The organism is Nocardioides cynanchi, from assembly GCF_008761635.1.
Lineage (GTDB): Bacteria > Actinomycetota > Actinomycetes > Propionibacteriales > Nocardioidaceae > Nocardioides > Nocardioides cynanchi.
On sequence record NZ_CP044344.1, the window covers coordinates 2,537,463 to 2,992,094 of the forward strand.

At 71.7% G+C, this 454,632-nt stretch carries 426 protein-coding genes, 13 tRNA genes, 1 other RNA gene and 1 riboswitch (1 of these 441 cut by a window edge); of the genes, 159 read left to right on the forward strand and 281 right to left on the reverse strand.

From position 1 onward, the window contains the following. From E3N83_RS12225 to E3N83_RS12250, 6 genes are all read right to left on the reverse strand, one after another. A protein-coding gene (locus E3N83_RS12225; protein WP_151083517.1) for a UDP-N-acetylmuramate dehydrogenase crosses the window boundary here: on the reverse strand, window positions 1–290 show its start. It extends 739 nt beyond the left edge of the window; 290 of the gene's 1,029 nt are visible here — the first part of the coding sequence; the start codon lies at window positions 288–290; its stop codon lies beyond the left edge, outside the window. Beyond that, window positions 283–660, reverse strand: a complete 378-nt coding sequence (locus tag E3N83_RS12230; protein ID WP_151083518.1) for a MaoC/PaaZ C-terminal domain-containing protein — start codon at window positions 658–660, stop codon at window positions 283–285. Before E3N83_RS12230 ends, E3N83_RS12225 begins: the two co-directional genes overlap by 8 nt. After that, window positions 657–1,055, reverse strand: coding sequence for an FAS1-like dehydratase domain-containing protein (locus tag E3N83_RS12235; RefSeq protein WP_151083519.1), 399 nt, complete (start codon window positions 1,053–1,055; stop codon window positions 657–659). Before E3N83_RS12235 ends, E3N83_RS12230 begins: the two co-directional genes overlap by 4 nt. Window positions 1,056–1,150: 95 nt before the next feature. Then, window positions 1,151–1,321 (reverse strand): 50S ribosomal protein L33, encoded by a 171-nt coding sequence (rpmG, locus tag E3N83_RS12240; RefSeq protein WP_191907791.1) that lies wholly within the window; start codon window positions 1,319–1,321, stop codon window positions 1,151–1,153. Between the two features lie 41 nt (window positions 1,322–1,362). After that, window positions 1,363–1,436 (reverse strand) — tRNA-Met (locus E3N83_RS12245). Between the two features lie 27 nt (window positions 1,437–1,463). Continuing rightward, window positions 1,464–1,536: transfer RNA gene (locus E3N83_RS12250), tRNA-Thr, on the reverse strand. A gap of 30 nt (window positions 1,537–1,566) precedes the next feature. Between E3N83_RS12250 and E3N83_RS12255 the strand changes: the two genes are divergently transcribed. After that, window positions 1,567–2,364, forward strand: coding sequence for a thioesterase family protein (locus E3N83_RS12255; protein ID WP_151083521.1), 798 nt, complete (start codon window positions 1,567–1,569; stop codon window positions 2,362–2,364). 98 nt (window positions 2,365–2,462) lie between these two features. Here E3N83_RS12255 and E3N83_RS12260 read toward each other — a convergent pair whose 3' ends face one another. The 5 genes from E3N83_RS12260 to E3N83_RS12280 form a co-directional block, all read right to left on the reverse strand. Continuing rightward, window positions 2,463–3,482 (reverse strand): NADPH:quinone reductase, encoded by a 1,020-nt coding sequence (locus E3N83_RS12260; protein WP_151083522.1) that lies wholly within the window; start codon window positions 3,480–3,482, stop codon window positions 2,463–2,465. 20 nt (window positions 3,483–3,502) lie between these two features. Continuing rightward, a complete protein-coding gene (locus E3N83_RS12265) occupies window positions 3,503–4,906 on the reverse strand; it encodes an amidase (RefSeq protein ID WP_151083523.1) in 1,404 nt (467 codons plus the stop codon). Between the two features lie 170 nt (window positions 4,907–5,076). Then, window positions 5,077–5,661 (reverse strand): DNA-3-methyladenine glycosylase I, encoded by a 585-nt coding sequence (locus tag E3N83_RS12270; protein WP_151083524.1) that lies wholly within the window; start codon window positions 5,659–5,661, stop codon window positions 5,077–5,079. A gap of 58 nt (window positions 5,662–5,719) precedes the next feature. Continuing rightward, window positions 5,720–6,649, reverse strand: coding sequence for a pirin family protein (locus E3N83_RS12275; RefSeq protein ID WP_238342880.1), 930 nt, complete (start codon window positions 6,647–6,649; stop codon window positions 5,720–5,722). Continuing rightward, window positions 6,646–7,899: a homogentisate 1,2-dioxygenase gene (locus E3N83_RS12280; RefSeq protein ID WP_151083525.1), complete on the reverse strand. Its 1,254-nt coding sequence runs from the start codon at window positions 7,897–7,899 to the stop codon at window positions 6,646–6,648. Before E3N83_RS12280 ends, E3N83_RS12275 begins: the two co-directional genes overlap by 4 nt. Before the next feature lie 110 nt (window positions 7,900–8,009). Here E3N83_RS12280 and E3N83_RS12285 point away from each other — a divergent pair, with 110 nt between their 5' ends. Further along, window positions 8,010–9,917, forward strand: coding sequence for an ABC transporter transmembrane domain-containing protein (locus E3N83_RS12285; RefSeq protein ID WP_151083526.1), 1,908 nt, complete (start codon window positions 8,010–8,012; stop codon window positions 9,915–9,917). Next, window positions 9,898–11,841 (forward strand): ABC transporter ATP-binding protein, encoded by a 1,944-nt coding sequence (locus E3N83_RS12290; RefSeq protein ID WP_151083527.1) that lies wholly within the window; start codon window positions 9,898–9,900, stop codon window positions 11,839–11,841. The genes E3N83_RS12285 and E3N83_RS12290 overlap by 20 nt, the downstream gene beginning before the upstream one ends. A 359-nt stretch (window positions 11,842–12,200) precedes the next feature. Here E3N83_RS12290 and E3N83_RS12295 read toward each other — a convergent pair whose 3' ends face one another. The 4 genes from E3N83_RS12295 to E3N83_RS12310 are packed head-to-tail and all read right to left on the reverse strand — an operon-like array spanning window position 12,201 to window position 16,399. Beyond that, a complete protein-coding gene (locus tag E3N83_RS12295) occupies window positions 12,201–13,343 on the reverse strand; it encodes an aromatic ring-hydroxylating oxygenase subunit alpha (RefSeq protein WP_151083528.1) in 1,143 nt (380 codons plus the stop codon). Window positions 13,344–13,378: 35 nt separating this feature from the next. Further along, complete coding sequence (locus tag E3N83_RS12300; RefSeq protein WP_151083529.1) at window positions 13,379–14,251, reverse strand: ABC transporter permease; 873 nt, start codon at window positions 14,249–14,251, stop codon at window positions 13,379–13,381. Beyond that, window positions 14,248–15,165, reverse strand: coding sequence for an ABC transporter permease (locus tag E3N83_RS12305; RefSeq protein ID WP_151083530.1), 918 nt, complete (start codon window positions 15,163–15,165; stop codon window positions 14,248–14,250). The genes E3N83_RS12300 and E3N83_RS12305 overlap by 4 nt, the downstream gene beginning before the upstream one ends. After that, entirely contained in the window at window positions 15,158–16,399 is a 1,242-nt protein-coding gene (locus tag E3N83_RS12310) for a polyamine ABC transporter substrate-binding protein (RefSeq protein WP_151083531.1), read from the reverse strand. The genes E3N83_RS12305 and E3N83_RS12310 overlap by 8 nt, the downstream gene beginning before the upstream one ends. A gap of 97 nt (window positions 16,400–16,496) precedes the next feature. Here E3N83_RS12310 and E3N83_RS12315 point away from each other — a divergent pair, with 97 nt between their 5' ends. Beyond that, the gene (locus tag E3N83_RS12315) at window positions 16,497–17,882 is read left to right on the forward strand and encodes an aspartate aminotransferase family protein (protein WP_151083532.1); all 1,386 of its coding nucleotides are present in this window, start codon (window positions 16,497–16,499) and stop codon (window positions 17,880–17,882) included. Continuing rightward, entirely contained in the window at window positions 17,882–18,961 is a 1,080-nt protein-coding gene (locus tag E3N83_RS12320) for an ABC transporter ATP-binding protein (RefSeq protein WP_151083533.1), read from the forward strand. The genes E3N83_RS12315 and E3N83_RS12320 overlap by 1 nt, the downstream gene beginning before the upstream one ends. Window position 18,962: 1 nt before the next feature. Here the strand turns inward: E3N83_RS12320 and E3N83_RS12325 are convergent, their stop codons facing one another. Together E3N83_RS12325 and E3N83_RS12330 are read right to left on the reverse strand one after the other, a co-directional pair. Then, on the reverse strand, window positions 18,963–19,721 hold the full coding sequence (locus E3N83_RS12325) for a class I SAM-dependent methyltransferase (protein ID WP_151083534.1): 759 nt from the start codon (window positions 19,719–19,721) through the stop codon (window positions 18,963–18,965). Window positions 19,722–19,752: 31 nt separating this feature from the next. Further along, entirely contained in the window at window positions 19,753–20,397 is a 645-nt protein-coding gene (locus E3N83_RS12330) for a TetR/AcrR family transcriptional regulator (RefSeq protein WP_151083535.1), read from the reverse strand. 175 nt (window positions 20,398–20,572) lie between these two features. On the opposite strand from E3N83_RS12330, the gene E3N83_RS12335 reads away from it, so the two are divergent. Beyond that, the gene (locus E3N83_RS12335; protein WP_202879215.1) at window positions 20,573–22,627 is read left to right on the forward strand and encodes an acetate--CoA ligase family protein; all 2,055 of its coding nucleotides are present in this window, start codon (window positions 20,573–20,575) and stop codon (window positions 22,625–22,627) included. Between the two features lie 250 nt (window positions 22,628–22,877). Here the strand turns inward: E3N83_RS12335 and E3N83_RS12340 are convergent, their stop codons facing one another. After that, window positions 22,878–24,074 (reverse strand): NAD(P)/FAD-dependent oxidoreductase, encoded by a 1,197-nt coding sequence (locus E3N83_RS12340; RefSeq protein ID WP_151083536.1) that lies wholly within the window; start codon window positions 24,072–24,074, stop codon window positions 22,878–22,880. A gap of 115 nt (window positions 24,075–24,189) precedes the next feature. On the opposite strand from E3N83_RS12340, the gene E3N83_RS12345 reads away from it, so the two are divergent. The 5 genes from E3N83_RS12345 (at window position 24,190) to E3N83_RS12365 (ending at window position 29,407) form a co-directional block, all read left to right on the forward strand. Beyond that, entirely contained in the window at window positions 24,190–25,365 is a 1,176-nt protein-coding gene (locus E3N83_RS12345) for an acyl-CoA dehydrogenase family protein (RefSeq protein WP_151083537.1), read from the forward strand. 35 nt (window positions 25,366–25,400) lie between these two features. Then, window positions 25,401–26,255, forward strand: a complete 855-nt coding sequence (locus tag E3N83_RS12350; RefSeq protein ID WP_151083538.1) for a hypothetical protein — start codon at window positions 25,401–25,403, stop codon at window positions 26,253–26,255. Then, complete coding sequence (gene fahA / locus E3N83_RS12355; RefSeq protein WP_151083539.1) at window positions 26,248–27,423, forward strand: fumarylacetoacetase; 1,176 nt, start codon at window positions 26,248–26,250, stop codon at window positions 27,421–27,423. Before E3N83_RS12350 ends, fahA begins: the two co-directional genes overlap by 8 nt. A gap of 186 nt (window positions 27,424–27,609) precedes the next feature. Further along, window positions 27,610–28,554: a metallophosphoesterase gene (locus E3N83_RS12360; RefSeq protein ID WP_151083540.1), complete on the forward strand. Its 945-nt coding sequence runs from the start codon at window positions 27,610–27,612 to the stop codon at window positions 28,552–28,554. Between the two features lie 43 nt (window positions 28,555–28,597). Next, window positions 28,598–29,407, forward strand: coding sequence for a siderophore-interacting protein (locus tag E3N83_RS12365; RefSeq protein WP_202879216.1), 810 nt, complete (start codon window positions 28,598–28,600; stop codon window positions 29,405–29,407). Here the strand turns inward: E3N83_RS12365 and E3N83_RS12370 are convergent. Beyond that, window positions 29,404–30,747, reverse strand: a complete 1,344-nt coding sequence (locus tag E3N83_RS12370; protein ID WP_238342881.1) for an MFS transporter — start codon at window positions 30,745–30,747, stop codon at window positions 29,404–29,406. The two genes, E3N83_RS12365 and E3N83_RS12370, sit on opposite strands and share 4 nt — an antisense overlap. 68 nt (window positions 30,748–30,815) lie before the next feature. Between E3N83_RS12370 and E3N83_RS12375 the strand changes: the two genes are divergently transcribed. Both E3N83_RS12375 and E3N83_RS12380 read left to right on the forward strand, forming a co-directional pair. Beyond that, on the forward strand, window positions 30,816–33,431 hold the full coding sequence (locus tag E3N83_RS12375; RefSeq protein ID WP_151083542.1) for an ATP-binding protein: 2,616 nt from the start codon (window positions 30,816–30,818) through the stop codon (window positions 33,429–33,431). 71 nt (window positions 33,432–33,502) lie between these two features. Further along, complete coding sequence (locus E3N83_RS12380; RefSeq protein WP_151083543.1) at window positions 33,503–33,775, forward strand: DUF4242 domain-containing protein; 273 nt, start codon at window positions 33,503–33,505, stop codon at window positions 33,773–33,775. 12 nt (window positions 33,776–33,787) lie between these two features. On the opposite strand, the gene E3N83_RS12385 is transcribed toward E3N83_RS12380, so the two are convergent. Genes E3N83_RS12385 through E3N83_RS12395 form a run of 3 tightly spaced genes read right to left on the reverse strand, consistent with a single transcriptional unit; the run spans window position 33,788 to window position 37,441 of the window. Further along, window positions 33,788–35,500: a sensor histidine kinase gene (locus E3N83_RS12385; protein ID WP_151083544.1), complete on the reverse strand. Its 1,713-nt coding sequence runs from the start codon at window positions 35,498–35,500 to the stop codon at window positions 33,788–33,790. Between the two features lie 50 nt (window positions 35,501–35,550). Further along, a complete protein-coding gene (locus E3N83_RS12390) occupies window positions 35,551–36,930 on the reverse strand; it encodes an MBL fold metallo-hydrolase RNA specificity domain-containing protein (RefSeq protein ID WP_151083545.1) in 1,380 nt (459 codons plus the stop codon). Between the two features lie 10 nt (window positions 36,931–36,940). Then, a complete protein-coding gene (locus E3N83_RS12395; RefSeq protein ID WP_151083546.1) occupies window positions 36,941–37,441 on the reverse strand; it encodes a universal stress protein in 501 nt (166 codons plus the stop codon). Window positions 37,442–37,548: 107 nt separating this feature from the next. Between E3N83_RS12395 and E3N83_RS12400 the strand changes: the two genes are divergently transcribed. After that, window positions 37,549–37,998 carry a hypothetical protein gene (locus E3N83_RS12400; protein WP_151083547.1) on the forward strand — a complete coding sequence of 150 codons (450 nt, stop codon included), beginning with the start codon at window positions 37,549–37,551 and terminating at the stop codon, window positions 37,996–37,998. 126 nt (window positions 37,999–38,124) lie between these two features. On the opposite strand, the gene E3N83_RS12405 is transcribed toward E3N83_RS12400, so the two are convergent. Further along, window positions 38,125–38,205: transfer RNA gene (locus E3N83_RS12405), tRNA-Tyr, on the reverse strand. Window positions 38,206–38,298: 93 nt separating this feature from the next. Between E3N83_RS12405 and E3N83_RS12410 the strand changes: the two genes are divergently transcribed. Beyond that, window positions 38,299–38,790 (forward strand): YajQ family cyclic di-GMP-binding protein, encoded by a 492-nt coding sequence (locus tag E3N83_RS12410; RefSeq protein ID WP_151083548.1) that lies wholly within the window; start codon window positions 38,299–38,301, stop codon window positions 38,788–38,790. Between the two features lie 27 nt (window positions 38,791–38,817). On the opposite strand, the gene E3N83_RS12415 is transcribed toward E3N83_RS12410, so the two are convergent. From E3N83_RS12415 to E3N83_RS12425, 3 genes are all read right to left on the reverse strand, one after another. Further along, window positions 38,818–39,585, reverse strand: coding sequence for a hypothetical protein (locus tag E3N83_RS12415; RefSeq protein WP_151083549.1), 768 nt, complete (start codon window positions 39,583–39,585; stop codon window positions 38,818–38,820). 191 nt (window positions 39,586–39,776) lie between these two features. Continuing rightward, window positions 39,777–40,463: a class F sortase gene (locus E3N83_RS12420; RefSeq protein WP_151083550.1), complete on the reverse strand. Its 687-nt coding sequence runs from the start codon at window positions 40,461–40,463 to the stop codon at window positions 39,777–39,779. A 6-nt stretch (window positions 40,464–40,469) separates the two neighbouring features. Next, window positions 40,470–41,375, reverse strand: a complete 906-nt coding sequence (locus tag E3N83_RS12425) for a DUF4397 domain-containing protein (RefSeq protein WP_191907792.1) — start codon at window positions 41,373–41,375, stop codon at window positions 40,470–40,472. A 195-nt stretch (window positions 41,376–41,570) separates the two neighbouring features. Between E3N83_RS12425 and E3N83_RS12430 the strand changes: the two genes are divergently transcribed. Beyond that, entirely contained in the window at window positions 41,571–42,179 is a 609-nt protein-coding gene (locus tag E3N83_RS12430) for a hypothetical protein (RefSeq protein WP_151083552.1), read from the forward strand. A 33-nt stretch (window positions 42,180–42,212) separates the two neighbouring features. Here E3N83_RS12430 and E3N83_RS12435 read toward each other — a convergent pair whose 3' ends face one another. Genes E3N83_RS12435 through E3N83_RS12450 form a run of 4 tightly spaced genes read right to left on the reverse strand, consistent with a single transcriptional unit; the run spans window position 42,213 to window position 45,881 of the window. Further along, entirely contained in the window at window positions 42,213–43,205 is a 993-nt protein-coding gene (locus E3N83_RS12435; protein ID WP_151083553.1) for a sulfate/molybdate ABC transporter ATP-binding protein, read from the reverse strand. Next, window positions 43,202–44,014, reverse strand: coding sequence for a sulfate ABC transporter permease (locus E3N83_RS12440; protein WP_151083554.1), 813 nt, complete (start codon window positions 44,012–44,014; stop codon window positions 43,202–43,204). Before E3N83_RS12440 ends, E3N83_RS12435 begins: the two co-directional genes overlap by 4 nt. Continuing rightward, a complete protein-coding gene (gene cysT, locus E3N83_RS12445; RefSeq protein ID WP_151083555.1) occupies window positions 44,007–44,855 on the reverse strand; it encodes a sulfate ABC transporter permease subunit CysT in 849 nt (282 codons plus the stop codon). The genes E3N83_RS12440 and cysT overlap by 8 nt, the downstream gene beginning before the upstream one ends. A gap of 3 nt (window positions 44,856–44,858) precedes the next feature. Next, window positions 44,859–45,881: a sulfate ABC transporter substrate-binding protein gene (locus E3N83_RS12450; protein WP_151083556.1), complete on the reverse strand. Its 1,023-nt coding sequence runs from the start codon at window positions 45,879–45,881 to the stop codon at window positions 44,859–44,861. Between the two features lie 268 nt (window positions 45,882–46,149). Between E3N83_RS12450 and E3N83_RS12455 the strand changes: the two genes are divergently transcribed. The 4 genes from E3N83_RS12455 to E3N83_RS12470 all read left to right on the forward strand — a co-directional run bounded on the left by E3N83_RS12455 (window position 46,150) and on the right by E3N83_RS12470 (window position 51,158). Continuing rightward, on the forward strand, window positions 46,150–48,093 hold the full coding sequence (locus E3N83_RS12455; protein ID WP_151083557.1) for a 2-oxoacid:acceptor oxidoreductase subunit alpha: 1,944 nt from the start codon (window positions 46,150–46,152) through the stop codon (window positions 48,091–48,093). Further along, entirely contained in the window at window positions 48,090–49,187 is a 1,098-nt protein-coding gene (locus E3N83_RS12460; RefSeq protein ID WP_151083558.1) for a 2-oxoacid:ferredoxin oxidoreductase subunit beta, read from the forward strand. Before E3N83_RS12455 ends, E3N83_RS12460 begins: the two co-directional genes overlap by 4 nt. A gap of 2 nt (window positions 49,188–49,189) precedes the next feature. Further along, window positions 49,190–50,113, forward strand: coding sequence for an EamA family transporter RarD (rarD, locus tag E3N83_RS12465; RefSeq protein ID WP_238342882.1), 924 nt, complete (start codon window positions 49,190–49,192; stop codon window positions 50,111–50,113). Window positions 50,114–50,234: 121 nt separating this feature from the next. Next, window positions 50,235–51,158, forward strand: a complete 924-nt coding sequence (locus E3N83_RS12470) for a hypothetical protein (RefSeq protein ID WP_151083559.1) — start codon at window positions 50,235–50,237, stop codon at window positions 51,156–51,158. Window positions 51,159–51,245: 87 nt separating this feature from the next. Here the strand turns inward: E3N83_RS12470 and E3N83_RS12475 are convergent, their stop codons facing one another. The 16 genes from E3N83_RS12475 to E3N83_RS12550 form a co-directional block, all read right to left on the reverse strand. Further along, on the reverse strand, window positions 51,246–52,265 hold the full coding sequence (locus E3N83_RS12475; RefSeq protein ID WP_238342883.1) for a polyprenyl synthetase family protein: 1,020 nt from the start codon (window positions 52,263–52,265) through the stop codon (window positions 51,246–51,248). Beyond that, the gene (nuoN, locus tag E3N83_RS12480; RefSeq protein WP_151083560.1) at window positions 52,262–53,869 is read right to left on the reverse strand and encodes an NADH-quinone oxidoreductase subunit NuoN; all 1,608 of its coding nucleotides are present in this window, start codon (window positions 53,867–53,869) and stop codon (window positions 52,262–52,264) included. Before nuoN ends, E3N83_RS12475 begins: the two co-directional genes overlap by 4 nt. After that, window positions 53,866–55,437, reverse strand: a complete 1,572-nt coding sequence (locus E3N83_RS12485; RefSeq protein ID WP_151083561.1) for an NADH-quinone oxidoreductase subunit M — start codon at window positions 55,435–55,437, stop codon at window positions 53,866–53,868. Before E3N83_RS12485 ends, nuoN begins: the two co-directional genes overlap by 4 nt. Beyond that, a complete protein-coding gene (nuoL, locus tag E3N83_RS12490) occupies window positions 55,434–57,377 on the reverse strand; it encodes an NADH-quinone oxidoreductase subunit L (protein WP_202879217.1) in 1,944 nt (647 codons plus the stop codon). The genes E3N83_RS12485 and nuoL overlap by 4 nt, the downstream gene beginning before the upstream one ends. A 25-nt stretch (window positions 57,378–57,402) precedes the next feature. Then, entirely contained in the window at window positions 57,403–57,696 is a 294-nt protein-coding gene (gene nuoK, locus E3N83_RS12495) for an NADH-quinone oxidoreductase subunit NuoK (protein WP_151083562.1), read from the reverse strand. Next, on the reverse strand, window positions 57,693–58,505 hold the full coding sequence (locus E3N83_RS12500) for an NADH-quinone oxidoreductase subunit J (protein WP_151083563.1): 813 nt from the start codon (window positions 58,503–58,505) through the stop codon (window positions 57,693–57,695). Before E3N83_RS12500 ends, nuoK begins: the two co-directional genes overlap by 4 nt. Beyond that, a complete protein-coding gene (nuoI, locus tag E3N83_RS12505) occupies window positions 58,502–59,086 on the reverse strand; it encodes an NADH-quinone oxidoreductase subunit NuoI (protein ID WP_151083564.1) in 585 nt (194 codons plus the stop codon). Before nuoI ends, E3N83_RS12500 begins: the two co-directional genes overlap by 4 nt. Further along, window positions 59,083–60,420, reverse strand: coding sequence for an NADH-quinone oxidoreductase subunit NuoH (gene nuoH, locus E3N83_RS12510; RefSeq protein ID WP_151083565.1), 1,338 nt, complete (start codon window positions 60,418–60,420; stop codon window positions 59,083–59,085). The genes nuoI and nuoH overlap by 4 nt, the downstream gene beginning before the upstream one ends. Before the next feature lie 8 nt (window positions 60,421–60,428). After that, complete coding sequence (locus E3N83_RS12515; protein WP_151083566.1) at window positions 60,429–62,834, reverse strand: NADH-quinone oxidoreductase subunit G; 2,406 nt, start codon at window positions 62,832–62,834, stop codon at window positions 60,429–60,431. Further along, window positions 62,831–64,141, reverse strand: coding sequence for an NADH-quinone oxidoreductase subunit NuoF (gene nuoF, locus E3N83_RS12520; protein WP_151083567.1), 1,311 nt, complete (start codon window positions 64,139–64,141; stop codon window positions 62,831–62,833). The genes E3N83_RS12515 and nuoF overlap by 4 nt, the downstream gene beginning before the upstream one ends. Next, window positions 64,138–64,926, reverse strand: a complete 789-nt coding sequence (gene nuoE, locus E3N83_RS12525) for an NADH-quinone oxidoreductase subunit NuoE (protein WP_151083568.1) — start codon at window positions 64,924–64,926, stop codon at window positions 64,138–64,140. The genes nuoF and nuoE overlap by 4 nt, the downstream gene beginning before the upstream one ends. Further along, window positions 64,923–66,281 carry an NADH-quinone oxidoreductase subunit D gene (locus E3N83_RS12530; RefSeq protein ID WP_151083569.1) on the reverse strand — a complete coding sequence of 453 codons (1,359 nt, stop codon included), beginning with the start codon at window positions 66,279–66,281 and terminating at the stop codon, window positions 64,923–64,925. Before E3N83_RS12530 ends, nuoE begins: the two co-directional genes overlap by 4 nt. Next, window positions 66,281–67,015 (reverse strand): NADH-quinone oxidoreductase subunit C, encoded by a 735-nt coding sequence (locus E3N83_RS12535; protein ID WP_272950256.1) that lies wholly within the window; start codon window positions 67,013–67,015, stop codon window positions 66,281–66,283. The genes E3N83_RS12530 and E3N83_RS12535 overlap by 1 nt, the downstream gene beginning before the upstream one ends. Continuing rightward, window positions 67,012–67,566, reverse strand: a complete 555-nt coding sequence (locus E3N83_RS12540) for a NuoB/complex I 20 kDa subunit family protein (protein ID WP_151083570.1) — start codon at window positions 67,564–67,566, stop codon at window positions 67,012–67,014. The genes E3N83_RS12535 and E3N83_RS12540 overlap by 4 nt, the downstream gene beginning before the upstream one ends. Window positions 67,567–67,574: 8 nt before the next feature. Then, window positions 67,575–67,934 carry an NADH-quinone oxidoreductase subunit A gene (locus E3N83_RS12545; RefSeq protein WP_151083571.1) on the reverse strand — a complete coding sequence of 120 codons (360 nt, stop codon included), beginning with the start codon at window positions 67,932–67,934 and terminating at the stop codon, window positions 67,575–67,577. Between the two features lie 159 nt (window positions 67,935–68,093). Continuing rightward, the gene (locus tag E3N83_RS12550) at window positions 68,094–68,783 is read right to left on the reverse strand and encodes a demethylmenaquinone methyltransferase (protein ID WP_151083572.1); all 690 of its coding nucleotides are present in this window, start codon (window positions 68,781–68,783) and stop codon (window positions 68,094–68,096) included. 190 nt (window positions 68,784–68,973) lie between these two features. On the opposite strand from E3N83_RS12550, the gene E3N83_RS12560 reads away from it, so the two are divergent. Together E3N83_RS12560 and E3N83_RS12565 are read left to right on the forward strand one after the other, a co-directional pair. After that, window positions 68,974–70,110 carry a L,D-transpeptidase family protein gene (locus E3N83_RS12560; protein ID WP_191907793.1) on the forward strand — a complete coding sequence of 379 codons (1,137 nt, stop codon included), beginning with the start codon at window positions 68,974–68,976 and terminating at the stop codon, window positions 70,108–70,110. A 64-nt stretch (window positions 70,111–70,174) separates the two neighbouring features. After that, a complete protein-coding gene (locus E3N83_RS12565) occupies window positions 70,175–71,407 on the forward strand; it encodes an isochorismate synthase (protein WP_202879218.1) in 1,233 nt (410 codons plus the stop codon). A 99-nt stretch (window positions 71,408–71,506) separates the two neighbouring features. Here E3N83_RS12565 and E3N83_RS12570 read toward each other — a convergent pair whose 3' ends face one another. From E3N83_RS12570 to E3N83_RS12595, 6 genes are read right to left on the reverse strand one after another with little or no spacing between them, the layout of a single operon-like run. Then, a complete protein-coding gene (locus E3N83_RS12570; protein ID WP_151083574.1) occupies window positions 71,507–72,142 on the reverse strand; it encodes an MBL fold metallo-hydrolase in 636 nt (211 codons plus the stop codon). Window positions 72,143–72,153: 11 nt separating this feature from the next. Continuing rightward, window positions 72,154–74,016: a Na+/H+ antiporter gene (locus E3N83_RS12575; RefSeq protein ID WP_151083575.1), complete on the reverse strand. Its 1,863-nt coding sequence runs from the start codon at window positions 74,014–74,016 to the stop codon at window positions 72,154–72,156. A gap of 24 nt (window positions 74,017–74,040) precedes the next feature. Beyond that, window positions 74,041–74,952 (reverse strand): helix-turn-helix transcriptional regulator, encoded by a 912-nt coding sequence (locus tag E3N83_RS12580; RefSeq protein WP_151083576.1) that lies wholly within the window; start codon window positions 74,950–74,952, stop codon window positions 74,041–74,043. A 49-nt stretch (window positions 74,953–75,001) separates the two neighbouring features. Further along, window positions 75,002–76,624, reverse strand: coding sequence for a 2-succinyl-5-enolpyruvyl-6-hydroxy-3-cyclohexene-1-carboxylic-acid synthase (menD, locus tag E3N83_RS12585; RefSeq protein WP_151083577.1), 1,623 nt, complete (start codon window positions 76,622–76,624; stop codon window positions 75,002–75,004). Further along, a complete protein-coding gene (locus tag E3N83_RS12590) occupies window positions 76,621–77,601 on the reverse strand; it encodes an o-succinylbenzoate synthase (protein WP_272950257.1) in 981 nt (326 codons plus the stop codon). The genes menD and E3N83_RS12590 overlap by 4 nt, the downstream gene beginning before the upstream one ends. Next, a complete protein-coding gene (locus E3N83_RS12595) occupies window positions 77,598–78,623 on the reverse strand; it encodes an AMP-binding protein (RefSeq protein ID WP_151083578.1) in 1,026 nt (341 codons plus the stop codon). The genes E3N83_RS12590 and E3N83_RS12595 overlap by 4 nt, the downstream gene beginning before the upstream one ends. A gap of 37 nt (window positions 78,624–78,660) precedes the next feature. On the opposite strand from E3N83_RS12595, the gene E3N83_RS12600 reads away from it, so the two are divergent. Genes E3N83_RS12600 through E3N83_RS20245 form a run of 3 tightly spaced genes read left to right on the forward strand, consistent with a single transcriptional unit; the run spans window position 78,661 to window position 80,999 of the window. Continuing rightward, window positions 78,661–79,944 (forward strand): MFS transporter, encoded by a 1,284-nt coding sequence (locus E3N83_RS12600; RefSeq protein ID WP_151083579.1) that lies wholly within the window; start codon window positions 78,661–78,663, stop codon window positions 79,942–79,944. Between the two features lie 8 nt (window positions 79,945–79,952). Continuing rightward, window positions 79,953–80,828, forward strand: a complete 876-nt coding sequence (locus E3N83_RS12605; RefSeq protein ID WP_151083580.1) for a 1,4-dihydroxy-2-naphthoate polyprenyltransferase — start codon at window positions 79,953–79,955, stop codon at window positions 80,826–80,828. A 39-nt stretch (window positions 80,829–80,867) separates the two neighbouring features. Next, window positions 80,868–80,999 carry a hypothetical protein gene (locus tag E3N83_RS20245; RefSeq protein WP_272950258.1) on the forward strand — a complete coding sequence of 44 codons (132 nt, stop codon included), beginning with the start codon at window positions 80,868–80,870 and terminating at the stop codon, window positions 80,997–80,999. Window positions 81,000–81,024: 25 nt separating this feature from the next. Here E3N83_RS20245 and E3N83_RS12610 read toward each other — a convergent pair whose 3' ends face one another. Next, window positions 81,025–81,285, reverse strand: a complete 261-nt coding sequence (locus E3N83_RS12610) for a DUF4229 domain-containing protein (RefSeq protein WP_151083581.1) — start codon at window positions 81,283–81,285, stop codon at window positions 81,025–81,027. A gap of 105 nt (window positions 81,286–81,390) precedes the next feature. Here E3N83_RS12610 and E3N83_RS12615 point away from each other — a divergent pair, with 105 nt between their 5' ends. Beyond that, window positions 81,391–81,582, forward strand: coding sequence for a hypothetical protein (locus tag E3N83_RS12615; protein WP_151083582.1), 192 nt, complete (start codon window positions 81,391–81,393; stop codon window positions 81,580–81,582). Between the two features lie 29 nt (window positions 81,583–81,611). Here the strand turns inward: E3N83_RS12615 and ccsB are convergent, their stop codons facing one another. From ccsB to hemL, 6 genes are read right to left on the reverse strand one after another with little or no spacing between them, the layout of a single operon-like run. Then, window positions 81,612–82,622: a c-type cytochrome biogenesis protein CcsB gene (ccsB, locus tag E3N83_RS12620; RefSeq protein ID WP_151083583.1), complete on the reverse strand. Its 1,011-nt coding sequence runs from the start codon at window positions 82,620–82,622 to the stop codon at window positions 81,612–81,614. Next, on the reverse strand, window positions 82,619–84,253 hold the full coding sequence (gene resB / locus E3N83_RS12625; protein ID WP_238342884.1) for a cytochrome c biogenesis protein ResB: 1,635 nt from the start codon (window positions 84,251–84,253) through the stop codon (window positions 82,619–82,621). Before resB ends, ccsB begins: the two co-directional genes overlap by 4 nt. Further along, window positions 84,250–84,999: a cytochrome c biogenesis CcdA family protein gene (locus E3N83_RS12630; protein WP_151083584.1), complete on the reverse strand. Its 750-nt coding sequence runs from the start codon at window positions 84,997–84,999 to the stop codon at window positions 84,250–84,252. Before E3N83_RS12630 ends, resB begins: the two co-directional genes overlap by 4 nt. Next, complete coding sequence (locus tag E3N83_RS12635) at window positions 84,992–85,558, reverse strand: TlpA family protein disulfide reductase (protein ID WP_151083585.1); 567 nt, start codon at window positions 85,556–85,558, stop codon at window positions 84,992–84,994. The genes E3N83_RS12630 and E3N83_RS12635 overlap by 8 nt, the downstream gene beginning before the upstream one ends. After that, window positions 85,558–86,232, reverse strand: a complete 675-nt coding sequence (locus E3N83_RS12640) for a histidine phosphatase family protein (RefSeq protein ID WP_151083586.1) — start codon at window positions 86,230–86,232, stop codon at window positions 85,558–85,560. The genes E3N83_RS12635 and E3N83_RS12640 overlap by 1 nt, the downstream gene beginning before the upstream one ends. After that, complete coding sequence (gene hemL / locus E3N83_RS12645; protein WP_151083587.1) at window positions 86,225–87,541, reverse strand: glutamate-1-semialdehyde 2,1-aminomutase; 1,317 nt, start codon at window positions 87,539–87,541, stop codon at window positions 86,225–86,227. Before hemL ends, E3N83_RS12640 begins: the two co-directional genes overlap by 8 nt. Window positions 87,542–87,745: 204 nt before the next feature. Between hemL and E3N83_RS12650 the strand changes: the two genes are divergently transcribed. Further along, the gene (locus tag E3N83_RS12650; RefSeq protein ID WP_151083588.1) at window positions 87,746–88,924 is read left to right on the forward strand and encodes a lytic transglycosylase domain-containing protein; all 1,179 of its coding nucleotides are present in this window, start codon (window positions 87,746–87,748) and stop codon (window positions 88,922–88,924) included. Window positions 88,925–88,949: 25 nt separating this feature from the next. Here E3N83_RS12650 and hemB read toward each other — a convergent pair whose 3' ends face one another. The 7 genes from hemB to E3N83_RS12685 all read right to left on the reverse strand — a co-directional run bounded on the left by hemB (window position 88,950) and on the right by E3N83_RS12685 (window position 96,571). Then, window positions 88,950–89,951, reverse strand: a complete 1,002-nt coding sequence (gene hemB / locus E3N83_RS12655) for a porphobilinogen synthase (protein ID WP_191907794.1) — start codon at window positions 89,949–89,951, stop codon at window positions 88,950–88,952. Between the two features lie 7 nt (window positions 89,952–89,958). Further along, window positions 89,959–91,647 (reverse strand): bifunctional uroporphyrinogen-III C-methyltransferase/uroporphyrinogen-III synthase, encoded by a 1,689-nt coding sequence (locus E3N83_RS12660; protein ID WP_151083589.1) that lies wholly within the window; start codon window positions 91,645–91,647, stop codon window positions 89,959–89,961. After that, a complete protein-coding gene (hemC, locus tag E3N83_RS12665) occupies window positions 91,644–92,579 on the reverse strand; it encodes a hydroxymethylbilane synthase (RefSeq protein ID WP_151083590.1) in 936 nt (311 codons plus the stop codon). Before hemC ends, E3N83_RS12660 begins: the two co-directional genes overlap by 4 nt. Beyond that, window positions 92,576–93,877 carry a glutamyl-tRNA reductase gene (locus E3N83_RS12670; protein ID WP_151083591.1) on the reverse strand — a complete coding sequence of 434 codons (1,302 nt, stop codon included), beginning with the start codon at window positions 93,875–93,877 and terminating at the stop codon, window positions 92,576–92,578. Before E3N83_RS12670 ends, hemC begins: the two co-directional genes overlap by 4 nt. Next, complete coding sequence (locus tag E3N83_RS12675) at window positions 93,874–94,542, reverse strand: redox-sensing transcriptional repressor Rex (RefSeq protein ID WP_151083592.1); 669 nt, start codon at window positions 94,540–94,542, stop codon at window positions 93,874–93,876. Before E3N83_RS12675 ends, E3N83_RS12670 begins: the two co-directional genes overlap by 4 nt. 179 nt (window positions 94,543–94,721) lie before the next feature. Beyond that, the gene (locus E3N83_RS12680; RefSeq protein WP_151083593.1) at window positions 94,722–94,970 is read right to left on the reverse strand and encodes a glutaredoxin family protein; all 249 of its coding nucleotides are present in this window, start codon (window positions 94,968–94,970) and stop codon (window positions 94,722–94,724) included. Continuing rightward, window positions 94,967–96,571 (reverse strand): class I adenylate-forming enzyme family protein, encoded by a 1,605-nt coding sequence (locus E3N83_RS12685; protein ID WP_151083594.1) that lies wholly within the window; start codon window positions 96,569–96,571, stop codon window positions 94,967–94,969. The genes E3N83_RS12680 and E3N83_RS12685 overlap by 4 nt, the downstream gene beginning before the upstream one ends. Before the next feature lie 99 nt (window positions 96,572–96,670). Between E3N83_RS12685 and E3N83_RS12690 the strand changes: the two genes are divergently transcribed. The 3 genes from E3N83_RS12690 to E3N83_RS12700 all read left to right on the forward strand — a co-directional run bounded on the left by E3N83_RS12690 (window position 96,671) and on the right by E3N83_RS12700 (window position 99,719). Further along, window positions 96,671–97,549: an HAD family hydrolase gene (locus E3N83_RS12690; protein WP_151083595.1), complete on the forward strand. Its 879-nt coding sequence runs from the start codon at window positions 96,671–96,673 to the stop codon at window positions 97,547–97,549. A 112-nt stretch (window positions 97,550–97,661) separates the two neighbouring features. Next, window positions 97,662–98,423, forward strand: a complete 762-nt coding sequence (locus E3N83_RS12695; protein WP_151083596.1) for a sigma-70 family RNA polymerase sigma factor — start codon at window positions 97,662–97,664, stop codon at window positions 98,421–98,423. Window positions 98,424–98,522: 99 nt separating this feature from the next. Next, window positions 98,523–99,719 (forward strand): DUF5667 domain-containing protein, encoded by a 1,197-nt coding sequence (locus tag E3N83_RS12700; RefSeq protein ID WP_151083597.1) that lies wholly within the window; start codon window positions 98,523–98,525, stop codon window positions 99,717–99,719. Between the two features lie 24 nt (window positions 99,720–99,743). Here the strand turns inward: E3N83_RS12700 and E3N83_RS12705 are convergent, their stop codons facing one another. The 5 genes from E3N83_RS12705 to E3N83_RS12725 all read right to left on the reverse strand — a co-directional run bounded on the left by E3N83_RS12705 (window position 99,744) and on the right by E3N83_RS12725 (window position 103,727). Further along, window positions 99,744–100,865 carry a lysophospholipid acyltransferase family protein gene (locus E3N83_RS12705; RefSeq protein WP_151083598.1) on the reverse strand — a complete coding sequence of 374 codons (1,122 nt, stop codon included), beginning with the start codon at window positions 100,863–100,865 and terminating at the stop codon, window positions 99,744–99,746. Further along, window positions 100,858–101,898, reverse strand: a complete 1,041-nt coding sequence (locus tag E3N83_RS12710; RefSeq protein WP_151083599.1) for an SDR family oxidoreductase — start codon at window positions 101,896–101,898, stop codon at window positions 100,858–100,860. Before E3N83_RS12710 ends, E3N83_RS12705 begins: the two co-directional genes overlap by 8 nt. A 30-nt stretch (window positions 101,899–101,928) precedes the next feature. After that, the gene (locus E3N83_RS12715; protein WP_008356322.1) at window positions 101,929–102,030 is read right to left on the reverse strand and encodes a 30S ribosomal protein bS22; all 102 of its coding nucleotides are present in this window, start codon (window positions 102,028–102,030) and stop codon (window positions 101,929–101,931) included. Between the two features lie 130 nt (window positions 102,031–102,160). Further along, a complete protein-coding gene (locus E3N83_RS12720; protein ID WP_272950259.1) occupies window positions 102,161–102,343 on the reverse strand; it encodes a helix-turn-helix domain-containing protein in 183 nt (60 codons plus the stop codon). Window positions 102,344–102,542: 199 nt separating this feature from the next. Next, a complete protein-coding gene (locus tag E3N83_RS12725; RefSeq protein WP_151083601.1) occupies window positions 102,543–103,727 on the reverse strand; it encodes an acetoin utilization protein AcuC in 1,185 nt (394 codons plus the stop codon). Between the two features lie 217 nt (window positions 103,728–103,944). Between E3N83_RS12725 and trpS the strand changes: the two genes are divergently transcribed. After that, the gene (gene trpS / locus E3N83_RS12730; RefSeq protein ID WP_151083602.1) at window positions 103,945–104,907 is read left to right on the forward strand and encodes a tryptophan--tRNA ligase; all 963 of its coding nucleotides are present in this window, start codon (window positions 103,945–103,947) and stop codon (window positions 104,905–104,907) included. A gap of 150 nt (window positions 104,908–105,057) precedes the next feature. Here trpS and proC read toward each other — a convergent pair whose 3' ends face one another. Together proC and E3N83_RS12740 are read right to left on the reverse strand one after the other, a co-directional pair. Beyond that, a complete protein-coding gene (proC, locus tag E3N83_RS12735) occupies window positions 105,058–105,873 on the reverse strand; it encodes a pyrroline-5-carboxylate reductase (protein ID WP_151083603.1) in 816 nt (271 codons plus the stop codon). 17 nt (window positions 105,874–105,890) lie between these two features. Beyond that, a complete protein-coding gene (locus tag E3N83_RS12740; RefSeq protein WP_238342885.1) occupies window positions 105,891–106,826 on the reverse strand; it encodes a proline dehydrogenase family protein in 936 nt (311 codons plus the stop codon). A 92-nt stretch (window positions 106,827–106,918) separates the two neighbouring features. Here E3N83_RS12740 and E3N83_RS12745 point away from each other — a divergent pair, with 92 nt between their 5' ends. Then, window positions 106,919–107,710 carry a MerR family transcriptional regulator gene (locus E3N83_RS12745; protein WP_151083604.1) on the forward strand — a complete coding sequence of 264 codons (792 nt, stop codon included), beginning with the start codon at window positions 106,919–106,921 and terminating at the stop codon, window positions 107,708–107,710. Between the two features lie 25 nt (window positions 107,711–107,735). On the opposite strand, the gene E3N83_RS12750 is transcribed toward E3N83_RS12745, so the two are convergent. Genes E3N83_RS12750 through E3N83_RS12770 form a run of 5 tightly spaced genes read right to left on the reverse strand, consistent with a single transcriptional unit; the run spans window position 107,736 to window position 111,565 of the window. Then, window positions 107,736–108,473, reverse strand: coding sequence for an ABC transporter permease (locus tag E3N83_RS12750; RefSeq protein WP_151083605.1), 738 nt, complete (start codon window positions 108,471–108,473; stop codon window positions 107,736–107,738). Further along, window positions 108,470–109,195: an ABC transporter ATP-binding protein gene (locus tag E3N83_RS12755; RefSeq protein ID WP_191907795.1), complete on the reverse strand. Its 726-nt coding sequence runs from the start codon at window positions 109,193–109,195 to the stop codon at window positions 108,470–108,472. Before E3N83_RS12755 ends, E3N83_RS12750 begins: the two co-directional genes overlap by 4 nt. Window positions 109,196–109,255: 60 nt before the next feature. Then, window positions 109,256–109,795, reverse strand: a complete 540-nt coding sequence (locus tag E3N83_RS12760) for a TetR/AcrR family transcriptional regulator (protein WP_238342886.1) — start codon at window positions 109,793–109,795, stop codon at window positions 109,256–109,258. Window positions 109,796–109,848: 53 nt separating this feature from the next. Then, window positions 109,849–110,628, reverse strand: coding sequence for a sugar phosphate isomerase/epimerase family protein (locus E3N83_RS12765; protein ID WP_151085230.1), 780 nt, complete (start codon window positions 110,626–110,628; stop codon window positions 109,849–109,851). Between the two features lie 7 nt (window positions 110,629–110,635). Beyond that, complete coding sequence (locus E3N83_RS12770; protein ID WP_151083607.1) at window positions 110,636–111,565, reverse strand: Ppx/GppA family phosphatase; 930 nt, start codon at window positions 111,563–111,565, stop codon at window positions 110,636–110,638. Between the two features lie 43 nt (window positions 111,566–111,608). On the opposite strand from E3N83_RS12770, the gene E3N83_RS12775 reads away from it, so the two are divergent. The 3 genes from E3N83_RS12775 to E3N83_RS12785 all read left to right on the forward strand — a co-directional run bounded on the left by E3N83_RS12775 (window position 111,609) and on the right by E3N83_RS12785 (window position 113,803). Then, entirely contained in the window at window positions 111,609–112,370 is a 762-nt protein-coding gene (locus tag E3N83_RS12775) for a DUF3109 family protein (RefSeq protein WP_151083608.1), read from the forward strand. 93 nt (window positions 112,371–112,463) lie between these two features. After that, entirely contained in the window at window positions 112,464–113,102 is a 639-nt protein-coding gene (locus E3N83_RS12780; protein WP_151083609.1) for a VOC family protein, read from the forward strand. Window positions 113,103–113,128: 26 nt separating this feature from the next. Beyond that, a complete protein-coding gene (locus tag E3N83_RS12785) occupies window positions 113,129–113,803 on the forward strand; it encodes a class I SAM-dependent methyltransferase (protein ID WP_238342888.1) in 675 nt (224 codons plus the stop codon). 4 nt (window positions 113,804–113,807) lie between these two features. On the opposite strand, the gene E3N83_RS12790 is transcribed toward E3N83_RS12785, so the two are convergent. Next, the gene (locus E3N83_RS12790) at window positions 113,808–114,839 is read right to left on the reverse strand and encodes a LacI family DNA-binding transcriptional regulator (RefSeq protein ID WP_151083610.1); all 1,032 of its coding nucleotides are present in this window, start codon (window positions 114,837–114,839) and stop codon (window positions 113,808–113,810) included. 171 nt (window positions 114,840–115,010) lie between these two features. On the opposite strand from E3N83_RS12790, the gene radA reads away from it, so the two are divergent. Beyond that, the gene (radA, locus tag E3N83_RS12795) at window positions 115,011–116,423 is read left to right on the forward strand and encodes a DNA repair protein RadA (RefSeq protein ID WP_151083611.1); all 1,413 of its coding nucleotides are present in this window, start codon (window positions 115,011–115,013) and stop codon (window positions 116,421–116,423) included. A gap of 67 nt (window positions 116,424–116,490) precedes the next feature. Next, a complete protein-coding gene (gene disA, locus E3N83_RS12800; RefSeq protein ID WP_151085234.1) occupies window positions 116,491–117,543 on the forward strand; it encodes a DNA integrity scanning diadenylate cyclase DisA in 1,053 nt (350 codons plus the stop codon). A gap of 23 nt (window positions 117,544–117,566) precedes the next feature. Here disA and E3N83_RS12805 read toward each other — a convergent pair whose 3' ends face one another. Next, the gene (locus E3N83_RS12805) at window positions 117,567–118,316 is read right to left on the reverse strand and encodes a hypothetical protein (protein WP_151083612.1); all 750 of its coding nucleotides are present in this window, start codon (window positions 118,314–118,316) and stop codon (window positions 117,567–117,569) included. A gap of 68 nt (window positions 118,317–118,384) precedes the next feature. Between E3N83_RS12805 and E3N83_RS12810 the strand changes: the two genes are divergently transcribed. Continuing rightward, entirely contained in the window at window positions 118,385–119,251 is an 867-nt protein-coding gene (locus tag E3N83_RS12810; RefSeq protein ID WP_151083613.1) for an HhH-GPD family protein, read from the forward strand. Window positions 119,252–119,279: 28 nt separating this feature from the next. Here E3N83_RS12810 and E3N83_RS12815 read toward each other — a convergent pair whose 3' ends face one another. Further along, window positions 119,280–119,837 carry a TetR/AcrR family transcriptional regulator gene (locus tag E3N83_RS12815; RefSeq protein WP_238342889.1) on the reverse strand — a complete coding sequence of 186 codons (558 nt, stop codon included), beginning with the start codon at window positions 119,835–119,837 and terminating at the stop codon, window positions 119,280–119,282. A gap of 96 nt (window positions 119,838–119,933) precedes the next feature. Between E3N83_RS12815 and E3N83_RS12820 the strand changes: the two genes are divergently transcribed. After that, complete coding sequence (locus tag E3N83_RS12820) at window positions 119,934–120,260, forward strand: DMT family transporter (RefSeq protein WP_151083615.1); 327 nt, start codon at window positions 119,934–119,936, stop codon at window positions 120,258–120,260. 97 nt (window positions 120,261–120,357) lie between these two features. Here E3N83_RS12820 and E3N83_RS12825 read toward each other — a convergent pair whose 3' ends face one another. The 8 genes from E3N83_RS12825 to E3N83_RS12860 all read right to left on the reverse strand — a co-directional run bounded on the left by E3N83_RS12825 (window position 120,358) and on the right by E3N83_RS12860 (window position 130,069). After that, window positions 120,358–122,946 (reverse strand): ATP-dependent Clp protease ATP-binding subunit, encoded by a 2,589-nt coding sequence (locus E3N83_RS12825; RefSeq protein WP_151083616.1) that lies wholly within the window; start codon window positions 122,944–122,946, stop codon window positions 120,358–120,360. A 262-nt stretch (window positions 122,947–123,208) separates the two neighbouring features. After that, window positions 123,209–123,535 carry a histone-like nucleoid-structuring protein Lsr2 gene (locus tag E3N83_RS12830; RefSeq protein ID WP_151083617.1) on the reverse strand — a complete coding sequence of 109 codons (327 nt, stop codon included), beginning with the start codon at window positions 123,533–123,535 and terminating at the stop codon, window positions 123,209–123,211. 138 nt (window positions 123,536–123,673) lie between these two features. Beyond that, window positions 123,674–124,456 carry a type III pantothenate kinase gene (locus tag E3N83_RS12835; protein ID WP_202879220.1) on the reverse strand — a complete coding sequence of 261 codons (783 nt, stop codon included), beginning with the start codon at window positions 124,454–124,456 and terminating at the stop codon, window positions 123,674–123,676. Further along, window positions 124,453–125,331 carry a carboxylating nicotinate-nucleotide diphosphorylase gene (nadC, locus tag E3N83_RS12840; protein ID WP_151083618.1) on the reverse strand — a complete coding sequence of 293 codons (879 nt, stop codon included), beginning with the start codon at window positions 125,329–125,331 and terminating at the stop codon, window positions 124,453–124,455. Before nadC ends, E3N83_RS12835 begins: the two co-directional genes overlap by 4 nt. Next, window positions 125,328–127,010: an L-aspartate oxidase gene (locus tag E3N83_RS12845; RefSeq protein WP_151083619.1), complete on the reverse strand. Its 1,683-nt coding sequence runs from the start codon at window positions 127,008–127,010 to the stop codon at window positions 125,328–125,330. The genes nadC and E3N83_RS12845 overlap by 4 nt, the downstream gene beginning before the upstream one ends. 9 nt (window positions 127,011–127,019) lie before the next feature. Next, the gene (gene panC / locus E3N83_RS12850) at window positions 127,020–127,925 is read right to left on the reverse strand and encodes a pantoate--beta-alanine ligase (protein ID WP_151083620.1); all 906 of its coding nucleotides are present in this window, start codon (window positions 127,923–127,925) and stop codon (window positions 127,020–127,022) included. Continuing rightward, a complete protein-coding gene (locus tag E3N83_RS12855; protein WP_420371828.1) occupies window positions 127,922–128,896 on the reverse strand; it encodes a Rossmann-like and DUF2520 domain-containing protein in 975 nt (324 codons plus the stop codon). The genes panC and E3N83_RS12855 overlap by 4 nt, the downstream gene beginning before the upstream one ends. Window positions 128,897–128,962: 66 nt before the next feature. Further along, complete coding sequence (locus E3N83_RS12860) at window positions 128,963–130,069, reverse strand: hypothetical protein (protein ID WP_151083622.1); 1,107 nt, start codon at window positions 130,067–130,069, stop codon at window positions 128,963–128,965. A 132-nt stretch (window positions 130,070–130,201) separates the two neighbouring features. Between E3N83_RS12860 and E3N83_RS12865 the strand changes: the two genes are divergently transcribed. Together E3N83_RS12865 and E3N83_RS12870 are read left to right on the forward strand one after the other, a co-directional pair. Continuing rightward, on the forward strand, window positions 130,202–131,605 hold the full coding sequence (locus E3N83_RS12865) for a bifunctional cytidylyltransferase/SDR family oxidoreductase (RefSeq protein WP_151083623.1): 1,404 nt from the start codon (window positions 130,202–130,204) through the stop codon (window positions 131,603–131,605). A 209-nt stretch (window positions 131,606–131,814) separates the two neighbouring features. Then, window positions 131,815–133,098, forward strand: a complete 1,284-nt coding sequence (locus tag E3N83_RS12870) for an exonuclease/endonuclease/phosphatase family protein (RefSeq protein WP_151083624.1) — start codon at window positions 131,815–131,817, stop codon at window positions 133,096–133,098. A 17-nt stretch (window positions 133,099–133,115) separates the two neighbouring features. Here E3N83_RS12870 and E3N83_RS12875 read toward each other — a convergent pair whose 3' ends face one another. From E3N83_RS12875 to E3N83_RS12895, 5 genes are all read right to left on the reverse strand, one after another. Further along, window positions 133,116–134,291 carry a hypothetical protein gene (locus E3N83_RS12875; RefSeq protein WP_151083625.1) on the reverse strand — a complete coding sequence of 392 codons (1,176 nt, stop codon included), beginning with the start codon at window positions 134,289–134,291 and terminating at the stop codon, window positions 133,116–133,118. Next, complete coding sequence (locus tag E3N83_RS12880) at window positions 134,288–135,370, reverse strand: sulfotransferase family protein (RefSeq protein ID WP_151083626.1); 1,083 nt, start codon at window positions 135,368–135,370, stop codon at window positions 134,288–134,290. The genes E3N83_RS12875 and E3N83_RS12880 overlap by 4 nt, the downstream gene beginning before the upstream one ends. Then, window positions 135,367–136,350 carry a sulfotransferase family protein gene (locus E3N83_RS12885; RefSeq protein WP_151083627.1) on the reverse strand — a complete coding sequence of 328 codons (984 nt, stop codon included), beginning with the start codon at window positions 136,348–136,350 and terminating at the stop codon, window positions 135,367–135,369. The genes E3N83_RS12880 and E3N83_RS12885 overlap by 4 nt, the downstream gene beginning before the upstream one ends. 51 nt (window positions 136,351–136,401) lie before the next feature. After that, window positions 136,402–139,968, reverse strand: a complete 3,567-nt coding sequence (locus E3N83_RS12890; RefSeq protein WP_151083628.1) for a bifunctional glycosyltransferase/CDP-glycerol:glycerophosphate glycerophosphotransferase — start codon at window positions 139,966–139,968, stop codon at window positions 136,402–136,404. A 115-nt stretch (window positions 139,969–140,083) separates the two neighbouring features. Further along, window positions 140,084–143,491 (reverse strand): bifunctional glycosyltransferase/CDP-glycerol:glycerophosphate glycerophosphotransferase, encoded by a 3,408-nt coding sequence (locus tag E3N83_RS12895; RefSeq protein ID WP_191907796.1) that lies wholly within the window; start codon window positions 143,489–143,491, stop codon window positions 140,084–140,086. A 168-nt stretch (window positions 143,492–143,659) separates the two neighbouring features. Here E3N83_RS12895 and E3N83_RS12900 point away from each other — a divergent pair, with 168 nt between their 5' ends. Continuing rightward, entirely contained in the window at window positions 143,660–144,766 is a 1,107-nt protein-coding gene (locus tag E3N83_RS12900; protein WP_151083630.1) for a glycosyltransferase family 2 protein, read from the forward strand. 9 nt (window positions 144,767–144,775) lie between these two features. Here E3N83_RS12900 and E3N83_RS12905 read toward each other — a convergent pair whose 3' ends face one another. The 3 genes from E3N83_RS12905 to E3N83_RS12915 all read right to left on the reverse strand — a co-directional run bounded on the left by E3N83_RS12905 (window position 144,776) and on the right by E3N83_RS12915 (window position 147,250). Then, entirely contained in the window at window positions 144,776–145,726 is a 951-nt protein-coding gene (locus E3N83_RS12905) for an ABC transporter substrate-binding protein (RefSeq protein WP_151083631.1), read from the reverse strand. Between the two features lie 76 nt (window positions 145,727–145,802). Then, entirely contained in the window at window positions 145,803–146,546 is a 744-nt protein-coding gene (locus E3N83_RS12910) for an ABC transporter permease (protein WP_151083632.1), read from the reverse strand. Then, window positions 146,543–147,250, reverse strand: a complete 708-nt coding sequence (locus E3N83_RS12915) for an ABC transporter permease (RefSeq protein WP_151083633.1) — start codon at window positions 147,248–147,250, stop codon at window positions 146,543–146,545. The genes E3N83_RS12910 and E3N83_RS12915 overlap by 4 nt, the downstream gene beginning before the upstream one ends. A gap of 3 nt (window positions 147,251–147,253) precedes the next feature. Between E3N83_RS12915 and E3N83_RS12920 the strand changes: the two genes are divergently transcribed. Next, window positions 147,254–148,279 (forward strand): ABC transporter ATP-binding protein, encoded by a 1,026-nt coding sequence (locus tag E3N83_RS12920; RefSeq protein WP_151083634.1) that lies wholly within the window; start codon window positions 147,254–147,256, stop codon window positions 148,277–148,279. Between the two features lie 206 nt (window positions 148,280–148,485). On the opposite strand, the gene E3N83_RS12925 is transcribed toward E3N83_RS12920, so the two are convergent. The 8 genes from E3N83_RS12925 to E3N83_RS12960 form a co-directional block, all read right to left on the reverse strand. Further along, window positions 148,486–149,070 (reverse strand): hypothetical protein, encoded by a 585-nt coding sequence (locus tag E3N83_RS12925; protein WP_151083635.1) that lies wholly within the window; start codon window positions 149,068–149,070, stop codon window positions 148,486–148,488. 9 nt (window positions 149,071–149,079) lie between these two features. Then, window positions 149,080–149,517, reverse strand: coding sequence for a DUF3180 domain-containing protein (locus tag E3N83_RS12930; protein WP_151083636.1), 438 nt, complete (start codon window positions 149,515–149,517; stop codon window positions 149,080–149,082). A 105-nt stretch (window positions 149,518–149,622) separates the two neighbouring features. Further along, window positions 149,623–150,192 carry a 2-amino-4-hydroxy-6-hydroxymethyldihydropteridine diphosphokinase gene (gene folK, locus E3N83_RS12935; protein ID WP_151083637.1) on the reverse strand — a complete coding sequence of 190 codons (570 nt, stop codon included), beginning with the start codon at window positions 150,190–150,192 and terminating at the stop codon, window positions 149,623–149,625. A 10-nt stretch (window positions 150,193–150,202) separates the two neighbouring features. Continuing rightward, a complete protein-coding gene (gene folB / locus E3N83_RS12940; RefSeq protein WP_151083638.1) occupies window positions 150,203–150,619 on the reverse strand; it encodes a dihydroneopterin aldolase in 417 nt (138 codons plus the stop codon). A 2-nt stretch (window positions 150,620–150,621) separates the two neighbouring features. Further along, window positions 150,622–151,458: a dihydropteroate synthase gene (gene folP / locus E3N83_RS12945; RefSeq protein ID WP_238342890.1), complete on the reverse strand. Its 837-nt coding sequence runs from the start codon at window positions 151,456–151,458 to the stop codon at window positions 150,622–150,624. 10 nt (window positions 151,459–151,468) lie between these two features. Then, window positions 151,469–152,089 carry a GTP cyclohydrolase I FolE gene (folE, locus tag E3N83_RS12950; RefSeq protein WP_151083639.1) on the reverse strand — a complete coding sequence of 207 codons (621 nt, stop codon included), beginning with the start codon at window positions 152,087–152,089 and terminating at the stop codon, window positions 151,469–151,471. A gap of 4 nt (window positions 152,090–152,093) precedes the next feature. Beyond that, complete coding sequence (gene ftsH, locus E3N83_RS12955) at window positions 152,094–154,148, reverse strand: ATP-dependent zinc metalloprotease FtsH (RefSeq protein ID WP_151083640.1); 2,055 nt, start codon at window positions 154,146–154,148, stop codon at window positions 152,094–152,096. A 148-nt stretch (window positions 154,149–154,296) separates the two neighbouring features. Beyond that, window positions 154,297–154,866 carry a hypothetical protein gene (locus tag E3N83_RS12960; protein WP_151083641.1) on the reverse strand — a complete coding sequence of 190 codons (570 nt, stop codon included), beginning with the start codon at window positions 154,864–154,866 and terminating at the stop codon, window positions 154,297–154,299. A 245-nt stretch (window positions 154,867–155,111) separates the two neighbouring features. Here E3N83_RS12960 and E3N83_RS12965 point away from each other — a divergent pair, with 245 nt between their 5' ends. From E3N83_RS12965 to E3N83_RS12985, 5 genes are all read left to right on the forward strand, one after another. Continuing rightward, the gene (locus E3N83_RS12965) at window positions 155,112–155,870 is read left to right on the forward strand and encodes a hypothetical protein (protein ID WP_151083642.1); all 759 of its coding nucleotides are present in this window, start codon (window positions 155,112–155,114) and stop codon (window positions 155,868–155,870) included. A gap of 7 nt (window positions 155,871–155,877) precedes the next feature. Next, on the forward strand, window positions 155,878–156,576 hold the full coding sequence (locus tag E3N83_RS12970; RefSeq protein WP_151083643.1) for a class F sortase: 699 nt from the start codon (window positions 155,878–155,880) through the stop codon (window positions 156,574–156,576). A gap of 9 nt (window positions 156,577–156,585) precedes the next feature. Next, window positions 156,586–157,023 carry a cupredoxin domain-containing protein gene (locus tag E3N83_RS12975; protein WP_238342891.1) on the forward strand — a complete coding sequence of 146 codons (438 nt, stop codon included), beginning with the start codon at window positions 156,586–156,588 and terminating at the stop codon, window positions 157,021–157,023. Window positions 157,024–157,135: 112 nt separating this feature from the next. Further along, a complete protein-coding gene (locus E3N83_RS12980; RefSeq protein ID WP_151083644.1) occupies window positions 157,136–157,546 on the forward strand; it encodes a hypothetical protein in 411 nt (136 codons plus the stop codon). A 52-nt stretch (window positions 157,547–157,598) separates the two neighbouring features. Then, window positions 157,599–157,976: a cupredoxin domain-containing protein gene (locus E3N83_RS12985; protein ID WP_151083645.1), complete on the forward strand. Its 378-nt coding sequence runs from the start codon at window positions 157,599–157,601 to the stop codon at window positions 157,974–157,976. A 15-nt stretch (window positions 157,977–157,991) separates the two neighbouring features. On the opposite strand, the gene hpt is transcribed toward E3N83_RS12985, so the two are convergent. The 4 genes from hpt to dacB form a co-directional block, all read right to left on the reverse strand. Beyond that, window positions 157,992–158,543 (reverse strand): hypoxanthine phosphoribosyltransferase, encoded by a 552-nt coding sequence (gene hpt / locus E3N83_RS12990; protein ID WP_151083646.1) that lies wholly within the window; start codon window positions 158,541–158,543, stop codon window positions 157,992–157,994. Window positions 158,544–158,625: 82 nt separating this feature from the next. Further along, window positions 158,626–159,633 (reverse strand): tRNA lysidine(34) synthetase TilS, encoded by a 1,008-nt coding sequence (gene tilS, locus E3N83_RS12995; RefSeq protein WP_151083647.1) that lies wholly within the window; start codon window positions 159,631–159,633, stop codon window positions 158,626–158,628. 11 nt (window positions 159,634–159,644) lie between these two features. Then, window positions 159,645–160,679, reverse strand: a complete 1,035-nt coding sequence (locus tag E3N83_RS13000; protein WP_337692358.1) for a zinc-dependent metalloprotease — start codon at window positions 160,677–160,679, stop codon at window positions 159,645–159,647. 71 nt (window positions 160,680–160,750) lie between these two features. Beyond that, window positions 160,751–162,163 carry a D-alanyl-D-alanine carboxypeptidase/D-alanyl-D-alanine endopeptidase gene (dacB, locus tag E3N83_RS13005; RefSeq protein ID WP_191907797.1) on the reverse strand — a complete coding sequence of 471 codons (1,413 nt, stop codon included), beginning with the start codon at window positions 162,161–162,163 and terminating at the stop codon, window positions 160,751–160,753. Window positions 162,164–162,308: 145 nt separating this feature from the next. Between dacB and E3N83_RS13010 the strand changes: the two genes are divergently transcribed. The 3 genes from E3N83_RS13010 to E3N83_RS13020 all read left to right on the forward strand — a co-directional run bounded on the left by E3N83_RS13010 (window position 162,309) and on the right by E3N83_RS13020 (window position 164,480). Beyond that, entirely contained in the window at window positions 162,309–162,809 is a 501-nt protein-coding gene (locus E3N83_RS13010; protein ID WP_151085244.1) for an inorganic diphosphatase, read from the forward strand. 86 nt (window positions 162,810–162,895) lie between these two features. Further along, window positions 162,896–163,756, forward strand: a complete 861-nt coding sequence (locus E3N83_RS13015) for an aminotransferase class IV (RefSeq protein ID WP_151083649.1) — start codon at window positions 162,896–162,898, stop codon at window positions 163,754–163,756. 7 nt (window positions 163,757–163,763) lie between these two features. After that, window positions 163,764–164,480 carry a sulfotransferase-like domain-containing protein gene (locus E3N83_RS13020; protein WP_151083650.1) on the forward strand — a complete coding sequence of 239 codons (717 nt, stop codon included), beginning with the start codon at window positions 163,764–163,766 and terminating at the stop codon, window positions 164,478–164,480. A gap of 64 nt (window positions 164,481–164,544) precedes the next feature. Here E3N83_RS13020 and E3N83_RS13025 read toward each other — a convergent pair whose 3' ends face one another. The 7 genes from E3N83_RS13025 to E3N83_RS13055 all read right to left on the reverse strand — a co-directional run bounded on the left by E3N83_RS13025 (window position 164,545) and on the right by E3N83_RS13055 (window position 173,428). After that, complete coding sequence (locus E3N83_RS13025; protein ID WP_151083651.1) at window positions 164,545–165,150, reverse strand: alpha/beta fold hydrolase; 606 nt, start codon at window positions 165,148–165,150, stop codon at window positions 164,545–164,547. Then, on the reverse strand, window positions 165,147–167,069 hold the full coding sequence (locus E3N83_RS13030; protein ID WP_151083652.1) for an acyl-CoA dehydrogenase family protein: 1,923 nt from the start codon (window positions 167,067–167,069) through the stop codon (window positions 165,147–165,149). The genes E3N83_RS13025 and E3N83_RS13030 overlap by 4 nt, the downstream gene beginning before the upstream one ends. Before the next feature lie 117 nt (window positions 167,070–167,186). Continuing rightward, window positions 167,187–168,503: a C40 family peptidase gene (locus E3N83_RS13035; protein WP_151083653.1), complete on the reverse strand. Its 1,317-nt coding sequence runs from the start codon at window positions 168,501–168,503 to the stop codon at window positions 167,187–167,189. A gap of 151 nt (window positions 168,504–168,654) precedes the next feature. Then, window positions 168,655–169,692, reverse strand: a complete 1,038-nt coding sequence (locus E3N83_RS13040) for a phosphatase PAP2 family protein (RefSeq protein ID WP_238342892.1) — start codon at window positions 169,690–169,692, stop codon at window positions 168,655–168,657. A gap of 4 nt (window positions 169,693–169,696) precedes the next feature. Continuing rightward, on the reverse strand, window positions 169,697–170,719 hold the full coding sequence (locus E3N83_RS13045; protein ID WP_151083654.1) for an ABC transporter ATP-binding protein: 1,023 nt from the start codon (window positions 170,717–170,719) through the stop codon (window positions 169,697–169,699). A 1-nt stretch (window position 170,720) separates the two neighbouring features. Next, window positions 170,721–172,370 carry an ABC transporter permease gene (locus E3N83_RS13050; RefSeq protein ID WP_151083655.1) on the reverse strand — a complete coding sequence of 550 codons (1,650 nt, stop codon included), beginning with the start codon at window positions 172,368–172,370 and terminating at the stop codon, window positions 170,721–170,723. Further along, complete coding sequence (locus tag E3N83_RS13055; protein WP_151083656.1) at window positions 172,367–173,428, reverse strand: thiamine ABC transporter substrate-binding protein; 1,062 nt, start codon at window positions 173,426–173,428, stop codon at window positions 172,367–172,369. Before E3N83_RS13055 ends, E3N83_RS13050 begins: the two co-directional genes overlap by 4 nt. Next, window positions 173,417–173,523, reverse strand: a riboswitch (TPP riboswitch). It overlaps the preceding gene by 12 nt. Window positions 173,524–173,596: 73 nt before the next feature. Here E3N83_RS13055 and E3N83_RS13060 point away from each other — a divergent pair. Beyond that, window positions 173,597–174,502 (forward strand): alpha/beta hydrolase, encoded by a 906-nt coding sequence (locus E3N83_RS13060; RefSeq protein ID WP_151083657.1) that lies wholly within the window; start codon window positions 173,597–173,599, stop codon window positions 174,500–174,502. Here E3N83_RS13060 and E3N83_RS13065 read toward each other — a convergent pair. Beyond that, window positions 174,492–175,559: an MBL fold metallo-hydrolase gene (locus tag E3N83_RS13065; protein WP_151083658.1), complete on the reverse strand. Its 1,068-nt coding sequence runs from the start codon at window positions 175,557–175,559 to the stop codon at window positions 174,492–174,494. The two genes, E3N83_RS13060 and E3N83_RS13065, sit on opposite strands and share 11 nt — an antisense overlap. Window positions 175,560–175,581: 22 nt before the next feature. Here E3N83_RS13065 and E3N83_RS13070 point away from each other — a divergent pair, with 22 nt between their 5' ends. Further along, on the forward strand, window positions 175,582–176,343 hold the full coding sequence (locus E3N83_RS13070; RefSeq protein WP_238342893.1) for an ABC transporter permease: 762 nt from the start codon (window positions 175,582–175,584) through the stop codon (window positions 176,341–176,343). Window positions 176,344–176,564: 221 nt separating this feature from the next. Here E3N83_RS13070 and E3N83_RS13075 read toward each other — a convergent pair whose 3' ends face one another. Both E3N83_RS13075 and E3N83_RS13080 read right to left on the reverse strand, forming a co-directional pair. Beyond that, on the reverse strand, window positions 176,565–177,005 hold the full coding sequence (locus E3N83_RS13075) for a pyridoxamine 5'-phosphate oxidase family protein (RefSeq protein ID WP_151083659.1): 441 nt from the start codon (window positions 177,003–177,005) through the stop codon (window positions 176,565–176,567). A 116-nt stretch (window positions 177,006–177,121) separates the two neighbouring features. Continuing rightward, window positions 177,122–178,642, reverse strand: a complete 1,521-nt coding sequence (locus tag E3N83_RS13080) for an MFS transporter (protein WP_151083660.1) — start codon at window positions 178,640–178,642, stop codon at window positions 177,122–177,124. Window positions 178,643–178,746: 104 nt separating this feature from the next. Here E3N83_RS13080 and E3N83_RS13085 point away from each other — a divergent pair, with 104 nt between their 5' ends. Continuing rightward, window positions 178,747–179,337: a TetR family transcriptional regulator gene (locus tag E3N83_RS13085; RefSeq protein WP_151083661.1), complete on the forward strand. Its 591-nt coding sequence runs from the start codon at window positions 178,747–178,749 to the stop codon at window positions 179,335–179,337. Between the two features lie 191 nt (window positions 179,338–179,528). On the opposite strand, the gene E3N83_RS13090 is transcribed toward E3N83_RS13085, so the two are convergent. Further along, window positions 179,529–180,197 carry a cytochrome b/b6 domain-containing protein gene (locus E3N83_RS13090; RefSeq protein ID WP_191907798.1) on the reverse strand — a complete coding sequence of 223 codons (669 nt, stop codon included), beginning with the start codon at window positions 180,195–180,197 and terminating at the stop codon, window positions 179,529–179,531. A gap of 196 nt (window positions 180,198–180,393) precedes the next feature. Between E3N83_RS13090 and E3N83_RS13095 the strand changes: the two genes are divergently transcribed. Further along, window positions 180,394–181,083 (forward strand): hypothetical protein, encoded by a 690-nt coding sequence (locus tag E3N83_RS13095; protein WP_151083663.1) that lies wholly within the window; start codon window positions 180,394–180,396, stop codon window positions 181,081–181,083. Between the two features lie 2 nt (window positions 181,084–181,085). On the opposite strand, the gene E3N83_RS13100 is transcribed toward E3N83_RS13095, so the two are convergent. From E3N83_RS13100 to tmk, 9 genes are all read right to left on the reverse strand, one after another. After that, entirely contained in the window at window positions 181,086–181,496 is a 411-nt protein-coding gene (locus tag E3N83_RS13100; protein ID WP_151083664.1) for a hypothetical protein, read from the reverse strand. A 92-nt stretch (window positions 181,497–181,588) separates the two neighbouring features. Then, the gene (locus tag E3N83_RS13105) at window positions 181,589–182,329 is read right to left on the reverse strand and encodes a DUF4386 domain-containing protein (protein WP_151083665.1); all 741 of its coding nucleotides are present in this window, start codon (window positions 182,327–182,329) and stop codon (window positions 181,589–181,591) included. A gap of 32 nt (window positions 182,330–182,361) precedes the next feature. Continuing rightward, the gene (locus tag E3N83_RS13110; protein WP_151083666.1) at window positions 182,362–182,592 is read right to left on the reverse strand and encodes a hypothetical protein; all 231 of its coding nucleotides are present in this window, start codon (window positions 182,590–182,592) and stop codon (window positions 182,362–182,364) included. A 241-nt stretch (window positions 182,593–182,833) separates the two neighbouring features. Then, window positions 182,834–183,889: a hypothetical protein gene (locus E3N83_RS13115; protein WP_151083667.1), complete on the reverse strand. Its 1,056-nt coding sequence runs from the start codon at window positions 183,887–183,889 to the stop codon at window positions 182,834–182,836. A 321-nt stretch (window positions 183,890–184,210) separates the two neighbouring features. Then, window positions 184,211–186,778 (reverse strand): helix-turn-helix transcriptional regulator, encoded by a 2,568-nt coding sequence (locus E3N83_RS13120; RefSeq protein ID WP_238343186.1) that lies wholly within the window; start codon window positions 186,776–186,778, stop codon window positions 184,211–184,213. A gap of 242 nt (window positions 186,779–187,020) precedes the next feature. Further along, window positions 187,021–187,096 (reverse strand) — tRNA-Thr (locus tag E3N83_RS13125). Between the two features lie 96 nt (window positions 187,097–187,192). Next, window positions 187,193–188,743, reverse strand: a complete 1,551-nt coding sequence (locus E3N83_RS13130) for an alpha/beta hydrolase (RefSeq protein WP_151083669.1) — start codon at window positions 188,741–188,743, stop codon at window positions 187,193–187,195. Next, window positions 188,740–189,906, reverse strand: coding sequence for a DNA polymerase III subunit delta' (locus tag E3N83_RS13135; protein ID WP_151083670.1), 1,167 nt, complete (start codon window positions 189,904–189,906; stop codon window positions 188,740–188,742). The genes E3N83_RS13130 and E3N83_RS13135 overlap by 4 nt, the downstream gene beginning before the upstream one ends. After that, a complete protein-coding gene (tmk, locus tag E3N83_RS13140) occupies window positions 189,903–190,535 on the reverse strand; it encodes a dTMP kinase (RefSeq protein WP_151083671.1) in 633 nt (210 codons plus the stop codon). Before tmk ends, E3N83_RS13135 begins: the two co-directional genes overlap by 4 nt. A gap of 137 nt (window positions 190,536–190,672) precedes the next feature. Here tmk and cax point away from each other — a divergent pair, with 137 nt between their 5' ends. Beyond that, a complete protein-coding gene (cax, locus tag E3N83_RS13145; RefSeq protein ID WP_151083672.1) occupies window positions 190,673–191,758 on the forward strand; it encodes a calcium/proton exchanger in 1,086 nt (361 codons plus the stop codon). A gap of 191 nt (window positions 191,759–191,949) precedes the next feature. Here the strand turns inward: cax and E3N83_RS13150 are convergent, their stop codons facing one another. The 4 genes from E3N83_RS13150 to E3N83_RS13165 form a co-directional block, all read right to left on the reverse strand. Next, on the reverse strand, window positions 191,950–192,321 hold the full coding sequence (locus E3N83_RS13150; protein WP_151083673.1) for a carboxymuconolactone decarboxylase family protein: 372 nt from the start codon (window positions 192,319–192,321) through the stop codon (window positions 191,950–191,952). 75 nt (window positions 192,322–192,396) lie between these two features. Then, window positions 192,397–193,596 (reverse strand): molybdopterin-dependent oxidoreductase, encoded by a 1,200-nt coding sequence (locus tag E3N83_RS13155; RefSeq protein ID WP_151083674.1) that lies wholly within the window; start codon window positions 193,594–193,596, stop codon window positions 192,397–192,399. A 48-nt stretch (window positions 193,597–193,644) separates the two neighbouring features. Then, window positions 193,645–196,347, reverse strand: a complete 2,703-nt coding sequence (gene topA / locus E3N83_RS13160) for a type I DNA topoisomerase (RefSeq protein WP_151083675.1) — start codon at window positions 196,345–196,347, stop codon at window positions 193,645–193,647. Window positions 196,348–196,509: 162 nt separating this feature from the next. After that, window positions 196,510–198,003 carry a DUF7059 domain-containing protein gene (locus tag E3N83_RS13165; RefSeq protein ID WP_151083676.1) on the reverse strand — a complete coding sequence of 498 codons (1,494 nt, stop codon included), beginning with the start codon at window positions 198,001–198,003 and terminating at the stop codon, window positions 196,510–196,512. Between the two features lie 74 nt (window positions 198,004–198,077). Here E3N83_RS13165 and E3N83_RS13170 point away from each other — a divergent pair, with 74 nt between their 5' ends. Next, window positions 198,078–198,734: a hypothetical protein gene (locus E3N83_RS13170; protein WP_151083677.1), complete on the forward strand. Its 657-nt coding sequence runs from the start codon at window positions 198,078–198,080 to the stop codon at window positions 198,732–198,734. 456 nt (window positions 198,735–199,190) lie between these two features. Here E3N83_RS13170 and E3N83_RS13175 read toward each other — a convergent pair whose 3' ends face one another. Next, the gene (locus tag E3N83_RS13175; protein WP_151083678.1) at window positions 199,191–201,563 is read right to left on the reverse strand and encodes a sodium-translocating pyrophosphatase; all 2,373 of its coding nucleotides are present in this window, start codon (window positions 201,561–201,563) and stop codon (window positions 199,191–199,193) included. A 145-nt stretch (window positions 201,564–201,708) separates the two neighbouring features. After that, on the reverse strand, window positions 201,709–202,047 hold the full coding sequence (locus E3N83_RS13180; RefSeq protein ID WP_151083679.1) for an STAS domain-containing protein: 339 nt from the start codon (window positions 202,045–202,047) through the stop codon (window positions 201,709–201,711). 148 nt (window positions 202,048–202,195) lie between these two features. On the opposite strand from E3N83_RS13180, the gene E3N83_RS13185 reads away from it, so the two are divergent. Together E3N83_RS13185 and E3N83_RS13190 are read left to right on the forward strand one after the other, a co-directional pair. Then, a complete protein-coding gene (locus E3N83_RS13185; protein ID WP_238342894.1) occupies window positions 202,196–204,520 on the forward strand; it encodes a DEAD/DEAH box helicase in 2,325 nt (774 codons plus the stop codon). Between the two features lie 13 nt (window positions 204,521–204,533). Next, the gene (locus E3N83_RS13190) at window positions 204,534–204,827 is read left to right on the forward strand and encodes a hypothetical protein (RefSeq protein WP_151083680.1); all 294 of its coding nucleotides are present in this window, start codon (window positions 204,534–204,536) and stop codon (window positions 204,825–204,827) included. Window positions 204,828–204,836: 9 nt separating this feature from the next. Here E3N83_RS13190 and E3N83_RS13195 read toward each other — a convergent pair whose 3' ends face one another. From E3N83_RS13195 to ssd, 7 genes are all read right to left on the reverse strand, one after another. Continuing rightward, window positions 204,837–205,196, reverse strand: coding sequence for an Rv3654c family TadE-like protein (locus E3N83_RS13195; protein ID WP_151083681.1), 360 nt, complete (start codon window positions 205,194–205,196; stop codon window positions 204,837–204,839). Continuing rightward, window positions 205,193–205,546 (reverse strand): TadE family type IV pilus minor pilin, encoded by a 354-nt coding sequence (locus tag E3N83_RS13200; protein WP_238342895.1) that lies wholly within the window; start codon window positions 205,544–205,546, stop codon window positions 205,193–205,195. The genes E3N83_RS13195 and E3N83_RS13200 overlap by 4 nt, the downstream gene beginning before the upstream one ends. Continuing rightward, on the reverse strand, window positions 205,543–205,713 hold the full coding sequence (locus tag E3N83_RS13205) for a DUF4244 domain-containing protein (RefSeq protein WP_151083682.1): 171 nt from the start codon (window positions 205,711–205,713) through the stop codon (window positions 205,543–205,545). Before E3N83_RS13205 ends, E3N83_RS13200 begins: the two co-directional genes overlap by 4 nt. Window positions 205,714–205,860: 147 nt before the next feature. After that, window positions 205,861–206,571, reverse strand: coding sequence for a type II secretion system F family protein (locus E3N83_RS13210; protein ID WP_191907799.1), 711 nt, complete (start codon window positions 206,569–206,571; stop codon window positions 205,861–205,863). After that, window positions 206,568–207,332 carry a type II secretion system F family protein gene (locus tag E3N83_RS13215; RefSeq protein WP_151083684.1) on the reverse strand — a complete coding sequence of 255 codons (765 nt, stop codon included), beginning with the start codon at window positions 207,330–207,332 and terminating at the stop codon, window positions 206,568–206,570. The genes E3N83_RS13210 and E3N83_RS13215 overlap by 4 nt, the downstream gene beginning before the upstream one ends. Continuing rightward, window positions 207,329–208,483 (reverse strand): TadA family conjugal transfer-associated ATPase, encoded by a 1,155-nt coding sequence (locus E3N83_RS19820; RefSeq protein ID WP_151083685.1) that lies wholly within the window; start codon window positions 208,481–208,483, stop codon window positions 207,329–207,331. Before E3N83_RS19820 ends, E3N83_RS13215 begins: the two co-directional genes overlap by 4 nt. Beyond that, entirely contained in the window at window positions 208,480–209,532 is a 1,053-nt protein-coding gene (gene ssd / locus E3N83_RS19825) for a septum site-determining protein Ssd (RefSeq protein ID WP_151083686.1), read from the reverse strand. Before ssd ends, E3N83_RS19820 begins: the two co-directional genes overlap by 4 nt. 130 nt (window positions 209,533–209,662) lie before the next feature. Here ssd and E3N83_RS13230 point away from each other — a divergent pair, with 130 nt between their 5' ends. After that, window positions 209,663–210,472 carry an HAD family hydrolase gene (locus tag E3N83_RS13230; protein ID WP_151083687.1) on the forward strand — a complete coding sequence of 270 codons (810 nt, stop codon included), beginning with the start codon at window positions 209,663–209,665 and terminating at the stop codon, window positions 210,470–210,472. A gap of 301 nt (window positions 210,473–210,773) precedes the next feature. Here the strand turns inward: E3N83_RS13230 and E3N83_RS13235 are convergent, their stop codons facing one another. Then, window positions 210,774–211,481, reverse strand: a complete 708-nt coding sequence (locus E3N83_RS13235; protein WP_151083688.1) for a Fic family protein — start codon at window positions 211,479–211,481, stop codon at window positions 210,774–210,776. Between the two features lie 72 nt (window positions 211,482–211,553). Here E3N83_RS13235 and E3N83_RS13240 point away from each other — a divergent pair, with 72 nt between their 5' ends. The 3 genes from E3N83_RS13240 (at window position 211,554) to acs (ending at window position 215,283) form a co-directional block, all read left to right on the forward strand. Continuing rightward, window positions 211,554–212,444: a class I SAM-dependent methyltransferase gene (locus E3N83_RS13240; protein ID WP_151083689.1), complete on the forward strand. Its 891-nt coding sequence runs from the start codon at window positions 211,554–211,556 to the stop codon at window positions 212,442–212,444. Between the two features lie 126 nt (window positions 212,445–212,570). Continuing rightward, window positions 212,571–213,176, forward strand: a complete 606-nt coding sequence (locus E3N83_RS13245; RefSeq protein ID WP_151083690.1) for an acetate uptake transporter — start codon at window positions 212,571–212,573, stop codon at window positions 213,174–213,176. Between the two features lie 133 nt (window positions 213,177–213,309). Beyond that, complete coding sequence (acs, locus tag E3N83_RS13250) at window positions 213,310–215,283, forward strand: acetate--CoA ligase (RefSeq protein WP_238342896.1); 1,974 nt, start codon at window positions 213,310–213,312, stop codon at window positions 215,281–215,283. Window positions 215,284–215,555: 272 nt separating this feature from the next. Here acs and E3N83_RS13255 read toward each other — a convergent pair whose 3' ends face one another. Further along, window positions 215,556–215,747: a hypothetical protein gene (locus tag E3N83_RS13255; protein ID WP_151083691.1), complete on the reverse strand. Its 192-nt coding sequence runs from the start codon at window positions 215,745–215,747 to the stop codon at window positions 215,556–215,558. A 112-nt stretch (window positions 215,748–215,859) separates the two neighbouring features. Between E3N83_RS13255 and E3N83_RS13260 the strand changes: the two genes are divergently transcribed. Then, window positions 215,860–216,261 carry a phage holin family protein gene (locus E3N83_RS13260; protein WP_151083692.1) on the forward strand — a complete coding sequence of 134 codons (402 nt, stop codon included), beginning with the start codon at window positions 215,860–215,862 and terminating at the stop codon, window positions 216,259–216,261. Between the two features lies 1 nt (window position 216,262). On the opposite strand, the gene E3N83_RS13265 is transcribed toward E3N83_RS13260, so the two are convergent. The 4 genes from E3N83_RS13265 to nth are packed head-to-tail and all read right to left on the reverse strand — an operon-like array spanning window position 216,263 to window position 219,448. Next, window positions 216,263–217,438 (reverse strand): MarP family serine protease, encoded by a 1,176-nt coding sequence (locus tag E3N83_RS13265; RefSeq protein WP_151083693.1) that lies wholly within the window; start codon window positions 217,436–217,438, stop codon window positions 216,263–216,265. Further along, window positions 217,435–218,127, reverse strand: a complete 693-nt coding sequence (locus E3N83_RS13270) for an NUDIX hydrolase (protein WP_151083694.1) — start codon at window positions 218,125–218,127, stop codon at window positions 217,435–217,437. The genes E3N83_RS13265 and E3N83_RS13270 overlap by 4 nt, the downstream gene beginning before the upstream one ends. After that, window positions 218,124–218,723: a TlpA disulfide reductase family protein gene (locus E3N83_RS13275; RefSeq protein WP_151083695.1), complete on the reverse strand. Its 600-nt coding sequence runs from the start codon at window positions 218,721–218,723 to the stop codon at window positions 218,124–218,126. The genes E3N83_RS13270 and E3N83_RS13275 overlap by 4 nt, the downstream gene beginning before the upstream one ends. Beyond that, a complete protein-coding gene (gene nth / locus E3N83_RS13280) occupies window positions 218,720–219,448 on the reverse strand; it encodes an endonuclease III (protein WP_151085256.1) in 729 nt (242 codons plus the stop codon). Before nth ends, E3N83_RS13275 begins: the two co-directional genes overlap by 4 nt. 152 nt (window positions 219,449–219,600) lie before the next feature. On the opposite strand from nth, the gene E3N83_RS13285 reads away from it, so the two are divergent. Continuing rightward, window positions 219,601–220,278, forward strand: a complete 678-nt coding sequence (locus E3N83_RS13285; protein WP_151083696.1) for a Crp/Fnr family transcriptional regulator — start codon at window positions 219,601–219,603, stop codon at window positions 220,276–220,278. A 44-nt stretch (window positions 220,279–220,322) separates the two neighbouring features. Here the strand turns inward: E3N83_RS13285 and E3N83_RS13290 are convergent, their stop codons facing one another. The 11 genes from E3N83_RS13290 to E3N83_RS13335 all read right to left on the reverse strand — a co-directional run bounded on the left by E3N83_RS13290 (window position 220,323) and on the right by E3N83_RS13335 (window position 228,492). After that, a complete protein-coding gene (locus E3N83_RS13290) occupies window positions 220,323–221,234 on the reverse strand; it encodes a sulfotransferase domain-containing protein (protein ID WP_151083697.1) in 912 nt (303 codons plus the stop codon). Window positions 221,235–221,294: 60 nt separating this feature from the next. Next, window positions 221,295–222,089 (reverse strand): MBL fold metallo-hydrolase, encoded by a 795-nt coding sequence (locus E3N83_RS13295; RefSeq protein ID WP_151083698.1) that lies wholly within the window; start codon window positions 222,087–222,089, stop codon window positions 221,295–221,297. After that, a complete protein-coding gene (locus E3N83_RS13300) occupies window positions 222,086–222,931 on the reverse strand; it encodes an NUDIX hydrolase (RefSeq protein WP_238342898.1) in 846 nt (281 codons plus the stop codon). Before E3N83_RS13300 ends, E3N83_RS13295 begins: the two co-directional genes overlap by 4 nt. A 9-nt stretch (window positions 222,932–222,940) precedes the next feature. Beyond that, window positions 222,941–223,423, reverse strand: coding sequence for a RidA family protein (locus tag E3N83_RS13305; RefSeq protein ID WP_151083700.1), 483 nt, complete (start codon window positions 223,421–223,423; stop codon window positions 222,941–222,943). Next, on the reverse strand, window positions 223,420–223,581 hold the full coding sequence (locus tag E3N83_RS19585; protein WP_238343187.1) for a Sp36 family protein: 162 nt from the start codon (window positions 223,579–223,581) through the stop codon (window positions 223,420–223,422). Before E3N83_RS19585 ends, E3N83_RS13305 begins: the two co-directional genes overlap by 4 nt. A 200-nt stretch (window positions 223,582–223,781) precedes the next feature. Further along, window positions 223,782–224,198: a hypothetical protein gene (locus E3N83_RS13310; RefSeq protein WP_151083701.1), complete on the reverse strand. Its 417-nt coding sequence runs from the start codon at window positions 224,196–224,198 to the stop codon at window positions 223,782–223,784. After that, on the reverse strand, window positions 224,195–225,571 hold the full coding sequence (locus tag E3N83_RS13315; protein ID WP_151083702.1) for a DUF4331 domain-containing protein: 1,377 nt from the start codon (window positions 225,569–225,571) through the stop codon (window positions 224,195–224,197). The genes E3N83_RS13310 and E3N83_RS13315 overlap by 4 nt, the downstream gene beginning before the upstream one ends. Then, entirely contained in the window at window positions 225,571–225,825 is a 255-nt protein-coding gene (locus E3N83_RS13320) for a hypothetical protein (protein WP_151083703.1), read from the reverse strand. The genes E3N83_RS13315 and E3N83_RS13320 overlap by 1 nt, the downstream gene beginning before the upstream one ends. A 150-nt stretch (window positions 225,826–225,975) precedes the next feature. Beyond that, the gene (locus E3N83_RS13325; RefSeq protein ID WP_151083704.1) at window positions 225,976–226,605 is read right to left on the reverse strand and encodes a CoA transferase subunit B; all 630 of its coding nucleotides are present in this window, start codon (window positions 226,603–226,605) and stop codon (window positions 225,976–225,978) included. Beyond that, entirely contained in the window at window positions 226,605–227,429 is an 825-nt protein-coding gene (locus E3N83_RS13330) for a CoA transferase subunit A (protein ID WP_151083705.1), read from the reverse strand. The genes E3N83_RS13325 and E3N83_RS13330 overlap by 1 nt, the downstream gene beginning before the upstream one ends. Window positions 227,430–227,490: 61 nt before the next feature. Beyond that, the gene (locus tag E3N83_RS13335) at window positions 227,491–228,492 is read right to left on the reverse strand and encodes a hypothetical protein (RefSeq protein WP_151083706.1); all 1,002 of its coding nucleotides are present in this window, start codon (window positions 228,490–228,492) and stop codon (window positions 227,491–227,493) included. Window positions 228,493–228,576: 84 nt separating this feature from the next. On the opposite strand from E3N83_RS13335, the gene bagA reads away from it, so the two are divergent. Continuing rightward, entirely contained in the window at window positions 228,577–229,584 is a 1,008-nt protein-coding gene (gene bagA, locus E3N83_RS13340; RefSeq protein ID WP_238342899.1) for an ATPase BagA, read from the forward strand. Beyond that, window positions 229,581–230,783 (forward strand): ArsA family ATPase, encoded by a 1,203-nt coding sequence (gene bagB / locus E3N83_RS13345; protein WP_151083707.1) that lies wholly within the window; start codon window positions 229,581–229,583, stop codon window positions 230,781–230,783. Before bagA ends, bagB begins: the two co-directional genes overlap by 4 nt. 41 nt (window positions 230,784–230,824) lie before the next feature. On the opposite strand, the gene E3N83_RS13350 is transcribed toward bagB, so the two are convergent. After that, window positions 230,825–231,112, reverse strand: a complete 288-nt coding sequence (locus tag E3N83_RS13350; protein WP_151083708.1) for a WhiB family transcriptional regulator — start codon at window positions 231,110–231,112, stop codon at window positions 230,825–230,827. A gap of 200 nt (window positions 231,113–231,312) precedes the next feature. Between E3N83_RS13350 and E3N83_RS13355 the strand changes: the two genes are divergently transcribed. Further along, on the forward strand, window positions 231,313–233,658 hold the full coding sequence (locus tag E3N83_RS13355; RefSeq protein WP_151083709.1) for a penicillin-binding protein: 2,346 nt from the start codon (window positions 231,313–231,315) through the stop codon (window positions 233,656–233,658). Here the strand turns inward: E3N83_RS13355 and E3N83_RS13360 are convergent. After that, the gene (locus tag E3N83_RS13360) at window positions 233,655–234,113 is read right to left on the reverse strand and encodes a GatB/YqeY domain-containing protein (protein WP_151083710.1); all 459 of its coding nucleotides are present in this window, start codon (window positions 234,111–234,113) and stop codon (window positions 233,655–233,657) included. The genes E3N83_RS13355 and E3N83_RS13360 overlap by 4 nt on opposite strands. 82 nt (window positions 234,114–234,195) lie before the next feature. On the opposite strand from E3N83_RS13360, the gene E3N83_RS13365 reads away from it, so the two are divergent. From E3N83_RS13365 to E3N83_RS20250, 5 genes are all read left to right on the forward strand, one after another. Beyond that, window positions 234,196–235,110, forward strand: a complete 915-nt coding sequence (locus E3N83_RS13365) for a metallophosphoesterase (RefSeq protein ID WP_238342900.1) — start codon at window positions 234,196–234,198, stop codon at window positions 235,108–235,110. Window positions 235,111–235,244: 134 nt separating this feature from the next. Then, window positions 235,245–235,321: transfer RNA gene (locus E3N83_RS13370), tRNA-Pro, on the forward strand. 64 nt (window positions 235,322–235,385) lie between these two features. Beyond that, window positions 235,386–236,384 (forward strand): GNAT family N-acetyltransferase, encoded by a 999-nt coding sequence (locus E3N83_RS13375; protein ID WP_151083711.1) that lies wholly within the window; start codon window positions 235,386–235,388, stop codon window positions 236,382–236,384. A 9-nt stretch (window positions 236,385–236,393) separates the two neighbouring features. Continuing rightward, window positions 236,394–236,765, forward strand: a complete 372-nt coding sequence (locus E3N83_RS13380; RefSeq protein ID WP_151083712.1) for a VOC family protein — start codon at window positions 236,394–236,396, stop codon at window positions 236,763–236,765. Window positions 236,766–236,805: 40 nt separating this feature from the next. After that, window positions 236,806–238,779 (forward strand): cation diffusion facilitator family transporter, encoded by a 1,974-nt coding sequence (locus tag E3N83_RS20250; protein ID WP_151083713.1) that lies wholly within the window; start codon window positions 236,806–236,808, stop codon window positions 238,777–238,779. Between the two features lie 3 nt (window positions 238,780–238,782). Here the strand turns inward: E3N83_RS20250 and E3N83_RS13390 are convergent, their stop codons facing one another. From E3N83_RS13390 to ffs, 8 genes are all read right to left on the reverse strand, one after another. Continuing rightward, window positions 238,783–239,853 (reverse strand): aspartate-semialdehyde dehydrogenase, encoded by a 1,071-nt coding sequence (locus E3N83_RS13390; RefSeq protein ID WP_151083714.1) that lies wholly within the window; start codon window positions 239,851–239,853, stop codon window positions 238,783–238,785. Further along, complete coding sequence (locus E3N83_RS13395; protein ID WP_151083715.1) at window positions 239,850–241,124, reverse strand: aspartate kinase; 1,275 nt, start codon at window positions 241,122–241,124, stop codon at window positions 239,850–239,852. Before E3N83_RS13395 ends, E3N83_RS13390 begins: the two co-directional genes overlap by 4 nt. Window positions 241,125–241,272: 148 nt before the next feature. Then, entirely contained in the window at window positions 241,273–241,899 is a 627-nt protein-coding gene (locus E3N83_RS13400) for a DUF5063 domain-containing protein (RefSeq protein ID WP_151083716.1), read from the reverse strand. Then, entirely contained in the window at window positions 241,896–242,492 is a 597-nt protein-coding gene (gene recR / locus E3N83_RS13405; RefSeq protein ID WP_151083717.1) for a recombination mediator RecR, read from the reverse strand. Before recR ends, E3N83_RS13400 begins: the two co-directional genes overlap by 4 nt. A 6-nt stretch (window positions 242,493–242,498) precedes the next feature. Then, window positions 242,499–242,873, reverse strand: coding sequence for a YbaB/EbfC family nucleoid-associated protein (locus E3N83_RS13410; protein WP_151083718.1), 375 nt, complete (start codon window positions 242,871–242,873; stop codon window positions 242,499–242,501). A gap of 36 nt (window positions 242,874–242,909) precedes the next feature. Beyond that, the gene (locus tag E3N83_RS13415; protein ID WP_151083719.1) at window positions 242,910–245,015 is read right to left on the reverse strand and encodes a DNA polymerase III subunit gamma and tau; all 2,106 of its coding nucleotides are present in this window, start codon (window positions 245,013–245,015) and stop codon (window positions 242,910–242,912) included. Window positions 245,016–245,048: 33 nt separating this feature from the next. After that, window positions 245,049–246,197: a cation:proton antiporter gene (locus tag E3N83_RS13420; protein WP_151083720.1), complete on the reverse strand. Its 1,149-nt coding sequence runs from the start codon at window positions 246,195–246,197 to the stop codon at window positions 245,049–245,051. 41 nt (window positions 246,198–246,238) lie between these two features. Beyond that, window positions 246,239–246,329: signal recognition particle sRNA small type (gene ffs / locus E3N83_RS13425), an RNA gene on the reverse strand. 88 nt (window positions 246,330–246,417) lie between these two features. Between ffs and E3N83_RS13430 the strand changes: the two genes are divergently transcribed. After that, a tRNA-Ser gene (locus tag E3N83_RS13430) sits at window positions 246,418–246,505 on the forward strand. A 12-nt stretch (window positions 246,506–246,517) separates the two neighbouring features. On the opposite strand, the gene E3N83_RS13435 is transcribed toward E3N83_RS13430, so the two are convergent. Beyond that, window positions 246,518–247,060, reverse strand: a complete 543-nt coding sequence (locus E3N83_RS13435) for a hypothetical protein (protein ID WP_151083721.1) — start codon at window positions 247,058–247,060, stop codon at window positions 246,518–246,520. A 106-nt stretch (window positions 247,061–247,166) separates the two neighbouring features. On the opposite strand from E3N83_RS13435, the gene E3N83_RS13440 reads away from it, so the two are divergent. From E3N83_RS13440 to E3N83_RS13450, 3 genes are read left to right on the forward strand one after another with little or no spacing between them, the layout of a single operon-like run. Continuing rightward, window positions 247,167–248,471, forward strand: a complete 1,305-nt coding sequence (locus E3N83_RS13440) for a hypothetical protein (RefSeq protein ID WP_151083722.1) — start codon at window positions 247,167–247,169, stop codon at window positions 248,469–248,471. Beyond that, on the forward strand, window positions 248,419–249,096 hold the full coding sequence (locus tag E3N83_RS13445; RefSeq protein ID WP_151083723.1) for an RNA polymerase sigma factor: 678 nt from the start codon (window positions 248,419–248,421) through the stop codon (window positions 249,094–249,096). The genes E3N83_RS13440 and E3N83_RS13445 overlap by 53 nt, the downstream gene beginning before the upstream one ends. 1 nt (window position 249,097) lies before the next feature. Next, entirely contained in the window at window positions 249,098–250,780 is a 1,683-nt protein-coding gene (locus E3N83_RS13450) for a hypothetical protein (RefSeq protein WP_151083724.1), read from the forward strand. Here the strand turns inward: E3N83_RS13450 and E3N83_RS13455 are convergent. The 8 genes from E3N83_RS13455 to E3N83_RS13490 all read right to left on the reverse strand — a co-directional run bounded on the left by E3N83_RS13455 (window position 250,758) and on the right by E3N83_RS13490 (window position 258,820). Further along, window positions 250,758–252,059, reverse strand: coding sequence for a S8 family serine peptidase (locus E3N83_RS13455; RefSeq protein ID WP_191907800.1), 1,302 nt, complete (start codon window positions 252,057–252,059; stop codon window positions 250,758–250,760). The two genes, E3N83_RS13450 and E3N83_RS13455, sit on opposite strands and share 23 nt — an antisense overlap. After that, window positions 252,056–253,459, reverse strand: coding sequence for a type VII secretion protein EccB (locus E3N83_RS13460; RefSeq protein WP_151083726.1), 1,404 nt, complete (start codon window positions 253,457–253,459; stop codon window positions 252,056–252,058). Before E3N83_RS13460 ends, E3N83_RS13455 begins: the two co-directional genes overlap by 4 nt. Window positions 253,460–253,465: 6 nt before the next feature. Beyond that, window positions 253,466–254,818 (reverse strand): type VII secretion integral membrane protein EccD, encoded by a 1,353-nt coding sequence (eccD, locus tag E3N83_RS13465; protein ID WP_151083727.1) that lies wholly within the window; start codon window positions 254,816–254,818, stop codon window positions 253,466–253,468. A 110-nt stretch (window positions 254,819–254,928) separates the two neighbouring features. Next, window positions 254,929–256,167 carry a hypothetical protein gene (locus E3N83_RS13470; RefSeq protein WP_151083728.1) on the reverse strand — a complete coding sequence of 413 codons (1,239 nt, stop codon included), beginning with the start codon at window positions 256,165–256,167 and terminating at the stop codon, window positions 254,929–254,931. Beyond that, window positions 256,160–256,606: a hypothetical protein gene (locus tag E3N83_RS13475; RefSeq protein ID WP_151083729.1), complete on the reverse strand. Its 447-nt coding sequence runs from the start codon at window positions 256,604–256,606 to the stop codon at window positions 256,160–256,162. Before E3N83_RS13475 ends, E3N83_RS13470 begins: the two co-directional genes overlap by 8 nt. 89 nt (window positions 256,607–256,695) lie before the next feature. Further along, a complete protein-coding gene (locus E3N83_RS13480) occupies window positions 256,696–256,992 on the reverse strand; it encodes a WXG100 family type VII secretion target (RefSeq protein WP_151083730.1) in 297 nt (98 codons plus the stop codon). A 26-nt stretch (window positions 256,993–257,018) separates the two neighbouring features. Then, a complete protein-coding gene (locus tag E3N83_RS13485; protein ID WP_151083731.1) occupies window positions 257,019–257,336 on the reverse strand; it encodes a WXG100 family type VII secretion target in 318 nt (105 codons plus the stop codon). A gap of 122 nt (window positions 257,337–257,458) precedes the next feature. After that, on the reverse strand, window positions 257,459–258,820 hold the full coding sequence (locus tag E3N83_RS13490; RefSeq protein ID WP_151083732.1) for a hypothetical protein: 1,362 nt from the start codon (window positions 258,818–258,820) through the stop codon (window positions 257,459–257,461). Between the two features lie 112 nt (window positions 258,821–258,932). On the opposite strand from E3N83_RS13490, the gene eccCa reads away from it, so the two are divergent. Together eccCa and E3N83_RS13500 are read left to right on the forward strand one after the other, a co-directional pair. Further along, a complete protein-coding gene (eccCa, locus tag E3N83_RS13495) occupies window positions 258,933–262,952 on the forward strand; it encodes a type VII secretion protein EccCa (protein WP_151083733.1) in 4,020 nt (1,339 codons plus the stop codon). After that, entirely contained in the window at window positions 262,949–263,551 is a 603-nt protein-coding gene (locus E3N83_RS13500; protein ID WP_151083734.1) for a hypothetical protein, read from the forward strand. Before eccCa ends, E3N83_RS13500 begins: the two co-directional genes overlap by 4 nt. 25 nt (window positions 263,552–263,576) lie before the next feature. Here the strand turns inward: E3N83_RS13500 and E3N83_RS13505 are convergent, their stop codons facing one another. Beyond that, on the reverse strand, window positions 263,577–265,118 hold the full coding sequence (locus E3N83_RS13505) for a helicase HerA-like domain-containing protein (protein ID WP_151083735.1): 1,542 nt from the start codon (window positions 265,116–265,118) through the stop codon (window positions 263,577–263,579). A 52-nt stretch (window positions 265,119–265,170) separates the two neighbouring features. Between E3N83_RS13505 and E3N83_RS19590 the strand changes: the two genes are divergently transcribed. Further along, window positions 265,171–265,470, forward strand: coding sequence for a type II toxin-antitoxin system VapB family antitoxin (locus E3N83_RS19590; RefSeq protein ID WP_191907801.1), 300 nt, complete (start codon window positions 265,171–265,173; stop codon window positions 265,468–265,470). Beyond that, a complete protein-coding gene (locus tag E3N83_RS13510; RefSeq protein WP_191907802.1) occupies window positions 265,467–265,982 on the forward strand; it encodes a LytR C-terminal domain-containing protein in 516 nt (171 codons plus the stop codon). Before E3N83_RS19590 ends, E3N83_RS13510 begins: the two co-directional genes overlap by 4 nt. A gap of 4 nt (window positions 265,983–265,986) precedes the next feature. Here the strand turns inward: E3N83_RS13510 and E3N83_RS13515 are convergent, their stop codons facing one another. Further along, entirely contained in the window at window positions 265,987–267,483 is a 1,497-nt protein-coding gene (locus E3N83_RS13515) for a potassium/proton antiporter (RefSeq protein ID WP_151083737.1), read from the reverse strand. A gap of 138 nt (window positions 267,484–267,621) precedes the next feature. Between E3N83_RS13515 and E3N83_RS13520 the strand changes: the two genes are divergently transcribed. The 5 genes from E3N83_RS13520 to E3N83_RS13540 all read left to right on the forward strand — a co-directional run bounded on the left by E3N83_RS13520 (window position 267,622) and on the right by E3N83_RS13540 (window position 271,705). After that, window positions 267,622–268,209: an RNA polymerase sigma factor gene (locus E3N83_RS13520; RefSeq protein ID WP_151083738.1), complete on the forward strand. Its 588-nt coding sequence runs from the start codon at window positions 267,622–267,624 to the stop codon at window positions 268,207–268,209. Continuing rightward, a complete protein-coding gene (locus tag E3N83_RS13525; protein WP_151083739.1) occupies window positions 268,206–269,024 on the forward strand; it encodes a hypothetical protein in 819 nt (272 codons plus the stop codon). The genes E3N83_RS13520 and E3N83_RS13525 overlap by 4 nt, the downstream gene beginning before the upstream one ends. A gap of 73 nt (window positions 269,025–269,097) precedes the next feature. Further along, window positions 269,098–269,466 (forward strand): putative T7SS-secreted protein, encoded by a 369-nt coding sequence (locus E3N83_RS13530; protein ID WP_151083740.1) that lies wholly within the window; start codon window positions 269,098–269,100, stop codon window positions 269,464–269,466. 8 nt (window positions 269,467–269,474) lie between these two features. After that, on the forward strand, window positions 269,475–270,404 hold the full coding sequence (locus E3N83_RS13535) for a hypothetical protein (protein ID WP_151083741.1): 930 nt from the start codon (window positions 269,475–269,477) through the stop codon (window positions 270,402–270,404). After that, window positions 270,401–271,705, forward strand: coding sequence for a hypothetical protein (locus tag E3N83_RS13540; protein ID WP_151083742.1), 1,305 nt, complete (start codon window positions 270,401–270,403; stop codon window positions 271,703–271,705). Before E3N83_RS13535 ends, E3N83_RS13540 begins: the two co-directional genes overlap by 4 nt. 5 nt (window positions 271,706–271,710) lie before the next feature. Here the strand turns inward: E3N83_RS13540 and E3N83_RS13545 are convergent, their stop codons facing one another. The 4 genes from E3N83_RS13545 to E3N83_RS13560 are packed head-to-tail and all read right to left on the reverse strand — an operon-like array spanning window position 271,711 to window position 275,818. Beyond that, the gene (locus E3N83_RS13545) at window positions 271,711–273,234 is read right to left on the reverse strand and encodes a vWA domain-containing protein (protein ID WP_151083743.1); all 1,524 of its coding nucleotides are present in this window, start codon (window positions 273,232–273,234) and stop codon (window positions 271,711–271,713) included. Continuing rightward, entirely contained in the window at window positions 273,231–274,097 is an 867-nt protein-coding gene (locus E3N83_RS13550) for an AAA family ATPase (protein ID WP_337692359.1), read from the reverse strand. The genes E3N83_RS13545 and E3N83_RS13550 overlap by 4 nt, the downstream gene beginning before the upstream one ends. Before the next feature lie 36 nt (window positions 274,098–274,133). Then, window positions 274,134–275,162 carry a galactose oxidase-like domain-containing protein gene (locus E3N83_RS13555; protein WP_475442198.1) on the reverse strand — a complete coding sequence of 343 codons (1,029 nt, stop codon included), beginning with the start codon at window positions 275,160–275,162 and terminating at the stop codon, window positions 274,134–274,136. Continuing rightward, window positions 275,081–275,818, reverse strand: a complete 738-nt coding sequence (locus tag E3N83_RS13560; protein ID WP_151083746.1) for a Kelch repeat-containing protein — start codon at window positions 275,816–275,818, stop codon at window positions 275,081–275,083. The genes E3N83_RS13555 and E3N83_RS13560 overlap by 82 nt, the downstream gene beginning before the upstream one ends. A gap of 159 nt (window positions 275,819–275,977) precedes the next feature. On the opposite strand from E3N83_RS13560, the gene E3N83_RS13565 reads away from it, so the two are divergent. After that, window positions 275,978–277,483 (forward strand): hypothetical protein, encoded by a 1,506-nt coding sequence (locus E3N83_RS13565; protein WP_151083747.1) that lies wholly within the window; start codon window positions 275,978–275,980, stop codon window positions 277,481–277,483. Here the strand turns inward: E3N83_RS13565 and E3N83_RS13570 are convergent. Genes E3N83_RS13570 through E3N83_RS13580 form a run of 3 tightly spaced genes read right to left on the reverse strand, consistent with a single transcriptional unit; the run spans window position 277,480 to window position 279,517 of the window. Beyond that, the gene (locus E3N83_RS13570; RefSeq protein ID WP_151083748.1) at window positions 277,480–278,226 is read right to left on the reverse strand and encodes a crotonase/enoyl-CoA hydratase family protein; all 747 of its coding nucleotides are present in this window, start codon (window positions 278,224–278,226) and stop codon (window positions 277,480–277,482) included. The genes E3N83_RS13565 and E3N83_RS13570 overlap by 4 nt on opposite strands. A gap of 31 nt (window positions 278,227–278,257) precedes the next feature. After that, the gene (locus tag E3N83_RS13575) at window positions 278,258–278,689 is read right to left on the reverse strand and encodes a hypothetical protein (RefSeq protein ID WP_151083749.1); all 432 of its coding nucleotides are present in this window, start codon (window positions 278,687–278,689) and stop codon (window positions 278,258–278,260) included. Between the two features lie 12 nt (window positions 278,690–278,701). Further along, complete coding sequence (locus E3N83_RS13580; RefSeq protein WP_238342901.1) at window positions 278,702–279,517, reverse strand: COG4705 family protein; 816 nt, start codon at window positions 279,515–279,517, stop codon at window positions 278,702–278,704. 165 nt (window positions 279,518–279,682) lie between these two features. On the opposite strand from E3N83_RS13580, the gene E3N83_RS13585 reads away from it, so the two are divergent. Beyond that, window positions 279,683–281,344: an APC family permease gene (locus E3N83_RS13585; RefSeq protein WP_202879221.1), complete on the forward strand. Its 1,662-nt coding sequence runs from the start codon at window positions 279,683–279,685 to the stop codon at window positions 281,342–281,344. An 81-nt stretch (window positions 281,345–281,425) separates the two neighbouring features. Here E3N83_RS13585 and E3N83_RS13590 read toward each other — a convergent pair. The 3 genes from E3N83_RS13590 to E3N83_RS13600 all read right to left on the reverse strand — a co-directional run bounded on the left by E3N83_RS13590 (window position 281,426) and on the right by E3N83_RS13600 (window position 282,495). After that, a tRNA-Ser gene (locus E3N83_RS13590) sits at window positions 281,426–281,515 on the reverse strand. A gap of 10 nt (window positions 281,516–281,525) precedes the next feature. Then, window positions 281,526–281,984: a nucleoside deaminase gene (locus tag E3N83_RS13595; protein WP_151083750.1), complete on the reverse strand. Its 459-nt coding sequence runs from the start codon at window positions 281,982–281,984 to the stop codon at window positions 281,526–281,528. A gap of 25 nt (window positions 281,985–282,009) precedes the next feature. Beyond that, window positions 282,010–282,495 (reverse strand): tRNA adenosine deaminase-associated protein, encoded by a 486-nt coding sequence (locus E3N83_RS13600; protein WP_151083751.1) that lies wholly within the window; start codon window positions 282,493–282,495, stop codon window positions 282,010–282,012. A 120-nt stretch (window positions 282,496–282,615) separates the two neighbouring features. Here E3N83_RS13600 and upp point away from each other — a divergent pair, with 120 nt between their 5' ends. Then, the gene (gene upp, locus E3N83_RS13605; protein ID WP_151083752.1) at window positions 282,616–283,257 is read left to right on the forward strand and encodes a uracil phosphoribosyltransferase; all 642 of its coding nucleotides are present in this window, start codon (window positions 282,616–282,618) and stop codon (window positions 283,255–283,257) included. A 5-nt stretch (window positions 283,258–283,262) separates the two neighbouring features. Here the strand turns inward: upp and E3N83_RS19595 are convergent, their stop codons facing one another. The 7 genes from E3N83_RS19595 to E3N83_RS13635 all read right to left on the reverse strand — a co-directional run bounded on the left by E3N83_RS19595 (window position 283,263) and on the right by E3N83_RS13635 (window position 288,904). Beyond that, window positions 283,263–283,433, reverse strand: coding sequence for a hypothetical protein (locus E3N83_RS19595; RefSeq protein WP_191907803.1), 171 nt, complete (start codon window positions 283,431–283,433; stop codon window positions 283,263–283,265). 100 nt (window positions 283,434–283,533) lie between these two features. Next, entirely contained in the window at window positions 283,534–284,919 is a 1,386-nt protein-coding gene (locus tag E3N83_RS13610) for an NAD(P)(+) transhydrogenase (Re/Si-specific) subunit beta (RefSeq protein WP_151083753.1), read from the reverse strand. Further along, complete coding sequence (locus E3N83_RS13615; RefSeq protein ID WP_238342902.1) at window positions 284,919–285,257, reverse strand: NAD(P) transhydrogenase subunit alpha part 2; 339 nt, start codon at window positions 285,255–285,257, stop codon at window positions 284,919–284,921. Before E3N83_RS13615 ends, E3N83_RS13610 begins: the two co-directional genes overlap by 1 nt. Next, the gene (locus E3N83_RS13620; RefSeq protein ID WP_151083754.1) at window positions 285,254–286,522 is read right to left on the reverse strand and encodes an NAD(P) transhydrogenase subunit alpha; all 1,269 of its coding nucleotides are present in this window, start codon (window positions 286,520–286,522) and stop codon (window positions 285,254–285,256) included. Before E3N83_RS13620 ends, E3N83_RS13615 begins: the two co-directional genes overlap by 4 nt. Window positions 286,523–286,661: 139 nt before the next feature. Continuing rightward, complete coding sequence (gene thpR, locus E3N83_RS13625) at window positions 286,662–287,222, reverse strand: RNA 2',3'-cyclic phosphodiesterase (RefSeq protein WP_238342903.1); 561 nt, start codon at window positions 287,220–287,222, stop codon at window positions 286,662–286,664. 7 nt (window positions 287,223–287,229) lie between these two features. Continuing rightward, entirely contained in the window at window positions 287,230–287,955 is a 726-nt protein-coding gene (locus E3N83_RS13630; protein WP_151085267.1) for a VIT1/CCC1 transporter family protein, read from the reverse strand. Window positions 287,956–288,193: 238 nt separating this feature from the next. After that, on the reverse strand, window positions 288,194–288,904 hold the full coding sequence (locus tag E3N83_RS13635) for a LolA-like protein (protein ID WP_151083756.1): 711 nt from the start codon (window positions 288,902–288,904) through the stop codon (window positions 288,194–288,196). A gap of 116 nt (window positions 288,905–289,020) precedes the next feature. On the opposite strand from E3N83_RS13635, the gene E3N83_RS13640 reads away from it, so the two are divergent. Beyond that, a complete protein-coding gene (locus tag E3N83_RS13640) occupies window positions 289,021–290,568 on the forward strand; it encodes an FAD-binding oxidoreductase (RefSeq protein WP_191907804.1) in 1,548 nt (515 codons plus the stop codon). A gap of 3 nt (window positions 290,569–290,571) precedes the next feature. Here the strand turns inward: E3N83_RS13640 and E3N83_RS13645 are convergent, their stop codons facing one another. Next, window positions 290,572–291,264 (reverse strand): NAD-dependent deacylase, encoded by a 693-nt coding sequence (locus tag E3N83_RS13645; protein ID WP_151083758.1) that lies wholly within the window; start codon window positions 291,262–291,264, stop codon window positions 290,572–290,574. 15 nt (window positions 291,265–291,279) lie between these two features. Beyond that, complete coding sequence (locus E3N83_RS13650; RefSeq protein WP_151083759.1) at window positions 291,280–291,996, reverse strand: flavodoxin family protein; 717 nt, start codon at window positions 291,994–291,996, stop codon at window positions 291,280–291,282. Between the two features lie 133 nt (window positions 291,997–292,129). On the opposite strand from E3N83_RS13650, the gene glgX reads away from it, so the two are divergent. The 4 genes from glgX to E3N83_RS13670 are packed head-to-tail and all read left to right on the forward strand — an operon-like array spanning window position 292,130 to window position 299,215. Next, a complete protein-coding gene (glgX, locus tag E3N83_RS13655) occupies window positions 292,130–294,316 on the forward strand; it encodes a glycogen debranching protein GlgX (protein ID WP_151083760.1) in 2,187 nt (728 codons plus the stop codon). Continuing rightward, complete coding sequence (locus E3N83_RS20045; protein WP_238342904.1) at window positions 294,313–296,907, forward strand: malto-oligosyltrehalose synthase; 2,595 nt, start codon at window positions 294,313–294,315, stop codon at window positions 296,905–296,907. The genes glgX and E3N83_RS20045 overlap by 4 nt, the downstream gene beginning before the upstream one ends. Continuing rightward, window positions 296,904–298,670, forward strand: a complete 1,767-nt coding sequence (gene treZ, locus E3N83_RS13665) for a malto-oligosyltrehalose trehalohydrolase (RefSeq protein ID WP_151083761.1) — start codon at window positions 296,904–296,906, stop codon at window positions 298,668–298,670. Before E3N83_RS20045 ends, treZ begins: the two co-directional genes overlap by 4 nt. Before the next feature lie 20 nt (window positions 298,671–298,690). After that, window positions 298,691–299,215, forward strand: coding sequence for a GNAT family N-acetyltransferase (locus E3N83_RS13670; RefSeq protein WP_151083762.1), 525 nt, complete (start codon window positions 298,691–298,693; stop codon window positions 299,213–299,215). A 35-nt stretch (window positions 299,216–299,250) separates the two neighbouring features. On the opposite strand, the gene E3N83_RS13675 is transcribed toward E3N83_RS13670, so the two are convergent. Further along, complete coding sequence (locus E3N83_RS13675) at window positions 299,251–300,735, reverse strand: MDR family MFS transporter (protein ID WP_238342905.1); 1,485 nt, start codon at window positions 300,733–300,735, stop codon at window positions 299,251–299,253. Window positions 300,736–300,904: 169 nt separating this feature from the next. Between E3N83_RS13675 and E3N83_RS13680 the strand changes: the two genes are divergently transcribed. Next, on the forward strand, window positions 300,905–301,120 hold the full coding sequence (locus tag E3N83_RS13680) for a hypothetical protein (protein ID WP_151083763.1): 216 nt from the start codon (window positions 300,905–300,907) through the stop codon (window positions 301,118–301,120). A 117-nt stretch (window positions 301,121–301,237) separates the two neighbouring features. Here the strand turns inward: E3N83_RS13680 and E3N83_RS13685 are convergent, their stop codons facing one another. Continuing rightward, the gene (locus E3N83_RS13685; protein ID WP_151083764.1) at window positions 301,238–302,155 is read right to left on the reverse strand and encodes a 1,4-dihydroxy-2-naphthoyl-CoA synthase; all 918 of its coding nucleotides are present in this window, start codon (window positions 302,153–302,155) and stop codon (window positions 301,238–301,240) included. A 138-nt stretch (window positions 302,156–302,293) separates the two neighbouring features. On the opposite strand from E3N83_RS13685, the gene E3N83_RS13690 reads away from it, so the two are divergent. The 3 genes from E3N83_RS13690 to E3N83_RS13700 are packed head-to-tail and all read left to right on the forward strand — an operon-like array spanning window position 302,294 to window position 303,486. Continuing rightward, window positions 302,294–302,668, forward strand: coding sequence for a MerR family transcriptional regulator (locus E3N83_RS13690; RefSeq protein WP_151083765.1), 375 nt, complete (start codon window positions 302,294–302,296; stop codon window positions 302,666–302,668). Beyond that, complete coding sequence (trxA, locus tag E3N83_RS13695) at window positions 302,665–303,000, forward strand: thioredoxin (protein WP_151083766.1); 336 nt, start codon at window positions 302,665–302,667, stop codon at window positions 302,998–303,000. The genes E3N83_RS13690 and trxA overlap by 4 nt, the downstream gene beginning before the upstream one ends. Before the next feature lie 45 nt (window positions 303,001–303,045). Further along, the gene (locus tag E3N83_RS13700; RefSeq protein WP_151083767.1) at window positions 303,046–303,486 is read left to right on the forward strand and encodes a nitroreductase family deazaflavin-dependent oxidoreductase; all 441 of its coding nucleotides are present in this window, start codon (window positions 303,046–303,048) and stop codon (window positions 303,484–303,486) included. Between the two features lie 7 nt (window positions 303,487–303,493). Here E3N83_RS13700 and E3N83_RS13705 read toward each other — a convergent pair whose 3' ends face one another. The 5 genes from E3N83_RS13705 to E3N83_RS19600 all read right to left on the reverse strand — a co-directional run bounded on the left by E3N83_RS13705 (window position 303,494) and on the right by E3N83_RS19600 (window position 312,914). Continuing rightward, window positions 303,494–304,105 carry an ACT domain-containing protein gene (locus E3N83_RS13705; protein ID WP_151083768.1) on the reverse strand — a complete coding sequence of 204 codons (612 nt, stop codon included), beginning with the start codon at window positions 304,103–304,105 and terminating at the stop codon, window positions 303,494–303,496. Between the two features lie 30 nt (window positions 304,106–304,135). Further along, window positions 304,136–305,911 (reverse strand): exodeoxyribonuclease V subunit alpha, encoded by a 1,776-nt coding sequence (gene recD, locus E3N83_RS13710; RefSeq protein ID WP_151083769.1) that lies wholly within the window; start codon window positions 305,909–305,911, stop codon window positions 304,136–304,138. 52 nt (window positions 305,912–305,963) lie between these two features. Next, complete coding sequence (locus tag E3N83_RS13715; protein WP_202879222.1) at window positions 305,964–309,302, reverse strand: UvrD-helicase domain-containing protein; 3,339 nt, start codon at window positions 309,300–309,302, stop codon at window positions 305,964–305,966. A 1-nt stretch (window position 309,303) separates the two neighbouring features. Further along, entirely contained in the window at window positions 309,304–312,663 is a 3,360-nt protein-coding gene (recC, locus tag E3N83_RS13720) for an exodeoxyribonuclease V subunit gamma (protein WP_151083770.1), read from the reverse strand. A gap of 107 nt (window positions 312,664–312,770) precedes the next feature. Further along, window positions 312,771–312,914: a hypothetical protein gene (locus E3N83_RS19600; RefSeq protein WP_191907805.1), complete on the reverse strand. Its 144-nt coding sequence runs from the start codon at window positions 312,912–312,914 to the stop codon at window positions 312,771–312,773. 117 nt (window positions 312,915–313,031) lie between these two features. On the opposite strand from E3N83_RS19600, the gene E3N83_RS13725 reads away from it, so the two are divergent. Together E3N83_RS13725 and E3N83_RS13730 are read left to right on the forward strand one after the other, a co-directional pair. Beyond that, a complete protein-coding gene (locus E3N83_RS13725) occupies window positions 313,032–313,688 on the forward strand; it encodes a helix-turn-helix transcriptional regulator (protein WP_202879223.1) in 657 nt (218 codons plus the stop codon). A 58-nt stretch (window positions 313,689–313,746) separates the two neighbouring features. Further along, window positions 313,747–314,208: a DUF6328 family protein gene (locus tag E3N83_RS13730; RefSeq protein ID WP_151083772.1), complete on the forward strand. Its 462-nt coding sequence runs from the start codon at window positions 313,747–313,749 to the stop codon at window positions 314,206–314,208. A gap of 10 nt (window positions 314,209–314,218) precedes the next feature. Here the strand turns inward: E3N83_RS13730 and E3N83_RS13735 are convergent, their stop codons facing one another. Continuing rightward, the gene (locus E3N83_RS13735) at window positions 314,219–314,899 is read right to left on the reverse strand and encodes a phosphatase PAP2 family protein (protein WP_191907806.1); all 681 of its coding nucleotides are present in this window, start codon (window positions 314,897–314,899) and stop codon (window positions 314,219–314,221) included. Between the two features lie 168 nt (window positions 314,900–315,067). On the opposite strand from E3N83_RS13735, the gene E3N83_RS13740 reads away from it, so the two are divergent. The 5 genes from E3N83_RS13740 to E3N83_RS13755 all read left to right on the forward strand — a co-directional run bounded on the left by E3N83_RS13740 (window position 315,068) and on the right by E3N83_RS13755 (window position 320,682). Next, window positions 315,068–316,480: a ferredoxin reductase family protein gene (locus E3N83_RS13740; protein ID WP_238342906.1), complete on the forward strand. Its 1,413-nt coding sequence runs from the start codon at window positions 315,068–315,070 to the stop codon at window positions 316,478–316,480. A 4-nt stretch (window positions 316,481–316,484) separates the two neighbouring features. Continuing rightward, window positions 316,485–317,036, forward strand: coding sequence for an FMN-binding protein (locus E3N83_RS13745; RefSeq protein WP_151083774.1), 552 nt, complete (start codon window positions 316,485–316,487; stop codon window positions 317,034–317,036). A 2-nt stretch (window positions 317,037–317,038) separates the two neighbouring features. Next, the gene (locus E3N83_RS13750; RefSeq protein ID WP_238342907.1) at window positions 317,039–317,815 is read left to right on the forward strand and encodes an FAD:protein FMN transferase; all 777 of its coding nucleotides are present in this window, start codon (window positions 317,039–317,041) and stop codon (window positions 317,813–317,815) included. A gap of 87 nt (window positions 317,816–317,902) precedes the next feature. Then, window positions 317,903–319,405 carry a hypothetical protein gene (locus E3N83_RS19605; RefSeq protein WP_191907807.1) on the forward strand — a complete coding sequence of 501 codons (1,503 nt, stop codon included), beginning with the start codon at window positions 317,903–317,905 and terminating at the stop codon, window positions 319,403–319,405. A 53-nt stretch (window positions 319,406–319,458) separates the two neighbouring features. Continuing rightward, entirely contained in the window at window positions 319,459–320,682 is a 1,224-nt protein-coding gene (locus tag E3N83_RS13755; RefSeq protein ID WP_151083775.1) for a threonine synthase, read from the forward strand. Between the two features lie 18 nt (window positions 320,683–320,700). Here E3N83_RS13755 and E3N83_RS13760 read toward each other — a convergent pair whose 3' ends face one another. From E3N83_RS13760 to E3N83_RS13770, 3 genes are all read right to left on the reverse strand, one after another. Continuing rightward, window positions 320,701–321,342, reverse strand: coding sequence for a 3'-5' exonuclease (locus E3N83_RS13760; RefSeq protein WP_191907808.1), 642 nt, complete (start codon window positions 321,340–321,342; stop codon window positions 320,701–320,703). Further along, entirely contained in the window at window positions 321,339–323,162 is a 1,824-nt protein-coding gene (locus E3N83_RS13765; RefSeq protein ID WP_151083777.1) for a putative nucleotidyltransferase substrate binding domain-containing protein, read from the reverse strand. Before E3N83_RS13765 ends, E3N83_RS13760 begins: the two co-directional genes overlap by 4 nt. Before the next feature lie 93 nt (window positions 323,163–323,255). Then, window positions 323,256–323,331 (reverse strand) — tRNA-Arg (locus E3N83_RS13770). Window positions 323,332–323,685: 354 nt separating this feature from the next. Between E3N83_RS13770 and E3N83_RS13775 the strand changes: the two genes are divergently transcribed. Then, window positions 323,686–325,506, forward strand: coding sequence for a phosphoenolpyruvate carboxykinase (GTP) (locus tag E3N83_RS13775; RefSeq protein WP_151083778.1), 1,821 nt, complete (start codon window positions 323,686–323,688; stop codon window positions 325,504–325,506). A 102-nt stretch (window positions 325,507–325,608) separates the two neighbouring features. Continuing rightward, window positions 325,609–326,601, forward strand: a complete 993-nt coding sequence (locus tag E3N83_RS13780; RefSeq protein ID WP_151083779.1) for a phospholipase D-like domain-containing protein — start codon at window positions 325,609–325,611, stop codon at window positions 326,599–326,601. 542 nt (window positions 326,602–327,143) lie between these two features. On the opposite strand, the gene E3N83_RS13785 is transcribed toward E3N83_RS13780, so the two are convergent. Together E3N83_RS13785 and E3N83_RS13790 are read right to left on the reverse strand one after the other, a co-directional pair. Next, a tRNA-Ser gene (locus E3N83_RS13785) sits at window positions 327,144–327,235 on the reverse strand. Between the two features lie 38 nt (window positions 327,236–327,273). Beyond that, window positions 327,274–327,789: a hypothetical protein gene (locus E3N83_RS13790; RefSeq protein WP_151083780.1), complete on the reverse strand. Its 516-nt coding sequence runs from the start codon at window positions 327,787–327,789 to the stop codon at window positions 327,274–327,276. A 143-nt stretch (window positions 327,790–327,932) separates the two neighbouring features. On the opposite strand from E3N83_RS13790, the gene E3N83_RS13795 reads away from it, so the two are divergent. Further along, window positions 327,933–328,292 carry a hypothetical protein gene (locus tag E3N83_RS13795; protein WP_151083781.1) on the forward strand — a complete coding sequence of 120 codons (360 nt, stop codon included), beginning with the start codon at window positions 327,933–327,935 and terminating at the stop codon, window positions 328,290–328,292. 58 nt (window positions 328,293–328,350) lie between these two features. Next, window positions 328,351–328,439 (forward strand) — tRNA-Ser (locus tag E3N83_RS13800). 31 nt (window positions 328,440–328,470) lie between these two features. On the opposite strand, the gene E3N83_RS13805 is transcribed toward E3N83_RS13800, so the two are convergent. Genes E3N83_RS13805 through E3N83_RS13815 form a run of 3 tightly spaced genes read right to left on the reverse strand, consistent with a single transcriptional unit; the run spans window position 328,471 to window position 330,663 of the window. After that, entirely contained in the window at window positions 328,471–328,707 is a 237-nt protein-coding gene (locus E3N83_RS13805; protein ID WP_238342908.1) for a biotin/lipoyl-binding carrier protein, read from the reverse strand. A 37-nt stretch (window positions 328,708–328,744) separates the two neighbouring features. After that, window positions 328,745–329,845, reverse strand: coding sequence for a hypothetical protein (locus E3N83_RS13810; RefSeq protein ID WP_151083782.1), 1,101 nt, complete (start codon window positions 329,843–329,845; stop codon window positions 328,745–328,747). A 59-nt stretch (window positions 329,846–329,904) separates the two neighbouring features. Next, window positions 329,905–330,663 (reverse strand): carbon-nitrogen hydrolase family protein, encoded by a 759-nt coding sequence (locus E3N83_RS13815; RefSeq protein ID WP_191907809.1) that lies wholly within the window; start codon window positions 330,661–330,663, stop codon window positions 329,905–329,907. Window positions 330,664–330,697: 34 nt separating this feature from the next. Here E3N83_RS13815 and mobA point away from each other — a divergent pair, with 34 nt between their 5' ends. The 4 genes from mobA to E3N83_RS13835 are packed head-to-tail and all read left to right on the forward strand — an operon-like array spanning window position 330,698 to window position 333,280. Continuing rightward, complete coding sequence (gene mobA, locus E3N83_RS13820; protein WP_151083784.1) at window positions 330,698–331,282, forward strand: molybdenum cofactor guanylyltransferase; 585 nt, start codon at window positions 330,698–330,700, stop codon at window positions 331,280–331,282. A gap of 30 nt (window positions 331,283–331,312) precedes the next feature. Then, window positions 331,313–331,633 carry a DUF6457 domain-containing protein gene (locus E3N83_RS13825; protein ID WP_151083785.1) on the forward strand — a complete coding sequence of 107 codons (321 nt, stop codon included), beginning with the start codon at window positions 331,313–331,315 and terminating at the stop codon, window positions 331,631–331,633. A gap of 19 nt (window positions 331,634–331,652) precedes the next feature. Next, a complete protein-coding gene (locus tag E3N83_RS13830) occupies window positions 331,653–332,648 on the forward strand; it encodes an NAD(P)H-quinone oxidoreductase (protein ID WP_151083786.1) in 996 nt (331 codons plus the stop codon). A gap of 20 nt (window positions 332,649–332,668) precedes the next feature. Then, entirely contained in the window at window positions 332,669–333,280 is a 612-nt protein-coding gene (locus E3N83_RS13835) for a bacterial proteasome activator family protein (protein ID WP_151083787.1), read from the forward strand. Here E3N83_RS13835 and E3N83_RS13840 read toward each other — a convergent pair. The 4 genes from E3N83_RS13840 to serS are packed head-to-tail and all read right to left on the reverse strand — an operon-like array spanning window position 333,277 to window position 336,839. Continuing rightward, window positions 333,277–333,915 carry a hypothetical protein gene (locus E3N83_RS13840; RefSeq protein WP_151083788.1) on the reverse strand — a complete coding sequence of 213 codons (639 nt, stop codon included), beginning with the start codon at window positions 333,913–333,915 and terminating at the stop codon, window positions 333,277–333,279. The two genes, E3N83_RS13835 and E3N83_RS13840, sit on opposite strands and share 4 nt — an antisense overlap. Window positions 333,916–333,920: 5 nt before the next feature. Then, a complete protein-coding gene (locus tag E3N83_RS13845; protein ID WP_151083789.1) occupies window positions 333,921–334,724 on the reverse strand; it encodes an HAD-IIB family hydrolase in 804 nt (267 codons plus the stop codon). Continuing rightward, window positions 334,721–335,551, reverse strand: coding sequence for an HAD family hydrolase (locus tag E3N83_RS13850; RefSeq protein WP_238342909.1), 831 nt, complete (start codon window positions 335,549–335,551; stop codon window positions 334,721–334,723). The genes E3N83_RS13845 and E3N83_RS13850 overlap by 4 nt, the downstream gene beginning before the upstream one ends. 16 nt (window positions 335,552–335,567) lie before the next feature. Then, window positions 335,568–336,839, reverse strand: a complete 1,272-nt coding sequence (gene serS, locus E3N83_RS13855; protein WP_151083791.1) for a serine--tRNA ligase — start codon at window positions 336,837–336,839, stop codon at window positions 335,568–335,570. Between the two features lie 127 nt (window positions 336,840–336,966). Between serS and E3N83_RS13860 the strand changes: the two genes are divergently transcribed. Further along, the gene (locus E3N83_RS13860) at window positions 336,967–338,541 is read left to right on the forward strand and encodes a bifunctional phosphatase PAP2/diacylglycerol kinase family protein (RefSeq protein ID WP_238342910.1); all 1,575 of its coding nucleotides are present in this window, start codon (window positions 336,967–336,969) and stop codon (window positions 338,539–338,541) included. 14 nt (window positions 338,542–338,555) lie between these two features. On the opposite strand, the gene E3N83_RS13865 is transcribed toward E3N83_RS13860, so the two are convergent. The 4 genes from E3N83_RS13865 to E3N83_RS13880 form a co-directional block, all read right to left on the reverse strand. After that, the gene (locus E3N83_RS13865; RefSeq protein WP_151083792.1) at window positions 338,556–339,941 is read right to left on the reverse strand and encodes a hypothetical protein; all 1,386 of its coding nucleotides are present in this window, start codon (window positions 339,939–339,941) and stop codon (window positions 338,556–338,558) included. After that, window positions 339,938–340,453 (reverse strand): RNA polymerase sigma factor, encoded by a 516-nt coding sequence (locus tag E3N83_RS13870; protein ID WP_151083793.1) that lies wholly within the window; start codon window positions 340,451–340,453, stop codon window positions 339,938–339,940. Before E3N83_RS13870 ends, E3N83_RS13865 begins: the two co-directional genes overlap by 4 nt. 114 nt (window positions 340,454–340,567) lie before the next feature. Continuing rightward, the gene (locus tag E3N83_RS13875) at window positions 340,568–341,785 is read right to left on the reverse strand and encodes a hypothetical protein (RefSeq protein ID WP_151083794.1); all 1,218 of its coding nucleotides are present in this window, start codon (window positions 341,783–341,785) and stop codon (window positions 340,568–340,570) included. A gap of 145 nt (window positions 341,786–341,930) precedes the next feature. After that, window positions 341,931–342,332 (reverse strand): DUF4446 family protein, encoded by a 402-nt coding sequence (locus E3N83_RS13880; protein WP_238342911.1) that lies wholly within the window; start codon window positions 342,330–342,332, stop codon window positions 341,931–341,933. 49 nt (window positions 342,333–342,381) lie between these two features. Here E3N83_RS13880 and E3N83_RS13885 point away from each other — a divergent pair, with 49 nt between their 5' ends. Further along, window positions 342,382–343,242 carry a prephenate dehydratase gene (locus tag E3N83_RS13885; protein ID WP_151083795.1) on the forward strand — a complete coding sequence of 287 codons (861 nt, stop codon included), beginning with the start codon at window positions 342,382–342,384 and terminating at the stop codon, window positions 343,240–343,242. A 7-nt stretch (window positions 343,243–343,249) separates the two neighbouring features. Here E3N83_RS13885 and E3N83_RS13890 read toward each other — a convergent pair whose 3' ends face one another. Next, window positions 343,250–344,041, reverse strand: coding sequence for a VOC family protein (locus E3N83_RS13890; RefSeq protein WP_151083796.1), 792 nt, complete (start codon window positions 344,039–344,041; stop codon window positions 343,250–343,252). 88 nt (window positions 344,042–344,129) lie between these two features. Between E3N83_RS13890 and E3N83_RS13895 the strand changes: the two genes are divergently transcribed. Further along, window positions 344,130–344,738 (forward strand): TMEM165/GDT1 family protein, encoded by a 609-nt coding sequence (locus E3N83_RS13895; protein WP_238342912.1) that lies wholly within the window; start codon window positions 344,130–344,132, stop codon window positions 344,736–344,738. Between the two features lie 33 nt (window positions 344,739–344,771). Beyond that, a complete protein-coding gene (locus tag E3N83_RS13900; protein WP_151083797.1) occupies window positions 344,772–346,013 on the forward strand; it encodes an arginine deiminase in 1,242 nt (413 codons plus the stop codon). 213 nt (window positions 346,014–346,226) lie between these two features. On the opposite strand, the gene E3N83_RS13905 is transcribed toward E3N83_RS13900, so the two are convergent. Further along, window positions 346,227–347,147, reverse strand: a complete 921-nt coding sequence (locus E3N83_RS13905) for a DUF5926 family protein (RefSeq protein WP_151083798.1) — start codon at window positions 347,145–347,147, stop codon at window positions 346,227–346,229. A 9-nt stretch (window positions 347,148–347,156) separates the two neighbouring features. Then, on the reverse strand, window positions 347,157–347,936 hold the full coding sequence (locus tag E3N83_RS13910; protein ID WP_151083799.1) for a glycerophosphodiester phosphodiesterase family protein: 780 nt from the start codon (window positions 347,934–347,936) through the stop codon (window positions 347,157–347,159). Window positions 347,937–348,212: 276 nt separating this feature from the next. Between E3N83_RS13910 and E3N83_RS19610 the strand changes: the two genes are divergently transcribed. From E3N83_RS19610 to E3N83_RS13925, 3 genes are read left to right on the forward strand one after another with little or no spacing between them, the layout of a single operon-like run. Beyond that, window positions 348,213–349,241, forward strand: a complete 1,029-nt coding sequence (locus E3N83_RS19610; RefSeq protein WP_191907810.1) for a glyoxalase superfamily protein — start codon at window positions 348,213–348,215, stop codon at window positions 349,239–349,241. A 9-nt stretch (window positions 349,242–349,250) separates the two neighbouring features. After that, complete coding sequence (locus tag E3N83_RS13920) at window positions 349,251–349,541, forward strand: GNAT family N-acetyltransferase (protein WP_151083800.1); 291 nt, start codon at window positions 349,251–349,253, stop codon at window positions 349,539–349,541. Beyond that, a complete protein-coding gene (locus tag E3N83_RS13925; RefSeq protein WP_151083801.1) occupies window positions 349,538–350,110 on the forward strand; it encodes a DinB family protein in 573 nt (190 codons plus the stop codon). The genes E3N83_RS13920 and E3N83_RS13925 overlap by 4 nt, the downstream gene beginning before the upstream one ends. Window positions 350,111–350,114: 4 nt before the next feature. Here the strand turns inward: E3N83_RS13925 and E3N83_RS13930 are convergent, their stop codons facing one another. Continuing rightward, window positions 350,115–351,077, reverse strand: a complete 963-nt coding sequence (locus tag E3N83_RS13930; protein ID WP_202879224.1) for a serine/threonine-protein kinase — start codon at window positions 351,075–351,077, stop codon at window positions 350,115–350,117. 645 nt (window positions 351,078–351,722) lie between these two features. Between E3N83_RS13930 and E3N83_RS13935 the strand changes: the two genes are divergently transcribed. Further along, window positions 351,723–352,190, forward strand: a complete 468-nt coding sequence (locus E3N83_RS13935) for a hypothetical protein (protein WP_151083802.1) — start codon at window positions 351,723–351,725, stop codon at window positions 352,188–352,190. Between the two features lie 6 nt (window positions 352,191–352,196). On the opposite strand, the gene E3N83_RS13940 is transcribed toward E3N83_RS13935, so the two are convergent. Continuing rightward, window positions 352,197–353,405 (reverse strand): ATP-binding protein, encoded by a 1,209-nt coding sequence (locus E3N83_RS13940; protein ID WP_151083803.1) that lies wholly within the window; start codon window positions 353,403–353,405, stop codon window positions 352,197–352,199. A gap of 223 nt (window positions 353,406–353,628) precedes the next feature. Here E3N83_RS13940 and E3N83_RS13945 point away from each other — a divergent pair, with 223 nt between their 5' ends. Both E3N83_RS13945 and E3N83_RS13950 read left to right on the forward strand, forming a co-directional pair. Continuing rightward, the gene (locus E3N83_RS13945; protein WP_191907811.1) at window positions 353,629–355,386 is read left to right on the forward strand and encodes an MFS transporter; all 1,758 of its coding nucleotides are present in this window, start codon (window positions 353,629–353,631) and stop codon (window positions 355,384–355,386) included. After that, entirely contained in the window at window positions 355,383–355,847 is a 465-nt protein-coding gene (locus tag E3N83_RS13950; RefSeq protein ID WP_151083804.1) for a MarR family winged helix-turn-helix transcriptional regulator, read from the forward strand. The genes E3N83_RS13945 and E3N83_RS13950 overlap by 4 nt, the downstream gene beginning before the upstream one ends. Window positions 355,848–355,972: 125 nt before the next feature. On the opposite strand, the gene E3N83_RS13955 is transcribed toward E3N83_RS13950, so the two are convergent. Then, entirely contained in the window at window positions 355,973–356,947 is a 975-nt protein-coding gene (locus tag E3N83_RS13955; protein ID WP_191907812.1) for a CPBP family intramembrane glutamic endopeptidase, read from the reverse strand. A 111-nt stretch (window positions 356,948–357,058) separates the two neighbouring features. Here E3N83_RS13955 and E3N83_RS13960 point away from each other — a divergent pair, with 111 nt between their 5' ends. After that, window positions 357,059–357,340, forward strand: coding sequence for a hypothetical protein (locus E3N83_RS13960; RefSeq protein WP_151083806.1), 282 nt, complete (start codon window positions 357,059–357,061; stop codon window positions 357,338–357,340). 12 nt (window positions 357,341–357,352) lie between these two features. Here the strand turns inward: E3N83_RS13960 and E3N83_RS13965 are convergent, their stop codons facing one another. From E3N83_RS13965 to E3N83_RS13975, 3 genes are all read right to left on the reverse strand, one after another. Next, window positions 357,353–358,741 carry a hypothetical protein gene (locus E3N83_RS13965; RefSeq protein WP_202879225.1) on the reverse strand — a complete coding sequence of 463 codons (1,389 nt, stop codon included), beginning with the start codon at window positions 358,739–358,741 and terminating at the stop codon, window positions 357,353–357,355. Window positions 358,742–358,888: 147 nt separating this feature from the next. After that, window positions 358,889–359,743 carry a serine/threonine-protein kinase gene (locus tag E3N83_RS13970; protein WP_151083808.1) on the reverse strand — a complete coding sequence of 285 codons (855 nt, stop codon included), beginning with the start codon at window positions 359,741–359,743 and terminating at the stop codon, window positions 358,889–358,891. A 30-nt stretch (window positions 359,744–359,773) separates the two neighbouring features. Continuing rightward, window positions 359,774–360,019 (reverse strand): hypothetical protein, encoded by a 246-nt coding sequence (locus tag E3N83_RS13975; RefSeq protein ID WP_151083809.1) that lies wholly within the window; start codon window positions 360,017–360,019, stop codon window positions 359,774–359,776. Between the two features lie 64 nt (window positions 360,020–360,083). Between E3N83_RS13975 and E3N83_RS13980 the strand changes: the two genes are divergently transcribed. Both E3N83_RS13980 and E3N83_RS13985 read left to right on the forward strand, forming a co-directional pair. Then, window positions 360,084–360,950 (forward strand): Fpg/Nei family DNA glycosylase, encoded by an 867-nt coding sequence (locus tag E3N83_RS13980; RefSeq protein ID WP_151083810.1) that lies wholly within the window; start codon window positions 360,084–360,086, stop codon window positions 360,948–360,950. A 4-nt stretch (window positions 360,951–360,954) separates the two neighbouring features. Beyond that, window positions 360,955–361,290, forward strand: a complete 336-nt coding sequence (locus E3N83_RS13985; RefSeq protein ID WP_151083811.1) for a rhodanese-like domain-containing protein — start codon at window positions 360,955–360,957, stop codon at window positions 361,288–361,290. Window positions 361,291–361,333: 43 nt separating this feature from the next. On the opposite strand, the gene E3N83_RS13990 is transcribed toward E3N83_RS13985, so the two are convergent. Next, entirely contained in the window at window positions 361,334–361,762 is a 429-nt protein-coding gene (locus tag E3N83_RS13990) for a hypothetical protein (RefSeq protein ID WP_151083812.1), read from the reverse strand. A 29-nt stretch (window positions 361,763–361,791) separates the two neighbouring features. Further along, window positions 361,792–362,511, reverse strand: coding sequence for a leucyl/phenylalanyl-tRNA--protein transferase (aat, locus tag E3N83_RS13995; RefSeq protein ID WP_151083813.1), 720 nt, complete (start codon window positions 362,509–362,511; stop codon window positions 361,792–361,794). A gap of 43 nt (window positions 362,512–362,554) precedes the next feature. Between aat and E3N83_RS14000 the strand changes: the two genes are divergently transcribed. Further along, window positions 362,555–363,271 carry an EcsC family protein gene (locus E3N83_RS14000; protein WP_151083814.1) on the forward strand — a complete coding sequence of 239 codons (717 nt, stop codon included), beginning with the start codon at window positions 362,555–362,557 and terminating at the stop codon, window positions 363,269–363,271. On the opposite strand, the gene E3N83_RS14005 is transcribed toward E3N83_RS14000, so the two are convergent. The 6 genes from E3N83_RS14005 to E3N83_RS14030 all read right to left on the reverse strand — a co-directional run bounded on the left by E3N83_RS14005 (window position 363,232) and on the right by E3N83_RS14030 (window position 371,358). After that, complete coding sequence (locus tag E3N83_RS14005) at window positions 363,232–364,446, reverse strand: hypothetical protein (RefSeq protein WP_151083815.1); 1,215 nt, start codon at window positions 364,444–364,446, stop codon at window positions 363,232–363,234. The genes E3N83_RS14000 and E3N83_RS14005 overlap by 40 nt on opposite strands. Continuing rightward, on the reverse strand, window positions 364,443–365,630 hold the full coding sequence (locus E3N83_RS14010) for a hypothetical protein (RefSeq protein ID WP_151083816.1): 1,188 nt from the start codon (window positions 365,628–365,630) through the stop codon (window positions 364,443–364,445). Before E3N83_RS14010 ends, E3N83_RS14005 begins: the two co-directional genes overlap by 4 nt. A 7-nt stretch (window positions 365,631–365,637) precedes the next feature. Then, window positions 365,638–366,729 (reverse strand): hypothetical protein, encoded by a 1,092-nt coding sequence (locus E3N83_RS14015; protein WP_151083817.1) that lies wholly within the window; start codon window positions 366,727–366,729, stop codon window positions 365,638–365,640. A gap of 143 nt (window positions 366,730–366,872) precedes the next feature. Further along, the gene (locus tag E3N83_RS14020; protein ID WP_151083818.1) at window positions 366,873–367,799 is read right to left on the reverse strand and encodes a hydroxymethylglutaryl-CoA lyase; all 927 of its coding nucleotides are present in this window, start codon (window positions 367,797–367,799) and stop codon (window positions 366,873–366,875) included. Then, window positions 367,792–369,714: an acetyl/propionyl/methylcrotonyl-CoA carboxylase subunit alpha gene (locus E3N83_RS14025; RefSeq protein ID WP_151083819.1), complete on the reverse strand. Its 1,923-nt coding sequence runs from the start codon at window positions 369,712–369,714 to the stop codon at window positions 367,792–367,794. The genes E3N83_RS14020 and E3N83_RS14025 overlap by 8 nt, the downstream gene beginning before the upstream one ends. Window positions 369,715–369,717: 3 nt before the next feature. Continuing rightward, on the reverse strand, window positions 369,718–371,358 hold the full coding sequence (locus E3N83_RS14030; RefSeq protein ID WP_238342913.1) for a carboxyl transferase domain-containing protein: 1,641 nt from the start codon (window positions 371,356–371,358) through the stop codon (window positions 369,718–369,720). A gap of 91 nt (window positions 371,359–371,449) precedes the next feature. Here E3N83_RS14030 and E3N83_RS14035 point away from each other — a divergent pair, with 91 nt between their 5' ends. Then, on the forward strand, window positions 371,450–372,031 hold the full coding sequence (locus E3N83_RS14035; protein ID WP_151083821.1) for an SACE_7040 family transcriptional regulator: 582 nt from the start codon (window positions 371,450–371,452) through the stop codon (window positions 372,029–372,031). A gap of 61 nt (window positions 372,032–372,092) precedes the next feature. Continuing rightward, on the forward strand, window positions 372,093–373,646 hold the full coding sequence (locus E3N83_RS14040; protein ID WP_151083822.1) for a hypothetical protein: 1,554 nt from the start codon (window positions 372,093–372,095) through the stop codon (window positions 373,644–373,646). A gap of 10 nt (window positions 373,647–373,656) precedes the next feature. Here E3N83_RS14040 and E3N83_RS14045 read toward each other — a convergent pair whose 3' ends face one another. Together E3N83_RS14045 and E3N83_RS14050 are read right to left on the reverse strand one after the other, a co-directional pair. Beyond that, on the reverse strand, window positions 373,657–374,364 hold the full coding sequence (locus tag E3N83_RS14045) for an SWIM zinc finger family protein (RefSeq protein ID WP_151083823.1): 708 nt from the start codon (window positions 374,362–374,364) through the stop codon (window positions 373,657–373,659). Beyond that, window positions 374,361–377,054 (reverse strand): DEAD/DEAH box helicase, encoded by a 2,694-nt coding sequence (locus E3N83_RS14050; RefSeq protein ID WP_238343189.1) that lies wholly within the window; start codon window positions 377,052–377,054, stop codon window positions 374,361–374,363. The genes E3N83_RS14045 and E3N83_RS14050 overlap by 4 nt, the downstream gene beginning before the upstream one ends. 161 nt (window positions 377,055–377,215) lie before the next feature. Between E3N83_RS14050 and E3N83_RS14055 the strand changes: the two genes are divergently transcribed. The 4 genes from E3N83_RS14055 (at window position 377,216) to E3N83_RS14070 (ending at window position 381,561) form a co-directional block, all read left to right on the forward strand. Beyond that, complete coding sequence (locus E3N83_RS14055) at window positions 377,216–377,851, forward strand: winged helix-turn-helix domain-containing protein (RefSeq protein WP_151083825.1); 636 nt, start codon at window positions 377,216–377,218, stop codon at window positions 377,849–377,851. Continuing rightward, window positions 377,848–379,128, forward strand: coding sequence for an MFS transporter (locus E3N83_RS14060; RefSeq protein ID WP_151083826.1), 1,281 nt, complete (start codon window positions 377,848–377,850; stop codon window positions 379,126–379,128). Before E3N83_RS14055 ends, E3N83_RS14060 begins: the two co-directional genes overlap by 4 nt. 96 nt (window positions 379,129–379,224) lie before the next feature. Then, window positions 379,225–380,805, forward strand: coding sequence for a DHA2 family efflux MFS transporter permease subunit (locus E3N83_RS14065; protein ID WP_151083827.1), 1,581 nt, complete (start codon window positions 379,225–379,227; stop codon window positions 380,803–380,805). A gap of 69 nt (window positions 380,806–380,874) precedes the next feature. Continuing rightward, window positions 380,875–381,561 carry a peptidoglycan-binding domain-containing protein gene (locus tag E3N83_RS14070; protein ID WP_151083828.1) on the forward strand — a complete coding sequence of 229 codons (687 nt, stop codon included), beginning with the start codon at window positions 380,875–380,877 and terminating at the stop codon, window positions 381,559–381,561. Here the strand turns inward: E3N83_RS14070 and E3N83_RS14075 are convergent. Genes E3N83_RS14075 through E3N83_RS14085 form a run of 3 tightly spaced genes read right to left on the reverse strand, consistent with a single transcriptional unit; the run spans window position 381,549 to window position 385,276 of the window. Further along, on the reverse strand, window positions 381,549–382,319 hold the full coding sequence (locus E3N83_RS14075; RefSeq protein WP_151083829.1) for a 2-phosphosulfolactate phosphatase: 771 nt from the start codon (window positions 382,317–382,319) through the stop codon (window positions 381,549–381,551). The two genes, E3N83_RS14070 and E3N83_RS14075, sit on opposite strands and share 13 nt — an antisense overlap. After that, window positions 382,316–384,268, reverse strand: coding sequence for a M13 family metallopeptidase (locus E3N83_RS14080; protein ID WP_151083830.1), 1,953 nt, complete (start codon window positions 384,266–384,268; stop codon window positions 382,316–382,318). Before E3N83_RS14080 ends, E3N83_RS14075 begins: the two co-directional genes overlap by 4 nt. Window positions 384,269–384,295: 27 nt before the next feature. Next, window positions 384,296–385,276: an NADPH:quinone oxidoreductase family protein gene (locus E3N83_RS14085; RefSeq protein WP_151083831.1), complete on the reverse strand. Its 981-nt coding sequence runs from the start codon at window positions 385,274–385,276 to the stop codon at window positions 384,296–384,298. A gap of 57 nt (window positions 385,277–385,333) precedes the next feature. On the opposite strand from E3N83_RS14085, the gene E3N83_RS14090 reads away from it, so the two are divergent. Further along, window positions 385,334–385,747 carry a peptidase associated/transthyretin-like domain-containing protein gene (locus tag E3N83_RS14090; protein WP_151083832.1) on the forward strand — a complete coding sequence of 138 codons (414 nt, stop codon included), beginning with the start codon at window positions 385,334–385,336 and terminating at the stop codon, window positions 385,745–385,747. Between the two features lie 24 nt (window positions 385,748–385,771). On the opposite strand, the gene E3N83_RS14095 is transcribed toward E3N83_RS14090, so the two are convergent. The 3 genes from E3N83_RS14095 to E3N83_RS14105 all read right to left on the reverse strand — a co-directional run bounded on the left by E3N83_RS14095 (window position 385,772) and on the right by E3N83_RS14105 (window position 389,517). Further along, window positions 385,772–387,214, reverse strand: a complete 1,443-nt coding sequence (locus E3N83_RS14095; RefSeq protein WP_151083833.1) for an MFS transporter — start codon at window positions 387,212–387,214, stop codon at window positions 385,772–385,774. A 34-nt stretch (window positions 387,215–387,248) separates the two neighbouring features. After that, window positions 387,249–387,842, reverse strand: coding sequence for a TetR/AcrR family transcriptional regulator (locus E3N83_RS14100; protein ID WP_238342914.1), 594 nt, complete (start codon window positions 387,840–387,842; stop codon window positions 387,249–387,251). A 115-nt stretch (window positions 387,843–387,957) separates the two neighbouring features. After that, on the reverse strand, window positions 387,958–389,517 hold the full coding sequence (locus tag E3N83_RS14105) for a fatty acid desaturase (RefSeq protein WP_238342915.1): 1,560 nt from the start codon (window positions 389,515–389,517) through the stop codon (window positions 387,958–387,960). Window positions 389,518–389,662: 145 nt separating this feature from the next. On the opposite strand from E3N83_RS14105, the gene ppgK reads away from it, so the two are divergent. Further along, on the forward strand, window positions 389,663–390,418 hold the full coding sequence (ppgK, locus tag E3N83_RS14110) for a polyphosphate--glucose phosphotransferase (RefSeq protein ID WP_151083834.1): 756 nt from the start codon (window positions 389,663–389,665) through the stop codon (window positions 390,416–390,418). A gap of 59 nt (window positions 390,419–390,477) precedes the next feature. Here ppgK and E3N83_RS14115 read toward each other — a convergent pair whose 3' ends face one another. Both E3N83_RS14115 and E3N83_RS14120 read right to left on the reverse strand, forming a co-directional pair. After that, complete coding sequence (locus E3N83_RS14115; RefSeq protein WP_151083835.1) at window positions 390,478–390,987, reverse strand: glutathione peroxidase; 510 nt, start codon at window positions 390,985–390,987, stop codon at window positions 390,478–390,480. Then, entirely contained in the window at window positions 390,984–392,363 is a 1,380-nt protein-coding gene (locus E3N83_RS14120) for an NAD-dependent malic enzyme (protein WP_238342916.1), read from the reverse strand. The genes E3N83_RS14115 and E3N83_RS14120 overlap by 4 nt, the downstream gene beginning before the upstream one ends. An 82-nt stretch (window positions 392,364–392,445) precedes the next feature. On the opposite strand from E3N83_RS14120, the gene E3N83_RS14125 reads away from it, so the two are divergent. Beyond that, entirely contained in the window at window positions 392,446–393,474 is a 1,029-nt protein-coding gene (locus E3N83_RS14125) for a nitronate monooxygenase (protein WP_151083837.1), read from the forward strand. On the opposite strand, the gene E3N83_RS14130 is transcribed toward E3N83_RS14125, so the two are convergent. Genes E3N83_RS14130 through E3N83_RS14140 form a run of 3 tightly spaced genes read right to left on the reverse strand, consistent with a single transcriptional unit; the run spans window position 393,471 to window position 395,918 of the window. Beyond that, window positions 393,471–394,679 (reverse strand): MFS transporter, encoded by a 1,209-nt coding sequence (locus E3N83_RS14130; protein WP_151083838.1) that lies wholly within the window; start codon window positions 394,677–394,679, stop codon window positions 393,471–393,473. The genes E3N83_RS14125 and E3N83_RS14130 overlap by 4 nt on opposite strands. Beyond that, complete coding sequence (locus tag E3N83_RS14135; protein WP_151083839.1) at window positions 394,672–395,274, reverse strand: DedA family protein; 603 nt, start codon at window positions 395,272–395,274, stop codon at window positions 394,672–394,674. The genes E3N83_RS14130 and E3N83_RS14135 overlap by 8 nt, the downstream gene beginning before the upstream one ends. Continuing rightward, complete coding sequence (locus tag E3N83_RS14140) at window positions 395,274–395,918, reverse strand: hypothetical protein (protein WP_151083840.1); 645 nt, start codon at window positions 395,916–395,918, stop codon at window positions 395,274–395,276. The genes E3N83_RS14135 and E3N83_RS14140 overlap by 1 nt, the downstream gene beginning before the upstream one ends. A 92-nt stretch (window positions 395,919–396,010) precedes the next feature. Here E3N83_RS14140 and E3N83_RS14145 point away from each other — a divergent pair, with 92 nt between their 5' ends. Continuing rightward, on the forward strand, window positions 396,011–397,486 hold the full coding sequence (locus tag E3N83_RS14145; RefSeq protein WP_151083841.1) for a gamma-glutamyltransferase: 1,476 nt from the start codon (window positions 396,011–396,013) through the stop codon (window positions 397,484–397,486). A 15-nt stretch (window positions 397,487–397,501) separates the two neighbouring features. Next, entirely contained in the window at window positions 397,502–400,225 is a 2,724-nt protein-coding gene (locus E3N83_RS14150; protein ID WP_191907813.1) for a chorismate-binding protein, read from the forward strand. 676 nt (window positions 400,226–400,901) lie between these two features. Here E3N83_RS14150 and E3N83_RS14155 read toward each other — a convergent pair. Then, the gene (locus E3N83_RS14155) at window positions 400,902–401,357 is read right to left on the reverse strand and encodes an RsbRD N-terminal domain-containing protein (RefSeq protein ID WP_151083842.1); all 456 of its coding nucleotides are present in this window, start codon (window positions 401,355–401,357) and stop codon (window positions 400,902–400,904) included. Between the two features lie 94 nt (window positions 401,358–401,451). Next, window positions 401,452–401,538, reverse strand: a tRNA-Leu gene (locus tag E3N83_RS14160). A gap of 238 nt (window positions 401,539–401,776) precedes the next feature. Here E3N83_RS14160 and E3N83_RS14165 point away from each other — a divergent pair. The 7 genes from E3N83_RS14165 (at window position 401,777) to pknB (ending at window position 410,209) form a co-directional block, all read left to right on the forward strand. Further along, a complete protein-coding gene (locus tag E3N83_RS14165) occupies window positions 401,777–402,493 on the forward strand; it encodes an FhaA domain-containing protein (RefSeq protein ID WP_151083843.1) in 717 nt (238 codons plus the stop codon). Continuing rightward, window positions 402,486–402,959, forward strand: coding sequence for an FHA domain-containing protein FhaB/FipA (locus E3N83_RS14170; protein ID WP_151083844.1), 474 nt, complete (start codon window positions 402,486–402,488; stop codon window positions 402,957–402,959). Before E3N83_RS14165 ends, E3N83_RS14170 begins: the two co-directional genes overlap by 8 nt. Next, window positions 402,956–404,239, forward strand: a complete 1,284-nt coding sequence (locus E3N83_RS14175; RefSeq protein WP_151083845.1) for a PP2C family protein-serine/threonine phosphatase — start codon at window positions 402,956–402,958, stop codon at window positions 404,237–404,239. Before E3N83_RS14170 ends, E3N83_RS14175 begins: the two co-directional genes overlap by 4 nt. Next, window positions 404,239–405,642, forward strand: a complete 1,404-nt coding sequence (locus tag E3N83_RS14180; RefSeq protein ID WP_151083846.1) for an FtsW/RodA/SpoVE family cell cycle protein — start codon at window positions 404,239–404,241, stop codon at window positions 405,640–405,642. The genes E3N83_RS14175 and E3N83_RS14180 overlap by 1 nt, the downstream gene beginning before the upstream one ends. A 67-nt stretch (window positions 405,643–405,709) precedes the next feature. Continuing rightward, window positions 405,710–407,206: a peptidoglycan D,D-transpeptidase FtsI family protein gene (locus tag E3N83_RS14185; protein WP_151083847.1), complete on the forward strand. Its 1,497-nt coding sequence runs from the start codon at window positions 405,710–405,712 to the stop codon at window positions 407,204–407,206. Next, window positions 407,199–408,404, forward strand: coding sequence for a protein kinase domain-containing protein (locus E3N83_RS14190; RefSeq protein WP_151083848.1), 1,206 nt, complete (start codon window positions 407,199–407,201; stop codon window positions 408,402–408,404). Before E3N83_RS14185 ends, E3N83_RS14190 begins: the two co-directional genes overlap by 8 nt. A 74-nt stretch (window positions 408,405–408,478) precedes the next feature. Then, a complete protein-coding gene (pknB, locus tag E3N83_RS14195) occupies window positions 408,479–410,209 on the forward strand; it encodes a Stk1 family PASTA domain-containing Ser/Thr kinase (protein ID WP_475442200.1) in 1,731 nt (576 codons plus the stop codon). Between the two features lie 4 nt (window positions 410,210–410,213). Here pknB and E3N83_RS14200 read toward each other — a convergent pair whose 3' ends face one another. Then, window positions 410,214–411,059 carry a DUF881 domain-containing protein gene (locus tag E3N83_RS14200; protein WP_151083849.1) on the reverse strand — a complete coding sequence of 282 codons (846 nt, stop codon included), beginning with the start codon at window positions 411,057–411,059 and terminating at the stop codon, window positions 410,214–410,216. Window positions 411,060–411,124: 65 nt separating this feature from the next. On the opposite strand from E3N83_RS14200, the gene E3N83_RS14205 reads away from it, so the two are divergent. Beyond that, window positions 411,125–411,592, forward strand: a complete 468-nt coding sequence (locus E3N83_RS14205; protein ID WP_151083850.1) for a cell division protein CrgA — start codon at window positions 411,125–411,127, stop codon at window positions 411,590–411,592. A gap of 272 nt (window positions 411,593–411,864) precedes the next feature. Here the strand turns inward: E3N83_RS14205 and E3N83_RS14210 are convergent, their stop codons facing one another. Then, entirely contained in the window at window positions 411,865–412,797 is a 933-nt protein-coding gene (locus tag E3N83_RS14210) for a rhomboid family intramembrane serine protease (protein WP_151083851.1), read from the reverse strand. A 29-nt stretch (window positions 412,798–412,826) separates the two neighbouring features. After that, the gene (locus tag E3N83_RS14215; protein WP_151083852.1) at window positions 412,827–413,342 is read right to left on the reverse strand and encodes a peptidylprolyl isomerase; all 516 of its coding nucleotides are present in this window, start codon (window positions 413,340–413,342) and stop codon (window positions 412,827–412,829) included. Between the two features lie 152 nt (window positions 413,343–413,494). Here E3N83_RS14215 and E3N83_RS14220 point away from each other — a divergent pair, with 152 nt between their 5' ends. Continuing rightward, window positions 413,495–414,172: a hypothetical protein gene (locus E3N83_RS14220; RefSeq protein ID WP_151083853.1), complete on the forward strand. Its 678-nt coding sequence runs from the start codon at window positions 413,495–413,497 to the stop codon at window positions 414,170–414,172. Between the two features lie 32 nt (window positions 414,173–414,204). Here E3N83_RS14220 and E3N83_RS14225 read toward each other — a convergent pair whose 3' ends face one another. The 7 genes from E3N83_RS14225 to E3N83_RS14255 form a co-directional block, all read right to left on the reverse strand. Then, on the reverse strand, window positions 414,205–415,245 hold the full coding sequence (locus E3N83_RS14225) for a 1-acyl-sn-glycerol-3-phosphate acyltransferase (RefSeq protein ID WP_202879226.1): 1,041 nt from the start codon (window positions 415,243–415,245) through the stop codon (window positions 414,205–414,207). Then, window positions 415,242–416,060 carry a patatin-like phospholipase family protein gene (locus tag E3N83_RS14230; protein WP_151083854.1) on the reverse strand — a complete coding sequence of 273 codons (819 nt, stop codon included), beginning with the start codon at window positions 416,058–416,060 and terminating at the stop codon, window positions 415,242–415,244. Before E3N83_RS14230 ends, E3N83_RS14225 begins: the two co-directional genes overlap by 4 nt. A gap of 71 nt (window positions 416,061–416,131) precedes the next feature. After that, entirely contained in the window at window positions 416,132–416,476 is a 345-nt protein-coding gene (locus E3N83_RS14235; RefSeq protein ID WP_151083855.1) for a DUF3817 domain-containing protein, read from the reverse strand. Window positions 416,477–416,499: 23 nt separating this feature from the next. After that, complete coding sequence (locus E3N83_RS14240) at window positions 416,500–417,282, reverse strand: SURF1 family protein (protein WP_151083856.1); 783 nt, start codon at window positions 417,280–417,282, stop codon at window positions 416,500–416,502. Between the two features lie 9 nt (window positions 417,283–417,291). Further along, window positions 417,292–417,717 (reverse strand): arsenate reductase ArsC, encoded by a 426-nt coding sequence (locus E3N83_RS14245; RefSeq protein ID WP_151083857.1) that lies wholly within the window; start codon window positions 417,715–417,717, stop codon window positions 417,292–417,294. After that, window positions 417,714–418,838, reverse strand: coding sequence for an ACR3 family arsenite efflux transporter (gene arsB / locus E3N83_RS14250; protein WP_151083858.1), 1,125 nt, complete (start codon window positions 418,836–418,838; stop codon window positions 417,714–417,716). Before arsB ends, E3N83_RS14245 begins: the two co-directional genes overlap by 4 nt. Continuing rightward, a complete protein-coding gene (locus E3N83_RS14255) occupies window positions 418,835–419,218 on the reverse strand; it encodes an ArsR/SmtB family transcription factor (protein WP_151083859.1) in 384 nt (127 codons plus the stop codon). Before E3N83_RS14255 ends, arsB begins: the two co-directional genes overlap by 4 nt. A gap of 78 nt (window positions 419,219–419,296) precedes the next feature. On the opposite strand from E3N83_RS14255, the gene E3N83_RS14260 reads away from it, so the two are divergent. From E3N83_RS14260 to E3N83_RS14300, 9 genes are all read left to right on the forward strand, one after another. Next, on the forward strand, window positions 419,297–419,734 hold the full coding sequence (locus tag E3N83_RS14260; RefSeq protein WP_151083860.1) for an ArsI/CadI family heavy metal resistance metalloenzyme: 438 nt from the start codon (window positions 419,297–419,299) through the stop codon (window positions 419,732–419,734). Window positions 419,735–419,791: 57 nt separating this feature from the next. After that, window positions 419,792–420,511 (forward strand): FadR/GntR family transcriptional regulator, encoded by a 720-nt coding sequence (locus tag E3N83_RS14265; protein WP_151083861.1) that lies wholly within the window; start codon window positions 419,792–419,794, stop codon window positions 420,509–420,511. Next, on the forward strand, window positions 420,508–421,221 hold the full coding sequence (locus tag E3N83_RS14270) for a sterol desaturase family protein (RefSeq protein WP_151083862.1): 714 nt from the start codon (window positions 420,508–420,510) through the stop codon (window positions 421,219–421,221). Before E3N83_RS14265 ends, E3N83_RS14270 begins: the two co-directional genes overlap by 4 nt. A gap of 132 nt (window positions 421,222–421,353) precedes the next feature. Next, window positions 421,354–421,731, forward strand: a complete 378-nt coding sequence (locus tag E3N83_RS14275) for a VOC family protein (protein WP_151083863.1) — start codon at window positions 421,354–421,356, stop codon at window positions 421,729–421,731. A 24-nt stretch (window positions 421,732–421,755) separates the two neighbouring features. After that, on the forward strand, window positions 421,756–422,268 hold the full coding sequence (locus E3N83_RS14280; protein WP_151083864.1) for a cupin domain-containing protein: 513 nt from the start codon (window positions 421,756–421,758) through the stop codon (window positions 422,266–422,268). 130 nt (window positions 422,269–422,398) lie between these two features. Further along, the gene (sqr, locus tag E3N83_RS14285) at window positions 422,399–423,655 is read left to right on the forward strand and encodes a type III sulfide quinone reductase, selenoprotein subtype (protein ID WP_151083865.1); all 1,257 of its coding nucleotides are present in this window, start codon (window positions 422,399–422,401) and stop codon (window positions 423,653–423,655) included. Between the two features lie 2 nt (window positions 423,656–423,657). Beyond that, window positions 423,658–423,972 carry a TusE/DsrC/DsvC family sulfur relay protein gene (locus E3N83_RS14290; RefSeq protein ID WP_151083866.1) on the forward strand — a complete coding sequence of 105 codons (315 nt, stop codon included), beginning with the start codon at window positions 423,658–423,660 and terminating at the stop codon, window positions 423,970–423,972. Between the two features lie 34 nt (window positions 423,973–424,006). Beyond that, window positions 424,007–424,531, forward strand: a complete 525-nt coding sequence (locus tag E3N83_RS14295; RefSeq protein ID WP_151083867.1) for a DsrE/DsrF/DrsH-like family protein — start codon at window positions 424,007–424,009, stop codon at window positions 424,529–424,531. 1,022 nt (window positions 424,532–425,553) lie between these two features. Next, on the forward strand, window positions 425,554–425,754 hold the full coding sequence (locus E3N83_RS14300; RefSeq protein WP_151083868.1) for a helix-turn-helix domain-containing protein: 201 nt from the start codon (window positions 425,554–425,556) through the stop codon (window positions 425,752–425,754). A gap of 688 nt (window positions 425,755–426,442) precedes the next feature. Here the strand turns inward: E3N83_RS14300 and E3N83_RS14305 are convergent. Further along, on the reverse strand, window positions 426,443–428,581 hold the full coding sequence (locus E3N83_RS14305; protein ID WP_151083869.1) for a GmrSD restriction endonuclease domain-containing protein: 2,139 nt from the start codon (window positions 428,579–428,581) through the stop codon (window positions 426,443–426,445). Between the two features lie 576 nt (window positions 428,582–429,157). On the opposite strand from E3N83_RS14305, the gene E3N83_RS14310 reads away from it, so the two are divergent. The 3 genes from E3N83_RS14310 to E3N83_RS14320 all read left to right on the forward strand — a co-directional run bounded on the left by E3N83_RS14310 (window position 429,158) and on the right by E3N83_RS14320 (window position 437,139). After that, the gene (locus E3N83_RS14310) at window positions 429,158–431,299 is read left to right on the forward strand and encodes a DEAD/DEAH box helicase (RefSeq protein ID WP_151083870.1); all 2,142 of its coding nucleotides are present in this window, start codon (window positions 429,158–429,160) and stop codon (window positions 431,297–431,299) included. A 40-nt stretch (window positions 431,300–431,339) separates the two neighbouring features. Further along, window positions 431,340–431,984, forward strand: coding sequence for a DUF2290 domain-containing protein (locus E3N83_RS14315; protein WP_191907814.1), 645 nt, complete (start codon window positions 431,340–431,342; stop codon window positions 431,982–431,984). Between the two features lie 385 nt (window positions 431,985–432,369). After that, window positions 432,370–437,139: a TM0106 family RecB-like putative nuclease gene (locus tag E3N83_RS14320; RefSeq protein WP_151083872.1), complete on the forward strand. Its 4,770-nt coding sequence runs from the start codon at window positions 432,370–432,372 to the stop codon at window positions 437,137–437,139. A 77-nt stretch (window positions 437,140–437,216) separates the two neighbouring features. Here E3N83_RS14320 and E3N83_RS14325 read toward each other — a convergent pair whose 3' ends face one another. The 15 genes from E3N83_RS14325 to dnaA all read right to left on the reverse strand — a co-directional run bounded on the left by E3N83_RS14325 (window position 437,217) and on the right by dnaA (window position 454,161). Continuing rightward, on the reverse strand, window positions 437,217–438,110 hold the full coding sequence (locus E3N83_RS14325) for an SRA domain-containing endonuclease (RefSeq protein WP_151083873.1): 894 nt from the start codon (window positions 438,108–438,110) through the stop codon (window positions 437,217–437,219). Between the two features lie 67 nt (window positions 438,111–438,177). After that, the gene (locus tag E3N83_RS14330) at window positions 438,178–439,617 is read right to left on the reverse strand and encodes a tyrosine-type recombinase/integrase (protein ID WP_151083874.1); all 1,440 of its coding nucleotides are present in this window, start codon (window positions 439,615–439,617) and stop codon (window positions 438,178–438,180) included. A gap of 138 nt (window positions 439,618–439,755) precedes the next feature. Continuing rightward, a tRNA-Ala gene (locus E3N83_RS14335) sits at window positions 439,756–439,828 on the reverse strand. Between the two features lie 37 nt (window positions 439,829–439,865). Then, window positions 439,866–439,991, reverse strand: a complete 126-nt coding sequence (locus tag E3N83_RS20050; protein ID WP_238342917.1) for a DLW-39 family protein — start codon at window positions 439,989–439,991, stop codon at window positions 439,866–439,868. Between the two features lie 29 nt (window positions 439,992–440,020). Next, a tRNA-Ile gene (locus E3N83_RS14340) sits at window positions 440,021–440,094 on the reverse strand. 112 nt (window positions 440,095–440,206) lie between these two features. Continuing rightward, a complete protein-coding gene (locus E3N83_RS19840; protein WP_202879227.1) occupies window positions 440,207–441,022 on the reverse strand; it encodes a DUF3566 domain-containing protein in 816 nt (271 codons plus the stop codon). A gap of 6 nt (window positions 441,023–441,028) precedes the next feature. Further along, entirely contained in the window at window positions 441,029–443,656 is a 2,628-nt protein-coding gene (gene gyrA / locus E3N83_RS14350; RefSeq protein WP_238343192.1) for a DNA gyrase subunit A, read from the reverse strand. A 191-nt stretch (window positions 443,657–443,847) separates the two neighbouring features. Next, entirely contained in the window at window positions 443,848–445,893 is a 2,046-nt protein-coding gene (gene gyrB / locus E3N83_RS14355; protein ID WP_151085300.1) for a DNA topoisomerase (ATP-hydrolyzing) subunit B, read from the reverse strand. A 400-nt stretch (window positions 445,894–446,293) separates the two neighbouring features. Beyond that, window positions 446,294–446,710, reverse strand: a complete 417-nt coding sequence (locus E3N83_RS14360; RefSeq protein ID WP_151083876.1) for a GNAT family N-acetyltransferase — start codon at window positions 446,708–446,710, stop codon at window positions 446,294–446,296. 51 nt (window positions 446,711–446,761) lie between these two features. Then, window positions 446,762–447,289, reverse strand: a complete 528-nt coding sequence (locus E3N83_RS14365) for a DciA family protein (RefSeq protein WP_238342918.1) — start codon at window positions 447,287–447,289, stop codon at window positions 446,762–446,764. Beyond that, entirely contained in the window at window positions 447,279–448,454 is a 1,176-nt protein-coding gene (recF, locus tag E3N83_RS14370; RefSeq protein ID WP_151083878.1) for a DNA replication/repair protein RecF, read from the reverse strand. Before recF ends, E3N83_RS14365 begins: the two co-directional genes overlap by 11 nt. A gap of 25 nt (window positions 448,455–448,479) precedes the next feature. Then, window positions 448,480–449,391, reverse strand: coding sequence for a phosphogluconate dehydrogenase (NAD(+)-dependent, decarboxylating) (gene gnd, locus E3N83_RS14375; protein WP_151083879.1), 912 nt, complete (start codon window positions 449,389–449,391; stop codon window positions 448,480–448,482). Between the two features lie 23 nt (window positions 449,392–449,414). Continuing rightward, the gene (gene dnaN, locus E3N83_RS14380; protein WP_151083880.1) at window positions 449,415–450,578 is read right to left on the reverse strand and encodes a DNA polymerase III subunit beta; all 1,164 of its coding nucleotides are present in this window, start codon (window positions 450,576–450,578) and stop codon (window positions 449,415–449,417) included. Between the two features lie 436 nt (window positions 450,579–451,014). Beyond that, window positions 451,015–452,658 carry a SigE family RNA polymerase sigma factor gene (locus E3N83_RS14385; protein WP_151083881.1) on the reverse strand — a complete coding sequence of 548 codons (1,644 nt, stop codon included), beginning with the start codon at window positions 452,656–452,658 and terminating at the stop codon, window positions 451,015–451,017. A gap of 18 nt (window positions 452,659–452,676) precedes the next feature. After that, a complete protein-coding gene (gene dnaA / locus E3N83_RS14390) occupies window positions 452,677–454,161 on the reverse strand; it encodes a chromosomal replication initiator protein DnaA (protein WP_420371846.1) in 1,485 nt (494 codons plus the stop codon). Between the last annotated feature and the right edge of the window lie 471 nt (window positions 454,162–454,632).

A 454,632-nucleotide genomic window follows, 5' to 3' on the forward strand; every position in this document is an offset into this window, starting at 1 on the left:
GCGTCCCAGCTCTCTCCCGCGGCGACGGTGACCACGGCCCCACCGCAGGTGGGTTCGTCGTCGGTGACATCGGATGCGATGCCCGTGGTGGCGACCTCGACCACCGTGCCGGCGAAGCCCTCGTCGGCCACCAGGAGGTTGCTGCCGCCGGCCAGGACCAGGACCGGCTCCGCGGCCTCGTCGGCACGGCGTACGGCGTCGACGAGCTCGGCCTCGGTGGTCGCCCGCACCCAGGACCGGGCGGGGCCGCCCACCCGCAGGGTGGTGTGGTCGGCGAGCCGCTCAGGCACGGACGACGGCCTTGGGCATGCCGAGTACCTTCTGGCCGGCGCAGGTCACGGTCAGGGTCACCGTCGTCAACCCGTCGTCGCCCGGCACCGCCGCGCCCTCGACGAGGACCTCGGCCCCGCCGTCCTCGGGGACGACGACCGGGTTGGTGAACTTGCAGCCGAAGGAGACCACCTCGGCCCCCGGGAACCACCCGGCCACCGCCCGCGCGGCCAGCGCCATCGTGTACATGCCGTGGGCTATCACGCCGGGCAGGCCGACGGCCAGGGCGACCTGCTCGTCCTGGTGGATCGGGTTGTGGTCGCCACTGGCCTCGGCGTAGCGGACCAGGTCGGCCCGGGTGACGGTGAAGGTCTGCGGCTCGAGGCTCATGCCTCACCCCGGTGGACCAGGGTCGCCGAGGTCGAGCAGACCAGGGCGCCGGAGGCGTCGGTGACCGCACTGACCGTGCCCAGGATGTCGTTGCCCCCGATCTGCCGGAGGCCGGCCACCGTGAGGGTGGCGGTCAGCACGTCGCCGGGAACGACGGGGCGCTCGTAGGCGAACCGCTGCTCGCCGTGGACGATCCGCCGCAGCTCGACCTGCTCGGCGTCCAGGAAGTCGTTCATCGCCGCGAACGCCACCACGATCGGGAAGGTCGCCGGCGCCGGGCCACCGTCGTACTCCCCACCCGTGGCGCTCACGAACGCGCGCACCGACTCCTCGGTGACGTGGTACGGCGGGGTGGGGGGGAACTCGCGACCCACCAGCGACTGGTCGATAGGCATGCGGGCGAATCTACCGATGGCCCGGCCGAACACGACGACGCCCGCCCGGCTGAGCCGGACGGGCGTGCGGTGGTGCTGGTTGCGACCAGCGAGGGTCAGCGGGTCTCGCGGTGCGGCGTGTGAGTGCGGCAACGCGGGCAGAACTTCTTCAGCTCCATGCGGTCCGGGTCGTTGCGGCGGTTCTTCTTGGTGATGTAGTTGCGCTCCTTGCACTCGGTGCACGCGAGCGTGATCTTGGGGCGAACGTCGGAGCTCTTGGCTGCCACGGGTATTCCTTCGGGTCGAAACTGCTGAGATCGATCTTGTGTAGCGGGGGCGGGACTCGAACCCGCGACACCACGATTATGAGCCGTGTGCTCTAACCACCTGAGCTACCCCGCCGGGGACCGGGGCCAGAACCCCACCCAGAGCCCCTTTACGGAATCGAACCGTAGACCTTCTCCTTACCATGGAGACGCTCTGCCGTCTGAGCTAAAGGGGCAACGACCGTGAAGGATACACAGGCGCGGACATGATCCCGAAATCGTCTCCGCCGCTCAGCTTCTACCGTCTCGAGGCGGTTTCCGGGCCCGGCCGGGAGCGGGTCACGTCGCTGCCGACGACGGCCGGCCCGTGGTCGCTCGAGGCCCAGCACGGGGGTCCGCCCGCGGCCCTGCTGGCCGGGGCGATCGAGGCGCTCGACCTCGGTGTCGTGGGTCGACTCACGCTCGACCTGCTGGGTCCGGTCCCGGTCGGTCCGCTCGAGGTCGCGGCGTCCGTCGTCCGACCGGGCAGGTCGGTGTCGCTGGCCCGCGCCGAGCTCCACGACGTGGCCCGGAACCGGCTCGTGGCAACCGCCTCGGCCTGGCTCTTCCCGCGTGGTGCAGGGCCGGTGGCGGCGGGACCGGCGCCCGCCCACTCGCCCGAGGACGGGTCGCCGCGGTCCCGGCCCGAGGGGTGGAGTCCGGGCTACCTCGACGCGGTCGAGTGGCGCTGGATCGACGGCGCGGTCGACGTCGACGGTCCCGGTGTCGTCTGGATGCGTCCTCCCACGCTCGTCGAGGGCCGGCCCACCTCGCCGCTCCAGCGGCTGATGGCCTGCGTCGACTCGGCATCCGGGGTGAGCGCCACCCTGGACGTGCGTGACTGGGCGTTCCTCAACACCGAGCTCACCGTGCACGTGCTCCGCGAGCCGGTCGGCGAGTGGATCTGCCTCGACGCCGTGACCGCCCTCGGCCCGGGGTCGGTCGGCATCGCCACGTCCACGGCGTACGACGCGCTGGGGCCGGTCGCGCGGTCGGCCCAGGCCCTGTTCGTCCAGCGCCGCTGAGATGGCGGCCGTGGTGGGTCCTGGATCAGGCTGATCCACCTCAGCCCCGGAGCGGGCGCGGAGGCGAGGCACCGTGATCCACCACGGCCGGCCGGACGCTAGATGTCGATCAGCACCTTGCCGACCGCACCCTGCTCGACGGCGTCGTGCGCATCGGCCGTGCGGTCCAGGGGGAAGCGGACCAGGGGCAGGCCGGCGTCATCCCCGACCTCGAGGACTCCCTCGGCGACGGCCGTGGCGACGTCCTCGGCAGCGGCTCGCAGGGCCGCGTCGCCGACGGTGTAGAGCAGCACGAACTGGATCCGGGCGTTGAGCCCCATGAACGACCGGAACGGCAGCGTCGCCTCCGTGCCACCGGTGTTGGCGTACGCCGCGACCGAGCCGCGGGTCTTCAGCACGGCACCGAGCAGGTCGACGTTCTGGATCAATGCCACCTCGACGACCAGGTCCACGCCTTCGGGAGCGATCCCGCGGATCGCTGCCGCCGGGTCACCGTCGGTGTAGCTCACGACGTGGTGGGCCCCGGCCGCTGTCGCCAGCCGTGCCTTGGCCTCGGTGCTGATCGTCGTGATCACCTCGGCGCCCGCCCAGCGCGCGAGCTGGATGGCGGCGTGGCCGACCGCGCCGGCTCCCCCGGTGACCAGCACGGTCCGACCTGACAGCGCACCGGGCGCGAGTCGCGTCGGGCCGTCCTCGTGCACGGTCAGGCAGCGGTGCGCGGTCATCGCCGGCACGCCGAGGCTGGCGCCCACGTCGTACGACGCGGAGTCGGGCAGGCGGACCGCGAGGGCCTCGGGCACCACGGCGTACTCCGCGGCGGTGCCGATCGGCCGCCCGTGCTGCGCGAGGTACACCCAGACCCGGTCGCCTGCGGCGAGCCCGCTCACCCCGTCGCCGACGGCGTCCACGACCCCCGCGCCGTCCTGGCCGGGGACGACGGCGTCGAACGGCAGGTCCCGCGGGCCGGTGAGCCCGGCCCGGGCCTTCCAGTCGGTCGGGTTGACCCCCGCGACGACGACCCGCACCCGGACCTCGCCCGGCCCCGGCTCGGGGATCGGGAGGTCGGTCGGCTCCAGCACCGAGGAGTCCCCGGTCGTGCGGTAGGCAACGGCTCTCATGCCGTCGACGCTAGCAAGCCTCAGGCATCGCGGAGGAGCGGCCAGGGCCGAGCCTGCTCCAGCTCGTAGGCCAGCTCGAGCAGTATCGCCTCGCGACCGTGCCCGGCCCCGAGCATCATCCCCTGCGGGAGGCCGGCTGCGGTTGTGGCCAGGGGCAGCGACACCGCCGGAGCGCCCGACGCGTTCTGCACCGGCGTCCACGCGACCCACTCCAGCAGCCGGCCCATGATCGTCTCGTAGTCCTGGGTCGGGTCCAGCCAGCCGATCTCCGGTGTGGCGCGGGCCAGGGTCGGCGTGAGCAGCACGTCGTACCGTGCGTGGAGCTCCTCGGAGAAGGCCGAGGAACGCCGGAGCCGACGGGTCGCGCCGGGCAGTCGGCTCAGGTTGCGGCGACAGTGCCGGTCGAGCCCGCGGGTCAGGTTGTCGAGCCGGGAGCGGTCCCACGACCGGCCGTGCACGGCCCGCCCGGTGGTCACGGTCAGGGTCGCCAGGGAGGCCCAGTAGACCAGGAAGTCGTCGCGGAACGACGTTGGCATCGGCTGCTCGATCCGCTCGACGCGGTGGCCGAGCGACTCCAGGAGCGCGGCGGTCTCGAGGGTCAGCTTCTCGACCTCGGGGGTGGCGCTGACCCCGATGCCGTCGGTCAGGACGGCGACGGTGCGCCGGGCCCGGACCGGGCGGGTGACGTCGCCGACGGGCGCCAGGGCGAGGTCGCGGTAGACCCGTTCGGCCTCGCGGAGGAACGCCGCGGTGTCGCGCACCGAGCGGGTGAGCACGCCGTCGGAGACGATCCGCACCGGCATCTGGCGCAGGAGTCGGTCCTGGGCGAGACGGCCCCGCGTCGGCTTGAGGCCGACCAGCCCGTTGACCGCGGCCGGGATCCGGACCGAGCCACCGCCGTCGTTGCCGTGGGCGATCGGGACGGCGCCCGCGGCGACCAGAGCCCCGGCACCGGCCGACGACGCGCCCGCGGTGTGGTGGGTCGACCAGGGCGACCGGACCGGCCCGAGCCGCGGGTGCTCGGCGGAGGCGCTGAAGCCGTACTCGGACAGCTGGGACTTGCCGATCGGGACCAGGCCGGTCGCGAGGTACATCCGGGCGAAGTCGCCGTCGGCCTTGACCGGGCGCGGCTCGAACGCGTCCGAGCCCTGCTGGGTGGGCAGCCCGGCCACGTCGACGTTGTCCTTGACCACGGTGGGCACGCCGGAGAAGAACCCGCCGCGGGGTGCCCGCGCCTCGGCCCGGGCCCGGTCGAAGCACTCAACGGCCAGCGCCCCGAGCGGCCCGGCCACCTGCTCGGTGCGGGCGATCGCGGCCTCGACCACCTCGGGGACCGAGAGCTGCCCCGCGGCGAGCAGCCCGGCCAGGCCCACGGCGTCGTGGTCGGCCAGGGCGTCGTCGGAGAATGCGTGGAGACGGGCCATGCTGCGGAGGCTAATGGGTCGCCGTTCGCCGCAGACGCGACGACCGCCGGTGTGGGACCGGCGGTCGTCCGGCGAAGTACTCGGAGAGCATCCGCGGGGTGTGTCGGGCCCCCGTCGGCCCCGGCACGACCTTCAGGAGGACCGCGGCGGGCCGGAGATACGTCCGCAGCTCAGGCGTTGGCGTGACCGCGGCGGTGACACCCGGCCAGGTGGTCGTCGACCAGGCCGATCGCCTCCATCAGGGCATGCATCGTGGTCGGGCCCACGAACGCGAACCCCACCTTCTTCAGCGCCTTGGACAGGGCCAGCGACGCCGCCGTCGAGGACTCGAGGTCGGAGGTGTCGCGCGGCGGGGGGCCGGGGGGTGGACGGTGGCCCTCGATGAAGGCGACCAGCCCGCCGTGCTGGCGCAGGTCGACGGTCGCCCGCGCGTTGGTGATCGCGGCCCTGACCTTGGCCAGGTTGCGCACGATGCCGGCGTCGGCCATCAACCGCGCGACATCGGCCTCCTCGTACGCCGCGACCCGGTCGGCGTCGAAGCCGGCGAACGCCTCGCGAAACGCCGGCCGCTTGAGCAGGATGGTGCGCCACGAGAGCCCGGACTGGAAGGCCTCCAGCGTCAGCCGCTCGAGGTGGGCCGCCTCGCCGTGGACGGGCACCCCCCACTCGGTGTCGTGGTAGGCCCGCATCACGGGGTCGTCGCCGGCCCAGGGACAGCGCGCGACCCCGTCGTCGCCCACGCTCACGCCCGCCATGCGGCGATCCTGCCAGAGCCCTCGGACAGGCAGCGTCGCGAGCGATCTCGCGTCGTCCTCAGGCTCGAGCCTTGAGCCGCGCGTTCGGCATGACCGGTGCCGGGATCGGGGTGAGATGGTCCCCGACGATGCCGAACCGGCCGTCGTAGGCGTCGGTGCCGTCCTGGACCAGGCCGGCGTTGTCGGAGATCTGGGCCATCCAGTCGTTGCGGGCCTCGGAGATCTCCTCGTGGTCACGCCCCACGAAGTTCCACCACATCACGATGTCCTCGCCCAAGGGCCGGCCGCCGATCAGCAGCACGTGGGACAGGTCGTCGGCGAGGATCTCCAGCGGCTCGCCCGGGGCGACGTAGGCCAGGTGGTGCTGGGTCACCTCCTCGCCGTTGACGTGGACGGCCCCGAAGTCGACCAGTACGCCGTACTCGTAGCCCGGCTCGACCTCGGGGGTCAGGGTGGTGCCGGCGTCCAGGATGATCTCCGCACCGACGAGCGGGCTGAAGGTCTCGACCGGTGACTCGCTGCCGAGCAGCGAGCCGAGGAACACCTGGGCGTCCCAGCCCTCGCCGTGCATCACCGGCGGCGCGTAGTGCCGGAACGCCGGCTCGGTGTCGCGGACGGCGGACGGCAGCGCCACCCAGAGCTGGACGCCGTGCAGCACCGTCGCCTCGTCGGTGGAGACCTCGGAGTGCGAGATGCCCCGGCCTGCGGTCATCAGGTTGAGCTCCCCGGGCTTGACCAGCGCATGGGTGCCGATCGAGTCGCGGTGCTCGATGGTGCCGCCGAACAGCCAGCTCACGGTCTGCAGACCGATGTGGGGGTGCGGCGCCACCAGCATGCCGCCGGTGTCGGCGACCCGGTCGGGCCCGTAGTGGTCGAGGAAGCACCAGGCCCCGATCAACGACCGTTGGCGCTGCGGCAGCGTGCGCCGGACGTTCATGGCGCGCAGGCCGCCCAGTGGCACGTCGCGGGGGAGCAGGATGTCGGTCACGAGTTCGAGTAGACGGCCGGCCCGCCGTCGCCGTCCTGCTGGTCGGCGTCGGGGCCGCGCCCGGCCCAGGTCCAGGCATAGGCGGGGTCCTCGGCCGCGAGGCCGCCCTCGCCCAGCTCGAGGGGGGCGAAGGTGTCGACCATCACCGCCGACTCGTCGAAGAACTCCGCACCCAGCGAGGCCTCGATCGCGCTCGGCTGCGGCCCGTGGGCGTGCCCGCCCGGGTGCAGGGAGACCGATCCGATGTTGATGCCCGAGCCCTTGCGCGCCTCGTAGTCGCCGCCGACGTAGAACATCACCTCGTCGCTGTCGACGTTGGAGTGGTAGTAGGGCACCGGGATCGCCAGGGGGTGGTAGTCGACCTTGCGGGGCAGGAAGTTGCAGACCACGAAGTTGTGGCCCTCCCAGACCTGGTGCACCGGTGGCGGCTGGTGCACCTTGCCGGTGATCGGCATGTAGTCGTCGATGTTGAACGTGTAGGGGTACAGGCAGCCGTCCCAGCCGACCACGTCGAAGGGATGCGTGGCGTACGTCAGCCTGCTGCCGACGATCTGGCCGCCGGTGCGGTGCTTGACCAGGACCTCGACGTCTGCGTTGTCAGACGCGTCGACCAGGTGGGTCTCGACCGGGCCGTGCAGGTCGCGCTCGCAGTACGGCGCGTGCTCGAGCAGCTGCCCGTAGCGCGAGAGGTAGCGCTTGGGCGGCGCGATGTGGGAGCTGGCCTCGATCGCGTAGAGGCGACTGGCCTCGGCGGGCACCCAGCGATGATCGGTCGCCCGCGGGATCAGGACGTAGTCACCTTCGCGGTAGGCGATCACCCCGAAGACGGTCTCCACCGTCCCGGAGCCGGACTGCACGTAGACGCACTCGTCGCCGATGGCGTTGCGGTAGAGGGGGGATGGGTCGGTGCCGGTGACGACGTACGACAGCCGGACGTCGTTGTTGCCCAGGACCAGCCGGCGCCCCTCGACGGGGCAGGCGCCGGCGCCCTCTCCGGGCTGGGGGAAGAGCGTGTGGAGCTTGAGATGGCGGGGCTTGAGCGGGTGGTTGGGGGTGCGGGTCTGGTCGGGCAGGTCCCACACCTGGGCGTCGACGATCGCCGACGGCACGCCGCAGTGGTAGAGCAGGGAGGAGTCCGAGGAGAAGCCCTCCTCCCCCATCAGCTCCTCGCGGTAGAGGTTGCCCTCCTCGTCGCGATGCTGGGTGTGCCGGGTCGGTGGCACCGCACCGACGCTGCGGTAGTAGGCCATGTCGTCAGACTAGGACCCCGGACCACCCGGCTGTCACCTCGTGGCGAGACCGGACCTCCGGCCTAAAGGGTTCGCCCGACCTGGCACCGGACGCCTACCCTCAGAGAGCCATGCGCGACTTCCCACCGGAAATTTCCGCCTTCTTCAGCGCGCCCGGACAACAGCCGGGTCCCGCGCCGGACACGCGCAGCCCGGCGGCCTTCCTGCGGTGGGTGCTCCGGCAGCAGTGGCAGGTGATCGCGCTGGCCACCGCCGTGGGTGTGCTCTGGCAGCTGCCCCTGACGGTCGGGCCCTGGCTCTTCGGCAAGGCGGTCGACCACGGCATCCTGGCCGAGTCGCTGAGCGGCACCCTGTTCTGGGCCTCGCTGCTGCTCCTGGTCACGCTGATCGGGGCGACCTTCGGGATCGTGATGCACACCCTGATCGTGCGGAGCTGGCTGATCGGGCTGTACGGCACGACCAAGATGGTCACCCGCAAGGTCGCGCAGATGGGCCACGTCCTGCCGCGTCGTACACCGACGGGCGAGGTGCTCAGCGTCTCGTCGAGCGACTCCGACGAGTTCGGAGCGCTCACGGAGATCATCTCCCGCTCGGGCTCCCAGCTGGTGGCCTACCTCGTCGTCGCCGCGATCGTCCTCAGCACCTCTCCGATGCTGGGCATCCTGATGCTGGTGGCCGCGCCCGTGCTGGTCGCTGCCGCCCTCCCCCTGCTGCGTCCGCTGCACCGGCGCCAGCAGCTCGAGCGCGCCCGCAACTCCGACCTCACGTCGATGGCCACCGACATCGTGGCTGGGCTGCGGATCCTCCGCGGGATCGGCGGGGAACGGACCTTCGGCCGCAACTACGACGACCAGTCGCAGCTGGCCAGGAAGGCCGGCGTCTCCGCCGGGATCTGGCAGGCCGCGATCGAGGCCGTCGGTGTGCTGTTCTCCGGTGTCTTCATCGTGCTGCTGGTCTGGCTCGGGACGCGCCAGGTGATCTCGGGCGACCTCACCATCGGCCAGCTGATCAGCTTCCTGGGCTACGCGCTGTTCATGGTCTATCCGATCCAGACCTTCTTCGAGCTGGCCCAGAAGGTCACCCGGGCCACCGTCTCGGCGCGCAAGGCGATCGCGATCTTCGAGCAGAAGCCCCCGTGGCCCGACCAGGCCGAGAGCACCCCGCTGCCCGACCACGGCGACCTCGTCGACGAGCTCAGCGGCTTCGTCGCGCGCGAGGGGCTGCTGACGATCGTGGTCACCGGCGTCCCCGAGGACACCGCGGCCCTGGCCGACCGGCTGGGCCGCTACCTGCCTTCGGACACCGAGCCGGTGAGCCAGGTGCTCGAGGAGGGCGTGAAGGGTCGCGCGGCCCGTCGCGCCCTGGCGGAGCGGATCGCCGAGCGCGCCCGGCTCGCGGCTCTGGACGAGGAGCTGGCCAGTCGCACGTGGGGCGTCCGGCTGGGCGACGTCGACCTCGGCGCGGCGTCCCTGGACGACGTACGCCGGCGGATCCTGGTCAGTGACACCGGCAGCCAGCTGTTCGCCGGCAGCCTGCAGGACGCCATCGACCCGCACGGCCGGCTGACCCGCGAGCAGGCCGAGGAGGCCGTGCGGGTCGCCAACGCCGAGGACGTGTACGACGCGCTTCCGGGCGGCTGGCAGGGCGTGCTCGACGAGCGCGGCCGCGGCCTGTCCGGTGGCCAGCGGCAGCGGGTCGTGCTCGCGCGGGCCCTGGCCACCGAGGCCGAGATCCTGGTACTGGTCGAGCCCACCTCGGCCGTGGACGCCCACACCGAGGCCCGGATCGCCGAGCGGGTGGCCGAGGTGCGGCGCGGACGCACCACCGTGATCTCGACGGTCTCGCCGCTGTGGCTGCACCACGCCGACGTCGTGGTGCTGATGGAGGACGGCCGGGTCACCGAGTCCGGTCGGCACGAGGACCTGCTGCGCGACAGCGCGGCGTACCGCCGGGTCGTGACCCGGGCGATGGACGCACCGGTGGAGGAGGTGGCCGCTCATGAGCACAGCCCCGTCTGACCTGCTGTCCAGCTCGGCCGACACCTGGCTCGACCGGGCCGAGCGCGAGCCGGCGGTGCCGCCCGCGCTCGTGCCTCCGCACGGCGTCACCCGGCGCGAACGGCTGGCAGCGCTCCGGCGCCGGCACCTCCTGCGCGAGCAGCGGGCGCTCGACACCTACGCCGCGTCCCGCAACCCCGACCGCGGCTGGCCGGTGGCCGACAACCACGTCGTGCTGGCCTTCTTCCGGAGCCTGCTGCGCGAGCGCAAGGGCATCTTCACCTGGCTGGTGATCCTGAACGCGCTCGCCGCCGGTGCCGCGCTCGTCGTACCCCGGCTGCTCGGCAGCCTGGTCGACCGCACTCTCGGTGCGGACAGTCGCGGAGCACAGCTCAGCCAGCTCGACCACCTGGCCCTGTTGATCATCGCGGTGGTGTGCACGCAGGCCCTGCTGACCTTCCTGGCCCAGCGGGTCTCCACGATCTTCGGGCAGGACCTGCTCTCGTCGGCGCGCGAGTACATCGTCGCGACCGTGCTGAGGCTGCCGCTCGGCCGGGTCGAGGGCGCCTCGACCGGAGACCTCGTGACCAGGGTGACCCGCGACGTGGGCACGATGAGCCGCTCGGTGCAGTTCGGGGTGCCGCAGGCGATCATCTCGGGGCTCACCGTGGCCCTGTCGGTGGTCGCGATGCTGCTCAACTCCGTGGTGCTGGCGGTGCCGTGCCTGCTGCTGATCGGCTCGTCGGTGTTCTCGGTGCGGCGCTACCTCCAGCGCGCCCCGAAGGGCTACATCACCGAGGGTGCGACGTACTCCCGGATCAACACCACGCTGACCGAGACCGCCGAGGGCGCCCGCACCGTCGAGGCGCTCGGGCTGTCGGCGATCCGGGTGCGGGCCGGCGACGACGACATCGCCGTGTCGGCGCAGGCCGAGCGCTACACGATGACCCTGCGCAACCTGCTGTTCACCGTGATCGACGTGGCGTTCAACAGCCCGCGCGTGGTGACCGTGCTGGTGGGCGCCTACGGCTACCACCGCGGCTGGGTCTCGCCGGGGCAGATCACCGCGTCGCTGTTGTACGTCGAGTCGCTGAGCGGGCCGCTCGACCGGCTGGTCGGCGAGATGGACCGCCTCCAGGTCGGCGTCGCATCGACGAGCCGGCTGCTCGGCATCGCCCAGGTGCCCGAGGACCGCACCCCCGGGACCGACGTACCGGACGGGCCGCACCTGGTCGCCGAGGACCTGCGGTTCGCCTACCGCGAGGGGCACGACGTACTCCATGGGGTGTCACTCGACCTGCGGATCGGGGAGCGGCTGGCCATCGTGGGGCCGTCGGGCTCGGGCAAGTCGACCCTCGGGCGGCTCCTGTCGGGGATCAACGGTCCCCGGACCGGGTCGGTCAGGGTCGGCGGCGTCGACCTGGTGAAGCTGCCGCTGGAGTCGCTGCGGACCGAGGTCGCGCTGGTCACCCAGGAGCACCACGTCTTCAAGGGGACGGTGCGCGACAACATCGTGCTGGCGCGGGAGGACTCCTCCGACGAGGCGGTCCTCGCGGCCCTGTCAGCCGTGGGCTCGCGCGACTGGGTCGAGCGGCTGCCCCTCGGGCTGGACACGCTGATCGGCTCGGGCAACCAGCCGCTGACACCTGCCCAGGCGCAGCAGGTGGCGCTGGCGCGGCTGATCATCGCCGACCCGCACACCCTGGTGCTCGACGAGGCGACGTCGCTGATCGACCCGCGGACCGCGCGCACCCTCGAGGGCTCGATGAACGCGCTGCTCGACGGACGGACCGTGGTCGCGATCGCGCACCGCCTCCACACCGCCCACGACGCCGACCGGATCGCGGTGGTCATCGACGGGCTGATCGTGGAGCTCGGCTCCCACGACGAGCTGGTCGCCCAGGACGGCGAGTACGCCGCCCTGTGGACCGCCTGGACCAGCTGACCGCTGAGTCGGCGCAAACAGGCGTGGCACGACAGCTGAGTCGGCGCAAAGAGACGTTTTACGACCGCTGAGTCGGCGCAAATAGGCGTCGTACGACCGCTGAGTCGGCGCAAAGAGACGCCGTACGACAGCTGAGTCGGCGCAAAGAGACGCCGTACGACAGCTGAGTCGGCGCAAAAGTGACGTCCAACCATGGCTGGCTCGGCGCAAAAGGGCGTCGTACCCCACTGACTGATGTGTCGCGAGTGCCTCTTTGCGCCGACTGGGCGTGGTTGCCGTGCCTGTTTGCGCCGACTGGACGTGATTGCCCTGCCTCTTTGCGCCGACTCGGCGTGTCTCGCCTGCCTCTTTGCGCCGACTCAGCTGCCCTGGTAGGCGCGGGCCATCTTGGAGACGAAGTGGTAGACGCCGTCCTCGTCCGGGGCGAGCGGGCCGGCTTCGTAGTGGGGGGCGGCCATGCCGCGCTGGACGGACTCGCACGCCGACCAGTCCTGACGGTTGGTGAGGTCCCAGAAGTCGACGGCGTACGCCGGGCTGAAGCCCTCGGCGGCGGCCACGTCGGCCGGGAACGCCCAGGAGCAGGTGATCCGGGTCGTGCCCGGCGAGAGCGGAACCAGCTGGTGGGTCATCACGTAGTCGGGGTGCAGCGAGATCAGGAGGTTGGGCAGCACCGCGACGTACATCACCGTCGACAGCTCGTGCTCGTCGAGCCGCGCCATCGCGACCCCGCCGCTGCGCCCGTCGAGCGACATCGTCTCGGCGCCCTGCCGGAGGTCCATCCAGCCGCCCACCCAGTTGCCCGGCAGCTCGACGTTCTCCCCGCTGGTCGGCGGGGAGACGCGGCACAGCTCGGGATGGATCATCGAGCAGTGATAGCACTCCTGGTAGTTCTCGACGATCACCTTCCAGTTCGCGGCGACCTCGTAGGTGTGGGTCTCGGCGGTGACCAGCGTGCCGGCGTCGTACGGCGCGACGATCCCCTCGAGCTCGCCGATGTACGACGTGAAGTCCTCGGCCGCGCCGGTCCGGTCGACGAACACCCAGCCGTGCCACTCCTGCACCCGCACCGACTTGAGACCGAGTGTCGACTTGTCGAACTTCTCGACCTCCTTGAAGTGCGGAGCGCCGATCAGGCTGCCGTCGTGGCGGTAGGACCATGCGTGGTAGGGACACACGATCGCCTTGGCGTCACTCGACCCCCCGCACGGCAGCAGCTCGTGGCCGCGGTGGCGACAGGCGTTCTCGAACGCCCGCAGCTCACCCTCGGGGTCCCTGGTCAGCAGCACGCCGTAGTCGCCGACCGACTCCGCACGCAGCCCGCCGGGCTTGATCTCGGCGGAGCGACCCAGGCACATCCAGCCGGAGAAGAGATGCTCGCGCTCCCACGCCAGGACGTCGTCGGAGAGGTAGGCGGCGCGCGGCAGCATCCGGCTCGAGCCGAACGGCGCCGCTGCCAGCGCCAGCTGGGCCGCGTCGAGGGGTGCGGGCGGGATCGACGACATGGGGGTCTCCTTCAACTGAACAGTCAGTCAGCAGTTTAGGCCTCGCCCGCGAACACGTCGAGGGTTGCGCCCTTCTCACCCCGAGTGAACCAACGATAGGCCAGGAACCCCACCGTCACGGCCACCAGGGAGGCGACCAGCAGCAGTGTCGTCAGCGCGTTCAGCGCCGGGGTCGGAGCGGCTCGAGCGGTGTTGTAGACCTTGACCGAGACCGGCTCGGTGGAGGAGTCGCCGGACAGGTAGCGCACGATGATGAAGTCGTCGATCACGTCGGCGAAGACGAGGACGGCACTGGCGAAGATCGCGGGGAACAGCATCTTGAGCAGGACCCGCCACACCGCCCCGAACGGCGATGCGCCGAGGTCGACGGCCGCCTCCTCGTAGTCGCGGCCGATGGTCAGCAGCCGGGCCCGCACGATCACGACCGGGTAGGACAGCTGGTATGTCACCAGCCCGATCACCTGGCCCGAGGTGCCGAGCTGGAGCGGCGTGACCAGCACCGTGGCCACGAACAGCAGCGAGACCGCCATCAGGATCTCGGGGAGCACGAAGGAGACGAGGACGGCGAGGTTGGCCCCCGCCGGCACCCGCCCACGCCACCGGTCGAGCCCGAGCGCCATCGCGACACCCAGCGGGATCGTGATCGCGGTGGCCAGCACCCCCAGCCACAGGGTGTGGGTGAGCGCCGTGTGCAGGCTCGAGTCGTGCCACACCGAGCGCAGTGGGTCGCCGTAGTACCACCGCATCGAGAAGCCCTGCCAGGTCACCCGCGACCGGCCGGCGTTGAACGAGAAGAGAACGGCGACCAGCACCGGCAGCAGGGACCAAGCCAGGTAGCCGACGGTCACGACGCCGAGGATCCACGGACGACGCCAAGGGTTGCGCCACCACGACAGCGGGCTGCTCATGACGCCACCTCGTCGCCGTACCGGGTGCTGCGGACGTAGAAGAACATCGGGAGCACCGACACCACGAGGATGATCAGCACGAACGCTCCGGCCTGACCGGTCTGACCGGGGGTCAGCACCGAGTTGTTGATCAGGTTGCCGATCATCGACGTCGACGGCGAGCCGGACAGCAGGTCGTTGGTGAAGTAGTCCCCGAGCATCGGCAGGGTGGTCAGGAGAAGGCTGACCACGACCGCCGACCGGCTCAACGGCCAGGTCACGCGACGGAAGGTCTCCCACCGGCTCGCCCCCAGGTCGCGGGCCGCCTCCAGCATCGAGACCGGCGCGCGGTCGAGCCCGGCGAACAGTGGCAGGATCATGTAGGGGACGTAGCCGTAGACCAGACCCAGCACGACGGTCGTGCCGTGGCCCTGCAGCCAGGCGACGTGGACGTCGAAGAGCCCTCCGGCGCTGAGGGTCTTGTTCACCAGGCCGTTGGTCTGCAGGAGGTTGACCCAGGCCAGCATCCGCATCATGTAGCTGATCCAGAACGGCGCGATCAGGGCGGCGAGGAGCACGCCCTTCCACCGGCCGGCGAAGCGGGCGGTGAAGTAGGCCACCGGATAGGCGATCAGCAGGCACAGGAAGCTGGCCGCCGCCACGTAGAGGACGGTGCGGATCAGGGCCGGCCGGAAGTAGGCGTCGGAGCCGAAGATCCGGCCCATCACGAAGTCGAACTGCGTGAAGTCCCACGACCGGGGGTCCCACACCGGGACCGGCTGCCGCAGGATCGGGTCGACCCCGCCGAACAGGATCGCGAGCACGACGTAGAGCGGCACCACGAAGATCACCAGCAGCCAGATCGTCCCCGGGAGGGCCAGGGTCGGCCACAGCCAGCGGTGGCCCACTCCGCGGCGAGGCTCGGAGTCAGCCACCGGACTTGAACTCCTGCCAGATCTGGTGGTACTCGCCGTCGGCGGTGACCGGGAGCTCGAGCAACGGGAAGCCCTTCTTGAAGTCGCCCTGCTGGACGACGGCGGTGCTGAGGTTCTCCGGGAGGTAGCCCTGGTCGACCAGCGTGCTGGGGGTGAACTGCTTCAGTGGCGGCTGGTAGCCGGTATAGCCGAAGTTCTGCCCGGCGATCTTGTCGTCGAGGATCGCGTTCATGAAGAAGTGCGCCGCGACCGGGTTGGAGCCCTGCCCGAGACAGACGCACAGGTCGTTGTCGACCTCGCCCTTGCCGTCGGGTGGGAACCAGAAGTTGAGGACGCCGGGGTCGACGTTCTTGGGCAGGTAGTACGGCATGTTGATCGCGTCCCCGGACCAGAACTGGGCCAGGCCGTACTGCCCGGCCGGCATGTCGGTGTACATCCGGATCGTCACCTGCGGGTTCATCGTCCGGCGCAGGTCGAGCAGCTGGGCGCGCACCAGGGCAAGGTCCTTGGAGCTGGTCGTGTTGATGTCGTCGATGCCGTTGCGCTGCAGCACCATCGCCATCGCGGTGTGCCAGTCGTCGAGGATCGCCATGTTGTCGCGGTACTGCGTGTCCCAGAACGCGTCGTACGGGTTGGCCAGCGTGGACGGGTCACCGTCGATCAGGTCCGACCGCCAGCCGATGCCCGTGCTGTAGATCGTGTAGGGGATCGTGTAGCGCGAGCCGCGGTCGTACCAGGGGTCGCGCAGGCTGTGCCACAGGTTCGCCGTGTTGGGCAGGTAGTCGGGGTTCAGCGGTCGCAGGAAGTCGGCCTGGATCAGCTTGCCGACCGAGTCGTAGCTGGGGAAGTAGAGGTCGAAGCCCAGGCTCTCCGAGGCGATCTTGGTGAGGGCCTCGTCGGCGTCGTTGAAGGTCGAGAGATGGATCGAGACCCCCCACTGCGCCTCGAAGTCCTTCATCACCCGCGGCGAGAGGTAGTCGGCGTAGTTGTAGATGCGCAGCGTGCTGCCGGCCTTGGGCTTGAGACCCGAGTCGATCACGGGATAGCGCTTGCTCAGGCCCCACCGGACGGGATGGTCGGGGGCCGGGATCCGGAGCGTCCCGTAGTCGTGGGTACGGGTCCGGCAGGCCGAGAGGGCGGGCGCGACGGCGAGCGCGGACAGGCCGGCGCGCAGCAGCGTACGGCGTTGCAGCCGTCGCGCCCGATCGCTCGCCGGACCTGTAGATGCGCCCATCCAGTCCCCTGGCCTCGGTGTGGAGTCCCTTGCCGGAGCCTCTCACGCTGGCATAGACTGAACGATCAGTCAATCGTTTGCCCGGGCGAGGAGTCCCATGACCGCGACCGAGATCGCACCCGAGCTGTCCACCCGTCTCGACTCCCTGATCGACCAGGAGACCGAGGTCTTCCGCGGTCGCCAGACCGGCAGCGCAGCGATGTCGGAGCGAGCTCGCACGCTGGCCGGCGGCGCGACCTCCAACTGGCAGATCGCCGAGCCGCACGCGGTCTGGATCAGCCACGGCGCGGGCCCCCACGTGGTCGACGTGGACGGCAACGAGTACGCCGACTTCCACGGTGGGTACGGCGTGTCCCTGGCCGGGCACGCGCACCCGGCCATCGTCGAGGCGGTACGACGACGGGTCGGCCAGGGCACGCACTTCGCCCAGCCGACCGAGGACTCCATAGTGGTGGCCGACAACCTCGCGGAGCGGTTCGGCCAGCCGCTGTGGCGCTTCGGCAACTCGGGCACCGAGGTCACCATGGACGCCGTTCACCTGATGCGGGCGGTCACCGGGCGTGACCGGATCATCAAGGTCGAGGGTGGCTACCACGGCCACCACGACTCGGTGATGGTCTCGGTACTGCCCGAGCCGGACGACGAGATCGGGCCGCCCGACGCCCCGCTGGGGGTGGTCAGCAACAGTGGCATCCCGGACGCCGTCGCGGATCTGGTGACCGTCGTCCAGTTCAACGACCTGGCGGCCGTCGAGGCCGCGCTGGCCCGTCACCCCGGCGAGATCGCCGGCATGATCGTGGAGCCGATCATGATGAACGCCGGCATCATCCACCCGCAGGACGGCTACCTCGCCGGGCTCAAGGACCTGCTCCACGCGCACGGCGCCCTGCTCACCTTCGACGAGGTGAAGACCGGGCTCACGGTCGGACCCGGCGGCGTGAGCCGGCTGGTCGGTGTGACCCCCGACCTGATCTGTGTCGCGAAGTCGATCGGCGGCGGCGTCTCCACCGCGGCGATCGGCGGCCAGACCGAGGTGATGGGGCTGATCGCGACCGGTGCCTACGAGCAGGTCGGCACCTTCAACGGCAACCCGTTGGCGATGGCCGCGGCCAGGGCGATGCTGACCGAGGTGCTGACCGACGAGGCCTACGCCCACCTCGACCACCTGCGCGACCGGGTCAGCTCGGGGCTGCAGAGCGTCATCGACCGGCACGACGCTCCCTGGCGGGTCGTGACCGCCGGCGCCAAGGGGTGCGTCTCGTTCATGCCGCAGCCGATCCACAACTTCCGCGACTTCCGCGAGCTCGACGGCCGCTACGGCCACGCCCACTGGCTGGTGCAGCACAACCGGGGCGCGTTCCTGCCGCCGTGGGGCAAGGTCGAGCAGTGGCTGATCTCGGTGCAGCACACCGACGCCGACATCGACCGCTTCGTCGCCAACTGCGGCCACCTGGCCGACGAGCTGCTCGGGTCTCGCGCCTGATGGCCGGCGGGCTGTCACTGACCGGGCTCGTCAAGCGCTTCGGCGACGCCGTGGCGGTCGACGGACTCGACCTCGAGATCGGCGAGGGTGAGTTCTTCTCCCTGCTCGGCTCGTCCGGCTGCGGCAAGACCACGACCCTGCGGATGATCGCCGGGTTCGAGGAGCCCGACGAGGGGCAGATCGTCCTGGACGGTGCCGACCTCTCCCAGGTCTCGCCGCACAAGCGTCCGGTCAACACCGTCTTCCAGTCCTACGCGCTGTTCCCCTTCCTCGACGTCTCCGACAACGTCGCCTTCGGCCTGCGCTACCAGCGCGCCTCCAAGGACGACGTACGACGTCGGGTCGGCGCCGCGCTCGAGCTCGTGCAGATGGGCAGCCTGGCCAAGCGCAAGCCGCATCAGCTCTCGGGCGGCCAGCAGCAGCGCGTCGCACTGGCCCGCGCGCTGGTCCTCGAGCCGACCGTGCTCCTGCTCGACGAGCCGATGGGCGCCCTGGACGCCAAGCTCCGCAAGCAGCTCCAGCTCGAGCTCCGGGCCCTGCAGAAGCAGGTCGGCACGACCTTCGTCTACGTCACCCACGACCAGGAGGAGGCACTGACGATGAGCGACCGGCTCGCGGTGCTCGAGTCGGGCAGGGTGATGCAGGTGGGCACCCCCAGCGAGGTCTACAGCGAGCCCGCGAACGCCCATGTGGCCACGTTCCTGGGCACCGCGAACCTCTGGGACGCGCACATCGTGTCGGCCGACGCGGACGGCGTCTGTTGCAAGGTCGGCGACGTCGAGCTGCGGGTTGCCGGCACCCGGGCGGAGCCCGGCTCCGAGATGGCGGTGATGGTGCGCCCGGAGCGGGTGGAGGTGACCCCCGCCGGCACCGCCACCGACGGCGCCAACGTGCTGCCCGGCCGGGTCGGCACGCTCACCTTCCGCGGAGCCCACACCGCGGTGCTCCTCGACTGCTCGGGGCTGCGTCTCGAGGCCGAGGTCGCCAACGTGGCCGGCGCTCCGCCCGCCTGGCTCGCCGAGGGCGCCGCAGTCGTCGCGCAGGTGTCGCCCCAGGCGCTGCGGCTGCTGTCGGCCTGAGCTAGGCGCGGGCCCGGATCACCCAGGCGGTGGCGGCCTGCTCGAACGGTGGCTCGGGCAGCCGCGCGCGGCACCGGTCGTGGAGCCGCCGCAGGTGCTCCTCGTCCAGGGTCGCGACGTAGTCGCCGAGCGGGCCGACCCCGAGGAGGTAGGGCGCCCACCACTCGTCGTACGACGTGAAGCGGACGCGGACCGTCAGGGCCGACGGCTCGACGTCGTCGAGACCGGCCTCGGTGGCCAGCGCGACCAGATGACCCTCGCTGGTGCCGGGCAGGTCGCCCTCGACCGGGGCGTCGGGGTCGAGCTCCGCGGCCGCCTGCCAGAACAGCGACAGCGGCGAGCCGGTGCCCGCGTGGTCCCAGACCGAGGCCGCGACCACGCCGCCGGGCCGGGTGACCCGACCCATCTCCCGCAGCCCGCCGACCGGGTCGGTCATGAAGTGCACGACCAGCCCGGCCAGAGCCGCGTCGAAGGTGCCGTCGTCGAAGGGCAGCGCCTCAGCCCGGGCCTGGCGCACGTCGAGCCCCGCGAAGCGGTCTCGCGTCGCCGCGACGAACGGTGGCGAGGGGTCGACCGCGGACACCGGGGCGGCTCCGGGCCGGTCCACCAGGAGCTGGGTGAGCACCCCCGGACCACAGCCCACGTCGAGCACCCGGCCACCCTCCGGCAGCGCGGCGTACGCGAGAAACTCGCGGGCCAGCGGCTCGGAGTAGCGGCCCATGAAGCGGAGGTAGGACTCAGCCGGCACCTCGAAGCTCATGGAGCCAGTGTGACCGGCCGGCGACGACCTGTCAGCGCTTGCGCTTTGCGCGGGACCGGGCGGGGCCGAGACCGAGCTCTTTGCCGGCGACGTCGAGGGCCACCTTGCGGGCCCGGGCCACGTCGACGACCGGGTCGTCGAGGGCGACCTGCACCACGAGCCCGTCGAGCAGGGAGCTCCACATGATCGCGAACGTCTCGACGTCGAGCTCCCCGATCTCGCCGGCGTCGACCCCGGCCCGGACGACGCGCACGATCAGGTCGCGCCACTGGGCGTCGAGCTCGGCGCGGTCCTTCTTGACCTCGGGGTGCCGGAAGGCCTGGGCCCACAGGTCGAACCAGAGGCCCCAGTCGCCGGTGATCGAGCTCTGCTTGGCGGGGACCAGGGTCCACTCGACGAGGGTCTCGAGGCGATCGCGGAGCCCGGTCGTCGAGCGCAGCATCTCCTCGGTGGCGGCGTAGAACGAGCGTTCGGACCAGCGCAGGGCCTCGGTGAGGAGGCTGTCCTTCGTGCCGAAGTAGTAGATGACCAGCGCCGGACTGGCGCCCACGCGCTCGGCGACGTCGGCGATCCGGGTGTCGCTGAAACCGCGCTCCGCGATCAGCGTGGCGGCCGCCGAGAGCATCTGGTCGCGGCGTACGTCGGCGACGGCGTCGCCGGTGTCGCGCGCGGCCATGGCCTCCCCTTGCTCATCGGTCGACTGCTTGTGGACGCACGCTAGCACGCCTTAGACTGAACAGTCAGTCAGGACTTCGGAGGGCGGTGAGCACCATGGCGGGGACCCACGACGTGGGCGTGGCCGGTGACCGGCACGGCCTGGCTCCGGCCACGATCTCCTCCCGGGCGGGTCGGTGACCCTCGATCCCCCGGAGCGGCTGCGGAGGATGATGTCCGCGCGCTCGGTGGCCGTGGTGGGCGCCAGCGAACGGCCCGGCTCGTTCGGCTGGCGGGTGTCCACGGAGGTGCTGCGCAGCCCCGGTCTCGAGCGGGTGCACCTGGTGAACCCCGGGCGCACCTCGGTACTCGGTCATCCCTGCGTGCCGTCGTTGGCCGACGTGCCCGAACCGGTCGACCTGGTGCTCCTCGGCGTCCCGGACTCCGCCCTCGTGCCCGCGCTCTCGCTGGCGGCGGCGCGCGGTGACGCGGGGGCGGTGATCTACGGGCCGGCGTACGGCGTCCGCGACGAGGTGGTCGCGGCGGCCGGCCAGATGGCGCTGGTCGGCGCTGGCTGCATGGGGTTCGTCGACACCACGACCGGGGTCCGGGCGATCGGCTACCTCGAGCGCGACCCGCTGCCCGCCGGGTCGATCGCGCTGGTCACCCACTCCGGCTCGGTCTTCTCGGCACTGCTGCGCACCCACCGGCGGCTGGAGTACTCCGTCGCCGTCTCGTCGGGCCAGGAGCTGGTGACGACCGCGGCGGACCACCTGGCCTACGCGCTGTCCCTGCCCCAGACCCGGGTGGTCGGGCTGGTGCTGGAGACGATGCGCGACGCCCCGCACCTGGCGGCCGGCCTGGCCGAGGCAGCCGCGCGGGGCATCCCGGTGTGCGCGCTGACCGTCGGCTCGTCGCTGCGCGGGCAGGCCCTGGTCGACGCGCACTCGGGAGCCGTCGCGGGGTCGGACGCCGGTTGGGAGGCCCTGTTCGCGGGGTACGGCGTGCATCGCTGCTTCGACCTCGCCGACCTGACCGACAGCCTCGAGCTGTTCTCGATCGGGCGGCGCCTGGTCCCGTCGGCGGGCCGCGGGCTGGCGACCGCTCACGACTCGGGCGCCGAGCGGGTCCTGGTCGCGGACGTCGCGGAGCGGCTCGGCGTACCGTTCGCCGAGCTCGCCCCGGCGACGGTGGAGCGGCTCTCCTCGCTGCTCGACCCCGGGCTGGAGGCGATCAACCCGCTCGACGTGTGGGGCAGCGGGGCCGACACCGAGGAGCTCTTCGGTGGCGCGCTGGCGGCGCTGGCCGACGACGCCGAGGTCGGGGTGGTGGCGTTGGCGGTCGACCTGGTCGAGGAGTACGACGGTGACGAGTCGTTCCCGCGGGCGCTCGCGACGCTGCTGACGCGGACCGAGAAACCGGTCGTGGTGCTGTCCAACCTGGCGTCCGCCGTCGACCCGATGGCGGCGGCGCGGCTGCGAGGCCTCGGCATCCCGGTCCTGGAGGGCACGGCGTCGGGGCTGCGCGCCATCGGTCATCTGCTGTCGCCGCCGCCGGCGGCGCGGCCGGAGGCGGTGGTGGACCGGGCGCGACAGGCCCGGTGGACCGAGCGAGGGCTGGGCGACTGGGCCGCCCTGCTGGAGGACTACGGGATCGCGGTGGTCCCGAGCGCGGTGGTGGGCTCGGCCGACGAAGCCGTCGGGGTGGCGTCGGCGCTGGGGTACCCCGTCGTACTGAAGACCGCGGAGGCCGCCGTCCACCACAAGACCGAGCAGGACGGGGTGCGCCTCGGGATAGCGTCCGTCGAGGCCGTGCGGACGTCGTACGACGACCTGGCCGCGCGGCTCGGTGCGCGGGTCGTCGTACAACGTCAGGTGGCCGGGGTCGAGGTGGCGCTCGGGATCGTCCGCGACCCGCTGCTCGGCCCCCTCGTCGTGGTCGCGGCCGGCGGGACGCTGGTCGAGCTGATGGGCGAGCGTGCGGTCGCGCTGCCACCGGTCGGCCGTGGTCCGGCGCTCGACCTGCTGGGCCGCCTGCGGCTGTGGCGGGTGCTGGAGGGCTACCGCGGCGCCCCACCGGCCGATGTCGACGCGCTGGTGACCACGATCGTCGGCCTCGGGCAGCTCACCCTGGAGCTCGGCGACCACCTCGCCGGCCTCGATCTCAACCCGGTCGTCGTCGGCCCGGCACCCACTCCCGACCAGCCGGCGGGTGGTGCCGTCGTCGTCGACGCCCTCCTCCTCCCCCGCTGACTCGGCGCAAACAGACGTCGTAATCACGCTGAGTCGGCGCAAACAAACGCGGCATTCACGTCGAGTCGGCGCAAACAGACACACCGGGGCCGATTGCCCCGCGTCACGATGCGCCGAGTCGGAGTTCTCGAGACGCCCGTTTGCGCCGACTCGGCGGCGTGGGATTGCCTGTTTGTGCCGACTCAGCGGCTTGGGGGTGCCTGTTTGTGCCGAGTGAGCGGCTTGGGGCTGCCTGTTTGTGCCGAGTGGGTCAGGTGAGCTCGGGGAAGGGGAGGGCGATCGGGTCCGGGGTCAGCCGGCTGCGGCCGTCGGCGTCGAAGCGGTCGAGACCCAGGTCGGTCGTGTCGAGGACGTCGCTCTGCCCGGTCAGCACGAGGTCGGAGGCGGCCTTGGCGACCCCCGGGCCCCACATCATCCCGTGCCCGCCCGCCGCGGCCACGAACGCGCCGTCGAGGACCTCCCCGTCGCGCAGGGCCGGACCCAGGATCGGCAGGTGGTCGGGGGTGTAGTCGATCGTCGCGGCCCACGTCTTGCGCAGCCCGACCTCGGTGGTGGCGGGCACCAGGGTCGCCATCCGCTCGGCCATCACCTCGAAGTAGCCATGGTCGAACGCGCGCGCCTCGCCGGGCGCCTCGTCGGGGTTGCTCATCCCCCACATCAGCCCGCCCTCCCAGGGACGCCAGTAGATCCCCGACCTCAGGTCGAAGACCATCGGCAGCCGGTCGGGAGCGAACGCCGGATGGGGCTCGGTGACCACGACCTGGTGCCGTGCCCCGCCGGAGGGGATCCGGACGCCGGCCGCGGCCCCGACGGCAGCGAGGGTCGGTCCGCCGGTCAGCACCACGCGGCTGGTCGCGATGTCGCCGGCCGAGGTGTGCACCCCCACCACGTGCCCGGCCTCGACGGCCAGCCCGGTGAACGGCGTGCGTTCGCAGACCCGCACCCCAGCCGTGAACAGCGCGGCGGTGTAGGCAAGCACGTTGCGGGGCGGGTCGATGTAGCCGTCGCCGGGCGCGTACGACGATCCGAGCGTCTGCCCGGGAGCCATCGCCGGGTTCATCGCGTCGACCTCGTCGCCGTCGACCCAGCGCACGTCGAGACCGAGCGCCTGCTGCATCGCGATCCGACCCCGGGCCTGCTGCACCTCGGTGTCGGTGAAGCACGGCATGAAGTACCCCTGCGCCACGAAGCCCGAGTCGATCCCGAGCGCCTCCTGCTGTCCGGTGTAGAAGTCCCGGCTGAACATCCCGAGCCGGACCGCGGCCTCGGTGCCGCCCTGGGCACGGACCATGCCTGCGGCCCGGGAGCTGGCACCCTGGCCGAGCGTGTCGCGCTCGAGCAGGACGACGTCGCCGAGGCCCGACTGACGCAGGAACCACGCGGTCCAGGCGCCGATCGTCCCACCGCCGACGACCACCGCATCGGCGCTTCGCGGCACTGTGGTCATGGGGGCGAGCGTGGCATAGACTGAACGGTCAGTCAACGATTCTCGACTCCGCTCGACCCGCGTGGGACCTCCGCTCGATCGGCGGGGTGACGCCCGATCACCCGAAGGACGGCGCATGTACGGACTGACCCCTGACGACCTCGCGCTCCAGGCTCGCGCCCGCGGGTTCGCCGACGAGCTGATCGCGCACGAGGAGTACGCCGAGGCGCACGAGGGCGAGCTCCCTCCCGACGTGGCGCACCGCCTCGAGGCCCGGGCCGTCGAGCTCGGGCTGACCGCGACCAACATGCCCGTCGACGTGGGCGGTCGGGGGCTCAGCCACCTCCAGCAGGTGCTGGTGCAGGAGCAGGGCGGCCGGGTCACCAACGCGCTGGCCTGGTGCCTCACGACGCCACCGGGCTGGTGGCCCGCCGTCGCCAACGACCACCAGCGTGAGACCTGGCTGATCCCGACCGTCGAAGGCCGCCGCGAGGAGTGCTACGCGATCACCGAGGAGCACGCCGGCTCGGACGTCTCCGACCTCCAGGCCACCGCAGCGCGGGACGGTGACGACTACGTGCTGAACGGCGTGAAGTGGCACGTCACGTCGTACAACAAGGCCGACTACGTCTTCTTCCAGGCCGTGCTCACGACCGGCGAGCACGCCGGCGAGCAGGCGCTCTTCGTCGCCGACAAGGACACCCCCGGCATCCGCGTGGTCCGCACCCCGGCGTACACCCACACCATCGCCCACCACCACCCGATCGTGGCCTTCGAGGACGTCCGGGTGCCGGCCACCCACCTGATCGGCTCCGAGGATGCCGGGATGTCGTTCGTCTACGAGTGGTTCCGCTACGAGCGGCTGATGATCGCGACCCGCTGCCTCGGCGCCGTCGAGCGGCTGGTCGACGAGATGTCCGCCTTCGCCGCCCAGCGACGGATCGGCCTCGACCGGCTCGCGGACAAGCAGCTGGTCCAGGCGATGCTGGCCGACAGCCTCACCGAGCTCTTCGCGGCCCGCTCGATGGTCTACGGCCTGGCCCGCAGCCTCGACGGGCAGTCGGGAGGCCTCGACCTCAAGGTCGCCCACGCCCAGTGCTCGATGGCCAAGCTCTTCTGCAGCGAGATGGCAGGGCGGGTCGCCGACCGGGCCGTCCAGGTCTTCGGCGGACGGGGATACATGCGGGAGAACGTCGCCGAGCGCTTCTTCCGCGAGCTGCGCGTCGAGCGCATCTGGGAGGGCGCCAGCGAGGTGCAGCGCGTGATCATCGCCGACCAGCTGGGCAAGCGCGGCCGGGCCCGACTGGTCTAGACCCACCGCCGCCGGGCTGTGGTTGGCTGGGCGGCGTGAGCCCTGCCAACCTTCCGGCCGCCTGGTCCGGCCTGGTCGACGACGCGGCGGTCTTCCCGCCCGGCGACGTCCCCCTGCCCGACGCGGTCGACGCCTTCCGCTCCCGGCGCGACGAGTGGTACGCCGACCTCGTCGGCTCGTTCGTCGTCACCGACACCCGGCTCCCGGAGGTGCCCCAGGACATCCCGGTGACGGTCGTGGTGACCGGCGGGGCGGGCGCCGTCGCCGGGGTCGCGACCTTGGCCGGCCGCCTGGGCCACCGGCTGACCGGCATCGAGATCGCGGTCCGCGACCTCGACGACATCGCTGGCAACGTACGACGCATCAACGCCGCCGTCTACGCCGCGCGGGCCGAGGGCCTGCCCGAGGAGACAGAGATCCATGTCGAGCTGCCCCAGGTCGGGCCGACCGCCTCGTGGCTGGCCGGCGCCGACGCCGTGGCCGAAGCCGAGGCCCACCTCAAGTTCCGGACCGGGGGCGTCGAGGCGCACCTCTTCCCCGACGCTGCGACGGTCGCCGCGTGGATCGACGCCGCGCTCGACCGCGAGACGTCGTACAAGTGCACGGCGGGGCTGCACCATGCCGTCCGCCACCGCGACCACGAGACCGGCTTCGAGCACCACGGCTTCCTCAACGTGCTGCTGGCCACCCGGCGCGCCTTCGACGGCGGGACGGTCGCCGAGGTGGCCGAGGTCCTCGACGACCACTACACCAACGACATGGTCGCGCTGGCGCGCACCAGCGACCTCGCCGGTGCCCGCCGCTGGTTCACGTCGTTCGGCTCGTGCAGCGTGAGCGACCCGCTCGACGACCTGCTCGCCCTCGGCCTGCTCGAGGCTCCCCATGCCTGAGCCGGACGGCTACGGCCTCGACCACCTGCCGTACGGCGCCTACTCCGTCGGCGCCGGGACCCCACGGATCGGGGTGCGCCTGGGCGACCGGGTGCTCGATGTCGCCGACCTACGTCCCGAGCTCGACCGGCCGACCCTGAACGACTTCATGGCGCTCGGTCCCGATGCCTGGGCCGAGACCCGGGCCCAGGTCACCGACCTCGCCGCCGCCGATGCGTTGGCAGCGACACCGGTCGACGACGTACGCCTGCACCTGCCGTTCGCCGTGGGCGACTACGTCGACTTCTATGCCTCGCTCGACCACGCGTCCAACGTCGGCCGGATCTTCCGACCCGACCAGGAGCCGCTGCTGCCCAACTGGCGCCATCTCCCCGTCGGCTACCACGGTCGTGGCGGCACCGTCGTCGTCAGTGGTACGCCGGTGGTCCGGCCCTGCGGGCAGCGGAAGGCGCCGACGGAGGACGCCCCGACCTACGGGCCGAGCCGACGCCTCGACATCGAGGCGGAGCTCGGCTTCGTGATCGGTGCCGGTTCGGCACTCGGGTCGCGGATCAGCGTCGGCGACCTGGCCGAGCACGTCTTCGGCGTCGTCGGCCTCAACGACTGGTCCGCCCGCGACATCCAGGCCTGGGAGTACGTGCCCCTCGGACCGTTCCTCGGCAAGTCGTTCGCCACCTCGGTGGCAGCCTGGGTCACCCCCCTCGCCGCCCTCGACGCCGCGTGGTGCGACCTGCCCGGCCAGGACCCGACACCTCTGGACTACCTGGTCGGGCCGGGCTCGCCCGGCTCGGAGGGGGGCGGACCCCGCGGGCTCGACATCGACGTCGAGGTGGTCCTGAACGACCGGGTGGTCAGCCGCCCGCCGTACCGCACGATGTACTGGTCGCCCGCGCAGATGCTCGCGCACCTGACCGTGAACGGCGCCTCGACCAGGCCCGGTGACCTGTTCGCCTCCGGCACCATCAGCGGCCCGGAGCCCGACACCCGGGGCTCGTTCCTCGAGCTCAGCTGGGGTGGCCGGGAGCCGTTCGGCGGGCCGGGCGGAGAGAGCCGCACCTTCCTCGAGGACGGCGACGTGGTGACCTTGCGCTACTCCGCCCCCGGGACGAGCGGCGGACGGATCACCCTCGGCGAGGTGACCGGCCGGATCGAGCCCGCGCGCCCCTGAGCCTGCCGCCGGCGGAGCGGGTGAGGGGCGCGGTTTCCCCGGTTCACCGGGGAAACCGTCGCTTCCCAGGCGAAACTTCGGCGGAGAAGCGACGGCTTCGGCTGAGAAGTACCCCGTCTCGGGACCGCCTCAGCCGCACCCTGAACGACCCGGGTCGAGCGCTGGAGCGGGCCGTAGGCTCGCCGGGTGACCTCGTTCGGCCAGCTCCCGCCGCCCAGCCACGTGCTGGCGCACATCAGCGACACCCACCTGCTCGCCGGCGACGCCCGGCAGTACGGCGCGATCGACACCGTGGCGCACTTCCGCTCCGCCCTGGAGCGCCTGACAAGGATCGACCCGCCATCCCAGGCGCTGGTGGTCACCGGCGACCTCGCCGACCTCGGCGAGCCGGCGGCCTATCGCGAGCTGCGCAGCCTGGTCGAGCCGTTCGCGGAAGGGATCGGCGCCGAGGTCGTCTGGTGCATGGGCAACCACGACGAGCGCACGGCGTACTCCCGCGAGCTGTTCGGCGAGGAGTCCGACGCCCCCCAGGACCGGGTGTACGACGTCGCCGGGCTGCGGGTCGTCAGCCTGGACACCAGCGTGCCGGGCTGGCACCACGGCGAGCTCACCGACGAGCAGCTCGGATGGCTGAGCGACGTCCTGGCCACGCCTGCCGAGCACGGCACGATCCTGGCCCTGCACCACCCGCCGATCCCGTCTCCCCTGGTGCCGGCCGCGGAGATCATCGAGCTCCTCGACACCGACCGGCTCGCTGCGGTGCTCCGCGGCTCGGACGTCCGCGCGATCCTCGGCGGCCACTACCACTTCTCCTCCCACTCGACCTTCGCCGGGATCCCGGTCTCGGTCGCCGCCGCCACCTGCTACGTCGTGGACACCGCCCCGCTCGACCGGCTGATCTCCGCGGTGGACGGGCACCAGGCGTTCAACGTCGTCCATGTGTACGACGACCGGGTCGTCCACTCGATCGTGCCGGTGCCGGACGCACCCGAGGTCGACGGTTTCGGCGCCGATCTCGCGCCCCTGCTGGAGGCCCTCAGCCCCGAGGAGCGGCTCGACATGGTCTCGCGCAAGGACTCCCCGCTGAACACCGGCCAGCTTGACCTCGACGCACCGCCGCTCGGCGGCTGAGGCCCACGTAGGCTCGCAGAACCCAGGCGGAGGAGGCCACCACGTGCACGGAGTCGTGACCACGACCGAGCAGCTCACGCCGGGCATGGTGCGGATCGTGCTCGGGGGCGGAGACCTCGATCGGCTGGTGATGCCCGAGGCCACCGACGCCTACCTCAACGCCGCCTTCCGGCCGGCCGGCGCGAGCTACGACGAGGTCTTCGATCCCCAAACCGTGCGCGAGAGCCATCCGCAGGACCCGCAGCCGGCCCGTCGGCGTTACACCGTGCGCGCCTGGGACCCGGTTGCCTGCCTCCTGACCGTCGACTTCGTGGTGCACGGCGATAGCGGCGTCGCCGGCCCGTGGGCGACCGCGGCCCGGCCCGGTGACGTCTTCGTCTTCACCGGACCGAGCGGCGCCTACCGACCCCGGCCCGAGACCGACTGGCACCTGCTGCTCGGCGACGAGTCCGCGCTGCCCGCCATCGCCGCCTCGCTGGAGTCGCTGCCGCCGGAGGCCCGAGCCGTGGTCCGGGTCGTCTGCGACGGACCCGACCACGAGGTCCCCCTGCCGGACCGGCCCGGCATCGACGTCGGGTGGCTGCACCGCAGCGGCGGCCCCGAGGACGCCGACCTGCTGGCCGACGCCGTTCGCGGCCTCGACTTCCTGCCGGGCCGGCCCTTCGGGTTCGTACACGGCGAGGCCGACGAGATCCGGGCGGTCCGCCACCACCTGCTGCACGACCGCGGCCTGACCCGGGCCGACCTCTCCTGCTCGCCGTACTGGCGCCGCACCATGACCGACGAGGAGTGGCGCCGGGTCAAGCGCGACTTCGTCGCCGCCATGGAGGCCGAGGAGTCGCAGGGGTCCTAGACACCCTCGCGCTCGTGGAAGCCCAGGTGGGCGAAGGCCTCGCCGCGCTTCATCGACTCGACGACGCCGGGGTGCACGCGGTGCAGGTGGTCGATCGCCTTGCGTCGGTAGCGCAGGATCTGGACGGCGCCGAAGCCCCAGAAGACGAACTGCACCGACATCGCGACCCGGAAGTCCCCCAGGTCGTACGACGCGGCGCCGCCACCGCCGCTGTGCCAGTCGAGCAGCACCCCGATCAGCCCCATCGTCAGCAGGCTGGCCGAGAACCCGCCGACGTTGACGAAGCCGTTCGCCCGCCCCGACGCCTCCACCGGGATGAAGGTCCGGGCCAGGTCGAAGCCGACCATCGAGGCGGGGCCGCCGGTGGCCATCAGGCACACCAGCACGACCAGCATCCACAGCGGGGCGGGCGACGAGCGCAGCAGCACGACCGCCCACCCCGTCGCCATCGCCGCGACGATGCCGAGCACGAACCACGAGCGGTAGAACGGGAAGCGCGCGACCAGCGAGCCGAGCACCAGCCCGCTGACGATCACCCAGCCGGTCATCACGATCAGCAGGGCGCTCGCGGTGCCTTCGGACAGCCCCTCGCCCCGCACCAGGAACGGGAACCCCCACAGCAGCGAGAAGACCGTGGCCGAGAACTGCGACGTGAAGTGCGACCACATCCCCAGCCGGGTGCCGGGGTTGCCCCAGACCAGGCGCAGCGTCCGGGCCACGGCCCGCATCTTGATCTTCGCCACGCCCTCGCGACGGTACGGCGAGTCCTTGACCAGCAGCGCGACGGCCACCATCAGCGGGACCCCGAGGGCCGAGGCCAGGGCGAAGGTGTGGGTCCACCCGAGGTTCCGCAACGCGATGGACAGCGGGGCGGCCGCGACGATGGCGCCGACCTGGCCCACCTGCCCGGTGAGCTGGGTGATCAGCGGAGCCTGGCGCACCAGGAACCAGAGCGTCACCAGCCGGATCACGCTGACGAACACCGTCGCGTCGCCCGCACCCAGCACCGCCCGGGCCGCCACCGCCACCGGGAACGACGTGGCGAACGCGAAGGTCAGCTGGCCGACCGTCATCAGGGCCAGCCCCGACAGCAGGAGCACCCGGGAGCCGTAGCGGTCCAGCAGCACCCCGATCGGGATCTGCAGGCCGGCGTAGACGACCAGCTGGAGGACGGTGAAGAAGGACAGCTGGGTCGCGGTGATCCCGAACCGGTCCTGGGCGAGCAGCCCCGCGACTCCCAGCGAGCTGCGGTTGAACACCGCGAGCACGTAGACCGAGAGGGCGACCCCCCAGATCAGCCACGCCCGGCGTCTGCCGATGTCGTGGATCAGCTCGCTCACGGACCGCATCGTCTCGCATCCGCGCCGGACCACTGTCCCCCGGGGCCCGGTCGCGGGAGGATGCGTGCGTGGTCGACACGTTGCCCCGCCCGGACCCCCTGGCGGCGGTGGGCGAGGCCCTGGAGAGCGCATCGGCCGGGGCGGGTCGCCTGGTGCTGCTGGCCGGCGAGGCCGGCTCCGGCAAGTCGACCCTGATCCGGCAGTTCGCCGACACGGCGGCCAGGCGGCACGAGGTGCTGGTCGGCTACTGCGAGCCACTGAGCACGCCGCGTCCGGGCGGCCCGCTCCTCGACCTCGCGCCCAGGCTGGGCGGCGAGCTGGCCCATCTGCTGCGCGAGGGCCGGCGCGACCACCTGCTCGACGCGGCACTCGCTGCGATGACCGCGGGCGACGCGACCCGGGTCGTCGTCTTCGAGGACATCCACTGGGCCGACGCCCTGACCCTGGACCTCCTCGGCTTCCTCGCGCGACGCATCGACGGGCACCGGCTGCTGGTGCTGGCCAGCTACCGCGACGACGAGGTCGACCCCCAGCACGCGACCCGGGCCTGGCTCGGCGACGTCACGGCGTACCCCGGCGTGCGCCACGTGTCCGTCCCGGCGCTCACCGTCGGCGAGGTGACCCGCCTGGCGGAGGGCTCCGGGCTCGACCCGGCCTCGCTGATGGCCCAGACCGACGGCAACGCCTTCTTCGTCTCCGAGATGATCGCTGCCGGTACGCCGCTCCCGGGACGTGTGCGGGACGCGGTGATCGCCCGCCTCCAGCGGCTCCCCGAGCCGGCCAGGAGGGCACTGGCGGCGGCCGCGGTCCTCGGCCCGCGGGCCGAGCCGCAGACGCTCCTCGCGATGCCGGAGGTCCGCGCGACCTCCTTGGACGAGTGCGTGAGCGGTGGCTTCCTGCGGTTCGACCCGCCCGCCTTCGAGTTCCGGCACGAGATCGTGCGCGAGGCCGTGCTGGCCTCGCTCGGGCCGGCCGCGCTGCGCTCCCTGCACGCGGCCGCGCTCTCCCTCCTGGCCGCCCGGGCCGAGCCGGACCTGCTGCCCCGACTGGCCGAGCATGCCGAGCGCTGCGGTGACCGGGCGGCCGTGCTCCGCTTCGCGCCGGAAGCCGCCGAGCACGCCTCCCGGCTCGGGGCCCACCGCGAGGCCGCCGGGCAGCTCGCCCGCGCCGTCGCCGCTGCCGACCTCGAGCCGGCCGCCCGGCGTGCGGACCTGCTGGAGCGGTGGGCCACCGAGCTCTGGCTGACCGGTCGGCACCAGGCAGCGGTGGCGCCCCGCACCGAGGCCCTCGAGCTCCGTCGGTCCCTCGGTGACCCGGCGGGGATCGCGTCGGGGCTGACCATGTTCGCCCGGCTCTACCTGGACCTGGCCCGTCCTGCGGAAGCGGCGGCGGCCGCCGACGAGGCGGTCCGGGTGCTGGCCGACGGCCCGCAGGACGCGGCGTACGGACGCGCCATCGCCGCCCTCGCCGGGCTCGAGCTGGTGATGGCCCGCTACCCGACGGCGATCGAGTACGCCGAGCTGGCGCTGCGGGTCGCCGACGAGGTGGACAGCACGTGGATCCGGAGCCACGCCCTCGGCACCCTCGCCTACGCCCGGATGGCCGAGGGCGATCTCGACGCCCTCCCCCTCGCCGAGCAGGGCCTCCAGCTGGCCGTGTCCAACGGACTGCACGACCTCGCCGGCCGTGCCTACCAGAACCTCTCCTGCCTCGGCGTGGACTACGGGCTCCCCGAGCTCGCGGAACGCTTCCAGCCGGACGGCCTGGCCTACTGCCGAGCCCACGACCTGGAGGGCAACGGGATCTGCCTGGAGTCCGACCGGCTGCTCTACCTGATCGACGCGGGCGAGTGGGAGGCCGCCGCCAGCGACGCGCCGGCACTGCTGGCCCTGGTGGACCCCTCGCCGATCCTGCGGTTCGTGGCCCTGGTCCCGACCGTGCGCCTGCTGATCCGCACGGGGCAGCCGCACGCCGACCTGCTCGCCGAGGCGACCCGGATCGCCGCCACGCTGTCCGACCCGCCCCGGCTCACCCAGGCCCTGGCGGCACGTGCGGAGTCCGCCTGGCTGTCCGGGACCCTGTCCGCGATGCGCGCCGACCTCGAGCGGGCCCTCGACGATGCGGTCGCGACCGGTGACCGGTGGATCGTCGCCGAGGTCGCCTACTGGTTGCACCGCCTGGACCCCGACCGGCCGTTGCCGGAGCAGATGGACGGCGCCTGGGCGGTGGAGCTGCTCCGGCCGCCCCGCGAGGCCGCCGAGACGTGGCGCCGGTTGCGACGCCCGTACGCCGCAGCCGTCGCCCTGCTGGCCGGCGACGAGGCCGATCTGCGTGAGGCACTCTCGGTGCTGACCGAGCTCGGCGCCGTACCAGCCGCCCGCATCGCCCGGGCCCGCCTGCGTGAGCTGGGGGCGACCGGGGTCGAGCGGGGCCCGCGGCCGGCCACCGCGGCGAACCCCTGGGGGCTGACCGCGCGGGAGGACGAGGTGTGGGGGCTCCTGGCCCAGGGACTCACGAACGCCGAGATCGCGGGACGCCTCGTACTCTCCGAACGGACCGTCCACCACCACGTCTCGTCGGTGCTCGGCAAGCTGGGCGTCCGCACCCGGACCGAGGCCGCGGCGCTCGCGGCGCAAGCTGGGCAGCACCAGCTCCAACCTGGGCAGCAGATGCCGATCCGCTGACCTGCGCTGCTTCGTAGGTTCGACCCACCGGTCCGCACGGGGCCGGATCGGACCACGAACGGAGCACGACGATGGCGCGATTCATGGTGGAGCGGACCTTCCCTGACGGCTTGCACATCCCGGTCGACGCAGACGGCGCCGAGGCCTGCCTCGGCGTCGTGAACCGCAACGCCGAGGTGGGGGTGACCTGGGTGCACTCCTACGTCAACGAGGACAAGACCAGGACCTTCTGCCTGTACGACGGCCCGGACGTGGAGTCCATCCAGCGCGCGGCCGAGCGCAACGGGCTCCCGGTCGACAGCGTGACCCGGGTCAGCGTGCTGGACCCGTACTTCTACCGGTGACCGACGGCTGCCTCAGTCGAGAGGGACGGACCACACCAGGGTCGTCCCGCCGAGGTCGGGGATCTCGGCCAGCACCATCGAGCCGTTGCGGTCCTCGGCCCGGCGGCGCATGTTCTCCAGGCCGCTGCGACGGCCGTCCTCGCCGAGGCCGCACCCGTCGTCGCTGACGGTGAGCGTGAGCTGGGAGGTGGTGGCGTGCACGGTCAGCACCACCGTCGACGCGCCGGCGTGCTTCCCGACGTTGGTCAGCGCCTCGCGCACCACGGCGGTGGCGTCGACAGCGACGTCCTCGCTGCTGAGGGAGTCGATCGGCCCGTCGAAGTCGATCCGCGGCTCGCAGCCCAGCACCGGACGCACCTCGGAGACCACGTCGAGGATCTGGCTGCGCAGGCTGCTCGCCGACGGCGGGCTCAGCTGGAAGATCAGCCGGCGGATCTGCCGGATCGCGTCGTCCATCGCCCCGACGACGCCCTTCAGCGCTGACGAGTCCCGCTCGTCGGTCAGATGCGCCGCGGTGGCCTGGATCATCAGCCCCGCGGCGAACAGCTGCTGGACGACGTGGTCGTGGAGGTCGCGGGCGATCCGGGCGCGGTCCTCCAGAAGCAGCACCCGTTGCTGGTCGCGGCGGGCGTCGGCCAGCTCGAGCGCTACCGACGCGTGGGTGGCGAAGGTTGTCGCCATCTCCTCGTCCGCCATGGAGAACGGCCGCCGGTGGGGCGACCGGGCCACGACCAGGGTGCCGCGGACGCCCTCGCGGCCGATCAGCGGAAGCACCATCACCGGGCCGATCCGCACTCGGTCGGCCAGGTAGATCGTGCGGCCGTCCACGCTCTCGGTCTCCTCGGCGTTGACCAGCCGGACCGGCTTGCCGGTCCGCAGGACCAGCTCGCTGAGCGTGCCCGACATCAGGTAGCGGTCGTTCTCGATGCTTGCCGCCTGCGGGCCCTCGGCGGCCACGACCCTCAGCTGCGCCGTGTCGAGGTCGGGCACCACGAGCGTGGTCAGGTCGGCCTCCGCCAGCCGCTGCACACTCCTGGCGATCAGGTGGAACGACTGGTCGTTTCCTTCCAGCAGGCGCTGGGTCACGACGGTGGACGACGCCAGCCAGGCCTGCCGGTGCTCGGACTCCTGGAAGAGCCGGGCGTTCTCGATGGCGATGCCGGCCGTGGCAGCCAGGGCCGCGACCAGCTCCTCGTCCTCGACACTGAAGCCGACGTCGTCGGTACGGGTCAGGTAGAGATTGCCGAAGACCTCGTTGCGCACCCGGACCGGCACCCCGAGGAAACCCTTCATCGGCGGGTGGTGGTCCGGGAAGCCGACCGAGCGCGCGTGGTGCGAGAGGTCGTCGAGCCGGATCGCGGCCGGCTGCTCGATCAGCAGGCCCAGCAGCCCCTTGCCCTCCGGCAGGTGGCCGATCGCGGCGACGGCTTCCTCGTCGATGCCCACGTGGACGAACTCCTCGAGTCCGATGCCCTCGATGCCCACCACGCCCAGCGCGCCGTACTCGGCGTGGGCGAGGTCGACCGCGGCCTCCACGATCCGGCGCAACACCGTGGCCAGGTCGAGGTCGCCCACGATGGTCAGGTTGGCCTCGAGCAACGTGCGCAGCCGGCTCTGGGCGCCTTTGACGTCCTGGGCTCGCTCGATGAGCTCGCTCAGGAGATGGTCGAGTCCCATCGAGGGGAGCGCGAGCTCGCCCTGGGCCTCGGAGTCCCCGTCCTCCACGGGTGGAGCCTAGACCCTCAAGGGTGGGGGTGGTTGCGAGCGGCGCGGACTCAGCCCAGCCGGACCCGCTCGCCGTACCGTGGCACCACGGCGTTCCAGTGCAGCTTCTCGCAGATCCGGGCCGCCAAGGCGGCCGACGACGCGGGCTCGCCGTGTACGACGTACACGCTCTGCGGTGCGCGCGGAGCGCGACCCAGCCAGGCGACGAGCTCCGAGGAGTCGGCATGCACCGAGAAGTCGGCGACCTGCACGACCTCGGCCCGGACCGGTACGTAGCGCCCGTGCATCTTGAGCTGCCGGGCGCCCTCGAGCAGCTGGCGGCCGCGGGTCCCCTCGGCCTGGTAGCCGGTGAGGATCACGGTGTTGCGCTGGTCGGGGAGCTGGTGTCGTAGATGGTGCACGACCCGCCCGCCCGTTGCCATCCCGGAGGCGGAGATCACGATGCTCGGGTACGACGGCTTGTTCAGAGCGATCGACTCGTCGGCGTCCCGGACCCGGTGCACCATCGGCAGGTCGAACAGGTCCGCACCGTGCGCCTCTGCGCGCAGGTGCCCGCCGCCGGCCCGAGTGGCGTGCCGGTAGACGTCGAGCGCGGCCAGCGCCATCGGGCTGTCGACGTACACCGGCAGGTCCGGGATCCGGCCGGCCCGGCGCAGCCGCTCGAGCTCGAGCAGGACCAGCTCGGTCCGGTCGACGGCGAAGGCGGGGATCAGCACGCTCCCCCCGCGCTGCGCGGTCCGGCGTACCGCATCGGCCAGCACGTCGTCGTCGGGCGCGGGGTGGTCGCGACCGCCGTAGGTCGACTCCACCACGACCACGTCGGAGTCCGGAGGATCGGCCGGGGGCAGCAGGAGCGGGTGGTGCGGCCGGCCCAGGTCTCCGCTGAACAGCACCCGGGTCCCGTCGACCTCGATCGTTGCTGTCGACGAGCCCAGGATGTGACCGGCCGGGTGCAGGGTCACGGCCAGGCCGCGCGCCAGGACCCGACGCTCGAGGTAGTCCGCGGGCACCAGCAACGGCAGGGTCCGCTCGACGTCGGTCCGGTCGTAGAGCGGCAGCGCCGGCCGGTGCTTGGAGAACCCTTCCTGGTTGGCGTACCTCGCGTCCTCCTCCTGGAGGTGGGCGCTGTCACGCAGCACGATCGCCACCAGCTCCGCGGTCTGGGGGTGGCACACGATCGGCCCGGCGAACCCGTCCTTCACCAGCTTGGGGAGGTAGCCCGAGTGGTCGAGATGGGCGTGGGTGACCACCACGGCGTCGAGACTCGCCGGGTCGAAGTCAACGGGCGTCCAGTTGCGGCGCCGGAGCTCGGCGACCCCCTGGTAGAGACCGGCGTCGACCAGGACGCGTCCCAGTGCCCCCTCCACGAGGAACCGGCTGCCGGTCACGGTGCCGGTGGCGCCGAGGAAGGTCAGGGTGGGGCTGGTCATCGGGCGCCTCCTAGCTGGCAGCCGCCTCCGCGTGGGCCTCCCGGGGCTCGGGAACCACGACGACGGGCGCGCTGGAGTGCCGCAGGCAGTACTCGCCGACCGAGCCCAGCACCTTCCGACTGGCCGAGCTCATCCGGCCGCTTCCGACCACGACCATCGCCGCACCGGCGGACCGGGCGGCGAGCACCCGGCCGGGGTGGTCGTGGACGACGACGTGCGTGACCGGCGGCCGCGGAAGGCCACGGGCCAGTGCCGCCGAGAGCTCCAGGTCCTGCAGGGCCAGAGCCAGCGCCCGCCCGGCGTCGACCGGGCTGGTGGCCCCGGGACCCGCCTGGCGGGGGTTGGCCAGCCAGCCGGTGACCAGCTCGACGCCGAGGCCGCGCGAGTGGCCCTCGGAGAGGGCGAAGTCCAGCGCGGCGGCGCTGCCCTGGCTGCCGTCGACACCGACGACGATCACCGGGGGATCGTCGGCAGAGCGCCCGCGGCTGCCCGGCGATGCGGAAGGGGTCATGCATCGAGGATGGCCGCTGGATCGCGGGCCTCCCACCGGCCTTCGCCCCGGAGCCTCGGGACGTTCGGCACTGGAGACGCGCACGCTGCCCGGGTGACCGTGAAGCGGTGAGGACCACTGACCGGCGCAGCATCTGGTACGACGTGGGCTGGCCACTCCTGGCCGGCCTGGTCGGGGCGCTCGGGCTGATCCTGGCCTACCTGGGGATCGGCCTGGTCGGCACCGTCGTGGCGTTCGCCCTGATGGAGCTGACCGTGGCGCCGACCGCGTGGAGCCTGATGACCGAGGCGGGCCGCCCCGGCCGCCCGGCGATCCTGGAGGTGGCTCCGGCGTGCGCCCTGGTCACCGTGGTGGCGATCGGCCTGGTCGACGGGCTGGAGCTGTGGGCGCTCCCGCTGATGGCCCTCGTGGCCCTGACCTCGCCGCTGCTCCTCGAGCAGCGCCGCCGGGCCTGGGTCCGCCGCTACGGCTCGGACCGCGCGGAGATGCGACGGGAGTTCGACGAGATCGTGGCCCACGGGTTCGGCAGCGACCGGACCGACCGCCCGGGGACCTGAGGCCCCGCTAGCAGGATCGTGCGGTCGGGCGGGCAGCGGCGACGCTGCCGCTCGTGGAGCCACGACGACGTACCTCCGAGACCCAAGAGGCCTCTCGCCCCCATGGTGGTGGGCGAGAGGCCTCTGTGGCAGGTGAAGGATTCGAACCTTCGAAGCTTTCGCGACGGATTTACAGTCCGTTCCCATTGGCCGCTCGGGCAACCTGCCGTGCCGTCGGGCACCCGCGTTTGGCCGGGCGACAGCAAGTCGGAAGAATAGCAAGGCAGCACCGGAGACCCGAAACCGCCAGGAGGCAGCAAGATGGCCGACAGCTCGTTCGACATCGTCAGCAAGATCGATCGCCAGGAGGTCGACAACGCGCTGGGCCAGGCAGCACGCGAGGTGGCGACCCGCTTCGACTTCAAGGGCACCGGCGCCAGCATCGAGTGGCAGGGCGAGCACGCGATCGAGATCAGTGCCTCGGCCGACGACCGGGCCACGGCCGTCCTCGACGTCTTCAAGGACAAGCTGGTCAAGCGGCAGCAGAGCCTGAAGATCCTCGACGCGGGCGAGCCGCGGCAGTCCGGACAGGTGTCCAAGATCTCGATCACTCTCAAGGAGGGCATCACCTCGGAGGATGCCAAGAAGATCTCCAAGCTGATCCGCGACGAGGGCCCCAAGGGGGTCAAGGCGCAGATCCAGGGTGACGAGCTCCGGGTGTCGAGCAAGAAGCGGGACGACCTCCAGGCGGTGCAGGCCCTGGTCAAGGGCCAGGACTACGACTTCGCGGTGCAGTTCACCAACTACCGCTGACCCGGCTGTGACCGGTCGTGCACCCGGTCAGGACAGGTCCAGCTGAGCCATCACCCGGTCGTCCGTGTGACCCCTGCCCAGGACCGCGCGCCACGCGCCGCCGGCCGGGCCGCCGCACGGACGCGGCAGTGCGTGGGGGCGGTCGGGCGAGCACGCCATGGCCAGCACCCGGCCACCCAGGACGGTGTAGCGGGCCCGGTCGACGGGTTGCTGGGGCGTGGCCACGTCCAGTGCGGTGAACCGGGCGAGGACCCGTCCTGCCACCGTCGAGCTCCTGTCGAGCGCTCCGTGCAGCAGGTAGCTGACGTAGATGTGCCGGCCGGCCGGGACGACGTAGGTCTGACCCGGCCCGTGGCCCGCGAGCGCCGGCGCTGTCGCCTGCTGACCGTCCGACGCGATGAGCAGGTCGCTCACCGTCACCGCTCCGGGGGCCAGTCCGGGCACGTGCGGGAGGCGGATCGTCAGCCGACTGACGTCACCCCCGGTGTGGACCCAGTGGGTGACGCGGAGGTCTTCGGGCGAGACCACCCTGCTGCGGACGTACGCCGTACCCATCGGAACCGGCACCGGTGCGGCGTAGCTGCGGAAGGAGACGGTGGCTCCCTGGTCCTGGGGCGAGGCCGCCAGATGAAACGCGAGCACGGCCATGGCTGCGATCTCCAGCCCCACGACGACGAGGAGGATGAGGGTGGAGACGGAGAGGCGGCGCGGCGCCGCGCCGGTCCGGGTCGGCGTCGGGGGCGTGGCCACCGGCTCCGAGACGAGCTCGAGGCTTCGCACCTCTGCGACGTCCACCACGCCTGCCGAGGGCCCGTGACGCTGGGGGCGCTGGCCCACGCCGACGTACTGACCACTGATCCTGGGGCGGGGCTCCGGTCGGGGTGCGACCGGACGCGGCCGAGGCTGCGGCGTGCGCACCTGGGCACTGCTGATGCTTCTCGGTGTGGACCGCTGGTTCCGGTTCCACTTGCCGTTGCGCTTCGTGCTCATCGGGAGCTCCTGCTCAGGACCTCCGTGGTCGGGACGGCGGTGACCACCGCGAGGTTCTGGTAGCCGCCTCGGGCCGCGTCGTAGGGGCCGGCGCAGGTCACGAGCACCAGCCGCCGGTCGCCCCGCGCCGAGAAGAGGTGGTGACGCCGGGCGAGCGTCCGGCGCGGCACGAGCCGCAGGGAGGTGACGGCGAATGCCTGGCTCAGGTGGCGGGACGCGAGCACGATGCGCTGGCCGGCGCGCGCGGAGAGCAGGGTGGCATACGGGCCGAGGCCCTGGGTGGTGGAGTCGACGTGCGCGGCCAGCAGCGTCACGCCGAACGGGTCGCCGAGCCGTGACCCACCCCGCCACCAACCGGCCTCTCGGATGTCGTCGGGTACGGCGAGCGCTCCGTCGCCGGTGGTGCCCGCCGGCCGGATCGGGACCACGGTGCCGTCGGGGAGCCGGCTGGCGGTCGGGCGCTCCGGTGCCGGCGCACCGGTACGCCGCGCCGGAACGGCGGCCAGGGTCGTCACCGTGCGTCCGGGTTCCGCCGTGCGGCGGTTCGGCGCGGCGACGTGGGCCTCACCCTGCCCCGACCACACCCCGGTGAGGACACCGACCGTGAGCCCGGCGACCAGGCTCGCGGCGATCATCAGGACGCCGATCGACGGCCGTCGGCGTCCCTGTCCGAGATGGGTCATCGCAGCTCAGCGTCGTCTGAGGGGGCGCCGCCCCGACCCTCGTCGTGCCGTGAGCACCATCGCCAGCCCGACGAGCACCGCGACCATCGTCGTCGCCATGGGTCGGAGCGAGGGCGACGTCGCAGCGGTCGCGCCACTCGACGTGGGAGTCACCGAGAAGGGCCGGACCGGGAGGTCCGCAGCGAGACCGGCGGTCCCGGTGTCGATGCTCGCCGGGGCGACGGCGCCGTTCGAGCCGAGCCCGGTCTTGTGCACGATCACGTTCATCGAGTGGGTCCGGGGGTTTCCGACGGCGTACACCATGGTCACGGTGCCCGCTTCGAGGCTCACCCGCAGCGGCCCCAGGATGGGGGGTGAGTCCTGCCCGGCCGGCAGGAGAGCGACCGAGTGCGCGCCGGCGGCGACCTCCGCCGTGGCGTACTCACCGTTGGCGATGTCGTGGAACACCACCGCGCCGTCGACGCGGACGTCGGCCGGCGCCACCGTGGCGGTGTGGGCGATCAGGACCCGAGCCTTGCCGGGCGGAATCGGCCCCATCGGCGTGCGGTAGGTGTTGACGACCGGGCTCCCGTCGACCTGGGCGGGCAGATGCACGACCACGTCGCTGCTCGACCCTGGGGCGACATCGACAGTGGTGACCAAGCGGGTGGTGCCGTGCGAGAACTCGACCTGGTGTGCACCGGGTGCCACCGGGATCGGTCCGAGGACTGCTCCCGTGGTCGTGCCGCGTTCCACGACCCTGCCGTCGATCGCGATGTCGAGATCCTGCTGCGGCAGGGCCTGGACCAGGACCAGCCGACCGGCGGGTGCGCTCGTGGACGACGAGGCGGCGACGACCGGTGCCGCTGCTGTGCCGGACAGGGTGATGGCGGCGAGGACGGACGCACCCGCCACCCGGATCAGCGCTGACATCAGGCATCCCCCGAAGGCTGCCGGTGGGGCCCCCGTTGGCACCCACCCCCGACGACGGGAACATGCCCCCTTCAGGACGGTCAAGGCTCGTGCGAGCGAATCACCGGGATTGGTGAGGGCTCCGGGTCCGTCCGCCATGGTCGGTGACGTGCCGAGGACAGGGCTGGTTCGCTGCCGGGCGAGTACCGTCGAGGTATGTCCTCCACCCCGATCGTCGTCAACGAAGCCCTTCCCGAGTCCGGCGAGGCATGGCGCGATGCTGCGGAGGTGGGGATCGAGGAGTCACGCGACGCGTGGGCCGAGGCGGCCCGCCCGATCCTGATCGAGGTGGCCAGGCACTACCAGCAGGTGATCACCTACAAGGACCTCGCGACGCAGGCGCAACGAGTGACCGGGGTGCGCAGCACGCAGCAGATGCACTACTGGATCGGCGACGTGCTCAAGCGGGTCTCCACCGACTCCTTCGGCCGCGGCGAGCCCCTCCTGTCCGCACTCTGCGTGAGCTCCGACGGCAGCGTGGGCGAGCGCTACGCCGCTGCGGTCGCAGCGACCACGGGCGACCTGACCGACGACAGCGCCGGCGACGGTGACGACCACGCCGCCCTGCAGCGGCTCGCCTGCTACCGCCACTTCAAAGCGGCGGACCTGCCGGCCGACGGAGGGTCCCCCGCGCTGACCCCCCAGCTCACAGCGCGCCGCGCTCGGGCCAAGAAGGTCAGGCTGGCCGAGGCTCCGATCGACGTGTGCCCGAAGTGCCACACCCAGCTCCCGGCGACCAAGGTCTGCGACAACTACTGCACCTGATCCGCGCGCGGTGGCGAATCGCGACCGGCAGCGTCAGGAAGCCGTCTCGAGCACCTGCGGCTTCATCGCCGGGACCGTCGAGGCACCCGAGGCGGGGGTCAGCCAGACGCGGACACCCTCCTCGAGGCCCAGGGACCGAGCGTGGGCCCGGGTGGTGACCACCGAGACCTCCTGGCCGTCCTCGGTGCCCGCTACCAGGCGCACCTCGAAGCCGACCCGGGTGTAGCGCAGGATGTCGGCGGCGGTGCTGCCGGCCAGGTCGGGCGTCAGCGCGATCTCGATGTCGTGGGGACGCAGCCGGGTCTGACCGAGCTGGGTGACCTCACCCAGGAAGCCCATCACGAAGTCGTTGGCCGGCGCGTCGTACAGCTGGTCGGGGCTGCCGACCTGCTCGATCCGGCCGTCGTTGATCACCACGATCTCGTCGGCGACCTCCAGGGCCTCCTCCTGGTCGTGGGTCACGAAGACGGTGGTGACCGGCACCTCGTCGTGCAGCCGTCGCAGCCACTCGCGCAGCTCCTTGCGGACCTTGGCGTCGAGCGCGCCGAACGGCTCGTCGAGGAGGAGCACCTTCGGCTGGATCGCCAGCGCACGGGCCAGGGCCATCCGCTGGCGCTGACCGCCGGACAGCTGCGCGGGCAGGCGCTCGGCGAACTGCGAGAGGTGGACCAGCTTGAGGAGCTCGTCGACCCGCTCGGCGATCTCGGCCTTGGGCCGGTTGCGGATCTCCAGGCCGAAGGCGACGTTCTTGGCGACGGTCATGTGCTTGAAGACCGCGTAGTGCTGGAAGACGAAGCCGACGTTGCGCTTCTGCGGCGCGGTGCGGGTCGCGTCGACGCCCTCGATCGTGATCGTGCCGGTGTCGGCGCGCTCCAGACCGGCGATGATCCGCAGCAGGGTCGACTTGCCGCCACCGGAGGGCCCGAGCAGGGCGGTGAGCTGGCCGGTGGGCAAGGAGACGGTCACGTCGTCGAGGGCGACGAAGTCACCGAACTTCTTGTTGATGTGGGAGATGTCGATGCTCATTCGGAAGACTCCTTGGGGCGCAGCAGAGAGACGAGGACGATGCACAGAACGGCGAGCAGCACGAGGACGAAGGAGATCGCGTAGGCCTCGCCCTGGGAGAAGTTGTTGTACTCCTGCTCGACCGCCTGGGAGGCGGTCTGGGTCTGTCCGATCAGGTTCCCCGAGACGATCTTGACCGCTCCGAACTCGCCGAGCGACCGCGCCAACGTCAGGACGACGCCGTACACGATGGCCCACTTGATGGCGGGCAGGGTGATCCGGCGCAGGGTCTGGAAGGCGTTGGCGCCCAGGCTGGTGGCAGCCTGCTCTTGGTCGTCGCCGATCTCGGTGAGCACCGGGACGACCTCGCGAACGACCAGGGGGAGCGAGACGAAGCAGGTGGCCATGATCATGCCCGGGCTGCTGAAGATCACCTGGATGCCGTGGGCCTCCAGGGTCGGCCCGAACCACCCGGTCCGGCCGTTGTAGACCAGCAGCAGGGCGAGACCGATCACGACCGGGGACACGGCCATCGGCAGGTCGATCAGTGCCGAGAGGGCACGTTTGCCCGGGAACTCGTAGCGCACGAGGAGCAGCGCCATCCCGACCCCGAAGACGGTGTTGATCGCGACCGCCCAGAGCGACACCTCGATCGTCACGATCATGGCGTGGACGACGTCGGGATCGGAGAACGCGGCCTGGAAGTTGCCGAGGCCATCGGAGAAGGCGTTCTGGACCAGCGTGATCATGGGCCAGCCCACGAGCAGGAACACGTAGGAGATCACCACCAGGCGCAGGGCCCACTTGGCGGGGGTCGAGAGCTCAACCACGGCGGGCCACCCTTCGTTGGATGATGTCGAGGGCGACGATCACGAACAGTGCGACCGCGAGCATGATCGTGGCCAGCGCGGCCGCACCGGTCTGGTCACCCCCCTCGACGAAGCTGTAGACCCGTACCGAGACGACCTCGGTCTTGTAGGGCAGCATGCCGCTGAGCAGCACCAGAGAGCCGTACTCCGAGATCGCCCGGGCGAACGACAGGGCGGCCCCGGCCGCGATCGCGGGGACCAGCGAGGGCAGCACGAGCCGACGCAGGATGGTGCCCCGGTTCGCCCCGAGCGAGGCCGCCGCCTCCTCGACATCTGTGTCGAGCTCGGCCAGCACCGGCTGGACCGTGCGCACGATGAACGGCAAGGTGACGAACGCCAGGGCCAGGGTGACCGAGGTCCGCTGGTTGGCGACGTTGATCCCGAGCGGGCTCTTCGGGCCGTAGAGGCCGAGCAGCACCAGCCCTGCCACGATGGTGGGCATCGCGAACGGGATGTCGATCAGGACGTCGAGGACCCCGCGTCCCCAGAACCGGTCGCGCACCAGCACCCAGGCGATCAAGGTCCCCATCACGACGTTGACCAGGGTGACCAGGAGGGACTGCGTGACGGTCAGCCTGATCGCGGCCCAGGTCTGGGGGTTCTTCAGGGTGTCGATGTAGCCCTGCCAACCGTCCTGACCCGCTGTGACCACGATCGCGGCGAGCGGGATCAGGACGAGGAGGCTGAACCAGATCATGGCCACCCCGAGCCCGACGGAGGAGCCCCGGGTCAGGGTCGAGTGGACACCCGGTCGGCCGCGCCCGACCGACCGGGTGTCCTGTCCGAGGACGGCAGTCGACATGTGTCAGCTGCCGACGTGGAGGCCGGCGATCATCTTGGTGATGATGCCGTTCGTCTCGTCGAAGAACTTCGTGTTGGCGGTGTCCCAGCCACCGAAGGTCTTGTCGATCGTGTACTGCGTCTTGACCGCGGGGAACGGGTTGCTCGGGTCGTTCGCACCCGGCACGTCCACGTTGATCCCGCTGATGACCGGGCGGAAGCCGGCCTTGGCGTAGTCGGTCTGCCCCGGGGTGCTCAGCTGGAACTTCAGGAAGGCCTTGGCGGCCGTCGAGGCGTCCTTGGTCAGTGCGACGGGGTTCTGGATCAGCAGGGTGTCGTCGGGGACGATGTAGTCGACGTCGTCGCCGGCGGCGCGGGCCGCGATCGAGTCGTTCTCGTAGGCGAGCAGGACGTCGCCGTTGCCCGCGACGAAGGAAGCGAGAGCGTCGCTGCCGCTGCCCGGCAGAGCGACCACGTTGTGGAGCAGCTTGTCCACGAACGCCTGCGCCTGGGCGTCGGTGCCGCCCTGGCCGCTGACATGGGCCCACGCCGCCAGGATGTTCCACTTCGCCGAGCCGGACGAGGCGGGGTTCGGCGTGACGATCTTGACACCGGGCTTGGTCAGGTCGTCCCAGCTCTTGATGCCGAGCGGGTTGCCCTTGCGAACCAGGAACACGACCTCGGAGTCGGTCAGGATCCCCTGCGTCGGGGTCTGGTTCCACGAGGAGTCGATCAGGCCGGCATCGACGATCTTCGAGACGTCGGGCTCCAGGGAGAGATGCACCTCGTCGGTCGGCAGGCCACCGATCACCGCGCGCGACTGGTCGCCGGAGGCGCCGTAGGACGTGGTGAAGGAGACGCCCTTGCCGGCGGCGGTCTTCTTGAAGTCGGCGATCACCGGCTCGTTGGCGGTCTTGAGGACCGAGAAGCCGACGACGCTGACCTTGTCGGAGCTGGAAGAGCCGCTGGAGGAGCCGCATCCGGACAGCAGGGCCGGGACGATCGTGGCTGCGGCAACGATCGTCGCCAGCCTGATCCGCTTGGTCATGTGAGTCTCTACCTTCGTTCTCGGGTGGTAAGTAAACGTAAGTAACGTTGTTTGGTAGAGATTAGCACCCGATGCCGCGGATTGCGCATCCACGTCTCGCCCACGGCGCCTGCGGGGTCCGCCCGCGTGGGCAGACTCACTGTCCAGATGCGCGGATCGGCTCGGTGCGCCCCCGGGACCGGACTATCGTGGGGGAGTTGCGCCGTCTCCCGGACCGGGCCGGGAAATCCTGGCGCGAGACGACCGGGTCACAGAAGGAAGTGCAGCGTTGAGCAAGCAGGTCAAGCGGCTCGACCGCGTGATCATCCGGTTCGCAGGCGACTCCGGCGACGGCATGCAGCTGACCGGGGACCGGTTCACCCAGGAGTCCGCGTCGTACGGCAACGACCTGTCGACGCTACCCAACTTCCCGGCCGAGATCCGGGCCCCGCAAGGCACCCTGCCCGGCGTGTCGTCGTTCCAGGTCCACTTCGCCGACCACGACATCCTGACCCCGGGCGATGCCCCGGACGTGCTGGTGGCGATGAACCCCGCAGCGTTGCGGGCCAACCTCGCCGACCTGCCCAAGGGCGCGACGATCGTGGTCGACACCCACGACTTCACGGCCCGCAACCTCGCCAAGGCCGGGTACGCCGCCAACCCGCTCGAGGACGACAGCCTCGGCGAGTACGCCGTCCACCCTGTCGACCTGACCGGCATGACCGTCGAGGCGGTCAAGGAGTTCGGGCTCTCGCGCAAGGACGCCGCCCGCGCCAAGAACATGTTCGCGCTCGGCCTGCTGTCGTGGCTCTACGGCCGTCCGACCGAGTCGACCGTGGCGTTCCTCCAGAAGCGCTTCGCCAAGGTGCCTGACATCCGCGACGCCAACGTCCGGGCCTACCACGCCGGCTGGAACTTCGGTGAGACCACCGAGACCTTCGCGGTGTCCTACGAGATCAAGCCGGCGCCGATGGCGACGGGCACCTACCGCAACATCACCGGCAACCTGGCCCTGGCCTACGGGCTGATCGCCGGAGGCGTGCAGTCGGGGCTGCCGATCTTCCTCGGCTCCTACCCGATCACCCCCGCCTCCGACATCCTGCACGAGCTCAGCAAGCACAAGTCGTTCGGCGTCACGACCTTCCAGGCCGAGGACGAGATCGCCGGCATCGGCGCCGCCCTCGGCGCGTCGTTCGCCGGCCGGCTCGGCGTGACCACCACGTCGGGGCCGGGCATCGCCCTGAAGTCCGAGACGATCGGTCTGGCCGTGATGATCGAGCTCCCGCTGCTGGTCATCGACGTCCAGCGGGGCGGGCCGTCGACCGGGCTGCCGACCAAGACCGAGCAGGCCGACCTGCTCCAGGCGATGTTCGGCCGCAACGGCGAGTCGCCGGTGCCGATCGTGGCGCCCCGCTCCCCCGGCGACTGCTTCGACGCGGCGCTGGAGGCGATCCGGATCGCGGTCACCTACCGCACGCCGGTGATGCTCCTGTCCGACGGGATGCTGGCCAACGGCTCCGAGCCGTGGCGCATCCCGGAGCTCTCCGAGCTGCCCGAGATCGACCCCGCCTTCGCCACGACCACCAACCACGGCTCGGGTGACGAGTCGGAGTTCTGGCCGTACCTCCGCGACGAGCAGACGCTGGCCCGGCCGTGGGCGATCCCCGGCACGCCCGGACTCGAGCACCGCATCGGCGGGCTGGAGAAGGGCGACGGGCACGGCAACATCAGCTACGACCCCGCCAACCACGACTTCATGGTCCGGACCCGCGCGGCGAAGGTGGAGCGGATCGCTGAGTCCCTGCCGCCGCTCGAGGTCGACGACCCCGGCGCCGCGGACGGCAGCCACGCGAAGGTCCTCGTCCTCGGCTGGGGCTCGACGTACGGTCCGATCGGCGCCGGCGTACGACGCGTGCGCAAGGCGGGCTACCACGTCGCGCAGGTGCACCTGCGCCACCTCAACCCCTTCCCCCGCGACTTGGGCGAGATCCTGGCGCGCTACGACAAGGTGCTGATCCCCGAGATGAACCTCGGCCAGCTGGCACTGCTGATCCGCAGCCGCTACCTGGTCGACGCGGTCGGCTACAACCAGGTCAACGGGATGCCGCTGAAGGCGGCGGACCTCGCGGAGGCGATCGGCAACCTGGTGGCCGACGCCGAGGGGATCGAGGTGGACCTGACCGGGATCGGCACGGGACGGGTCGACACGATGGCTGGAGGAGACGAGCGATGAGCACGACGGATCTGGGTCTGCCCGAGATGCGCAGCGGCATCGAGCTGGTCCCGACCAACGACGCGAAGCAGACCGGCAAGGAGTACACCTCCGACCAGGAGGTGCGCTGGTGCCCGGGCTGTGGCGACTACGCCGTGCTGAAGGCGGTGCAGAGCTTCCTGCCCGACCTCGGCCTGCGCCGGGAGAACATCGTCTTCGTCTCGGGCATCGGCTGCTCCTCGAGGTTCCCCTACTACCTCGAGACCTACGGCATGCACTCCATCCACGGCCGCGCCCCGTCCATCGCCACCGGCATCGCCACGTCGCGCGAGGACCTGTCGGTCTGGGTGGTCACCGGTGACGGCGACGCGCTCTCGATCGGCGGCAACCACCTGATCCACGCGCTGCGTCGCAACGTGAACATGACGATCCTGCTGTTCAACAACCGCATCTACGGCCTGACCAAGGGGCAGTACTCCCCCACCTCCGAGGAGGGCAAGGTCACCAAGTCGACCCCGATGGGCTCGGTCGACCACCCGTTCAACCCGGTGTCGCTGGCCTTGGGAGCGGAGGCGACGTTCGTGGCCCGCACCATCGACTCCGACCGCCGGCACCTCACCGGGGTGCTGTCCGCGGCCGCGGCCCACCGGGGCACGTCGCTGGTCGAGATCTACCAGAACTGCCCGATCTTCAACGACGGAGCGTTCGACGCGGTGAAGTCCCCGGAGACCCGTGACGACGCGATCATCCCGCTGGTGCACGGTGAGCCGATCCGCTTCGGCGCCGACGGCGGGCAGGGCCTGATCCGGGACCAGGCGACCGGCGGCGTCAAGGTGGTCAGCGTGGGCGACCAGCCCGACCAGGTCGACCCCGGCGACCTCCTGGTGCACGACGCCTACAGCCCGGACCCGACCACAGCGTTCGCGATCTCGCGGCTGACCGACGCCGGTCGCCTGCACCAGGCGCCGATCGGGATCTTCCGCCAGGTCTCCCGCCCGACGTACGACGACCGGGCGCGCGAGCAGGTCCACCAGGCGTCGGCGCACCTCACCGGCACCCCCACCGAGCGGCTGGCCGGCCTGATCGGTGGCGGCGACACCTGGACGGTCGCCTGAGCGTGGCCCGTCCCGCCATCACGGAGTCTCGGCGTGGCCTCCTGCTGGGGGTGGCGGCGTACGCGATGTGGGGCGCGTTCCCGCTCTACTGGCCGCTCCTGGAGCCGGCCGGAGCACTGGAGATCCTGGGCCACCGGATCTTCTGGTCGCTGGTGGTGATGGGTCTGCTGGTCGTCGCGCTCGGCCGGTGGCCGGTCGTGCGCGGTCTGATCGCCGACCGCCGGGTGCTGCGGCTGCTCACCCTGGCGGCGTGCCTGGTCACGGTCAACTGGGCGACGTACATCTGGGGTGTCACCAACGGCCACGTCGTGGAGACCTCGCTGGGCTACTTCGTCAACCCGCTGGTGACCGTGCTGATGGGGGTGTTCATCCTCGGTGAGCGGCTCCGGCCCGGCCAGTGGGCCGCGATGGCGGTCGCCGGGCTGGCGGTCGTCGTGCTCAGCGTCGACTACGGCCGGCTGCCCTGGGTGGCCCTGGTGCTCGCGTTCTCCTTCGGCAGCTACGGCCTGTGCAAGAAGCAGGCCAACGCGCCGGCGGTGGAGAGCCTGACCGTGGAGACGATGGTGATCGGGCCGCTCGCCCTGGCCTACCTCGCGTGGCTGACCTGGCACGGGAGCTCCAGCTTCGTCGACCACGGCGCCGGCCATGTGCTGCTGCTGCTGAGCACCGGCATCGTCACCGCCGTGCCCCTGGTCTGCTTCGGGGGTGCCGCGATCCGGGTGCCCATGGTCACGCTGGGCCTCCTGCAGTACCTCGCCCCGATCCTCCAGTTCGCCCTCGGCGTCCTCTATTTCCACGAGGCCATGCCCGCTGGCCGCTGGATCGGCTTCGTGCTGGTCTGGTTCGCCCTCGTGGTCTTCACCGTCGAGTCACTGCGGCACCGCCGGGTCACCCTGCGGCTCGCGGCCGAGGCCTGCGCTTACTGAGTGCCCGGGTCGTGTGCCCCACGACGCGCTCCGCCGCGTCCTCAGGCACACGACCCGAGCATCCGGTGGGGCTGTGGATGAGCTCGGCATCGTTGTCGGTCGACGCGGGACGATCGCTCGCGTGGATCCACTCGACGATCTGATCGCGCACCAGTCAGGCATGGTTGCGCGCCGTCAGCTCCTCGCCCTCGGGCTCGACGCCGACCGGGTCCGCAACCAGGTGGCCGCGGGCCGTTGGGTGCCGCGGAGTCCACGGGTCGTCTCGACCACGACCGGCGACCTGACGTGGCAGCAGCGGTGCTGGTTGGGCGCCCTGCATGCCGGCCCACGCAGTCTCGTCGGAGGCCTCACTGCGGCGGAGGTCTGGGGCCTCGAGCGGTGGACGCGACCCCAGGTGACCGTGCTCGTGGACGACGAGCTCAGTTTCGAGCCGGTACCGGGCATCTCGTTCTTCCGCAGCCGACGACCCTTCCAGCTCCTCGCCTCGCCTCGGGCCGGGCTCCCCCTGGTCCGCTTCGAACCGGCGGTCCTGCTGTTCGCCGCGTACGAGGCGCAGCCCCGTGCCGGCCACGGCGTGCTGGCTGCCTCGGTCCAACAGCGGCTCACCACCGCGGCCCGGTTGGAGGAGTGGATCGACCTTCTCCATCCCCTGCGCCGCGCCCGATCCTTCAGGCGCAGCCTCGTCGACATCGGCTCGGGCGCCCACTCGGCCGCTGAACTGACTGTGCGGCGCATGTGCCGACGCCACCGGCTGGCCCTTCCCGCGCGCCAGACGCCACGCGTGGACCGGGCGGGACGACGTCGCTGGACCGACTGCGAATGGGATCTCCCGGGCGGCGACGTCCTGATCCTGGAGATCGACGGGAGCTTCCATCTGGAGGTCGAGCAATGGTCCGCGGACATCCGCCGAGCCAGACGCCTGACCAGCCGTCACCGGATCGTGGTGAGGTGTACGACGTACGAGCTCCACCACGAGGACCACGAGGTGGCTGCGGACCTGATCGCGTTGGGCGTCCCCCGCACCCGGCCGCATGACGCAGCCTGACCGACGACACATCAGGTCGTGTGCCCCACGAGGCGCCCCACCGCGTCCTCAGGCACACGACCCGCGGGGTGTCGCGACGGCGGGCGCTCAGGTGGAGCGGTGGGCCACGTGGTCGGCGAAGGTCTCCAGCGCCTCGCGCACCGGGCCGGGCGGGAGTGCGGTGAGCAGCGCCTTGGCCTCCTGGGCCCGGGCGACGACGTAGTCGCGGGCGTCGTCCATCGCCGGGTGCGCCCGCAGCAGCGCGAGCGCCTCGGCGTGCAGGGAGTCGTCGCTCAGGTCGGAGTCGAGGAGCTCCAGCAGCCGGGCGTCCTCGGGGCGGGCCGAGACCCGTGCCATCAGCACCGGCAGCGTGGGCACGCCCTCGCGGAGGTCGGTGCCGGGAGTCTTGCCGGACTCGTCGGAGTCGGAGGCGATGTCGAGGATGTCGTCGGAGAGCTGGAACGCCGTGCCGACGATGTCGCCGTACGCCGTCAGCGCCTCCTCGACCTCGCGGTCGGTGCCGCCGAACCGGGCGCCGTAGCGGGCAGAGGTCGCGATCAGCGAGCCGGTCTTGCCGGCCACCACGTCGAGGTAGTGGGCCAGCGGGTCCTCGCCGGGCCCGGGCTGCACGGTCTCCTGGATCTGCCCCTCGACCAGCCGGGTGAAGGTCTGGGCCTGGATGCGTACGGCGTCCGCGCCGAGCTCGGCGGTCAGCTCCGACGACTTCGAGAAGAGGAAGTCACCGGTGAGGATCGCGACGTGGTTGTCCCAGCGGGCGTTGGCCGACTCCGCGCCGCGACGCAGGGCGGCCTCGTCCATCACGTCGTCGTGGTAGAGCGAGGCGAGATGGGTCAGCTCCACCACGCAGGCAGCCGTGATCACCTCGTCGGCCTCGGGATGGGCACCGGCCTCCGCGGCCAGCAGCACGAGCATCGGCCGGAAGCGCTTCCCGCCGGCCGACATCAGGTGGCTGGCGGCGTCGGTCACGAACCGGGCCCGGCTCTGCACGTGCCCGGCGAGTGCCTCCTCGACGCGGACCATGCGCTCGGTCAGCCGTCGCGCCAGCGCCTCGTCGGCGACGGGCATCGCCAGGGAGACGAGCTCCTGGCCACCGGCGGATGGGCTCACCTGATGAATTGTCCCGCAACCCGAGCCAGATCGAGAACCGGGCCGGGCACGATGCCCAGCACGAGAGTCGCCGCGGCCGAGATCCCGATCGCGGTGGCGGTCAGCGCCGACGGGTGGGCCACGGAGGCACTCTGCTCGTCGGGCTCGTGGAAGTACATCACCACGATCACCCGGACGTAGAAGAACGCGGCCGCCGCGCTGGACAGCACGGCCACGATCACCACCGGCCAGGCACCCGCGGCCAACGCCACCTCGAAGACCGCCCACTTGCCGACGAACCCGGAGGTCAGGGGGATGCCGGCCATGCTCAGGAGGAACAGGGCGAACACGCCGGCGACGACCGGCGAGTGCTTGCCCAGACCGGTCCACCGCATGATCGTCGACTGCTCCCCCGCCGAGTCGCGCACCAGGCCGACCACGGCGAAGGCACCGAGCGTGGTCAAGCCGTAGGTGACCAGGTAGAACATCACGGCCTGCAGCGAGGTGATCTGGCCGGGGTGGATCTCACTGATCCCCTGCAGGCCCAGCACGCCGGTCAGCAGGAAGCCGGTGTGCGCGATCGAGGAGTAGGCGAGCATCCGCTTCATGTCGGACTGCACCAGGGCCAGCACGGTGCCGACCACCATGGTCAGGATCGCGATCACCCACATCATCGGCTGCCAGGTCCAGCGGGCGCTGCCGAACGCGACGTACAGCAGCCGGAGCAACGCACCGAACGCGGCGGCCTTGGTGGCGGCGGCCATGAAGGCCGTGACCGCGGTGGGGGCGCCCTGGTAGACGTCCGGCATCCAGGCCTGGAACGGCGCCGCACCGACCTTGAACAGCAGACCGACGGTGAGCATGCCCATGCCGAGCACGAGCAGCGTCTGGTTGCCGGTGTTGTTCAGGACGGCCTCGTTGATCGCCCCGAAGTCCATCGAGCCGGCGTAGCCGTAGATCAGCGCGACGCCGTACAGGAAGAAGCCGGAGGAGAAGGCGCCGAGCAGGAAGTACTTCATCGCGGCTTCCTGGCTGAGCAGCCGACGCCGACGCGCCAGACCGCAGAGCAGGTACAGCGGGAGCGAGAGCACCTCGAGGGCGACGAACATCGTGAGCAGGTCACCGGCCGCGACGAAGAGCATCATCCCGCCGATCGCGAACAGCAGGAGCGGGTAGACCTCGGTGTGGTCGAGCCCGGCCGACTGACGCTCGGACTCGGTGCCGGGCAGCGCGGCCGCCTGACCGGCGAACGCCGAGACCCCACCCTCGACCCGGCGCTCACCGAAGAGCAGCACACCGCCGAGACCGAAGACCAGCACCAGCCCCCACAAGAACATCGTGGGCCCGTCGATGGCGACCGTGCCCTGCGAGCCGAACAGGCCGCGCGCGGTGCCGGCGCCGAGTCGGGGCAGGTCGCCGGCGCCGATCACGACCCGGATCAGGGCCACCACGAGAGCGATCGACGCCACGCCCAGCTGGGAGAGGTAGCGACGCTCGCGGGGCAGGAACGCCTCGATCAGCACACCGAGGCAGGCCGCGGCGAAGACCACCAGGATCGGCAGCAGCTCGTTGTAGGAGATGTGCGGCTTGACGAAGGTGTCGGGCGTGGCGACGAGGGCGATCACTGCTGTCCTCCAGCGTTCTGCGCGACCAGGCCGGACGCCGGTGACGTCACGGTCGGTGCGGGATCGACGACGCCGACCTGCTGGAGCGTGTCCTGGACGAAGGGGTTGATCACGTTCAGCAACGGCATCGGGTAGAAGCCGAAGAGCACCAGGGTCAGGAAGAGCGGCGCCAGCGTGCCGACCTCACGGCGGTCGAGGTCACGGGTGACCTCGCGCTCGGGATCGGCCTCCATCGAGCTGCCGACCCCCGTGCCGGTCATCGTGCGCTGGTACATCCAGAGCACGTAGAACGCCGCGAGCACGATCGCCGAGACCGCGATGGCGCCGGTCCACCAGTGGTGCTGGAACGCCGCGATGATCACGAGCATCTCGGAGACGAACGGCGAGAGCCCGGGCAGCCCGAGCGCGGCCAGACCGAAGACGAGGAACAGCCCGGCCATCACCGGTGCCACCTTCTCGACTCCACCCATGGCCCGGATCGACGACGTGCCCCGGCGCTTGATCACGTAGCCGGCCACCAGGAACAGGGCGGCGGTGCCGATGCCGTGGTTGACCATGTAGAGGATCGCGCCGGCGCTGCCCTGGCTGGTGAAGACGAAGATGCCCAGCACGATGAAGCCGAAGTGGGACAGCGAGGTCAGACCGATCAGGCGGAGCATGTCGTCCTGGCCGATCGCCACCAGCGCGCCGTACACGATCGAGATCAGGGCCAGCGTGACCACGACCGGCGTCGCCCAGCGTGAGGCGTCGGGCAGGATGCCCAGGCAGTAGCGCAGCATCCCGAAGGTGCCGATCTTGTCGAGCACGCAGACCAGCAGCACGCTGGTGCCGGTGGTCGCCTGCTCGGTGGTGTCGGCCAGCCAGGTGTGGACCGGGAACATCGGGGCCTTGACCGCGAAGGCGATGAAGAAGCCCACGAACAGCCACTTCTGGGTCGCGGGGTCGATGCTCAGGCCGGACAGGTCGCTGAGGAGGTACGACGGGGTGCCGTGGTCGGCGGACACGACGTACAGGCCGATCACCGACGCCAGCATGACCAGGCCGCCGGCGAGCTGGTAGATCAGGAACTTCACCGCGGCCCGGCGACGCCCGTCGCGGCCGAAGCCGCCGATCAGGAAGTACGCCGGGATCAGCGTCGCCTCGAAGACGACGTAGAAGAAGAAGACGTCGGTGGCCGCGAAGACCGCCACGGCGGTGGCCTCGAGCGCCAGCACCCAGGCGAAGAACGCCTTGGTGTGCCCGGCGTCGGCGTCGTACCAGCTGGCGCCGATCACGATCGGCACGAGGACGACGGTCAGCAGCACCATCAGCAGGCCGAGGCCGTCGACGCCGACGGCGTAGTGGGCACCGAAGGCCTTGATCCAGGTCTGGTCCTCGGTGAACTGGAAGCCGTCGTGCACGTGGTAGCCGAACGCCATCACCACGGCGACGACGAGCGTCAGCACCGAGACACCGAGCGCGACCTGCTTGGGCAGCACCTTGGCATGGCCCTGCGGGAGGGCGGCGGTGACGATCGCGCCCAGCAGGGGCAGGGCGATCAGGACCGAGAGGAAGGGGAAGCCGCTCATGCTGCGTTCACCGCCAGGAGGGCCAGGACGACCAGCAGGGCGCCGAGGAGCACGGACAGGGCGTAGGAGCGGACGAAGCCGTTCTGGGCGCGCCGCAGCACGCTGCCGACACCCCCGATCGCCAGGGCGCCGCCCTCGACGACCCCGTCGACGCCGTGCCGGTCCATCGTGGTCAGCCCTCCGACCAGGCGGCCGCCGGGACCGATCACCAGGGTGTCGTTGACCTCGTTGCCGTACAGCTCGGCGCGGGCGGCGCGGGTCGCGAAGGAGACGTCCTGCGGTGCCTCGCGGGGCACGTCGCGCCTGCCGACCAGGAACCACGCGGTGGCCACGCCGACGCCGACGATCACGACCACGATCAGCGAGATCACCAGTGAGGGCAGCGGCGGGCTCTCCTCGGGCGCGGTACCGACGATCGGGGACAGGAAGTCCACGATCCAGTTGCCGGCCAGCATCAGGCCGCCGAGCGCCGACAGCGCGGCCAGCACCATCAGCGGCACCGTCATCACGCTCGGCGACTCATGGGGGTGCACACCGTCCGCCCAGCGCTTCTCGGTGAAGAAGGTCATCAGCATCAGCCGGGTCATGTAGAAGCCGGTGATGCCGGCGCCGATCATGGCCAGCACACCGACCAGCCAGTTCTGGGTCAGCGCGGTCTCGATGATCTTGTCCTTGGACCAGAAGCCGGAGAAGCCCGGGAAGCCGATGATCGCGAGATACCCCATGGCGAAGGTGATGAAGGTGACCGGCATCGCCTTCTGCAGAGCGCCGTAGTGGCGCATGTCCACGTCGTCGTCCATGCCGTGCATGACCGAGCCGGCGCCGAGGAACATGTTGGCCTTGAAGAAGCCGTGGGTGAGCAGGTGGAAGATCGCGAACGGGTAGCCGGCGATCCCCAGCCCGGCGCCCAGCATCATGTAGCCGATCTGGCTCATCGTGGACCCGGCCAGGGCCTTCTTGATGTCGTCCTTGGCGCACCCGATGATCGCGCCGTACAGGAGCGTCACCGTGGCCACGATCACGACGACCGTGCGGGCGTGTGGTGCGTAGTCGAAGATGAAGTTGGACCGCACGATCAGGTAGACACCGGCGGTCACCATGGTGGCCGCGTGGATCAGGGCCGAGACCGGCGTCGGGCCCTCCATCGCGTCGAGCAACCAGGACTGGAGCGGCACCTGGGCGGACTTGCCGCAGGCGGCCAGCAGGAGCAGCAGGCCGAGCGCAGTCATCGTGCCCTCGGACGCCCGCGGTGCGGCCGCGCTGATGATGCTGAAGTCGGTCGTGCCGAAGGTGACGAAGAACAAGCCGATGCCCAGCGAGAGACCGATGTCTCCGACCCGGTTGACGATGAAGGCCTTCTTGGCAGCGGCCGCTGCCGAGGGCTTGTACTGCCAGAAGCCGATCAGGAGGTACGACGCGAGGCCGACGCCCTCCCAGCCCAGGAAGAGGCCGAGGTAGTTCGCCGACAGCACCAGCGTGAGCATCGCCGCGACGAAGAGGTTGAGGTAGCCGAAGAAGCGGCGCCGACGCTCGTCGTGCTCCATGTAGCCGATGGAGTAGATGTGGATCAGCGAGCCGACCCCGGTGATCAGCAGCAGGAACAGCGCCGACAGGGGGTCGTAGAGCAGGTCGAAGCCCACGTGCAGCCCGCCGACCTCGAACCACGTGAACAGGTGCTGGCCGACCTGGCGGGAACTGCTGTCGCGGCCCAGCAGCGAGACGAACATGACCAGGCTGATCAGGAACGAGACCACGGGCAGGGCGGCCCCGATCAGGTGACCGGACTTGTCCAGGCGTCCCTTGGCCAGCGGCCCGCCCACCAGGAGGATCGCCGCACCGAGGGCCGGCAACGCGATGACCAGCCAGATCAGGGAGAGCACCCCGTCGGCCGATCCGGGGTGCACGACCGGAGCCGTCACGCCCTCAGCGAGAACGAACATCGAAGTCAGTCTTCCTGTTGTCGGCTCAGTACTTCAGCAGGCTCGCGTCGTCGACCGAGGCCGACCGGCGGGTGCGGAAGATGGTCATGATGATCGCCAGCCCGACCACGACCTCGGCCGCGGCCACCACCATCACGAAGAAGGCGGCGATCTGGCCGTCGAGGTTGCCGTTCTGCTTGGCGAAGGCCACGAGCGCGAGGTTGGACGCGTTGAGCATCAGCTCCACGCACATGAACACCACCAGCGCGTTGCGCCGGGTGAGCACACCGACCACCCCGATGTTGAAGACGATGGCCGACAGGACGACGTACGGGGTCATGCGGGGGCCTCCTCCTCGGTCGTGGCCGGAGCCGACTGGTCGCGTCCGGCGTGGGACGTGTCTCCGAGCTGCTGCTCGATGTGGGTGATGTCGTCGGCCAGGGCCGGCGCGGAGCGGACCGTACCGCGTGCGGCCAGCACGCGGGAGATCGAGGCCTCCGAGGCGGTGCCGTCGGGCAGCAGGGCCGGGGTGTCCACCGCGTTGTGCCGGGCGAAGACACCGGGCGTCGGCAGGGGTCCGGGGTGCTTGCCGCTCTCGGCGTAGTCACGCAGCCGCTGGGCGGCCAGGCTGGCCTGGCTGGGCTTGGGCTCGAGGCGCTCCCGGTGGGCGAGCACCATCGCTCCGACCGCGGCGGTGATCAGCAGGGCGCTGGTGGTCTCGAAGGCGAAGACATACTTGCCGAACAGGATGTCGGCCAGCGCCGAGATGTTGTTGCCGTTGTCGTTGGCGGCGTCGAGGCCGACCACGGTGCCGAGGCTGATCTGGCTGAGCCCGAGCACGAACGTCGTGCCCAGCAGCAGGCCGCCGATGATCGCCATCACGCGCTGGCCCTTGATCGTCTCGACCACGGAGTCGGACGCGTCGACGCCGACCAGCATCACCACGAAGAGGAACAGCATCAGGATCGCGCCGGTGTAGACGATGATCTGCGCGGCGAAGAGGAACGGCGCGTCGAGGACGAGGTAGAGCATCGCCAGGCTGATCATCACGATCGCCAGCAGCATCGCGGCGTGGACGGCCTTGCGGACGAACAGGATGCCGAGTGCGGCCAGCACGATCACCGGCGCGAGGATCCAGAAGGTGGTCACCCGGTCACCTCCGTCGACGGGCCGGCGCCGGTGGGGCTGTCGGAGGCCTTGAACGTGCCGCGGTAGTAGTCACCCTCGTCGTCGCCGAGCCGCATCGGGTGCGGCGGCTGCTCCATGCCGGGCAGGAGCGGCGCGAGGAGGTCGGACTTCTCGTAGATCAGGTCGGCGCGGTTGTCGTCGGCCAGCTCGTACTCGTTGGTCATCGTCAGCGCACGGGTCGGGCAGGCCTCGATGCACAGGCCGCACAGGATGCAGCGCAGGTAGTTGATCTGGTAGACGCGGCCGTACCGCTCCCCCGGGCTGAAGCGCTCGTCGTCGGTGTTGCTGGCGCCCTCGACGTAGATCGCGTCGGCCGGGCAGGCCCAGGCGCACAGCTCACAGCCGATGCACTTCTCCAGCCCGTCGGGCCAGCGGTTGAGCTGGTGACGGCCGTGGAAGCGCGGCGCCGTCGGTTGCTTCTCGAAGGGGTACTGCTCGGTGACGACCTTCTTGAACATGGTCCGGAAGGTCACGCCGAACCCGGCTACCGGGTCCCAGAGCTGCTCCTTGAGGCTCTTCGGCTCCTCTGCCGTCGGGCTCATCGGTCCTCTCCAACCTGCACTGGTGTCGTGGTGTCCACGGATCTCACGGTCCTGCCGGTGTCGAAGGTGAGCCCGGCCGCAGCGCCGCGAACGGGCCCACCCGCAGGCATCGGCGGCACGGGGAACCCGCCGTCGTACCCCTGCGGGGTGGTGTCGACCGTCTCGTCCTCGGAGGCCACGGCCGAGTCGCCGACGAAGAAGATGGCCAGGAAGAGGACCACCGCGACACCGAGACCGATCAGGAGGTACTTGCGGTCGACGCCGCCGTCGAGCGAGGCGGTCCGGATCGCGGCCACGGCGACGATCCAGACCAGGGAGAACGGGATCAGCCGCTTCCAGCCGAAGGCCATGAACTGGTCGTAGCGCATCCGCGGCAGGCTCCCGCGCAGCCAGATGAACACGAAGATGAAGAACAGCACCTTGCCCATGAACCACAGGAACGGCCAGTAGCCGCTGTTGGCGCCGGCCCAGAGGTGGTCGATCCAGAACGGCGCGTGCCAGCCGCCGAGGAACAGGGTGGTGGCCAGCGCGGAGACCGTGGCCATGTTGATGTACTCGGCCAGGAAGAACAGCGCGAACTTCAGGCTGGAGTACTCGGTGTGGAAGCCGCCGACCAGCTCGCCCTCGGCCTCGGGCAGGTCGAACGGCGCGCGGTTGGTCTCACCGACCATCGAGATCGTGTAGATCACGAACGACGGCATCAGGATCAGCCCGAACCACCACTTGCTCTGGGCGGCCACGATCTGGCTGGTCGACATCGAGCCGGCGTACAGGAACACCGCGACCAGGGCGAGGCCCATGGAGACCTCGTAGGAGATCATCTGGGCGCTCGAGCGCAGGCCGCCCAGCAGGCTGTAGGTCGAGCCGCTCGACCAGCCGCCGAGCACGATGCCGTAGATCCCGATCGAGGCGATCGCCATCACGAACAGCACCGCGACCGGCATGTCCGTGAGCTGGAGCGGGGTGTGCCGGTCGCTCCAGGGCAGCTTCACCTCGGGTCCGAACGGGATCACCGAGAAGGTGATGAACGCGGGGACGGTGGCGATCACCGGCGCGGCCAGGAAGACCACCTTGTCGGCTGCCTTGGGGATGATGTCTTCCTTCAGGGCCAGCTTCACGCCGTCCGCGAGGCTCTGCAGGAGTCCGAACGGGCCGTTGACGTTGGGGCCGATCCGGTGCTGCATCCGGGCCACGACCCGGCGCTCGAACCAGATGTTGAACAGCGTCAGCAGCACCAGGATCAAGAAGATCAGCACGGCCTTGAGCAGCACGAGCCACCACGGGTCCTGCCCGAACTGCTCGAGCCCGGCCGCCGTGGCGACCAGAGACGTCATGGAGGCATTCACTGGTCGGTTCCCTTCACACGTACGCCGCTCCCGGGCGAGGCCAGGTCGGCCAGCACGCCGTTCCCGACCGAGTTGGCCGGTACCCACACGGTGTCGTCGGCCAGGTCGTCGGTCGCCTCGACCGGCAGCGTGACCGAGCCGCGGTCACCGGTCAGAGTGACCATCGGACCCAACGCGGCGGCCGCCTGTCGCGACACCCGGCACACGGGGGTGCGGGCGGTGGCCGCGAGGGGCTTCTCGTTGTCCTGCATGGAGCCGTTGTCGAGCATCAGCTTCCAGGTCGCCAGGGCGAGCTCGTTGGTCTTCGGTGCCGTCGCCTTGGTCGCCGGCTGGGACTCGGGGGGGGCGGCCCGGTCGCCGTCCCACGGGCCGAGGTCGGTCATGGCGGCACGCGCCTCGGCGACGGTGCGGAAGCCCAGCGGACGGCCGAGCTCCTCGGCGATCCCTGCCAGGATCCGGGTCTCCGGCAGTGAGGTCGGGTTGGTGAAGACGGCCTCGAACGGGCGGGTCCGACCCTCCCAGTTCACGAACGTGCCGGCCTTGTCGGTGACCGGGGCGACCGGGAACACCACGTCCGCGGCACGGGTCACGTCGGTCTCGCGCAGGTCCATCGCGACCACGAAGTCTGCCGCCTCGAGCGCAGCGCGGAAGGCGGCGGGGTCGGCCGTGTCGTCGGGGTCGACGCCTCCGACCACGAGCCCACCGAGCTCACCGGCGGCCAGCGCGGCGACGATCGCGTCGCCGTCGCGGCCGGGCTGCTCGGGCAGCGAGTCGACGCCCCACGCGGTCGCGGCGTCCACGCGGGCCGAGGCATCGGCCACTGGCCGGCCACCGGGCAGCAGACCGGGCAGGCAACCGGCCTCGACCGCCCCACGGTCACCCGCCCGGCGTGGGACCCAGGCGAGCCTGGCACCGGTGGTCCGGGCGAGCCGGGCCGCGGCGGTCAGGGCACCCGGCACCGTCGCCATGCGCTCACCGACGAGGATCACGCCGGCGCTGTCGATCTCGACGTCACCGTCGTGGGCGAGCCCGTCGAGGACCTCGGCCTCGGACCCGGGCCGGGCGGCGATCAGGGTGCCGCCCATCTTGCGCAGGCCGTTGGTCGCGAACGGCGCGACCGACCAGACGCGGGTGCGGTGCTCGCGGTTGGCCTTGCGCAGCCGCAGGAAGATCGAGCCGGCTTCGTCCTCGGGCTCGAGGCCGACCAGCAGCACGGAGTTGGCGGTCTCGAGGTCGGCGTACGTCACGGCGCCGTTGCCGGGTGAGCGCAGCACGACCTCGGCGGCCAGGAAGGCCTCCTCCTCGGCCGAATGTGGCCGGGCGCGGAAGTCGATGTCGTGGGTGCCGAGCGCCACCCGGGCGAACGTGCTGTAGGCGAAGGCGTCCTCGGCCGTGACCCGGCCACCGGTGAGCACGCCGGTGGCACCGGCAGCAGACAGCCCCCGTGCCGCCACGGCGAACGCCTCGGGCCACGATGCCGGCCGCAGCTCGCCGTCCTCGCGGATCCGGGGGTAGGTGATCCGGTCGTCGGCGTGGGCGTAGGTGAACGCGAAGCGGTCCTTGTCGGTGATCCACTCCTCGTTGACCTGCGGGTCGTTGCCGGCCAGCCGGCGCATCACCCGGCCGCGCCGGTGGTCGACCCGGATCGCCGAGCCGCACGCGTCGTGCTCGGCCACCGAGGGAGTGGAGACCAGGTCGAAGGGACGCGACCGGAAGCGGTAGTCCGCGCTGGTGAGCGCACCGACCGGGCAGATCTGAATGGTGTTGCCCGAGAAGTAGGACTCGAAGGGCTCCCGCTCGTAGATCCCGACCTGCTGCAGGGCACCCCGCTCGATCAGCGCGATGAAGGGGTCGCCCGCGATCTGCTCGGAGAACCGGGTGCACCGGGCGCAGAGCACGCAGCGCTCGCGGTCGAGCAGCACCTGGGCGGAGATGTTGATCGGCTTGGGGAAGGTCCGCTTCACCCCGCCCGAGGCGGCGAAGCGGGACTCGCCGCGGCCGTTGCTCATGGCCTGGTTCTGAAGGGGGCACTCGCCGCCCTTGTCGCACACCGGGCAGTCGAGCGGGTGGTTGACCAGGAGGAACTCCATGATCCCCTGCTGCGCCTTGTCGGCGACCTCGCTGGTGGCCTGCGTGCTCACGACCATGCCCTCGGCGACGGGGATCGTGCACGACGCCTGGGGCTTGGGGAAGGGTCGGCCGTTGCCCGCGTCGGGGATGTCGACCAGGCACTGGCGGCAGGCGCCCACGGGCTCGAGCAGCGGGTGGTCGCAGAACCGCGGGATCTGGACGCCGACCTGCTCGGCGGCCCGGATCACCAGGGTGTCCTTGGGGACGCTGACCTGGACGCCGTCGACGGTCAGCGTCACCAGGTCGGTCTTCTCGACCTCGGCGGCAGTCATGAGGCGGCTCCCTCGGCGGAGAACACGGTGGCGGCCACCGGGTCGAACGGACAGCCCCCCTCACGGAGGTGCTGGAGGTACTCGTCACGGAAGTACTGGATGGAGCTGGAGATCGGGCTGGTGGCGCCGTCCCCCAGCGCGCAGAACGACCGGCCCAGGATGTTGTCGCACTGGTCCAGCAGGAGGTCGAGGTCGGCCTCGCTGCCGATCCCCTTCTCGAGGTTGGTCAGCGTCTGCACCAGCCACCAGGTGCCCTCGCGGCAGGGCGTGCACTTCCCGCACGACTCGTGCTTGTAGAACTCGGTCCAGCGGAGCACGGCGCGCACGACGCAGGTCGTCTCGTCGAAGATCTGCAGGGCTCGGGTGCCGAGCATCGAGCCGGCGGCGCCCACGCCCTCGAAGTCGAGCGGGACGTCGAGGTGCTGGTCGGTCAGGATCGGGGTGGACGAGCCGCCGGGGGTCCAGAACTTGAGCTCGTGTCCGTGCCGCACGCCACCGGCCAGGTCGATCAGCGTGCGCAGGGTGATGCCGAGCGGCGCTTCGTACTGACCCGGGTTGGTGACGTGGCCGGACAGGCTGAAGATGCCGAAGCCCTTGGACTTCTCGGTGCCCATCGCGGAGAACCACGCCGCACCGTTGCCGATGATGCTCGGCACCGACGCGATCGACTCGACGTTGTTGATCACGGTGGGGCTGGCGTAGAGGCCTGCCACCGCGGGGAACGGCGGACGCAGGCGCGGTTGTCCGCGGCGACCCTCGAGCGAGTCGAGCAGCGCGGTCTCCTCACCGCAGATGTAGGCACCGGCGCCGGCGTGGATCACGAGGTCGAGGCTGTAGCCGGAGCCGTGGATGTCCTGGCCGAGGTGACCGGCGTCGTAGGCCTCCTGCATCGCGCGCTGGAGCCGGCGTACGACGTGGAGCACCTCGCCGCGCACGTAGATGAAGGCGTGGCTCGCCCGGATCGCGTAGCTGCTGATGATCACGCCCTCGATCAGGGTGTGCGGACTCGCCATCATCAGCGGGACGTCCTTGCAGGTGCCCGGCTCGGACTCGTCGGCGTTCACCACGAGGTACTTGGGCCGCGGGTTGTCCTGCGGGATGAAGCTCCACTTCATGCCGGTCGGGAAACCGGCGCCACCGCGCCCGCGCAGGCCGGAGTCCTTGACGGCGGTGATTACGTCGTCCTGGCTCATACCCAGCGCGGTCTTCAGCGCGCCGTAACCGCCCCGGTCCTCGTAGGCGGCGAGGGTCCACGAGCGGTCCTGGTCCCAGTTGTCGGTGAGCACCGGGGTGAGGACGTCGGTCACTTGCCTTCCTCCTGTGCGGTCTCGGTCTCGGCGCGGCCGGTGTCGGCCTGCTGCGCGGCCTCGATCGGGGTGTCGGCGGTGCTGCCGGTCGGCCCGCTCGCGTCGTGGTGGGGAGCGGTCCAGTCGTTCCGGCGGGCCAGGCCCAGGCCCACCAGCGACGCGGCGCCCGCGGACGGCCCCTCGTCGGCCAGGTCGTCCGGGAAGCCCGCGAGCACTCGCTCGGCCTCGCGCCAGGTGACGATGCGCGGGCCTCGGGTCGAGTGGATCTCCTTGCCCTCGCGGAGGTCGTCGACCAGGGCGGTGGCGGACTGCGGGGTCATGTTGTCCATGAACTCCCAGTTGACCGTCATCACCGGCGCGTAGTCGCAGGCGGCGTTGCACTCGATGTGCTCGAGGGTGATGCTCCTGCCCTCCGCGCTCGGCTCCGTGGTCTCGTCGTTGCCGAGGTCGAGGTGCTTCTTGAGCCGCTCGAAGATCGCGTCGCCGCCCATCACCGCGCACAGCGTGTTGGTGCACACCCCCACGTGGTAGTCGCCGACGGGGCGCCGCTTGTACATCGTGTAGAACGTCGCCACACCGCTGACCTCAGCCGCGGTGATGTCGAGGATCTCGGCACAGGCCTCGATCCCCTCGGGCGTGATCCGGCCCTCGACGGACTGCACGAGGTGGAGCATCGGCAGCAGCCCGGAGCGCGGCTGCGGGTAGCGGGCCGCGATCTGCCGGAGCTCGTCGTACGGAAGCTCGTTCGTGGCCGACGCCGGCGACGCGTTGCTGGTGTCGGTCATCGGTCGACGCCTCCCATCACGGGGTCGATGCTGGCGATGGCGACGATCACGTCGGCCACCATGCCACCCTCGGCCATCACGCTGGTGGCCTGGAGGTTGGTGAACGACGGGTCGCGGAAGTGCGCCCGCAGCGGGCGGGTGCCGCCGTCGGAGACCACGTGGGCGCCGAGCTCGCCGCGGGGCGACTCGATCGGGACGTAGGCCTGGCCGGGCGGGACCCGGAAGCCCTCGGTGACCAGCTTGAAGTGGTGGATCAGGGCCTCCATCGACTCACCCATGATGTGGCGGATGTGGTCGAGGCTGTTGCCCATGCCGTCCGAGCCGATCGCCAGCTGGCTGGGCCACGCGATCTTCTTGTCCGCGACCATCACCGGCTCGCCCTCGAGCCTGGCCAGCCGGTCGGCGGCCTGCTCGATGATCTTCAGCGACTCCCACATCTCGGCCAGCCGGATCCGGAACCGGCCGTAGGAGTCGCAGGTGTCCCACGTCTGGACGTCGAAGTCGTAGGTCTCGTAGCCGCAGTAGGGCTGGGTCTTGCGCAGGTCCCACGGGTAGCCGGTCGAGCGCAGCACGGGGCCGGTCATGCCCAGCGCCAGGCAGCCGGCCAGGTCGAGGTGACCGACGTCGTCGAGCCGGCCCTTGAAGATCGGGTTGGCGTTGCAGAGGTCGGCGTACTCGGGGAGCCGCTTCTTCATCAGCGCCACGAAGCCACGGATCTCGTCCAGCGCGCCGGGCGGGAGGTCCTGGGCGACACCGCCGGGGCGGATGAACGCGTGGTTCATCCGCAGGCCGGTGATCAGCTCGAAGAGGTCGAGGACCAGCTCGCGCTCGCGGAAGCCGATCGTCATCACGGTCAGGGCGCCGATCTCCATGCCGCCGGTGGCGATGCAGACCAGGTGGGAGGAGATCCGGTTGAGCTCCATCAGGAGCACCCGCATCACGTTGGCCTTCTCCGGGATGTCGGCCTCGATGCCCAGCAGCCGCTCGACGCTGAGCACGTAGGCGGTCTCGTTGAAGAACGGCGCGAGGTAGTCCATCCGCGTGCAGAAGGTGACGCCCTGGACCCAGGAGCGGTACTCCATGTTCTTCTCGATGCCGGTGTGGAGGTAGCCGATGCCGCAGCGGGCCTCGGTCACCGTCTCGCCCTCGAGCTCGAGGATCAGCCGGAGCACACCGTGGGTCGAGGGGTGCTGGGGGCCCATGTTGACCACGACCCGCTCCTCGGCCTCGTCGAGGCCCTGCGTGATGGAGTCCCAGTCCTGACCGGTGACGGTGAAGACCTTGCCCTCGGAGGTGTCCGAACCGCTCGCGTAGTAGTCCGTGCCCTGCGTGGACTCGTCGGTTGAGCTCGCCATCAGTTGTACGACCTCCTCTGGTCGGGCGGCGGGATCGTGCCGCCCTTGTACTCGACCGGGATGCCGCCCAGCGGGTAGTCCTTGCGCTGGGGGTGGCCGGGCCAGTCGTCGGGCATCAGGATCCGGGTCAGCGCGGGATGACCGTCGAAGACGATCCCGAACATGTCGTAGGTCTCGCGCTCGTGCCAGTCGTTGGTCGGGTAGATGCTGACGATGCTGGGGATGTGCGGGTCGGAGTCGGGAACGCTGACCTCGAGCCGGACCCGGCGGTTGTGCGTCATCGACAGCAGGTGGTAGACGGCGTGGAGCTCGCGGTCGGTGTCTCCGACGTAGTGCACTCCGCTAACCCCGGAGCAGAGCTCGAAGCGGAGCGCCTCGTCGTCGCGGAACATCTGGGCCACGAACGGCAGGTCGTCGCGCCGGATGTGGAAGGTGATCTCGCCGCGGTCGATCACGACCCGCTCGATCGCGCCCTCGAGGTCGGTCGCCCCGAGCCGCGCCTCGATCGCGTCGGCCACCTCGTCGAACCAGCCGCCGTACGGCCGCCGGCTGGCGCCGGGGAACAGCGTGGTCTTGACCAGCCCGCCGTACCCGCTGGTGTCGCCGGTGCCGCGGACGCCGAACATGCCCTCGCGGACGCCCATGGTCTCGACCTCGGTCGAGCCGTCCTGGCCGGTGCCCTGCGGGACCGGGAGCTGAGGGTCCTGAGCGGGGTCCTGGGTGCGGTCGGTCACCTCATCAGGCCCTTCATCTGGGAGGTGGGCAGCGCCGTCAGCGCGGAGGTCTCGAGGTCGACGATCTCGGTACGGCGGTTGGCGCCGAGCTTGGTGTGCTGGACCTGGTCGTGGAGCTTGAGGATCGCGTCGATCAACATCTCCGGGCGCGGCGGGCAGCCGGGGAGGTACATGTCGACGGGGACGACGTGGTCGACGCCCTGGACGATCGCGTAGTTGTTGAACATGCCGCCGCTGCTGGCGCACACGCCCATCGCGAGCACCCACTTGGGGTCGGGCATCTGGTCGTAGATCTGGCGCAGCACCGGAGCCATCTTCTGGCTGACCCGGCCGGCCACGATCATCAGGTCGGCCTGGCGGGGGCTGGCCCGGAAGACCTCCATGCCGAAGCGTGCCAGGTCGTACTTCGGCCCGCCCGTGGTCATCATCTCGATCGCGCAGCACGCGAGGCCGAACGTCGCCGGCCAGAAGCTGGCCTTGCGCATGTAGCCGGCGACGCCCTCGACGGTCGTCAGCAGGACGCCGCTCGGAAGCTTCTCTTCTAGTCCCACGCCACTCCCTAGTCCCAGTCCAGTCCGCCGCGGCGCCAGACATAGGCGTAGGCGACGAACACGGTGATGATGAAGAGCACCATCTCGAGCAGGCCGAAGCCCCGGAGCGCGTCGAAGTGCACGGCCCACGGGTAGAGGAAGACGATCTCGATGTCGAAGACGATGAACATCATCGCGGTGATGAAGTACTTGACCGGGAAGCGTCCTCCGCCCACGGGCTGGGGGGTGGGCTCGATGCCGCACTCGTAGCTGTCCAGCTTCGCGCGGTTGTAGCGGCGGGGCCCGACCTGCGAGGACATCACCACCGAGCCGACCGCGAAGGCGGCGGCGATCAGCGCCAGCACCAGGACCGGCGTGTAGAGCTGCATCGGCCTTTCCTTCCCTGCTCGTGCGTTGTTCGCGGGGCCGGGCACGTGACGCACGTCACGAAGATTGTGACTTTGTGAATACCTTCACGAATCGGCGCGGTCAGTCTAGGACTCCACTACCACCACCGCACCCCCGGGTCCGGCCGCCCCGGGTCCGGCTCAGGCGGTGGCGCGGTGCAGGGCGACGATGCCGCCCGACAGGTTGCGCCACTCGGGACGCTGCCACCCGGCGCGGGCCACGAGGTCGGCGAGGGCGGGCTGGTCCGGCCAGGCCCGGATCGACTCGGCCAGGTAGACGTAGGCGTCCGGGCTCGACGAGACCGCGCGTGCCACGGGCGGCAGCGCGCGCATGAGGTACTCGTCGTACACCGTGCGGAACGGCGCCCAGGTCGGGTGGCTGAACTCGCAGACCACGAGCCGGCCGCCCGGCCGCGTCACCCGGCGCATCTCGCGCAGGCCGGCGAGCGGGTCGACGATGTTGCGCAGTCCGAAGGAGATCGTGACCGCGTCGAACGTCGCGTCCGCGAACGGCAGCCGCGTGCCGTCACCGGCGGTGAACGCCAGGTGCGGCCGGTGCTGCTTGCCGACCCGGAGCATGCCGAGCGAGAAGTCGCAGGGCACCACCGTCGCGCCGGCGTCGGCGAAGGGCTGGCTCGAGGTGCCCGTGCCGGCGGCGAGGTCGAGCACCCGCTCGCCGGGCAGTGGGGCGACGGCGGCGATCACGTCGCGACGCCAACGCCGGTCCTGGCCCAGCGACAGCACGTCGTTGGTGACGTCGTACCGCTTCGCGACAGCGTCGAACATCCGACGTACGTCGTTCGGCTGCTTGTCCAGCTCTGCACGGGCCACGAGCCGAGCGTAGGGCTCGCACCTGTCACCACGCTGAGCAGGGCCGGTGACGACACCGTCGACCGGGCGGCGCGGCTCGGCAACCAAATGCCGGGAAACGGCGTCTTCAGGATCGAGACTGAGGCGTCCTCACCACGCCTCGGCGCCGCGTCGGCAACGCCGGGGCGTGGACCTTCCCCGGAGGAGAACGATGAGAGCGCTCAAGGCGTTGCTGGCCCTCGTGCTGGTGCTGACCGCGGTCGGTGGTGGTGCGTACGCCGCCGGACACGCCACCCGGCACCACGGTCAGGTGCCCGCCGCCGTCCCGCACGTCCGGCCGAGGCCGCCGGTCAGCGCGTCCCCGACCCCGGTCGAGGCGTCCCCGGCCGCACCCTCCCCCTCCACGCCGGTGTCGTCGACGCCGCCTCCGTCGTCACCGCCGGTCGCTCCGGTGGTGGTGCAGGTGGTGATGGCGCGCGGGGCGCACGGCGCCGACGTGCGCGGCCTCCAGCAGCGCCTGTCCCAGCTCGCCTGGCTGCCGGAGACCACCACCGGGAGGTACGACGCCACCACGGCAGCGGCGGTGAAGGGCTTCCAGGCCAAGCACGGTCTCCCGGCCACCGGGAGGCTCGATCGTCGTACATGGCACCGGCTGGTCGCGCTGACGGCGACGCCGAGCCACGACGCGATGTTCAACGTCCTCCACCCGGGTCCGACGCTGTGGGGCCCCGGCGACCAGGGCCGACAGGTGCGCGAGGTCCAGGCGCGCCTGGCTCAGCTCGACTGGTACTTCGGCGACGTCACGGGCAGCTACGACGCCCACACCGTAGCCGCGGTCAAGGGCTTCCAGGCCAAGCGGCAGATCCCGGTCACCGGGAACGTCGACCAGCGCACACTGGACCGGCTCGACACGATGACGACCACACCGACCGCGGACGCCCTGCACAACGTCGTACCGTCACCGGGCCCGCTCGACGCGCGCTGCCTGACCGGACGGGTGATGTGCATCGACAAGACCAGCAGCACGCTGCGCTGGGTGGTCGACGGCAAGGTCCTGCAGACGATGGACGTGAGGTTCGGCTCGACCCTCAACCACACCCCCACGCGGGAGGGCCTCTTCCACGTCTTCCTCAAGGACGCCGACCACGTCTCCACCCTGTTCGGCTCGGCGATGCCCTTCTCGATGTTCTTCTCCGGTGGCGAGGCCGTCCACTACTCGTCGGACTTCGCCACCTTCGGCTACGCCGGTGCGTCACACGGCTGCGTCAACATCCGTGACTACGACGGGATCCGGTGGCTGTTCTCGCAGGTGCGCGTGGGCGACAAGGTGGTCGTGTACTGGTCGTGACCTTGGCGACAGAAGGGGTCGTCGACTCCGGATCGGGCGTGGTCGCCGAGTACGCTTCCCGACTGTGACGAGCAGCCTGACGGTGCGCACCACCGAGCTCCCTGTCGACGACCGGTTGCTCGACCTGGTGCCCGCCGACGACGCTGTCACGTGGCTCCGCCGCGACGAGGGTCTGGTGGGCTGGGGAGTGGCCGCACGCATCCGCACCCGCGGCCTGACCCGCTTCTCCGACGCCGACAAGTGGTGGACCGAGACCTGTGCCCGGGCCGACGTCCACGACGAGGTGAACGAGCCGGGCTCCGGGCTGGTCTGCTTCGGCACCTTCGGCTTCGCCGACGACCCCGGTGACTCGGTCCTGGTCATCCCGGAGGTCGTGATCGGCCGCCGCGCGGGCCGCACCTGGCTGACCCTGGTCGACGGCGCCGCGTTCGACCCGGCCGGCGACCGGACAGCGAACCGGCCGGTCGCCCCCGAGGACGTCGTCTTCGCCGACGGAGCCCTGGACGGCGAGCGCTGGATGGCGGTCGTCGCCGACGCCGTACGCCGGATCAACAGCGGCGCGCTGGAGAAGGTCGTGCTGGCCCGCGACCTGATCGCGTCCGCCGTCGCCCCGATCGACATCCGGTGGCCGCTGGCGCGGCTCGCCGAGACCTACCCGATGTGCTGGACCTTCCACGTCGACGGCATGTTCGGGGCGACGCCGGAGATGCTGGTCCGCCGCGAGCGCGGCCTGGTCACCTCCCGGGTGCTGGCCGGCACCATCCGGCGCACCGGCGACGACGAGCGCGACCTGGCCCTGGCCGCGATGCTGGCCCGCTCCAGCAAGGACCTCGAGGAGCACGAGTACGCCGTCCGGTCCGTCGCCGACGCTCTCGAGCCGCACTGCTCGTCGATGAACGTGCCGGAGGCGCCGTTCGTGCTGCACCTGCCCAACGTGATGCACCTGGCCACCGACGTTGCCGGGGTGGTGCACGACTCCACCACCGTGTCGTCGCTCCAGCTCGCTGCGTCGCTGCACCCGTCTGCGGCCGTCGGGGGCACCCCCACGGCCGAGGCGGTGCGGCTGATCGCCGAGATCGAGGGTATGGACCGCGGCCGCTACGCCGGCCCGGTCGGCTGGATGGACACCACCGGCGACGGTGAGTGGGCGATCGCCCTCCGCTCGGCCGAGGTCGACGGGAACACCGTGCGGCTCTTCGCCGGCTGCGGCATCGTCGCCGACTCCGAGCCCGAGGACGAGCTGGCCGAGGCCCAGGCCAAGTTCGTCCCGGTCCGCGACTCCCTGACCACCGGCTGACGACCTCCCCCCAGTTGCCTCCCCGCTCCGTCCCGGGATAGTCCGGCACGCCTGGCACCTTGCGGGGCTGCCCCGAGGTGCCAGGCGTGCCGGACTATCTCAGGTCAGGTCGGCGCCGTCGGGGATCCGGCTGAAGGAGAGCGACTCGGGGAGCAGTGCAGCGTACTGGCCGTCCAGGATCCGCAGACCGGCCTCGGAGTAGACCCGGTCGTGGATGGCGAGGTTGCGGGGGGCGCCCACCGCGCGAGCGAAGTCGATGCCCTCGGCGGCCCGCATCCACGGCGCGCAGACCGGGACGCAGAGGACGTCGACGGCCTGCTCGGGCACGGTGAGCGAGTCTCCGGGGTGGTAGACGGTCGTGTCACCGAGGGTGAAGACGTAACCGGAGTTGAAGAAGCGCGGCAGGTCGGGGTGGATCACCGCGTGCAGCTCGCCGACCGACACGGCGGGGATGCCGGGGTCGAACGACGTCCCGGGCGTGACGACGGTGACCCGCTCGGCCACGTCGGGGGCGTCCTCGCGGATCTTCGCGGCGACCGCGTCGATGGTGAACACCGGCGCGTCCGAGCGCTTCAGGTGGTCGGGCAGGTAGTGGTCCGGGTGCTCGTGGGTGATCACCACCGCGTCGGCGCCGTCGAGCGCGTCGGGCTCGGTGAACATCCCCGGGTCGAGGACGACGGTCGTCCCGTCGTGCTCGAGCCGGACGCAGGAGTGGCCGAACTTCGTGATCCGCATCGGGGCTCCTCTCAAGCGGTCAGGTGGTGCACGTAGCACCACCGCCAGTCTTCACCCGGCTCGGCGGACTCCATCACCGGGTGCGCGGAGTCGTGGAAGTGGCGGGTCGCGTGCCGGCGCGGCGAGGAGTCGCAGCAGCCGACGTTGCCGCACTCGAGGCACTGACGCAGGGCGACCCACGTCGTACCCTCGCGCAGGCAGTCGCCGCACTCCGGCTCGGCCACCGTCTCGATCGCGGGGCTGGCCTCCAGGTGCTCGCACGTGGCGCCGGTACGACGTACCGAGACGACGTGGCGGAGCTCGTCGCGACTCTGCTGGCTGATGTCGAGCATGGACTCCTCGACGTCGAGCATGGAGAGCACCTCGCTGATCACCTCGCTGGCGACCGTGCCGGAGCCCCGGATCGCCAGCACCCGCGAGCGTTCGGCGTCGATCATCTCCAGCCGGACCCGCGAGTAGAGCTCGGTCGGCGTCTCCTGGTCGGCGACGGTGCCGAGCCGCTCCCACGCCGCGAAGTTGCGCTGCTCGATGCGCTGCTCGATCAGGTCGAACACGCCGTGCGGGTCGTCGTACTCCAGCTCGTGGAGGCGCTTGAAGCCGGCCTTGGACGCCTGCTGGAGCACCGTGGCCCGCGCCAGCGCGTCCTCCAGCGGGTCGGGTGCCGGCACGTGGAGGCGGCGGGTGAGCCACGGCAGCGACAGGCCCTGGACGAACAGGGTGCCGGCCACGACGGTGAACGCGATCAGCAGCAGCACCTCGCGGTACGGCGTGTCGGCGGGGATCACGAACGCCGCGGCCAGGGTGACCACGCCCCGCATCCCGGCCCAGCCCAGCAGGAAGGTGAACGTCGGCGGTGGGGGCCGCCCCAGGTCGGGGTCGTGCCCCGGCCGGATCAGCAGGTAGCGCGCCACGAACACCCACACGATCCGCAGCACCACGACCGCGACCAGCGTCAGGCCGCACACGGCCACGATCCGGCCCGTGCCGACCGTGCTCCGGCCGACGTCGCCCACGATCCAGCTGGCCTGCAGCCCGATCAGCAGGAAGACGGTGTTTTCCAGGCCGAACGCGATGGTGCGCCAGTTCATCCGCTCGGCGATCCGGGACTGGGCGGTCTGCACGATCGGCGCCTTGTGTCCCAGCAGCAGCCCGGCGACCACGACCGAGACGACACCGGAGGAGTGCAGCTCCTCCGAGGCGATGTAGGTGGCGTAGGGGATCACGAAGGAGATCGCCGTGTCGAGGATCGGGTCCTCGATGTGGCGACGCAGCCGGGCGACGACGTAGAAGACCACGAAGCCGATCACCGCACCACCGACCGACGCGACCAGGAAGTCGGCCCCGACCCGCCACATCGCGACGCCGCCCGCTCCCGCGGCGACCGAGGTGCGCAGGGCGACCAGCGCGGTCGCGTCGTTGAACAGCGACTCGCCCTCGAGGATCGTCACGATCCGGCGCGGCAGCCCGATCCGTCGGGCGATCGCGGTGGCCGCGACGGCGTCGGGAGGCGCGACCACGGCACCGATCGCCAGCGCCGCCCACCAGTCCAGCCCCGGCAGGAGCGCGTGGACCAGCCAGCCGATGCCCGCGGTGGTGAACACGACCAGCCCGACGCTGAGGAGCAGGATCGACCGCCGGTTGGCGTTGAAGTCGACCAGCGAGGTCTGGATCGCTGCGGAGTACAGCAGCGGTGGCAGCAGCCCGAGCAGCACGACGTCGGAGGTCAGGTGGACCGTGGGCACGAACGGGAGGTAGGACGCCGCCACCCCGACCACGATCAGCAGCAGCGGGGCCGGGGCGTCGAACCGGGCGGCCAGAGCGGACACGGCCAGCACGACCAGAGCGAGCGCAACCAGCTCGAAGGCGATCTCCACCCGCTCATTGTGTCCGGAGGTGGCTCAGCCGCGGTCGTCCACCCAGCGCATGGGATCTCCCCAGCCCAGCTCGTCGATGCCGTGCCGGGCCAGCGCCATCACCACCAGCGTGCGCCGGTACGCCGCGAACGTGAGCACGTGGGCGACCATCCCGCCGTACGTGAAGACCTCGGCCTGCTCGCAGACCGCGTCGACGAAGGTGTCGTCGAGGCGCCCCTGGTCGCAGACCTCGCGGACGTGGGCGAGGTAGCGCGGCCCCTCGATCGCCAGGCGCCGGCGCATCGAGCTGACCGACTCGTGCTCCTCGACGCTCCAGTCGTAGTCGCGGGTGGCCATCGCGGCGTTCCACATGCCCATCTGGCCGACCAGACGGCTCAGCAGCGAGCGCAGCGTCTGGCGGTCGTCGTCGACCTCGACGACGACCGGCTCGTCGAGCTGGCCGTCGGTCAGCCGCTCGGCCAGCCGCACCATCTCGCCGGTCAGCCAGATGTGGTGCTCGACCATCTTCTCCACGAGATCCGAACCTCCGACCATGTCGCGCGAGGGCAGCCGGATGCTGGCCGGCGGGACGAAGTGGACGGACACCGGGTCGCCGATCTGGATGTGCCCGGGCTTCGCCCGCCACTCGCGGGGCGGCACGCCGTACGACTTGGTGAAGGCACGGGTGAACGCCTCGTGCGAGGAGTAGCCGGCCTCGACGGCGATGTCGATCAGTGGCGCCTTCGTCGAGATCATCCGGTACGCCGCCCGCTCGAGCAGGATCCGCCGGCGCAGCGCCTGCGGCGGTTCGCCGCCGACCGACTTGATGATCCGGTCGAAGTGGAAGCGCGAGAAGTGATGCCGCGCCGCCCAGTCGTCGCCGGTCGCCTCGTGGTCGTCGAGTGCGCCGGCCAGGCCGTCGACGAACTCGGCGAAGGTGTCGGCCGCGGTGCTCATGGCGTCCATGGTGCCTCCGGAGGGCTGCCCGCGTCTTGATCCGGCTTGCTCAGCCCGGGCCGCCGAGGGCGCGGATCCGCTCGTCCAGGTCGCGCCGGTTGTCACGGCGGACGACGGCCTCGACCACCTCGATCCCGCCGTTCGGGCTGGCCAGCGCCTGCTCCAGCTCGGGGCGCGAGGTGACGCGGAGGTGCGGAGTCCGGGTGGCGGCGCAGAGGCCGGCGAGGTCGACTCCGTGGGGAGTGCCGAAGAGCGCGTCGTAGCGGTCCGCGTGCTCCGGCGCCCCCTGCTCGAGCATCGCGAAGATCGAGCCGCCGTCGTCGTTGACGACCACCAGGGTCAGGTCGGGCTCGGGCTGACCGGGGCCCCGCACCAGTCCGTTGCTGTCGTGAAGGAACGTCACGTCGCCGAGCAGCGCGAGGCTGCGGGTCGACTCGCGGCCGAGCGCGGCACCGATCGCCGTCGAGACCATGCCGTCGATGCCCGACAGGCCACGGTTGGCGATCACCTTGCGGCGGTCGCCCACGTCGTACCGCGGCACCATCAGGTCGAGGTCGCGGATCGGGCTCGAGGCGCCGACGACGAGCAGCCCCCCGGCCGGCAGGGCGCGGGCGACCGCGCCCGCCACGTCGTACGGCGTGAGGTCGGGCTCGGCGGCCAGCAGCCGGTCGAGCTTCCCGGCCAGGGCCGCGTCCGCCTGCTTCCAGCGGGCGAACCAGTCGGTGGAGTCGGGCTCCGCGGCCCGGGCTCGTTCGAACGAGGCGGCGACCGGGTAGGGCCGGCGCAGCTCGCGACCCGGCGTGGGAGCCGCCCACACGTCGACGTCCTCGCGCGCCAGCAGCCGACTGACCGGCCGGGAGAGGGTCGGGTGCCCGAGGACGACGACCCGCTCGATCTCCTGCCCCAGCACGCCGTCGAGCAGGAGCCGGTAACAGCGGATCGCGTGGTCGCCGGTACGGGAGCCGCTGCTGGGCTCGGCGAACAGCGGCCAGCCGGCCTCCTGGGCCAGCATCCGGGCCGGTGGCCCGGCGTCGTCGCCGGCCACCACCACCGTGCGCGGCCCCGCCGGCAGCACCGTCACCTCACCGTCGCCGCCCAGGAACGGCCCGCGCGGCCGCTCCGCCCGCACCCCCGGCGCGTCGGCCCACCCCTCCCCCGGCACCAGCGGGTCGTCCAGCTGCACATTGAGATGAATGGGTAGTCCGTGACGTAAGCGCCCTATTTCCGGACCGGATAGGGCGCTTACGTCACGGACTATCGCGAAGTCGGCGACATCGAGGGTGGGGACGAGGGGGCCGAAGACGCCGACCTGGTCGGTGGTCTGGTTGGCGTCGGTGCCGCGCAGGCGAGCGGGGCGGTCGGCGGTGACCGCGACCATCGGTACGCCGGCGTGGGCGGCCTCGAGCAGGGCCGGGTGGAGGTTGGCGACGGCGGTGCCCGACGTGCAGATCACCGCCGCTCGCGAGCCGACCTTGGTCAGACCGAGGGCCAGGAAGGCGGCGGAGCGCTCGTCGAGCCGGGTGTGCAGCCGGACCGAGCCGGCCTGCGCCGCGTCGTACGCCGCGAACGACAGGGGCGCGTTGCGCGAGCCGGGTGCGACCACGATCTCGCGGACCCCGGACTCGACCAGGAGGGTGACCACGGCCCGAGCCAGGTCCGTGGATGTGCTCATCGGGGACGATCCTCCCTCATCGCGCGGGAGGCCCGGAAGGCGAGGACCCCGTCCAGCCGTGCCTCCCACCACGCCACCCGGTCCGGGGACGCCTCGAACTCCGCCAGCCACGCGGGCAGGACCAGAGGCAGCAGCACCGGGAGCTTCCCGTCCAGGGGGAACAGCTCCGGCGACGCGACGTCGGCCGTGAGCAGCGACCGGGTCGCGAGGCCGCACGCGTGGTCGAGGCGGGGCAGCGACGCCGCCAGGGACACCCCGGCGGCCAGGCCGAGCGACGTCTCCAGCGCCGACGAGACCACCACCGGCATCCCGATGTCGTCGGCGATCCGCAGGCAGGCCCGCACGCCACCCAGCGGCTGCACCTTGAGCACCGCGATGTCGGCGGCCCCGAGGTCGCGCACGCGGTAGGGGTCGGCGGCCCGCCGGATCGACTCGTCGGCGGCGATCGGGACCGCGACCCGGCGGCGTACCGACGCGAGGTCCTCCACCGACGCGCACGGCTGCTCGACGTACTCCAGGCCGCCCGCCGCCCGGTCCAGCTCGGCGATCGCGGCGACCGCCTGGTCGACCGTCCAGGCACCGTTGGCGTCGACCCGCACCCGGCCCGTCGGACCGAGCGCGTCGCGCACCGCCTCGACCCTGGCCAGGTCGTCGGCGAGGGCCGAGCCCGGGTCGGCCACCTTGACCTTGGCCGTGGCGCAGCCGGACGCGAGCACCAGCGCGTGGGCGGCCTCCGGGGAGACCACGGGCACCGTCGCGTTCACCGGTACGTCGTCGCGCACGACCACGGGCCAGTCACCGGCCGCGGCCTCCTCGGCGCAGCGCAGCCAGGCCTCGGCCTCCTCGGGCGGGTACTCGACGAACGGGCTCCACTCGCCCCAGCCTGCGTCGCCCTCGATCACCGCACCCTCCCGCACCGTGATGCCGCGGAAGCGGGTGGTCATCGGGATCGAGAAGACCCGCAGCCGGCCGGTCACCGCGGCGCCACGAGGTCGCGGACCGCGAGCCGGTCGACCTTCCCGTTGGCCAGCATCGGGATCGCGGCCACGACCCGCACCTCGCGCGGCGCCCAGGGCCGCGGGTGCACGGCGGCCACCCAGTCGCGCGCCTCGTCGAGCGTCAAGGTCCCGGGCTCGACCAGCGACACGATCGCGACCACGCGGTTGCCCCACTCGGCGTCGGGCAGCCCGACCACCTCGGCGGCGGTCACCGACGGGTGCTCGCGCAACCGCGCCGCGACCGCGGCCGCCGGCACGTTGACCCCTCCACTGACGACGATGTCGTCGACCCGCCCGAGCACCCGCAGCCGGCCGTCGTCCTCGAGCCTTCCGGCGTCGGAGGTGACGAACCACCCGTCGACGAGAGCCTCCCGGGTCGCTTCGGGGGCGTCGAGGTAGCCGTCGAAGATCGTCGGGCCGGCGATCCGGATCCTGCCGTCCGGGGCCAGCGCGAGGCCGACGCCGTCCAGGGGGACGCCGTCGTACACACAGCCGCCGCAGGTCTCCGCCGAGCCGTACGTCGCCACGGCGCGCACGCCCGCCTCGTCGGCCCGGGCCCGAAGCGAGGGATCGACCGGTCCGCCCCCGACCAGCACGGTGTGACAGGCGCCCAGGGCGGCCCGGTCGGCCGGCGAGTCGAGCCAGCGGTGCAGCTGGGTGGGGACGACGGACACGAACGCACCGTCGGTCGACACCGAGGCGGGCGTCCGGTCACCGAGCGCCACCGGCCGGTGCCCGGCGAGCAGCGAGCGGACCACGACGTTGAAGCCCGCGACGTACGACGACGGGAGGGCGAGCAGCCACGGCCCGCTGCCGCCGAGCCGGGCCGCCGACGCCGCGGCCGAGGCCAGCACCGCCTCGCGTCGCAGGAGCACCTGCTTGGGCGTGCCCGACGAGCCCGACGTGGAGATCACCAGCGGGTCCGGCGCCTCGGCCGACAACCACTCCGACACCGCGTCGACGTCGCGCTCGGCGTCGCCGGTCAGCCGGAGGTAACCCATGCGACGCACGCTACTGGCGGCTGGAAGAATCCGAACGGTGCCCACCTGGATGACGCGGATGCTCCCCGAGTCCCGGGTGGCCCGTCGGCTCTCGGTCCAGTCGGTGCTGTTCGCCTTCGGCGACGGCGTCTTCACCACCGGGAACGCGGTCTACTTCACCCAGATCGTCGGGCTCAGCGCCGCCCAGGTCGGACTCGGCCTGTCCCTCAGCGGCCTGTCCGTGCTGGCCCTCTCGGTGCCGATGGGCCGCGTCGCCGACCGGTACGGCGGCCGGCGGGTGTGGGCCGTCGGCGCTTTCGTCGAGGCGCTGCTGTATCTCACCTACCCGTTCATCCACGGCTTCCCGCCGTTCGTGCTGCTGCTGACCGGCTTCGCGATCATCGCCACGGCCGGTAACGCGGGCCGTGGCGCCTACACGATCGGGATCTTCCCGCGCGAGGAGCGAGTACGGAACCAGGCGTTCCTGCGGGCCGCCCTCAACCTCGGCTTCACCCTCGGTGCGCTGGGCGGCGGCCTCGCCCTGGCCACCGACAGCCGCGACGTGATCCGGATGGTGCCGGTCTTCTCGGCCCTGGTGCTGGCCGCGAACGCCTTCCTGATCTCGCGGCTGCCCGACCTCCGGCCTGCCGCTGTCGAGTCGGCGGACGAGGCCGAGGCCGAGGCGGAGGACGAGGTGGGGGCGAGCCCCGCCAGCCCCAAGGCCCTGAAGAACCGCGGCTACGTCGTCACCTCGGTGCTGAGCGGCATCGCCGGCACCCACTGGATCCTGCTGCTGGTGGTGATCCCGCTCTGGCTGGTCGAGCGCACCGACGCTCCGCACTGGGTGCTGGCGTGGCTGTTCGGCACCAACACCGTGCTGGCCGTGCTGTTCCAGGTGCCGGCCGCACGCGGCATGAACACCATCAGCGGCGCCCTCCGTGGCGTCCGGCTCGCCACCGGCTTCATGGTGGTCTCGTGCGCCCTCGTGGCCGTCACCGGCGACACCATCGGCTGGGTCTCCGTGGTGCTGCTGCTGGTCGGGCACATGACGGTCACCGGCGCGGAGCTGTTCGAGTCGGCGGCCACCTGGGGCTTCATGGCCGAGCTGTCCGACCCCTACCGGCGCGGGGAGTACCAAGGCGTCTGGGGCATGGGCGGACGGATCACCAACATCCTCGGCCCCGCGGCGTACACCTGGCTGGCGCTCGACCAGGGCACCGTTGGCTGGGCGGTGATCGCCACCACGATCGTGCTCGCCGCCGTGCTCCTGCATCCCTCGGTCAGGGCGGCCGAGCGCTTCCTGGTCACCCACGAGCTCGACGTGTCGCGCACGCCTGCTTGAATCCGGTCATGGCAACACCGGGCGAGTGGCTCGCCGGCGCACGTCCGCGCACCCTCCCCGCCGCGATCTCGCCGGTGCTCGCCGGCACGGCCGTCGCCGTGTACGACGGCGGAGCGGTGTGGTCGAAGGCCCTGCTGGCCCTCGTGGTCAGCCTCGCCCTCCAGGTCGGGGTGAACTACGCCAACGACTACTCCGACGGCATCCGCGGCACCGACGCCGACCGGGTCGGACCGATGCGCCTGGTGGGCTCCGGCCGAGCCACGCCGGCCGCGGTCAGGCGCGCGGCGTTCACCGCCTTCGGAGTGGCTGCCGCGGCCGGCCTGGTGCTCGCGGTCACCACCGCCTGGTGGCTGCTGGTCGTCGGGCTCGTGTGCGTGGCCGCCGCCTGGTTCTACACCGGCGGCTCCCGGCCCTACGGCTACCTCGGGCTCGGCGAGGTGATGGTCTTCGTGTTCTTCGGGCTGGTCGCGGTGACCGGCACGGCGTACGTCCAGACCGAGACCTGGCAGCTCCCCGCGCTGGACGCCGCGGTCGGGATCGGCGCGATCGCCTGCGCGATCCTGGTCGCCAACAACCTGCGCGACATGCCCACCGACCGCCTCAGCGGCAAGCTCACCCTCGCGGTCCGGCTCGGCGACGAGCGCACCCGCGGGTTCTACGTCCTGCTGCTCGCCCTCGCGGCGGTCGCCCTGGTCGGAGTCGCCCTCACGACGTCGTGGTGGGCCCTGGTCGCCCTGGTGTACGCCGTACCCGCGGCGCGCGGCGCCCGCGTCGTCGTCGGTGGCGCGCGAGGCCCCGGTCTGATCCCGGTGCTCCAGAGCACCGGTGTCGCCGAGCTCCTCTACGGGCTGGGGCTGCTCGTGGGCCTGGCCATCGCGGCCTGAGCACCCCACCGGTCCGACGTCGCGGCGTAGGCTGGCCGCATGTTCTGGATCATCCTGCTCGTGGTCATCGTCGTCGGAGTCGTCGCGTGGAAGATGCGCGCGCCGCTGCTGGCCAAGATCCTCGGCCAGGACCGCTCGCGGATCGACCGCCAGCTCAACCGGCGGAAGTGAGTCGACCGGCGGATCCTCAGGCCGCTCAGTCCACGTCTTCCTTGGCGCGCATCTCGTCGAACCTCGCCGCAGCCCGGTGGGCTCGCGCGTCGACGTGGCTGGCCAGGGCTGCGCGCTGCCGGCCGAGCAGGAAGTATGACGCGACGCCGCTGAGCAGCAGCCCGATCACCAGGGCCCACATCACCGAGACCGATCCGGTCACGGCCAGCCACACCCCGAACACGATCGCCACCGAGGCCGCGAAGATCAGCAGCCGCAGGCCGGTGTAGGTCCAGAACTCCTTCACGGGGCCAGCCTAATCGGGTGCGACCAGCGGCCCCGCATCCCGTCGATCCCGACGGTTTCGCGGACGCCCGCCCGGTCTCACCGTGGACGACCTACTCTTGGTCACGTGTGGAGGTTCTTGTTGCTGCTGGTCATCGTGGCAGTCGGCTCCTACTACGCCGCGCGCTTCCTGCTGGAGGGCTTCCCCCGCAGACACGACCGCTCGCAGACCTACCAGCGGCCGATGGGTCCCGACGACGACGACGAGTTCCTCGCCCAGATCTCGCGCCGCAACAAGGGCCCGGACGACCCGAGCTGATCAGCTGGTGCCTTCGCCCGCCCGCCGGGTCACCGGTGGTGCAGGTCGAAGGCCTTGGCGCCGTTGGCGTAGGAGTGCTGGCTGGTCGTCGAGAAGTAGTTGATCCCGATGAAGTTGAACCACAGGCTGGCCACTCCGACCAGCGCCAGGATCGCGGCGTTGCGACCCTTCCACCCGGCGGTCGAGCGGGCGTGCAGGTAGGCGGCGTACAGCACCCACGTGATGAAGGCGCAGACCTCCTTGGGGTCCCAGTTCCAGTACGACGACCAGGCCTGGTGCGCCCAGATCGGCCCGCTGATCAGCACCGCGAAGGTCCAGACCGGGAAGCCGAACGCGTGGATCCGGTAGGAGACCCGGTCGAGCGTGGCCAGGGAGGGCAGCCGGGCGATGTAGCCGTGGTCGGGAGCCTTGCCGCGCGACAGCGACCGTGACTTGACCAGGTAGAGCGCCGAGGTGATCCCGCCCAGGGTGAAGGCGCCCGTGGCGATGATCGCCGACATCACGTGGATCACCAGCCAGTAGGACAGCAGCGCGTCGGACAGCGGCGCGATCGGGTCGTAGAGCCAGAGCACCGCCACCATCAGCAGCACCAGCTCGATGGCGGTGACGATCGGGCCCATCCAGGACAGGCCGTAGCGCTTGCGCAGCAGGAGATAGCCGAGCACGACCACGAACGAGCCGGTGATCGTGAACTCGTACATGTTGCCCCAGGGCACCCGGTTGGGGTCCGCGGCCATGCCCCGACCCAGCAGGCCGACGAAATGTGCCGCGCAGCCGATCACGGTCAGGTAGAAGGCCAGCGTCCCGAACATCGTGATCCGGTACTGCTTCGACTCGTCGACCGCCGGCGGGGTCGGCGCCTCGGCGTCGGGCGAGCCGGTCGAGACGCCTGCGGCGACCGGCACCCTGGCGGCAGCGGCGACCGGCACCGTGCGCAGCGCACTCCACTCGACCAGGTGCGCGACCAGCGCCAGGAAGTACACGACTCCGGCGGCGGCGATCGCCTGGTTGCTCAGCGTCTCCCACGCGGCATCGCTCATGCCCTGCTCTCCTCGATCTGCCCTGTTGACGGTTGCAGCTTGTCCACCACTGACGAGAGTACGGCGGTCAGCTCGCCGCCCCCCGACCGGTCCAGTGCGGCCACCTCGACCAGCGTCGACCCGTCCACCCGGCGCGCCCGCACCCACACCCGGCGCGGCCGGATGAAGAGCGAGCCCAGCAGGCCGAGCAGCGCCAGGATCACACCGACCAGGGTCAGCCAGACGTCGGGGGTCCGGCTGATCTGGAGACGGGTCCACTGCTTGACGCCGTCGAACGTCACCGAGCCCATGCCGTCGGGCAGCTGGACGGTCTGCCCCTCCTGGAGGTCGACGCGGAACATCGATCCGTCGGACTTCTTGAGCAGCTTCGCGTTGGCCTTGTCGAGCTCGTAGACCGACTGCGGCGTGCCGTTGTCCATGCCGAGGTCGCCGGCGTAGGCCAGCATCGACAGCGTCGGGTTCTTCAGCTGGCCCATCACGTTGATCGGGTTGCCGCCGACCAGCGCGAACGTCGGGTAGAACAGGCCCTCCAGGCCGATGCCCTGCGGCTTGGCGTCGGGCGCCTTGACGACGCCGAACGACTCGAAGCTGGAGCTCTCCGGCAGGAAGATCGTGGGGCCGCTGTAGACCTTGTGGCCCAGCCCGTCGCGGATCGTCAGCACCGGTGCGTACCCGTGCCCGATCAGGAAGACCTGGGTGCCACCGATGGTCAGCGGGTGGTTGACCCTCAGGTCGTACTCGTGCACTGCGCCGCCGGGGGACGTCCGATAGGTCAGGGGCGCCCGGAAGTCGTTGGCCATGCCCTGCCGCGGCCCCGAGTCGAGCCACGAGACCTGGAAGTCGTGCACCTTGAAGCTGAACGGCTCCATCTTGCCGGCGTCGAACAGCGAGCCGGGGTCGAAGTCGTCGTACTGGCTCAGCGTGTTGGTGAAGCCGTTGCCGACGACCAGGATCACACCGCCCTTGTAGCCGAACAGGCTGCCGATCCCGAAGCCGACCAGCACGACCAGCACCGACAGGTGGAACAGGAGGTTGCCGGCCTCGCGCAGCTGCCCGCGCTCGGCGGAGACCCAGCCGCCCTCGTCGCTGGAGCCGACCGCGAGCCGGTGCCGTCGGGTGAGCGCTCGCCCGGCCCGCTCGAGGACGACCTCGGGCTCCTCGTCGGTGGTGTACGACGCGTGGTCCGGCAGCCGGGTCAGGTTGCGTGGGGCGGGCGGCGGGGGCGCCCGGTAGCCGCGCCAGTAGACGAACAGCCGGGGCACGATGCAGCCGACCAGCGAGACCATCAGCAGGAGGTAGATCGCCGCGAACCACGCCGAGTGGTAGACCCCGAACAGCCCGAGCCTGTTGTAGATCGGAGTCAGGTGCGGGTGCTCGGTCTGCCACTGCGACGTCTTCAGGGCGTCGACGCCCTGCTGCGGGATCACCGAGCCGGGGATCGCGCCGATGGCGAGCAGGAGGAGCAGCACGAGCGCCGTACGCATCGAGGTGAGCTGGCGCCACGCCCAGCGCACCAGCTCGACGGCCGTCAGCTCGCCCGGGCGGCGGTGGTGGTCGCGGTCGCCGCTGGGGCGCCAGATCGCGTCGTCGGCCGGCTCGACCGGCGGCTCGGTCTTGATGCCCTCACTCACAGGGCCACCTGCGACCCGTTCACCAGGTGCACCTGCAGCCAGTTCACCGCGACGTCCCACCAGCCGGTGACCAGAGCCAGGCCGACCAGCACCAGCATCAGGCCGCCGATCCGGGTGACCCACTGCTGGTGGCGGCGGATGAAGCCGAAGGCGCCGAGCGCCCGGCGGTAGGCCAGGGCCGCGACGATGAACGGCACCCCGAGGCCGATGCAGTAGACCCCCGCCAGCAGGGCGCCGCGGCTCGCGGTGGCCTCGTTGAGCGACAGGTTGGTGATCGCGGCCAGGGTCGGGCCGATGCAGGGCGTCCAGCCGACGCCGAAGAGGAACCCCAGGAGCGGCGCCGCGGCCAGGCCGACGGCCGGGACCTGGTGCATCCGGTAGTCCCGCTGGAGGAACGGCACCAGCCCGGCGAAGGCGAGCCCGAGCAGGATCGTGATCACGCCGAGCGCGATCTCCAGCTGGCTGCGCCAGGTCACCAGCCAGCCGCCGACCGAGCCCGACACCCAGCCCAGCAGGACGTAGACGACCGAGAAGCCGAGCACGAAGAGCACGGCGCCGGCCAGCATCCGGCCACGCTTGGCGTCCGCGAGATCGGTGCCGGACAGGCCGGTCGCGTAGGAGAGGTAGCCGGGCAGCAGCGGGATCACGCAGGGGGAGAAGAACGAGACCAGGCCGGCCACGAGCGCGACCGGGATCGCGAGCACCAGCGAGCCGGAGGAGGCCTGCTGCTGGAACCAGTCAGCCATGCCGGACCACCTGCTGCACCAGCTCCACCAGGGTGAGCGCCGACGGCACCGCACCGGAGATCGTGGCCGCGGGCCGGCCGTCGGCGTCGAGGATCACCGTGGTCGGCACCGAGTTCGGCGTCAGGATGCCCGGGAAGGCGAGCAGGGCCTCGCCGCCGGGTGAGTAGAACGACGGCCAGGTGATGTGGAAGTTCTCGTTGTAGGCCTTCGCCTGAGCGGTCCCGGGGTCCCGGCTGTCGATGCCGACGAAGTTGGCCTTTTCGCCCAGCTGCCGGTGTGCCGCCACGAGGTACGGCGAGTCCTTGCGGCAGGCGGTGCACCACGAGCCCCAGACGGTGAGCACCGTCGGCTTGCCCCGCAGCGACGCCAGCGAGAGCGGCTTCCCGTCGAGGTCCTTGCCGTCCAGCGTGATCGCATCGCCCCGCTGGGAGGGCGCGATCTCGCGGACGGCGCCGTTGCCGTCGACGAAGCCCTTGTCGCCGGTGCCCTGCAGCGAGGTGCAACCGGTCACGGCCAGCAGCAGCCCTGCCGTGGCCACGAGCCGCCTCGCCCGGACCATCAGGGCCTCTTCGCCTCGGGGGCGTCGCCGGCCGAGAAGGGCGCGCGCCGGTCGCGGACCGGGATCAGGTCGCCGGCCGGCTCGGAGTAGACCACCCGGGTCAGCTCGTCGTCGGTGAAGTGCAGCGAGGTCAGCGAGCACAGCGTGCACTGGCGCTTGCGGGGGTCGTGCAGGAACGACCGCTTCTCGACGGCCAGCCGGGTGATCCAGATCGGCAGCTGGTGGGAGACGATCACCGCCTCGTGGCCGCGCGCGGCGTCGCGGGCGTCGTACACCGCCGCGAGCATGCGGGCGGTGACCTCCTTGTAGGGCTCGCCCCACGACGGCTTCCAGGGGTTCCAGAGGTGGACCCACGTGGACGGCTTGCGCAGCGCGTTGTCGCCGATGCCGAAGCGCTTGCCCTCGAAGACGTTGGCCGACTCGATCACCCGCGGGTCGATCAGCGGGGTCAGCCCGAGCGCGGCCGCGACCGGCGCCGCGGTCTCCTGGGCCCGCTCGAGCGGTGAGCTGCGCAGATGCGTGATGTCGCGCTCGCCGATCGTGTCCGCGACGCGCTGGGCCATCTGCCGGCCGAGGTCGGAGAGGTGGTAGCCGTCGCGACGGCCGTAGAGGACGCCCTCCGGGTTGTGCACCTCACCGTGCCGGAGCAGGTGGACGATCGTGGACTCAGACATGGGTTCCCTCTCGGGCGGAGGCCGCGGCCTGCGCCGCAACCGGCAGAGCGTCCAGGACTACCTGGACCGCACGCTCGTCGTGCGCAGCGGAGACGAACCACGCCTCGTAGGCCGAGGGCGGGAGGTAGACGCCGCTGTCGAGCATCGCATGGAAGAACGCCGCGAAGGCCGCGGTGTCCTGCCGCTGGGCACCGGCGAAGTCGCGGACCGGCCCGTCGGTGAAGAACACCGAGAACATCGTGCCGGCCGCCTGGACGACGTGCGGCACGCCGGCGGCGGACAGGGCAGCCGTGGCAGCGGCGCGGATCCGGTCACCGACCGAGGTCAGGTGGGAGTAGACGTCGTCGGTGGCCAGGCGCAGGGTGGCCAGTCCGGCGGTGGTGGCGATCGGGTTACCGGACAGGGTGCCGGCCTGGTAGACGGGTCCCTCGGGCGAGAGCATCGACATGATGTCGGCGCGGCCGCCGAAGGCCGCGGCCGGGAACCCGCCGCCCATCACCTTGCCGAAGGTCATCAGGTCGGGGACCCAGCCCTCCAGCGCCCCGTCCAGACCCCACTGGCCGGTGCGCGAGGCCCGGAAGCCGGTCATCACCTCGTCGCTGACGAACAGGGCGCCGGAGGCGGCGCAGGTCTGCGCCAGGAACTGGTTGAAGCCGGGGTCCGGTGGGACGACCCCCATGTTGCCCGGGGCGGCCTCGGTGATCAGGCACGCGATCCGGTCGCCCTCGTCGGCGAACAGCGCGGAGACCGCCTCGCGGTCGTTGTAGGGCAGCACCCGGGTCAGCGCGGTGGCGGTCTCGGGCACGCCCGGGGTGCCCGGCACCGCCAGGGTGGTGAGCCCCGAGCCGGCCTGCGCGAGCAGCGCGTCGACGTGCCCGTGGTAGCAGCCGGCGAACTTCACGATCACGTCGCGGCCGGTGAAGCCGCGGGCCAGCCGGATCGCCGACATCGTCGCCTCGGTGCCCGACGAGACGAAGCGGACCCGCTCCACCGGGGTGCGGTCGACGATCTCCTCGGCGAGGTCGACCTCGGCCTCGGTCGGTGCGCCGTACGACGTGCCGCGGGTCAGCGCGTCGCGCACCGCTGCCATCACCTCGGGGTGGGCATGACCGAGCAGCATCGGCCCCCAGGAGCCGACCAGGTCGACGTACTCCCGACCGTCGACGTCGGTGAGCCACGCTCCGCTCGCGGACCGGATGAAGCGGGGGGTGCCGCCGACGGCGCGGAACGCGCGGACCGGTGAGTTCACACCGCCCGGCGTCACCGCGCAGGCACGCTCGAAGAGAGCCTCGGACCGGTCGGGATGCACCGGGCCATTGTGTCCGAGACCCCCAACCGGCGCCGAACCGGCGTTGGCCCGACGGCGCCGCGTGTGACCCGTTCCACGGACGCGTGCGGTTACCCGCACGTAACCTGAGACGGTCCCGCGCGTTTGAAGGGTGGACAGGGAGGGAAACCTGATCCCCGGAGCACTCCTCCGCGCCCACGGCGCGGCCGAGACGAGGGACGGACGATGAGCATGCGGTCGACAGGGGTGAAGCGGGCCTCGGCGCTGCTGCCGCTCGCTGTGCTCTCGATCGCCTGGACGGCGAGCCTGGCCCAGGCCGGCACGTCCGCCTCGGCCGACGCCCCCGGTGGCACCCTTCCCGACGGCAGCCAGGTGCCGGCGCAGGCCGTGCACGGGCCGGCCAGCCTGACCTCACCGGGCACCCTCACCAAGGCCGTGCGCGGCAACTCCGCCCATCTCGTCGCGACGGCGTCGGCCAGCGGCATCCCCGCGGTCGCGATCGAGGCCTACCAGCGGGCGCAGACCGTGATCAACGCCGCCGACCCGACCTGCCACCTGCCGTGGGAGCTGGTCGCCGCGATCGGCCGCGTCGAGTCCGACCACGGGCGCGTCAACGGCAACCGGCTCAGCAACGCGGGTGTCGCGACGCCCGGCATCTACGGCCTGCCGCTCGACGGCACCCACGGCACCGCGTTGATCCGCGACACCGACGCCGGGCAGTACGACCACGACACGAGGTACGACCGGGCGGTCGGGCCGATGCAGTTCATCCCCTCGACCTGGGCGATCGTCGGTGTCGACGCCGACAACGACGGCCAGCGCAACCCGCAGGACATCTACGACGCCTCGCTGGCCTCGGCGGTCTACCTCTGCTCCGGCACCGACGACCTCTCGACCGACGCCGGCCAGAAAGCCGCGGTCTTCCGCTACAACCACAGCCAGGCCTACGTCGACCTGGTGCTGGCGATCATGCACGCCTACCAGAACGGCGACTTCATGTCGGTGCCCAACGGCACCACGACGACCAGCTTCACCTTCGGCGCGCCGCCCGTGACCTACCCGGGCCACCACCACGCCACGCATCACGCGACCCACCACGGGCACCACACCCCGACCGGCGGCCCGACCCAGACCACGACGACGCCGACGTCCGGACCGACCGCACCGACCACCGGACCGACCTCGGGCCCGTCCGGCGGGCCGACGGGCGTCCCGAGCACGCCGTCGACCAGCGCACCGGTCACGCTGCCCACGTTGACCGTGCCGACCTCGCTACCGACGACGCTGCCGACCATCCTGACGGTGGCGCAGGCCACGGCCCAGTGCCTGGCCGAGGGCCTGGTGGACAACCCGCTCAACCCCAACGACGCCTTCGACCAGTGCGTCTACGACCTGACCCACTGAGCCGGGCCGGACCGGTCCGGTTCGGTCAGCGGGCGAGCAGCCGGGCGGCCTCGGCCGCCCAGTAGGTCAGGACGACGTCGGCGCCGGCCCGACGGATCGAGGTGAGCATCTCGAGGATCGCTCGCTCCCGGTCGATCCAGCCGCGGGCCGCAGCGGCCTCCAGCATGGAGTACTCACCGGACACGTTGTAGGCCGCGACCGGCACGTCCACGGCGTCGCGCACCCGGCGTACGACGTCGAGGTAGCCCAGCGCGGGCTTGACCATCACCAGGTCGGCTCCCTCGGCGACGTCGAGGAGGGCCTCACGCACCCCTTCACGGGCGTTCGCGGGATCCTGCTGGTAGGTCCGCCGGTCACCCTCGAGCGAGGAGTCGACGGCCTCGCGGAACGGGCCGAAGAAGGCCGAGGAGTACTTCGCCGAGTAGGCGAGGATCGCGACGTCGACGTGCCCGGCGTCGTCGAGGGCGGTCCGGATCGCGGCCACCTGGCCGTCCATCATCCCGCTCGGCCCGACCATGTCGACGCCGGCGTCGGCATGGGCGAGCGCCATCTCGGCGTACACCTCGAGGGTCCGGTCGTTGTCGACCCGGCCGTCGGGGGTCAGCACCCCGCAGTGGCCGTGGTCGGTGAACTCGTCGAGGCACAGGTCGCTCATCACCGTCAGCGCGTCGCCGACCTCGCCGACCACGTCGGTGATCGCGCGGTTGAGGATCCCTGCGGGGTCCAGCGCCCCGGAGCCGACGGCATCCTTGTGCTCGGGGATGCCGAACAGCATGATCCCGCCGAGGCCGAGCTCCGCGGCCTCGTGGGCAGCCGCCAGGAGCGAGCTGCGGGAGTGCTGGACGACCCCGGGCATCGAGGAGATCTCCCGCGGCTCCGTGGCCCCCTCGCGGACGAACACGGGCAGCACGAGCTGCTGGGGCGCCAGCGTGGTCTCGGCGACCAGGCTGCGGAGCCCCGCGGTCGTGCGGAGCCGCCGCGGCCGGGTCACCGGCCGCGGGACGCCTGCTGCGAGCTCCTCGGTCACCGGCACCTCACTGCGTGCGGACCTTCTTGCGGCTGGTCGGCTTGCGCTCCGACGGCTTGGTCACCGGCTGGCCGCTCTCGACCATCTCGGCCCGGCGCGCGGCACCGAAGTCCGCGAGCGCGTCGACCAGCTCGTCGACATCGGGGTGCGCAGCGAGCACGTCGACCCGCAGCCCGTGCTCCTCGGCGGTCTTGGCCGTGGCCGGCCCGATCACCGCGATCACGGTCGAGGGGTGCGGCTTGCCGGCGATGCCGACCAGGTTGCGCACCGTCGAGGACGACGTGAAGACGACGGCGTCGAACTTGCCGGCCTTGATCGCCTCGCGGGTCGGCGCGGGCGGCGGCGCGGCGCGCACCGTGCGGTACGCCGTCACGTCGTCGCACTCCCAGCCGAGGTCGACCAGTCCCGCGACGAGGTTCTCCGTCGCGATGTCGGCGCGGGGCAGGAAGACCCGGTTGATCGGGTCGAGGAGATCGTCGTACTCCGGCCAGTCCTCGAGCAGGCCGGCGGCGGACTGCTCGCCGCTGGGCACCAGGTCGGCACGCAGGCCCCAGGCCGAGATCGCGGCGGCCGTCTTGTCACCGACCGCGGCGATCTTCAGACCGGAGAAGGCCCGGGCGTCCAGGCCGTACTCCTCGAACTTCTCGCGGACCGCCTTGACCGCGTTGACGCTGGTGAAGGCGATCCACTCGTAGCGGCCCTCCACCAGGCCGCGCACGGCCTTGTCCATCTGGAGCGGGTTGCGGGGCGGCTCGACCGAGATGGTCGGCACCTCCTCGGGCACGCCGCCGTACCCCCGCAGGCGCGCGGAGACCGAGCCGGCCTGCTCCTTGGTGCGGGGCACCAGGATCCGCCAGCCGAAGAGCGGCTTGGTCTCGAACCACGAGAGCGCCTCGCGCATCGCCACGACCTCGCCGACCACGGTCACCGCGGGCGGGGTGATCCGGGCGGCCCGGGCATCGGCGGCGATGTGCTCGAGGGTCGAGGTCACCGTCTGCTGCTCGGTGGTGGTGCCGGTGCGGGTCATCGCGACCGGGGTGTCGGCCGAGCGGCCGGCGGCGATCAGGGCCCGGGCGATCTCGCCGATCGAGCCCACCGCGGACAGCAGCACCAGGGTGCGGCTCGCGGCGTGACGGGTCCAGTCGACCTTCTCACCGCAGGTCACCACGGTGACCTCGCGGTGGTCCTTGGTGGTCAACGGGATGCCGGCGTACGCCGGGACCGCGCTCACCGACGAGACCCCGGGGACGATCTCGAAGCCGAGCCCGGCCTTGGCCAGGGCGGCGGCCTCCTCGGGTCCGGAGGCGTAGACGAAGGGGTCACCGGTCATCAGCCGGACCACACGCAGGCCGCGCTTGGCCTGCCGGACCACGACCTTGGCCCGCGCCGCGTGGGTGAGCGGCTGACCGTCCTCGCCGAACCCGCCGTCGACGAACTCCGGACCGCCCTCGGCGCCCTCGGGCAGGCCCAGCAGCGTCCGGACCAGGCCCTGGTGCTCGGGACCTTCGGTGACGACCACGTCGGCGGACCCGAGCAGCTCGGTGGCGCGCACCGTGAGCAGTCCGGGGTCGCCCGGGCCGGCGCCGACGAACGCCACCCAGGCGCGCGCGGTCGGGGTCGCGGCCGGGCTGCTGCCCGGTCGGGAGGTCGGAGTGGACCCGCGCCGTGCCGGCGGGGTGGACTGGCCTCGCGTCATGCGTCTTGCCTCTTCTTCGGTGGGTCCGTCAACCGTGCAGCCCCCTCGGCGAGCATGTCGCCCGCGAGGCGGTTCCCGACGCCGTCGGCGTCGGCGGGGTCCCCGGTTGCGGACATCCGCACCGAGAGCTCCCCGTCGGGTGAGAGCGCTACCGCCCTCACCCAGAGCTCGTCTCCGTCTTCTCCCTCGACGACCTCCGCGAGGACGCCGATCGGTGCCGAGCAGCCACCCTCGAGCGTGGCGAGCACGGCCCGCTCGGCCGTGACCGCCGCCCTGCTCCGGGCCTCGTCCAGCACGGTCAGGTCTGCCGCCAGCACGTCGTCACTCCTGGTCTCGACCGCGAGCGCACCCTGCCCGGGTGCGGGCAGCATCTGCAGCGGGTCGAGCACCTCGGTCGCGTCGTCGAGCCGGCCGAGTCGCGCCAGGCCCGCGCGGGCGAGCACGACGGCGTCGTACTCCCCCTCGTGGACCTTGCGGATCCGCGTGTCCACATTGCCGCGGATGTCCACGATCTCCAAACCGAGGCCGAGGGCGTGCAGCTGGGCGGAACGACGCGGCGAGCCGGTGCCGAGCCGGCTGCCGACCGGGAGCTCACCGAGGGTCAGGCCGTCGCGGGCGACGACCACGTCTCGGGGGTCCTCGCGCAGGGGTACGGCGGCCAGCGCGATGTCGGCGGCCGGCCCGGTGGGGAGGTCCTTCAGCGAGTGCACGGCGACGTCGATCCGCCCGTCGAGGAGCGCCTCGCGCAGGGCGCTGACGAACACGCCGGTGCCGCCGAGCTGGGCCAGGGGCCCGCGGTCGCGGTCGCCCTCGGTCGTCACCTCGACCAGGACGACCTCACGGTCGAGGGCCTGGGAGATCCGCTCGGCCACCCAGGTGGACTGGGTGGTGGCGAGCAGCGACGCGCGGGTGCCGAGCCGGATCGCGGTCACGAGGTCTCACCCCGCAGGCCGGTGCCGTCGCCGGGGGCCACCGGCCGGGTCATCGCGTCCACGGCCTCCGGGTCGAGGGCGAACAGCTCGGCGAGGGCCGTGGCGTAGGAGACCGCACTGCGGTTGCCCAGCTCCTTGGCCCGGATCGTGGGCTGATGGACCAGCTTGTCGGTGACCCGGCGCAGGGTCTGGAGGAGCTCGGCGCGGGTGCTGTCGTCGAGGTCGGGTAGCCGGTGCTCGAGGCGGGCCATCTCGGACTCCACGACACCGGTGGCCATGGTGCGCAAGGCCACCACGGTGGGGGTCAGCCCGGCGGCGCGGCGGGCCGCGAGGAAGGCGTCCACCTCGCTGGTGACGATGGTGCGGACGGCCTCGACCTCGGCGCCGGCCTCGGACTCCTGGAGGTCGCCGGCGAGGTCGGCCAGGGTGACCAGGGTGACGCCGGGCAGGTCAACCACCGAGGGGTCGATGTCATGGGGCAGCGCGAGGTCGACCATCGCCAGCGGGCCCCGCGCGCCGGCTGCGACGTCGCGGCTGATCAGGATGCCGGTCGCGCCCGCGCAGGCCACCACGAGGTCGGCCCCGACGATCTCCGACTCGAGGGCACTCATCGGCGCCCAGCGCGCGGCGTACTCGCGGGCGAGGCGCTCGGCCCGCTCCGGTGTCCGGTTGACGACGACGACCTCGGCGGCCCCGCGGCGTACGACGGTGGCCACGGCGAGGCCGGCCATGCCACCGGCACCCACGACGACGACCCGCAGACCGCGTACGTCGTCGACCGCGCGGTCGAGCGCGGCGGAGACCAGGGTCGGGGCCGCGCGGTCGATGCCGGTCTCGGCGTGCGCGCGCTTGCCGACGCGGAGCGCCTGCTGGAACAAGGTGTTGAGGGTCGGACCGACCGAGCCCAGCTCCTGGCCGAGGGCCAGGGCGTCACGGGTCTGGCCGAGGATCTGGGCCTCGCCGACCGCCATCGAGTCCAGCCCGGCCGCCACCTGGAACAGGTGGGAGACGGCGCCGTCGTCGTAGTGGATGTAGAGGTGCGGCAGGAGTGCCTCCACGCTCTCGTGCGCCGGCTCGAGGAGGCGCTGCGAGAGGCCCTCGACGCTGCCGTGGAACCGGTCGACGGCGGCGTAGATCTCCATCCGGTTGCAGGTCGCCACCACCGTCGCCTCGGAGACGTGGGGGTTGGCCAGCACGTCCTCGATCAGCTTGGTGGCGCCGTCGGCGTCGACGGCGAGCTTCTCCAGCAGCGGGATCGGCGCCGAGCGGTGGGAGATCCCCACGACCAGGGCGGTCATGCGGTCGCCTCCGCCGAGGCCTTGCGCTGCTCGTGGTAGGCCAGGATCTGCAGCTCGATCGAGAGGTCGACCTTGCGGACGTCGACACCCGGACCGACGGTCAGCACGGTCGGCGCGAAGTTCAGGATGCTGGTGATCCCGACCTCGACCATCTTGTCGGCGACCGACTGGGCCGCGGCCGCGGGCGTGGCGATCACCCCGATGGCCACCCCCTGCTCGCGCACGATCTGGGTCAGGTCGTCGAAGGGGCGCACGTCCACGCCGGCCACGATCTCGGTGTGCCGCTCGGGGTCGGCGTCGAGCAGCGCGACGACCCGGAAGCCGCGGCTGCGGAAGCCGGAGTAGTTGGCGAGGGCGTGGCCGAGGTTGCCGATCCCGACGATCACGACGGGCCAGTCCTGGGTGACCCCGATCTCGCGGGCGATCTGGTAGCGCAGGTAGGCCACGTCGTACCCCACGCCGCGGGTGCCGTAGCTGCCGAGGTAGGAGAGGTCCTTGCGCAGCTTGGCGCTGTTCACCCCGGCGGCCGCAGCGAGGTCCTCGCTGGAGCAGGTGACGGTCCCGTCCTCCGTCAGCGTGTTCAGGGCGCGGAGGTAGATCGGGAGTCGCGCCACGGTGGCCTCGGGAATCTCCCGGGCCGTCTCGTGGGACGTCCGTGCGGTCAAGGTGTCGTCTCTCCAGCCGACGGACACGGGGGTCGACCCGTGGTGGGACAGGCCCGGCCCGAGCGGCGTCGTTCACTGTAGGAGTTTGTGAACGCGAGAACAAAATGACGGAGGCGGAGGACTAGCACACGTGAGATAGGCCACGCACGCGGGGGCCCGGGTCGGCCGGGACCGGCCGGTCAGCGGGTCAGGGCGGCGCGCAGCCGGGCGGGGTCGACCCGCCAGAAGTCGTGCCGGGCACCGTCGACGAGGGTCACCGGGATCTCGTCGCCGTACCGGCGGAGGAGCTCCGGGTCGTCCGCGACGGAGATCTCGACGTAGTCCTCCCCGAGCTCGGCGCAGACCTGTGCGACAACCGCCCGTGCGTCGTCGCACAGGTGGCAGCCCGGCCGGCTGTAGAGGGTGACCCGAGCTGCGCTCGCCGTCACTCCAGCAGCCCCAGTGACCGGCGTCGCTCGATCCCGCGGAGCCGGCCCTTCTGCACCTTCCCGGTCACCGTCAGCGGCAGCTCGTCGACCACCTCGATCCGGGAGGGCTGCTTGAACCGGGCCAGGCGTACGGCGCAGTGCTCGCGGACGGCGGCGGCCACCTCGGCGGCGACCGCACCCACGCCGGGGCAGACGTAGGCGACGACGGCCTCGCCGGTGGCCGGGTCCGCGACGCCGATCACCGCCGCGTCGGCGACCGACGCGACCTCGCGGATGACGTCCTCGACCTCGACCGGGTAGACGTTGAAGCCGGAGACGATGACCAGCTCCTTGAGCCGGTCCACCAGGAAGAGGTCACCGGTGTCGTCGAGGAAGCCCACGTCGCCGGTGCCCCACCACCCGTCGGGGTCGGGGCCGCCCTCGCCGTCGGGCCAGTAGCCGCTGAACATGTTCGCGCCGCGGATCCAGATCTCGCCCGGGTCGTCACCGTCGGGCTCGTGCCCGAGCTCGTCGACGAGCTTGATCTCGATGCCGGGCAGGGCCGCGCCCACCGAGCCGTTCTGGTGCTCGACGCTGCACAGGGTGCTGGTCACCACCGGTGAGGCCTCGGTGAGGCCGTAGCCCTGGTGCACCGCGATCCCGGTGGCCTCGGTGAACCGCTCGATCAGCTCCGGCGACAGGGGCGCCGAGCCCGACAGCATCAGCCGGACCGGGCCGAGCCGCTCGCGCAGGTGCTCCTCGGGCAGCCAGTAGGCGAACACCGGCGGCGCTGCGGGGACGACGCTGACCGCCTCGTCGTCGATCAGGTCGAGCGTCGCCTGGGGGTCGAAGCGCTCGACCAGCACCAGCTTCGCGCGCTGTCGCAGCACGCTGCCGAGCACCGCGTTGAGGCCGTAGACGTGGAACAGCGGCAGCACGCCCAGCACGACGTCGTCGCCGTGGATCATCGGCGGGTGGACCTGCGCCGCCTGGTCGATGTTGGCGATCAGGGCGCGATGGGTCAGCATCGCCGCTCGCGGCCGCCCCGAGGTGCCACTGGTGTAGAGCAGGCAGGCGAGCTTCTCGGGGTCAGGCAGCGGCGGCACCGGCCGGGGCGCGGCCGCCCGCAGCGCGTCGTACGACTGCTCGCCCTCGACCGGCTCGACCCCGGTCACGAAGACGCGTGGCTCGTAGGCCCGCTCCAGCAGGTCGGCGTCCAGGTCGCCGGGTTCCCCGGCCAGGGCGGCCCGGACCAGCGCGACGGCCTCACGCACCGGGCCCGCGGTCTCCTGGTCGGCGATCACCAGGCGCGTGCCGGAGTCGGCGATCATCCGGGCCAGCTCGCCGACGGTCGCCCGCGGGTTCACGGGTACGGCGACCACCTGGGCCCGCAGCACGCCGAGGTACGACGCGACGAACTCGATCCGGTTGCCCAGCGCCAGCATCACCCGCTGCCCAGCGACCACGCCCTCGGCGCCGAGCCCGGTCGCCAGCCGCGAGACGTCGTCCTCGAGAGCCGCCCAGGTGACGCTGCGGCCCCCGGACTCGACCACCGCGAGCGCGTCCGGCCGGTCGGCGGCCGCTTCGGCCACGAGCCAGGACACGTCATGCGTGGTGGGCATGGGGGCGATACTCGCACAGGGGCGGAGCGGCCGCAGCGAGCGGCGAAGCGAGCTCGCTCGCGAGCAGCCATCGGATCGTGAGCCCCTAGAGTTGCTTCCGTGACTCCCGAGAAGAGCCGCAGGCCGCTGAACCTCCAGCAGCGCTCGACTCTCGCAGGTGAGGCGGCCGCCGCTGCCGCGGAGGTGGAGACCGCCCTGGCGACGCCCGCGAACCCCAGCGTCGCGGCGTTCTTCGACGTCGACAACACGATGATGCAGGGCGCCAGCATCTTCCACCTGGCCAAGGGCCTGCATCGGCGCGAGTTCTTCACGACCCGGGAGATCCTCTCGGCCGCCTGGAAGCAGGCCTACTTCCGGGTCGTCGGCGTCGAGGACCCCGACCACGTGGCCGAGACCCGGGCCTCCGCCCTCTCCTTCATCTCCGGGCACACCGTCGCCGAGCTCGAGTCGCTCGGCGAGGAGATCTTCGACGAGGCGATGGCGCACCGGATCTGGCCCGGCACCCGTGCCCTGGCCCAGATGCACCTCGACCAGGGCGAGCGGGTCTGGCTGGTCACCGCGGCACCGATCGAGATCGCCCAGATCATCGCCCGCCGGCTCGGCCTGACCGGAGCCCTGGGCACGGTGGCCGAGCACGTCGACGGCGTCTACACCGGCCGGCTGGTCGGCGACATGCTGCACGGTCCGGCCAAGGGCGAGGCGATCAAGGCGCTCGCGGCCCGCGAGGGGCTCGACCTCGACGCCTGCTCGGCGTACTCCGACTCCTTCAACGACCTGACCATGCTGACGCTGGTCGGCGACCCCTGCGCGGTCAACCCGGACGCGCGGCTGCGTGGCTACGCCAAGCAGCACGGCTGGCGGATCCGCGACTACCGCACCGGGCGCAAGGCGGCGCGGCTCGGGCTGGTGGCCGGCGCCGTGGCCGGGGCCGCCACCGGAGCCGTGGCCGCCGGGGTCGCCGTCCGCCGCCGTCGCTGAGCGCGTCGCGCGTGTAAACCGGTGTGACAGTTTTCGGTCACAGACTGTTCCGTGCCCGCCGGCGCCCGCCTACCATGAACCGACGCCTTGACGGACTCGGGAGGGAGTCGCCATGTCGTGGTCGCGGGCCGACTCCGCGCGCGGGCTCGACGACCTGCGCGCCGCGGTTGCGTGCGCCCTCGGCCTGATGCCCCAGCCGGCCGGCGTCCCGGCCTGGCTGCTCCTCAGCGAGGCCGTCGTCGGGGGACCTGCGTCGGGGCGACCGGACGGGGAGTACGACGACTCCGACCAGGCCGCCTCCTCGGAGGACTCCGCGGCCGAGCGCACCCGGCTGATCGCCCTGGTCGAGCTGGCGCGCAGCGGCGACGTCGATGCGTTCGGCGTGCTCTACGATCACTACCAGCCGTCGGTCTACCGCTTCGTCTACTACCGCACCCGGTCCCAGACCCTGGCCGAGGACCTCACCTCCGAGACCTTCCTGCGGGCGCTGCGCAACATGGCCGGCTTCCGCTGGCAGGGCAAGGACTTCGGCGCGTGGCTGATGACCATCGCCCGCAACCTGTGCACCGACCACTTCAAGGCCGGTCGGACCCGGCTCGAGCTGACCACCGAGGACATGGGCGCCCACGACGACGCCACCGAGGGACCCGAGGAGGAGGTGCTCGCCGGGCTGACCAACACGATGCTCCTCGACGGTCTGCGGCAGCTCTCCGACGAGCAGCGCGACTGCCTGATCATGCGCTTCCTCCAGGGCCTGAGCATCGCCGAGACCGCCGACGTCCTCGGCCGCAGCGAGGGCGCGGTCAAGCAGCTCCAGCTGCGCGGGGTGCGCAACCTGGCCAAGCTGGTTCCGGCGGGGTGGCGAGATGTGTGAGCCGACCACCCCTCGGGGCGTAACCACACCCCGCCACCCGTCGTTGATCCGGTCGTCCGGCACCCGCCGCGACACCGTTGACCAGGCAGGACGGTTCACGTGATCACGGCACGGCGCGCCCGGGAGTTCCACGAGCTGGTCGAGGGTGACTCGACCAGCCGTGCCGCGTCGTACGCCGATCTGCTGGCCGTCGTCGGCGGGCTGCGGGCGACCCCCGCGGCGGTCGCCGACCCGGCGTTCGTCGCCGCCCTCCGCGACCGCCTGATCACCGAGGCCGAGACCGTGCTCGCGGCCGCGGCCGCCGACCAGGCCCACCGCGACGAGCGCCTGCGCCTGTCGCCCAGCAAGCCGCAGGTCCGTCGACGCAACCGCCGGCTGGCGGCGGCCATCAGCGGGGTCGTGCTCGTGGGCGGCTCCGCCACCGTGGCGATCGCCTCGCAGTCGGCGCTGCCGGGCGACGGTCTCTACCCGATCAAGCGCGGCATCGAGAACGCCCAGGCCGGGCTCACCTTCGACCGGGCGGCCCGCGGCCAGGTGCTCCTCGACAGCGCCTCGACCCGGCTCGACGAGGCCACCGCGCTGAGCCGGAGCGACGCCGACCCGTCCCTCATCGACGACGCGCTCACGGCGTTCAGCACGCAGGCCGCGACCGGGTCCGACCTGCTCGTGCAGGACTACCAGACGTCCGGCCACGAGTCCTCGATCACCGCGGTCCGGACCTTCACCGCCGACAGCATGGCCCGGCTGCGCGACCTCCAGACACTGGTGCCGGCCGGCTCGCTGCCCTCGCTGCTGCAGGCGGCGCAGGCGCTCGACCAGGTGCAGTCGGTCGCGACCCACACCTGCCCGACCTGCTCGGGTCCGTCGGCGGCCGCTGTCCCCACGGTGCTGGCGGAGGCCACGCGGGCCGCCACCGGCCCCTGGGTCACCGGCAGCAGCGGCGGCCCGAACGGCCCTCACCACCACTCCCCGGGCACCCCTCCGTCCGGGCCGCACCTGCCTCACGTCGGCGGCAACCTCCCGCCCGGGAGCGTCACGCAGCCGCCGCCGATCGGCAACCAGACCGACATCGCCACCAGCACCGACGTGCAGCACACCCTGCACGACCTGACCGGCGGCCTCACCGCAGGCACCTCCGACCCCCTCGGGTCCACGGTCGCCGACACCACCGGCAACGTGCTCGACGCGGTGGGCCAGGTGGGCAACACCGTCACCGGAGCGATCGGTGACACGGTCGGCGGGCTCGCCAGCGCGCTGCCGTCGGACGTCACCAGCAACCTCCCGCAGCTGCCCTGACCCGGCCCCGCGGACGTCGGTGCGTCAGCGCCAGACGGAGGTACGCCGTCCGAGCAGCTCGTAGAGCGACTGCTGGATCGTCTCGCGCACCTGGTCGGTCACGTTGAAGACCAGCATCGGGTCGTCGGCTGCCCCGGCGTCGTACTCGTCGGTGCGGATCGGCTCGCCGAACTCCAGCAGCCACTTCGACGGGAGCGGGACCAGGCCGAGCGGCCCGAGCCACGGGAAGAACGGCGTCACCGGCACGTAGGGGACGCCCAGGAGCCGGGCCAGCGCGGGCACGTTCCCGACGAGCGGGTAGATCTCCTCGGCACCGACCACCGAGAGCGGCACGATCGGAACCCCGGTACGGATCGCGGCGGCCACGAAGCCACCCCGGCCGAAGCGCTGGAGCTTGTAGCGGTCGCTGAACGGCTTGCCGATCCCCTTGAAGCCCTCGGGCCAGACCCCGACCAGCTCGCCTCCGGCGAGCATCCGCTCGGCGTCCTCGTTGCAGGCCAGCGTGGCGCCGCCCTTGCGAGCCAGGCTGCTCACGACCGGCATCCGGAAGACCAGGTCGGCGCCGAGCGGCCGCAGGAAGCGGCCGGTGTGGTCGTGGATGGACAGCATCGTCATCAGCCCGTCCATGGGCAGGGTCCCGGAGTGGTTGGACACCACCAGCGCGCCGCCCTCGGCCGGCAGGTTGTCCGCGCCGCGGACCTCCACCCGGAACCACTTCTGCGCGATCGGTCGCAGCGCCGCCATCAGCAGGCGCTCGGCGACCTCGGGGTCGAAGCCGTACTCGTCGACCTCGTAGTCACCGGTCATCCGCCGCCTGAGGAACGCCAGGAACGCGGCCAGCTGCGGCTCCCAGTCGTCGCCGAGCACCTGGACGGCAGCGGACTGGAGCGCGCCCAGCCACTCGCCGGGCGAGATGCCGGCCAGGGGCGCACGGTCCGAGGTCGTGACCGGGGGCCGCCGCCCGACGAGCTCCGGCTCCGGCTCCGGCTCCGGCGCGGGCGCCGCGGTGCGGCGGGCGTTGGTACGGCGTGGCGGGGCCGCCGCGTCACCGGCCAGCGTGCGTGAGGCCCGCGACGGACGGTCGCTGCCGGTGCCCCGGCCGGGGCGGCCGCCGGTGCCGATCGGGATGACCTCGGCGTCACCCACGGCCGGCTCCGGTCGCGGTCGGCTCGGCGGCGGACCCGGTCGCGGCGGCCAGGCCGTCCACGACCCGCTCGGCGACGCCCGGGCCCTGCCCGATCGCACGGGCGAAGTCCGCGAAGGCCTCGGCGGTGGTGTAGGCGGGCTCGAAACCCAGCTCGTCGCGCATCCGGCCGGTGTCGATGCCCCGGCCGAAGGTCAGGAAGCCGAGCTGCTCGGGCGAGAAGTCGGCCATCCTCGCGGACTTCAGCAGCGCCGCGACGCCGCCCACCGCGGGGCCGGGCAGGCTCATGCTCGGCTTGCGCAGGCGGCGTACGGCCTGCGACAGCAGCATCACACCGTCACCGGCGACGTTGAAGGTGCCGGGCAGGTCGGCCTCCACCGCATGGGTGAGCACCCGCATCAGGTCGGCCTCGTGCAGGAACTGCAGGCGCGGGTCGAAGCCGAGCACCCGCGGGATCACCGGCAGCCGGAAGTACGACGTCATCGGGCTGGTCACGTGGGGCCCCAGCACGTTGGCCAGGCGCAGCGTGGTGACCCGGACGTCGGGCCGGCGCCGGGAGAACCCGCGCACGTAGCCCTCGATCTCGGCGACGTCCTTGGCGTAGCCGCTGCTCGGCACCCGGCGCGGCTCCATCGCCTCGGTGAACATCGCCGGGTCGCGGCTGCTCGCGCCGTACACCGTGGACGTCGACTTCACGATCAGCTGCGAGATGCCCGGCGCCTTCTGGCAGGCAGCCAGCAGCTGCATCGTGCCGATGACGTTGAGCTCCTTCATCGTGCCGCGGCCGCCGGCGCTGCCGGGGGTGGCGATGACGCTCATGTGGACGACGGTGTCGACGTCCTCCTTGGCGATCACCTTGGCGATCACCGGGTTGCGGATGTCCGCGCGGACGAAGGTCACGTCCCCGATGTCGTCGCGCGGAGGAACGGCGTCGACCCCGACCACGCGGTCCACTCCGGGCTCGGCAGCGAGGCAGCGCGCGAACCTGCGGCCGAGGTCTCGGGAGACCCCGGTGACCAGCACGACCTTGCCCACCAGCGCGCCCCGACCGTCCGGACTACAGCGCTACTTGCCGAGCTTGCGACGCTGCACGCGCGTCTTCTTCAACAGCTTGCGGTGCTTCTTCTTCGCCATCCGCTTGCGCCGCTTCTTGATGACTGAACCCACGAAAAACCTCTTCACCTCTGACTGGGAGTCCCGGGTACGCCGGGACGACCGGTCCAGCCTAGCCGCCGCTCACCGGCGCGAAGAATCGAGCGTCGGGGGCGGCCCCGCAGGGCACAGGAGCAGCGCTGGGTCAGCCGGCGCTGTAGAAGCTCTTGCGGAGGTACTCGTTGACGTCCTCCTCGGTCACCCGGAAGGAGCGGCCGACGCGCACGGCGGGCAGCTCACCACCGTGGACGAGGCGGTAGACGGTCATCTTCGAGACGCGCATCATGGCGGCCACCTCGGCAACCGTCAGGAACTTCACGTCGGACATGTCTCCATGCTGGGCAGGCATCGCAGGGCACCGTCTCTCTTGGCAGGCACGCACCGGCTTCCCCTCCGGTGACCCACGTCCCGCGTTCAATCGTGAGAATAGGGCCTGATGTGACACGTGGGGAAGGAAATCGCTATAGAAACCCGAGTTGTGCAAGCGTGTCGAGTTGAAATCCGGTCGAATTTTACCAACTGACCGCTCAGGGCATCGGGTCGAGGCCGTGGTACGGGAAGATCTCCTCCCGGGTGGAGTTGATGCTCCGGTCCAGCCAGGTGCCCGGGTCGTAGCCCTCGCGCCAGTCGCGGAAGCTCGGGTCGCGGCCGTCGGTGAGCCGGTGCGGGGCGCGCCGGCCGAGCCGCTCCGCGACGTGCTCGCGCCACGCGTCGGGGGTGGCCGTGTCCGGCTCGAGCGGCCGACCGCCGACCACCGCGAGGAGGTGGGTCCAGGCACGCGGCACCACCTCGACCAGCGCGTAGCCGCCGCCCCCGGTGACCACCCAGCGGCCCCCGCACACCTCGTGGGCCAGGTCGTGCAGCGCGAGGTACGACGCGCGCTGGCCGTCGACGCTGAGCATCAGGTCGGCGAGCGGGTCGTCGCGATGGCTGTCGCAGCCGTGCTGGGTGACCAGGATCTCGGGCTGGAACTCGCGCAGCAGTGGCGGGACCACCGCGTGGAACGCCCGCAGCCACCCGGCGTCCGCCGTACCGGGTGGCAGGGCGACGTTGACCGCGCTGCCGAGGGCGTCGGGGCCCCCGTTGTCCCGGGGGAAGCCGGTGCCGGGGAAGAGGGTCTGGCCGGTCTCGTGCAGCGAGATCGTGAGCACCCGCGGGTCGTCGTAGAAGAGCTTCTCCACACCGTCACCGTGGTGGACGTCGACGTCGACGTAGGCGACCCGGGTGGCGCCGTTGGCCAGCAGCCAGGTGATCCCGACCGCGACGTCGTTGTAGATGCAGAACCCGCTGGCCCGCTCGCGCATCGCGTGGTGGAGGCCGCCGGTGATGTTGGCGCTGTGCAGCGACTCACCGCTCCACACCTGGCGGAAGGCCTCGACCGTCGCGCCGACCACGTGGGAGGCCGCGCGGTGCATGTCGCGGAAGACCGGGTTGTCGTCGGAGCCGAGGCCGTGCGACGGCGCGAAGCCGTCGGGGTCGGCGCCGGCCCGGATCACGGCCTCGATCAGGGCGGGATCGTGCACGGTGGCGATCAGGTCGTCGCCGGCCATCGGCGCCGGCACGGTGCGCAGGTGGTCCAGGACGCCCAGGTCGCCGGCCAGCCGCATCGTCAGGTCGACCCGCACCGGCGACATCGGGTGGCTGGGGCCGAAGTCGTACTCGGTCAGCGTCTGGTCGAAGACCACGGTCGCCGGACCCGGGCACACTGGCATGACCCGGAGGCTATCGGTATCCTCGCTCCGTGCTCACGTGCCAGAAGTCCAACTGGTGGCCCGCCTGACGGCGGACCCCGATCGAGCACGCACGCGTGACCTCGTCCCACGGCCGCCCACGGGCGGCCGTTCCTCGTTCTCGCCGGTCTCGGTGGTCGAGCAGAGTCGAGGCCATTCCGCCCCTGGGGGACCACACCTCACACCCAGGAGCACCACCATGGACCGCAGCCTCTCCCTGATCACGCCCACCGGGCACCTCACCCTCGGCAACCTCCTCGGCGCCCTGCGCGGGATGGTGGCCGCCCAGGACGCCGGCGACTGCTTCTTCGGGATCTCCGACCTGCACGCGATGACCACCGGGCACGAGCCCGCCTCGCTGCGGGCCGCGGTCGCCGAGGTCTCGACCCTGTTCCTGGCGGCCGGGCTCGACCCGGCGCGGGCCACGCTGTTCCGGCAGAGCCAGGTGCCCGCGCACCGCGAGCTGACCTACCTCCTGGAGTGCACGGCGTACACCGGTGAGCTGAACCGGATGATCCAGTTCAAGGAGAAGGGCCGCGGCGTGGCGTCGACCCGCGCCTCGCTCTACACCTACCCGGTGCTGATGGCCGCCGACATCCTGCTCTACCGGCCGTCGTCGGTGCCGGTCGGCGACGACCAGCGCCAGCACGTCGAGCTGACCCGCGACCTGGCGATCCGCTTCAACTCGACCTACGGGCCGGTGTTCACGGTGCCGGAGGTGACGCTGCCGCGCGCCGGCGCGCGGGTGATGGACCTCCAGTCGCCCGGGTCGAAGATGTCGAAGTCCGCCGTGGCCGACGCGGGCGTGATCCGGCTGCTCGACCCCCCGGACGTCGTACGCCGGAAGGTGGCGCGCGCGGTGACCGACTCCGACACCGGCCCTGACGCCGTACGCGCTGCGGGCGACAAGCCCGGGGTGACCAACCTGCTCGACATCCTGACCGCCTGCGGCGGCTCCGCGGACGGCCTGACGACCTACGGCGCCCTGAAGTCGGCGGTGACCGAGGCCGTCGTCGCGGTGCTCGAGCCGCTCCAGAAGGCGTACACCGAGCTCGCCGCCGACCCGGCGTACGTCGCCTCGGTCTTCGCCGCCGGCTCCGCCCGCTGCCGCGACGTCACCGCCCCCGTCCTCGCCGCCGCCGACGCCGCGGTGGGGCTGTAGGGGGCAGCAGCTTTCACCGGTTCACCGGGGAAACCTGAGGTTCTCGGCCGAAATATCGCCTGAGAACGCCAGGTTTCGGCCGAGAACCCCCCGCCGGGCAGCGACCGCGAGCCGGAGTGGACGGCCCCAGAAGAGCGGTGCGACCGGGGGTCAGGAGCCCTCGGCGAGCTCGGCCGAGCGGTCGCGAGCGGCCTCGAGGGCGGCCAGGAACGCCGCCCGCACCTTGTGGATCTCCAGCTCTCGCAGGGCGGCGGCGGTGGTGCCGGCCGGGGAGGTCACCTGCTCGCGCAGGACGACGGGGTGGGCGCCGGTCTCGCGCAGCATCTTGGCGGAGCCGACGACGGTCTGGACGACGAGCTCGGTGGCGGTGGCCCGCGGCAGTCCGAGGTGGACGCCGGCCTCGATCATCGCCTCGACCACGAAGAAGATGTACGCCGGCCCGGTGCCGGAGATCGCGGTGACCGCGTCCATCTGGCGCTCGGCGATCCGCAGCACCCGCCCGGTGGAGGCGAGGAGCTCCTCGACCACGGCCAGGTGGTCGTCGTCACAGTGGGAGCCCGGCGCGATCGCGGCCATGCCCTCGTCGACCAGCGCCGGGGTGTTGGGCATGACGCGGACGACGGCGACCCCGTCGGGCAGCCGCGACTCGAGGAACGCCGTGGTGATCCCGGCCGCCATCGAGACGACCAGCTGACCGGGCCGCACCTCGGGGCCGATCTCGTCGAGCAGGCCACCCATGTCCTGGGGCTTGACCACGAGCACGAGCGTCTCGGCCAGCTTGGTGGCGTCGAGGTTGGAGACCACCGAGACCGAGTAGCGCTCGACGAGCTCACTGGCCCGGTCGGGCCGCTTCTCCCCCACCAGCAGCGAGTCGACCGGCCGCCCGGCACGGAGCATCCCCGACAGCAGGGCCTCGCCCATCACGCCCGCGCCGAGGATCGCGGTGACCTGCGGCGTCGTGGACATGGCTCCGGCCTTTGCTGCTACTGCTTGCTGATCAGGGACCTGAGGAAGAATGTCAGGTTCTGCGGTCGCTCAGCCAGACGTCTCATGAGGTAGCCGTACCACTCGGTGCCGTAGGGCACGTAGACCCGCATGCTCTCGCCGGCCTCGGCCAGCCGCAGTTGCTCGTCGGGACGGATGCCGTAGAGCATCTGGAACTCGTAGCTCGCCGCCTCTCGTCCGTAGCGGCTGGCCAGCGACGACGCGATCCGGATCATCCGCGGGTCGTGGGTGGCGATCATCGGGTAACCCTGACCCGACAGCAGCACCTTCAGGCAGCGCACGTAGGACTTGTCGACGTCGAGGCGGCTCTGGAAGGCGACCTCGTCGGGCTCGTCGTACGCGCCCTTGCAGAGCCGCACCCGCGAGCCTTCGTAGGACAGCGCCCGGCAGTCTGACTCGGTGCGGTGGAGGTAGGCCTGGAGGACCGCCCCGGTCTCCGGGAAGTCCTTGCGCAGCTCGCGCAGGGTGGCGAGCGTGGCGTCGGTGGTGGTGTGGTCCTCCATGTCGATGGTGACCGTCGTGCCGGCGTTGCGGGCCGCCCGGCAGATGGTGCGGGCGTTCTCGAGCGCGATCTTGTGGCCGTACTGCGGCAGCGCCTGCCCGATCGCCGACAGCTTGACCGAGACCTCGGCGTGCCGGGTGAGCCCCCGGGCTGCCAGCGAGCTCAGGAGGTCGAGATAGGCCTGCACCGTGGCGTCGGCCTGGTCGGCGTCGAGGGTGTCCTCGCCGAGGTAGTCGAGGGTCACCCGCAGGTGGTCGTCGACCAGCCCGGCGGTGGCCTCGACCGCGTCCTGCGTGTCCTCGCCGGGCACGTAGCCGCGGACGATCCCGGCGGAGACCGGCATCGTGGTGACGAGCCTCTTGACCTGGTCGCTCCGGGCGAGCAGGAGCAGCGGTTGGCGGAGCAACGACATGCACCAACCGTACGCCGCGCAAGGCGATCATTGACCGCCACCCGGCAGATGCTTGACCCTCACACCGTGTCAGGCGATGGGCTGGTCGGGTCATGTTGAGTATCGGAGACTTCGCACGGTACGCCGGGGTGTCGGTCCGGATGCTGCGTCACTACGACGCGATCGGCCTGCTCGCCCCGTCGTACGTCGACCCCGCGTCGGGCTACCGGTTCTACGAGCCGGTCCAGCTCGACAGGGCCCACACGATCGTCGCGCTGCGCGACCTCGGCTTCTCCCTCGCCCAGATCGGGACGCTGCTCCAGGGCAGCCCCACCGCGCTGGCCCTGCAGGCGATGCTCGAGCAGCGCCGCCGCGAGCTCGAGGAGCAGATCGGGCACGACCTCGCCCGGCTGGCCGACGTCGAGCGGCGCCTCCGGTTGATGGAAGGAGAAGGCACCATGGAGCTGGAGTTCATCGAGAAGCCGCTGCCCGCGCTCACCCTGGCGCAGGTGACCGGGCACGTGAAGGACGTGAGCGACGTCGGGACCCGGATCGGCCCGATGTTCGAGGAGCTGGTCCGCCGCATCGAGGAGGCCGGTGAGCAGCCGTCCCACCCCGGCATCGCGTGGTACTCCGGTGAGGGCGAGGGGCTCAGCATGGGCGCGGGGTTCGAGCGCCCGGGCGTGCCCGGCACCGAGACCGGGGAGCTCGGGGCAGTGCCACGTGCGCTGACGGCGGTCTACCGCGGCTCGATGGCCCACATCGGCGAGGCCTGGCAGGAGCTCGGCAACCACGTCGAGCACCTCGGCCTGACCTTCTCCGGGCCGTGCCGCGAGGTCTACCTGCACACCGACCCCGACGACCCGGACGCCTGGATCACCGAGCTCCAGCAACCCGTCGCCTGACCCCGCCGGTCGTCGTATCTCCGGGTCAGGGGGTACGACGCCGCAGGGTCGCCGCGCCTCCGGCGAGCGCGGCCAGGGCGAAGCCCGCAACGATCGCGAGGTCGCGCCACACGTCGCCGGTGGCGGTGCTGCTGACGAGCCCCTGCATGGCGTCGGTGGCGTAGGAGAGCGGCAGCACGTCGCTGATCGTGTGCAGCACGCCGGGCAGCGCCGGGCGCGGCACGAAGAGCCCGCACAGCAGGATCTGGGGGATCACGAAGAGCGGCATGAACTGCACGGCCTGGAACTCCGTCTGGGCGAAGGCGCTGACGAACAGCCCGAGCGCCGTACCGAGCACGGCGTCGGCGACCGCGACGAGCCCGAGCAGCCACACGTGGCCGGTCACCTGGAGCCCGAGCGGGCCGGTGCTGAGCGTCACCGCCAGCGCGGCCTGGACGGTCGCGACCAGGCCGAACGCGAGCGCGTAGCCGCCCAGGAACTCGAGCTTGCCCATCGGCATCGCGAGCAGCCGCTCCAGCGTGCCCGAGCTGCGCTCGCGCAGCGTGGTCACCGAGGTCACCAGGAACATCACGATGAAGGGGAAGATCGCCAGCAGGCCGGGGCCGAAGCGGTCGAAGAGCGAGCCCGGCATGTCGCGGAACATCCACCACAACAAGGTGATCAGGACGCACGGCAGGACGAGCAGCATCGCCGCGGTACGCCGGTCGCGACGCAGCTGGGTGAGCACCCGTGCGGTGACCGCCAGGAGGATCGAGACGTTCACGACGCCCTCCTCTCCGCGGCGTCCACCAAAGCCAGGAACGCGCTCTCCATGTCGTCGGTGTGCGTGGTCTCGAGGATCCGGGCGGGGGTGTCGTCGGCGATGATCCGGCCGCGCCGCATCAGCAGGAGCCGGTCGCAGCGCTCAGCCTCGTCCATCACGTGGCTCGACACGAACACGGCGGCGCCGTCGTCGGCCAACCGGTGGAACAGCGTCCACAGCTCACGGCGCAGGACGGGGTCGAGGCCCACCGTGGGCTCGTCCAGCACGAGCACGTCGGGCGTCCCGAGCAACGCGACGGCAAGGCTCGCCCGCGACAGCTGGCCGCCGCTCAGCCGTCCGACCACCTGGTCGGCGTGGTCGGCCAGGTCCACCCGCTCGATCGCCTCGGTCACCGAGGCGCGGTCGGCGCCGAGCACGCGGGCGAAGAACAGGAGGTTCTCGCGGACCGTGAGGTCCGCGTAGATGCTCGGAGCCTGGGTGACGTAGCCGATCCGGTGGCGAAGCGCCTTGCTGCCGGCCTCGACCCCGTCGATGGTCACGCTGCCCGACCGCACCTGCTGCACCCCGACCAGCGACCGCATCAGGGTGCTCTTGCCGCAGCCGCTGGGCCCGAGCAGGCCGGTGACCGTGCCTCGCGCGATGCTCAGGTCGAGCCCGTCCAGGACCCGTCGAGCACCGCGCACCACCACCAGCGCCCGGATCTCCACCGCGTTATTCATCATGTGTTGAATTGTTCTCCCGCGTTGCCGGTACGTCAACGGGCCGAACGTCCCGGCTCGGGCTCAGGGGAGATCTCCGGTGAGGTAGCGCTGGACGGTCGGGGCGTACGCCGCGACGAGGGCGTCGGCCGGCATCGAGGCGATCGGCTCCAGCTCCAGGACGTAGCGGCTCAGGATGATGCCGAGCATCTGACTGGCCACCAGCGACATCCGCAGCTCGGGCCGGTCGAGGGCCAGCGCCCGGCCCACGGGGAGCAGCACCACCGGCAGGAAGCCGTCGCGCATCAGGTGGCCCGCGGTCGGGTCCAACAGGGTGCGGGCGAGCGCGACGAACACCGGAGTGTTGGCCGGGTCGTCCCAGACCCCGATGAACACGCGCAGCACCCGCTCGCCGGCGCCGTCGGCCCCGTCGGCCAAGGCAGGGGCGATTGCCACGCGCGGGTCGACGGGGAGCTCGAGCGCGGCGACGAACAGGTCGTCCTTGGTGCCGAAGTAGTGGTGGACCAGGGCCGCGTCGACCCCGGCCAGCGCAGCGATGCCGCGGATCGTCGTACCGGCGAAGCCCTTGTCGGCGAACGACGTGCGGGCCGCGGCCAGGATCACGGCACGGGTGTCGGGCGCTCCTGGTCGTCGACCTCGAGGCGCGGAGCCGACGCTCACGACGAGGTCACGAAGTGCTCGCGAGCGAACTCCAGCGACTCCCTCAGGTCGGCCTCGCGCTCCTCACGGTTGCCGGCCCGACGGGTGTTGATCTCCAGCACGATGTGGCCGTCGAACCCCTGCCCGGCCAGGTGCCGCAGGAAGCCTGCGGCGTCCATGGCACCGCGGCCGGGGACGAGGTGCTCGTCCTTCGCCGAGCCGGACCCGTCGGTCAGGTGCACGTGCCGCAGCCGCGCTCCGAGCCGCTGGGCCATCTCGACCACGGGCGACCCCGCGATGGCCGCGTGCGAGAGGTCGACCGTGGTGTTGGCGTAGTTCTCCGCCGACGGGTCCCAGCCCGGCACGTAGACCTCGACGCCACGACGTGCCGAGGCGCGCCACGGATACATGTTCTCGACCGCGAACGCGATGCCGGTCGACTCCTCCAGGGCCGCGATGCCGTTGACGAAGCCGGCGGCGTAGTCCCGCTGCCACCGGAACGGCGGGTGCACGACGACCACGTCCGCGCCGACCGCGTGCGCCATCTCGGCGGACCGCTCGAGCTTGCCCCAGGGGTCGGTGCCCCAGACCCGCTGGGTGAACAGCAGGCAGGGCGAGTGGATCGCGCAGACCTTGAGACCGTGGTGGTCGGAGAGCTGCTTGACCGCCGAGGTCTGCTGGCTGAGCGCGTCGATCCCGACCATCACCTCGACCGCGTCGTAGCCCAGCGACGACGCGTAGGCGAACGCGTGCGCGCTCGACTCGGGGTAGACCGACGCGGTGGAGAGGGCGATCAGCGCCACGTCAGGTCGCCGCGATCTGGTCGAGCCGCTCGAGGATGACGCCTTCCCGCAGCGCCCAGGGGCAGATCTGGAGCGCCTCCAGGCCGAAGATGTCCATCACGGCCTCGGCCACCAGTGCGCCGGGGACGATCTGGTGGGTCCGGCTCGGAGAGACGCCGGGCAGCTCCGCGAGGTCGTCGGCGGACATGTCGACCAGCTTGGGGATCCACTTCTGGAGGTCGCGCTGCGAGAGCACCCGCTCGACCAGCGGCCCCTCGTCGGACGAGGCGGCCCCGCAGATGCGGGCCAGCGAGCGGAACGTCTTCGACGTCGCTGCCGCCATGTCCGGCGTCCCGCCCCGGAGCAGGTGGCCGGCGTCGCGGGCGATGTCGGCCCGGATCTTCTTGCGCAGCTCGCGCAGGCCCTTCTCGCCGGGGTTGCCGTCGCGGAAGTGCTCGCGGGCCAGCCGGGCGGCCCCGATCGGCAGCGACCACGCGACATCCGGCTCCTCGTCGGCGCCACCGGCGATCTCCAGGGAACCGCCACCGATGTCGAAGACGGCGAGCCGTCCGGCGGACCAGCCGAACCAGCGTCGTACGGCGAGGAAGGTGAGCCGGGCCTCGTCCTCGCCGGGCAGGACCGCGATCCGGACCCCGGTCTCGTCGGCCACGTGGTCCAGCACGGCGTCGCAGTTGTCGGCGTCGCGTACCGCCGAGGTGGCGAAGCCCAGCATGTCCTGGGCGCCCTTGTCCTCGGCGACCACGACCGCGTCGGCGACGAACTTGGTCAGGGCCTTGATCCCGCCCTTGCTGACCTCACCCTCCTCGAGGTGTTCGGCGAGGCGCAGCGGCTCCTTGTGGGAGTACGCCGGGAGCGGTGCCGCACCGCGGTGGGCATCCACCACCAGGAGGTGGCCGGTGTTGGAGCCGATGTCGAGGACGCCGAGGCGCATGGGTCGAATCTAGCGGCACCCCGGGCGCCCGTAGGCTGGCGCGGTGCCCGAAGTCGACCTGGTGTTCCCCCGTGCCTACGTGGAGTTCCCCGACCCGGCCGAGCCCGGACAGGTGTTCCGCTGCGACCTGACCTGGCTGACCTCGCGCTACACCTGCATCTTCGGCCAGGGCTGCCGGGGCATCTACGCCGACGCCCCCGACACCGGCTGCTGCACCCTCGGCGCGCACTTCGCGGACAAGGACGACGAGCGCCGGGTCGCGTCGTTCGTCGCCGAGCTCACACCGGAGCAGTGGCAGTTCCGACCGCAGGGGAAGGTCCGCAAGGCCGACTGGGTCGAGACCGACGACGAGGGCGCACGCAAGACGTTGGTCGTCGAGCACGACGGGCAGTCGGCGTGCGTCTTCCACAACCGCGCGGACTTCGGCACCGGCGCCGGCTGCGCCCTGCACGGACTGGCCCTCCAGCAGGGTCGCAACCCGCTGGAGACCAAGCCCGACGTGTGCTGGCAGCTGCCGATCCGGCGCACCTTCCGCACCGTCGAGCGGCCCGACGAGACGTCGTACTCCGAGGTCACGATCGGCGAGTACGACCGGCGGGGCTGGGGCCCCGGAGGCCACGACCTCGACTGGTACTGCTCGGGCAACACCGAGGCGCACGTGGGCCGCGACGCCCTCTACGTGACCAACGAGCCCGAGCTGGTCGAGCTCATGGGCCGCCCGGCGTACGACGTGCTGGTCACCCATTGCGAGGCCCATCTGGCCGCCCGGCGACCCCTGGCCCTGCACCCGGCCGACCCCCGCTAGGGGGAATCCCCGCATCCCCGCGACCTATCTCGATGTCAAGAAAACCCGACCCCCGTGTCCGATCCGGCGGACGCGTTGGCGCAGAATGCGGGCATGCGCCTGGACCACCTCTCCTACGCCGCCGGCCCTGACGGACTCGCCGGGACCGCCGAGCGCATCGGCAAGCTGCTCGGGCGTCAGTTCGTCGACGGTGGTGTCCACCCCCGCTTCGGGACCCGCAACCGCGTGCTGCCGCTGGCCGGCCACACCTACCTCGAGGTGGTCGAGGTGCTCGACCACCCGGCCTCCGACAAGGCCCCCTTCGGCCAGGCCGTCCGGGCCCGGTCCGCGGCCGGTGGCGGCTGGCTGGGCTGGGTCGTCGCCGTCGACGACATCACCAAGGTGGAGAAGCGGCTCGGTCGCGAGGCCGCCCCGGGCAACCGGCACCGCCCCGACGGCACCGAGCTGAAGTGGAAGCAGATCGGCATCAACGGCCTGATCTCCGACCCCCAGCTGCCGTTCTTCATCCAGTGGGAGAGCCCCGACGAGCTGCACCCGTCGGCGGGCGCCGACGGGGAGTACTCCCTGGCCTGCCTGGAGATCGCGGGCGACCCGCACCGCGTCAGCGAGTGGCTGGGCCACACCGTCGAGGCTCCGCTGGAGGACGTCAAGGTCGAGTGGGTCGCCCCGCACGGCACCCCCGGCATCATCGCCGCCCAGTTCCAGACCCCGCACGGCCTGGTCCGGGTCTGACGCCCCCGCCACCGATCCCCGGGGCCGTGCCCAGCCCCAACATCTGGGAGCACCCGGCCACCTACGAGCTGGAGAACCACGCGGTCGACCGCGAGGGTCGGCTCGAGGCGGCGATGCGGTCGCTGGCCGACTGGCACGGGCGGGTGGTGCTCGACCTCGGGTGCGGCAGCGGTTTCCACCTGCCGCGGTTCGCCGCCTCGGCGTCGCACGTGTACGGCGTGGAGCCGCATCCCGGGCTGGTGCGCCTGGCCGCACGTCGTACCCGGTCCCTGGGGAACGTGTCGGTGCTCGCGGGGACCGCCCAGGAGGTGCCGCTGCCGGACCACTCGGTGGACGTGGTCCATGCCCGCTGGGCCTACTTCTTCGGGCCCGGCTGCGAGCCCGGGCTGGCCGAGCTCGACCGCGTCGCACGACGTGGGGGCACGGCGTTCGTGATCGACAACGACGCGACCCGGTCGACGTTCGGAGCCTGGTTCCGACTCGGCTACCCGCAGGTCGACCCGGTGGCCGTGGAGCGCTTCTGGTCGACCCGGGGCTGGCGTCGGACGCCGGTGGACGTCGGGTGGAGCTTCGACAGCCGGGCCGACCTCGAGGCGGTGGTCCGGATCGAGTTCACCCCCGCGACGGCCGAGCAGATCCTGGCCGGGCACGAGGGCACCACCGTCGACTACGCGGTCAACCTCTGGTCGAGGGACTTCTGAGCGGTCAGCCGGAGCTGCCACGCACGGCGAGCGTGGGGGCCAGCAGCACGCCCGGCCCGGTGACCGGCGGCGTGGAGAGCAGGCCTTCCAGCGCCTGGACGATCTCGACCGCCACCTGCTCCAGCGGCTGCCGGACCGAGGTGATCCCGCCCGGCACGACCTGGGCGACCTGCGAGTCGTCGAAGCCGACCACGGCGATGTCGGGACCCCAGGCGAGGCCGCGGTCGCCGAGGGTGTGCAGCACACCCATGGCCAGGGTGTCGGAGGCGCAGACGAACGCGGTCGGCCGCGCCTCGTCGAGGAGCACGGCCGCGGCCTCGCGCCCGCTGGCCACGGTGTCCTCGACCCGGGAGGCCAGCCCGGTGGTGGGCAGGTCGCGGGCGTGCAGGGCGCGGGTCCATCCGGCGCGCCGGTCCTCGCCGATGAAGGAGTCCTTGCGCCAGCCGATCCAGGCGATCCGGGTGTGGCCCTTGTCGAGGAGGTGGTTGGTGGCCAGCTCGGTGCCGGCGGCGCCGTCGACGTCGACCCAGGCGTGGGTGGCCTCGGGGTTGTCCCACGGTCGGCCGAACGCGACGAACGGCGCCCGGTGGTCGGTCAGCCAGGCGACCTGCGGGTTGCCGAGGTAGGTGTCGGTGACGATGAACGCGTCGACGGCGGTCGAGCGCAGCAGGTCGTCGTACCCCCCGATCGGGTCGTCGTTGGTGCCGGCGAAGAGCAGCAGGTGGTAGCCGCTCTCACCGGTGTGCTCGACCAGCGTGTGCACGAAGCGGTCCATCGCGGCGTTCGCGGTGCCCTCCTGCGCGGAGTTGAACTTCATCCCGATCAGGTGCGTGGCGCGGGTGCGCAGGTTGCGGGCGGCGCGGTTGGGCAGGTAGCCGAGCTCGGAGATCGCCTCCTGCACGCGGGCCAGGGTGTCGGGGCGCAGGAGCTCGGGGTTGTTGACGGCGTTGGAGACGGTCTGCCGCGAGACCCCCGCCAGCTCGGCGACGTCGGCGAGGGTCGGCGGACTCAGCGCGACGCGTCCCGACCAGGCCATCGTGGTCCCCCTCTTGATCGATCCAACGGTGAGGATAGCGTCCGTGATCCCCCGGGCCGACCGGCACACCCATCGGGGGGTACGGCGTGCCGGCCACTCCCCGGACCCTCCCGGCGGCGCGCCGCGACCGCCGGGCCGGCCCTGTCGGCGGCGCCGTCTAGCGTTCGCCCCATGTCCAAGACCGTCCGGCCCTCCTATCTCTGCTCCGAGTGCGGCTGGGCGTCCCCCCAGTGGGTCGGGCGGTGCGGCGAGTGCCAGGCGTGGGGCTCGGTGGCCGAGTCGGCGGCGGCCCGGCCGCAGCGGGCCGAGGCGGGGCCGGTCAGCAGCGCCGCGGTGCCGATCGCCCAGGTCTCGGTCCATTCGTCGGCGTTCCGCAGCAGCGGGGTGCCCGAGCTCGACCGGGTGCTCGGGGGCGGGCTGGTGCCCGGCGCGGCGATCCTGCTGGCCGGCGAGCCGGGGGTCGGCAAGAGCACCCTGCTGCTCGAGGTGGCCGCGCAGACCGCGCGCTACCAGCGCCGCACCCTCTACGTCACCGGCGAGGAGTCCGCCTCCCAGGTGCGGCTGCGCGCCGACCGCACCGGCGGGGTCCACGACGAGCTCTACCTCGCGGCCGAGACCGACCTCGGCGCGATCCTCACCCACGTCGAGCAGGTGCGGCCCGAGGTGCTGGTCGTCGACTCGATCCAGACCATCGGGGCCGCGAGCCTGGACGGCGTGCCCGGCGGGGTCACCCAGGTCAAGGAGGTCGCGGCCGCCCTGATCCGGGTCGCCAAGACCCGCAACATCACCACGATCATCGTCGGCCACGTCACCAAGGACGGCTCGATCGCCGGTCCGCGGGTGCTCGAGCACGTCGTGGACGTCGTGCTCCACTTCGAGGGCGATCGCAACTCGCGCTTCCGGATGGTCCGGGCGATGAAGAACCGCTTCGGCCCGATCGACGAGGTCGGCTGCTTCGACCTGGGCTCCGACGGCATCACCGCCGTCACCGACCCCACCGGTCTGTTCGTGGAAAACCACGAGCACCGCGTCCCGGGCACCTGCGTCGCGGTCACCATGGAGGGGCGGCGGCCGATGCTGGCCGAGGTCCAGGCCCTGGTCACCACCAGCTCGCTGGAGCGACCCCGACGCACCACGTCGGGCCTCGACTCGGCCCGCGTGGCCATGGTGCTCGCGGTCCTCCAGCAGCACTGCGGCATCGCGCTCCACGCCCGCGACGTGTTCGCCTCGACCGTCGGCGGTGCTCGGCTGACCGAGCCGGCCAGCGACCTCGCGATCGCGATCGCCCTCGCCTCGGCCGGCACCGGCGCTTCGCCGCCCCGAGGTGTCGTGGCGCTGGGCGAGATCAGCCTGGCCGGCGAGGTGCGCAAGGTGCGCGACCTGCCGCAGCGGGTCAGCGAGGCGGCGCGGCTGGGGTTCCGGCTGGCGGTGGTGCCCACCTCGTCCACCCGGGGTGCCCCGGCGGCCGAGCGCCGTACCGTCGACGGCCTGACCGTGCTGGAGACCGGCGACCTCGCCGGCGCCCTGCGGCTGCTCGGGCTGACCCGGAGCGGCAGCCGGGCCACGGGTGACCCTCTAGACTGACGCCACGGCCTGGGCCGTGGACTGACAAAGGGGAACGCCCGTGGCTGGCATCGCACCGACCGACGAGATGTTGCGCCTGCGCGCCACCTTGTCGGCGATCGCGCCCGGCACCGCGCTGCGCGACGGGCTGGAGCGGATCCTGCGCGGGCGCACCGGCGCCCTGATCGTGCTCGGCTCCGACCGGCTGGTCGACTCGATCTGCACCGGAGGGTTCACCCTCGACGTGCCGTTCACCGCCACCGGCCTGCGCGAGCTGGCCAAGATGGACGGCGCGATCATCATCGACCGCGACATCACCAAGATCACCCGGGCCGCGGTCCACCTGATGCCCGACCCGTCGATCCACACCGACGAGACCGGCACCCGCCACCGCACCGCCGACCGGGTGGCCCGACAGACCGGCATCCCGGTGATCTCGGTGTCCCAGTCGATGCAGATCATCGCCGCCTACGTCGGCGAGAGCCGCCACGTCATCGAGGGGTCCGCGCAGATCCTGTCGCGCGCCAACCAGGCCCTGGCCACGCTCGAGCGCTACAAGCTCCGGCTCGACGAGGTCTCGGCGACCCTCTCGGCCTTGGAGATCGAGGACCTCGTGACCGTCCGCGACGTCGCCGTGGTCGCGCAGCGGCTGGAGATGGTGACCCGGATCGCCAGCGAGATCGAGGACTACGTGCTCGAGCTCGGCACCGACGGCCGGTTGCTCTCCCTCCAGCTCGAGGAGCTGGTGACCGGCGTCGACCAGGAGCGCGAGCTCGTGGTCCGCGACTACCTCCCCTCCGGACGACGCTCCAAGGGCCCCGAGGCCACCCTGGCCCGGATCGAGGCCCTGTCGGCCACCGACCTGGTCGACCCCGCGGCCGCCTCCCGCGCGCTGGGGCTGGGCGACCACCTCGACGGCGCCGTCGCTCCCCGCGGCTACCGCCTGCTGGCCAAGGTGCCGCGCCTGCCACCGGCGGTGGTCGAGCGGCTGGTGGACCACTTCGACACCCTCCAGAAGCTGCTCTCGGCCGGGGTGGACGACCTCCAGGCCGTCGAGGGGGTCGGCGAGCTGCGCGCCCGCAGCGTGCGCGAGGGTCTCTCACGGCTCGCGGAGTCGTCGATCCTCGAGCGCTACGTCTGACCCGTGGGCGGGGCGCGACGCCGTCAGTCGATGACGGTCGTGTGCTTCTTGTGGTGCCGGTGGTGACGGTGCCGGTGTGGGTGGACGGTCTTGGTCACCTCGGGCGGCAACGGCGCCACCAGGGTGAAGGTGACGTCCTGCGGCTGACCGGCCAGCGCCGCGACGTGCAGGTGGTAGGTGCCGAGCTTGGCCCAGTCGGTGACCGCCGGGCATCCCGGCTCCGAGCGGCGGGCGTTCCAGGTCAGCTCCACCCGGGTCGGGACGTTGTTGCGCAGCACCAGGCTCTCGGTGGGGATCACCTTGGCGCACTGCACGGTCGTCCAGATCAGGTCCGGCCCCGAGGTGATCTTTAGGGCCAGGGACTTGCCCGAGAGGGTCCAGTCGCAGGCGGGAGAGGTGATCGTCGAGATGTCGAGCACCAGCGTGATGTCGCTGCCGGCGATCGGCTGCGGCACCGAGGGGGTGATCGCCACGTCGTTGTCGGCGCAGGGCCCCGAGGGCATCGCCACCGGGCTGGCACTGACGCTCGCCCGCGACCTGGACCGGTGATGGTGGCGGTGGCGCGCGTGAGCAGTCGTCGCCGAGGGAGCCGCACTGCCCTTAGTCGAGGTGTCGGAGACCTGGGCCGCCCGGTCCGGGCCGGACGAGCCGTCGCTGCTGCCGCCGAGCAGCCGGGCGATGCCCACGACGAGCAGCAGCGCGGTGCCCAGCACCATCAGCCGGCGCGCCCAGTAGACGCGGGCCGGGAGCCGCCCACGCGTCGTACCGGTCATGCCGGCCACGCTAGTTCGCCTCCCGGGCCGACCACGGTTGCCACGCGGGCCGCCCCTACGATCGCCGGGTGAGCGAGCTGCACGACCCCCTGCTCCGGTGGTACGACGAGCACGCCCGCGACCTTCCCTGGCGCCGTACCAGCGCGTCCGCCTGGTCGGTGATGGTCTCGGAGTTCATGCTGCAGCAGACACCGGTGAGCCGGGTGCTGCCCGTGCACGGGCTCTGGCTCGAGCGGTGGCCCACGCCCGACGCCCTGGCCGCGGAGCCGGTCGGCGAGGCGATCCGGGCCTGGGGTCGGCTCGGCTACCCGCGTCGCGCTGTCCGCCTGCACGCCGCCGCCTCCGCGATCACCGAGCGCCACGGCGGCCGGGTCCCCGACAGCTACGACGACCTGCTGGCACTTCCCGGTGTGGGCGACTACACCGCCTCGGCGATCCTGGCGTTCGCGTTCGGGCGCCGCCGGGCGGTGCTCGACACGAACGTCCGCCGGGTGCTGGCCCGGGCCGTGGGCGGCGCGGAGCTCCCTCCCCCCACCCTCAACGCAGCCGAACGACGACGGGCCGAGGCGCTCCTGCCCGACGACGAGCCCACCGCCGCGACCTGGTCGGTGGCGGTGATGGAGCTGGGCGCCCTCGTCTGCACGGCCGCCGCCCCGCGGTGCGAGCAGTGCCCGGTGCGGGCGAGCTGCGCCTGGCACGCGACCGGCCGGCCGTCGTACGACGGACCTCCGCGCCGCGGGCAGGCCTGGGCCGGCACCGACCGTCAGTGTCGTGGCCGGCTGATGGCGCTGGCCCGGGACACCGAGGGCGTCGTCGCCGTCCACCGCCTGGAGGCGGCCTGGCCGGACCGGGACCAGCGGCTGCGCTGCCTCGACGCCCTGGTGCAGGACGGGCTGCTGGTCGCGGCCGGTGCCGGCTACGCGCTGCCCGGTTGAGCGGGCCGGACTGCCCCGGTGGCCCGGGTCACGACGGCACCCAGCGGTCGGCCACCGCGTCGGCCAGGTCGGCCACGGTGCGCCGCTGGCGAGCCGCTGAGTCGAGCGGCTGGTCCATCTGGAGGCCGACGAAGGCGGAGTCGACGAGCTCGGCGACCCGGCGCGCGTCGGCCCGGGCGAGCCCCGCGGCGACCAGGTGGCCGGCGAGCGCCGACATCCAGGCGGCGTTGGCCTCCCGGACCTCGGTGGCGTAGGGCTCGCGGCCGAACAGGCCGAGTGCGGCCGCCTCGACGTACAGCCGCTGACAGCGCTGCTGGTCGCCGCGGCTGACGGTGCGCCACAGGTCGAGCACGGCCGTCCGCAGGTCGACGGACGGAGGCAGGTCGCGGATGCCCTGCATGGAGCGGGCGTTCGACGTCCGCAGGATCGTGGTGATCAGGTCGTCCTTGTCGCGGAAGTGGTAGAGCAGCATCCGGTCGCTGGTGCCGAGCGACTCAGCCAGCGGTCGCAGGCTCAACCCGACCAGACCGTGCTCGAGGGCGTAGTCGGTCGCACCCTCAGCCAGCTCGTCACGCCGCGTCGTCACCCACACATCCTGCCGCAATCAGTTTGGTTCAGCCTGTAGCAATCGCTACACTACTGGGATGTAGCAACTGCTACAACCCAGGGAAGAGAAGGAACCATGTTCAGCCCGTTCGTCATCCTGATGGCCGCAGTCGGCATCGAGGTCGGTGCCACGTCGATCCTGCCGCGCACCCGCGGCTTCTCCGACCTGCCCTGGTCGCTGGTCGTGATGGCCGGTTACGCGATCTCGATCTGGATGCTGGCTCTCGTGGTCCGTCAGATGTCGGTGTCGGTGGCCTACGCGGTCTGGTCCGGGCTCGGGACCGCTGCCATCGCCCTGGTCGGCGTCCTCGTCCTCGGCGAGCGCCTCGACGCCGTCAAGCTTGCGGCCCTGGCGCTGATCATCGTCGGCGTGGTCGTGCTCAACCTGCACACCGCCCACTGACCAGGCGCACCGAAAAGGGTGCGGACAGGCCGCGACCCGGCACCTTCGCGTGCAGCGCGGGTGCCGGGTCGTGGTTCAGCCGGGTAAGCCCCCCGGGTCAGTCGACCGACTTCTCGACGTCGGTCGGGCCGGGCGTCTCGTCGTCGCCCTCACCGCGACCGGCCTCGCCCGCAGGCGGCTCGACCGACACGGTCTCGAAGGGCGGCAGGTCCGGCAGCACGCCGACCTTCTGCCCCGCGAAGGTGAAGGTCGCGGTGGGACCCTCGCCCTCGACGTCGACCAGCACGATCTGGCCGGGACCGACCTCGCCGTACAGCATCTTCTCGGCCAGGACGTCCTCGATCTCGCGCTGCACCGTCCGACGCAGCGGCCTGGCGCCGAGCACCGGGTCGAAGCCGCGGGTGGCCAGGAGGTTCTTGGCCGGCTGGGTCAGCTCGAGCGACATGTCGCGGTCCTTCAGGCGCAGCTCGACGGACTCGATCATGTTGTCGACCATGTGGATGATCTGCTCCTGCGACAGCGGCGGGAACACGATGATCTCGTCGACGCGGTTGAGGAACTCGGGACGGAAGTGCTGCTTGAGCTCCTCCTGCACCTTGTTCTTCATCCGGTCGTAGGAGCCGGCCACGTCGGCGCTCTGGGCGAACCCGAGGTTCTGACCCTTCGCGATGTCCTTGGTGCCGAGGTTGGTGGTCATGATGATCACGGTGTTCTTGAAGTCCACGACCCGGCCCTGGGAGTCGGTCAGGCGACCTTCCTCCAGGATCTGCAACAGGCTGTTGAAGATGTCGGGGTGGGCCTTCTCGACCTCGTCGAAGAGCACGACGCTGAACGGCTTGCGGCGCACCTTCTCGGTGAGCTGGCCGCCCTCCTCGTAGCCGACGTAGCCCGGAGGCGAGCCGAACAGCCGTGAGACCGTGTGCTTCTCGCTGTACTCGCTCATGTCGAGCTGGATCAGCGCGTCCTCGTCGCCGAAGAGGAACTCCGCGAGCGTCTTGGACAGCCACGTCTTACCGACACCGGACGGACCGGCGAAGATGAACGAGCCGCCGGGACGCTTGGGGTCCTTCAGCCCGGCCCGGGTACGACGGATGGCCCGGCTCAGCGCGGCGACAGCCTGGTCCTGGCCGATCACCCGCTTGTGGAGCTCGTCCTCCATCTTGAGCAGCCGCGTGGACTCCTCCTCGGAGAGCTTCACGATCGGGATGCCGGTCGCCACGGCGAGCACCTCGGCGATCAGCTCCTCGTCGACCTCGGCCACCTCGTCGAGGTCGCCGGCGCGCCACTGCTTCTCGCGCTCGACCTTCTGCGCGGTCAGCTGCTTCTCCTCGTCGCGCAGACGTGCGGCCGCCTCGAAGTCCTGGCCGTCGATCGCGGCCTCCTTGCGCTGACGGACGTCGGCGATCTTGTCGTCGTACTCGCGCAGATCCGCGGGCGCCGTCATCCGGCGGATCCGCAGCCTCGAGCCGGCCTCGTCGATCAGGTCGATCGCCTTGTCGGGCAGGAACCGGTCGGAGATGTAGCGGTCGGCCAGGGTGGCCGCCGCGACCAGGGCCTCATCGGTGATCGTCACCCGGTGGTGGGCCTCGTAACGGTCGCGCAGCCCCTTGAGCATCTCGATGGTGTGGGCGATCGACGGCTCGGCGACCTGGATCGGCTGGAACCGGCGCTCCAGCGCGGCGTCCTTCTCGAGGTACTTGCGGTACTCGTCCAGGGTGGTCGCGCCGATGGTCTGGAGCTCACCACGGGCCAGCATCGGCTTGAGGATGGAGGCCGCGTCGATCGCGCCCTCGGCCGCGCCGGCACCGACGAGGGTGTGGATCTCGTCGATGAACAGCACGATGTCGCCGCGGGTGCGGATCTCCTTGAGCACCTTCTTCAGGCGCTCCTCGAAGTCACCGCGATAGCGGGAGCCCGCCACCAGTGCACCGAGGTCGAGGGTGTAGATCTGCTTGTCCTTGAGCGTCTCGGGCACGTTGCCACGGACGATGTCCTGGGCCAGGCCCTGGACGATCGTGGTCTTGCCGACGCCGGGCTCACCGATCAGCACCGGGTTGTTCTTGGTGCGCCGGCTCAGGATCTGCATGACCCGCTCGATCTCTTTCTCCCGGCCGATCGCCGGGTCGAGCTTGCCGTCGCGGGCGTCCTGGGTGAGGTTCTGGCCGAACTGGTCGAGCACCAGCGAGGACGACGGGGTGTCGGCGGGTGCACCCGACGTCGCGGCCTGGGCACCGCCCTGCTCCTTGCCCTGGAAGCCGCTGAGCAACTGGATCACCTGCTGGCGTACGCGGTTGAGATCGGCGCCGAGCTTCTGCAGGACCTGGGCGGCGACGCCCTCGCCCTCACGGATCAGGCCGAGCAGGATGTGCTCGGTCCCGATGTAGGAGTGGCCGAGCTGGAGCGCCTCGCGCAGGGAGAGCTCGAGGACCTTCTTGGCCCGCGGGGTGAACGGGATGTGCCCGCTCGGGGCCTGCTGGCCCTGGCCGATGATCTCCTCGACCTGGGCGCGCACGGCCTCCAGCGAGATGTCGAGGCTCTCCAGGGCCTTCGCGGCGACACCCTCGCCCTCGTGGATCAGCCCGAGCAGGATGTGCTCGGTGCCGATGTAGTTGTGGGAGAGCATGCGGGCCTCTTCCTGGGCCAGCACGACCACCCGACGGGCTCGGTCAGTGAACCGCTCGAACATGCCTTCGCTCCTAGCACTGCGGATGATGGGGCATCCGACGAAAGAACCTGTGACACCGAATCCGGTGTCCTCTGCTCCAACTGGTCTCCCAGCCTACGTGTTCCCCCGCTCCGACACCCGTCGTCCGCTCAGAGCGAACATGCCCGAGCAGCGGCAGTCGGGGAACGAGCGTGCTGCGTGGCCGAGGGCGGGTCGAGACCCATGGATGCCGAGGGGGCCGCCCGCGGTGTGCGGACGGCCCCCTCGGATGGTCGGGTCGCGACTAGTGAGCGGCCTCGAAGGCCTCGCGCACGTCGGAGGGGATCCGGCCGCGGTCGGGCACCTTGTGACCGTTGGAGCGCGCCCAGTCGCGGATCTCCCGGGCGCTGGTGCCCACCTGGGTACGACGCTTGGCGGCCGTGGTGCGGCTGCCCCCGCCGCTGCGGCGACCGGCCGCGACGTACGGCGCCAGGGCATCGCGGAGCTTCGCGGCGTTCTTGTCGTTGAGGTCGATCTCGTAGGACCGGCCGTCGAGCCCGAAAGCCACGGTCTCGGTGGCGTCGCCGCCGTCGAGATCGTCCTCGAGCGTGATGTGCACTTTCTGAGCCATGCGGTTGCGCCTTTCCGGGGGGTGTCCGGACCCCGGTAACCGGACACAGCAGCAAGAGACGTCGCCCAAGATAGCGGTGTCCCGACTTTCGGAGCAATCGGGACGCGCAGAAGTGGTGGAAAACCATTCCGATAAGCGTCAGGTGTTTCGTGCGTAGACCATCTCGAGGCCCTGCAGCGTCAGCCAGGGCGCCCGGTCGGTGAAGCACGAGCACTCCGCCACGACCAGCCCGGCCAGGTATCCCGTGGCCACGACCGTGACGTCACTCGGCGGGGTGCCCAGCTCGCCGATCATCCGGGCGACAATTCCGTCGACCGAGCTGGCGACCCCGAAAACCATTCCGGACTGAAGCGCCTCGACGGTGTTGCGGGCGATCACCGACCGGGGTCGCCGCAATTCGACCATGCGCAATTGCGCGCCGCGTCGCTCGAGGGCTTCCAGCGATATCTCGATTCCCGGCGATATGGCGCCCCCGATGTATTGGCCCTCGGCATTCACCACGTCGAAAGTCGTCGCGGTGCCGCCGAAGTCGACCACCACCGCCGGCCCGCCGTACAACGTGGCTGCCGCCAGGGCGTTCACGATCCGGTCGGTGCCGACCTCCCGGGGGTTGTCGGTGAGCACCGGCACGCCGGTGCGGGTGCCGGGCTCGACCACGACGCTCGGCAGCTCCCCGAAGTGCTCGGCGAGCATGGTGCGCCACTCGTGCAGCACGGCGGGCACGGTGGCGCAGACCGCGATCCCCTCGACCGCCCTGATCCGGTCGCCGAGAAGGCCGCGGATCAGCACCGACCACTCGTCGGCCGTGCGGGACTCGACCGTGGCCACCCGCCAGTCGGCCGAGACCTCGCCGCCGGCGATCAGCCCGAGCACCGTGTGGCTGTTGCCGATGTCGGCCGCCAGCAGCGTGGGCGAGCTCACTGGAGGTCCAGCCCCAGGTCGAAGACCTTGACCGAGTGGGTCAGCGCGCCGACCGAGATGAAGTCGACGCCGGTCTCCGCCACCTCGCGGGCGCGCTCGAGGGTCAGGCCGCCGGAGGCCTCCAGGGTCGCGCGGCCGGCCGTCAGGCGCACCGCCTCCGCCATGGTGGCGCTGTCCATGTTGTCGAGCAGGACCCGGTCGCAGCCGGCGTCGAGGAGCCGGCGCAGCTGGTCGAGGTCGGTCACCTCGACCTCCACCGGCAGGTCGGGGTACGCCGCTCGTACGGCGTCGTAGGCCGGCACCACGCCACCGGCGGCCACGACGTGGTTGTCCTTGACCATCGCCATCTCCGAGAGGGAGAACCGGTGGTTGACCCCGCCACCGCAGCGCACGGCGTACTTCTGGAGGGGGCGCCAGCGCGGCAGGGTCTTCCGGGTGTCGAGCACCCGGGCCCGGGTCCCGGCCAGGGCCGCCACCCAGCGATCGGTCGCGGTGGCGATCCCGGAGAGGTGCGAGGCGAAGTTGAGCGCCGTTCGCTCGGCCGTCAGCAGGGCGCGGGTCGGCCCCGCGACCCGCATCACCACGTCACCGGCCGCCACCCGCGCGCCGTCGGGCAACCGGTCGGACACGACCACCTCGGCGGACACGCGCAGGAAGACGAGGGCCGCGACGCCGAGCCCCGCCACGATGCCGGGCTCGCGCGCGGCGAACACGCCGGCACCGGTCGCGTCCGCGGGGATGGTGGCCACACTGGTGACGTCGACGGAGCCACCCGGCAGGTCCTCCTCCAGCGCGGCGTCGATGGCCGCAGTGACCGCGTCGGGGTCGAGCCCCGCCGCGCGCAGCTCCTCGACCAGCACGTCGTACGACGTCATGCGGGCACCTCCGCCGTGGTGTCGCTCGGCGCCCCCGCCCGGAAGGCGTGCCGGGGCCGGTCCCCCTCGAGCCACCAGTCGTGGTGACCGGACTGCCCGGCATCGTCCCGGTCGGGGAAGTCCTCCCGCCAGTGCGAGCCCCGGGTCTCCTCGCGCAGCAGCGCGGCCTCGGCGAGCAGGGTGCTGATCGTGAGCAGGTTGGTGACCTCCCAGGAGTCCTGTCCGACCGCGGCGGCGGGGAGCTCCGCCAGCTCGTCGAGGCCGTTCAGGCCGGCACGCAGACCCTCGGCGGACCGCAGCACCCCCGCCCTGGTAGTCATCTCCTCCTGCAGCGCACGGCGCACGCCACCGTCCACGAGCCCGGCGGGTCGCGGGTCGGAGACCGGTTCGGTCCGGTCCCGGAGCTCGCCGGGGAGCACCTCGGCGATTCGGCGCGAGAAGACCAGCCCCTCCAGCAGGGAGTTGGACGCCAGCCGGTTGGCGCCGTGAACGCCGGAGCAGGCCACCTCGCCGGTGGCGTACAGACCCGGGATGCTGGAGCGTCCCCACAGGTCGGTGGCGACGCCCCCCGAGGCGTAGTGGCAGGCCGGGGCGACCGGGATCAGGTCGGCCACCGGGTCCACGCCGTGCCGGCGGCAGGTCGCCAGGATGGTCGGGAACCGTCTCTCCCAGAACTCGAGGCCCAGGTGCCGGGCGTCGAGCCACATGTGGGGATGCCCGGTCTCCATCATCAGCCGGGTGATCGCCTTGGCCACCACGTCGCGCGGGGCGAGGTCCGCCAGCTCGTGGACCCCCTGCATGAAGCGCCTCCCCTCCCAGTCCACGAGGAACGCGCCCTCCCCCCGCACCGCCTCCGAGATCAGCGGCTGCTGGCCGCGGGAGTCCGGCCCCAGCCACATCACGGTCGGGTGGAACTGCACGAACTCGAGGTCGCGCAGCACCGCCCCGGCTCGGTAGGCCACGGCCATCCCGTCGCCGGTGGAGACCGGCGGGTTGGTGGTCTGCGAGAAGACCTGCCCGAGCCCGCCGCTGGCCAGGACCACGGCCCGGCACCGGACCGCACCGACCCCGTCGTGCTGCCCCTCGCCCATCACGTGCAACGTCAGCCCGGCCACGCCGCCGTCCGCGCCGAGCTGGAGGTCGACGGCCAGGGCGTGCTCGACCACCTCGATCTCGGGTGACCGGGCCACGGCCGCGATCAGGGAGCGCTGGATCTCCGCACCCGTGGCGTCGCCGCCGGCATGGGCGATCCGGTCGCGGTGATGTCCGCCCTCGCGGGTCAGACTGAGCTCCCCGTCGGGGTGGAGGTCGAACTGGGTGCCGAGCGCGATCAACTCCCGCACCGCGTCGGGCCCCTCGGTCACGAGAATCCGGACCGCGTCGGCGTCGCACGCGCCGGCACCCGCGACCAGGGTGTCGCGCTCGTGCTGGGCGGGGGAGTCGCCCGGTCCGAGAGCGGCCGCGATGCCGCCCTGGGCCCACTGGGTGGAGCCGGCGTCGAGCACGTCCTTGGTGACCACGAGCACCCTGCCGACTCGGCCGGTGAGACGCAGAGCCGCGGTCAGCCCCGCGATCCCGGACCCGACGACCACCACGTCCGCCTCGGTAGTCCAGCCCGGATCCGGCGCCAGCAGGCGCCCGGGAGCCCGACCGGTCGTTCGGGGCGGTCGCGGGTCCATGTCCGCAGGCTAGCGATCGCCGACGGGCGGGCGTGCGTGCGCCTGCCCGCCGAGCACCAGGGCGAGGTTGTCGATCAGACGGGTGCCCCCGACCCGGGCGGCGACCAGGATCCGACCCGCCGCCGCCTCGTGCCCGCCGGTCTCGTCCAGGTGGCCGAGCTCCGGGGTGCGGATCGCGAGGTAGTCGACATCGACGCCCGGCTCACCCTCCAGCACCCGCAGCGCGGCGTCACGCGCCGCTTCGACGCCGTACGACGCGTGCTCCTCGGCAGCGCGCAGCGCCCGGGACAGCACGGCGGCCCGGGCCCTCGCCTCCGAGTCCAGGAACCGGTTGCGGCTCGAGAGAGCCAGCCCGTCGGGCTCGCGGACCGTGGGGGCGCCGATCACCTCGACGCCGGTGCACAGGTCGCGGCTCATCCGCCGGATCAGCACGAGCTGCTGGAAGTCCTTCTCGCCGAAGACGGCGAGGTCGGGGCGGGTCAGGCCGAACAGCTTCGCGACGACGGTCAGGACCCCGCGGAAGTGGCCCGGGCGCGACTCGCCCTCGAGCTCGGCGGCCAGGAGGCCCGGATCGACCGTGACCAGCGGGTCACCGTCGGGGTAGACCTCGGTCACCGACGGGGCGAAGACCACGTCCACCCCCTGCCGGCGGCAGACCTCGAGGTCGGCGTCAAGGGTGCGGGGATAGCGGTCGAGATCCTCGCCCGGGGCGAACTGGAGGGGGTTGACGAAGATCGACGTCACGACCGGGCCGTCACCGACCCGCTCCCGCGCCAGCCGGAGCAGGGACTCGTGGCCGTCGTGCAGGGCGCCCATGGTCGGCACCAGGGCGACCCTGGCACCGGCTCCCCGGTGCGGCCCGAGCACGGCCGACAGCTCCTCGCGGGTGGTCGCGAGGAGGGGGCCTGCGGTCATCGGCCAGGCGTCCGGGGAGCGGAGGCCGCGGGCCGGTCCACGACGGCATCGTCCAGGACCCGACGGATCGCTGCAGCGCGGATCGGCAGCACCCGACCGTCGGTGACGACACGGTCGAGGGTCGCCCGGGCCAGCGCGACGTAGGTCGGGAGCGTGTCCGGAGCGGCGACCGCGATCTCGGCGAGGTGGGCCCGCACCGTCTTGACGTCACCACGCACGATCGGCCCGGTCAGGGCGGCGTCGCCCTCGGCCAGGGCGTTGTCGAGCGCAGCGACGAGCAGCGGGCGCAGGACGCCGGCCGGGTCGTCCGCGCCGGAGGCGCCGAGCAGCTCCATGGCCTGCGAGACGAGGGTGACCAGGTGGTTGGCACCGTGGGCGAGGCCGGCGTGGTACAGGCTGCGCAGGTGCTCGGGCACCCACATCACCTCGCCACCGAGCTCGGCCACGACCGCCTGGGCCCAGTCGCGCTCGTCGGGCCCGGCGGTGACGCCGAACACGCACTCCGCGAGCCGGTCGAGGTCGCGGGCGGTGCCGGTGAAGGTCAGCGCGGGGTGCAGTGCCACGACCCGCGCGCCTACCCGGGTCGCCGGCCGCAGCACCTGCAGCCCGTGGCTCCCGCTGGTGTGGACGACGTACTGGCCGACGTGCAGGGCACCACTGGCCGCGAGCTGGCTGACGACGTTGGCGAGCATGTCGTCGGGCACGGTGAGCAGCAGGACGTCGCAGCTGCGGGCGACGGCCGTCGGCTTGGCGACCGGCACCCCCGGCAGCAGGTCGGCAGCCCGGCGCAGCGACGCGTCGGACTCGCCGGCGACGGAGACGATCTCGTGGCCGCGGGCGCGCAGCGCCGAGCCAAGCACGGCGCCGACACGGCCGGCGCCGATCACACCCACGCGGAGCGGGGTCATCTTGTGATCCTCACGTTTCGGTCCCGCCGACCACCCTGCGAAGGGCCGGTATGGGTACCACACGGTTGGGACGCACCGAATCTACGCCGCGGACCTGCGCCGCGGTACACCCGGCTGGTGTGACCTGGGCTACTCGGCGTCGGGCTCGTCCGGACGAGCCGGTTCGGGCACGGCCGCGACCAGCACCGACGCCAGGGCCCGAGCGGCCACCTCCACCTCGAGCGGCGGCAGCGCGGTGTCCCCGGCATTCGTCCCCGCGACGGGTGCGTCCGCGGGCATGCACATCAGCTCGGGGTCGCCGACCAGGTGCACGCCGCGCGCGGCGAGCGCGTGCAGGTCGGCCACCCGCTGGTCGCTCAGGGCCCGGATCCGGGCGGCCGCCCACTCCGGCGCGGGAGGGGACTTGGGACCCGCGGGCGCCGCCCGGCCGGCCATGTCGCGCAGCACGGTGGGGCCGATCGCACGGCGCCGGCGCGGCCTCTCCCAGCCGGCGTCGGCCAGGATCGCGCTGGTGGCCCGGACCAGCTCGGTCTCGGCCCAGCTCAGCCCGCGGTTGGAGCGACTGGTGTCCGGGACCACGAGCCCCGGAGGCAGGCCCAGCATCTGCTCGAAGGTCCGCGGGAGCTGGTCACGGTCGGACTCGTCGAGGACGATCACCGTGAACCGCTCGGGTCCCACCACGTCGACCCACCGCTCGGCCAGGGCCCGTACGTCGTGGGAGAACCACACGTTGTGCCGGTCCCAGTCGGGTGCGGGGTCGTCGGTGTCGAGCACGACGCGCAACCACTCGTCGTACCCTCGCTCGTCGCCCGCCTTGACCCGCTCCTGCCACTGGGAAGGGAGGTAGCGGTCCAGCCGGCGCGCGACCGCGACCACGTGGACGCGGTCACCGCCGAGGTCCGCGACGACCCGGGCCGCCTGCCGCTGGGTGGCCCGGCCGAAGTCCTCGTTGCTGACACAGACCCGGCCCGCCGTACTGGCCTCGACCGCAGTGACGAACCGCTTCCAGTGCTTCATCGGCGGCCGCTCCGTGCCGGCCGGGCGGCCACGGATGCCCAGGGCCCAGCCCGCCTTCCGCGGGCGGTAGCTGCCCACCGTCACATAGGCCACGTCGTGAGCCGCCAGCCGCTCCGCCGCGGAGTCGAGGGCCACCTGGATGGCGGTGCTCCCGGTCTTGTGCGGCCCGATGTGGACCAGGCGGGTGCCTTCGGGCAGCAGCCGAGCGCCTGCGGTCATGGAGCGCTCTCCTGTCGTAGGGCCGGGAACGCGTTCCCGCCGTCGTCGAGCCGCGACCAGCCTACGGGGGCCCTCCCATCGACGGCCTCACGCCCGCGTCGGTGCCACCGAGGCCTCTGACAGGATGCGCACATGGACGTCAGCTCGACGAGGCCGCGCCGGGTCGCCGTACTGCTTGCCGGAGGTGTGGGAGTCAGGATCGGGCTCGACATCCCCAAGCAGCTGATCAAGGTGGCCGGCAAGACGCTGCTGGAGCACACGCTCGCTGCCCTGCACGAGCACGCGATGGTCGACGAGATCGTGGTGATGATGGCCCCCGGCCATCTCGACGCGGTCCGGGCGATCGTCCGCGACGGTGGCTACGACAAGGTGAGCGCGATCCACGAGGGGGGCGCGACCCGGAACGAGACCACGCAGCGGGCCCTGGAGACGCTCGGCCCCGAGGAGAGCCACGTGCTCTTCCACGAGGCGGTCCGGCCGCTCGTCTCGCAGCGGATCATCACCGAGTGCTTCGAGGCCCTCCACCAGCACCCGGCGGTCGACGTCGCGATCCCCTCGGCCGACACGATCATCGAGGTGGGTCCCGACAACACGATCCGCAACATCCCGTCGCGGGCGGCACTGCGCCGCGGGCAGACCCCGCAGGCGTTCCGCTCCTCGGTGCTCAGGCACGCCTACGAGCTGGCCGGCCAGGACCCGACGTTCGAGGCCACCGACGACTGCACCGTGGTCCTCCGCTACCTGCCGGACGAGCCGATCTGGGTGGTGCGCGGCGACGAGCGCAACATGAAGGTCACCGACCCGATCGACGTCTACCTGGCCGACAAGCTGTTCCAGCTGGTCACGACCGAGGCCCCCGAACCCCTGTCGGAGGACGACTACCGCGCCGCACTGTCGGGTCGGACGGTCGTCGTGTTCGGAGGAAGCTACGGCATCGGGGCCGACATCTGCCGTCTCGCCGAGCAGCACGGAGCGCGGGTCTTCTCGTTCAGCCGCTCGTCCACGGGCACTCACGTCGAGCGACGGGCCGACCTGGTCGCGGCCGCCGAGCGGGTGATGGCGGAGAGCGGTCGGATCGACCACGTCGTCAACACCGCCGGGGTGCTGCCGCGCGGTGCCCTGCTGGACACCAGCGAGGAGACGGTCTTCGCCGCGACCGACATCAACTACCTGGCGCCGGTCTTCATCGCCCAGGTCTTCCATCCCCACCTGGCCGTCACCCGGGGCTCGATGCTCCTGTTCACCTCCAGCTCCTACACGCGTGGGCGGAGCGGCTACAGCCTGTACTCCTCCGCCAAGGCGGCGACCGTCAACCTCACCCAGGCCCTGGCCGACGAATGGGCGGGTGACGGCGTCCGGGTCAACTGCGTGAACCCGGAGCGGACCGCCACCCCGATGCGGACGAAGGCGTTCGGGGACGAGCCGGCGGGGTCGCTGCTCGAGTCCGAGGCAGTGGCCCGCACGTCGCTCGACGTGATGGTCTCCGACTTCACCGGTCACGTCATCGACGTACGCCGGGACTCACCGAGCGCCTGAGCGCCGCTGCTCCCCCACCCGCGTTGCTGCTCGCCCTCGGGGTAGTGCGGACCTCCTAGCCCTCGTAGTCATTCGGGGTGACCCGGTCGGGACCTTGGTAGGCAACTCGGTAAAACCTTGGCGTTCGCTCTACGCGCCGGCGCCAGGAGCCCTAACTTCGAACCGTCGCGGGAGCTTCCCGCGGTCCTCTGACCCCCCCGGAGGAAGTAATGCGGTTCACCGACCCCCTGCGACGGCCGTCTCTCGGTCTCGCGCTCGCCGGTTTCGCCGGCAGCGTGCTCTTCGCCCTCGCGCCGGCAGCGTCCTCACCTGCTGGCGCTGTAGAGGCCGCCGCGCCCGGTCCACTCCGGATCGGCAGCTACAACATCGAGATCAGCCAGCCGATCGACCAGTTCCGTCAGGGCGTGGACTTCATCAAGTCCCAGGTCGACGTGGCCGGACTCCAGGAGGCAGGCGCCGCGCCGCGCCGCCAGTACCTGGACGGCGACACGAGCTGGCGCATCTACCACCCCGCGGACCTGCCCCAGGACCCGGTGATCTGGAACCCGCACGTCTACGAGCTGATCTCCGCCAAGGAGGTGAAGCTGTCGGACGCCACGCGGGTGGAGAGCAACAAGACCGGCGGCACGATGCCGTGGAAGGCCCTGTGGGCTCCGGTGGTCCGGCTCCGCCAGATCTCCACGGGCTACGAGTTCTCCGTGATCAACGTGCACCTGATCCGGGCCGCGATGAACGAGGGGCGCCCGCGCCGGAACGCGCCCCTGACGTACCACGTCTACGTGCATCAGGTGAAGGCGGTCAAGGCCGCCGTGCTCGCCGAGCAGGAGGCCGGCTGGCAGGTCTACGTCACCGGTGACTTCAACATCGGCTACGCCGCAGACCGGCAGGTGCAGCTGCCCAAGGCGCCGTACCACAAGCTGACAGGCCTGCACCTGATCGCCAACTGGCAGGGCCAGAAGCTCAACAACTACGGCACCCACATCGACAACCAGTGCCCGCCCAGCAAGTCGCACTGCGGTGCCTACATCGACCAGATCTGGGCGCCGACGCCTGCGGCCAGCTCGACGGTCTTCATCCACGAGATCCACTCCGACCACTACCCGATCATGTCGACCTACGTGACTCCGCAGTCGCTGAACTACGTCCCGCCCGTCGGCACGGTCGGGTTCCAGGACACCCAGGTGTCGTCCCCGGAGTTCAACAAGCCGTGGCAGTCACGCCAGAGCCCGATGGTCTTCAGGCTGAACGGCGACCGGAGCCACGGCTTCGCCGACGTCCAGGTCACCGGGGGTACGGCGGTCAAGGGCGAGGACTTCACCGTCGACGACAGCTCGCTCTACGACAACGACCCGTCCAACGACCGGATCCTGGTCTACACCGTGCCGAACACCAAGCGTGGTCCGGACAAGACGTTCGTGCTCAGTCTGGTGAACGCGTTCGACACGGTCGTCAGCCAGGGAGTCGCCACCGGGACGATCGTCGACGACGACTAGACCGAGACCCCGACCGGTCAGTCAGGGTCGGGATAGTCCTCGTCGTCGTCCGCGTCTGCCACGGTCGGATCCGGGTCGTCGAGACCGGCGGCCCGGATCGACTGTGCCCGGTCCCTGACCGCACCGTCCACGAGGCCGTCGAGTGCCCGGGCCGCGACCTCGAGCGGGATGCTCAGGGATCCGGGCTCGCCGGCGGAGTGCGAGGCGACGGCCCCGGCGGGAGGTTCGTCGGGCAGGACCAGGTTCGAGGAGTCGCCGACGACCCGGACGCCGAGCCGGTCCAGGCCCTCGACCCGCGACCGGCTGCGTTCGACGAGCGGCGTCCACGCCCAGTCCGGCAACGGCGGGATCGGCGGGTCGTCGGGGTGCCGATCGGCGGTGACCAGAGCGCGGATCAGCCCACGGTTGACCAGGCGGTGGTAGCGCTGGTCGGCGAACCCACGCTCCTCGAAGTGCAGGTTGACCGCGCGGAGCAGCTCGACCTCGCTGTGGCTCAGGGATCGGTTGACGACCTGGTCGCCGGGTGCCAGCAGGCCGGGTGGTACGCCGAGCATCTGCTCGACGACGGACGGCAGCAGGGTGCGGTCGCGCTCGTCGGCCACCAGCACGGTGAGGTTGTCCTCACCGACGGCCTCGGCCCAGCGCCGGGCCAGCTCGACCGAGTCGTGGGGTACCCAGATGTTGCGCCAGACCGGGTTGTCGGGGGCAGGAGGGCCGAGCGCGATCTGCAGCCACTCGTCGTACGACAAGGTGATCCGGGCCTTGACCCGCTGCTGCCACTGCGACGGGAGGAGGCGGTCGTAGCGTCGCGCCACCATCAGCACGTGGGGCCGGTCGCCGCCCAGCGTGGCGACCGTCTCGGTGACCTGCGCGTCGGTGGCCCGGCCGAACGCCTCGTGGCTGACGCAGACCAGGCGCGCGGCTGGGTCGGCGATCTCGTCCAGCAGCCGCCGCCAGGCTCGGCGGCTGGCCTGGCGTCCGCCCCGCGGGGTCGAGTAGCCGAGGCCGGCACCCAGGGCGTAGCGCGGTCGTACGCCAGGCCCGGGATAGACGACGCCGTGCTCGGCGAGGACGGCCCGCTGCCGGTGCAGCGACCACTGGAGCGCCGTGGAGCCGGTCTTCTGCGGCCCGATGTGGAGGAGGTGGGAGCCGTCGGGCAGGGGGCCGACGTCCTCCGGCGCCAGCCCGGTCATCCCCGGGTCCGTCGGAGCCGACCCACCTTGCGGCCGGCCCGGGCCAGGACGACCTTCACGAGGTCGCGGCCACCGACCTGGCCGACCGGCATCCCGTCGACCCCCGCGGGCGCCGGCTTCGGTGCCGGTGCCGCGCTCGGGGCACCGTCGCGTGCGGAACCTCGGGGTCGCAGACCCTGCCGCTCGGACTCCACGGCGTCGTGCGCGATGTCGGCGGATGACGAGAACAGCCGGCGGTAGCGCTCGGCCTGCTCGTCGAGGCCCGCGGACGCGGCGTCGTCCGTCCCGTGAGCGGCCTGGAGCCGGAGCAGTCCGGACCAGACCTGTTCGGCGATCTCGCGCAGCGCGTCGGGGACCTCGAGGTCGTCCCAGGTCACGCGGTGCCGGCGCAGGCCGGGATCGATGAAGTCGTCCACGGCCGAGGGCGCGCCCCCCGCCACGTCGACGTCGTAGTGGAGACCGAGGTCGTCGGCCAGGCCGGTCAGGACCGGTCGCCAGTCGGTGAGCAGGTCGACGTAGGAGACGAAGGCCCGGGACTGCCCGCGCGTCTCGCGCTCGCTGACGAGGGAGCCGTTGATCCAGCGGGCGACGTTGAAGGTCTCGTAGGAACGCCGCCGCGCCTGGTCGGTGGGATGGGCGTAGTAGGTGGTGCGGCTGCCGACCACCTCGGCCGGGTGACGCAGCATCGAGATGTAGCGGATGTCGACGCCCAGCTCGGCCGCGGCCGCCCGCCAGACCTCCTGCGTCCACACCGAGCGCGGGTCCTTGACCACGACCTGGTCGTGGCCGTTGGTCTCGCGGGACAGGAAGCCGCGCAGCTTGGCGCGCAGCTCGTCGGTCACCGCGGCCTGCGCCAGGTCGAACGCCTCCGGGCGACTGTCGAACTCGTGGATCGAGGCGCCCTCGGTGATCTGCTTGTGGAAGCGCACCGCCCAGCGGGACTCGAAGAAGCCCTTGGGGTTGGACTCGTTGGCACCGAGGTAGGGGCCGGGCACGTGCAGACCCAGATGGTGGAAGGCACCGGACATGGTGCTGGTGCCGCTGCGGCCGGTGCCGGTGATCAGGACGAGGGTGCTCACGACGACCTCTCACGCTGGGAGCTGGGGGTGTGGCGCGGGGCGCGGTCGGCCGCTCGCATCCGCTTCCGGACCCGCTGGCGGGCCCGCTCCACGGCTCGCCGCTGGTCGCGTACGACGTGGTTGCGGACCAGGTCGAGCGCGGCCGCGTGCATCGCGTCGTACGCCCGGCCGAGCTCGTCGAGTCGCTCGGCGCTCCCGCTCGAGTCACCGTGGTCGGCGACGTCGCCCAGGGCATCGAACGTCGCGTCCGCGAGGTCGCGGAGGTGGGCCGGCACCGACGAGTCGCCCCAGCCCGGCTCACGCCGGCGCAGCGTCGGGTCGATGAACTCGTCCACGGGATGCGGGGACACCTCGGGACCGGGCTCGAGCCTCAGCCCGAGCCGGTCGCGCAACCGGACCGCCTCGGTGCGCCAGTCGGTCGTCAGCCGGGAGTAGTGGACCAGCGCACGTGCCGAGCCGCGGGTGAGTCGCTCGGTCATCAGGGCGACGTTGACCCAGCCCGCCACCGCCGAGATCTCGCGCGACTGGTAGAACTCGGCACGACTCGAGGCCACCTCCGACGGGTGCCGCAGCATCAGCACGAACCCCGGCTCCTCGCCCAGCTCAGCGGTGACGCCGGTCCAGAGGTCGTGGAACCACGCCAGCCGGGGGTCCTTGACCACGAGCCGGTCGTGCTGCTCGAGGGACTCGGCCAGCCAGTCGCGGAGCCTGCCGCGCACGGTGCCGTCCTGCAGCGCCGATGCCATCGCGGCCAGGGCCTCGGGATCGGCGTCGAGGGTGCGGACGCCGGCTCGTTCGAGCAGCTCGGTGTGGAACCTCATCACCCACTCGGGCTCGAAGAAGCCCACCGGGTTGGACTCCTCGGGAGCCACGGCGTCGGGAACGCTGAACCCGCTGTGCGCCAGCAGACCGGCGACGGTGCTGGTGCCGCTACGCCCGGGCCCGAGGACGAGGACGACGCGCCGCTCGGCACTGGACACGACGCCAGCCTCCTTTGCGGTCGGTCTCGGGCGAGGTCGGGACGCAGTCTGTCATGCGTCGCCACGCGGCACGAAGACCGCATCGACCAGCCGGGCACCCGCCTGACCGTCGTCGAGATCGAGGTAGTCGTCGTGGAACCTGCGGTACGCGTCGGCGTACGTCGTCCGCACAGCGTCGAGGTCCAGGAGGGCGTCCACGACCTCGTCGGTCGTGGACAGGAGCGGGCCCGGCGCCGTGGGCTCGAAGTCGAAAAGCCACCCCCTGCTCTCCTGGTAGCGCTGGAGGTCGGGCACGTGGAAGAGCATCGGTTTGCCGGTGACGCCGAAGTCGAAGCGGAGGGAGGAGTAGTCGACGATCGCCGCGTCGGCCGCCAGATAGAGGTCGGAGACCTCCGGGTAGTCGGTCACGTCCACCGCTCCGGGGATCGGGCCGACGCGCTGCCGGGTCCGCGCGTTGAATGCATGACCCCGGATCAGGATGACCACGTCGTCGCCGAGTCGCCGGTGTGCGTGCGCGAAGTCGAGGAACGACGGCATCACCGCGCGCGTGTCGTCGCGGGCCAGGTAGTCGCGGAAGGTCGGGGCGTAGAGGACGGCGGTCTGGTCAGGACGGACGCCGAGTGACGACCGCACGTCGGCCCGGATCTCGTCGGCCTCGTCGGAGTGCAGGACGTCGTTGCGCGGGTAGCCGATCTCGAGCACCTCGCCGTCGTAGACGAAGTCGCGGGTCAGGAGCGGGGTGGCGTAGCGCGCCGGGGACACGAGGTAGTCCCAGTCCGCGGCGCGTCGTACGTAGGAGTCGACCAGCGCCCGCGAGAAGCCGAGGTTGTCCCAGTGCGGGCGCCCCATCTGCTTGAACGGGTAGCCGTGGAAGGTCTCGATGATCACCTGTCCCTCGGGCTTGCGATGGAAGTCCGGCTGGTACATGTTGTCGAGGTAGTAGCGGGCCGAGCCGAGCAGGCGGTACCACTCCGCGGAGTTCACGATCACCGGGATACCGCCGTCCGGTACGACGACTGAGTGGTCCTGGACCGCCCAGTAGACCGGCAGGTCGGAACCGCGGCGCCGCAGCTCCTTCTGCACCGAGACACCGTTGTCGGTGGCCAGCTCGCCGAAGTAGGACCGCACGAGCAGGCCGCGATGGAGCCCGCCGGACCGGCGGGCCTCGGCGGCCCGGCGGAAGTGGTTCTGGGCGTACTGACCGCGGGCGTCCCCGATCGGCCGTTGGAGGGTGATCTGGGTGACGGCGTCGGGGCCGCGGACCACCCTTCCCTCGTGCCGGTCGGTGGCGATCGGCACCGGCAGGGAGGCGCTGAGCTCCATCGACACGGTCAACGGCACCTCGTGCACCTCACCCGAGGTGAGGCCGACCTCGACCGACAGGTCGTGGTCACCGGTCGGCAGCGGACGCTGGCCGAACCGGTACACCTCGTGGGTCAGCGGGAGGACGGCCTCGAATCGGCCCTCCGACAGGCTGACCCGCTCGCTCGCGGAGACCGTCTTCTTGTGCCGGGTCAGCACACGCACCGACGACGTGCCGGGGCCGAACACCCGGCCGCGGACGACGACCTGCGCGTCGCGCACGAGCACCTCGTCGGCCTGAGCGCCCAGGCGGCGCTCGCTGACCACGAGCTCGCCGTTGCGGTCGGTCTCGACCACCAGCGCGGTGGGACCGGACTCGTCACTCAGCCCGTCGTACGACGTCGCCTCGGGCACCAGCGGGCGCGCGGCGTCGGAGTCGTCGCGTCCCTGCACCCGCCATCCGACCACCTGGCCGGGAGCGGGGTCGACCTCCGCGGGAAGGGTCAGCTCGAACCGGTGGGCCTCGACGCCGACCCGGAAGCCGCCGCCCGGCCCCAGCGGCACGACCTCACGGACCTCCTGCGCCCCGCGCCCCGAGACGGAGCCGCGCAGGGTCCGTCCCTGCAGCGAGAGGTCGCCGACGTGGACACCGCGGCGGTCGATGCGGAACACCAGCGGACGCCCATGACGCCAGTCCGCGATCAGGCGGCCGCCGTCGGGAAGCCCGGCGGCCGGGACCGCGCCGGCGGAGCCGGACCGGACCAGGCGGTTGATGTCGCAGGCGACCGTGAAGCCCGCAGCGGTGACGCGGAGCATGGCCCGCCAGCTGTCGCCCGGCCGGCCCGACGCCCACACCCGGGACAGCGGGAGCTCGACGCTGAACGTGCCCGGCCGGTAGTCGCACCAGAGGTCCTCCGACGGCGGGGGGAACGCGGTGCGCGAGGGCCCGCTCGAGGGGAACGCGACCTCCTCGCCGGTGCGCTCGTTGACGAGGACGACCTCGGCGCTCGCGTCGTACGTCGCGAGGTCGACCTTGCGCAGGAACGCCCAGCCCGACATGAGGCAGTCGACGCCGTCGTCGGTGGTGCGCCAGTGGAGGTTCTCCACCGCGTGGCTGACGACGAGCTGGGCGGGGTCGAGCCGGAACAGGGACTGGTCGAGGTCGGGGTCGTCGTGGAACGGCAGCTCGAGGAGCACGCCGCCTTCCACGACCCGTGCGGGCCACTGCTCGGTCTTGAACGCGTTGCGCGAGACGAACTCGCGGGCATCGTCGCGACGGTCGAGCAGCGCGAGGGTGATCAGCACCCGACGGGCCGGACTCGCAGCCCGCCAGATCTCGTCGGAGGCGTCTGCCGTCAGGGAGCGGACGGCGGCCACGAGCTCGCGCCAGTAGTCGTCGTCGACGACGCCCTGGCTGCGGAGGTACCAGTGGAAGTGGGCGTCGAAGAGCGTCTGCAACCACCCGGCGTACAGGGTCGGCGTGGACTCGGCGAGCAACACACGGCGGCTCAGCTCCCACGCCTCGATCCGTTGCCGCAGGTCCTTGACCGACGCCGTCTGCTGGCTGATGGAGCTCTTGTCGTCGCGGGCGCGGTAGCGGTAGACGACGTCCGGGACGATGTCGATGGCCGCGGCGCGCGCATAGAGCTGGGTCACGATCGGCTGGTCCTCGTAGGCCACGCCCTCGCGGAACCACAGGTCCTGGGCCTCCCAGAAGTCCCGTCGGTACAGCTTGTTCCAGGTGTAGAGGTTGCGCAGCAGCGGCAGGAACTCCTCGATCGTGATCCGCTCGCGCTGCTCGCCGTGCACGGTGGTCACCCAGTCGGGGCTCCACGTGGCCAGGCTGTCGAAGCGCTCGACCGACCCCACCACGATGTCCGACCCGGTCCGGCGTGCGGTCTCGACCAGCACCCGGAGCGCGCCCGGCGGCACCAGGTCGTCGGAGTCGACGAAGGTGAGGAAGCTCCCGCGGGCGGCGCGGACCCCCGTGTTGCGGGCGGCTCCGAGCCCGCCGTTCGGCCGGGTCAGGAGGCGGACCCGAGGGTCGCGGCGTACGTAGTCCTCGGCGATCGCGCGCGAGCCGTCCGGCGAACCGTCGTCGACGAGGAGCACCTCGACGTCACCGAAGTCCTGCGCCAGCAGGGAGTCGAGGCACTCGGCGAGGTACTCCTCGACGTTGTAGAACGGGACGATCACGCTGATCGCGGGCGGCCGGAGCCGGGCGCGAGCGGTGCGGGCGATCCGGGTCCGGGCCAGGCGACGGGCCGCGGCGTGCACCCGCGGACGCCGGCGTACGGCGTCTCCCAGTCGACTCACGCGCCGAAGTTACCTGAACCCGATGGGCTTCGCGTCATCGGTCGAGACCTGCGCACCAAGCCAGCGGGGCAGTCGCAGGTCCTGCGAAACGCCGACCCCCTTGCGCCCGGTGACCTCACCCGTCCCCGCGGGGGACGAAGAGCGCGTCGACGAGGCGGGAGGCCGCCTGGCCGTCGTCGAGCCCGACGAAGTCGCTGCGGAAACGCCGGCGTGCCTCGGCGTACTGCGTCGTCAGCCGCGGCAGGTCGGCCAGCCAGGTCGCCGTCTCCTCGGTGCTCGTGGTCTGCGGGCCGGGCGCCGTCTCGGCGTAGGGGACCAGCCCTCCCCTGGCTCGGTCGTAGGCCGCGAGGTCGGGCACCAGGAACACCATCGGCTTGCCGGACAGCACGTAGTCGAAGCGCAGCGACGAGTAGTCGAGCACGGCGACGTCGGAGGCGAGGATCAGCTCGGTGACGTCGGGATGGTCGGTCACGTCGATGACCCGCTCGGTGGACCTCACCCGGTCGGCGCGGATCCGGGCGTTGAAGGCATGCCCGCGCATCAGCAGCACGTAGTTGTCCGGCAGCTGCGCGAGCGCCTGGTCGGCGTCGAAGAAGCTGACGGTGCGGGCCGTCCGGTCCTCGGCGGAGAGGTAGTCGCGGAAGGTCGGGGCGTAGAGGACGGCGACCGCGTCGTCGGCGAGGCCGAGGGACGCGCGGGTCCGGGTGCGCAGGACCGACGCCTCCGGCCGCAGCAGCGCGTCGTTGCGTGGGTAGCCGATCTCGAGGATCGGGACGTCGTCGGCACCGGCGGGATCCAGGAACGCCGCCCGCAGCAGCGGGGTGGCGTACGGCGCCGGACTGACCAGCGCGCTCCACTCGCGGGTCCGCCGGTCCAGGCTCCCGATCTCCTGGACGCTGTTGCCCATCTTCTCCCACCAGGCATGCCCCATCAGCTTGTAGGGATAGCCGTGGAAGGTCTGGATCAGCACCTGCTCACGAGGCCGCACGAACCACTCGAGCTGGTGGACGTCGACCACGTGGTAGCGGGAGTGGGCGACCGCTTCGTGCCAGGCCCGGCTCAGCTCGACGACGCCTGTCCCTCCCGGAGGCACGGGCACCGAGTGGTCCGCGACCGACCAGAGCAGCTCGAGAGACGACCCGCGCCGGACCAGCTCCTCGTGCAGGCCGAGGCCGTTGCCGTTGGCGAACTCCGAGAACATCGCGCGCAGGAAGACACTCGAGCGGTCGGCGACCTCCACCCGGGTCGCCTCGCGCAGCAGCCGCTGGTGTCGCCGGCCGAGCTCGTCGTCGGCGAGAGGCGGCCCCACGACGAGGCGGACGCCCGGGTCGTCGGGAGCGAAGGTCTCGACCCGCAGCCGCATCCTGTCCTGGAGCGCGTCGACGGGGAGGGTGGACAGCAGATCTGGCCCCGGGCGGGCGGTGACCCAGTCGGTCAGCTCACGGTTGCGCACCGCGACGGCGTACCGGCCCGACGGAAGCGGCAGCGGCGGCCTGCCCCACGCGGCCTGGACCAGCGGGTAGCGCGCCTCCACGAGGCCGGGCCCGGCCGGGACGGTCGTGCCAGGGACGACGCTCTGGCCCTCGACCAACGCGGTCTCCCACCCGGCCACCTGCGACGGCAGCCGGAGCCGGGCCACGAGGCTCTCGCCGTCGAGCTCCACCGAGAGGAGCTCCGCAGCGCGGGCCGCGGCCACCACCTCGACGTCGCCACGACGCCCGGCCCGCACCCGGGGATCGTCGGGGAAGGGCTCCGCCGGTTGCAGCAGTCGGTGTCGTCGGCCGGCGGCGTCGTACCCGGTCAGCCGACAGCGCGCGTCGGCGCCGAGGTCCTGGAGCGACACGTCGGCACGGTGGGTCACGGCGTCGACCCGTGACGTGGCGAGCGCAGGACCTCCCGGCAGCGGCTCGAGCTCGACCCGGTCCACACCCTCCGGCACCACGAGCAGGAGCCGGTCCCCGGCGAGCCGCAGGTCCGCGACCGAGGTCCCCGGCGGCTCGACCCGCAGCTCGAACCGACCGAAGTCGTCGTGGTCGACCGCCAGCACCCGTCGGGAGGCATCGGTCCAGGCCGGAACCCCGGCCATCGTCCACGGCCGGATGGTCGCGCCACCGACGCCTTCGAGACCGTCCACGGTCAGCCGCGCGGCCAGGCTCCAGACCCCGCTGCCGGTGACCCGGTCCGTGTCGAGCACGCCGACGAAGCCGCTCGTCGAGACGTCGGCCACCCACAGCTCACTGGCGGCGTCGGCCTCGGCGGACCGGGCCGGGGTCACCTCGAGCTCGACCTGCCGGCCGTCGTCGGAGCGCAGGACCAGCTGCAGTGACGGGGTGACGGCGGTGAGGTCCACGTTGTCGAGGTAGGCCCAGCCCCGCAGCTCGACCGTGGACGCGTCGAGCACGCGCACGGCGTTCACCTCGGCACGGACGCCGACCTGGAGGTCCGCGAGGGTCCGGTCATCGGGCGACACCGCCGACCAGTCGGGACCGTAGTCGGCGACCACGACGCTGCGTCCCTCGCGGCGTCGGACGGTCGTGGCGTAGCGGCGTGGGTCGGGGCGCACGCTGGTCAGGAACGCTCGTGCCCGGTCGCGCTCGTCCGCGGTCACGAGCGCGACCAGCGCCTTCCGGTAGGCAGGCACCCGCGTCATCGCCTCGTCGCCCGCGCGGACCCGCAGGTCGTCGACCAGGTCACGCAGCTCGGACCAGTAGTCGTCGGGGCACCGCCAGGCCCGGTCGAGGAACGCCTCCGCAGGGCCGGCGATCACCTCCGCGACGTACACCTCAGCCAGCCGAGCGGGCAGCAGGTCGGCAGCAGCACGGGCCCCCGCGCCGAGGGCGCGCAGGCCGTCGAGGTCCGTCGTACGCCGGGTCAGCGGCGCCCGGTCGGACTGCCGGCGCACCAGCAGGCCGACGTGCGTCAGGACGTCGACCCCCGTCGCCCCGAGGTAGGAGGTGACGCTGTGGGCGTCGTCGCAGCTCGGCAGGTCGGCGAACCGCCACCTGCCGGCGACGTAGGCGCTGCGCCGGAACACGCGGGCACCGGTGACCGTGTTCGCCAGCAGGTCGGGCACGACCGCGGCCGAGGTGTGGAGCCGCCGGACGCTGTGGAGCGCCGCGATCGGTCCCGCGACCGGAAACACCTGACCGCGCCGGGTAGGACGGTACGCGGCGACCGCGAGGTCCGAGCCGGACTCCTCGAGGGCGGCCAGCGTGGCAGCGAAGCCGTGCCGGGTCACGATGTCGTCGGCGTCCACGAACGCGAGGTACTCCCCCACGGCCAGCTCGGCTCCGCGGTTGCGCCCGGCCGCCAGGCCGCCCTCGGCTCGGACGACGCGCACCCGGTAGTCCTCCTGGGCGTGCCGTGCGGCCACGTCGGCCACCGTCGGGGAGGTCCCGAGGTCCACGACCACGACCTCGCAGGCGGGGTGGGTCTGGTGGCGCAGTGCCCTCAGGCACTGGTCGAGCTCCGCGTCCGACTCGCGGACGGGTACGACGACGCTGAGCAGGCGGGGGACCCGCACGGGACCCGGAAGGCGTCGCGCCGTCGCGAGTCCGAGCCGGTGGACGCTGCGCCTGAGCCGCACCCCACCACGCATCAGGGAACGTCCTCCTTGCCCCGGGGGGCGTCTCGAGCGTCCGCTCATCCTAGCGAGGCTGGAGCCTCGACAAGCGTGGGTACAGTGCGGACCGTGTGGCGACGGAACTCCCCCCTCGTGAGCGTCGTCGTCCCGGTCCACGACGTCGAGCCCTACGTCGTGGCGTGCCTGTCCAGCCTGCTCGCCCAGACCCATCGCAGGCTCGAGGTGATCGTCGTGGACGACGGCTCGACCGACCGGTCCGCGGAGCTCGCGGAGCAGGTGGCGGCCGGCGACGACCGGGTCCGGGTGGTGCGCACCCCCAACCGCGGGCTCGGGGCGGCCCGCAACGAGGGCGTCCGCCACGTCACCGGCGACCTGCTCGCCTTCGCCGACTCCGACGACCTGGTGCCGACCGACGCCTACTCGACGATGGTGGGCAGGATCCTGCAGACCCGCGCCGACCTGGTCACCGGCAACATCGCGCGTCTGGAGGACGACGAGCTCGTACCGGTGCCGTGGATGAGTCGCCTCCACCCGGCCGAGCGCACCCTCACCATCGACGACTGCCCCGACCTGCTCGGCGACGTCTTCGCCTGGAACAAGCTGTTCGGCCGCGACTTCTGGGAGCAGCAGGACCTGTCCTGGCCCGAAGGGGTCCGCTACGAGGACCAGCCGACGTCCACGGAGGCGTTCCTCGCGGCCCGGAAGATCGCGGTCACGCCCGAGGTGGTCTACCACTGGCGGATCCGCTCCGACGGGTCGTCGATCACCCAGCAGCGCGCGTCGGTGACCGACCTGGCCGACCGGTGGGCGACCAAGCAGCTGACCCTGGAGTCCGTACGACGGCGTGCTTCCGAGCCGCTCGAGCTTGCTCTCCTCGAGCGCATCCTGCCCGCCGACATGTGGCGCTACTTCGTGCTGATCCCCGAGGCTGACGACGCGTGGTGGGACCTGCTGGTCGCCGGGGTCCGCGAGCTGTGGGGCGAGCACTCCCTCACCCACAGCGTCCTGCCGCCCGTGCACCGGCTCACCGGCTGGCTCGTCGAGCAGGACCGCCGGGCCGACGCGGTCACCGTGATCGGCCACCTCCGGGGGCTGGCAGGCGCACGGGTCGCTCGGGCGCCGGACGGGCGGGGCGGAACCCGGCTGGAGATCCCGGGACTCGATCCCGAGTCGATCTCCGCCGAGGCGCTCGCCGTCCGCCCGTCCGAGGCCTGATCGGCCGGGTCAGCTCAGGCCGGCGTCGGACAGGAACTGGTCCGCGACGTCCTGGGGCTTCTCGCGGTCGACCGCGACCTTGGCGTTGAGCTCGGTCAGCTTCGCGGTGGTCAGCGCCGCCATCAGGTCGTTGAGCGGCTTGGCCACGTCGGGGTGGGCCGCCAGGAAGCTGGCCGACACCGCCGGGACGAGGTTCTCCGCCGGCTGGATCTTCAGGTCGTCGGTGAGCAGTACCAGGCCCTGGCTGTCGAGCGTGCCGTCGGTGGTACTGGTCTCACCGAGCTGCGACTCACCGTGCAGCACCGAGTCGTAGGTCTGCTGGCTGGCGTAGCCCAGCGGCAGGATCTTGGTGATGTCGATGCCGTACTTGCTGGACAGGCCGCCCTCACAGTCGAGGCGCCCCTTGCAGTCGGGGGCTGCGGCCAGCACGACCGACTTCCCCTTGAGGTCGGACAGCGTCGAGACGTTGTTCTGGTCGGCGTAGTCCTTGGAGACGAAGAAGGCGTTGCTGTCGGTCGCCGGCGACGGGTTGAGCAGCGTGATCTTGGCCTTCTTCAGCAGCGACTGGGAGTCGCTGATCGACTTCGCGGCGTCCGACAGCGTCACCGGCGAGGCGCCGGCGCCGTTGTAGGTGCCGTTCAGGAACTCCAGGATGCCGCCGACGTACTCGGGTACGACGTCCACGCTCTTGGGGAAGACCTTCATGTAGATGTCGCGGGTGCCGACCAGCTTGACCTTGGGGGTGTAGCCGGCCTTGGCCAGCACCCCGGCGTACATGTCGGCGACGATCTCGGCCTCGGTGAAGTTCTGCCCCGAGATGGTGACGGTCCCCTTGCTCGAGGATGCCGGCGGCGTGCTGGTGCCGCCGGTGGCTGTGCTGCTGGTGCCGCTGCCGCATCCGGCGAGCACGACGGCCGCGCAGGTGGTTGCTGCTGCTCCGGCCAGGAATCGCAATTGCATGGATCTCACCTTCTGTGTCCCGCGACCGAAGGCCGCGCGTGTCCGGTGCCCTTGTGCTGCCAGGGCAGGACGCTCATCATCCCCCAACGTTCACAGGGGTGCGACCACCTTTCCGGGTGGTGGTCTCGCGCGCGGCCCGGCGTACCGGGTCGACCGCACGCTCGGCGGCCGCACCGAGCAGCTCGAGCAGGAAGGCGACCACCGCGACCACGATCGCCGCGGCGATGCCCTTGGGGTAGTCGGTGCGGTAGAAACCCTCGGTGATCAGACTGCCGAGCCCCGGCCCGGCCACCAGAGCCGCGATCGTGGCGGTCGCCCAGACCTGCACGAGGGCGAGCCGGACACCCGAGACGACCAGGGGCAGGGCCAGCGGCAGCTCGACGCGCAGGAAGCGCTGGCCACCGGTCATCCCCATGCCGCGGGCGGATTCCTTGATCTCGTCGGCGACCTCGTCGACCGCGACGTAGCCGTTGGTGATGATCGGTGGCAGGGCGAACAGGCTCAGGGCGATCAGCGTGGCCAGCCCGGCCCGGCCGTAGGGACCGAACGTCGCCACGCCCGGGTGGTCGAGAGTCACCAGGATCGCGAGCAGGGCGAAGGTGGGGACGGCGCGGCCGATGTTGGAGGTGTTGATCGCGACGAAGCCGCCCCGGCCGAGGTGCCCGAGCCACAGCGCGATCGGGAGGCCGATCAGCACGGCCACGGCGAGCGCGGTGACGCTGAGGAGCAGCTGCTGGACCAGGAGGGTCCAGATCCCGTCGGCACCGTGCCAGTGCGACCAGGTCGTGAGGTAGTCCCAGGTCTCGCGGAGCACCCTCATCCGGACCGCCTCCTGGCCCACGGCGTGATCAGCCACTGGGCGGCGACGATCAGGGCGTCGAGCGCGAAGGCCAGGACGACGCAGAGCACGCTGGCCGCGAGCAGCTCGGCCTTGAAGTCGTTCTGCACTCCGTCCGCGATCAGGTTGCCGAGGCCGCCGTAGCTGACCAGGGTGCCGACCGTGGTCAGCGCGACCGTGGAGACGGTGGCGACGCGCAGCCCGGCCATCATCACCGGCAGGGCGAGCGGCAGCTCGATCCGGAACAGCAGCCGGGTGGCGCCGTACCCCAGCCCGGTCGCCGACTCGCGCACCTCGGCGGGTACGCCGACCAGTCCCGCGAGCATGCTGCGGACCAGGATCGTGAGTGCGTAGAGCGCCAGCCCGATCACCACGGTGGTGGCGGTGATGCCGGTGAAGGGCACGAGGAGCGGGAAGAGGGCGAGGCTCGGGATCGTGTAGATCGCCGTGCTGGTGCCGAGGATCAGCCCCTGGAGCCGGGGCACGCGTCGCGCCAGCAGCGCCAGCGGGAACGCGATCGCGATGCTCAGCACGATCGACACCCCGGTGATCTCGAGGTGCTGGACGGTCGCGTGCACGAGGTCGGAGGAGCGGTCCTGGAGGTAGGAGCCGCAGATCCAGTGGTTGGTGAGCCGGCTGTAGCAGCTGGGCGCGATGGAGATCCCGTCGGCCGCTAGTAGGGTCACCGCATGAACGCTACCTCCTCCCGGCGGGACGGCAGCACCGGCGAATCCATGATCCGGCTCGAGGGCGTGGGCAAGAAGTACGCCGACGGCACGGTGGCGGTGCACGAGCTCGATCTGGAGATCGCGGCCGGCGAGGTGGTCTGCCTGGTCGGGCCGTCCGGCTGCGGGAAGTCCACGACCCTGAAGATGATCAACCGGCTGATCGAGCCGACGTCCGGGCGGATCTTCCTCGAGGGTCGCGACGTCATGTCGGAGGATCCCGTGCAGCTGCGGCGGCGGATCGGCTACGTGATCCAGCAGATCGGGCTGTTCCCGCACCAGCGGATCGCGACCAACGTCGCCACCGTCCCGTCACTGATCGGGACGCCCAAGGCCCAGGCGCAGGAGCGGGCGCGCGAGCTGCTCGCCCTGGTCGGGCTCGACCCCGACCTGTACGCCGACCGCTACCCGCACCAGCTCTCGGGCGGCCAGCAGCAACGCGTCGGCGTCGCGCGGGCGCTGGCGGCGGACCCGCCGGTGCTGCTGATGGACGAACCGTTCGCGGCGGTCGACCCGATCGTGCGGGCGCGGCTCCAGGACGAGTTCCTCAAGCTCCAGGGCGAGCTCGGCAAGACCGTCGTCCTGGTGACCCACGACATCGACGAGGCCGTGAAGATGGGCGACAAGGTGGCGGTGCTCGCCGAGGGCGGCCGGCTCGCGCAGTTCGGCACCCCGGCGGAGCTGCTGGCGCGCCCCGCCGACGACTTCGTCTCGGACTTCGTCGGCTCCACGGCGGGCCTGCGCCGGCTGGCGGTGACCCGCCTGGACCCCGCGCACCTCGAGCCCTTGGACGGCGTCGCGACCGGCGACCTCGGCGCGGCCATCGACCTGGACTCCTCCCTGGAGGAGGCGCTGGCCGTGCTCCTGCGCGACGACCGACCGATGATCGGCGTCAAGGACGGCGCCCGGTTCGTCGGCATCCTGACTCCCGGCGGCATCCACCGCGCCCTGCGCTCCTCCCTCGCCGAGTCGGCGCAAAGAGGCAGCTAGATCCCGCTGAGTCGGCGCAAAGAGGCTGTCATTCGCAATCACTCGGCCCGGTACGGGTGCCTGTTTGCGCCGACTCGGCGGCAAACGGGTGCGTCTTTGCGCCGACTCGGCGGCAGACGGGTGCGTGTTTGCGCCGACTCAGCGCGTACTGAGTGCCTGTTTGTGCCGACTCGGCGTCGTACGGGTGTCTGTTTGCGCCGACTCGGTCAGGCGTGCCGGACCTGCGGCGGGTGCCAGTTCGTTGCGGTGTCGAGCTCGGCGCGGAGGACGTCGTTGTAATGCTCGAGCTCGGCCACCCGGACGATGGCCTCGGCCGCGCGATTCTCGGACTCGTCGAGGGCCACGGCCAGGCGACCGCTCTCGGCCTCGGCGAGGTCGGCGCGACGGGCCTCCTGGTTGACCTTGCGCATCGCCTCGGCGGCGCGGCCCTGGGAGGCGACCACGGCCGACTCGAGCTGCGTCACCGAGCGCTCGGCGAGGCCGACCCGGTGCTGCATCGCGGAGGCGAACTCCTGGTGCTCGGCGGACCGCGCCTCGGCGATCTCGCGGTAGGCCTGGGCCTGACGGGCCCGGTCGGCGGCGGCGGCGCGGCGCGAGTCGAGCAGCTCGGAGTAGATGATCCGGGCCGCCGCGGCTCCGAGGGCCACGGCGAGGACGGCGGCGATCGTGACCAGTGTCAGCGATCGACTGATGGCGGCGCCGAGAACGACGACCGCCGAGATGGCGAGGAGTGCGGCAGCAGTCACCACGCGGGTGCTGCGCTGCCGACGACGTGCCCTTGGGGAAGACATGAGGTCAGGCTAGGGCTCGTCGTCCTCCGGAGGGACGCGACACGCGCGTTCGAGGAGCAGCCCCGCGCCCACCACCAGGAGGCCGGTGACCCCCGCCAGCGAGGACCTGATCGCGCGTTCGGCGGCCAGCTCGCTGTCCACGCCGAACCAGCTCACGGCGTAGCCGAAGTAGCCGCCGGCCATCAGGCAGCCGACGTAGGCGCAGGCGCGGGCCAGCACGAGGCGGTTGACCGCATGGTGCGGAGAGATGTGTACGTCGCCCTGCTGGATGCTGCGTCGGGTCGAGCGGGCGGTGCCCACCAGGATCCCCGCGACCAGCAGCAGCGCCGTCGGCTGGGCCCACGAGACCATCGGGGCGAACCTGGCACCGCCGTAGAGGACGCGGTGGAAGAGCCAGCCGGCCACCAGGCCCGCCACTCCCCAGGCGCACAGCGTCGCGGGGCTCATCGGTCGGAGGCGGCGATCGGGATCGGTGGGTCCCTCGGGCGGTGGGACGCTCACCGGACGGCGCTCACCGACGACGACTGCCGAAGGCGGTTCACCGGGCGAGCGTCACTGCATCTGCAGCGCGATGTCGTCGCGCTTGGTGAGCCCGCTGCGGTCGACCGCCTCCAGCAGATCGGCCACGGCCCCGGTGTCGGGGATCACGGCGTCCGGCTCCACGTCGTACCAGGGCTGGAGGACGAACGCCCGCTCGGCCGCGCGCGGATGCGGCAGCCGCAGAGCATCGTCGTGCCCGCGGCGGTCACCGACCACGATCAGGTCGACGTCGAGCGTGCGAGGCGCGTTGGCCTGGCCGGTGCGCTCCCGGCCGAAGGCGTCCTCGATGGCGTGGGCGCGGTCGAGCAGCCGGGTCGCGGCCAGGGTGGTGTCGAGCAGCACGATCGCGTTGAGGAACTTCTCGGAGCCCTCGGGCGAGTCGACCGGCTCGGTCTCGTAGACGGGCGAGACCTCGGTGATCCACACGTCGGGGGTGTCGGCCAGCGCGTTCACCGCGCCCTGGAGGCTGGCGAGCCGCTCCCCGAGGTTGGACCCCAGCGACAGCACCGCGCGGCGGATCGGACGCATCTCACCGGTGAGCGTGTCCGCGTCGACGATGTTCGGGTTGGGTGTCTCGGTCACGGTCGGCACCTCACTGGCTGGAAGATCTCGCTGTGATCGGTCTGGTGATCGTCAGCGTCACGTCGGTGAAGGTCGCGTCGATCGGGGCCCCGGGCTTGTGGACCGTGACCCGGGCCCATTCAACACGATCGTCCAAGAGGCAGACGTCCGAGATGCGTTGGGCCACGGTCTCGATCAGATCGACCGGATCAGACTCGACTGCGGCTTTCACGTGCGCCACGAGACTTCCGTAGTCGACCGTGTCGTGCAAGTCGTCGGAGGCCGCTGCCGGAGCGGTGTCGAGGCCCAGGACCAGGTCGATCACGAACACCTGTCCCTCGCGCCGCTCGTGCTCGAAGACGCCGTGATGGGCGAAGCACTCGATCCCGGTCACGCTCAGCTCGTCCTGGGCGCGAGGAGCCCCCGTCTCGCCCGTCTCGTCGGTCATCGTCAGCCCTCCTGCCACCGGGCCAGGGTGCGCAGCGCGTCCCGCCCGGCTCGTACGTCGTGCACCCGCAGGCCCCAGACCCGCTGCGCGGCGACCAGCACGGTCAGCGCCGTGGTCGCGTGCTCGCGCTCGTCGACGGGGCGCGGCGTCCCGTCAGGATCGGCGAGGAGGGTCCCGAGGAACGACTTCCGGCTGGCGCCCACCAGCAGGCGGAACCCCAGCGACTGGAGCTCGGCCAGCCCCGCCAGCAGCGCCCAGTTGTGCTCGGCCCGCTTGGCGAAGCCCAGGCCGGGATCGAGCACGATCCGCTCGTCGGGCACCCCGGCCGCGTGCAACGCGTCGACCCGCTCGAGCAGCTCGGCCCGCACGGCGCCCACCACCCCGCCCGGGCCGTCGTACGTCGCGTGGGCGTTCATCTGCGCACTGTGCGCCCTCCAGTGCATGCACACGTAGGTCGCGTCGGAGTCGGCCACGACCTCGAGGATCCGGGGGTCGGCGAGGCCACCGGAGACGTCGTTCACGATGGTGGCTCCGGCGGCCAGCGCGGCGGCGGCGACCTCCGCCCGCATGGTGTCGATCGAGACCACGACCCCGTCGGCCGCCAGCTCCCGGATCACGGGTACGACGCGGCCGAGCTCCTCCTCGACGAGGGGGCGGGTGGCGCCGGGCCGGGTGGACTCGCCGCCGATGTCCAGCAGGTCGGCGCCCTCGGCCAGCAGGTCGCGGCCGTGCACCACGGCCGCCTCCGGCGTGGCCCAGCGACCACCGTCGGAGAAGGAGTCGGGCGTCACGTTGACCACGCCCATCAGCAACGGGAGGGCGAACGGCTCCGCCGTCATCTCGATCGGCTCACCGTCGGTGGCTGTTGATCAGCGCCATCGCCTCCGAGCGGGTCGCCGCGTTGGAGTGCATCTGCCCGCGCACCGCCGAGGTGATCGTGCGGGCTCCGGCCTTGCGGACCCCCCGCATCGTCATGCAGAGGTGCTCGGCCTCGATCACCACGATCACGCCACGGGCGTCGAGGGCGGCGACGAGGGCATCGGCCACCTGGGTGGTCAGCCGCTCCTGCACCTGCGGTCGCTTGGCGTACACGTCGACCAGCCGGGCCAGCTTGGACAGGCCCGTGATCTTGCCGGACTCGGCCGGGATGTAGCCCACGTGCGCGACGCCGGTGAAAGGCACCAGGTGGTGCTCGCACATCGACCACAGCTCGATGTCACGCACCAGCACCATCTCGTCGTGCCCGAGGTCGAAGGTGGTGGTCAGGACGTCCTCGGGCACCTGCCGGATCCCGGTGGTGAGCTCGGCATAGGCCCGGGCGACGCGGTCGGGGGTGTCCTTGAGCCCCTCACGGTCGGGATCCTCACCGATCGCGATCAGCAGCTCGCGCACCGCGGCGGCCGCTCGGTCGTGGTCGAACGGCGCGATCTCCCCCGGTGCTCGCTGGGGGTAGGCGATCGGGTCCGTCATCGAGTCACGCCGGCGGCTGCGGCGGGGTGGTGCCCGGCCCGAGCAGGCCGCCGTGGACGTCGCCACCCGAGCCCGGCGGCGTGAGGATGGCACCCGCGTCGGCCTCCGGCTTGGTGCCGTTGGAGTGCACGCGGTCGCGGATCTCCTGCGGGATCTCGACCGGCGGGATCTGCGAGGGGTTGCGGTCCGGTGAGCCGGTCCAGGCCGGCCGCGGCGGGCGGCGGCGCAGCGCCTCGAACACCCGGGCGACCTGGGCCTTGTCGAGGGTCTCCTTGTCGACCAGCTCGAGGACCAGACTGTCGAGGACGTCGCGGTTCTCCTCGAGGATGTCGTAGGCCTCCTGGTGCGCGGTCTGCAGGAGCTTCTTGGTCTCCTCGTCGATGATCGCGGCGACGTCCTCGGAGTAGTTCTTGGTGTGCCCGAAGTCGCGGCCAAGGAACGGCTCGCCGTTGCTCTCGCCCAGCTTGATCGCGCCGAGGCGGTCGGTCATGCCGTACTGCGTCACCATGGCGCGGGCCACGGCCGTGGCCTTCTCGATGTCGTTACCGGCGCCGGTGGTCGGGTCGTGGAAGACCATCTCCTCCGCGGCGCGGCCACCCATCATGTAGGCCAGGGCGTCGAGCATCTCGCTACGGGTCTGGCTGTACTTGTCGGCATCGGGAAGGATCATCGTGTAGCCCAGGGCCCGGCCCCGGGGCAGGATCGTGATCTTGTGCACCGGGTCGTTGCCCGGCAACGCCGCGGCCACCAGGGCGTGTCCGCCCTCGTGGTAGGCCGTGATCAGCTTCTCCTTCTCGCTCATCAGGCGGGTCCGCCGCTGCGGGCCGGCGATCACGCGGTCGATCGCCTCGTCGAGCATCTCGTTGGTGACCAGCTTCTGGTTGGAGCGAGCGGTCAGGAGCGCGGCCTCGTTGAGGACGTTCTCGAGGTCGGCGCCGGTAAAGCCGGGGGTACGGCGCGCCACTGACAGCAGGTCCACCCCGGGCGCCAACGGCTTGCCGCGCGAGTGCACCTGCAGGATCTTGTGGCGGCCGGCGAGGTCGGGAGCGTCGACCTGGATCTGCCGGTCGAAGCGGCCCGGACGCAGGAGCGCCGGGTCGAGCACGTCGGGGCGGTTGGTCGCGGCGATCAGGATCACGCCGCCACGCACGTCGAAGCCGTCCATCTCGACCAGCAGCTGGTTGAGGGTCTGCTCCCGCTCGTCGTGGCCGCCGCCCATGCCGGCACCGCGGTGACGGCCCACGGCGTCGATCTCGTCGATGAAGACGATGGCCGGTGCGTTCTCCTTGGCCTGCTCGAAGAGGTCGCGGACCCGGCTCGCGCCGACGCCCACGAACATCTCGACGAAGTCGGACCCGGAGATGGAGTAGAAGGGGACGCCCGCCTCGCCCGCGACCGCGCGGGCGAGCAGCGTCTTGCCGGTGCCCGGAGGACCGTAGAGCAGCACGCCCTTGGGGATCTTGGCGCCGACGGCCTGGAACTTGGCCGGCTCCTGGAGGAACTCCTTGATCTCCCCGAGCTCCTCGACCGCCTCCTCGCAGCCGGCGACGTCACCGAAGGTGGTCTTCGGCATGTCCTTGGAGATCAGCTTGGCCTTCGACTTGGCGAACTGCATGACGCCGCGGCCGCCACCGCCCTGCACCTGGTTCATCAGGAAGAGGAAGAGCAGCACGATCAGCACGAAGGGCAGCAGCGTCGTCAGGATCGAGGCGAGCAGGCTCGGCTTGGAGATCTTGATGTCGTAGCCGCTCGCCGGAATCGTCTTCTTGTCGACCTGCTGCTGGATGGCGCTCTCCACCGTCTGCTGCGTGCCGTCGAGCCAGTGCGCGGTGACCTCAGAGCCCGAGGACCGGACGCCGTCCTTGAGGGTCGCCTTGATCTGCTGGTCGCCGTCGATCAGGGTGATCTGCTTCACCTGGCCGGAGGCGATGTAGGAGTTCATCTCACCGAACGTGACCTCGTCGTACCCGCCTGAGGGGGCGAGGTACTGGAGTGCGAACAGCACGCCGAGCACTGCGACGACGATCCACAGCCAGGGGCTTCTGACGAAACGCTTCACGGGACTCTCTCGAAGGCGGTGCTGCTGCCCGCTGTCGCTCTCCGCGAGAGGCCGAAGGGGGCACTGGTCTGGAGATGACGACGGTACACGTCATCGCCAATGCCCATTGTCCCCTCTGGCAGGTGCGCGAGCCACATCGAGGTGGGCCTCATTCGGTCCAGCAGGCGATCACGGCGGCGGCGACGCCGTACGCGGCGTCCTGCCGGTTCGTGCCCTGCGGAAGGTCCGCGGCCGCGACCCGGGTCGCGTCGACCCGCAGCGTCTTGTGGTCCTTGAGGAAGACGACGTCACCCTGCGGCGTCTCGAAGGCAGGGAAGCCGAAGGCCGCCACCCCCTTGATCGCTGAGGCGCCGGCGAGACTCGTGCGCAGGTCGTCGAAGTAGGCCCGGCCGGGGCCGGCGACGTCGAGGTCCTTGACCGACATCCGGAGCTCACCGTGCGCCACCGGGTACGTGCACCCGAACACCTGGTGCGACCACGACGGCCGACCCGTCGGCGCCTCGGACAGCTGGAACACCCGGCGCACGGCGTCGCGGATCTCGCTGCTGCAGATCATCGAGGCCGCCTCGGACGGCTTGCTCATCCCTGCCATCGAGGAGCCGCTCATCGTGCTGCCGTCCGCCATCACGTGCTCAGCGCCGGGCGCCACCGAGCCGCCGCCACAAGCGGACAGCAGCAGGGGTACGACGGCCAGGGCAGCGGCCACACGGGCTCTCACGTCGGAATCTCCCTCTCTCCGGAGTCTTGAACGTAGTTCGTCGCCGGACGCTGTTCGGCTTGGTCGACACCCTCACCGGCTGCCTGTCTGAGCGTGCGTGACCTCGAATCCCCAGCAAAACAAGGTGGTCTGGGAGATGGAGACCAATCCGGGCGCTCCGGGGTGTCGAACGACTCCATGAAAGACCCCGACTTCACCACACCTTTCCGTCGCGGGCTTCGTCACCAACTGAAGGGGAAAGTCCCATGAAGAAGGCACTTCTCGTCCTTGCTCCGCTTGCAGCGCTCGCCGCACCTCTGGCGTTCACCGCGAGCCCGGCCCAGGCCGCCACCGGTACGTCGTACCAGGCCACCCTGAACCCGCTGAACCACGCGACCGGCTCCGGCACGTTCTGGGTCTCGCTCAACGGCAGCACCGCGACCGTCCACGAGAGCTGGTCGGGGCTGGCCGGGACCTTCAGCGGCGCTCCCTACCCGCACGTCCAGCACATCCACATCGGCGGCGCCGGTGCGTGCCCGACGACGTCGGCCGACAAGAACGGCGACGGCGTGGTCAGCACGACCGAGGGCGCCGCTGCCTATGGCGGGATCGGCACCACCCTGTCGACCACCGGTGACACCTCGCCTGCCGCCGGCACCAACATCAAGATCGCGCCGGCCGGTTCGAGCACCGACTACCAGCGGACGATCCAGCTCGACTCGAAGGTCGTCTCGGCGATCAAGAGCGGCAACGCCGTCATCGTCGTCCACGGTCTCGACCCGGCCACCCTGAGCAAGAAGGCCCAGGGCGAGAAGTCCGACCTGGTGCCCAGCCTGCCGCTGGCCGCCACGTCGCCCGCCCTGTGCGGCGTCGTGCACGCCATGCCGGCCGGTGGCGTCGCCACGGGTACCGGCTCCACCTCGGGCATGGAGGACTCCTCCCTCCTCGGTCTCGCCGGCGGGCTGTTCGTGGCCGGTGCCGGGATGGCGATGTACACCGTGCGCCGCAAGACCGTGAAGGCCTGATCGACCGATGTCAGACGATCACGGGTGGTCGCTCGGCCGCCGCAGCGGGCTCACGCTCGCTGCGGTGGCCGTGGCGGCCGCCCTGGTCCTCCTGGTCATCGTGATCCGGGCCCAGGTGAGCGCCCCGGAGCCGCACGCCGCGGGCAGGATCGACGTCCCGACCAGCGGCCCGACCGGCCATCACCGGTCCTCGTCGGACCCGGCCACGCAGGCCGCCCCGCCGCTCGGGCCGTCCAAGCCCGTGCACCTCCGGATCCCGGCCATCGGCGTCGACACCTCGGTCTTCCCGATCGGGCTGGCGTCCGACGGCACCCTGGCCGTTCCCCAGCCGGGCCCACGACTCAACACCGCAGCGTGGTTCGAGAACTCGCCGACGCCCGGCCAGCCGGGGCCCTCGATCATCGAGGGACACGTCGACAGCGTCGACGGTCCGTCGGTCTTCCTCAAGCTCGGCGACATCAAGCCCGGCGACCGGATCATCGTGCAACGCGCGGACGGGCGCACCGTGACCTTCGAGGTGAACGCCGTCCGCGACTTCCTCAAGTCGGAGTTCCCCACCAACCTCGTGTACGGCGGCGACCAGCTGTCGCAGCCCACGCTCCGCCTGATCACCTGCAGCGACTACGACCCGTCGATCCAGCACCACGTCGGCAACGAGGTCGTCTTCGCCCACCTCGTGCACGCGTCCGGCTCGACCACCTCGTAGGAGGACTCCATGACCACCCACCCCACCTCACGTCGTACCGGCCGGATCGCCCTGGGCGCCTGCCTCGCGACCGGCGCCCTGCTGGTCGCCGGCTGCGGCGGCGGCAGCTCCAGCGCCCCGGCCAGCAGCGACTCGATGGGCTCGATGACGATGGGCTCCTCACCGACCTCGACGGGCACCAGCGGCACGACGACCGGGGCCGCCGCAACGGTCACGATCAAGAGCTTCGCGTTCACCGGTCCCTCGTCGGTCGCTCCCGGTGCCAAGATCACGGTCAAGAACGAGGACTCCGAAGCCCATACGCTGACCGCCGACGGTCCCGGCGGCTTCGACGTGAAGATCGACCCCGGCGCCAGCGCGACGTTCACCGCGCCGACGAAGCCGGGCACCTACCCGTACCACTGCACCTTCCACAGCAACATGCACGGCACCCTGACCGTGAAGTGAGGCCTCACCCAGCGTCGATTCTCATCCTCGGGAGGGGTGACGCGCGGCGACCCCATCCAGCACGATGAGCACGACGAACCACACTCGTCCGCCCGATCCAGGAGAAGCACTCATGCGACTGACCCGATCCCCGTCCCAGTGGTGTGCGTCCTTCCTGCTCCTGATCGCTGCCGGTACGCACATCCCGCTGATCTCGGACCACCTCGAGGAGGCGCCGTACGTCGGCTGGCTCTTCATCGCGCTCAGTGTCGTGTGCATCGCACTCGCGGTGGCGATCCTCTTCGTCGACCACGTCGGCGTGTGGGTGATCAGCGCAGCCGTCTGCCTGGCCGCCGTCGTGGCGTTCCTGGCCTCGCGCACGATCGGCCTGCCGCAGATCCGCGACGACGTCGGCAACTGGACCGACCCGCTGGGCATCCCGGCGGTCGCCTCCGAGGTGCTGATGGTCGCGCTGGCCTGGCTGCACCTGCGCCACAGCCGCACCGCGGGCGGCTCCTCGGGCCGCACCCCCGAGACCTGCTGACCGTCCCACTCGCGCAGCACGCCCACCCACCCTCGTCTCGAAGGTCGTTCCTATGTCTCGCCGTACCTCCACCGCGCTCGCCCTCGCCGCCACCGCCCTGATCGCCGGCGGTGGGTACGGCGCGAGCCAGGCCGTCGCCGCCAGCCCGCACGTCTCGGGGCACAGCTCGTCGACCCGGAGCACGCTGGCCACCACGATCAGCATCAGGGGCTACGCCTTCCACCGGCTCGCGACCGTGCACCCGGGGCACCTGGTCAAGGTCGTCAACCACGACGGCACCACCCACAGCGTGACCCGCAACGGTGGCGGCTTCAGCGTGATCGTGCCTGCTCACTCCTCGCGCACCTTCCGGGCGCCGAGCAGGGCCGGGGACTACAGGTTCCACTGCATGTTCCACTCCACCATGCACGCGACCCTGAAGGTGCGCTGACTGCCGGCGAACCCGTCAGGAGTAGACGTGCGGCGACAGCGTCGCGATGTCGCGCAGGTTGCGGTACTTCTCGCGGTAGTCGAGTCCGTAGCCGACCACGAACTCGTTGGGGATGTCCCAGCCGACGTACTTCGGCTCGACCGGCATGGTCAGCGCGTCGGGCTTGCGGAGCAGCGTGGCGATCTCGACGCTCGCCGCGTTGCGGCTGCCCAGGCTGTTCACCAGCCAGCTGAGGGTCAGGCCGGTGTCGATGATCTCGTCGACGACCAGCACGTGCCGGTTGGAGATGTCGGTGTCGAGGTCCTTGATCAGCCGCACCACCCCGCTCGACTTGGTGCCCGAGCCGTAGGAGCTGATCGCGATCCAGTCCATCTCGACGTGCCGGGGCAGTGCCCGGGACAGGTCGGCCATCACCATCACCGCGCCCCGCAGGATGCCGACCAGCAGCAGGTCCTTGCCCTCGTAGTCGGCGGCGATCTCGTCGGCCATCTCCTGCAGCCGGGCGGTGATCTGAGCCTCGGTGAACAGCACGTTGACCAGGTCCTGCTCCGCGTGCGACGCATCCATGCGGGCAAGGATAGGGGGCTGCAGCTTTCCCCGGTCCACCGGGGAAAGCTGACCTTCTGCCGCGAAATTCCCTGCGCGAACGTCAGGTTTCGCGCGACAACGTCCCCGGGTCGGGGTCCGCAGCAGCCTCGAACAGGAGTACGCCGTCCCGGCGCAGGGCTCGCCGGCTGCCCGGGAGGTCGACCCAGCGCTGGCCGTGCCAGTCGGTGACCAGGGCGTCGACCGCGAGCACGTGCTGGTGGAACAGGTCGCCCGCGGGGCTCCCGGCTGCCACCGCCGCCTGGCGCAGCACGCGCGTGCGGATCGGGGCCGGCAGGGCGACGAGGCGGTCGACGGCGAGACCCTCGTCGACCCGGCAGGAGGCCCAGGCGGCCGCGGCCTGCGCGTCGAGCAGCTCCATGTCGGGGCGCAGCTGCTCGGCGGTCCGGGCCAGGGCCTGGGCCACGCCCGGCCCGAGCTCCGCCTCGAGCATCGGCAGCACCCGCTGACGCACCCGTGAGCGGGTGAACGCGGGGTCGGCGTTGTGCGGGTCGTCCCAGACCTCCAGCCCCTCGACCTGACAGGCGGTCAGGGTGTCGACCCGGCCGACGTCGAGCAGGGGGCGCCGATAGCCGTCGAACGCCGGGCGCATCCCGGCGATCGCTCGGCCGCCCGAGCCCCGGGCCAGCCCCAGCAGCACCGTCTCGGCCTGGTCGTCGCGGGTGTGCCCGAGCAGCACCGCCTCGGCCTCGAACCGCTCCCGGATCTCGTCGAGCAGCGCGTAGCGCGCCGCCCGCGCCGCGGCCTCGGGGCCCAGCCCGGGTGCGTCCACGGTCGCCCGGGCACTGACCGTCTCGGCCACACCGAGCAGCGAGAGCTGGGCCACCACCCGGTCGGCCCGCTCGGCCGAACCCGGCTGCAGACCGTGGTCGACCGTCGCGCCGATCACGTGCCAGCCGGGCTCCCGGCCCTCGAACACCGTCGCCGACGCCAGGGCGAGGGAGTCCGCGCCGCCGCTGCAGGCGACCACCAGCCGGGCACCGGGCTCCAGGTCCGCGAGCCCACGTCGTACGGCGTGACGCACGGCCGCGATCGAGGGATGCAGGCTCACGTCCGGCCCCGTCAGCCCTGGAGGACCCGCGAGATCCACGCCGCAGGATCGGAGATCTCCGCCTTGGAGGGGAGGTTGTCCGGGCCGGCCCAGACAGCGTTGAAGTCGGCCATCCCGACCTTGTCGACCACGGCCCGGACGAACGCCGCACCATCGCGGTACTGGGCCATCTTCGCCTCGAGCCCGAGCAGCCTGCGCAGGAGTCGGTCGAGCGTCCCGACCCCCTTGCGCCGCTCGTCGAAACGGACGCGGATCGCGGCCACGCTGGGGATCACACTCGGCCCGACGCCGTCCATGACCACGTCCGCGTGGCCCTCGAGCAGCGACATCACGCCGGTCACCCGGTCCACGATCTCCTTCTGCTCGGGGCTGCCCATCAGGTCGAGCAGGCTGGCCGAGCTCCCGCCCTTGAGCGCTTCCGAGAGGCGCTTGAACCCGTCGTCCAGCAGACGCTGGGGCTCGACGGTGTCCGCGAGCGCGTTGAACTCGCTGAAGAGGTGGTCGCGCATCCACGGCACGGCGGTGAACTGCACCCGGTGGGTCTCCTCGTGCAGACAGACCCAGAGCCGGAAGTCGGTGGGGTCGACGTCGAGCTCGCGCTCGACGTGGACGACGTTGGGTGCGACCAGCAGCAGCCGGCCGGAGGGCTCGTGGAACGGGTCGAACTGGCCCAGCACCCGGCTCGACATGAAGCCGAGCAGACCACCGATCTCGGCCGCGGTGATCCGCGAGCCGATCGCCTGGGTGACCGGCCCGGGCGGGCCCTTCTTCGCCTCGAGCTTGTCGATGATCGGGGTCAGGAGCGTGGCGAAACCGTCGACGTTGGCCTGGATCCAGGCCGGGCGGTCCACCACGAGGACCGGCGCCGACAGGGCACCGGCGTCGAGCCCGGTGAAGTCGCGGACGTAGGACGTGGACCGGTTGGCACCCTCGCGCAGCTCGGCGACGGTCGCCGCCGCCTCACCGGCACTGACCTCCGGACCCGCGCCGGCGAGGCGCGAGCCGAGGCTGACCGCGAGCTGCCAGTCGACCATGTTCGACGTCACGGGCGGTCCCCGCGGCGGCGCGCGCCCAGCGAGCGGCTTCGTGGGGTGCTCATGGAAGGAGCCTACGTGGGTCAGCAGCGGCAGGTCGCGAGGGCGGAGGCGAGCCGGTCCAGGGCGCCCTCCGCGTCCAGGGTGCCGAGGTCGCCGACGTGGTTGCTGACGAACGCGAAGACCAGCACCCGGCCCCGGAGGTCGGTGGCCAGCCCGGCCAGGGCGCTCGTGCCGCGCAGGGTGCCGGTCTTGGCCCGCACCCACCCGCTCCCCGGGAGATGGTCGAAGCGCCCGGACAGCGAGCCGGTGAACGACGCCACGGGCAGCCCGGTCAGGACCGCGCGCAGCTCGGGCCGTGCGGGGGACGCAGCGGTCTGGAGCACGGCGACCAGGGTCCGCGGATCGATCCGGTCGGCCCGCGAGAGCCCGCTCCCGTCGTACCACCGCGCTCCGTGCAGGGCGATCCCGAGCTCGCCCATCACCTGCCGCACCCCGTCGACGCCTCCGGTGAACGACGCCTGGCCGGACACGGCCAACCCCACCTGGCGGGCGAGCACCTCGGCACCCTGGTTGTCACTGGTCTCGAGCACCCGCTGGACGATCTCGGAGAGCGGGACGCTGGTGACCCGGGCCAGCTCGTGCGCCCCCGGCCGGGCCGTGCGGTTGCGTGGCGACCCGATGACACGGACACCGTCGGTCCGGAGGTACGACGCGAAGTCGGCCGCCGCGGTCGCCGCCGGGTCGGCCACCCGTCGGGAGCCGTCGGCCGCGACCCCCTCGTCGGCCCAGAGCGCGGTCACCGGCGAGACCACCTGGCCGGTGACGTAGCCGGCCGGCCAGCGGGGGCTGACCGCGGGGCCGGTGAACAGCGACGCGTCGTAGTCGACGCGGACCCGGGTGACGCTGGTCGCCTTCAGCCGGACTGCCGTGAGCCGGGCCAGGGACTGCAGGCTCGCGTCGGGGGCCGCCGTCGGCTTCGGCGCCCGATCGGCCAGGAACGGGTCACCACCACCGACCAGGGTGACGGTGTGCGCCGCCTGACGGACCACCCTGGTGGTGAACGTGCGGGTCGGGCCGAGCACGTGCAGGGCGGCGGCGGTGGTGAGCAGCTTCAAGGTCGAGGCTGGCATGGCGAGGCCGTGCCCGGCGGTCAGCAGCGCCGGCCCGTGCAGCGGGGAGACCACGGCGTGGAGCCGGGCCAGGGCCGGGTCGGCGAGCGGCCCCGCGAGTGCACGTCGTACCGCCGCTACACCGGGCTGCGCAACCGGAGCCGGGCGGGCGACGGGGCGGGCGGGAAGCGGGGTGGGGAGAGTCGGGCCCGGCGACGGAGTGGCCGGCTGCGGCTCGGGCGCGGCGCCGAACCAGCGCGTCGCCACGTCGAAGTGGTACGACGCGACGGCCGCGCCGAACAGCGCGAGCACCAGCACGACCGGCACCCACCTGAAGGCGGCGCCCGCGAACCCCCGGCGTCGCCGCCGATCCGCTCGCACCACGCTCTCGCCTTCCGACTGCTGTGCCGGGCCGGGCCCGGGCTGGGCCGGGATGGGCTCCGGCTGGGCATGTGGGTCCATTGTGCGGGAGACTGGCGCTGCCCTCGGGGCCCGGGTCGCCCACATCTCGTCGCTGGAGGAAGCTGTGCTGGAGTTCGACGTACTGGTGGAGATCCCGAAGGGGAGCCGCAACAAGTACGAGGTCGACCACGAGTCCGGCCGGATCCGCCTCGACCGGACGCTGTTCACCTCGACGCAGTATCCCGCCGACTACGGCTTCATCGAGAACACGCTGGGCCAGGACGGCGACCCGCTCGACGCGCTGGTGCTGCTGATCGGCGAGCCGACGTTCCCGGGCTGCCTGATCAAGTGCCGCGCCATCGGGATGTACCGGATGACCGACGAGAAGGGCGCCGACGACAAGGTGCTCTGCGTGCCGGTGGCCGACCCCCGCCTCGAGCACATGCGCGACATCAACCACCTGCCCAAGTTCGACCGGCTCGAGATCGAGCACTTCTTCACCGTCTACAAGGAGCTCGAGCCCGGCAAGTCGGTCGAGGGCGCCGACTGGGTGGGTCGTACCGAGGCCGAGCTCGAGGTCCAGGCGTCGTTCGCGCGCCTCCAGGACCACCCCGAGGACCTGCACTGACCGGGACACCGGCGGCGCACGGCGCCCACGACCACGCCGACGACCCCCGCAACCGGGACGTCCTGATCCACGTCAACGGCGCACTGATGCCGCGGGAGCAGGCCGTGGTGTCGGTCTTCGACGCCGGCTTCGTGCTCGGCGACGGGGTCTGGGAGGGGCTCCGGGTCGTCGGCGGGCATCCGGCGTTCCTCGACCAGCACCTCGACCGCCTCTGGGAGGGGGCGACCGCGCTCGCCCTGGACATCGGGCTGACCCGCGCCGAGCTGACCGCCCGGGTCTACGAGACGCTGCGGGCCAACGAGATGACCGACGGTGTCCACGTCCGACTGATGGTGACCCGCGGCCCCAAGTCCACGCCGTACCAGGACCCGCGCTTCTCCGCCGGTCCGGCGACCGTGGTGATCATCGCCGAGCACAAGGAGCCGCTGCCGGCGACCGTCGTGGACGGGCTGTCGCTGTTCACGGTGCACGTGCGGCGGGCGTCGCCGGACACCCTCGACCCCAAGCTCAACGCGCACAGCAAGCTCAACGACATCACCGCCTGCATCCAGGCCTACACCGCCGGCGCGGACGAGGCGCTGATGCTCGACCCGCAGGGCTTCGTCGCGACCTGCAACTCGACGCACTTCTTCGTCGTACGACGCGGCGAGGTGTGGACGTCGTCGGGCGCCTACTGCCTGGGCGGGATCACCCGCGCGAACGTGCTGGCCGTCTGCGACGAGGCCGGCATCCCGGCCCGGGAGAAGCTGTTCAGCCTGACCGACGTCTACTCCGCCGACGAGGCCTTCGTGACCGGCACCTTTGCGGGCGTCGTACCCGTGCACACCGTGGACGGTCGCCGGATCGGCGACGGGACGCGCGGGCCGATGGTCGAGCGGCTCCAGGGTCTGTACGGCGCGCTGGTGGCGCGCGACGTCGCCGGGCGGGTTGCGCCCACGGGCCGGTGACCACGCGGTGACCGTGCGGCTGGCGTGCTGGTCGGGCCCCCGCAACATCTCCACCGCGACCATGCGGGCCTGGGAGAACCGGCCGGACTGCGAGGTCGTCGACGAGCCGCTCTACGCGTGGTACCTCGACCACACCGGCCTGGACCACCCGGCCCGTGAGCTGGTCATCTCCGCGGGCGAGACCGACTGGGAACGCGCCGTCGCGTCGCTCACCGAGCCCTGGCCGGACGGCCCGGCACTGCAGTACCAGAAGCACATGGCCCAGCACCTCGTGCCCGCCCTCCCGCGCGACTGGATCGGCTCGCTGCGCAACGTCCTGCTGGTCCGCGACCCGGCCGAGGTGGTGTCGTCGTACGTGCGCTCGCGGGCCTCGGTCACGCCGGACGACATCGGGGTGCTGCAGCAGCTCGAGCTGCGTCACCTCCTGGGGCCGGAGGTGCCGGTGATCGACGCGGCCGACTTCCTGCGCGACCCGGCCGCCTATCTGGAGTGGCTCTGCGACTACGCGGGGGTGGACTTCCTGCCGTCGATGCTGTCCTGGCCGGCCGGACCCCGGGCGAGCGACGGCGTGTGGGCGCCGTACTGGTACGACGCGGTGCTGCGCTCGACCGGCTTCGAGCCGTACCGCCCCCGCGAGGTGGAGCTGTCGCCCGAGGGCGAGGCGGTCGTCGCGGCCCTGCGACCGGCGTACGACGAGCTCCACGCCGCCCGGCTGGTGCTCTGACGGCTCGACCTCCCAGCCGGAACCTCCGCTTCCTGGCCGAAATTTCGGCTGGGAAGCGGCGGTTTCACCGGTTCACCGGTGAAACCGCCGACAGGAACCCGTCCAGGGCGCGGATCGCCTCGGCGTGCCCCTCGACCCCGCGCACGGTGTCGCCGGGGGTCATCAGGGCGTGGTCGGCGCCGGGGAGCTCGCAGAGGTCGCAGCCCCGGGCAGCCAGCGTGCGGGCGACGTCGGGCCGCCAGGCGATGTCGTCGGCGGTCCCGCCGACCAGCAGCTGACGGGCCGGGTTGGCGGCGATCGCGTCGACCAGCGGCGGGACCTGGAGCAGCGGCGTGAACCAGACCGCCTCCAGCCCACGCTCGGCGGCGAGCGGGGCGGCGTAGGTCCCCAGTGACTTGGCGACGACCATCACCCGGCCGTCACGGGGCAACGCCTCCTCGACCCGGGCCCGCACCCACGCGGTCGTCTGCTCGTGGGACTCGTGCGGCGGCGGGTCCCACCACACGTGCCGGACCGTCCAGCCGTGCTGGAGCAGCGCGAAGCCGGCGAAGAACAGCAGCGGGGCGACTGCCGGGTAGCCGCGCCCGGGCACCAGGTACGCCGTACCGACCGGCTCGCCCTCGGGCTCGAAGCTGGTCGCGACGACACCGGGGACCCGCACCCCGCTCACCCCAGGAGCTCCGGCGACCGCAGCAGCTCGGGGGGTACGGCGAACCCGTCGACCAGGTCGACGGCCAGCGGCCGGACCGCGAGGCAGAGGTCGTTCACCTCGCGGGTGATCGCCTTGGACCGCTGCACGGTGAGCCGCCCGTGCTCCATGAACCACGCGCGGTCCTGCTCGATGGTGGCCAGCGCGTGCAGGTTGCACAGCAGGGTGAGCGCGGCCCGGAGGTCCCCGTCGGGCAGCGGTCCGATCTTGTCGACGAAGGCCTCGAGCACCAGCCGCTCCACATGTGCGCGGGCCGCCCCGATCACGTGGTCCTGCGCTCGCGAGAAGACCTCGCCGGGGTTCAGGCCGTCGTCGATGCCACGCTTGAGCCGCCGGGCGACCCCGGAGAGCATGTGCTCCTCGCGGAAACGCAGCATCGCCAGCTGGTAGTGGGGGTCGAGCAGCCCGGCCTCCTGGTCCCAGTCGTCGCTGCCGCCGGGCAGCACGTCCTTGAGCCGCTCGAGCAGCTTGTGGGCGGAGGTCCGCTCGATCACCGTCTCCAGCGCCATCCCCGCGACGAAGCGCACCACCCCGAGCTGGTCGAGGTCCTCGAAGTCGCTGGAGTAGTCGGTGAGCAGGCCCTTGGCGACCAGCTGGAGCAGGACGTGGTTGTCCCCCTCGAACGTCGTGAACACGTCGGTGTCGGCCTTGAGTGCAGCGAACCGGTTGACCGCGAGGTAGCCCGCTCCGCCGCAGGCCTCGCGACACTCCTGGATGGTCCGGGTGGCGTGCCAGGTGCCCAGCGCCTTGGTGCCGGCCGCCCGCGACTCGAGCTGCCGGCGGGCCTGCTCGTCGTCGACAGCGTCGGAGAAGACGTCGTGGAGCTGGGCGGAGACGACCTCCTGGGCGAAGTGGAGGGCGTAGGTACGCGCCAGCAGGGGGAGGAGGCGGCGCTGGTGCAGGCCGTAGTCCAGCAGGAGCTGCTCCTGATCGGGCGAGGCGGCGTTGAACTGGCGACGTCGTACGGCGTACTTCGTGGCGATCGTGAGCGCCACCTTGGCGGCGTTGATCCCGGCCCCGCCGACGCACACCCGGCCCTGGACCAGGGTGCCGAGCATCGTGAAGAAGCGCCGGTCCGGGTTGTCGATCGGCGACTCGTAGACGCCGTCCTCGCTGACGCTCGCGAACCGGTCGAGCAGGTTGCCGCGGGGCACCCGCACGCCGTCGAACCACAGCCGGCCGTTGTCGACGCCGTTCAGGCCCATCTTCAGGCCGTCGTCCTCGACCCGGACCCCGGGCAGCAGCCGACCGTCCTCCCGCAGGGGTACGACGAGCGCGTGCACGCCGTGGGACGTCCCGCCCACCTCGAGCTGGGCGAACACCACGGCGACGTCGGCATGCATCGCGGCGTTGCCGATGTAGTCCTTGCCGGAGATCTCGTCCGGGGTGGTGACCACGAGCTCGTCGGTGGCCGGGTCGTAGGTCGCGATGGTGCCGAGCGCCTGCACGTTGGAGCCGTGGCCGGTCTCGGTCATCGCGAAGCAGCCCATCAGCCGACCGGTGATCAGGTCGGCGAGGTAGGCGTCGTGGTGGCGCTTGGTCCCGAGCTGGAGGATCGCGCCCCCGAACAGCCCGAACTGCACACCGACCTTCACCAGCACCGACAGGTCGCCGTACGCCAGCGTCTCGAACGACGCGATCGACGCGCCGAGGTCTCCGCCGCCGCCGTACTCCCGAGGGAAGCCCATGCCGGTCTGACCGGTGGCCGCCATCGTCAGCACCAGCTCCTTGACCCGCTCGCGGTAGTCCGTCCGCGACAGGGTCTCGGCCTGCTCGAGCACCTCGGAGTGCTCGGCGAGGTTGGTGCGGACCAACGCCCGAGCCTCGGCGTACGTGCCGTCCAGCAAGCGGGTCAGCTCGGGCACGTCGATCGTGGGCATGGGGAGACCGTACCCACGACATGTCGGCTCACGGCCGCGACCTCGCACGCTCGGTCGCGGCTCGCTCGGTCTCGCGCTACCACGCCGCACCCTCGTCCCTCGGGCACGGCTGCGCGCTCAAGGCCGGGCGTAGAAGTTGGGGGCGACCCAGTAGTACATCGAGACCTCTTCGACGTCGCGGCCGGTGCGCGGGGCCTGGACGATCATCCCGTTGCCGACGTAGAGCGCCACGTGGTAGATCGACGAGGGCGAGCTCGACGAGCCCCAGAACACCAGGTCCCCCGGACGCAGCGAGCCCGGCGAGACCGGGGTGGACTGGTCGTACTGGGCGGCCGCGTAGTGCGGCAGCGAGATGCCGCCGGCCCGCCAGGCGCCCATGGTCAGGCCCGAGCAGTCCCAGGCGTCCGGACCGGTGGCGCCCCACACGTAGGGATCGCCGATCTGAGCCCGGGCGAAGGCGATCGCCGCGCCGGCGCCGGCGGCGGGAGCCGGAGGGCCGGAGGGAGGCGGCGGCGGTGCCGGGCTGGTCGGTGGCGTGCTCGGCTGTCCGGTCGGAGGCGTGGAGGGCGAACCGGTCGGCCCGTTGCCCGGACCGGGGCTGCCCTGCGGCTGCTGCGTCTGCTGGGCCTGTTGGGCTGCCTGCTGGGCGGCCGCCCTCGCCGCCTTCTCGGCGGCCCGCTGGGCCGCGGCCCGAGCGGCCGCCTCGATCCCGGCCTGCCGTTTCTCGGCCAGGTGGACGCTGAGGTGCTGGAGGATGGCGAGCTGCTGGAGCAGCCGGCTCTTCCGGGCCGCGAGCTGCTGGCTGGTGGCCGTGGCCGCCGCGGCCGCCGCGGCCGCCGCGTCGCGGGCCCGGCGGGCCTGGACGGCCATCGCCTGCGCGCGGGCCCGGGCCTGGTCGGCCTGGCTCTGCGCCACCCCGGCCAGCGTGGAGGACGCCTGGAAGGAGTCGTAGGTGCTGTCCATGGCCGACTGGGCGTTCTGGAGGGTGGCCAGCTTGCTCAGCACCGCGCCGATCCCGTCGCTGTCCTGGATCGCCGAGATCGGGGTCAGCGAGGGCCCCATCTCGTAGGACGACACCACGCTGGCGGCGTACGACGCCCGCTGCTGCGACACGTCGGCGGCCGCGATCCGGGCGTGCCGGTCGGCGACCCTGGCCTCACGCCGGGCCTGCTGGAGGTGCCACCGCGCCCCGTTGTAGGCCTCGGCCGCCTGCTCGGCCTGCACCGCGGCGGCCTGCATCCGCTGGTCGGCGGCAGCGAGCTCGGCCCGCACACCGGGCACGTCGTGGGCGACCCGGGCGGCGCGGTGCTGGGCCTGCTGCACCTGGTGCCGCGACGGGTAGACGTGCCGGCCTTCGGCCGCGGACGCGGCCGCGACACCGCCGAGACCGGTGACCAGGGACAGGGCCAGGGCGGTTGCCCCTAGTCGGTGCACGAAAGGTCTCCTGGCGGCTCGGTGGGCGAGATCTGCCTCGGAGGTCTTCCTCGCCCTCCGGAGCAACTCGCTGCACGCTAATGCGCTGGAGTCACAAAGGGAACAACTTTCCCAAAATTCACAGGAGCCACCGGCGTGTCGCCTTGACGAACTACATGGTTGTAACTCTTTCCCGTGCGGGCTCCTCGCTGCGCCGGTGCCGCACGAACGACTGGTTGCTGGCCCAGCCCCCGACGTAGAACGCCACCAGGGCGATCGCGATGCCGGCGATGTCGTCGGCGACGTAGTGCCAGCCGAAGTAGAGCGTGGCCACGCAGGTCAGGCAGAAGTTGACCCAGAAGACGATCTTGAGCAGCCGGTTGCGCACGGTGTACTGGATCATCATCGCGACCAGGAGCGTGATCGCGCAGTGCAGGCTGGCGAAGCCGGCCACCGACTGCAGCGAGGCGTCGGCGGTGCCGTTGAGCACGGGGAACCGGCCGAACTGCAGGGAGGTCATCAGCTTGGCGGCGGCGGTGTCGTTCACGGTGCCGTAGAGCCAGGGGTAGTAGATCCCCGGCCCCGAGGTGGGCAGCGCGTAGTAGGAGGCCGTGCCGAGCGTCCAGGCGATGCACTGCGAGGTGGCGAACCAGTAGCCGAAGCCCAGGTTGCGGGACCAGATCAGCCAGGCCGTCAGGGCCAGCGGCACGAGCGGCAGGAACCACAGGTAGACGGTGGACAGGACCTCGGCCGCGATCCCGCTGCCCAGAGCGTTGTGCAGCACCACCGCGGGTTGATGGCCCAGGAACAGCGCCCGGTCGATGATGTTGAGCTCGCGGTCGAAGATGTGGTGGCGACCCTCGATGGCGGGCAGCTGCGACTTCAGGTTCCGGTAGCTGACGTAGGTGAAGTAGAAGCAGAGGAGCCCGCTGACGACCAGGGCCATCCGCTCGCGGGTCCAGTGGTCGTGGAGCCGGTCCGTGAACGCCGCCCGCATCCGCCCGGGGTGGCACCGCGAGACCCAGAGCGTTCGCGGCACGAGGTCGATCGCGAAGGCCAGGCCGAGGATCGTCGGCAGCCGGAGGTACGACGGCCCGATGAACCCGTCGGGGTCGATCAGCCGGGTGTCGAAGACGATCGCGGCCAGGACCGCCAGCGCGCTCATGCTCACCGCGATGGAGATCATCAGGAGCTGGGCGCGACGAAACACCGGGTCAGTCTAGAGGCGCTCGCTCGCCGTCGGCTCCGGCACCGAGCGGGGCCAGCCGGCTGGCGTCGACGAGGAGGCGGACGTGGTCACCCGGGGCCGGCCGACGGTCGAGCGAGGCCACGGCGTCGACCTCGCCGAACCCGGTCCGGCACACCAGCCGCACCTGCTCGGGTGTGGCCCGGACCGAGAGCACCTCCCCCTCGAGCTGTCCCGCGTCCGACACGGCGAGCGCCGAACGACGCAGCGCGACCCCGGCAGCGGAGGGCAGGCCGGCGGCGGCCAGGACCCGGGCGGCGGCGTCCCCACCCAGCACGCGGGCGTAGCCGAGGAACAGCGCGGTGTCCGCATCGACCGGGGCCCGCCACACCTCCCCGATCGGGCCGGTCTGCACGATCCGGCCCCCGCGCATCACCGCCAGGGAGTCGGCGACGGTGAACGCCTCCTCGTGGTCGTGGGTGACCATCACCGCGGTCGTGCCGGCGGCGAGCAGGATCCGGCGCAGGTCCTCGGCCAGCCGCTCCCGGAGCCCCGCGTCCAGGGCGCTCAACGGCTCGTCGAGCAGCAGCAGCCGCGGCGAGGCCGCCAGCGCCCGGGCCAGCGCCACGCGCTGGCGCTCGCCGCCGGACAGGGTGGCCGGATAGCGCTCGGCCAGGTCGGCCAGACCCACCAGGTCGAGCAGCTCGGCGACCCGCTCGCCGCGACGGGGGGCACGTCGGATCCGCAGCGGGTAGCCGACGTTGCCGGCCACCGTCAGCTGGGGGAACAGCTGGCCGTCCTGGAACATCAGCGCGAAGCCACGCTTGTGGGTCGGGGTCCGGGAGACATCTGACCCGTGCCAGGCGACCGAGCCGGAGGCCTGCTCGAGGCCGGCGACCGCGCGCAGCAGCGTCGACTTGCCGCAGCCCGACGGCCCGAGCACGGCCAGCACGGCGCCGTCCACCACGTCGAGGGAGGCGTCCGCGACGGCGGGGACGCCGTCGTACGCCACGGTGAGGCCGCGGACCCGCAGGGCCGGCTCGTTCGTCATCTCAGAGCGTCCCGACCGACGGCACGCGGAGCCGCTCGACCAGCAGCATCACCAGGGCGGTACTGGCGCCGAGCACGACGGCCGCGGCCAGGGCCATGCCGTAGTTGAGGTCGCCGGGGTGGCTGAGCAGCCGGTAGATCACCACCGGCAGGGTCGGGCGGTCGTCACGGACCAGGAACGACGTGGCCCCGAACTCCCCCAACGAGCAGGCGAACGCGAAGCCTGCGGCGGCGAGCAGGGGCTTCCAGACCACCGGGAGGTCGACGACCAGCAGGGCTCGGGAGGGCGAGGCACCCAGGGTCGCGGCTGCCTGCCGCAGCCGGTCGTCGATCCCGGACAGCACCGGGACGAGCACCCGGACGACCAGGGGCAGGGCGACCAGGGCCTGGGCCACGGGGATCAGCAGGGGCGAGTCGCGCAGGTCGAGGGGCGGGCGGCCCAGGGTGATCAGGAAGCCGAAGCCCAAGGTCACCGCGGACACCCCGAGCGGCAGCATGAACAGCCCGTCCAACACCGACCGCAGCCGACGCTCGCCCCCGCCGCGCGACCGACGGGTCACGAGGGCGGCCACGGTGAGGCCGAGCAGGAGCGACATCCAGGTCGCGTCGACGGCGATCCGCAGGGAGTTCATCAGGGCGGTCGTGACCGGGACCAGCAGCGCCTGGTGGGAGCCGGGGGTCTGGAGGGCGCGGTAGTTGGCCAGCGACCACGCGCCGTCCACGCGCAGCGAGCCGACGACGAGGCCGGCCAGCGGGGCAACCACCAGCGCGAGCAGCACGCCGGTGGCGGCCAGGCTCGGGAGGTCGGCGAGCGACGCGCGGCGCAACCGCACACGGCTCCGCCCCACCCGGGCGTCCGGCGTACGGCGCAGGCGGGCGGCCGCGACCAGCAGCGCCACGACCACCGCCAGCTGGAGGATCGAGAGCGCGGCAGCAGCCTGGAGGTCGAGCAGGGTGTTGGTGAGCAGGTAGATCTGCGTCTCCACGCTGGAGTAGCGCAGGCCGCCCAGCGTCAGCACGATCCCGAAGGCCGTGGCGCAGAAGAGGAAGACCACGGAGGCAGCCGAGACGATCGCGGACCGCAGCGCGGGCAGTGTCACGTCGCGCAGTACGCGCAGCGGCGAGGCACCGAGCGCGGCCGCGGCCTCGGCCGGTCGCGGGTCGAGCGACTCCCAGGCGCCGCCGACGACCCGGATCACCAGCGAGGCGTTGAAGAAGACCAGGCCGGCCACGATCGCCACCGGCGAGCCGTCGAGTCCCAGGCCCCCGAGCGGGCCGCTCTCACCGATCAGGAGCTCGAACGCGACCCCGACCACGACGGTCGGCAGCACGAACGGCACCACCAGAAGGGCGCGGAGCCAGGTCCGGCCCGGGAAGTCGAGCCGGTGCAGGACGTGCGCGGCCGGAAGGCCCAGGAGCAGGGAGAGGACCGTGCCGGCCAGCGACGACCACAGGGTGAACCAGATCGCGCGCCGGATCTCGGGGCGGCCGAGCACGGCGAGCGCGCCACCGACGTCCAGCCGGCCGTGCTGGACGAAGCCCCGCGAGACCATGCCGCCGACCGGCAGCACGAAGAAGACCCCCAGGACCAGCAGGGGGATCGCCGCGGTCGCGGCCAGCGCTGCCAGGCGTCCGGCGGAGGATCTGGTCATCGGCTGACGAGGTCGCTCCACTGCCGGAGCCAGGCATCGCGGTTCGCGGTGATCCGGGCCGGGCTGACCGAGAAGGGGTGCCGGGGCTGCACGGCGAACTTCGCCCAGGTCGGCGGCAGCGGGGTGCCGGAGCGGACCGGGAAGACGTACATCGACTCGGGGAGCGCCTTCTGCACCGCCGGCGAGAGGAGGAAGTCGACGAAGGCCCGGGCTCCCGGGACGTTCGCAGCGCCGGTCAGCACTCCGGCGTACTCCACCTGGCGGAAGCAGGTGTCGAGCAGGGCCTTGGTGGTCGAGGTGCTCGACCCCTGCGGGACTGTGTCCGCCGGGGATGAGTCGTAGGAGACCACGATCGGCCGGTCGCCGTGTCCGCCGCCCTGCGTGAAGTCGGTCTCGTAGGCCTGGGACCACCCGTCGGTGACCAGGGCGCCGTTGGCGAGCAGCTTCTGCCAGTACGCCGGCCAGGCATCGCCGTACCGGCCGATCGTGCCCAGCAGGAAGGCCAGCCCGGTCGAGCTCGTGGTGGCGCCGGGCACGGCGAGCAGGCCGTGGTACGCCGGCCGGACCAGGTCGCCGAGCGAGCGCGGGGCGGCCAGGTGGTGGGTGGCGAACCAGGTCGTGTCGACGTTGACGCAGACGTTGCCGTTGTCGATCGGGGCCAGCCGGTGGTCGTCGCCGGGCAGGACGTACTGGCTTGCGCCGGGCGGCAGCGTGACGTCGTACGGCGCGAACACGTCGGCGTCCAGGGCCCGGGTGGCGAAGGTGTTGTCGACGCCGAACGCGACGTCGCCGTTGGGATCGCCCTGGGTCAGGACCAGCTTGTTGGTCAGGGTGCCGCCGTCGCCCGAGGCACGGACGACCAGGTGGTAGCCGGACTCGCTCTCGAACTGCCGGATCAACGGCTTGGGCAGCACGAACGAGTCGTGGGTGACCAGGACGACGTCGGTGGCGGCCTGTGGCGACCCGCTGCCCCCGACCACCGAGCAGGCGGCCAGGCTCGACGCCGCGGCGGCACCGGCCAGGACGCGGGCGAACGAGTGGAACGACCTCGCGGACATGTGACTCCCTTCGCCGGTGCTAACCGGATCAGGTTCGGAGGGTCTGCGGCTGTTCCGCACTCTCAGCCCCGGGCGGGGCTCCCCTGTCGTTGCGTCCTCGAGTGTAGGCCTCGTCGTGGTCGCGCCGTCATCCGGCACCACCAGCCGCGGCCGGACTAGCCTGCGGTGATGCCGAGCCTTCGCCACCAGGTCCTCGCCCGGGTGGTGCCGCGGGTGCGCAGGTCTCGTGAGCTCGACGACGAGGCCAGCGAGCGGGCCCGGATCGAGCGCTGGCACGAGGAGCTGGACCGGAGCCTCCCGACCGGAACGACGCCGCGGTTCCACCGGCGGTTCTCGGTGGTCACCGAGACGCTGCCCGGAGGGTCCCCGTCGTACTCCGTCGTCCGGCGCGGCACCCTGCCCTCGCGCACCGTGCTCTACCTGCACGGCGGCGCGTTCATGGCACCCATGAGTGCCTGGCAGGTCACCTACGCCGCCCGGATGGCCGACGACCTCGACGCCCGGGTGGTGCTGCCCGACTACCCGCTCGCGCCCGAGCACACGTGGCGCGACTCCCACCGCGACCTGGTCGAGCTCGCGGAGCGGCTGGCGACCGGCGACGAGCTCGTCATCGCCGGTGACTCGTCCGGGGGTGGGCTCGCCCTCGCGATCGCCGAGTCGATGCGCGACCGGGGTGGCCCGCAGGCACGGCGGCTCCTGCTGGTCTCGCCGTGGGTCGACCTGACCACCTCGACGCCGGAGACCGCGGCTCTCGACGCGGTCGACCCGTGGCTGTTCATCGGCAAGGTGCGGGCGTACGCCGCGTGGTGGGCCGGCTCCCCCGGCGACCTCGGCCGGCCCGAGGTGAGCCCCGCGCTCGGCGACCTGTCCGGACTCCCACCCGCGCTGATGTTCTGCGGCAGCCGGGACCTCCTCGTGCCCGGCTGCCGGCTGCTCGCCCGCCGCGCGGCCGAGGCCGGCTGGGACCTCACCTACGTCGAGGAGCCCGACCTGATCCACGTCTACCCGCTGCTGCCCCTGATCCCTGAGGCCCGCCGGGCCTGGCGTCGGACGGTGGAGTTCCTCAGGGACTGAGCTGCCCGAGGAGCGCGTAGACGACACCGTCCGGGCCCCGGCCGCGGGTCAGCTCCCCGCGGGACACGAGGAGCTCGAGGTGGGCCCTGGTCTCGAGGATCGCCAACGCGGCGTTGAAGACGTCGAGCTCGGCGAGCCGGTGCTCGTGGCGAGTCCACGGCAGCTCCGCGGCGACGTCCCGCGCCGTCGAGCCACCTACGGAGACACCGGCGAGACAGAGCCCGAGCCGGACGTCGTGGTGGACGAGCAGCTCGTCGATGCGGGCGTACGACGACGGGGCGACCGGGCCGTGCGCCGGCAGCAGACGCAGGTCCGGCAGGCCGCGCACCTTGGTCAGTGAGGCCAGGAAGTCGCCCAGTGCCAGCGGGGCCGGGACCGGCTCGAAGCCGATCGAGGGGGTGATCGTCGGGAGCACGTGGTCACCGGCGAAGAGCAGTCCGCCGGCGGTGTCGGCGAAGACGTAGTGGCCCTGCGTGTGCCCGGGGGTCGAGACGGCGTCGAGCGTCCGTTCGCCCACCTCGATGGCGTGGTCGTCCTCGAGCCAGGCATCGGGGTACCCCCACAGCGACAGGTCGACGGTCTGGCGCCGGGAGAAGTCGCTCCAGGACTGCGCCAGGTCGGGCGCTCCGGCGTCCCGGAGCAGCTGCACGTGTGGCTCCTCGTCGCCCAGGGGGCGCCGATGCACCAGATCGAGGGTCGGCCTGTCGCCGAGACCCAGGCTGACGTGGGCGCCGACCTCGCGGCGTACCGTCACCGCCTGCGTGTAGTGGTCCCGGTGCACGTGGGTGACCAGGAACCGCTCGATGTCCGCGATCGCGAACCCGGCCTCCTTCAGGGACCGCTCGAGCAGGGAACGGCTCGACTCGAGGGCCCAGCCACCGTCGATCAGGGTGAGCCGGTCGGCGGTCTCGACGGCGTAGACGTTGACCGCGCGCAGCCCGTCGTTCGGCAAGGGCAGCGGGATCCGGTGGACGCCCGGCGCGGCGGGCCACGCGCCGGGCTCGGTCCAGTGGGTGCCGGAGTCCGGGGAGATCGACGCGTGCGTCGGCGTGCTCACCGGGTCACCCTAGTGAGGGCCCGTGGGCGAGACTGTCCTCGTGCAGGGGATCGCGTCGTACGCCGGGTTCGCGGCCGGTCTGCTGGCGCTGACCGGGAGCACCGTCGCGCTGGCCCGCTGGGCCCGGGTCGGCCTGGGCTGGTTCCCCCTCGTGGTCGTGGTGCGCGCCGCGGTGCAGCTCAGCGTGCTGGCCCTGCTGCTCAAGGGGATCCTTGCCGTGCCGTGGACGGTCGCGGCGTTCGTGCTCCTGATGCTGACCACCGCCTCCTGGACCTCGGCGCGACGGATCCGCGAGCTGTGGCACGGCCGCCGGATCGCGGTCACCGGCGTGCTGAGCGGCGCCGCGGTGGCCCTGGTGGTGATCTTCGGACTGCGGCTGGTCGCCTTCGACGTCCGCGACCTGGTGGCCGTGGCCGGCATCGTGATCGGCAACTCGATGAGCGCGGCCACGCTGGCGGGACGTAACTTCCGGCGCACCTCGGGCGCGCGCCGCCCGGAGATCGAGGCCTGGCTGTCGTTGGGTGCGACGCCGTCGGTGGCCCACGAGGAGATCGGCCACGAGGCTGTCCGCGAGTCGCTGCTCCCGACCCTGGACCAGACCAAGTCGACCGGTCTGGTCACCCTTCCGGGAGCCTTCGTCGGCGCCCTCTTCGGCGGGGCCTCACCGGTCGAGGCCGCCCAGTTCCAGCTCGTCGTGCTGGCCGGCGTCGCGCTGGCGATGACCCTCACCGGCGTCGTCGTCACCCGCCTCGCCGGCCACACGCCGTACGTCGTGGAGGCGTGAGCGCCACGTCGGGACCAAGGTCCCGCGGCCATGGGCCAAGGGTCCCTGCCCGGCCCGCAGATCGAGCCAGAAGGCTCGGCCGTGCCTGAGGGCGGCACTCCCCGGGGGGTGATGGGCCCCCCTCCGGCGCAGTAGGGCACTCGCGTCAGGCGAGGTCCGGCGGCGGCGGTCGTTGCCCGAGGCGGTCGCCGCCGTTGCGCGGGCGACCACCCGAACCTGTCTCAGTGCGCCGCCAGGTCGTGGTCGCGCTCCGGCCGCTGCAACCGGAAGAACCGGCCGCTCACGTCGGTGGGTACGAGCTCGACGACGTTGTACTTCAGGGTCGGGACCCACGGGTGGAGCGGCAGGTCCTCGACCCGGTCCTCCTGGTCCTCCGGCAGCCGGCGCAGCTGTCCGCGGACGACGACCGACCACGCCGAGCGTTCGTCGTGCCAGTCGATCTCGAACGCGACGTCGGAGTGCAGGGCCGCGGCGAGCAGCTTGTTGCCGCCGGCGGTGCGGAACAACAGCGACCGGTCGTCGACCAGGAAGTTGATCGGGACGATGTGGACCTCGTCCACGAGGCGGTAGGCCAGGCGACCGAACTCCTCGGCCTCGAGCAGCTCCCAGCACTCGTCGACGCCCAGCGGCGTGACGGGACTCTCCACTCTCTCTTCGGACATCACGCGCCTCCCATCGCCACGGCCCGGGGAAGGCCCGTGTCCTCGACGGTACGCGGCGAGACGCCCCGGTGATCAGAGCCGTTGGTCCCGGGATGGTGCAGCCGACCGGGCCCTGGTCAGTCCAGCGAGGTGACCGGTGTCGCCCGGGACGGCGTCGTGGGCTCGGCGAGGTCGACCGGGGAGCCGGGCTCGCCGTGCGTCGCGTGCCGCGGCACGAGGAGCACGACCACCGCGGCCAGCAGCGAGGCCACCGCGCAGATCGCGAACAGCTCACGGTAGGCGGCCAGCGACGGCACCGCGAAGGCACCGATGATCACGGTGTTGGCCGCCAGCAGGCTGCCTCCCACCGCGCTGGCCAGGGTGCTGCCCAGGCTCCGGAAGAGGCTGTTCAGGCCGTTCGCGGCCCCGATCTCGGTCGGCGGCGTGTGGGCGTTGATCATGGAGGGGATGGCGGCGTACCCCACGCCCGTACCCATGCCGACGACCGTGGTGCCGACGATCACCTCGAAGAGCGAGCCGCTCCACACGATGCGCAGCAGCCAGCCGACCGCGACCAGGGCAGCACCGAGGGCCAGCGTCTGCGGCGCGCCCCGCAGCCGGATCAGGCGGGCAGCGACCGGGGAGAGCAGCAGCATCGCCAGGCCGCTGGGCAGCATCGCCAGGCCGCCGACCAGCAGGCTGGAGCCGAAGCCGTAGCCGCTCTCGGTCGGAGCCTCGACGTAAGCCGCCGTCCCGATGAAGGAGGCGAACAGCGCGAAGCCGAACAGGATCGAGGCGATGTTGGTGGCCACGATCGGCTTGCGACGCAGGGCCTGGAGGTCGACCAGCGGTTCCCGGATCCGGGTCTGGCTCCAGCCGAAGACCGCGAGCAGCACCGCCGACGACGCCAGCAGGATCGAGACCTTGGGGTCACTCCACCCCCAGGCCGAGCTCTGGGCCAGCGGCAGCATCAGGCAGACCAGACCGGCGGCGAGCAGCACGGCACCGACGAGGTCGACGCGACCACCCACGCGGCCGGCCGACTCGGGGACGATCGTCAGGATGCCGAGGAAGGCGACGAGCCCGGCCGCACTGGTGATCCAGAAGAGCACGTGGAAGTCGGCGTTCTCCGCGACGAAGCCGGCCAGCGGCAGCCCGAGGGAGCCCCCGACCCCGAGCATGGCGCTGATCAGGGCGATCGAGGAGGCCACCCGCTCCCGCGGCATCAGGGCCGCGAGCAGGCTGATGCCGAGCGGGATCGCCGCCGCCGAGGCGCCCTGGATGGCCCGGCCCACGATCAGCAGGGCGATGTTGCTGGTCATCGCGGTGATCAGCGAGCCGACGGTCAGCGCACCGACCGCGACCAGCAGCATCCGCCGCTTGCCGAACATGTCGCCGAGCCGACCCATGATCGGCACCGACACCGCGGCGACGAGCAGGGTCGAGGTCAGCAGCCAGCTGACGTTGCCGGCCGAGGTGTGCAGCTTCGCGGGCAGGATGCCGAGCACCGGCACGAGCACGGACTGGGCGAGCGAGACCACGAGCGCGCCGAGGCCGACGACCACGAGCTCGAGGTTGGCGCGGCTGCGGGAGGTGTGTGCGGCTATCTCGGCGTCGAGCCAGACGCGCGGCACCTCGGCCTCGTAGGGGTCGGACATCGGATTCCTCTGCACTGGCGACGAGCGGACCCGGACAGACTAGACCGATGTGACACTGAGTGCCACTTCTGCCATTGAATGCCAGGTGGTGTTACCCTGCGCCCATGACCACCGCGCCCACGCTGCGTGACCACGCCCGCGGTGCGGTGCGCGAGGAGGTCCTCCGCCAGGCGTGGCTGCTGTTCTCACGCCAGGGCTTCGAGGCCACCACCGTCGACCAGATCGCCGCCGCAGCCGGGATGTCACGACGTACCTTCTTCCGCTACTTCACCGGCAAGGACGAGCTGGTCCTGGCCCGCCTGGTCGAGTCGAGCCAGACCGCCGTCCAGGCTCTCCAGCGGCGCCCGCTCGACGAACCGGTCTGGACGTCCCTGCGCCGTGCCTTCGACGACGGCGTGGCGGCCCAGGAGGCCCATGCGGACGTCGCCAGGCCCCTGCTGGTGATGCTGGGCACCGAGCCCGGCGTCAGTTCCAGCGTGGTCGAGTGGCGCCGCCGGTGGCAGGAGCTGCTCGAGCCCATGGTGGCGGCCCGGCTGCCCGTACGCCGTGGCGGCGGCGCGCCCGACGTCCGGGCCGCGGCGCTCGTCGCGAGCGCCCTGTCGTGCCTCGAGACCGCGCAGGCGGCGTGGGCCGCCCACCCACGCTCCCGGCTGGCCACCCTGCTCGACCAGGCCATGGCCGCCGTCGCGCACTGACCCGGCCGCCGCCGTCGGCCGGCAGCCTGCGGGTCTGCCGAGCGGCGACGGTCAGGAAGGAGTCGGCGAGGCGTCGGGCGAGTGCCGTGACGTCGTCAGATCGGACACTGACCTCGTGCTGGAGCGTTGGTTGTCCCGACCTCGACCGCCTCGCCCCGGAGGGGTGAGCCGGGCGTCTGTCGGGTGGCTGGTCAGCGACGCGGCTGCTTCCGGGCCAATTCCCGGTCGTGCAGCCAGCCGCCGTGGTGCTGCTCGGCCCACGAGCGCCGGACCCGACCGAGCACCATGCCGGCCAGGGCCGGACGCGTCGACGGGTTCACCACCGCCATGAACACGTGGCAGCCCAGCAGGACCATCGCCACCAGCACGGCCGCGCCGTGCAGTGACCCCTCGCCCTCACCCGCCTGCCAAGCCTGGATGCCGGTGACGACCACAGCGGTGACGGCCAGGGAGAGCGCCCAGGCGAGCACCTTCTGGCCGGGGTTGAACATCCCCCACTCGTCCGGTTCGTGCCGCTTCGCTGCCCCGGGCAGGTGAGCCCGGACCCACGCTGCGTCGCGGCGGTCGACGGTGAAGAGGTGGTACGTCGCGGTCAGCAGGGCCCGGGTGTTGCCCAGGACCAGAGCCAGCACGAGGCCGACCCCGATCAGGACCACGGCACCCACGTGGGCGGTCAGCATCGGTCCGCCCTCCGCGTCGTCCCCCAGGGCCAGACCGGTCAGCAGCGCTGTGGCCACCAGGGAGACCGTCCACCAGTGGGCGAACCGCTCGGTCAACCCGAACCGGTGCACCCACTCCTCGCCACGCAGGGCGGTGTGGTCGACCGGGGTGCTGGGAGCCTGTGCTGCTCGCGAGCTCATCTTGGATCCGTTCCTTCCCGCGTGGTGCTGCCCCTCCAGTCCACCGCGACCGGACGCCGGCGCCCAGAGCACAACGTCCTTCCCGTGCCGCCGGAGGGCAGATCGGCCCGGCGAGCGGGTCCTTTCGGCCGTGTCGCCGAGACGCCGGACGGCGTAGGCAGGGAGGTGGGCGCGCCGTGGATCCCGAGGAGGAGTCATGTCCGCATTCCAGGGACGGGTGCTGCCCGTCCTGGCCGCCGCTGCCGTCCTGGTGGGTGGCGCCAACCTGGCGGCCTACGCCGCCAATGGTCACCCGATCCTGCTGGGCGGTGACAACCACGCGGTCGGCACCACGACCGTCGACAACGACGGGCACGGGCCGGCGCTGATGCTCAAGACGCGTCGGGACGCACCGCCGTTCAGCGTCACCTCGGGGCACATGGTGCGGCACCTGAACGCCGACCTGGTGGACGGGCTGCCCGGTGGGTCGCTGCGGACCCGCTCGTGGACCTACCGGATCGGCGGTGACCTCGACGAGGGAGCGACCGTGGTCAAGGCCTTCCCGGGCCTTCCGCCGGGTGAGTACCTCGCGTCGTACAACATGGTCGCCGGCCTCTACGGTCCCGGCGTGCTGAGCTGCTGGTTCACCACGCCACCGTCCCTGGTCAAGACGGTGTTCGGCCGGGCGGTGCAGACCGGCGACTCCGGGCCGATCGTCGTCGGGGCGAGCGGCCTGGTCGACGCGACGGTGCCGGTCACGTTGACCTGCCAGTCCTCCAGCCCGCTGGGCGCGCCGGCGTACGACACGTACGGCGTCCCCTACGACAACGTCGACTCGCAGGTCACCTTCGTCAGGCTCGACACGAGCTCGATCCAGCGCTCCGGCCTGCCGCCCGCGTCCCGCTGACCTCAGCGCGTCAGCACCTCCAGGTGGTCCAGGAACGCCGGGGGGTCGCTGACGGTGAGGGTCGCGCCGGGGTGCGTGATCAGCCCGGTCGGGTCGATGCCCCGCACCGGGCTGTGGAAGCGGACGCACACCGCGTCGTCGCCGTTCGTCGCGAAGGTGACCCCGCGGTCGGAGAAGGACAGGTGAGCCGGTCCGGCGGTCTTGAGGAACCCGAAGCCACCGGATCGCTCGGCGCCGGCGATGTTGTCGAGCCCGGTCCGCAGCCGCCACGGACCGAAGCGGACCCGCAGGCCCCCCGGCCCGAGCTCCGCCCACGTCGTACCGGGGAGGACGCCGAAGGGGAGCGCGGCCCAGCGGTAGCTGGGAGCGAAGGCGAAGTCGTAGCGGGTCGTCGCGGCGTCAGCGGAGGTCATGCTCCAGTCTCTCCCGCCGGCCCGGTGTGGCCGCATCGCCCTCGTCGCGATGGGCGGAACGGGTCGAGCGCACTGCCCGGGGCCGGTCCGGCTCAGCGCACTGCCGAAGCGCCGGTTCGTGCGTGGTCACGGACTCCGAAGACGATCAGGTATCCGACGATCCAGAGCTCACCGATGGTCGCCGGCACGGTCAGCAGCCCGGCCACCAGGCCGGCATTCGCGAATGCGAAGTCGACGAAGGTGCCGATGACGTAGCCCACGCCGCCGGCGATCAGAACCCCACCCAGGGTCCACGGCAGCCACCGCGAGCGCACCACGAGCCAGCCCATCGGGATCAGCCACAGGCCGAAGAAGAGGCCACCGACTCCCCAGAGATGACCGCTGACGACGTACAGCAGCTGGACGGTCGCTGCCGCGCCCCCGGACACCGCCAGCGACGTGTCGCCCGCGACATCGAGGGCGGTTGCCAGCATTGCCGCGCTGCCCAGGATCGTGACCGCGTTGACCGTTCCGAACACTGCGATCAAGCCTGCAGCGAACGAGTCGACGCGACGGAACAGACGGTAGAACCAGACCGCTGCGAGGGCCTGGGTCAGCACGATGCCGAGCTCCAGCACGATGCCCAGCCGCGCCAAGGCGGTGCGCTCGACCAGGTTGGACAGCGTGGCCTGAGGGTCGTCGGCGACGTAGAGCTGGCCGCGGACGAGCTGGTACCCGAGGACTCCGGTGACGGCCAGTCCGAGGTAGAGCAGCCCGGTGGTGCGAGCGGTGCGGGTGAGACCGGCCGCGGTCACCTCGGAGGTCGACCCGGGCCGGGTGTTCGTCAGGGTCATCACACACTCCTCTCCGAGACACGTGACGCTGGTCAGAACTTGCCCAGTGCGATCTCCGAGAGCAGCAGGACAGCGGGGAGCAGGCCCAGAGCGGTGGCGAGCAGGACCATCCAGGACCGCTCGTGGCGCCGGACGATCGCGATCAGGCCGGCGACGAAGGCGGCGACAGCGAACGCCCAGATGCCCACGCCCCACACGAGCTGCGGCCAGCTGTCGGTGTAGCTGTCTGCCGGCTCCACGACCCCGAGCGAGAACGAGAGCACGAGCAGGAGAATGCCGGTGACGCTCGACCCCGCGAAGCCGATCGCTCGGCGACCGACGCGGGACTCGGGCCATCCCCGTGCGTCGTGACGAATGCCCGGATGACTGGACATACCCCGAGTCTCCTCGCGCCGCGGGCCGGCTTCCAGAGTCCAAAGCCCCGACCGACGATGGGGCTGCGCTGGGGTCGGTCCCTCACCCCGGGCGCGCGTGAGACCGCATCGGACCACCGCACCTGGCCGGTCAGTTGCTGGCGAGCACCACGGGAGGTGGGATGAAGTTCGGTTGCGCTGTCGCCGTGCCCACGTTCCAGAGTCGGCTCGCGCGCTCGCACCTCCCGGCGACCGTGCACCGGACGATCCCTGCCTGTCCTGAGTCGCCGAGGGCCAGGGTCAGGAGGTGGCGGTCGTCCTCCCAGACGGCTTGCCAGGCAAACCTCCCGGTGATCCCGCCGAGGCGCGCCGCGTTCCGATCGCGCAGCGTCAGCCACTGGTCGGTGCCGACGTCGTCGAAGTAGGTATGGGTGGCGAGCACGCGGGAGCCGTCCGGTGACCAGGCATAGGCCGCCCGGCGGCAGCTGCGCCACAAGGTTCGGTCTGGGTGCGACAGCCGGGCCACGCGGACGCAGAAGGAGTCGCGGGCGCCCGCGGCGAGGACGATCCGGTCCCTGGCGACGTCGGCTCGCAGGACAGCCCGGTCAGCGATCGTGGTGATGGTGTCGTGAGCGAAGGTCCACCAGACGGTCGTGGCCGGCGAGTGCGCGCCTCGGCGGCTGAGGAGGACGCGAGTGCCGGTCAGGGCGCGGACATCGGCGAGAGCAAACATTCGCCCGGCCACCAGTCGCCCGGTCGCCAGGTCCGTCACCCGCACCACCGTCGGCTTGCTGAGGTCGTTCGGCCCCTGGGTCCACACCACCCGGGTGCCGTCCCGCGCCACCGCCACGGTCATCTGGAGAGCCGACCGTCCGATCACCCGCTTCTCGCCGGCCCGGGCCCCGGTGCCGACGAAGGTGAGCCGGAAGGCGTCGGCCCCCTGAAGCCAGTCCTGGAGCAGGTAGCCGTCGCGTACGTTCCACAGACGCTCGTGCTGCCCGTGCCTCGTGGCCTGAGTGCTCAGGGCACCGTCGTGAATGATGTCGTGGACGAGATAGGTGACCGACGGGTCCGCCCCGCGCCCGATCGTCGCCGGCTCGACTGCGGTGCGTGCCGCCGCAGCCGGTGCCAGCAGCCCCGTCACCGCCAGTCCGATCGCCAGGCCCGACCCGGTGAGAGTTCGACCTGCACGACGTAACGACTTCATGACCGCACCCCCTAGGACCCGCTTTGGGCTGGAACCTCCAGTGTCCGCGCCGGAGACGACCGGCGTCAGAGACGGAGGTCCCAGGAGACGAGGGCGGAGGTCGGGATCAGGAACTCCGACGCTCATCATCACTGCAGCGGGGGGAGCCGCCTGGAAGTGGAAACCACAACCTTCTCAGGAGGAGCACCTCACGCGATGCCCCACGAGCTCCCACCTGGGTCCTGGCCAGGGACGCCCACCTCGACCCACCCCCACTGGCCCGACCACCCCGTTGCCCACCTGCGATCCACGAGACAGGTGGGGCTTCTCGACGTGGGCCCGTCAGACCAGGTCTCGTCGTCGAGCCTCGGCGGCGGCGGCGCCGCGTGAGCTCACGCCCAGCTTGGTCAGGACGGCAGAGACGTGGTGGTCGACCGTCCTCGTGGACAGGACGAGCTTGGTGGCGATCTGGTCGTTGGTCAGGCCCTCGCTGAGCAGCTCGAGCACCTCGCCCTCGCGGCGGGTGAGGCCGAGGGGGTGCTGGCGTGTGGCCGGTCGGGCTCCGGTGGCCACTGCCCGGTGCCCGAGGTCCTTCATCTTCTGCCGCGTACGCCGACCGGCGGCGACGGCGCCCAGGGCGTCGAAGCGGGTGATGGCCTCCTGGAGGTCCGGCTTGCTCTCGGAGTCGGCCAGCGCCAAGGCGGCGTAGTAGGGGCAACCGAGGTCGTCCCAGCAGGCCGCGGCGACCTCGGGGCTCGCCGTGAGCCAGGTGGCCCAGGGTCCAGCCGCCGGGAGCTCGGCGCGGGAGCTCCTGAACAGCCGTCGTTCCCAGACCCCCGTCGGGGCGTCCTCGTCGGCGTCGCCGTCGGTCAGCACGGAGCGCACCCGGTCGATCTCCTGCCGAGCGCACTCGTCGTCACCCGCCAGCCACCGCTCCTCGGCGCAGGCACGGCGGGTGAGCGCGATCCAGCCTGCCTCCCCGATGCCGTCCGCCGTCCCGGCGGCCGCCCTGAGCAGCTCGGTCGCGCCGGGTTCGCCTCGACGGGCGAGTACCAGGCCCTTGGTCAGCTGCGAGACCAGCAGGGCGACCGGGCCTGGCTGGGTGGCGAACACCCGGTCGGTGACGGAGATGACCTCGTCCCAGTGCCCCTGGTTGAGGAGGTCGATCGCGCGGAGGCCGCGGATGCACCGGGCCCAGGTCGCCAGCTCGTTCTCCTCGCAGTACGCGATCCCCTCCCGCCAGTACTGCTCGCTCTCGGCGTAGGCGAACTCCTCCGCGCAGAACGCCATCAGGTTGTAGTAGGCGCGACCCGCCTCGTCGTAGGACCCCGACTCCACGGCCAGACGGACCGCCTGGTGCAAGTGGGGCCGCCAGTCCTCGCCGGAGAGGTGGGCGGCGATGGCCGCCGTGTTGTGCACGTCGCCGAGTGCCGCCGCGTCGTCGAAGGCGGCGGCCATCGCGAGCGCCCGGTCGACCATCGCCCGCCCCTCGCCTGGGTCCGCGCCCCAGATCTGAACGCCGCGGGTCGCTAGCAGTCGCGCCAACGCGGGATCGGGGCCGAGCGGCTCGAGGAGCGTCAACGCTCGTTCCAGCGAGGCCACGGACTCCTCGCCGCGGGCCAGGTTCCAGTAGACGGTGCGCAGCCTGCCGTGGTCGAGCCCCTCCCGTCGGTCGTCGCCGAGGTCGCGCCAGAGCTCGATCGCACGCTCGTACGCCGTGGCCGCCCGGGACCAGTCGTCGAGGAGTCCGGCCTGCTCCGCCACGGCGTCGTACAGCTCGGCAAGGGCACGCGGCTCCGCGGGTGGGAAGCGCAGGGAACGCTCGTACTGGGCCGCTGACTCGCGGTGCGCGCCGAGGTCTGCTGCGCGCCTGGCCGCGCGGGGCGCGAAGGTGGCCACCAGCTCGGCGTCGCCGGCCCCTTCGGCGTGGTAGGCCAGGCGGGCCTCGTCGTCGCACCCGCTCGCGGTCAGGGCTTTCAACAAGGCCCGGTGACCCGCGGCACGACGGTGCGGCGGGACCTCGGACTCGACGGCGCGGCGGGAGAGCTCGTGCCGGAAGCGCAACGTGAGCCCATCGCTGCGCAGGAGACCCGCCGCCACGAGCTCGTCGAAGCAGGAAAGCGGGACGTCGCCCGCCCGGCCCAGCAGGACCGGATCGACGCGGCACGAGTCCAGGGACGCCAGGTCGAGTGCCTCTCGCGCCGCCCTGGACAGCCGGGCGGCTCTGGACAGCACCGCATCGCGGGCCGAGATGGGCACACCCGAGCCTGCGTGACTGACCAGCTCGTTGACGAAGAACGGGTTCCCGCCCGTGATCGCGTAGACCTCCTCGGCCAGGTACGACGTGCCCTCGGTCAGTCGGCCGACTCCCGCTGCCGTCAGCGGTGGCAGGTCGATCCGTCGGGTGACGCGCTGGCCCGCGAGCTCGCCCAGGGCCAGCCGGAGGGGGTCGTCGGGAGCGAGGGCATCGTTGCGGAAGGTCACCAGCAGGAGGACCGGCAGCTTGGCGACCCGGCGGCCCAGGAAGCGGAGCAGGTCGAGCGTCGCCTCGTCCGCCCACTGCACGTCTTCGAGGACGAGCACCGCGAGGTCGTCGACCTCGGCCGCCGTCTGCAGCACCGCGTCGAAGATCTCGTCCCGGGACGCCGACCCCCGCACCGCGTCCAGCAACGAGCCGCCGAGCTCTCGCGCCAGGTCGTGCACCGGACCGAGCGGTCGGGGTGTGAACAGGCCGTCACACAGGCCCCACGCCCAGGTGGCATGGATCAACCGGCGCTGGAGCTCCTCGACCAGTGAGGACTTGCCCACTCCGGCCTCACCGGACACCAGGACGAGCCTGCCGGTGCTCACCCGCGCCTCCTCGGCGTACTGCAGCAAGGAAGCGACCTGGGACTCCCGCTCGATCAGCATCACGCGGACCTCCTCGGTGTACCCGGCCTTCACGGGGTCTCAGGGGCTGATAGGCGGTAGTCCTCCGACTACTCGGTGACGACGGCCAGTGTGGTGCCGCTCGATCCTGGGAGCAAGACAACCCGAAGGGGGCCACGGAGGCGGCAACCCCTTCCACCAGAGGGACCCTTCCCGGGAGCTCAGCCGTCACACGGCGGAACCCGTGCAGGCCCACGCGCGTTGTTGCCGGGCGCGAGCACAGATGGAGCCGCCTGTCGGAATCGAACCGACGACCTTCTCATTACGAGTGAGACGCTCTACCGACTGAGCTAAGGCGGCGCGCTGCCGGCGTACGACGTGGGGCGGGCAACGGCCGGAAGTATACGGACGGCGTCGGGCGGGCCGGGAATCGGCGTGGCCGTCGACCGCGCAGGGTCAACAGGAGGTGCGGTTCTTCGGGACGATGCCGGACACGAGGTAGGACTCGACCGCGTTGTCGACGCACGCGTTGCCGGTCCGGTAGCCGGTGTGGCCGTCGCCGTTGCGGCGGACCAGCACCCCGGAGTCGAGCTGGTGGGCCATCGCTACCGCCCACTGGAAGGGCGTCGCGGGGTCGCGGGTGGTGCCGATCACCACGATCGGGGCCGCTCCCTTCGCGTGGACGGTCGGCACCGGCTGGTCGCTGCGCGGTGTGAAGCCCCGGCACGAGGTCAGCCCCCACGCGAAGACCCGGCCGAAGAGCGGCGAGGCCTGGTCGAATGCCGGGAACTGCGACGGCACCTGGGAGAACGGGATCGACGTCGGGTCGTCGAGGCAGGAGATGTCGTAGAACGCCTCCATCGAGTTGTTGGCGTAGGTGCCGTCGGAGTTGCGCGCCGTGTAGGCGTCCGCGAGCCGCAGCAGCAGCGAGCCGTCGCCGCCCAGGGCTGATCGGAGGGCGCTGCTGAGCAGCACCCAGTAGCTGCGGCTGTACAACGTCACCGCGATCCCCGAGAAGGCGTTGCCACCGGTCAGCACTCGGCCGTCCTGCGCCGGCAGCGGCTTCGCGGTGATCCGGGCGACCAGGTCGCTGATGGTCGTGAGCACGTCGGGCACGGTCTTGCCCAGGAAGCACCCGATGTCAGCGGCCACACAGTTGGCGGCGTACGACTCGAGGGCCTTCTGGAAGCCGGCTGCCTGCTGGAGGGTCTGGTCGCGGTTGCTCAAGGTGAGGTCGAGGGCGCCGTCGAGCACAAAGCGGCCCACCCGCCGGGGGAACAGCTGTGCGTAGGTCGCGCCGAGCTTGGTGCCGTACGACGCACCGAGGTAGGTCATCCGGGTGTCGCCGAGAGCAGCACGCAGGATGTCCATGTCGCGGGCCGACTCGACGGTCGAGACGTGGCCGGCGATCGCGCCCGACAGCTGCGGGCACCCGGAGGCGATCGCCCGCTGCTCGGCCTCGAAGGTGGCGAGCTCGGCCGGTGTCGTCGGGTCGGGATCCTCGGCGAGGTAGGTGTCGAGGGCGGAGTCGCTCAGGCAGTCGACCGGCGAGCTGGAGCCCGTGCCGCGCGGGTCGAAGCCGACGATGTCGAAGTGATCGCGGAGCGGCTGCCCGAAGTCGCCCTGCACGGCGTACGACGTGCCCGGCTCGCCCGGCCCGCCCGGGTTGACCACCAGCGAGCCGAGCCGCGAGCCCGGGTCCGCGGCAGGGACCTTGAGCACGTGCAGCTCGATGGTCCGGCCCGCGGGCCGGGCGTAGTCCAGGGGCACGGTGAGCTGGGCGCACTGGTCGCCGTTGTCGCAGTCGGACCACTGCAGGGTCTGGGAGTAGTACGACGCGAGCGCGGGGTCCGGGGCTGGGGCCGCCGGGCCTCCGGTGGCCAGCGGCACCGGGGTCGGACCTCCACCCGACGCGCTGGGCGCCGACGGCCTCAGGGCGAGCAGCGCCGAGCCCGCCCCCAGCACGACGATCAGGACCAGTGCGACGGCGACCGACAGCCGCTTCACCGGGTGGGTGCCTTGAGCGCCACCATCATCGACTCGAGCGCGAGCGCCACCGGCACGTTGAACTCCAGCATCTGCTCGCGGGCCTCGAAGATCCAGCCGATCCGGCGCAGGTTGAGCTCGGGAGAGGTGGTGCGCACGATCTGCTCGATGTCACCGCGCAGCTCCTCGTTCACCAGCTCCACCGATCCGGCGGACAGCGCGATCGCGTCGCGGTACACCGAGACGAGGTCCATCAGGCTGCGGTCGACCACGTCGAGGTGGCGCCGCTTCGCCCTGGTCTTCTGGGACTTCTCCATCGCGGCCAGCGCCGGGGCATACTCCCGTGGCCGCCGACCTCGGTCGACCACGCCGTAGGTCACGTCGAGGTCGGAGCGCTCGCGGGCGTCGAGGTCTCCGGTGATCAGGTCGGCCTCCTCCTGCGTGGTCTCGATCAGGTTGGCAGCGGCGTTCATGCAGGCACCGAGACTCGTCAGGTGGGCCGGCATGGACACGACCTCGTGCCGCCGGTTGCGGGCACCTTCGTCGCGGGCCAGGGCCCGGGCGCGGCCGATGTGGCCCTGGCTGGCGCGGGCGCAGTACGACGCCAGGGCAGGGTCGACGCCGTCGACACGGGTCAGGAAGCCGGCCACCTCCGCCGACGACGGCGTGGTCAGCGTGACCATCCGGCAGCGGGACCGGATCGTGGGCAGGAGGTCCTCGACGGTCGGGGCGCAGAGCATCCAGACGGTGCGGTCGGTCGGCTCCTCGATCGCCTTGAGCAGGGCGTTGGCGGCCTGGTCGGTGAGGCGGTCGGCGTCCTCCACGATCATCACCTGCCAGTGCCGGCCGACGGGGGCCAGGGCGGCCCGGCGGACCAGGTCGCGGACCTCGTCGACGCCGATCGAGAGCTTCTCGGTGCGGATCACCGACACGTCGGCGTGGCTGCCGGCCTGCACGGTGTGGCAGGAGTGGCACTGGCCGCAGCCGGGCGGCGTCTCCTCGCACTGCAGGGCCGCCGCGAACGCGATCGCCGCGTTGGAGCGGCCAGATCCGGGCGGGCCGGTGAACAGGAAGGAGTGGCTCATGCCGTGGCCGCTCGCGGCCGTGCGCAGCGCCTCGATGGCGCGGTGCTGCCCGACGAGGCGGTCCCACACGGAGGGCGGCGCGGCACGGACGGCGGTCATCGACGGGCCTGGCCCAGCAGTGGCTCGACGCGGGTCAGCACGTCGTCGGCGATCTCCGCCGCCGACCGCCCGGCGTCGACCACGAGGTAGTGGTCGGGGTCGGCCGCGGCCATCGCGACGAAGGCGGCCCGCACCCGGTGGTGGAACTCCGCCGACTCACCCTCGATCCGGTCGCGCTCGGCGAACCGCCCGAATCCGTGCTCGGGGTCGACGTCGAGGACCACGGTCAGGTGCGGGCGCAGGTCGTGGGTGGCCCAGCGCGCCACCCGCTCGACCTCGGCGACCGCCAGGGTGCGCCCGGCGCCCTGGTAGGCCAGCGTGGAGTCGACGTAGCGGTCGGTGATCACGACCTCACCGCGGGCCAGGGCGGGCAGGACGACAGTGTCGACGTGCTCGGCCTTGTCGGCGGCGTAGAGCAGCACCTCGGTGCGGTCGGAGATCTCGCCGGTGGCCGGGTCGAGGACGATCCTGCGGATCTCCTGCCCGACCGGGGTGTCGCCGGGCTCGAAGGTGAGCAGCGCCTGGAAACCGCGCTCGCCCAGCGAGGTGGCCAGGGCCTGCGCCTGGGTGGACTTGCCCGCACCCTCACCGCCCTCGAAGCAGACGAAGACGCCGGTCGTCGTGTGCACGCGCCTCCGCCCTCCTGCTGGCCACGGCCGCCGGGCCGGTCGGATCGGCTGGTGCGGCTTCGGTGGTCGAGCGTAGTCGAGACCACCCCCACCTCCGGGTGGGCCCGGCGCCGCCACCGCTCGCTACGGTGACGCCCATGAGCGCCACCGCCACGACGCCGATGTTCGTCCGCTCCGACCAGGGGATCGTGGCCGCCGCCGTCCTCTTCATCGGCCTCGCAGCGTTCGCCGAGTACGGCGGCTGGAACAGCGTGCTGGCCTTCGCGGTCTCTGCCGCGGCCGTCTGCCTGCTCGCCTCGCTGGTCGGGCGCTCGGTGGAGCAGCTGGGCGACCGGTTCGGCCCGGGGGCGACTGGCGTGCTCCAGTCGGCGCTGGGCAACCTGCCCGAGCTGTTCATCTGCATCTTCTCGCTCAAGGCCGGCCTGGTCGACGTGGTCCGCGCCGCACTGGTCGGCTCGATCCTGGCCAACCTGCTGCTGGTGCTCGGGCTGGCGTTTGTCGTCGGCGGGCTCAAGCACGGCACCCAGCAGCTGGGCTCGGAGCGGGCCAGGACCATCGTCGTCCTGATGCTGCTGTCGGTCACCGCCTTCGCCATCCCGTCGCTCACCCACTGGCTGCACACCGGCGCCAGTGACCACGAGAAGCCCTTCTCGATGATCGTCTCGGTCCTCCTGCTGGCCCTCTTCGCGCTGTCGCTGCCCTTCTCGCTGCGCCGCGACACCGGCCCCGACGCCCAGGAGGTGCCGCACGAGGAGCCGCGCTGGCCGATCTGGCTGGCCGTCACGATGCTCGCCGGGGCGGGCGTGGGCGCCGCGTTCGTCTCGGACTGGTTCGTGCACGCTCTCCAGCCGGCAATGGACTCCCTGTCGGTCAACCAGACCTTCGCCGGCCTCGTGGTCGTCGCCATCGCCGGCAACGCGATCGAGAACGTCGTCGGCGTGCAGCTCGCGGCGAAGAACCAGTCGGCGTACGCCTTCTCGGTGATCCTCAACAGCCCCGTGCAGATCGCGCTGGTGCTGGCGCCGGCTCTGGTGCTGATCTCCCAGATCTTGGGCCTCGCCTCGCTCACGCTGGTGCTGTCACCGCTGCTCGTGGTGGTCCTGATGCTGTCGGTGATCCTGGCCGCCTTCATCGCCTTCGACGGCGAGTCGACCTGGCTGGAGGGCGCGTCGCTGATCGTGCTCTACGGCATCGTCGCCACGGCCTTCTGGTGGGGAGGCTGAGCACGTTCAGTCCTCGCGCAGCGGGGGCCGAACGGCGCACGCCGCAGCGAGTTTGCTCGCGAGGTGCCCCGCGGAGCGCAGGGACGCTGACCTGATCGGACCGGGCGACTTCTCGGCCGAACCAGCCGCTTCTCAGCCGAAATTTCGGCCGGGTAGCGACGCTTTCCCCGGTGAACCGGGGAAAGCCGGGGTCACGCGCTCGCGACCGCAACCTCCTGGGCGAACTCGCAGAACGCGGCGTACGCACGGGGTCCGTGGATCGTGGCGGGGCCGCCCCTCATTAGGAAGGTGACACCGATCGCATCGGCTGCCTCCTGCCGGGTGGCACCGGCGCGGACGGCCGCCTGCGCATGGGAGGCGATGCAGCCGTCGCAGCCCTCGACCACCCCGATCGCGAGCGCGATCAGCTCCCTGGTCCGGACGTCGAGGGCGCCCTTCTCGAACGCCGCGTGGTGGAGCTCGGCGAACCCTTTGTAGACCTCCGGAACGGCCCGCCGCAGCTCGCGGTGCAGCGGCGACATCTCGTCGAGAACGGCGCGTCCGTGCGAGCTGTGAGATGACATCGGTGCCTCCTGGTCGTCGTACTCACGACGCTAGGACGCTCCGGCCAGCCGGGCGAGGGCCGATGGTCATCTCACTCAGACGATGGTCACCGGGTGCCGGACGACCGCGTCGAAGAAGTAGCCGTTCTCGTTGTACGGCGTGACCAACGGCTGCTGCCGACCCGCCACGTCGGTGGCCCGGGCCATCACCACGTGGTCGCCGCGGGACGGCGCCCGCCAGTCGAACTCCCACTGGGTCCAGGCCTCGCGATGGCCGCCGCGCCGGATCCGCGCCCGCTGCCACGTGCCACCGCCGTCGGTGCTCACGTCGACGTGGTCGATCGGGCCGGCGCCGCTCCACGAGCGACCCGTGAGGCCGACCACCTGCCGGCGCGCCAGGGTCGCGCCCCACGCCAGCTCGAGGGCCGAGCGCACCGGGTTGACGGTCAGCGGCGGGCTGTCCGGCGGGTAGCTGCCCCCGGTCATCCGGTACCAGATCGTGTTCCAGGGCGAGGTCTGCCGAGTCGCCGAGACCTCCAGCGAGCCGAGCCACTTGATGCTGGCGATGCCGACCCAGCCCGGCAGCACGAGCCGGATCGGGAAGCCGTGGTCGGGCAGCAGGTCACGGCCGTCCGCGCCCCACACCAGCAGCGCGTCGTCGAGCGCCTTCGAGACCGGGAACGGGCGTCGGACCGGCCCGTAGTCGACCCCGCCGGACACGTAGTCGGCGTCCAGCCCGGTCGCCATCACCGACACCGCGCGGGGGTCGAGGCCGACCCGCTCGAGCACGGTGGCGAGCCGGACGCCCTCCCAGGCGACCGCGCCCACGGCCCCGAGCTTCCACTGGGTGCCTGGCGCCGGGGTGCCCTGCTGCGAGGCGAAGAAGGAACGCCCGTTGCCGGTGCACTCGTGCACGGTCGTCAGCCGGGTCACCGGCAGCGACCGGAGGTCGGCGTACGAGAGCGAGACCGCCTGGTCGGAGGCCCGCGGCGTCGCCAGCGCGTCCCCGAAGATCCGCAAGGTGTACGTCGACGCGTCGATGCTCGGGGTCGCAGTGTGGTCGCGCACGAACAGGCGCTCGGGCGAGGTGAGGTACTCCCGCGGCGAGACCGACTCCCACCGCATCTCGGCGTTGGTGCCGTAGTCGTAGAACCACGCTGACGGCAAAGGCTTCTGTACGTACGGCGCACCGGCCACGGCGCGGTCGGCGAGGCCCGGGACGGCGATCAGACCGGTGCCCGCGGCCGCTGCGGTGAGCAGGCCGCGACGGGTGGGACGGAGCGGGGTCGAGGTCATCCCCGCAGATTAACACAACAAAGTTAGTAGACTTACTCTACCTTGCGGTCACTTCCGGGCGGTGGCCTTCTTCGTGGTCTTCTTCGCGGTCCGCTTCGCCGGGGCCTTCTTGGCGGTCTTCTTCGCGGCTTTCTTGGCCGGCCCGCGCTCGCGGCGGTCGGCCAGCAGCTCGGCCGCGCGCTCGATGGTGATGCTCTCGACGGTGTCGTCCTTGCGCAGGGTCGCGTTGTACTCCCCGTCGGTGACGTACTCGCCGAACCGCCCCGACTTGACCACCACCGGCTGGCCCGAGACCGGGTCGGGCCCGAGCTCCTTGAGCGGCGGCGCGGCGGCGGCCCGGCCACGCTGCTTGGGCTGGGCGTAGATCGCCAGGGCCTCGTCGAGGGTGACCGTGAACAGCTGGTCCTCCGTCGTCAGGGAGCGCGAGTCGGTGCCCCGCTTCAGGTAGGGACCGTACCGGCCGTTCTGGGCCGTGATCTCGACCCCGTCGGCGTCGGTGCCGACCACCCGGGGCAGGGAGAGCAGCTTGACGGCGTCCTCGAGGGTCACGGTGTCGAGCGACATCGAGGCGAACAGCGAGCCCGTCCGTGGCTTGGCGTTCTTGGGGGCGTTCTCGGGCAGGGCCTCGGTGACGTAGGCGCCGTACCGACCGTTCTTGGCGACGATCTCCAGCCCGGTCTCCGGGTGGCGGCCCAGCGGTGTCTCCTCGCCGGCCGGGTTGGCCAGCAGCTCGCGGGCCTTGGCCAGCGTCAGCTCGTCGGGTGGCAGGTCGTCGGGCACGTTGGCGCGGACGGCGGCGCCGTCACCGGCCTCGCCGTCGCCCTCCTGGGACGCCGTCGACGGACCCTCGAGATAGGGCCCGTAGCGCCCCACGCGCAGCACGATCCCGCTGTCGGGGCCGCCCACCGGGAAGGTCGCCAGCTCCTTGGCGTCGATCTCGCCGAGCTCGTTGACCAGCTGGTGCAGCCCGACCACGCGGTCGGAGCCGAAGTAGAACTCGCCCAGCTCGGTCACCCGGTCGGCGCGGCCGCCCGCGATGTTGTCGAGGACGTCCTCCATGCCGGCGGTGAACTCGTAGCTGATCTGCCGCGGAAAGTGCTCCTCGAGCAGGCGGACGACGGAGAACGCGATCCACGCGGGCACCAGTGCGGTGCCCTTCTTGTAGACGTAGCCGCGGGCCAGGATCGTGCCGATGATCGAGGCGTACGTCGACGGCCGGCCGATCTCGCGCTCCTCGAGCTCCTTGATCAGCGTGGCCTCGGTGTAGCGGGCCGGCGGCTTGGTCTCGTGGCCGTTCGCGGTCAGCGACGCGGCGGAGACGGCGTCACCCTGGGCCAGGTCGGGGAGCGGCGTCTCCTGGTCGTCGGTGCGCTTGCCGCCCTCGGTGCCCTCGACGTAGGCCTTGAGGAACCCGTGGAAGGTGATCACCCGGCCGCTCGCGGAGAACACCACGTCGCGCCCGTCGTCGGCGACGCCGCCGATCCGGATCGTCACCGAGTGGCCGACGGCGTCCTTCATCTGGGAGGCGACGGTGCGCATCCAGATCAGCTCGTAGAGCCGGAACTGCTCGCCGGACAGGCCGGTCTCGGCCGGGGTCCGGAAGCGCTCGCCCGAGGGCCGGATCGCCTCGTGGGCCTCCTGGGCGTTCTTGACCTTGGAGGCGTAGGTGCGGGGGGCGTCGGGGAGGTACTCCGCGCCGTACAGCTCACGGACCTGCGACCGCGCGGCGTCGACCGCGGTGGCCGACAGCGTCGTGGAGTCGGTGCGCATGTAGGTGATGAAGCCGTTCTCGTACAGCCGCTGGGCCACCGACATCGTGCCCGAGGCGCTCATCCCGAGCTTGCGGCTGGCCTCCTGCTGGAGGGTCGTGGTGCGGAACGGCGCGTACGGCGAGCGGCGGTAGGGCTTGGACTCCACCGAGCGCACGTCGTACGACGTCTCACGCAGGGAGGCGACCAGTGCCTCGGCCGCGTTGCGGTCGAGATGGACCCGGTCGCCGGCGCGCTTGTCCTTCAGCTCGCCGTCGGTGCCGAAGTCGGCGCCGCTGGCGACCCGGGCCGCGTCGATCGAGTGCAGCTTGGCCGGGAACATCCGTGGCTCCTTGCCGGAGCCGGCGTCGAAGGTGCCCTCGACGTCCCAGTACGACGCGACTCGGAAGGCCATCCGCTCCCGCTCGCGGTCGACGACCAGCCGAGTCGCCACCGACTGCACCCGGCCCGCGGACAGGCCGGACATGACCTTCTTCCACAGCACCGGCGAGACCTCGTAGCCGTAGAGCCGGTCCAGGATCCGCCGGGCCTCCTGTGCCTCGACGAGGTCGTCGTTGATCTCACGCGGGTTGGCGACGGCCTCGAGGATCGCGGCCTTGGTGATCTCGTGGAAGACCATCCGGTGCACCGGGATGCCCTTCGGCTTGAGCTCGTCGAGGAGGTGCCAGGCGATCGCCTCGCCCTCGCGGTCCTCGTCGGTGGCGAGGTAGAGCTCGTCGGCGTCCTTGAGCAGGCTCTTCAGCTTGGCGATGTGGCTCTTCTTGTCGCGCGGCACCACGTAGTACGGCGTGAAGCCGTTGTCGACGTCGACCGCCAGGCGGCCCCACGGCTTGTCCTTGATCTTCGCCGGGGTGTCCGCGGCGGAGTTGGGCAGGTCGCGGATGTGGCCGATCGACGACTCGACCACGTAGTCGTTGCCGAGGTAGCCGCCGATGGTGCGCGCCTTGGCGGGCGACTCGACGATCACCAACTTGTGTGCCACTAGAGCTCGTGTCTCCTGCTGTCTCGGGTGAGCCACGGGGCTCACGGCCGCTCACGGTAGCGCGACGGACCCCACAGGCGGGAACCGGTTCACCAAACGCGGGTACCCCGCCCTGCGGGCGGATCGGCGGTGTCGCCGCGCGGGTCGCGGCTCCCCCACCGGTCAGGGCACGACCAGGTAGCCCTCGGCGACGAGCTCGCGGACGACCGGGAGGTACGCCGTACGGAGCTCGCCCGGGTCCCGGTCGAGGAGGGTGGCCAGGGCGTCGAGGATCCGGCCGACCGACAGCTCGCCGTCGCTCGCTCCGACCAGAGCGGCCTCCACCGTGTCGGCCCGGCGCGCCCGCCGCAGACCCGTCTGCTGACGGAGCACGATCGCCTCCGGGTCCTCCGCACCGGGTGCCCCGACGGTCTCCTGCTGGACATCGGGGCGGGCGACGAGGCGGTCGTCCTCGTGCACCTCGACCCTGGCCGCGCGGCCCCAGTCGCCGACGGCGGTGGCGATCGGCTGCTCCACCGCGTGCGGCCAGTCGAGCAGCTCCCGGGCCTGCTGCGCCGCGCCGGCTCCCTTCCGCAGGTTGACCCAGCCGAAGCCCACGCCCTCGATGCGCTCGCGCTCGAACCAGCCGAGCCACGCGTCGTACGCCGCGAGGTAGGAAGGAGTGCCGTGCCGGCCGGCGTCACGCAGCCAGAGCTCGACGTACGACGCCGGGTCGAGGACCTCGCGCTGAACGACCAGCGCGTCGCAGGCAGGGTCCAGCCAGTCGGCGAGCCGGTCGTCCCACGGACGGTCGGCCACGATCGCCCAGTTGGCCAGGACCTGGCACCAACCTCCGTCGGCGAGGTACGCCGGTGCGCCACGGACGATGGCCTCGACGACCTGGTCGCCGGGCAGTCCGGAGTCGCGGTAGACCAGCCGCCCGGCCTGGTCACCGGTCGCCGGGGAGATCACGAACGGCGGGTTGGTGGTGATCAGGTCGAACTGCTCGGCCGCCACCGGCTCCCACAGCGAGCCGTCGCGCAGGTCGATGCCTACGCCGTTGAGGGCCGCGTTGAAGGCGGCGACCTCGAGGGCTCGACGGTTGACGTCGGTGGCAACGACGAGGTCGGCGTGGGTGGACAGGTGCAGCGCCTGGACGCCGCAGCCGGTGCCGAGGTCGAGCGCCCGGCCGACCGGCTCGCGGATCGTGAGCTGGGCCAGGGACGTCGACGCGGAGCTGACACCGAGCACGTGGTCGGCCGCGACCCGGATCGGCTGTCCGTCGAGCCCGGGCGTCAGGTCGCTGACGACCCACCAGTCGTGCTCGTCGTCGGCGTAGGGCCGGCAGTCGAGCAGCGCCCGGACCTCGCCGCCCGAGGCGACGAGCATGCCGCCGGCGACCAGGGCGTCCACCAGGCCGGGCAGGGCCCGGTCGGCGCCGGCGCGGTCGACGTCGGTCTGGAGGAGGAAGAGCCGGCTCAGGGTCGCCAGCGGTGAGCCGTCCGTCGTACGACGCAGGGCCGGGGTGGTCTCGTTGCGGTGCAGCGCGTCGGAGGCCGCGCCACCCAGCAGGCTCCCGACCGCGTCGACGGTGAACTCCGCCGCGACCAGGGCGGCACGCAGGGGCGGCGCGAGGTCGGTCCCGGGGACGCTTCCGGTCGTGGGCTGGGGAGGCATGCGGTCATCGTGGCACCGGCACCGATCGCGGGAGACCTCACCCCGACGCGGTCGGGTGCTGCTTGAATCGGGTCATGGCTCGTGTGTTCCGGAGCGTGCTCGCGGCGGTCGCCTGCGTCGTCGCACTTGCGGCTGGAGCCCCGGCCGAGGCGACCTTCGGCCCGGGCCCGACGACGGGGGCCGGCGACTCGTCGGCCCGGCCGGGCTTCGTGCGCGGCCAGATCACGTTCGTCAAGAACCAAGCCCACCCCTGGCACAGCACCGTGACCTGGGACGTGTCGCGCCAGCGTGGCGACGGGACCTGGCAGAGCCTGGCCCACGACTCGTGGCGGGCGGGGTCGGGGCTGGGCGGCGCCGGCACCGAGAACCCCTGCGCCAAGGGAGAGGGCTGGCTGCCCGACGGGCGGTACTCGGTCCTGCAGTACGACGACTACCCCGGCACCCTGATCCACGGCCGCGCCTTCCGGCTCTCCGACAAGAGGTGCCCGAACGGGACCCTCCGCCAGGAGCTGTTCCTGCACACCGAGGCCGGCGCGGGCAACAGCCAGTGTGCCGACCGGCCGGGCGACCAGGTCTGCCGCTGGGAGTACCCGAAGGTCAACGACTACACCTCCCACGGCTGCATCAAGCTCTCGCCGTCGGCGATCCTGGCCCTGACCGTGGCCTACCACCGCTACTTCCACGCCGGCGTCCGCTACCCCCTGTCCAAGGTCAGCCTCCTCGTCCGCTGACCAGGCACAAACAGGCAGGCGAACATCGCCGAGTCGGCGGAAACAGGCAGGCGTACGAGGCCGAGTCGGCACAAAGAGGCATCGGGCGGACGCCGAGTCGGCACAAACAGGCAGGCGAACATCGCCGAGTCGGCGCGAACAGGCAGGCGAACATCGCCGGGTCGGCGCACACAGGCACGGGGCGAACGTCCAGTCGGCGCAAACCGACCGTGCCTGTACGCCGAGTCGACCCGCACGGGTGCCCCTTTGCGCCGAGTCAGCGATCTGTGGCTGCCCCTTTGCGCCGAGTCGGCGTCGTACGAGCGTCTCTTTGTGCCGAGTCAGCGCGCTCTGGCTGCCCCTTTGCGCCGACTCGGCGTCGTATGCCCGCCTCTTTCCGCCGACTCGGCGAAATGACACGCGGCCCGCCCGGATCTCTCCGGACGGGCCGTCGTGCGGTGCGGGTGCGGACCCGGGTCAGCCCTGGGTCTCGAACTGCTGGGTCGGCGCCACCTCGTCGTGCGGGGTGCCGGGCTCGGACGCCGGAGCCGGCGGGGCCGGGGTACCGGAGTCGTCGTCGCCGAGGGTGACCGGACGCTGCTTGGAGATGTAGACCGCGACCACCACGATGCCGGCGGCCACGATCGCGATGATGATCCGCAGCGCGTCGTGCTGGTCCTTGCCCACGCTCATGGAGACGACGGCGCTGGCGATCAGCAGCGAGACCAGGTTCATCACCTTGATCAGCGGGTTGATCGCCGGACCGGCGGTGTCCTTGAACGGGTCGCCCACGGTGTCACCGATGATGGTGGCCTCGTGTGCCAGCGAGCCCTTGCCGCCGTGGTTGCCGTCCTCGACCAGCTTCTTGGCGTTGTCCCAGGCACCACCGGAGTTGGCCAGGAACACCGCCATCAGGGTGCCGGTGCCGATCGCGCCGGCCAGGAAACCGGCCAGCGCCGTGACGCCGAGGCCGAAGCCGACGGCCACGGGCGCGAGCACCGCGAGGAGACCCGGCGTGATCAGCTCACGCAGGGAGTCCTTGGTGACGATGTCGACGACCTTGCCGTACTCGGGTCGACCCGTGCCCTCCATGATCCCGGGGATCTCGCGGAACTGACGGCGTACCTCGTAGACCACCGCGCCGGCCGCCCGGCCGACGGCGTTGATGGCCAGCCCGGAGAACAGGAACACGACCGCGGCACCAAGGAGGATCCCGACCAGCACGGCCGGGTTGAACACCTCGAAGTTGAGCAGGTTGCTCTCCTTGGCGGTCGGCTGCGCCTTGACCAGCGCCTCGGCCACCGAGGTGGCGTAGGAGCCGAACAGCGCCGTCGCGGCGAGTACGGCGGTCGCGATCGCGATGCCCTTGGTGATCGCCTTGGTGGTGTTGCCCACCGCGTCGAGCTCGGTCAGGATCTGCGCGCCCTCGGGGCTCACGTCACCCGACATCTCCGCGACGCCCTGGGCGTTGTCGGAGACCGGGCCGAAGGTGTCCATGGCCACGATCACGCCGACGGTGGTCAGCAGACCACAACCGGCGAGCGCGACCGCGAACAGCGAGATGGTCAGCGTCGCGCCACCGAGCAGGTAGGCCAGGAACACGGCGGCACCGATGACCAGCGTCGTGTAGACCGCTGACTCGAAGCCGACTGCCAGACCCGACAGGATCACCGTCGCGGCGCCGGTCAGCGAGGTCTTGCCGACGTCCTTGACCGGCTTGTACTCGGTGCCGGTGAAGTAGCCGGTGAGCGCCAGGATGCCGGCGGCCATCACGATCCCGATGACCACGGCGGTCGCTGCGATCAGGCGCGGGTCGCCGGAGGCGCCGCCCATGTCCGCGCCGGTGACGTTGCTGAAGCCGGCGAAGCTGCTGGGCAGGTAGACGAAGGACAGGATCACGCACGCCACCGCGGCGATGGCCGCGGAGATGTAGAAGGCGCGGTTGATCGTCTTCAGGCCGTTCTCGCCGACCTTCGGCTTGCACAGGTAGACGCCCGCGACGGCCGTGAGCGCACCGATCGCGGGGATCAGCAGCGGGAAGACGAGGCCCTTGTCGCCGAAGGCCTGCGAGCCGAGGATCAGCGCCGCGACCAGGGTGACGGCGTACGACTCGAAGAGGTCGGCAGCCATGCCGGCGCAGTCACCGACGTTGTCGCCGACGTTGTCGGCGATGGTGGCGGCGTTGCGCGGGTCGTCCTCGGGGATGCCCTGCTCGACCTTGCCGACCAGGTCGGCGCCGACGTCGGCGGCCTTGGTGAAGATGCCGCCACCGACTCGCATGAACATCGCCAGGAGGGCGGCACCGAAGCCGAAGCCCTCCAGCACGTGCGGCGCCTTGTCCTGGAAGGTCAGGACCACGACGCTCGCGCCCAGCAGGCCCAGGCCCACGGTCAGCATGCCGACCATGGCGCCGGTGCGGAAGCCGATCCGCATCGCGGGCTCGCGTCCGCCCACCTCGTTGGCGGCCGCGGCGACGCGCAGGTTGGCGCGCACCGCCAGGCTCATGCCGAGGTAGCCGACCGTGGCGGAGAAACCGGCACCGAACAGGAAGAAGATCGATCGTCCGATCCGCACCCCCCAGTCGTCGGCAGGCAGCGCCATCAGCAGGAAGAACGCGATCGCCGCGAACACGGCGAGGGTGCGGAACTGCCGAGTCAGGTAGGCATTGGCGCCCTCCTGCACCGCGTGAGCGATGTTCTTCATGTTGTCGGTGCCTTCACCGGCGGCAAGGACCTCTTGGCGGAACATGTACGCCATCGCGAGCGCGCCGAGCGCGATCAGGGCGACGATGATGACCAGCACGAGGTTGCCCCCGGAGAGGGTCACGACGGCGGGAATGATCCCGGTCATGTGTTTCCTCCTGGGAATACGTTCACAGACGTTGCGGCGCGGATTGTGCCATGCGCCCCGGGGATCATGTCAGACGGGAGCGGTGCCAACCACATCGGGCTGACCCGCGCGAACGCCTCCTCACGTCGTACGACGTGAGGAGCGGTCAGCTGGCGGCGAGGGCCGCTTCAGGGGTGTCGTGGATGACGAACACCTTGGCCAGCCCGGTGATCCGGAAGATCTTCAGGAGGCGGTCCTGGTTGCAGACCAGCTGCAGGGAGCCCTCGTGGGCGCGGACCTTCTTCAGGCCGCCGACCAGCACGCCGAGGCCGGTGGAGTCGAGGAACTCCACCGCAGACATGTCGATGACGATGTCGTAGGTGCCGGCGGCGACCAGCTCGGTGATCTCCTCGCGCAGACGCGGGGCCGTGTAGACGTCGATCTCGCCCGCGACGGACACGACGGTGCGGCCCTCGGCCTCGCGCGTCGTAATCGTCAGATCCACCAGTCCACTCCTGTGGTCGCTGCCTGGCGCAGGACCCCCTCTGGCCCCTTGCCGTTCTGCACAATCAAACCACGGTCTGCCGCATCGTGGGCACCAAGCCGCCACGACGCGTGGACAAGCTGTCGGAGGCCTTTGGGAGACTGGCGGCGTGCCAGGAGTCGTGCAGGGCCCGACGAGCCGGTCCGCCCTGCGGCTCGCCGCCCGCCCCGGACACGAGGACTCCCTGCGCCACCAGCGGGTGCTGCCGTCCCGGGAGGCCCGCACCGCGCCGTGGCCGACCTGGGTCAGCGCGGAGGTGGTCGCGGCCTTCGGAGCGCGCGGGGTCGGGACTCCGTGGCGACACCAGGTGACCGCGGCGGAGGCCGCCCAGGCCGGGCACCACGTCGTACTCTCCACCGGCACCGCGTCAGGAAAGTCGCTCGCCTACCAGCTGCCGGCCCTGACCCACATCCTCGAACGCCGTGGACCGAGGGGCGAGCGCGGGGCCACCACGCTCTACATCAGCCCCACCAAGGCCCTGGCTCAGGACCAGCTCGCCGCCGTGGCCGGCCTCGGACTCGGCGTCCGGATCGCCACCCACGACGGTGACTCGAGCTACGAGGAGCGCGACTGGACCCGTGAGCACGGCGAGTACGTCCTCACCAACCCCGACATGCTCCATCGCTCCCTGCTACCCCGCCACGACCGGTGGGCCGGGCTGTTCGGCTGCCTCGACCTCGTCGTGGTCGACGAGTGCCACCACTACCGCGGCGTGTTCGGGGCCCATGTCGCCCAGGTGCTACGGCGACTACGCCGGGTGTGCGCCGCCCACGGCTCCGAGCCCACTTTCGTGCTCGCCTCGGCCACGGTCGGCAACCCCGCCGAGCACGCCTCCCGGCTCACCGGCCTCGAGGTGGTGGCCGTCAGCGACGACTCCTCACCGAGGGGCGAGCTCACCGTCGCGCTCTGGGAGCCGCCCTTCACGTCGTACGCCGGTGAGAACGGCGCGCCGGTCCGGCGGGCCGCCTCCTCGGAGACCGCCGACCTGCTGACCGACCTGGTCGCCGACGGCGTCCGGACCCTGGCGTTCGTCCGGTCCCGACGTGGCGCGGAGCAGGTCGCGAGCACCGCCGCCGGTCTCCTCGCCGAGGTCGACGCCTCGCTGCCGGAGCGGGTCGCGAGCTACCGCGGTGGCTACCTGCCCGAGGAGCGGCGCGAGATCGAGCAGGCGCTGCGTGACGGACGGCTGCTCGGCCTCGCGGCGACCAACGCCCTCGAGCTCGGCATCGACGTCTCGGGCCTGGACGCCGTGCTCGTCGCGGGGTTCCCCGGCACCCGAGCCGCGTGGTGGCAGCAGGTCGGTCGGGCCGGGCGAAGTGCCGGTGACGCGCTGGCGGTGCTGGTCGCCCGCGACGACCCGCTCGACACCTATCTGGTCAACCATCCCGAGGCGCTGCTCGACCAGGCGGTCGAGTCGACCGTCTTCGACCCCGACAACCCCTATGTGCTGCGCCCGCACCTGTGCGCCGCAGCCCAGGAGGTCCCGCTGCGCACGGACGGGCTGGCGCTCTTCGGTCCGACCGCGCGCGCCCTCGTGGACGAGCTCACCGAGGAGGGGCGGCTGCGGCGTCGACCCCAGGGTTGGTACTGGACCCACCCCGAGCCGGCGAGTGCCCTGGCCGACATCCGGTCCGGGAGCGGGCGCCCGATCGCGCTCGTGGAGGCCACCACCGGCCGGGTCGTGGGCACCGTGGACTCCTCGAGCGCGCATTCGACTGCTCACACCGGCGCGGTCTACGTCCACCGGGGTGACAGCTGGCTGGTCGAGACGCTCGACCTCGACGACCACGTCGCGACGATCACCCGCGCTGACGTCGCCTACTCCACCACCGCCCGCGAGCTCACCGACATCAGCATCGAGACCGAGCTCGAGCACCGCACCTGGGGTGCGGCGCGGATCTGTTTCGGGACCGTCGACGTCTCGCACCAGGTGGTGTCCTACCTACGTCGTCGCCAGCCCTCCGGTGAGGTGATCGACGAGACCCCGCTCGACCTCCCGGTGCAGACGCTGCGCACCCAGGCCGTCTGGTGGACCCTCCCGGAGGACGTTCTGGCCGAAGCCGGCCTCGCTGGCGGCGACCTGCCCGGGTCTGCGCACGCCGCCGAGCACTGCTCGATCGGGCTGCTCCCGCTCTTCGCCACCTGCGACAGGTGGGACATCGGCGGGGTGTCCACGGCCCTGCACGCCGACACCGGCCGCCTGACCGTGTTCGTGTACGACGGTCATCCGGGCGGCTCCGGCATCGCGGCCCGGGGCTACCAGACCGCGGCCGCGTGGCTGGCCGCCACCCGCGAGACGATCACGTCGTGCGAGTGTCCCGACGGCTGTCCTTCCTGCGTGCAGTCGCCCAAGTGCGGCAACCAGAACCACCCGCTCGACAAGGACGGCGCCGTGCGCCTTCTCGACGTGCTTCTCGCCGGAGCGCCGAGGTGAGTAGCCTGCCTGCATGGTCGTGCTCGGACTCCTGCTGATCGGCGCCGGCGTGCTGTTCATCCTGGCGGCGCTTTTCAGCACTAGCGGGACGGCCTCGCTCCTCGGCGCCGATCTGGGCGCCCGGACGATCTTCCTGCTCGGGCTCGCCTCCGGGGTGGCCATCCTGTGGGGCTTCACGATCTCGCGGGTGGGGGTCCAGAGGTCGTTGCGGCACCGTCGCGAGAGTCGCGAGCTCCGCAAGCTCTCGCAGCGCAACGCCCGCACCGACGCCGTACCGACCCGGCCCGCCGACGACACCGGCGACTGACCGAACTGCTCAGCCGGGCCCGGCCCGCGCCCGCGCCGTCAGGTCGGAGGTCTGGCCCAGCCAGTGCGGCCCGGGGGCCGTCACCGTCAGCGTCACGGTCGTGCCGGACACGAGGCAGGACGTGACCCTGACCCCGTCGGCCGCAGCGACCAGCGCGGCCGCCCGGCACGGGTCGGCACCCAGGGCCAGGGCCCGGGCTGCCGAGAGCGCAGCGAGGTCGGCCCCCGCTTGGGCCACGCGATGGGCGTGGACCATCGCCGCCACCACCCCCAGGGCACCGCCGACCAGCAGCAGGACGGCGGAGAAGGCGAGGACAAGCACCGTCGCCGAGCCCCGCTCGGAGCACGGCCGCGCGCCGGTGTCGCTCATGGGGACTCGGCCGCGGTGACCGCCCGGGCATGCAGCCGCACCTCGGGCAGGAAGCCGAGCAGGCCGCCCGGTGGCCCCACGTCGCCGGACGCCGTGGCGACCGCAGCGCCGTCCCCGACGGTCACGGTCACCGACGAGCCGGGCGCCACCTGCTCCCCCCTCGACACGGCCTCCCCCAGAGGGTCGCCACGTGCAGCCGCGCGGGCGGCCTCCCGGGCGGCGTCGACCATCTGCACCTGGGCGACGCCGATGCTGAGCAGCCAGACCAGCCCGATCGTCAGCGCCACCAGGAGCGGGATCGACATGGCGAGCTCGGCGGTGGCCGCGCCGCGTTCGTCGAACCGTCTCACCCGATGCCCAGCAACGACAGGACGTGGTCGAACAGCGTGCGCAACAGCTGCTCGCCGAAGCCTCCGGTCAGCAGCTTGAACAACAAGCCGGCCAGCCCGGCCCCGGCGGCCGTGCCGACGGCGTACTCGGCCGTGGTGATGCCGCGGTCGTTGCATTTCCTGTGCATGGTCTCCTCCTCGGTGGCCGCGGGATGCGGCCCTGTCGACAACCCTCACGCGGGACCGCCCGGCGCGGTCGAGGGTCGGGGGCGACCTGTGGGCGAGTACGGCGCGAGCAGCGTCGGTGGACGACGGGCGGGCCGAACGGCGTCGTCTCATAGCGCCAGGGACTCCATGAGTCCGACGGCGAGCGGCACGATCCCGAGCAGGATGAACGACGGCAGCAGGCACAGGCCCAGAGGCACCGCCGCCTTCACCCCGACCGATCGGGCTCGCTCCTCGATCCGGACCCTCGAGCGCTGGGCGAGCTCGTCGGCAAGGCCGGCAACGGCCACAGCCACGGAGGCTCCTGACTTGTGGGCTCGCACCATGGTCCCGCCCAACGTGGCCAGCCGTTCGTCGTCGAGCAGTGGCGCCCAGGCACTCTCGACATCGATCCCCAGGGCAAGCCTCGGCGCGACCGTCGAGACCAGCTCTGCGGCCGGGCCGGGGTAGGCATCGCAGACCAGCCGGACCGCGTCCGCGGTCGCGCACCCCGACTCCAAGGCGCCCGCCAGCAGATGCACCAGACCGGGAAGGTCGCGCTCGGCCGCCTCGCGGGCACGGCGTACGGCAGGTGGCTCGGTGCGACCCAGGACGAACCACGTCACCGCGGCCCCGAGCCCGCCGACCGGCAGCCCGGCGCGACCGGAGACGAACAACGCGATCCCGACGCCGGCCAGCGTCGCCCAGAGCAACCGGAGCCGGGCATCGGAGCCACCATCGTGGAGCGGCCTCCCCGACCCGGCGCCGCGAGCCCGCGGCAGCTCCGGCAGCAGCCACAGAGCGGCCGCACCCGCCAGCGCCGCGGCCACCAGCGAGCTCACGGGTCGGCCGCACGGGCCAGGAGCTCGATCCACCACAACCCGAAGAATCCGATGCCCAGCCCGCCGGCCAGGCAGGCCAGGCCGACGGGGGTGGCGAGCAGGAAGCTCCACGGGTCTGCCCCCGAGCCGGTGCCCATGAGCAGGGCCAGCACGGGAAGCGCGGCGACGAGCCGGGAGGTGGCGCGGGCAGAGGACAGCTCACCGGCGACGGCACGCCGGGTGCTCTGGTCGAGTCGACAGGCGTCAGCCACCCTGCGGGAGCTGCCGGCCAGGCCGGAGCCGGTACGCTGCGACACCGCCCAGGCGCCGGCCAGCAACCGCAGACCGTCGGCACCCGGCGCCCGCGCTGCCGTCCGCATGGCCGCCGGCACGTCACCCCCGAGCCGACAGGCGTCGGCGACGGGTCGCAGGGCCGGCCACGTCGCGGCGGCCTCGTCCAGAGCCGCACCGGGAGGCCGCCCGGCCCCCAGCTCGGCGGCCAGTAGGTCGCACACCTCGACCACGGCTGAGGTCGTCCGCGCGGCCGACCGCGTCTCGGCCCGACGGCGCCACAGCAACCGGCCGCCGGCCGCCGCGACGGCCAGGATCGCGCACAGCACCAGCCAGGTGCCCGGACGGAGGACGACGGCGATCGCCAGCACGCCTGCCGCCCATCGGCCCGCGGGCCTGGGTGGCGACGGGCCGAGGGCAGAGGACGGCAGCGCCAGGAGAACGGCGGCCGACGCCAGCGCAGCGGCCAGCACGGGCACCGGCACGGTCATCGGCACAGCCGCTCCACCAGCTCGGACTCGCCCGGGCCGGTCACCGCAGCACCGTCGCCCGGGAACGAGATCGCCGTGCGAACCTCTGCCGTCCCGTCGGTACGGCGTACCGGCACCGCCACCTCGCGCAGCATCCGGCGCCCGTCGTGATCACGCCCGAGATGGAGCACGGCGTCGATCCCGGCCAGGAACTGGCTGTGTGCGGCGTCGCGGCCGAGCCCGGCGGCCAGCGCCAGCGCCTCGACCCGGGCCGGGACGTCGCGAGCGGAGTTCGCATGGATCGTGCCGCAGCCGCCCTCGTGGCCGGTGTTGAGAGCCGCCAGCAGCTCGACGACCTCGGCGCCGCGCACCTCTCCGACGACCAGTCGGTCGGGGCGCATCCGGAGCGCCTGCCGCACCAGCTGACGCAGCCCGATCTCGCCGGCTCCCTCGACGTTGGCGGGCCGGGCCTCGAGCCCGACCACATGCGGGTGGTCGGGCCGCAGCTCACTGGCGTCCTCGACGAGCACCAGCCGCTGGGAGCCCGGCACCAGCGACAACAACGAGTTGAGCAGGGTGGTCTTTCCCGAACCGGTGCCACCGCTGACCAGGAAGGCGAGGCGCCTCGACACGAGGGTGCGCAGCAGCCGCGCCCCGTGGTCGGTGACGGTGCCGGAGGCCACCAGCTCGTCGAGGGTGAGCACGCGACCGCGCGGCACCCGCAGCGACAGTGCGGTGCCGGGACGGGCGAGCGGCGCGAGCACGGCATGGAACCGGGTGCCGTCGGCCAGCCGGACGTCCACGTGGGGCGTGGCGTCGTCGAGACGGCGACCGCCGGTGGCGGCGAGCCGCTGCGCCAGCCGGCGGACGGCGTCGTCGTGCGGGAAGGTGATGCCGGTCTGCTCCAACCCCCCGCCCCGGTCGACGTAGACGTGGTCGGGACCGTTCACCAGCACGTCGGTCACCCCGTCGAGACGGAGCAGCGGCTCGAGAGGTCCGGCCCCGACGACATCGCGCCGCAGCGTCTCGTGCACGGCGAGCACGGTGGCGTCGCCCACCGGTCTGCCCGAGGCCCGCAGCGCCTCGGCGACCCGGTGCGGGGTCAGCGGACCCGGCTCACGCGCCAGCCGGTCGCGCACCTCGTCGACCAGGGCGTCGGTGGCCGTCGTCACGCGGCCCTGACCCGGGTCGCGCCCAGACCTGCCAGGACGTTCGACGCCGCCCGACCGAGCGGGCCTCGGCGGGTGCGGACCGGCCCGAGCCCGAGGTCGATCGACTCGCCCAACCCGCGCTGGTCGGCCATCCGGACCAGGACCGGGGCCCGCACGAGCGAGGCCACCGCGTCGTCCTCGACCCCGGCCCCGCGCACCACCAGGCCGAGCCGACCGGGCTCGGGGAACCGCCCGCACAGCCGCACCGCGGCCGAGACGCCCGGAACGCTGGGCGCCACCACCACCAGCACCTGGTCGCACCGCGACGTGATCTCCTCGACCAGCGGGTCGGGGCCGCGAGGAAGGTCGACGACGACGAGGTCGTGGCCCCGCCGGGCAGCCGAGAGCACCTCGCGCACCGCGAAGGCCTGGAGCGGGCGGGGCTGCGGTCCGGCGTACCAGCTCAATGCCGCCACCCCCTCGCGACGGGGCAGTGAGTCCCGCAGGGCGCGGGCGCTCAGGCGCCCGGTCGCGTGGCCGAGGGAGTCCCAGCGAACTCCGTCGACGAGGTCGAGCCCGAGCACCCGGTCGACGCCGGGGCCGAGCGGATCGGCGTCCACCACGACCGACGGACCGGACCGCCCGGCCACCTGAGCCAGCGCGCAGGCGAACGTGGTGGCTCCGGCACCGCCGCTGCCCCCGATCACCCCGATCGTGAGGCCGCGGGCCGGGCCGGTGTCGACCACGTCGGTGAGCCGCTCGATCAGCCAGCCCTCGGACCGGGGCAGCTCGGCCACGCTCTCGGCCCCGCAGGCGAGCGCGGTCTGGAACACGGAGTCCGGGCTCGAGCCGAGCAGCACCACGAAGACCGCGTCCCGCCGGGTCGGGCCCGCCCGGGCCACCGCCTCGGCGAGGTCGGCACCCACGAGCACCAGCGGCGCCGAGAGCCAGCCGCGCAGGGCGGCCGGCACGTCGTGGGCCACCTCGGGCGTGGTGCCGGCGGCAGCAGCGAGCCTGAGGAGCTCGTCGAGGAGCGACTCGTCGGCGGTCACGAGCAACGGAGTGGTCATGGGAGCAACGTTGCGCCGGCCGCCCCCCGTCCGCGGCCTCCCCGGCATCCTGCTGTGGACGAGGGGCGCGCCGACCGGGCCTGTGCACGATCACCGGGCCGGAGGAGATCCCGAGACCTACCATGGCGGTATGCCGACAGCCCGCGGACCCGCACCTCGAGCGCGGTCCGCGGCGTTCTTCGACCTCGACAAGACGATCATCGCCAAGTCGAGCTCGCTGGCGTTCTCCAAGCCGTTCCAGGCCGGTGGGCTGATCACCCGCGGCGCGATGCTGCGCTCGGCGTACGCCCAGTTCGTCTTCCTCGTCGGCGGCGCCGACCACGATCAGATGGAGAAGATCCGGGCGTTCATGTCGCAGCTGGTCGAGGGCTGGGACGTCGAGACGGTCAAGGAGATCGTCGCCGAGACGCTGCATCACGTGGTCGACCCGATCGTCTACGACGAGGCGGTCTCGCTGATCGAGGAGCACCACCTCGCAGGTCGCGACGTCGTGGTGGTCTCGGCCAGCGGCACCGAGGTGGTGGAGCCGATCGGCGAGATGCTCCACGCCGACCACGTGATCGCGAGTCGCCTGCAGATCGTTGACGGCAAGTACACCGGCGACATCGACTACTACGCGTATGCCGAGGAGAAGGCTCGGGCGATCGAGGCGCTCGCCGAGGACCGCGGCTACGACCTCGACGCCTGCTTCGCCTACAGCGACTCGATCACCGACGCGCCGATGCTGGAGATCGTCGGCCATCCCCATGCGGTCAACCCCGACCGCGAGCTGCGCCGGCTGGCGGCCTCGCACGGCTGGCCCGTCCTGCAGTTCACCCGGCCGGTGACCCTGCGCAGCCGGCTGCCGGTCAAGCCCACCCTGGCCGCCCTGACGATCGGTACGGCGGTGACGCTGGGCGGGGCGATCTGGTTCAACCGGCGCCGTCGGCTGGGCGCCTGACCGACCGACACGCACACCCACCGGGCCGGGTCAAAGTCAAGAGGCCGGGAGTGTTGATAGGTCCCCTCGACCGGCGTACAAACGAAGTAGCCACAACTCAACAGACCCGCACACGAGCCAGGTACCCACGCGGCGATCCACCCTTCTTGAGGGCGCTTGTCATCGGGAACCTCCCGCGGCAGCCATTGGTAGCAGCACGCCTGGTAGCCAGGTCTCGTGTGTCAGCGGCGGCACCCGAGCGATCGGGTGCCGCTCGCATGTGGAGCTCGCTCGCAGATGTGAGCGGAGCGACGCGGGACGCTCAGTCGCGCAGTGGGCTCGCCTCGGCGCCGGCGGCGTAGGCCTCCGCGCAGTAGAGGAGCCAGGCCTGCGCTGCGGCCCGGCTCCCACCGGCGTAACCGCGGAGGTTGGACTCGTACGCCGGCCTCAGCGTCAGGTGCCCGGCCTCCGGCACCACCAGCGACTTGGCGTCGACCCCCGTGCTCACCAGCACCAGCCGCTCGGCTGCCCGGGCGACCAGCCCGTTGCCCGATGCGAACGGCGCCGCCACCACCAGCTCGGCGTGCAGCAGCGCGGCGGTGACCAGGGCCGGCCGCTTCGTCGGCAGTACGGCGAGCACGCCGCGCAGCCGCTCGGCCGCGGCCGCGTCGCGGGGCCGGCCGAGCTGGTCGTCGGCGACGGAGCCGGCACCGGCCACGGTGTGCAGCCGGGCCAGGGCCTGGGCCGGACTGCGGGCGAAGACCGGCACCAGTCCCAGCAGCTCCACCGACAGCCGCAGCGCCGCCTGCGCAACCGGGTCCCCGGCGCCGGCCCGCACCTCGTCGAGGCTCGAGGTCGACCCGTCCAGGACCGCACTGGCCCGGGCCCCGCGGATCAGCGACTCGCCGGTCAGGTCCGGGGAGGTGCTCCGCAGGCCACGGTCCCGCAGCATCGTGTCGATGCCGTCACGGGTGGCGGCGAACGCCGAGGCCACACCCTCGGTCCGCTCGATCCCGTCCAGCCGCTCCATGGCCGACCACAGTAGTGAGCCGCGGCGGCGGGTCGCCGGGCACCGGTCCCGCGGCCGGTAGCCTCGGACCCGATGACCGACGAGCAGCACACCCCCACCGACCCCCAGGTCGACGACGTGACGCCGGACGCCCACCCCGACTGGGCGCATTCGTTCGGCAGCGTGGCCGAGGCCTACGACCGCGGGCGGCCGTCGTACACCCTGGACGCGGTGACGTGGCTGATCGGCGACGACCCGGCAACTGTCCTCGAGCTCGGTGCGGGCACCGGCAAGCTGACCCGGGTCCTGGTCGCGGCGGGCCACGACGTGCACGCCACCGACCCCGACCCCGCCATGCTCGCCCTGCTCGAGGCTCACCTGCCCGGTGTCCGCACCGCCGTCGCGGGTGCCGAGGAGATTCCGCTGGCGGACGCGTCGGTCGACGTGGTGATCGCGGCCCAGGCGTTCCATTGGTTCGACCTCGAGCGTGCGCTGCCCGAGATCGCGCGGGTGCTGCGCCCCGGTGGGCGGATCTGCCTGGTGTGGAACCAGCGCAACGAGAAGATCCCGTGGGTGCGCCGGCTCGGCGCCATCATCGGCACCCAGGAGCAGCTGCGTGACCCGGCGGAGGCGCTGATCTTCAGCGAGCTCTTCGGTTTCGTCGAGGAGTCGGAGTTCACGCACTGGCAGACCATCGACCGCAAGACGATCCAGGACCTCGTGCTGTCGCGCTCCAACATCGCCGTCCTCGACGAGGCCGGGCGCGCGGCCAAGCTGGCCGAGGTGCTCGCCTTCTACGACGACTACGGCCGTGGTATGGACGGCATGCAGCTGCCCTACGTCACCCGGTGCTTCCGCGCCCACGTGCTGGACCGGCCGGCCCGGACCCCCGACCGCGATCCGGAGGACGGTCCCGACGAGGCGGCGACGCCCGCCCGCCCCGACGGTCCGGACGACGACGTCCTCCTGATCGACTTCCGCTGACCAGGCCCCCTTGACCGGGCCGACCGGTCGGGGTGAAGGTCTAGGGGTTCGACCGCTAGCGGCCGCCGGGCACCCCCGGGGTTCCTTCTCGGGACGGCCGGGGCTGCGCTATCTCGAGGAGCAGCCTTGTCCGAACCCGCGCACCCCACGCCGACCCACGTCCCCGGTGCCCACATCGCCGACCCCGCACCCCTGGGGCTGGCCGGCTTCGCCCTGACCACGTTCGTGCTGAGCACCGTCAACGCGGGCTGGCTGCCCGAGACGCTGACCCCGGTCGTCTTCGGCCTGGCCCTGGCCTACGGCGGCATCGCCCAGTTCGCCGCCGGCCTGTGGGAGTTCGCCAAGGGGAACACCTTCGGCGCCACCGCCTTCTGCTCGTACGGCGCGTTCTGGGTGTCCTACTGGTGGCTCACCGGCCACAACGCCGCGCAGCTACCCGCGGCCGACGCGCACAAGGCGATCGGCATGTACCTCCTGGCCTGGGGCATCTTCACCGCCTACATGTCGGTCGCCGCGACCCGGGTCAGCCTCGCGGTACTCGCCGTGTTCGTGCTGCTGACGATCACCTTCCTGCTCCTGGCCTGGGGCGAGTTCGCGACTTCGACCGGCATCACCAAGACCGGCGGCTACGTCGGCCTGCTCACGGCGCTGGCGGCGTGGTACGCGTCGTTCGCCGGCGTCACGGCGTTCACGCACCAGCGGCAGATCGCGCCCGTCGGCCCCCGGCGGTAGCCGGCCGCCACCACCCCGTCCGGAAGCCGGGACCAACGCCGTGCCAACCCGGCGGACCTAGTCTGGGGGCTTGGTCCCGGCTCCCGGGCAACCAGCAGACGTTCGGTCAGAGTCACCGAGGAGGAGCACAGTCGTGAGCGACGAGACCCTGTCCAACCTGATGCACGAGATGCGCCGTTTCGAGCCGCCCGCCGAGCTCGCCGCACACGCGAACGTGACGGCCGACGTCTACGCCGAGGCCGACGCCGACCGGCTGGCGTTCTGGGAGAAGGCCGCCGAGCGGCTGTCGTGGGACACGAAGTGGGACCGCGTGCTCGACTGGGACAACGCCCCGTTCGCCCAGTGGTTCGTCGGCGGCAAGATCAACGCGGCGTACAACTGCGTCGACCGGCACGTCGAGGCCGGCAACGGCGACAAGGTCGCCTATCACTGGGTCGGGGAGCCGGAGAACGACACCCGCGACATCACCTACGCCGAGCTCAAGGACCTCGTCTGCCAGGCGGCGAACGCCCTGACCGGGCTCGGCGTGAAGGCCGGTGACCGCGTCGCGATCTACATGCCGATGATCCCCGAGACCGTGGTCGCGATGCTCGCCTGCGCCCGGATCGGAGCTCCGCACACCGTCGTGTTCGGCGGCTTCTCCTCGACCGCGCTGCGCGACCGGATCCAGGACTGCGACGCCCGCGTCGTGATCACGTCGGACGGCGGCTACCGGCGCGGCGCACCGGCGGCGCTGAAGCCGGCCGTCGACGAGGCGGTCGCGCAGTGCCCCGACGTGCGCAGCGTGCTCGTGGTCCAGCGCACCGGGCAGGACGTCGAGTGGGACGACTCCCGCGACGTCTGGTGGGACGACGCCGTCGGCACGGCCAGCACCGAGCACACCCCCGAGGCGTTCGACTCCGAGCACCCGCTCTACGTCATGTACACCTCGGGCACCACCGGCAAGCCCAAGGGGATCCTGCACACGACCGGCGGCTACCTCGTCGGTACGTCGTACACGCACTGGTCGGTCTTCGACCTCAAGCCCGAGACCGACATCTTCTGGACCGCCGCCGACATCGGCTGGGTCACCGGTCACTCCTACATCGTCTACGGGCCGCTGGCCAACGGGACGACGTCGGTGATGTACGAGGGCACGCCGGACACCCCGCACAAGGGCCGCTGGTGGGAGATCATCCAGCAGCACAAGGTGACGATCCTCTACTGCGCGCCGACCGCGATCCGCACGTTCATGAAGTGGGGTTCCGACATCCCCGATGAGTTCGACCTGTCCACGCTGCGCCTGCTCGGCTCGGTCGGGGAGCCGATCAACCCCGAGGCCTACATCTGGTACCGCGAGACCATCGGCGGTGGCCGCTGCCCGGTGATGGACACCTGGTGGCAGACCGAGACCGGCCAGCTGATGATCAGCCCGCTGCCCGGCATCACCGCCGGCAAGCCTGGCTCGGCGATGAAGGCCCTGCCCGGCATCGGTGCGCTGGTCGTCGACGACGAGGGGAACGCCGTACAGCCGGGGTCGGGCGGTTACCTCGTGCTCACCGAGCCGTGGCCCGCCATGCTGCGCACCCTCTGGGGCGACGACGAGCGCTACCAGGACACGTACTGGTCGCGGTTCCAGGGCCTGTACTTCGCCGGTGACGGCGCCAAGCTCGACGAGGACGGCGACATCTGGCTGCTCGGCCGGGTCGACGACGTGATGAACGTGTCGGGCCACCGGCTCTCCACCACCGAGATCGAGTCGGCCCTGGTCTCCCACCCGAAGGTTGCCGAGGCCGCCGTGGTCGGGGCGAACGACCCCGACACCGGCCAGGCGGTCAACGCCTTCGTGATCCTGCGCGAGTCGGCGCTCAAGGACGGCGAGAAGGCCGACGACGCGCTGATCCAGGAGCTGCGCAACCACGTCTCGAAGGAGATCGGGCCGATCGCCAAGCCGAAGTCGATCCTGGTCGTGCCCGAGCTGCCCAAGACGAGGTCCGGCAAGATCATGCGTCGGCTGCTGCGCGACGTGGCCGAGAAGCGCGACGTCGGCGACGTCACCACCCTCGCCGACTCCACGATCATGGACCAGATCAAGCAGGGCCTCGCGACCGGCAAGGACGACGACTGACGCTCACTCGGCACAAACAGGCATCCGTAGACCGCTGACTCGGCGCAAACAGGCACGAAGAGAACGCTGACTCGGCGCAAAGACGCACGTCCAGAAGGCTGACTCGGCGCAAACAGACGCGGACGACGTCGACCCAGCGCTCCGCTACTGCCCCTTTGCGCCGACTCAGCATTCTGCGGCTGCCCCTTCGCGCCGACTCAGCGCCCTTCGACTGCCCCTTTGCGCCGACTCAGCGGGATTTCACGGTCTCTTTCCGCCGGGTCGGCGGAGGATCAGGGCGCCCGAGACAGCGGCCAGGACGGAGGCGGCCAGGACGCGTCCCACGACGAGTTGGCCCAGATCACCGCCACCACGGCGGCCGCCAGCGCCAGCAGCCCACCGACGGCTTCGCTGCGCAGAACGCCGGCCAGGAAGCCCGCCTCCTCGGGCTGCGGGAGCGGGAGCACACGACGTTCGGCGGACACGCCCGGATCCTAGGACCCGGTGCGGATGCCCCCATCCGTAGCGGTGGGGTGGGCCCCCGTGGCCCGTTGTAGGGTCGGCACGTCATTCCGCCACCAGGGAGCCCGAGGTCACATGGGGACCGAACCCGTCAACGACACCGATCCCACGATCGGTCGACTCGTCTCGGACGCCAGCCGCGACATCTCGAGCCTGATCACCAACGAGATCAAGCTCGCCAAGTCCGAGCTGCAGGTCAGCATCAAGGCCGGCGGCCTCGGCATCGGGCTCTTCGCCGCGGCCGGGTTCTTCGCGCTGATGGCGCTGATCATGCTGTCGGTCGCGATCGCCTACTTCATCAACTGGAACGGCCACGGGCTCTCGCTGCACTGGGCGTTCCTGATCGTGTTCGGCTTCTACCTGCTGCTCGCCGGGCTGCTCGCGTTCGTCGGTCTGCGCAAGGTCAAGAAGGTGCGGGCACCGCAGAAGGCGATCGCCCAGGCGCAGGAGACCAAGCAGGTCCTCAAGCGCGGATAATTCAGGCCGCGCAGCCCTGGGTGGAGACCGGTCGCGACGCGATCCGGCCGGCGGCCGCGGCCTGGCCGACCTGCGAGGACGACAGCGCGTAGCCGGTGTCGCTGCTGGTCACCGACGCCGCGAACACCACTCCGACGACGCGCCCCGCGGAGTCGACGACAGGTCCGCCGGAGTTGCCGGGCCGGATCAGCCCGCGCAGCGAGAGCACGTCGCGGATCACCGTGCCGTTGCCGTAGATGTCGGGCGAGCGCAGCCGCTGGTCGGCCCGCACCCGCCCGATCTGTACGTCGTACGGACCGTTCTGCGGGTAACCGAGGATGGCCACACCGTCGCCGGCGCCGGCCGCGGCGGAGAGCCGCAGTGGCTTGACGCTGCCGGTCGGCACCGCCAGCACCGCGACGTCGGTGTCGGGGTTGTAGTAGACGACGTGCCCCGGGACGGTGCTGCCCGAGATGTCCACGAGCGGGTCGCTGACCCCCGCCACGACGTGCGCGTTGGTCATCACCCGGTCGGGGGCGTAGACGAAGCCCGAGCCCTCGATGCCCTGGCTGCAGGAGTTGGTGCTCCGGATCCGCACCACGCTGCTGGCGGCGCGGGTGACGTCGGGATCGGTGAGCAGCCGGTGCGGGCCGGGGGGTACGTCGACGATGCGCTCCGGCGCGAACGGCTCGAGGTAGCGGGGGAAGAACGTCGTGCCGACGACGTCGTTGAACGCCGACAGCTGCGAGCCGGCCGACGCCGGGAGCAGGGAGTTGACCTCGGCCAGGACCTTGGAGTCGCGCACCATCGGGGTGATGCCGACCAGGCCGGAGCCGGACAGGGCGACGCCGAGCGCCCAGGCCACCAGCAGCGCGGCGGCACCGCTGAGGACGGCGCCTCCCACGGCATCGAGGGCCCGGATCGGCTGCCACCGGATGTGGTCACGGAGCCGGGCACCCACGACCTGGAAGAGGGCCTGGCCCAGCGACGCGCAGAGGATCACGATGAACACCGCCGCCAGCGACACCAGGATCGAGGGCGAGGCGTTGCCCAGCGCGGTGGGCGCCAGCCAGACGCCGACCAGCCCGCCGAGCAGCAGGCCCACCGTCGCGAAGAGGCCGGTGATGAAGCCCTGCCAGTAACCGGAGACGGCGTACAGGACCACGATCAGGACCAGCACCCAGTCCAGCAGGTTCACCGTCGCTCCTCCGGTCGGGACTGCCCTGGACGGCCAGCAACCGTCGACCGGGCACCACCTTGCAGCATGTGGGCCGGGAGGTCACGTACGCGGGTGTCGTCCCAGGGCTCCGACCAGCCCACGAAGTCGAGCAGCCGCGAGATGATCCCCGCCGTGAAGCCCCACAGCACGACGTCCTTGCCCGGTCCGATCAGGAAGCCCGGGCCGAGCCAGCCGCTGGGGTGGCGGACCGAGATCCGGTGGGCCGGGTCGATCAGCTCGGCGAGCGGGACGCGGTAGACCGCGTGGACCTCGCGCGGGTCGACGACGCCGACCGGGCTCTCCCGGGCCCACCAGCCGAGCACGGGGGTGAGCGCGAAGTTGCTCGGTGGGAGCCACAGCTCGGGCAGCTCGGCGAAGACCTCGACCCCGTCGGGGCTCAGGCCGGTCTCCTCCTCCGCCTCACGGAGCGCGGCCTCGCGCGGCGTCTCGCCGGGGTCGATCGAGCCACCGGGGAAGGACACCTGCGCCGGGTGGGAGCGCATGTCGTGGGCGCGCTCGGTGAGCAGCAGGTCGCGCTCGCCTCCGAACAGCAGCAGCACAGCCCCGCGTCGCGCGACGGCGTCGTCGGGGGCGATGAACTTGGTCAGGTCGTCGACGGTGATCTCGCCGGCCGCCCGAGCCACCGGCTCCAGCCAGTCGGGGATCACCCGGCCACCCCGAGATAGTTCTTCGCGGCCGCCGCGACGTCCGCCTCACTCGTGTAGGCGTGGTACTCGATCCGGGCGATCGTGCCGTCGGCCTTCAGGAAGACGGTCATCGGCATCGCCGTCACGTGCGGCAGCGGGCTGGCCCGGTCGAGCGCTCCCCGGGGGTCGGCCACGAGCGGGTAGGCCACCCGGCTCCGCTTGGCCAGGTCGAGCGCGGCGCCGGGCTGCGTGTCGAGGTAGTCGATGCCGAGCACCTTCACCGCCGACTGGCTCTTCGCGTACGCCGCGAGGGCCGGCATCTCCTCGCGGCACGAGCCGCACCACGACGCCCAGAAGTTCACGATCATCGGCCCTCGGAGGCCGGCCATGTCCACCGGGCGTCCGCCGCCCAGGCAGGGGACGGTGATCGAGGGCATCCCCCCGGTCACCGCGCCCGACGCGGTCTTCGGGCAGTCGGGGATGTCGCTGTGCTTCTTCTTGGCCACCAGGTCGGGCGCCGGGACGGTGAGGGTCTTGTCGCCGTCGTAGGTCGGGCGGTGGGGGCCCGAGCAGGCGGTCAGCGCCACGATCGCCGCCGCCAGCAGCGCCCGCCTCATGCCGGGCCCTGGGTCTTGACCAGCTTCGCCGCGGCCAACGGGTCGACCGGCCCCTCGCCGTACGACGGGCACCAGCGCGCGACCGGGCAGGCGCCACACGCCGGCTTCTTGGCGTGGCAGACCCGGCGGCCGTGCCAGATCAGGTGGTGGCACAGCATCACCCAGGCGCGCTTCTCGAAGAGCGCACCCACCGCGTGCTCGACCTTGACCGGGTCGGTCTCGTCGGTCCAGCCGAAGCGCCTGGCCAGCCGCCCGAAATGCGTGTCGACGGTGATGCCGGGGATGCCGAAGCCGTTGCCGAGCACGACGTTGGCCGTCTTGCGGCCGACACCCGGCAGCGTGACCAGATCGGCGAGCCGGGCCGGCACCTGGGCGTCGTAACGCTCGACGAGGGCGGCGCTGAGCTTCAGCAGGGCGTCGGTCTTGGCCCGGAAGAAGCCGAGCGGCCCGATGATCTGCTCGAGGTGCTCACGCGGCGCGGCCGCCATCGCCCGGGCGTCGGGATAGGCCGCGAACAGCGTGGGCCGGACGGCGTTGACCCGGCGGTCGGTGGTCTGGGCGCTCAGCACGGTGACCACCAGCAGCTGGAACGGGTCGTCGAAGTCGAGCTCGATGGTCGCGTCGGGATAGGTCTCCGCGAGCACCCGGTCGATCCGCCGGGCCCTCCTGACCAGACCGGTCCGGGTCTCGGTCGCGGGGCTCTCGACTGGGGAGCCCCCTGGCACGGTTGGCACGCTCCCAGCCTACGGGGGGCCACCGCCACCCCCTCCCTTCTACCAAGGGGTGGGTGTGACCTGAGGCACTCTGGATAGGATCAGGCAGGCCGGCGAGCGCGCCCGACGTACGGGCGCGCCGGAGCGGGCGATGGAGGAAGTCCGTGGACAACGAGGTACTGCGTCAGGCACCGCTGTTCAGTGCCCTGGACGACGAGGCCGCCACCGCTCTGCGCGGCTCGATGAGCGAGTCCAAGCTGCGTCGCGGAGACGTGCTCTTCCACGAGGGGGACGCCGGAGACCGGGCCTACGTCGTGCTCGACGGCAAGATCAAGCTCGGCCGCACCTCCAGCGACGGCCGGGAGAACCTCCTGGCCATCCTCGGCCCGGGTCAGATGTTCGGCGAGCTCTCGCTGTTCGATCCCGGCCCCCGCTCGGCGACCGTCACCGCCGTCACCGACGCGACGTTCCTCTCGCTGACCCACGACGACCTCCTGCGCTGGCTCGACGGCCGCCCGGCCGTGGCCCGGGGTCTGCTCGCCCAGCTGGCGGGCCGGCTGCGCAAGGCCAACGACGTGGTCGCCGACCTGGTCTTCTCCGACGTGCCCGGCCGCGTGGCCAAGGCGCTGCTCGACCTCGCCGACCGCTTCGGCCGGACGGCCGACGACGGCGTCCACGTCCACCACGACCTGACCCAGGAGGAGCTCGCCCAGCTGGTGGGCGCCTCCCGCGAGACCGTCAACAAGGCGCTCGCCGACTTCGCCTCGCGCGGCTGGCTGCGGCTCGAGCCGCGCTCGGTCGTGATCATGGAGGTCGACCGCCTCCGCCGCCGCGCCCGCTGACCGCTCTGCGCTCTCGGCCTTCCGCCCGCTGCTCGGCGATGGCGTCACCGTGCCGGAGGTGAGGCGTCCAAGGCGGCCCGCAGGTCGGCGTACGACGTCAGTCCGGTCCTCGGAGTCACCCTCGTCCGCCAGGCGGTGTCGAGCTCCCGGTGCAGCTCGACGGACACGGCCTGCCGCTGGGCGCCGACCCCGTCAGGCGCCACCTTGGACAGTGATGACGCGGGCGGCAGGCGCATCCGGTGCCGGACGGACTCGAAGAGCAGCGCGTCGTCGAACTTGGACTCGTGCTGCTTCATGAAGCCGAGCCGGGCCTGCGCCACCACGACTTCCCGTAGCTCGTCCGTCAGGGGGATGCTAAGGAAGGCGGCCACCGCGGCGACGGTTCCGGGAAGGTCGGCCACCATCGACTCGTAGCAGAAGATCCGCACGTCGGGGTCGTCCCGTCGTGGCCACGCCGCCGCCACGTGCTGGTGCACCTCACACCGTGGCAGGAAGAAGTCGCGGGCGAAGGTCTCGAAGTCGAGGCGGTCCGCGTCGAGGAACGATCCCGCGAAGAAGCGGTAGTGCGAGACCAACGCATCGGCAGGGTCGCGGAGCACCACGATGTACCGAGCACCGGGCGGCACGCCGTCGAGCCCGGCGTGGGACTTGAACACATGCGGTCGACGAGGGTGCTGGGCCGCGCGTGCGGCGTCCGGGTCGACGTGCGACATCCCGAGCCAGGGGACGACCTCGTTGATGTTCGCGAAGTCCATGGACCCGCCGCTGCGCAGTCCGTGGACGATCTGCTGCATCCAGGTGGTGCCGCACTTGGGTGGGGTCGTGATGAAGACGTCGCCGGGCTCGGGCACGAACTCGTCCAACGTGCGACGTCCCCCGGGCGTCAGCATCGCGTCCAGGCGTCCGATGAGGTCCTCGACCTCGGAGGGCCGGGTGAACGGGCCGTCCCCACACATGGTCGAGTCAGTACTCCCCACGGACGCCGGCAGTCAAGAGCGGCAACCCCGCTCCCGAGGTCACCGGCGGTCGAGGTAGGCGAGCTGGGCGCGCACCGACAGCTCGGCTGCGGGCCACAGCACCGGGTCGACGTCGGCGTACACGATCTCGACGACGCGGCCCGGCAGTGCGTCGTCGTACGGCGTGCCCTCGGCTCGGAGAACCCGGAGGGCGTCGCGCACCTGATCGAGCCGCTCGCGACGGTGCGCCCGGTAGTGCTCGAGGACAGGCAGGGCGCGGTCGATGACCGGGCCGTGTCCCGGCCAGACCGTCTCGATCTCGTGCGCCTCGGCAAGAGCGTGCAGCCGGTCGAGGGAGGACAGATAGGCCCCGAGCTCGCCGTCGGGATGGGCCACGACGGTGGTGCCGCGGCCCAGGACCGTGTCTCCGGTGAGCACCGCGCGCTCGGACGGGACCACGAACGACAGGGAGTCGGCGGTGTGGCCGGGCGTCGCCACGACGTGCACCTCCAGGTCACCGACGGCCACCACGTCTCCGTCACCCAGACCCTCGGAGCCGAGCCGCATTCCCGGGTCGAGCGCGCGCACCCCGCAGCCCATCCGCTCGGCGAAGGACCGCGCCGCCTCCGAGTGGTCGAGGTGGTGGTGGGTCAGGAGGACCACCGCGACGTCGCCGGCCGCAGCCGCGACCGCGTCGAGGTGGGCCGGGTCGGGAGGTCCGGGGTCGACCACGATCGAGCGGCCCTCCGGCGCCCGCAGCACCCAGGTGTTGGTGCCGTCCAGGGTCATCGGCGAGGCGTTGGGCGCGAGCAGGCAGTGACCGAGCGTCCCGACGCCGCCGCGCGACCAGGTCATTCGAGCCGCGCCTCGACCAGAGGAGCCAGATGGGCCGGGGCGGACAACGTGGCGCCGGCACCTCTGCCCTCGACCTCGGGGGTGAAGATCTCGACGACCCGGTCACCCGCAGCGGCGAGCACGTCGACAGGGCTGGCGTGCTGGGCGATCTCCAGGCAGGTCAGGTAGGTCGGCGGCAGCATCCCGAGCTCGCCGGCGTCCACCCGGTCGCAGGCTTCCCCCGCGCCCAGCCAGGTCACCGACGACGACTCGGTCGACACGTCGCGGGTGCGCTGGCCGGCCGGCAGCGCCGCGACGAAGAACCTGGCGCGGAAGCGCCGTGGCTCGAAGACAGGTGTGCACCAGCCCGACCAGGCGCCGAGCAGGTCGCTGCGCAGCACCAGCCCGCGGCGGTCGAGGAAGTCGGTGAACGAGAGGTCCTTCCCCTCCAGCGCCAGCCGGTCGGCCTCCCAGTCGGCACCGGTGGTGTCGGCGACGACCTCGTCGGCCGACGGGCCGGCCAGCAGCACCCCCGACTCCTCGAAGGTCTCGCGGACCGCCGCACAGACCAGCGCGCGGGCCAGCTCCTCGGAGGCACCGAGCCGCAGGGCCCACGTGGCCGGTGGCGGGCCGGCCCAGGCCACCGTGTGGTCGAAGTCCCGCTCGTCGACACCGCCACCCGGGAAGACGCACATGCCGCCCGCGAAGGCCATCGAGGTCTGCCGACGGAGCAGATAGACCTCGGGCCCGGCGTCGCCGGGTCGCATCAGCACCACGGTGGCCGCGTCGCGCGGCTCCACCGGCGTCCGCGAACCGTCCGCGAACGCGCGAGCCTCGTCGACCAGCTGGGGAGGCAGGCTCACCCGCACCGGTCAGGCCTGGTGGTCGGGCGAGGTCGCGACCTCGACGAGGAGCTCCACCTCGACCGGGGCGTCCAGCGGGAGTACGGCGACCCCGACGGCCGAGCGCGCGTGCACGCCTGCGTCACCGAACGCCGTACCGAGCAGCTCCGAGGCGCCGTTGGCGACCTGGGGCTGTCCGGTGAAGTCCGGCGCCGAGGCGACGAAGACCACGACCTTGACGATCCGCGCGACCTGGTCGAGGTCACCGATCTGCGACTTCACCGCCGCGATCGCGTTCAGCGCGCACTGCTGGGCGCAGGCGACGCCCTCCTCGGGCGAGATCTCCGCGCCGACCTTGCCGGTCGCGATCAGCTGGCCCGACCGCATCGGCAGCTGGCCCGAGGTGAAGACCTGCGACCCCGACCGGACCGCCGGCACGTAGGCCGCGACAGGCGCCGCGACCTCGGGGACGCTCATCCCGAGCTCGGCGAGCCGGTCCTCGACGGCACTCACGAGGCGTCCACGGGACGCTTGAAGTAGCCGACGAGGTTCTCCGGGTTCATCCCCGGCGCCACCTGGACGAGCTCCCAGCCGTCGGCCCCGAAGTTGTCGAGGATCTGCTTGGCCGCGTGGGTGAGGATCGGGGCAGTGAGGTACTCCCACCGTTGGATCTGGGTCATGGCGCGACCCTACTCCCGGTCAGGGGTGTGGCTCCGCGGGCCGTCCCGGCCTGCGGAGCCACTCCCGAACCCGGCAGCGGTCCCCCCGGATCCGCTGCCGACGCGGGCCGCCCCACGCGGCTCGCCTCTGCAGTTCGGCACAACGGTCGTCCCGGATTGGGCGCTCCGGGCAAAGACCGCGACCTGACCCCTCAGCGGGGCCAGGCCAGGGTCGTGACCTCGCCCCCGGTGACCTCCGCCTCGAGGACGACGTGCTCGCCGTCCCCCTTCTCGAACAGCTCGTAGCGCCCGGTCACCAGCTCCGGGAACACCAGGGACGGCACGTGGGCGTCACCGCCCACGGGCCGGTTCACCACCGCGACGTGGGCGAGGTGCTCGCCCGAGCCGTGATCGTGATCGTGACTGTGCCCGTGCCCGTGTCCGTGGGCCTGCCCGTGACTGTGGGCATGCCCGTGGGCCGCCTTCGACCCGACCGGCCGGATCTCGACCTCGGTGCCGAGCATCCGGTCCGGCATGGTGACCACGAGGGCACCGACGTCGCCACCGATGTCGAGCAGGACCGCGCCCTGCCCGGCGAACGGGTTCTCGACCGACGCCGGCGCGCTCATGACGCCTGGGTCGTTCCGGGCTTGGTCTGGTAGCCGCCGCCCGGGTCGCCGAGGAACGGGAAGGTCGGCGTCGAGGCCGCGTTGGTGTTCGTCGTGCCGTCGGTGACGGCTCCGGCCGCACCGTCGGGGGTGTAGCCCGGGTCCACCAGCGGGATCGTGACCCCCGCCACCGCGCGCAGCGCGATCGTGACGACGTCGTCGTCCACGCGGCGCCCGTTCGGCCAGCCCGCCAGGTCGCCGCCCACCACACCGAGGCTGTTGGGGCTCGACGCGGGCGGGATCGCCACGTTGAGCCGCAGCATGTCCGCCTCGACCGGGCCCGTGTAGTTCTGGAAGCCGGGCACGATCCCGGACGGGATGCCGGTCAGCAGGATGGCGTTGAGGTCGGCCCGCTTCTTGGAGTAGCCCGCCAGGTTGGGGAAGACCCCCGGGTAGAGGAACGGAAGCAGCTTGGCCAGCTCCGGGTGGTTGACGTACGACGCGAACTTCTTGTCGCCGCTGGGTGCCCGGACGTTCCACTGGTCCTTGAGGCCCATCGGGACCAGCACCTCGTTGAACAGCGGGTTGCCCAGCCGGGAGACCTGCTCGAAGGGGCCGTGCCCGACGTACTTGCCCTTGGCCTGGTCCAGCACCCGCGACTTGCGTCGGCTGGCGGTGGCCCAGACCCCGATCACCGCGCCCGGCTTGGTCGGGTCGGTGGGCGTGGTGTTGTGCCGGGTGACCTCCGCGATCGGCACCTGCAACGCGATCGAGTGGACGTTGTAGGACTGCAGCGAGTTCACCCCGACCGCAGCGGCGGACGGGATGATGTGCGCGGCCTGGAAGGGCCGCAGCGCACCGAGGTCGAAGATGCTGCCCAGGTCGACGTGGAAGGCGTCGGCACGCTGGCCGGCGAAGACCCGGCGCTTGCCGACCTTGTGCACCGCGGCGGCGGCGAGAGCGCCGTAGTTCGGGGTGCTGCGCGGCCCGACGTTGACCGGCGGGCAGGCCAGCTTCTCGGCCAGGACCTTGTGACGCCCGTTCTTGATCCGGGTCAGCGAGTAGTACTGGGGCCGGTTCCAGTGCGGGTCGGACAGGCTGGTGATCTGGCCGGTGTTGTAGAGGAACGACGCCGGGTTGCGGACCACGGTGTGGAACCGGAACCGGTAGGTGATGTCCGCCTCGCCCGTCTCCTTGTTGGAGACGTGGATGTCGTAGGCGACGTCGTCACCGAACTCGTAGAAGTTCGGCCCGCCGTCGGGGTTCTGGAACGGGATGAAGTTGGCGATGAAGGTCACCGACTTGGGCCGGCTCGGGCTGACGAACGCGTAGGTGTCGGTGCCGTCGGCCACGGGGTCCTTGGCGGTCTCGGGGGCTTCGCGGTGCGACGACATCACTGGCCTCCCGCGGCGTTGAGGATCCGGGTGACGAGGTCGCGGTCGTGGACGACGACCTCGCGCTCGCCGACCATGAGCCGCAGCTCGGCGGACCGGTGGTCCTTCACGTAGGCCACGACGGTCTCGTGGGCGCTGTCCGGGTGGCGGGTCGCCGTTGCTGCGGCCGCGCGGCCGCTGGTGAGCGCGACGCCCCCTACTGCCGCTCCCGCGCCGGCGGCGACGATGAGCTTCCTTCTGCTGGTCTCGGTCATTGCTGTGCCCCTCCAAGGTGTCCACCACCCCTCGTGTGAGGGGCGTCACACAGTCTTCGGTGCGGAGGGACCGATCGGTGGGCCGGAGACCTTACGGATTTCGAACCCCGCCGGACCGGGGCTGGTCCAGGCAGGTGTAGGGCGGTCGGGTCAGACCAGGATCTGCGGCTCGGTCTTCTCGCGGACCTCGTCCTCGGTGACGCCGGGGGCGAGCTCGACCAGCCGGAGCCCCTCCGGGGTGACGTCGAGGACGCACAGGTCGGTGATGATCCGCTGGACCACGCCGCGGCCGGTGTAGGGCAGGTCGCACTCGAGGAGGATCTTCTTCGAGCCGTCCTTGGCGACGTGCTCCATCAGCACGATCACCCGCTTGGCGCCGTGGACCAGGTCCATCGCACCGCCCATCCCCTTGACCATCTTCCCGGGGATCATCCAGTTGGCGATGTCGCCCTTCTCCGAGACCTGCATGGCGCCCAGGATCGCGGCGTCGATCTTGCCGCCGCGGATCATCCCGAACGACGTCGCGGAGTCGAAGAACGACGCCCCCTTGCGCAAGGTCACGGTCTCCTTGCCGGCATTGATCAGGTCGGGGTCCTCGTCACCCTCATAGGGGTAGGCGCCGACCCCGAGGATGCCGTTCTCCGACTGCAGCACGAGCTCGACGTCGTCGGCGACGTAGTTGGGCACCAACGTCGGCAGCCCGATGCCGAGGTTGACGTAGGAGCCGTCGGTCAGCTCCGAGGCGGCCCGGGCCGCCATCTCCTCACGGGTCCACGACATCAGCCGACCGTCCCTTCGTGGCCTCGACTTCGCTCGACCACCGGGGTCGCCTCCGGTCGCGGTCGGGTGGTGCGCTTCTCGATCTTCTTGTCAGCGGCCTGCTCGGGGGTCAGGGCGACCACGCGCTGCACGTAGACCCCGGGCGTGTGGACGTCCTCGGGCGGGATCTCGCCGGGCTCGACCAGGTGCTCGACCTCGGCGATCGTGACCCGCCCGCACATCGCGGCCAGCGGGTTGAAGTTGCGGGCGGACTCGCGGTAGACGAGGTTGCCGTGCCGGTCGCCCTTCCAGGCCCGGACCAGGCCGAAGTCGGCGATGATCGCCTCCTCGAGCACGTACTCGCGGCTCTCCCCGTTGGTCACGAAGTCACGGGTCTCCTTGGGTGGCGAGGAGACGATCACGTTGCCTTCGGCGTCGTACTTCCAGGGGAGGCCGCCCTCGGCGACCTGGGTGCCGCCGCCGGTGGCGGTGAAGAACGCCGGGATCCCGGAGCCGCCGGCGCGCATCCGCTCGGCCAGCGTCCCCTGTGGGGTCAGCTCGACCTCGAGCTCGCCGGAGAGGTACTGCCGGGCGAACTCCTTGTTCTCCCCGACGTAGGAGGAGATCATCCGTCGCAGCCGCTTGGCCATCAGCAGGCGGCCGAGACCCCACTCGTCGACGCCGCAGTTGTTCGACACCGCCTCGAGGTCACCGACCCCGGCGTCGAGCACCGCGTCGATCAGCACCGACGGCACCCCGCACAGCCCGAAGCCACCCACCGACAGACGGGCACCGTCGGGGATGTCGGCCACCGCCTCTGCTGCGCTCGCCACGACCTTGTCCATCCACGCACCTCCTGGGCTGATCCTGCCACCGCCCGTGGGAGTACGTCGTGGGGCGGGGTGGTCAGCCGCCCGTCGGGTCCGGCAGCGACCACACGACGCTGTCGACCAGAACATGAATCCGGCCACCCGCCAGACCCGCGGCCCGCAGCCGCCCGTCGGGCACCGGGTGGGCCTTCCAGGTGCCCTCGGCGTTCCAGCACAGCCGGTTGCCGTCGACCGTGGCGACCAGGAACACGGGGTGGTCACCGTCGGTGGAGTCGACCAGCACGACCGGCCGATCGGGTCCGTCGACGACTGCGTCGGACAACGTGAGCACCGGAAGGGTCAGCGTCGTGCTGCGCACCAGTCCGCGGAAGGGCAGGGACAGGATCTCGTAGACCACCGGCTTGCGTTCGTGCCGCCCGGCGACCCAGGTCCGCCGGCCACCGGCCCCCACGCCGACCGAGGACAGCTCGCTCGGCGCCGGGGACAGGTGCACGCGACGCCAGTCGGCGGCGTCCGAGGTCCGGGCGTCGGCCTCGGGGTCGACCAGCCACGCGGCGACCGGCGGGTCGTCGGCGTCACCGACCAGCCCGGCCACCGTGATCGGGCCGCCCGCGTGGAAGCCGAAGGCGAGGGCGGCATCGGGTGGGCCACCCAGCCGCAGGGCCCGACCTCTCGGCTCGCCGTCGCGCGCACCTTCGGAGATCGCGTGGGCCCGGAGCCTCCACCCGCCGTCGGCCAGGGTGGCGACCAGCATCGCCGTCGCCCGGGTGTCGAGGACCGGAGCGGCCCAGGCCGCGCCGGTGGTCTCCAGCGAGCGCTCGCCGAGCACGTGCGGAGCAGCCACCTGCCACAGGTGCAGCTGGCCGTCGGCGCCGCGCCCGGTCAGCCAAGTGGCGTCGTCTCCTGAGAGTCCGATGACACCGAACGAGTCCAGGTCCACCGCGTCGACCACGGTGGCCCCGGGTTCGGGGCCGGTGAGCAGGGCGACGAAGGCGGCGCCGTCCGCGGTGATGCCCGCGCAGACGTCGCCGCGCAGCGCGGTGACGCGTCCGTCGACGTCGAGCCTGGTCCAGTCCATCGGTACTTCCCCCCGGAAGACGGTAGCGCCGCGGACGCCCGACCGCCCCGAAGTCGGCCAAGGCTTTCCCATTACGCTCGGACCGTGGCCACCCCCGACTTCTCGAAGGTGCGCCTGCACATCGTCACCGGCAAGGGCGGCACCGGGAAGTCGACGGTCGCCGCGGCCCTGGCCCTGGCCCTGGCGTCGACCGGCCGCAACGTGCTGCTGTGCGAGGTGGAGGGTCGGCAGGGCATCGCCCGGATGTTCGACGTCGAGCCGCTGCCCTACGCCGAGCGCCGCGTCGCCACCGGTCTGGTCGGCGCCCAAGGCGAGCGCGGCGGTGTGGTCCACGCCCTGCACATCGATCCAGAGTCGGCGCTGCTGGAGTACCTCGCCATGTACTACAAGCTCGGCCGCGCCGGGAAGGCGCTCGACCGCTTCGGCGTCGTCGAGTTCGCGACGACGATCGCCCCGGGCGTGCGTGACGTGCTGCTGACCGGCAAGGTCTACGAGGCGACCGTCCGCAACGCCCGGAAGAAGAACGCCGTGACGTACGACGCGGTGGTGCTGGACGCTCCCCCGACCGGCCGGATCGCGCAGTTCCTCGGCGTCAACAACGAGCTGGCCGGGCTGGCCCGGATGGGCCCGATCAAGAGCCAGGCGGACTCCATCACCTCGCTGTTCCGGTCCCCCCGCACCGTCTGCCACCTCGTCACGGTGCTGGAGGAGATGCCGGTGCAAGAGACCGCCGACGGCATCGCGGACCTGAGGAAGCAGCGGATCCCGGTCGGCGGGGTCGTGATCAACCAGGTCCGCCCGCGGGACCTCGACGCCGACGACCTCGCCGCCCTGCGGGCCGGGAAGGTGACCAAGAAGCGGGTGGCCGCCGAGCTGACCGGGGCCGGCCTGCCGGGCACCGCCACCCTCGTGGCCGGTCTGCTCGCCGAGGGGCGCGACCACGCGGAGCGGCGGGCGCTCGAGGACAGCCAAAGGGCCGTGGTCGAGCAGCTCGAGGTGCCGTCGTACGAGCTGCCCCGGCTGGTCGGTGGCATCGACCTCGGCGGGCTCTACGAGCTGGCCCGGCTCCTGCGCGACCAGGGCATGGCATGAGCGGGCCGCAGCGGCAGCCGAGCCGTACCCGCACCCGGGTCGGCCCCCAGACCGTCACCGGAGGCCGGCACCTCGACGTCGACGCCCTGCTCGACGACCGGCGTACCGGCATCATCGTGTGCTGCGGCAGCGGGGGGGTCGGCAAGACCACCACGTCGGCCGCGCTCGCCCTGCGCGCCGCGGAGCGTGGCCGCCGGGTCGTGGTGCTGACCATCGACCCCGCACGGCGGCTGGCGCAGTCGATGGGGATCGAGGCCCTCGACAACACCCCGCGGCCGGTGGCCGGGGTCGTGGCCGACGGGAGCGGCGGCTCCCTCGACGCGATGATGCTCGACATGAAGCGCACCTTCGACGAGGTCGTCGAGGGCCAGGCGAGCCCGGAGAAGGCCCGCCAGATCCTGGAGAACCCCTTCTACATCGCCCTGTCGAGCTCGTTCGCCGGCACGCAGGAGTACATGGCGATGGAGAAGCTCGGCCAGATCCACACCGACGCCCAGCGGGACGGTACCTACGACCTGATCGTGGTCGACACCCCGCCGTCGCGTTCGGCGCTCGACTTCCTCGACGCGCCCGAACGGCTGTCCAGCTTCCTGGACGGCCGGTTCATCAAGCTGCTGCTCGCCCCGGCGCGGGGGCCTGCCCGGCTGATGACCGCGGGGCTCACGATGGTCACCAACGCGCTGACCAAGGTGCTCGGTGCGCAGGTGCTGAGGGACATGCAGACGTTCGTCGCGGCGTTCGACACGCTCTTCGGCGGCTTCCGCCAGCGGGCTCAGAAGACCTTCGAGCTGCTCCAGGCCGACGGTACGGCGTTCCTCGTCGTGGCCTCGCCGGAGCCCGACGCGCTGCGCGAGGCGGCGTACTTCGTCGAGCGCCTCAGCGAGGACGACATGCCGCTGGCCGGGCTGGTGGTCAACCGGGCGAGCCCGACACCCACCGACGTCGTCTCGGCGGAGGAGGCGATGGCCGCGGCGCAGCGGCTGCGCAAGCAGGACCCGGAGTCACTGACCGCCGGTCTGCTCCGACTGCACGCCGACCGGCTGCGCCTCGCAGAGCGCGAGGCGATGCTGCAACGCCGGTTCGGTGTGGCGCACCCGCAGGTGCCCACGGCCGTGGTCCCGGCTCTGGCCGGAGACGTGCACGACCTGGACGGACTCCGTCAGGTCGGCGCGCTGCTGGCGGGCGAGCGGCCGACCTGACGGTGTTCTCCGGTTGCTGCCGGTGTCTTCGTCAGCGCGGCTCAGGCGCTGATGACCACACCGGCGTGCTGCTCACGGGCGCTCTCGAGAACGACCCGCCACGACGCGTTCGGACGACGGCGCAGCAGGGCTCGGCGTTCGCGTTCGGTCATCCCGCCCCAGACGCCCCATTCGATCTGGTTGTCGAGAGCCTCGGCGAGGCACTCGGTGCGTACCGGGCACGCACCGCAAACCTGCTTGGCCTTGTTCTGCTCCGCACCGCGGACGAACAGCTTGTCGGGCGATGACGCCTGGCACGCGGCCTGGCTTGCCCAGTCTTGATTCCACATAATGGCTTCCCCACAGTCGCCATGCTGAGAAGCGTCCCCATGACGCCACCCGTTTCCGAGTGCCTCAGTCTGTGTTCCAACGTAAAGAACTGCCGCGGCAGGCGGGAGACTCATCCGGGTTGACTCCCCTAGTCCCTAAGGACTAGTCCGTGGGGGCCACAAATGGGCAGTGTTCGTAGTCGTCACGTACCCTTGACCCCATGTCAGTGCCCCCCGGCGAGCGCCTTCCAGCCTCCCGCATCGCCTCTCATCTGGCCGTGATGGCGGTCGTGGCGGCCGTGATGGGGGTCGTCGTGGCCGGTCTCGCGATCCCGTTCGCGGGGGTGCTCGGCATCGGCGCCAAGTCGCTGTCCAAGACCGTCGACAACCTGCCGGCCCAGCTCGAGGCCGACCCGCTGGCCCAGCAGACCAAGATCGTCGACGGGTCGGGCAACGTGATCGCCACCCTCTACGACCAGAACCGGATCAACGTCCCGCTGAGCCAGATCTCGCGGAAGATGACCAAGGCGATCGTCGCCATCGAGGACTACCGCTTCTACCAGCACGGTGCCCTCGACCTGAAGGGCACGCTGCGCGCCCTGGTCACCAACCAGGCCAGCAACGGCACCGTCCAGGGTGGCTCCTCGATCACCCAGCAGATGGTCAAGATGACGCTGCTCAACCAGGCGAAGACCGCCAAGGAGCGCAAGGCGGCCACGGCCGACACCTACGCCCGCAAGCTCACCGAGCTGCGCTACGCGATCGCCTTCGAGCAGCACTACTCCAAGGACTGGATCCTCGAGCGCTACCTCAACATCGCCTACTTCGGCGACGGTGCGTACGGCGTCCAGGCAGCGGCCCGGCACTACTTCGGCACCAACGCCAAGGACCTCACCCTGGTGCAGGGTGCGACGCTGGCCGGCCTGGTCAAGAACCCCACGGGCTACGACCCGATCACCAACGCCGCCCACGCCATCGAGCGCCGCAACGTCGTCCTGGACCGGATGGCCCAGCTGCACGTGATCTCCCAGCACCAGGCCGACAAGAACAAGAAGCTCCCGCTGGGCCTGCACCCGGTGCAGACGCCCAACGGCTGCGTGAACTCCAGCGCCCCCTTCTTCTGCGACTACGTCGTCAACTACCTCGAGCACGACCCGGCCCTGGGCAAGACCGCCGCCGCTCGCAAGAAGCTGCTCTACACCGGCGGCCTGACGATCCACACCACGATCAGCCTGCGCGACCAGCGCGCGGCCGACACCTCGGTCAGCAAGCACGTCTACCCGACCAACCAGGCGATCGGCGCGCTGGCGATGGTGCAGCCCGGCACCGGCGACGTGAAGGCGCTCTCGCAGTCGCGACCGATGGGTCGCGACGCCAAGGCCGGCCAGACCTTCCTCAACTACGTCGTGCCGCAGAAGTACGGCGACTCCGCCGGCTTCCAGCCGGGGTCGACCTTCAAGGCGTTCGTGCTGGCGGCCGCGATCCGCCAGGGCATCCCGCTCAGCGAGACCATCGCCTCGCCGATGGTCGAGAACATCCCGATGAACCAGTACCGCGTCTGCGGCGACCGACCGTTCGCCAGCACCGACACCTGGAACGTCCACAGCTCCACCATCTCCGGGACCATGGACGCCTACACCGGCACCCAGGAGTCGGTGAACACCTTCTTCGCCAAGCTCGAGCTCCAGACCGGGCTGTGCGCGCCATACCACCTGGCCAAGAAGATGGGGATCACCCTCAACGACCCCCCGACCGAGATGGTCCCGTCGTTCACCCTCGGTGTCGCCTCGGTCAGCCCGCTGGAGCTGGCCGGCGCCTACGCCACCTTCGCGGCCCGCGGTCTGCACTGCGACGCCCGCCCGGTGGTCTCCATCGACGACTCGAACGGCCACCAGCTCAAGGCCTACCCCACCCAGTGCCAGCAGGTGCTCGCGGCGCCGGTAGCCGACGCGGTGAACGACGTGCTGCGCGGCGTGATGTCACCGACCGGGTTCGGCGCCAACCTGATCCTCAACCAGGAGTCCGCGGCCAAGACCGGCACCAACGACAACAACATGTCGGTGTGGTTCATGGGCTACACGCCCAACCTCGCCACGGCCTCGATGATCGCCGGAGCCAACAGCCAGGGGCACTGGATCACCCTGAACGGCCAGACCATCGGCGGGGTGTTCACCGACGTGGCGCACGGGTCCACGACCGCCGGCCCGATGTGGTACGACGCGATGAGCCAGATCCAGAACTGGCTGCCCGACGCGACGTTCACCCCGCCCAACGGCCAAGACATCAACGGCGTCCAGACCACCGTGCCCGACGTCTCCGGCCAGCCCTACGACCAGGCGGCCAACGAGCTCAAGCAGGCCGGCTTCCAGGTCACCGACGGTGGCTACCGCAACTCCGGCTACGCCGTGGACACGGTCGCCTACACCAACCCCGGTGCAGGCACGCAGGTCGCCAGCGGCACGGCGATCACGATCTACCGCTCCAACGGCAACCCCTACGTCCCACCCACGCATCATCACCACGGTGGGGGCAACCCCGGCCACGGGAACGGGCACCACGGGCACTAGCCCAGCTGTCGGCGTACCTCCGCAGCGACGACGCCTCCGTCGGCGCGACCCTTGACCTGCGGCGAGACCACGCCCATCACCTTGCCCATCGCCCGCATGCCCTCACCGGCGGCACCGGTCTGCGCGATCGCCGCCGTCACCAGCTCGGCGATCTCCGCCTCACCGAGCTGCTCGGGCAGGTAGTCGGCGATCACCGCGGCCTCGGCGGTCTCCTTCTCTGAGAGCTCGGTGCGGCCGGCGTCGGCGAACGCCGTGGCGGCCTCGCGGCGCTTCTTCGCCTCCGTGGACAGCACGCCGATCACGTCGTCGTCGGTGAGCTCCCGGGCCTCCTTGCCGGCGACCTCGGCGTTGGTGATCGCCGAGAGCACCATCCGGATCGTGGAGGAGCGGAGCTCGTCGCGGGCCTTGATCGAGGTGACGAGGTCGCTGCGCAGCCGGTCCTTCAGGGCACTCATCGTCCGAGGTCCCCGCGGAAGTGGAAGTGCAAGGAGCGGTTCCGTGGGGTGGTCATGTGGGCCATTGTGGCAGCCTTGCCGGGTGACCCCCTCCCGGTTTCTGCTGCGCACCCTCGGCCTGGGCGCCGTCACCGGGGCCGCCACCACGGCGTACGCCGTGTGGGAGGCCCGGGCCTACACCTTGCGCTGCGTGACCATGCCCGTCCTGCCCGAGGGACACGCGCCGCTGCGGGTGCTGCACCTGAGCGACCTCCACGTCACGCCCGGCCAGTCCCGCAAGCAGGAGTGGCTGCGGTCGCTGGCAGCGCTCGAGCCGGACCTGGTGGTGAACACGGGTGACAACCTCGCGCACCCCGACGCCCTGGCCCCCGTGCTCGACTCGCTCGGCCCGCTGCTGGACGTGCCCGGGGTCTTCGTCCTCGGCTCGAACGACTACTTCTCCCCGACCCTGCGCAACCCGCTGCGCTACCTCCTGCCCGACGACGGCACCCGCAACACCCACTCCCCCGAGCTCCCCTGGCGCGACCTCGTGGCCTCGTTCACCAAGGCCGGCTGGCTCGACCTGACCAACCGCCGCGACTCGTCGGTCGTCGGCGACCTCCAGATCGCGTGGGCGGGCGTCGACGACCCGCACCTGGAGTACGACGACCTCGCCGCCGTCGCCGGGCCGGCCGACGCGGCGGCCGACCTGCGGATCGGCGTCGCCCACGCGCCGTACCTCCGGGTGCTCGACCAGCTGGCCGGCGACGGCTACGACGCGATCTTCGCCGGGCACACCCACGGCGGCCAGGTCTGCCTGCCGGCGTACGGCGCCCTGGTGACCAACTGCGACCTCGAGCCGGCCCGGGTCAAGGGACTGCACCGGCATCCGGCCGACTCGGCACCGGGCGACCCCGGCTCCGCCTGGCTGCACGTGTCGGCGGGGCTCGGCACGTCGCCGTACGCCCCGATCCGGGTCGCCTGCCGACCCGAGGCCACCCTGCTCACCCTGACCTGACGGCCGGTGGTCGAGCGAAGTCGAGACGACGAGGGAGGGACCGTGGCACCTGTCGAGACCGGGATTCGGAGCGTCCCGGAGCACCCGGTATGCTCGCCGAGGCTCGTCGGCCGGCTCGCGCCGGACGCGGCGATCGGGCTGTGGCGCAGTTTGGTAGCGCGCCTCGTTCGGGACGAGGAGGCCGCAGGTTCAAATCCTGTCAGCCCGACCATGTGCAGCCGAACCCCCGACCACCAGGTCGGGGGTTCGTTGTCGCCGGGGCAGCGGTGGCCCCGATGACCCGCCTCCCCACGTACGACGTGTGGCCCGACAGCGCGGAGGCCGACGACGAGGCGATCACCGCCCTGCACGAGCTCCAGGCCGCGTGCCGGGCCGAGGAGTCGCCGCTGCTGCCGGTCCGCTCCCGGGCGGACGCCCTGGGCTGGTTCCGCTCCCCTCCGGCCGACGAGCGGCGCTCGCTGTGGCTGGCCCGCGATGCCCACCACGACGTCGTCGGCGCCGCCTGGCTGGCCTGCCAGGCGAACGCCACCGCGGCCAGCGAGGTGATGGTGCCCGCCTCGCTGCGCGGCCAGGGAGTGGGCTCGGCACTCCTCGAGCGGGTGACGGACGCGGCGCGGTCGGCGGGCATGGCCACCCTCACCGGCGCGTGTGCGTCCCCTGCGGCGCGGGCGTTCCTCGAGCACCGGGGTGCGGTCAGCGGCCACACCCACGTGCGTCAGGTGCTCGACCGGACCCGCGCGCCGGCCTCCGCGCTGGCCGGCCCCGACGCCGTACTCCCGGACGGTGCGTTCCTCGCCTCGTGGGTCTCGCCGACCCCCGAGCACCTCATGGCGGCCTACGCCGTCGCCAAGGACGCGATCAACGACGCCCCGATGGAGGAGTTCGACCGCGAGGTCTGGACCGGCGAGCGGATCCGCGGCCTGGAGCAGACCCTGACGGCGCGGGGCTCGGCGACCCACGTCTCGACCGTGCAGCAGGACGGGATGATCCTGGCCTTCACCGAGATCCGGGTCTCCGAGGCGGCCGGCGCGACCGCCGCCACCCAGGACACCGCCGTCGTGGCCTCTGCCCGTCGCCGCGGGTACGGCGCCGCGGTCAAGCGCGCGTCTCTGCTCCACCTGCGACAACAGCGGCCCGACGTCCGGTTCGTCACCACGACCAACGACGCCCGTAACGTGGCGATGCTCCGGATCAACCGGCGCCTCGGCTTCGAGCCGGTCGCCCGCTACACCCAACTGAGCCTGCCCCTCGTCCCGGGGCCGGCATCTCACTGAGGAGGACCCATGGAGCTCGGCCAGGTGGCGCAGCACGCCGACGACCTCGACCGCGCGGCGGCGTTCTACGCCGAGCTGCTCGGAGCCCCACCCACGGGCCGCTTCGACCCGCCGGGGCTGCTCTTCTTCGACCTCGGCGGCACCCGGCTGCTGCTCGAGCGCGGGGCGCCGAGCGCCGTGCTGTACCTGCGGGTCGAGTCGGTCCGCGACCAGGTCGAGCGGCTCCGGGCGGCCGGCCACCCGGTCGAGAGCGAGCCACACGTCATCTTCAGCCACGCCGACGACACCCTGGGCTCGGCCGGCACCGACGAGTGGCAGGCGTTCGTGCGCGACAGCGAGGGGAACCTGCTCGGTCTGCTCAGCCAGGAGCGCCCGGACTGAGGCGGTGAGGGATCATGGACCCGACCGACGAGGAGGACGCATGGCGCACGACCACGGGCCCGGGCCGGCCGCCGACCGTCGCCTCCTCGGGGCGGCCCTCGGCCTGATCCTCGGACTGATGGTCGCCGAGGTCGTGGCCGGCGTCCTCGCGGGATCGCTGGCGCTGATCGCCGACGCGGGGCACATGCTCACCGACGCGGCCGCGCTGGGCCTGGCGATCGTGGCGATCCGGCTGGCCGCGCGTCCGGCCTCGGGCGCCTACACCTACGGGCTGAAGCGGGTGGAGATCCTCTCCGCCCAGCTCAACGGGGTCACCCTGGCCGTCCTGGTCGTGGTCTTCACCTACGAGGCGGTCCGCCGACTCATGGATCCGCCGCAGGTGCAGGGTGGGCTGGTGGCGGCGACCGCCGGTGTCGGCATCGCGGTCAACCTCGCCGCGACCCTGCTGATCCGGCGCGCGGACCGCCGCAGCCTCAACGTCGAGGGGGCGTTCCAGCACGTGCTGAACGACCTCTTCGCCTTCATCGCGACGCTGGTCGCGGGGGTCGTCGTCCTGCTCACCGGCTGGGACCGCGCCGACGCCGTCGCCGCCCTGGCGGTGGCCGTCCTGATGGCCCGCGCGTCGTACGGGCTGCTGCGCGACAGCGGCCGGATCTTCCTCGAGGCCTCGCCTCGTGGCCTCGACCCGGCGGCGATCGAGGCCGCCGTCCGGGCCGTGCCCGACGTCAGCGACGTGCACGAGCTCCACGTCTGGGAGGTCACCTCGGGCTTCCCCGCCCTGTCGGCCCACGTGCTGGTGGCCCCCGGCTCCGACTGCCACGAGCGCCGGATTTTCCTCGAGGATCTCCTCCTGGAGACCTTCGGCATCGACCACACCACGCTCCAGGTCGACCACCGCCACGACGTCTACGACGCCACGTCCCTCGGGCGTCGGATCCGCCCCCAGCCCCCGAGCACGCGGGGCACTGAGGGGGACGCTTTCACCGGTTCACCGGGGAAAGCTCCGCTACCCAGCCGAAATTTCGGCCGAGAGGCGACGGTTTCGGCCGGGAAGTCTCGAGGTACGACGGGTTTCGGTGACGCCGGCGCGGGGCACCATCAGTCCATGGCCGATGAGCCGCGCCCCGAGCCGGCGAGCGATGAGCCGTCCCTGGAGCTGCCGAGCCTGCGGTCGGCCCTGGGCTTCGGGCGCAAGCGTGGCAAGAAGGCCGGGCCCCCGCCCGACAGGTCCGAGCCCGAGGACTCGCCGCTCACCGAGCCGCTCGCGACCACTGCCCCCGTCGAGCCGGGTGAGCCGATGACACCCACCGAGCCTGGCACACCCCTCGAGCCCCTCGTACCGGTCGAACCGGACCTCCCGGCGCCGCCCAGCGACCCCGGGCCGGCTCCCGTGCCCGTGGAGCCCGCCGAGCCGTCGGCGCCGGAGCCCTCGGACTCACCCCCACCACCGGCACCCGACGTCCCGGTCGTCCTGCCCGGGGCTCCCAGCCCGGAGATCACGCCCGGGCCGATCGGGCTGCTCGAGGCCGACCCGACCGTCGCGCTGCCCGCGGCCGCGATGACGGCGCCGGAGGAGCAGGCGCCTGCGACACCGAAGCCGCGACGGTCCCTGCCCCGCGTCCGGATCCACCTCCCCGGGCCGGTGGTCGCGCTGCTGACCGGCGCCGTGGTCGGTCTGGCGCTCGTGGGCCTGACCTCGGCCAGCCTCCACCTGTGCTCGGCCATGCGCGGCACGTCGTCCTGCGGCAAGCCGGGCCTGCTGCTGCTGCTGGTGATCACCGTGGCGATGGTGATGCTCGGCTCGGTGCTGCTGCGCCTGGCCGGCGTCGAGACGTCGGGCAGCACCAGCTTCCTCGGCGTCGGGCTCCTGGTGGTGGTGATCCTGCTGGCCCTGCTGCCGGTGATCTTCGACTGGTGGATGGTGGTCGTCGTCCCGCTGGTGGCGATGGCGACCTACACCGCGGCCTGGTGGCTCACCACGACGTACGTCGAGCCGGGCGAGCGGGTGCGCTGAGCCTCAGCGCCGCGCCTCCGCGACGAGCTCGGCGATCTGCACCGCGTTGAGGGCCGCGCCCTTGCGCAGGTTGTCGTTGCTGACGAACAGCACCAGGCCCCGCTCGTCGGGGACGCCCGGATCCTGCCGCAGCCTCCCGACGTACGACGGGTCGCGGCCGGCCGCGTGCAACGGCGTCGGGATCTCGGCGAGCTCCACTCCCGGGGCGGAGCCGAGCACCTCGGTGGCCCGCGCGACGGTCAGCGGCCGCGCGAACTCCGCGTTGATCGAGAGGCTGTGGCCGGTGAAGACCGGCACCCGCACGCAGGTGCCCGACACGAGGAGATCCGGGATGTCGAGGATCTTGCGCGACTCGTTGCGGAGCTTCTGCTCCTCGTCGGTCTCGCCATGGCCGTCGTCCACGATCGAGCCGGCCAGCGGGAGCACGTTGTGGGCGATGGTGTCGGCGTACTTCACCGGCTCCGGGAAGCTCACCGCGGAGCCGTCGTAGGCCAGTTCTCGCGCCTTGTCGCCCGAGGCCGCGAGCTGGTCGGCCAGCTCGTCGACCCCGGCCAGACCGCTGCCCGAGACCGCTTGGTACGTCGACACCACCAGCCGGACCAGGCCCGCCTCGTCGTGCAGGGGCTTGAGCACCGGCATCGCGGCCATCGTCGTGCAGTTCGGGTTGGCGATGATCCCCTTGCCGCCCTCGGACCAGGCGCGCACGATGTCGTCCGGGTTGACCTCGGAGACGACCAGCGGCACGGCCGGGTCCATCCGCCAGGCCGAGGAGTTGTCGATCACCACGGCGCCCGCGGCAGCGAAGCGCGGGGCGAGGGCCCGCGAGGCGGTCGCCCCGGCGGAGAAGATCGCGATGTCGAGGCCGGCCAGGTCCGCGGTCGCGGCGTCCTCGACGGTGACCTCGCGGTCACCGACCGGCAGCACGGTGCCGGCCGAGCGGGCGGAGGCGAACAGCCGGACCTCGGTCATCGGGAAGTCGCGCTCGACCAGGATCTGCCGCATCGCGGCGCCGACCTGGCCGGTGGCACCCACCACTCCGACGCTCAGACCCCGGGGCGCAGCGGAGGCGGTCATCGGCCGGTCCCGCCGTACACGACGGCCTCGACCTCGGCACTGTCGAGATCGAACGCCGTGTGGGTCGCCTGGACCGCCGCGGAGACGTCCGCCTCGTCGACCACCACCGAGATCCGGATCTCGGAGGTGGAGATCATCTCGATGTTGACCCCGGCGTTGGCGAGGGCCGCGAAGAAGCGGGCGGTGATGCCGGGATGCGAGCGCATGCCGGCGCCGATCAGCGACACCTTGCCGATCTCGTCGTCGTAGGCCAGCCGGTCGTAGCCGACCTCGCTCTGAAGACGGGCCAGCGCGGCCATCGCGGTCTGGCCGTCGTCACGCGGCAGCGTGAAGGAGATGTCGGTGAGTCCGGTCGCCTGGGCGGAGACGTTCTGCACCACCATGTCGAGGTTCACCTCGACCTCGGCCAGGGCCTCGAAGATCCGGGCCGCCTCACCGACCTTGTCGGGAACGCCGACCACGGTGATCTTGGCCTCGCTGCGGTCGTGGGCGATGCCGGCGATGATCGCCTGCTCCATGTCGTCTGCTCCCTCCGGGGGATCGGGCAGGATCCACGTGCCCTCCTTCTGCGAGAAGGAGGAGCGGACGTGGACGGGGATGGCGTAGCGGCGGGCGTACTCGACGCAGCGCAGGTGCAGGATCTTCGCTCCGGACGCCGCGAGCTCGAGCATCTCCTCGGTGGAGACGCGGTCGAGCTTGCGGGCGCTGGTCACCAGGCGCGGGTCGGCGGTGAAGACGCCGTCGACGTCGGTGTAGATCTCGCAGACCTCGGCGCCCAGCGCCGCCGCGAGGGCGACCGCGGTGGTGTCGGACGCGCCGCGGCCGAGGGTGGTGATGTCCTTGGTGTCCTGGGACACGCCCTGGAAGCCGGCCACGATCGCGATCGCGCCCTGCGAGATCGCCTTCTCGATCCGGCCGGGGGTGATGTCGATGATCTTGGCCTTGCCGTGCGCGGAGTCGGTGATCACGCCGGCCTGCGAGCCGGTGAACGACTGGGCCTTGTGGCCGAGCTGCGCGATCGCCATGGCCAGCAGAGCCATCGAGATCCGCTCACCCGCGGTCAGCAGCATGTCGAGCTCGCGCGGCTCGGGGGTGGGGCTGACCTGCTCGGCCAGGTCGCGCAGCTCGTCGGTGGTGTCGCCCATCGCGGAGACCACCACCACGACGTCGTGCCCGGCCTGCCGGGTCTCCACGATCCGTTGTGCGACGCGCTTGATCCCGTCGGCATCGGCCACCGAGGAGCCGCCGTACTTCTGCACGACAATGCTCATGAGGGTCTCACTGCGGTTCCTGGGGAGAGATCGGTGACGGACGGGCGCGGCGCTGCGACCCGGTCGAGTTTACCGGTGGCGCAGCGCGGGCCGCGGACCCATCTCAGTGCGGCGGGCGCCCGGCCGGCGCCGTGCCGTGGAGGCACGCTCAGACCGGCTCGGCGCTCTCCAGCATCTCGGTGGCGGCCGCGACCCGGTCGGACTCGCCGGTGAACTCCACGTCGAGGCGGTCGTGCGCGACCACCGAGAGCAGGGCGTTGAGCAGCGCGCCGGCGAGGTTGCCCCAGGACGAGACGTAGGAGAACTGCCACCACCACAGCGCCTCGGCGGTGTTGCCGAGCCGGAAGTGACGCAGGCCGTTCTCGAGGTCCGCGGCGATGCTGGTCAGGTCGTCGGAGATCTGGCTCTCGACCTGCTCGGGGTCGTAGGGGTCGAAGACGAAGCTGTAGGTGTCGAGGTTGTCGAAGAGGTCGGCCAGGCGCAGCCGCAGCCCGTCAAGGTCGGCGTCGGGTCCGACGTCGGGCTGGTAGTCGCTCTCCGGGGTGAAGTCGACCTGCGCGCCCAGCCGGGCTCCGGCGAGAAGCACCTGGCTGATCTCGAGCAGGAGGATCGAGATCCCGGTGCCGAGGTCACCTTCGCTGGCGACGGCGCGGACCGCGATCAGGAAGCTCTCGACCTGGTCGGCGATCTGGCCGGCGAACTCGTCGGCCGGCTGGAGAGGCGGCAGCGTGGCTGCGGCCTCGATCAGCTCGTCGGTGGTGGTCCGGTCGGTCATTCGGCGGTTCGCCTCCCTGCAAAGGCCCGCCCGAGGGTGACCTCGTCGGCGTACTCCAGGTCGCCACCGACCGGAAGCCCACTCGCCAGGCGGGTGATGCGTAGCTCCAGGGGTTTGAGCATACGGGTGAGGTAGGTGGCGGTCGCCTCCCCCTCGAGGTTGGGATCGGTCGCGAGGATCACCTCGGTGATCGCACCGTCGGAGAGGCGCTTGAACAGCTCGGTGATGTGGAGCTGGTCAGGGCCGATGCCGTCGATCGGCGAGATCGCACCGCCGAGCACGTGGTAGCGGCCACGGAACTCCTTGGTGCGTTCGATGGCGACGACGTCCTTGTACTCCTCGACCACGCACAGCACCGTCTGGTCGCGGCGCGGATCGCGGCAGATCCGGCACTGCTCGTCCTCGGAGACGTTGAAGCAGATCGCGCAGAACCGCACCCGGCTCTTGACCTCGAGCAGCACCTCGGCCAGGCGGCGTACGTCGGCCGGCTCGGCCTGGAGCAGGTGGAAGGCGATCCGCTGCGCGCCCTTGGGACCGACGCCGGGCAGGTGCCCGAGCTCGTCGATCAGGTCCTGGACGATGCCCTCGTACAAGGGGTGCTACCCGCCCAGGCCCGGCAGGCCGGGCATGCCGCCGCCGGAGAGCGGGCCGAGGGCCGAGCCGGCCAGGGAGTCAGCCTGGGCCTTGGCGTCGCGGTAGGCGGCCACGATCAGGTCGCCGAGGTCGGTCAGGTCGTCCTCGCTCGTGCCGTCGAAGCCGCCGGCCTTGATCTGGACGGCCTGGAGCTCGCCGATGCCGTTGAGGGTGACGGTGACCGCGCCACCGGCGACGGTGCCCTCCACGCGGGCGTCGGCTAGCTGCTCCTGGGCACTCTCCAGCTGCTCCTGCATCTGCTGGGCCTGGGCGAGCAGGCCCTGGAGGTCGAATCCTCCGGGCTGGTCGCCGCCGAGGGAGTCGAAGGGGTTGCCGGTCATCTCACGATTCACCTGTCCGTGTGGGGCGTGCGGTGGTCACTGGTGGGGGATCTCCTCGATCACCTCGGCGCCGAGGGCCTGCTGGAGCAGCTGCGCGCCGTCCAGGCCGCTGGTCTCGGCATCGAGGTCGTCTGGTCGGGCTCCGCCGTCGGCGTCGGCCGGTGACGTCTCCGGACCGCCCTGCGCCGCGGTGCGGGTCGGCGAGATCGCCTGCCGCGCCGAGGCCGACGGCGGCTCCACCCACGCGGGCGGCTCGTCGGGCGGCTGCTCGGACCCCGTGCCCGTCGGGTCGGGGGTCACGGTCTCGGCTGCCGCGTCGGCGACCGGCGGCGTCGACGCCGGGCCCGAGGCAGGCTCGGCGGCGGCGGGCGGGGGCGGGGCAGCGGGCTGGGCGCCGGGGTCGACGATCGTCTCGACCCGCCAGTCGTGGCCGACCACGTCGATCGCGGCCTGCCGGACGATCTCGGCACTGCCGCCGTTGAGGAAGGAGTCGCGCGCCCCGGCGTTGCCGAAGCCGAGGGTCAGCGTCGTGTCGTCGACCTGCACGACCTGGGCCTGCTGGGTCAGGTGGATCCAGGTCACCCGACGGCGCTGCTTGGTCGCCTCGACGATGTCGGGCCAGAGCCGGCGCACGTCGACCAGGCTGAGCGGCGAACCCGCTGCCGTCGTCGCCACCGGCTCGGCCGACGACACGGGCATCGGTGCACTCGCGGCCGGCGCGGTGGGTGCCGACGCCGGGCCCGGGCGCTGCTCGTCCGAGGTCGCCGGGGTGGCCGGCGCGGGTGCCGGCTCGGCGACCGGCGGTGCCGGTTCCGCGGCGGACTGGGCGGCGGGCTCGGATGGGTGGTCTCGACTCTCCTCCACCACCGAGGCGGTCGGCGCAGTCGGCGCGGGGGCCGCGGCCACCGGACGCTCGACCCGCAGCGGTGGGTCGGCCACCGGCGCGCGCACCGGCTGGCCGGGCTCGCCACCGGTGATCGCGAGGCGTCGCTCGAGCCGGTCGAGGCGGGCCTGGACACCCTCGGTGGAGTGGTCGGCACCGGGTAGCAGCACCCGGGCGCAGATCAGCTCGAGCAGCAGGCGGGGAGCGGTCGCACCGCGCATCTCGGTCAGCCCCGTCGCGACGAGGTCGGCGGCGCGGGTCAGCTCCGCCGGGCCGAACCGGGCGGCCTGGGCGACCAGCCGCTCGGCGGCGTCCTCGGCGATGTCGATCAGCCCGGTCGCGGGGGCATCGGGCACCGCGGAGACGATCACGAGGTCGCGCAGCCGGCGAAGCAGGTCCTCGGCGAAGCGGCGAGGGTCCTGACCGGTCTCGATCACCTTGTCGACGACACCGAAGACCGCCGCGCCGTCTCCGGCGGAGAACGCGTCGACCACCTCGTCGAGCAGGGTGTCCGGGGTGTAGCCGAGCAGCCCGGCGGCCAGCGTGTAGGTGACGCCGGCGGAACCGGCACCACCCATCAGCTGGTCGAGCACCGAGAGGGTGTCGCGGGCGGAGCCGGCCCCGGCCCGGACCACCAGCGGCAGGGCGGCCGGCTCGATGGCGACGCCCTCCTTGTCACACAGCTCGGAGAGGTACGACGACAGCAGCCGCGGCGGGATCAGCCGGAACGGGTAGTGATGGGTGCGCGACCGGATCGTCGGCAGCACCTTCTCCGGCTCGGTGGTCGCGAAGATGAAGCGCAGGTGGGGCGGCGGCTCCTCGACCAGCTTGAGCAGGGCGTTGAAGCCCTGCGTGCTGACCATGTGCGCCTCGTCGATGATGTAGACCTTGTAGCGGCTGCGCACGGGCGCGAAGAACGCCTTCTCGCGCAGGTCGCGGGCGTCGTCGACACCACCGTGCGAGGCGGCGTCGATCTCGATCACGTCGATCGAGCCCGAGCCACCGCGGGCGAGGTCCTGGCAGGAGTCACACTCGCCGCACGGGTCGGCGACCGGGGCCTGCTCGCAGTTGAGCGCCCGGGCCAGGATCCGCGCCGAGGTGGTCTTGCCGCACCCGCGCGGCCCGGAGAACAGGTAGGCGTGGTTGACCCGGTTGGCGGCGAGGGCGGCGCGCAGCGGCTCGGTCACGTGATCCTGCCCGATGACCTCCGCGAAGGTCTCGGGTCGGTAGCGCCGGTACAGCGCGAGCGGTGACTCCACTCCTGAACCCTAACCAGCCGCGCCGACAAGCGCTCACGAGGCCGCGGCGGGCGGGCCGGTGGTCGTCCGAGCGGCCAGGGATCCGCCGACGACGGTGACCCCGATCGCCACGAGTGCACCCAGGATCAGCGCCGCGCCCTCGCCCGGCCGCAGCAGCCCCAGCTGGCTGCCGATCGTGGTGGCGGCGACCGGGACGCCGAGCTGAGCGGTCGCCAGCAGGGCGTACGGCGTGGGCTGGCGCAGCGCGACCGGCGTGAGGTGGGCCAGGGTCGCCCCGGCTCCCAGGCACAGCCCCAGCACGACCATCGAGGGGTGGTGCGCCACGTCCCGGAGCTGGAGGCCCGCGCCCAGCCAGACGAAGAAGAGCGGGCCGAAGAAGCCCTCGGTCACCGCGAACAGCTGCTTGGCCACACGCCGCGGCTCGCCCACGGCGGCGACCGCGAGGCCGGCCACGAAGCCGGCCAGCATCAGGGAGACGTGCACCGCGACGGCCAGCGCGGCCAGGGCGAAGAGCGCGGCCAGGCTGACCCGCAGCTCGACGGCGAACTGCCGGTCCTCCGAGACCCGGTGCACGCGCTCGCGGATGCCGCTGCGCTCGACCTGGCGCAGCGCCACGAAGAAGGCAGCGCCGGCGAGCAGCACCACCACCGCCCCGACGGCGGCCCGACCCACGTGCGCCGGGTCGATCACCAGCGGGAGCAGCACGATGCACAGGGCGTCGGCCACCGCGACCTGCGGCAGCAGGTCGACCAGCGCCGGCCCCCCGAGGTCGAGCGAGGTGACGATCGGGAGCACCAGTGCGGCCGACGACGACGCCATCAGCACGGCGTACAGCGGCGCGTGCGAGATGCCGACCAACCAGGCCACGCCGTACGCCAGCAGGACGGCGACGACCCCGACCACGAGGGCCCGGAGCACGCCGGTACGCAGCGCCGTGCGGATCCGACGGTCGCGGACCGGCACGTGGGTGCCCGCGACGAACATCACCAGGACGAACCCGGCGTTGCCGAGGAAGGTGAACGTCGACTCACCGGCGTCGAGCACGCCGAAGCCGGTGACGCCGAGCACGACGCCGGCCAGCAGCTCACCGAGGACGACCGGGAGGTGCCAGCGCAGCGGGGCCGCCAGCAGGGGTCCGGCCAGGGCGACCGCGCACACGATCGCCAGGTCGAGGAACGACACGTGCGAAGGCTAGACCCCGTCCGGCGGACCCCCGGGCAAGCGAAGGCCCCCCACGCACCCAGCAGAGCTCACCTGCCCTTGCTGCCTTCCGGCCCTGGGGGAGTTCAGCGAGATGCCGCCGCATGGGGGGTTGCCGGGAAGTCTAGGTGACGTCGTACGACGGGCGAAGTCGGCGTGAACGATTTCGTGGGGCCTCCCGGCGCCCGGTAGCCTCCTCCGCGGAGGATTCGCCTAGTGGCCTATGGCGCTCGCTTGGAAAGCGGGTTGGGTGCAAGCCCTCAGGGGTTCGAATCCCCTATCCTCCGCCAGTCGTCTCGCACTCAGTGCGAGCACCGTGTGTCCACCAGCACCTCATAGGTGCCGTGGTCGTGCCACTCGTAGCCGCGCGCGTCGTCGTGATAGTCCACGACGATGCCCGTCCGGCCCGATCGCGCGGTGTCGGTCAGGCGCACCACCACCAGCAGGTTCTGGTCGTCGTAGCGACTCGAGCGGATGACCGCGCCCACGGCCGACGTGCTCGCGTTCCACACGCTGCGTTGCTGGCCGTCGAAGGAGGCGGGGTCGGCCTGGGTCATGCCCATCAGGCCGACCGGCCGAGGGCGATGAATCGGCCCGAGACGCGCGTCGGTGAGGGCGAGGTTGACCGCGTTGTCCAGCCGGACCCGGTCCACGGTGACCGGAGTCGTGCCGCGGTTCTGGAGGGCATCGAGGCCGAGCACGAACGACGTGTGGTCGCCAGCCCGCATGCACATGCCGAAGGAGCCCTCACCCTCGACCAGCGGCCCGACCGCCGAGACCCGGTGGCCGCACGACGCGAGCAGCACCGACGCGAGGAGGAGCGCCCCCGCCCGGCGATGTCTCACCTCGGCAGAGTAGGTGGTCAGTCCGAGGTGTGTAACGCGATCGGCACCTCCTGCGCTGTGGGGGTCGAAGCGCGTCCAGCCCGGACGCCCGGGCAGAGGAGTCCCCATGGCCCTGTCACACCTGCGACGTACCGCGACCGCGGCAGCCCTGCTGACCGCCGGCGCCGCACTCGTCGCCCCCGCCCTGAGTGCCGGTCCGGCCAGTGCCGCCGACCGCGCCTCCACCTCGCTGTCGATCCGGGTCGTGCACCCGGCCGTGGCTCCGGGTGCCAGCGACACCGTCACCGGAGCCTTGGCCGTCAGCGGGGCGGCCACCGCGGCCGGCCGGACGGTCACCCTGGAGGCCCGGCCGTCCGGGGCCACTGACTTCACGCCGGTCGCCGAGGGCATCGCGGGTGACCACGGCGGGGTCCGGGCGTCGGTCACACCAGACGTCACCACGCGCTACCGCTGGGAGTACGCGGGTGACAGCGACGCCCGCCCCAGCGTCAGCGGCGTGGCAACGATCCGCGTCCGCACCCCGCAGCACCCCGCACAGCGGCTCGCGACCTCGTTGTCGATCCGCGCGGTCCACCGTCTGGTCGGCACCGACGGCACCGACGTCGTACGCGGTCGGCTGCGGGCCGGTCGCGTTCCCCTGCGCGGTCGTCGGGTGATCCTGGTCTCGCGCGCCGCGGACGCTACCGGCTGGACCTTCGACGGCGTGCACCGGACCCGCCGTCTCGGCGTGGTTGCCTTCCGGGTCGCGCCGACCGCCGACACGAGGTACCGCCTGGTCTTCCTCGGTACGGCGCTCCTCCAGCCCGCGCGCAGCGCAGCGGTCCGCGTGCTCACCCGCCCCGAGGTCGCGATCGCGGCCGCGCCGCAGTCGATCGTCAAGGGCGGGACGACCACGGTCACCGGCACCGTGACCGACGACGGGACCCCGGTGGCCGGGGCGACCGTGCGACTGCTGGCCCGGCGGGTCGGGACGGTCCGTGACCTGCACGTGGTCGCCACCGGCACGACCGCCGACGACGGCACCGTCGCCTTCGACGAGACCCCGGCCGCCCCGACCGTCTACCGGCTCCACCTGGTCGCGTCGGCCGGTCTGCCCGGTGCGCTCAGCGACGCGACCCGGGTCCGGGTCCTCCTGCCCACCTCGCTGTCGATCCGGGCCCGCGCCCACGACATGACCTTCCACGTCAGCGGACAGCTCCGCGGCGGTGGCAACGCCCTGGCCCACCGCCTGGTGACCCTCCAGGAGCAGGCGCCCGGCTCCGCGACCTGGACCGACGACGCGACCGCCAGGACCGGCGGCCGGGGCGTGGCCCGGTTCGACCAGCCGCTGACCCCCGGCACCGGTTACCGTCTGGCCTATGCGGGTGGGCCGCGCTTCGCGCCGAGCACCAGCGGGACCGTCGTCTCCTGAGATCCGCACGAGACGGCTGGAGGGTACGACGCTGGACGGCCCACGCGACCACGACTCCGATCCCGGCCGGGCGCTCGAAGGGGCGCTCGACCGGGCTCGGGCCGGTGACGAGACCGGCTTCGTCCAGCTCTGGCGCGCCCTCCAGCCGCCCCTGCTCCGCTATCTCACGGTGCGCGGCAACGACGCCCCGGAGGACGTCGCAGCCGAGACCTGGCTCCAGGTGGTCCGTGACCTCCACTCCTTCAACGGTGGAGTGGCGGACTTCCGCGCGTGGCTGTTCACAGTGGCCCGGCACCGGGCCGTCGACCAGGGTCGGGCCCGGACGGCACGCCCGGTGGTGCCGGTCGCCGACCCGCTCTCCCATGGCCGGAGCGCGGCCAGCCACCCCAGTGCCGAGCAGGATGCCGCCGAGCGCGCGGCGACGGCAGCTGCCCTCCGGCTGGTCGCCTCCCTGCCGCCCGAACAGGCGGAGATGGTGATGCTGCGGGTGGTCGCCGGTCTCGACGTCGCCGCCGTCGCCGAGCTGGTGGGCAAGACCCCGGGCGCCGTCCGGGTCGCCGTGCACCGGGCCCTGAAGTCCCTGTCCCGCGATCCCCGGATCCGGGCGACCCGAGAGGTGGTGTGAGATGAGCGAGCCCCGTGAACCCGACGACCTTGCGGCGTGGGCCGACGACGACCTCGTCCGGGCGCTGCGCGCACCCGGCACCACCACCGAGCTGGCCGACGAGGCCCAGGTGCTCGCGGCCTTCCGAGCCGCGCGCCCGGTGACCGGCATCCGTTCCCTGCCGCGCCGCGCGGCCGGCCGGCTCGGTGCCGGCGGCACCGCCGTGGTCGTCACCGTCGCCCTGACCAGCGGCGTCGCCGCGGCCTACACCGGCAACCTGCCCGATCCCGTGCAGCGCGTCGTGCACAGCGTGCTCGGTCCGATCGGCGCCCCGGCCCCCGACGCAGACCGCGCCGCGACCGGCGCACCGACCGATCCGCGGCATCCGAACGCGACCGGCACGACGTCCCCGACGGCCCCCGGCCCGACGTCGAGCCCCACTCCGAGCGGTACGACGCCGAGCGCGGGCCCGACCGCGTCGCCGACCGGTGCCGGCCACACCCGGCGCCGCCCGGGCGACGGCAGCTCGACCGGACCGACCGCCGGACCGGGCTCCGAACCCACCTCGGGGCCGAGCGCCTCCTCGACGCCTCCGACGACGACCGCCGCAGCATCGGGCGTGACGATCTCCGGGACCGGGCACCGCGCCGACGTCGGTGAGATCGTCAGCCTGAGCGGTGTGGTCACCGGCATCGACGGGACCGGCCTGCCCGCCCAACGCGTCGTCCTGCAGGTGCGCGGGCCGCGCCGCTGGCGCCCGGTCGCCGAGGCGACCTCGGACGACTCCGGTGCCGTCGCGTTCACGACGCCAGCGCTGACCAGATCGGCGCGGTTCCGGCTGCGGACCGACCCACACCTCCGGAGCGCAGCGTGGGTGGTCCGGATGGTGCCGCTGCTCTCGACCAGCGCCCTCGTGGGCGGCACCACGACCACCATCAACGCGACCTGTCAGGGCTGCCGCGGCGGCGACCGGGTGGAGCTCTACCGCTGGGTCGACCACCAGCCGAGGCTGGTCCGGCGCGGTCGTCTCGACCCGGCCGGCTCGGCCCAGGTGCAGGTGGTCTCCCCGCAGCGCAACACCCGGTACGCCGTACGCCTCCTGGCCACGCGACGACACACTGCCGCGCGTGCCGCCGTGGCCGTCACCCCTCCCGCAGCCGCCTCCGTCTCGGTCGAGGCAGCGAGCCATCGGGTACTGGTCGGCCAGTCAGTGACCGTGTCCGGGGTCGTCCGGGCGGCTGACGGCTCAGCGCTACCGGGACGCCGGGTGGCGCTCCAGGTCCGCGGGCCGCAACGGTGGCGGGTGGTCGCGAGGGCGGCGACCGACGACGCCGGTTCGGTCTCGTTCGCCACGCCGCTCGCGCGCCGGACGACGGCCTACCGTTTGCGCACCGTCACCGGGACCCACAGCCCCGCCTGGCGGTTGGCGATGATGCCGTTGTTCGACGCGACCGCCAGCACCGGAGCCACGACGGTGACACTGACCGCGACCGCCCAGGGCGGACGCGCCGGCGACCAGGTCGTGCTGCTGCGCCGCTCGGGTGCCCGACTGGTCCGGCTCCGGCACGGCCCGCTCGGCGCGGACGGTGCGGTCACGTTCGTGGTGTCGCACCGGCGTCTCGACACCACCTACGTCGTGCGTCTGCGCGGCACCCGGGTCCACACCCCGGCTGTCACGCAGGTCACCGTGACCGGGACCGGCTGAGCAGCGGTCGGAGGACGGAGGCTCCGACGACCAAGCCCGCCCCGAGCAGGCCGGCCCAGAGGGCGAGGTGTCGCGAGTGGTGGAGCAGGTCGGCGCGCGGCAGGGGTGCCTGTGCCGGTGGGGTGCGGTCGGGCACCGCCTTGAGGGTGGGGAACGAGCCGTCCGGCCCAGGGGTCAACGGTCGGGTCAGCGCGTCGAGCGGCTGCACCACTCCGGCCCCGAAGAAGCGGCTGACGTCGCCGCTACCGGCATCCCCTGCCGTCGGGTCGTCCGGTGTCGTCCCGCTGGCGGTGTCCACGAGCCGGGCCGCGATCTGCGTGGGCGACTCACCGGCGTACCGGTCGACGAGCAGCGCCGCGATGCCGCCGACCTCGCCGGCCGCCCACGAGGTGGCCGGCGCGGTCAGCACGCAGCTGCCGCCGTTGAGGGCGACCGAGATCGCGCCCGCAGTGGGGACCACGACGTCGACCGCGGAGTTCGGGATCGAGGCCGGGTCGAGGGCCAGCGCGTTGCCTGCGGCCGTGGTGCCGGCGGTGAGCACACCGGGCTCGAGGGCCGGGCCGATCTGGGACCTGCCGTCCTGGCCGGGCCGAGCCGTGGCGAACTCGCTGAGGTAGCCGGCGCCCTGCTCGGTCGGCCGGTTGCCCGCCGCGGCCACCACGAGGACCCCCCGCGCCTGCACGGCCCGCACGGCGGCGGCGAGGTCGGCCGTCGGGGTGACCGCGAGCGCGACGACGGCGACCCGCACGTGGAGGCTCCGGGCGTGTGCGGCCAGCCAGTCGAGTCCGGTGACCAGGTGCTCGGTCGAGATCGCGGCGCCGGTGCCCGTGCTCCCGACCGGCCAGCCGTACACCTGCACGTCGACGATCTCCGCCCCGGGAGCGATCCCGGTGGGCAGGCCGCCCGGCCGCTGAGCCGCCGCGACCAGGCCGGCCACCGCCGTCCCGTGGTAGTCGACGACGTGGACCGCACCGCCGTGCACGGAGTACGACGCCCGCACGGGGATGGCGTTGCCGGCACTGATCCCGCCGTCCAGCACGGCGACACCGACACCCGCGCCAGGGGCGTGACCCGGTCGCGACACCAGAGCCTGGGCCCGTGGGATCGCGAGCTGGTCGAGGGGACGGCTGGCCTGGTGGCTGAGCTGGGCGACCACCGTGTCGGTGGTCTGGGTGCAGTCGCCGACCCCGGCCGCGGTTGCGGCGGCCGTGCTCGCCCCGACCACGGCCGTCGGGATCGCGCCGAGCAGCACCGCCAGGGCGGCCGGGCGCCAGGTCACGGGCAGCCCTTGCTCGTGGTCTTCTGCGGCTCGCACAGCGCGAGGTCGGGCGAGAGCACGGCACCGGTCGAGAACAGCTTGACCCAGGTGTCGGGCACCACCGGCGCCGGGAACCCGCCGTACCCCAGGTTGGCAGCGGCCGACCCCTCGAGCAGGTGGCTGCTGGCCTTGAGGTCGATCAGGAACGGCAGCCCGCGGGTGGTCGAGGTGAAGTCCGCGGAGAGCACGTAGGCACCGCCACGCGGTGCCACGCCGGCGTCCCGGTGGCCGGCGGCGACGCCGGCTGCGGTCGCCTCGGGTCCCGGGCTCGTCGCCAGGGCGACGGCGGGCCGGGCCCCGGCGCGGGCCTGGAGCACGGCGCAGAGCTCACCGGTGGACGGCGTGAGACCGCCGTCCGGCCAGTCCGCCGAGGCGAACGGGCTGACCACGGCGTCCATGTCCATGGTGGGCTGGTGCCAGGTCCGGAACGTTCCGCCGGGCGGACCCGCCGCCTCGTAGACCGCCTGTGCGAACGACGACAGCCGCACCGGCCCGGTCGGGGAGAGCAGGTAGCCGGTGTCCGCGACCTGGACGACGTCTCCGACGCGTGCCCGCGGCAGGTGGATCCGGCTGCCGTAGGCGACCGCACGACCGTAGGCACCCGGCGCGATGCCGAAGCTCCGCCAGCTCAGGTCGCCACCGGCGGGCCACAGCCCGAGCCAGGCCTCGGGCACCCGGACCGCCTCGTTGCCCACGCCGAGGCCGACCGCCTGGAGGAAGCGGTCCTGCGCGCCGTTGCCGACCGCCGGCAACGGGTAGCGATGACCACCGCCGACGCCTCCCGCGGTCGCCACCAGCCACCGGGCGCCGCCGGCCTCGACCACGAAGCCCGCGTCGTCGGCGTACGACGCCTTCGGCTGCGCGGAGACATAGGTGCGAACCCCGTGCCCGTCGGCGGTGCACGACGTCCAGCCGGTCTCCACGAGCCCACCGGTCTCGGGCACCGTCGCGGGCGCGCCGAGGATCCCGATCTCGGGGCCGATCACCTGTTCCTGGATCGTCTGCTCCGGCACCAGCACGGGCTGCGCCGACGAGCCGAGGATCAGCCGGGCGGAGGTGATGTTGACGACCGGGTTGAGCACCGGGTGAGCGCTGGCGCGGGTGATCACGTAGTTCTGGCCGTTGTCCTTGCTGACGATCAGGCCAGGGTTGTTCCAGTCCACCTGGGTGCGGCCCGCCAGCACACCGCTGACCGCGGCGCCGGCCATCAGCAGGATGCCGAGGGCGACCCCGCCCACGATCGTGCGACCGGGTCGGGCCGGCTCGACCTCACGGCCGCCCGGGGCACCCGAGACGAAGGCGGTGACGAGTCGGCGCCGGCTGAAGGAGTGCGCCTCGACCAGGTCGCGCTTGGTGGCCACGTGCGATCAGCTCCGGATGGCTGAGAACACGCCGGTGGCCAGCACGAGCGCGGGCAGCAGGCCGAGCAGGGCGACGGTCTCGGCGACGTCACCGAGGCGCCCGCGCCGGACCGACGTGCCCTGCGGCAGCAGCGTGAGCGCCAGGAGAACGGCGCCGGTCACCGCGAGCGCCACCGCCGCACCGGGTCGCCAGCCCGGATGCAGCCATAGGGCCGACAGGGCCGTCGCGAGCAGCCCCAGCACTCCGGCGACGAGGCCCACCAGGACCTCGGCGCCGGTGCGGTACTGACGGGTACGCAGCATCACCACCACACACGCGAGCACCGCCACGACGGTGCCGGCCAGCCCGAGCGACACCGCGAGCGGCGAGACCAGGACCAGTAGCAGGCCGACGGTCGCGGAGACCGCGACCAGGATCTCGTGGGCGACCCGTGCGTCGGCGCCGACCCGCTCGGGGTCGATCACCTCGGGGTCGTTGACGATGTCGGCGGTGGAGAAGAGCTGCTCGACGCTGGTGCCGGTGGCTCCCAGCGCCAGCCACGGGAAGACGCTGCCGGCGATCACCACGAGCGCCAGGACCGTCGTCAGCATCACCGCCGCGTCGTACGACGAGGAGCGCATCACCAGGCCGGTCGCCAGGAAGATCCCGCCCACCACCACCGGGGGGAGCAACAGGCTGCGGCCCTGACCGAGCCCGAGCGCGGCGACGAGTCCGGCGGCCAGCGCCCCACCACCGGCCGCGGCGACCGGGGTGCCGAAGAAGGTGGCGTCCCAGCCGAGCATCAACCCCGACACCGCGGCGTAGCCGCAGCCGACCAGGGCGACGGTGACCGCGGCATCGGTCTCGCCCTGCACGCGGGACAGGACCACGGCGCCCAGCACGAGCACCACGGCCACCACCACCGTCGCGGCGCCGGCGATGTCGGAGGTGTGCTGGAGCAGGAGGGCCGCGGCGCCCAACGCCAGGAGCGCGACCGCCGCCCACAGTGCGGTGCGGCGTCCTGCGGCGGCGTCCCACGGCCGGAGGTCCCGCTCGACGACGTCGGTCATCGCCTCCACGACGTCGTCGTAGACACGGGGCGGCTCGTCGTCGACGCCTGCCGCGACGGTGATCACCCCGCCGTCCTCGACGCCCTGGATGGTCAGCCCGGAGTCGGTGGCCAGGGCCCGGCCGTCCTGGGTGACCAGCCGGTAGCCGCCGTAGACCGTGACCGCGTCGAGCAACCCGACGCTGCGCGCCAGCTCGGGCACCAGCTCGGCGACCGGTACGGCGCCCGGCAGCACGAGGTCGACCCGGCGGGTGCCGGACGTGACGGTCACCCGGACCAGCCCGGATGCGCCGATCGGCGCCTGGCTCATGCGTGACCCCCGAAGATCGTCTCAGTCGGCACAGATGGTAGCGCCCGGCCCCCGTCGCATCGACCGGGACCGGGCGGCCTCGCAGACGGGTGGGCGACTGCGAGCGGGTGTCAGTGGAGAACCGGCGGGGACACTTCGTCCTCGTCGAGCCAGTCCTCGTTGTCCTCGAAGAAGTCGATGCCGGGAGCCCGCTTCTTCTTCCGGCCGCGGTCACCCCGGCCGCCGGCACCGGTGCCGCGTCCGCCGCTGCCACGTGAGGTGCCGGCAGCGCCGGCCGAGGCACCGCGGCCGCCGGCCGCGCCGGTGCTCCCGGCGCGGGTGGCCGCGAGCGACTCCTCCTCGGTCATCGCCGAGGTCACCGCGGAGCCGCGCAGGGCGTTGCTCAGACCCGAGGCGCCACCGACGAGACCCCCGGTCATCAGGCCGCCGACCATCGTCGACGACGGGCCGGTCGACGTCGCGCCGGGCGGCAGGCTGCCTCCGGGCGGGACGTCCGGTCCGCCACCCGGCGGGTAGGTGCCGGGCGGGTAGGTGCCCGGGGGGTACTGACCGGGTCCCTGGGGTACGCCGGGATGCTCGCCGGGGGGCCACTCCCCGCCGGAGCCGGGGCCGGTGCCGTCGTGGCCCGGGTCGGTCGAGGGGTCGGTCGGGTCGGTGATGACGACGACCCGCGGGTCGACGTGGTGGTGGTGGCCGGAGCCCTGACCGGTGGCCCAGGAGACGCCGGTGGCCGTCGGTGCGCTGTGGTGCCCAGCGCCGGGCAGCGTGGCGGTCGGGATCGAGCCACCGCCGCCCCCGCCGCTGCCTCCGGTGTGGGAGGGCGGCTGGCCGTGGATGCTCTCCATCACCTTGATCGCCTGCGTGTAGTGGGTGTCGACGGTGGTGATCGCAGTCTGTGCCCTGCGCTCGCGGTCGGCGTACTCGGCGGCGTACCCCGACTGCGCCTGGTGCGCGGCATGCTGGCGGGTGTGGAAGTCTCCGGCGGACTCGCCGGCCTTCTGGGTCGGGTCCGCGGGCGGTGCGGCCGGTGCGTTGCCCAGGCTGTGGTGGGTGTGCTGGGCGTCCTCGAGGGCGTGCCCGGCCGAGGTCAGGGCGGTGCTGGCCCTCTTCATCTCCGCTGCCTGGGCCCGGACGTTCTTGGCAACCGTCTCGAACGCCGCGACCGCGGCCGGGCCGGTCTGCGGACCGAAGCGGCTGAGCAGATGGGGCTTGGCGCTCTCGAGCGCGTCGGCGAGGTTGTTCAGCACCGTGTGCCCGCGCTCCCACATGTGCGAGGAGTAGGCGATGTTGTCGACGTTGCCGTTGGCGACGTAGGTGTCGAGGCGGAGCTCGTGCGGACCCTTAGGCATGGGTGCCTCCGGTGTGCTCCGCGGGGTGGTAGTAGTGGTTGCGCTGGGAGGTGTGCTCGAAGCCCGCCGCCTGTGCGAGCTGCTCGATCGCGTGGTGCCGCTGGGCCAGGTCGGCCGCGCTCTGGGTGTCGGCGGTGTCCACGGCCTTCGCGAACGTGGCCAGCCCGAGCCGGAAGGTGTGAAGGTCCTGCAGCACGGCAGCCAGGGTGTCGGAGACCTTGGCGTGCGCCAGGCTGTGGTGGTAGCCGAGCGAGCCACCCAGCGAGGACTCCCCGAAGACGGCCTGGTCGACGTGGTACTTCTGGAAGCCGGAGTCGTGCACGGCGTCCTCGTTCTGGGTGAGGTCGGCGGTGATGTCGTGGATCAGCTCCACGTCGACGTAGAGCTCCTTGAGCTCAGCTCCCAGGTTCGCGATCTGGTCGAGCGAGAAAAGCCCCATCGTTCCTCAATCCCTTGTGCCCCGTCGGCTCAGCGGGGAACGCGGCCACCCGGCCGCCTTCCCCGCTGCGCCCCCGACATGGAGGTTGGTCAGATGTCGAACGAGCGCGCCCCACGCGCGTCCGCCGCGCGGTACTCGGCGTTCGACTGGGTGACCTGCTGGGAGGTGCTGTGGAGCAGGTCGCGCATCTCGTTGATCGCGCCGTCCCAGCGAGCCTTCGCCACGGTGTAGGCCTGCTGGGCGTCGCCGACCCAGTTGGCGCGCAGCGGGTTGAGCTCGCGCTCGAGGTTGTGCATCCGGGCGTCGATCTTGTTCACGATGCCCATGAGGTCGTCCGCGGCCTGGTCGAGGCCGGCGTGGTTGACCTTGAGTCCGTCGAGTTCCATGGTCTTCTCCTGTCGTCCGGGCGCGCTCAGCCGAGGCGCTGCTGGTTGCGGGTGAACGCGGACGACTGGGTGTCGTCGGTGCTGGTGTTGTCCTTCTCGGTCGAGCGCAGCGAGGCCTCGAACTGGTTGAGCGCGTTGGTGATCGTGCGCTGCTTCTCCGACCAGGCGTGGCCCAGCGAGTTGAACGCCGTCCCGCCCTGACCGGACCACTTCGCCTTCGCGGCGTCGATGTGCTGGACGAGCTCGTTGTTGAGGCGGTCGAAGTCGTGCTTGGCGTCGACGACCATCCCGGCGGCGGCCGAGAGTGTCCCCTGGCCCTGACCCATTTCGTTTGCGGACGACATCTGGCCGTCTCCTTTCCCATCGCGGCGGTGGCCGCTCGGAGCTGATGATGCGGTGGGTGCCCTCCGGGTGATCGGCCCGAGCCGGACAGACCAGATCTACCCGCGCTCTGGGGTGCTAAACATCACGAGGTCAATTCCCACAGGTGCCGGAAGAGGCCGCTGGCCACGAGCACCACGGCCAGGGCCGAGGACCCGCAAAGCGCCTCGGCGACCTCGGCGCGACGCGACCACCAGGCCGAGCGCCAGCCGCGACCGGTGGCCAGCGCCGCCAGGACGACCAGCAGACCGAGGCCGATCGAGGACAGCGACACGGCCAACAGCTGACCGCTCGAGAGCCGCGGGGCGGCGTACGACGCGAGACTCAGCCAGCAGGCGAGCCCGGCCGTGCGCAGGAGGATCCGGGCCGCCGCCTGTCGGTGGCTGCGGGCGGCCAGCAGCAGGCCGGCGCCCACGAGCAGCACCTCGAGGCGAGCGCCGACCCGGTCGACGGGGAGCACGGCGGTCCAGAGCAGCAGCGGGGCCGAGACGCCAGCGACCACGAGGATCGCGGCGCAGGCGGCGGCGACCATCCGGGCGCCGCGGTCGGCCAGCTCGGCGACCGCCACGATCGGGACGATCGACCGGACGCGCCGACGCGGGCCACGGTCGCGGGCCGACCACGCGGTGACGGCGAGGCGTTCGAAGTCCACGAGGTACTGGTCGGGTACGTCGACCGCGAGCCCAGGCACGAAGCGGGCGGCCAGCAGGGCCAGCGCCAGCAGGATCGCCCAGTCGGCGCGTGGCGGCCAGCCGAGAAGGGTGACGGCGCCGACCACCCCGAAGACGCTGGCGCCCGCGATCACGATCACCTTCAGCTGGGCCTCGGCACGGCCGGCTCCGGCCCGCGCCAGCGCAGCGCCGACAGCGGCCGCGGCGGCCGCGATGCCCAGGACCATCGGGAGCCGCGCGGGCTGAGGGTCCCACGCCCAGGCGAAGCCGGCGGCACCCGCGAAGCAGGGCGCGGCAACCGCTCGCGGAACCGCCCGGCCCCCGCCCGACACCAGGCCCAGCAGGGACGCGCCGGCCAGCACGGCGACGGCGACGTCGTGCGCGCGTCCTCCTGCACGAGCGGCGCACCAGCCGGACAGCACCGCTACGGCGGCGGCGAGGGCACACCACAGGACCGGCCAGGAGCCGGCCGGCCCGGCGACCCGGTCGATGGGCGGGGCCACCGCTCGACGGGACGGACGGGAGACGCCGGTGGTCGCGACCAGGATGCTGCCCGTCTCGACCCCCGAACCCGCCAGTGACTCCGACGCGAGCAGCAGGTCGCCGGTGCGGGAGTAGACCAGCGGGATCGCAGCCAGAGACGCCTGGGCGGCGTACTCGCGCGCGACCTCGGTCACCGCCGCGGTCGAGGGGACCATCAGGTCGAGGGCGCCGGCCGGTCCGTGCACGGTGATCGCCAGGACGTCGGCCGCCGGCCGCAGCTGTCCCTGCGTCATCGCAGTCCCCTCGTCGTACCCGATTACGCCCGACCACCGCAGGGTAGTCCCTGCCCGAGAGGCCCGCCTATCATCGCCGCAACAGCGCTGACGATCGATCTTGGGAGATCAGTTGAGCACCACCCTGCGTGGCAGCCGCGCCGAGCAGCCGGAGCTGCCGACCGGCGAGATCGTGCTCCAGGCACCTCCGGAGATCGAGGAGGCCGAGGGCGCCAGCGGCGTGCTGATGAACGCGATCCCGATGCTGGGAAGCCTCGGGTCGATCGTGCTCGTGGCCACCATGGGGAGCTCGGTGCCGGGCGGGCAGGGCCGCAGCTTCCTGGCCGCCGGGATGTTCCTGTTCGCCACGCTCGGCTTCATCGTGGTGCAGCTCGACCGGCAGCGGAAGCAGCGGGCGCAGACCGTGACCGGCACCCGCACGGAGTACCTCCGCTACCTCGGGACGGTCCGCAAGATCGCCCGCGACGCGGCCGCCCAGCAACGCGCCGCCCTGCTGTGGCTGCACCCTGACCCCTCCGCCCTGCCCGCGCTCGCCGACGAGCGCTCCCGCGTCTGGGAGAACGGCGCCGGCGACGCGCAGTTCCTCCAGGTGCGGTACGGCGTGTGCAGCCAGCCCCTGTCGCTCGAGCTGGTGCCGCCCGACTCCGCCCCGATCGAGCAGGTCGACCCGGCCGCCGCCTCCGCGCTGCACCGGCTGCTCGCCGTACACCGGGTGCAGCCCAACCTGCCGGCCTCGGTCGACCTGCGCGCCTTCGACCGGGTCGAGCTGTGCGGGGCCGAGGACGACGCGAGGTCGCTGGCCCGGGCGATGATCTGCTCGGCTGCGGCCTTCCAGTCACCGGAGCACCTGGCGATCGCGGTGCTCGCCTCCGAGGACACCCTCGCGCAGTGGGACTGGGTGAAGTGGCTGCCGCACGCCCTGTCGGCACACGGCTTCGACGCGGTCGGGCCGCGACGGATGGTCTCGACCAGCCTGGCCGACCTGGCCGCCCTGCTGCCTCCCGACCTCGCCGAGCGGCCCCGCTTCGGCGCCGACGAGCGGCCGCCGAGCCCCCACATCCTGTTCGTCGTCGACGGCGGCGTGCTGCCCCCGGGCAACCACGTGATCCCGCCCGACGGCCTGCACGGAGTCACGGTGCTCGACCTCCCCAGCCGGTGGGACGAGCTCGAGGACAGCACCCGGCTCCGGCTGCTGTTCGAGGACCGCGCCGAGCTCGCGGACGGCCGGCTGCCGGTCAGTGCGCTGCGGCTGCGCGAGGTCCCGGTCCGCGCCGCGGCCGACCAGTGCGACCTCGCCACCGCGGAGGCGCTGGCCCGCCGGTTGGCACCGCTGCACGTGGTCACCGCCGGGGTCGAGGCCGAGCCCGCCGGCGCCGGGGAGATCAAGGGCCCGTCGGACTTCATGGACCTGCTCGGGCTGGGCGACGTACGACGGTACGACCCCGCGTCGGCCTGGCGACAGCGTCCCGCCCGCGACCGGCTGCGGGTGCCGATCGGGCTCGGGGACGGCGGTGGGATGGTCCACCTCGACATCAAGGAGTCCGCCCAGCAGGGCATGGGCCCGCACGGCCTGGTGATCGGCGCGACGGGGTCCGGCAAGTCGGAGTTCCTCCGAACGCTGGTGCTCGGCCTGGCGCTGACCCACTCCCCCGAGCAGCTGAACATGGTGCTGGTCGACTTCAAGGGCGGCGCGACCTTCGCCGGCATGTCGGGGATGCCCCACGTCTCTGCGGTGATCACCAACCTGGCCAACGAGCTCACGCTCGTCGACCGGATGCAGGACGCCCTCTCCGGCGAGATGGTGCGTCGCCAGGAGCTGCTCCGCGACGCCGGCAACTACGCGTCTGTGCGCGACTACGAGCGGGCGCGCGCCGCCGGCGAGGACCTCGCGCCCCTCCCGTCGCTGTTCATCGTGGTCGACGAGTTCTCGGAGATGCTCTCGGCCAAGCCGGAGTTCATCGACCTCTTCGTCGCCATCGGCCGGCTCGGGCGCTCGCTCGGCCTGCACCTCCTCCTCGCCTCGCAGCGTCTCGAGGAGGGTCGGCTGCGCGGCCTCGAGTCGCACCTGTCCTACCGGGTGGGCCTGCGGACGTTCTCCGCGCAGGAGTCGCGCACCGTGCTCGGCGTACCCGATGCCTACGAGCTGCCGCCCGTGCCCGGTCTGGGCTTCCTCAGGCCCGACCAGTCGACGTTGCTGCGCTTCAAGGCCGCCTATGTCTCGGGGCCGCCCGCCGGGCGCACCCGGTCGGTGGCCCGCGACGACACCGGCGTCGTGCAGGGGATCCTGCCGTGGACGATCACCGAGGTCCGCCTGCCCGAGCAGCACGAGCCGGTCGCGGAGGCCGACACCGGACCCGAGGTGCGGCCCTCGACGAGCGGTGAGCAGGAGACGCTGCTCGACGTCGCGGTCACCCGGATGGACGGCACCGGCCCGGCCGCCCACCAGGTGTGGCTGCCGCCGCTCGACGCCCCGGACACCCTCGACGAGCTGATGGCCGACCTCACCGACGACCCCGAGCTGGGCCTGGTCTCGCGTCAGTGGCGGGCCCTCGGAGGCCTCACCGTGCCGCTCGGCACCGTCGACCGACCCCGGGAGCAGCGCCGCGACACGCTGACGGTCAACCTCTCCGGCGCCAGCGGCCACGTCGCGGTGGTGGGCGGCCCACGCACCGGCAAGAGCACCCTGCTGCGGACCCTGGTGGCCAGCCTGTCGTTGACGACCACGCCGCTGGAGTCGCAGTTCTTCGTGCTCGACTTCGGTGGTGGCACCTTCGCCGGGATGGCCGGGCTCCCCCACCTGGCCGGGGTCGGCACGCGGTCCGAGCCCGACGTCGTACGCCGGATCCTGGCGGAGGTGACCGGGATCGTCGACCGCCGCGAGGCCTACTTCCGCGCGAACGGCATCGACTCGATCGAGACCTACCGCAGCCGCCGGGCCGAGGGCCGCGCCGACGACGGGTACGGCGACGTGTTCCTGGTCGTGGACGGCTGGAGCACCCTGCGGGCGGACTTCGACGACCTCGAGCTCGACCTCCAGCAGCTCGCGTCGCGTGGTCTCACCTTCGGCCTCCACGTGGTCACCGCGTCGTCGCGCTGGGCCGACTACCGCGCGGCGATCCGCGACCTCTTCGGCACCCGGCTCGAGCTCAAGCTGGGTGACCCGATGGACTCCGAGATCGACCGCAAGCTGGCCACCCTCGTGCCGCCGGGCCGGCCCGGTCGCGGGCTCGTGCCGGGCAAGCTGCACTTCCTCGCCGCCCTGCCCCGGGTCGACGGCCGGCCCGACGCGACCACGCTGGGCGACGGTGTCGAGGACCTCGTCGCCCGGATCGCCGAGGCGTGGCGCGGACCGACCGGTCCCAAGCTGCGACTCCTGCCCGAGAAGCTCACCGTGCCCGACCTGCTCGGAGAGGCCGGCGAGGAGCTCCTGGCCGGCCGACGCCTCCTGCTCGGCGTCAACGAGAAGGAGCTCGCGCCGGTCGGCCTCGACGCCGACGCCGAGCCGCACTGGCTGATCTTCGGCGACGGACAGTCCGGCAAGAGCGCGGCCCTGCGCGCCTATGTGCACGAGGTGATCCGGACCCGCACTCCCCAGCAGGCGCAGATCGTCGTCGTCGACTACCGGCGGTCGCTGCTCGGCGAGGTCCCCGACGAGTACCTCCTCAACTACCTCACCTCCGCGGCCCAGGCCACGCCCACGCTGGCCGACCTCGCGTCGTACCTCGAGAACCGCATCCCCGGCCCCGACGTCACCTCCGACCAGCTGCGCAACCGGTCGTGGTGGAACGGCGCCGAGGTGTTCATCGTGGTCGACGACTACGACCTCGTGGCCACCCAGCAGAGCTCGCCGGTGCAGGTGCTCCAGCCGCTGCTGGCACAGGCCCGCGACGTGGGGCTGCACCTCGTGGTCGCGCGACGGTCGGGGGGTGCGTCACGGGCGCTCTACGAGCCGGTGATCCAGGCCCTGCGCGACCTCGCGATGCCGGGACTCGTCCTCTCCGGGAGCCCCGACGAGGGCAACCTGATCGGCACCGTCCGGCCGATGTCGGCCCCCGCCGGACGTGGGCGCCTGGTCACCCGCGACCGCGGTGTCGAGGTGGTCCAGCTGGCGTGGCGGGAGCCCACCCTGTGACCCGGTCGACCCTGGGACGTCGTACGACGTCGGCCGGCGTGCTGGCCGCGCTGGTGCTCGGCGCAACCGGGTGCGGAGGCTCGTCGTCGGGGTCGGCCGAGCCGCCCACCTCGGCCGGCACCGGGTCGACCACACCGTCGGGCGGGCCGTCGCCACCCTCGCCCTCGACCGGGCCCACGGTTCCCGCAGCCGGCGGACCGAAGGTCGTCCTGACCCGGTTCACCGCCCGCGCCCCGGCCGGGTGGCGCCTCGACCACAGCTTCGGGCGGGAGATCGTGTTCGCCTCGGACCGGCACTTCGTCAACGAGCTCAGCTACAGCGACACCTCGATCTACCCCGGCACGTCACCGGCCCGGGCCGAGCGGATCGTCGCCCGCAACGACGACTGGTCCGGCTCGCAGCAGGCCCGACCCCGGGTCAGCCTGGACGGCCGGACGTTCTTCCACCTCACCGGCCCGGCCGGTCAGGGCCAGTGGTACGACGTCTACGCCTCCCCGGACGGCGACCGGCTGCTCCAGCTGGGCTTCAAGACCGACGTGGCGAGGCCGCGGCGTGAGCGTCTCGTCGCGTCGGTGCTGGCGTCGTTCCGCCTGCGCTGACGCCCGGCTGTCGGGCGGGCCTGCGCTAGCGGCGGCCGATGCCGAACATGCCGCGGACGGCCTCGCGGGCGGCGGTCGAGACGGCGTACTGGAAGGTCTTCGACTTCACGACCTTCTCGAAGGTGCTGTCCTGGGGCTTCACGGCCTTCGGCTTCGGCGCCGGCGCGGGAGTGCCCGCCTTGGCGGCCTGCTCCTGGGCCGCCTTCGCGGCGCCGGCGTTCATCCGGGCCGCGAGCTGCTCGCTGGCCGACTCCCGGTCGATCGCCTGGGAGTAGCGGGCGTAGCCCGGGCTGGCCTTGACCGCGGCGTCCATGGTGGCCGCGTCGGCGGGACCCATCAGCGACTCCGGCGCGCGCAGACGGGTCCAGGCCACGGGCGTCGGGGCGCCGCGCTCGTTCATCACGGTCACGATCGCCTCGCCGATCCCGAGCGAGAGGATCACCTGGCCGAGGTCGTCGTAGGACGAGGTGGGGTAGGTGTTCACCGTCGCCTTGAGCGCCTTGGCGTCGTTGGGCGTCGCGGCCCGCAGCTGGTGCTGGACGCGGGAGCCGAGCTGGGCGAGCACGGCATCGGGTACGTCGGTCGGGCTCTGCGTCACGAAGAAGACACCGACCCCCTTGGACCGGATCAGCCGCACGGTCTGGGCGATCTGGTCGAGGAAGGCCTTCGACGCGTCGTTGAACAGCAGGTGCGCCTCGTCGAAGAAGAACACCAGCTTGGGCTTGTCGACGTCACCCACCTCGGGGAGGTCGTGGAAGAGGTCGCCCAGCAGCCACATCAGGAACGTCGAGAACAGCGCGGGCCGGTCCTGGAGGTCGGGCAGCTCGACCATGGAGACCATGCCGCGGCCGTCCGTGGAGACCCGGAGCAGGTCGGAGGACTCGAACTCGGGCTCGCCGAAGAACGAGTCGGCCCCCTGGGCCTCGAAGGCGATCAGCTCGCGCAGGATCACGCCGGCCGTCGCGCTCGAGAGACCACCGAGCTCCTTGAGGTCGGCCTTGCCGTCGTCACTGGTCAGGAAGTGCACGACGGCGCGCAGGTCCTTCAGGTCCAGCAGCGGGAGGCCGGCCTGGTCGGCGTAGTGGAAGACCAGGCCGAGACTGGACTCCTGGGTCTCGTTGAGCCCGAGCACCTTGCTCAGCAGCAGCGGACCGAACGACGTCATCGTCACCCGCAGCGGGATGCCCGTGCCCTGCCCGCCCAGGGCGTAGTAGGTGACCGGGAACCCGGTGGCCTGCCAGGTCTGGCCGACCGACGCGGCCCGCGCCTTGATCTTGTCGTCCTCGTGGCCAGGTGCGCCCATCCCCGACAGGTCGCCCTTGATGTCGGCGGCGAAGACGGGCACGCCGTTCGCGGACAGCTGCTCGGCCAGCAGCTGCAGCGTCTTGGTCTTGCCGGTGCCGGTGGCGCCCGCGACGAGGCCGTGCCGGTTCAGCATGCCGAGCGGGATCTTGATGTGGACGTCGGAGAGCTCGGTGGCGTCGAGCATCAGCCCCCCGAGCTCCAGCGCGGCGCCGTCGAACTGGTAGCCCGCCGCGACGGCTGCTGCCAAGGGGCTCTCGGTCATGGGGGAGAGCGTAGACGGCGGCCCGCTCGGCCGCCCTCAGTAGACTCCCGGCGTGATCTTCAAGCGGGTCGGGGACGATCGTCCCTACCCACCACACGAGCTGAGCTCCAGTCAGTGGGCTGCCCTGCCGCCCCGACAGGTGCGGCTCGCCGAGCTGATCACCACCAAGGACACGCTCCGGCTCGACGCCCTGCTCGACGACGACTCGACGTTCTACGGCGACCTGTTCGCGCACGTCGTCCGCTGGCGTGGCGAGCTCTACCTCGAGGACGGCCTGCACCGGGCGCTGCGCGCGGCGCTCCAGCAGCGACAGGTCCTGCACGCCCGGGTGTACGAGGCGGTCGACGCGTGAACCTCACCCAGCACGTCAAGACCCTGCTCACCCTCGCCGTCCTGGCGGTGCTCGTCCTGGTCGGGGTGACCTGGGGCTGGGCGTCGTTGACGTCACCCTTCCCGCACCGGGCCGCCGCGCAGGGGCCCTGCGTGACCACCACGTTGCAGCCCGGCGACCGGGTCTCGGCTCCCAAGCTGATCGTCAGCGTCTTCAACGCCAGCAACCGGGTCGGCCTCGCCGAGAGCACGATGTCCCAGTTCGAGGCCCAGGGCTTCGGCGCCGGCGACGTGGGCAACGCCCCGCAGGGCACCTCCGTGCAGTTCGCCCAGGTCTGGAGCACCGATCCCCGTGACCCCGCGGTCCGGCTCGTGCTCAGCCGGCTGGGGCGGCTCGCCCACGTCATCAAGCGGACCCACAGCGGCCCGGGCGTCATCGTGGTCGTCGGCACCAGGTTCCAGAAGCTGGTGCCGGGGCTGTCGTCGGTGAAGGTCACCACCCCGACGACGATCTGCTCGCCTCCCGCCAGCTGAGCCGCTACCGCTCGTCCAGCCAGTGACCGAGGCGGCCGTGCGCCGAGACCGTCCGCAGCCGCTGCACCGTGCCTTCGCGCAGGCGCCGCGGAGTCACGACCAGCACGTCGTCACCCCGTCTCAGCACGGTACGACGCTCGGGCACCATCGCGTTCCCGTCGCGCACCACCATCGAGACCGAGGCCCCCTCGGGCAGCCGCAGCTCGCCGACCTCCACGCCGTGCAGCCGCGAGACCGGGCTGATCGTGACCTGGAGCATGTCGGCCGCCACCCGCTCCAGCGGCGCCACCTCGAGCTCGAGCGACCGGGGCTCTGAGCGCCGGGTCACCCGTAGGCGGCGCGCCACCCAGGGCAGGGTCGGGCCGGACAGCAGGGTGAAGATCACCACCATCACGAACACGATGTCGAAGAGCCGGGCCGAGCCCGCGACGTGCTCGGCGAGCGGGATGGTCGCCAGCACGATCGGCACCGCGCCGCGCAGGCCACCCCACGAGATGAAGGCGAGATCGCGCCAGGGCAGCGGCTGCACGAGGGAGCTGACCACCACCGAGAGCGGCCTCGCGACGAAGGTCAGGACGAGCCCGCCGGCGACCGCCAGAGCGACCGTCCCGAAGGTGATCCGGCCCGGCGAGAGCAGCAGACCGAGCATCACGAAGAGCCCGATCTGGGCCAGCCAGGCCAGGCCCTCGGCGAACGACCGGGTCGCCTGCCGGTGCGGCAGGTCGGAGTTGCCGAGCACCAGGGCGGCGAGGTAGATCGCGGCGAAGCCGGACGCGTGGGCGCCGGCCGCCACGGCGTACGCCAGCAACGCCAGGCACAGCACCGCGAGCGGGTAGAGACCGGAGGACGGGAGGGCAGCGCGCCGCATCAGCCAGGCCCCGCCTACGCCGACCGCCAGCCCCACCAGCACACCGGCGACCAGCTCGAACACGATCACGCCGATCGTCGCCAGCGCCCCGTGCTCGGCCACCGAGCCGGTCGAGATCAACGTGACCAGCACGACCGTGGGCGCGTCGTTGAGGCCGGACTCGGACTCCAGGACGCCGACCAGGCGAGGAGACACGGGCAGCCCGCGCAGCACCGAGAAGACCGCGGCGGCGTCGGTCGGTGAGGTGACCGCGCCGAGCAGCACCGCGAGCTGCCACGACAACCCGAGCAGGACGTGCGCCGCGACGGCGACGACGACCACCGAGACCGCCACCCCCAGGGTGGCCAGTGACAGGCCCAGGGGGACGGCCGGCCGGACCTCGCGCCAGCTCGTGGTCAGGCCACCCTCGGCGAGGATCACCGCCAGCGCGGCGAACCCCAGGGCGTGGGCCAGCTCGGCGTTCTCGAACCCGATCCCGAACCCGGACTCCCCCAGGGCGACGCCCATCAGGAGGTAGAGCAGCAGGCTGGGCAGGCCGGCCCGGGTGGAGACCCGGACCGCGAGGATCGCCAGGAGAGTGACGCCCGCGCCGATCAGCAGGAACGTGTCGAGCTGGTGGACGTCGAACGTCACGGGGTGTCACCTCGCTGGAGAGCAGGGGCGGCGAGGCCCCAGCCTACCGGGCGGGCTCCAAGGCGGACGGTCCGACGAGGTCGCCAGAAAGTTCCGCCGGTGGTAAACCGGGATCCTGCCCTGGAGCGATCACCTGACATGGCGAAGACCTTCCGCAAGCGCGCACCGGCGCTGCTCGACCTCGTCGACGAGCCGCCGGTCGCGTCGTCGGGTCCGGGGCCGGGCCCAGCACCGGTCGTGGCCCTGGAGCCGTTCGAGGCGTTCTACCGTCGCGAGTACCCGCGCCTGCTGGTCCTGGCTCGAGCACTCACCGGCGCAGCCGGCGCGGAGGACGTCGCGCAGGAGACCATGATGGTGGCCTACCGCCGATGGGCCGACATCGCGCTGCTGGACAGTCCGGCCGGCTACGTGCGCGGGATCTGCCTGCACCAGGGACGGTCCGCGGTCCGACGCCTGCGCACCGAGAGCCGCGCCTTGCAGCGGTACGCCGTCCGCCCGACGGCGCGACTCGAGCCTCTGGACCCCGACGCCGAGCGCTACTGGGCCGAGGTACGCCGTCTCCCGCGCCGACAGGCGCAGGCCACCGTCCTCTTCTACGCCCTCGATCTGCCGGTTGCCGAGATCGCCACCACCCTCGGTTGCGCCGAGGGCAGCGTCAAGACCCACCTGTCCCGCGCTCGCGCCACCCTCGCGGCTCGGCTGACCGACACCGAGGGGCCCGCATGAGCATCGACGACCTCGCCCGAACCGCTGCTGCAGACCTCCGCGCCCATACCCACGCCGACCTCGACGCCGGCCTCGACGCCCTGCTCGTCGTACACCCTCGACGCCGCCGGCTCCGCGCCGCGACCGCGATCGCAGTGGCCGCCGCCGCGGTCGTGGCGGTGGCCTGGTGGGCCAGCGCCGGCCTGCCCGGGCGCCACAGCAGCCCGGAGCCCACCCACGTCCCGACCGGACCGGTGGACCCGGCCTGTGCCGCAGCCCGGGTGCTCTGCCACGGCGACCGCACCTACACGTTCGGGCTCCACCGGCCCGTGACCTGGCAGATCCCGCAGGGGTACGGCGTGAACTCGGGTGCCGGCGCGTCGACGTCCATGGTGGAGAGCTACGCCGTGCACCGGCCGGCGGGCGTCACCGTGATGGAGGGCGTGCGCGCGGCATCTCGTACCTCGCGTGCGGCGACGCGGGTGCCGCCCACCCCGAGCGGCTTCATCCACTGGCTGGCGGAGCGCCCCTATCTCCGCGCCTCCGCCGTGCGTCGTACGACGCTGGACGGACGACCGGCCTGGCAGGTCCGGGTCGCCGTGAGATCTCACCACACGAACGGGCCGGGCCGGTGCGACGGGTTTCCCTGCCATCCGATCACCTTCCAGCGGGGTGCGGTCACCGGGGTCTGGGCCGACATGACCGCCGACTACACCGCCTTCCGTGTCCGCGGAGCGGGGACCGTGGTCGTCTGGTCGTGGGCCTTCGCCCACGACACCACAGCGCTGGCGCACAACCACCGGGTGGTGGACGGCCTGTCCTGGCCGGACGGCTGAGGCCCCGGGCGGCCGGAGAGGGTTTCGGCCCGTCGGTCACCGGGTAGGGGGCCATCACCCCCGAAGGAGCGTGATGTACGGCGACACCCTGGTGATCCGGCAACGTGCCGGACAGCTGCGCGAGCAGGGCGCCGACATCCGGGCTGCCGCCGACCGGCTGGTGGCCCGCAGCGAGGCGATCCCCTGGCGTGGCCGGGCCGCCGACGCGATGCGTGAACGGGTCAAGGAGCGCGCCCACCACCTACGCGCGGCCGCAGCGGCGCACGAGACCGCGGCCGAGTCGCTCGAGCGACACGGGGCCGAGGTCGACCGGCTCAAGGAGACGATCAGCGAGACGGAGCAGCGCTTCGCCGGACGGCTCGCCGACGGGGTCGCGGCGCCGGTCGAGCCGCCACCGCCCGGGCACGCCGACTGGCTGACCTTCGAGCTGCCGGGGAGCTGACGCCGACCATGGCCACCATCGACCTCAGCCACCCACCGCCCACGGCCGCCGGGCTCCTCGACGCGCTGCCGCGCCGGCTGGCGCTGACCCTGCCCGAGCTCCAGCTCGCCGCGTCGCACGCCGGCGGCGCACCCCTGCCGTTCGAGGTCACCGACCCGGCTCCGGCCGGTGCGTTCGACCAGCGGCTCGGCACCAGCCGGGCCTCGGCCCAGGACCAGGCCTACGCCGCGGCGCTGGCCGCGCTGCACGACCCGGCCGAGACCCTTGCCCGACGCGGCCTGCTGACCCACGACTCCCTCGACCAGGGGCTCGCGGGCGCGCTCGGGCTGCTCGCGACACCTCGGGTGGCGGTCGACCTCGACGTCACCGTCGACGGTGCCCGGGTGCGGGCCTGGCACCGCGAGGCGCAGGGCGCCGTCGCGACCCTGGCCACCGCCGACGGCCTGGTCTTCGAGCTGGCCTGGCTGGCCGCCTCGGCGTGGCCCGACGAGCTCGCCCGCGCCGCGATGCTGCCCAGCGACCAGGGCCTGCGGGGCACCGCGCTGCCCGATGCGATCGACGTACCCTTCGAGCTGCTGGACGCCGCCAGCGAAGCCGTACGCAGCTCGCGCTCCGACCTGCTTCCGGTGCTGGCCGCCCGGCACTCCGGTGCCTGCGTCGACGCCGACGGGGGGACGATCGGGGACGTCGAGCTCGCGTCCATGCTCTCGGCCCTGATCATCGACACCCGCGGCCGCCTGCGAGCCCTCGGGGCCGACGTGTCCGGCGACGAGACCACCGTGGTCGGCGTCGTCTCCTGGGTGCTGCTGGCCGACGGGTGGCACGCGCTGCGGCCACGCCGCGACGGCGACGAGCACCGCGTCGAGGTACGCCGGGTCGAGGCGGCCGACCTCGCCGGAGACCTGGCCTTCGTGCTGGCAGAGGTGGTCGGACGATGACCGGGCCCACCACGACCGAGGCCTCGGTGAGCCCCGACCGCTACGACGAGATGCTGCGGCTGGCCGACCTGTTCGAGGCGATGGGTGAGGACCTCCGCGCCCGGGCCAGGCTGGGCGTCGAGGTGCTCGGCGACGAGGACGTCTCCGACTCCGAAGCGCTCTCCCGGGCGACGTTCGCGACCGCCGCCGACGACATCCGGGCGGCGACCACCGGCAAGCACGGCGCCCTCAACCGGTCGATCGAGCTCGACGCCGACGCCCTCGTGGTGCGGGCGACCGTGCTGACCTACCGGTGGATCGACGAGCTCCAGAACGCCGCCTACCGGACCCTCGGCTCGATCGCCGGCCGGGCGATCGGCTACCTCGCCCCCGAGGTGGCCCTCGGCGGCGCGATCGTGTCGGCCGGCCTGATCGAGACCGACGCGGTCGACCGCGACGGGGTCTCGTCGTACCTCAGTGCCCTCGCCGAGAACAACCCCGACCTGCTCGAGCACCTGACCGCCGGCGGCGGTGGTCTCGTGGAGAGCCTGCAGCTGAGGTCGATGCTGACCGCCGGGGTGCTCGGCGGCGAGGCCGGTTCGCTGGCGGCCGCCGGGGGTCTGCGGGCCCTCGGGACCCAATCCTTCCCCGCCGACACCGCGGCGGCGGTCCGTGACATCGCCGGGAGCCTGGTGCAGCCGGAGCCGGCGGTCCCGGACGCGCCGGACGCGACCGCGTCCGCCCTTCCTCGGGGGCTCGCGGGACTGCTCACCACCCTCGCCGGCACCACCAGCGGCATCGGCGTGCACCGGATCTCCGAGGGCCGCTACATCGGCTACCTGCCCGGGCCGGACGGTGGCGGCGCAGCCCGGCTCCGGCTCGTGGGTGGCGACCTCTCGTCGTACTCCCGCCGGGTGCGCGCCGCCCTGACCCGTGCCATCGATCCCGACGCCCGGGTGATGCTGGTCGGCAGCGGGCCGGGCGGCCTGGTGGCCGCCGAGCTCGCGGCCGCCCGGCCGTCGACGCACTTCACCATCGAGCAGGTGGTCACCGCCGGCTCCCCGAGCGCCCAGGCGCCACGCCTGCCCGAGAGCGTGCGGATGCTCTCGCTCGAGGACCGCACCGACCCGGTCGCGCTGCTCGGCTCGCTGATGAGCGCCGAGGTCGCCAACCGACTGACGGTGGTCTTCGAGGGCGGTGACGGCGAGGACGAGGACCCCTACCTGGCCGGCGCCCGGGCCGCCGACGCGGCGCCCCATCCGGAGCTGCGGGCCGCGCTCGACCGGCTGGTCGAGCTCGGCTACCTGGCCGTCCCGTCCTGACGCCGTCAGGCCAGGTCGTGCACGAACTCCCCGAGCTGGGTCAGGTTGCGGCACTCGACCATCGCCACGACCTCGGCGTAGGCGGTGGCCGCCGAGTCACCGGTGTCCCAGTGCCGGGGGTGCTCGGGGTTGAGCCAGTAGGCGTGGCGGGCCCGGCCGGCCAGCTCCCGCAGCACGGGCACCCCCAGGTCGCTGTAGTTCGAGCGGGCGTCCCCCAGGATCAGCAGTGACGACTTGGGGCCGAGCGCGTCGGCGTACTCCTCGGCGAACGTCGTGAACGCCCGGCCGTAGTTGGTCCGGCCCCACAGCGCGGCCTGGCCGGTACGCGCCGCGAGGTCGGCCAGCACCTGACCCGGGTCGGCGCCCGGCCGGAAGACGTCGGTCACCTCGTGCACCCGGTCGACGAACGTGAACGCGCGCACCTTTCCGAACTGCTCGTGCAGCGCGTGCACGAGCATCAGGGTGAACTGCGCGAAGCTGGCCACCGACCCGCTCACGTCGCAGAGCACGACCAGCTCGGTCCGGTGCGGCCGCCGGGGCCGGTGATGGGTGGTCAGGGGAACGCCACCGGTGGAGATCGAGGCCCGGACGGTCCGTCGGAAGTCCAGCGGCCCCCGGCGGAGGGCGTGCCGCTCGCGCGCCAGCCTGGTCGCCAGGCGCCGCGCCATGGGGTAGATCGCACGTCGCATCTCCACGAGGTCGGCCTTCCGCGCGGCGGTGAAGTCGAGCTGCTCCAGGCTCGGACGGACGGCGACCTGCGCCACGTGGTCGGGACCCTTCTCCTCGGCGATCCGGCGACGGGCATCGGCCTCGACCAGGGCGGAGAAGGCACCGACCCGCCGGTCGGCCTGCCGGCGTGCCTCGCCGTCGAGGCGACCCGCAGCCATCAGGGCCGTCACCACCTGGTCCACCAGCGTCTGCGGCGAGACCCGCTGCAGGGCGGTGTAGGCGGACCAGCTGGACAGGCCCGGGCCGCGGCCCCGCATCGCACCGAAGCGACCGACCGTCTCGGTCGCGAGGCGCTGGAGCGCGGCCTCGTCCCCGGCGGCCAGGGCTTCCGCGAGCGTGGTGCGGAGACCCTCCAGGACCGGGCCGCTGTCACGGGCCTGCGCCGGCTCGACCGCGGGCTCAGCCCCCGACCCGGCCGCGCCCACCCCTGCTCCCACCAGCCGCGGGAAGTAGAGGTCGAACAGCGTCTCGAAGGTCGGCCGGTGCGTGGGACGCTTGACCAGCGTCGCGGCGTACCCCTGCCGGATCGCCTCCCGGTCGCCCCAGTCGAGCACGCTGAAGGCGGCGATCGCGTCGAGGTCCTCGGCCAGCGACACCGGTACGCCGGCCCCGCGCAGCGCCTCGAGGAACGCGATGTGGGTCCGCAGCAGCCCACTCTCCGCTCGGTGGTCGAGCGGAGGCTCTCGGTGGCCGAGCGGAGGCTCTCGGTGGCCGAGCGGAGGCTCTCGGTGGTCGAGCGGAGGGTCTCGGTGGTCGAGCGGAGTCGAGACCACCCTCCCGTCGTCGCGGCCGCCGGTCATCGCGGGAGCCTGAGCTCCTTGATCGCCCGCTCCTGGTCGGAGGCGTGCTTGAGCACCACCCCGAGGGTGTCGGCGACGGCGCGCTCGTCGAGGTCGCCGATCTCCAGCGCGACCAGGGTCCGCGCCCAGTCGACGGACTCCGCGATCGACGGCGACTTCTTCAGCTCGAGGTCGCGGAGCCGCCCTACGGTCTCGACCACCTGCCTCGCGATCCGCTCGTCGAGGTCGGGCACCTGCCCACGCACGATCTCCCGCTCCCGCTCGGCGTCGGGGTAGTCGAGATGGAGATAGAGGCACCGGCGCTTGAGCGCCTCGGAGAGCTCGCGGGTCGCGTTGGACGTGAGGACGACGTAGGGCCTGCGGACGGCGACGACCGTGCCGAGCTCGGGGATGGTGACCTGGAAGTCGCTGAGGATCTCCAGCAGCAGGCCCTCGACCTCGACATCGGTCTTGTCGACCTCGTCGACGAGCAGCACGGTCGGCTCCTCGCGCCGGATCGCGGTCAGGAGCGGGCGGGTCAGCAGGAACTCGTCGGTGAAGATGTCGTCGTGGGTCTCCTCCCACGCCTGGTCGCCGGCGGCCTGGATCCGCAGCAGCTGCTTCTTGTAGTTCCACTCGTAGAGGGCCCGCGCCTCGTCGAGGCCCTCGTAGCACTGGAGCCGTACGAGGCCTGCGCCCGTGGCCGTCGCCACGGCCTTGGCCAGCTCGGTCTTGCCCACGCCGGCCGGACCCTCGACGAGCAGCGGCTTGCCGAGCGCGCCGGCCAGGAACGTCGTCGTGGCGGTAGCGGCGTCGGCCAGGTACCCCTGCGCTGCCAGCCGTCGGCGGGCGTCGTCGGGCGAGAAGAACCAGTCAGACGTCACCCGACCGAGCATAGGAGCCGGGAGCCGGACAGCCTCTCACGGCCCGACGTGCACCCAGCTGGCCACCGACGGGATCCCGTCAGCGGTCACCGTGAAGAGCATGTAGTAGCCCGGAGGAGCGACTCGCGGACCCGGTGCCGTGGCGGTGAAGCCGTCGGCCGTCGGGGTCACGTCCAGCTCCACGCGGCGCGCGTTCATCTCGTCGGCGTGGGTCGTGGCACCCGGCGCCATCAGGACGGCGTGGGTGGCCGGGGCGCCGGCGGTCGTGATGGAGAACGTGTCCCCGTACGCGACGCTGGAGGGCGCGGCGGAGATCTCCGGACGCGGCCCCTGGAAGAGGTACGGCGGTGAGTAGAAGTCGATCAGCTGCTTGCCGCCACCGGCCCCGGTGTCCCCGGCCGACATGATCCGGCCGTCGGGCAGCAGCAGCGCCGTCGAGTGGTAGCCACGACGTGGCGACTGCACGGCCATGTCGGTCCAGGTGTCGCTGGTCGGGTCGTACTTCATGGTCTGGTACTGGCCCAGGTTGTACAGCCCCGAGCTGTTCCCGCCGATCCCGTACGCCGAGCCGTCGGGAACCTGCACGACGTTCATGTGAGCGCGGGGTGTCGGCATCGGGTTCCCGTAGGTCCAGCCTCCGGCCGGGTTGGCGTAGTCGTACTGCTCCGTGGACGTCAGGGCCCCACCCGACCTGAGGCCACCGATCATCATCACCCGCGAGGAGCCGTTCGGACCCCCCGGCAGCATCAGGCCTGCCGAGCCGGCACCGTTGCCGACCGGCAGCCCCGGCAGGGTGGACCACTGCCAGGTCTGGGTGTCGAGCCGGTAGCTCTTGCGCGCATCGACCTGGAGCAGGTTGCCGTCGGGCATCAGCCACTGGCGCGGGTAGAAGCCGGTCACGTGGTTGGGGCCGACGACCTGGAGCGTCCCGGTGTCTGTGCCGGGCTGCGGCGGCGTGTAGACCTCGACCGTGGGGTTCTTGGTCACCCCGTCGAGTTCGGTGCCGGCCGTGACGACGACCGTGCCGTCGGCCAGCTTGGTCGAGGTCGGGTAGTACCGCCCCAGCGGGCTGTCGGGCTGCCGGAGCCACTGCTCGGAGACCGGGTCGAACAGCCAGACGTCGACGATCCCCTGCGGAATCTTGCTGGCCCCCCGACCGAGAGCACCCGACCGTCACTGAGCTGGACGACGCTGCCGCAGAAGACCGCCGCGGGAGCCGGGACCTCGTGACCGGTGCCGGTGACCGGGTCGAACAGGTAGGACGCCGTGTTCTTGTCGGTCGCCTTGTACTTGCCGCCGAAGATCAGCACCTTGCCCGTGTGCAGCATGACCGCCGATATCCCGATCGTCTTCGTGCCGGGGTTGCTGGCGTCGCTCCAGGCGCCGATCACCGCCGGGTCGGTCGTCGGCAGGGCGGCGACCGCCGCCGTGTGGGCGGCCTTCATGGCGACCCGGTCGGCTCTGGTCTCGACGAACGCCCGCTCCTTGAGGTGCTCGCAGGCGTGCTCGGTCCCGAGCAGGTTCGCCTCGGCGCGGAACGTGGCGTCGGGTGTCAGCGTGCCGCACACCCCGGCTGCCCTGACCGTGGACCGGTGACCGTTCGTCGCCGCGCCCGCCGTCGTCGTCGTCAACGCCGTGCCGGCCGCCGACAGCAGCAGCACCGCCGCGCCCAGCGACCTCCACGACGAGGTCTTGCTGACGCGCCTTTGTGAACCGTTCATGACGAACCCCCCCAGGTCTACGGTTCAGCGTCCGTCACGAGGTCGAACGAGGCAATGAGGCAGAAGGGCCAGGGGACCCCCCGCTCTCGACCTCTCGGTCGGGGAACGCCCGAGGCCGACGATCGGGTTGCGGTCGGGTCGTCCGTCTAAGGTCGCCGCATGCGGGCGGCGTGGACCTGGTTGCGGACGCCCCGGGGCGTGGTGCTCGTGGCCTGCGGGTTCGCGGTCGTCCTGCGGCTCCCGTTCGTCGGCCTGCCGCCGTACACCGACGAGGGTGGGCTGCTGGTCGTGGCCCGCAGCTGGCACACCGGCGGACCCGACCTCTACGGACGCCTCTTCGTCGACCGTCCACCGCTGCTGCTCCTCTACTTCCGGCTGTCCGACGTCCTCGGCGGCGTGACGGCGGTGCGGGTCGTCGCCCTCGGCCTGGTAGTCGTGCTGGTGGCCGCCGCAGGCTGGGCGGGGCTGCTGCTCGGGGGCCGCCGTGGTGCCGCGTGTGCGGCGCTGGCGTCCGCCGCGCTGCTGGCGAACCCCGCGCTCGGCGCCCACGAGGTGAACGGCGAGACGGTCGGAGCACCGCTGACCGTGGTCGCCTGCGCCCTCCTCGTTGGGGTGTACGCCGGACCGTCGCCGTCGCGGGCCCGGCGGACGCTGCTGCTGGGCGGCGCGGGGGCCGCCGCCGTCTGCGCGATCCTGGTCAAGCAGAACCTCGTCGACGCCCTGGTCTTCGGGCTCGTGGCGGTGGTGGCGTCGGGACCCCGTGACGAGTGGCGACGAACGTGGCGAGACCTGGAGACGTTCCTGGCGGGTGCCCTGGTGCCCGCTGTCGCGACGGTCGCCTGGGCGCAGGCCGCCGGTCCCGGCGTGAGCGCCTTGTGGTTCACGCTCTACCGCTTCCGGCTCGACGCGCTGCACGTGATCGCGTCGCAGTCGACCGCCGCGCCCCAGGCCAGGATCGGCGTGCTCTGGCACGCAGCGCTCGTCAGTGGTCTGCTGCTGCTGGTGCTGGCGGCGCTGTGGTCGCTGCGGCGACGCGTGCTGACGCGCGACCCGTTGACGTGGGCGCTGACCGCCATGCTGGCCGCGGAGATCGCCGGCGTGGTCGGCGGCGGCAGCTACTGGACGCACTACCTGATCGCGCTGGTGCCCGGCGCGGCACTCCTCGCGGGCCGCGCCGCCGGGGTGAACCCGCGCGGGTGGCTGGTCCCCCTGGCCGTGGCGGTGACGGTGGTGTCCTGCCTGGTGCAGGCCGGCGGCTCCGTCGCTGCCGGCCGGTCCGCCACGGTGGACGCCGAGGCGCGGCTGGCCGACTGGCTCTCCGCGGCGAGCAGACCGGGCGACTCCGGGGTGGTGGTCTACGGCGCCGCCGATCTCTTCGCCACCACGCCGCTGCGGCCGGCGTACCCCTATCTGTGGACCCTGCCGATGCGAACCCTCGACCCGCACCTCGACCGGCTGGTCGGTCTGCTCGCCGGCGCAGACGCACCGACGTTCGTCGTCGAGCGGATGCCGGCCGACTCGTGGGGCATCGACCCGCAGGGGCGGGTGGACCGGGCGCTGGCGCGGCACTACCGCCCGGCCGGCTCGGTCTGCGGCGTGCCGGTCTACGTGCACGACGGGGTCGCCCGCCGCCTTCCGCCACTGCCGACGGGCTGTGCCGGCTAGAACTCGCCGTGCCGCCCCTCACCGCGCACGAAGCGACGCGCCCCCTCGGCGCCGCCCGCCTCCAGCGACCGCACGCCGTACCCCAGCTCGCCCGCCATCGCAGCCTGCTCGTCGAGGCCGTCCTGCTCGAGGACGGAGAGCCGGTCGTTGCGCAGGCACTCCTGCGGGAAGGCCGCCAGCTCGGCGGCGAGCGCCTCCGCGTGGCTGCGGGCCGTTCCGGGCTGGACGACGCGGTTGACCAGGCCGATCCGCTCGGCCTCGTCGGCGCTCACGGGGCGGCCGGTCAGGATCAGGTCGAGAGCCCGGCTGGTGCCGATCAGGCGTGGCAGCCGCACCGTCCCGCCGTCGATCAGCGGCACGCCCCAGCGCCGGCAGAACACCCCGAGCGTGGCGTCCGCAGCTGCGACGCGCAGGTCGCACCAAAGGGCCAGCTCGAGGCCGCCGGCGACGGCGTACCCCTCGATCGCGGCGATCACCGGCTTGCCGAGACGCAGCCGGGTCGGCCCCATCGGTCCGGTGCCGTCGGGCTCGACCCGGTTGTCCATGGCGGCCAGGTCCGCGCCGGCGCAGAAATGGCCGCCCGCGCCGGTCAGGACCGCCACCGACTGGCTGTCGTCGGCGTCGTACGCCGTGAACGCGGCCACGAGGGCCTCGGCGGTCGACCGGTCGACTGCGTTGCGCACCTCCGGCCGGTCGAGCACCACCGTGGTGACCGGCCCGAAGACCTCGATCCGCACACCCATCACGCCAGCCTAGGGCGCTACCTCCGGTCGCTCAGGCCTCGTGACGGATCGTGACCACCGGGATCTTGAAGTGCGCCAGGCGATGCTCGAGGTCCTGGTGCAGCCAGGACGAGAGGTGGTGTGCCGGCACGTCGAGCAGGATCTCGTCGACCGGCTCGGCGAACAGGGTCTCCTCGATCGCGTCCATCGGGTCGTGCCGCACCGACACCGAGCCGATCACCGGTGCGTGAGCGGCGAGCTCGAGCTGCGGCAAGGCCGACCGCAGCGTCACCTCGGCGGCGGCCGCACGATCGTGCCGCTCGGGGTGCAGCAGGTGCAGCTCGGCCCGGGCCGGGTTCAGCACGACCAGACGGAACTGGGCGTCACCGGCCTCGGCGCGGTGCCGGATGGCGTCGCGCAGCGACTTGCTCGGCTCGGCCGCATCGGTCACGACCAGGACACGCTGGGTACGGGACTCCGTCATCTCGGACACTCCTCAGACTTCCTCGGTGACAGGTGCCCGCTGCTTGCGGGCCTCGATCGTCTCGGTCCGGTCCTTGTCGGTGACGGTCAGGTAGATCACCACCGCCAGGATCGTGCCCAGGAAGAGCACGCTGGTGCCCAGGGTGCCCAGGTCGAGGCCACCGTCGGCCTTCGGCGAGGCGAGGTAGTCGCCGATGTTCGCGCCCAGCGGCCGGGTCAGGATGTAGGCGAGCCAGAAGGACAGCACCGGGCCGGCACCGAGCTTCCAGGCGGCCAGCACGGCCAGGATCAGGCCCAGGGGCAACATCACGGACTGGCCCGGCGACCAGCCGGTGAGCTCGATGGTCCAGTCGCCCACCGCGGTGCCGAGGGCGAAGGTGACCAGGACGGTCAGCCAGTACCACGACTCGCGGGAGGTCGTGACGATCGAGTGGATCGACAGGGTGCGCTCCCGGGCGTACCAGATCGAGAACACGACGGCAAGGAGCACCGCGAACACCGTGCTGCTGATCCACAACGGCACGTTGTGCCCGTCCGTGAGGTTGTCGGTCAGCAGGGTCCCGACCACGCTGATCAGCACCACACAGAGCCAGTACACCGAGGGGACGTACCGGTTCAGCCGGAACTGCGCCACCAGGGCCGCGATCAGGGCTGCGGAGAACAGCAGGGTCGTGTTGGTGAGCCCGAAACCGAGCGTCTCGTTGATGTAGTCCGCGAAGCTCTCACCCACCGTCGTACACAGGATCTTGATGATCCAGAAGTAGATGGTGACCTCGGGCACCTTGTTCAGCATCGTCCGGCGAAGATCCACGGCGTGGTTGGTCGTCATGCATCCAGCCTGCGGGGGGCCGTCTGACACCCACCTGACCGAAGCCCCGGCGGGCGTGGACCCTTGCGCATCGAGCGGGACTGCAAGAGAGTGCGCGGAGCGACCGAGCGCTCCGTGCGGTCGCGTGGCCGGGTCACCAAGACCCTTCTCGAAAGGTCTCTCCAGATGAGCGTCGTCGAAGAACACCGGGGCGGGAACCTCACCAGGTCGGTCGGCTTCTACGGCCTGATGTTCGTCTCCCTCGGGTCGATCATCGGCTCCGGCTGGCTGCTGGGAGCGCTGACCGCGGCCGAGACCGCCGGACCCGCCTCGATCATCTCGTGGGTGCTCGCGGCGGCCATGCTGGCCACGCTCGCCCTGGTGTACGCCGAGCTGGGCGCGACGTACCCGGTCGCGGGCGGCTCCGGGCGGTTCCCCTACTACTCCCACGGTCCGATCGTCGGCTTCATCGGTGGGTGGGCAGCCTGGGTGCAGGCCGTGTTCATCGCCCCGATCGAGGTGCTGGCCGCGATCACCTACGTCAACAGCGTGCACTGGGTGAACACCAACTTCGCGATGATCGGCACCGACGGGCTGCTCAACACGCGTGGCCTCGTCGTGGCGGTGATCCTGATGCTCCTCTTCACCGCGATGAACCTCGCCGGTGCGCAGTTCATGTCCGAGAGCAACGTGATCCTGGTGATCTGGAAGACCGCCGTGCCGTTCCTGGCCATCGGCGTGATCGCCTCACTGAGCTTCCACCCCGGCAACTTCACCGCCGGCGGCGGCTTCATGCCGCACGGCTGGCACGGCGTCTTCGCGGCACTCCCGGTCGGTGTGGTCTTCGCGCTGCAGGGCTTCGAGCAGGCCGTCTGCCTGGCCGGTGAGGCCCGCAACCCGCGCAAGGACCTGTCCCGCGCGATCCTGACCGCGATGGGTATCGGCGCCCTGCTCTACACGCTGCTCCAGGTCACGATGATCGCCGGGCTCAACCCCGCCGACGTCGCCCACAACTGGGACCGCCCGCTCGGCCAGGACCCCTCCGACTACGGCGCGTGGTACACCCTGGCGCTCGCGGTCGGCGCGACCTGGCTGGCCGTGATCCTGATCATCGACGCGGTGATCTCCCCCGCCGGCACCGGCATCGTCTACCTCGGGACCTCGGCCCGGCTGTCCTACGCGCTGGGTGAGGAGCGCGAGATGCCCGGTGCCCTGGCGCGGACCAACGCCCGCGGCGTGCCCTACATCTCGATCATCGTCGCTCTGGTCGTCGGCCTGATCGGCTTCGGACCGTTCAAGAGCTGGGCCGCCCTCGTCAGCGCGGTCACCGGCGCGACCGCGGTGATGTACGCGATGGCGCCGATCGCGCTCGGCTCCCTGCACCTCAGTGACGGCGACCGGCCGCGGCAGTACCGGATGCCGTGGCCGAAGGTGCTCCTGCCGACGGCCTTCGTCAGCGCGAACCTGATCCTCTACTGGGGCGGCTACGACGTGAACCTCAAGGTGGTCGGCGCCATCGCGGTCGGCCTGGTCGTGTTCGTGGTCGGCTCCGTGGTCAACCGGACCCACGCCTTCTCGACGTTCCGGAACTCCTGGTGGATCCCCGTGTGGCTCGGCGGCGTGCTGGTGATCGGCCGCTTCGGTCGCTACGGCGACCCGACCAAGGGCGGCGTGCAGCGGCACACCGACAGTCTCCCGGCGTTCGTCGACCTCGGCGTGGTGATCGCGTTCGCCCTCGTCATCTACTACCTCGCGGTGGCGATGCGCCTCGAGCCCAACGGCGTGAATGAGGAAGTCGCCAAGGACGCCCACCAGCTGGCGGGTCTCGACGAGCTGACCACCGCCTGAGAGACGACATCGTGGTGGATCCGGACCATCAGGTGGTCCGGATCCACCACGGTGCGGGCGACGACTTTCGTGGCCCCTGGCTGGCGGTGGCGGTGGGATTTGAACCCACGGTGGGCTTGCACCCACACACGCTTTCGAGGCGTGCTCCTTAGGCCGCTCGGACACGCCACCGCGGGAGAGGCTACCCGAGCCGCTGGGCGGCGAAGAAATCGCCCAGCAGGCTCCGGGACTCCTCCGCGAGCAACCCGGACACGACCTCGGGGCGGTGGTTGAGCCGGCGGTCGCGGACCACGTCCCAGAGGGACCCGACCGCGCCCGCCTTGTCGTCGTACGTCGCGAACACGACGCGGTCGAGACGGGCCAGCACGATCGCACCGGCGCACATCGTGCAGGGCTCCAGGGTCACCACGAGGGTGCAGCCGGTCAGCCGCCACTCGCCCACGACGCCGGCCGCGGCCCGGATCGCGACCAACTCGGCATGGCCGGTCGGGTCGGCGTCGCGCTCGCGGACGTTGTGGCCACGGCCCAGGATGGTGCCGTCGGCGTCGAGCACCACCGCACCGATCGGCACGTCACCGGAGGCCAGGGCCTCGCGCGCCTCGTCGAGGGCGGCGCGCATCGCCACGTCGTACGAGGTCATGCGCGGCCGGTCACGGGCGCGAGGGTCACGCGGAGGTGAGGCCGACGGCCTCGTCGAACTGCGAGCCGAAGCCCAGCCGCCGGGCCACGTCGGAGAGCATCTCGTCGGGGTAGAGGTCGAGGTCGTCGAGGAGCACCGCCATGTCCATGGCGTGCATCCCGAGGTCGCCGAGCAGGTCGAGGTCACCGGCGGGCGCCTGCTCGTCGTCGTCCTCGGGCTCGGGCAGGCCGAGCAGCTCGACCGCCGAGCGGGCCAGCTCCCACTCGTCGGCGGCGGTGATGTCGGAGAGCAGGATCCGCACGGTCGGGCCGGCGACGCGGACCAGCACGAAGAAGTCCTCGTCGACCGCGACCAGCCCGAGCGCGCCGCCGTCACCGGGGAAGCGGCGCAGTGCGTGGGCCAGCCTGTCGACGTCGGTGAGCACGTCGTGGACCAGCTCCACGACCTGCCAGACACCCTCCTCACGGTAGGCGGCAACCGCGAAGTCGATGCCGTCGATCTGTTCGCTCATGCCTACCTCCGATCACGTCGAGCCGCGCAGGACCCGTCCAGCCTGACAGGTGCCCTGACCCCTGCCAACCCTGTTCGGCCGTGAGGAGCAGAACTCTCAGCAACCACTAGGGTTCGGGGCATGCGCACGATCGTCGTCGACCACCCTCTCGTCGCCCACAAGCTCACCGCGCTGCGTGACGTGAACACCGACTCCCCGTCGTTCCGTCGACTGGTCGACCAGCTGGTCACGCTGCTGGCCTACGAGGCGACCCGTGACGTGCGGATCGAGCCGTTCGACATCCGCACCCCGGTGGCGCCGACGACCGGGGTCCGCCTCTCGCAGCCGATGCCAATGGTGGTGCCGATCCTGCGCGCCGGGCTGGGGATGCTCGAGGGCATGATGAAGTGCCTCCCGACGGCCGAGGTCGGCTTCCTCGGGATGATGCGCGACGAGGAGACGCTGGAGGCGACGACGTACGCCGAGCGGTTGCCCGACGACCTCGCGGGGCGGCAGTGCTACGTGCTCGACCCGATGCTCGCCACCGGCGGCACCCTGGCGGCCGCGATCCGCTTCCTGACCGACCGGGGGGCCGACCACATCACCGCGATCTGCCTGCTGGCCGCGCCCGAGGGCTGCGCCCGGCTGGAGCAGGGCCTCGAGGGGCTCGACGTACCGGTCACCGTGGTCACCGCGGCGATGGACGAGAAGCTCAACGAGAAGGGCTACATCGTGCCGGGCCTCGGCGACGCCGGCGACCGGCTGTACGGTCTCGCCGGCTGACGGCGTCAGCCGGGGTAGATCGGCACCGTCCCCGTGGCGATCAGGATCGCCAGGACGACGACCACCAGCGCCAGCACGGCGTAGGCGACCTCTTTGTTGACCCGGGTGTCCTTGGACTCCGGCGCTTCGTACCGATGCCCGTCGGGCTTGAGCATCGGATCCTTCTCGTCACTCATGCCCTGCTAACGATCCGACCCCACGATTGGTCACAAACCGCAGGTCTGCGGGCCGAAAAGTCGCCGTTTGGTCCCAAACCGCATACTTTTCGACCGCGGCTCAGAGCGCCTTGACCGCGTTGAGCAGCTTGCTCATGGAGTCCTTGGCGTCCCCGAAGAGCAGCGAGGTGCGCTGGTCGAAGAGCAGCTCGTTCTCGATCCCGGCGAAGCCCGGGCGCATCGAGCGCTTCATGAAGATCACCTGGCGGGCCGCGTCGGCGTTCAGGATCGGCATGCCGTAGATCGGGGCGCTGGGGGTCGTCCGCGCGGCCGGGTTGACCACGTCGTTGGCGCCGACCACCAGGGCCACGTCGGTGTCCTTGAAGTCGCCGTTGATGTCGTCCATCTCGCGCAGCTGCTCGTAGGGCACCTGCGCCTCGGCGAGCAGCACGTTCATGTGACCGGGCATCCGGCCCGCCACCGGGTGGATCGCGTAGTCCACCTCGATGCCGCGGGCGCTGAGCACGTCGACCAGCTCGCGCAGGGTGTGCTGCGCCTGCGCCACGGCCAGTCCGTAGCCCGGCACGATGATCACCCGGTCGGCGTACGCGAGCATGATCGCGGCGTCCTCGGGCGTGACGCTCTTGACCGGCCGGTCACTGGCCTCGCCGGACCCGAGGGTCGAGCCGCCCTTGAGGGCGCCGAACAGGATGTTGGCCACCGAGCGGCCCATGGCGCCGGCCATCAGCAGGGTCAGGAACGTGCCGGACGCGCCGACCAGGGTGCCGGCGATCAGCAGCAGCACGTTGGAGAGCACGTAGCCGCCGGCCGCGACGGTCAGGCCGGTGAAGGCGTTGAGCATCGAGATCACGATCGGCACATCGGCGCCACCGACCGGAAGGACGAGCAGGACGCCGATCAGCAGGCCGAGCAGGCCGAGCACGATGCCCACCCACATCCGCGGGTCGTTCACGAGGAGTACGGCGAGCACGACGGCCCCGACAAGCGCGCCACCGAAGATCACCGGCAGCCCCGGGAACACCACCGGCCGCGAGGTCATCAGGTCCTGGAGCTTGGCGAAGGTGATCAGCGAGCCGGCGAAGGACACCGAGCCGACCACGATCGTGAACGCGGTGGCGGCGAGGTTGAACCAGCTGTCGTGGCCGCCGGCGTCGATCACGCTGTTGAGCTCCAGCAGCGCGACGAGCGCGGCCGCGCCGCCACCGACACCGTTGAACAGCGCCACCATCTGGGGCATCTGGGTCATCTGCACGGTGCGGGCGCCGTACACACCGCCGACGGTGCCGACCAGGATCGCAGCCAGGATCAGCGGGACGTGGTGCAGGTGCAGGTCGGTCCAGAAGAACGGGACGATGCAGGCGACCACGGCCGCACCGGCGCCGAGCAGGTTGCCGTTGCGAGCCGTCTTGGGCCCGGAGAGGCCCTTGAGGGCGAGGATGAAGCAGACCCCGCACGCGAGGAAGACCAGCTGGATCCAGACCGGCATCAGGCGGCCCCACCCTTCGTCGAGCCCTGGTCGGAGTCGGCGGGCTTCGCGGGGCGCTTGCGCACGAACATCTGGAGCATCCGGTCGGTGACGACGAAGCCGCCCACCATGTTCACCGACGCCAGCACGATCGCGACCAGCCCGACGGTCACCGCCACGGTGTTGTCGGTCGTGCCGGTCACGATGATCGCGCCGAGCAGGATGATCCCGTGGATGGCGTTGGCCCCGGACATCAGCGGCGTGTGCAGCGTCGAGGAGACCTTGGAGATCACCTCGATGCCCACGAACACGCTGAGCACGAAGATCGTGAGCCAGACGACCGACTCGCTGAGGATCACTGGTCGGCCTCCTGGTCGTAGGGAAGATCGAGCTGCTGGTCGACCGGACCCGCGGCCGGTTCGGCGTCGCCGGCGCCTGCATCTTCGGGCGGTTCCGGTGTCGGCTCTGGCGCCGCCGCGGGCGGCTCGGCCGACCCCTCGATCGCCTCGCGGGTCGGCTCGTGCACGATCGCCCCGTCGCGGGTGACGCAGCTGCTGGCCACGATCTCGTCGTCGAAGTCGGGGGCGAAGGACGCGTGGCCCTCAGCGTCCTTCGCGGTCATCAGGGTGACCAGGTTGACGATGTTCTGGGCGTAGAGCTTCGAGGCCGGGCCGGGCATCTGGCTGGGGACGTTGCGGCCGCCCCACACCTGGGCGTTGCCGACCCGGACCACCTCGCCGGGCACCGAGCCCTCGACGTTGCCACCGGTCTCGGCGGCCAGGTCGACCACGACAGAGCCCGGCTTCATCTGCTCGACCATCTCGCGGGTGACCAGCATGGGGGCGGCGCGGCCGGGGACGGCAGCCGTGGTGATCAGCGCGTCGGCCGCGGCGATGAACGGCGTCAGCAGCTCGCGCTGGCGCGCCGCGCGGTCCTCGGTCATCTCGCGGGCATAGCCGCCGGCCCCCTCGAGGGTGTCGAGGTCGAGGTCGATCGACTTGGCGCCCATCGAGCGGATCTCCTCCGCAGCGGCCGCACGTACGTCGTACGCCCGGACGATCGCGCCGAGCCGCTTGGACGTGGCGATCGCCTGGAGCCCGGCCACCCCGGCACCCAGGACGACCACTTCGGCAGCCTGGACGGTGCCGGCCGCGGTCATGTTGAGGGGGAAGAAGCGGCGCAGCAGCCCGGCGGCGACGATCGCGCAGCGGTAGCCGGAGACCAGGGCCTGCGAGCTGAGGCCGTCCATCGACTGGGCGCGCGAGATCCGCGGGATCAGCTCGACCGCGTGGGCGGTGATGCCGGCGTCGCGGAGCTCGACCACGGTGGCCTGCTCCTGGTTGGTCGGCAGGAACGAGATGGCGCTGGCGCCGCGGCGCATCCGTCGGATCCGGTCCACCGACAGGGGCTGCACCGAGACCACCACGTCGGCGTCCTCGAACGCGGCGTCGTCCAGTCGGGCTCCGGCCTCGGTGTACTCCTCGTCCGCGATCAGCGCGTGCAGGCCCGCTCCCGGCTCGACCGCCACGTCGTACCCCAGGCCGGTGAGCTTGGCCACCAGCTCCGGCACCATCGCGACGCGTGCCTCTCCCTCGCGGGACTCCTTGGCAACTGCGATCTTCACGCGCTTGAAACTAGGCCATATCGGCCGCGACTCCCACCCTTCTCGCCGTACCCGGGCGTGGCGTTCTCCACAGGCTCGCGGGATAGTCCGTGACGATCGGCATCTTGACGGAGGCGATCCACCTGCGAAACGTCACGGACTATCCCGACAGGGCGAACTCCTCCACCGTCTCGTAGCGGGGTCGACCGCGGGCTCCCTCGCCGAGGTACGACGCCACGAGGGCGATCCGGTCGGCCCGCCAGGCCGGCCCGCGGTAGGTGTCCAGGACCCGCAGCCAGCTGGTCACGTCCTGCGGCTGGCCGAGCCGGGCGACGGTCACGTGCGGGCGGAAGCGCTGCCCGTCGACGCGCACGCCGGCCCGGTTGGCGGTGGCGCGGGAACCGCGAGCGAGCCGGTCCAGCTCGGTGCGGCCCGCCTGGTCGAGGTCGAGACCGGCCGAGAGCACGCGGGCCCGGGCGGGGTCGGGGAACGCGCCGCCGCCGGCGAGCGCCGTCGCCACGGGAGTACGACGTGCCGCGGCGCGGGCGAGGCCGTCGACGAGGTCGTCGAGAGCCCGGTCGGGCACGTCGGCCAGGAAGGCCAGGGTCACGTGGAGCTGCTCGGGCGCCGACCACCGGAAGCCGGCCGCCGCACGTCGTACCTCCAGGAAGGCGTCAAGGTGCTCGACGGCGTCAGGTGGCGGCCGGAGCGCCACGAACATCCGCATCTCAGAGGTGGGCGCCGACCAGGCTTCCGACCGCGTAGGTGACGACCATCGCCAGCAGCCCACCGGCGACGTTGCGCACGACCGCCCGGCCGCGCGGGCTGAAGCCCAGCTTGGCCTGGACGAACCCAGCCACCGCGAGCGCGATCGCCACGGTGACGACCGTGGCCCAGACCCGGATCGACAGGGGGCTCAGGGTGATCACGAGCAGCGGCAGGAGGGCCCCGGTGGTGAACGCGACCATCGAGGCGAAGGCGGCGTGCCAGGCGTTGGTGAGGTTGTCGGGGTCGATCCCGAACTCGATGTCGGCGTGCGCGGCCAGGGCGTCGTGGTCGGTGAGCTCCTGGGCGACCTGCTTGGCCGTCTCGCGGCTGAGGCCCTTCCGCTCGTACATCTTGGCGAGCTCGCGCTGCTCGGTCTCGGGCATCTTCTGCAGCTCCTGCGCCTCCATCGCGAGCATCGCCTGCTCCGAGTCGCGCTGGGCGTTCACCGAGACGTACTCACCGGCGCCCATGCTCAGCGCGCCAGCCACCAGACCGGCGATCCCGGCCACGAAGACCGGGGAGCGCTCGGCGGTGGCACCCGCGACGCCCATCACGATGCCGGCGGTCGAGACGATGCCGTCGTTCGCGCCGAGCACCCCGGCGCGCAGCCAGTTGAGGCGGTTGCCGACGTCGTCGCCGATCTCCTCGTGCCAGTGCTGGGGGTTCTCGTCGGTCCCGATCTCCATGCTCACCCACCAATCCTGTCACTCCCTGACCCCACCGCAAGCAAGGTGACCCTTGGGCAGACGCGGGCCGCCCGGGTCCGTCGTACGACGTCATCGCGGCCGGGGCCGAGGTCGAGGTGCGTCTCTTTGCGCCGACTCAGCGGCCCGGGGGTGCCTCTTTGCGCCGACTCAGCGGCCTGGGGGTGCCTCTTTGCGCCGACTCAGCGGCCTGGGGGAGCCTCTATGCGCCGAGTCAGCGTCACTGGCCGGGGATCACCGCGACCTCGGAGGGTGCCGGTGTCGTGATCGCCAGCGGGGTGTCGAAGTCGGAGAAGACGAGGGTGCCCGGCGAGGTGCCGTCGGTGACCGCGAGCTTCAGCACGTGGTGGGGCGAGCTGGTGGCCACCCAGGCGGAGACGATGTCGCCCTGCTTGGACTTCCCCCGCACCTGGACCGCCGCCGTGCCGCCGACCTCGGAGGTGCCGACCACCGTGCTGCTCCGCGTCTGCGTGTCGTTGCCGGGCGTGAGCTTGCTCAGCAGGTTGTCGAGGTCGCAGACCTTGCTCAGCCCCGACGACAGCGGGATCGAGACCCACTTGTCGCCCACGATCTTCTCGATCTGGGCCGCCTGGGCCGCTCCCTGCTGCTCCCAGAACGCATGGTCCGGCTTCATCCACGCCTTGCCGTCGGAGGCGAGGATCTGCGCGGTCCCCCGTCCGATCGTGAACGAGCCCTGGCACTGGCCCGCCGTCGAGGAGCCGAGGTCGACGTGGATCTGCTTGCCGCCGCTGGTGACGTCGCCGCTGAAGTGCAGCGACGTCACGGCCCCCATGTCGGTGGTCGCGGCGGACATGATCTGCGGCCCGGACTCGTCGGCGAACGACGTACCGCCACCGCCCCCACCACCCCCGCACGCGCCGGTGAGCAGGGCCGCTCCGGCCACCGTCACGACCCACCCGCGTGCACCCATCGACGTCCTCCGGCTCACTCGGCCGAGGGGGTCCCGGCGAGAAGAGCACATCAGACCACGCAACCCCGGTGCGCGGCTCACCCGTCCGGCCGGGCCGAGGTGCCTACGCTGGTCGGGTGACGGGGCGCAGCGGACGGGTCGGCCGACGCGGGGTCGTGCTGGCCGGGCTTGCAGGCGCCGCCGGCGCGTGCGCACCGCACGACGCCCAGCCGCCGCGGGACACCCCGGCACCACCGGTCTCACCCGACGGCATCGCCTCGTCGCCACGCGGCCCTGGTGCCGCCGACTGGCGCCGCCTGGCCCGTTCGGTCTCCGGCACGCTCGCCCGGCCCGGCTCCGCGTCGTACGACGTGGTGAGGCTGACCCAGAACCCGCGGTACGACGGCGCCCGGCCCCTGGCCGTGCTCTCGGTCGCCGGCGCCCGCGACATCGCGACCGGGCTGGCCTTCGCACGGGACCACGGCCTCCCGCTGGCCATCCGCTCCGGAGGGCACAGCTACCCGGGGTGGTCGGCCGGCAACGGGCGGCTGGTCCTCGACCTGCGCGCACTGCACGGGGTCGCCCTGAGCGGGACCTCCGCGACGATCGGTGCCGGCGCCCCCCTCGTCACGGTGTACGACGTGCTGGGCACGCGGGGCCGCGGCGTCGCGGGCGGCTCGTGCCCGACAGTCGGCATCGGCGGACTCACCCAGGGCGGCGGGGTCGGCGTGCTGACCCGAGCCCACGGCCTCACCAGCGACGCCGTGACCTCGATGCGGGTGGTGCTGGCCGACGGCAGCATCGCGACCGCGAGTGCCGACCACGAGCCCGACCTGTTCTGGGCCCTGCGCGGCGGCGGGGGCGGGCATCTCGGTGTCGTCACGTCGTTCACGATGTCGACCTTCGCGGCGCCGACGATCACCCGCGCCTTCCTGGCCTGGCCGTTCTCCGCGGCGCACGACGTCGTGCCCCGGTGGCTCGCCACCGCCCCCACCGCCGACCGACGGCTGTGGTCGACCCTCAAGCTGCTCGGCGGCGCGACCCATCCCACCGGACCGGCCCTGAGCGTGTCGGCGACGTGGACCGGCCAGCCCGCGGGGCTCGACACCGCGCTGCGGCCCTTCTTCTCGGCCGTGCCGACGCCCGCGACCGACGCCCGGCACACCGAGAGCTACCGTGACACGATGCTCGCCTTCGCGGGCTGCTCCTCGATCCCGGTGGGCCGGTGCCACACCGGGAGCGGCGGCTCGCTGCCGCGCGAGGCGTTCGCCGCCACCTCGCACATCATCCCCGGCGACCACGTGGACGTCACCACGCTGCTGGCCCGGGTGCACGCCGCCCAGGGCAGCGGGCTGAAGGAGGCCGGCATCTCCCTCGATGCGCTGGGCGGGGCCGTCGACGACATCGGCGCGGGCGAGACCGCCTTCGGCCACCGCGGCGCCCTGGCAACGGTGCAGTACACCGCCACCTACACCTCCGGCCCGGCCACCCCCGCGCTGAGCTACGTGCGCGCCTTCCGCGACGCGATGACCCCCAGCTGGGGTCACGGCGCCTACGTCAACTACGCCGACCCCTCGCTGGCGGGCTACCAGCGGGCCTACTTCGGTGCCAACGCCGCCCGCCTCGCCGCGGCCCGCACGTCGTACGACCCGCAGCACGTGTTCACCCAGCCGCAGGACTACTGAGCCCTACTCGCCGAGCACCTCGTCCACCCACTGCGGGACGAGCAGGGATGCCGGCCCGCGGCGGACCTCGTGGAAGCGGGAGGCGTTGGCGCTCGCGTCGAGGTTGAGCTCGATCGTGCGGGCTCCACGCGCGGCGGCGAGCTCGCCGAGCCCGGCGGCCGGATAGACCAGGCCCGACGTCCCGATCGCGCAGAAGACGTCCGCCGCCTCGACGGCCTCGAGGACCTCGGGCATCCAGTACGGCGGCTCGCCGAACCAGACGATGTCCGGTCGCAGAGCCCGGACGGCGCAGGACGGGCACGGCGGGGCGGAGCCGAGGCTGCCCTCCCACAGGTGCCGGGCGCCGCAGGCCAGGCACCAGGCGGAGCGGAGCTCGCCGTGCAGGTGCACCACCCGCCCGGAGCCGCCCCGCTCGTGCAGGTCGTCGACGTTCTGGGTGATCAGGAACAGGTCGTCGCCCAGCGCCGCCTCGAGCTGGGCCAGGGCCTCGTGCGCGGCGTTCGGGCGGACGCCGAGCAGGGCCGCGCGCCGGGCGTCGTAGAAGCGGTGCACCAGCAGGGGGTCGCGCTGGTAGGCCTCGGGGGTGGCGACGTCCTCCGGACGGTGCCCCTCCCACAGGCCGTCGGCGTCACGGAAGGTCCGCAGACCGCTCTCCGCCGAGATCCCGGCTCCGGTCAGGACGACGACGCGTGGCACGACCTCACGCTATGCCTATCGGTACTCGGGGTTCTCGTAGTCGAACCGCCTGCCGGTGTCCCAGGCCGAGCGCTGGTTGCCGTACGCCGGCACGCCACCTGCACTCTTCAACATCTGGGCCAGGTGCATCAGGTTCCATGTCATGAAGGTGGTGTTGCGGTTGGTGAAGTCGTTCTCGGGGCCACCGCTCCCCTCGTCGAGGTACGACGGCCCGGGGCCGGCCTCGCCGATCCACCCCGCGTCCGCCTGGGGCGGGATCGTGTAGCCGATGTGCTGCAACGTGTAGAGCACGTTGTGCGCGCAGTGCTTGATGCCGTCCTCGTTGCCGGTGATCAGGCAGCCACCGACCCGCCCGTAGTAGAGGTACTGGTCGCGGTCGTTGAGCAGGTGCGACCCGCCGTACAACCGCTCATGCACCCGCTTCATCACCGAGCTGTTGTCGCCGAGCCAGATCGGTCCGGCCAGCACCAGGATGTCGGCGGCCAGGACCTTCTCGAAGATCTCCGGCCAGTCGTCGGTCTCCCAGCCGTGCTCGCGCATGTCCGGCCAGACCCCGGTGGCGATGTCGTGGTCGATGGCGCGCACGACGTCGACGCTGACGCCGTGCTTCTCCATGATGTGGCGGCTCGCATCCACCAGCGCCTGGGTGTTGCTCGGCTCCGGTGACTTCTTGAGCGTGCAGTTGATGAACAGTGCGCGGAGCCCGGTGAAGTCGTACGTCGTCTCGGTCATGGAGCAACTGTGGCGTGCCCGAGGAGTGGCGACAATCACTGCCAGGTGACCAAAGGGTGACGGATTCGAACGATGCCCGGGCCGTGTGGTGGGATCCACGGGACGGGCCTTCGGCCCAGGAACGGGAGGCACCATGGAGGTCTGGCCGGGTACGGCGTACCCGCTCGGCGCCACTTTCGACGGCAGCGGCACCAACTTCGCGGTGTTCAGCGAGGTCGCCGAGCAGGTCGAGCTCTGCCTCTTCGACGACGACCGGGTCGAGACGCGGGTCGCGCTGACCGAGATCGACGCGTTCGTCTGGCACTGCTACCTGCCCGCCGTCCAGCCCGGACAGCGCTACGGCTACCGCGTGCACGGCCCGTACGACATCGAGAAGGGAGTGCGCTGCAACCCGCAGAAGCTGCTCCTGGACCCCTACGCCAAGGCCACCGCCGGCGAGATCGACTGGGACCAGTCACTGTACGGCTACACCTTCGGCGACCCGGACTCCCGCAACGACGACGACTCCGCGGCGCACATGACGCTGGGCGTCGTGGTCAACCCCTTCTTCGACTGGGAGGGCGACCGCCGCCCCAACATCCCCTACAACGAGACGCTGATCTACGAGGCGCACGTGAAGGGGCTCACCGAGCTGCATCCCGACGTGCCCGACGACCTGCGCGGCACCTACGCCGGGCTCGGCCACCCCGCCGTGACCGAGCACCTGACCCGGCTCGGCGTCACCGCGATCGAGCTGATGCCGGTGCACCAGTTCGTGCAGGACAGCACGCTGCTGGAGAAGGGGCTGCGCAACTACTGGGGCTACAACACCCTGGGCTTCCTGGCTCCGCACGCCGACTACGCCTCGGCCGGCCAGGTCGGCCACCAGGTGCAGGAGTTCAAGTCGATGGTGCGGTCGATGCACGACGCCGGCATCGAGGTGATCCTGGACGTCGTCTACAACCACACCGCCGAGGGCAACCATCTCGGCCCGACGCTCAGCTTCCGCGGCCTCGACAACCCGGCGTACTACCGGCTCGTCGAGGACGACCTGCAGTACTACATGGACTACACCGGCACCGGGAACTCCCTCAACGTCCGGCACCCGCACTCGCTCCAGCTGATCATGGACTCCCTGCGCTACTGGGTCACCGAGATGCACGTCGACGGCTTCCGCTTCGACCTCGCCGCCGCCCTGGCCCGTGAGTTCTACGACGTCGACCGCCTCTCGACGTTCTTCGAGCTCGTGCAGCAGGACCCGGTCGTCAGCCAGGTGAAGCTGATCGCCGAGCCGTGGGACGTCGGCCCGGGTGGCTACCAGGTCGGCAACTTCCCGCCGCAGTGGACCGAGTGGAACGGCGCCTACCGCGACACGGTCCGCGACTTCTGGCGCGGCGAGCCCTCGCTGGGCGAGTTCGCCAGCCGGCTCGCCGGCTCCTCGGACCTCTACGAGAACTCCGGCCGCCGGCCAGTCGCGAGCATCAACTTCGTGACCGCCCACGACGGGTTCACCCTGCGCGACCTGGTGTCCTACAACGACAAGCACAACGACGCCAACGGCGAGGACGGCAACGACGGCGAGAGCCACAACCGCTCGTGGAACCACGGCGTCGAGGGCCCGACCGACGACCCCGAGATCCTCGAGCTGCGGTCACGGCAGCAGCGCAACTTCATCACCACGCTGCTGCTCAGCCAGGGCGTGCCGATGCTGCTGCACGGCGACGAGGCCGGCCGCACCCAGGACGGCAACAACAACACCTACGCCCAGGACTCCGAGATCGCGTGGATGCACTGGGACGAGCTCGACGAGCCGCTGGTCGAGTTCACGGCCAACGTCTCCAGGCTGCGCCGCGACCACCCGACGTTCCGCCGCAAGCGCTTCTTCACCGGTACGACGGTCCGCACCGGCAGCGGGGAGGGCGAGCGGCTCAACGACATCGTGTGGCTGCACCCGGCCGGACACCCGTTCGAGGACGGCGACTGGACCGCGGCGGACGCCCGGTCGATCGGCATGTACCTCAACGGGCACGGGATCCCTGGGCTCGACGCCCGCGGGGGCGCGATCACCGACGACCACTTCCTGCTGTACTTCAACGCCTCCGGCGACGACGTGATGGTGACGCTGCCGTCCGAGGAGTACGCCGCGGCCTGGGACGTCGAGATCGACACCGCCGGCACCGAGCGCGCCGACGAGCCCCTGGCGGCCGGCGCCACCTCGATCCTCGGTGGGCGCAGCGTGCTGGTGCTGCGCGAGCACACCACGGCCGTCGTCACCCAGGACTCCTCGGTCGCCGCGTCGGTCGCCGCGTCGGTCGCCGCAACCGCCGAACGGGCCGGATGAGCGAGGCCGCGAACGGGTACGGCGTGCGGATGCGCTCGCCCGTCAACACCTACCGCCTGCAGATCACCGCGGGCTTCGACCTGTTCGCGGCCGCGGAGGTGCTGCCCTACCTCCACGACCTCGGCGTCGACTGGGTCTACCTCTCCCCGCTGCTCGAGGCCGAGCCCGGGAGCGACCACGGCTACGACGTGGTCGCCCACGACCGGGTCGACCCGGCCCGCGGAGGTGCCGAGGGTCTGGCCGCGGTGTCGGCCGAGGCGCGGCGCCTGGGGCTCGGGGTGCTGGTCGACATCGTGCCCAACCACGTCGGCATCGCCACCCCGCACGTCAACGCCGGATGGTGGGACCTGCTCACCCACGGCCGGTCGTCGCGCTACGCCGCGGCCTTCGACGTCGACTGGGACGCCGGTGGTGGCCGGGTGCGGATCCCGGTGGTCGGTGACGACGACGTGCTGCCCGGCGGCCGGATCGGCCATCTCGCCGTGGTCGGCGACGAGCTGCACTACTTCGACCACCGCTTCCCCCTCGCGCCGTCCTCGGCGGACGAGCTCTCCTCGGTGGCCGGCGACCCCTCGGTGGTCGAGCGAAGTCGAGACCATCTCGACCCCGACCAGGTGCACGCCCGCCAGCACTACGAGCTGGTCAGCTGGCGGGTCGCCGACTCGGGGCTCAACTACCGACGGTTCTTCGCGGTCAACAGCCTGGCCGGGATCCGGGTGGAGGACCGCGCCGTCTTCGACGAGTCCCACGTGGAGATCAGGCGGTGGTTCGACGAGGGCCTGGTCGACGGGCTCCGCGTCGACCATCCCGACGGCCTGCGCGACCCCGCGTCGTACCTCGACGACCTGGCCGGACTGACCGGGGGCGCGTACGTGCTCGTGGAGAAGATCCTCGAGCCCGGCGAGCGGCTCGACCCCGCTTGGGCGACCGCGGGCACCACCGGGTACGACGCCCTGGGCCTGATCGACCGCGTGCTCACCGACCCCGCAGGGGAGGCGCCGCTCACCGCACTCGAGGCCCGGCTGCACGGTCGGCCCTTCGACTGGCCGGAGCTGATCCACGGCACGAAGCGCGCGGTGGCCGACGGCATCCTGAACTCCGAGGTACGCCGGGTGGTCCGGGAGGCTGGGGTCGCTACCAGCACCGACGCCCACTCGGTGGTCGAGCGAAGTCGAGACCACGACGACCCCTCGGTGGTCGAGCGGAGTCGAGACCACGACGACCCCTCGGTGGTCGAGCGGAGTCGAGACCACGACGACCCCTCGGTGGTCGAGCGAAGTCGAGACCACGACGACCCCTCGGTGGTCGAGCGAAGTCGAGACCACGCCTCCCTCGTCGACGCGGTCGCCGAGCTGGTGGCCTGCTTCCCGGTCTACCGCTCCTACCTGCCCGACGGGCACGAGCACCTCGCCCACGCGCTCGCCGACGCCGGCCGCCGACGTCCCGACCTGGCCGACGCACTGGACGTGCTCGCGCCGATCCTCGGCGACGCCGACCACCCGGCCGCGCTGCGCTTCCAGCAGACCACCGGTGCGGTGATGGCCAAGGGCGTGGAGGACTGCGCGTTCTACCGCACCTCGCGGCTCACCTCGCTGACCGAGGTCGGCGGCGACCCGAGCGAGTTCTCTTTCACCGTCGAGGAGTTCCACACCGCGATGGCCGAGCGGCAGCGCGACTGGCCGCAGGCGATGACGACGACGTCCACCCACGACACCAAGCGCGGTGAGGACGTCCGGGCCCGGATCACCGTGCTGGCCGAGCTCCCCGACGTCTGGGCCGAGACCCTCGACCGGCTGCTGGAGCTCGCACCGCTGCCCGATCCGGGTTTCGGCAACCTGCTCTGGCAGTCCGTCGTCGGCGCCTGGCCGGCGTCGCGCGAGCGGCTGCACGGCTACGCCGAGAAGGCGATGCGCGAGGCCGGCGACCGCACGACCTGGACCGAGCCGGATGCCGACTACGAGCAGGCCGTGCACGGCGCCGTCGACGCGGCGTACGACGACGGCGAGGTCCGCTCGGTGCTCGACGGCATCGTCGCCCGGATCTCCGGGCCAGGCTGGAGCAACTCGCTGTCGGCGAAGGTGGTCGCCCTGACCATGCCCGGCGTTCCCGACGTCTACCAGGGCAGCGAGCTGTGGGAGCAGAGCCTGGTCGACCCGGACAACCGGCGCCCGGTCGACTTCGCCCGGCGGACGCAGATGCTGCCGTTCGCGCCCGACGCCAACGACGGCCCGGCCACCACGTCTCCGAACGACGACGGCCTGACCAAGCTGCTCGTGACGAGTACGGCACTGACCGCCCGCCGCGACGGCGCACGGCACTTCACGACGTACCGACCCCTCAACGCGCGGGGGACGGCCGCCGACCACGTCCTCGCCTTCGACCGGGGCTCCGCGATCACCGTCGTGACCCGGCTGCCGCTCGGGCTCGAGGCACGGGGCGGGTGGGGGGACACCGAGCTCGACCTCCCCGACGGCCGCTGGATCGAGAGCGTCACCGGGCGCGAGGTGGGGCCCCGTCTCGACGACATCCTGGCGGTGCACCCCGTCGCCCTGCTGGTGCTGGACGACCCGGTGGGCGAGGGAGTCGAGTGACCGGCCGCGGGCCCTTCGACGTCTGGGCGCCGCTGGCACGGCGGCTCCGGCTGTCGGTGGGCGATGACACCGTGGAGATGCGACGGACCGACGGTGACTGGTGGGTCCCCGGCACGGCCGTCGCCGACCCGGCGGAAGGAGACCTCGACTACGGGTACCTGATCGACGACTCGGACACGCCCCGACCCGACCCGCGGTCGCGGCGTCAGCCGGCGGGCGTCCACCAGCGCTCGCGAACCTACGACGCGGCGGCGTTCGCCTGGACCGACACGGCCTGGACCGGGCGTCAGCTGGCGGGCTCGGTGGTCTACGAGCTGCACCTCGGGACCTTCACGCCCGAAGGCACGCTCGACGCCGCCGTCAGCCGGCTCGACCACCTGCGCTCGATCGGGGTCGACCTGGTCGAGGTGATGCCGGTCAACGCCTTCAACGGCGTGTGGAACTGGGGCTACGACGGGGTCGACTGGTTCGCGGTGCACGAGGCGTACGGCGGTCCGCCCGCCTATCAGCGGTTCGTCGACGCCTGCCACGCGGCCGGTCTCGGCGTGGTCCAGGACGTCGTCTACAACCATCTCGGTCCCTCGGGGAACTACCTGCCGCTGTTCGGCCCTTATCTCAAGCAGGGGCGGAACACGTGGGGAGACCTGCTCAACCTCGACGGCGACGGCAGCCACGAGGTGCGCCGCTTCATCCTCGACAACGCGCGGATGTGGTTCGAGGACTACCACGTCGACGCACTGCGTCTCGACGCCGTGCACGCGCTGGTCGACGCCTCGCCGGTGCCGCTGCTAGAGGAGCTGGCGATCGAGACCCAGGCGCTGTCGGCCCACCTGGGTCGGCCGCTCACGCTGATCGCGGAGTCCGACCTCAACGAGACCCGGCTGGTGACACCCCGCGAGGGTGGTGGCTACGGGCTCGACGCCCAGTGGAGCGACGACTTCCACCACGCTGTCCATGTCGCGCTGACCGGTGAGACGTCCGGCTACTACGCCGACTTCGAGCCGCTCTCGGCGCTGGCCAAGGTGTGCACGCGGGGCTTCTTCCACGACGGCACCTGGTCGTCGTTCCGGGGTCGCGACCACGGCGCACCGGTCGACACCGCCCACATGCCGGCCTGGCGGCTCGTGGTGTGCAACCAGAACCACGACCAGATCGGCAACCGCGCCCGCGGCGACCGGCTGTCGGACCCCACGCCTGGACACCTCGACGACGACCAGCTGGCGTGTGCCGCGCTGCTCACGCTGTGCGGGCCGTTCACCCCGATGCTGTTCATGGGCGAGGAGTGGGCCGCCTCGACGCCGTTCCAGTTCTTCACCTCGCACCCCGAGACCGACCTCGGGCGGGCCACCGCCGAGGGCCGGATCACCGAGTTCGAGCGGATGGGCTGGGACCCCGCCATCGTCCCCGACCCGCAGGACCCGGCCACCTTCGAGCGGTCGAAGCTCGACTGGACCGAGCTCGAGGGTGGACGGCACGCGGTGCTGCTGGACGCCTACCGTCGACTGGCCGACCTACGCCGCACCCTGCCCGAGCTGACCGACCCGGCGTTCGCCGACCTGGCCGCGGAGGCCGACGAGGACACCCGGGTGTTCACCCTCCGCCGCTCGGACCTCCTGCTGGTCGTGAACTTCGGCGAGACCGAGGTCCACCTGTCAGCCACCGGCGAGCTGCTCTTCACCACGCCGACGCCGGTCACGCTGGGCGACTCGGGACTCACGTTGCCGGGTCACGGTGGCGCACTGGTGCGGCTCACCGCCGGGTGAGCTCGCCCTAGGCTGCACCCGTGGAGCTGCGCACCACCGACCTCGTCATCCGGCCGCCGGTGCCCGACGACGCACCCGAGGCGTTCGTGCTGATGAACGACCCCGACGTGCGCCGGTGGAACCCGACCCGGGCCTGCCCCGATCTGGCGACGGCCGAGCAGTGGTGCCGCTCCGGCGCCGACTGGTCCGACGGCAGCCATGCCAGCTGGCACGCGGTGGACCCGGGGACCGGCCGGATGGTCGGCAACGTCAGCCTGTTCGCGATCGACCGTGACGACCTCGTGGGCAAGATCGGCTACCGCGTACTACCCGCCGCCCGGGGCCGCGGCGTCGCCCGGCAGATGGTCGACGCCGTCACCCGGTGGGCGTTCGAGTCGCACGGCCTGATGCGGGTCCAGCTCGAGCACGCCGTGCCCAACCTGGCCTCCTGTCGGGTGGCTCTCGCTGCCGGCTTCCTCCTCGAGGGCACCGCCAGGTCTGCGTACGCCGTACCCGGGGGCGGGCGCGAGGACTGCCACCTGCACGGGCGGCTGCCCGGGGACTGAGGGAACCGCGCTCCCGCGGCGTCGCGGCAGTGGCGCTAGGAGACCGGGGCCTCGGCGTCGACCGGGGCGACCACCTCGGGCGCCGTGACCCGGCTCGGCATCAGTGCGGCCACCGCGACCAGCACGACGGCGACCCCGATCGTGACCACGAAGACGCTGTGGATCGCGGGCTCGAGCACGCTGGCGGACACCTGCTCGATCGCCGGGCTCCGGCCGCCGAGCCGGCTGCTCACCACGCTGTTCACCACCGCGCCGAAGACCGCGACTCCGACGGCACTGCCGATCGAGCGCGCGAACATGTTCGAACCGGTGGCGACGCCACGGCGGCTCCAGTCCACGGCGGTCTGGGCCGCGACGACGGCGGGGCTCGCGACGTACCCGAAGCCGATGCCCATCACGAAGCAGGGGAAGGCGAGGTGCAGCACCGAGCTGTCGCCGTTCACGGTGAGCAGGAGCAGGGCGCCGGCCAGCACGAAGGCGCTGCCCATCACGAAGGTGAACCTGAAGCCGAGGGTGAGGTAGAACCGTCCGGCCGTGGTCGCGGCGATCGGCCAGCCGATGGTCATCGCGGCCAGGGCCAGGCCGGCGACGAGCGCACCGGAGCCCAGCACCCGCTGGGCGTAGAGCGGCACGTACGACGACAGCCCGAGGGTCAGGACGCCCACCACCAGCGAGCCGGCGTTGGCGACGTTGAGCACCCGCATCCGGAAGACCCACATCGGCAGGACCGGCTCGGTCACCCGCTGCTCGACCAGCACGAACGCCACCAGCAGCACCGCCGCGCCGGCGAAGAGCCCGAGGCTGGCCATCGAGCCCCAGCCCCACTGGACGCCGCCCTCGAGCAGGGCCAGCAGCAGGAGCGTGCCGCCGGCACCGAGCAGCGTGGCCCCGCCGACGTCGATCCGGTGGCGGGTGCGCTCGGCCTTGGCCTCGGGCCAGCGCCACAGCACCCAGCCGGCCAGCAGCCCGAGAGGCAGGTTGACGAAGAAGATCCAGCGCCAGCCGATGGTGTCGGAGAAGACGCCGCCCAGGGTCGGGCCGATCAGGGACGCCATCGCCCACACGCTGGCGACGTACCCCTGCACCGTGGCCCGCTCCTGCAGCGTGTAGATGTCGCCCAGGATCGTCATCCCGATCGGCTGCACGGCCCCGGCACCGAGCCCCTGCACGAGCCGGAACACGATCAGCGCCGGCATGCTCCAGGCGATGCCGCACAGGAGCGAGCCGACCAGGAACAACGCCACCCCGAGCAGCATCAGCGGCTTGCGGCCGTAGATGTCGGCCAGCTTGCCGTAGAGCGGCACGGAGATCGCCTGCGCGAGCAGGTAGATGGAGAACATCCAGGGGAACGACGTGAACCCACCGAGGTCGGAGACGACGGACGGGACCGCGGTGGCCAGGATGGTGGCGTCGATGGCCACCAGACCGATGCTCAGCATCACGGCGAGCAGGATCGGGCCGCGCTCGCTGCGCAGGCCCACGTCGGCGCGGGAGGCCCGCGGGGCCGTCGGGTTGCTCACTCCCGCCCAACCGGCACCAACTCCCAGACATTCCGAGATCGGACAGGTGCTTCGTTGACCGCGGCGGCCCCGGCGCGACAGACTCCGACCGGTTGTCCGATCGTTCTCCGGGCGTTCACGGCTGCTCCCGGGTGACTCTCACCCGCAGACCCAGCAGAACGGTGCTCCGATGACGACTCCCGCACGACGTGCGACCCTGCTCGCCCTGGCCGTCGTGGTGGGCGGCTTCGCCCTGCTCGCCGCCTCGGGAGCAGCCCTGGGTCGACCCCTTCCACGCACGGCCGACAAGAGCAACGCCGGCCAGTACACGGTGCCGGCCGGCGTCCACCACGTCACCGTCGTCCTCCTGGCGCCTCCGGGAGCGGCGGCGCGCTCGGCTCGGTGATCGGCGGACCGGGGGGAGAGATCTCCGCCGACCTGCCGTGACTCCCGGGGACGCGCGCCAACGCCTACATCGCCAGCGCGGTGGCGTCCGACGACGACGACTGAGGGCCGACGTTCCTCAGTAGTACCAGGGGAACGGCGACCAGTCGGGCTCACGCTTCTCGAGGAACTGGTCGCGGCCCTCCTGCGCCTCGTCGGTCATGTACGCCAGCCGGGTGGTCTCCCCCGCGAACAGCTGCTGGCCGACGAGGCCGTCGTCGATCAGGTTGAAGGAGTACTTCAGCATCCGCTGAGCGGTCGGGCTCTTGCCGTTGATCAGGCGGCCCCACTCCAGTCCGGTGGTCTCGAGCTCCGCGTGCGGCACCGCCCGGTTCACCGCGCCCATCCGGACGCCGTCCTCGGCGGAGTACTCCTGGCCGAGGAAGAAGATCTCGCGGGCCAGCTTCTGGCCGACCTGACGGGCGAGGTACGCCGAGCCGAAGCCACCGTCGAACGAGCCCACGTCGGCGTCGGTCTGCTTGAACCTCGCCTCCTCGGCGCTGGCCAGGGTCAGGTCGCAGACCACGTGCAGAGAGTGCCCGCCGCCGGCCGCCCAGCCGGGCACCAGAGCGACCACGATCTTGGGCATGAAGCGGATCAGCCGCTGGCACTCGAGGATGTGCAGCCGGCCGAGCTTGGCCTTGTCGACGGTCTCGGCCGTCTCCCCCTCCGCGTACTGGTAACCCGCGCGACCCCGGATCCGCTGGTCCCCTCCGGTGCAGAACGCCCACTTGCCGCTCTTGTCGCTCGGCCCGTTGCCGGTCAGCAGCACGCAACCGACGTCGCTGCTGATCCGGGCGTGCTCGAGCACGCGCAGCAGCTCGTCGACGGTGTGCGGCCGGAACGCGTTGAGCACGTCGGGGCGGTCGAAGGCGATCCGGACGGTGCCGTGCGCCTTCGCCCGGTGGTAGGTGAGGTCGGTGAGGTCATCGAAGCCGGGCACGTCGTCCCACAGCTCGGGGTCGAAGATCTCGCTGACTCCGTCGAGGGCGCTCATTCGGGGTCCCCGCGGAAGCGCGAGCTCAGCGAGCGGTGTCGTGGGGTGAGACTCATGAGCGTGAGGCTAGCGGCCCGGGAATGCCGGGCTTGACCTTGACGCTGGGGTCAAGGTTTACCGTCGGGTCGAGGAGGACCCATGCACATCAAGGACCTGGCCGAGCGGGCGGGCGTGACCGTGCGCGCGGTGCGCTACTACGAGTCCCGCGGGCTGGTCACGCCGCGGCGCGAGAGCAACGGCTACCGCGCGTACGACGACGCCGACGTGGGCGTCGTCCGCGAGGTACGTGCCCTGCTGTCGCTCGGTATGACCGCGGAGGAGACCCGGCCCTTCGTCGAGTGCCTGCGCGCCGGCAACGACCGGGCCGACGTCTGCCCCGCGTCGCTGTCGGCGTACCGACGACGGATCGCCGACGTCGACGCCCGCATCGCCGAGCTGACCGCGCTGCGCGGCCAGCTGACCGCCCTCCTCCTCGAAGCAGAGGGCTACCGCACGACCAAGGAGACCGCATGAGCAGCATCCACGAGATCACCGACCAGCAGTTCGCCGCCGAGGTGCTCGAGGCCGAGACCCCGGTGCTGGTGGAGTTCTGGGCACCCTGGTGTGGCCCGTGCCGCCAGCTGGGCCCGGTGCTCGAGCAGATCGCGAGCGAGCGGGCCGGGTCGCTCAAGGTCGTCAAGATCAACCAGGACGAGAACCCTCTGGTGTCCGCCGACTACCGCGTGATGGGGCTGCCCACGATGCTGGTCTTCGAGGGTGGCGAGGCGGTAGCGTCGATGCTGGGCGCCCGGCCGAAGTCGCGGATCGTCGAGGAGCTCGACCGGGTGCTGGCTCCGACGCCCTGACCTGCGGTCCGGAATGGCACGCGGCCGCGCCGCGTTACGTCGTACATGGCACTCACCGGCACCTACGTCCCCAGCAAGCAGCAGTGGGTCCGCGACCAGGTCGCGGAGTACGAGGCGTCCGACGGCACCCGGGCGAACACGCTGCGCGACACCGGCTACCCGATCGTGGTGATCACCTCGGTCGGCGCGAAGTCGGGCCACCTGCGCAAGAACCCCGTGATGCGGGTCGAGCGCGACGGCACCTACGTCGCGATCGCGTCGAAGGGAGGCGCCGACGACAACCCCGAGTGGTACCACAACTTCCTGGCCCATCCCGAGGTGGAGCTCCAGGACGGCCCCGAGCGGCACGTCTACACGGTGCGGCTGGCCGAGGGCGACGAGCGCGCGGACTGGTGGGACTACTCGGTGGCCACCTGGCCGACCTACGGCGAGTACCAGAAGAAGACCGAGCGCGAGATCCCCGTCTTCCTGCTCGAGCGCGCCTGACGACGCCTCAGCGAGCGGCGCGGGCGATGGAGGCCGCGAGCGCCACGAGGTGGCCGAAGCGGGCCAGTTCGGAGTCGAGGAACTCCGGGCCGCCACGGCGGCCGATGGCGACGACCCGCTTGTGGCCCACCGGCGCGACGGCGACCAGGTCGTCACCGATCGTCTGCCGGTCCAGGCCGGAGCCGGGGCGCAGGGAGAGGTCGGCCGGGGCGCCCTCACTGGCCAGCTCCACGGTGGAGCCGTCGGGTCCCAGCTTGGCCCGGGCCGCCCACTCGCAGCGGAAGGCGACCGGCAGCAGCTCGACCAGGCGGTCCAGGGCGGTCGCGGGCTCGCCGGTCAGCGACTCGACGACCTCGAGGTCGAGGAACAGGTTGCCGCCGGCCAGGTAACGACTGATCCACAGCACCCGGACGCCCTCGACCGCGGTGCAGGCGGAGACCACCGAGTCGGGCATCGCCCCGCCGACCATCTCGAGGAGTACGTCGTCCACGGCGGTGCCGTCGTGGCGCTTCTCGACGATCTCGATCGCGTCGATGTCTCCGCCCGCCGCACCGATCGCGCTGGCCAGCCGGCCCAGCGACCCGGGCACGTTGGGTAGCTCGACGCGCAGCAGCAACATGGCCTCGACCCTAACGGCGCCGGATGACGCTCAGGTTTCGTCGACCGGTGCGTGGTCGAGGCGCCGCGCCAGGCCGCTCGCGCGGTTGGCCGGCCGGGAGACGGCCAGCCGCAGGGCCGCGGCGGTCGCGATCACGGTGACCTTGTGCTCGGCGCGGGTGAGCGCGGTGTAGAACAGCTCGCGGGTGAGCAGCAGGGAGTCGTCGGGCGGCAGCAGCACGGTCACCTGGGCGGCCTGGCTGCCCTGGCTCTTGTGCACGGTCATCGCGTGCATGGTGTCGACGTCGGTCAGCCGCGACGTGGCCAGCAGACGGGGGCCGTGGGGCGTCGCGATCGCCGCGCGGGTGCCCTCGCCCTCGGCGACGACCACCCCGGTGTCGCCGTTGAAGAGGTCGAGGCCGTAGTCGTTGCTGGTCAGCAGCAGGGGCCGCCCGGCGTACCACTCCTGCCCCCAGCCGCCCCCGATCGGCAGACCGGTGGTCTCGGCGAGGCCGCGCTCGATCGCACGGTTCCAGTGGCCGACCCCCCACGGCCCGTCGCGGTGGGCGCACAGGAGGCGGTGCTCGTCGAGCACCTCGATCGCACGGGCAGCGTCTCCGGTGACCGCAGCCGCGCGGAGCCGCAGCGCGTGGGCGACCGCTCGGGCCCGCAGGCCCGGCAGCGTCGCCGGGTCGTCGGGGTCGAGCAGCTCCAGGTGGTCACCGCCCGCGGCCAGCAGGTCGAGCACGCGATCGGCGTGCCCGTCGCGCACGGCCTCGGCCAGCTCGTTGATCTGGCGACCGAAGCGGTGCGACGTGCGCAGCGAGGTCACCGTGGTCGGGCGTCGTCGGGCCAGGCCGTCGACCAGGTCGGCGAGCACCGCCCCGGCCTCGACCGAGGCCAGCTGGTCGGGATCACCGACCAGGACCAGCCGGCAGTCGGCCCGCACCGCCTCGACCAGGCGGGCCATCATCGTCAGGGAGACCATCGAGGTCTCGTCGACCACGATCACGTCGTGCGGCAGCCGGTTGCGCCTGTCGTGGCGGAACCGGTTCCGGCTGCCGCGCTTCCAGCCGAGCAGGCGGTGCAGCGTCTGGGCCGTCGGCGCACCGACGGCCGCGGCATGGTCGGCGAAGTGCGGCTCGGCCAGCGCGGTGCGGACGGCCTCCTGCAACCGGGCCGCCGCCTTGCCGGTCGGCGCGGTCAGGGCGATCCGGAGCGGGCGGTCCGACTGGTCGGCCAGCAGCGCCAGCAAGCCCGCCACCGCCGTGGTCTTGCCGGTGCCCGGTCCGCCGGTCAGCACGGTGGTCCACTGCCGGGCCGCGGAGATCGCGGCCGCGCGCTGCTCGTCGTACCCCTGCGGGAAGAGCACGGGCGCCACCACGGCCATCCGCTCCTCGTCGACCTGCGGCGCGGGCAGGTCGAGGCGGGCGACGAGGTCGTCGCGCACCTGGCACTCCTCGCGCCAGTAGCGGTCGAGATAGGCGACGGTCCCCTCGACCCGGAGGACCCCGGCCGCGGCGAGCCGGCCGGCGCCGACCCGCGCCGCCCAGCCGGGCGACGGCCAGCTGAGGCCGGCCGGGAGGCTGGTGCGGGAGAGGTCGTCGAGGTCGAGGCAGACAGATCCGTGCCGCACCGAGCGCACGGTGAGCGCCAGGGCCAGCGCGGCGTCGTCGTCGGGCTCGCCGGCCAGCGCCTGGATCCGCCGCGCCGCGTGGACGTCGGCCGCCTCGAGCACACCGGCCGCGTTGAAGGCACCGAGCACGCCGTCGGCACCGAGCGCGAGGCGTCGGTCGTGCGCGTCGTCGGTCTCGAACGGCTCGATCATCGCGGGGTCCTTGCGGAGAGGCGAGCGCAGCGAGGCTCGTCGTGGGGTGAGGTCATCGCGCCCCTCCCTCGAGGAGGTCGCTGAACGCCACGACCAGAGCCGCCGGCGGCGACCAGTCGAAGACACCGGCCACGTGGCCGTCGACGACCGGCGTCTCGGGGCCGCACATGCCGCGCAGGAAGAGATAGAGCACGCCACCGAGATGCTGCTCAGCGTCGTACGACGGCAGCCGCCAGCGCAGGTAGCGGTGCAGCACGACGGAGTAGAGGAGCGCCTGGAGCGGGTAGTGGCTGTGCAGCATGGCGGCCGCCATCTCGGCGCGGCCGTAGTCGGCCGACGTGACCGGCACCCCGGTCTCGCCCAGGAGGTTGGTCTTGTAGTCGACCACGACGTAGCGGTGACCGGCCGGATCGGTCGTCGGCACCCGCAGCACGACGTCGATCGACCCGGAGAGGTAGCCGCGCAGCGACTGGTCGCCGAGCGGGCCGGTGAGCAGCTCGGCGTACGACGCGAGCGGGTCGTCCGCGGGCAGGTGCCCGGTCAGCAGCGGTGCCAGGTCTCGCAGGTGTACGTCGTGGCGCGAGCCCCCGGGCCGGTCGCCGCCGGCCAGGGGGAACTCGAAGTCGAGCTCGCACAGCCGGTCGCGCAGCGGGATGTCGACCAGCCGCAGCCCCTCCGCCGTGGCACCGAGCGGGGTCAGCTGAGACGGCAGCAGCGCCTCGGCCAGCTCGTCCGGTGCGACGCCGACCGGCCACCACGACAGCTGGTCGCGGATGTGCCCGACCAGCTCGCCGTGCAGGTCACGCGCCTCGGGGTCGGTCTCCTCGAGGACGCCGTGCACGAGGCTGCCGAACGCGGCGCCGGACGGCAGGGCCGCCATCGGCGAGGGAACTGCTGACTCCTGCGCCGTCGGGCCGAGATCCGACGGGACCGCGGGCAGGCTCGCTTCGGTCTCGTCCAGGCCACCGGGCTCCGACTGCGACGCATCCCAGTGCTCCAGCTCGGGCTCGGAGGTCACCCCGTGCGGCTGCTCCTGGACCCGGATCAGTCCGGAGTAGGAGGTGCGCCGCCACTCGGTGTCGACCTCACGGTCGAAGACGCGGGCCGCGAGCGCTCCCGGTGTCGAGGGCACGGGGGCGGGGGTGGCCGCCGCGATCTCCGAGGGCTCCGGCTCGGGACCTCCCAGCTCACCGAGCATCGCCAGGACCCGTGCGGCGTAGTCGTCGTCACGGACGTCCTGGGAGTCGGGGACCACGGCCTGACCCGGCTGACGGCCGAACAGGATCCGGTGGAGCCCGCCGTGCTGGGTGTTGGCCGTGGGCGCCCACCAGGTGACCACCTGCGACTGCGCCCGGGTCAGCGCGACGTAGAGGTCTCGCAGCTCCTCACCGGCCTCCTCGCGCAGATGGGCCTCCGCGTGCCCGCGCCAGGCGGGCCCGCCCCCCGCGACGTCGAGCATCCGGTTGCCGGCCTCGTCGTGGTAGCGGGCCACCTCGACCGTGCGGACGTACTTCATGGCCACGAACGGCAGGTGGACCACGGGGTACTGCAGCCCCTTGCTCTGGTGCACCGTGGTGATCTGCACCGCGGCGGCGTCGCTGTCGAGGCGGCGGACCCGCTCCTGCGCGCCGGCCTCGCGCTCGGTGCGCAGCCACTCGAGCACGCCGGTCAGGCCGAGTGAGTCGCGGACGGCGGTCTCGTGCAGGGTCTGGGCGACGTGGCGCAGGTCGGTCAGCAGCCGCTCGCCGCCGACCCGGCCGAGCACCCGCGCGGTCAGCCCCTGCTCCTCCGCGGCCTCGAACAGCGCCGCCACGCCACGGCCGCGCAACAACAGCCCCCAGCCCCGCAGCCGGTCGGACAGCCGGTCGGTGAGCGGCTCCCCGCCGGCGTCGAGGTCGGCCAGGGTGTGGCCGAGGAACGACGTGAGCGCGGCCGCCCGCACCCGGCCGGAGCGATGGGGCTGCTCCAGCGCCTCGAGCAGGCACAGCCACTCGTCGCCGGCCGGGGAGGTGAGCAGCCGCGTGCCACCACCCACGACGGCGGGGATGCCGCGCTCGGTCAGGGCACGGCGTACGAGCTCGGCCTGCGACCACTCACCGACCAGCACGGCGACGTGCCCGGCCGCGATCGGGTCGCCGTCCCACGTCGCGCCGGAGGCGAGCAGGGTCGCGATGTCGCCGGCACAGTCTCGGGCGATGTGGTCGCGCGCGGCGTCGACCTGGATCAGGTCACCCTTGACCAGCTTCATCCCCGTGCGGCGCACGTGACGGATCCGGAACGGCGCCGGCGAGGGTGCCCCGGCCAGCCGGGTGCCGGGGTGGTCGGCGGTGACCGGGCGCACGGCGATCCGCGGGTCGCCGAGGGCAGCGCCCTCGAGCACCACCTGGAGCCGCTCGACCAGGGCGGCGTCGCTGCGCCGGTTGGTGCCGAGGGTGGCCCGGTGGGTCGCGGTCTCGGCCGCGGCGAGGTAGGTGACCACGTCGCCTCCGCGGAAGGCATAGATCGCCTGCTTGGGGTCGCCGATCAGCACCATGGTGGCGGCCCCGGAGAAGGCGCAGTGGAGCACCTCCCACTGCTTGGGGTCGGTGTCCTGGAACTCGTCGACCAGGACGACCTTCCAGCGCTGGCGCATCCGCTCGCGGGCCGGGGCGTCGTCGCGCTCCAGTGCCTCGGCGAGCCGGCCGAGCAGGTCGTCGTAGGACAGGACGCCGAGCCGGCGCTTACGACGGTCGACCTCGCGTCGCACCTCCTCGGCGAACCCGACCCGCTGCCCCGCTGCGGAGTCGGGGTCGGCGGCCGCGGCGAGCGCGGCATGGGCGTCGCCGACCGCGAGGCCGGCCAGGGCCAGCGCCGCCGACCGGCCGAAGGGCGGTGGGTCCGGGAGCTGTCCGAAGCGGCGCAGGTAGACGTCGTCGACGACCTCCTCGACGAGGTCGTCGAGCGACTCGACCAGGGTGGCGCCGGTGTCGGTGTCGCCGGCCACGCCGAGCGAGCGCAGGACGGTCTGGCAGAACTGGTGGGTCGTCGCGATCGTGGCGGCGTCGAACGACGCCAGGGCGTCGCGCAGCCGACCGTGCCGGAGGGCGACCTCGGCCGGGTCGGCGTCCAGGAGGCGGGCGACCACCGGGTGCCCGAGGTCGGCGGACGTCGGGTCGGCCAGGGCGCGCTCGGCCTGCACGAGCTGCTCGCGCACCCGCTCGCGCAGCTCCTGGCTGGCGGCCCGGCCGAAGGTGATCACGAGCAGCTGGTCGAGCGTCGCCGCACCCTCGGCGACGTAGCGGGTCACCAGCGCTGCGACCGTGAACGTCTTGCCGGTGCCGGCGCTCGCCTCGAGCAGGGTGGTGCCGGTCGGGAGGTCGCCGGCCAGGTCGAACTGGCGGATCTCACTCATCTCACCAACCCCCCTGCTCGGCCTGGATCAGCGGGCTCCAGACGCGCAGGGCGAGCGCGCCGAACCGTGAGGTCTCACCGGCGAACTCCTCGCCGGGGCCGGGCACCTCGGCCACGCCGGGCAACGCTGCACCACGGCCCCAGACCCGCACGGCCGCGTCGGCGTCACGGTCGCCGCCGAACGAGCTGGACCACTCGTAGCCGGCCTTCTCCAGGGCGTCGGCGACGTCGGCCCGGGCCCGCCGGGCCCGGGCGTAGCGCAGTGAGGTCTTCAGCGGCACCGGCAGCGGCTCGCGCAGGCCGGCGTCGCGCAGCGCGACCAGGTCGCGGAGCACCTCCAGCGCGGTGTGGTCGAGCGGGCCGAGCAGGGAGGTGCCGTGGGTGTCGCGGGAGCGGCTGTTGGTCGGGCGGCCCAGGGTGTGGGCGGTCCAGTTCCGGTCGTCGTCGGAGGCGGACAGGGCCAGCAGCCAGACCCAGGACGCCAGACGGTGCTTGGCACCGAGCCGCGAGAAGTGCACCGGCACCAGCCGGTCGCCGTACACCTCGGGGACCGTGCCGCGCAGCCAGCGACCGCCGCCCAGGTCGACGCTGACGTCCACGGCGCGCGGAGGCACGGTGCGCAGCTCGGCGGCGGCCGTACGCAGCGGCGCGGCCTTGCGCAGGATGTCGTCGAGCATCCGCCAGCCGAGCCGGCCGGGCGGCAGCAGGCCCCGGCGCCACTCGCGCTGGGCGACGACATCGGGTGGCAGCCCGGCGAGCAGGTCGCCGAGCACCCGGTCGCCGACGGCCCACTGGGCGAGGTTGTCGATCTCGACCGGGAGGGAGTCCTCCGGCTGCTCCTCGTCGGCGGCCAGCGCGACGTCGACGCCGTCGCGGCCCAGGAACCCCTTGACCGGGTCGCCCCAGAAGCGGACCAGGTCGGCGAGGGGTACGTCGACGGGGTCGCGGGCAGGGAGCGGGCCGGCCAGGAACGGTGGCACCGGCAGTCGCGGGCCGGCCGCGGTGCGGGCGCCCGTGGCGGCGGAGGTGTCGAAGGAGAACGCCTCGCCGGGCACGAGCGCTCCCGGGGTGACGTTGCGGGCGTCGAAGGGCTGGAGGGGGTGGTGGACGGTGACGGACTCGGAGACCGGGCGTCCGTCGGCGGTCGTCGCCGTCTCGTCGAGCGCGTCCAGCAGCTCGCCGAGGGGTACGGCGGGTGGTCGCGGCCGACCGGACACCTCGTTGGCCCCCGTGTAGGTCACCACCAGGGTCGAGGTGGCGGCCAGGATCGCGTCGAGGAGCAGCTGGCGGTCCTCGCTGCGGGCGTCCCGCTCTCCGGTCAGCGGGTCGCGGGCGAGCACGTCGTCCCCGTCGACGGCCCCCTGGCGGGGGAACACCCCGTCGTCGAGGCCGAGCAGGCAGACCACCCGGTGCGGCACGGACCGCATCGGCACCATCGTGCAGACGGTGAGCGTGCCGGTCCGGAAGTTGGCGCGGGTGGGACGACCGGCCAGCCGGTCGGCAAGCAGGGCCCGCACGTCGGGCAGCCGGAGGTCCACGCCACCGAGACCGGCGGCCGCGCGCCGGACCCGCCCGAGCTCACGCTGGACCTGCCCCGACTGCCAGCCGTCGGCGGCCGGCACCGCGGTCAGGGAGGAGACCGCGTCGTCGAGGGCCGCCAGCCAGTGGTCGAGCGGGTGGGTGCCGGTGAGCCGGTCGGTGACGGCGCGCAGCCGGTCGACGTACTCCGTCAGCCGCCCGACCAGCTCGACCTGGGTGCTGCCGACGTCGTCGAGCGGCAAGGCGCGGTCGAGCCACGCCGAGGAGTCGTCCGACAGGGCCACGCCGGCCAGGAGCCGGTCGAGGCCGAACTCCCACGTGTTGGCGACATAGGACTCGAGGCCGAAGTCGGCGCGGTGGGCGGCGTCGAAGGCCCACCGGACCCCCGACTCACGAGCCCACGTGTCGAGCTGGTCGAGGTCGTCGTCGCCGAAGCCGAACCGGCGCCGTACCGGCTCGGCCCGGGCCAGGTCGAGCACGGCGGTGGCCGGCGCCCGGCCGCCGGCCAGGTCGAGGACGGTGTCGGCGATCCCGAGCAGCGGGTTGGTCTGACCGGGTGCCCGGTCGGCCAGGCGGACGCGGAGCCGGTGACCGGGATGGCCGGCCGCACCGACGACCTCGCCGAGCCCGAAGCCGGCCTCGATCAGGGGCGCGTAGCTCTCGATGTCGGGACACATCACCAGCACGTCGCGCGGCTCGAGCGTCGGGTCGTCGGCGAGGAGGGCGAGCAGCACCTCGCGGAGCACGTCCACCTGGCGGGCGACCCCGTGACAGGCGTGGACCTGCACCGACCTGTCGCCGTCGGTGACCACCCGGCCGCTCGGACGTGGTTGGTCGGCGGCGAGGTCGGCCTGGAGCCAGCCCAGCAGCGTCGCGGGCAGCGCGGGGTCGGGCAGCGCCTCGTCGGTCGCGACGGTCGCCCCACCCAGCGCCCGCTCGAGCTCACGGGTGTCGCGCCCGAGGCTGGACAGCAGGGGATGCTGGGCGCGCTGGTGGCTGTCGTCGCCGCGGCGGTCGACGGCGCCGGCCTGCCCCGCGAGCGCCTGCCACAGCACCGGCGAGGGGTGGGGCAGCCAGATGTGCACGTCGCGCTCGACGGCCAGGGCGTCGAGGAGGTCGATCTCGGTGCACGAGAGCCGGGTGTGGCCGAACAGCGAGACCCGGACCGGCAGGTCGAAGGCCTCGGGATCCTCGCGCAGCCGCTCGAGCGTCGCCGCGTGGCGCTCGAGCGGGGAGGGCGCGTCGACCCGCTCCACGAGCCGGCGCCACAGCTCCGGCTGCCAGGACAGGTCACCGGCCAGCTCGCGGCCGGCGCCGTCGGTGTCACGACCGGCCGACCAGTCGGCCACCAGCGACGGTCGTTGACCGGCGTACGACGCGAAGAGCCGGGCCAGGCGACGGGCGACCGAGAACCGTCGCCCACGGCGATGGTCTCCCTCGTCGCCACCGAGCCCGTGTCCGAGGTGGTGGGCCAGGGTGGCCGCCCACGCCTCGCCGAGCCCGGCGTCGATCACCTCGAGCAGCGGCCAGGCCAGGGCGTCCGGCGCCCACGGGTCGTCGTCGCGGGTGCCGGTGATCTCGGCGACCAGGGATCCCGGGGAGCGGAAGTCGACGGCGGCACACACGCCGTCACCGGGGCCGCCGTCACCGGCACCGGCGCCCAGCCGGTGGGAGAGCCGCTGGGAGAGCCAGCGCTCCATGCCCCGGGCCGGGACCACGACCAGCTCGGTCGCGAAGGGGTCGGGCAGCGGCGTGGTGAGCAGGCCGCCGAGCCCGTCGGCCAGCGCATCCGCACGCAAGGCTCGGTGCAGGTGCAGGCTCACGGGCGGAGCCTATGCGGGCGGGCCGACAGTGGGCGCCCGGCCGGGCAACACGACGGCCCCCGTCGCCTGGGGTGTCAGGTGGCGGGGGCCGTCGAGTCGTGGAGTCGTCAGTAGTAGCGGCGCCGCGTGCCACCGATCGGCACGAAGTTGAGGATCAGGCCGACGACCAGCAGGATCGCGCCGATGATCGTCAGGATGCTGATGCCTGCGATCAGGCCGATGATCAAGAGAATCAGGCCGAGGATGACCATGAGGTGTTTCCCTCCCATTCGTGGATGACGTCCGAACCCTCCCGCGGATGAGGGGCCTCTGCACACACCCCCGGGGGTGAGGTCAAACCCCACCCCAAGGGCCGTATGGTGCTACCCGTGACCATCCGCCTCGCGATCGTCAACGACTACGAGGTCGTGGTGCACGGCCTCGCCGCCATGCTCCGTTCGTACAGCGACCGCGTGGACGTCGTCGAGGTGGACGTCAACACCCACCCCAAGGCCTCGGTGGACATCGCCCTGTTCGACACCTTCGCCCAGAGCTTCCGTGACCGGGAGCGGATCGCGCGGCTGGTCTCCGATCCGCGGGTCGGCAAGGTCGTGGTCTACACCTGGAGCGCGGACGACCCGGCGGTCAGCCAGACCCGGGTGCCCGGCATCTCGGCGTACATCAGCAAGCGGCTCGCGGCCGCCGAGCTGGTCGACGCCCTGGAGCGGATCCACTCCGGCGAGACCGTGCCGCTCCAGGACTCCGGCCGGGGCCCCCTGGTCGGCGGTGACTGGCCGGGCCGCGAGGAGGGCCTGACCGCGCGTGAGTCCGAGGTGCTCTCGCTGATCACGCAGGGCTACTCCAACAACGACATCGTGGACACCACGATGCTGTCGATCAACTCGATCAAGTCCTACATCCGCTCCTGCTACCGCAAGATCGGGGTCACCTCCCGTTCCCGGGCGATCCTGTGGGGCATCGACCACGGCTTCCAGCCCGACCGGATGCGCCAGTCGGGCAGCCAGCTCGACCAGGCCGGCCGCTAGGCCGTCCAGCAACCAGCAACCAGCCGGCAGCGGGTCGACCGGCCGGCGAGGAGACACCGTGCCTTCCGACGACCGCGACGAGTCCCACGACGAGAAGCTCGACCGCAACTGGGACGACCTGCTCCAGGAGCTGCGGGTGACGCAGACCGGGATCCAGCTCCTGTCGGGCTTCATGCTGACGCTGCCCTTCACGCAGGTCTTCCCGAGCCTCGACCACGGCCAGAAGGCGCTCTACCTCGGGCTCGTGCTCCTCGCGGGAGTCTCGCTCGGGGTGAACCTGACCCCGATCATGCTGCACCGGCGGCTCTTCGGCGACCACGTCAAGGAGCGGGTGGTGGCGGTGGGCCAGGTGCTCAGCCAGGTCGTGATCGTCGCGATCGGCCTGTTGCTGACCGGGACCGTGACGCTGATCTTCTCGGTGGTCGAGAGCTGGACCGCCGGGTTCGTTGCAGGAGCCTGCATCGCGGTCGTCCTCGTCGCCCTGCTCGGCGTCGTACCCCGGCTGCTCGAGCCCAGCTGAACCGGCCGGCTCAGCCCCGGCCGGGTTCGCGGGCCGGCAGCAGGAGCCGGGCGCAGACCGTCAGCCAGGTCAGGGTCACCACCAGGGCGACCAGCACGTCGCTGAGGTGGTGGGCGCCTTCGTACAGGCGGGAGAGCATCGTCCACAGCGGGATCACCGCGAGGAGGGCGAGCACCGCCTTGGAGATCCGGGTGTAGGCCCACAGCAGAGCCGCGAGAGCACCGGCGATCGCGGTGGCGGTCCCGGTGTGACCGGACGGGAAGCTGTGGTCGGGCACGAGCCCTGCCTGGAGGATGTGCACCGGCGGCCGGTTGCGCGGGTCGAGGGTGGTGCTGGCCAGGTAGAAGAGCCCGATGCCGCCGTCCAGTGCGAGCACGAACAGCACCGGCCACAGCGATCGCTGCCAGACCGCGAAGACCACGGCGATCACCGCGAGGGCGATCAGCCCGGTCAGCGTCTCACCGATCAGGGTGCCAAGGTCCGCCACGTGGGTCAGGCCCGAGGTGCGCTGGTCGGCGAACCAGCGGTTGATGGAGTTCTCGTGGGCCATCGTGCTCTTCAGCGGGTGCGTGATCAGCCAGCCGATGCCGACCTCCACCGCCGCGATCAGGACCACCAGGCCGACCAGCAGCAGGAGGGTGCGGCCGAGCGGACGACCGGACGGCGGACGGAATCGCTCGGCGCTGGGCATGGGCCGGATTGTCCCGTACGACGGGCCGGGGGCTGCCTCCCCCGGAGGGGTGACCTTGTCTGCTCTCACAGGTTGTCCACAGGTGATGCTCACCCTCCCGCCAGACGGGAGGACGACCATCATCATGGTCCGGGGCGAGGCGAGGAGCGGGCGCATGGGTGAGCTCAGGTGAGCGTGACGACACGGGAGACCGCGCGCAACGCACCCGGCGCCCGCCACATGTCCTACCGCCGGGCCCGCGCCGATCTCACGATCCGGGTGCTGGCGTCCTCGACCCTGTGGCTGAGCCTGCTGCTGGTCACCTACTGGTGGGAGGTCGACCGGGGCGTCCAGGACCTCGGCGGCTGGGCCACCGGCCTGACGTCGCTCGGCCGGCTGACCGGCCTGGTCGCCTCCGTGCTGCTCCTGGCCCAGGTCGTGCTGATGGCCCGCGTGCCGCGCCTCGAGGCGGCGTACGGCCAGGACCGGCTCGCCCACCTGCACCGCTACGTCGGGTTCACGTCGTTCAACCTGATGCTCGCCCACATCGTGCTGATCACCTGGGGGTACGCCGCCGGGCAGGTCTCGCAGACCCCGACGACGCTGTGGCAGCTGATCACCCAGTACCGCGGGATGCTGCTGGCCACCGGCGGCACCGTCGCCCTGGTGATGGTCGTGGTGACCAGCATCAGGGCCGCGCGCCGGCGCCTGCGCTACGAGTCGTGGCACCTCCTGCACCTCTACGCCTACCTCGGTGTCGGGCTCGCGCTGCCCCACCAGCTCTGGACCGGCCAGCAGTTCCTCTCCTCCCCCGGCCGCACCTTCTTCTGGTGGACCGCCTGGGCGGTCGCCGCGGGTTCGGTGCTGGTCTGGCGGCTGGGCCTGCCGGCGGTGCGCAACCTGCGCCACCAGCTGCGGGTCAGCTCGGTGGTCCGCGAGACCGACGACATCGTCTCGGTGCACCTCACCGGCCGTCGGCTCGACCGGATGAACGCCGAAGCCGGGCAGTTCTTCACCTGGCGCTTCCTGGACGGCCCCGGCTGGACCCGCGCCCACCCCTACTCCCTGTCGGCCGCCCCGGACGGCCGCAGCCTACGGATCACCGTGCAGTCGGTGGGCGACGGCAGCGAGGCCGCGTCCTGGCTCCAGCCCGGCACCCGGGTGCTCTTCGAGGGCCCGTTCGGCCGGCTCAGCCCGCGCGCCCGCTCGCGCCGCGGCGTCGCCCTGATCGGGGCCGGCGTCGGGATCACCCCGCTGCGGGCCCTCGCCGAAGGCCTCCGGCCGCCGCCCGGCGCCTGCGTGGTGCTGCACCGCTGGACCAGCGAGCCGCTCTTCCTCGACGAGTTCGCCACCCTCGGCCGCGAGTACGGCATCAACGTGCTCGACCTCCCCGGCCCCCGGCGCCGCGACGGCTCGTGGCTGCCGGTCGGTGTCGACCACCGCGTCGACGACCTCACGGCCCTGCGGCACTGGGTGCCCGACATCGCCGAGCGCGACGTCTACGTCTGCGGTCCCGAGGTCTGGACCGCCCTGGTCCGCGACACCCTGCTCCGCGCCGGCCTTCCCGAGGACCGGCTTCATCTCGAGACGTTCGGCTGGTGACCCCGTGAGACGCATCTCCTACTGGATCCTGAGCACGATCTCCGCGACCGTCCTGCTCTTCGGCTTCGACGCCTCGCAGCGGGGGTCGAGCATCGGCGGTACGCCGGCCGCGTTCTCCGGGGGCACCGCCGGTACGACGTCCGGCACGGGGACCAGCTCGGGCTCGGGCACCAACAGCTCCGGCAACAACAGCTCGAGCACCAACAGCTCGGGCACCAGCTCGGCCACCAAGTCGGGCGGCACCAGCCCGAAGACCCAGGGCTCACAGCCGCAGACCACCTCCAGCACCGTGACCGGCGCCACCGCGCAGACCCGGTGGGGGCCGGTCCAGATCCGGCTGACCATCGCCGCGGGCAAGATCACCAAGGTGGGGATCCTGCAGTACCCCAGCAGCAACTCCCTCGACCTCCAGATCGCCAACTACGCTTTCCCCCGGCTGATCCAGCAGACGATCTCCACCCAGGGCGCCCATGTCGACATGGTCAGCGGCGCCACCTACACCAGCACGGGCTACCTCCAGTCGCTGCAGAGCGCGCTGGACCAGGCCAACCTGTGACGGTGGAGCCATCCACCCTGCCTCTCCACCGCTACGTCGAGCAGCTGATGGGGATGCCGGTCAGCCTCGCCCTGCGCGGCCGGCACGTGGACGACGACGTGGCGCACGACGCCTGGGGTCGCTGCCTCGAGAGCCTGCGCGAGGTCGACGCGACGTTCAGCACCTATCGGGACGACTCGTTCGTCTCCCGGCTCAACCGCGGGGAGGTCGGCCTCGACGAGGCCCCGGCCGAGGTGCTCGAGGTGCTGGCACTCGCCGAGCAGGAGCGCAGGGACTCCGACGGCGCCTTCGACGTCCGCCGGACGGCGCCCGACGGTGCCACCCGCTTCGACACCGACGGGGTCGTCAAGGGCTGGGCGGTGCAGCGCGCCTCGGCCGCCTTCGCCGACCTGGCGGACACCGACTACTGCATCTCGGCCGGCGGCGACATGGTCTGCCACGTCGCCGACGATCGCCGGCCGCCCTGGCGGATCGGCATCGAGGACCCCCACGACCCGAGCACGCTCGTGGCCACCGTCGAGGTACGCCGCGGCGCGGTGGCGACCTCGGGTCACGCGCACCGCGGTCAGCACGTGGTCGACGCGCGCACCGGAGCGGCTCCGACCGCGGTCGCCTCGGTCACCGTGCTGGCCGACGACCTGACCTGGGCAGACCTGGACGCCACCGCGGCGTACGCCCTCGGCCCGGACGCCCTGACCTGGCTGCGCGGGCGCGCCGGGCGGCGCGGCCTGGTCGTCTGGGACGACGGTCGCAGCGAGGTCTTCGGCGACAGTCCCTGATCCGGGTCGCGCGTCCTGCACAATGAGCGCGCGACACCGGGGCGGGCCCGGTGACGGAGCCTTCGGGGGGCCTGGATGCTACGACGCTTGACGGTCACGGTGCTCGTGGCGCTGTCGGCGTTCCTGGTGCTGCCGTCCGCATCCGGCGCGGACCGGTCCGCCGTGGACGCCTACCTGGCGTCGGTGGCCACGCACAGCAGCGCGCCTGGCGTCTTCGTCGACCCGGCGGTCCTGAGGGCAGGCCGCCTGACGCCGGCCGAGGTCGCGGAGATCCGGACCCGGGCCGCGCACCGGCCCTCCGCCCTGCACATCCTGGTGCTGCCGGCCTCCCGGCTGACCCTTTCCGGCGGTGGGTTCGGGCCCGCCCACCTGGCCTACAGCCCGCGCGCCATGATCGCCCGTCTGCACGACCTGGTCGGCCGGCCGGGCACCTACGCGGTGATCACCTGGGCGCCGACTCAGCGCGCCGGTCAGTCGTTCTTCGCCTACCAGTGGGCCGCCGGGGGTCGGGTGTACGACGTCGGGGCCGCCGTGCGCAGCGCGATCGCCTGCTGCGCGCCGCGGTACGGCCCGATGCTGCTGCGGTTCGTCGCCAGGTCGGCCGTACCCCTGCACCACGGCACGCCGGACCACGGGGGGCGCCCGCCCCGGTTCGTCGTCGACCCCGGCGGCCCGACCGACACCGGCAGCGGTGGCATCGGTCCGGCTCCGTTCGTGTTCGTCGCACTGCTGCTCGGCCTCGCCGTGGTCGGCTCCACCGTGCTGCGGTCTCGCGGGACCGGCCGGGGCCCGGGCGGCCCCGCCGCTCCGCCGGCGTCGGTCGACGACCTCCGCGCGCCCCTCGGCGAGGAGATCGAGCAGGTCCGCCAGCAGATCTCGGCCGCCGACCCGGGCACGGTCGGCACCCCCGACCCGGGTGCCGGGCAGATCGCGTCCGCACGGCAGGCCCTGGACACCGCCCACGCGCGGCTGACCACGATGAGCCGGCCCGAGGACGCCCAGGCCGTCGCGGCCGCCCTGGCGGACGCCCGCTTCCAGGTGGTCGCCGCGAGCGCCGTACGAGAAGGGAGGCCCGTCCCCGAGCGGACGGCTCCCTGCTTCGTGGACCCGCGGCACGGGCCGAGCGTCACCACCGGTGTCTACCCACCCTCGGGGATGGCTGCCCCGGTCCCGCTCTGCGCCGCCTGCGCCGCCTCGCTCGCCGCCGGCTCGCAGCCTCCGGCCCGGTCCTTCCTCGTCGGTGGGCTCCGGATGTACCCGTGGATGCCGTACGGCGCGGCGTGGTGGTACCTCAACGGCTACTGGGGCGGCCAGCCCTTCCTCCAGCAGATGTCGCACCACGACGCGTTCCTGGGCGGCGACTTCACCCACCCCGGACACCGGGGCCCCGACAGTGGCGGCGGTGGCGGCTTCGGCGGCGGCATGGGCGGAGGCCATCACGGCGGAGGCGGGTTCGGCGGAGGCGGCATGGGCGGAGGCCACCACGGCGGAGGCGGGTTCGGCGGCGGCATGGGCGGTGGTCACGGCGGTGGCGGCGGCTTCGGGGGCGGCGGTCACGGCGGGGGAGGCGGAGGCGGTCACGGCCACTGAGCGGCGCCTGCAGCACGCCCACCGGTCGTCGAGACGCTGTTAGTTTCGAGGCCGTGCCCTACTCCTTCCTCTCCCACCTCGAGTGCTCGCGCACCGGCGACTCCTACGACGCCGACCAGGTGCAGGGCCTGAGCGAGGTGGGCGCCCCGCTGCTCGCGCGCTACGACCTCGAGCGGGTGCGCGCCGGCGTGACCCGTGAGCAGATCGCGAGCCGACCGCCTGACCTGTGGCGCTACCACGAGGTGCTGCCGGTCCGCGACCCCGCGCACGTCACCACCCTGGGCGAGGGGATGACCCCCCTGCTCCCGCTCCCGTCGTACGGCGCCTCGATCGGCATCCCCGGCCTGCTGATGAAGGACGAGGGGCTGATCCCGACCGGGACCTTCAAGGCACGAGGTGCGGCGGTCGGTGTCTCGCGGGCCCGCGAGCTGGGCGTGCGATCCGTCGCGATGCCGACCAACGGCAACGCCGGTGCCGCCTGGTCGCTGTACGCCGCACGCGCCGGCCTGGGCAGCCTGATCGTGATGCCGGTCGACGCCCCCGAGATCACCCGTCGCGAGTGCGTGGTCTCGGGCGCCGAGCTCTACCTGGTCGACGGGCTGATCAACCACGCCGGCGCTCTGGTCAAGGCCGCGGTCGAGTCGCGGGCCGGCTGTCAGGAGGTCTCCACCCTCAAGGAGCCCTACCGGATCGAGGGCAAGAAGACGATGGGCTACGAGATCGTCGAGCAGCTCGGGTGGCAGGTCCCGGACGTGATCCTCTACCCGGCCGGCGGGGGCGTCGGCCTGATCGGGATCCACAAGGCGATGCGGGAGATGCAGGAGCTCGGCTGGATCGGCGAGACGCTGCCCCGCCTGGTCGCCGTGCAGGCACGGGGCTGCCCGCCGATCGTCGACGCCTTCCGGGCCGGTCTCGACGAGAGCACGCTGGTGCCGGGCACCCACACCCTGGCCTTCGGCATCAACGTGCCCAAGGCCCTCGGCGACTTCCTGGTGCTCCAGGGCGTGCGCGAGTCGGGCGGTACGGCGATCGCGGTCGGCGACGACGCGATCCTGGCCGAGCTCGGCCACCTGGCCGCGGCCGAAGGAGCCTGGATCTGCCCGGAGGGTGCTGCCTGCCTGGCCGCGGCCCGGGAGCTGCGCGAGTCCGGCTGGATCGGCGAGCACGAGCGGGTCGTGATCCTCAACACCGGCACCGGGCTGAAGTACCCCGAGACCGTCCCGGTCGACGTACCCGTGCTCCCCCGCGACGGCTCCGTGCCCCCGCCACCGGGGTGACCGGACGCCGGCCCGGTATCAGCGTCGTGAGTCCCTCGACCAGGCGATCAGGTCGGCCGCGGTGAGCTCCGGTCGGTCGGCCTCCAGCCGGGTGGCGAAGGCGAGCAGCAGCTGAGCCGTGGTCATCGCGTCGCCCAGGGCGTGGTGCGGGGTGTGCACCGGCAGGCCGAGGCGCAGCGCCAGAGCCTCCAGGGAGGGCTCCCGACCCGCGTCGGTCTCCGCGAGCCCGAGCCGGCGGGCCAGCGCCGCGGTGTCCACGATCCCGTCGGGCAGCCGCCGGCCGAGCGGCTCCAGCACCCGGTCGAGGAAGCTCCGCTCGAACCACGCCGCGTGGGCCACCAGGAAGGAGTCCGCCAGCACCTCGGTCAGCCACCCGGCGACCTCACCGACGGGCGGGGCGTCGGCCAGCTCGGCCGCGGTCAGGGAGTGGATCCGCATCGCCTCCTCGCCGATCGGCACCGACGGTCGGACCACGCGGTACCACGTGCGACTGCTGATCCGGCCCCCGACGACCTCGGCGACCCCGATGCTCACGATCTCGTCGGTGCCGGCCCGCAGTCCGGTGGTCTCGAGGTCGATGACACAGAAGCGCGTCGTCCGCCACGACACCGCGGGGTCGGGGCCGGCCCACGGGCGGGTCCGACGCCAGGGCGCCCTCACGGCAGCCGCGCCGACCACTCGCCCTCCAGCCGCGCCTGCACCCGCGCGATCGCCCGGAAGGACTCGCGCAGGTGCCGCCGGGTCAGGGTGTCCAGCTGCTGGGGGTCGAGGTACGTCGAGCGGTCCCGGCCCTCGCGCAGGTCACCGATCTCGCGGGCGAACTGGAGCTCGAACATCTCCCGGTGGGCACCGCGCAGGGTGTCGGCCTCGTCGCGGGTCAGCAGCCCGGCCGCGGCGCCGTGCTCCAGCCGGTCCTGGGTCGGCGCGGCCGGCCAGCCGGTCGCGATCGCGAGCAGCCGGCCGATCGCGACGATCGGCCCGATCCCGCGCTTCTTGAGGTCGAGCTGGCCGCGGTGCCGACCGTTGGCCTCGACCACGAAGCCACGGACGAAGCCCGACGGCGGTCGCACCGCGAGCGCCTCGGCCCGCATCCGGTCCAGGAAGGCGCGGCTCTTGGTCTGCCGCTCGATCGCGTCGTTGACCGAGCGACCCAGGGCCAGCCCGGTGACCGGTCGGCTGTCGGTCACGATCGCGGAGAGCAGGAGCGCTCCCCGGGCGTGCGGGTCGTCGATCCGGCGCCGGACGGCAGCCAGCCAGGCCTCGCTCGAGCGGTTGAAGAGGGGCTCGGTCGCGTTGGCGCCGTCGGGGCACCGCAGCAGCCCGCACCGCTCGACGGCGGTGAGCACGCGCTCCGCGGCGGCCAGCATGTCGTCCGCCGTCGCCTCGGCCGGCACTCCGGGCCGGGGGGTCCAGACGAGGGCGGTGTCGACGTCGGAGCCCGGGAGCGGCTCGGCCCGGGCCAGGGAGCCGAGCACGAGCCACGACGCCTCGACTCCGGCGCCCTCGTCGAACGCCGGCTCGAAGCCGATGCACCGCATCAGGATCGCCTCGACCATCGCGCCGACCAGCGCTCCGGCACGCAGCGCGGGCACCCCGGCGTCGTACAGCTCGACCGCCGTCGGGCCGAGCATCGCGCTGGCCTCGGCGAGCGCGTCGAGATCCCCCGCCTGGTCGATGGCCGAGCGGATCGTGAGGGGGTCGCGGATCTCGGCGGACGACAGGTCGAAGACCCGGGTCACACCGACCGCCGTGCCCCGCGGATCCAGCACCACGAGGTGATGCACCCCGTGCATGACCATCTCGACGAACGCCCCGGAGACCGGCGTGGACTCGCCGACGCCCCGCGCCGGGACCGTCGCGATCTCCCGGACCGGCGCCTCGGGTGAGACCTCACCGGTCGCCACCCTCCGGCGGCAGTCGCTGTCGGTCATGATGCCCAGGCCCTCGGGGGTCGTGAACAACGCGCACGAGTGCCCGCTCCGCGACATCTGCTGCGCGACGTCGCGGATCGCCGTGCCGGCCTCGCACCAGAGCGGCTCGCGCATGAAGTCACGCACCGGACGCAGCGCCGCCTCGGCGGCCCGCCCGGTCAGGCGCGGGCGGGTGACCATCGCGTTGTAGTGGGCGAAGACCAGGCGTTCGGGGTGCTCGAGCACCTCGCGCGGGTCCGGGATCCGGTAGCAGAGGGTCTCCGCGGCGGCCACCACCGAGAGCACCGGGGACAGGCCGGTGAGCACCGAGATGTGGCCGAAGGTGTCTCCCGGTCCCAGCTCGTCGACCACGTGCCCGCGGTCGACGATGTGCACCAGGCCGGTGCGGACGACGTACAGGTGGTCGAGGTGGGGCCCGTCGGCGCGCACGATCGTGGTCCCCGGTGCGAAGAACTCGACCTCGATGGTCCGCGCCAGGCGGGTCAGGTCCTCACCGTCGAGGTGGCTGTAGGGCGACTGCTTGCCGAGGAAGTCGACGTACTCCTGCATCGCGCTAGGCGCGGGAGGGCGGGGTCGACGGGAGTCGCGGCACGGCCCCAGCGTAGTGATCGGGCTGGGAGCCACCACGAGGCGAAGGTCCTCTGGCGCGCCCGAAGGGATTCGAACCCCTAACCTTCTGATCCGTAGTCAGATGCTCTATCCGTTGAGCTACGGGCGCAGCGCCCCCGCCAGGTGGAAGCCCCGACGAGGACTGCATGAGGATAGCCGACCCCCTCGCGCGGCTCCGAATCCGCCCGCGCAGCCCTTCGAACCGACCGGATCAAGGGCCTTCGGCACTGGCGATCCGGGCGGTGTGAGCCAGGCCACTGAGGCTTGATCGATCCAATATGTCCGGACTCCGTACACCGGTAACCTCCGCTGCACAGTCGGGCGACAACGAAGCCGCGCGATCACGACAACTCCACTTTCACCTCCGTCGGCCACCCGGTACGACGGCCGGTGGCCCCGCTCCCGGGCCGGCACAGGCCGAGGGATGCCGCCACCGAGCAGCTCGAGAGGGACATCGCACGAGATGACTGCCACCCAGACCAGCACCACCACGGCGCCGACCACCCACCAGGGCATCCTGGACTTCGTCAACGAGGTCGCCGTGCTGACCACCCCGGACCGCGTCTACTGGTGCACCGGCTCCGACGAGGAGTGGACCGAGCTGACCGACGAGCTGGTCGCCGCCGGCACGTTCACCCGGCTGGACCCCGCCAAGAAGCCCAACTCCTTCCACTGCGCCTCCGACCCCTCGGACGTCGCACGGGTCGAGGACCGCACCTTCATCTGCTCGGTCGACGAGAAGGACGCCGGTCCTACGAACAACTGGATGGCCCCCGACGAGATGAAGGACATCATGCGCGGGCTGTACGCCGGCTGCATGACCGGCCGGACGATGTACGTCGTCCCGTTCGTGATGGGTCACCTCGAGGCCGAGCACCCGATGTTCGGCGTCGAGATCACCGACTCCGCCTACGTGACCGTCTCGATGCGCGTGATGGCCCGGATGGGCTCCGAGGTCCTGCGCAAGATGGAGGAGCTCGACGCCTCCTTCGTGCAGTGCCTGCACTCGGTGGGTGCGCCGCTGGCCGACGGCCAGGCCGACGTCTCGTGGCCCTGCAACGACACCAAGTACATCGTGCAGTTCCCCGAGGAGCGGGCGATCTGGTCCTTCGGCTCCGGGTACGGCGGCAACGCGCTGCTCGGCAAGAAGTGCTACGCCCTGCGCATCGCCAGCGCCATCGCCCGCGACGAGGGCTGGCTGGCCGAGCACATGCTGATCCTCAAGCTCACCAGCCCCGAGGGCGTCACCAAGTTCGTGGCCGCTGCGTTCCCGAGCGCCTGCGGCAAGACCAACCTGGCCATGCTCGCCCCGACCGTCCCGGGCTGGAAGGTCGAGTCGGTCGGCGACGACATCGCCTGGATGCGGATCGGTGAGGACGGCCGCCTGTGGGCGGTCAACCCCGAGTACGGCTTCTTCGGCGTCGCCCCCGGCACCAACGAGCACACCAACCCCAACGCCATGCGCACCATCAACCAGGGCAACTCGGTGTTCACCAACGTCGCGCTCACCGAGGACGGCGACATCTGGTGGGAGGGCCTGGAGAACACCCCGGCCCACGCCACCTCGTGGAAGGGCGAGCCCTGGACGCCCGACAGCGAGGAGCTGTCGAGCCACCCCAACAGCCGCTACTGCACGCCGATCAAGCAGTGCCCGATCCTGGCCCCGGAGTACGACGACCCGCGTGGCGTTCCGATCGACGCGATCCTGTTCGGTGGGCGGCGCAAGACCACGATCCCGCTGGTCACCGAGGCCCGTGACTGGGTCCACGGCACCTTCATGGGCGCCACCCTGAGCTCGGAGACCACCGCCGCAGCGGTCGGGGCGGTCGGCGTCGTCCGCCGCGACCCGATGGCGATGCTCCCCTTCATCGGCTACCACGCCGGCGACTACCTCAACCACTGGATCTCGATGGGCAAGGACAACGACGAGTCCAAGCTGCCGAAGATCTACTACGTCAACTGGTTCCGTCGCGACGACGAGGGCGGGTTCCTGTGGCCGGGCTTCGGCGAGAACAGCCGGGTCCTGAAGTGGGTGATCGAGCGCCTCGAAGGCACCGCGGCCGCGGTCGAGACCCCGATCGGGCTCGTGCCGGCGCCGGGGTCGCTCGACATCGACGGCCTCGATCTCACCGAGGACCAGGTCCGTCAGGCCCTCGCGGTCGACCCCGAGGAGTGGCGCAGCGAGGTCCCGCAGATCCGGGAGTGGTTCGAGAAGTTCGGCGAGCAGCTCCCCGCCGTCCTCTGGACCGAGCTCGACGCCCTGCAGGTGCGCCTCGGGCTCTGAGCCGGGGCCCGAGCACCCCAGGGACGGCACCCGGGAAGCGGTGACGGACGGCCGTGGCCATGTGCGACGATGCACCGGTGGGCGATCCCGAGGTGGTGACCGGTGCCGGCGCTCCGTCCTGATGACCGTGAGCTCTTCGAGATCCTGGCCACTCCTCTCTATGAGGAAGTCGCGATCAGTGGTGGTCTCGCCGAGTCCGACCCCCGCATCGCCGCGGGCGGCGAGCTGAGGGCTGCCCTCGACCTGCTGGTCTCGCTCAACCTGATCGTGCGCGACCGCTCCACCAACCGCTACGTCTGTGTCGACCCCTCGACGGTCGTCTCGCACGTGGTCGGACCGCTCAGTCAGCAGGGCGCCGAGCTGCTCACGGAGTCCTCGGAGTGGGCCCGAGCGTTCGGCACGCTGTCCCAGGCCTGGCGCCGCTCACCCAGCGCCGTACGCGGGCCGATCACCGAGTTCCGTGACTCCGCGATCGGCACCTTCATCTCGGGGGCGGTCGGCGAGGCCGAGGAGGAGCTGATCACCGCCCAGCCCCAGGCCGAGCGGGACAGCGCCTCGCTGTCGGTCGCCGCGGTCCGGGAGAAGGCGGCGCTCGACCGGGGCGTCAAGATGCGCACGCTCTACCAGCACAGCGCCCGGCGCCACGCGGTCACCCGCAAGTACGTCGCCGACGTGAGCGAGCACGGCGCCGAGGTGCGCACCCTCGACGAGTTCTTCAACCGGATGATCGTGATCGACCGCAGGCTCGCGATCATCCCGGGCAACGCCGACCTGTCCATCGCGATGGCGATCCGCGAGCCGGGGCTCGTCGCCTACCTCGTCGACGTCTTCGAGCGGGCCTGGGAACGCGCCCGACCCTTCACCAACACCGAGCGCTCGATGATGAACGACATCGCGGCCGAGCAGCGCTCGATGACGATCCGGATGCTGATCGAGGGTCACTCCGACCCGGTCAGCGCCAAGCGGCTCGGGGTCAGCGCGCGTACCTTCGCCGGCTACGTCGCCGACCTCAAGGCCGAGTTCGACGCGGAGACCAGGTTCCAGCTCGGCTACACGATGGGCCAGGCCGGAGTGTCGGGACGCGAGCCCGACTGACGGTCAGCCGCACGGCCCGGAAAAGACGACCAGGGGGACAGGATCATCCGATCCTGTCCCCCTGTCGTCGCTTGAGATCGCCAGGGGGGTGGCTGTCAGGGCCCGCCCGGAATGGGGGGTGTGAGCCGGCCCTGTCTCAAGACTGCGGTTGGCAACTCCCTGCTCGTCGGCTACTGCCCGGCCCGGAGGCAGGTCTTGCATCCCCAGGTGGTGTCGGCGTGCGCTGGTGCGGAGATGCTCACAACACCGATGCTGAGCACCGCCGTTACGACTGCCAGACCGACCTTGCGCATGTTCTTCATCCTGGAGTTCCTCCCTGTGGGGGCTGTGATCACCCGAAAAACCATTGTGCGGGAGGTCGTGGCACCGCAGGAGATCAACCGTGGGTCAGAAACTTGCATTGCAACTAGTTGCAAGGACTTGCAACGAAATCCGTTGTCCGCCGAGGTGGCGACCGGCCTCCGAGCCTCTCTTACCCCTCCGGCCGGGGGTGCAAACGCCGCAGGCCTCACCGCGCGGTCGCGGCGAGGCCTGCACTGAAGTGGCGGAGGCGGCGGGATTTGAACCCGCGAGAGGGATTAACCTCAACCCGCTTAGCAGGCGGGCGCCATAAACCGGGCTAGGCGACGCCTCCTCAACGCGCCGGGGCGCGCTTCCAACAGCGAGCACAGGTTACAAGGAGTCCTCGGCCTCGGCCGAATCAGCCCCGCCCGGGCCATCCGCCGGTGCCTGCGAGGTGTGGGCGTCGCGCAGCCGACGGCGTACGTCGTGGGCGAACGCCTCGCGGTCTCCGGCCAGGGCCGCCATCGGCAGCCGGGTGGCCCGGCCGTCCACCAGGCGCAGCACGAGGCACGGCTCGCCGCGCGGACTGGCGGCGACGGCCTCGTCCACCTGGCTCCACGAGGCCCTGGCCACCCCGACCCCCCTCAGCAACCGGACGTCGTACCCCTCGTCGGAGAGGCGGACCGCGGTGCCCCGACGCAGCAGCCACCACGCCCAGGCCGCGACCGCGACCACACCGACGATCGCGACCCCCGCGGGCACCTGCCAGCCGCCGGCGAGCGCACCGACCAGGGTGCCGGCGCCGACCAGCACCGCGAGCCCGATCAGGCTGCGCCCGATCAGCCGGGCCGCCAGCCCGGGCGCCAGCCGGTACGACGTGCTGGTGGCCGGAGGCGGGTTCGTCACGGGGGAATTCAACACGGGCCCGAGCGTCACGGGGAATCCGGGACCGCCGCACCCCTTGCCCCGGCGCCCGGCTCGGGTCCAGAGTGGACGCCACCGCCCGTCCCCTCCACGCAGCACGGTGGGTCCGAACCCGGGAGGTTCCCATGGCGACGACGACCGGCCCCCTCGACGACCTCCTGCGCGCGCGTGACCATGCCGGGGACGCGGGTGCCTGGCGCTGGAACGTGCGTCGCCACCTGGTGCCGGTGCGCGAGGGGCTCCTGCGCGAGCACTCCCACCGCCGCAACGCCTGGCTCTCGGCCCGCGCGACGCGCGTGGTGCGGGAGCGCGACCAGCTGGTGATCCGGCTCAACCACCTCGCGTCCGAGGTGCTGGTCGCCCCCGACGTCGAGGCCGTCGCCGCGCAGCTGAGCCGGCTGATCGGCGACATCGAGCGTCACGCCCAACGCCTGCACGACCTGGCCTACGACGACGTCGAGCTGGAGATCGGCGGCTCGGAGTAAGCCGCGGGCACGTCCTAGACTCTGCCGGGCGCCCGCTCCCTCGTGGACCGGCGCGCTCGGAGGGGTGCCGGAGTGGCCGATCGGAACCGCCTTGAAAGCGGTCGCTGGCAGAGATGTCAGCCGCGGGTTCGAATCCCGCCCCCTCTGCCGACGAGACGGGGCGACGCCACCGGCGAGGTCAGCGACGGACGGTGAGCTCGACCAGCACGTCGCCCTCCTGGACGACGTCTCCGGTCGCGACCCTGATCGCGGAGACCACCCCGCCGGTCTCGGCGAGCACGGGGATCTCCATCTTCATCGACTCCAGCAGGCACACCGTGTCTCCGGCGGCCACCGCGTCGTCGACGGCGACCTCGACCACGATCACGTTGGCCACCATCTCGGCCAGGATCCGGACCGTCTGCTCGCGCGCCACCCGTCGAACCTAGTGGATACCGGCAGGTAGGTCCCCTTCACCAGAGCGGGTGGGTGCGCCCCGGCTCGGGGCGCAGCGGCTCGGCGTCGCCGGGCACGGCGCTGCGTCGACCGCGGCTGGTGCTCCGGCCGGTCGCGGCCAGGTCGACGCGGATCAGCAGGAAACCGAGCAGCAGCCCGATCACCACGCCGTACCCCAGCGCGAGCGAGACCTCGCGCACCGAGCGCCCCGGGTCGACGTACCCGTAGGCGACCGGGGCGGTCATGGCGACGCCGAACGCGCAGACCCACCAGCCCTGCCGCCGGCGGGCCCGCATGTGGGTGCCCCAGGTCAGCGCCGGGACGCCGAGCAGAGCCACGATCGGCCGGGGGAACGCACCGAGGTGGTGGCGGCTCCACCGCACCGCCTCGTCCAGGGTGTCCACGAGGCTCTGGGTGCCGTAGCGGCGCAGCAGCTCGGCGTACCCGACGGTGACGGCGAGCATCAGGCTCCCGACGACCACCGCGACGATCCCCCGCGTGCCCAGGCCGTGGAGGCCGGCACCCAGCCGGAACACGGTGAGGAACGACGCCACCAGGGAGAGCCCGAGAGCGGTGTACTCGAAGCGGTCGAGGTCGACCACCGGCGCCCAGGCCAGGGTGGCCATCGCCCCCACCACCGCGACCACCAGCGCCACCAGGATCTCGCGGACCGCGCTCGTCATCCGCACCGCCGGCACTGTCACCATCACCGCGAACACCGCCGTCAGCACAGTCGTCACCACCGCGGCACCACTGCGCAGACCGTCGCTGTCGACGACCACCACCACGACACCGAGGACCAGGGCGAGCAGTCCGAAGATCGCCGGGCGGCCGCCGGTGCGGGCGGCCAGCCCCCAGGCGTACGCCGTGACCGTGGCCACGGCTCCTCCATCGGCGAACCAGTGCCCCTGCGCCCCCACCAGGGCGGCGAGCAGCGCCGCCACCGCGGCGGCCAGGACGAGGAGCCAGAGCGTGGTGCCGACACCGTGCGCCACCCGGCCTCGCGGGCCCGGCCCGGGGGTCGGGGCCGACTCCGGGGCGCGGTCGTCGACGGGGTCCGGGCGGGTGGCCGCCGCGGCGGACCGGCGACCGCTCGACACCGAGGGCCTCTGCTTCACGCGCCGGCCGGTCGGCTCGGCGCGTCGACGAGGCTCGGCCCTGGACACGACCTGTGAGGTTACAGGCGGCGGTTGGCCAGGGAGGGGTTGGTGTCCCGCGCTCGGGAGACCACGGACGGGTCGAGCTCGGCCCGGAGCACGGCCGGCCCGTCACCGGTGCTCGCGACCACGTCTCCCAGCGGGTCGACCACCATCGAGTGGCCGGTGTAGCGCGGCCCGGGCTGGCCGGCGCCCACGACGTACACGGTGTTCTCGATCGCCCGGGCCCGTAGCAGCGTGGTCCAGTGGTCGACCTTGCGCGGCCCCGCGACCCACGCCGACGGGACGACGAGCACGTCCGCGCCGCGGTCCACGAGCGCCCGCGCCAGCTCGGGGAAGCGCAGGTCGTAACAGGTCATCAGGCCGACGGTGAACCCGCCGAGCGGGAAGGTCACCGGGTCGAGCGCGCCGGGCGCGAGCACGTCTGACTCGCGGTAGCCGAACGAGTCGTAGAGGTGGATCTTGCGGTAGTCCTCGTGCACCGTGCCGCGGACCACCAGGGTGTTCCACGGGCGCTCGGGCGAGTCGGGGTTGTTCTCGAACAGCCCGGCCACCACCGTCGTCCGACGGTCCCGGGCCAACCGGTCGACCTCGGTGGCGAACGGTCCGTCCAGGGTCTCGGCCGACCCGCTGAGACCGGAGCCTGCCTCACCGAAGTCGCGGGCGAAGGCCTCCGGCAGCACCACCAGGTCGGCGTCGCCGGGCACGAGCTCGGCCAACCTGGCCCGGTTGACCGCCGGGTCGAGGCTCGCCGCCTCCTGGATCAGCGCGACCTGCATGGGCCCAGCCTCCCACGGCTGCGAGACTGGCCGCATGAGCGGGGAGACGGACTGCTGGGCGGCCGTGGTCCTCGCCGGGGGCTCGGCGGTCAGGCTCGACGGAGCCGACAAGGCGTCCCTCGAGCACGACGGCCGGTCGCTGCTCGAGCACGCACTGACCGCCGTCGCCGGTGCCGAGGAGGTCGTCGTCGTCGGTGACCTGGTGCCCACGAGCCGCCCGGTGACCTTCACCCGTGAGTCGCCGGCGGGCGGCGGCCCGCTGTCCGCCCTGTGCGCCGGCGTCGCCGCCCTCGCGCGGCGACCGGAGCTGGTCGTCGTGCTGGCCGTGGACATGCCCCACGTCACCGCCGCCACGGTCGACCGACTCCTCGTGGCCGCCCGCGGTGCCGACGGGGCCTGGCTGGTCGACGCCGCCGGCCGCCGCCAGCTCGCCGGGGCGGTCCCGCTCGCCCGGGTGCTGGAGCTGCCGGAGCCGCACGGTCGGCCGATGCGGACGCTGAGCGCCTCCGGGGCCGCCGTCGACGTCCCCGCCACCGGTGACGAGGCAGCCGACGTCGACACCTGGACCGACGTCGCCCGCCTGCGCGGCGACGGCGGGTTGTCCGGCGAAGGGGCTTGAAGAGTCGCCCGGGTATAGGAAGATGGGCGCGTGAACCTTCACGACTGGATCGACGAGCTGTGTGACGCCCTCGACATCGAGACCGAGGTCGACGAGGCCCTGGTCCTCGACCTGGCCAAGGTCGCCGCCGACAACGTGATCCGCAAGGCCGCCCCGATCACGACGTACCTCCTGGGTTACGCCGCCGGCATCAGCGGGGCCGACGTCGAGGAGATCGAGAGACTGGCCGGCAAGGCCCAGGCGCTGGCCGAGAACTGGGACCACCCGTCCAACGCGCCCGACCCCGTCGACGTGGACGACGACGTGCCCGACGACAGCACGGTGGACCACACCGGCGACGAGTTCGAGTGACCTCGGGACGGGGCCGCGTGTGAAGGCCGCGGTCGCCCGCACGCCGGGCGGACCCGAGGTGCTCGAGTACGTCGAGGTGCCCGACGCCGTCGCCGGGCCCGGCGACGTGTTGGTGGCGGTCGCCGCGACGGCGGCGAACCGGGCCGACCTGCTCCAGCGCCAGGGGCACTACCCGCCTCCTCCCGGCGCCTCGGAGATCATCGGCCTGGAGTGCAGCGGCACGGTCGCCGCGCTCGGCGAGGGCGTCACCGGCTTCCAGGTGGGCGACGAGGTCTGTGCCCTGTTGTCGGGCGGCGGCTACGCGACGCTGGTCGCCGTACCCGCCGGTCAGGTGATGCCGGTGCCCGCCGGCGTCGACCTGATCACCGCCGCGGCCCTGCCCGAGGTGGCCGCCACCGTGTGGTCCAACCTGATGATGGTCGCCGGGCTGCGGGCCGGTGACAACCTGCTGGTGCACGGCGGGGCCGGCGGGATCGGCACGTTCGCGATCCAGCTCGGCCACGCCCTGGGGGCGCGGGTCCTGACCACCGCCGGCACCCCGGAGAAGCTGGCCTTCTGCGCGTCTCTCGGTGCGGACGTGACCATCGACTACCACGAGCAGGACTTCGTCGAGGCCGTGCGCGAGGCGACCGACGGTCACGGTGCCGACGTCGTGCTCGACAACATGGGCGCGTCCTACCTCGCCGGCAACGTCGACGTGCTCGCCGACGGCGGCCGTCTGGTGGTGATCGGGATGCAGGGTGGCCGGAAGGCCGAGCTGGACCTGAACGCCCTGATGCGCAAGCGCGGTGCGGTGATCTCGACCGCGTTGCGCGGCCGCTCGACCGGTGAGAAGGCGACCATCTGCGCCGCCGTGGTCGAGCACGTGTGGCCACTGGTCGCGGACGGGACGATCCGGCCGGTCATCGAGCGGACGGTCCCGCTCGCCGAGGCGGCCACCGCCCACGCCCTGATGGAGAGCGGAGCCCACACCGGCAAGATCGTGCTGACCACGGCGCCGACCGGCGATGCCTGACCCATTTGTAGGGTGGGGTCATGAGCGAGTCGGAAACGGGTGAGCAGCAGGTCATCGTGGTCGGCCCCGACGGCCAGCCGATCGTCGTACCCGCGAGCGCGATCGCGCACGCCACGCAGACCGCCGACGACGACGACCAGGACACCGAGGACGGGGACCTGCGCGACCTGACCGAGCTGGTCGAGCAGCCGGCGAAGGTGATGCGGATCGGCAGCATGATCCGGCAGCTCCTCGAAGAGGTGAAGTCGGCCCCGCTCGACGACGCCAGCCGCAACCGGCTCAAGGAGATCCACGCCTCCTCGATCAAGGAGCTCGAGAGCGGTCTGGCTCCCGAGCTGGTCGAGGAGCTCGAGCGCCTCTCCCTGCCGTTCACCGAGGACTCGACGCCCTCCGACGCCGAGCTGCGGATCGCCCAGGCCCAGCTCGTGGGCTGGCTCGAAGGCCTCTTCCACGGCATCCAGACCGCGATCTACGCCCAGCAGGTGTCGGCGCGAGCGCAGTTCGAGCAGATGCGTCGGGCCCTGCCCGCCGGCTCCGGTCAGCTCGGGCCGCAGGGTCAGCACCCCGGCCAGCAGCCCGGCATGGCGCCGCAGCAGGACCCGGGCGCCGGTCAGTCGGGGATGTACCTCTAGGTCGTACGACGGCCGAGCCGGCCGACCACCAGCAGCCCGAGCAGGCTGACGATCACCAGCGCGGCACCCGGCGCCAGGAGCCTGGACAGCGAGGGCGGCGAGGCGTCGGACACGGTGGTGAACTCGGCGCTGGGTGCGGGCTGGGTCTCGGGCTGCTTGCCGTCGCCGAGCTGCGCGACCACCTGGCGCGTCAGGTGGCGCCCCGCCCGCGCGGTGGCGTCGGTGGCCATCAGCCGGGCGCCCTTCTCGACCACGAAGAAGATGTAGCGCTTCCCCTCGGTCAGCGGTGCCAGGCAGCGGCGGTCGGCGGAGGTGCCCACCCGGGTCGTGACGACCACCTTGTCGGTGACCAGGGATCCCTGGTAGATACGGTCCGCGGCCACGCGGTAGTCGCGGGTGCGGTGCTTGCCGCTGCCCTGCACCCGGCGGGCCTTGGTCACGACCCCCCGGAACACGGTGTCGGCCGCCTTGATGTCCTGCTTGACGGTGGTCGGTGGGCAGGCCGCAGCTGCCGCCGCCGACCCGGTCACGGCGCCCCCGCCGAGCAGCACGATCCCGGCCAGCACCGCGAGGGCCAGACCGGCCGGCAGGCCCCTGCGAGAGCCGGCGGAGGTGCGTCGGAGGTGGCGGGTCACGGGCCCTATTCGATCACAGCCGCGAAAATCCCGGCCAGCACCGCCGCGACGCCGTCCTCGGAGTTGGCCGGGGCCCGATGACCGGCGGCCGCGACCACGTCCGGGTGCGCGTTCGCCACGGCGTACGACGTGCCGGCCCAGCGCAGCATCGGCACGTCGTTCGGCATGTCCCCGAACGCCACCACCTCCTCCGGAGCCACCCCGAGCCTGCGGCACAGCTCGGCCAGGGCACCGCCCTTGGTCACGCCGCGGGCGCTGACCTCCATGAGGTGGTCGGTGGTCCAGGTCGGCGTGGCCCGCTCGCCGACCGCGTCGACGACCCGGGCCCGGAAGTCGTCCGGGTCGAGCGTCAGATGCTCGGCCAGCACCTTGACCGCCGGCTCGTCCCACAGCCCCGCCAGGTCGCCGACGCGGACGTCGGGTGGCGAGGGGTGCAGCTCGACGTAGTCGGGCTCGTGGCGGAACCCGCCGAGGCACTCCAGGGCGAACGTCGTACCCGGTGCCGCCTTCCGGATCGCGGCCACCATCGGCAGGCCGTCGGTCGCGGGGATGCCGTGCACGTCGATCGGCTCGCGACGGTCGATGTCGTAGGTGATCGCGCCGTTGGAGACGATCCCGATCCCGCGCCCGCCGCCGACCAGCTCCCACAGCTCGTCCATCCACCGGAGGGGCCGGGCGGTGACGATGACCACCCGGACGCCCTGCTCCTGGACCCGGCGCAGGACGTCGGCGGTGCGCTCGGTGATCCGGCCGTCGTCGTCGAGCAGGGTGCCGTCGAGGTCGGTGGCGACCAGCCGGGGCAGGCTCACGCGGGGGGCCACCAGAGGTCCAGCTCGGTGGCCACGCCCTCGTCGTGGACGCTGTCGGTCACCGCGTCCGCCGCCTCCTGCACGACCTCGACGGCCTGGCCCATGGCGACGCCCCGGCCGGCCCAGCGCAGCATCTCGATGTCGTTGCGGCCGTCGCCCAGGGCGAGCGTGTCCGCGGGGTCGATGCCGAGCTCGTCGGCGACCCGGGCGAGGCCGAAGGCCTTGCTGACGCCGACCGGTGCGAGGTCGAGCCAGGCGGTCCAGCCGACGACGTAGTCGGTGCCGTGCAGACCGAGCTTCCCGGCGAGGGCGACGAAGTCGTCGGCCGTGGCGTCCGGGTCCCTGATGATCACCCGGCTGACCGGGCCGGAGACGATCTCGTCGACCTCGGCCAGCGTCATCTCGCCGCTCAGCTCACCCTCGGGGAACGGCCGGTTCACCCGGTAGCCGACGCCGCGCTCCTCGACCGCGACCAGCGCGTTCGGGTGGTACTCCAGCACGGCGGCCACCGCCGGAGCAGCGTCGAACGTCTCCTCGTGGACCACCTCGAAGGGCGGGTAGCGGAAGACCACGGCACCGTTACTGGCCACGATCCACAGCGGCTCGTCGCCGTCGGAGTGCAGGTCGAGCAGGTCGGCGATCCGGGTCATCCCGTGCGGCGACCGGCCGCTGGCCAGCACGACGTGCGCACCGGCCGCCATGGCGCGGTGGACCGCGTCGTACACGGGCGGGCTGATCTGCTCGTACGTCGTACCGGCGCCCTCGACCCACTTCAGCAGGGTGCCGTCGATGTCGAGCGCGACCAGGCGCGGACGCCAGTCGCTCACCGGCCCGACCGACACATCACGCGGTGACCGGCTTGAGCACCTCGAGGCCACCGAGGTAGGGCCGCAGCGCCTCCGGGACCCGGACTGAGCCGTCCTCCTGCTGGTGGGTCTCCAGCAGGGCGATGATCGGCCGGTTGGTCGAGCAGAGCGTGCCGTTCAGGGTCGCGACCGGTGCGATGTCGCCGTTCTCGTCACGTCGACGAGTGTCGAGCCGCCGGGTCTGGAAGTCGGTGCAGTTCGACGCCGAGGTGAGCTCGCGGTAGCGGCCCTGCGAGGCGATCCACGCCTCGCAGTCGAACTTCCGCTGTGCCGACAGACCGAGGTCGCCGGCGGCGACGTCGATCACCCGGTAGCAGAGCTCGAGCTTGTCGAGGAACTCCTTCTCCCACGCCAGCAGCCGCTGGTGCTCGGCGTACGACTCCTCGACCGTCGTGTAGACGAACATCTCGACCTTGTCGAACCAGTGCACCCGGAAGATGCCCCGGGTGTCCTTGCCGTGCGAGCCGGCCTCCTTGCGGAAGCAGGGGCTGAAGGCGGCGTAGCGCAGGGGCAGCTGGGCGCTGTCGAGGATCTCGTCGGAGTGGTACGCCGCGAGCGGGACCTCGGAGGTACCGACCAGGTAGAGGTCCTGGCCCTCGATCCGGTAGACGTCGTCGGCCGCCTGCCCGAGGAAGCCGGTGCCCTCCATGGCGCGCGGCTTGACCAGGGACGGGACGACCATCTGGGTGAAGCCGGCGTTGCGGGCCTGGTCCATCGCCATGTTGATCAGCGCGAACTCGAGCTGGGCCCCGACCCCGGTCAGGAAGTAGAAGCGCGAGCCGGACACCTTGGCGCCCCGCTCGAGGTCGATCGCCCCGAGCATCCGGCCGAGCTCGACGTGGTCGCGCGGCTCGAAGTCGAACACCGGCGGGGTGCCGACGGTCTCGAGCACCACGTAGTCGTCCTCACCACCGGCGGGCGACTCGTCCGCGGCCAGGTTGGGGATCTCCATGAGCGCGGCGCGCCACGTCTCGTCGGCCTCGGTCTGCGCCGCCTCGGCGGCCTTCACCTCGGCGGCGAGGTCCTTGGTCCGGGCCAGCAGGGCCGCCTTCTCGTCGCCCTGGGCCTGCGGGATCTGCTTGCCGAGCTGCTTCTGCTCGCCCCGCTTGGACTCGAAGGTGGCAATGGCCTCGCGCCGGGCGGTGTCGGCGGCCAGGGCCCGGTCGACCACCTCGTCGGACAGACCGCGCTTGGCCTGAGCGGCGCGGACCCGGTCGGGGTCGTCGCGGAGCACCTTGGGGTCGATCATGTCGGGGCTCCGGCGTGTGCGGTCATGTGGCAAGGCTATCCGCGCGGCGTGACCGGCAGCACGCCAGTTCCGTCCGTCCCCGACGGGGTGGGGTGGAGGTCGGGTGCCTCCCGGCATACTGACGCCCGTGCTCGACCGCCCGCGTTCCGTCACCCTGGCCTGGGCCGGGGTGTGCGCCGCGGCGTTCCTGCTGCTGGCGTTCCTCGTGCACCTGTCACGCGCCCCGCTGAACGGGCTCGACGACCTGGGCCGCAGCGCCGAGCAGTGGGCGGCTGCCCGCTCGTGGACGGACCGGCCGCTGAACGGGATCGAGACCGGCTTCGCGACCATCGGGATGACGGTCTGGACCACCCTGATCGCCGTACCTCTGCTGCTGCGGGGGCACCGACGGGCCGCGGTGTTCGCGATCGCGGTGATGGTGTCGACCTCGCTGCTCACCACCGGCGTGAAGCTGCTCTACGGGAGGTCCCGGCCGACCTGGCAGGACCCGGTCGGCAAGCTGGTGTCCAAGTCCTTCCCGTCCGGCCACGCATCGAGCTCGGCGGCCCTGGCCGGCGTGCTGATCGTCCTGGCCTGGATGCTGATCCGTCGGGCCGCGCTCCGCCGGGCGGTGTACGTCGGCGCGGTGCTGCTGGCGGTCGTCGTCGGGCTGGACCGCGTGTTCCTGGGTCGCCACTTCCCCACCGACGTGCTGGGGGGCTGGCTGCTCGGTGCGTTCGTGGTGCTGGTCGCACTGACCCTCTACAGCCCGCTGCCCCGAAGCCATGCGGAGTCCGCGGAGCCGCTCGCCGAGGCGATCCCGTCGGAGCGTTCGCTCGCGGTGATCGTGAACCCGATCAAGGTCGAGGACGTCGGCCAGTTCCGCTCGGTGGTGACCGCGATGGCGCAGGAGGCCGGATGGTCCCCACCGTCGTGGCAGTACACCACCGTCGAGGACCCGGGCACCGGCATGGCCGAGGCCGCCTCGATCGCCGGAGCCGACCTGGTGCTGGTCTGCGGTGGCGACGGGACCGTGCGCGAGGTGTGCGCCGAGCTGGCCGGCACCGGCATCCCGGTCGGGATCATCCCAGCCGGCACCGGCAACCTGCTGGCCCGCAACCTCGACGTCCCGCTCTACCTGCGGGCCGCGATCGACGTCGCGCTGACCGGGCAGGACCGGGCCATCGACCTGGTCGAGGTCTCCGGTGACGCGATGGAGCCGACGCACTTCATGGTGATGGCCGGGATGGGCCTGGACGCGGCCATGATCGAGGGCGTCAACGAGCAGATCAAGGCGAAGGTCGGCTGGTTCGCCTACGTCCTGTCGGGGTTCAAGGCGCTGATGTCCCCCGTGGTGAGGCTGGAGATCTCCGTGGACGACGAGGAGTTCACCTCCCACCGGGCGCGGACCGTCGTCGTCGGCAACGTCGGCTACCTCCAGGCCGGGATGCCCCTGCTGCCCGACGCCGCGATCGACGACGGCCTGCTCGACGTCGTACTCCTGCACCCGAAGCGGTTCCTGTCCTGGCTTCCCCTGGCCTTCCGGGTGCTGGCCAAGCGGCCGCACACCGACGAGACTATCGCCCGGATGCGCGGCCGCACCGTGGTCGTCCGCGCGGCCACCGACACCCCGCGCCAGCTCGACGGCGACCCGCTCGGCGCCGGCCGCGAGCTGCGGATGACCTGTCTGCCCGGCCGGGTCCTGGTCCGCGTCCCGCGCTGACCCGCCGTACGACGTCAGCCGGCGCAGGTGCCGTAGGTGCCTTGGAAGTCGTCGATGCACACCGTGCCGAGGTCGACTGCGACGAGCTTCGTCCCCGACGCGTCGGTGACCTGCCACTCGTAGGTGTGGAAACGTCCCACCTGGTCGGTCGCGACGCGGGTGAAGACCTGCTGGTCCGGACCGATCCAGGTCTCTGCCGCGCGCGGCTTGCCCGTCACGATGACCCCCACGGTGCCGGGGTGGAGGTAGACCGACCCGTTCTTTCCGTTGCTCGGGTCCTGGGCGACCAACGGGACCAGGCCGTGGCTGGTGACGGCGAGCAGGTTCCAGGTTCCCTTGCTGTCGTCCTTGACGGCGAGCCCACGCACACCGTGCCCGAGGTCGAGGAAGGTCTGATAGAGGGCGGGCATGGCGTACCCCGCCGGTGCCGACACGTGCCGGCCGTCGATCGTGCCGGCGACATCGAAGACCTGGTCGAAGGGCGACACCGTGTGGGGGCTCCCCTTCCTGAGCCGCAGCGAGACCCTGGCGGCTTTCCAGGTGTCACCCGGGACGATGTAGTCCGGGGAGGCCGTCCGCTGGAGGCTCGGCAGGGAGCCGTGTGGCCCGGGGTCGTAGGCATCGGTCACGCCAGTCGGGCAAGGGGCAGGCAACGGCTGCGTCGCGGTGTCCCAGCACCACCTTCCGACGCGTTGCTGGGCTAGACCGCCGCCCCCGGGGACGAACCTGCTCACCGCAACAGCTAGGCGCCGTTCGCCCTGCTGGGACGCATCGAGCAGCCCGCTCATCGGGACCCCTCCAGGAGCGATCCAGGAGACCGCGATGCCGGGGACCACGCCGAGCATGGTGCCAAAGGACTGCGTGCCCGTCCCGTTCGGCGCCGACCCGTTCAGCACGACGACGTGCAGCTTGTCCCGCTCGACGGCGTAGGCCTCCCAGTCCCGGCCGTTCTTGAACGTGGTCCCGCTCGTGGCCACCAGGATCCCGTGGGCCGGGCCGCCCGTGTCGGCGAACCCGATCAGACCGGCCAGGTGTGGCACGCTCGTCGTGATCGGGTGGCTTGGGTCGGCCGCGAGCGTGACGGTCAGGGTCTGGCCCGACGTCCGCAGTCGGTCGGGCCGGCCGTCGCCGTCCACGTCGCCCGACAGGCTCTGGACCGGGGTCGGGATGCCCGTGCTCGGCGGCAGGGGCCGGTCCGTCCGGTGGTCTCCCTTCAACAGGACGGGTACGGCGATCGCGGCGGCGGCCGCCGCGGCCACCAGCGCGAGCACGGCCGGACGCCGCCAGGCGGGGGGCGATTGCGGGGCCGGCAGGGTCAGGTGCCGCAGGTCCTCCGGCTGCACGAGGTCGGCCCGGGCGGTCAAGGCGGCCGTGAGGCGGTCCTCGATCTGGGTGCTCATGCGTGGTCCCCTCCCATCATCTGCTCGAGCTGGTCCAGGGCCCGACTGGCCGTCGACTTCACCGCGCCGCGCGAGATGCCGAGGGCCTCGGCGATCTCCGCCTCCGTGAGGCCCGACCAGTAGCGCAGCACCAGCACCTCGCGCTGGCGTGGCGCGAGCCGGTCGACCGCCGCCAGGATCTCGCGGTGCTCCTCGGCCAGCACCGCCCGTTCGTCGGGCCGGGCGAGCTCTATGCTGCGCGGCGGGGCGTACCCGCGCGCCGTGCGACGCCGGCGCAGCGCGGAACGGGACCGGTTGACCACCGCCTTGCGCAGGTAGGCGAGCGCGGCATCCGGATCCCGCAGCCCTCCACGCTGGCCGGCGAGGCCGGCGAAGGCATCCTGGACGACGTCCTCGGCGCTGGCGCGGTCGTCGACCAGCAGCATCGCCAGACGCACCAGCGCCAACCGATGGGCGACGTACAGGTCCCCGAGAGCGGTGCCGCTGAGCGGGCGACCAGAGATCACCGGCATGGCTCGACCCCTTGTCTGAGATGGAGGACCGCCGCGAGGAGGTCCTCCGTGAAGCTCTGTCACCCTCTCAGACGCGCGGGACCCACCGGGGTTGTCCGGCGACCCCGACCGATCTCAGCGGGCGCAGGTGCCGTAGTGACCGAAGAGGTCGTCGAAGCACACGAGCCCGAGATCGTAGGCCCGCAGCACCGGAGCCGCGCCTGCGGTCGTTCCGGCCGCTACCCACTCGTAGACGCGGTAGTGGCCCGGGCGGGCTGTGCCGACCCGGGTGAAGACCCGCCCCGCCGCGCTGACCCAGGAGAGGTAGGCGGCCCCGGTGACATGGGAGAAGCCACCGCCCAGCGGCAGCGGCCCCCGGGTGGACACCTGGACCGGCCGGCCGCCCTGGTCGACGTAGAACCGCCAGGTGTCGACGTCGCCGCCCTCCTGGCTGACCAGGATGCCGTGCAGGGAGCCCGCTGTGACCACTCGGGGTCCCAGCGCCGGTGCCCAGCCGGGCGGGACGAGCAGCCGGGCGACGCGGCCGGGTGCGCGCAGGACGAGGTCGACCCGCGGAGCGTCGTCGGGGCCCGGGGGCGTGGCCCGCTCGAGCGTCCAGGAGTCGGCACCGTCGACGACCGGAGCGCTCGCGTTCGGCGACCAGGTGGTGTCGATCGGCTGCAGGGCCGGCAGGTCACCGTGCGGACCCACGTCGTACGTCCAGTCCTGGCCGGGGGCGCACCGGGCCGGAGGCTGGTGCGTGGACCGGTCCCAGCACCGCACCCCGGCGGGGTGCGGTGCCAGCTCCCCGGCTCGCAGTGACCAGGAGCGGGTGAGGACGGCGACCCGGTCCTGGCCCTTCTCGAGGACGTCGAGGACGCCGTCGTGGAGGGTGTGGCCGGTGACCCAGGCGACCAGGTTGCCCGGCTCCGGGCCGATCGTGCCGTGGTGGCGGATCGCGAGCGTCGCCAGCGTGTGGCCGTGCAGGTGCCAGACCGACCACGGGCTCCCCTGCGACCCGGTGGTGCCAGGAGAGGTGACCAGGTCGAGGCCGGGAGTCCCCACGTCGACCAGGCCCTCGAGCCGGGTGCCGCCGGGGACCAGCTGCCGCACCGTCGTACCGGAGCCGAGGACCACCCGGATCAGGCCGTTGCGGTCGATCGAGACGGTGTCGGTCCGGCCGTCTCCGTCCACGTCGCCGGTCAGCGCGCCCCGGGGCAGTTGCGGGGAGGTCCCGACCGGCGCCGTCGAGCCGTCGCCTCCGTGGCTCCGGCCGAGGAATGCGAACGACGCCGCGACGACGACGGCGCAGCCGGCGACCGCAGCAGCGGCCCGGGTCCCTCTGGTGGCCATCTGGTGCCCTCCCCGTCCGCGGTGATCTCTCACCGATGAGACGCGAGGCGGGCCGCGAAGTTGCCGACTGTTCAGCCTCCCCCGCGAGCGGGCAGCGGCGCTCGCTCCGGCCGTGCCGCCCCGACTTCGTCGGGTCGGCACGTCCTCACTCGGGACGGGCGTGCGTGATCGCCTCCTCCTCCTCGGGCGAGAGCTGCTGCTGGCTCGACCAGGAGGCGACGTTCTTGGCGTAGGTCCGGGCGTCCGAACGGCCGTGGATGGAGGTCAGCACCACGCCGTTGCCCGCGTCGTCGAGGAGGGCCAACGACCAGGACAGGTGGCCGCCCATGTCACCGAAGGCGTCGTAGCGCACCACCGCGAGGTGGCGCAGCGCGTCCCCGGCCTCGGCCCGGAGGGCGGCGACCTCCTGGCGCAGGCCCTGGACGTCCTCCGTCAGTGCCTCTCCTCCCGGCGTACGACGTGACCGGGCCTGGCGCCGCAGCGCCACGACGGCGAGGGCCGCCGCCAGCACGGCCACCACCAGCGCCGCCACGTCGAGGATCCACACGCTGAGCGAGCCTAATCGCGGGGAGCGGCGCCGTGGAACACTGACGCGCGTGAGCACCTCGTCGGTTGCGGCCGGACCCCGCCGGATCGCCTACCAGGGCGAGCCGGGCTCCAACTCGCATCTGGCCTGCACCGAGTGCCACCCCGAGGCCGAGCCGGTCGCCTGTGCCAGCTTCGAGGACGTCTTCGCTGCGGTGGAGAGCGGTGACGCCGACCTGGCGATGATCCCGATCGACAACTCGCTGGCCGGCCGGGTCGCGGACATCCACCACTTCCTGCCGACCTCGCCCCTGCACATCGTGGGCGAGCACTTCCTACGCATCCGGTTCGCGCTGCTCGGCGTCCCCGGGGCGACGCTCGACGACGTGAAGACCGTGCACAGCCACGTCCACGCGCTCGGGCAGTGCCGTCGGGTGATCCGCGAGCACGACTTCGTGCCGGTGATCTCGGGCGACACCGCCGGCGCCGCCCGCGAGGTGAAGGAGGCGGGCGACCCCACCCAGGCGGCGATCTCCCCGCCGCTGGCCGCGGGCATCTACGGGCTCGACGTCCTGCTCGACGACGTCGAGGACGAGGACCACAACACCACCCGCTTCGTGGTCCTCTCCCGCGACTTCGTGCAGGCACCCGCGGGCAACGGGCCGGTCGTCACCAGCTTCGTGTTCAACGTGCGCAACCTGCCGGCCGCCCTCTACAAGGCGCTCGGCGGCTTCGCCACGAACGGCGTCAACATGACCAAGCTGGAGAGCTACATGGTCGGAGGGGAGTTCACCGCGACGCAGTTCCTCGCCGAGGTCGACGGCCACCCCGAGGACCTGCCGGTCCGGCGCGCGCTGGAGGAGCTGGAGTTCTTCACCACCGAGGTGAAGATCCTCGGCGTCTACCCGGCCGACCCGTTCCGGCAGGCCTGAGCGGCGCCTACGTCCCGGCGTTCGTGGTGTCACCCGCCATCAGGTTGAACATCGCACCCTGGGGGTCCGCGAGCACCGCCATCCGCCCCACGCCGGTGACGTCGAACGCCGGGGCGACGACCCGGCCGCCGAGCTCCTGCGCCTTCGCCACGGTTGCGTCGACGTCCTCGACGTTGAAGTAGACGTTCCAGTGCGGCGGGACGCCCTCCATCGGCGGGTTCATCGCGCCGCCGATCTGGCGACCCTCGGCATTGGTGAGCACCGTGTAGGCGCCCTCCTCCATCGGAACGTCCTCGGAGCCCATGCCGAGGATCTCGGCGTAGAAGGCGGTGGCCGCGGGGATGTCGGGCGTCATGCACTCGTTCCAGATGAACGTGCCGGGCTCGTTGCCGCGCTGGCTCCCGATGTTCTGGTGGGCCTGCCAGAGGTTGACCCGGGCGCCCGTCGGGTCCTGGATCGCGGCCATCCGGCCGTGCTCCATGACGTCGAACGGGCCGGCCTCGATCTTGCCGCCGGCCGCCTCGACCTTCGCCGCCGTCGCGTCGACGTCGTCGCAGGCGAGGTAGACGTTCCAGAACGCCGGGTGACCGGCCAGCTCCGGCATCTGTCCGCCGATGCCGGCCACGGAGTCGCCCTGGATGGTGGCGGTGATGTAGTAGCCGCCGTCGTCACCGACCGGCTCCTCGGCGGTCTGCCAGCCGAACAGGCCGCTGTAGAACTCCGCCGCCGCTCGCTGGTCGGATGTCATCAGGTCCACGTAGTTGGGTGTGCCCTGCACGTAGGACTCGAACTTCGCCATGTGCTTCTCCCTCGGGATGTGTCGGTACGACCCCACCGGTCAGCCAACACCCGTGCCCCGTCGGTGGCAATGGCCCCGTAGGGTTCGGATGGTGGACCTCGCCGTGATCGCCGTCGCCTTCGGCGCGATCTTCCTGGTCGAGCTGCCCGACAAGACCTTCGTCGCCGCGCTGGTGCTGGCGACCCGTTACAAGCCCGCCGCGGTGTGGGTCGGGGTCGGTCTCGCTTTCCTCGTGCAGACCGCGATCGCGTGCACCGTCGGCCAGGTGGTGACCTACCTGCCGCACCGCGTGGTCGAGTCGGTGGCCGCACTGATCTTCCTGGTCGGGGCCGTGCTGCTGCTCCGCGAGGCACCCAAGGCCGACGCCGCCGAGGCCGCCACCGAGGAGGAGTACGCCGCCAAGGCGGCCTCCCCCAAGGCCGGTCTGGCCGCGGTCGGCGCCAGCTTCCTGGTGCTGTTCGCCGCCGAGTGGGGCGACCTCTCCCAGCTGCTGACGATCAGCCTCGTGGGCCGCTACCACGACGCCTGGTCGGTCTTCGTCGGTGCGTGGGGCGCCCTGCTCGTGGTCTCCGGCCTGGCCGTGGTGGCGGGACGGTTCCTCCTGCGTCACATGCGCCTCTCGACGATCCACTACGTCGGTGCCGGTGTGTGTCTGCTGCTTGCGGCCGTCACGGCGTACCAGCTCGTGCGGGGGTGACCCGGCCCGGCGGCTCCCCGTTAGAGTGCCGCCATGTCGACGAACCCCACCCCCGGCGACCGTCCCACGCACGGCGCCGACTCGGAGGTCGGCCGGCTCGGGACGGTGATGCTGCACCGACCCGGGGTCGAGCTGAAGCGGCTGACCCCGCGCAACAACGACCGACTGCTCTTCGACGGCATCCCGTGGGTCGCCCGGGCCCAGGACGAGCACGACGCCTTCGCCGCGGCGCTGCGGGACCGCGGGGTCGAGGTGCTCTACCTCATGGACCTGCTCACCGAGACGCTGGCCGCCGAGGAGGTACGCCACGTCGCCATCACCACAGCGCTGGCCGGCCTGCACATCGGTGACACGATGCGACGCTGGCTCGGGCCGATGCTCAGCGACGCGTCTCCTGCCGAGCTGGCCACGCACCTGACCGCCGGGATCCGCAACGACGAGGTGCGCGGCGGCTTCGGGCTGGTCACCTCGCTGCTGCCCGACTACGACTTCCTGATCGACCCGCTGCCCAACCTGCTGTTCACCCGCGACTCGTCGGTGTGGATCCGCGACCACGTCACGATCACCTCGCTGGCGATGCCGGCCCGGGCCCGGGAGACGCAGCTGACCGAGCTGATCTACACCCGGCACCCGCGCTTCGCGGGCACGCCGCGACTGCACGGCTGGGACACCGAGCACGTCGAGGGCGGCGACGTCCTGCTCCTGGCGCCGGGGGTGCTGGCGATCGGCGTGGGCGAGCGGACCACGCCCGCGGGCGCCGAGCAACTGGCCCGTGAGGTCTTCGGCGCGGGCCTGGCCCACACCGTGCTCGCGGTGCCGATCGCGCAGGAGCGGGCCACGATGCACCTCGACACCGTCTGCACGATGGTCGACGTCGACAAGATCGTGATGTACCCCAACGTCGCCGACTCGCTCACGGCGTACGCCGTCACCCGGGCCGGCGGCCCGGACGCCGACGACGACCTGAACCTGCACGTCGCGGACGCCGAGCACTTCCTGGTCGCCGCGGCCAAGGCGATGGGCATCGACACCCTGCACCAGATCGACACCGGCCTGGACCCGGTCACCGCCGAGCGCGAGCAGTGGGACGACGGCAACAACACCCTCGCCATCGCGCCCCGGGTCGCGGTCGCCTACGAGCGCAACGACGAGACCAACGACCGGCTCGAGGACGCCGGCATCGAGGTGGTCCGGATCGCCGGCTCGGAGCTCGGCTCCGGTCGCGGTGGGCCGCGGTGCATGAGCTGCCCGATCGCCCGGGCGCCGCTCGGCTGAGGGCCGGACCTCCCAGCCGAAGTCGTCGCCTCTCAGGCGAAATTTCGGCCGAGAAGCGACTGTTTCCCCGGTGCACCGGGGAAAGCCCGCCCCACCCACCCCCCGCCGACATGAAGGGACCCGGCCGCTGTTGACGGGGGAGGCAACAACGACCGGGCGGCCCCCAAGTTACAAGACGTTCACCGGCGAGACAACTCATCCGCGGGGGGCGTTTCAGCGCAGTGTGACCTGCTTGTTGGCGAGCTCGGAGCGGGTGGCGCGCTCCTCGGCGGAGAGGTCGGCGGTGCTCGCGAGGGCGGCGGCGAGGCGCTGGTCGAACGCCGCCGCGGGGCCTTCCAGGGCGTCGGCGCCGGTGCCGGCCGGCAGGTCCCAGACGGGTACGACGAGCCCGTGCGCCCGGAACATGCCGACCACCTTCGAGCCCTCGACCAGCGCGGCGTCACCGGCCGTGACCAGCCGCGCCAACCCGTCGACGAGCGCGGCCTCGGGCTCGCGGCGGACCCAGCGCAGGTGCTCCTTGGCGCCGGCATCGGTCCAGTACGCGGCCTCGACCGTGGTCAGCCGCGCGGCCGGAGCCGCGGCGGCGTCGGCCTCCTCGAGGGCGGCCACCATCGCGTCGTCGCGCTCCGGGACGTCGTCGAGCCAGAAGCCGAAGCCGTCGTGGACGGTGATCTCGATCGGCTCGTCGCCGACCAGGTCCTGCAGCCGAGGTCCGGGGCCGGGTTGGTCGACCAGCCCCACGATGCCGGGCTCGTCGGTGGCCAGGGCCTTCTCCAGCACCGCAGCCAAGTCCCGCGACGGGTCGCCGAAACTGTGCCGCACCTGGAGCGCCAGCCACACCTCGCCGCTGTCGCGCACCATCGCCGGCGCCGCCATCGGCAGCAGCGTGGACAGCCGCACGGTCCGGTCGCCGACGGCCAGAGGAGCGGTCGCCGCGGCCACGAACTCGCGCAGCCCGACCAGGTCCGGCTCCCAGGCCAGCCCCTCGAACGGGCGTACGACGTACGCGCCGCCGGCCGAGCCGTGGCAGGCCTTGTACCGCTTGCCCGACCCACAGGGACACGGCTCACGGGGACCCACGGCCCCCTCGGCGGTCACCTGGTCGCGCGCCTTCGTGCGGGATCTCTTGGCCATGCCGCGAGGCTAGCCGCCGAGCCACCCCAGCACCTCGCTGGGCCGGTCGGTGATCACGGCCTCCACTCCGAGGTCGAGGCACAGGTCCAGCTGGTCGTGGGTGTTGACGGTCCACACGTGCACGTCGCGACCGGTGTCGGCCAGCCGGCCGGCGAACTTCGGGTGCCGGCTCAGCGCGTCGATCCCCGGGCCCAGGATCCAACCGGGCTCGAGCACCGGCTTGAGCACCGGCCAGTGCCGGGCCTTGTCGATCAGCATCACCAGCCGCAGGTCGGGCGCCAGGCGCTGCATCCGCTGCAGCGCCACGTAGGAGAAGCTCATCACCCGGACCGGGCTCTCGGCACCGGCCCAGCCGAAGTCGGCGAGCGTCTCGACCAGGCGGCGCTCGACCAGACCGCCGTACCGCGTGGGGTGCTTGGTCTCGATCGCCACCTCGATCGGTCGATCCTCGGACGCGACCGTCTCCAGCAGCCGCCGCAGCGTGAGCACACCGTCGTAGTCGCGGTCCCGGTCGGGCGCCTCGTCGTCCAGGGTCGCCCAGGGGTTCTTCCACGAGGCGAACTCCAGCTGGTCGAGGTCGGCGAGCTCCATCGTGGAGACCAGCCCGCGGGTGCTCGCCGTACGACGCAGGTCGCGGTCGTGCACGCAGACCAGGTGGCCGTCGGCGGTCAACCGCACGTCGCACTCGAGGGCCCCGGCCCCTTCGCGGATGGCCTCGACGTAGGCACCCAGGGTGTGCTCGGCGTTCGTGGAGCTCGCGCCGCGGTGAGCGACGACCTGCGGCCGCATGTCCTCAAGTGTGGACCATGACCAGCCGCGCCGAGTCGTGACCGGCCGGGAACCGAACAGGAGTTCACCGGCGCTTCCCCAGCGGCTCGGAAGGCGGTTAGGCTGGCCACGGCCAGGGCAGCCGGCCGCCTGCACCCGCACCCCGGGAACGGTGAATGCCCAGCAGTGGACGAGCACGACCTTCCTGTCCGTGTCTGCGCCCTTCGGGCGGACCCGCCAGGCAACGCAGGCCCCTGATCCCGCACCCGCGGAGGTCCGCCGGAGAGAAGCAGCGTGATGTCGGACCCCAAGTCGATGGCCCGCAGGCTGCGCGCCGACCTCGCCCAGCGCGGGGTGGAGCTCAGCCACAGCGAGGCCCTCGAGATCGTCGCCCACCAGTACGGCGTACGCGACTGGAACACCCTGGCGGCCCAGCCTCCCGAACCCGTCGACCCGACGGTCGACCGGCCCGCCCTCGGTGCGGCGGTGCCGATCCTGCGGACCTTCGACCGCGCCAAGGCGATGGAGTTCTACGTCGACTTCCTCGGCTTCACCCTGGACTGGGAGCACGGCGGTCACGCGGACCACTCCCCGCTCTACGCGCAGGTCTCCCGCGGTGCGACCCGTCTGCATCTCAGTGAGCACTACGGCGACGCAAGCCCGGGCGGGGCCGCCCTGATGCCGGTGGCCGACATCGAGGCACTGCACGCCGAGCTCCACGACCGCGACTACGACTACGCCCGACCGGGCATCCGCGAGGAGGACTGGGGCCGGGTGCTCGTGGTCGTGGATCCCTTCAACAACCGGCTGGTCTTCCACCAGCCGGTCACCGACGACACCGTGCCGCGCTCGACCGAGGCCGCGGGTCCGATCGAGCACGGCTACCACCTGGCGTGCTCGCCCGCCGAGGCGTTCTCGGCCTTCACCAGACGCATCGGCGACTGGTGGCACACCGCCTACGGGCCGGAGGGGATGACCTCGATCCACGTGGCGCCGGCGGTCGGCGGCCCGGCGATGATGCGCCTGGCCGACGGCACGGCGTACCAGTGGGGAACGGTGACCGCCTGGGAGCAGCCGGAGCACTACGCCCAGACCTTCACCCTGGCCCAGGACCCCGAGCACCCGAGCACGCTGGAGGCGTGGTTCGCACCCCACCCCGACGGCGGCTGCGCGTTCCGCTTCGCCCACGGCGGCTGGACGGCGGGCAACCTGGCGGGCCGGGCGCGGTTCACCGAGTGGCCGATCCTGCTGGACCGCTTCGCCGCGGTCGCGGAGGGGCGTCCGGTCCCCGAGGTCCCCGACCACGTGCTCCAGGGCGGCGGCTAACGTGCACCCATGAGCGACATCTCGGTGCGCGACAACCCGGCTGACAACCGCTTCGAGGCGTTCGTGGACGGGAAGCTCGCCGGCTTCTCGGCCTACGCGCTGTCCGACGGCGTGATCGCGTTCACCCACACCGAGGTGGACGACGCGTTCGAGGGCCACGGTGTCGGCTCGGCCCTGGTCCGGCAGTCGCTCGACCAGGTCCGTGAGAGCGGCACCCTGCAGGTCAAGGCGCTGTGCCCCTTCGTCCGGGTCTGGATCGAGCACCACCCCGACTACCAGGACCTGACCCGACCCCGATGAGCCTCTCCGCCGACCTCGGTCGCTACCTCCAGGAGGGGCGCGACTCGGTGGTGCGGGCCCTCGACGGTCTCGGCGAGTACGACGTGCGCCGCCCGGTGGTGCCCTCCGGCACCAACCTGCTCGGACTGGTCAAGCACCTGACCGGCGTCGAGCTCGGCTATCTCGGGGCCAGCCTCGGGCGGCCCGCACCCGTCTCGCTGCCCTGGGAGGAGGACGGCTCGGTGTGGGAGTCGGCCGACATGTGGGCGACCCCCGACCAGAGCCGGGAGGAGCTGCTCGGCCTCTACCGGGTGGCCTGGCAGCACAGCGACGAGTCCCTGGCCCGGTTTCCCCTCGACGCGCCGGCATCGGTGCCGTGGTGGCCGGAGGAGCGTCGTACGACGACGTTCGGCGCGCTGGTCGTGCGGGTGGTCGCCGAGACCGCGCAGCACGCCGGCCACTGCGACCTGGCCCGCGAGATCGTCGACGGGCGTCGGGGCCGCGACGCCGACGACCTCGGCGACGAGACGTGGTGGACGGCCTACGTCGAGCGGATCCAGGCCGCCGCGGACACCTTCCGCGACGCCTGACGGCTCACTGCTCGAAGAGAGCTGCCCGGTCCACGGCCATGGTGCCCGTGGGCTCGGCGGGCGTCGGGTCCGGATCGATGATCACGGCGTCGTCGAGCGAGGACTCGCCGTAGACCGCCTGGGCCAGCCCGAGCGACAGTCCCATGATCTCGTGGTCGGCGAGGCCGAGCCGGACCGCGACCGCCCGCGCGTTCTCGGGCCGGTTGCGCGGGTCCTTCTCCAGGAGGTGCTCGATGACGCCTGCGAGATCCTCGGGTACGTCGTCCGGGAGCGGCGGCGGCGCCTCGTGCAGGTGGCTCATCGCGGTCGCGATCGGAGTGCCCTTGTCGAACGGCTTCGACCCGGTCAGCATCTCGTGGCCCACCACGCCCAGGGCGTACAGGTCGCTGGCTCCGGTGGCCGGGCGTCCCAGCGCCTGCTCGGGGCTGATGTAGTTGGGCGTGCCGAGCAGGTCGCCGGCTCGGGTGTGGCCCGAGGCGTCGACGGCCCGGGCGATCCCGAAGTCCGTGAGCTTCACCAGACCGTCCTCACGGACCAGGATGTTGGCCGGCTTCACGTCGCGGTGCACGACCCTCGCCTCGTGGGCCACGCCGAGCGCCAGCGCGCACTGCCCGACGATCGAGCGCACCTGGTCGGGGTCGAGGGTGCCTTGCTCCTTGATCAGCAGCGACAGCGGCTTGCCGTCGACCAGCTCCATCACGAGGAAGGCCACGCCGTCGTCCTCGCCGTAGTCGAACAGCGTGGCGATGTTGGTGTGGATCAGCGACGCGGAGTGCAGGGCCTCGTCGCGGAACCGGAGCGCGAACAGCTCCTCGTGGTCGGGGTCCGGGCGCATCACCTTCACGGCCACCCGGCGCTGGAGCACGCTGTCCTCGGCGGCCCAGACGTCGGCCATCCCGCCCGAGGCGACGCGCTCGTCGAGGACGTAGCGGCTGCCCAGCGTCGTGCCTGCCTCGACACGCGTCACTGCGTGGGCCCCACGAACGTCTCCCTCCACCTCGGTTGAGGGCGAACGTCCCGTCCCTGACCCGGCGGAGGCCCCACCCGACGATAGGACAGCGTCGCAGATCACGCTTCACCCCTTGGGTGGGGGGGCGCCGTGGCGCCGGTCACCCCTGACATGCCCGATCCGCGCCTGACCACCCGTGGGAGGTGGTCCGGCGCGGAGGGTCAGCCCGACTAGCGGGTGAGCTCGGACTCGGCGACGTCGAGCCGGTGACGCGGGGCGACCGATGGGGCGGCCTCCTGCGCGAGCCGGCGTACGACGGAGAAGCCGCGTCCTCGCGGGTGCTCGATGAGTAGACGCGGAGCATGGGGCACCGCGTCAGTGGCGGGGCGCGTCGCGACGATAGGCGCGTCCACGAGTAGTGCGTTAGTCATGTGTCCCCCCGGACCATTCCCTGGCGACCCTGGTGGGTCGTCCCCCTACAGGTTCGAGCACCTGCGTAGGGACAACGGTGTCACCTGTTCGGGGTTCTGTCCTGAAATCGGCGAAATTATTGCCGAGATCGGCCCCTTCACCCCGTGGGCGGCCCCGTAGTCGACGGTTTTCGTAGGCTTCCGGAGCCTGCCTAGGCTGAAGTCTCGCGCGCAACCGCCTCGGGAGGCAGCCATGGACGCGACACCTGACCCCCACGTCGTCGGCGACGGGCGGCTGCCGACGCCGTTCACCGCCGACGAGATCCGGCAGGGCTGCCTCGAGGGCCGCACCGTCCGGCTGCGCGTCGAGCCCGCGTCCGGGACGGCGTACCAGCGGGTGAACCGGTACGCCGACTGCGACGCCGACGGCACCACCGTCGAGAGCTGGGTGGTCGGTGAGGGTGGCGAGCAGGTCGGCTTCGCCGCCAACCGGCAGACCTGGCTCGACCTCCAGCGTCATGCGGCCTTCCCGGTCGCCGGCACGGCCGTCACCGACGAGACCCTCGACCTGCGGTTCGGCACCTTCGCCTGTCGGGTCTACAGCCGCGAGGGCGCGCGCTTCCTCTTCGCCGTCGACCTGCCCGGGATGCCGGTCCGCTACGAGATCCCCGACGAGGGCGGCGTCACCGTCACCGAGATGGTCGCCGACGAGCGCACCTGAGGCCGCTCACCGCGACCGCAGGAACGCCCCGAAGTGGGGCACGGTGAAGGCGATCCGGCCACGCTCGCCGGAGTAGATCAGGCCCTTCTTCAGCAACGCGTCGCGCGCCGGGGAGAGGGACTGCGGCTTCTTGCCCAAGGCCGCCGCCACCTCGGCTGTGGGCACCGACTCGACGTCGTCGAGCACCTCACCGCGGTCGGCCCGCGCCGTGGCGGCATCGGCCATGCCGCGCAGGTACTCCCGCTCCCCCGGTGTCGCGCGCTCGTAGCGGGAGCCGAAGAACCCGACTGCCAGCTCGCGCTCGGCCTCCGGCGCGCCGACGGCGACGTCGGCGGCGGTGATCGGCGACCGGGGCGCGAGGTCCCACACGGTCTTGCCGTAGGCCTGGATGAAGTAGGGGTAGCCGCCGGTGGCGGCGTACAGCGCGGCCAGCGCCTCCTCGTCGTACGACGCGTCCTCGGCCTCGGCGGGTACCCGCAGCGCGAGGTCGGCCGCCTCGCGGTCGAGGCGGTCGATCCGCTGGAAGGAGAAGAGCCGCTCCGAGTAGGACTTCGCGGCCGAGAGCACGGCCGGCAGGTGGGGCAGGCCGGCGCCGACCACGATCAGCGGCAGTCCCGACTGGCTGATCTCGTGGCAGGCGGCGCACAGGGCCGACACGTCGTCGGGGCCGAGGTCCTGCATCTCGTCGACGAACACCGCGATGCCGTGGCCGCGGTCGGCAGCCAGGCCGCCGAGGTCGGTGAAGAGCTCGACCAGGTCGATCTCGATGTCTCCGGAGTCGGCCCGGCCGCGCACCGCGGGTGCATCGATGCCGGGGTTCCACTGGTCGCGGAGCTTGGCGCCGGACCCGGCCTCGCGCTGGGCGAACGAGCGCACCACGCCGAGCACGTGGGTCACCGACTCCTCGTCGGGATGGCCGAGCTCGCGCACCGCCTGGTGCACGGCCGACGCCAGCGGGCGTCGCAGCCCCTGGTCGGGCCGGGCCTCGAGCTTGCCGGTACCCCAGCCACGTCGTACCGCCGCGGAACGAAGCGCGTTGAGCAGCACGGTCTTGCCCACACCTCGCAGCCCGGTGAGGACGACACTGCGCTCGGGACGTCCCCTGGCCACCCGCTCCAGCACCACGTCGAAGGCACCCAGCTGCGGACCGCGACCGGCCAGCTCGGGCGGCCGCTGACCGGCGCCGGGCGCATAGGGGTTGCGGATCGGGTCCATGTCCCGACGCTATCGCCGTCTCTAAGGTCGAGCGTAGACGCCGGGCGCGTGGTCTCGACTTCGCTCGACCATCGAGGGGGAAGCTCGACCACCGAGGGAGCGGACTCGACCACCGAGGGGGAGGCTCGACCACCGAGGGGGGAAGCTCGACCACCGAGGGGGAGCTCGACGACCGAAAGGGTGGGCTCGACCCCCGGGGAAGTGGTTAGTATCCTTGAACTAAATGACTGCCACGACCTCACCACTGCGCGGCGGGCTCGGCCCGCGCTACAAGTGGATCGCCCTGTCCAACACCACGCTCGGCGTGCTGATCGCCACGATCAACTCCTCGATCCTGCTGATCGCGCTGCCCGACATCTTCCGCGGGCTGGAGATCGACCCGCTCGCGCCCGGCAACTCCAGCTACCTGCTCTGGCTGATCATGGGCTATCTCGTGGTCACCGCGGTGCTGGTGGTGGCGTTCGGGCGCCTCGGTGACATGTACGGCCGGGTGAAGATGTACAACGCCGGCTTCGCGATCTTCACGTTCTTCTCGATCGCCCTCAGCGTGGTCTGGCTGACCGGATCGGCCGGCGTGCTCTACCTGATCGTGATGCGCCTGCTCCAGGGCGTCGGCGGAGCGCTGCTGATGGCCAACTCCAGCGCGATCATCACCGACGCGTTCCCCGCCGACCAGCGTGGCCTGGCGCTCGGCCTGAACATGGTGGCGGGCATCGCCGGCTCGTTCCTCGGCCTCGTCATCGGCGGGGTCCTGGCCCCGATCGACTGGCGACTGGTCTTCCTCGTCTCGGTGCCGTTCAGCCTCTTCGGCACGCTGTGGGGCTACCTCAAGCTCCGCGACCTCAGCCCCCGCCGCCACCACGTCATGGACTGGTGGGGCAACCTCACCTTCGCGACCGGCTTGATCGGCGTGCTGGTCGCGATCACCTACGGCATCCAGCCCTACGGCAGCCACATCATGGGCTGGACCAACCCGTGGGTGATGGGCTCGCTGCTCGGCGGGGTCGCGCTGCTCGTGGTCTTCTGCGTGATCGAGACCCGCGTCGAGCACCCGATGTTCCACATCGACCTGTTCAAGGTGCGCGCCTTCTTCTACGGCAACCTGGCCAGCCTGCTCGCCGGCCTCGGCCGCGGCGGGCTGATGTTCATCCTGATCATCTGGCTCCAGGGCATCTGGCTGCCCCGGCACGGCTACTCCTTCGAGTCCACGCCGCTGTGGGCCGGCATCTTCATGCTGCCGATGACCGTCGGCTTCCTGGTCGCGGGCCCGCTGTCCGGCTGGCTGTCCGACCGGTACGGCGCGCGCTGGTTCGCCACCGGGGGAATGCTGATCGCGGCGGTCAGCTTCGTGTGGTTCGCGCTGCTGCCGGTCGACTTCGCCTACTGGTCGTTCGCCGCGGCCCTGTTCGCCAACGGGTTCGGGATGGGGCTGTTCGCCTCGCCCAACCGGGCCGCAGTGATGAACGCCCTGCCCGCGAACCGGCGCGGGGTCGGCGGCGGCATGAGCACGACGTTCCAGAACACCTCGATGGTGCTCTCCATCGGCATCTTCTTCTCGCTGATGATCGCCGGGCTCGCCGGCTCACTGCCGGCCACCATGCAGGCCGGCCTCACCGCGCACGGCGTTCCCGCGGCGCAGGCGCACGCGGTCGCCGGGCTGCCCCCGGTGTCGGTGCTGTTCGCCTCCCTGCTCGGCTACAACCCCGTGCAGTCGCTGGTCGGCGACCACACCCTGAGCACCCTGCGCCCGACCGACGCGTCGTACCTCACCGGGCACTCGTTCTTCCCGTCGCTCATCTCCGGCCCGTTCCACGACGGCCTGGTCGTCGCCTTCGCCTTCGCGATCGGGGCCTGCCTGGTCGCAGCCGTGGCGTCCTGGCTGATGGGCGGGAAGTTCGTGCACGCCGACGACCAGCACGAGGAGGTCCCGGTCGACTTCGCCCAGCCCGAGGTCGGCGCCCCCGAGGCGGCCCGGACATGAGCCGGACCGCCTCCTCGAGTGACCTGACCGGGCTGGCCGCCGAGGTCCGCACCGAGGTGGCCCGACTGGCCTACCACCTGCGCACGCCGGCGACCCGGTCGGGCATCACCCCGACCCGCCTCGCAGCGCTGGCCGCCCTGGCCCGGCACCCCGACGGCCTGCGCCAGGGCGACCTGGCCGACCTGATGAACATCTCGGCGCCCAGCACCACCCGGCTGGTCGAGATCATGTGCGAGGCGGGCTGGATCGACCGCCGCCGCGACCCGGAGGACGGTCGGGCCCTGGTGCTCGCGCTGTCCCCAGTCGGGGAGAAGACGCTCGAGACCCTGCGCCAGGAGACGACCTCCGTGCTCAGCGGTGAGCTCGCCGACCTCACGCAGGACGAGCTGGCCACCCTCGAGGCCGCCGTACCCGTGCTCCGCAAGCTCGCCGACCGGCACGTCGACGCCCCGCGGGGTTGAGAGCGGCGGCGGTTTCACCGGTACACCGGGGAAACCTGGCGTTCTCGGCCGAAACGTCGCGGCAGAACGTCAGGATTCGCGCGGGAACCTCTCCCGTACCTGCGCTCCCTCAGCGCACCGGACACTCAGCGGGCCGCCACTGCCGGAGTCGCCGGGCACTCCGTGGTCCGTGACCTGCGCGCGTGCCGCCCGCCCAGCCAGATCGCCACGCCCATCACCGCCAGCACGTCGACGAAGCCGGCGATCGACGCCCAGGGCAGGTCGATGTCGCCGGAGTCCACCGAGTTGAAGAACGAGCCGAGTGGCGTCAGCAACGGCCACAGCACGAGGACGCTGCGCGTCTGGGCGAACGCCACCGCGTAGACGATGCCCAGCCCGGCCAGGAAGACCAGCTCGCTGCCCCCCATCCCGTAGCCCACGTGGTAGAGCCCGTAGAGGACCGCTGCGCCGCCGATGCCCGCGGCCGGCCCGTACGCCGCCTCGAGCCTGGTCTGGATGAACCCCCGGAAGAAGACGGACTCGAACACACCGACCACGAGCGCCATCACCAGCAACGGCACCCAGTCCACCGGCGCAGGCAGGTCGTAACCCCAGAGCGTGAGGGCGAACTGGACGCCGGCGAACACCAGCGCGAGGACGCCGGTCACCCGCCAGTCCCCGACCTTCAGGCCCAGGTCGTCCAGTCCCGCGTGCCGACGCCAGACCGTGTAGTAGATCGGCCCCACCACTCCGAGGATCAGGGCCGCGGCGAAGGAGAGGAACAGGCCGGCGACGTGGTCCGTGGTGAACCCGACGAAGGCGAGCCGCATCAGGGCCACCACGCCGACGTACAGCGCGGCGATGACGAGCAGGTCGGTGCGGGATCCCGTACGCCGAACCGCCGGCAGCGACCGGGGCAGCAGGCACAGCAGCAGTGCCGTGACTGCCACGACGAGGCCGTACCAGCCTCCCGGCACCACCTCCAGCAGCAGCAGCGCCGCCACCACCCAGCTCGACCACAGCACCGTGCGCAGAGCGCGGTCCGACCAACGTGACGTCACCATCGCAACCACCGCCTCGACGCCACTCAACCGCAACCGCGCCGCGTCCAGCAGAGTCACCCGTCCACCGGGGCTGGGCCGTTGGGCCCGGAGCGAGGCCGACGACGCCGAGGAGCTTCCACCACCATCCTGGGATGGCCGCACCGCTCGGACGGGCGTCATGCTGGCGACATGCACACCTTGCACATCGAGCACGCCATCTCCGACCTCGCGACCTGGCAGGAAGCCTTCGCCCGCTTCGCGGCGACCCGCGCGGCCAGTGGTGTCGTCCGCGAGGTGATCCGGCAGCCCGTCGACGACGACCGCTATGTCGTCGTCGACCTCGACTTCGCCACCGAGCCGGAGGCCGCGGCGTTCCTGGAGATCCTCCGCACACGGGTGTGGTCGGTGCCGGACAACAGCCCGGCGCTGGTCGGCTCGCCCACGACCCGGATCCTCCGGGCCGTGGGCTGAGCGACCGGCGGGTCAGGCCAGGACGCTGACCACGTCCACGTAGAAGCTGGTCGGCAGCGTGGAGTCGTTGACCGCCTGGAACTTCAGGGTGATCGTCTGCCCGGCGTACGCCGACAGGTCGACCGACGTGGCGAACCACGAGCCCTTGGTGGAGGCGTTGCTGACGGTCTTCAGGGTCGTGCCGTTGGCCTGGACGTTGAGCGTGTCGTACGCCGTGGTGCCCGACTCCGAGGTCGTGACGTACGTCCGGAACGACAGCGTCTGCGACGTGGCTCCGGTCGGTACCATCACCTGCTGGGTGGCCGACTGGGTCGACGAGACCGTGCCACCGGCGAGCAGCGAGTGGGTGCCGGCGTACGCGCGCGTCGTCACCACCGCGGCGCCGGAGCCCAGGCTCCAGTAGGACTTGCCGGACTCGAAGCTGCCGTTCGTGACCCGCTCCGACGGCGTACCGCCACCTCCACCGCCGCCACCACCGGTCGAGCCGCCGACCAGCCACTGGGTCGCGTTGAGCGCCAGCGCGGCATCGGTGGCGGCCGGGTCGTTCCACCCGTTGAAGAGGGTGTTGCCCGACTGGCCGGTGCCGTCGTCGATCGGCGAGCTGTCGCCCCAGTAGGCCACGTGCCCGAGGCCGAACGTGCTGGTCACGAACGCCGCTCCGGTGGTGCCGCTGGCGGAGTAGCCGCTCCGGTAGAGCTCGCCGCGCACCGCTGCGTTGTCGGCCGGGTGCAGCGTCGCGGTCGTGCCGTCGCGCAGGATCGAGCCGGTCACGGTGCCGAACGGGCCGGCGATCACCGCGTCGCCGGCGGCCGAGGCGCCGACCACGTTGGGGTTCTCGTTCGCGATGTCGAGGAGGTCGATCGAGAAGCCGAACGGGTCGGTGGAGTCGATGGAGTTGTTGCTCATCAGGTCGTTGAGCACCTTGACCGAGTCGGCGCCGTCGTTGTTGCGGTCGGAGTTGTTGTGGTCGCTGACCATGAACAGCCCGCCGCCGGCCTGCACGAACCTCATGATCGCGGTCTTCTCCGCAGCCGTGAACAGGATGTTGGGCTCCGGCAGCACGAACTCGTCGTAGTGGCTGAGGTCCTGCGCGTTGGTGGAGTCGCCGTAGGTGATCCGCCCGGTGGACGGCAAGGTGGCCAGGGAGTAGCTCCCGGTCTTCTGGAGTGCGACTCCCCACGCCGAGATCGCGCCGGTCCAGCTGGTCTCGCTGGTGGGGTTGGCGTTCTGCCCGAGCGGGTCGGGCTGGCTGGTGGAGATGATCCAGTCGGCGTTGCCGGCCGTCTCCGCCGAGGTGTTGTCGAAGAGCACGCGGTACGGCGGGGTGGCCGCCGTGGACGGGCTCTGGAGGGCGAGGCTCGCGCCGGCGATCAGCGCGCACGCGAGCAGGACTGATTTCACATGTTCCCGAGACATGCCGAGCAATCTAGGGCTGCCATCGGCCGACCACCAGAGGCACCCAGGTGACCGCTCGGTGAACGTCCGAGGCAGGGTCGTGTGCCTGAGGACGCGGTCCAGCGCGTCCTCAGGCACACGACCCGACACCGTTCAGCGGCCGCGGGCGGACCGCCAGGCGGCAGCGAACGGCGCCACACCGGCGTACCGGTCCTCCGGCGACGGCTGGACGGCCTGCTGGACGACCTCGGCGAGCGCCGCGGGCCCGCAGAAGTCCGAACGACTTTCGGTCAGGCGGGTGGCGAAGTGCCAGACCAGCCGGCCCAGGGTGAACACCGTGGTGCGCTCGTCGATGACCGCCCCGAGCTCGAACTCCTCGGGGGCCATGAACCTCGTGGAGCCGAACATCCGACCCATCTCGTTGCGGCTGGGCCCACGCCGGTAGCCGTCGAGGTCGACCACCTTCAGCGAGCCGGTGCCGTGGTCGACGATCAGGCACCCGTCGTACAGGTCGACGGCCACCCAGCCCACCGCGGCCAGGGCCGTGTGCAGGTCGACCAGCACGTCGAAGACACCGAGCAGCCGCTCCGACGGCAGGTGTGCGAACCGCTGGTACGACGACGTCGGGTCGGGGCGCTCCGCGGCGCGGACGCCGACCAGCTCACCGTCGGCGGCCTCGTAGACCAGGGCCGGCCCCCCGGGTGACTCGATCACGTTGAGCAGGCGGGGCAGCGCCGGGTGGTCGCACGAGCGGGCCACCACCACGGCGTTGCGCAGCACCTCGACCCGCCCCGCATGGTCGAAGTACGGCACCGCGGCTCCGGGCGGCGGTGGGGTGTCCGGGCCGGCCGTCTTGACGAAGAGGCGACGGTCACCCACGTCGACCAACCAGCTGACGTTGCCGGAGTCCTGGGTCAGGTGCGCGAACTCCGCGACCACGCTGCCCGCACCGCGGACGAAGTCGGCCGGGGCCTCACCGATCGAGGTGACGGTCAGCAGGTCGCTCATCGCGCCCACGATAACGACGCGGGACCGGTCTCAGGCGTGCCGGCGCTGCAGGGCCACGTCGTACGCCGTGTCGAGGCCGGTGCGCAACAGGTCGATCAGGCGCGGCACCTCGTCGACCGCCAGCCGGAACGAGCCGGCACAGACGTTGTCGCGCCACAGCGACAGCACGACCAGCTCGGCCTCCTGGTGCCACGAGACCCGCATCGCGCGGTTGCCACCGCGCGCGTCGAGGAAGATCTCCCCGGTCGCGGGCAGCGGACGCGGGACGGTGGCCATGGTCGATTCTCCCCCCGCGCCGGTGATCGCGCCAGCGTTGCGCCCGATCGGGGATAATCGCACCATGCCCGAGCTCCCCGAGGTGGAGGCGCTGGCCCTGGACCTCAAGGGCCGGCTCGACGGACGCGCCCTGACCCGGATCCACGTGGTCGCCTTCAGCGCGCTGAAGACCTTCGACCCGCCGGTCTCCGCGCTCGAGGGCACGATGGTCGACGACGTCACGCGGCACGGCAAGTTCATCGACATCGAGGCCAGCGGGCTGCACCTGATCTTCCACCTGGCCCGGGCCGGGTGGATCCGCTGGCGCGACGAGGTGCCGGCGCTGCCACCCAAGCCGAGCATGAAGTCGCCACTCGCGGTGCGGCTGGTCCTCGACGACGAGACCGGGCTCGACGTCACCGAGGCCGGCACCAAGAAGAGCCTGGCGATGTACGTCGTCCGCCGTGCCGCCGACGTGCCCGGCATCGCCAGCCTCGGCCCCGACCCGCTGGAGGAGTCGTTCACCCCCGACGTGCTGCACCGGATCCTGGAGGACGCCGGGCGCTCGCAGATCAAGGGCGTGCTGCGCCACCAGGGCACGATCGCCGGCATCGGCAACGCCTACAGCGACGAGATCCTGCACGCCGCGAAGATGTCGCCGTTCAAGCCGGCCAACAGCCTCGACCAGGTGGAGTTCGACCGGCTCTTCGCCGCGATCAAGGACGAGCTCGGCGATGCGGTGGCCCGCTCCCGGGGGCTGGCGGCCAGCGAGCTCAAGGGTGAGAAGAAGTCGCACCTCGCGGTGCACGGCCGGACCGGCCAGGCCTGCCCGGTCTGCGGCGACACGGTGCGGGAGGTCAGCTTCGCCGACTCCAGCCTGCAGTACTGCCCCACCTGTCAGACCGGCGGGAAGCCCCTCGCCGACCGCCGGATGTCACGTCTGCTGAAGTAGGCACATGGAGATCCCCACCGCTGCCGTCGACGGCGTCCCCGATCCGCTGCCTGCGCAGCTCGTCGTGCTCGACGTCCGTGAGGACGACGAGTGGGAGGCGGGCCACGTCGAGGGCTCCCTGCACATCCCGCTGATGCACCTGGCCGGCCGCTTCGCCGAGGTGCCGACCACCGGCCAGACGCTGGTGGTCTGCCGCGTCGGCAGCCGCTCCGCGCAGGCTGCCGCCTATCTCCTGCAGCAGGGCGTCGACGCGGTCAACCTCGCGGGAGGCCTCGCCGCGTGGGCGAACGCCGGACGGCCGCTGGTCACCGACGACGACCGGCCGCCACGGGTGCTGTGACCCGCGGCGGTCCGGACCGTCGGGTGTCCGGTGCACGGACCGGTCAGCTCGAGGGCGCGCTCGGCGTCGAGTCGGTGCTCGGGACGCACGCCTGGGCCAGGTAGGTGGTGAAGGCGACGACGTCCTTCTGGTCGGTCGCGCTCAGACCCTTCTCCATCGCGGTGAGGTCGGCCGACTTCGCGTTGTCGGGCAGCGTCTCCAGGTGGTCCACCAGGACCTCGAAACCGTGCCGGGCGTCGGCGGCGATGCCGCTCGGCGTGCCGACGGCCAGGAGCTGGTCGGCCGCCTGCTTGGGCGTGGTCGTGTTGGCCATCTTCTGGAAGGTCCCGCAGAAGTCCGACGTGGTCGCCCCGCTCGGGGCTCCCGCGGCACCGGTCGCAGCAGGTGCCGACGACGAACCGCCGCCACAGGCGGCCACGGCGCCGGTCATCGCGAGCAGGCCGGCCGCGGCCAGCGTCTTCTTGCCAAACATGGGTGTCCCCTCTGAGGTACGACGTGCTGTCACGCGCCACTGTGCCCGTTCGAGGGTCCATACGCACGTCGGGGGTCGACGGTTCGACCGAAGTCCGCCTCCGGAGTGGCCAGCACCACACGCAACCGGTCGAGGTAGTCGCCCCGCGCCACCTCGCTGGCGCCGAGCGAGGCCAGGTGCGGGGTCTGCCACTGGGTGTCGATCAGCCGCTGCTCGCCGTCGTCGAGCAGGGCCACCAGCCCGAGCAGCGCGACCTTCGACGCGTCGGTCTCGCGGTGGAACATCGACTCGCCGGCGAACAGCCCACCGATCGCCACGCCGTACAGCCCTCCCACGAGGCGGCCGTCGCGCCAGGTCTCGACCGAGTGCACCCAGCCGAGCTCGTGCAGGCGGAGGTACGCCGTACGGATCTGGTCGTCGATCCAGCCGGACGGGCGACGCGGGTCGGCGCAGGCGTCGATCACCTCCGCGCAGGCCGTGTCCACCCTCAGCTCGAAGCTCCGCGCCGCGCGCCGCAGCGACCGCGACACCCGCAGGTCGGCCGGGGCCAGCACCCCACGGCGTACCGGGCTGAACCACGCCATCGGCGCCCGGCGCCCGCCGATCGGCATCGGGAACAGCCCTCGGCGGTAGGCCTCGAGCACGGTGCCGGGCTCGAGGTCGGCACCGGTGGCGACCAGGTCGTCCTCGGCGTGGAAGCGCTCCGGGCCCGGGAAGTCCCAGACGCTCGGGGGCGGTTCGACGGGCACGCGTCCACGGTAGCCATCCGCCAGGGGAACGTAGGATCAGGACATGGCGGGGACCAGCAGCGGGAACGGCGCCCGGGGCAGCAGCGCTGTCGGCAGCGTGGGCCGCCAGCTCGCCCCCCGGCTCAGCGAGCTCGCGCCGGGCCTGACGGCGACGTTCGTGCGCGAGGCGCTGCACCGCGCCATCCACGGCATCGGCCCGCTGCCGCCCGCCGCCGCGGCCGCCGAGAAGCAGCTGCGGGAGCAGCGCGGGAACGTCGACAAGGCCATCCACGAGGTGATCGAGAACCACGTGCGGTACGCCGGGGCCCAGGGCTTCCTGACCAACCTCGGCGGGCTCACCACGATGGCGTTCACGGTGCCCACCAACATCACCGGCCTGGCCCTGGTCGAGTGCCGGATGATCGCCGGCATCGCGCACCTGCGCGGCTACGACCTGGCCGACGCCCGGGTCCGCAACGCGATCCTGGTCTGCCTGCTCGGCGAGGAGTCGGTGGCCGACCTGGTCAGGGCCCGGAAGCTGCCGGCGCCGCCGATGGCGATGGCCACGGCGCCCGCCCACGACCCGTCGCTCGACCAGGTGATCTCCGCCCAGGTCGCCTCCGACCTGGTCGCCAAGGTGGCCGGCAAGCGGGTGGCCGGCTCGTTCGCCCGCCGGGTGCCGCTGGTCGGCGGATTCGTCGGGATGGGTGCGGACGGCTACGCGACGTGGAAGATCGGCCGCTACGCCGACCGCGAGCTCCTACCCCTGGCCCGGCGGTAGAGCTTCATCGCCAACCGGCCGGCCCGGCCGTGCTCGAGCCGGCGCACCGTCTTCTGGCGCCAGCGGTACGTCGGCCGCAGGTAGGCCTTCTCCAGCTCGCGGTGCGCCTGGTCGAGGTCGCCCCGGCGGTGGTCGAGCTCGTGCCGCAGCCGGGCGTTGTCGAGCAGCAGCGCCTTGAGCGCATCGACGGCCGCGCCGGCGACCAGCGCCTCGTCGGGGTGGTCGGGGTCGGCGTACTCGGTCGGCGGGGGGCCGCCGCGCAGGTCGTCGAGGTCGCCCACGACGTCGTACCCCCGGCGTCGTACCTCCTCGATCCAGGCGTCCTCCAGCTCGGTGGCCCAGGGGTGGACGTCGGGCGGGAGGCCGAGGCGTGGTGAGTCGGTCCGCCGCGACAGCGTCTGGTGGGCGAGCAGCTCGCGGACCAGCGGCCGGTAGTCGGCCGGCTCGAGCTCCTCGTTGGCGGCACGGTTGATCCGGCGGATCAGCGCGGTCTCGGGGGCGCCGAGCGAGGGGTTCATCCGCTCGCCGTCGAGCGCCAGCGAGATGCCGGTCAGCCCGAACGCCTCGGTGAACCGCTGCCACAGCAGGTCGGGGGAACCGCCCGCCGGGGGCACCGTGACCACGTGGACGTGCTCGGGGGGCAGGTCGTGGCCCCAGCGGTCGAGGATGTCGGGGATCTCCTGGACGCCCCAGAACCACGTGGCGATCCGGCCCTCGCGGCGCGGGTCCCGGATCTGGTCGAGGAAGCGGCCGTAGGGCAGCGCGGCGCGGTGCTTGACGTTCTCCTGCCACTCGGCCGGGATCTGGCGGACCAGGTCGCGCGCCGACAGCACCAGGTGGACCTCGGTGTCGCCGCCGTGGCCGAGGGTCTCCAGGGCGTGCCCGATCTGGGCTCGCGACGCGGTGGCCAGGATCTCGTGGCTGATGATCGAGGTGCCCGGCCACCGGCGTACCTGGGCGGCGAGGTGGTCCCACGCGCCGATCGCGTCGGCCTCGAGCCCGCCCCAGGGCAGCCGCATCAGGTCGAGCGCGGCCAGGAAGTGCCCGTCGAAGCGGTCCGCGGGGTAGCGGATGCTCTTGGTCAGCAGCTTCTCGCGGTTGTTGAACAGCACGTGCTGGAGGTACGACGTGCCGGTCTTGGGTGTGCCGACGTGGAGGTAGACCTTCTTGGTCATGTCCCCTCTCCCTCCCCGTCGGTGCCGGCGTCCCGGGCACCGACCGGCGGACCGAGCAGCACCTGCATGGCCAGCGCGAGCACCCGCTCGTCGTCGGGCGCGGACACCCCCGCCTGACGACGCGTCCGCCCGGCCCGGTCGCCGGGCGGTGCCGGTGCGTCCAGGTCGGGGAGGTCGCCGTGGACAGCGTAGTTGCCCCCCGCGAGCCGCTCGCGCAGGTCGGCGGTGCGCCCGGAGAGCCACGGCAGATGGCGCTCGGGGACGTGCAGGGTGGCGCCCTCGAACCCCGCGAGCAGCGGCCGGAGCCGATGCCACAGCAGCAGGGCGCGGCGTTCGGGGGGGACCAGGCTGCCGAGGACCGGGCCGGTCCGGCGGGCCAGCTCGACGGCGTCGGCCGACAGGTCGCGGGTGGGTGCAGAAGGGCGGCGCAGGCCGGCGAGCCGAGCGCCGTGCCTCGGGTCGTCGAGGACCACGTGGGTGCGGCCGGCGCCGACCCGGGCCGACCAGGTCCGGGCGATCTCGGCCAGGTCGATCCGCGGGGGGAGCGCCCCGGTGCGCTCCGCCGCGGCCACCCACTCGGGCCACGGCCGGACCCCTTCGGTGCCGAAGCAACGGGCGGTCCAGGCGTGCACCAGCATCCGCTCGACGTCGGTGCCGAGCACGACCACGGTGGCCCCCGCTCCGCCGGGTGGGCGGCCGTCGGCGGTCAGCTGCTCGCGGAGGGGCCTGGCCAGCTCGGGGTCGCCGAGCAGCCGGTAGCGGCGGCGGAACCGCCGCGCCTCGCGGGGCGCGGGCGGGTCGCCTGCGGCTACGACGTCCTCGGCGATCAGCGCGGTCGCGACCCGGACCAGCTCGTCGGGCGGCAGGTCCTCGGGGTCGACCGGCGGCGGCCCGAAGCGGGTCGCCGGCAGGACCCCGACCAGGCCCAGGTCGGGTCGGCCCCGACCGGGTGCGCTGGCGGAGAGGACCCGCTCGGCCAGCTCGGGGCGTGGGACCCGCTGCACGTTGAGCCGGCGCAGGAGCTCCAGCTGCTGGGCTCCGGGCAGGTAGCGACCGGCCTGCTCCCGGGCCGGCGCCGGGTCCGCCCACCGCGACCAGGACGTCGTACCCCCGGAGCGGAGGTGGGCCACCCAGCCCCAGGCGCGGGCCTCGCCGTCGGTCTCGCGCCCGGCCCTGGCACTCACCTGCTCGTCACCGGCCACGCAGCTCGCGCGCCCGGCGGACCCGGGCCCGCAGGGTCCCGTCGGGGTCGGGCCGCGCGGCCGCCTCCGCCGTCATCGCGGCGAGCGCGTCGAGGGCGGCCTTCAGCTGGAGCTTGGCGGGGACCTTGTCGGGGTTGCGGTAGGTCGGCGGCTCGCCGGGCTCGAGGTCCGCGAGGTCACCCACGACGTCGATGCCGCTGCCCTCGATCCACTCGACCCAGGCCCGGCCGCGCTCGGCGGCCCAGTCTTGGAGCTTGGGCGGCAGCGTGATCGGGCGCGAGCGCCGCCGGGCCGCGAGGGTCTCCTCGGCGAGCATGCCGCGGATCAGCTGGTCGTGGTCCGACTCGCGGCGGGTGGTGCGGTCGATCCGGCGGTTGAGCCCGCGCAGGACCTGCGCCTCGGCCATGCCGAGCGAGGTGTTGACGCGCTCGCTGTCCTCCGGTGCCCAGTCGGGGTCGATGCCGAAGACCGTGCAGAAGCGCGACCAGAGCACGCCGGGCTCGGCCCGCGCGGCCTCGGCGCTCGGGACGGTGACGACGTGGACCCGGTCCGGCGTCAACCCGTCGCTCCACTGGGACAGCACGGCGGGCAGGTCGAACGCCCGGGCGAACCACGGCGGCCGGTCGCTGGTCACCCGGCCCAGGTAGCGCCGGTAGCTCCACCGACGCCCCTGCTTGATGCTCTCCTGCCAGCCCGCCGGCACCTGACGGGCCAGGTCGCGGGCGGAGTAGACGACGTGCACCTCGCTGTCGGCGAGGTCGGACATCAGCCGGGCGATGGGCTGGGGCGGGGCAGGCGCCAGGATCTCGTGGCTGAAGATCACCGTCCCGGAGAGTCGCCCGATCCGCTTGACCAGCGCGTCCCAGCTGCCCGACGCATGCCCGGGCGGGCCGCCCCAGTCCTGGCCGAGCAGGTCGAGCGCGGCCCGGAAGTGGAACATCCCCGGACTGACGAACGACGAGCCCGACGGCAGGTGGACGTCGTGCTGGGCCAGGCTGCGGGCGTTGCGGGCCAGGCGGTCCTGCAGGTACGTCGTACCGGTCTTCGGCGCACCGATGTGCACGTAGACCTTCCGACTCATGGCCGCGATCATGCCAGCCCCGCGCCCCGCACCTCTCCACAGGCCCTGCGGGATAGTCCGTGACGTAAGCGCCCCATTTCGGAGTCAGATCGGGCGCTTACGTCACGGACTATCGGGATGCGGTGGGTTGTCCACAGGGTGGGTCAGCCGGAGAGGGCGCGGACGACGGCCGAGGGGCTGGGGCGGCCGAGGTGGCCGGCCAGCCAGGTGCTGGTCTCGAGCAGGGCGGTGAGGTCGACGCCGTGCTCGATGCCGAGGCCGGTGAGCATCCAGACGAGGTCCTCGGTGGCGAGGTTGCCGGTCGCGCTCTTGGCGTAGGGGCAGCCGCCGAGACCACCGGCGCTCGCGTCGTACGTCGTGATGCCGCAGCGCAGCCCGGCGTGCACGTTGGCGAGGGCCTGGCCGTAGGTGTCGTGGAAGTGCAGGGCCAGCGCGTCGACCGGGGTGCCGGCGTCGCCGAAGGCGTCGACCAGCGCGGTCACGTGCCCGGCCGTGCCGACCCCGATGGTGTCGCCGAGGCTGAGCTGGGACGCGCCGAGGTCGAGCAGCCGACGTCCGACCTCGACCACCTGCGCGATCGGCACCGCCCCCTCCCACGGGTCGCCGAAGCACATGGACACGTAGGCACGCACGTCCAGCCCCGCCTCGCGGGCCCGTCGTACGACCGGCTCGAACATCGCGAACTGCTCGTCGAGGGAGCGGTTGAGGTTCTTCTGCGCGAAGGTCTCGGTGGCGCTGCCGAAGATCGCGACGTGGCGGCAGCCCAGCTCCAGGGCGCGGTCGAGGCCGCGCTCGTTGGGGACCAGCACCGGCAGGTCGCGGCCGACCTCGCCCAGACGCGACATCAGGTCCTCGGCGTCGGCCAGCTGGGGCACCCACCGCGGGTGCACGAACGACGTGGCCTCGACGATCGGGAGCCCGGCGGCCAGGAGGCGCCGGACGAGCTCCTCCTTCACCTCGACCGGCACCAGCTCGGCCTCGTTCTGCAGGCCGTCGCGGGGGCCGACCTCGTAGATCGTGACCCGGGCCGGAAGCCGGTCCTCGGTCACCGTCATCGGCAGATCAGCCATCACCGGCTCCCTCGTCGTCCGGCTCGACCACGAACAGCGTCGCCCCCAGCGCCACCTGCGCGCCCACGACGGCCTCGGCGGACGCCACCGTCCCGGCGAACGGCGCCTTCAGCGACAGCTCCATCTTCATCGCCTCCATCATGCCGAGCACGTGCCCGGCCTCGACCCGCTCGCCCGCGGCGACGCGCACCTCGAGCACGGTGCCTGGCATCGGGGCGACCACGGTGCCGTCGCCCACGGCCACGTGGTCGGCCAGCCGGTCGGGACCGGTCAGCACGTGTCGCTGGCCCCGGTAGGAGACCTCGACGATGTCGGGCTGGACGTTGACGACCGCGCGCTCGGTGTGACCGTCGACGACCAGCTCGAGCACGTGGTCCTCCGCGCTGACCATCTGCACCGGCGTGCCGTCGACGGTGCCGAGGTGGCGGTCGACGACGACGTCGCGGTCGAGCTCGACCACGACCGGCGCGGGCGGCCCACCCAGCCGGAACCCGTCGCGCTGGAACGGGTGCCCGCTGTCCAGCGTCGCGAGCATCGCCGAGACCCAGGCGGCCATGATCCGCGGCAGGTCGGGGCTCGGGGCCGGCAGCTCGTGGTGGTCGAGCCAGGCGGTGTCGATCGCCGCGTCGCGGAACTCGTCGCTGGCGACCAGGGCCCGCAGGAAGCCGGCGTTCGTGGTCAAGCCGAGGATCGCGGTGTCGTCGAGCGCGCGGACCAGCGCCTGCCGCGCCGTCTCGCGGTCGGGGCCGTGGGCGATCACCTTGCCGAGCATCGGGTCGTACGACGTGCTGACCACCTGGTTGCTGCCCAGCGCCTGGTCGACGCGGACGCCCTCACCCGAGGGCCACCTCACCAGGCTGGTCGTGCCTGCCTGCGGCAGGAAGCCTCCGAAGGAGTCCTCGGCGTACACCCGGGCCTCGATCGCGTGCCCGCGGATGCCCATCAGATCGTCCTGCCGCAGCGAGAGCGGGGCTCCGGCCGCGATCCGCAGCTGCTCCTCGACCAGGTCGAGACCGGTGATCGCCTCGGTCACGGGGTGCTCGACCTGCAGGCGGGTGTTCATCTCCAGGAAGTAGAAGTCGCCGGTGGCGCTGTCGAGGAGGAACTCCACGGTGCCGGCGTTGGTGTAGCCGGCCGCCTGGGCCAGGGCGACGGCCGCCGCCGTGAGCCGGTGCCGCAGAGCCGGGTCGACCGTCGGTCCGGGCGCCTCCTCGAGCACCTTCTGGTGGCGCCGCTGGGTCGAGCAGTCGCGCTCGAACAGGTGGATCACCTGGCCGTGCGTGTCGCCGATCACCTGGACCTCGAGGTGGCGGCCGGACTCGACGTACTTCTCGATCAGCAACGTGTCGTCGCCGAAGGCGCTGCGTGCCTCCCGGGCCGCGGCCGCCGTGGCTGCTGCGAACTCGTCGGCGGAGCGGACGATCCGCATCCCCTTGCCGCCGCCGCCGGCCGCGGCCTTGACCAGGACCGGGTAGGCGAAGGTCTCGGGGTCCCCGTCGACGTCGTACGACGGCACGACCGGCACGCCCGCCCCGACGGCGACCGCGCGGGCGTGGTCCTTGCGGCCCATCCGGTCCATCACCTCTGCGGTGGGACCGACCAGCCGAACGCCGGCCGCCTCGACGGCGCGGGCGAACTCCGAGCGCTCGGAGAGGAAGCCGTAGCCGGGATGGATCGCGTCGGCGCCCGCCTCGAGTGCGGCCGCGACGACGGCGTCGATGTCGAGGTAGCTCTCGACCCGCAGCGCTCGGTCGGCCGCCTTCACGTGCGGCGCCTCGACGTCGAGGTCGGTGAACACCGCGACCGTGTCGATGCCGAGCCGCCGGCAGGTGCGGAAGACGCGCAGCGCGATCTCACCGCGGTTGGCGACCAGCACGGTGCGGATGACGGTGGTGACGGGATCAGTGGTGTCCATCGATCACATTCTGAAGATGCCGTAGGAGGGCTCGGGGACCGGCGCGTGCGCAGCAACGGCGAGCCCCATGCCGAGCACCCGGCGGGTGTCCGCCGGGTCGATCACCCCGTCGTCCCAGAGCCGTGCGGTCGAGTAGTACGGCGAGCCCTGGGCGTCGTACTGGTCGCGGATCGGCGTCTTGAACGCCTCCTCGTCGTCGGCGCTCCACTCCTCGCCGCGGGCGTCGAAGCCGTCGCGGCGCACGGTCGCGAGCACCGAGGCAGCCTGCTCCCCTCCCATCACCGAGATCCGGGCGTTGGGCCACATCCACAGGAAGCGCGGGTCGTAGGCGCGGCCGCACATGCCGTAGTTGCCGGCGCCGAACGAGCCGCCGATGACGACGGTGAACTTCGGGACGACGCTGCAGGCGACGGCGGTGACCAGCTTCGCGCCGTCGCGGGCGATGCCACGGTTCTCGTACTCCTTGCCGACCATGAAGCCGGTGATGTTCTGGAGGAAGACCAGCGGGATCCGGCGCTGGTTGCACAGCTCGATGAAGTGCGCGCCCTTCAGCGCCGACTCGCTGAACAGGATCCCGTTGTTCGCCACGATCCCGACGTCGTGGCCCCAGATCCGGGCGAACCCGGTGACCAGGGTCTCGGCGTAGAGCTTCTTGAACTCGTGGAACCGGCTGCCGTCGACGATCCGGCGGACGACCTCACGCACGTCGTACGGCGTGCGGGTGTCGGCGGGGACCACATCGTACAGGCTCTCGGGCGGCTCGTGCGGCTCCTCGATGGCGACCGGTGGTCGAGCGGCGCCCCCCGGTGGTCGAGCGGAGCCCACCGGTGGTCGAGCGGAGCCCACCGGTGGTCGAGCGGAGTCGAGACCACCCGGCGGTGGCAGGGTGTCCACGATGCTGCGCACGATGGCGAGCGCGTGGACGTCGTCGTCGGCGAGGTGGTCGACCACGCCGGAGGTACGGGCGTGCACGTCGCCGCCACCGAGCTCCTCGGCGGTGACGACCTCACCGGTCGCGGCCTTCACCAGGGGTGGGCCGCCGAGGAAGATGGTGCCCTGGTTCTTCACGATCACCGACTCGTCGCTCATCGCCGGCACGTAGGCGCCACCGGCGGTGCACGAGCCCATCACGCTGGCGATCTGCGGGATGCCGCGCGCGGACAGGTTCGCCTGGTTGAAGAAGATCCGGCCGAAGTGCTCCCGGTCGGGGAACACCTCGTCCTGCATCGGCAGGAACGCGCCGCCCGAGTCGACGAGGTAGATGCAGGGCAACCGGTTCTCCGCCGCGACCGTCTGCGCCCGCAGGTGCTTCTTGACCGTGAGCGGGTAGTAGGTGCCGCCCTTGACGGTCGCGTCGTTGGCCACGATCACGCATTCGCGGTCGTGGATCCGCCCGATCCCGGTGACGATGCTGGCGCTCGGCACCGCGTAGTCGCCCCCCTCGAGACCCGCGTACATCCCGAAGGCGGCCAGCGCGCTGAGCTCCAGGAAGGGGCTGCCGGGGTCGAGCAGCCGGTCGATCCGGTCGCGCACCAGGAGCTTGCCGCGGTCGGTGTGCTTGGCGCGCGCCGCCTCGCTGCCCCCACGTCGTACGACGTCGAGGTGCCCGTGCAGCTCGGCCACCAGCTCGCGCAGATCAGTCACGTCAGCAAGGTTAGCGATCATTAACCTGTGGTGCCAGCCATCCGTCACGAGACAGCGGCGTCACGCCGTTAACGAACGCTAACGTGTGCTGGTGACCCGGCGGGAGCAGATCCTCGACACCGCGGCCGAGCTGTTCGCCGCGAGGGGTTTCCACGGCGTCTCCGTGGGCGAGCTGGGGCGGGCCTGCGGGATCACCGGGCCGGCGCTGTACAAGCACTTCCCCTCCAAGGACGCCGTGCTCGCCGAGATGCTGGTCAGCATCAGCGAGCGGCTGCTCGCCGAGGGGCGCGACCGGGTGGCCCGCGCCGATGACGCGGACAGCGCCGTCGAGGCCCTGGTCGCCTGGCACATCGACTTCGCCCTGCGGCACCGGGCGCTGATCGTGGTCCAGGACCGCGACTGGCAGTCGTTGCCGCCGGAGGCCCGCGAGCGGGTGCGCGCCCTGCAGCGCGAGTACGTCGACGTCTGGGCGGCCCAGCTCAGGAGGGTGCATCGCGGGCTGCACACCGACCGGGCCCGGGCGATGGCGCACGCGGCGTTCGGTCTGATCAACTCCACCCCGCACAGCGGGCTGATCGCCGACGAGGCGATGCGCGGCGTGCTGCACCGGATGGCGATGGGGGCCCTGACCGGGCCGCTCGGCGCGACGCGAGCACCCGACGCGGGGAGCTGAGCACTGGGCCGTCGACTTCGTGGCACGCTGGGCCCACACACGGCCGACGGGGGAGACCAGCATGGCGACGGTGCACATCGGGAACGGGTCGGCACGTCGAGCCGTCGGGGGTGCGGCGGCGGCCGTCCTGCTGGCCGCGACCGGCGCAGGAGGGGCCCGGGCCGGGATCGTCGCCTCGCCCGCCTGGACCGGTTTCGCCGCCGACGCCCAGCACACCGGCATCGCCGCGGCGTCGCCCCAGCCGCTGAACCGCCTCCACTGGCAGACGCGGGTCGACCACCACCCGCAGTACTCCGGCGGCGAGGGGCCCTTCTCCCACTACGGCTCCCCGATGATCACGAGCACCAACACCGTGGTCGTGCCGACCCGGATCGGCCCACGCCGGGGCTTCGAGCTCCGCGCGTACGACGGCGCGGACGGCAGGCGTACCTGGCGGCTGTCCACCGACTACTCCCTGCCGCAGGGCGTCAGCCTCCAGTTCCCGCCTCCGCTTCCGGCGACGCTCGTCGACGACCGGCACGTGGCGGTGGCAGCCGCCGGGGGGACGCTGCTGATCCGCTCGGCGGTCGACCGGCCCCAGGGCCGGGTGAGCCGGGTGGCGTTCTACGGGCTGGGCCACTGGCGCGCCCATCGCGCCGCCTACCGCGCGGCTGTGCAGATCACCACGCCGCTGACCACGGGCCCGGACGGCTCGGTCTACTTCGGCTTCTCCGCGGCGCCGCACGCGCCCGGGCACCTGCGCAGTGGCATCGCCCGGATCTCGCCCTCCGGGCACGGGAGCTGGGTGGCGGCCCGGGACCTCGCCGGAACGCACCGCGCCTCCCGGGTGGCGCTCGGCTGCGCGCCGGCCCTCTCCCCCGACGGCACCACCGGCTACGTCGCCGTGGTCTCCCGGAGCCGGTCCCGGCTGGTCGGCTTCGACACCGCGACCCTGGCCCCGAGGTACCGGCACGGGCTGGTCGACCCCCAGACAGGCGCTCCGGCACTGGTGCTGGACGAGTCGTCGGCGACGCCGACCGTCGGCCCGGACGGCGACGTGTTCTACGGCGTGCTCGGGAACCCGCTCGAGCAGCACGACGACCGCGGCTGGCTGCTGCACTTCGACGCGCACCTGAACAGGGTGCTGACCCCGGGGTCGTTCGGCTGGGACCAGACCGTCTCGGTGGTCCCGGCGAGCTCCGTCCCGAGCTATGCCGGCGGCTCGTCGTACCTGCTGGTGAGCAAGTACAACAACTACCTGCGCGGGCCGCAGGGCGACGGCCGCAACCGGCTGGCGCTCCTCGACCCGCACGCCGCCCAGACCGACCGCTACTCCTCGGTCGAGGTGATGCTCGAGGTGCGGACCGTGCTCTCGCCGCGACATCCGCCGAACACCCCGGCAGGCACCCGCTACGAGTGGTGCATCAACGCGATCGCCGTCGACCCGGTCACCGGCTCCGCAATCGCCAACAACGAGGACGGCCACCTCTACCGGTGGGACCTCGACACCGGGCAGCTCACCGACCAGATCCGGCTGAACGGGCCGCGCGGGCAGGCCTACACCTCGACCGTGATCGGACCGGACGGCACGGCGTACGCCATCCAGAACGCCGTGCTGTACGCCGTCGGCGGCTGACGGGAGCGCCTCAGACCAGGTGGTCGATCTCGGCCGTCGGGTCGTCGAGCAGCGCCAGCACCCGCGCGGCGCGGACCGCGGCGTCCACGGCGACCGCGAGGTCGCCCTCGGGCTGAGCCGGATCGGGCCCGGGAGCCGACTCGTCGGGTCGCGCCGCGGCCAGGGTGGCCAGCTCGGCCTCGAGCCCGTCGGGCGAGAGCCCCCGCAGCCGCAGCAGCACCCACGGGTCGCCGTCGATCAGCCAGGCGACCTGGAGCAGCACGGCCAGCGCGTGCCGGCACGGGTCGACCCACGACTGGCAGGGGCACGCCGAGCCCAGCTCGCCGCCGTAGGGGAGGAGCTCGACGCCGACCTCCTCGGCCTGCTCGACGAGGCGGTGCGGGAGCTCGCCCGCGAGCAGGCCGGCCAGGTGACCCGACTCGCCCGCCACCACCTCCACGAAGGCGCTCACGCTGCCCGGGTCGAGCCCGGGCAGGGTCGCGACCACCGTCCAGACGTCGGCACCGTCGAGGCAGCGCGCCACGACCTGGCCGGCGTCCACCGTGATCTGGCCGATGCCGCCCCCGCGGGATAGCACGCGGGCGGCGTGCAGGTCGTTGTCGGAGTACGACGCCTCCTCGACCGCGCGGACCCACGCCCGTCCCCACCACGTGGCGGCCCGCGAGGTGCTGCGCCGGGGCGGGATCCGGGTGAAGGTGACCCCGGAGAAGGCGCTCACGGCTGCTTCCGGAGGGCGACGAGGTCGAGCAGCTCCTCGTTGCTGAGCTCGGTCAGCGCACCCTCGCCGCGGGCCAGCACCGCGTCGGCCAGCGACCGCTTGCGGCGGAGGAGCTCGGCGACCCGCTCCTCGACGGTGCCCTGGGTGACCATCCGGTGCACCTGCACCGCCCGGGTCTGCCCGATCCGGTGGGCGCGGTCGGTGGCCTGGTCCTCGACGGCGGGGTTCCACCAGCGGTCGACGTGGATCACGTGGTCGGCCCGGGTGAGGTTGAGCCCGGTGCCGCCGGCCCGCAGGGACAGCAGGAAGACCGGTACGCCGCCCGCGTCGGGGCCGGCCTGGAAGCTGGCGACCATTGCGTCACGCCGGAGCACCGGGGTGCCTCCGTGCAGGAACTGGTGCGGCACCCCGGCCCGGCCCAGGTGCTCCTCGATCAGCCGGGCCATCGCGACGTACTGGGTGAACACCAGCACCGAGCTGCCCTCGGCCAGGGCGGTGCCGAGCAGCTCGTCGAGCAGGTCGAGCTTCTCCGAGCGCCCGGCGAGGCGGCCACCGGACTGCTTGAGGAAGTGGGCCGGGTGGTTGCAGATCTGCTTCAGACCGGTCAGCAGCTTGAGCACCAGCCCCCGGCGGGTGTCCTCGTCGGCGTGCTCGATGCGGGCCATGGTGTCGCGCACGAACGACTCGTAGAGCACCACCTGCTCGCGGGTCAGGCCGAGCAGATGGTCGGTCTCGGTCTTCTCCGGGAGCTCCGGCGCGATGCCGGGGTCGGACTTGCGGCGCCGCATCAGGAAAGGCCCGATCAGGCCGGCGAACTGTCGCGCCTTGGTCGGCTCGAGACCGGACTCGATCGGGCCCGCCCACACCTTGCGGAACGCCTGGCGACTGCCGAGCAGGCCCGGGGTGGTCCAGTCGAGGATCGCCCAGAGCTCGGTCAGGTTGTTCTCGACCGGGGTGCCGGTCAGGGCCACCCGGGCGGTGCCGGGGATCGAGCGGAGCGCCCGAGCGGTGGCGGACCGGGCGTTCTTCACGTGCTGGGCCTCGTCGGCCACGACCAGCCCCCACGTCTGCCCGGCCAGGGACGCGGCGTGGTTGCGGAGCGTTCCGTAGGTGGTGAGCACGAACCCGTGGGGGTCCAGACCGGTCAGCGACCGCTGCCCGCCGTGGAAGCGCCGGGTGTCGACACCGGGCGCGAATCGGTGGATCTCGGCCTCCCAGTTGCCGAGCAGCGAGGCCGGGCAGACCACCAGGGTCGGGCCGGCGTCGAGCGGGGAGCGGTGCAGGTGCAGCGCGATCAGGGTGATCGTCTTGCCCAGACCCATGTCGTCGGCCAGGCAGGCGCCCAGGCCCATCGCGGTCAGCTCGTCGAGCCAGGTCAGGCCCTGGCGCTGGTAGTCACGCAGGTCGGCGGTCAGGCCGGGTGGCTCGGGCAGCAGCGGCGCCGTCGACGCGGCGAGCAGCCGCTCGCGCAGCTGGAGCAGGCTGGCCCCGACGATGACCTCGGCCGGGGCATCGTCCACGTCGATCACGCCCGTGAGCGCGGCGGCGACCGCCTGCGCGGGCTTCACGGTGCGGATCAACCTGCTGCGGGCCTTGCGGGCGACCGCCGGGTCGATCACGGTCCAGCTGCCCCGCAGCTTGAGCATCGGGGAGGTCGCTCGCGCCAGCTCGTCCATCTCGGCCTCGCTGAGCGGGTCACCACGCAGGGCGACCTGCCAGCGGAAGGCGAACATCGCGTCGCCGCTGAGCACCCCTTCAACCAGCTGGGCCTCCCGCCGGGCCGGCGCCCGGTCGAGTGTCGCGCTGGCCCGGAGGTCGCGGCCGAGGCTGCGCGGCCAGAGCACGTCGACGCCGGAGTCGCGCAGGGCCTCGACGCCCACGTCGAGGAGGCTCACCAGGTCGTCGGTGTCGAGCGTGATCTGGTCGGGCACCGGCAGCTCGAGCAGCCGCTCCAGCGGGGGCCAGGCGGCGGCCGCGGACCGCAGGGCGATCGTGGCGTGGGTGCGGGCCCGCTCACCGAACCCGTGCACCGAGGGGGCGTCCTGCCACAGGCTGGCCGCGTCCCGGACGTGGAGCGGGTCCTCCTCGGCGTGGACCTGGAGGACGATCCGGCACGAGCCACCGACCAGCTCCTCCTCGTCGGCCTCGACCCGCAGCGACAGCGTGACCAGCTGCGGGCGGCTCGCGTCGTCGCGGTGCCGCTCGACCAGGCCGCGCAGCCGTGAGGTGAACGCCTCGGAGACCGGCGGCCGGCCGGGTGCGGACGAGGGCCGCGCCGGCACCGGCGCCGGCAGCGGTGCGCTGCGCGGCATCGCGTCGACCACGGCGTCGACCATGCGGCGTACGACGTGCTCGGCGTCGGCGACCGGCAGGCCGGCCCAGGCCCGCGACTCGGCCAGGCGCTGCAGTCGCTCGGAGTCGTCGGCGGCGAGGGGCGCCAGCCGCCAGACACCGTCGGCCGGCTCGAACTTCCCGGCCGCGACGAATCGCATCGCCAGCAGGGCCGCCGCCGCGAGCAGTCCGACGGAGGGATGGGCGTCGGAGCTGACGCGGGCCTTGGCCAGCACCGGCAGCGCTGCCCGGATCGGCAGCGAGATCGTGCGGCTGCCGGCCGCCCCGTCGGTGAACTCGACCACGCCCAGCCGCGGGCTGTCGGCGGCGTGCAGCGTCGCCGGCCCCGTCAGCGGCACGAAGCTCAACGCCCACCTCCCCTCGACGCGGCGGCTGTGCCGCCGACCCCGACGCTAGACCGCCGTACCGACAGCGCCACCGGCACCGGCGCGGCCCGGACCGACCAGCGATCTCACGAGAAGTGTTGCAAGACATCTTTCGAAAGGATACTTTCGATTCCATGACCGGCGCACCCAGCTACCGACGGCTCCGCGACCCCCGCGAGCTCGCCGCGCTCGCGCATCCCGTCCGGATCGGGATCATGGAACTGCTCACCGTCTCCGGGCCGCTGACCGCCACCGAGCTCGCCGACCGGCTCGACGAGACCCCGGCGAACTGCTCCTGGCACCTGCGCAAGCTCGCCGAGCACCACTTCGTGGAGGAGGCCGGAGGTGGCGTCGGGCGGCAACGCCCCTGGCAGGTTACCCAGGTCGGCCTGGCCTGGGACGAGGAGGACGCCTCGCCCGCCCAGGTGCGGGCCGGGCGGGCGCTGGAGCAGATGTTCCTGGAGCGGCAGGTCACCCGGTTCCATCAGGCCCGCGCCCGGCTCCGCGACGACGGCGACGGCGAGTGGGGTGCGGCCGCCACCGTGACCCAGTCCGCGAGCTGGCTCACCCTCGACGAGCTCGACGAGATCAACGCCGAGATCCGGGCCGTGCTCGAGCGCTACACCGACCGGATCTCCGACCCTGCGAAGCGGCCGGCAGGTGCGCGTCTGTGCGAGCTCGTCGCGTGGGGGGCGCCACTGCTCCTGCCCGGGGTCGAGCCGGTCGCCGGGACCGGCGAGACGCCGCTGGCAGGAGCTGACGCGTCATGAGACAGGCCTTCCACCGGCCCGGCTTCCCCCGTCTGTACCTCGGCCTGACCACCTCGATGTTCGGCGACTCGGTGATGCTGCTGGTGCTGTCGGTCTGGGTCAAGACGCTGACCGGGTCGAACGCCCAGGCGGGCCTGACGTTCCTCTTCCTCGCGGTCTCGGCCCTCTTCGCCCCCCTGATGGGGCTCGGGATCGACCGGGTACGACGCAAGCCGCTGCTGGTGTGGGGGCATCTGGCCTCCGGGGTGCTGGTCCTGCCGCTGCTCCTGGTCCACGGGGCCGGGCAGGTCTGGATCATCTGGGCGGTCGCGGCCGGCTACGGCGTCTCGTTCATCGCCCTCCCGGCCGCGCTCAACGGCCTGCTCAAGGAGCTGATGCCGGACGAGATGCTGGTCGACGCCAACGCCTCGCTCCAGACCACCAAGGAGTCCTTCCGGCTCGTCGGCCCGCTGATCGGCGCGCTGCTCTTCACCTGGGTGGGTGGCTGGGTGGTGGCGCTTCTCGATGCCGCGACCTTCTTCGCGGCCGCGCTGGTGATCTCGACGCTCACTCTCTCGGAGGCCCCGCCCGAGCGGGAGACGACGCAGTTCTGGACCCAGATGACAGCAGGCCTGCGGCACCTGGCCACGGACCGGGTCCTCAAGCACGTGCTGGTCGGCTTCGCCATGTGCATCCTCGTGATCGGATTCACCGAGTCCGCGATCTACGCGCTCCTCGACGCCTTCGACCGGCCCCCGACGTTCGTCTCGGTGATCGTCTCGGTGCAGGGCGTGGGAGCGATCGTCGGCGGCCTGTCCTCCAGCGCCGTGGTCAAGCGGCTCGGCGAGGTGGCGTCGTGCGTGGTCGGTCTGCTGGTCCTGGTCGTCGGGATCCTGATCATGGCCTGGACCCACAGCATCGTGGTCGTGTGCCTGAGCGCCGCCGTGTTCGGTGCCTCTCTGCCGTTGATCACCGTGGCCCTGATGACGCTGATCCAGCGCCGTACCCCCCAGGCCGTCATGGGCCGGGTCTCCGCCGCGATCGAGGTGGTCATGGGCACCCCCCAGGCGGTGTCCCTCGCGATCGGCTCACTGCTGGTCCTGGTGCTGAGCTACCGCCAGATCTTCACGATCATGGGTGTGGTCACCCTCCTGGCGGCGGCCTACATCGCCGTCCTGCTCCGTCGCCAGATCGTCGACGACGTACGACGTCCGGCTGATGCCGGCCCCGACGCCGTCCGGCACGAGGAAGCGCTGACCGACGCGGCGGTGCTGCCCAGCGGGACGCTCGAGCCGTGACCCGACGGCGCCCTCCGGCGCCGCAAACACACTGGCCCGTTGTCGGCGGGAGTCCCTACGCTCGGGACGAGGACACACGCACAGGGAGTACGACACATGAGTACTGAGATCGACAGCCAGGTCGGCGACCCCGCCAGGGGAGCCGGCAACTCGGACGGCAAGCTCGACCGGCGCGTCATGGTGGTGGCCGGCGTGGTCGTGCTGGGCGCGATCATGTCGATCCTCGACATCACCGTCGTCGCGGTCGCCCAGCGCACCTTCCAGGACATCTTCGGCAAGACCCAGGCCCAGGTCGCCTGGACCTCCACCGGCTACACCCTGGCCCTGGCCACGGTGATCCCGCTGACCGGCTGGGCCGCCGACCGCTTCGGCACCAAGCGCCTCTACATCCTCGCGATCGTGCTGTTCACCGCCGGCTCCGCGCTCTGCTCGACCGCGTCGAGCCTGGAGATGCTGGTCGGCTTCCGGGTCCTCCAGGGCCTCGGCGGCGGCATGCTGATGCCGCTGGGCATGACCATCCTGACCCGGGCGGCCGGTCCCGAGCGGCTCGGCCGGGTGATGGCGATCCTCGGCGTCCCGATGCTGCTCGGCCCGATCTTCGGCCCGATCCTGGGTGGCTGGCTGATCGACGTCGCCTCGTGGCGCTGGATCTTCCTGATCAACGTCCCGATCGGCATCGTCGCCGCCGTCTACTCCTGGCGCGCCCTCGACCGCGACGAGGTGCATCCCTCCGAGAGCTTCGACTTCGTCGGCATGCTGCTGCTCTCCCCCGGTCTCGCCTTCTTCCTCTTCGGGGTCTCCTCGATCCCCGCCGCGCAGGCCGAGCACGGCACGATGTGGACCACCCGGGTCGTGCTGTTCTCGGCACTCGGGCTGGCGCTGATCGTCGCGTTCGTGCCCTGGGCCCTGCGTCGGCGCAACATCCACCCGCTGGTCCAGCTGCGTCTGTTCAGCAACCGCTACATGACCATCGCGGTGATCACGATGGCGCTGTTCGCGATGGCGTTCTTCGGGGCCAGCCTGTTGTTCACGCTCTACTTCCAGCAGGTCCGCGGCGAGTCGCCACTGAGCTCGGGCTGGCTGGTGGCCCCGCAGGGCTTCGGCGCCATGCTCACGATGCCGGTCGCCGGCTTCCTCGCCGACAAGATCGGCCCGGGCAAGGTCGTCCTGACCGGGCTGGTCTTCGACACCGTCGGCATGGGCATGATGACGGCCGTCGACGAGAAGACGTCGTACACCTACATCATCGCGGCCTTCGTGGTGATGGGGCTGGGCATGGGGTCGACGATGATGCCGGTCTTCACCGCGGCGCTGGCCAGCCTTCCCGGCCACGACGTGGCCCGCGGGTCGACCCTGATGAACATCACCCAGCAGATCTCGATCTCGGTGGGAACGGCCCTGTTCAGCGTGCTGCTCACCAGTGCCTACAACGCCCACTCCACCGTCGTGAACCCGACCCTGGCCCTCCAGGGCGGTGCCGACCCGGCCTCGCTCGGCCTGAGCCAGACCCAGGCCGACTCGGTGACGGCGCTCGGTCTGCACTACATGGGGACGGCGTTCGGGCAGGCCTACATCGTGGCCACGGTGCTGGTCGGGCTGTGCCTGGTCCCGGCGTTCTTCCTGCCGCGCAAGCCGCCCGAGCACGCGGTGGACCCCGCGGCGATGCTGGTCGGCTGACCGCGAGGCCTCACCGGGCCGGTCCCGGTGAGGCCGGTCCGCGGCCTCGGCACGTCGTATCCTGCGCGGGTGCGTCCCGCCTCCCTGCTCGCCGTCGTCGTCTCGGCGATCCTGGGAGCGGTGTGCGGTGTCGGCGGCGGGCTCGCGCTCGACCGCCATCGCGACGGGTCGTTCTCCGACCCGCTGGCGCTCGGGATCCACCTCGAGAACCAGTCCTGCACCGACGGCACCCTGGTCGTCGTGGCCACCGGCGACTCGGCCCCGGCGCTGGCCACGGCCGTGGCCCAGGACCCGCACCTGCGCTACCTCGACACCCGGCACTCCTGCGCCACCGCCTGGGCCGAGCAGGGCCCGACGCCGCGCTACGCCGCCTTCCTCGGTCCGTTCGCCTCGCGCCAGGAGGCCTGCGCGACCCGGATGACGGCCGAGCACCGCGGCGACTTCGTCACCCGCCTCCACGACGGGGACGCCAAGCCGGTCCGCTGCGTGTGCTACGAGCCGGCCAGCGCGATGCCGGTGCTGCGGTCCGGCCTGGAGGCCAGCGTCCTCGACGGGATCTGGGTCCGGGCGATGCAGCGCGTCCTGACCGACCTCGGCTACCTGGCCAAGGGCCACATGAGCAGCTTCTACGACCAGCCCACCGTCGCGGCGGTCGAGCAGTTCCAGAGTGAGAGCGGGCTGCGCGCCAACGGAGTCGTCGGGCCCGCCACCTGGGCGGCGCTGGTCACCCGGGGCTGCAAGCTCTACGCGTCCTGACCCGATCGCCCCGCGTCGCGGAACGCCTCGCCGTCGAGAGTCGGCACGACGGCACTCACGTCGTACGCCGCCGCGATCGCGACGTCCTCGGCGAAGCCCCCGGTGACCAGCTCGCGACCACTGGCGCAGGCCGCCAGCGCCTCCGCCAACCCGTGGCGTACGGCGTCGAAGGCCGCCGTCGCAGCCACTGCCTCCGGACTGGCGCCGTCCAGGCCCAGGGCCGCGAGCACTGCGCCCGCACCCCACAGGTCCTCGACCGCGGGCCGCAACGAGCCGTCGGGCCAGCGCTCCCCCGCCGCCACCACGCTCACCCGACCCGGTCGGTCGCGCAGCCGGCGACCGACGGCGGAGGCGTTGCGCAGGCAGGCGCCGACGACGGTCAGGCCGGAGTCCGCGAGGCCGAGACTGATCGCCGAGCCGTTCGGCGAGGGCAGCACGACCCGCTCGACGCCACGGGCCTCGGCGAACGAGACCGGCGAGAGGGTCACCGCCCCCGACCTCAGGCCCTCGCGACGGCCGACCGCCAGGACCGCACCGCGGGCAGCGGCGTACGACGCCGCGTCCGTGGCCGCCCAGGGGTACGGATGCACGGCGATCCCCTGCTCGACGGCGACGCACAGCGTGGTCGTGAACGACAGCACGTCGACCACGACGGCCACGTCGCCGGGACGGGCATCGGCGGCCAGCGCCGCGGCGCCGGTCGGCCCCCACTCGAGCCGGCGACGGTACGACGCCTGGCCGTGCTCGGGGTGGGTCACCAGATCCGGACGCGGTCCTCGGGCTCGAGCCACAGTCCGTCGCCCGGCTCGGTGCCGAAGGTCGCGTGGAACTCGTCGAGGTTGCGCACGATGTTGGCCCGGAACTCCGGGGGGCTGTGCGGGTCGACGGTGAGGTACTGCTGGTCGAGCTCCAGCCGTCGCTTGGTCCGCCAGCAGAACGCCCAGTTGAAGAACAGGTCCTGCGCGCCCTCGAGGGTGAGGTCACCACCGGCCGCGAGCGAGTAGGCGACCAGAGCGATGGTCAGGCCGCCGAGGTCGCCGATGTTCTCGCCGACGGTCAGCGCGCCGTTCACGTGCTCGCCGGGCAGGTTGCGCGGTGAGAAACCGTTGTACTGCTCGATCAGGGTCTTCGACTTCTGCTCGAAGGCGGCCTTGTCGTCGGGGGTCCACCAGTCGTGCAGGTTGCCGGCACCGTCGTACTGGGCACCCTGGTCGTCGAAGCCGTGGCCGATCTCGTGCCCGATCACCGCGCCGATGCCGCCGTAGTTCTCCGCCATCTCGGCGTCCGGGGAGAAGAAGGGCTTCTGGAGGATCGCGGCGGGGAAGCAGATCTCGTTCATGCCGGGCCGGTAGTAGGCGTTGACGGTCTGCGGCAGCATCAGCCACTCGCTGCGGTCGACCGGGGCGCCGACCTTGGCCAGCTGGCGCCGGGTCTCGAAGGCGTTGGCGGCGGCGACGTTGCCGAGCAGGTCGTCGGGGCGGAACTCCAGCGACGTGTAGTCGCGGAAGGAGTCGGGGTAGCCGATCTTGGAGCGGAACAGGTCGAGCTTCTCGTAGGCGCGCTGCTTGGTCTCCTCGCTCATCCAGTCCAGGGCGGCGATCGACTGCCGGTAGGCCGCGAGCAGGTTGCCGACGAGCTCCTCCATCATCGCCTTGGACTCCGGCGGGAAGTGGCGGTCGACGTAGACCCGCCCGACGGCCTCGCCGACCGAGCCCTCCACGAGCGCGACCCCGCGCTTCCAGCGCTCCCGCAGCTGGGGGGTGCCGGACAGGGTCCGGGCGTAGAAGTCGAAGTTGGCCTCGACGAAGGCGCTGGAGAGGTACGGCGCGCAGGCGCGGACCACGCGGGCCAGCAGCCAGGTGCGCCAGTCCTCGAGCGGGATCTCCTCCAGTGCCGTGGACAGGTGGGCGAGGTAGGAGGGCTGGCGGACGCAGGTCTCGGCGATCGACTCCGGCGAGCCGCCGAGGTTGCGGATGAAGGCCTCCCAGTCGAAGGCCGGGCAGAGCTCGTGCAGGCTCTCGAGGGTGGTCAGGTTGTAGGTCTTCTGCACGTCGCGGGTCTCCGCACGCTCCCAGTGCCCCTGCGCGAGCCGCGTCTCGACACTCATCACCGTGGCCGCGGCGGCCGCCGGGTCGGCGTGGTCGATCAGGGTGAAGACCGTGGTCAGGAAGGCGACGTACTTCTCCCGGACCTCGGCGAACTTCTCGTCGCGGTAGTAGGTCTCGTCGGGCAGCCCGGTCCCGCCCTGCACGAGGTTGACCAGGCAGCGGTCGGAGTCACGGGCGTCGACGTCGACGTACAGGCCGAACGGGCCGCTGCCGCCGATCTGCTCGAACTCGCCGATGAAGGCCGCGAAGTCACGGATGTCGCGCAGGCTCTCGACCGCGGCCAGCAGGGGCCGGATCGGCTCGGCGCCGCGGCGCTCGACGGCGTCCTCATCCATGAACGACGCGTAGAGGCAGGCGATCCGCATCGCGTCGTCGTCGAGACCCTCCCGGCCGGAGACCACCTGCTCGGCCAGCTCCTCGATGATCGTGCGGACCTGCGCCTCGGCGGCGTCGGCCAGCTGGACGAACGGCCCCCAGCTGCCCTTGTCGGCCGGGATCTCGGCGGTCTCCAGCCAACGGCCGTTGACGTGACCGAAGAGGTCGTCCTGCGGACGGATGTCGGGATCCATGCCCGCCCGGGCGTCGTCCAGCGTGCTCATTCCAGCGAGCCTAGATGGAGGGCAGGGTCAGCGCACATGCGCGACCGACTTGCCGAGGGTGCGGCGAGCCTCCATGTCGGCCAGTGCGCGGCCGAACTCCTCCAGCGGGTACGTCGTCCCGACCGGCGGCCGGACCGCCCCGGACTCGATCATCGGGAGCAGTCGTGACCACTGCCGGCGCATGTAGGGCGCGTGCACCATCGCGTAGCCGCCCCAGCCGACACCGCGCACGTCGGTGTTGGCCAGCAGCAGCCGGTTGACCCTCACCTCGGGAATGCCCTGGCCGGCGGCGAAGCCGACCACCAGCAGCCGACCGAACGGGGCGAGGCAGCGCAGCGAGTCGGTGAAGACGTCACCGCCCACGACGTCCAGCACGACGTCCACACCGCGGCCGTCGGTGAGCCCCAGGGCGGCGTCCTTGAAGCCGTCGAGCAGCACCGCCTCGTCGGCGCCCGCGGCGCGAGCGAACGCCGCCTTCTCCTCGGTCGAGACCACGGCGATGGTCCGGGCGCCGAGGCCACGCGCGACCTGGAGCGTCGCGGTGCCGACCCCGCCCGCGGCGCCGTGGACCAGAACGGTGTCGCCCGGCTTCACCTGACCCCGCTCCTCGAGCGCGAACAGCGCCGTCAGGTAGTTCATCGGCAGCGCCGCGCCCTCGTCGTACGACGTGGTGTCGGGCAGGGCGAACACCGCGGTGGCCGGCAGCAGGCAGCGCTCCGACGCGCCGCCGTACGGCACCACACCGGCCACCCGGTCACCGGGCGCCAGGTCGGGCCGCTCGGCGTCCGCCCCGAGCGCGACCACCGTGCCGGCCACGTCGACGCCGAGGGTGAACGGCGGCTCCGGCTTGAGCTGGTACTCCCCCTTGCTGAGCAGCAGGTCGGGGAAGGAGACCCCGACGGACTCGACCTCGACCAGGACGTCGGTCGGGCCGGGCTCCGGCTCGGGTACCTCGGTGACCCGGACGTCGGCGGGACCGGTGGGCGTGAGGACCTGGACGGCGCGCATGGGTTCATCCTGCCGCCACCGGTGGAACCGCTCCGGCACCGGTCGCGTCCGATCCTCGTGCACGCATTGCTCAGGGCCCTGGTCAGCGGCGCCGCGCTGCTGGCGCTGGCCGGCTGCGGGACCTCGGACAGCGGGTCGCCGGCCGGCGCCGTCACCGGACCGACCACGCCCGCGCACGACGGGATCGGCGCGCGGGTCCACGTCAGCGGACGGCTGGAGGGTGTGGGCGGACCGGCCGCCCAGCCACCTCGGCCGTGGCCGGGGACCGTCTCCTGGACCGGCCCGACGCACGGGACCGTGCGGGTCGGGCACGACGGAAGCTTCACCCTGGACCTGCCGGCGGGGCGCTACCTGCTCACTGGGCACAGCCCGGCCTACGGCGACGGTCGCTACGTCTGCCAGGCCCCGCACCCGCTCGTGGTCCGCCCGGGTGCGCCGGCGCACCTGGACGTGCTCTGCCAGATGCGGTGACGGCCGGGACGGGTCATCGAGGCGTCACCGTGCGCAGTGCGGACAGTCCACCTGGCCGACGTGCGCGTGGGCGGGCTCCGGGACCCCGGGCTGAGTCCCGGCCGGGAGCAGCACCCACGACAAGACCCCACCGGCTGCGAGCAGGCCGGCGCAGACCCACATCGCGTGGCCGTACGCCGTACCGAACGCGGCCGCTTCGTCGTACTCCCCACCTGATAGCCCGACCAGCACCGGCAGAGCGGCGACGGCGAACAGGGAGCCGGCCCGGGCGACCGCGTTGTTGACCCCGCTGGCGACACCGGCCCGATCGGCAGGGGCCGCCGCCAGGACGGTGGCCGTCAGCGGCGCCACCATCAGGGCCAGGCCGAGGGCGAAGACGACCAGCGGTGGCAGCACGCCCAGCCAGTACGACGTCCCGTCGCCGACGAAGGACAGCCAGCCCACCCCGACCGCCATCACCAGCGGCCCGACGGTCATCGGGATCCGCGGTCCGATCCGGGCGCCGAGCGCACCGCCGCGGGCGGCCAGCAGGAGCATCAGCGCGGTGATCGGGAGGGTGGCCAGGCCGGCCTCCAGCGCGCCGTACCCCAGCACCGTCTGCAGCTCGATCACGAGGAAGAACAGGAGGGCGCCCAGCGCGGCGTAGACCAGCAGGGTCATCGCGTTGGCCGCGGAGAAGATGCGGGAGGCGAACAGGCTCAGCGGCAGCATCGGGTGCTCCACCCGGCGCTCGACCAGCACGAAGCCGACGCCGGCCGCCACGCCCGCGACCAGTGCCGGCAGCGCCAGCGCCGTGCCCCACTCGATCAGCCAGTAGGTCACCCCGGCCAGGGCGAGGGCCGCGAGCCCGGCGCCGAGACCGTCGTACCGTCCCTGCTCGGTGGTCCGGCTCTCGGGCACGAAGGCCAGGGTGACCACGACCGTGACCACGGCCAGGGGTGCGTTGAGCCAGAAGATCCAGCGCCAGTCGGCGTACTGGACGAGCGCTCCGCCGACGAACGGCCCGACCGCCGCGGCGATGCTGATCATCCCGGTCCAGGCACCGATCGCCCGACCGCGGTCCGCCGCGGCGATGTCGGACTGGATGATCGCCAGGCTGCCCGGGGTGAGCAGGGCGCCGCCGATGCCCTGGAGCACGCGGGCCGCGATCAGCACCCCGGGGTTGGGCGCGAGCCCGCACAGCGCCGAGGCCAGTGCGAACCACACCACGCCGGTCAGGAACATCCGCCGGCGGCCCAACCGGTCGCCGAGCGAGCCGCCCAGCAGGATCAGGCTGGCCAGCATCAGCAGGTAGCCGTTGGTGATCCACTGGAGCTGAGCGAGGCTGGCGTCGAGGTCGTGACCCATGGTCTTGAGGGCGACGTTGACCACGGTGCCGTCCAGCATCACCATCCCGGACCCGAGCGTGGTCGCCAGGACCACCCCGCGGCCGGCGGCGGAGGCGTACTGCACACCGGTCTCGCTCATCGGTGGAGGCTACCCCGGGATCCTCGTGCGGAGCTCAGCTGCGCAGGGTGCAGCCGGTGATCCAGGCGATGTCGTCCGCGGTGTCGTCGGGCGTGCCGACCGGGTGGATCACGTGCGAGAGCACCAGCCGGACCACCATGTCCACCGCCGCCTCGATCCGGCGCTCGTCCAGGGCGATCGGGTAGGCACCGATCCGCGCGTGCACGGCCTGGCTGGCGGCCTCGACCAGCGCGTCGTTCCGAGTCGTCAGCAGGGGCAGGAGCTCGGTCTCGGCGCCGTAGGACTGCGAGACCACGGCCTGCAGCAGCGCGTTGGAGCCCGCCAGGACCAGCACGCCGTACGCCGCCTCGCGGATGGCCGCGACCAGGTCGGTCGGTTGCCGGTCGAAGGCGGCGTCGACCACGGCCAGGAACTTGAACAGCTCGGCCAGCACCATCTCCTCGGCGAGCTGTGGCTTGGAGCCCACCTCGTTGTAGACGGTCTGCCGGGAGACCCCGACCCGCTCGGCCAGCTTGCCCATGGTCACCCCGGCCCACCCGACCTCGAGGGTCAGCTCGGCGGCGGCCGCGACCACTCGTTCGTGCATGGAGGTCGGTACGTCGTCTCGTCGAGCCGCAGCGGAGGTCACCCGGTCAGTCTAGGAAGCCGGCCGAGGGTCCCTCGCCCGTACGGGACACGCGGAGCGCGTCGCCGCACCGCCCGGCGACTGGCAGTTGTAGATCCACATTGTCGGCTTCGACCGCTCAGGACGTCACCGCGGGCTCGACGGCGACGAAGTCCACCTTGTCGCGGACCCCGCAGTCCGGGCAGCACCAGGTCTCCGGGATCTCCGACCACGCCGTCCCGGCGGCGAACCCCTCCCGCTCCTCACCGGCCACCACGTCGTAGGTGTACCCGCAGCCGGGGCACCGGTACGTCAACGCGTCGTCGGTGTGGTCTCGACTCCGCTCGACCACCGGCCCGGATGCTGCGCCACCTGCGGACGGTGGCTCGGAGGGGCCGGAGAGGACGTCAAGGGGCTTGGCCGCGGCGGCCGCAACGGCGGTCTCGCCGCGGGGCGCCGCCCGGCCGACGCGCCGCCCCAGTCCCGAAGGCTCCTCCGAGACGCCGGCCGCAACGCCGGCGCCGTACCGCGCCAGGATCTTGTCCCGCTTGCGGGGGCTCAGGTTGGCGCGGGTCAGGTCGCCGTCGAAGTGCCGGAGCACGCGGGGGTCCATCACCCGGCGCCAGACGGCGGGCACGATGGCGAGCACGATCATCCCGGCGTAGCCGGTCGGGAGCACCGGGCTCTCCTGGTAGTCACGCAGCGACTGGTAGCGCCGGGTCGGGTTGGCGTGGTGGTCGCTGTGGCGTTGCAGGTGGTAGAGCAGCACGTTGGTCGCGATGTTGTTGGAGTTCCACGAGTGCGACGGGTCGACCCGCTCGTAGCGCTCGCGCTCGCCGACGCCGACCTTCTGCCGGAGCATGCCGTAGTGCTCCATGTAGTTGACGACCTCGAGCAGCGAGAAGCCGACCACCGCCTGGATCACGAGGTACGGCGTGATGCCGACGCCGAAGAGGGCGATCATCGCTCCCCACAGCACCGCCGACATCAACCAGGCGTTGAGCACGTCGTTCGAGAGCCGCCAGGGGTGCTGCCTGCGGCGCGCGATCCGCTTCTTCTCGAGGTTCCATGCGGAGCGGAGCGAGCCGATGACCGTACGCGGCCAGAACTGGTAGAAGTTCTCCCCCATCCGGGCCGACGCGGGGTCCTCGGGCGTCGCGACGCGGACGTGGTGGCCGCGGTTGTGCTCGATGTAGAAGTGGCCGTAGAAGCTCTGGGCCAGGGCGATCTTGGACAGCCAGCGCTCGTTGGCCTCCTTCTTGTGGCCGAGCTCGTGGGCGGTGTTGATGCCGATGCCGCCGATGCAGCCGATCGAGATGGCGATGCCGACCCGGTCGACCACGGACAGGTCGTAGTGGGTCATCACCCAGAAGGCACCGACGAAGCCGGCGTACTGGATCGGCAGGAACATGTAGGTGATCCAGCGGTAGTAGCGGTCCTGCTCCAGCGCCTCGATCACGTCGTCGGGAGGGTTGGACCGGTCGAGCCCGGCAACGAGGTCGATGGCGGGCACCACCCCCAGGATCACGATCGGGCCGATCCAGAACCACGCGCCCCACCCGGTCACCCGCCACATCCCGATCGCGATGAACGCCAGGGACGGGACCACCAGGCCGATCAGCCACAGGTAGCGCTTGCGGTCGCGCCAGCCCTCGGTCGAGCCCTCGGGAACGGTGCTGTGGGCGATGGTCTCGGGCACGGCTGCCTCCTCGGTCTCCGCGGCGGGCGGGAGTTGGCTCGACCGCCTTGGTTTACATCACCATGCAGTTTGTAAAGCACGGTGTCAAGGGTTCCGCCGGCACCCCGAGTTGCCGAGACGGGGCGTGGAGGGCGAGATTGGGGGCATGAGTGGTTCGGGACTCGCCTTCGGCATCGACTTCGGCGGCAGTGGCATCAAGGGCGCACCGGTGGACCTGGAGGCGGGTGAGTTCGCCGAGGAGCGCGTGCGCATCGACACGCCGCAGCCGGCGACCCCGGACGCCGTGGCCACCGTGTTCAAGGAGCTGCTAGGAAAGTTCGCGGACTCCGACGGACCGGTCGGGGTGACCGTCCCCGGAGTCGTCAAGCACGGCGTGGTGCACTCGGCCGCCAACATCGACAAGCACTGGATCGGCGAGGACGCCGACAAGCTGTTCACCGACGCCACGGGCCGCGACGTCCATGTCGTCAACGACGCCGACGCGGCCGGCCTGGCCGAGGTGAGATACGGCGCGGCCAAGGGTCGGCAGGGCCTGGTCATCGTCACCACGCTCGGCACCGGCATCGGCTCAGCGCTGGTCTACGACGGGGTGCTGGTCCCCAACAGCGAGCTCGGCCACCTCGAGATCGACGGGCACGACGCCGAGAAGCGGGCAGCCTCGTCGGTCAAGGAGCGGGAGGACCTCTCCTGGGAGGACTGGGCCGCCCGGCTCACGACGTACTACCGCAAGCTGGAGGACCTGTTCTCCCCCGAGCTCTTCGTGGTCGGCGGCGGCGTGAGCAAGAAGGCCGACAAGTTCCTGTCGCTGATCGACATCGACACCGAGATCATCGCAGCCGCCCTCGAGAACGCCGCCGGGATCGTGGGCGCCGCGCTCTACGCCACCGAGAGCAACGACTGACCGAGCGGCCGCGAGCGCCTGAGGGGGCGACCATCGTGGCCGCCCGTCTCGGGTGCCGGTCAGCCCGCCGCGGCCTCGGCAGCGGGTCCCTCGGCCAGTGCGGCCTCGATGGCGGGACGCAGCTTCTCCGGCTCCTTGGTGGGCCCGAAGCGCTTGAGCACCCGGCCGTCGCGGCCGATCAGGAACTTGGTGAAGTTCCACTTGATGTTGGCCCCCAGGGCCCCCGACTTCTTGTGCTTGAGCCAGACGTAGAGCGGGTGGGTGTCGTCGCCGTTGACGTCGATCTTGGAGAACATCGGGAACGTGACCCCGTAGTTCTTCGAGCAGAAGGCGCCGATCTCCTCCTCGGTGCCCGGCTCCTGGTGGCCGAACTGGTCGCACGGGAAGCCGAGGATGGTCAGACCCTGGTCGGCGAAGTCGTCGTACAGCCGCTGCAGGCCTTCGTACTGCGGCGTGAGCCCGCACTTGCTGGCGGTGTTGACGACGAGGACGACGTCACCGACGTAGTCGCCAAGGGCCTGGTCCTGTCCGGTGAGCGTGGTCGCGGAGAAGTCCCCGAGAGTGGTCATGCGTCTGCTCCTCTGATGGCGGCGGCGACGGCCTTGGGGACGTCGGGGTTGAAGACACTCGGAATGATGAAGTTGGGGTTGAGCTCGTCGTCCTTGACGACCAGGGCGATCGCCTCGGCCGCCTTGAGCAGCATCGCGGTGGTGATCTCGGTGGCACGGGCGTCGAGCAGCCCGCGGAACACGCCGGGGAACGCCAGCACGTTGTTGATCTGGTTGGGGAAGTCCGAGCGCCCGCTCGCGACGACCGCGGCGTAGCGCTCGGCATCGGCCGGGTCGACCTCCGGGTCGGGGTTCGCCAGCGCGAAGACCACGCTCCTGGGCGCCATGTCCGCGATCCACTCGGCCGGCAGGATCCCCGGCGCACTGACCCCGATGAACACGTCGGCCCCGCGCAGCGCGTCGTGCAGGCCGCCGCGCAGGCCGTGCGGGTTGGTGCGGGCCGCGAGCTCTGCCATGGCCGGGCTCAGCGTCTCGTCGCCGGCGCAGAGGATGCCCTCGCGGTCGTTGACCACGACGTCGGCCGCGCCGCCGGCCAGGAGCAGGGTGACGATCGCCGAGCCGGCGGCACCGCCACCCGAGACGACGATCCGGACGTCGGGCAGCCTCTTCTCCACGCAGCGCAGCGCGTTGGTCAGCGCGGCCAGGACGACGATGGCGGTGCCGTGCTGGTCGTCGTGGAAGACCGGGATGTCGAGGCTGGCCCTCAGCCGCCGCTCGACCTCGAAGCAGCGCGGGGCCGCGATGTCCTCGAGGTTGATGCCGCCGAAGCCGGGGGCGATCATCTCCACGGCCTTGACGATCTCGTCGGTGTCCTGGGTGGCCAGGCAGATCGGCCAGGCGTCGATGTCGGCGAACCGCTTGAACAGCGCGGCCTTGCCCTCCATCACCGGCAGCGCGGCGCCCGGGCCGATGTTGCCGAGGCCGAGCACGGCCGAGCCGTCGGTGACCACGGCGACGGAGTTGCCCTTGATGGTCAGGCGGCGGACGTCGTCGGGGTTCTTCGACAACGCCAGGCTGACTCGCCCCACGCCGGGGGTGTAGGCCATCGACAGGTCGTCGCGGGTCTTCAGCGGCACCTTCGACCTGACCTCGATCTTGCCGCCGATATGCAGCAGGAAGGTCCGGTCGCTGACCTTGTGCACCTCCACGCCCTCGACCTGGCGGACCGCGTCGACCAGCAGCTCGGAGTGGTCGGAGTCGGAGGCCGAGCAGGTCACGTCGACGACGAGCCGGTCGTGGCTCGAGTCGGCCACGTCGATCCCGGTGACGATGCCGCCGGCCGAGGAGATGGCGGTGGCGACGGCACCGACGATCCCGTGGTCCGGGGCGGTGTGAAGTCGCATCGTGATGGAGTACGACGACGGGGTGGCCGACACGTTCCTCACAGTAGCCGGGCGTCGTCGGGGTCGCCGTTTCGGCATACTCGGCTGCCATGCCGCCGATCGCCGACCACACGCCATGACCGCGGACCTGTTGACCGGGTGGGGCGTCAGCGTGCCGGTCCTGGCGGCCCCGATGTCCGGGGGCGCGACCACGCCGGACCTGGTGGCCGCGGCCGCCTCCGTGGGGAGCCTCGGCTTCCTCGCCGGCGGTTACCTGACCGGCGCGGCACTCGCCGAGCAGCTGGATGCGGTGGCTGTCGGCGGCGGGACCATCGGAGTCAACCTGTTCGCGCCCCATCCGATGCCGGTCGACCGGGCCGCCTACCGGCGCTACCGCGACCTGCTCCACGCCGAGGCCGACCGCTACGGCGTCGCCCTGCCCGAGGAGCCGCTCGAGGACGACGACCACTGGCGCGACAAGATCGACCTGCTCCTGGAGCGGCCGCCGGCGTGCGCGTCGTTCACCTTCGGCATCCCGGAGCCGGACCTGGTCGCCCGGCTGCAGCGCGCGGGCACCGTCGTGGCGCAGACGGTCACGTCACCGGCCGAGGCGCGGCGGGCCGCCGACGCGGGCGTCGACGCGCTCGTGGTCCAGGGCGCCGACGCCGGGGGTCACTCGGCCACCCTCACCCCCGAGCAGCCACCCGAGCGGATGCCCCTCGCCGACCTGGTCGCGCGGGTCACCGGCAGCGTCGACCTGCCCTGCCTGGCGACCGGCGGCATCGCCACCCCGTCCGCGGCAGCGGCGACCCTGGCAGCCGGGGCGGTGGCCGTGCTCGCCGGCACCGCGCTCCTCCTGGCTCCCGAGGCCGGCACCTCGCCCACCCACCGGGCGGCGCTGCTCCGGCGCGACCGCGAGACGGTCGTGACCCGGGCGTTCTCCGGTCGGCCCGCCCGAGGTCTGCGCAACCGCTTCATCGACGAGTACGACGCCCGCGCACCGCTCGGCTACCCGGCGGTCCACCACCTGACCATCGGTCTGCGCCGGGCGGCCGCGGCGGCCGGTGATCCGGACCTCGTGCACCTCTGGGCCGGCACCGGCTACCGCTCGGCCGACGAGCGACCTGCGGCCGAGACGCTCCTGGCGCTGGCCGCCGACCTCTAGCCTCCGAAGCGACGGCGGTGCCGCAGCACCGCCACCAGCAGCACCAGGGCGACGGCCTGCGCCGCGCCGATCACGCCGATCAGCGCGCTGCGCTGCACGTCGTACAACCAGCCGGCCAGCACCCCGCCGCCGAGCGCCGCGACGGCCTGGAACGCCGCAAACGCGCCGTACGCCGTGCCCAGCCGGGCCTGCGGCACGAGGTCGGCGACCAGCGCCTTGACGGTCGAGTCCTGGACCCCGGTGGCCAGGCCCCACAGCAGGACGCCACCCACCGCCAGCCCGACCCGGTCGGTGAAGACCAGCACCGGGACCGCGGCGACCACGACCGGCAGCACCAGCAGGGTGCCCGCCCCCACCCGGTCGTAGGCGAAACCGGTCCCGAGGGACGCGACGGCCTCGGCGCCCATCGCGGCGGCGTAGACCACGGGCACCAGCGCGAAGCCGACCAGGTGCTCGTGCACGAGGTGGAAGGAGATCACGCCGAAGGTCATCAGCCCGACGGTGGTCAGGGCACAGGCGACGGCGTACACGTAGAACGTGCCCGGCAGCGCCTCGAGACGCTGGCTCTCGTGCGCCGGCCCGCGCACCGGGTCGCCGACGTGGCGGTGCATCCAGGCGAGCACCCCGAGCGCAACGGCACCGGGTACGGCGAGCACGGCCAGGGCGGCCCACGTGTGCCCGGTGGACGCGATCACCGCGGCCACCACCAGCGGGCCGAGGAAGGCGCCGGTCTGGTCGAGCGCCTTGTGCACCCCGAAGCCGCGGCCCCGGCCCACGTCGGTCGCCGCCACGGCGAGGAGCACCGACTTGGCAGGGCTGCGGACGGCCTTGCCGGTGCGCTCGAGCAGCACCATCGCGGAGCCGAACACCAGGCCGGCCGCACCGAGCGCCGGGGCGAGGGCCATCAGGGGAACGCACAGCGCGGTCAGCGCGTAGCCGACGACCATCCACGACCAGTAGCGACCGGTCCGGTCGGCGGCGGGCCCGGAGAAGAGCCGGAAGCCCAGCGCGGCGGCCTCGCCCGCCCCGGTCACCAGACCGACCGTCAGCGCCGACGCGCCGAGCGAGGCCAGGAAGGGGCCGGTGATCGAGCGGGCACCCTCGTAGACCAGGTCGACCAGCAGGCTGACCACGCCGAGCCAGACCACGGTCCGCCAGCCGGCCCAGGCCCGCGAGCCGGGGGGTGCGGTGGCCTGCTCAGGCATCGCGGGTCCGGCGGTGCCACGCCCAGAGCAGGCCGAGCACGATCACCACCACGATCGCGGCGCTGGTCAGCCCGAGGTAGTGGGTGACCCGGCTGATCGAGTGTGCGGCGAAGTAGCCGAGCAGGACGCAGGCGCTGCCCCAGAGCACGCCGCCCGCGGCGTTGAAGGCGAGGAACCGGCGGTACTCCATCCGGCTCGCCCCGGCCAGCGCCGGCATCACGGCCCGCAGGAACGCCGTGAAGCGCCCCATCACCACCGCCCGCCCGCCGCGGCGGCGCAGATAGGCCTGCGCCGCCTCGATCCGATCCTCGTGGTTGCGCAGCACCGGGGCCCTGGTCAGGCGGGGGCCGAGCTTGCGGCCGACCTCGAAGCCGACGCTGTCACCGATGATCGCGGCGGCGATCACCACCAGCAGCACGATCACCACCGAGACCTTGCCCGCGGCGGCCAGCACCCCGCCGTACACCACGGCCGTCTCACCGGGGATCACGAACCCGAAGAAGAGCGCGGCCTCGCCGAAGACCAGGGCCGCGATGATCAGCAGGGCCAGGGCGGGGGGCACGCCGAGCAGCGTGTCGATGACCTTCTGGAGCATCAGCCCACCAGGTGGGCGAGGACCTGGGCCTGCTCCCCGACGGGGACCGGGTTGGCGTGGCCCCGCAGGTGCAGCTCCACGTCGCGGTCCCGCAGGGTCAGCACCAGCGTCTCCGCGTCGAGGAGCTCCCGGACCGCGCCGTTGATCACGTACGTGCCGTCGAGCTGCTTGTCCAGGAGGGAGCCCTCGGTGCCGCTCTCCACGTCGGCCAGGGCGACCGCCACCAGGGTGGGTCGACGCAACCGGCCGCCGAGCCGCCAGGACAGGAGCACCAGCAGCACGACCACCAGGTCCGCGACCACGACGAGCACCGTCGACGACCAGCTCTTGACCTGGCCGTCGACGTGGAAGACGTCGGGATTGCCCTTCATCACCCGGACCCCGATGGTCTGGCCGGCCGCCGCTGCGTCCGCGGTGGCCCGGTCGACCACGGCGGTCCGCGACTTCTGCGCCGGGTCGACGCTGGACGGCAGGCGGAACGTGACCAGCGACGTGTCGCCACCGGCCCGGGCCACGGTCAGCACCTGGGCCGAGACCTGGATGCCACTGGTCGTCACCTGGTGCATCCGCACCTCGTGGGTCGCCCACGGCAGGTTGATCACGGCCAGGGCGAAGGCGACCAGCAGGATCCGCCGCCAGCTCACCGGCCCGCTCCGCTCATGGGCGCCAGTATGTCCGACGTCCGGGCCCGGTCGGCAGCCTCGGTCGGGGTGCCGGGCTGCCGTAGCGTTCAGCCATGTCCGCCCTGGCCGTCGCCGCCCCCAGCGAGGCCGCGGCCGACGCCGCCCGGGACGTCGCCCTGGCGGGCGGGAACGCCGTCGACGCGGCGCTGGCCGCGGCGCTGGTCGCGATGGTCAACGAGGTGGGGATCGTCTCGCTGAGCTCGGGCGCCTTCGTGACCGTGCAGCCCGCCGGCACCGGTACGCCGTACACCGTGGACGGCTGGATGGACATGCCCGGCCGGGGCCGGGACCTCCAGCCGTCGGTCGCGACCTGGGACGTCACCACGGAGTACGGCGGCGGCGTCGACATCACGATCGGGCCGGGGTCGGTGGCGGTGCACGGATCGTTGGCGGCGTTCGGCGAGGCCCACCGCCGCGACGGCCGGCTGCCCTGGGCCGACGTCGTGGCACCGGCGCTGGCGGTCGCCCGCACGGGCTTCCTGCTCACCTCGGCGTCGCGCTACTACCTCGACTTCGTCCACGACGACATCTTCGGCTGGGACCCGGCCAGCCGGGCGGCCCTGCACGGACCCGGCGGCGAGGTGACGACGGATCCGATCGTGCTCCCGGACCTCGCGGCCTCCCTCGAGATCGTCGCGGGCGACGGACCGGACGCCCTGCACCGCGGCGAGCTGGCCGACCGGATCGCCGCCGACGTCCTGGCCCGCGGCGGGATCCTCGGCGCCGGGGACCTGGCCGCCTACCGGCCCGTGGTCCGACCGGCGCTGGTCACCCGGGTCGGCGGTTGGTCCCTGGCGACCACGCCTCCGCCCTCGGTCGGCGGGGTGTGCCTGACCGCCATGCTCCGGTTGATGGACGGTCGGCCGCACGGCGACTGGGAGTCCGCGGACGTCGAGCACCTGGTCCGGGTGCAGCGGGCCGTGCTCGGCCACCGCCTCGAGGTGCTCGACCGCAGCACCGACCTGGAGGCAGCGGCCGCGTCGTACCTCGCCCTCGTCGACCGCGACCACGTGGCGGTGCTCGAGTCGGGCTCCACAGCGCACGTCTCGGCCACCGACCGGTCGGGCGAGGCGTGCTCGGTGACCTTCTCCTCGGGCTACGGCTCGGGAATGATCGCCGCCGGCACCGGCATCTGGCTCAACAACTGCCTCGGCGAGCAGGAGCTCAACCCGCGCGGGCTCTACGGCTCGGCGCCGGGCACCCGGCTGCTGTCCAACATGGCGCCGACGGTGGCCCGGCACGACGACGGGTCGACGCTGGCGATCGGGTCGCCCGGTGCGGACCGGATCACCACCGCGATCGTGCAGGCCCTGGCCGGCTTCACCAGCGGGCTCCCGCTGCAGGCGGCGGTGGACCATCCGCGGGTCCACGTGCACCGCGCCGGCCGGCCCGACGAGGTGGTCCGCCGCGAGACCGGCCACACGATGTACTTCGGGGGCGTCGGGGCCACCCTGTGCGACGCCCGGGGGCAGCTCAGCGCCGCCGCCGACCCGCGACGCGAGGGTGCCTGCCGCGTGGTCGAGCGGTAGAGGAGGATCCGACGCATGGCCCGACCCGACGTCCGTCCGCTGCCCCTCACCGGGACGCCGACCGACGTGCTGCGCCGCCTGCGTGGCGCACCGGGACTGGTCGCCCTGGTCGGGGACTGGTGCGGCGGTGGCGCGGTCCTGGCCTGGGAGCCGGCCGAGGTCCGGTCGGCCGACGGCGACCCCTTCGACCTTCCCCTACCGCCGATCACCGACGCCGGCGCGGCCCGGTTCGGCTGCGGCTGGGTCGCCCTGTGGGGCTACCAGCTCAACCGCCTGCTGGAGGCGGTGCCCCCTCCACCGCCGCGGCCCGACGCGCAGGCCGACCACTGGTGCGCGCGCTACGACTGGGTGATCCGGTACGACGCCGGGCAGGGTGCCTGGGCCTTCGAGACGGTGCTGGAGCCCGACCAGGCGACGGCAGCCCGGGACCGCGCGCTGGCCCGGCTGGCGAGCGGGTCGCCCGAGCCCCGCCCCTACGCGTTCACGACGTTCGTCATGGACGGTGGTGGCCCCGAGGCCTACCGGGCCGCGGTCGCCGAGGCGCGCAAGCTCATCCACCGCGGCGACATCTTCCAGGCCAACATCTGCACCCGGTTGGTCTCGCGGCTCGACGGCGACCCGCTCGACGCCTTCTGCGACGGGGTCGCCCTGCTCGCCCCGGCGTACGCCGCCTACGTCGACGCCGGTGAGCGCCAGGTCGTGAGCCTCTCGCCGGAGCTGTTCCTGCGCCGGGAGGCCCGCGAGGTCGTCACCCGGCCGATCAAGGGCACCGCGCCGGCCGGGCAGGACCCCGGCGTCCTGGCGCACTCGGCCAAGGACCGCGCCGAGAACGTGATGATCGTCGACCTGATGCGCAACGACCTCGGTCGGGTCTGCGAGGTGGGCTCGGTCCGGGTGCCACGGCTGGCGCTGGCCGAGGAGGGGGCCGGGGTGCGGCACCTGGTCTCCGAGGTCCGCGGGACGCTCCCTCCCGAGACGACCGACGCCGAGCTGCTGCGCGCGACCTTCCCGCCCGGATCGGTGACGGGGGCTCCCAAGGTGCGGGCGATGGAGGTCATCCACGAGCTCGAGGCGACAGGGCGCGAGCTGTACACCGGCTCGATCGGCTACCTCAGCCCGGTGGCGGGACTCGAGGCCAGCGTGGTGATCCGCACCTTCGAGATCGCCGACGGTCGGTGCTGGATCGGCGTGGGCTGCGGCATCGTCGCCGACTCCGACCCGGACGCCGAGGTCGCCGAGGCGTTCACCAAGGTCGACCCCCTGCTGGCCGCGGTGGGCGCGTCGCGCACCGCGTACCCGCCTGCTCCAACCCTCGATGCGGCGCCCGGTCACTCGACACCTCCCCGGCCGGTCGGGTCGCCGCCGGACGCTCCCGACGTCGGGAAGGGACTGCTCGAGACGGTGCTGGTCCGCGACGGGGTGGCGGTCGACCTGTCCGCGCATCTGGACCGGCTCGGCGACTCGGCGCTCGGGCTCTACGGCGAGCACGTCGACCGCGCACCGCTCGAGCACGCCGTACGACGTGCCGCGGCCGGGCGTGCGGGCCCGGCCCGGCTGAGGGTCACGTGGTCCCCCGCCGACAGGCGAGCGCACGTGGCGGCGCACGAGATCGACCCGCCGCGACTCGAGCCGCGGACGCTGGCGGTGGCCGGGCTGACCGGTGGCCTGGGCGCGCACAAGTGGACCGACCGCCGGCTGGTCGACCGGCTCCGCGCCGAGGCCGGCACCGACGACGTCCTGCTCGTCGACGAGGCCGGGCGGCTGCTGGAGTGCGGCACCGCCAACGTGTTCCTGGTCCTCGAGGGCGAGGTGGTGACCCCACCGACGGACGGGCGGATCCTGCCGGGCGTGACCCGCGCGCACGTCCTCGACCTGCTCCACCGGCGCGGCGTCCCGGTCGCCGAGCGCCCGGTCGCCCTGGCCGAGCTGCCCCGCGCCCGCGAGATCTTCACGGCCAGCTCGATCCGCGGCGTTCAGCCGGTGGTCGCGATCGGCGGGATCGGCGTCTGGCCGGCCGGGCGCACCACCCGCTGGCTGCACGGGACCCTCGCCCGGCCGTGGTCCGGCGACGTGATCACGACTCCCGACGAGCCGACCACGCGTCGTACCGACGCGCACGTCCTGATCCTCGACAACTACGACTCGTTCACCTACAACCTCGCCCAGCGGCTGCGCGGTCTGGGGGCCGTGGTCGACGTGGTCCGCAACGACCACATCGACGTGGCCACCCTGGAGACGGGTGCCGGTGACGGGTCCTTCACCCACCTGGTGATCTCACCCGGGCCCGGCACCCCCGACGACGCGGGCGTCAGCGTCGCCGCCGTGCGCGCGCTGGGTGCCCACACGCCGGTGCTCGGCGTCTGCCTCGGCCATCAGTGCATCGGGCAGGCGTACGGCGCGCGGGTGGTCCGGGCGCCGTGGCCCGTGCACGGCCAGCCCTCGTTGCTGCACCACGACGGCCGGGGGATCTACACCGGCCTGGACGGGCCGCTCGTCGCCGGCCGCTACCACTCGCTGGTGCTCGCCGACCTGCCGCGCGCGCTCCTGGCGACGGCGTTCAGCGGGGACGGCACGCTGATGGGGGTGCGCCACCGCTCGCACCCGGTCGAGGGCACCCAGGTGCACCCCGAGTCGATCCTGACGCCGCAGGGGAGCCGGCTGCTGCAGACGTTTTTGACCGCTCCGCGCCCCTCGCGGGCCCTAACTCGTCGTACGGCGGAAAGAATCTCGAAAAATTAGTCGCCAACCGCGTCACCATCCACCGATTCCGTCGTTCTACTGTCGAGGGTGCCTCCACCGCGAGGTCGGGCACCCGACGTCGGACATCGCCCGGGGGGACGATGGACGACAGGGGGGCTCTGCTCACGCCCGGGGGGACGGGAGCTAGGCGCCACTGCCCCCGCTCGCATCGCGAGCGGGGGCGCCTCTGATCTCGGGCGTCGCTGCGGCCGTCGTTCTGCAGCGCCGACCGCTCAGCCCCGGCGGCATCTGACGAGCCGGGGGTCGACTTCTCAGCCGAAACCGTCGCCTCTCGGCCGGAATTTCGGCTGAGGAGCGACGGTTTCCCCGGTGAACCGGGGAAACCTCCCCTCCCACCATTCAGGCCAACAGGAGCGTTCCGAGCCCGTCGGACGGTCCTTTCGATGGCCACTGGGGAGATCCGCCGTAAAAAGTTTCGCAAACCACGTCACCTCCCGCTGTTTTCGTCGTTTACTAGAGCGAAGGGGTTCGGCCGCACCGGCCGGACGCCGGATGTCCGACATCGCCCGGGGGGACGGTGAACGACATGGGGGGCTCTGCTCACGCCCGGGGGGACGGGAGCCAGGCGCCACTGCCCCCGCTCGCATCGCGAGCGGGGGCGCCTCACATTTCGGGCCGCCGACACCCGCCGCCGAACGACGTACCGGCTCCCGCGTCAGCGCTCGGTGCCCTCGAAGAGCTCGCTCAGGTCGAGGCTCGGGACCCGACGTTCGGTGGCCAGCGACACGTAGCGACGCGCCAGCGCGTCCTTGCCGAAGCCCAGGATCGTGCCCAGCAGGCCGATCGACTCGGCGAGCTCCTCGGGCGGCACCCCGGCGGCGACGCGGCGCCACATCGCCTCCTCGAGGGTGTTGAAGGCCGCCTGCACCTCGGAGATGTCGAAGCCGGCGGCGAAGCGCCGCTCCGCGATCCCCTCGCAGTAGGCGCTCACCGGACCGAGTCGCCGGTCGCGGAGTGCGGTCAGCACGAGGTCGAACAGCTCTCCGAGCCGGTCCCGGGTGAACTCGTCCCCGGCATGGTCGTAGTGAGAGACCGGCGAGCGCTTCAGCCCCGCGAACGCCTCGTCCAGCACATCGGATCTCTGTTGCACCAGCAGGACGTCCAGGTCCACGGCACTCACCTCTTCGTGGCCATGCTCGCACAGCGGGAGCCGCACCGATCGAGGGCACCATCCGCCGGAGGAGCAGCGTCGTGGGGACCGCTGGTGGTGCGCGAGGGGGGAGTTGAACCCCCACGTCCTTTCGGACACACGGACCTGAACCGTGCGCGTCTGCCTATTCCGCCACTCGCGCCAGAAGCGGGGCAAGGCTATCCCAGCGCGCTCGCCGCACCCAAACCGCCGCCCGGGCGCCGGTCGGGCACCCCCGCCGGCGGGCGTCGCCACTGGCTGAAGTCGGTCGCCCCGGCTGCGCCGGTTCGACCGGTCCTCACTGCGCCCCGATACCATCGGCGCAACCCGACGACGCTCGGGCCTCGTCCCAGTGGGGTGAGGGGACTGGAGTACTCAACGGGGCTGAGAGGAGGCGTGGCGTGAGCGGTCTGCAGAAATTCGAGCAGCGACTCGAGCAACTGGTCTCCGGGGCCTTCGCCAAGGCCTTCCGCAGCGCCGTTCAGCCGGTCGAGATCTCGGCCGCCCTCCAGCGCGAGTGCGACAACAACGCCCAGATCCTCTCCCGGCAGCGCCGGATGGTCCCCAACGACTTCCATGTCGAGCTCTCCCAGTCCGACCTCGACCGGCTCTCGCCGTACGACTCGGCCCTGGTCAGCGAGCTCACCACCCAGCTGCAGGAGTACGCCGAGAAGCAGAGCTACGTATTCTCCGGCCCGGTCGCCCTCGCCTTCGAGTCGGCCGACGACCTCACCATCGGCCGCTTCCGCGTCCGGAGCCGCGCTCACGCGGCGGTGGTCAGCAACGCCACCCACACCCAGGTACGCCGGGCCCGGGCCTATCTCGAGGTCAACGGCACCCGGCACCCGCTCCAGCCACCAGGCCTGGTCGTCGGACGCGGCAACGAGGCCGACCTGCGGATCAACGACCCGGGCGTGAGCCGACGTCACGTCCAGTTCACGGTGGACGAGTCGCCCGACGCCGGAGTCGCGATCGAGGTCTCGGATCTCGGCTCGACCAACGGCATGCTGGTCGACGGGCACCGGGTCGCCCGGGCCGCGCTCCACGACGGCTCCGAGGTCAAGGTCGGGCGGACGACGCTGACGGTGCGGGTCGTCGAGGAGGACGTCGATGTCTGAGCTGACCCTGTTCCTGATCAAGATCTCCTACCTGGCGATCCTCTGGATCTTCGTGCTGTCGGCGATCTCGGTGGTCCGCTCGGACATGTTCGGCGCGCGGGTCCCCCAGGGCGGCACCCGTGAGGCCGCGGCCCCCAAGGCCCGGCGCCAGCCCAAGCCCAAGGCCCGCAAGGGCTCCCCGACCCACGTGCTCGTGGTGGACGGCGCCAACCAGGGCGAGCGGGCCGAGCTCTCCGAGGCCCCGATCCTGATCGGCCGGGGCAGCGACGCGGCGATCCGCCTCGACGACGACTACGTCTCCACGCGGCACGCCCGGATCGCCTCCAGCGGCGACCAGTGGTTCGTGGAGGACCTCGGCTCGACCAACGGCACCTACATCGGCAGCGCCCGGATCACCCAGCCGACCACGCTGACCCTGGGCACCCAGGTGCGGATCGGCAAGACGCTCCTGGAGCTGCGCAAGTGACGCTCCGGCTGCAGTACGCCGCGATCTCCGACGTCGGGCGCGTGCGCAAGGACAACCAGGACTCCGGGTACGCCGGGCCCTGGCTGCTCACCGTGTGCGACGGCGTCGGCGGCGCTGCCCGCGGCGACCTGGCCTCGAGCACGGCGATCGGGCAGCTCCGCCGGATCGACCAGCCGCCCACGGACACCGCCGACACCGAGGCCCGCCTCGAGCTCGTCGCCGGTGCCCTGCACCGCGCCTCGGACCGGATCGGCGAGCTGGTCGACGAGGAGCCGTCCCTGAGCGGCACCAGCACCACCGCCACGGTCGCGCTCTTCGACGGTGAGCGGCTGGCGATGGGCCACGTCGGTGACAGCCGCGCCTACCTCTTCCGCGGGCACGAGATCAGCCAGCTCACCCACGACCACACGTTCGTCCAGAGCCTGATCGACGAGGGCCGGATCAACGAGGTCGACGCCCGCACCCACCCGCACCGCAACCTGATCCTGAAGGCCCTCGACGGGGTGCACGAGGTCGACGCCGACCTGTTCACCGTCGAGCTGGTCGAGCACGACCGGATCCTGCTGTGCAGCGACGGTGCCTCGGGCTCCCTCGACGACGGGCGGCTGGCCGACATCCTGGCCACCGGGTCCCCCGACTTCGCCGCCGTCGAGCTGGTCCGCGCCAGCCTCGAGGCCGGTAGCACCGACAACGTCACCTGCATCGTCGCCGACGTCGTGGCCGCCACGCCCGACGACGAGCCCGCCGTCCCGATGGTGGTCGGGTCCGCCGCCGAGCTCAAGCGCAAGCCCCGCACCGCCGGCTCGTTCTTCCGCGGCCACCGGGCCGGCGACACCGGCGAGCTCGACCCGGTCCCCGGTGACCTCGGCGTCGACCTGCCCCCCGGCACGGCGTACGCCTTCGACTCCGATCCCGAGACCGCCCGCTACGCACCGCGGCCGCCGGGCAGCTTCGTGTGGGTGCGTCGGATCCTCGTGACACTGGGCATCCTCGGCCTGGCCTGGATGGCCGGGGTGGCCGCCTGGAGCTGGAGCCAGCACCAGTACTACGTCGGCGAGCAGGGCGGCGTCGTCACCGTCTTCCGCGGCGTCAACGCCGACGTCCCCGGCATCGACCTCTCCCACGCCTATGAGTCCAGCAACGTCCGCGTCGACCAGCTGAGCACGTTCAACGCCGGCCAGGTCCAGCAGGGCATCGGCGCCAGCAGCCTGTACGACGCCGAGCGCACCGTGCAGCGGCTCGCCGCCAACCAGACGCCGACGACGACAGGCGGTGGCTGATGAGCCAGTCGGCGATCGGTCGGCCCGGCCAGGCCGTGGCCCAGTTCGTGCACCGTCGGCGGCGCGGAGCCGAGCTCTTTCTGCTCGTGCTCGCCCTCGTGGTCGGCGTCGGCGCTTACGCCGCGGTCGGCCTCGGGGTGAAGGGCACCGTCCCACCCGACATCGTCTCGTACGGCGGCTGGCTGGCCGTCCTGATCGTGATCGCGCACGTGGTGGTGCGGCTCGTCGCGCCGTACGCCGACCCGATCCTGCTGCCGATCGTGGCCGCCCTCAACGGCCTCGGCCTGGCCGTCATCCATCGTCTCGACCTGGCGCTCAACCAGCACTACGCGCGCCAGCAGCTGATCTGGATGACGCTGGGCGTCGCCCTGTTCGTGGCCACCCTGCTGGTGATCCGCGACCACCGGGTCCTCCAGCGCTTCACCTACACCAGCGGTCTCGCGGCGATCCTGCTGCTGCTGCTGCCGATGGCGCCGGTGATCGGCACCAGCGTGAACGGCGCCCGGATCTGGATCCACCTGGGGCCGTTGAGCTTCCAGCCCGGCGAGGTCGCCAAGGTGCTGCTGGTGATCACCTTCGCCGGCTACCTCGTGCTGCACCGCGACGCCCTGGCCCTGGCCGGTCGCCGGGTGGCGATGGTCGACCTGCCCCGCGGCCGAGACCTCGGCCCGATCCTGGCGATGTGGGTGGTCAGCCTCGGCATCCTGGTCTTCCAGCACGACCTGGGCTCGAGCCTGCTGTTCTTCGGGCTCTTCCTGATCATGCTGTACGTCGCCACCGAGCGGGCCGGCTGGCTCGTCGTCGGCGCCGTCCTGTTCGCGGCCGGCTCCTACGCGACATACCTCTTCATCGGCCACGTCCGTGAGCGCATCGACCTGTGGTCCAACGTCTGGGCCCACTACGGCCAGGGCACCGACGACCGCGGCCGGCAGACCGTCGAGACGATGTTCGGGATGGCCTGGGGCGGGCTGCTCGGGCGTGGCCTCGGCCAGGGCTCCCCCTGGCGGATCTCCTTCGCCTGGAGCGACTTCATCTTCGGCTCCATCGGCGAGGAGCTCGGCCTGACCGGCTCGATCGCGGTGATCCTGCTCTACGGGCTGATCGTCGAGCGGGCCTTCCGGGCCGCGCTGATCAGCCGCGACGACATCGGCAAGCTGCTGGCCACCGGGCTCGGCGGCGCGGTGGCGCTCCAGGTGTTCGTGGTGATCGCCGGGGTCACCCACCTGATCCCGCTGACCGGGCTGACCACGCCGTTCCTGTCGTACGGCGGGTCGTCCCTGATCGCGAACTGGGTGATCGTGGCGCTCCTGCTCCGGATCTCCGACTCCGCCCGCCGACCACCACCCGACCTGTGGCAGCCCGACGACAACGACATGGAGACCACCCAGGTGGTCAAGCTATGAGTCACCCCACGCTGTTCTCCGGCTCCCCCGCCTCGTTCCTCCGACGAACGACACCGGGGGGTCTCCGATGAACAAGCCGATCCGCACGGTCGCGATCTTCTGCCTGCTGCTGTTCCTCGCGCTGGCCCTCAACGCGACCTATCTGCAGTACTACCACGCCAGCGCGCTCAACGACCGGGCCGGCAACGGGCGGGTGGCCACCGCGACCTTCAGCCGGGAGCGCGGAGCGATCCTGGTCGGCGGCCAGCCGATCGCGCAGAGCATCCCGAGCAACGACCAGTACAAGTACCAGCGCGTCTACAAGCAGCCGTTCATGTACGCGCCGGTCACCGGCTGGTACACCTTCGGGAACCAGACCGGCATCGAGCAGCAGGACAACAACTTCCTCTCCGGTGAGGACGACCGGCTCTTCGTGAACCGCCTCGTCGACCTCGTCAACGGCAACGCCAGCAAGGGCGGCAACGTCGTGCTGACGATCAACCCGGCCGCGCAGAAGGCCGCGTTCGACGGCCTGAAGGCGCTCGGGCCGGGGATCGAGGGCTCGGTGGTCGCGATGGACCCCAGCACCGGCAAGATCCTGGCGATGGTCTCGCTGCCGACCTACAACCCCAACAAGCTGGCGAGCCACGACTTCAAGGCGGCCAACGCCTACGCCACCCAGCTGTCGAAGGCGCCCGGCGACCCGCTCCTCAACCGCGCGGTGCAGACCACGCTCGCCCCCGGGTCGACGTTCAAGGTCGTGACCGCGTCGGCGGCGATCCAGAGCGGGAGCTACACCTCCAGCTCCCTGGTGCCCGGCGGCCCCAGCTACCGGCTGCCCGGCTCGACCAACGTCGTGCACAACGAGATCCCCAACTGCGGCACCGGCAAGATCCCCTTCATCCAGGCTATGGAGTTCTCCTGCAACACCAGCTTCGCACCGCTCGCGGTCGAGGTCGGCGCGAGCGGCATGCACAGCACCGCCGAGGGCTTCGGCTTCAACCAGAGCTACCTCCAGGACTTCCCCGGCCAGGCGGTCTCGCAGTACCCCGCCGGGATGGACGACGCCCAGACCGCCCTGTCCGGCTTCGGCCAGAGCTCGGTGACCGCCACCCCGCTCCAGATGGCGATGGTGTCGGCGGCGATCGGCAACCACGGGGTCGTGATGCGGCCCTACATCACCGACGAGCTCCAGTCCCCGTCGCAGGAGCCGATCGTGCCGGGTCACTCCGAGGAGCTCAGCCAGGCCGTGTCGCGGACCACCGCCAGCGAGGTGACCAAGCTGATGGTGGCCGTGGTGCAGCACGGCACGGCGATCCCGGCGGCGATCCCCGGTGTGGTGGTCGCGGCCAAGACCGGCACCGCGCAGAGCGGCCAGTTCCACAACGGCGTCGAGGACCCGCCGTACGCCTGGTTCACGTCGTTCGCGCCGGCCTCGACCTCGCCGGACGGTCCCGCCGCGAAGGTGGCGGTGGCGGTGATGATCCAGCACATCAACCGCCCGACCAGCGAGATCGCCGGTGGCACCCTCGGCGGCCCGATCGCGAAGGCGGTCATGGAGGCGGTGCTGAGGTCCCATGGCTGACCAGGGCGCGTCGTACGCCGACGCCGCGGAGCGCTACCGCCTCGACCGCCGGATCGCGACCGGCGGGATGGGCGAGGTCTGGTACGCCACCGACACGGTCCTGGACCGCGCGGTCGCCGTGAAGCTGCTCAAGCAGGAGCACGCCGACGACGCCGTGTTCCGCTCGCGCTTCGAGGTGGAGGCACGGCATGCCGCCGCCCTGCGGCACCCCGGGGTCGCCCAGGTCTTCGACTTCGGCGCGGGAGACGAGCAGCACGCGCCGTTCCTGGTGATGGAGTACGTCGACGGGCAGCCGCTCTCGGCGCTGCTCCGCTCCGGCGAGCCGATGGACCCGGCTGCGGCCGGCGCCCTGCTGGCCGGTGCCGCCGACGCGATCGGGGCCGCCCACGCGCAGGGGATCGTGCACCGCGACGTGAAGCCGGGCAACCTCCTGGTCACCCCCGACCACCGGGTCAAGATCACCGACTTCGGCATCGCCCGGGCCGCCGACGGCCTGGCACTGACCCGCACCGGCGAGGTGATGGGCACTCCGCAGTACCTCTCCCCGGAGCAGGCCGAGGGCAAGCCCGCCAGCCCGGCCTCCGACGTCTACTCGCTCGGCGCGGTCGCGTTCGAGTGTCTGGTCGGGCGGCGTCCGTTCGTGGCGGAGTCCGCGATCGCCACGGCCCTGGCCCACCTCCGCGAGCCGGTGCCGGAGCTTCCCGACACCGTCCCCCCGGCCCTGGCCGACGTCGTACGCCGTGCCCTGGCGAAGGATCCCGACGACCGGTACGCCGACGGCACCGCCCTCGCCACCGCGATCCGCTCCGCCCTCGTGCCGCTCGACGGGGCCGCCGACCCGGCGCCGACGCGGGTGCTCACTGCAGCAGTGCCCGTGCCCGCACCGACCCCGGTCGGGGACGACCACGGGTGGCGCGACCGCGCGGCCCGGGTGCCGGCTCCGCTGTGGGCGGTGGCCGGGGTCTTCGTCCTGCTCGTCGTCGTCGCCGGGGCAGCGAACCTTGCCGGCGGGGGCGGCTCGACGCCGACCAAGCCCGGCCCCACCGGCCACACCACCTCCCGTTCGAGCACCCCGTCGAGCACCACGACCTCGGCCACGCAGCAGACTCAGGCGACGCACACGCCCCCGACGCACGCTCCCAAGCCACCCAACGACCACGGTCCCAAGCACGGCCACAAGGGGAAGGGCCACAAGTGACTCCCGAGAACACCGACGGACAGCCGCTGGTCGGCGGGCGCTACGCGCTCGGCGAGCTGCTCGGGCGCGGCGGCATGGCGGAGGTCCGTAAGGGCACCGACACCCGGCTCGGGCGGACGGTGGCGGTCAAGCGACTCCGCACCGACCTGGCCAGCGACGTCACCTTCCAGGCCAGGTTCCGCCGCGAGGCGCAGAGCTCCGCCTCGCTCAACCACCCGTCGATCGTCGCCGTGTACGACACCGGCGAGGAGCCGGCCACCGACGGCTCCGGGGTCTCCCAGCCCTACATCGTGATGGAGTTCGTGGCCGGCCGGACCCTGCGCGACATCCTGCGTGAGGGTCGCAAGATCCTGCCCGAGCGGGCCCTGGAGATCACCAGCGGTGTGCTGTCGGCCCTGGACTACAGCCACCGCGCCGGGATCATCCACCGCGACATCAAGCCCGGCAACGTGATGCTCACGCCCTCCGGAGACGTGAAGGTGATGGACTTCGGCATCGCCCGGGCGATCTCCGACGCCTCCAACACGATGACCCAGACGGCCGCGGTCGTCGGTACGGCGCAGTACCTCTCCCCCGAGCAGGCGCGCGGCGAGCCGGTCGACTCTCGCTCCGACGTCTACTCCGCCGGCTGCCTGCTCTACGAGCTGCTCACCGGCCGCCCGCCGTTCATCGGCGACTCCCCGGTGGCGGTGGCCTACCAGCACGTCCGCGAGCCGGCGATGCCGCCGTCCGACCACGACGACGAGCTGCCGCCCGAGGTCGACGCGATCGTGATGAAGTCGCTGGCCAAGCGGGTCGAGGACCGCTACCAGAGCGCCGCGGCGATGCGCAGCGACATCGAGCGCTATCTCGCCGGGCATCCGGTCCACGTGCTGCCGCCACCGCCGCCGCCGGTGGAGTCGCCGATGACCGCGACCACGCGCACCACGGTGGTCCCGCCGGTCCCGGTGCCGGTCCCCCTCCCGGTGGAGGAGGACGTCGAGGACGACCGGGGCAGCCGACCCGGCCTGCTGATCTTCCTGGCGCTGCTGCTGCTGGTGGTGCTCGGGCTGGCGGCGTACTTCCTGCCCAAGATGTTCGAGAGCCCGAACAACCAGGTGCAGGTGCCGCGGGTGATCGGGATGAGCATCGCCAAGGCCCGGACCACGATCGGCGACGCGAAGCTCGCCGTGCCGCAACCGAGCTACCAGCACAGCGCGACGGTGCCGAAGAACCGCGTGATCAGCCAGGACCCCGCCCCGGGCGGCTACGTCGACCAGGGCAGCGACGTCAACCTGACGGTCTCGCTCGGCGCGCAGTCGACCCAGGTGCCCTACCTGATCGGCCAGACCCAGGCGCAGGCCGACGCGGCGCTGACGGCGGCGCACCTCAAGGGCGTCTTCAAGCAGGTCAAGTCCGACCAGCCTCAGGGGACGGTGATCTCGACCGACCCGGCCGCCGGCTCGCCGCTGCCCCGGGGGGCGAGCGTCAACGTCTCGATCTCACGAGGACCCTCGAAGATCCCCGACGTGGTGGGCCTGCTGCAGGCCGACGCGGAGCAGAAGCTGCGCGCTGCCGGCTTCGTCCCCTCGGTCAAGCCCGACGACACCTCGACCGAGCCGCAGGGCACGGTCACCCAGCAGGTCCCGGACGCGCACCAGACGGCTGCCCAGGGCTCGACGGTCTACATCTTCGTCTCGTCGGGTCCGAGCCAGCCGACGTCCCCGCCGACCACCCCACCCACGAGCCCGCCGACCAGTGTCCCGACCAGCCCGACCACCTCGCCGTCCGCGAAGCCGTCGCGGCCGGGTGGTGGCCCGACGTGATCGGTCAGCTCCCGGAAGAGCTCGGGGAGAGCACTCTCGCGTAGGTCAGGCCGAGCAGGCCGTCGTACCCCGGCAGGTTCAGGTCGGGCTCGACGCGGAGATCCCAGCCGACGTTGATCGCGGGGTCCTCGGCGTCTGCGCGGTAGACCTGCAGGTAGGAGTCGCGGGCGATCGAGGACGACAACGCGGCCGGGTCCCCGACCGCGGAGATCACGTAGGGCTGGCTGTAGGGCACGCCCTGGAGCTGGACGGCGTTGCCGATGCAGCGGATGCCGGTCGTCCCGACGACGCGCTGACCCTGGATCGTGACCGCCTGGGCGCCGCCCTTCCACATCGCGTTGACGACCGCCTGGATGTCTTGCTGGTGCACCACCAGGAGGCGGTTGTCGGGAGCGGTCGGGCCGTCCGCACTGGTGCTGTGCGGCGCGTCGGTGAGGGTCACGGTCAGCCCCGGACCGCTGACCGGCTCGAGGCCGGCGAGGACCTTCATCCGGGCGGTCTTGCGGGTGACCCGGCGGACCTGCTTGTTGTCGGACTGGCTGTTGAGCTGGGTGATCTGGGCGTTCAGGTCGGCGACCCGCTGCTTGAGCGCGTCGTACTGCGCCGCGTCGACGCGGACGAACGACGCCAGGTCGGTGTAGCGGCCGGGGCGCAGGTCGGTCCCGCCGCTGTTGTGCGCGCTGACCACGAAGAGCGTGCCGCTGAGCAGGCCGACGACGGGGGTGGCCACCCGCCAGACCGGGGACCTCGAGGCGCCCTGCCGGTGCGCCGTCGGTCCGGGCCCGTCGACGCCGTCGCCGGGCGCGGTGCGCCGCACCCGGGGGAGGCTGACGTGGGGCCACCGCTTCATGCCGACTAAGGTAACCCGCGATCAGTCGAGTCGACGCCCGAGGCGTCAGGCGTGGAGGAGTGAACGTGGCCAAGCTCAAGGCCCGCCCGGGTTTCACAGATCCCGACCGGGGGCCGCTGATCAGTGTGCGCTTCGTGATCTGCCTCGTGCTGATGGTGCTCGGGGTGGCCTGGGTCGTCTACTACTACGCCGCGGTGCGCGTCGACCCCAACGCCTTCCCGCCGCCCAAGCCCGGCTCGCCGCACTTCATGGCCTCGATGCTGCGCTGGAACTACGCGGTCGGCTTCGGGCTGTTCTTCCTCGGCCTGCTGCTCGCCGCGCACCCCGCCACGCCGCTGGGCCGCGGTCGCGGCGTCGTGGTCGGGATGCTGGCCTGCTTCCTGCTCGGGCTGGTCTGGATCTGCACCTTCTACGTGCTCTCGGGTGCCCAGCTGCCGAAGGTCCCGGTCTTCAACGACCTCAACCAGTTCAACCTGCTGGTCGGCATCGGTTTCATGGCGGTGGGCTTCTCCTACGCCACGCGCTGGGAGTGAGCGCGCCGGGAGCGAGCTTGCGAGCTCCCGATCAGCGCGAGACCTCCGGGCCGTGCTCGGCTCGGACGGAGCGAAGCGACGGACGAGCGACACGGCCCGGTCCCCGGTCGCTCAGCGGAGCGTACGGCCAGACGTCATCCGTTCCCCCTCCCCACGACAACCTGCATGACGTCACCAGAGCTCCCGGGAGTTATCCCCACCTGTGCACTCACCTGTGGAGAACTACACGCGTGTGATTCTCCCCAGGCTCATCCCCAGCTGGGGACAGACCGTCAGTTGAGAGTGGCGGTGCGGGCCACGACTGCCAGCACGACCAGGAGCGCGACGGCGCCGAAGCCGGCCGCCTGCCACGTCGTACGGCGCTCGCGGGGTGCGTAGGCGAGGACCGCGGCCAGCACCACACCACCGAGGAAGCCCCCGAGGTGTCCCTGCCAGGAGATGAAGCCGCGGCCGAGGAACGTGAGGGCGAAGTTGAGCCCGACCCAGCCGAGCAGCGGCCTGACGTCGGCCTTGACCTTGAGGGCCAGCACGATCAGGGCCCCCATCAGGCCGAACAGCGCGCCGGAGGCACCGAGCGTCGGCGTGTCCGGCGTGGAGAGCCAGTAGACGACCGCCGAGCCGACCAGGCCCGAGAGGAGGTACAGGCCGATGAACCGCAGCCGTCCCAGGACCAGCTCGAGCTGGGGTCCGAGCACCCAGAGCGCGATCATGTTGAAGCCGATGTGCCAGATCTCGACGTGGGCGAACATGCTGGTGAGGAGCTGCCAGACGTCTCCGCCCGCGACCCCGCCCCAGTGCCCGTCGGGCGTCAGCGCGCACTGGGCCTCGGTGACCGCCCGCGGGTAGTAGCTGCCCGGATGGTCGCCGGCGCTGCAGACCCGCGGCGTCAGGGCGAGCCGCTCGACCCACGTGCTGGTGGCGCCCCCGGTGCTGATGATCAGCACCCACACCGCGAGGTTGACCGCGATCAGGGTCCTCGACACCACCCCGGGGTTGGCAGGCCGCGCCCCGCCGTACGGCGTACGGCCCGAGCGGGTGTCCTTCTTGCCCTGGGCGATGCAGGAGGGGCACTGGAAGCCCACGGCGGCGTCGCGCATGCAGTCCGGGCAGATCGGCTTCTCACACCGCTGGCAGCGGATGTAGGTCTCGCGGCCGGGGTGGCGGTAGCACGTCGGGACGCCGGCGGAGCCCTCCGCCGGCGTCATTGCCCCGGAGCCGGGGCCGTCCGAGGTGCTCAGGAGCGCCTGATCTCGACGGTCTCGATCACCACCGGCTCGACCGGCCGGTCACCCGCGCCGGTCCGGGTGGTCGCGATCGTGTCGACGACGTCCCGGGAGTCCTGGTCGGCGACCTCACCGAAGATGGTGTGCTTGAAGTTCAGGTGCGGCGTGGGTCCGACGGTGATGAAGAACTGCGAGCCGTTGGTGCCGGGGCCGGCGTTGGCCATCGCGAGGAGGTAGGGCTTGTCGAAGACCAGCTCGGGGTGCGGCTCGTCCTTGAAGGTGTAGCCCGGGCCGCCGGTGCCGGTGCCCTTCGGGCACCCGCCCTGGATCATGAACCCGGAGATCACGCGGTGGAAGCCGAGCCCGTCGTAGAACGGCACACCCGAGCGACCGGCGTCGTCGTGGTAGTCCTTGGTGCCCTCGGCCAGCCCGGTGAAGTTGGCCACCGTCTCGGGCGCATGGTCGGGGAACAGGTTGATCGTGATGTCGCCCCGGTTGGTCTTCAGGACGGCCTGCTGGTCAGCCATGGGTGCCTCTTCCGTGATGGATGTCGATGCCCCAGATCCTCCCATGTGCGGCAACCCGGTCGGACATGGGTCAGGTCGTGGTGGGGCCCGCCCTGTTGGGTACGTGGTGGACGTGATGGGATGGAGAGAATCAGACGAGAGAAAGGGTCGCCATGCGCATCCGTCGTAAGAAGACGCTGATCGAGCAGGCCGCCGACTATGTGGAGGCTGCGGTCGAGACCGCGCGGGAGAAGGCCGGCCCGATCCTGGCCGACGCGCGCGACAAGGCCGGCCCGGCCCTGGCCGACGCGCGCGACAAGGCCGGCCCGATCCTGGCCGACGCCCGTGACAAGGCCGGCCCGGTGCTCGCCGACGCGCGCAGCAAGGCCGCTCCGTTGCTGGCCCAGAGCGCAGCCGTCGCGTCCGAGCGCGCCTCGGCCGCGGTCGAGCTGGCTGCCGACAAGGCCGCCACGGGTCGTGACCTGGCTGCCGCCAAGGCCGCCGAGCTGCGGGGCCAGCCGAAGAAGAAGCACCGCCTGCGCAAGGTGCTGGTGCTGACCGGCATCGCGGGGCTGCTCGGTTTCCTCTACAAGAAGGCCCAGTCCTCCTCGGACAAGGAGAACTGGCAGTCCTCCTACACCCCGGCACCGCCGCCGCGGGCCGCGTCCGAGACCCCGATCTTCGATGCCGCCGCCGCAGCCTCCGACGAGCCGGTCGGTGACGACGAGGGTGGCGCCGGCCCCGACGAGGCTCTCGCCGACGCCGTGGACGAGCAGCACCCCGTCACCACGCCCGACGAGCCCGCCGAGGTGGTCGACCTGGAGGCCGAGGGCGACAAGCCCAAGCCCTGAGGGGGGCAGGCGCCGCGCGAGCGGCACCGCCCTCAGGACGCTGACGTCGTACGCCGGGACCGGCCGCGGGAGAGATCCTGCGGCCGGTTCTCGGCTATCCAGGCGTCGATCCGCTCCCACCAGCCGAACAGCCACTCGATCCGGGCCTCGCGCTCCGCGGGGATCTCCTCGCGCGGCACCTGCCACCAGCGCATGGTGATCACCTTGTCCATGGGCAGCTCGCGCCACACGTCGCCCACCGTGAGCATGTGGTCCAGCCCGGTGTGCGCGACCAGCACGACGTCGGCGTCCGGCGCCGAGTCGAGCGCGGCCAGGAAGCCGCCCGGGCGGGGCGCCAGCACGTGGGTCATCCGCTCGGCACGGCGAGCCATCCGCTCCATGCCGAGCTTGCGCAGGCGGTCGATGCCACGGCGGCGCCGGGCCGGAGTGAAGTTGCCGCCCTCGGGGAAGATCACGAACGCGTCGTTCTCGTCGAGGCCGCGGGCGAGAGCGGCGATCTCCGACTCGAAGTCCTGGCCGGCGCGCGGGTTGGTGGAGATGAAGCTGGCCGGGATCCGGTGCAGGATCACGTCGATCATCGGGTCCCACGCCAGGGTGTCCTTGAGCACCACGCGCGGCTCGCGGTGGTACCAGTCCATCAGGGCATGGATCAGGATCAGCGAGTCGCCGGGCCCGGCGTGGCGGCAGGCGACGATCAGCGGCACGCCCGGGTGCGCGTCCGGGCTGGGGCCGTCGGTCTCGATACGGAGCTTGAGCACCCGGCGCGCCTCGCCGAACAGCACCCAGAGCAGGCCCTCGGTCAGGTCGTAGTGGATCCCCTCGAAGTACGGCGTACGCAGGCGTCGCCCGAACCCGGCGGCGACCCACAGCCCGAGGAGCACCACCAGCAGGACGCTCTCGCAGGTGACGTAGACGACGAAGAGCCACAGCAGCCGCAGGGCGCGCCAGCGGCCGGGCAGGATCGGCGTCAGCGCCGCCGCGGCGATCAGCCACAGCGGGAGCGTCACCCAGAGGGCGACCGCCAGGCCGATCATCGCCGGCGCGATCACCAGGCGCCGCAGGACCCAGATCACCGGAGCGCCGCGAGGTAGTCCCGAGAGGCTTCGTAGCTGGCGTCGATCCGGTTGCGGACCCGGGAGAAGTCGCGGTGGGCGAGCAGCGAGTCGTCCCGGCTCGTCGTACCCCGGGCCGGGAGCACGTGCGCCTCCACGCCCTCGGGCAGCTCGGCCAGCTCGCGGGCGAAGCGGTGCCGCCGGGCGATCTCGAACGACACCCGCGCGACCTCCCACGGCCGGTGCGGCACCTGGAGAGGCCGGTCGATGCGTCCCACCTGGAGCACGAAGACCCGGTCGGCGCCCAGGGCCACGGCGCGCCCGAGCGGGATCGAGTTCACGATGCCGCCGTCGAGGAAGTGCTCGTCACCGACCTTGGCCGGCGGCAGCAGGCCGGGGACCGCCGCGCTGGCCATGATCGCGTCGACCAGCCGGCCGCTGGTGAACCAGTGCTCCGCGGCCCGCTCGATGCTGGCAGCGCAGACCTGGAAGCGCACCGGCAGGTCCTCGAAGGTGGTCTCGCCGAACTCCGCGATCAGTCGCTTCTGCATCGGCCCGGAGGAGTAGATGTGGGTGCCGGTCGAGACGGCACGGCGTACCGTCCGCAGCGGGCGGTCGGCGATCGTGCGCGCGGTCTCGGTGTCCTGCCAGAGCTCGGTCAGGCGGTCGATCACCGCCGCGGTCGGGTCGCGGGCGACCATCGCCCCGTTCAGGGCGCCGACGCTGGTGCCCAGGACCAGGTCCGGACCGATGCCGGCCTCGAAGAGCGCTCGCAGCATGCCCACCTCGGCAGCACCCAGCACCCCACCGCCCCCGAGCACGAACGCCGTCGTCATCGGGCCATTCTGGGGTAGTCCGTGACGTTCGGGCCCCATCGGGGCCCGGGATGGGGCGCTTTCGTCACGGACTATCCGGGAACGGGGGCGAGCTCGGGGTGCTCGGCGCGGATCCGGCGGGTCACGACCCGCTCCACCCAGAAGATCACCAGGGGGATCAGTCCGGCCGCCAGCACGAGCAGCGCGAAGGGCAGTGACCAGCGGGTCTGGCGCCACAGCAGGAACGAGACCACGACGTAGACGATGAAGACCCAGCCGTGGGCGACCCACATGATGCTGGCGGCCTCGCCGAAGCGCTGGAGGCTGCTGCCCTGAGCGGGGAGGTAGCGCAGCGGCAGCGCCACCAGCGAGCAGAAGGCGAGCAGGACGCCGACGAGGATCGCCAGGAAGCGGTAGGCGGGGAAGAGCTTGGACACAACCTCGAATCTAGCCGGGGCGCCTAGGCCTGCGCTGCGGCCCCCGGATCGGGCAGCACGTCCTCGGCCAGCCAGCGCCACCACATGAACACCACGAACGCCGCGAAGAACCACCACTGGAGGGCGTAGAGGAGGTTGCGCAGCGCCGTGGACGCATCGGCGCCGGGCAGGTGGGGTGCCTGCGCAGCAGTCAGGCCGGTCATCCCGCTGACGGTCTGCCCCTGGGGTACGGCGCGGCTCGTCGCGATCGCGTAGCCGCCGTACAGGTCGTGCCCCGTCAGCGGCACCAGCCCGGTGATGCTCAGCGCCGGGAGGGTCCGGTCGTGCGGGTCGTCGTCGACCGGCCCGCTGTCGTCCGACGGCTGGAGGAGCCCCACCAGGGACGCCCTGCCGTGCGGCGGCGCCGGTACGCCGTGCGACGGGGCCACCCACCCGCGCACGATCGGGATCTCCGAGCCCGACGAGGTCAGCACCGGGGTGACCACCCAGGTGCCCGTCGCGCCACCCTGCTGCTGCCCCGTCACCAGCACCGTCTCGCGCGGCACCCAGGTCCCCTCGACGAGCACCGGCCGGCCCAGCCCGACGTCGGGGTACGCCGCGTCGGGACCGAGCACGGAGTCGAGCGGCACCGGCGCCTGCCGGGTGACCGCGACCGAGCTCTGCGCACGGTGGTCCTGCCAGACGTGCAGCTGCCAGCGGCCGAGCAGGAGGCAGCCGACGATCCCCGCCAGGGCCAGCAGGTGGATCGGCCAGGTCGCCGGTGCCGTGGCCCGTCGTACGACGGAGGCGGGGGCGGCGGTCGGCACCCGCCAAGGCTAGTCAGCCGGTGTGTGTGCGCCCGAGGACGGGACGAGCTCGGTGACCAGGGCCTCGACCCGGCGCCGGATCTCGTCGCGGATCGGCCGGACCTCCTCGATCGGCCGACCGGCGGGGTCGTCCAGCTGCCAGTCCTCGTAGCGGGTCCCGGGGAAGAACGGGCAGGCGTCGCCGCAGCCCATGGTGACGACCACGTCGCTGGCGCGCACGTCGTCCGGGTCGAGGACCCGCGGCTGGGCCCCGGCGATGTCGATCCCCTCCTCGGCCATCGCCTGCACGGCCATCGGGTTGATCCGCTCGCCGGGCTCGGAGCCGGCCGAGAGGACCTTGACCCGGTCACCGGCGAGGTGCCTCAGGTAGCCGGCGGCCATCTGAGACCGGCCGGCGTTGTGGATGCAGACGAACAGGACTGCGGGCCTGGTCACAGTGGTGCTCCCTGGGTGCTCTCGCGGGTGGTGGGGTAGAAGCGGCGGCGCGCCCACAGGGCGACGTACACCAAGCCGACCAGGACCGGCACCTCGATCAGCGGTCCGACCACCCCGGCCAGCGCCTGGCCGGAGGTCACCCCGAAGACGCCGATCGCGACCGCGATCGCGAGCTCGAAGTTGTTGCCGGCCGCGGTGAAGGCGAGGGTCGCGGTGCGCGGGTAGGACATCTGGAGGGCATGGCCGAGGGCGAAGGCACCGGTCCACATCAGGGCGAAGTAGGCCAGCAGGGGCAGGGCGATCCGGGCCACGTCGAGTGGGCGGCTGGTGATGGTGTCGCCCTGGAGGGCGAAGAGGACCACGATCGTGAACAGCAGCCCGTGGAGCGCGGCCGGCCCGATCCGGGGCAGGAACGTCGACTCGTACCACTCCCGCCCGCGGGCACGCTCGCCCAGGGTGCGGGTCAGGAACCCGGCCAGCAGCGGGATGCCCAGGAAGACCAGGACGGACCGGGCGATCTCCCAGACCGAGACGTGGAGGCCGCCGCCGTTGCCGGTGCTGTCCAGGCCGAGCCAGCCGGGCAGCACCTCGAGGTAGAACCAGCCGAGGGCCGCGAACGCCACGATCTGGAAGACCGAGTTGATCGCCACCAGGATCGCGGCGGCCTCGCGGTCTCCGCAGGCCAGCTCGTTCCAGATCAGCACCATCGCGATGCACCGGGCCAGGCCGACGATGATCAGCCCGGTGCGGTACGCCGGGAGGTCGGGCAGCATCAGCCAGGCCAGGGCGAACATCAGGGCGGGGCCGAGCACCCAGTTCAGGGCGATCGAGGAGACCAGGAGCCGTTTGTCCGCGGTGACGTGGCCCAGCTCGTCGTAGCGGACCTTGGCCAGCACCGGGTACATCATCACCAGGAGCCCGATCGCGATCGGCAGCGACACCGAGCCGATCTCGACCTTCGACAGGGCGCCGTCGAGCCCCGGGACGATCCGCCCGAGGAGCAGCCCGGCCACCATGGCCGCGATGATCCACACCGGCAGGAACCGGTCGAGCGTCGAGAGCCGCCGGAGGACCGCGGCGTCCTCGGGCGCCTGCGCGGTCTCGCGGACAAGATCGCTCATCCGGGCAGCCCGCCGAGCAGCGCGCCCAGGTCGGCGAGGGCCGCGGGGCGGATGCGGTAGTAGACCCACACCCCGCGCTTGTTGCGATCGAGCAGCCCGACCTCGTGCAGCACCTTGAGATGGTGGCTGATCGTCGGCTGCGACAGGTCGAAGGCGTCGTTCAGGTCGCAGACGCAGGCCTCGCCGTCGGCGTGCGAGGCGATCATCGACATCAGCCGGAGCCGGACCGGGTCGGCCAGCGCCTTGAGCAGGGGCGCGATCCGCTCGGCTGCCTCACCCGACAGGGGTTCCTGCATCAGCGGCGAGCAGCACGCGACGGTCTCCACCGGCGTCAGCTCCAGGACCCGGCGCGGGGGTACGACCACCTGAGACTTCGACATGTGTCTATGTTGACACAGATCGATGTCTGGAGCACACTCGAGGTATCATATAGACATTCATCTATGTAAGGAGTGATCATGTCCCGCATCCAGCTGGCCCTCAACGTCGACGATCTCGCGGAGTCCATCACCTTCTACACCGCGCTCTTCGGCACCGAGCCGGCCAAGATCAAGCCCGGCTACGCCAACTTCGCGGTGGCCGAGCCCCCACTGAAGCTCGTCCTGATCGAGAATGCCGGCCAGGGCGGCACGATCAACCACCTGGGCGTCGAGGTCCCCGACGTGGAGACGGTCGACGCCGAGCAGACCCGGCTCGCCGGCTCCGGTCTCGCCTCGGTCGACGAGCGGGGCACCACGTGCTGCTACGCCCTCCAGGACAAGTTCTGGGTCGAGGGCGCGCCGAACGGGGAGAGCTGGGAGGTCTACACCGTGCTCGCCGACAGCGAGACCTTCGACGCCGCGGGCGCGACGTGCCGCACCACCGCCGACGAGTCGTCGGCAGCCGCCTGCTGCTGACCGGATACTGGTATGACCACTTGACCAACGTCGGAGGTCGTTCCTAGCGTCGCGGGCATGCCGCTGCAGCCCGTGCATCGTCGCTCGGTCCCCGACGAGGTCTTCGACCAGGTCCTCGGCGAGGTCGTGGCCGGCCGCTTCGGTGCCGGCGAGGCGCTGCCCAGCGAGCGCCGCCTCGCCGAGGTGCTCGGGGTGTCGCGACCGGCCGTGCGCGAGGCGCTCCAGCGGATGGCCCAGACCCGCCTGCTCGAGGTGCGGCACGGCGGGGCGACCACCGTGCGCGACTTCCAGCGGTACGCCGGCCTCGACCTGCTGCCCACGCTGCTCGTGAGGGACGGCTCGGTCGACCTCGCCGTGGCTCGCAGCGTGGTCGAGGCTCGGCTGCTGATCGGCCCCGGCGTCGCGGCCCTGGCCGCCCAGCGTCGTACCCCCGGACTCATCGACCGGCTCGCCGAGGTCGTCGACGCCTACGACGCGTGCGACGAGGCGGTCGAGACCCAGCGGCTCGCTCTGGGCTACTGGGACCTGGTCGTCGACGCGGCGGACTCGGTCACCTTCCGCCTGCTCTTCAACAGCCTGCGCGCGGCCTACGAGCCGGCGCTGGCCGTCCTGGCCCCGCTGCTGGGCTCGGAGCCGGGTCGCGCCGGTGCCTACCGCGTGCTGACCGCCGCGATCGGCGAGGGCGACCCCGACACCACCCGTGCGGCCGCCGAGCGCGTGCTGCGCACCAGCACCGACGCCCTGCTCACCGCCCTCGACGCCGTGGAGGCCCGATGACCGACGACCCCGTGGACCAGCTCGCCCGCGAGCGCCTCGCCGCCGACGAGGCCCGGATCACCGGGCCACGGCGCCGCCACCTCGGCCTGCGTGCCGTGGCCGTGGAGTTCTGGCGGCATCCCTCCCCCTGGCTCATCTCGGGGTTCCTGCTCGGGTCGGTGGTCGGCCGGGTGGTCGTCGGCGGCGGCTCCTGGTGGGAGCTCCTGATCCCGGTCGCGCTGGTCGCCCTGTTCCCGGTGATCGAGTGGGTGATCCACGTCGGGATCCTGCACTGGCGGCCACGACGGGTCGCCGGCGTCGAGGTCGACTCGCTGCTCGCCCGCAAGCACCGCGAGCACCATGCCGACCCCCGCGACCTGCCCCTGGTGTTCATCCCGTGGCAGGTCCTCACCTGGCTGCTCCCGGCGTACGTCGCGGTGGCACTGCTGGCGTTCCCGAGCCGGCCGGCCGCCTGGTCCCTGCTGGTGTCGGTCTACGCCCTGAAGTTCGGCTACGAGTGGACCCACTACCTGATCCACAGCGACTACCGCCCTCGCACCCGGCTCTATCGTGCGGTGTGGCGCAACCACCGGCTGCACCACTACAAGAACGAGCACTACTGGTTCACCGTCACCAGCGCCGGCACCGCGGACCGCCTCTTCGGCACCTACCCCGACCCCGAGACGGTGGCCACTTCGCCGACCGCGAAGAACCTGCACGGCGTCGCCTGAGACGGAGGCGTCACTGGGACTGCGATCCTCGTGAGCATCGCGGCATCAGTCGTCCTCGGGAACGCGGCAGCCCCTCGCCGCCGCCCCCGGAACGGGGATGCTGGCCGGGCAGCAGCAGAAGGGAGGAGCGCGATGAGCATCCAGCTCAACCACACGATCGTCCACGTCTCCGACAAGGACCGCGCCGCGGAGGACCTGGCCGCGATCCTCGGGCTCGCTCCCCCGGGGACCTACGGCCCGTTCCGGGTCCTGGAGCTCGCCAACGGCGTCTCGCTGGACTTCGCCGACGACCACGGCGACCCCGACGGGCAGCACTACGCCTTCCTCGTGGAGGAGACCGAGTTCGACGCGATCCGGCAGCGGATCGTGGACCGCGGCCTGGACTTCTGGGCCGACCCGTTCCATCGTCGTCCGGGCGTGGTCAACACCAACGACGGTGGGCGCGGCCTCTACTGGTCCGACGCCGACGGCCACAACCTGGAGATCCTGACCGTCCCCTACGGCGGCTGACCGCCCGACCGGAAGCGAGGCACCGTGTCCGCACCCGACCCTTCACACACGTCGTACCCTCCCCCGACCTATCTCGGCGAGCACGGTGAGGTCACCGCGACCGTGCGCCGCGCCGACGCCGAGCCCGAGCTCAGCTACCGCGCCGGGGGGACGGTCAGCTACCTGGCGACGACCGAGTCGACGAACGGCCAGTTCGGGCTCTACCGCTGGGACTTCGGCACCAACGTCAGCGGTCCCGACCCCCACTTCCACCGGACCATCTCGGAGACGTTCTTCATCCTCTCCGGCACGGTCCGGGTCTACGACGGGCGCGACTGGCTCGATGCCCGCGCCGGCGACTTCATGTTCGTGCCGGCCGGTGGCATCCACGGCTTCCGCAACGAGTCGCAGGCTCGGGCCTCGATGTTGCTGCTCTTCGCTCCGGGCGCGCCACGCGAGGAGTACTTCGAGACCCTCAAGCGCCTCGGTGAGGGCCTGACCATGACCTCCGACGAGCGCGAGTCCTTCTACGCAGCGCACGACAACATCTGGCTCTGAGCAGGTCCTTGCGACACCCCCAGGGGTATGAGGTCCCGTCCGTACGGGACGTCCGGCTCTGACCGCCGCGCACCCCGCTTCCTAGCGTTGGTGTCGGACAACCACGTCCCTCGGCGTGAGGAGCAGGACCGTGACGAGGCAACTGCTGGTGCTGGGTGCCGGTACGGCCGGGACCATGATCGCGAACAAGCTCCGGCATCGGCTCGATGCCGGCGCGTGGGAGATCACGGTCGTCGACCGCGACGACCTCCATCCCTACCAACCGGGCTACCTGTTCCTGCCGTTCGGGATCTACACCCCCGACCAGATCCACCGGCCTCGCCATGCGCAGCTCGCCGACGGCGTCAGGTTCGTCGAGGCCGAGGTCGAGCGGGTCGATGCCGAGGCCCACCGGGTCTCGCTGACCGACGGCCGGCTGCTCGACTACGACTACCTCGTGATCGCCTCCGGCACCACGCCACGGCCCGACCAGACGCCGGGCATGTTGGGGAGCCAGTGGCGCCGCAGCATCTTCGACTTCTACACCTTCGAGGGCGCGAACGCGCTGGCGACTGCGCTCCAGGGCTTCGACCACGGCCGGCTCGTCGTCCACATCACCGAGATGCCGATCAAGTGTCCGGTCGCCCCCCTGGAGTTCACCTTCCTCGCCGACGCCTGGCTGCACGAGCGCGGCGTACGAGACCGGGTGGAGCTGGTGTTCGTCACCCCGCTGCCCGGCGCCTTCACCAAGCCGGTCGCGGCCGAGCACCTCGGCTCGATGCTCGAGGAGCGCAAGATCCTTCTGGAGCCCGACTTCATGATCGAGCGGATCGACGACGAGGCGAAGACCCTCGTGTCGTACGACGAGCGCGAGATCCCCTTCGACCTGCTGGTCACCATCCCGCTCAACATGGGTGCCGACTTCGTCGAGCGGTCGGGACTCGGGGACGAGCTCAACTACGTGCCGGTGAACAAGCACACCCTGCAGTCCAAGGCGCACGCCGACATCTTCGCCGTCGGTGACGCCTCCGACATCCCGACCTCCAAGGCCGGTTCGGTCGCCCACTTCTCGGTGGAGATCTTCGTGGACAACTTCCTCGAGCTGATCGCCGGGAAGCCGATGACCGGTTCGTTCGACGGGCACGCGAACTGCTTCATCGAGAGTGGCGACCACAAAGGTCTCCTGATCGACTTCAACTACGACACCGAGCCACTGACCGGCAGCTACCCGCTGCCCCTGGCCGGGCCGATGGCGCTGCTGAAGGAGACGCGGCGCAACCACCTCGGGAAGCTGGCGTTCCGCTGGATCTACTGGAACGTCCTGCTGCCGGGCCGGCCACTGCCGCTGCCCGCCCACATGTCGATGGCCGGCAAGCACGCCGTCACCGCGGCAACCAAGGAGGAGTGAACATGCCTGTGACCACCATGGCCGGACGTCCGATCCAGGTCAACGACGAGGGTTTCCTGACCGATGCCGACGAGTGGGACGAGGCGCTCGGCGCGGAGCTGGCCGCGGCCATCGGGATCACCCTGACCGACGAGCACTGGAAGGCGATCCGGTTCCTGCGCGAGGACTTCGCCGAGCAGGGCGAGACCGCCACGTTGCGCCGCGTCTCGACCCGCGGGGAGATCCCGGTCAAGCGGCTCTTCGAGCTGTTCCCGCAGAAGCCCACCAAGAAGATGGCGTACGTCGCCGGCCTGCCCAAGCCGCGCGGCTGCGTCTGACCACCGAGTCTCGGTCACCAGGAGAGAGCCCGTCATGACCACCACAGCACCGACCGACACCGCGAACGCGATCGTCCCGGACTTCGACAGCCCGGAGCGCACCGGCCGCAAGCTCGCCATCATCTGTTCCAAGGGCAACCTCGACATGGCCTACCCGGCCCTGATCCTGGCCAACGCCGCCCTGGGCGAAGGTGTCGAGACCCATCTGTTCTTCACGTTCTGGGGCTTCGACATGATCACCAAGTCGACGATGGCCGACCTGAAGTTCACGATCATCGGCAACACCGCCACCCACATGCCCCAGGGCCTCGGCGGCCTGCCCGGCATGACCGCGATGGCGACGTCCAAGATGAAGAAGACGATCGCCGCGCTCGACGTGCCCGACGTACCGGAGTTCCTCGAGCAGATCGTCGCCTCCGGCGGCCACCTGTGGGCCTGCCGGATGTCCGCGGACATGAACCACCTCACCGAGGCGGACCTCTACGACGAGGTCGAGGCGATCATCAGCGCCACCGACTTCATCGAGAAGACCGACGGCGCCCAGCTGCTCTTCATCTGAGCCCGAGCCGGCCGCGGTACGACTACCCGGCCGAAACCTCTGCTTCTCGCCCGAGATTTCGGCCGAGAAGCGACAGTTTCCCCGGTGCACCGGGGAAAGCAAGCCCCCGAGAGCGTGGTGGAGCCTAGGGGACTCGAACCCCTAACCCCCTGCTTGCAAAACTGACGACACCGTCTGAGCGTCTGCCCAGGTCAAGCCACGAATTGTGGTCCTGACCTGCGAAGACGTTATCACCAGCAGTGCCCAAGAGGGGACGGCAGTGGCCAGTATTTCCCGGCCATTTGGGCACGTAAGGGCACGTAAGGGCACGCGGTAACCGCGGCGGTGCGGCGCGGCACGGTCAATGTTGTCGGTGCTGTCGTCTATGGTCCGGAACGTGATTGGAACGATCGCGATGCCGCCTTCCGGGGTCAGCGCTGTCTCCTATGCCCTTGGCGTTGAGGGTCTAGCAATTCAGACGTTCGCGACTCCCGCGGTGCAGACGTACCCCAACCCGATCGGTCCAGTCACACTCCGCCCAGCGGTGGCCGGAGGGGTAGCGGAAGCCATCAGTGGGCTCGCGTGGCGGGCGATTCGCGGGTGGTTGCGCAGAACTCCGATTGCCTTCGACATCTTTGCGCCGTCGACACGCGTGGTAGAGCTTGTGAAGCTCGAGCGGACTCGACAACTTCGCATCGTTAGCTATTGGAGGCGTACTCGCATTCGCCTCGCGCACCGCGTCACGAGTGACGTGTCGGCGCTTGTGGCGGCGCCTGGAGCCCCGGCGCTCAGGATGCACGGCGCTCGGAGCTGACGCGCACCACTTCCGCAAGACAACCGTTTGTCGCTAGTCGGGCTGGTCGTTGACCCCCGGCTCGATCCGGCGATGAGAATGCGAAGTCCTCAGCCCGGGCGCGGCCGTCCTATGGCCGCGTCCACTCCGTGCATTGCCGTGCACCTCTTCGGAGGCCACGCCGTGGCTCTTCCTGTTGCGCCACGACGAAGCACACGGCCGCGCCCGGGCTGGGGCGGAAAGCAACATCATGAACGGCAACCTCCTCCTCCTCACTTTGGAGATGGCAGGAGATCAACTGGGAGTGTCCGCCAAGACTGTCCGCCGTCTAATCGCCGCCGGGCATCTGCGTGGAACCTTCGTGGGGCGCCAAGTGCGAGTGCGTCCTGAAGACCTCGCGGAGTTCCTCGCCTCGGCCGCGGCACCTCAAAGTCTGGGTTCGCGGCGATGAGTGGACGGATTGTGGGCCAGGTCCTCGACTATGCACCTAGGGATCTGACGCCAGCGCAGATGCTGGTCTACGTGTCCATTGCGGAAGACGCCCGTGACAAGACCCGGCTCGCTTCGTACAGCGACGTCGAGTCCCTCGTGCGCAGAACTCGATGCGCGCGCGGCACAGTCGACAACGCGCTCTCTGAACTTTGTCGGCGCGGATTGCTCATTCGGCAACGCGAGAAGGTCCATCGAGGTGGATTCCACCAGGAGTATGTGGTGGCGCAACTTGCGCCGCACCACCGAGACATGACCACCCGAAGACTCACGCCGGAGTGAGGTCTGCGGCTCACGTCCGGATGAGGCAACAGCCTGTGGATAACTCAACAATGGTTCCTCGACAGCCTCATCAACCGGCTCACCGATCGATGCCCGCCCAGGAGAGCCCACTCCGTTACCCGTACACCGTGCGTAACCATGGTCTGTGGTACTTGTAGGTAGGCAACCTGCGCGCCTAGCGTCATGGCGGGCGGTCTTTTTTCCCGGCCCAAGGGGGCCTCGGAAGCCTCCGCCTTGCCGTTCTCCCCCCGAGCCGCGCAGGAAAACCAGGATCTCGTGCCACCGCTTTCAAGGGGTGCGCGATGTGGGGTGAGCGCGGTCCCGGTGGTGCAGCCCTGGATCGCCGTTTGTTAGCCGGATCCGGGCCCTCAAGGCTGGTCGGCAGGCGGAGTCTTCGGTTTGGCTCGATATTCGTCACGGAGGTCCCGGAGGCGTCGACCGTCCGTGGTGCCCCAGAAATACCACCCGTTGGTTGCCCTGTGCTGAAGGTGGTGGCCCGCGGCCGACGGCGAAGTGAACACCGTTCCGTCCATCAGGAGTGTGCCGTCTGGTTGGACCACACATTGGGCGCCGCGGTGTGCTGAAGCCCTCGCCTCCAGCGTCTGACCAGGCTGAAGCAGCTCAGCTGCGAGCAGGTGCTCGATTCCGATCCAGGTCGGCTCGGCGGCTACCGGGTCGACAATGACCCCTTCGTGACCTGGCGGGACGGGCCAAGTTGCGAGCAGTGCGTCAACAAGCTCGTCTGTTCGTTGGTCAATCAATGTCTCGGTCCAACCCTCTCGGGAGACATCGAGGATGCGGCGGTTCAGCAGGAAGACGTCGTGGGCATGCAGCTTCTGACGCTTGCCGCTCTCGCCCAGCCAGGCCGCGTTCGAGACCGATTGGTTGAGTTTCGCGGTGAGCAGCGTGAGGTTGCCGAGCCGGTGGACATGTGCTGCGCGCTCGAGCTCGGCTGGGAGGCCGTCCACTGGCCAGTGAGTGCTCCACTTTTGGGGAAGCAAATGCTCGATGTGGTAGCCGACCCGTGCGATACGGCCGCCGGCCGCAGCACCTCCTGTGCCGGTGTAGCCACGTAGATGGTCTTCGGCGGCCTCAAGCATCATGCGTAAACGGGGCCTTGAGAAGCGTCGATAGGCCGCCTCCTCTCGCAGGGCAGACCGCACCTCAACGTCGCCGGGCCAGTATGTGCTCGCCACGTTGAGCCGAGATAGGTACGCCTGAACACGTGCCGGGAGCGTCTCGTCGCGATCTTGATGTGTGGCGATGACGGCTGCGACGACGCGACCGAGGTCTGAGCTCGTGAGGCGAACCAGCATTCGACGGAAGATCCAGCTCTCGATGGCCGATGTGACGCCATGGATGGTGGCTGCCGAGAGTTGGGAATCTGGTTCGTGCAGCCAGATCATCGCAGGCTTGATGAGCTCGAGCCCAGCGGCATTGCTGCGATAGACACACATCTCGACGGGGTCGAGGTCGCGATTGGTGTCCTGAGCGAGTCGATGCCACTGCTCGTAGAGGTCGGCTTGAGCCTTGATGGTGGGCAAGAGGTCAGCCATCTTCTGGCCTGCCTCGTGTTCGACGAAATGCTTGAACCTGGTAAAGGTTTGCTTCGGTCCGACCTCCTCACCAGTGCGAGCGATGAGCCACTGATTGAGGAACAGCGAGCCCCGGGTGACCAGGTAGCGCCCGACGCTCACCTCTTCCTCCCAGAACTTCGCCTCGAAGGGCCAGTCCTCGGAATACGCCCGCCGGGTGTCGGCGCCCTCCGCCGCGAGGGTCTGGAAGACGAAGTTCTTGATGAGGTCGGCGGCAGTCAAGGGCGTGCCGCGCGCGTTGAGGGTCTCGAAGATCTCCTGAGAGTTTTCGGTGGAGCGGAGGTCGATGGCGACAAGCTGGAGGCCCCGCGTCAGTACGTCTACAAGTGCGGTGGCGCGCATCTCGTACTCCGCGGCCGAGGGGTCTCCGAGCCACTCTGCTACGGCAGCGCTGAAGTAGGCGTGAGCTCGGATGATGAGGCTCGAGGAGTTCCTTAGCGTGGAGTAGTCGACAGGTGGGTCGGCCCGCATAACCTCGTCATAGGCCGCTCCGTCGCGGTTGGTGTGACGGAGCTTCAGCAGGTCTTCGTCTTGGCGGACGTGTCGATCGGAGTTGTGAGTCAAGTCCTCGAGCTGGCCCGCGAGCTTCTCGTGGTCGTGGGCTTGGAGAACAGCTCCGGCGGCGTCCATTAGGAGCGAGAGCGTCGTGATGCGCTGCTGGCCATCGATGACGTTGCGGGACTGCATCACGCCGGTTGAGTTTTCCTGGGCCTGCAACACGACGGCTCCAAGGAAGTGCGTCGCTTGGCTGTAGTCGTCTGCCAGGCGCAGCTCGGCGATCCGACGTACGTCTTGCCATAGAGGCACCCACTGGTCGGTTTCGTCCCAAACATATGGTCGCTGGAAGATGGGGACGACCAGGTGTTGCGGCAGGTGGAATATGTCTAGCGGCGTACGAACGTTTGTCTCCACGCGGCTAGGGTGTCATGCGCCACCCATCACGCATGCGCGCTGGAACGAGATGCGGCTGGTAGGACGTGGGCCCGAGTGCGCCTGAATTAACGATCCGGGCGCGGGATCTCATTGCTGTCCCTCTCGTATGGATCCGAGGCTTGGCGCAAGACGACCTCGCTGGCTCGAGCAGCCCAACGTCGCTCCTGAGCCGCACGTCGCTTGGCACGCCGCTTCCGGGAAGCCGGCGAGACCTCTGTGTTCATGGGGGTGCCAGTCTTGCCTTTCATCGCCGATCCTTTACGCGGTCAGAGGTACGCGCTCCGAGGTCGGAAGCACACCAATGACGATAGAGGAACCGCCTCCATCGAGCCGTGTCATCCGCACAGGGGGTCGCCGGTCGGCGACCAGGCTCGGCAAGGAGGCGCGTCACCGAGTGTTCGGGCTTGTAGATTCCCGCAGTGCCTTCTTGTCGAGTCAGGAACGCGCACCGCCGCTGCACGCTTCGGGCAGGATGCGATGACGGGGGCTGATGGGGCAGCTCGTTGCCTGGCGATCTGGCACGATGGCCGAGGCCGACCGAGGAGCGAGGACTGAATGGCCCTACATGTGATTCAGGGCGCGAGCCGGAACTACGGCGCAGCCCAGGCCCTCGCATCGGCCCTGAGCGCGGTCATCGCAGAGGGGACCGTCTATGTCGGCTACCCCGTCTTGGCGACAGCCGATGATCGCGTGGAGATTGACGCGCTACTTGTAAGCCCCCAGTGCGGGTTGATCGCGTTTCTGCTCAGTCCTGGCCAACCACAGTCTGCCGAGGACTGGGCCCAGTTAGTTGAGGCACAGGATCGTCTTTACACGGTCCTTGAAGGTTCCCTCAGGCGACACGAAAGCCTACGCCGCGGCCGTCGACTGGGAGTCGAGCCCTCGACGGTCACCATCCTCCCGTCGGCGGCAGACGCACCTGCCGATGCCGAGGGTGTGTACCTCACGCTTGACGAGGTCCCCGAATGGATCAGCGGGCTCGATGGGCTCGATGGCGAGCTCGAACGCAGTTTGCAGGCCGCCCTTCAGCGCGTAACCACCATCAAACCCCCGAAAAAGCGGTCCAACGTCGTCAAGGCCGATTCTCGTGGCTCCGCCATCAAGCAGATCGAACGCCACATCGCAAACCTGGACCAATGGCAAAAGGCAGCCGCGATCGAATCACCGGCCGGGCCGCAACGCATCCGCGGGCTTGCCGGCTCCGGAAAGACCGTGGTACTGGCTCTGAAAGCTGCATACTGGCATACCCAGAACCCGGACTGGCGTATCGCGCTCACTTTTCAATCGCGTGCCTTGTATCAGCAGGTCACTGACCTAGTTACGAGGTTTACCTTTGAACATAGCAATGACTTACCTGACGAAGAGCACATGAGAGTTCTACACTCCTGGGGTTCGGCGAGTTCACCGGGCGTGTATGCACTGATCGCGAACGCTCTCGGTGAGGTTCCGCGCAATTGGGCGTACGCCAACGGCACATACGGGCGGGAAGAAGCATTTGCTGGAATCTGCCGCGAACTTCTGACTTTGTCTGAGACCCAGACCACAGCCCCGATCTTCGACGCCGTCCTGATCGACGAGGCCCAGGACCTTCCTCCTGAGTTCTTTCAACTCGTCTATCGATTCACTAATGAGCCCAAACGAATCGTTTGGGCATACGACGAGCTTCAAAAGCTGTCCGAGGCGGCCATGCCGTCAACCGACGAGCTATTCGGCAAGGGTCCTCATGGCGAGAGTTTGATTAGCCTCAATACTCCACCCAACGCTCCACAGCGGGACATTGTCCTACCGATCTGCTATCGCAATACGCCATGGGCGCTGGCGACAGCGCACGCGCTCGGCACGGGTATCTATCACGAGGGCGGCCTGGTACAGCACCCAGACTCTCCGACCTTGTGGGAGGACATCGGGTACGAGGTGGTCCACGGCCGCCTGGAGCATGGAGAGCCTGTCACTCTGGAACGTTCGGGTAACTCGTATCCGAGCTATTTCGCGGACCTTCTGACGCCCGACGACGCCGTGGTGATCAACGAGTTCAATACAGAACAGGAGCAGGACGCCTGGGTGGCGGAGCAGATCGCTGAAAATCTCGTAAACGATGAACTCGAGCATGACGACATCCTCATCGTGCTGCCCGATACCTACCGTGCGAAGAGCCGCGCGCCTCGGCTCATGCGTGAACTCGCTCGGCATCAGATTCCGTCCCACCTTGTCGGTGTGAACACAAGCTCGGAACGAGTCTTCCAGCCCGAGTCAGTTGCGATCGCGCACATCCATCGGGCCAAGGGCAATGAAGCTCCAATGGTTTATGCAATCGATGCACAGCACGCCGCTAGCAATTTCAATACTGTCACGAAGCGCAACACCTTGTTCACCGCTATCACCCGGTCCCGATCGTGGGTTCGCATCACTGGGTTCGGAGAACGAATGCCCGAGATCGCCGCCGAAGTCAACCGGGTACGCGACAACGGCTTCAGGCTGGAGTTCACAGTCCCCACCTCTGCCGAACTAGCTGAACTGCGGCACATACACCGTGACCGCTCGGAAAGCGAAGAGGTAACAGTTAAGAAGGGAACCGAAGCCCTAGAGGTATTCCTCTCCGCCCTCGACAGTGGTGAGATGGACATCCTAGATCTGCCGCCGTCCCTTCGTACCCGACTCACTCACCTCCGCGAGCAGACCGATGGCGCTCACGACTAGGCACATCCACGACGAGGTTGCAAATGTCTTGGATTTCCTCATGGACTCGGAGCTTGCGGCACACCGGAATCCGGTCTCGATCTCCGAGAGCGTGGTTTCATTCCACGGGTATGCACCCAAGGGCTCGCCCTTTATCCTCAATCGCCGTCATCCGACAATTGAGCAGTACAGGTACTGGGTGGAGCACGGCGAATATTCTGCCCTTCTGTTCGACGGGAGCCTCCTGCAGCTCGCGTACACCGTGAAGGACGGAGAATTAGCCGGACACCGACTGGCTTACGTGCCTTGCCCTTATGACGTTGACCAGCAGTTCGTCATGGGCGGTGATCCACTGCTGGAAGTCATCGACCTCTTCTACGCGGACGCCGAGCCACTGCTTCGTACTCCGGTGCGAATGGACTTCGACCCGGACTCGGCAAAGCCGGGACACCCTGAAGTGCATCTGACGATTAACGGGAGTGACTGTCGGATCGCCTGCGTGGCACCGTTGCATGTGCTGCGATTCGTTAGCTTCGTTTTCGAGCAGTTTTATCCAGCGTACTGGCGAGCCCACAAGGGATTCTTTGCACCGGGACACACGCGGCACGTCGGCCCGAAGAAGATTCTCGAGGTAGAGCAGATTGGATTGCACCTCTCATGGAACGTTCACGCCACGCTGGCCGACCTCGGTGACGGCCCAGCCTGACGCCGCGCTCGGACGGTCCGATGGCCATACCTCCACTTGAAGTGTGCCCACATCCTGGCGGGCATCCTCTCTTTCCCTCGCCGGCAGCTATCGCGTTGGAGGGCATGAGGGAAGCGCGTTCCGCACAAATCCCACTCGGATGCCCGCAGGTCATATGCCCCTACCCCCGCTTACGCAAGACTGCCGGAGGGCGCGCATCGAGCTCTAACCTTCGCAGCGGCAGGGACGCCGACTGTCAGGGGTCCGCCCTCGCGGCGCGTCCCCATCGCCTGGTGCCGCAGGGTGGACCGTGCTCAGTCAATACTTCAATTGGTGCGCCTACGGGGCGCCCACCTGCGGATACGGTGTCCCGGTTGACGGTCCGGGACGGCAGGAGGAGAACATAGTGATTGACGAACTTGGTGAGCCAACCCGAGTCGACGTCCTCCTCGGCGCTTACCCGGCCCGGCAGTGCGTGTACCGAACCAAGAACAAATTTGACCCGCGCGTCCCACCCCCGGCGCGAGAGCCCGACGACGTGCTGTTGCGAATGGAGGAGGGACGGGCGTTCGAGCAGGCGATGGTACTCCTGCTGACTGAGGCGCTAGGCGACCGCTGCCTGAGCATCATGTACGGAGACCACCGTGCGGACAAGGAGAGGCGCATAGCGGAGACCGTCGCCGCCATGGAGGCGGGAGTCCCTGTCATCATCGGTGGGCAGCTGCCCGACGACCTCGACGGCGGGCGAACTGGGTCCCCGGACGTGCTCTTCCGAGCCACTCGTGATGAAAAAGTTCTGGCCCAATATTGGCCCGCGGACATCAAGCACCACTCCACCCTCAAGAAGGCCGAGCGGAGCAGTGCCCTGCTGTCGTGGCCTGGCGGCAGTTTCGGAGGCGGGGTGTTTCGATACAAGGAGGGTGGGTGGTCGGCTAAGACCCCCCATCGGGCGGCAGACTGCCTGCAACTGGCGCATTACACCCGGATGTTGCAGGCCATGGGACGGCATCCCGGTGAAGATCAATCTTGGGGCGCCATCCTGGGAACCTCTGACTTCACTGCGATTCACCGAGAGCGGCATGGGTGGGTCTGGTATGACCTTCGCGAGTTGACGGAGACGACTTGGTCGGGAACCTCGCCGACCGGCAAGCGCAAGCGCAGCATCATGGAGTCGTACGATCATGAGTTCGCTGACAGGCTCCGGGTCGCCCGCGCCGCGATCTCCGGTGGTCCGTCACTGGTACAGGCATTCGGCAAGGCCGAGTGCCATTCCTGCCCCTACTTGCCGCATTGTCGGGCGGAGGCGGGGCCAGAGGATGCTTCCTTCGCGATCTTAAAGGGCCAGCTGTCCGACCGGGAGTGGCGCTACCTCTACTCCCAGGGGCTAGGCACAATTGACGCGCTGGCCGACGCCCGCCTGAGTGGTGACCTGTTGACGGGTTACCTAGCACAGTCCGGGCACCTCCCGAACCCCACCGCCCGGTTGGACGCCGCGATTCACCGTGCGCGAATGCTCCGCGACGGAGTGCTTTTGGAACGGACTAGCAGCGGAGCGCTCGCCGTGCCGACTGCCGACGTTGAGATCGACTTCGACGTGGAGTGGCACCCCGCGGACGGCCACGTCTATCAATGGGGCGCTCGCGTCAGACGAGGCCAAGATGAGAGCACGTCTACGTACGAACATGCCGTCGTCTCCTTTGAAATTTTGGATGACGCATCTGCTCAAGCACTCGCCGACGAGTTCTTTACTTGGCTGGAAGCTTTCGTCGCCGAACACGAGGCCAACGGAAATACGGTGGGAATCTTCCACTGGACTTCGCCAGAGATCACCAAGACTATCCGCGTCCTCGGAGGCCAACGCGCCCACGATCTGTTCGAGGACAGGTTTCTCGATTTGAAGCGCTGGATGGAGCAACACTTTTTCGCCCGCGACGGATTCGGCCTGAAGGTCGTCGCTCCGATCTTCGGTTTCAAGTGGGGCGTCGACGACGCCAGCGGGTTGGCATCCGTCAAGAGGATCGACGAGGCCCGTGCCACCACCGAGCCAGAGGTCGCCGCAGCGGCGCGGGAATGGCTCCTCGCGTACAACGAGGACGATTGCGCGGCTCAGGCCGCAATCCGCGACGGGCTGCGCGCGTTTGGAGATGCGCGGGAACTTCGGGAGGAAGACGTAGGTCGGGGGACGTCACTGCCAGTGAGCGAGCACGACCAGGGGGCGGTGCCGTCCGCGCCAACGCCTGTGTCTGGGCCGCGGCAGGATGCGGACGACACCATTCAGGTTCAACCGAGCAGAGGGGGAGCAATGCCGTCGGCCTCGGCGAGCAGACGGCTGGCGTTGAATGAGATCCGCCGTCGAGTCGCCCAGTTTGTCATCGACTACTCGGGCGTGACCAGCGAGCAGCGCAATACGACCGATTTCTGGAAGGCGTTCATGGCCTGCTACGGCGTGGGCGACTCGTATCTGCACGGTGTCACGTTTGAGTACCCAGCGAGGCGCTCGGACACCGGCCGAGAGGGGCGTATCGATGTTTTCCTCCCCGGCCAATATCTGATCGAGCAGAAGTCCCAGGGTCAGATCCGGACGCCGCGACTTGGGTCCGAGTCGAACGCCGAGACTCAGGCTAAGGCCTACTTGACTGGCGGCACGATCACCGAGGCTCAGATGCCACGCTGGCTCGTCACGTCCGACTTCGCCACCATTCAGGTCACCGACCTCTCCCTGCCAGCGCGGTCGGTTAACCGGACTCGGACGGTCGCCTTCGCCGACTTGAACGCCCACGTTGAGATGTTCCTCTTCCTCGCCGGTGAGGACCCCGACGCGCTCATTGCCGAGGAGCAGGCAGAGGCGTCCGTCCAGGCCGCAAGATTGATGGGGGACCTTTACGCCGCACTGACCGGGGATGCGGATATCGACGCCGATGAGGTCCCGGACCGTGAAGACGAGGACGCGGCCACTATGGAGGCGTCCGTCCTTCTGACCCGGCTGCTCTTCCTTATGTTCGGCGACGACGCGGGCCTTTGGCAGAGAGGCCTGTTCCAACGGTTCATTGAGACACGCACCTCTATTGACGGCTCCGACCTCGGGCAGCAGCTCCGAGCCTTGTTCGAGGTACTGGACATGCCCGACCCCCGATCTGCGCGGATCGACGAGGCCATGCGGGCTTTCCCGTATGTCAACGGCGAGTTGTACCGCAATGCCGGGCACGATCAGACCATTTGGTTTGACACCGACATGCGCGCCGCATTGCTCGCGGCTTGTCGCTTCGATTGGTCGCGGATTTCGCCAGCGGTGTTCGGATCTTTATTCCAGACGGTGAAGAGCAGGGCGGCCCGGCACTTGGCAGGGGAGCACTACACCAGTGAGTGGAACATTCTCAAAATCTTGCGTCCCATGTTCCTCGACGAGTACAGCCGGCGGCTCGACCAGGCCCACACCAAGCCCCAGCTGGAGGCGCTCCACCACGAATTCAAGCGGCTTCGGTTCGTAGACCCCGCGTGTGGGTGTGGCAACTTCTTGATCGTTGCCTACCGGGAGATGCGAAGGCTTGAACTCGACCTGTTGGTGAAGTTGAAGGCTTTGCAGGGCCGATCCGCCGACCTCGTACTCGATCCGTCCGAGATGCTGAACGTGCGGCTCGATCAGTTCTACGGCATTGAGCTGAACTGGTGGCCCGCGAAGATCGCTGAAACAGCCATGTACCTCGTGGATCACCAGGCCAATCAGCAAATGCTGAACACGCTCGGCTTGCCTGTGGTCCGGCTGCCGATCAACATCAGGGCTAATATCCATCACGGAAACGCGTTGACCACCAACTGGCATGGCGTTCTGCCAGCTGAACCGGATGTTCGGGTGTTTGTGTTCGGGAACCCGCCATTCCTCGGCCGGAAGACTACAAACCAGGCCCAGAAGTTGGAACTGGCGACTGCCTGGGGTATGGCGAATACCGGTCACCTCGACTTCGTAACCGCCTGGCACGCTAAGGCATTGGCGTACCTCCATGGGCGAAACGGCGAGTTCGGGTTCGTGACGACCAATTCGGTCACCCAAGGTGAACCGGTCTCGGATCTGTTCCCGCGCATCGAGGCGCAGGGGTGGCGGATCAAGTTCGCACACCGCACGTTCGCTTGGCGGACCGAGTCCGCTGCAAGGGATACCGCCTCGGTGCACTGCGTTATCGTTGGATTCACCCGCGACTCACACGCCAAGCCGCGCCTGTTCGACTACCCCACGTTGGTTGCGAATCCAGAAGAGGTGCGCGTGACGACCGGCATTAACGGCTACCTGCTGGACGCGCCCAACGTGTACGTGACTGGTAGGTCGGCCCCGCTGTCATCCGAATTGCCTCGCGTCTCTTACGGCTCGATGCCGCGCGACGGTGGCAACCTGCTGGTGTCAGCTGAGCAGTACTCGGAGTTTGCTGCTGATCCAGTGGCGTCGAAGTACCTGCGTCGATTTGTCGGGGCGGACGAACTCATCCAGAACAAGCAACGCTGGTGCCTGTGGATGGCGGACGACTTCGACCCAGCAGATGTAAATCGGTCTCCTCTTCTTCGGGCGCGATTGACGGCCGTCAGGGCGATGCGGGAGCAGTCGAAGGCTGATTCGACGCGGGCGTGGGCGGCATCCCCGCACCTATTCGTGCAACAGGCGCAACCCAAAGTGGCCTTCCTTGCGATCCCAGCGCACGTGTCGGAGTTTCGGCGGTTCTTCCCATCTGACCGGCTCGGGGCAGATGTCATCTGTGGCAACGCGAACTTCACCTGCCCGGATCCGGACGGCTTTGCGTTTGCGATCATCTCCTCGTCCATGTTCATCACGTGGCAAAAAACTGTGGGTGGTCGCATAAAGTCCGATTTAAGATTCTCGAAGGACGTCGTCTGGAACAATCTTCCGCTTCCCCCGGTAGGAGCGGCGCTACGCAGAGAGATCATCGCCGCTGGGGAGCGGGTACAGAAGGCGAGGCTTCTACATTCGAACAGGTCTCTAGCCGACCACTACCAGCCGCTTGCGATGGCCCCAGAATTGCTGGCCGCTCATCGCGCGTTGGATCGCGTCGTGGACAAGGCCTTCGGTGTTAGGCGGGCACGGACCCTTTCCGTAGGGGATCGGCAGCAGATCCTATTCGACAGCTACGTCGAACTGACGGCTGGTGATGGCCCCCTCCCCTCCGACTAGAGCCCAGAGTCGCGCGCCGGCGCCACCATCCATTCGGCGCAGCCGCCTCGTAGCCCGGCGGGGCGAACTGGTTGCGTCTATGGATCTCGCCGAAGGTACGTCTTCCCTTCTTCCCAGATCACAGCGCATTCGTGGCTCGTGAGCAGTTCGATCAGGTCGGCGCTGGGACGGACGGGAAGCAACACAGCCTTTGCTTCGTGATCCAGGAACCGCGCGTAGTCGAGTACCTGACCAAGCGCGGCACGCACATAGCTGCGAGCCGCCGATGCCTTCGCCTCCACCAGTTCCTCGGTGGCCTTATTGAAGACGTCTGTGAATAGGTACCCACCGCCGGGGATGGGTACGCGATGGCGGACCGTGGCTTGTCCCTGAGCGTTCAGCCATTCGGTGTAGCGGCCGACAAGTTGGGCCTCGCGACGAACGGCTTCCCTTGGTTCGTCGGGGCGTTGAGCCGCGTACTTGTCAACGTTGTTCGCCTCCACCGGCAGTTCTTCAGGGATGGCGGTGTCGGGGTCAGCGTCGTCGATCGGGTCCTTCAGGACGTCCCCCAGTGGGCTGAGCCTGAAGACGAGAACTGATCTGACCTCGCCCTGTCGATCAAGGGCATCAGCCCGGTAGTAGGGCGGGTGAGCCAGCTCGAACAAGCCGAGATAAGTGGTGTCGCGTTCTTCGCTGCGGAATACCCGAATAGTCCGCCCGAGCTTGCCGGCGTCCATCAGGGACTTGTTGCCGCCGGTTCGGAGTGACTGGTCGCCGACCTGTCCGTCGCCGGTGTAGTGAAGCGTGCCGTCTGCGTGCCAGCCGTCGTACTTGTAGCCGAAAGCCGCTCCCACGCTGGGGTTGCTGAAGATGAAGACACTCTGGGCTTTCACGGAGGGTTCCATGCCGCCGTAGCGGCCGCCGCCCCAACGGTCGTGCAGGTCTTTGCGCAGCAGAGTTTCGCCGACTTCGATGTCCCATGTCACCGCCATATGGGCAGCAAACCACAGCCGCGTGCGCCCCGGTCGGCAACCGACTCACGTTGGGCCGGCTGACCCTTCAAACGTCCTTCGCCGGACTCTCGCGCAACTCCGGATGCCCCGCTAGGGCACCGAGTCGACTCGCCAGGGTGCGATCCCGGTCGGCAGTGTGGTGCTGATAGAGCATGGCGGCGGCGACTGTCGCGTGGCCCAGCCTGTGCTGCAGTTCGGCCAGCGTTGCGCCCGCCTGGGCGGCGAGGGTGGCACCAGTGTGCCGCAGGTCGTGCCACCGCAGGTCGGAGCGCCCGACGGCCGCTCGTGCGCGCCAGAACGGCGCCTTGCGCAATTCGCGGGGCACGATCTGGCCTCCTGCGTCGGTGAAGAGCAAAGCGTCGGGATCTCGGCCGGTGTAGCGGTCCATGTGTTCCCGGAGGATGGCCACGACGTGGGGAGGCAGGTGCACCGTGCGCTTACTGCTCTCGGTCTTGGTCTCGCCAAGGCTCGGCCGGTGTCCGGGCATATAGGTGACAGCCCGCTCGACCCTGACTGTTCCGGCCTGGAGGTCCACATGGCGGCGGGCGAGACCGAAGAGCTCGCCAGCGCGGAGGCCCGACCAGGCGGCGAGGTGGACGGCGGCGGAGTAGCGCTCGGGCATGGCGGCCGCCAGGGCGTCGATTTCCGCGGGCGTTGCGGGCACGCGCTCGGTGGACTTGACCTGGCCGGCGCGCGCGATCTGACACGGGTTGGAGTCGATCCGCCCCTCTCGCACGGCGTGGCCGAGGATCATCCGGAGGAGCCTGTACGCCTGGGCGACCTGAGCACGACCGGCATCGATGCGGAGTCGCGCGGACTCCGGCTCAGCAAGGGGTTGCACGTCGACGTGCCCAGAGGCGCGCCAGGCGTCGAGAACGGCGCGGGGCAGACGTCCGGTCGCCTTGACCGGTATATCGTTCGCGAGCGCCCAAAGTCGGGCGGCATGTCGAGCGTCAGCTTGGCGGCGACGTTTGGTCGCCTCCGCACGCGCCTGAGCGTTGCGTCGAGCTCTGTGGATGGCTGCGGCGTGCCACTCCCGGATGCTGGCCACCGAAACGGCGCTCAACTCCGAGCCACCGAGGTTGATCGTGCGGCTGCGGCCGGGGGACAGTGGCAGCTCGAGCGGCGTGGCGATCCAGTTGGCCACCACGCTGGCGTAAAGCTGCTGGGTCCGGGGTGCCAGGTCAACCCGGGTGGCCAGGTGGTCGGCGGCGTACTCGGCGAGGGTGACAGCGCCCAGCGAGGGTGCACGCCAGGTGCCGCGGACGACGTCGGCGCGGACGGTCGCAAGCCACTCCTCAGCATGGGTCTTGGTGGCGAAGGTCTGCGGGGCCGTGTGCCGGTTCATCTGCCGGTCGGTGTAGCGGGCCTGGTAACGGCCTGAGGGCAGGCGGCGGACACTGCCGAACGAGGTTCGAGTGGCCTTCCGGGAGCGTGTCTTGCGTGCGGCCTTCGCGTCGCTGGAGGTTGGGCTAGCAGTGGTCATGTTGCTGTCCTGACGGGTCGGCACGCCCGTTTCCGGGCGTGCTTTGGGCACGTAAGGGCACGAGGCCCATCTGGTGCCGCTGTTAGACCCGTCGCGGCAGGGAGTGGATCCCCGCGTTGACCAGCGGTGATTGCTACGTGGAGCCTAGGGGACTCGAACCCCTAACCCCCTGCTTGCAAAGCAGGTGCGCTACCAATTGCGCCAAGGCCCCCGGGGCCGGACGGCGGTCCGGCCTGCGTCGTACGGCGTCAGTCGCGGTCGACCCGGTCGGTCGCCTCGGCCCAGAGGGCCTGCTCGCGCTGCCCCTCGCCGATCTTCTTCCTGGCGACGAGCGCGCCGACGGCGGCCAGGGCGATCAGCAGGATCTTCTTCATGGCGACTCCCGTGCAGAGGGGTGAACCTGTGGGCCTAAGAGGACTTGAACCTCTGACCTCTTCCTTATCAGGGAAGCGCTCTAACCGTCTGAGCTATAGGCCCGGAACTGGTCGACAACCAGCAACGGCCGCCCCGGTGTCCGGTAGGGCGACCGGAGCGGAACATTACCGCAGCCGCGAACGGCCGCCCAAACCGCGGCAGCCGGTCGGGACACTCAGCCCTGGTCCTCGGACAACGTGACCTCGACGCCACCGAGCAGCGAGGACGCCATGTTGTAGAGGAACGCTCCCAGCGTGGCGATCGCCGTCATCAGGACGACGTCGATCACCGCGACCAGCATCGTGAAACCCAGGACCCGCGAGAGGCCGAGATAGTCCTCGATGTTGAACGTCGAGGCGGTGGTGCCGCTGGAGACGGTGTCGGAGACCGTGTTGTTGATCGAGGTCCAGACACCGGCCGCGTTCAGCACCGACCAGATCATGAACACCGACACGACGGTCACGATGCCGAAGGCGATGGAGAGCAGGAACGAGATCTTCATGACCGACCACGGGTCGATCCGGCTCAGCCGGAGCCTGGCCCGGCGGGGTGCCCGCGCCGCCTTGGAGGTACGGCGCGTGGTCACGGTGGCGGGCCCGGCCGCGGTGGCGTCGGGTGCCGGCACGGGGACCGCCGGTGGGGCCGTCGGCACCGGAGCCGAAGCCTGACGGGCCTGCTCCGCCTGACGGGCCTGCTCCGCCTCGCGCTGGGCCGCAGCCCGACGGGCCTCCTCCGCCTGGCGGGCCTGCTCCGCCTGGCGGGCCTGCTCCGCCTGACGAGCCTGCTCCGCCTCGCGCGCCGCGACCTGCTCGGGCGGCGGTGGCGGCAGGATCCGGCCGGAGCCGTTGGCGGCCTGGCCGTTGCTCCGTCGGTCGTCGGTCGCTGCGCCGATCCGGCGCTGGAGCCGCTCGGCGAGCGGGATCCGGGCAGTGTCGTCGCTGGTGTCCGGGCGGGTCTGGACAGGTGCCTGATCGGCAGGGCGCTCTGTCATCACCACTCACTCTCCTGGATCGACGGCAGGTCCTGGGTCGGGTTCGGTTGCGTCTTGGGACGTCGCATCGCCTTCGATTGTTGCATCCGGGACCTCATCAGGCGATTCGCCGTTCAGGTTGCTGTCACCTACCGGACCTGCGGCGATGGTCTCCTCGACCGCGTCCGGGGCCTCCATCGAGCGGGTGACCACGGCCACCGAGTCGCCCGACTTGGGGGTGACGAACTTGACGCCCATGGTGTCGCGTCCGGTCGCGCGGAACTCCTGGTTGATCGGGCTGCGCACCACCTGGCCACCCTGGGTGATCGCCAGGATCTCGTCGCCCTCGACCACGATGAAGCCGCCCACCAGGACGCCTCGCTCCTCGTTGGTCAGCGACATCGCCTTGACGCCGAGCCCGCCGCGGTTGGTGATCCGGTAGTCCTTGATCGCGGTGCGCTTGGCGAAGCCACCGTCGGTCATCGTGAAGACGTACTGCGGCTTGACGTCGTTGTCGGGCGCGGCCGCGTCCTCGGCCTGGGCCTCCGCCGCCACCTGGTCTGCCCGGATGATCGACATCGAGAGCACCGAGTCGGCCTCGGTGCGGAACTTCATTCCGGTGACCCCCGAGGTCGCCCGCCCCATCGGTCGGAGCTGGTCGTCGCCGGCCTTGAACCGGATCGCGGAGCCCTTGCGGGAGACCAGCAGGATGTCGTCGTCGGGCGAGACCAGCTCGGCGCCGATCAGCTCGTCGTCGTCCTCCCGGAAGTTGATCGCGATCACGCCCGCCTGACGCGGTGAGTTGTAGTCACCGAGCCGGGTCTTCTTGACCAGGCCGTTGCGGGTCGCGAGCACGAGGTAGGGAGCCTGCTCGTAGTCACGGATCGCCAGCACCTGCGCGATGTCCTCGTCGGGCTGGAAGCTGAGCAGCCCGGCCACGTGACCGCCCTTGGCGTCGCGCGAGGCCTCGGGGAGGTTGTAGGCCTTGGTGCGGTAGACCCGGCCCGCGGTGGTGAAGAAGAGCAGCCAGTGATGGTTGGTGGTCGCGATGAAGTGCTGCACGACGTCGTCACCGCGCAGGGTCGCGCCGCGCACGCCCTTGCCGCCCCGCTTCTGGGTGCGGTACTGGTCCGCGCGGGTGCGCTTGGCGTAGCCGCCGCGGGTGATCGAGACGACCAGCTCCTCGTCGGGGATCAGGTCCTCCATGGAGAGGTCGCCGTCCGCCGCGATGATCTGGGTACGACGCTCGTCGCCGTACTTCTCGACGATCTCGGCCAGCTCGTCGCCGATGATCTGACGCTGGCGGGACTCGCTGGCCAGGATGTCCTCGAGGTCGGCGATCGTCGCCTCGAGCTCGGCCAGGCGGTCGATGATCTTCTGCCGCTCGAGGGCCGCGAGCCGGCGCAGCTGCATGTCGAGGATCGCCTGCGCCTGGATCTCGTCGATCTCCAGGAGCTCCATCAGTCCGGCGCGGGCCTCGTCGACGTCGGGCGAGCGCCGGATCAGGGCGATCACCTCGTCGAGGGCGTCGAGGGCCTTGACGTAGCCGCGCTGCACGTGCGCCAGGCGCTCGGCCTCGGCGAGGTTGAAGCGGGTCCGCCGCTGGATCACGTCGACCTGGTGGGCGACCCAGTTGCTGATGAACTGGTCGATGGTCAGGGTGCGCGGCACGTTGTCGACCAGCGCCAGCATGTTGGCGCTGAAGTTGGTCTGCAGCTCGGTGTGCTTGAGCAGGTTGTTCAGGACGACGCGTGCCACCGCGTCGCGGCGCAGCACGACCACCAGCCGCTGGCCGGTGCGACCTGACGAGTCGTCGCGCACGTCGGAGATGCCCTGCACCTTGCCGGAGTCGGCGAGCTCGGCGATCTTCAGCGCGAGGTTGTCGGGGTTGACCATGTAGGGCAGCTCGGTGATCGACAGGCAGGTGCGCCCGCGGGCGTCCTCGTCGATCTCGATCACCGCGCGTTGGGTGACCGAGCCGCGGCCGGTGCGGTAGGCCTGCTCGATGCCCTCACGCCCCACGATCAGCGCGCCGTTGGGGAAGTCGGGGCCCTTGATCCGCTCGACCAGGGCGTCCTGGAGCTCCTCGCGCGTCGCGTCCGGGTGGTCGAGCGCCCACCGGGCACCCTCGGCGACCTCGCGCAGGTTGTGCGGCGGGATGTTGGTGGCCATGCCGACGGCGATCCCGGCCGAGCCGTTCACCAGCAGGTTGGGGTAGCGCGACGGCAGGACGATCGGCTCCTGCGAGCGGCCGTCGTAGTTGGGCTGGAAGTCGACGGTGTCCCGCTCGATGTCGCGGACCATCTCCAGCGCCAGCGGCGCCATCCGGCACTCGGTGTACCGCATCGCCGCCGCCGAGTCGTTGCCCGGCGAGCCGAAGTTGCCCTGGCCGTTGACCAGGGGCGCCCGCATCACCCACGGCTGGGCCAGGCGGACCAGGGTGTCGTAGATCGCGGTGTCGCCGTGGGGGTGGTACTGCCCCATCACGTCGCCGACGACGCGCGAGCACTTGGAGAACCCGCGGTCGGGCCGGTAGCCGCCGTCGTACATCGCGTAGAGCACCCGCCGGTGCACGGGCTTGAGCCCGTCGCGGACGTCGGGCAGCGCCCGACCCACGATCACCGCCATCGCGTAGTCGATGTAGGCGCGCTGCATCGACGTCTGGAGCTCGATCGGCTCGATCCGGCCGCCCGGCCCGGGGCCTTCCGGCCCGTCGCCGCCGCCGGTGCCCAGGTTGCTGGGGGTCTCAGTCACGTGTCTTCGTCTCTCTGGTTGCTTCTACGAGTTTCTAGGAATCTCGCTAGATTCGGGGATAGTGGTCTCGACTCCGCTCGACCACCGGCCGGCTAGATGTCGAGGAATCGCACGTCCTTGGCGTTGCGCTGGATGAACGAACGCCGCTGCTCGACGTCCTCGCCCATCAGGATCGAGAAGATCTCGTCCGCCTGCGCCGCGTCGTCGAGGGTCACCTGGAGCATCAGCCGCTGCTCGGGGTTCATCGTGGTGTCCCACAGCTCCTCGGCGTTCATCTCGCCGAGGCCCTTGTACCGCTGGACGGGGTTCTCCTTGGGCAGCTTCTTGCCGTTGGCCAGGCCGTCCTTGGTCAGTGCCTCGCGCTCGGAGTCGGAGTAGACGAACTCGTGCTCGGCCGGCTTGTTCCAGCGGATCCGGTAGAGCGGCGGCTGGGCCATGTAGACGTGACCGTGCTCGATCAGCGGCTTCATGAACCGGAACAACAGGGTCAGCAGCAGGGTGTTGATGTGGTGGCCATCGACGTCGGCGTCGGCCATCAGCACGACCTTGTGGTAGCGCAGCTTCTCGAGGCTGAACTCCTCGTGGATGCCGGTGCCGAGCGCCGAGATGATGGCCTGGACCTCGGTGTTCCCGAGCACCTTGTCGATCCGGGCCTTCTCGACGTTGAGGATCTTGCCCCGGATCGGAAGGATCGCCTGGACCCGCGGGTCGCGGCCCTGCCGGGCCGAGCCGCCGGCCGAGTCGCCCTCGACGATGAAGACCTCGCACTCCTCGGGGTTGGTCGACTGGCAGTCGGACAGCTTGCCGGGCAGGCCACCGCCGCCGAGCAGGCCCTTGCGGCTGCGGGCGAGGTCGCGGGCCTTGCGGGCGGCGATCCGCGCCGACGCCGCGGCCTGCGCCTTGCGCACGATGTCGCGGCCCTCGGCGGGGTTCTGCTCGAGCCAGGCGCCGAGCTGGTCGTTGACCACCCGCTGCACGAAGCCCTTGGCCTCGGTGTTGCCGAGCTTGGCCTTGGTCTGGCCCTCGAACTGCGGGTCGGTGAGCTTGATCGAGATGATCGCGGTCAGACCCTCGCGGACGTCGTCACCGGAGACCCGGTCCTCACGCTTCTTGATCAGCCCCCACTCCTCGCCCCAGTGGTTGACCAGCGTCGTCAGTGCGGAACGGAAGCCCTCCTCGTGGGTGCCGCCCTCGGGGGTGTTGATGGTGTTGGCGAAGGTGTGCACCGACTCGGTGAACGAGGTGTTCCACTGCATCGCCACCTCGAGGCTGAGGTCCTGGCTGCCGCCCTGGGCACCGGCCGCCTGCTCGGCCTCGAAGGAGATCACCGTCGGGTTGGCCGGGGTCTTGCGCTTGTTGAGGTAGTCGACGTAGTCGACCAGACCGCGGTCGTAGCGGAAGGTCTGCTCGATCCCACCGGTCGGCGCCTCGTGGATGTTGTCCTCGCCGGAAGCGTCGATCTCGTTGGCGATCGTGTCGTCCTGCACCGCCTCGAGCAGCTCGGCACCCTCGGGGCGCTCGTCGCGGACCACGATCTCCAGGCCCTTGTTGAGGAAGGCGTACTCGCGGATCCGGGCGGTGATCGTCTCCAGGGAGTACGTCGTCGTCTCGAAGACGTCGGGGGACGCCCAGTAGGTGACGGTCGTGCCGGTGCGCTCGCCGGGCTCCAGCGCGCGGACCTCCTCGAGACCGCCGTCCGGCACGCCGATGCTGAACGACTGACGCCACACGTGACCCCGGTTGCGGACCTCGACCACGAGGTGGCTCGACAGTGCGTTGACCACGCTGACGCCGACGCCGTGGAGGCCCCCGGAGACCTTGTACCCTCCGCCGCCGAACTTCCCGCCGGCGTGGAGCATGGTCAGTGCCATCGTGACAGCCGGAAGCTCCTGACCGGGAGCGGTGTCGGTCGGGATGCCGCGGCCGTTGTCCTCCACACGGAGTCCGCCGTCGGCCAGCAGGGTGACCACGACCCGGTCGCAGTAACCGGCCAGCGACTCGTCGACCGCGTTGTCGATGATCTCCCAGACCAGGTGGTGCAGTCCGCGCTCTCCGGTCGAGCCGATGTACATGCCCGGGCGCTTGCGGACCGCCTCGAGCCCCTCGAGCACGGTGATCGCCGACGCGTCGTAGGTCATCCCGTTGGGTGCGTTCGCCGGGGCCGGGGTGCTCGGCGCGGCGGCGGAGGGAGCGGCTGGCTCGGAGTCGGTGGTCGGGACTTCTGGCTCGGTCGTCTCGTCGCTCACGCGCACCTCTTCGTCGGGGCCGGGGCCTGCGTCGCGCAGGCCGTCGAGCCGGGGACCACATGAAACCGGCCGCGGCTGGGAAGCGCGCGACCTCGATGTCCATGATAGCCGTTTCCGGGCCGTAGCCCACGACCCCACCCTCCGACCTGGGGGGAACTGTCGACGAAAATGGCCCTCAGACGGCTCTCCCGGCACTCTGGGAGCGCCGTACAGGGGGCCGGACAGGTCCCCATACGCCCGAGAGGCCCGCAGATCGGCAGTGGACGGCTGCGCGCACCCCACACCGGACGGGTCAGGCGAGGTCCTTGCGGAGGAGCAGCTCGGGTGCCTCGCCGGGCAGCTCGAACGCACCGACGTCGCGGTAGCCGAGGTGCCGGTAGAAGTGCTGCGCCCGCTCGTCGGACATCGTCGACGTCAGCACCCACGCCTGGCCGGCACCGAGGCAACGATGCTCCCAGCTCTCGACGAGCAGCCGGCCGAGACCCTGTCCGCGACGCGTCGGGACCACCTGCAGCATGTTCATGAACGGCACGGTGTCCCAGAACAGCCCCCAGCGCAGCCAGCCCAGGGGCTCGGGAGCGGACTCCTCGACCATCAGGAGCACCCGGTCCCGACCGACCACGGCCTCGAGCTCGGCCGAGGACACATGCCCGTCGTGCCGAACCAGGAACTCCAGGTCGTCGGAACCGGCGAGTCGGGTCAGTGGCACCGACTCACCCTGTCACGCCCGGGCGCGGGCGCGGGCGCGGTCGCGGTCGGGTCAGCCGTAGGTGTCGCGTGGTCCGCGCCCGTCGCGCACCGACCGCTGACCACGCTTCCACGAGGGTGCGTGCGGGCCCAGGATGTCGATCACCAGCACGGTGCCGTGGCCCAGGTCCTCGTTGAGCCGGCGGACGATCGCCGGAGCCAGGAGCTTGAGCTGGGTGGCCCACGCGGTCGAGTCGGTGCGGACCACGAGCTTGCCGTCGGCAAAGGACTCGGGGCCGCTGTGCGCGTCGACCTCCGGCCCGACCAGCTCTCCCCAGCGCGCGAACATCGAGGCGACCTTGAGGTCGACCTGCCACCCGTGGTCGTCGACCACGCGGGTCAGCGCCACGTCGAGGGTCTGCGGATCCCGCTCGTCCGGGAAGGCCCCGGACACCCGCCCGCTGCTGCGGGGAGACCGGTCGGTACGCCGGGCCCGCGTCTTGCGCCCCGGGGTCGACCGCGCCGTGGCCCGGGCCAGGTTGCGGGCCAGGTCGAGGCCGTCGTCGCGCCGGGTGGGGTCGTCGCCGGCGTCAGGACTCACGGCGTACCTCTCCACCGCCGACGTGGTAGCGCACCCCGGCCAGCTTCTCGGGCACGTCGTCGGCGACCGCCGCCGTCACCAGCACCTGCTCGGCACCTGCCACCAGCTCGGCCAGCTGGGCCCGTCGCTCGGTGTCCAGCTCGGCGAACACGTCGTCGAGGATCAGGATCGGGTCGTCACCGTCGGCGCGCAACAGGTCGTACGACGCCAGCCGCAGCGCCAGCGCGAACGACCATGACTCACCGTGCGAGGCGTAGCCGCGGACCGGAAGCCGGGGCACCGACGGATCGCCGTTGCCCAGAGTCAGCAGCAGCTCGTCGCGGTGAGGGCCGACCAGGGAGATTCCTCGGTCGAGCTCGTCGTTGCGGCGGACCGCGAGCTCCTCGAGCAGCCGGTCGGTCAGGTCGGCCCGGTCGACCTCACCACCGTGGTGGTCGAGCCCGTCCAGGCTCAGGCTCGGCTGGTAGTCCAGGCCGGAGTCGTCGCTGCTGGCGCCCCGCGCCACGGTGGCGTAGGCATGGCCGACCAGCGGGCGCAGCTGGGCGACCAGCCTGAGCCGCTCCGCCAGGAGCTCGGCGCCGGTGCGCGCGAGATGGGCGTCCCAGACGCCGAGCGTCGAGAGCGCCGACTCCTGCGAGGTCGAGCCCCGGCGGGCCGCGCCCGCGGTCTTGAGCAGGGAGTTGCGTTGTCGCAGGGTCCGCTCGTAGTCCGCGCGGACGCCGGCCAGCCGGGGGGTGCGCATCACGAGCAGGTCGTCGAGGAAGGCCCGTCTCCCCGACGGGTCGCCCTTGACCAGCGCGAGATCGTCGGGGGCGAAGATCACGGTGCGGACCAGCCCGACCAGCTCCCGGGCGCGAGGCAGGTCGGCGCGGTTGACCCGGGCCCGGTTGGACTTGCCCGGGTGGATCTCCACCTCGAGGATCGCCTGCCGGCCGTCGCGCACCACCGCGGCCCGGACCAGCGCGCGCTCGGCTCCCGCCCGCACCAACGGAGCGTCGGAGGCGACCCGGTGGGAGGACAGGCGGGCGAGGTAGTCGATCGCCTCGACCAGGTTGGTCTTGCCCTGTCCGTTGCGACCGATGAACGCCGTCGCGCCGGCTTCAAGCGCGACGTCGGCCTGGGCGTAGGAGCGGAAGTCGACCAGCGTCAGGTGCGCGACGTACACGGTGCTCCGCCCCCGGTCATGCCGGTCAGCTCTGCGGCGAGGCGTCGCCGCCGGGAGGCGCCTCGGTCTTCACCGCGTGGCCGCCGAACTGGTTGCGCATGGCGGCGATCGCCTTCATCGCCGGGCTCTCGTCCTGCTGGGAGACGAAGCGGGCGAACAGGGACGCCGCGATCGCGGGCATCGCGACGCCGTTGTCGATGCCGGCCTCGACGGTCCAGCGACCCTCGCCCGAGTCGGCTGCGTAGCCGGCGATCTTGTCGAGGTGCGGATCGGTCTTGAGGGCCTCGACCAGGAGGTCGAGCAGCCAGGACCGGATCACGGTGCCCTCGCGCCAGGAGTCGAAGACCTCGGTGACGTTGTCGACCAGGTCGACCTTGTTCAGCAGCTCCCAGCCCTCGGCGTAGGACTGCATGATGGCGTACTCGATGCCGTTGTGGACCATCTTGGAGAAGTGCCCGGCGCCCGGCTGCTTGCCGGCGTGCACGAAGCCCGACTCACCCTCGGGCTTGAGCGCGTCGAAGGCCGGCTGCACCTTGGCCACGTCGTCGTCGGAGCCGCCGCACATCAGGGCGTAGCCGTTCTTCAGACCCCAGACGCCGCCCGAGACACCGCAGTCGACGAAGCCGATCCCCTTCTCGGCCAGCAGGTCGGCGTTGACCTGGTCGTCGGTCCACTTGGAGTTGCCGCCGTCGACGACGAGGTCGCCCTTGTCGAGCAGGTCGCGGAGCTCCTTGATCGTGTCGCGGGTCGGGTCTCCGGAGGGGACCATCACCCAGACCACGCGGGGGCTGGGCAGCTGCTCGACCATCTCGGCCAGGCTGCCGGCGTCGGAGACCTCGGGGTTGCGGTCGTAACCGACAACGGTGTGACCGGCGTTGCGCAGCCGCGTGCGCATGTTGCCGCCCATCTTGCCGAGGCCGATGAGTCCGAGTTCCATGCTGATCTCCAAGCTGTGGTCGGTCAGGAGAGCAGGCGCCTCGGCATCAGGAGATAGCGGAAGCCGGTGTCGCCGGTGCCTGCGGACGAGTCGTTGGCGCCACTGTCTCCCATCGAACCACTGATGACAACCGGCTTGGTCGCGACCGTGAACGCCAGCTCCACCACCGACTCGTCGATGACCTGGAGACCGTCGAGGAGGTACTGCGGGTTGAAGCCGGTGGTCACGTCGTCGCCGTCGATGGTCGCCTCGATCGACTCGCTGGCCTGGGCCTCGTCGCCGGAACCCGCGTCGAGGGTGAGGGTGCCATCGCTGAACGCCAGCTGCACAGCCGTGTTGCGCTCGGCCACCAGCGCGACCCGCTTGAGCGACTCGATCAGGGAGGCCTTGTCGACGGTCGCGCGGGTGAGGTGCTCGTTGGGGAACAGACTGCGGACCTTGGGGAACTCGCCGTCCAGCAGACGGGTCGTCGTACGACGGGTGCCGCCCGGCCCGGAGCCCTCGAAGCCGATGATGCCCTCGCCCGAGCCACCGGCGGCCAGTGCGATGGTCACCTCGCTGCCGGCGGTCAGCGACCGCGCGGTGTCGCCGAGGACCCGCGCCGGAACCAGCGCGGCCAGGGACTCGTCGGGGCTGTTGGGCGACCACTCCAGCTCGCGGTGCGAGAGCCGGAACCGGTCGGTGGCCAGCATCGAGATCGTGGAGCCGGAGATCTCGATCCGGACACCGGTCAGCACCGGGAGCATGTCGTCACGCCCGGCGGCGGTGACCGCCTGGGCGACCGCGTGGGAGAACACGTCGCTCGACACGGTGCCGGTCGCCGCCGGCATGTCCGGCAGCGCGGGGTAGTCCTCGACCGGCATCGTCTGCAGGCTGAACCGCGCGGAACCACAGGTCAGGCTGACCCGCGACCCGTCCAACGTCATCTCCACGGGCTTGGCCGGGAGGCTGCGGCAGATGTCGGACAGCAGCCTGCCGCTGACCAGCGCCCGGCCCTCGTCGGCCACCTCGGCGCTCAGCGTCGCGCGGGCAGACGTCTCGTAGTCGAAGGTCGACAGCACCAGGCCGTCATCGCTGGCATCGATCAGGAGACCCGACAGCACCGGGACGCTCGGGCGGACGGGCAGGCTGCGAGCTGCCCAGGCGACAGCATCCGCGAGTACGTCGCGGTCGACGCGGAACTTCACTTGTCGGTGTCCTTCGGGAAGCGTGCGGCGGCCGGCGGGCCGCTCGGGAAGATTCTGGACTGTGCATCCTGCCACGCCGCACCCCCACGCGGGAGGCCCGCCCGGTTTGTCGCGGACCGATCCGGCTCTCGGGCCCGGTCGGCGGAGGAGGTCATCCCCAGATCGGGGCGCGAGGCGACGGTTGTCGATGATCCGCCCATGTAGAGGTTCGTAGGAGTAGTAGGTGCGGTGGAAACTGTGGACAAGCATCGTCCGTGCAGGTCAGCGGTGGTATTTCCGCACACAGGGGCTGTGCACGTGGCGGTGCGCATCCCGGGCCGGCTGGGGGTCGGCGGGCGGCGTCGCGGCCGCGACCGTCGCGAGTGCACAGGGCCTGTGGACGACAGGCCGTCCCTCGGCCCCCGGCGTCCACATCTTGCACCGGTGTGGTTCGTGGTCATCGGATCGCCGGGTGGATCCGACCGCGGACGTCGTGCTGGGTCTCGATGACCCGGTCGGTGACGGCGTCGACGGCGGTGATGGAGGCTGCACCCCGTCGGGTGCCGATGCGGTCGGGGGTCACCACGAGCCAGACCAGGCGACGGCGGACGACGACCCGCCGTGGCCCGTCATGGGTGATGGTCAAGATCCGTAGGAAGGTCGGATGGCCGGCGGTGCTCGTCGTCCTGTGGGGGCCGAGGGCGGCGCGGACCGCGGCGGGTCGCCCGTACGTCGGTCGTGGCACGGCGACCGGGAAGATCCGCCAGCCGTGCCGTCGAAGGGACGAAGTGGCGGCGAAGCGCCCGAGGTCCCCCGCGGAGAAGAACAAGGAGATGGACCGACCCAGGTCGACCGGTGTGCCGATCGGGGGAACGCTGAAGAGGAACGTGCCGGGTTGCTCCCGTGACGGCACCTCCAGCATGCGGGGGCGCAGCCCGGCCCCGGTCGCGATGGTCACCATCTGGCCGAGCGCTGCCCGTCCCCGCGCGGCGGTGCCGATCGGCACCGTGATCTGGCGCGAGGACACCGGCTGCAGGGAGTTCCGGATCAGGCGCAGCTGGGTCCGGTTGGCCGCCCGGATGTGGAAGGAGACGCGGGCCGACGGGACGCGCAGCGTGGTGCTGATGGCGGAGTGGTGGCGGCGCTGCCGGACGGGCACCCCGCTGACCGTGCGCCAGGGGACACCGGTGAACGACGCGTTGCCGATCCGCACGAACAGGGTCGGGGGCCCCGTCCGGCAACGATGACCCCTGGTGAGGAGCGCGGTGAAGAGGACGGTCGGCCGCGAGGGGGTGACGCCGTCGCACGCGACCCGGTCGGTGCCCCACGACCCGGGCACCTGGATCGCCCACCCGTTCAGCCCGACCAGTCGGGTGGCCGGACCCGACGGGTGCTGGGCCCAGGGCGGTGCCGGTCCGGGTGCTGCCGCGGCAGGAGTGTCGGTGACCAGGGCGCGGACCACGTGCACGGCCCCGGAGATGAGGAGGACGGCGGCGAGCACGCCGGCGGTGGCCGCGAGAGTGCGTCGCCGCCGGCCACGTCGTACGTCGTGGGCGGAGGCCAGCAGGTGCGGAGGGGGCAGGCTCATCAGCTGGTCGGCGCGGTGCTGCTCGACCAGCTCGACCAGCTGCTGCTCGCTCAGGGGTGGGTGCAGCGCCGTCAGGGCCTCCCGGGTCCGCTGGAGCGCCAGCTCGGGGCGGACGTCGAGGACCTCGGCCACACTCAGCTCGTCGAGCTCGGCCACGTAGCGCAGCACGAGCGCGTCCCGGTGCCGCGGGTCGAGCGGCAGCAGCGCGCGGACGAGCGACGATGCGTCGTCGGGCACCTCGTCGTCCGCGGCCGGTGGTTCGTCGAGGATCCCCACGTCACCGCGCCAGGGCCGGCCGCTCGACCCGTGGATCAGCCCGAGCAGCCGGGTCAGGACGTCGAGGTCGGCCCGATCGTCCTGCCAGACCCGGGCCCAGCGCTGGTAGGTGCCGACCAGCGCGTCGGTGACGACGTCCTCGGCGCGCTCGGTGGCGCAGCCGAGCAGCAGAGCGGTCCGGACCAGCATCGACCAGTGCGTGCCGACGTACGCCGTGAAGTCGTCGTCGGTGCTCATCGTGCCTCCGTCAGCGGGTCACGACTGTCGCGCCTGCATCTTGACCCGGTTGGTCAGCTCGCTGACCTGGTTGAAGACCGCCCGGCGCTCGGCGAGGAGCTGGTTGATCTTGCGGTCGGCGTACATCACCGTCGTGTGGTCGCGGTTGCCGAACTGCGCGCCGATCTTGGGCAGGGAGAGGTCGGTGAGCTCGCGGCACAGGTACATCGCGATCTGGCGGGCCATCACCAGGTGCCGGCCGCGGCTGGGCCCGGTCAGCTCGTCGATCGAGAGGCCGAAGTACGCCGCGGTCTGGGCGATGATCAGCGCCGCGGTGATCTCGGGCTCGCCGCCCTCCGGGATCAGGTCCTTGAGGACGATCTCGGCCAGGGTCATGTCGACCTCCTGGCGGTTGAGGTTGGCGAACGCGGTGACCCGGATCAGGGCACCCTCGAGCTCGCGGATGTTGGTCTGGATCTTGCTGGCGATGAACTCCAGGACGTCGGCGGGCGCCGAGAGCCGGTCCATCGCGGCCTTCTTGCGCAGGATCGCGATCCGGGTCTCGAGGTCGGGCGGCTGGACGTCGGTGATCAGGCCCCACTCGAACCGGTTGCGCAACCGGTCCTCGAGCGCCTCGAGCCGTTTGGGGGCGCGGTCGGAGGTGAGCACGATCTGCTTGTTGGCGTTGTGCAGCGTGTTGAAGGTGTGGAAGAACTCCTCCTGGGTCTGGGTCTTGCCCTCCAGGAACTGGATGTCGTCGATCAGCAGCACGTCGACATCGCGGTAGCGGCGCTTGAAGCGGTCCTGCCGGTCGTCGCGGATCGCGTTGATGAACTCGTTGGTGAACTCCTCGCTCGACACGTAGCGCACCTTGGCGCCGTTGTAGAGGGAGCGGACGTAGTGCCCGATCGCGTGCAGCAGGTGGGTCTTGCCCAGCCCGGAGTCGCCGTAGACGAGCAGCGGGTTGTAGGCCTTGCCCGGAGCCTCGGCCACCGCGACGGCCGCCGCGTGGGGGAACCGGTTGGACGAGCCGATCACGAAGGTCTCGAAGGCGTACTTGGGGTTCAGCCGGGTCTCGCCCGCCGGGGGCCGTTGCGCCGCGTCGTGCTGGGCCGGGGTGGGATTGTCGATCTGTCTATCTGTCGACATATCGCTAGGTGGATTGATCGGTTCGGGGCTGGACTGGGTGCCGACGTGCCCCTCGCCGAGGGTCGGGTTGACGGTGACCGCCAGCCGGATCTCGTGGCCGAAGATCGCGGTCAGCGCGTCCTCGAGCTGGCCGCGCAGCCGGCCCTCGAGCTGGGTCCGGGTGAAGTCGTCGGCGACCGCGATGATCGCGGTGTTGCCGTGCAGTGTCACCGGTTCGCTGGCGCGGACCCAGGCCTGCTGGTTGGGCTGGAGCTCGTCGACCACGCGCTGCCAGGCGGCAGCCAGATCTGCGTCGCTGTCCACAGGTTGTCCCGCTCTCTTCGATCGCCCGTACCCGGGGTGCGGCAACCCGCCGCGCACGCCGGGGCGCCGGATGCGTTCCACAGGTTTGTCCACACCTTGTGAACCTGGCCGCTGCCTTGTGGAAACAGCCTGCCGAGACGCCAACGGCGAGCCGGCGGAAACCGGATCGCCGCAGGTCAGAAGCCCATTCGGGACAGATGACCGCGGTTGCGCCCATCCGCCGGACCGACCCCGGACCGAACGCGGGGAAACTCGACGAGCCTCGAACATAACCTCCCGGAGGGGGCCCGGGCAATACGCTATCCACAGGCTGTCGGGGCCGGCTGGCGACGGCGTCGCAGGCCGCCACCGACCCCGGAAATCTGCGGCCCGGCTCGGGGCCGGCCCGCGCGGTCCGGGCGATTTGACGGTGGAATCGCGCGGAGCGTACCGTTCGTCGGTCACCCGGTGTCGACGGGTGCCGCATGTCCACGGCTCGACCCGGCTGGTCCGGGACAGATGCGTGGACGGGCGGTGCCGGTGCGAACCCGAGGTCCCGCACCA

Bases quoted from the DNA above. Each gene is read 5' to 3' on its own strand.
- E3N83_RS13350 (WP_151083708.1), bottom strand. From the start codon at position 231,112: ATGTGGAATCAAGACTGGGCAAGCCAGGCCGCGTGCCAGGCGTCATCG.
- E3N83_RS20045 (WP_238342904.1), top strand. From the start codon at position 294,313: ATGAGCGAGGCCGCGAACGGGTACGGCGTGCGGATGCGCTCGCCCGTC.
- E3N83_RS14275 (WP_151083863.1), top strand. From the start codon at position 421,354: ATGAGCATCCAGCTCAACCACACGATCGTCCACGTCTCCGACAAGGAC.
- trxA (WP_151083766.1), top strand. From the start codon at position 302,665: ATGAGCAGCATCCACGAGATCACCGACCAGCAGTTCGCCGCCGAGGTG.
- E3N83_RS13570 (WP_151083748.1), bottom strand. From the start codon at position 278,226: ATGGGTGTGCGGATCGAGGTCTTCGGGCCGGTCACCACGGTGGTGCTC.
- E3N83_RS13775 (WP_151083778.1), top strand. From the start codon at position 323,686: ATGACTGCCACCCAGACCAGCACCACCACGGCGCCGACCACCCACCAG.
- E3N83_RS13700 (WP_151083767.1), top strand. From the start codon at position 303,046: ATGGCACTCACCGGCACCTACGTCCCCAGCAAGCAGCAGTGGGTCCGC.
- E3N83_RS14015 (WP_151083817.1), bottom strand. From the start codon at position 366,729: ATGAGTCGGAAGGTCTACGTGCACATCGGTGCGCCGAAGACCGGTACG.
- E3N83_RS12530 (WP_151083569.1), bottom strand. From the start codon at position 66,281: ATGGCGAGCTCAACCGACGAGTCCACGCAGGGCACGGACTACTACGCG.
- E3N83_RS12970 (WP_151083643.1), top strand. From the start codon at position 155,878: ATGTCAGACGATCACGGGTGGTCGCTCGGCCGCCGCAGCGGGCTCACG.
- E3N83_RS12605 (WP_151083580.1), top strand. From the start codon at position 79,953: ATGGCAACACCGGGCGAGTGGCTCGCCGGCGCACGTCCGCGCACCCTC.
- E3N83_RS13685 (WP_151083764.1), bottom strand. From the start codon at position 302,155: ATGAGCGCCCTCGACGGAGTCAGCGAGATCTTCGACCCCGAGCTGTGG.
- E3N83_RS13935 (WP_151083802.1), top strand. From the start codon at position 351,723: ATGGACGCGACACCTGACCCCCACGTCGTCGGCGACGGGCGGCTGCCG.
- E3N83_RS13015 (WP_151083649.1), top strand. From the start codon at position 162,896: ATGCCGCGGGAGCAGGCCGTGGTGTCGGTCTTCGACGCCGGCTTCGTG.
- E3N83_RS14330 (WP_151083874.1), bottom strand. From the start codon at position 439,617: ATGACCACTGCTAGCCCAACCTCCAGCGACGCGAAGGCCGCACGCAAG.
- E3N83_RS12330 (WP_151083535.1), bottom strand. From the start codon at position 20,397: ATGGCCGCGCGCGACACCGGCGACGCCGTCGCCGACGTACGCCGCGAC.
- eccD (WP_151083727.1), bottom strand. From the start codon at position 254,818: ATGAGCCAGGCGCCGATCGGCGCATCCGGGCTGGTCCGGGTGACCGTC.
- E3N83_RS19595 (WP_191907803.1), bottom strand. From the start codon at position 283,433: ATGAGTGACGAGAAGGATCCGATGCTCAAGCCCGACGGGCATCGGTAC.
- E3N83_RS14290 (WP_151083866.1), top strand. From the start codon at position 423,658: ATGCCTGTGACCACCATGGCCGGACGTCCGATCCAGGTCAACGACGAG.
- E3N83_RS13565 (WP_151083747.1), top strand. From the start codon at position 275,978: ATGCGGGCGGCGTGGACCTGGTTGCGGACGCCCCGGGGCGTGGTGCTC.
- E3N83_RS13315 (WP_151083702.1), bottom strand. From the start codon at position 225,571: ATGTCGTCGCACCGCGAAGCCCCCGAGACCGCCAAGGACCCCGTGGCC.
- E3N83_RS13115 (WP_151083667.1), bottom strand. From the start codon at position 183,889: ATGAAGTCGTTACGTCGTGCAGGTCGAACTCTCACCGGGTCGGGCCTG.
- folE (WP_151083639.1), bottom strand. From the start codon at position 152,089: ATGACGGACCCGATCGCCTACCCCCAGCGAGCACCGGGGGAGATCGCG.
- E3N83_RS12720 (WP_272950259.1), bottom strand. From the start codon at position 102,343: ATGTCCGACGTGAAGTTCCTGACGGTTGCCGAGGTGGCCGCCATGATG.
- E3N83_RS13690 (WP_151083765.1), top strand. From the start codon at position 302,294: ATGCACATCAAGGACCTGGCCGAGCGGGCGGGCGTGACCGTGCGCGCG.
- E3N83_RS12740 (WP_238342885.1), bottom strand. From the start codon at position 106,826: ATGTCGTTGCTCCGCCAACCGCTGCTCCTGCTCGCCCGGAGCGACCAG.
- E3N83_RS14295 (WP_151083867.1), top strand. From the start codon at position 424,007: ATGACCACCACAGCACCGACCGACACCGCGAACGCGATCGTCCCGGAC.
- E3N83_RS14270 (WP_151083862.1), top strand. From the start codon at position 420,508: ATGACCGACGACCCCGTGGACCAGCTCGCCCGCGAGCGCCTCGCCGCC.
- E3N83_RS14055 (WP_151083825.1), top strand. From the start codon at position 377,216: ATGACCGGCGCACCCAGCTACCGACGGCTCCGCGACCCCCGCGAGCTC.
- E3N83_RS13945 (WP_191907811.1), top strand. From the start codon at position 353,629: ATGACTGCCACGACCTCACCACTGCGCGGCGGGCTCGGCCCGCGCTAC.
- E3N83_RS14020 (WP_151083818.1), bottom strand. From the start codon at position 367,799: ATGGCTGATCTGCCGATGACGGTGACCGAGGACCGGCTTCCGGCCCGG.
- E3N83_RS13215 (WP_151083684.1), bottom strand. From the start codon at position 207,332: ATGACCGTGCCGGTGCCCGTGCTGGCCGCTGCGCTGGCGTCGGCCGCC.
- mobA (WP_151083784.1), top strand. From the start codon at position 330,698: ATGAGCGGGGAGACGGACTGCTGGGCGGCCGTGGTCCTCGCCGGGGGC.
- E3N83_RS13390 (WP_151083714.1), bottom strand. From the start codon at position 239,853: ATGACCGCCTCCGCTGCGCCCCGGGGTCTGAGCGTCGGAGTGGTGGGT.
- E3N83_RS12820 (WP_151083615.1), top strand. From the start codon at position 119,934: ATGTTCAGCCCGTTCGTCATCCTGATGGCCGCAGTCGGCATCGAGGTC.
- E3N83_RS13535 (WP_151083741.1), top strand. From the start codon at position 269,475: ATGGCCACCATCGACCTCAGCCACCCACCGCCCACGGCCGCCGGGCTC.
- E3N83_RS13395 (WP_151083715.1), bottom strand. From the start codon at position 241,124: ATGAGCATTGTCGTGCAGAAGTACGGCGGCTCCTCGGTGGCCGATGCC.
- E3N83_RS12380 (WP_151083543.1), top strand. From the start codon at position 33,503: ATGGCGCGATTCATGGTGGAGCGGACCTTCCCTGACGGCTTGCACATC.
- E3N83_RS12315 (WP_151083532.1), top strand. From the start codon at position 16,497: ATGACCGCGACCGAGATCGCACCCGAGCTGTCCACCCGTCTCGACTCC.
- E3N83_RS14170 (WP_151083844.1), top strand. From the start codon at position 402,486: ATGTCTGAGCTGACCCTGTTCCTGATCAAGATCTCCTACCTGGCGATC.
- E3N83_RS14300 (WP_151083868.1), top strand. From the start codon at position 425,554: ATGAACGGCAACCTCCTCCTCCTCACTTTGGAGATGGCAGGAGATCAA.
- E3N83_RS12570 (WP_151083574.1), bottom strand. From the start codon at position 72,142: ATGCGGATCACGAAGTTCGGCCACTCCTGCGTCCGGCTCGAGCACGAC.
- ssd (WP_151083686.1), bottom strand. From the start codon at position 209,532: ATGACCACTCCGTTGCTCGTGACCGCCGACGAGTCGCTCCTCGACGAG.
- E3N83_RS13835 (WP_151083787.1), top strand. From the start codon at position 332,669: ATGAGCGAGTCGGAAACGGGTGAGCAGCAGGTCATCGTGGTCGGCCCC.
- E3N83_RS12920 (WP_151083634.1), top strand. From the start codon at position 147,254: ATGAACGCTACCTCCTCCCGGCGGGACGGCAGCACCGGCGAATCCATG.
- E3N83_RS12235 (WP_151083519.1), bottom strand. From the start codon at position 1,055: ATGCCTATCGACCAGTCGCTGGTGGGTCGCGAGTTCCCCCCCACCCCG.
- E3N83_RS12260 (WP_151083522.1), bottom strand. From the start codon at position 3,482: ATGAGAGCCGTTGCCTACCGCACGACCGGGGACTCCTCGGTGCTGGAG.
- E3N83_RS13920 (WP_151083800.1), top strand. From the start codon at position 349,251: ATGAGCGACATCTCGGTGCGCGACAACCCGGCTGACAACCGCTTCGAG.
- E3N83_RS14060 (WP_151083826.1), top strand. From the start codon at position 377,848: ATGAGACAGGCCTTCCACCGGCCCGGCTTCCCCCGTCTGTACCTCGGC.
- E3N83_RS13575 (WP_151083749.1), bottom strand. From the start codon at position 278,689: ATGACGGAGTCCCGTACCCAGCGTGTCCTGGTCGTGACCGATGCGGCC.
- E3N83_RS13545 (WP_151083743.1), bottom strand. From the start codon at position 273,234: ATGACCGGCGGCCGCGACGACGGGAGGGTGGTCTCGACTCCGCTCGAC.
- E3N83_RS12290 (WP_151083527.1), top strand. From the start codon at position 9,898: ATGAGCACAGCCCCGTCTGACCTGCTGTCCAGCTCGGCCGACACCTGG.
- E3N83_RS12825 (WP_151083616.1), bottom strand. From the start codon at position 122,946: ATGTTCGAGCGGTTCACTGACCGAGCCCGTCGGGTGGTCGTGCTGGCC.
- E3N83_RS12310 (WP_151083531.1), bottom strand. From the start codon at position 16,399: ATGGGCGCATCTACAGGTCCGGCGAGCGATCGGGCGCGACGGCTGCAA.
- bagB (WP_151083707.1), top strand. From the start codon at position 229,581: ATGAGCGGGCCGCAGCGGCAGCCGAGCCGTACCCGCACCCGGGTCGGC.
- upp (WP_151083752.1), top strand. From the start codon at position 282,616: ATGCGCACGATCGTCGTCGACCACCCTCTCGTCGCCCACAAGCTCACC.
- E3N83_RS12930 (WP_151083636.1), bottom strand. From the start codon at position 149,517: ATGAGCCCCGCGACGCTGTGCGCCTGGGGAGTGGCGGGCCTGGTGGCC.
- E3N83_RS13870 (WP_151083793.1), bottom strand. From the start codon at position 340,453: ATGCCGGTGATCTCTGGTCGCCCGCTCAGCGGCACCGCTCTCGGGGAC.
- E3N83_RS13060 (WP_151083657.1), top strand. From the start codon at position 173,597: ATGCCGAGCCTTCGCCACCAGGTCCTCGCCCGGGTGGTGCCGCGGGTG.
- E3N83_RS12865 (WP_151083623.1), top strand. From the start codon at position 130,202: ATGGACGTCAGCTCGACGAGGCCGCGCCGGGTCGCCGTACTGCTTGCC.
- E3N83_RS13275 (WP_151083695.1), bottom strand. From the start codon at position 218,723: ATGAGGCGGGCGCTGCTGGCGGCGGCGATCGTGGCGCTGACCGCCTGC.
- E3N83_RS13705 (WP_151083768.1), bottom strand. From the start codon at position 304,105: ATGTTGCTGCTGCGCGTCGAGCTACCCAACGTGCCCGGGTCGCTGGGC.
- E3N83_RS12745 (WP_151083604.1), top strand. From the start codon at position 106,919: ATGTTGAGTATCGGAGACTTCGCACGGTACGCCGGGGTGTCGGTCCGG.
- E3N83_RS13295 (WP_151083698.1), bottom strand. From the start codon at position 222,089: ATGACCTGGTCGCGCGGCGGCGTCGGGACGCTCGGTCACTGCCTGCTC.
- panC (WP_151083620.1), bottom strand. From the start codon at position 127,925: ATGACCGCAGGCCCCCTCCTCGCGACCACCCGCGAGGAGCTGTCGGCC.
- E3N83_RS12845 (WP_151083619.1), bottom strand. From the start codon at position 127,010: ATGGACCCGCGACCGCCCCGAACGACCGGTCGGGCTCCCGGGCGCCTG.
- trpS (WP_151083602.1), top strand. From the start codon at position 103,945: ATGGACCGCAGCCTCTCCCTGATCACGCCCACCGGGCACCTCACCCTC.
- E3N83_RS13950 (WP_151083804.1), top strand. From the start codon at position 355,383: ATGAGCCGGACCGCCTCCTCGAGTGACCTGACCGGGCTGGCCGCCGAG.
- E3N83_RS13260 (WP_151083692.1), top strand. From the start codon at position 215,860: ATGGGGACCGAACCCGTCAACGACACCGATCCCACGATCGGTCGACTC.
- E3N83_RS13975 (WP_151083809.1), bottom strand. From the start codon at position 360,019: ATGGCCACCGTCCCGCGTCCGCTGCCCGCGACCGGGGAGATCTTCCTC.
- radA (WP_151083611.1), top strand. From the start codon at position 115,011: ATGTCCAAGACCGTCCGGCCCTCCTATCTCTGCTCCGAGTGCGGCTGG.
- recD (WP_151083769.1), bottom strand. From the start codon at position 305,911: ATGATCGAGCCGTTCGAGACCGACGACGCGCACGACCGACGCCTCGCG.
- E3N83_RS13595 (WP_151083750.1), bottom strand. From the start codon at position 281,984: ATGACCTCGTACGACGTGGCGATGCGCGCCGCCCTCGACGAGGCGCGC.
- E3N83_RS13120 (WP_238343186.1), bottom strand. From the start codon at position 186,778: ATGCTGATCGAGCGGGAGTCCCAGGTCGCTTCCTTGCTGCAGTACGCC.
- E3N83_RS13485 (WP_151083731.1), bottom strand. From the start codon at position 257,336: ATGTCGTCCGCAAACGAAATGGGTCAGGGCCAGGGGACACTCTCGGCC.
- nuoH (WP_151083565.1), bottom strand. From the start codon at position 60,420: ATGACGTCTCTGGTCGCCACGGCGGCCGGGCTCGAGCAGTTCGGGCAG.
- E3N83_RS12905 (WP_151083631.1), bottom strand. From the start codon at position 145,726: ATGCAATTGCGATTCCTGGCCGGAGCAGCAGCAACCACCTGCGCGGCC.
- E3N83_RS13635 (WP_151083756.1), bottom strand. From the start codon at position 288,904: ATGGGTGCACGCGGGTGGGTCGTGACGGTGGCCGGAGCGGCCCTGCTC.
- E3N83_RS14210 (WP_151083851.1), bottom strand. From the start codon at position 412,797: ATGACGCCGGCGGAGGGCTCCGCCGGCGTCCCGACGTGCTACCGCCAC.
- E3N83_RS13235 (WP_151083688.1), bottom strand. From the start codon at position 211,481: ATGGAGCGGCTGGACGGGATCGAGCGGACCGAGGGTGTGGCCTCGGCG.
- E3N83_RS12450 (WP_151083556.1), bottom strand. From the start codon at position 45,881: ATGACCAAGCGGATCAGGCTGGCGACGATCGTTGCCGCAGCCACGATC.
- E3N83_RS14150 (WP_191907813.1), top strand. From the start codon at position 397,502: ATGGCCCGACCCGACGTCCGTCCGCTGCCCCTCACCGGGACGCCGACC.
- E3N83_RS13090 (WP_191907798.1), bottom strand. From the start codon at position 180,197: ATGAGCTCGCGAGCAGCACAGGCTCCCAGCACCCCGGTCGACCACACC.
- E3N83_RS12805 (WP_151083612.1), bottom strand. From the start codon at position 118,316: ATGACCGGTACGACGCGTGGGCGGCTCCCGGCCCGCGTCTACTGGGCG.
- E3N83_RS12980 (WP_151083644.1), top strand. From the start codon at position 157,136: ATGCGACTGACCCGATCCCCGTCCCAGTGGTGTGCGTCCTTCCTGCTC.
- E3N83_RS13165 (WP_151083676.1), bottom strand. From the start codon at position 198,003: ATGCCTCCCCAGCCCACGACCGGAAGCGTCCCCGGGACCGACCTCGCG.
- E3N83_RS14130 (WP_151083838.1), bottom strand. From the start codon at position 394,679: ATGCCTGAGCAGGCCACCGCACCCCCCGGCTCGCGGGCCTGGGCCGGC.
- E3N83_RS12265 (WP_151083523.1), bottom strand. From the start codon at position 4,906: ATGGCCCGTCTCCACGCATTCTCCGACGACGCCCTGGCCGACCACGAC.
- proC (WP_151083603.1), bottom strand. From the start codon at position 105,873: ATGTCCACGACGCCGCAGGTCACCGCGATCCTCGGCGCGGGCGTGATG.
- E3N83_RS14310 (WP_151083870.1), top strand. From the start codon at position 429,158: ATGGCCCTACATGTGATTCAGGGCGCGAGCCGGAACTACGGCGCAGCC.
- E3N83_RS13230 (WP_151083687.1), top strand. From the start codon at position 209,663: ATGCCGACAGCCCGCGGACCCGCACCTCGAGCGCGGTCCGCGGCGTTC.
- E3N83_RS14025 (WP_151083819.1), bottom strand. From the start codon at position 369,714: ATGGACACCACTGATCCCGTCACCACCGTCATCCGCACCGTGCTGGTC.
- E3N83_RS13450 (WP_151083724.1), top strand. From the start codon at position 249,098: ATGAGCGAGCCCCGTGAACCCGACGACCTTGCGGCGTGGGCCGACGAC.
- E3N83_RS12725 (WP_151083601.1), bottom strand. From the start codon at position 103,727: ATGCCAGTGTGCCCGGGTCCGGCGACCGTGGTCTTCGACCAGACGCTG.
- E3N83_RS14065 (WP_151083827.1), top strand. From the start codon at position 379,225: ATGAGTACTGAGATCGACAGCCAGGTCGGCGACCCCGCCAGGGGAGCC.
- E3N83_RS13600 (WP_151083751.1), bottom strand. From the start codon at position 282,495: ATGAGCGAACAGATCGACGGCATCGACTTCGCGGTTGCCGCCTACCGT.
- E3N83_RS12630 (WP_151083584.1), bottom strand. From the start codon at position 84,999: ATGGCTGACTGGTTCCAGCAGCAGGCCTCCTCCGGCTCGCTGGTGCTC.
- E3N83_RS13100 (WP_151083664.1), bottom strand. From the start codon at position 181,496: ATGACCTCCGCTGACGCCGCGACGACCCGCTACGACTTCGCCTTCGCT.
- E3N83_RS13205 (WP_151083682.1), bottom strand. From the start codon at position 205,713: ATGCACAGGAAATGCAACGACCGCGGCATCACCACGGCCGAGTACGCC.
- E3N83_RS13440 (WP_151083722.1), top strand. From the start codon at position 247,167: ATGGCCCTGTCACACCTGCGACGTACCGCGACCGCGGCAGCCCTGCTG.
- E3N83_RS13030 (WP_151083652.1), bottom strand. From the start codon at position 167,069: ATGCCCACGATCGACGTGCCCGAGCTGACCCGCTTGCTGGACGGCACG.
- E3N83_RS12755 (WP_191907795.1), bottom strand. From the start codon at position 109,195: ATGATGAATAACGCGGTGGAGATCCGGGCGCTGGTGGTGGTGCGCGGT.
- E3N83_RS13490 (WP_151083732.1), bottom strand. From the start codon at position 258,820: ATGACGCAGGGACAGCTGCGGCCGGCGGCCGACGTCCTGGCGATCACC.
- E3N83_RS13925 (WP_151083801.1), top strand. From the start codon at position 349,538: ATGAGCCTCTCCGCCGACCTCGGTCGCTACCTCCAGGAGGGGCGCGAC.
- E3N83_RS12580 (WP_151083576.1), bottom strand. From the start codon at position 74,952: ATGAGCACCGCGGCCGACACCTTCGCCGAGTTCGTCGACGGCCTGGCC.
- fahA (WP_151083539.1), top strand. From the start codon at position 26,248: ATGCCTGAGCCGGACGGCTACGGCCTCGACCACCTGCCGTACGGCGCC.
- E3N83_RS13910 (WP_151083799.1), bottom strand. From the start codon at position 347,936: ATGCGGCCGCAGGTCGTCGCTCACCGCGGCGCGAGCTCCACGAACGCC.
- pknB (WP_475442200.1), top strand. From the start codon at position 408,479: ATGGCGGAGGTCCGTAAGGGCACCGACACCCGGCTCGGGCGGACGGTG.
- E3N83_RS13475 (WP_151083729.1), bottom strand. From the start codon at position 256,606: ATGGGGCTTTTCTCGCTCGACCAGATCGCGAACCTGGGAGCTGAGCTC.
- gyrB (WP_151085300.1), bottom strand. From the start codon at position 445,893: ATGACCTACGACGCGTCGGCGATCACCGTGCTCGAGGGGCTCGAGGCG.
- E3N83_RS14255 (WP_151083859.1), bottom strand. From the start codon at position 419,218: ATGTCGAAGTCTCAGGTGGTCGTACCCCCGCGCCGGGTCCTGGAGCTG.
- E3N83_RS13290 (WP_151083697.1), bottom strand. From the start codon at position 221,234: ATGTGTGGGGACGGCCCGTTCACCCGGCCCTCCGAGGTCGAGGACCTC.
- E3N83_RS12410 (WP_151083548.1), top strand. From the start codon at position 38,299: ATGGCCGACAGCTCGTTCGACATCGTCAGCAAGATCGATCGCCAGGAG.
- E3N83_RS12650 (WP_151083588.1), top strand. From the start codon at position 87,746: ATGAGCATGCGGTCGACAGGGGTGAAGCGGGCCTCGGCGCTGCTGCCG.
- E3N83_RS14135 (WP_151083839.1), bottom strand. From the start codon at position 395,274: ATGCTCCAGAAGGTCATCGACACGCTGCTCGGCGTGCCCCCCGCCCTG.
- E3N83_RS13900 (WP_151083797.1), top strand. From the start codon at position 344,772: ATGTCGACGAACCCCACCCCCGGCGACCGTCCCACGCACGGCGCCGAC.
- E3N83_RS13580 (WP_238342901.1), bottom strand. From the start codon at position 279,517: ATGACGACCAACCACGCCGTGGATCTTCGCCGGACGATGCTGAACAAG.
- E3N83_RS12325 (WP_151083534.1), bottom strand. From the start codon at position 19,721: ATGAGCTTCGAGGTGCCGGCTGAGTCCTACCTCCGCTTCATGGGCCGC.
- thpR (WP_238342903.1), bottom strand. From the start codon at position 287,222: ATGTTCGTGGCGCTCCGGCCGCCACCTGACGCCGTCGAGCACCTTGAC.
- E3N83_RS12985 (WP_151083645.1), top strand. From the start codon at position 157,599: ATGTCTCGCCGTACCTCCACCGCGCTCGCCCTCGCCGCCACCGCCCTG.
- cysT (WP_151083555.1), bottom strand. From the start codon at position 44,855: ATGTCGACTGCCGTCCTCGGACAGGACACCCGGTCGGTCGGGCGCGGC.
- E3N83_RS14230 (WP_151083854.1), bottom strand. From the start codon at position 416,060: ATGACGACGGCGTTCGTGCTCGGGGGCGGTGGGGTGCTGGGTGCTGCC.
- arsB (WP_151083858.1), bottom strand. From the start codon at position 418,838: ATGAGCGATCTTGTCCGCGAGACCGCGCAGGCGCCCGAGGACGCCGCG.
- folB (WP_151083638.1), bottom strand. From the start codon at position 150,619: ATGACCGACGAGACGGGCGAGACGGGGGCTCCTCGCGCCCAGGACGAG.
- E3N83_RS13325 (WP_151083704.1), bottom strand. From the start codon at position 226,605: ATGTCGTGGACCCGTGAGGAGATGGCGGCCCGGGCCGCCTCGGAGCTG.
- E3N83_RS20050 (WP_238342917.1), bottom strand. From the start codon at position 439,991: ATGAAGAAGATCCTGCTGATCGCCCTGGCCGCCGTCGGCGCGCTCGTC.
- E3N83_RS12345 (WP_151083537.1), top strand. From the start codon at position 24,190: ATGTACGGACTGACCCCTGACGACCTCGCGCTCCAGGCTCGCGCCCGC.
- E3N83_RS12875 (WP_151083625.1), bottom strand. From the start codon at position 134,291: ATGACCGGGCTGGCGCCGGAGGACGTCGGCCCCCTGCCCGACGGCTCC.
- E3N83_RS12545 (WP_151083571.1), bottom strand. From the start codon at position 67,934: ATGCAGCTCTACACGCCGGTCCTGGTGCTGGCGCTGATCGCCGCCGCC.
- E3N83_RS12640 (WP_151083586.1), bottom strand. From the start codon at position 86,232: ATGTCTGAGTCCACGATCGTCCACCTGCTCCGGCACGGTGAGGTGCAC.
- E3N83_RS12430 (WP_151083552.1), top strand. From the start codon at position 41,571: ATGTCCTCCACCCCGATCGTCGTCAACGAAGCCCTTCCCGAGTCCGGC.
- E3N83_RS13905 (WP_151083798.1), bottom strand. From the start codon at position 347,147: ATGGCCAAGAGATCCCGCACGAAGGCGCGCGACCAGGTGACCGCCGAG.
- E3N83_RS13735 (WP_191907806.1), bottom strand. From the start codon at position 314,899: ATGCCCAGCGCCGAGCGATTCCGTCCGCCGTCCGGTCGTCCGCTCGGC.
- E3N83_RS13380 (WP_151083712.1), top strand. From the start codon at position 236,394: ATGGAGCTCGGCCAGGTGGCGCAGCACGCCGACGACCTCGACCGCGCG.
- E3N83_RS13610 (WP_151083753.1), bottom strand. From the start codon at position 284,919: ATGCCGGTCTGGATCCAGCTGGTCTTCCTCGCGTGCGGGGTCTGCTTC.
- cax (WP_151083672.1), top strand. From the start codon at position 190,673: ATGAGCGCCACCGCCACGACGCCGATGTTCGTCCGCTCCGACCAGGGG.
- E3N83_RS13480 (WP_151083730.1), bottom strand. From the start codon at position 256,992: ATGGAACTCGACGGACTCAAGGTCAACCACGCCGGCCTCGACCAGGCC.
- E3N83_RS14260 (WP_151083860.1), top strand. From the start codon at position 419,297: ATGTCCCGCATCCAGCTGGCCCTCAACGTCGACGATCTCGCGGAGTCC.
- E3N83_RS14085 (WP_151083831.1), bottom strand. From the start codon at position 385,276: ATGCGCGCCGTCCAGGTCCTCACGCCCACCGGTCCCGCCGACGTCCGG.
- E3N83_RS14215 (WP_151083852.1), bottom strand. From the start codon at position 413,342: ATGGCTGACCAGCAGGCCGTCCTGAAGACCAACCGGGGCGACATCACG.
- E3N83_RS12230 (WP_151083518.1), bottom strand. From the start codon at position 660: ATGAGCCTCGAGCCGCAGACCTTCACCGTCACCCGGGCCGACCTGGTC.
- E3N83_RS12965 (WP_151083642.1), top strand. From the start codon at position 155,112: ATGAAGAAGGCACTTCTCGTCCTTGCTCCGCTTGCAGCGCTCGCCGCA.
- E3N83_RS12975 (WP_238342891.1), top strand. From the start codon at position 156,586: ATGACCACCCACCCCACCTCACGTCGTACCGGCCGGATCGCCCTGGGC.
- E3N83_RS13240 (WP_151083689.1), top strand. From the start codon at position 211,554: ATGACCGACGAGCAGCACACCCCCACCGACCCCCAGGTCGACGACGTG.
- E3N83_RS13715 (WP_202879222.1), bottom strand. From the start codon at position 309,302: ATGAGTGAGATCCGCCAGTTCGACCTGGCCGGCGACCTCCCGACCGGC.
- E3N83_RS14115 (WP_151083835.1), bottom strand. From the start codon at position 390,987: ATGACCACTCTCGGGGACTTCTCCGCGACCACGCTCACCGGACAGGAC.
- E3N83_RS12780 (WP_151083609.1), top strand. From the start codon at position 112,464: ATGCGCCTGGACCACCTCTCCTACGCCGCCGGCCCTGACGGACTCGCC.
- E3N83_RS14005 (WP_151083815.1), bottom strand. From the start codon at position 364,446: ATGACCAAGAAGGTCTACCTCCACGTCGGCACACCCAAGACCGGCACG.
- E3N83_RS13195 (WP_151083681.1), bottom strand. From the start codon at position 205,196: ATGAGCGACACCGGCGCGCGGCCGTGCTCCGAGCGGGGCTCGGCGACG.
- serS (WP_151083791.1), bottom strand. From the start codon at position 336,839: ATGATCGACCCCAAGGTGCTCCGCGACGACCCCGACCGGGTCCGCGCC.
- E3N83_RS12390 (WP_151083545.1), bottom strand. From the start codon at position 36,930: ATGACCAGCCCCACCCTGACCTTCCTCGGCGCCACCGGCACCGTGACC.
- E3N83_RS19840 (WP_202879227.1), bottom strand. From the start codon at position 441,022: ATGACAGAGCGCCCTGCCGATCAGGCACCTGTCCAGACCCGCCCGGAC.
- E3N83_RS12660 (WP_151083589.1), bottom strand. From the start codon at position 91,647: ATGACGCGAGGCCAGTCCACCCCGCCGGCACGGCGCGGGTCCACTCCG.
- E3N83_RS12485 (WP_151083561.1), bottom strand. From the start codon at position 55,437: ATGAGCGGCTTCCCCTTCCTCTCGGTCCTGATCGCCCTGCCCCTGCTG.
- E3N83_RS13445 (WP_151083723.1), top strand. From the start codon at position 248,419: ATGCGGGTGGGCCGCGCTTCGCGCCGAGCACCAGCGGGACCGTCGTCT.
- E3N83_RS12280 (WP_151083525.1), bottom strand. From the start codon at position 7,899: ATGGCCTACTACCGCAGCGTCGGTGCGGTGCCACCGACCCGGCACACC.
- E3N83_RS13375 (WP_151083711.1), top strand. From the start codon at position 235,386: ATGACCCGCCTCCCCACGTACGACGTGTGGCCCGACAGCGCGGAGGCC.
- E3N83_RS14125 (WP_151083837.1), top strand. From the start codon at position 392,446: ATGACCGCGGACCTGTTGACCGGGTGGGGCGTCAGCGTGCCGGTCCTG.
- E3N83_RS13360 (WP_151083710.1), bottom strand. From the start codon at position 234,113: ATGAGTGCCCTGAAGGACCGGCTGCGCAGCGACCTCGTCACCTCGATC.
- E3N83_RS13080 (WP_151083660.1), bottom strand. From the start codon at position 178,642: ATGTCCGACCCCTACGAGGCCGAGGTGCCGCGCGTCTGGCTCGACGCC.
- E3N83_RS13650 (WP_151083759.1), bottom strand. From the start codon at position 291,996: ATGACCGAGACGACGTACGACTTCACCGGGCTCCGCGCACTGTTCATC.
- E3N83_RS13940 (WP_151083803.1), bottom strand. From the start codon at position 353,405: ATGGACCCGATCCGCAACCCCTATGCGCCCGGCGCCGGTCAGCGGCCG.
- nadC (WP_151083618.1), bottom strand. From the start codon at position 125,331: ATGACGTCGTACGACGTGCTGGTCGAGGAGCTGCGCGCGGCGGGGCTC.
- E3N83_RS13055 (WP_151083656.1), bottom strand. From the start codon at position 173,428: ATGTCCGCGAGGTCGTTCCACTCGTTCGCCCGCGTCCTGGCCGGTGCC.
- E3N83_RS13355 (WP_151083709.1), top strand. From the start codon at position 231,313: ATGTCAGTGCCCCCCGGCGAGCGCCTTCCAGCCTCCCGCATCGCCTCT.
- E3N83_RS14265 (WP_151083861.1), top strand. From the start codon at position 419,792: ATGCCGCTGCAGCCCGTGCATCGTCGCTCGGTCCCCGACGAGGTCTTC.
- E3N83_RS12515 (WP_151083566.1), bottom strand. From the start codon at position 62,834: ATGACTGCCGCCGAGGTCGAGAAGACCGACCTGGTGACGCTGACCGTC.
- E3N83_RS13960 (WP_151083806.1), top strand. From the start codon at position 357,059: ATGCACACCTTGCACATCGAGCACGCCATCTCCGACCTCGCGACCTGG.
- ppgK (WP_151083834.1), top strand. From the start codon at position 389,663: ATGAGTGGTTCGGGACTCGCCTTCGGCATCGACTTCGGCGGCAGTGGC.
- E3N83_RS13865 (WP_151083792.1), bottom strand. From the start codon at position 339,941: ATGAGCACCCAGATCGAGGACCGCCTCACGGCCGCCTTGACCGCCCGG.
- E3N83_RS12300 (WP_151083529.1), bottom strand. From the start codon at position 14,251: ATGAGCAGCCCGCTGTCGTGGTGGCGCAACCCTTGGCGTCGTCCGTGG.
- E3N83_RS13890 (WP_151083796.1), bottom strand. From the start codon at position 344,041: ATGGCGAAGTTCGAGTCCTACGTGCAGGGCACACCCAACTACGTGGAC.
- ccsB (WP_151083583.1), bottom strand. From the start codon at position 82,622: ATGAGCGATGCCGCGTGGGAGACGCTGAGCAACCAGGCGATCGCCGCC.
- E3N83_RS13050 (WP_151083655.1), bottom strand. From the start codon at position 172,370: ATGACCAGATCCTCCGCCGGACGCCTGGCAGCGCTGGCCGCGACCGCG.
- E3N83_RS14200 (WP_151083849.1), bottom strand. From the start codon at position 411,059: ATGAAGCGGTGGCCCCACGTCAGCCTCCCCCGGGTGCGGCGCACCGCG.
- E3N83_RS12910 (WP_151083632.1), bottom strand. From the start codon at position 146,546: ATGAGGGTGCTCCGCGAGACCTGGGACTACCTCACGACCTGGTCGCAC.
- E3N83_RS13560 (WP_151083746.1), bottom strand. From the start codon at position 275,818: ATGAACGGTTCACAAAGGCGCGTCAGCAAGACCTCGTCGTGGAGGTCG.
- E3N83_RS13045 (WP_151083654.1), bottom strand. From the start codon at position 170,719: ATGACGAACGAGCCGGCCCTGCGGGTCCGCGGCCTCACCGTGGCGTAC.
- E3N83_RS12670 (WP_151083591.1), bottom strand. From the start codon at position 93,877: ATGACCGCCCTGGTCGTGGGGATCTCCCACCGCTCGGCGCCGATCCCG.
- nuoE (WP_151083568.1), bottom strand. From the start codon at position 64,926: ATGACCGACACCAGCAACGCGTCGCCGGCGTCGGCCACGAACGAGCTT.
- E3N83_RS13895 (WP_238342912.1), top strand. From the start codon at position 344,130: ATGGTGGACCTCGCCGTGATCGCCGTCGCCTTCGGCGCGATCTTCCTG.
- E3N83_RS13190 (WP_151083680.1), top strand. From the start codon at position 204,534: ATGGTCGTGCTCGGACTCCTGCTGATCGGCGCCGGCGTGCTGTTCATC.
- E3N83_RS13970 (WP_151083808.1), bottom strand. From the start codon at position 359,743: ATGAGCGACCTGCTGACCGTCACCTCGATCGGTGAGGCCCCGGCCGAC.
- E3N83_RS13085 (WP_151083661.1), top strand. From the start codon at position 178,747: ATGACCACCGCGCCCACGCTGCGTGACCACGCCCGCGGTGCGGTGCGC.
- E3N83_RS13310 (WP_151083701.1), bottom strand. From the start codon at position 224,198: ATGAGCGCGCCGGCGTCGGTCGAGAACCCGTTCGCCGGGCAGGGCGCG.
- menD (WP_151083577.1), bottom strand. From the start codon at position 76,624: ATGAGCACATCCACGGACCTGGCTCGGGCCGTGGTCACCCTCCTGGTC.
- E3N83_RS13155 (WP_151083674.1), bottom strand. From the start codon at position 193,596: ATGACCTCGACCCCGCTCCGTCCCACCCGTCGCGGCCTGCTCACCGCA.
- E3N83_RS13530 (WP_151083740.1), top strand. From the start codon at position 269,098: ATGTACGGCGACACCCTGGTGATCCGGCAACGTGCCGGACAGCTGCGC.
- E3N83_RS12460 (WP_151083558.1), top strand. From the start codon at position 48,090: ATGAGCACGACGGATCTGGGTCTGCCCGAGATGCGCAGCGGCATCGAG.
- E3N83_RS12340 (WP_151083536.1), bottom strand. From the start codon at position 24,074: ATGACCACAGTGCCGCGAAGCGCCGATGCGGTGGTCGTCGGCGGTGGG.
- E3N83_RS13585 (WP_202879221.1), top strand. From the start codon at position 279,683: ATGAGCGTCGTCGAAGAACACCGGGGCGGGAACCTCACCAGGTCGGTC.
- E3N83_RS13815 (WP_191907809.1), bottom strand. From the start codon at position 330,663: ATGCAGGTCGCGCTGATCCAGGAGGCGGCGAGCCTCGACCCGGCGGTC.
- E3N83_RS19600 (WP_191907805.1), bottom strand. From the start codon at position 312,914: ATGGTCATCCTCGGCCTGATTCTCTTGATCATCGGCCTGATCGCAGGC.
- hpt (WP_151083646.1), bottom strand. From the start codon at position 158,543: ATGGATGCGTCGCACGCGGAGCAGGACCTGGTCAACGTGCTGTTCACC.
- E3N83_RS13470 (WP_151083728.1), bottom strand. From the start codon at position 256,167: ATGCCTAAGGGTCCGCACGAGCTCCGCCTCGACACCTACGTCGCCAAC.
- E3N83_RS13330 (WP_151083705.1), bottom strand. From the start codon at position 227,429: ATGGACAAGGTCGTGGCGAGCGCAGCAGAGGCGGTGGCCGACATCCCC.
- E3N83_RS12860 (WP_151083622.1), bottom strand. From the start codon at position 130,069: ATGACCGCAGGCGCTCGGCTGCTGCCCGAAGGCACCCGCCTGGTCCAC.
- E3N83_RS20250 (WP_151083713.1), top strand. From the start codon at position 236,806: ATGGCGCACGACCACGGGCCCGGGCCGGCCGCCGACCGTCGCCTCCTC.
- E3N83_RS13630 (WP_151085267.1), bottom strand. From the start codon at position 287,955: ATGGAGATCGGGACCGACGAGAACCCCCAGCACTGGCACGAGGAGATC.
- disA (WP_151085234.1), top strand. From the start codon at position 116,491: ATGTTGCGCCTGCGCGCCACCTTGTCGGCGATCGCGCCCGGCACCGCG.
- E3N83_RS14220 (WP_151083853.1), top strand. From the start codon at position 413,495: ATGCGCATCCGTCGTAAGAAGACGCTGATCGAGCAGGCCGCCGACTAT.
- E3N83_RS13505 (WP_151083735.1), bottom strand. From the start codon at position 265,118: ATGACCGAGAGCCCCTTGGCAGCAGCCGTCGCGGCGGGCTACCAGTTC.
- E3N83_RS12695 (WP_151083596.1), top strand. From the start codon at position 97,662: ATGTCGTGGTCGCGGGCCGACTCCGCGCGCGGGCTCGACGACCTGCGC.
- E3N83_RS12395 (WP_151083546.1), bottom strand. From the start codon at position 37,441: ATGACCCCTTCCGCATCGCCGGGCAGCCGCGGGCGCTCTGCCGACGAT.
- E3N83_RS14095 (WP_151083833.1), bottom strand. From the start codon at position 387,214: ATGAGCGAGACCGGTGTGCAGTACGCCTCCGCCGCCGGCCGCGGGGTG.
- E3N83_RS14385 (WP_151083881.1), bottom strand. From the start codon at position 452,658: ATGAGCACCGACGACGACTTCACGGCGTACGTCGGCACGCACTGGTCG.
- E3N83_RS12560 (WP_191907793.1), top strand. From the start codon at position 68,974: ATGAGAGCGCTCAAGGCGTTGCTGGCCCTCGTGCTGGTGCTGACCGCG.
- E3N83_RS13525 (WP_151083739.1), top strand. From the start codon at position 268,206: ATGAGCATCGACGACCTCGCCCGAACCGCTGCTGCAGACCTCCGCGCC.
- E3N83_RS14325 (WP_151083873.1), bottom strand. From the start codon at position 438,110: ATGGCGGTGACATGGGACATCGAAGTCGGCGAAACTCTGCTGCGCAAA.
- E3N83_RS12435 (WP_151083553.1), bottom strand. From the start codon at position 43,205: ATGAGCATCGACATCTCCCACATCAACAAGAAGTTCGGTGACTTCGTC.
- E3N83_RS13095 (WP_151083663.1), top strand. From the start codon at position 180,394: ATGTCCGCATTCCAGGGACGGGTGCTGCCCGTCCTGGCCGCCGCTGCC.
- E3N83_RS12770 (WP_151083607.1), bottom strand. From the start codon at position 111,565: ATGCGCCTCGGCGTCCTCGACATCGGCTCCAACACCGGCCACCTCCTG.
- E3N83_RS12595 (WP_151083578.1), bottom strand. From the start codon at position 78,623: ATGGGTTACCTCCGGCTGACCGGCGACGCCGAGCGCGACGTCGACGCG.
- E3N83_RS12420 (WP_151083550.1), bottom strand. From the start codon at position 40,463: ATGACCCATCTCGGACAGGGACGCCGACGGCCGTCGATCGGCGTCCTG.
- E3N83_RS13400 (WP_151083716.1), bottom strand. From the start codon at position 241,899: ATGACCGACCGGACCACCACCGACGAGCTGATCGAGGCCGCAGCCACG.
- E3N83_RS14180 (WP_151083846.1), top strand. From the start codon at position 404,239: ATGAGCCAGTCGGCGATCGGTCGGCCCGGCCAGGCCGTGGCCCAGTTC.
- E3N83_RS12635 (WP_151083585.1), bottom strand. From the start codon at position 85,558: ATGGTCCGGGCGAGGCGGCTCGTGGCCACGGCAGGGCTGCTGCTGGCC.
- E3N83_RS12425 (WP_191907792.1), bottom strand. From the start codon at position 41,375: ATGTCAGCGCTGATCCGGGTGGCGGGTGCGTCCGTCCTCGCCGCCATC.
- E3N83_RS13175 (WP_151083678.1), bottom strand. From the start codon at position 201,563: ATGACCGGGATCATTCCCGCCGTCGTGACCCTCTCCGGGGGCAACCTC.
- E3N83_RS13170 (WP_151083677.1), top strand. From the start codon at position 198,078: ATGGCTCGTGTGTTCCGGAGCGTGCTCGCGGCGGTCGCCTGCGTCGTC.
- folP (WP_238342890.1), bottom strand. From the start codon at position 151,458: ATGACGGCGGAGCCGTTCGCCCTCCCGTTGCTGATGGGCGTGGTCAAC.
- E3N83_RS12270 (WP_151083524.1), bottom strand. From the start codon at position 5,661: ATGGCGGGCGTGAGCGTGGGCGACGACGGGGTCGCGCGCTGTCCCTGG.
- E3N83_RS13150 (WP_151083673.1), bottom strand. From the start codon at position 192,321: ATGTCATCTCACAGCTCGCACGGACGCGCCGTTCTCGACGAGATGTCG.
- E3N83_RS13980 (WP_151083810.1), top strand. From the start codon at position 360,084: ATGCCCGAGCTCCCCGAGGTGGAGGCGCTGGCCCTGGACCTCAAGGGC.
- E3N83_RS12790 (WP_151083610.1), bottom strand. From the start codon at position 114,839: ATGGCCTGGTCGGGACGCGTCGCGCTGAGTCCGCCGACCCTCGCCGAC.
- E3N83_RS13410 (WP_151083718.1), bottom strand. From the start codon at position 242,873: ATGACCGGCAACCCCTTCGACTCCCTCGGCGGCGACCAGCCCGGAGGA.
- E3N83_RS13540 (WP_151083742.1), top strand. From the start codon at position 270,401: ATGACCGGGCCCACCACGACCGAGGCCTCGGTGAGCCCCGACCGCTAC.
- nuoI (WP_151083564.1), bottom strand. From the start codon at position 59,086: ATGAGCCCGACGGCAGAGGAGCCGAAGAGCCTCAAGGAGCAGCTCTGG.
- E3N83_RS13990 (WP_151083812.1), bottom strand. From the start codon at position 361,762: ATGTTTGGCAAGAAGACGCTGGCCGCGGCCGGCCTGCTCGCGATGACC.
- E3N83_RS12685 (WP_151083594.1), bottom strand. From the start codon at position 96,571: ATGCCCACCACGCATGACGTGTCCTGGCTCGTGGCCGAAGCGGCCGCC.
- E3N83_RS13765 (WP_151083777.1), bottom strand. From the start codon at position 323,162: ATGCAGGAGTACGTCGACTTCCTCGGCAAGCAGTCGCCCTACAGCCAC.
- E3N83_RS14080 (WP_151083830.1), bottom strand. From the start codon at position 384,268: ATGAGCACGCTGGACGACGCCCGGGCGGGCATGGATCCCGACATCCGT.
- E3N83_RS13320 (WP_151083703.1), bottom strand. From the start codon at position 225,825: ATGACCGAGACCAGCAGAAGGAAGCTCATCGTCGCCGCCGGCGCGGGA.
- E3N83_RS13875 (WP_151083794.1), bottom strand. From the start codon at position 341,785: ATGGCCACCAGAGGGACCCGGGCCGCTGCTGCGGTCGCCGGCTGCGCC.
- E3N83_RS12255 (WP_151083521.1), top strand. From the start codon at position 1,567: ATGATCCCGAAATCGTCTCCGCCGCTCAGCTTCTACCGTCTCGAGGCG.
- gnd (WP_151083879.1), bottom strand. From the start codon at position 449,391: ATGGAACTCGGACTCATCGGCCTCGGCAAGATGGGCGGCAACATGCGC.
- E3N83_RS14185 (WP_151083847.1), top strand. From the start codon at position 405,710: ATGAACAAGCCGATCCGCACGGTCGCGATCTTCTGCCTGCTGCTGTTC.
- E3N83_RS14145 (WP_151083841.1), top strand. From the start codon at position 396,011: ATGTCCGCCCTGGCCGTCGCCGCCCCCAGCGAGGCCGCGGCCGACGCC.
- E3N83_RS13135 (WP_151083670.1), bottom strand. From the start codon at position 189,906: ATGACCGCCGTCCGTGCCGCGCCGCCCTCCGTGTGGGACCGCCTCGTC.
- E3N83_RS13075 (WP_151083659.1), bottom strand. From the start codon at position 177,005: ATGTCCGAAGAGAGAGTGGAGAGTCCCGTCACGCCGCTGGGCGTCGAC.
- nuoK (WP_151083562.1), bottom strand. From the start codon at position 57,696: ATGACCCCGTACGTCGTCCTGTCGGCCATCGTCTTCAACATCGGGGTG.
- E3N83_RS12295 (WP_151083528.1), bottom strand. From the start codon at position 13,343: ATGTCGTCGATCCCGCCCGCACCCCTCGACGCGGCCCAGCTGGCGCTG.
- E3N83_RS20245 (WP_272950258.1), top strand. From the start codon at position 80,868: ATGTTCTGGATCATCCTGCTCGTGGTCATCGTCGTCGGAGTCGTCGCG.
- E3N83_RS13795 (WP_151083781.1), top strand. From the start codon at position 327,933: ATGGCGACGACGACCGGCCCCCTCGACGACCTCCTGCGCGCGCGTGAC.
- E3N83_RS12285 (WP_151083526.1), top strand. From the start codon at position 8,010: ATGCGCGACTTCCCACCGGAAATTTCCGCCTTCTTCAGCGCGCCCGGA.
- E3N83_RS12830 (WP_151083617.1), bottom strand. From the start codon at position 123,535: ATGGCTCAGAAAGTGCACATCACGCTCGAGGACGATCTCGACGGCGGC.
- E3N83_RS14315 (WP_191907814.1), top strand. From the start codon at position 431,340: ATGGACTCGGAGCTTGCGGCACACCGGAATCCGGTCTCGATCTCCGAG.
- E3N83_RS13335 (WP_151083706.1), bottom strand. From the start codon at position 228,492: ATGGACTGGACCAGGCTCGACGTCGACGGACGCGTCACCGCGCTGCGC.
- nuoL (WP_202879217.1), bottom strand. From the start codon at position 57,377: ATGTTCGTTCTCGCTGAGGGCGTGACGGCTCCGGTCGTGCACCCCGGA.
- E3N83_RS14040 (WP_151083822.1), top strand. From the start codon at position 372,093: ATGGCGACGGTGCACATCGGGAACGGGTCGGCACGTCGAGCCGTCGGG.
- glgX (WP_151083760.1), top strand. From the start codon at position 292,130: ATGGAGGTCTGGCCGGGTACGGCGTACCCGCTCGGCGCCACTTTCGAC.
- E3N83_RS12320 (WP_151083533.1), top strand. From the start codon at position 17,882: ATGGCCGGCGGGCTGTCACTGACCGGGCTCGTCAAGCGCTTCGGCGAC.
- E3N83_RS13680 (WP_151083763.1), top strand. From the start codon at position 300,905: ATGACGACTCCCGCACGACGTGCGACCCTGCTCGCCCTGGCCGTCGTG.
- E3N83_RS14190 (WP_151083848.1), top strand. From the start codon at position 407,199: ATGGCTGACCAGGGCGCGTCGTACGCCGACGCCGCGGAGCGCTACCGC.
- E3N83_RS13520 (WP_151083738.1), top strand. From the start codon at position 267,622: ATGGCGAAGACCTTCCGCAAGCGCGCACCGGCGCTGCTCGACCTCGTC.
- E3N83_RS13105 (WP_151083665.1), bottom strand. From the start codon at position 182,329: ATGACCCTGACGAACACCCGGCCCGGGTCGACCTCCGAGGTGACCGCG.
- E3N83_RS13985 (WP_151083811.1), top strand. From the start codon at position 360,955: ATGGAGATCCCCACCGCTGCCGTCGACGGCGTCCCCGATCCGCTGCCT.
- E3N83_RS12870 (WP_151083624.1), top strand. From the start codon at position 131,815: ATGCGGTTCACCGACCCCCTGCGACGGCCGTCTCTCGGTCTCGCGCTC.
- E3N83_RS19610 (WP_191907810.1), top strand. From the start codon at position 348,213: ATGTCGGACCCCAAGTCGATGGCCCGCAGGCTGCGCGCCGACCTCGCC.
- E3N83_RS12925 (WP_151083635.1), bottom strand. From the start codon at position 149,070: ATGTCTTCCCCAAGGGCACGTCGTCGGCAGCGCAGCACCCGCGTGGTG.
- E3N83_RS14000 (WP_151083814.1), top strand. From the start codon at position 362,555: ATGGCGGGGACCAGCAGCGGGAACGGCGCCCGGGGCAGCAGCGCTGTC.
- gyrA (WP_238343192.1), bottom strand. From the start codon at position 443,656: ATGCAGCGCGCCTACATCGACTACGCGATGGCGGTGATCGTGGGTCGG.